The sequence below is a fragment of the Paraburkholderia sp. TE9906 genome, from assembly GCF_056279605.1.
Map to the genome: position 1 here is coordinate 1 of NZ_JBWCCT010000008.1, position 447,520 is coordinate 447,520.

Annotated in this window: 398 protein-coding genes, 4 tRNA genes, 1 pseudogene and 4 riboswitches; of the genes and pseudogenes, 172 read left to right on the plus strand and 231 right to left on the minus strand. The window is 63.5% G+C overall.

The features are described from left to right. Positions 1 to 199: hypothetical protein (locus ACZ9H4_RS21910; protein WP_476120827.1), on the plus strand; the 199-nt coding region annotated here is incomplete at its 5' end. Positions 200 to 317: 118 nt separating this feature from the next. Here ACZ9H4_RS21910 and ACZ9H4_RS21915 read toward each other — a convergent pair. Further along, positions 318 to 1,595, minus strand: coding sequence for an SGNH/GDSL hydrolase family protein (locus ACZ9H4_RS21915; RefSeq protein ID WP_476120829.1), 1,278 nt, complete (start codon positions 1,593 to 1,595; stop codon positions 318 to 320). Positions 1,596 to 1,683: 88 nt separating this feature from the next. Beyond that, positions 1,684 to 3,306 (minus strand): NAD(P)/FAD-dependent oxidoreductase, encoded by a 1,623-nt coding sequence (locus ACZ9H4_RS21920; RefSeq protein WP_476120831.1) that lies wholly within the window; start codon positions 3,304 to 3,306, stop codon positions 1,684 to 1,686. 213 nt (positions 3,307 to 3,519) lie between these two features. Between ACZ9H4_RS21920 and paaA the strand changes: the two genes are divergently transcribed. The 8 genes from paaA (at position 3,520) to ACZ9H4_RS21960 (ending at position 9,784) form a co-directional block, all read left to right on the plus strand. Further along, positions 3,520 to 4,518, plus strand: coding sequence for a 1,2-phenylacetyl-CoA epoxidase subunit PaaA (gene paaA, locus ACZ9H4_RS21925; RefSeq protein ID WP_476120833.1), 999 nt, complete (start codon positions 3,520 to 3,522; stop codon positions 4,516 to 4,518). A 38-nt stretch (positions 4,519 to 4,556) separates the two neighbouring features. Beyond that, positions 4,557 to 4,841, plus strand: coding sequence for a 1,2-phenylacetyl-CoA epoxidase subunit PaaB (paaB, locus tag ACZ9H4_RS21930; RefSeq protein ID WP_007179854.1), 285 nt, complete (start codon positions 4,557 to 4,559; stop codon positions 4,839 to 4,841). Positions 4,842 to 4,849: 8 nt separating this feature from the next. Next, the gene (gene paaC, locus ACZ9H4_RS21935) at positions 4,850 to 5,653 is read left to right on the plus strand and encodes a 1,2-phenylacetyl-CoA epoxidase subunit PaaC (protein ID WP_476120836.1); all 804 of its coding nucleotides are present in this window, start codon (positions 4,850 to 4,852) and stop codon (positions 5,651 to 5,653) included. Between the two features lie 7 nt (positions 5,654 to 5,660). Further along, entirely contained in the window at positions 5,661 to 6,206 is a 546-nt protein-coding gene (gene paaD, locus ACZ9H4_RS21940; RefSeq protein WP_476120838.1) for a 1,2-phenylacetyl-CoA epoxidase subunit PaaD, read from the plus strand. Position 6,207: 1 nt separating this feature from the next. Next, a complete protein-coding gene (gene paaE / locus ACZ9H4_RS21945; protein ID WP_408140378.1) occupies positions 6,208 to 7,296 on the plus strand; it encodes a 1,2-phenylacetyl-CoA epoxidase subunit PaaE in 1,089 nt (362 codons plus the stop codon). Between the two features lie 145 nt (positions 7,297 to 7,441). Then, the gene (locus tag ACZ9H4_RS21950) at positions 7,442 to 8,251 is read left to right on the plus strand and encodes a DUF1835 domain-containing protein (RefSeq protein WP_476120840.1); all 810 of its coding nucleotides are present in this window, start codon (positions 7,442 to 7,444) and stop codon (positions 8,249 to 8,251) included. Positions 8,252 to 8,265: 14 nt separating this feature from the next. Continuing rightward, complete coding sequence (locus tag ACZ9H4_RS21955) at positions 8,266 to 8,877, plus strand: TetR/AcrR family transcriptional regulator (RefSeq protein ID WP_408140375.1); 612 nt, start codon at positions 8,266 to 8,268, stop codon at positions 8,875 to 8,877. Between the two features lie 238 nt (positions 8,878 to 9,115). Continuing rightward, positions 9,116 to 9,784, plus strand: coding sequence for a GNAT family N-acetyltransferase (locus tag ACZ9H4_RS21960; RefSeq protein WP_408140374.1), 669 nt, complete (start codon positions 9,116 to 9,118; stop codon positions 9,782 to 9,784). A gap of 84 nt (positions 9,785 to 9,868) precedes the next feature. Here ACZ9H4_RS21960 and ACZ9H4_RS21965 read toward each other — a convergent pair whose 3' ends face one another. Next, positions 9,869 to 10,366, minus strand: coding sequence for an Lrp/AsnC family transcriptional regulator (locus ACZ9H4_RS21965; protein WP_175165046.1), 498 nt, complete (start codon positions 10,364 to 10,366; stop codon positions 9,869 to 9,871). 224 nt (positions 10,367 to 10,590) lie between these two features. Here ACZ9H4_RS21965 and hppD point away from each other — a divergent pair, with 224 nt between their 5' ends. Then, positions 10,591 to 11,688, plus strand: coding sequence for a 4-hydroxyphenylpyruvate dioxygenase (gene hppD, locus ACZ9H4_RS21970; RefSeq protein ID WP_476120843.1), 1,098 nt, complete (start codon positions 10,591 to 10,593; stop codon positions 11,686 to 11,688). Between the two features lie 133 nt (positions 11,689 to 11,821). Here hppD and ACZ9H4_RS21975 read toward each other — a convergent pair whose 3' ends face one another. Beyond that, positions 11,822 to 12,022: a hypothetical protein gene (locus ACZ9H4_RS21975; RefSeq protein ID WP_408323265.1), complete on the minus strand. Its 201-nt coding sequence runs from the start codon at positions 12,020 to 12,022 to the stop codon at positions 11,822 to 11,824. A gap of 368 nt (positions 12,023 to 12,390) precedes the next feature. Here ACZ9H4_RS21975 and ACZ9H4_RS21980 point away from each other — a divergent pair, with 368 nt between their 5' ends. Then, positions 12,391 to 15,990 carry an indolepyruvate ferredoxin oxidoreductase family protein gene (locus ACZ9H4_RS21980; protein ID WP_476120846.1) on the plus strand — a complete coding sequence of 1,200 codons (3,600 nt, stop codon included), beginning with the start codon at positions 12,391 to 12,393 and terminating at the stop codon, positions 15,988 to 15,990. A 215-nt stretch (positions 15,991 to 16,205) separates the two neighbouring features. Here ACZ9H4_RS21980 and ACZ9H4_RS21985 read toward each other — a convergent pair whose 3' ends face one another. After that, positions 16,206 to 18,488, minus strand: a complete 2,283-nt coding sequence (locus ACZ9H4_RS21985) for an NADP-dependent malic enzyme (RefSeq protein WP_408140350.1) — start codon at positions 18,486 to 18,488, stop codon at positions 16,206 to 16,208. Between the two features lie 326 nt (positions 18,489 to 18,814). Continuing rightward, positions 18,815 to 20,047, minus strand: coding sequence for an MFS transporter (locus ACZ9H4_RS21990; protein WP_476120849.1), 1,233 nt, complete (start codon positions 20,045 to 20,047; stop codon positions 18,815 to 18,817). A 393-nt stretch (positions 20,048 to 20,440) separates the two neighbouring features. On the opposite strand from ACZ9H4_RS21990, the gene ACZ9H4_RS21995 reads away from it, so the two are divergent. Next, complete coding sequence (locus ACZ9H4_RS21995; RefSeq protein WP_042326936.1) at positions 20,441 to 21,127, plus strand: orotate phosphoribosyltransferase; 687 nt, start codon at positions 20,441 to 20,443, stop codon at positions 21,125 to 21,127. A 91-nt stretch (positions 21,128 to 21,218) separates the two neighbouring features. On the opposite strand, the gene ACZ9H4_RS22000 is transcribed toward ACZ9H4_RS21995, so the two are convergent. Further along, positions 21,219 to 21,908: a response regulator gene (locus ACZ9H4_RS22000; protein WP_476120851.1), complete on the minus strand. Its 690-nt coding sequence runs from the start codon at positions 21,906 to 21,908 to the stop codon at positions 21,219 to 21,221. A gap of 264 nt (positions 21,909 to 22,172) precedes the next feature. On the opposite strand from ACZ9H4_RS22000, the gene ACZ9H4_RS22005 reads away from it, so the two are divergent. From ACZ9H4_RS22005 to argC, 3 genes are all read left to right on the plus strand, one after another. Continuing rightward, complete coding sequence (locus tag ACZ9H4_RS22005) at positions 22,173 to 22,772, plus strand: YbhB/YbcL family Raf kinase inhibitor-like protein (protein ID WP_408140347.1); 600 nt, start codon at positions 22,173 to 22,175, stop codon at positions 22,770 to 22,772. A gap of 202 nt (positions 22,773 to 22,974) precedes the next feature. After that, complete coding sequence (locus ACZ9H4_RS22010; protein WP_476120853.1) at positions 22,975 to 23,547, plus strand: flavodoxin family protein; 573 nt, start codon at positions 22,975 to 22,977, stop codon at positions 23,545 to 23,547. Between the two features lie 189 nt (positions 23,548 to 23,736). Further along, on the plus strand, positions 23,737 to 24,684 hold the full coding sequence (gene argC / locus ACZ9H4_RS22015) for an N-acetyl-gamma-glutamyl-phosphate reductase (protein ID WP_175165037.1): 948 nt from the start codon (positions 23,737 to 23,739) through the stop codon (positions 24,682 to 24,684). A gap of 171 nt (positions 24,685 to 24,855) precedes the next feature. Here the strand turns inward: argC and ACZ9H4_RS22020 are convergent, their stop codons facing one another. After that, positions 24,856 to 25,104 (minus strand): hypothetical protein, encoded by a 249-nt coding sequence (locus ACZ9H4_RS22020; RefSeq protein ID WP_476120856.1) that lies wholly within the window; start codon positions 25,102 to 25,104, stop codon positions 24,856 to 24,858. Between the two features lie 66 nt (positions 25,105 to 25,170). On the opposite strand from ACZ9H4_RS22020, the gene ACZ9H4_RS22025 reads away from it, so the two are divergent. The 3 genes from ACZ9H4_RS22025 (at position 25,171) to ACZ9H4_RS22035 (ending at position 28,930) form a co-directional block, all read left to right on the plus strand. Beyond that, a complete protein-coding gene (locus ACZ9H4_RS22025) occupies positions 25,171 to 26,586 on the plus strand; it encodes a DUF2957 domain-containing protein (RefSeq protein WP_476120858.1) in 1,416 nt (471 codons plus the stop codon). Positions 26,587 to 26,686: 100 nt separating this feature from the next. Then, the gene (locus tag ACZ9H4_RS22030) at positions 26,687 to 27,934 is read left to right on the plus strand and encodes a DUF2957 domain-containing protein (RefSeq protein WP_476120860.1); all 1,248 of its coding nucleotides are present in this window, start codon (positions 26,687 to 26,689) and stop codon (positions 27,932 to 27,934) included. Between the two features lie 171 nt (positions 27,935 to 28,105). Beyond that, positions 28,106 to 28,930: an OmpW/AlkL family protein gene (locus ACZ9H4_RS22035; protein ID WP_408152818.1), complete on the plus strand. Its 825-nt coding sequence runs from the start codon at positions 28,106 to 28,108 to the stop codon at positions 28,928 to 28,930. A 291-nt stretch (positions 28,931 to 29,221) separates the two neighbouring features. Here ACZ9H4_RS22035 and ACZ9H4_RS22040 read toward each other — a convergent pair whose 3' ends face one another. Beyond that, on the minus strand, positions 29,222 to 29,857 hold the full coding sequence (locus ACZ9H4_RS22040; RefSeq protein ID WP_408140339.1) for a LysE family translocator: 636 nt from the start codon (positions 29,855 to 29,857) through the stop codon (positions 29,222 to 29,224). Positions 29,858 to 30,014: 157 nt separating this feature from the next. After that, complete coding sequence (locus ACZ9H4_RS22045; RefSeq protein WP_476120863.1) at positions 30,015 to 30,884, minus strand: NAD(P)-dependent oxidoreductase; 870 nt, start codon at positions 30,882 to 30,884, stop codon at positions 30,015 to 30,017. A gap of 94 nt (positions 30,885 to 30,978) precedes the next feature. Between ACZ9H4_RS22045 and ACZ9H4_RS22050 the strand changes: the two genes are divergently transcribed. Then, entirely contained in the window at positions 30,979 to 31,734 is a 756-nt protein-coding gene (locus ACZ9H4_RS22050; RefSeq protein ID WP_408323260.1) for a Mut7-C RNAse domain-containing protein, read from the plus strand. A gap of 173 nt (positions 31,735 to 31,907) precedes the next feature. Further along, the gene (locus ACZ9H4_RS22055) at positions 31,908 to 32,186 is read left to right on the plus strand and encodes a hypothetical protein (protein ID WP_476120865.1); all 279 of its coding nucleotides are present in this window, start codon (positions 31,908 to 31,910) and stop codon (positions 32,184 to 32,186) included. Between the two features lie 145 nt (positions 32,187 to 32,331). Here ACZ9H4_RS22055 and ACZ9H4_RS22060 read toward each other — a convergent pair whose 3' ends face one another. Next, positions 32,332 to 32,544, minus strand: a complete 213-nt coding sequence (locus ACZ9H4_RS22060; protein ID WP_408323258.1) for a hypothetical protein — start codon at positions 32,542 to 32,544, stop codon at positions 32,332 to 32,334. Between the two features lie 223 nt (positions 32,545 to 32,767). Next, on the minus strand, positions 32,768 to 33,520 hold the full coding sequence (locus tag ACZ9H4_RS22065; RefSeq protein WP_476120867.1) for an IclR family transcriptional regulator domain-containing protein: 753 nt from the start codon (positions 33,518 to 33,520) through the stop codon (positions 32,768 to 32,770). Between the two features lie 307 nt (positions 33,521 to 33,827). Between ACZ9H4_RS22065 and ACZ9H4_RS22070 the strand changes: the two genes are divergently transcribed. Then, on the plus strand, positions 33,828 to 34,757 hold the full coding sequence (locus ACZ9H4_RS22070) for a DMT family transporter (protein ID WP_476120869.1): 930 nt from the start codon (positions 33,828 to 33,830) through the stop codon (positions 34,755 to 34,757). A gap of 85 nt (positions 34,758 to 34,842) precedes the next feature. On the opposite strand, the gene ACZ9H4_RS22075 is transcribed toward ACZ9H4_RS22070, so the two are convergent. The 3 genes from ACZ9H4_RS22075 to ACZ9H4_RS22085 form a co-directional block, all read right to left on the minus strand. After that, on the minus strand, positions 34,843 to 35,094 hold the full coding sequence (locus tag ACZ9H4_RS22075) for a hypothetical protein (RefSeq protein WP_408140328.1): 252 nt from the start codon (positions 35,092 to 35,094) through the stop codon (positions 34,843 to 34,845). A 770-nt stretch (positions 35,095 to 35,864) separates the two neighbouring features. Continuing rightward, positions 35,865 to 36,551 carry a DUF2242 domain-containing protein gene (locus ACZ9H4_RS22080; protein WP_408140324.1) on the minus strand — a complete coding sequence of 229 codons (687 nt, stop codon included), beginning with the start codon at positions 36,549 to 36,551 and terminating at the stop codon, positions 35,865 to 35,867. A 177-nt stretch (positions 36,552 to 36,728) separates the two neighbouring features. Then, the gene (locus tag ACZ9H4_RS22085; protein WP_408152813.1) at positions 36,729 to 37,367 is read right to left on the minus strand and encodes a lytic transglycosylase domain-containing protein; all 639 of its coding nucleotides are present in this window, start codon (positions 37,365 to 37,367) and stop codon (positions 36,729 to 36,731) included. A gap of 566 nt (positions 37,368 to 37,933) precedes the next feature. Here ACZ9H4_RS22085 and ACZ9H4_RS22090 point away from each other — a divergent pair. Together ACZ9H4_RS22090 and ACZ9H4_RS22095 are read left to right on the plus strand one after the other, a co-directional pair. Further along, positions 37,934 to 38,194, plus strand: coding sequence for a DUF6723 family protein (locus ACZ9H4_RS22090; protein WP_408140321.1), 261 nt, complete (start codon positions 37,934 to 37,936; stop codon positions 38,192 to 38,194). 112 nt (positions 38,195 to 38,306) lie between these two features. After that, complete coding sequence (locus ACZ9H4_RS22095; protein ID WP_476120872.1) at positions 38,307 to 38,861, plus strand: hypothetical protein; 555 nt, start codon at positions 38,307 to 38,309, stop codon at positions 38,859 to 38,861. A gap of 188 nt (positions 38,862 to 39,049) precedes the next feature. Here the strand turns inward: ACZ9H4_RS22095 and ACZ9H4_RS22100 are convergent, their stop codons facing one another. Then, positions 39,050 to 39,778 (minus strand): thioesterase family protein, encoded by a 729-nt coding sequence (locus ACZ9H4_RS22100; protein ID WP_476120874.1) that lies wholly within the window; start codon positions 39,776 to 39,778, stop codon positions 39,050 to 39,052. Between the two features lie 159 nt (positions 39,779 to 39,937). Between ACZ9H4_RS22100 and ACZ9H4_RS22105 the strand changes: the two genes are divergently transcribed. Beyond that, positions 39,938 to 40,273, plus strand: coding sequence for a hypothetical protein (locus ACZ9H4_RS22105; RefSeq protein ID WP_408140315.1), 336 nt, complete (start codon positions 39,938 to 39,940; stop codon positions 40,271 to 40,273). A gap of 1,179 nt (positions 40,274 to 41,452) precedes the next feature. On the opposite strand, the gene glmS is transcribed toward ACZ9H4_RS22105, so the two are convergent. From glmS to ACZ9H4_RS22130, 5 genes are all read right to left on the minus strand, one after another. After that, positions 41,453 to 43,270 (minus strand): glutamine--fructose-6-phosphate transaminase (isomerizing), encoded by a 1,818-nt coding sequence (gene glmS, locus ACZ9H4_RS22110; protein WP_476120876.1) that lies wholly within the window; start codon positions 43,268 to 43,270, stop codon positions 41,453 to 41,455. A 60-nt stretch (positions 43,271 to 43,330) separates the two neighbouring features. Continuing rightward, positions 43,331 to 44,692 (minus strand): bifunctional UDP-N-acetylglucosamine diphosphorylase/glucosamine-1-phosphate N-acetyltransferase GlmU, encoded by a 1,362-nt coding sequence (gene glmU / locus ACZ9H4_RS22115; RefSeq protein ID WP_476120878.1) that lies wholly within the window; start codon positions 44,690 to 44,692, stop codon positions 43,331 to 43,333. A gap of 127 nt (positions 44,693 to 44,819) precedes the next feature. Next, complete coding sequence (gene ttcA, locus ACZ9H4_RS22120; RefSeq protein WP_476120880.1) at positions 44,820 to 45,794, minus strand: tRNA 2-thiocytidine(32) synthetase TtcA; 975 nt, start codon at positions 45,792 to 45,794, stop codon at positions 44,820 to 44,822. A 3-nt stretch (positions 45,795 to 45,797) separates the two neighbouring features. Beyond that, a complete protein-coding gene (locus ACZ9H4_RS22125) occupies positions 45,798 to 46,193 on the minus strand; it encodes a dihydroneopterin aldolase (protein WP_149669888.1) in 396 nt (131 codons plus the stop codon). Positions 46,194 to 46,280: 87 nt separating this feature from the next. After that, entirely contained in the window at positions 46,281 to 47,099 is an 819-nt protein-coding gene (locus tag ACZ9H4_RS22130; protein ID WP_408140306.1) for an SDR family oxidoreductase, read from the minus strand. A gap of 13 nt (positions 47,100 to 47,112) precedes the next feature. On the opposite strand from ACZ9H4_RS22130, the gene ACZ9H4_RS22135 reads away from it, so the two are divergent. Together ACZ9H4_RS22135 and ACZ9H4_RS22140 are read left to right on the plus strand one after the other, a co-directional pair. Then, positions 47,113 to 48,303, plus strand: coding sequence for a class I SAM-dependent methyltransferase (locus tag ACZ9H4_RS22135; RefSeq protein WP_476120883.1), 1,191 nt, complete (start codon positions 47,113 to 47,115; stop codon positions 48,301 to 48,303). 32 nt (positions 48,304 to 48,335) lie between these two features. Next, positions 48,336 to 48,530: a DUF2905 domain-containing protein gene (locus tag ACZ9H4_RS22140; RefSeq protein ID WP_408323252.1), complete on the plus strand. Its 195-nt coding sequence runs from the start codon at positions 48,336 to 48,338 to the stop codon at positions 48,528 to 48,530. Positions 48,531 to 48,599: 69 nt separating this feature from the next. Here the strand turns inward: ACZ9H4_RS22140 and ACZ9H4_RS22145 are convergent, their stop codons facing one another. The 4 genes from ACZ9H4_RS22145 to ACZ9H4_RS22160 form a co-directional block, all read right to left on the minus strand. Continuing rightward, complete coding sequence (locus ACZ9H4_RS22145; protein ID WP_408140302.1) at positions 48,600 to 49,832, minus strand: multifunctional CCA addition/repair protein; 1,233 nt, start codon at positions 49,830 to 49,832, stop codon at positions 48,600 to 48,602. Then, positions 49,829 to 50,482: a glutathione S-transferase family protein gene (locus tag ACZ9H4_RS22150; protein ID WP_476120886.1), complete on the minus strand. Its 654-nt coding sequence runs from the start codon at positions 50,480 to 50,482 to the stop codon at positions 49,829 to 49,831. The genes ACZ9H4_RS22145 and ACZ9H4_RS22150 overlap by 4 nt, the downstream gene beginning before the upstream one ends. A gap of 38 nt (positions 50,483 to 50,520) precedes the next feature. After that, positions 50,521 to 51,474, minus strand: coding sequence for a complex I NDUFA9 subunit family protein (locus ACZ9H4_RS22155; protein WP_408140298.1), 954 nt, complete (start codon positions 51,472 to 51,474; stop codon positions 50,521 to 50,523). 81 nt (positions 51,475 to 51,555) lie between these two features. Beyond that, positions 51,556 to 53,523: a lytic transglycosylase domain-containing protein gene (locus ACZ9H4_RS22160; RefSeq protein WP_408152805.1), complete on the minus strand. Its 1,968-nt coding sequence runs from the start codon at positions 53,521 to 53,523 to the stop codon at positions 51,556 to 51,558. A 77-nt stretch (positions 53,524 to 53,600) separates the two neighbouring features. Here ACZ9H4_RS22160 and ACZ9H4_RS22165 point away from each other — a divergent pair, with 77 nt between their 5' ends. Beyond that, positions 53,601 to 54,143 (plus strand): 5-formyltetrahydrofolate cyclo-ligase, encoded by a 543-nt coding sequence (locus ACZ9H4_RS22165; protein ID WP_408323278.1) that lies wholly within the window; start codon positions 53,601 to 53,603, stop codon positions 54,141 to 54,143. A 56-nt stretch (positions 54,144 to 54,199) separates the two neighbouring features. Here ACZ9H4_RS22165 and ACZ9H4_RS22170 read toward each other — a convergent pair whose 3' ends face one another. Beyond that, on the minus strand, positions 54,200 to 54,712 hold the full coding sequence (locus ACZ9H4_RS22170; RefSeq protein WP_042327041.1) for a winged helix DNA-binding protein: 513 nt from the start codon (positions 54,710 to 54,712) through the stop codon (positions 54,200 to 54,202). 205 nt (positions 54,713 to 54,917) lie between these two features. Between ACZ9H4_RS22170 and pxpB the strand changes: the two genes are divergently transcribed. The 7 genes from pxpB (at position 54,918) to ACZ9H4_RS22205 (ending at position 59,974) form a co-directional block, all read left to right on the plus strand. After that, entirely contained in the window at positions 54,918 to 55,571 is a 654-nt protein-coding gene (gene pxpB, locus ACZ9H4_RS22175; RefSeq protein ID WP_408140293.1) for a 5-oxoprolinase subunit PxpB, read from the plus strand. Continuing rightward, positions 55,568 to 56,620: a 5-oxoprolinase subunit C family protein gene (locus ACZ9H4_RS22180; protein ID WP_408323248.1), complete on the plus strand. Its 1,053-nt coding sequence runs from the start codon at positions 55,568 to 55,570 to the stop codon at positions 56,618 to 56,620. The genes pxpB and ACZ9H4_RS22180 overlap by 4 nt, the downstream gene beginning before the upstream one ends. A 19-nt stretch (positions 56,621 to 56,639) precedes the next feature. Next, on the plus strand, positions 56,640 to 57,392 hold the full coding sequence (pxpA, locus tag ACZ9H4_RS22185; RefSeq protein ID WP_408152802.1) for a 5-oxoprolinase subunit PxpA: 753 nt from the start codon (positions 56,640 to 56,642) through the stop codon (positions 57,390 to 57,392). A 98-nt stretch (positions 57,393 to 57,490) separates the two neighbouring features. Continuing rightward, positions 57,491 to 57,709 (plus strand): hypothetical protein, encoded by a 219-nt coding sequence (locus ACZ9H4_RS22190; protein ID WP_476120890.1) that lies wholly within the window; start codon positions 57,491 to 57,493, stop codon positions 57,707 to 57,709. Positions 57,710 to 57,752: 43 nt separating this feature from the next. After that, on the plus strand, positions 57,753 to 58,502 hold the full coding sequence (locus ACZ9H4_RS22195; RefSeq protein ID WP_408140287.1) for a DUF969 domain-containing protein: 750 nt from the start codon (positions 57,753 to 57,755) through the stop codon (positions 58,500 to 58,502). Next, positions 58,499 to 59,455: a DUF979 domain-containing protein gene (locus tag ACZ9H4_RS22200; protein WP_408323247.1), complete on the plus strand. Its 957-nt coding sequence runs from the start codon at positions 58,499 to 58,501 to the stop codon at positions 59,453 to 59,455. Before ACZ9H4_RS22195 ends, ACZ9H4_RS22200 begins: the two co-directional genes overlap by 4 nt. 210 nt (positions 59,456 to 59,665) lie before the next feature. Next, positions 59,666 to 59,974 carry a hypothetical protein gene (locus ACZ9H4_RS22205; RefSeq protein WP_476120893.1) on the plus strand — a complete coding sequence of 103 codons (309 nt, stop codon included), beginning with the start codon at positions 59,666 to 59,668 and terminating at the stop codon, positions 59,972 to 59,974. Positions 59,975 to 59,996: 22 nt separating this feature from the next. Here ACZ9H4_RS22205 and ACZ9H4_RS22210 read toward each other — a convergent pair whose 3' ends face one another. The 7 genes from ACZ9H4_RS22210 to ACZ9H4_RS22240 all read right to left on the minus strand — a co-directional run bounded on the left by ACZ9H4_RS22210 (position 59,997) and on the right by ACZ9H4_RS22240 (position 68,890). Continuing rightward, positions 59,997 to 61,157, minus strand: a complete 1,161-nt coding sequence (locus ACZ9H4_RS22210; RefSeq protein ID WP_408140282.1) for a TraB/GumN family protein — start codon at positions 61,155 to 61,157, stop codon at positions 59,997 to 59,999. Further along, on the minus strand, positions 61,150 to 62,169 hold the full coding sequence (locus ACZ9H4_RS22215; protein ID WP_408140280.1) for a peptide ABC transporter ATP-binding protein: 1,020 nt from the start codon (positions 62,167 to 62,169) through the stop codon (positions 61,150 to 61,152). The genes ACZ9H4_RS22210 and ACZ9H4_RS22215 overlap by 8 nt, the downstream gene beginning before the upstream one ends. After that, positions 62,166 to 63,170 (minus strand): ABC transporter ATP-binding protein, encoded by a 1,005-nt coding sequence (locus ACZ9H4_RS22220; protein ID WP_408140278.1) that lies wholly within the window; start codon positions 63,168 to 63,170, stop codon positions 62,166 to 62,168. The genes ACZ9H4_RS22215 and ACZ9H4_RS22220 overlap by 4 nt, the downstream gene beginning before the upstream one ends. Position 63,171: 1 nt before the next feature. Then, the gene (locus tag ACZ9H4_RS22225; protein ID WP_408140276.1) at positions 63,172 to 64,089 is read right to left on the minus strand and encodes an ABC transporter permease subunit; all 918 of its coding nucleotides are present in this window, start codon (positions 64,087 to 64,089) and stop codon (positions 63,172 to 63,174) included. 172 nt (positions 64,090 to 64,261) lie between these two features. Then, positions 64,262 to 65,272 (minus strand): ABC transporter permease subunit, encoded by a 1,011-nt coding sequence (locus ACZ9H4_RS22230; RefSeq protein ID WP_476120896.1) that lies wholly within the window; start codon positions 65,270 to 65,272, stop codon positions 64,262 to 64,264. A 150-nt stretch (positions 65,273 to 65,422) separates the two neighbouring features. Continuing rightward, positions 65,423 to 67,051 carry an ABC transporter substrate-binding protein gene (locus tag ACZ9H4_RS22235; RefSeq protein WP_476120898.1) on the minus strand — a complete coding sequence of 543 codons (1,629 nt, stop codon included), beginning with the start codon at positions 67,049 to 67,051 and terminating at the stop codon, positions 65,423 to 65,425. A 195-nt stretch (positions 67,052 to 67,246) separates the two neighbouring features. Continuing rightward, positions 67,247 to 68,890 (minus strand): ABC transporter substrate-binding protein, encoded by a 1,644-nt coding sequence (locus ACZ9H4_RS22240; RefSeq protein ID WP_408140271.1) that lies wholly within the window; start codon positions 68,888 to 68,890, stop codon positions 67,247 to 67,249. 175 nt (positions 68,891 to 69,065) lie between these two features. On the opposite strand from ACZ9H4_RS22240, the gene ACZ9H4_RS22245 reads away from it, so the two are divergent. After that, positions 69,066 to 69,698: a class I SAM-dependent methyltransferase gene (locus ACZ9H4_RS22245; RefSeq protein WP_408140269.1), complete on the plus strand. Its 633-nt coding sequence runs from the start codon at positions 69,066 to 69,068 to the stop codon at positions 69,696 to 69,698. A 57-nt stretch (positions 69,699 to 69,755) separates the two neighbouring features. Here the strand turns inward: ACZ9H4_RS22245 and metF are convergent, their stop codons facing one another. The 6 genes from metF to ACZ9H4_RS22275 form a co-directional block, all read right to left on the minus strand. Further along, positions 69,756 to 70,586 (minus strand): methylenetetrahydrofolate reductase [NAD(P)H], encoded by an 831-nt coding sequence (gene metF, locus ACZ9H4_RS22250; RefSeq protein WP_408140267.1) that lies wholly within the window; start codon positions 70,584 to 70,586, stop codon positions 69,756 to 69,758. A gap of 11 nt (positions 70,587 to 70,597) precedes the next feature. After that, a complete protein-coding gene (locus ACZ9H4_RS22255; RefSeq protein WP_121315967.1) occupies positions 70,598 to 70,951 on the minus strand; it encodes a phage holin family protein in 354 nt (117 codons plus the stop codon). Between the two features lie 139 nt (positions 70,952 to 71,090). Continuing rightward, on the minus strand, positions 71,091 to 72,512 hold the full coding sequence (gene ahcY, locus ACZ9H4_RS22260; RefSeq protein WP_408140265.1) for an adenosylhomocysteinase: 1,422 nt from the start codon (positions 72,510 to 72,512) through the stop codon (positions 71,091 to 71,093). Positions 72,513 to 72,545: 33 nt separating this feature from the next. Then, positions 72,546 to 72,682, minus strand: a riboswitch (S-adenosyl-L-homocysteine riboswitch). A 111-nt stretch (positions 72,683 to 72,793) separates the two neighbouring features. Continuing rightward, on the minus strand, positions 72,794 to 73,558 hold the full coding sequence (locus tag ACZ9H4_RS22265) for a glycosyltransferase family 2 protein (RefSeq protein ID WP_408323245.1): 765 nt from the start codon (positions 73,556 to 73,558) through the stop codon (positions 72,794 to 72,796). 110 nt (positions 73,559 to 73,668) lie between these two features. Next, positions 73,669 to 74,391, minus strand: a complete 723-nt coding sequence (locus ACZ9H4_RS22270) for an LrgB family protein (RefSeq protein ID WP_408140262.1) — start codon at positions 74,389 to 74,391, stop codon at positions 73,669 to 73,671. Between the two features lie 37 nt (positions 74,392 to 74,428). Then, positions 74,429 to 74,893 carry a CidA/LrgA family protein gene (locus ACZ9H4_RS22275; RefSeq protein WP_408152796.1) on the minus strand — a complete coding sequence of 155 codons (465 nt, stop codon included), beginning with the start codon at positions 74,891 to 74,893 and terminating at the stop codon, positions 74,429 to 74,431. Between the two features lie 113 nt (positions 74,894 to 75,006). Here ACZ9H4_RS22275 and ACZ9H4_RS22280 point away from each other — a divergent pair, with 113 nt between their 5' ends. Next, positions 75,007 to 75,969, plus strand: a complete 963-nt coding sequence (locus ACZ9H4_RS22280) for a LysR family transcriptional regulator (protein WP_408152795.1) — start codon at positions 75,007 to 75,009, stop codon at positions 75,967 to 75,969. 27 nt (positions 75,970 to 75,996) lie between these two features. Here the strand turns inward: ACZ9H4_RS22280 and ACZ9H4_RS22285 are convergent, their stop codons facing one another. Continuing rightward, complete coding sequence (locus tag ACZ9H4_RS22285) at positions 75,997 to 77,736, minus strand: OmpA family protein (RefSeq protein WP_476120902.1); 1,740 nt, start codon at positions 77,734 to 77,736, stop codon at positions 75,997 to 75,999. 170 nt (positions 77,737 to 77,906) lie between these two features. Then, positions 77,907 to 79,565 carry a GMC family oxidoreductase gene (locus tag ACZ9H4_RS22290; RefSeq protein WP_408323243.1) on the minus strand — a complete coding sequence of 553 codons (1,659 nt, stop codon included), beginning with the start codon at positions 79,563 to 79,565 and terminating at the stop codon, positions 77,907 to 77,909. Between the two features lie 318 nt (positions 79,566 to 79,883). Between ACZ9H4_RS22290 and ACZ9H4_RS22295 the strand changes: the two genes are divergently transcribed. Together ACZ9H4_RS22295 and ACZ9H4_RS22300 are read left to right on the plus strand one after the other, a co-directional pair. Beyond that, positions 79,884 to 81,569: an isovaleryl-CoA dehydrogenase gene (locus ACZ9H4_RS22295; RefSeq protein ID WP_476120904.1), complete on the plus strand. Its 1,686-nt coding sequence runs from the start codon at positions 79,884 to 79,886 to the stop codon at positions 81,567 to 81,569. Positions 81,570 to 81,665: 96 nt separating this feature from the next. Continuing rightward, positions 81,666 to 83,084 carry a coniferyl aldehyde dehydrogenase gene (locus tag ACZ9H4_RS22300; protein ID WP_476120906.1) on the plus strand — a complete coding sequence of 473 codons (1,419 nt, stop codon included), beginning with the start codon at positions 81,666 to 81,668 and terminating at the stop codon, positions 83,082 to 83,084. 32 nt (positions 83,085 to 83,116) lie between these two features. On the opposite strand, the gene ACZ9H4_RS22305 is transcribed toward ACZ9H4_RS22300, so the two are convergent. From ACZ9H4_RS22305 to fliE, 5 genes are all read right to left on the minus strand, one after another. Continuing rightward, a complete protein-coding gene (locus ACZ9H4_RS22305) occupies positions 83,117 to 83,473 on the minus strand; it encodes an EscU/YscU/HrcU family type III secretion system export apparatus switch protein (RefSeq protein ID WP_408152789.1) in 357 nt (118 codons plus the stop codon). Continuing rightward, on the minus strand, positions 83,473 to 84,912 hold the full coding sequence (fliK, locus tag ACZ9H4_RS22310) for a flagellar hook-length control protein FliK (RefSeq protein ID WP_476120908.1): 1,440 nt from the start codon (positions 84,910 to 84,912) through the stop codon (positions 83,473 to 83,475). The genes ACZ9H4_RS22305 and fliK overlap by 1 nt, the downstream gene beginning before the upstream one ends. Before the next feature lie 95 nt (positions 84,913 to 85,007). Then, positions 85,008 to 85,334: a flagellar protein FliT gene (locus tag ACZ9H4_RS22315; protein ID WP_476120910.1), complete on the minus strand. Its 327-nt coding sequence runs from the start codon at positions 85,332 to 85,334 to the stop codon at positions 85,008 to 85,010. After that, positions 85,331 to 85,765 carry a flagellar export chaperone FliS gene (gene fliS, locus ACZ9H4_RS22320; protein WP_476120912.1) on the minus strand — a complete coding sequence of 145 codons (435 nt, stop codon included), beginning with the start codon at positions 85,763 to 85,765 and terminating at the stop codon, positions 85,331 to 85,333. The genes ACZ9H4_RS22315 and fliS overlap by 4 nt, the downstream gene beginning before the upstream one ends. Before the next feature lie 353 nt (positions 85,766 to 86,118). Next, on the minus strand, positions 86,119 to 86,454 hold the full coding sequence (gene fliE / locus ACZ9H4_RS22325) for a flagellar hook-basal body complex protein FliE (protein WP_408140239.1): 336 nt from the start codon (positions 86,452 to 86,454) through the stop codon (positions 86,119 to 86,121). Positions 86,455 to 86,705: 251 nt separating this feature from the next. On the opposite strand from fliE, the gene fliF reads away from it, so the two are divergent. The 13 genes from fliF (at position 86,706) to fliR (ending at position 98,972) form a co-directional block, all read left to right on the plus strand. Beyond that, positions 86,706 to 88,502: a flagellar basal-body MS-ring/collar protein FliF gene (fliF, locus tag ACZ9H4_RS22330; RefSeq protein WP_408323239.1), complete on the plus strand. Its 1,797-nt coding sequence runs from the start codon at positions 86,706 to 86,708 to the stop codon at positions 88,500 to 88,502. Further along, positions 88,492 to 89,487 (plus strand): flagellar motor switch protein FliG, encoded by a 996-nt coding sequence (fliG, locus tag ACZ9H4_RS22335; protein ID WP_408140234.1) that lies wholly within the window; start codon positions 88,492 to 88,494, stop codon positions 89,485 to 89,487. Before fliF ends, fliG begins: the two co-directional genes overlap by 11 nt. Beyond that, positions 89,474 to 90,163 (plus strand): flagellar assembly protein FliH, encoded by a 690-nt coding sequence (gene fliH, locus ACZ9H4_RS22340; protein WP_476120915.1) that lies wholly within the window; start codon positions 89,474 to 89,476, stop codon positions 90,161 to 90,163. The genes fliG and fliH overlap by 14 nt, the downstream gene beginning before the upstream one ends. Continuing rightward, complete coding sequence (gene fliI / locus ACZ9H4_RS22345; protein ID WP_476120917.1) at positions 90,157 to 91,863, plus strand: flagellar protein export ATPase FliI; 1,707 nt, start codon at positions 90,157 to 90,159, stop codon at positions 91,861 to 91,863. Before fliH ends, fliI begins: the two co-directional genes overlap by 7 nt. A 2-nt stretch (positions 91,864 to 91,865) precedes the next feature. Beyond that, the gene (gene fliJ / locus ACZ9H4_RS22350; protein WP_408323237.1) at positions 91,866 to 92,315 is read left to right on the plus strand and encodes a flagellar export protein FliJ; all 450 of its coding nucleotides are present in this window, start codon (positions 91,866 to 91,868) and stop codon (positions 92,313 to 92,315) included. Positions 92,316 to 92,375: 60 nt separating this feature from the next. Next, entirely contained in the window at positions 92,376 to 93,854 is a 1,479-nt protein-coding gene (locus ACZ9H4_RS22355; protein WP_476120920.1) for a flagellar hook-length control protein FliK, read from the plus strand. 570 nt (positions 93,855 to 94,424) lie between these two features. Then, the gene (gene fliL, locus ACZ9H4_RS22360) at positions 94,425 to 94,925 is read left to right on the plus strand and encodes a flagellar basal body-associated protein FliL (protein WP_408152782.1); all 501 of its coding nucleotides are present in this window, start codon (positions 94,425 to 94,427) and stop codon (positions 94,923 to 94,925) included. 63 nt (positions 94,926 to 94,988) lie between these two features. Continuing rightward, entirely contained in the window at positions 94,989 to 95,987 is a 999-nt protein-coding gene (gene fliM, locus ACZ9H4_RS22365) for a flagellar motor switch protein FliM (RefSeq protein WP_408140219.1), read from the plus strand. Continuing rightward, positions 95,980 to 96,444, plus strand: coding sequence for a flagellar motor switch protein FliN (fliN, locus tag ACZ9H4_RS22370; RefSeq protein ID WP_408140217.1), 465 nt, complete (start codon positions 95,980 to 95,982; stop codon positions 96,442 to 96,444). Before fliM ends, fliN begins: the two co-directional genes overlap by 8 nt. Further along, positions 96,441 to 97,019 (plus strand): flagellar biosynthetic protein FliO, encoded by a 579-nt coding sequence (fliO, locus tag ACZ9H4_RS22375; RefSeq protein WP_408323235.1) that lies wholly within the window; start codon positions 96,441 to 96,443, stop codon positions 97,017 to 97,019. Before fliN ends, fliO begins: the two co-directional genes overlap by 4 nt. A 14-nt stretch (positions 97,020 to 97,033) precedes the next feature. Then, entirely contained in the window at positions 97,034 to 97,870 is an 837-nt protein-coding gene (gene fliP, locus ACZ9H4_RS22380) for a flagellar type III secretion system pore protein FliP (protein WP_408152780.1), read from the plus strand. 24 nt (positions 97,871 to 97,894) lie between these two features. Further along, entirely contained in the window at positions 97,895 to 98,164 is a 270-nt protein-coding gene (gene fliQ, locus ACZ9H4_RS22385; protein ID WP_121315992.1) for a flagellar biosynthesis protein FliQ, read from the plus strand. A gap of 25 nt (positions 98,165 to 98,189) precedes the next feature. Next, positions 98,190 to 98,972, plus strand: a complete 783-nt coding sequence (gene fliR / locus ACZ9H4_RS22390; protein WP_408140206.1) for a flagellar biosynthetic protein FliR — start codon at positions 98,190 to 98,192, stop codon at positions 98,970 to 98,972. Between the two features lie 93 nt (positions 98,973 to 99,065). Here fliR and flgL read toward each other — a convergent pair whose 3' ends face one another. The 12 genes from flgL to flgB all read right to left on the minus strand — a co-directional run bounded on the left by flgL (position 99,066) and on the right by flgB (position 111,565). After that, positions 99,066 to 100,301, minus strand: coding sequence for a flagellar hook-associated protein FlgL (flgL, locus tag ACZ9H4_RS22395; RefSeq protein ID WP_476120924.1), 1,236 nt, complete (start codon positions 100,299 to 100,301; stop codon positions 99,066 to 99,068). Positions 100,302 to 100,312: 11 nt separating this feature from the next. After that, on the minus strand, positions 100,313 to 102,316 hold the full coding sequence (gene flgK, locus ACZ9H4_RS22400; RefSeq protein ID WP_476120926.1) for a flagellar hook-associated protein FlgK: 2,004 nt from the start codon (positions 102,314 to 102,316) through the stop codon (positions 100,313 to 100,315). A 273-nt stretch (positions 102,317 to 102,589) separates the two neighbouring features. Continuing rightward, positions 102,590 to 103,363 (minus strand): flagellar brake protein, encoded by a 774-nt coding sequence (locus ACZ9H4_RS22405; RefSeq protein WP_408140200.1) that lies wholly within the window; start codon positions 103,361 to 103,363, stop codon positions 102,590 to 102,592. Between the two features lie 269 nt (positions 103,364 to 103,632). Further along, positions 103,633 to 104,622, minus strand: coding sequence for a flagellar assembly peptidoglycan hydrolase FlgJ (gene flgJ / locus ACZ9H4_RS22410; RefSeq protein WP_476120929.1), 990 nt, complete (start codon positions 104,620 to 104,622; stop codon positions 103,633 to 103,635). A 12-nt stretch (positions 104,623 to 104,634) separates the two neighbouring features. After that, entirely contained in the window at positions 104,635 to 105,855 is a 1,221-nt protein-coding gene (locus tag ACZ9H4_RS22415; protein WP_408140196.1) for a flagellar basal body P-ring protein FlgI, read from the minus strand. Positions 105,856 to 105,857: 2 nt separating this feature from the next. Next, positions 105,858 to 106,556, minus strand: a complete 699-nt coding sequence (flgH, locus tag ACZ9H4_RS22420) for a flagellar basal body L-ring protein FlgH (protein ID WP_168662493.1) — start codon at positions 106,554 to 106,556, stop codon at positions 105,858 to 105,860. 29 nt (positions 106,557 to 106,585) lie between these two features. Further along, complete coding sequence (gene flgG, locus ACZ9H4_RS22425) at positions 106,586 to 107,374, minus strand: flagellar basal-body rod protein FlgG (RefSeq protein ID WP_121316000.1); 789 nt, start codon at positions 107,372 to 107,374, stop codon at positions 106,586 to 106,588. A gap of 85 nt (positions 107,375 to 107,459) precedes the next feature. Further along, positions 107,460 to 108,218 (minus strand): flagellar basal-body rod protein FlgF, encoded by a 759-nt coding sequence (gene flgF / locus ACZ9H4_RS22430; RefSeq protein ID WP_408140193.1) that lies wholly within the window; start codon positions 108,216 to 108,218, stop codon positions 107,460 to 107,462. A gap of 17 nt (positions 108,219 to 108,235) precedes the next feature. Then, positions 108,236 to 109,768, minus strand: coding sequence for a flagellar hook protein FlgE (locus ACZ9H4_RS22435; protein WP_408323231.1), 1,533 nt, complete (start codon positions 109,766 to 109,768; stop codon positions 108,236 to 108,238). A gap of 43 nt (positions 109,769 to 109,811) precedes the next feature. Continuing rightward, the gene (locus tag ACZ9H4_RS22440) at positions 109,812 to 110,525 is read right to left on the minus strand and encodes a flagellar hook assembly protein FlgD (RefSeq protein ID WP_408140190.1); all 714 of its coding nucleotides are present in this window, start codon (positions 110,523 to 110,525) and stop codon (positions 109,812 to 109,814) included. A gap of 10 nt (positions 110,526 to 110,535) precedes the next feature. Beyond that, positions 110,536 to 110,961: a flagellar basal body rod protein FlgC gene (gene flgC / locus ACZ9H4_RS22445; RefSeq protein WP_042327114.1), complete on the minus strand. Its 426-nt coding sequence runs from the start codon at positions 110,959 to 110,961 to the stop codon at positions 110,536 to 110,538. Between the two features lie 106 nt (positions 110,962 to 111,067). After that, entirely contained in the window at positions 111,068 to 111,565 is a 498-nt protein-coding gene (gene flgB / locus ACZ9H4_RS22450; RefSeq protein ID WP_121316004.1) for a flagellar basal body rod protein FlgB, read from the minus strand. Between the two features lie 217 nt (positions 111,566 to 111,782). Here flgB and flgA point away from each other — a divergent pair, with 217 nt between their 5' ends. The 5 genes from flgA to ACZ9H4_RS22475 all read left to right on the plus strand — a co-directional run bounded on the left by flgA (position 111,783) and on the right by ACZ9H4_RS22475 (position 115,253). Next, the gene (flgA, locus tag ACZ9H4_RS22455; RefSeq protein WP_476120933.1) at positions 111,783 to 113,300 is read left to right on the plus strand and encodes a flagellar basal body P-ring formation chaperone FlgA; all 1,518 of its coding nucleotides are present in this window, start codon (positions 111,783 to 111,785) and stop codon (positions 113,298 to 113,300) included. Positions 113,301 to 113,462: 162 nt separating this feature from the next. Continuing rightward, on the plus strand, positions 113,463 to 113,816 hold the full coding sequence (flgM, locus tag ACZ9H4_RS22460) for a flagellar biosynthesis anti-sigma factor FlgM (protein WP_476120935.1): 354 nt from the start codon (positions 113,463 to 113,465) through the stop codon (positions 113,814 to 113,816). A gap of 94 nt (positions 113,817 to 113,910) precedes the next feature. Next, positions 113,911 to 114,360, plus strand: a complete 450-nt coding sequence (locus ACZ9H4_RS22465; protein WP_408152776.1) for a flagella synthesis protein FlgN — start codon at positions 113,911 to 113,913, stop codon at positions 114,358 to 114,360. Positions 114,361 to 114,663: 303 nt separating this feature from the next. Then, the gene (locus ACZ9H4_RS22470) at positions 114,664 to 114,846 is read left to right on the plus strand and encodes a type II toxin-antitoxin system HicA family toxin (RefSeq protein WP_408140181.1); all 183 of its coding nucleotides are present in this window, start codon (positions 114,664 to 114,666) and stop codon (positions 114,844 to 114,846) included. Continuing rightward, positions 114,843 to 115,253, plus strand: coding sequence for a type II toxin-antitoxin system HicB family antitoxin (locus ACZ9H4_RS22475; RefSeq protein ID WP_408140178.1), 411 nt, complete (start codon positions 114,843 to 114,845; stop codon positions 115,251 to 115,253). The genes ACZ9H4_RS22470 and ACZ9H4_RS22475 overlap by 4 nt, the downstream gene beginning before the upstream one ends. 53 nt (positions 115,254 to 115,306) lie before the next feature. Here the strand turns inward: ACZ9H4_RS22475 and ACZ9H4_RS22480 are convergent, their stop codons facing one another. The 21 genes from ACZ9H4_RS22480 to flhD all read right to left on the minus strand — a co-directional run bounded on the left by ACZ9H4_RS22480 (position 115,307) and on the right by flhD (position 137,625). Continuing rightward, entirely contained in the window at positions 115,307 to 116,041 is a 735-nt protein-coding gene (locus ACZ9H4_RS22480) for an RNA polymerase sigma factor FliA (protein ID WP_121316010.1), read from the minus strand. Between the two features lie 28 nt (positions 116,042 to 116,069). Next, the gene (locus tag ACZ9H4_RS22485) at positions 116,070 to 116,939 is read right to left on the minus strand and encodes a nucleotide-binding protein (protein ID WP_408152775.1); all 870 of its coding nucleotides are present in this window, start codon (positions 116,937 to 116,939) and stop codon (positions 116,070 to 116,072) included. Continuing rightward, positions 116,932 to 118,896 (minus strand): flagellar biosynthesis protein FlhF, encoded by a 1,965-nt coding sequence (flhF, locus tag ACZ9H4_RS22490; RefSeq protein ID WP_476120938.1) that lies wholly within the window; start codon positions 118,894 to 118,896, stop codon positions 116,932 to 116,934. The genes ACZ9H4_RS22485 and flhF overlap by 8 nt, the downstream gene beginning before the upstream one ends. A 343-nt stretch (positions 118,897 to 119,239) precedes the next feature. Next, entirely contained in the window at positions 119,240 to 121,342 is a 2,103-nt protein-coding gene (gene flhA, locus ACZ9H4_RS22495; RefSeq protein ID WP_408140172.1) for a flagellar biosynthesis protein FlhA, read from the minus strand. Beyond that, positions 121,339 to 122,550 (minus strand): flagellar biosynthesis protein FlhB, encoded by a 1,212-nt coding sequence (gene flhB, locus ACZ9H4_RS22500; protein WP_408140170.1) that lies wholly within the window; start codon positions 122,548 to 122,550, stop codon positions 121,339 to 121,341. The genes flhA and flhB overlap by 4 nt, the downstream gene beginning before the upstream one ends. Before the next feature lie 177 nt (positions 122,551 to 122,727). Continuing rightward, on the minus strand, positions 122,728 to 124,038 hold the full coding sequence (locus tag ACZ9H4_RS22505) for a DUF3443 domain-containing protein (RefSeq protein WP_408323226.1): 1,311 nt from the start codon (positions 124,036 to 124,038) through the stop codon (positions 122,728 to 122,730). 14 nt (positions 124,039 to 124,052) lie between these two features. Then, entirely contained in the window at positions 124,053 to 124,601 is a 549-nt protein-coding gene (locus ACZ9H4_RS22510; RefSeq protein WP_408140166.1) for a DUF2844 domain-containing protein, read from the minus strand. A 316-nt stretch (positions 124,602 to 124,917) separates the two neighbouring features. After that, the gene (gene cheZ / locus ACZ9H4_RS22515) at positions 124,918 to 125,628 is read right to left on the minus strand and encodes a protein phosphatase CheZ (RefSeq protein ID WP_408140165.1); all 711 of its coding nucleotides are present in this window, start codon (positions 125,626 to 125,628) and stop codon (positions 124,918 to 124,920) included. Between the two features lies 1 nt (position 125,629). After that, positions 125,630 to 126,025 (minus strand): chemotaxis response regulator CheY, encoded by a 396-nt coding sequence (cheY, locus tag ACZ9H4_RS22520; RefSeq protein WP_168662462.1) that lies wholly within the window; start codon positions 126,023 to 126,025, stop codon positions 125,630 to 125,632. A 61-nt stretch (positions 126,026 to 126,086) separates the two neighbouring features. After that, positions 126,087 to 127,184, minus strand: a complete 1,098-nt coding sequence (locus tag ACZ9H4_RS22525) for a protein-glutamate methylesterase/protein-glutamine glutaminase (RefSeq protein WP_408140163.1) — start codon at positions 127,182 to 127,184, stop codon at positions 126,087 to 126,089. 5 nt (positions 127,185 to 127,189) lie between these two features. Continuing rightward, positions 127,190 to 127,903, minus strand: a complete 714-nt coding sequence (gene cheD, locus ACZ9H4_RS22530) for a chemoreceptor glutamine deamidase CheD (protein ID WP_476120941.1) — start codon at positions 127,901 to 127,903, stop codon at positions 127,190 to 127,192. After that, positions 127,900 to 128,889 carry a CheR family methyltransferase gene (locus ACZ9H4_RS22535; protein ID WP_408140160.1) on the minus strand — a complete coding sequence of 330 codons (990 nt, stop codon included), beginning with the start codon at positions 128,887 to 128,889 and terminating at the stop codon, positions 127,900 to 127,902. The genes cheD and ACZ9H4_RS22535 overlap by 4 nt, the downstream gene beginning before the upstream one ends. Beyond that, positions 128,886 to 129,077: a hypothetical protein gene (locus tag ACZ9H4_RS22540; RefSeq protein WP_476120943.1), complete on the minus strand. Its 192-nt coding sequence runs from the start codon at positions 129,075 to 129,077 to the stop codon at positions 128,886 to 128,888. Before ACZ9H4_RS22540 ends, ACZ9H4_RS22535 begins: the two co-directional genes overlap by 4 nt. A gap of 16 nt (positions 129,078 to 129,093) precedes the next feature. Continuing rightward, entirely contained in the window at positions 129,094 to 130,983 is a 1,890-nt protein-coding gene (locus ACZ9H4_RS22545; RefSeq protein WP_476120945.1) for a methyl-accepting chemotaxis protein, read from the minus strand. Positions 130,984 to 131,045: 62 nt separating this feature from the next. Then, complete coding sequence (locus tag ACZ9H4_RS22550) at positions 131,046 to 131,582, minus strand: chemotaxis protein CheW (RefSeq protein ID WP_168662452.1); 537 nt, start codon at positions 131,580 to 131,582, stop codon at positions 131,046 to 131,048. Positions 131,583 to 131,669: 87 nt separating this feature from the next. Further along, positions 131,670 to 134,000 carry a chemotaxis protein CheA gene (gene cheA / locus ACZ9H4_RS22555; protein ID WP_476120948.1) on the minus strand — a complete coding sequence of 777 codons (2,331 nt, stop codon included), beginning with the start codon at positions 133,998 to 134,000 and terminating at the stop codon, positions 131,670 to 131,672. An 87-nt stretch (positions 134,001 to 134,087) separates the two neighbouring features. After that, the gene (locus ACZ9H4_RS22560; protein WP_408140151.1) at positions 134,088 to 134,465 is read right to left on the minus strand and encodes a response regulator; all 378 of its coding nucleotides are present in this window, start codon (positions 134,463 to 134,465) and stop codon (positions 134,088 to 134,090) included. An 85-nt stretch (positions 134,466 to 134,550) separates the two neighbouring features. Further along, the gene (gene motB / locus ACZ9H4_RS22565; RefSeq protein WP_408140149.1) at positions 134,551 to 135,558 is read right to left on the minus strand and encodes a flagellar motor protein MotB; all 1,008 of its coding nucleotides are present in this window, start codon (positions 135,556 to 135,558) and stop codon (positions 134,551 to 134,553) included. Positions 135,559 to 135,579: 21 nt separating this feature from the next. Further along, the gene (gene motA / locus ACZ9H4_RS22570) at positions 135,580 to 136,440 is read right to left on the minus strand and encodes a flagellar motor stator protein MotA (protein ID WP_408140147.1); all 861 of its coding nucleotides are present in this window, start codon (positions 136,438 to 136,440) and stop codon (positions 135,580 to 135,582) included. 252 nt (positions 136,441 to 136,692) lie between these two features. Beyond that, on the minus strand, positions 136,693 to 137,253 hold the full coding sequence (flhC, locus tag ACZ9H4_RS22575; RefSeq protein WP_408140144.1) for a flagellar transcriptional regulator FlhC: 561 nt from the start codon (positions 137,251 to 137,253) through the stop codon (positions 136,693 to 136,695). A 51-nt stretch (positions 137,254 to 137,304) separates the two neighbouring features. After that, positions 137,305 to 137,625, minus strand: a complete 321-nt coding sequence (gene flhD / locus ACZ9H4_RS22580; RefSeq protein WP_013589958.1) for a flagellar transcriptional regulator FlhD — start codon at positions 137,623 to 137,625, stop codon at positions 137,305 to 137,307. 731 nt (positions 137,626 to 138,356) lie between these two features. Between flhD and ACZ9H4_RS22585 the strand changes: the two genes are divergently transcribed. Continuing rightward, the gene (locus tag ACZ9H4_RS22585) at positions 138,357 to 139,421 is read left to right on the plus strand and encodes a glycosyltransferase family 4 protein (protein ID WP_121316030.1); all 1,065 of its coding nucleotides are present in this window, start codon (positions 138,357 to 138,359) and stop codon (positions 139,419 to 139,421) included. Positions 139,422 to 139,746: 325 nt separating this feature from the next. On the opposite strand, the gene ACZ9H4_RS22590 is transcribed toward ACZ9H4_RS22585, so the two are convergent. After that, positions 139,747 to 140,049, minus strand: a complete 303-nt coding sequence (locus ACZ9H4_RS22590) for an H-NS histone family protein (RefSeq protein ID WP_042327140.1) — start codon at positions 140,047 to 140,049, stop codon at positions 139,747 to 139,749. Positions 140,050 to 140,338: 289 nt separating this feature from the next. On the opposite strand from ACZ9H4_RS22590, the gene aqpZ reads away from it, so the two are divergent. The 3 genes from aqpZ (at position 140,339) to ACZ9H4_RS22605 (ending at position 142,519) form a co-directional block, all read left to right on the plus strand. Continuing rightward, the gene (gene aqpZ / locus ACZ9H4_RS22595) at positions 140,339 to 141,079 is read left to right on the plus strand and encodes an aquaporin Z (protein ID WP_408140140.1); all 741 of its coding nucleotides are present in this window, start codon (positions 140,339 to 140,341) and stop codon (positions 141,077 to 141,079) included. Positions 141,080 to 141,232: 153 nt separating this feature from the next. Continuing rightward, the gene (locus tag ACZ9H4_RS22600) at positions 141,233 to 141,937 is read left to right on the plus strand and encodes a histidine phosphatase family protein (RefSeq protein ID WP_476121208.1); all 705 of its coding nucleotides are present in this window, start codon (positions 141,233 to 141,235) and stop codon (positions 141,935 to 141,937) included. Between the two features lie 285 nt (positions 141,938 to 142,222). Next, a complete protein-coding gene (locus ACZ9H4_RS22605) occupies positions 142,223 to 142,519 on the plus strand; it encodes a PXPV repeat protein (protein ID WP_408140137.1) in 297 nt (98 codons plus the stop codon). A 127-nt stretch (positions 142,520 to 142,646) separates the two neighbouring features. On the opposite strand, the gene ACZ9H4_RS22610 is transcribed toward ACZ9H4_RS22605, so the two are convergent. Next, positions 142,647 to 143,468: a Cof-type HAD-IIB family hydrolase gene (locus tag ACZ9H4_RS22610; RefSeq protein WP_408140134.1), complete on the minus strand. Its 822-nt coding sequence runs from the start codon at positions 143,466 to 143,468 to the stop codon at positions 142,647 to 142,649. A gap of 88 nt (positions 143,469 to 143,556) precedes the next feature. Further along, positions 143,557 to 144,438 carry a glucosamine kinase nucleotide-binding domain-containing protein gene (locus ACZ9H4_RS22615; protein ID WP_476120954.1) on the minus strand — a complete coding sequence of 294 codons (882 nt, stop codon included), beginning with the start codon at positions 144,436 to 144,438 and terminating at the stop codon, positions 143,557 to 143,559. 138 nt (positions 144,439 to 144,576) lie between these two features. On the opposite strand from ACZ9H4_RS22615, the gene ACZ9H4_RS22620 reads away from it, so the two are divergent. After that, complete coding sequence (locus ACZ9H4_RS22620) at positions 144,577 to 145,173, plus strand: DNA-3-methyladenine glycosylase I (protein WP_476120956.1); 597 nt, start codon at positions 144,577 to 144,579, stop codon at positions 145,171 to 145,173. A 428-nt stretch (positions 145,174 to 145,601) separates the two neighbouring features. Continuing rightward, positions 145,602 to 146,027: a hypothetical protein gene (locus tag ACZ9H4_RS22625; protein ID WP_408140129.1), complete on the plus strand. Its 426-nt coding sequence runs from the start codon at positions 145,602 to 145,604 to the stop codon at positions 146,025 to 146,027. 147 nt (positions 146,028 to 146,174) lie between these two features. On the opposite strand, the gene rpsU is transcribed toward ACZ9H4_RS22625, so the two are convergent. The 7 genes from rpsU to ACZ9H4_RS22660 form a co-directional block, all read right to left on the minus strand. After that, positions 146,175 to 146,387 (minus strand): 30S ribosomal protein S21, encoded by a 213-nt coding sequence (gene rpsU / locus ACZ9H4_RS22630; protein WP_006050883.1) that lies wholly within the window; start codon positions 146,385 to 146,387, stop codon positions 146,175 to 146,177. A gap of 361 nt (positions 146,388 to 146,748) precedes the next feature. Continuing rightward, complete coding sequence (locus ACZ9H4_RS22635) at positions 146,749 to 147,690, minus strand: aldo/keto reductase (RefSeq protein ID WP_476120960.1); 942 nt, start codon at positions 147,688 to 147,690, stop codon at positions 146,749 to 146,751. Positions 147,691 to 147,817: 127 nt separating this feature from the next. Next, entirely contained in the window at positions 147,818 to 148,117 is a 300-nt protein-coding gene (fliT, locus tag ACZ9H4_RS22640) for a flagellar protein FliT (protein ID WP_476120962.1), read from the minus strand. A 20-nt stretch (positions 148,118 to 148,137) separates the two neighbouring features. Then, the gene (gene fliD, locus ACZ9H4_RS22645; RefSeq protein WP_476120964.1) at positions 148,138 to 149,742 is read right to left on the minus strand and encodes a flagellar filament capping protein FliD; all 1,605 of its coding nucleotides are present in this window, start codon (positions 149,740 to 149,742) and stop codon (positions 148,138 to 148,140) included. A 142-nt stretch (positions 149,743 to 149,884) separates the two neighbouring features. Then, a complete protein-coding gene (locus tag ACZ9H4_RS22650) occupies positions 149,885 to 151,267 on the minus strand; it encodes a flagellin N-terminal helical domain-containing protein (RefSeq protein WP_476120966.1) in 1,383 nt (460 codons plus the stop codon). Between the two features lie 356 nt (positions 151,268 to 151,623). Continuing rightward, on the minus strand, positions 151,624 to 152,634 hold the full coding sequence (locus tag ACZ9H4_RS22655) for a sodium:calcium antiporter (protein WP_476120968.1): 1,011 nt from the start codon (positions 152,632 to 152,634) through the stop codon (positions 151,624 to 151,626). Positions 152,635 to 152,768: 134 nt separating this feature from the next. Beyond that, positions 152,769 to 152,936: riboswitch (yybP-ykoY riboswitch) on the minus strand. A gap of 234 nt (positions 152,937 to 153,170) precedes the next feature. Then, positions 153,171 to 153,246 (minus strand) — tRNA-Arg (locus ACZ9H4_RS22660). 274 nt (positions 153,247 to 153,520) lie between these two features. Here ACZ9H4_RS22660 and ACZ9H4_RS22665 point away from each other — a divergent pair. Continuing rightward, positions 153,521 to 154,426: a c-type cytochrome gene (locus ACZ9H4_RS22665; RefSeq protein ID WP_476120970.1), complete on the plus strand. Its 906-nt coding sequence runs from the start codon at positions 153,521 to 153,523 to the stop codon at positions 154,424 to 154,426. Positions 154,427 to 154,521: 95 nt separating this feature from the next. Here the strand turns inward: ACZ9H4_RS22665 and ACZ9H4_RS22670 are convergent, their stop codons facing one another. Both ACZ9H4_RS22670 and ACZ9H4_RS22675 read right to left on the minus strand, forming a co-directional pair. Further along, a complete protein-coding gene (locus ACZ9H4_RS22670) occupies positions 154,522 to 155,121 on the minus strand; it encodes a hypothetical protein (RefSeq protein ID WP_476120972.1) in 600 nt (199 codons plus the stop codon). A gap of 186 nt (positions 155,122 to 155,307) precedes the next feature. Beyond that, on the minus strand, positions 155,308 to 157,398 hold the full coding sequence (locus ACZ9H4_RS22675) for a UvrD-helicase domain-containing protein (protein WP_408139963.1): 2,091 nt from the start codon (positions 157,396 to 157,398) through the stop codon (positions 155,308 to 155,310). Positions 157,399 to 157,768: 370 nt separating this feature from the next. Between ACZ9H4_RS22675 and ACZ9H4_RS22680 the strand changes: the two genes are divergently transcribed. From ACZ9H4_RS22680 to ACZ9H4_RS22715, 8 genes are all read left to right on the plus strand, one after another. Further along, the gene (locus ACZ9H4_RS22680; protein WP_408139962.1) at positions 157,769 to 158,818 is read left to right on the plus strand and encodes an oxidoreductase; all 1,050 of its coding nucleotides are present in this window, start codon (positions 157,769 to 157,771) and stop codon (positions 158,816 to 158,818) included. Between the two features lie 193 nt (positions 158,819 to 159,011). Further along, on the plus strand, positions 159,012 to 159,362 hold the full coding sequence (locus tag ACZ9H4_RS22685; RefSeq protein ID WP_408139960.1) for a hypothetical protein: 351 nt from the start codon (positions 159,012 to 159,014) through the stop codon (positions 159,360 to 159,362). A 146-nt stretch (positions 159,363 to 159,508) separates the two neighbouring features. Continuing rightward, a riboswitch (glycine riboswitch) is annotated at positions 159,509 to 159,609 on the plus strand. Between the two features lie 35 nt (positions 159,610 to 159,644). Continuing rightward, positions 159,645 to 159,799: riboswitch (glycine riboswitch) on the plus strand. A gap of 80 nt (positions 159,800 to 159,879) precedes the next feature. Continuing rightward, positions 159,880 to 160,998 (plus strand): glycine cleavage system aminomethyltransferase GcvT, encoded by a 1,119-nt coding sequence (gene gcvT, locus ACZ9H4_RS22690; RefSeq protein ID WP_476120975.1) that lies wholly within the window; start codon positions 159,880 to 159,882, stop codon positions 160,996 to 160,998. A gap of 63 nt (positions 160,999 to 161,061) precedes the next feature. After that, positions 161,062 to 161,442 carry a glycine cleavage system protein GcvH gene (gene gcvH / locus ACZ9H4_RS22695; RefSeq protein WP_476120977.1) on the plus strand — a complete coding sequence of 127 codons (381 nt, stop codon included), beginning with the start codon at positions 161,062 to 161,064 and terminating at the stop codon, positions 161,440 to 161,442. Positions 161,443 to 161,525: 83 nt separating this feature from the next. After that, complete coding sequence (gene gcvP / locus ACZ9H4_RS22700; protein ID WP_408139957.1) at positions 161,526 to 164,462, plus strand: aminomethyl-transferring glycine dehydrogenase; 2,937 nt, start codon at positions 161,526 to 161,528, stop codon at positions 164,460 to 164,462. 127 nt (positions 164,463 to 164,589) lie between these two features. Then, on the plus strand, positions 164,590 to 165,720 hold the full coding sequence (locus ACZ9H4_RS22705; RefSeq protein WP_408139956.1) for an alginate lyase family protein: 1,131 nt from the start codon (positions 164,590 to 164,592) through the stop codon (positions 165,718 to 165,720). Between the two features lie 27 nt (positions 165,721 to 165,747). Then, positions 165,748 to 167,136 carry an L-serine ammonia-lyase gene (locus tag ACZ9H4_RS22710; protein WP_408139954.1) on the plus strand — a complete coding sequence of 463 codons (1,389 nt, stop codon included), beginning with the start codon at positions 165,748 to 165,750 and terminating at the stop codon, positions 167,134 to 167,136. Positions 167,137 to 167,372: 236 nt separating this feature from the next. Beyond that, the gene (locus ACZ9H4_RS22715) at positions 167,373 to 169,091 is read left to right on the plus strand and encodes a thiamine pyrophosphate-binding protein (RefSeq protein WP_476120980.1); all 1,719 of its coding nucleotides are present in this window, start codon (positions 167,373 to 167,375) and stop codon (positions 169,089 to 169,091) included. 105 nt (positions 169,092 to 169,196) lie between these two features. Here the strand turns inward: ACZ9H4_RS22715 and ACZ9H4_RS22720 are convergent, their stop codons facing one another. Both ACZ9H4_RS22720 and putA read right to left on the minus strand, forming a co-directional pair. Continuing rightward, positions 169,197 to 170,345 carry a branched-chain amino acid ABC transporter substrate-binding protein gene (locus ACZ9H4_RS22720; RefSeq protein WP_408139950.1) on the minus strand — a complete coding sequence of 383 codons (1,149 nt, stop codon included), beginning with the start codon at positions 170,343 to 170,345 and terminating at the stop codon, positions 169,197 to 169,199. 194 nt (positions 170,346 to 170,539) lie between these two features. Continuing rightward, positions 170,540 to 174,487: a trifunctional transcriptional regulator/proline dehydrogenase/L-glutamate gamma-semialdehyde dehydrogenase gene (putA, locus tag ACZ9H4_RS22725; RefSeq protein ID WP_408152750.1), complete on the minus strand. Its 3,948-nt coding sequence runs from the start codon at positions 174,485 to 174,487 to the stop codon at positions 170,540 to 170,542. A 305-nt stretch (positions 174,488 to 174,792) separates the two neighbouring features. Here putA and ACZ9H4_RS22730 point away from each other — a divergent pair, with 305 nt between their 5' ends. Further along, positions 174,793 to 174,963 carry a hypothetical protein gene (locus ACZ9H4_RS22730; protein WP_476120983.1) on the plus strand — a complete coding sequence of 57 codons (171 nt, stop codon included), beginning with the start codon at positions 174,793 to 174,795 and terminating at the stop codon, positions 174,961 to 174,963. 213 nt (positions 174,964 to 175,176) lie between these two features. Here the strand turns inward: ACZ9H4_RS22730 and ACZ9H4_RS22735 are convergent, their stop codons facing one another. The 4 genes from ACZ9H4_RS22735 to hemE form a co-directional block, all read right to left on the minus strand. Further along, positions 175,177 to 175,425 carry a hypothetical protein gene (locus tag ACZ9H4_RS22735; protein ID WP_476120985.1) on the minus strand — a complete coding sequence of 83 codons (249 nt, stop codon included), beginning with the start codon at positions 175,423 to 175,425 and terminating at the stop codon, positions 175,177 to 175,179. 5 nt (positions 175,426 to 175,430) lie between these two features. After that, entirely contained in the window at positions 175,431 to 176,843 is a 1,413-nt protein-coding gene (locus ACZ9H4_RS22740; protein ID WP_476120987.1) for a YeiH family protein, read from the minus strand. A gap of 169 nt (positions 176,844 to 177,012) precedes the next feature. Then, positions 177,013 to 179,259, minus strand: a complete 2,247-nt coding sequence (locus ACZ9H4_RS22745) for a primosomal protein N' (RefSeq protein ID WP_476120989.1) — start codon at positions 179,257 to 179,259, stop codon at positions 177,013 to 177,015. A 464-nt stretch (positions 179,260 to 179,723) separates the two neighbouring features. Continuing rightward, a complete protein-coding gene (hemE, locus tag ACZ9H4_RS22750) occupies positions 179,724 to 180,824 on the minus strand; it encodes a uroporphyrinogen decarboxylase (protein WP_408323199.1) in 1,101 nt (366 codons plus the stop codon). A gap of 219 nt (positions 180,825 to 181,043) precedes the next feature. Between hemE and ACZ9H4_RS22755 the strand changes: the two genes are divergently transcribed. Next, positions 181,044 to 181,835, plus strand: a complete 792-nt coding sequence (locus ACZ9H4_RS22755; protein WP_476120991.1) for a transporter substrate-binding domain-containing protein — start codon at positions 181,044 to 181,046, stop codon at positions 181,833 to 181,835. A gap of 858 nt (positions 181,836 to 182,693) precedes the next feature. On the opposite strand, the gene ACZ9H4_RS22760 is transcribed toward ACZ9H4_RS22755, so the two are convergent. The 26 genes from ACZ9H4_RS22760 to ACZ9H4_RS22885 all read right to left on the minus strand — a co-directional run bounded on the left by ACZ9H4_RS22760 (position 182,694) and on the right by ACZ9H4_RS22885 (position 213,525). Next, positions 182,694 to 184,424 carry an AMP-binding protein gene (locus ACZ9H4_RS22760; RefSeq protein ID WP_476120993.1) on the minus strand — a complete coding sequence of 577 codons (1,731 nt, stop codon included), beginning with the start codon at positions 184,422 to 184,424 and terminating at the stop codon, positions 182,694 to 182,696. Positions 184,425 to 184,661: 237 nt separating this feature from the next. Further along, on the minus strand, positions 184,662 to 185,087 hold the full coding sequence (locus ACZ9H4_RS22765) for a F0F1 ATP synthase subunit epsilon (protein WP_073427836.1): 426 nt from the start codon (positions 185,085 to 185,087) through the stop codon (positions 184,662 to 184,664). A 158-nt stretch (positions 185,088 to 185,245) separates the two neighbouring features. Beyond that, complete coding sequence (gene atpD, locus ACZ9H4_RS22770) at positions 185,246 to 186,640, minus strand: F0F1 ATP synthase subunit beta (protein WP_042327173.1); 1,395 nt, start codon at positions 186,638 to 186,640, stop codon at positions 185,246 to 185,248. Between the two features lie 116 nt (positions 186,641 to 186,756). Continuing rightward, a complete protein-coding gene (gene atpG, locus ACZ9H4_RS22775) occupies positions 186,757 to 187,641 on the minus strand; it encodes a F0F1 ATP synthase subunit gamma (protein WP_408139935.1) in 885 nt (294 codons plus the stop codon). A gap of 139 nt (positions 187,642 to 187,780) precedes the next feature. Further along, positions 187,781 to 189,322: a F0F1 ATP synthase subunit alpha gene (gene atpA / locus ACZ9H4_RS22780; RefSeq protein ID WP_408152743.1), complete on the minus strand. Its 1,542-nt coding sequence runs from the start codon at positions 189,320 to 189,322 to the stop codon at positions 187,781 to 187,783. A 58-nt stretch (positions 189,323 to 189,380) separates the two neighbouring features. Further along, positions 189,381 to 189,920 (minus strand): F0F1 ATP synthase subunit delta, encoded by a 540-nt coding sequence (locus ACZ9H4_RS22785; RefSeq protein WP_408152742.1) that lies wholly within the window; start codon positions 189,918 to 189,920, stop codon positions 189,381 to 189,383. A 2-nt stretch (positions 189,921 to 189,922) separates the two neighbouring features. Continuing rightward, on the minus strand, positions 189,923 to 190,393 hold the full coding sequence (locus tag ACZ9H4_RS22790) for a F0F1 ATP synthase subunit B (RefSeq protein WP_042327177.1): 471 nt from the start codon (positions 190,391 to 190,393) through the stop codon (positions 189,923 to 189,925). Between the two features lie 138 nt (positions 190,394 to 190,531). After that, the gene (gene atpE, locus ACZ9H4_RS22795; protein WP_007180033.1) at positions 190,532 to 190,801 is read right to left on the minus strand and encodes a F0F1 ATP synthase subunit C; all 270 of its coding nucleotides are present in this window, start codon (positions 190,799 to 190,801) and stop codon (positions 190,532 to 190,534) included. A gap of 82 nt (positions 190,802 to 190,883) precedes the next feature. Continuing rightward, positions 190,884 to 191,735, minus strand: coding sequence for a F0F1 ATP synthase subunit A (gene atpB, locus ACZ9H4_RS22800; protein WP_408140395.1), 852 nt, complete (start codon positions 191,733 to 191,735; stop codon positions 190,884 to 190,886). A 160-nt stretch (positions 191,736 to 191,895) separates the two neighbouring features. Then, on the minus strand, positions 191,896 to 192,441 hold the full coding sequence (locus tag ACZ9H4_RS22805) for an ATP synthase subunit I (protein ID WP_408139930.1): 546 nt from the start codon (positions 192,439 to 192,441) through the stop codon (positions 191,896 to 191,898). 850 nt (positions 192,442 to 193,291) lie between these two features. Further along, the gene (locus tag ACZ9H4_RS22810; protein WP_408139928.1) at positions 193,292 to 194,179 is read right to left on the minus strand and encodes a ParB/RepB/Spo0J family partition protein; all 888 of its coding nucleotides are present in this window, start codon (positions 194,177 to 194,179) and stop codon (positions 193,292 to 193,294) included. Between the two features lie 18 nt (positions 194,180 to 194,197). Then, the gene (locus ACZ9H4_RS22815) at positions 194,198 to 194,989 is read right to left on the minus strand and encodes a ParA family protein (protein WP_408139927.1); all 792 of its coding nucleotides are present in this window, start codon (positions 194,987 to 194,989) and stop codon (positions 194,198 to 194,200) included. 76 nt (positions 194,990 to 195,065) lie between these two features. Beyond that, the gene (gene rsmG / locus ACZ9H4_RS22820) at positions 195,066 to 195,749 is read right to left on the minus strand and encodes a 16S rRNA (guanine(527)-N(7))-methyltransferase RsmG (RefSeq protein WP_476121002.1); all 684 of its coding nucleotides are present in this window, start codon (positions 195,747 to 195,749) and stop codon (positions 195,066 to 195,068) included. Beyond that, positions 195,746 to 197,704: a tRNA uridine-5-carboxymethylaminomethyl(34) synthesis enzyme MnmG gene (gene mnmG, locus ACZ9H4_RS22825; protein ID WP_476121004.1), complete on the minus strand. Its 1,959-nt coding sequence runs from the start codon at positions 197,702 to 197,704 to the stop codon at positions 195,746 to 195,748. Before mnmG ends, rsmG begins: the two co-directional genes overlap by 4 nt. A gap of 172 nt (positions 197,705 to 197,876) precedes the next feature. Continuing rightward, positions 197,877 to 198,629: an ABC transporter ATP-binding protein gene (locus ACZ9H4_RS22830; RefSeq protein WP_476121210.1), complete on the minus strand. Its 753-nt coding sequence runs from the start codon at positions 198,627 to 198,629 to the stop codon at positions 197,877 to 197,879. A gap of 11 nt (positions 198,630 to 198,640) precedes the next feature. Then, complete coding sequence (locus ACZ9H4_RS22835) at positions 198,641 to 200,425, minus strand: branched-chain amino acid ABC transporter ATP-binding protein/permease (RefSeq protein ID WP_408139920.1); 1,785 nt, start codon at positions 200,423 to 200,425, stop codon at positions 198,641 to 198,643. A gap of 4 nt (positions 200,426 to 200,429) precedes the next feature. Then, the gene (locus ACZ9H4_RS22840; protein WP_408139919.1) at positions 200,430 to 201,485 is read right to left on the minus strand and encodes a branched-chain amino acid ABC transporter permease; all 1,056 of its coding nucleotides are present in this window, start codon (positions 201,483 to 201,485) and stop codon (positions 200,430 to 200,432) included. Between the two features lie 211 nt (positions 201,486 to 201,696). Then, positions 201,697 to 202,857 carry an ABC transporter substrate-binding protein gene (locus ACZ9H4_RS22845; RefSeq protein ID WP_408139917.1) on the minus strand — a complete coding sequence of 387 codons (1,161 nt, stop codon included), beginning with the start codon at positions 202,855 to 202,857 and terminating at the stop codon, positions 201,697 to 201,699. Positions 202,858 to 203,260: 403 nt separating this feature from the next. Next, positions 203,261 to 204,427, minus strand: coding sequence for an ABC transporter substrate-binding protein (locus ACZ9H4_RS22850; RefSeq protein WP_476121007.1), 1,167 nt, complete (start codon positions 204,425 to 204,427; stop codon positions 203,261 to 203,263). A gap of 534 nt (positions 204,428 to 204,961) precedes the next feature. Next, positions 204,962 to 205,933 (minus strand): branched-chain amino acid ABC transporter permease, encoded by a 972-nt coding sequence (locus ACZ9H4_RS22855; RefSeq protein WP_408139914.1) that lies wholly within the window; start codon positions 205,931 to 205,933, stop codon positions 204,962 to 204,964. Then, the gene (locus tag ACZ9H4_RS22860; RefSeq protein ID WP_408323193.1) at positions 205,933 to 206,817 is read right to left on the minus strand and encodes a branched-chain amino acid ABC transporter permease; all 885 of its coding nucleotides are present in this window, start codon (positions 206,815 to 206,817) and stop codon (positions 205,933 to 205,935) included. Before ACZ9H4_RS22860 ends, ACZ9H4_RS22855 begins: the two co-directional genes overlap by 1 nt. A gap of 201 nt (positions 206,818 to 207,018) precedes the next feature. Beyond that, entirely contained in the window at positions 207,019 to 208,233 is a 1,215-nt protein-coding gene (locus tag ACZ9H4_RS22865) for an ABC transporter substrate-binding protein (protein ID WP_408139910.1), read from the minus strand. A gap of 61 nt (positions 208,234 to 208,294) precedes the next feature. After that, positions 208,295 to 209,053 (minus strand): ABC transporter ATP-binding protein, encoded by a 759-nt coding sequence (locus tag ACZ9H4_RS22870; protein WP_121316095.1) that lies wholly within the window; start codon positions 209,051 to 209,053, stop codon positions 208,295 to 208,297. Next, positions 209,050 to 209,829 (minus strand): ABC transporter ATP-binding protein, encoded by a 780-nt coding sequence (locus ACZ9H4_RS22875; RefSeq protein WP_408139907.1) that lies wholly within the window; start codon positions 209,827 to 209,829, stop codon positions 209,050 to 209,052. Before ACZ9H4_RS22875 ends, ACZ9H4_RS22870 begins: the two co-directional genes overlap by 4 nt. 326 nt (positions 209,830 to 210,155) lie before the next feature. Continuing rightward, entirely contained in the window at positions 210,156 to 211,871 is a 1,716-nt protein-coding gene (locus ACZ9H4_RS22880; protein WP_408139905.1) for a GMC family oxidoreductase, read from the minus strand. A gap of 106 nt (positions 211,872 to 211,977) precedes the next feature. Then, entirely contained in the window at positions 211,978 to 213,525 is a 1,548-nt protein-coding gene (locus tag ACZ9H4_RS22885; RefSeq protein ID WP_408139903.1) for a CoA-acylating methylmalonate-semialdehyde dehydrogenase, read from the minus strand. 142 nt (positions 213,526 to 213,667) lie between these two features. Between ACZ9H4_RS22885 and ACZ9H4_RS22890 the strand changes: the two genes are divergently transcribed. After that, positions 213,668 to 214,567 (plus strand): LysR family transcriptional regulator, encoded by a 900-nt coding sequence (locus ACZ9H4_RS22890; protein WP_408139901.1) that lies wholly within the window; start codon positions 213,668 to 213,670, stop codon positions 214,565 to 214,567. A gap of 307 nt (positions 214,568 to 214,874) precedes the next feature. Beyond that, positions 214,875 to 215,411: a class IV adenylate cyclase gene (locus ACZ9H4_RS22895; RefSeq protein ID WP_408152737.1), complete on the plus strand. Its 537-nt coding sequence runs from the start codon at positions 214,875 to 214,877 to the stop codon at positions 215,409 to 215,411. 55 nt (positions 215,412 to 215,466) lie between these two features. On the opposite strand, the gene ACZ9H4_RS22900 is transcribed toward ACZ9H4_RS22895, so the two are convergent. After that, positions 215,467 to 215,958 carry an Lrp/AsnC family transcriptional regulator gene (locus ACZ9H4_RS22900; protein WP_149670028.1) on the minus strand — a complete coding sequence of 164 codons (492 nt, stop codon included), beginning with the start codon at positions 215,956 to 215,958 and terminating at the stop codon, positions 215,467 to 215,469. Between the two features lie 148 nt (positions 215,959 to 216,106). On the opposite strand from ACZ9H4_RS22900, the gene phhA reads away from it, so the two are divergent. Both phhA and ACZ9H4_RS22910 read left to right on the plus strand, forming a co-directional pair. Next, complete coding sequence (gene phhA / locus ACZ9H4_RS22905; protein WP_408152736.1) at positions 216,107 to 217,009, plus strand: phenylalanine 4-monooxygenase; 903 nt, start codon at positions 216,107 to 216,109, stop codon at positions 217,007 to 217,009. A gap of 103 nt (positions 217,010 to 217,112) precedes the next feature. Continuing rightward, positions 217,113 to 217,403, plus strand: a complete 291-nt coding sequence (locus ACZ9H4_RS22910) for a 4a-hydroxytetrahydrobiopterin dehydratase (protein ID WP_476121013.1) — start codon at positions 217,113 to 217,115, stop codon at positions 217,401 to 217,403. 105 nt (positions 217,404 to 217,508) lie between these two features. Here the strand turns inward: ACZ9H4_RS22910 and ACZ9H4_RS22915 are convergent, their stop codons facing one another. Beyond that, positions 217,509 to 217,733, minus strand: coding sequence for a DUF3717 domain-containing protein (locus tag ACZ9H4_RS22915; RefSeq protein WP_121319136.1), 225 nt, complete (start codon positions 217,731 to 217,733; stop codon positions 217,509 to 217,511). 163 nt (positions 217,734 to 217,896) lie between these two features. Between ACZ9H4_RS22915 and ACZ9H4_RS22920 the strand changes: the two genes are divergently transcribed. Both ACZ9H4_RS22920 and ACZ9H4_RS22925 read left to right on the plus strand, forming a co-directional pair. Next, a complete protein-coding gene (locus ACZ9H4_RS22920; RefSeq protein WP_408139893.1) occupies positions 217,897 to 218,583 on the plus strand; it encodes a response regulator transcription factor in 687 nt (228 codons plus the stop codon). Between the two features lie 134 nt (positions 218,584 to 218,717). Continuing rightward, a complete protein-coding gene (locus ACZ9H4_RS22925; RefSeq protein WP_408139891.1) occupies positions 218,718 to 220,223 on the plus strand; it encodes a sensor histidine kinase in 1,506 nt (501 codons plus the stop codon). Between the two features lie 83 nt (positions 220,224 to 220,306). On the opposite strand, the gene ACZ9H4_RS22930 is transcribed toward ACZ9H4_RS22925, so the two are convergent. From ACZ9H4_RS22930 to mnmC, 7 genes are all read right to left on the minus strand, one after another. After that, positions 220,307 to 220,837, minus strand: coding sequence for an SET domain-containing protein (locus ACZ9H4_RS22930; protein ID WP_408139889.1), 531 nt, complete (start codon positions 220,835 to 220,837; stop codon positions 220,307 to 220,309). A gap of 221 nt (positions 220,838 to 221,058) precedes the next feature. Next, entirely contained in the window at positions 221,059 to 222,171 is a 1,113-nt protein-coding gene (locus tag ACZ9H4_RS22935) for an NADH:flavin oxidoreductase/NADH oxidase (protein ID WP_476121016.1), read from the minus strand. A gap of 72 nt (positions 222,172 to 222,243) precedes the next feature. After that, positions 222,244 to 222,957 (minus strand): glutamine amidotransferase, encoded by a 714-nt coding sequence (locus ACZ9H4_RS22940; RefSeq protein ID WP_408139886.1) that lies wholly within the window; start codon positions 222,955 to 222,957, stop codon positions 222,244 to 222,246. A gap of 126 nt (positions 222,958 to 223,083) precedes the next feature. Next, on the minus strand, positions 223,084 to 223,722 hold the full coding sequence (locus ACZ9H4_RS22945; protein WP_408139884.1) for a MarR family winged helix-turn-helix transcriptional regulator: 639 nt from the start codon (positions 223,720 to 223,722) through the stop codon (positions 223,084 to 223,086). A 534-nt stretch (positions 223,723 to 224,256) separates the two neighbouring features. After that, positions 224,257 to 225,372, minus strand: coding sequence for a YbdK family carboxylate-amine ligase (locus ACZ9H4_RS22950; RefSeq protein ID WP_408139883.1), 1,116 nt, complete (start codon positions 225,370 to 225,372; stop codon positions 224,257 to 224,259). A 104-nt stretch (positions 225,373 to 225,476) separates the two neighbouring features. Continuing rightward, entirely contained in the window at positions 225,477 to 226,691 is a 1,215-nt protein-coding gene (locus ACZ9H4_RS22955; RefSeq protein WP_408139882.1) for a cation:proton antiporter, read from the minus strand. A gap of 893 nt (positions 226,692 to 227,584) precedes the next feature. Continuing rightward, positions 227,585 to 229,564, minus strand: coding sequence for a bifunctional tRNA (5-methylaminomethyl-2-thiouridine)(34)-methyltransferase MnmC2/FAD-dependent 5-carboxymethylaminomethyl-2-thiouridine(34) oxidoreductase MnmC1 (gene mnmC / locus ACZ9H4_RS22960; RefSeq protein WP_476121020.1), 1,980 nt, complete (start codon positions 229,562 to 229,564; stop codon positions 227,585 to 227,587). 412 nt (positions 229,565 to 229,976) lie between these two features. Between mnmC and ACZ9H4_RS22965 the strand changes: the two genes are divergently transcribed. Then, on the plus strand, positions 229,977 to 230,255 hold the full coding sequence (locus tag ACZ9H4_RS22965; RefSeq protein WP_006050811.1) for an HU family DNA-binding protein: 279 nt from the start codon (positions 229,977 to 229,979) through the stop codon (positions 230,253 to 230,255). A 126-nt stretch (positions 230,256 to 230,381) separates the two neighbouring features. Here ACZ9H4_RS22965 and ACZ9H4_RS22970 read toward each other — a convergent pair whose 3' ends face one another. Both ACZ9H4_RS22970 and ACZ9H4_RS22975 read right to left on the minus strand, forming a co-directional pair. Then, entirely contained in the window at positions 230,382 to 231,698 is a 1,317-nt protein-coding gene (locus ACZ9H4_RS22970) for a GTP-binding protein (RefSeq protein ID WP_476121023.1), read from the minus strand. A gap of 353 nt (positions 231,699 to 232,051) precedes the next feature. Beyond that, the gene (locus ACZ9H4_RS22975; RefSeq protein ID WP_408139878.1) at positions 232,052 to 232,498 is read right to left on the minus strand and encodes a lytic transglycosylase domain-containing protein; all 447 of its coding nucleotides are present in this window, start codon (positions 232,496 to 232,498) and stop codon (positions 232,052 to 232,054) included. A 514-nt stretch (positions 232,499 to 233,012) separates the two neighbouring features. Between ACZ9H4_RS22975 and gspD the strand changes: the two genes are divergently transcribed. Genes gspD through gspF form a run of 3 tightly spaced genes read left to right on the plus strand, consistent with a single transcriptional unit; the run spans position 233,013 to position 238,112 of the window. Then, positions 233,013 to 235,376 carry a type II secretion system secretin GspD gene (gene gspD, locus ACZ9H4_RS22980; RefSeq protein ID WP_476121025.1) on the plus strand — a complete coding sequence of 788 codons (2,364 nt, stop codon included), beginning with the start codon at positions 233,013 to 233,015 and terminating at the stop codon, positions 235,374 to 235,376. Continuing rightward, the gene (gene gspE / locus ACZ9H4_RS22985) at positions 235,373 to 236,890 is read left to right on the plus strand and encodes a type II secretion system ATPase GspE (RefSeq protein ID WP_408139874.1); all 1,518 of its coding nucleotides are present in this window, start codon (positions 235,373 to 235,375) and stop codon (positions 236,888 to 236,890) included. The genes gspD and gspE overlap by 4 nt, the downstream gene beginning before the upstream one ends. Positions 236,891 to 236,894: 4 nt before the next feature. Then, on the plus strand, positions 236,895 to 238,112 hold the full coding sequence (gspF, locus tag ACZ9H4_RS22990) for a type II secretion system inner membrane protein GspF (RefSeq protein WP_168664858.1): 1,218 nt from the start codon (positions 236,895 to 236,897) through the stop codon (positions 238,110 to 238,112). Between the two features lie 149 nt (positions 238,113 to 238,261). Here the strand turns inward: gspF and ACZ9H4_RS22995 are convergent, their stop codons facing one another. Next, positions 238,262 to 238,675, minus strand: coding sequence for a type II secretion system protein N (locus ACZ9H4_RS22995; protein ID WP_408139871.1), 414 nt, complete (start codon positions 238,673 to 238,675; stop codon positions 238,262 to 238,264). Between the two features lie 158 nt (positions 238,676 to 238,833). On the opposite strand from ACZ9H4_RS22995, the gene gspG reads away from it, so the two are divergent. From gspG to ACZ9H4_RS23035, 8 genes are all read left to right on the plus strand, one after another. Then, on the plus strand, positions 238,834 to 239,298 hold the full coding sequence (gspG, locus tag ACZ9H4_RS23000; protein WP_408139869.1) for a type II secretion system major pseudopilin GspG: 465 nt from the start codon (positions 238,834 to 238,836) through the stop codon (positions 239,296 to 239,298). Between the two features lie 121 nt (positions 239,299 to 239,419). Then, positions 239,420 to 239,977 carry a GspH/FimT family pseudopilin gene (locus ACZ9H4_RS23005; protein WP_476121029.1) on the plus strand — a complete coding sequence of 186 codons (558 nt, stop codon included), beginning with the start codon at positions 239,420 to 239,422 and terminating at the stop codon, positions 239,975 to 239,977. Position 239,978: 1 nt separating this feature from the next. Next, positions 239,979 to 240,395 (plus strand): type II secretion system minor pseudopilin GspI, encoded by a 417-nt coding sequence (gene gspI, locus ACZ9H4_RS23010; protein WP_408139866.1) that lies wholly within the window; start codon positions 239,979 to 239,981, stop codon positions 240,393 to 240,395. Continuing rightward, a complete protein-coding gene (locus ACZ9H4_RS23015; protein WP_408139865.1) occupies positions 240,373 to 241,050 on the plus strand; it encodes a PulJ/GspJ family protein in 678 nt (225 codons plus the stop codon). Before gspI ends, ACZ9H4_RS23015 begins: the two co-directional genes overlap by 23 nt. Before the next feature lies 1 nt (position 241,051). Further along, a complete protein-coding gene (gene gspK, locus ACZ9H4_RS23020) occupies positions 241,052 to 242,179 on the plus strand; it encodes a type II secretion system minor pseudopilin GspK (RefSeq protein WP_476121032.1) in 1,128 nt (375 codons plus the stop codon). Positions 242,180 to 242,207: 28 nt separating this feature from the next. After that, positions 242,208 to 243,617, plus strand: coding sequence for a type II secretion system protein GspL (gene gspL, locus ACZ9H4_RS23025; RefSeq protein WP_408139863.1), 1,410 nt, complete (start codon positions 242,208 to 242,210; stop codon positions 243,615 to 243,617). After that, complete coding sequence (locus ACZ9H4_RS23030; RefSeq protein ID WP_476121035.1) at positions 243,614 to 244,117, plus strand: type II secretion system protein M; 504 nt, start codon at positions 243,614 to 243,616, stop codon at positions 244,115 to 244,117. The genes gspL and ACZ9H4_RS23030 overlap by 4 nt, the downstream gene beginning before the upstream one ends. Before the next feature lie 22 nt (positions 244,118 to 244,139). Next, complete coding sequence (locus ACZ9H4_RS23035) at positions 244,140 to 244,919, plus strand: type II secretion system protein N (protein WP_408139860.1); 780 nt, start codon at positions 244,140 to 244,142, stop codon at positions 244,917 to 244,919. A gap of 136 nt (positions 244,920 to 245,055) precedes the next feature. Here ACZ9H4_RS23035 and ACZ9H4_RS23040 read toward each other — a convergent pair whose 3' ends face one another. After that, positions 245,056 to 246,627, minus strand: coding sequence for an efflux transporter outer membrane subunit (locus tag ACZ9H4_RS23040; protein ID WP_476121037.1), 1,572 nt, complete (start codon positions 246,625 to 246,627; stop codon positions 245,056 to 245,058). A gap of 209 nt (positions 246,628 to 246,836) precedes the next feature. Further along, on the minus strand, positions 246,837 to 247,208 hold the full coding sequence (locus ACZ9H4_RS23045) for a hypothetical protein (RefSeq protein WP_408139857.1): 372 nt from the start codon (positions 247,206 to 247,208) through the stop codon (positions 246,837 to 246,839). 242 nt (positions 247,209 to 247,450) lie between these two features. Here ACZ9H4_RS23045 and ACZ9H4_RS23050 point away from each other — a divergent pair, with 242 nt between their 5' ends. Next, positions 247,451 to 247,993 carry a MarR family winged helix-turn-helix transcriptional regulator gene (locus tag ACZ9H4_RS23050; RefSeq protein ID WP_476121040.1) on the plus strand — a complete coding sequence of 181 codons (543 nt, stop codon included), beginning with the start codon at positions 247,451 to 247,453 and terminating at the stop codon, positions 247,991 to 247,993. A gap of 137 nt (positions 247,994 to 248,130) precedes the next feature. Next, positions 248,131 to 249,693 (plus strand): DHA2 family efflux MFS transporter permease subunit, encoded by a 1,563-nt coding sequence (locus tag ACZ9H4_RS23055; protein ID WP_476121042.1) that lies wholly within the window; start codon positions 248,131 to 248,133, stop codon positions 249,691 to 249,693. A 91-nt stretch (positions 249,694 to 249,784) separates the two neighbouring features. On the opposite strand, the gene ACZ9H4_RS23060 is transcribed toward ACZ9H4_RS23055, so the two are convergent. From ACZ9H4_RS23060 to ada, 4 genes are all read right to left on the minus strand, one after another. Beyond that, positions 249,785 to 250,294, minus strand: a complete 510-nt coding sequence (locus ACZ9H4_RS23060; protein WP_408139853.1) for a hypothetical protein — start codon at positions 250,292 to 250,294, stop codon at positions 249,785 to 249,787. A gap of 234 nt (positions 250,295 to 250,528) precedes the next feature. Continuing rightward, positions 250,529 to 252,148: a glutamate--cysteine ligase gene (gene gshA, locus ACZ9H4_RS23065; protein WP_408152726.1), complete on the minus strand. Its 1,620-nt coding sequence runs from the start codon at positions 252,146 to 252,148 to the stop codon at positions 250,529 to 250,531. A 253-nt stretch (positions 252,149 to 252,401) separates the two neighbouring features. Next, positions 252,402 to 253,319 carry a DNA-3-methyladenine glycosylase family protein gene (locus tag ACZ9H4_RS23070; RefSeq protein WP_408139850.1) on the minus strand — a complete coding sequence of 306 codons (918 nt, stop codon included), beginning with the start codon at positions 253,317 to 253,319 and terminating at the stop codon, positions 252,402 to 252,404. Then, positions 253,316 to 254,506: a bifunctional DNA-binding transcriptional regulator/O6-methylguanine-DNA methyltransferase Ada gene (gene ada, locus ACZ9H4_RS23075; RefSeq protein WP_408323183.1), complete on the minus strand. Its 1,191-nt coding sequence runs from the start codon at positions 254,504 to 254,506 to the stop codon at positions 253,316 to 253,318. The genes ACZ9H4_RS23070 and ada overlap by 4 nt, the downstream gene beginning before the upstream one ends. 406 nt (positions 254,507 to 254,912) lie before the next feature. Between ada and ACZ9H4_RS23080 the strand changes: the two genes are divergently transcribed. Further along, positions 254,913 to 255,338, plus strand: coding sequence for a VOC family protein (locus ACZ9H4_RS23080; RefSeq protein ID WP_476121045.1), 426 nt, complete (start codon positions 254,913 to 254,915; stop codon positions 255,336 to 255,338). A gap of 94 nt (positions 255,339 to 255,432) precedes the next feature. Here the strand turns inward: ACZ9H4_RS23080 and ACZ9H4_RS23085 are convergent, their stop codons facing one another. Next, on the minus strand, positions 255,433 to 255,987 hold the full coding sequence (locus ACZ9H4_RS23085; RefSeq protein WP_408139846.1) for a YaeQ family protein: 555 nt from the start codon (positions 255,985 to 255,987) through the stop codon (positions 255,433 to 255,435). A gap of 140 nt (positions 255,988 to 256,127) precedes the next feature. Next, entirely contained in the window at positions 256,128 to 257,105 is a 978-nt protein-coding gene (locus ACZ9H4_RS23090) for a LysR family transcriptional regulator (RefSeq protein WP_408139845.1), read from the minus strand. Between the two features lie 191 nt (positions 257,106 to 257,296). Between ACZ9H4_RS23090 and ACZ9H4_RS23095 the strand changes: the two genes are divergently transcribed. The 4 genes from ACZ9H4_RS23095 to araH all read left to right on the plus strand — a co-directional run bounded on the left by ACZ9H4_RS23095 (position 257,297) and on the right by araH (position 262,689). Then, on the plus strand, positions 257,297 to 258,745 hold the full coding sequence (locus ACZ9H4_RS23095) for an aldehyde dehydrogenase family protein (protein ID WP_476121048.1): 1,449 nt from the start codon (positions 257,297 to 257,299) through the stop codon (positions 258,743 to 258,745). A gap of 168 nt (positions 258,746 to 258,913) precedes the next feature. After that, positions 258,914 to 259,918: an arabinose ABC transporter substrate-binding protein gene (locus ACZ9H4_RS23100; RefSeq protein ID WP_121316137.1), complete on the plus strand. Its 1,005-nt coding sequence runs from the start codon at positions 258,914 to 258,916 to the stop codon at positions 259,916 to 259,918. Between the two features lie 108 nt (positions 259,919 to 260,026). Next, a complete protein-coding gene (gene araG / locus ACZ9H4_RS23105) occupies positions 260,027 to 261,610 on the plus strand; it encodes an L-arabinose ABC transporter ATP-binding protein AraG (protein ID WP_476121050.1) in 1,584 nt (527 codons plus the stop codon). Between the two features lie 74 nt (positions 261,611 to 261,684). Further along, complete coding sequence (araH, locus tag ACZ9H4_RS23110; RefSeq protein WP_168663879.1) at positions 261,685 to 262,689, plus strand: L-arabinose ABC transporter permease AraH; 1,005 nt, start codon at positions 261,685 to 261,687, stop codon at positions 262,687 to 262,689. Between the two features lie 292 nt (positions 262,690 to 262,981). Here the strand turns inward: araH and sap1 are convergent, their stop codons facing one another. Then, positions 262,982 to 263,320, minus strand: a complete 339-nt coding sequence (sap1, locus tag ACZ9H4_RS23115) for a surface attachment protein Sap1 (protein WP_408139842.1) — start codon at positions 263,318 to 263,320, stop codon at positions 262,982 to 262,984. A 455-nt stretch (positions 263,321 to 263,775) separates the two neighbouring features. Further along, on the minus strand, positions 263,776 to 264,318 hold the full coding sequence (speG, locus tag ACZ9H4_RS23120) for a spermidine N1-acetyltransferase (protein WP_408152720.1): 543 nt from the start codon (positions 264,316 to 264,318) through the stop codon (positions 263,776 to 263,778). A 294-nt stretch (positions 264,319 to 264,612) separates the two neighbouring features. Here speG and ACZ9H4_RS23125 point away from each other — a divergent pair, with 294 nt between their 5' ends. Then, the gene (locus ACZ9H4_RS23125; RefSeq protein ID WP_168663876.1) at positions 264,613 to 264,792 is read left to right on the plus strand and encodes a hypothetical protein; all 180 of its coding nucleotides are present in this window, start codon (positions 264,613 to 264,615) and stop codon (positions 264,790 to 264,792) included. A 394-nt stretch (positions 264,793 to 265,186) separates the two neighbouring features. Here ACZ9H4_RS23125 and ACZ9H4_RS23130 read toward each other — a convergent pair whose 3' ends face one another. Both ACZ9H4_RS23130 and ACZ9H4_RS23135 read right to left on the minus strand, forming a co-directional pair. After that, positions 265,187 to 265,612: an HIT family protein gene (locus ACZ9H4_RS23130; protein ID WP_121316141.1), complete on the minus strand. Its 426-nt coding sequence runs from the start codon at positions 265,610 to 265,612 to the stop codon at positions 265,187 to 265,189. Positions 265,613 to 265,683: 71 nt separating this feature from the next. Then, positions 265,684 to 266,619 carry a GlxA family transcriptional regulator gene (locus ACZ9H4_RS23135; RefSeq protein WP_476121054.1) on the minus strand — a complete coding sequence of 312 codons (936 nt, stop codon included), beginning with the start codon at positions 266,617 to 266,619 and terminating at the stop codon, positions 265,684 to 265,686. Positions 266,620 to 266,796: 177 nt separating this feature from the next. Here ACZ9H4_RS23135 and ACZ9H4_RS23140 point away from each other — a divergent pair, with 177 nt between their 5' ends. Further along, positions 266,797 to 267,618, plus strand: coding sequence for an SDR family NAD(P)-dependent oxidoreductase (locus ACZ9H4_RS23140; RefSeq protein ID WP_408139837.1), 822 nt, complete (start codon positions 266,797 to 266,799; stop codon positions 267,616 to 267,618). Positions 267,619 to 267,711: 93 nt separating this feature from the next. On the opposite strand, the gene ACZ9H4_RS23145 is transcribed toward ACZ9H4_RS23140, so the two are convergent. Further along, positions 267,712 to 268,239 carry an Lrp/AsnC family transcriptional regulator gene (locus ACZ9H4_RS23145; protein ID WP_408139835.1) on the minus strand — a complete coding sequence of 176 codons (528 nt, stop codon included), beginning with the start codon at positions 268,237 to 268,239 and terminating at the stop codon, positions 267,712 to 267,714. A 152-nt stretch (positions 268,240 to 268,391) separates the two neighbouring features. On the opposite strand from ACZ9H4_RS23145, the gene mdeB reads away from it, so the two are divergent. After that, entirely contained in the window at positions 268,392 to 271,127 is a 2,736-nt protein-coding gene (gene mdeB, locus ACZ9H4_RS23150; RefSeq protein WP_476121057.1) for an alpha-ketoglutarate dehydrogenase, read from the plus strand. Positions 271,128 to 271,136: 9 nt separating this feature from the next. Here mdeB and ACZ9H4_RS23155 read toward each other — a convergent pair whose 3' ends face one another. The 7 genes from ACZ9H4_RS23155 to ACZ9H4_RS23185 are packed head-to-tail and all read right to left on the minus strand — an operon-like array spanning position 271,137 to position 280,030. Then, positions 271,137 to 272,246, minus strand: coding sequence for a diguanylate cyclase (locus ACZ9H4_RS23155; protein WP_476121059.1), 1,110 nt, complete (start codon positions 272,244 to 272,246; stop codon positions 271,137 to 271,139). Between the two features lie 56 nt (positions 272,247 to 272,302). Beyond that, positions 272,303 to 273,319: a chemotaxis response regulator protein-glutamate methylesterase gene (gene cheB, locus ACZ9H4_RS23160; protein WP_408139829.1), complete on the minus strand. Its 1,017-nt coding sequence runs from the start codon at positions 273,317 to 273,319 to the stop codon at positions 272,303 to 272,305. 4 nt (positions 273,320 to 273,323) lie between these two features. After that, positions 273,324 to 275,741, minus strand: a complete 2,418-nt coding sequence (locus ACZ9H4_RS23165) for a hybrid sensor histidine kinase/response regulator (protein WP_476121062.1) — start codon at positions 275,739 to 275,741, stop codon at positions 273,324 to 273,326. Beyond that, on the minus strand, positions 275,738 to 276,433 hold the full coding sequence (locus ACZ9H4_RS23170; protein WP_408139825.1) for a chemotaxis protein CheW: 696 nt from the start codon (positions 276,431 to 276,433) through the stop codon (positions 275,738 to 275,740). Before ACZ9H4_RS23170 ends, ACZ9H4_RS23165 begins: the two co-directional genes overlap by 4 nt. Continuing rightward, complete coding sequence (locus ACZ9H4_RS23175; RefSeq protein ID WP_476121064.1) at positions 276,426 to 277,889, minus strand: CheR family methyltransferase; 1,464 nt, start codon at positions 277,887 to 277,889, stop codon at positions 276,426 to 276,428. The genes ACZ9H4_RS23170 and ACZ9H4_RS23175 overlap by 8 nt, the downstream gene beginning before the upstream one ends. After that, positions 277,886 to 278,350, minus strand: coding sequence for a chemotaxis protein CheW (locus ACZ9H4_RS23180; protein WP_476121066.1), 465 nt, complete (start codon positions 278,348 to 278,350; stop codon positions 277,886 to 277,888). Before ACZ9H4_RS23180 ends, ACZ9H4_RS23175 begins: the two co-directional genes overlap by 4 nt. A gap of 54 nt (positions 278,351 to 278,404) precedes the next feature. Beyond that, positions 278,405 to 280,030, minus strand: a complete 1,626-nt coding sequence (locus tag ACZ9H4_RS23185) for a methyl-accepting chemotaxis protein (RefSeq protein ID WP_408323177.1) — start codon at positions 280,028 to 280,030, stop codon at positions 278,405 to 278,407. A gap of 299 nt (positions 280,031 to 280,329) precedes the next feature. Here ACZ9H4_RS23185 and ACZ9H4_RS23190 point away from each other — a divergent pair, with 299 nt between their 5' ends. Continuing rightward, complete coding sequence (locus ACZ9H4_RS23190) at positions 280,330 to 280,662, plus strand: ecotin precursor (RefSeq protein WP_408139817.1); 333 nt, start codon at positions 280,330 to 280,332, stop codon at positions 280,660 to 280,662. Between the two features lie 94 nt (positions 280,663 to 280,756). Here ACZ9H4_RS23190 and ACZ9H4_RS23195 read toward each other — a convergent pair whose 3' ends face one another. The 3 genes from ACZ9H4_RS23195 to mnmE form a co-directional block, all read right to left on the minus strand. Further along, positions 280,757 to 280,918, minus strand: a complete 162-nt coding sequence (locus ACZ9H4_RS23195) for a hypothetical protein (RefSeq protein WP_476121069.1) — start codon at positions 280,916 to 280,918, stop codon at positions 280,757 to 280,759. Between the two features lie 223 nt (positions 280,919 to 281,141). Then, positions 281,142 to 282,347 (minus strand): tyrosine-type recombinase/integrase, encoded by a 1,206-nt coding sequence (locus ACZ9H4_RS23200; RefSeq protein ID WP_476121070.1) that lies wholly within the window; start codon positions 282,345 to 282,347, stop codon positions 281,142 to 281,144. A gap of 173 nt (positions 282,348 to 282,520) precedes the next feature. After that, the gene (mnmE, locus tag ACZ9H4_RS23205) at positions 282,521 to 283,915 is read right to left on the minus strand and encodes a tRNA uridine-5-carboxymethylaminomethyl(34) synthesis GTPase MnmE (RefSeq protein ID WP_408152711.1); all 1,395 of its coding nucleotides are present in this window, start codon (positions 283,913 to 283,915) and stop codon (positions 282,521 to 282,523) included. A 363-nt stretch (positions 283,916 to 284,278) separates the two neighbouring features. Between mnmE and ACZ9H4_RS23210 the strand changes: the two genes are divergently transcribed. Then, positions 284,279 to 284,683: an XRE family transcriptional regulator gene (locus ACZ9H4_RS23210; RefSeq protein ID WP_408139810.1), complete on the plus strand. Its 405-nt coding sequence runs from the start codon at positions 284,279 to 284,281 to the stop codon at positions 284,681 to 284,683. Positions 284,684 to 284,845: 162 nt separating this feature from the next. Here ACZ9H4_RS23210 and yidC read toward each other — a convergent pair whose 3' ends face one another. The 4 genes from yidC to rpmH all read right to left on the minus strand — a co-directional run bounded on the left by yidC (position 284,846) and on the right by rpmH (position 287,514). Continuing rightward, on the minus strand, positions 284,846 to 286,504 hold the full coding sequence (gene yidC, locus ACZ9H4_RS23215; protein ID WP_408139808.1) for a membrane protein insertase YidC: 1,659 nt from the start codon (positions 286,502 to 286,504) through the stop codon (positions 284,846 to 284,848). Positions 286,505 to 286,534: 30 nt separating this feature from the next. Beyond that, positions 286,535 to 286,765, minus strand: a complete 231-nt coding sequence (gene yidD / locus ACZ9H4_RS23220) for a membrane protein insertion efficiency factor YidD (RefSeq protein ID WP_007180115.1) — start codon at positions 286,763 to 286,765, stop codon at positions 286,535 to 286,537. 115 nt (positions 286,766 to 286,880) lie between these two features. After that, positions 286,881 to 287,360 (minus strand): ribonuclease P protein component, encoded by a 480-nt coding sequence (locus ACZ9H4_RS23225; protein ID WP_408139807.1) that lies wholly within the window; start codon positions 287,358 to 287,360, stop codon positions 286,881 to 286,883. A gap of 19 nt (positions 287,361 to 287,379) precedes the next feature. After that, positions 287,380 to 287,514 carry a 50S ribosomal protein L34 gene (gene rpmH / locus ACZ9H4_RS23230; protein ID WP_004198824.1) on the minus strand — a complete coding sequence of 45 codons (135 nt, stop codon included), beginning with the start codon at positions 287,512 to 287,514 and terminating at the stop codon, positions 287,380 to 287,382. A 384-nt stretch (positions 287,515 to 287,898) separates the two neighbouring features. Here rpmH and dnaA point away from each other — a divergent pair, with 384 nt between their 5' ends. The 3 genes from dnaA to gyrB all read left to right on the plus strand — a co-directional run bounded on the left by dnaA (position 287,899) and on the right by gyrB (position 293,385). After that, on the plus strand, positions 287,899 to 289,476 hold the full coding sequence (dnaA, locus tag ACZ9H4_RS23235; protein ID WP_476121076.1) for a chromosomal replication initiator protein DnaA: 1,578 nt from the start codon (positions 287,899 to 287,901) through the stop codon (positions 289,474 to 289,476). Positions 289,477 to 289,696: 220 nt separating this feature from the next. Further along, a complete protein-coding gene (gene dnaN, locus ACZ9H4_RS23240) occupies positions 289,697 to 290,800 on the plus strand; it encodes a DNA polymerase III subunit beta (protein WP_408139804.1) in 1,104 nt (367 codons plus the stop codon). Between the two features lie 113 nt (positions 290,801 to 290,913). After that, the gene (gene gyrB, locus ACZ9H4_RS23245) at positions 290,914 to 293,385 is read left to right on the plus strand and encodes a DNA topoisomerase (ATP-hydrolyzing) subunit B (protein WP_476121079.1); all 2,472 of its coding nucleotides are present in this window, start codon (positions 290,914 to 290,916) and stop codon (positions 293,383 to 293,385) included. 537 nt (positions 293,386 to 293,922) lie between these two features. Here gyrB and ACZ9H4_RS23250 read toward each other — a convergent pair. Beyond that, positions 293,923 to 294,306, minus strand: a complete 384-nt coding sequence (locus tag ACZ9H4_RS23250) for a helix-turn-helix domain-containing protein (RefSeq protein ID WP_408323175.1) — start codon at positions 294,304 to 294,306, stop codon at positions 293,923 to 293,925. Positions 294,307 to 294,796: 490 nt separating this feature from the next. Next, entirely contained in the window at positions 294,797 to 295,663 is an 867-nt protein-coding gene (locus ACZ9H4_RS23255; RefSeq protein WP_408323276.1) for an AraC family transcriptional regulator, read from the minus strand. Positions 295,664 to 295,927: 264 nt separating this feature from the next. Here ACZ9H4_RS23255 and eat point away from each other — a divergent pair, with 264 nt between their 5' ends. From eat to eutC, 3 genes are read left to right on the plus strand one after another with little or no spacing between them, the layout of a single operon-like run. Then, entirely contained in the window at positions 295,928 to 297,331 is a 1,404-nt protein-coding gene (gene eat, locus ACZ9H4_RS23260) for an ethanolamine permease (protein ID WP_476121082.1), read from the plus strand. A 48-nt stretch (positions 297,332 to 297,379) separates the two neighbouring features. Then, entirely contained in the window at positions 297,380 to 298,774 is a 1,395-nt protein-coding gene (locus ACZ9H4_RS23265; RefSeq protein ID WP_408139796.1) for an ethanolamine ammonia-lyase subunit EutB, read from the plus strand. Beyond that, on the plus strand, positions 298,771 to 299,568 hold the full coding sequence (eutC, locus tag ACZ9H4_RS23270) for an ethanolamine ammonia-lyase subunit EutC (protein WP_476121085.1): 798 nt from the start codon (positions 298,771 to 298,773) through the stop codon (positions 299,566 to 299,568). The genes ACZ9H4_RS23265 and eutC overlap by 4 nt, the downstream gene beginning before the upstream one ends. Before the next feature lie 30 nt (positions 299,569 to 299,598). Here the strand turns inward: eutC and ACZ9H4_RS23275 are convergent, their stop codons facing one another. Continuing rightward, positions 299,599 to 299,994: a DUF779 domain-containing protein gene (locus tag ACZ9H4_RS23275; protein ID WP_408139792.1), complete on the minus strand. Its 396-nt coding sequence runs from the start codon at positions 299,992 to 299,994 to the stop codon at positions 299,599 to 299,601. A gap of 65 nt (positions 299,995 to 300,059) precedes the next feature. Continuing rightward, positions 300,060 to 301,580, minus strand: coding sequence for an aldehyde dehydrogenase (gene adh, locus ACZ9H4_RS23280; protein WP_408139790.1), 1,521 nt, complete (start codon positions 301,578 to 301,580; stop codon positions 300,060 to 300,062). 303 nt (positions 301,581 to 301,883) lie between these two features. Between adh and ACZ9H4_RS23285 the strand changes: the two genes are divergently transcribed. After that, positions 301,884 to 302,930, plus strand: a complete 1,047-nt coding sequence (locus ACZ9H4_RS23285; protein WP_476121088.1) for a helix-turn-helix domain-containing protein — start codon at positions 301,884 to 301,886, stop codon at positions 302,928 to 302,930. A gap of 74 nt (positions 302,931 to 303,004) precedes the next feature. Here the strand turns inward: ACZ9H4_RS23285 and ACZ9H4_RS23290 are convergent, their stop codons facing one another. Next, a complete protein-coding gene (locus ACZ9H4_RS23290; RefSeq protein ID WP_476121090.1) occupies positions 303,005 to 305,452 on the minus strand; it encodes a heavy metal translocating P-type ATPase in 2,448 nt (815 codons plus the stop codon). 80 nt (positions 305,453 to 305,532) lie between these two features. Here ACZ9H4_RS23290 and cadR point away from each other — a divergent pair, with 80 nt between their 5' ends. From cadR to ACZ9H4_RS23320, 6 genes are all read left to right on the plus strand, one after another. Continuing rightward, complete coding sequence (cadR, locus tag ACZ9H4_RS23295; protein WP_042327268.1) at positions 305,533 to 305,964, plus strand: Cd(II)/Pb(II)-responsive transcriptional regulator; 432 nt, start codon at positions 305,533 to 305,535, stop codon at positions 305,962 to 305,964. A gap of 103 nt (positions 305,965 to 306,067) precedes the next feature. After that, positions 306,068 to 306,268 carry a hypothetical protein gene (locus tag ACZ9H4_RS23300; protein WP_121316200.1) on the plus strand — a complete coding sequence of 67 codons (201 nt, stop codon included), beginning with the start codon at positions 306,068 to 306,070 and terminating at the stop codon, positions 306,266 to 306,268. A gap of 28 nt (positions 306,269 to 306,296) precedes the next feature. Then, entirely contained in the window at positions 306,297 to 307,700 is a 1,404-nt protein-coding gene (gene dbpA / locus ACZ9H4_RS23305) for an ATP-dependent RNA helicase DbpA (RefSeq protein WP_408139783.1), read from the plus strand. A gap of 310 nt (positions 307,701 to 308,010) precedes the next feature. Further along, positions 308,011 to 309,165, plus strand: a complete 1,155-nt coding sequence (locus ACZ9H4_RS23310) for a pyridoxal phosphate-dependent aminotransferase (protein ID WP_408139781.1) — start codon at positions 308,011 to 308,013, stop codon at positions 309,163 to 309,165. Between the two features lie 138 nt (positions 309,166 to 309,303). Beyond that, on the plus strand, positions 309,304 to 310,098 hold the full coding sequence (locus tag ACZ9H4_RS23315) for an ABC transporter substrate-binding protein (protein WP_476121094.1): 795 nt from the start codon (positions 309,304 to 309,306) through the stop codon (positions 310,096 to 310,098). Between the two features lie 137 nt (positions 310,099 to 310,235). Further along, positions 310,236 to 311,081 carry a helix-turn-helix transcriptional regulator gene (locus tag ACZ9H4_RS23320; protein WP_476121096.1) on the plus strand — a complete coding sequence of 282 codons (846 nt, stop codon included), beginning with the start codon at positions 310,236 to 310,238 and terminating at the stop codon, positions 311,079 to 311,081. Between the two features lie 59 nt (positions 311,082 to 311,140). Here ACZ9H4_RS23320 and ACZ9H4_RS23325 read toward each other — a convergent pair whose 3' ends face one another. Further along, a complete protein-coding gene (locus ACZ9H4_RS23325) occupies positions 311,141 to 311,728 on the minus strand; it encodes a LysE family translocator (protein ID WP_476121098.1) in 588 nt (195 codons plus the stop codon). Between the two features lie 167 nt (positions 311,729 to 311,895). Beyond that, positions 311,896 to 311,971, minus strand: a tRNA-Lys gene (locus ACZ9H4_RS23330). A gap of 205 nt (positions 311,972 to 312,176) precedes the next feature. On the opposite strand from ACZ9H4_RS23330, the gene ACZ9H4_RS23335 reads away from it, so the two are divergent. Then, the gene (locus ACZ9H4_RS23335) at positions 312,177 to 312,581 is read left to right on the plus strand and encodes a PaaI family thioesterase (RefSeq protein ID WP_408139774.1); all 405 of its coding nucleotides are present in this window, start codon (positions 312,177 to 312,179) and stop codon (positions 312,579 to 312,581) included. A gap of 42 nt (positions 312,582 to 312,623) precedes the next feature. Further along, complete coding sequence (locus ACZ9H4_RS23340; protein ID WP_476121100.1) at positions 312,624 to 313,499, plus strand: patatin-like phospholipase family protein; 876 nt, start codon at positions 312,624 to 312,626, stop codon at positions 313,497 to 313,499. Positions 313,500 to 313,595: 96 nt separating this feature from the next. On the opposite strand, the gene ACZ9H4_RS23345 is transcribed toward ACZ9H4_RS23340, so the two are convergent. Then, positions 313,596 to 314,609, minus strand: a complete 1,014-nt coding sequence (locus ACZ9H4_RS23345; protein ID WP_408139771.1) for a D-2-hydroxyacid dehydrogenase family protein — start codon at positions 314,607 to 314,609, stop codon at positions 313,596 to 313,598. A 378-nt stretch (positions 314,610 to 314,987) separates the two neighbouring features. Between ACZ9H4_RS23345 and ACZ9H4_RS23350 the strand changes: the two genes are divergently transcribed. Together ACZ9H4_RS23350 and ACZ9H4_RS23355 are read left to right on the plus strand one after the other, a co-directional pair. After that, on the plus strand, positions 314,988 to 316,844 hold the full coding sequence (locus ACZ9H4_RS23350) for a phosphoenolpyruvate carboxykinase (GTP) (RefSeq protein ID WP_476121103.1): 1,857 nt from the start codon (positions 314,988 to 314,990) through the stop codon (positions 316,842 to 316,844). A gap of 345 nt (positions 316,845 to 317,189) precedes the next feature. Further along, positions 317,190 to 318,290 (plus strand): LysR family transcriptional regulator, encoded by a 1,101-nt coding sequence (locus tag ACZ9H4_RS23355; RefSeq protein WP_408139768.1) that lies wholly within the window; start codon positions 317,190 to 317,192, stop codon positions 318,288 to 318,290. Positions 318,291 to 318,441: 151 nt separating this feature from the next. On the opposite strand, the gene ACZ9H4_RS23360 is transcribed toward ACZ9H4_RS23355, so the two are convergent. The 3 genes from ACZ9H4_RS23360 to dprA form a co-directional block, all read right to left on the minus strand. Beyond that, complete coding sequence (locus ACZ9H4_RS23360; protein WP_476121105.1) at positions 318,442 to 321,105, minus strand: DNA topoisomerase III; 2,664 nt, start codon at positions 321,103 to 321,105, stop codon at positions 318,442 to 318,444. Positions 321,106 to 321,358: 253 nt separating this feature from the next. Continuing rightward, the gene (locus tag ACZ9H4_RS23365; RefSeq protein ID WP_408323140.1) at positions 321,359 to 321,736 is read right to left on the minus strand and encodes a thioredoxin family protein; all 378 of its coding nucleotides are present in this window, start codon (positions 321,734 to 321,736) and stop codon (positions 321,359 to 321,361) included. Between the two features lie 70 nt (positions 321,737 to 321,806). Then, positions 321,807 to 323,237, minus strand: coding sequence for a DNA-processing protein DprA (dprA, locus tag ACZ9H4_RS23370; protein WP_408323274.1), 1,431 nt, complete (start codon positions 323,235 to 323,237; stop codon positions 321,807 to 321,809). A gap of 243 nt (positions 323,238 to 323,480) precedes the next feature. Here dprA and def point away from each other — a divergent pair, with 243 nt between their 5' ends. The 14 genes from def (at position 323,481) to ACZ9H4_RS23440 (ending at position 336,372) form a co-directional block, all read left to right on the plus strand. Beyond that, complete coding sequence (def, locus tag ACZ9H4_RS23375) at positions 323,481 to 323,984, plus strand: peptide deformylase (RefSeq protein WP_408139761.1); 504 nt, start codon at positions 323,481 to 323,483, stop codon at positions 323,982 to 323,984. A 31-nt stretch (positions 323,985 to 324,015) separates the two neighbouring features. Further along, positions 324,016 to 325,002, plus strand: a complete 987-nt coding sequence (gene fmt / locus ACZ9H4_RS23380; protein WP_476121109.1) for a methionyl-tRNA formyltransferase — start codon at positions 324,016 to 324,018, stop codon at positions 325,000 to 325,002. A 112-nt stretch (positions 325,003 to 325,114) separates the two neighbouring features. After that, on the plus strand, positions 325,115 to 325,756 hold the full coding sequence (locus tag ACZ9H4_RS23385; RefSeq protein ID WP_408139758.1) for a LysE family translocator: 642 nt from the start codon (positions 325,115 to 325,117) through the stop codon (positions 325,754 to 325,756). A 100-nt stretch (positions 325,757 to 325,856) separates the two neighbouring features. Then, entirely contained in the window at positions 325,857 to 326,714 is an 858-nt protein-coding gene (gene htpX, locus ACZ9H4_RS23390; RefSeq protein WP_476121112.1) for a zinc metalloprotease HtpX, read from the plus strand. A 332-nt stretch (positions 326,715 to 327,046) separates the two neighbouring features. Beyond that, the gene (gene rsmB / locus ACZ9H4_RS23395; protein WP_476121114.1) at positions 327,047 to 328,486 is read left to right on the plus strand and encodes a 16S rRNA (cytosine(967)-C(5))-methyltransferase RsmB; all 1,440 of its coding nucleotides are present in this window, start codon (positions 327,047 to 327,049) and stop codon (positions 328,484 to 328,486) included. Then, a complete protein-coding gene (locus ACZ9H4_RS23400; RefSeq protein ID WP_408139752.1) occupies positions 328,483 to 329,082 on the plus strand; it encodes a DUF4390 domain-containing protein in 600 nt (199 codons plus the stop codon). Before rsmB ends, ACZ9H4_RS23400 begins: the two co-directional genes overlap by 4 nt. Then, a complete protein-coding gene (locus ACZ9H4_RS23405; protein WP_408139750.1) occupies positions 329,072 to 331,489 on the plus strand; it encodes a sensor histidine kinase in 2,418 nt (805 codons plus the stop codon). The genes ACZ9H4_RS23400 and ACZ9H4_RS23405 overlap by 11 nt, the downstream gene beginning before the upstream one ends. After that, the gene (gene esaR / locus ACZ9H4_RS23410) at positions 331,490 to 332,179 is read left to right on the plus strand and encodes a response regulator transcription factor EsaR (RefSeq protein ID WP_408139748.1); all 690 of its coding nucleotides are present in this window, start codon (positions 331,490 to 331,492) and stop codon (positions 332,177 to 332,179) included. Positions 332,180 to 332,286: 107 nt separating this feature from the next. Then, positions 332,287 to 332,362: transfer RNA gene (locus ACZ9H4_RS23415), tRNA-Phe, on the plus strand. 385 nt (positions 332,363 to 332,747) lie between these two features. Continuing rightward, positions 332,748 to 333,482 (plus strand): 7-cyano-7-deazaguanine synthase QueC, encoded by a 735-nt coding sequence (gene queC, locus ACZ9H4_RS23420; RefSeq protein WP_408139746.1) that lies wholly within the window; start codon positions 332,748 to 332,750, stop codon positions 333,480 to 333,482. Between the two features lie 74 nt (positions 333,483 to 333,556). Beyond that, the gene (queE, locus tag ACZ9H4_RS23425) at positions 333,557 to 334,189 is read left to right on the plus strand and encodes a 7-carboxy-7-deazaguanine synthase (RefSeq protein WP_408323137.1); all 633 of its coding nucleotides are present in this window, start codon (positions 333,557 to 333,559) and stop codon (positions 334,187 to 334,189) included. A gap of 9 nt (positions 334,190 to 334,198) precedes the next feature. After that, positions 334,199 to 334,642, plus strand: coding sequence for a 6-carboxytetrahydropterin synthase QueD (queD, locus tag ACZ9H4_RS23430; RefSeq protein ID WP_330869617.1), 444 nt, complete (start codon positions 334,199 to 334,201; stop codon positions 334,640 to 334,642). A 237-nt stretch (positions 334,643 to 334,879) separates the two neighbouring features. After that, on the plus strand, positions 334,880 to 335,662 hold the full coding sequence (locus ACZ9H4_RS23435; protein WP_408139742.1) for an HpcH/HpaI aldolase family protein: 783 nt from the start codon (positions 334,880 to 334,882) through the stop codon (positions 335,660 to 335,662). Next, on the plus strand, positions 335,659 to 336,372 hold the full coding sequence (locus ACZ9H4_RS23440; protein ID WP_408323136.1) for a tetratricopeptide repeat protein: 714 nt from the start codon (positions 335,659 to 335,661) through the stop codon (positions 336,370 to 336,372). Before ACZ9H4_RS23435 ends, ACZ9H4_RS23440 begins: the two co-directional genes overlap by 4 nt. A 120-nt stretch (positions 336,373 to 336,492) precedes the next feature. Here ACZ9H4_RS23440 and rodA read toward each other — a convergent pair whose 3' ends face one another. From rodA to ACZ9H4_RS23465, 5 genes are all read right to left on the minus strand, one after another. Beyond that, positions 336,493 to 337,641: a rod shape-determining protein RodA gene (gene rodA / locus ACZ9H4_RS23445; RefSeq protein WP_408139740.1), complete on the minus strand. Its 1,149-nt coding sequence runs from the start codon at positions 337,639 to 337,641 to the stop codon at positions 336,493 to 336,495. 10 nt (positions 337,642 to 337,651) lie between these two features. After that, positions 337,652 to 339,988 carry a penicillin-binding protein 2 gene (gene mrdA / locus ACZ9H4_RS23450; protein ID WP_408139739.1) on the minus strand — a complete coding sequence of 779 codons (2,337 nt, stop codon included), beginning with the start codon at positions 339,986 to 339,988 and terminating at the stop codon, positions 337,652 to 337,654. Between the two features lie 146 nt (positions 339,989 to 340,134). After that, positions 340,135 to 340,647, minus strand: a complete 513-nt coding sequence (mreD, locus tag ACZ9H4_RS23455; protein ID WP_121316258.1) for a rod shape-determining protein MreD — start codon at positions 340,645 to 340,647, stop codon at positions 340,135 to 340,137. Continuing rightward, positions 340,644 to 341,750 carry a rod shape-determining protein MreC gene (mreC, locus tag ACZ9H4_RS23460; protein ID WP_408155953.1) on the minus strand — a complete coding sequence of 369 codons (1,107 nt, stop codon included), beginning with the start codon at positions 341,748 to 341,750 and terminating at the stop codon, positions 340,644 to 340,646. Before mreC ends, mreD begins: the two co-directional genes overlap by 4 nt. A 159-nt stretch (positions 341,751 to 341,909) precedes the next feature. Further along, positions 341,910 to 342,953, minus strand: a complete 1,044-nt coding sequence (locus tag ACZ9H4_RS23465) for a rod shape-determining protein (protein WP_004189550.1) — start codon at positions 342,951 to 342,953, stop codon at positions 341,910 to 341,912. A 380-nt stretch (positions 342,954 to 343,333) separates the two neighbouring features. Here ACZ9H4_RS23465 and gatC point away from each other — a divergent pair, with 380 nt between their 5' ends. The 5 genes from gatC (at position 343,334) to ACZ9H4_RS23490 (ending at position 348,577) form a co-directional block, all read left to right on the plus strand. Continuing rightward, positions 343,334 to 343,633 (plus strand): Asp-tRNA(Asn)/Glu-tRNA(Gln) amidotransferase subunit GatC, encoded by a 300-nt coding sequence (gene gatC / locus ACZ9H4_RS23470; RefSeq protein WP_167042139.1) that lies wholly within the window; start codon positions 343,334 to 343,336, stop codon positions 343,631 to 343,633. Positions 343,634 to 343,801: 168 nt separating this feature from the next. Further along, positions 343,802 to 345,289 (plus strand): Asp-tRNA(Asn)/Glu-tRNA(Gln) amidotransferase subunit GatA, encoded by a 1,488-nt coding sequence (gene gatA, locus ACZ9H4_RS23475; RefSeq protein ID WP_476121123.1) that lies wholly within the window; start codon positions 343,802 to 343,804, stop codon positions 345,287 to 345,289. Positions 345,290 to 345,294: 5 nt separating this feature from the next. Continuing rightward, positions 345,295 to 346,770: an Asp-tRNA(Asn)/Glu-tRNA(Gln) amidotransferase subunit GatB gene (gene gatB / locus ACZ9H4_RS23480; RefSeq protein ID WP_476121125.1), complete on the plus strand. Its 1,476-nt coding sequence runs from the start codon at positions 345,295 to 345,297 to the stop codon at positions 346,768 to 346,770. Positions 346,771 to 346,906: 136 nt separating this feature from the next. After that, positions 346,907 to 347,746 (plus strand): PPK2 family polyphosphate kinase, encoded by an 840-nt coding sequence (locus ACZ9H4_RS23485; RefSeq protein ID WP_408139732.1) that lies wholly within the window; start codon positions 346,907 to 346,909, stop codon positions 347,744 to 347,746. A 51-nt stretch (positions 347,747 to 347,797) separates the two neighbouring features. Then, complete coding sequence (locus tag ACZ9H4_RS23490) at positions 347,798 to 348,577, plus strand: exodeoxyribonuclease III (RefSeq protein WP_408139730.1); 780 nt, start codon at positions 347,798 to 347,800, stop codon at positions 348,575 to 348,577. A gap of 35 nt (positions 348,578 to 348,612) precedes the next feature. On the opposite strand, the gene ACZ9H4_RS23495 is transcribed toward ACZ9H4_RS23490, so the two are convergent. The 7 genes from ACZ9H4_RS23495 to argB all read right to left on the minus strand — a co-directional run bounded on the left by ACZ9H4_RS23495 (position 348,613) and on the right by argB (position 355,925). Then, complete coding sequence (locus tag ACZ9H4_RS23495) at positions 348,613 to 349,857, minus strand: M48 family metallopeptidase (protein ID WP_476121128.1); 1,245 nt, start codon at positions 349,855 to 349,857, stop codon at positions 348,613 to 348,615. Beyond that, positions 349,854 to 351,248: an AmpG family muropeptide MFS transporter gene (locus ACZ9H4_RS23500; RefSeq protein WP_408139726.1), complete on the minus strand. Its 1,395-nt coding sequence runs from the start codon at positions 351,246 to 351,248 to the stop codon at positions 349,854 to 349,856. Before ACZ9H4_RS23500 ends, ACZ9H4_RS23495 begins: the two co-directional genes overlap by 4 nt. 14 nt (positions 351,249 to 351,262) lie before the next feature. Continuing rightward, positions 351,263 to 351,871 carry a methionine biosynthesis protein MetW gene (gene metW / locus ACZ9H4_RS23505; RefSeq protein WP_408139724.1) on the minus strand — a complete coding sequence of 203 codons (609 nt, stop codon included), beginning with the start codon at positions 351,869 to 351,871 and terminating at the stop codon, positions 351,263 to 351,265. After that, the gene (gene metX, locus ACZ9H4_RS23510; RefSeq protein ID WP_476121131.1) at positions 351,868 to 353,013 is read right to left on the minus strand and encodes a homoserine O-succinyltransferase MetX; all 1,146 of its coding nucleotides are present in this window, start codon (positions 353,011 to 353,013) and stop codon (positions 351,868 to 351,870) included. The genes metW and metX overlap by 4 nt, the downstream gene beginning before the upstream one ends. A 292-nt stretch (positions 353,014 to 353,305) precedes the next feature. After that, positions 353,306 to 354,013 (minus strand): nucleoid occlusion factor SlmA, encoded by a 708-nt coding sequence (slmA, locus tag ACZ9H4_RS23515; protein WP_408155941.1) that lies wholly within the window; start codon positions 354,011 to 354,013, stop codon positions 353,306 to 353,308. After that, positions 353,980 to 354,783 carry a pyrimidine 5'-nucleotidase gene (locus ACZ9H4_RS23520; RefSeq protein ID WP_476121134.1) on the minus strand — a complete coding sequence of 268 codons (804 nt, stop codon included), beginning with the start codon at positions 354,781 to 354,783 and terminating at the stop codon, positions 353,980 to 353,982. Before ACZ9H4_RS23520 ends, slmA begins: the two co-directional genes overlap by 34 nt. A gap of 242 nt (positions 354,784 to 355,025) precedes the next feature. Next, positions 355,026 to 355,925: an acetylglutamate kinase gene (gene argB / locus ACZ9H4_RS23525; protein WP_007179687.1), complete on the minus strand. Its 900-nt coding sequence runs from the start codon at positions 355,923 to 355,925 to the stop codon at positions 355,026 to 355,028. A 264-nt stretch (positions 355,926 to 356,189) separates the two neighbouring features. Between argB and ACZ9H4_RS23530 the strand changes: the two genes are divergently transcribed. Then, complete coding sequence (locus ACZ9H4_RS23530; protein WP_408139716.1) at positions 356,190 to 356,414, plus strand: cysteine-rich CWC family protein; 225 nt, start codon at positions 356,190 to 356,192, stop codon at positions 356,412 to 356,414. A 53-nt stretch (positions 356,415 to 356,467) separates the two neighbouring features. On the opposite strand, the gene ACZ9H4_RS23535 is transcribed toward ACZ9H4_RS23530, so the two are convergent. After that, positions 356,468 to 358,105: a hypothetical protein gene (locus tag ACZ9H4_RS23535; RefSeq protein ID WP_476121137.1), complete on the minus strand. Its 1,638-nt coding sequence runs from the start codon at positions 358,103 to 358,105 to the stop codon at positions 356,468 to 356,470. A 129-nt stretch (positions 358,106 to 358,234) separates the two neighbouring features. Between ACZ9H4_RS23535 and ACZ9H4_RS23540 the strand changes: the two genes are divergently transcribed. Together ACZ9H4_RS23540 and ACZ9H4_RS23545 are read left to right on the plus strand one after the other, a co-directional pair. Then, positions 358,235 to 359,548: an ATP-binding protein gene (locus ACZ9H4_RS23540; protein ID WP_408323129.1), complete on the plus strand. Its 1,314-nt coding sequence runs from the start codon at positions 358,235 to 358,237 to the stop codon at positions 359,546 to 359,548. Further along, on the plus strand, positions 359,545 to 360,087 hold the full coding sequence (locus tag ACZ9H4_RS23545; RefSeq protein WP_408139710.1) for a response regulator transcription factor: 543 nt from the start codon (positions 359,545 to 359,547) through the stop codon (positions 360,085 to 360,087). Before ACZ9H4_RS23540 ends, ACZ9H4_RS23545 begins: the two co-directional genes overlap by 4 nt. 140 nt (positions 360,088 to 360,227) lie before the next feature. Here ACZ9H4_RS23545 and hslU read toward each other — a convergent pair whose 3' ends face one another. From hslU to ACZ9H4_RS23590, 9 genes are all read right to left on the minus strand, one after another. Then, positions 360,228 to 361,574 carry an ATP-dependent protease ATPase subunit HslU gene (gene hslU / locus ACZ9H4_RS23550; RefSeq protein WP_476121140.1) on the minus strand — a complete coding sequence of 449 codons (1,347 nt, stop codon included), beginning with the start codon at positions 361,572 to 361,574 and terminating at the stop codon, positions 360,228 to 360,230. Positions 361,575 to 361,583: 9 nt separating this feature from the next. Next, positions 361,584 to 362,120 carry an ATP-dependent protease subunit HslV gene (gene hslV / locus ACZ9H4_RS23555; protein WP_408139706.1) on the minus strand — a complete coding sequence of 179 codons (537 nt, stop codon included), beginning with the start codon at positions 362,118 to 362,120 and terminating at the stop codon, positions 361,584 to 361,586. A 451-nt stretch (positions 362,121 to 362,571) separates the two neighbouring features. After that, positions 362,572 to 362,991, minus strand: coding sequence for an RNA polymerase-binding protein DksA (dksA, locus tag ACZ9H4_RS23560; RefSeq protein ID WP_012431412.1), 420 nt, complete (start codon positions 362,989 to 362,991; stop codon positions 362,572 to 362,574). A gap of 647 nt (positions 362,992 to 363,638) precedes the next feature. Then, positions 363,639 to 364,733 (minus strand): CobW family GTP-binding protein, encoded by a 1,095-nt coding sequence (locus ACZ9H4_RS23565; RefSeq protein ID WP_476121143.1) that lies wholly within the window; start codon positions 364,731 to 364,733, stop codon positions 363,639 to 363,641. Between the two features lie 200 nt (positions 364,734 to 364,933). After that, positions 364,934 to 366,136, minus strand: a complete 1,203-nt coding sequence (locus tag ACZ9H4_RS23570) for a class I SAM-dependent rRNA methyltransferase (protein WP_408139702.1) — start codon at positions 366,134 to 366,136, stop codon at positions 364,934 to 364,936. A 91-nt stretch (positions 366,137 to 366,227) separates the two neighbouring features. After that, entirely contained in the window at positions 366,228 to 367,151 is a 924-nt protein-coding gene (gene xerC, locus ACZ9H4_RS23575; protein ID WP_408139700.1) for a tyrosine recombinase XerC, read from the minus strand. Between the two features lie 39 nt (positions 367,152 to 367,190). Next, the gene (locus ACZ9H4_RS23580) at positions 367,191 to 367,913 is read right to left on the minus strand and encodes a DUF484 family protein (RefSeq protein WP_476121146.1); all 723 of its coding nucleotides are present in this window, start codon (positions 367,911 to 367,913) and stop codon (positions 367,191 to 367,193) included. Between the two features lie 58 nt (positions 367,914 to 367,971). Then, positions 367,972 to 368,847 (minus strand): diaminopimelate epimerase, encoded by an 876-nt coding sequence (gene dapF, locus ACZ9H4_RS23585; protein WP_408155928.1) that lies wholly within the window; start codon positions 368,845 to 368,847, stop codon positions 367,972 to 367,974. A 108-nt stretch (positions 368,848 to 368,955) separates the two neighbouring features. Beyond that, positions 368,956 to 369,840: a lipid A biosynthesis lauroyl acyltransferase gene (locus ACZ9H4_RS23590; RefSeq protein ID WP_408139695.1), complete on the minus strand. Its 885-nt coding sequence runs from the start codon at positions 369,838 to 369,840 to the stop codon at positions 368,956 to 368,958. A 280-nt stretch (positions 369,841 to 370,120) separates the two neighbouring features. On the opposite strand from ACZ9H4_RS23590, the gene metK reads away from it, so the two are divergent. After that, positions 370,121 to 371,311, plus strand: coding sequence for a methionine adenosyltransferase (metK, locus tag ACZ9H4_RS23595; protein WP_408139693.1), 1,191 nt, complete (start codon positions 370,121 to 370,123; stop codon positions 371,309 to 371,311). A gap of 157 nt (positions 371,312 to 371,468) precedes the next feature. On the opposite strand, the gene ACZ9H4_RS23600 is transcribed toward metK, so the two are convergent. Beyond that, positions 371,469 to 371,837 (minus strand): hypothetical protein, encoded by a 369-nt coding sequence (locus ACZ9H4_RS23600; protein WP_408155924.1) that lies wholly within the window; start codon positions 371,835 to 371,837, stop codon positions 371,469 to 371,471. 460 nt (positions 371,838 to 372,297) lie between these two features. On the opposite strand from ACZ9H4_RS23600, the gene ACZ9H4_RS23605 reads away from it, so the two are divergent. Beyond that, a complete protein-coding gene (locus ACZ9H4_RS23605; RefSeq protein ID WP_476121150.1) occupies positions 372,298 to 373,059 on the plus strand; it encodes a phytanoyl-CoA dioxygenase family protein in 762 nt (253 codons plus the stop codon). Between the two features lie 79 nt (positions 373,060 to 373,138). On the opposite strand, the gene ACZ9H4_RS23610 is transcribed toward ACZ9H4_RS23605, so the two are convergent. Next, complete coding sequence (locus tag ACZ9H4_RS23610) at positions 373,139 to 373,345, minus strand: DUF3185 family protein (protein WP_408139688.1); 207 nt, start codon at positions 373,343 to 373,345, stop codon at positions 373,139 to 373,141. Between the two features lie 215 nt (positions 373,346 to 373,560). On the opposite strand from ACZ9H4_RS23610, the gene mgrA reads away from it, so the two are divergent. After that, positions 373,561 to 374,604, plus strand: coding sequence for an L-glyceraldehyde 3-phosphate reductase (gene mgrA / locus ACZ9H4_RS23615; RefSeq protein WP_408323124.1), 1,044 nt, complete (start codon positions 373,561 to 373,563; stop codon positions 374,602 to 374,604). 78 nt (positions 374,605 to 374,682) lie between these two features. Here the strand turns inward: mgrA and ACZ9H4_RS23620 are convergent, their stop codons facing one another. The 5 genes from ACZ9H4_RS23620 to ACZ9H4_RS23640 form a co-directional block, all read right to left on the minus strand. Beyond that, positions 374,683 to 374,868: a hypothetical protein gene (locus ACZ9H4_RS23620; protein WP_042327321.1), complete on the minus strand. Its 186-nt coding sequence runs from the start codon at positions 374,866 to 374,868 to the stop codon at positions 374,683 to 374,685. 305 nt (positions 374,869 to 375,173) lie between these two features. Then, positions 375,174 to 376,376, minus strand: coding sequence for an MFS transporter (locus ACZ9H4_RS23625; protein ID WP_408155920.1), 1,203 nt, complete (start codon positions 376,374 to 376,376; stop codon positions 375,174 to 375,176). 267 nt (positions 376,377 to 376,643) lie between these two features. Further along, entirely contained in the window at positions 376,644 to 378,116 is a 1,473-nt protein-coding gene (locus tag ACZ9H4_RS23630; protein ID WP_476121153.1) for an efflux transporter outer membrane subunit, read from the minus strand. A 62-nt stretch (positions 378,117 to 378,178) separates the two neighbouring features. Beyond that, positions 378,179 to 379,444, minus strand: coding sequence for an efflux RND transporter periplasmic adaptor subunit (locus tag ACZ9H4_RS23635; protein ID WP_408155914.1), 1,266 nt, complete (start codon positions 379,442 to 379,444; stop codon positions 378,179 to 378,181). Between the two features lie 100 nt (positions 379,445 to 379,544). After that, positions 379,545 to 382,727 carry an efflux RND transporter permease subunit gene (locus ACZ9H4_RS23640; RefSeq protein WP_476121156.1) on the minus strand — a complete coding sequence of 1,061 codons (3,183 nt, stop codon included), beginning with the start codon at positions 382,725 to 382,727 and terminating at the stop codon, positions 379,545 to 379,547. 441 nt (positions 382,728 to 383,168) lie between these two features. Here ACZ9H4_RS23640 and ACZ9H4_RS23645 point away from each other — a divergent pair, with 441 nt between their 5' ends. Further along, positions 383,169 to 383,381 carry a hypothetical protein gene (locus ACZ9H4_RS23645; RefSeq protein ID WP_042327325.1) on the plus strand — a complete coding sequence of 71 codons (213 nt, stop codon included), beginning with the start codon at positions 383,169 to 383,171 and terminating at the stop codon, positions 383,379 to 383,381. Positions 383,382 to 383,484: 103 nt separating this feature from the next. After that, positions 383,485 to 384,513 carry a serine/threonine protein kinase gene (locus tag ACZ9H4_RS23650; protein ID WP_476121159.1) on the plus strand — a complete coding sequence of 343 codons (1,029 nt, stop codon included), beginning with the start codon at positions 383,485 to 383,487 and terminating at the stop codon, positions 384,511 to 384,513. Between the two features lie 181 nt (positions 384,514 to 384,694). Here ACZ9H4_RS23650 and ACZ9H4_RS23655 read toward each other — a convergent pair whose 3' ends face one another. Further along, positions 384,695 to 386,596 carry a DUF3857 domain-containing transglutaminase family protein gene (locus tag ACZ9H4_RS23655; protein ID WP_476121161.1) on the minus strand — a complete coding sequence of 634 codons (1,902 nt, stop codon included), beginning with the start codon at positions 386,594 to 386,596 and terminating at the stop codon, positions 384,695 to 384,697. Positions 386,597 to 386,938: 342 nt separating this feature from the next. Here ACZ9H4_RS23655 and ACZ9H4_RS23660 point away from each other — a divergent pair, with 342 nt between their 5' ends. Beyond that, positions 386,939 to 387,679: a PepSY-associated TM helix domain-containing protein gene (locus tag ACZ9H4_RS23660; protein ID WP_408139672.1), complete on the plus strand. Its 741-nt coding sequence runs from the start codon at positions 386,939 to 386,941 to the stop codon at positions 387,677 to 387,679. A 132-nt stretch (positions 387,680 to 387,811) separates the two neighbouring features. Here ACZ9H4_RS23660 and ACZ9H4_RS23665 read toward each other — a convergent pair whose 3' ends face one another. The 17 genes from ACZ9H4_RS23665 to ACZ9H4_RS23745 form a co-directional block, all read right to left on the minus strand. After that, positions 387,812 to 388,834, minus strand: a complete 1,023-nt coding sequence (locus tag ACZ9H4_RS23665) for an XdhC family protein (RefSeq protein ID WP_408139670.1) — start codon at positions 388,832 to 388,834, stop codon at positions 387,812 to 387,814. Continuing rightward, complete coding sequence (locus ACZ9H4_RS23670) at positions 388,807 to 389,406, minus strand: CoxG family protein (RefSeq protein WP_408155904.1); 600 nt, start codon at positions 389,404 to 389,406, stop codon at positions 388,807 to 388,809. Before ACZ9H4_RS23670 ends, ACZ9H4_RS23665 begins: the two co-directional genes overlap by 28 nt. Further along, positions 389,397 to 390,731, minus strand: coding sequence for a vWA domain-containing protein (locus ACZ9H4_RS23675; RefSeq protein WP_476121164.1), 1,335 nt, complete (start codon positions 390,729 to 390,731; stop codon positions 389,397 to 389,399). The genes ACZ9H4_RS23670 and ACZ9H4_RS23675 overlap by 10 nt, the downstream gene beginning before the upstream one ends. 5 nt (positions 390,732 to 390,736) lie before the next feature. Further along, entirely contained in the window at positions 390,737 to 391,624 is an 888-nt protein-coding gene (locus tag ACZ9H4_RS23680; protein WP_408139666.1) for an AAA family ATPase, read from the minus strand. Positions 391,625 to 391,780: 156 nt separating this feature from the next. Further along, the gene (locus ACZ9H4_RS23685; protein WP_476121167.1) at positions 391,781 to 392,578 is read right to left on the minus strand and encodes an FAD binding domain-containing protein; all 798 of its coding nucleotides are present in this window, start codon (positions 392,576 to 392,578) and stop codon (positions 391,781 to 391,783) included. A gap of 22 nt (positions 392,579 to 392,600) precedes the next feature. Further along, the gene (locus ACZ9H4_RS23690) at positions 392,601 to 394,979 is read right to left on the minus strand and encodes a xanthine dehydrogenase family protein molybdopterin-binding subunit (RefSeq protein WP_476121169.1); all 2,379 of its coding nucleotides are present in this window, start codon (positions 394,977 to 394,979) and stop codon (positions 392,601 to 392,603) included. 10 nt (positions 394,980 to 394,989) lie between these two features. Continuing rightward, complete coding sequence (locus ACZ9H4_RS23695) at positions 394,990 to 395,520, minus strand: (2Fe-2S)-binding protein (protein WP_476121171.1); 531 nt, start codon at positions 395,518 to 395,520, stop codon at positions 394,990 to 394,992. Positions 395,521 to 396,529: 1,009 nt separating this feature from the next. Further along, complete coding sequence (locus tag ACZ9H4_RS23700) at positions 396,530 to 397,921, minus strand: amino acid permease (RefSeq protein WP_408156530.1); 1,392 nt, start codon at positions 397,919 to 397,921, stop codon at positions 396,530 to 396,532. 295 nt (positions 397,922 to 398,216) lie between these two features. Continuing rightward, entirely contained in the window at positions 398,217 to 398,873 is a 657-nt protein-coding gene (rqpR, locus tag ACZ9H4_RS23705; RefSeq protein WP_408139657.1) for a response regulator transcription factor RqpR, read from the minus strand. Between the two features lie 10 nt (positions 398,874 to 398,883). After that, positions 398,884 to 399,747 (minus strand): sensor histidine kinase, encoded by an 864-nt coding sequence (locus ACZ9H4_RS23710; RefSeq protein WP_408156532.1) that lies wholly within the window; start codon positions 399,745 to 399,747, stop codon positions 398,884 to 398,886. Between the two features lie 443 nt (positions 399,748 to 400,190). Beyond that, positions 400,191 to 400,961 carry a ferredoxin--NADP reductase gene (locus ACZ9H4_RS23715; RefSeq protein WP_408156534.1) on the minus strand — a complete coding sequence of 257 codons (771 nt, stop codon included), beginning with the start codon at positions 400,959 to 400,961 and terminating at the stop codon, positions 400,191 to 400,193. Positions 400,962 to 401,071: 110 nt separating this feature from the next. After that, on the minus strand, positions 401,072 to 401,341 hold the full coding sequence (locus ACZ9H4_RS23720) for a hypothetical protein (protein ID WP_408139651.1): 270 nt from the start codon (positions 401,339 to 401,341) through the stop codon (positions 401,072 to 401,074). Between the two features lie 283 nt (positions 401,342 to 401,624). Next, the gene (locus ACZ9H4_RS23725) at positions 401,625 to 402,584 is read right to left on the minus strand and encodes an ABC transporter permease (protein WP_408156536.1); all 960 of its coding nucleotides are present in this window, start codon (positions 402,582 to 402,584) and stop codon (positions 401,625 to 401,627) included. 38 nt (positions 402,585 to 402,622) lie between these two features. Beyond that, positions 402,623 to 403,594, minus strand: a complete 972-nt coding sequence (locus tag ACZ9H4_RS23730) for an ABC transporter permease (RefSeq protein ID WP_476121214.1) — start codon at positions 403,592 to 403,594, stop codon at positions 402,623 to 402,625. Between the two features lie 58 nt (positions 403,595 to 403,652). After that, positions 403,653 to 405,218, minus strand: a complete 1,566-nt coding sequence (locus tag ACZ9H4_RS23735; protein ID WP_408156630.1) for a sugar ABC transporter ATP-binding protein — start codon at positions 405,216 to 405,218, stop codon at positions 403,653 to 403,655. Between the two features lie 314 nt (positions 405,219 to 405,532). Then, positions 405,533 to 406,552, minus strand: a complete 1,020-nt coding sequence (locus ACZ9H4_RS23740) for an ABC transporter substrate-binding protein (RefSeq protein ID WP_408139647.1) — start codon at positions 406,550 to 406,552, stop codon at positions 405,533 to 405,535. 120 nt (positions 406,553 to 406,672) lie between these two features. Next, positions 406,673 to 407,725: a LacI family DNA-binding transcriptional regulator gene (locus tag ACZ9H4_RS23745; RefSeq protein ID WP_408139646.1), complete on the minus strand. Its 1,053-nt coding sequence runs from the start codon at positions 407,723 to 407,725 to the stop codon at positions 406,673 to 406,675. 340 nt (positions 407,726 to 408,065) lie between these two features. Here ACZ9H4_RS23745 and ACZ9H4_RS23750 point away from each other — a divergent pair, with 340 nt between their 5' ends. Further along, positions 408,066 to 409,049, plus strand: coding sequence for an aldose 1-epimerase (locus tag ACZ9H4_RS23750; protein ID WP_408140387.1), 984 nt, complete (start codon positions 408,066 to 408,068; stop codon positions 409,047 to 409,049). A 97-nt stretch (positions 409,050 to 409,146) separates the two neighbouring features. Here ACZ9H4_RS23750 and ACZ9H4_RS23755 read toward each other — a convergent pair whose 3' ends face one another. After that, complete coding sequence (locus ACZ9H4_RS23755) at positions 409,147 to 409,944, minus strand: endonuclease/exonuclease/phosphatase family protein (protein ID WP_408139644.1); 798 nt, start codon at positions 409,942 to 409,944, stop codon at positions 409,147 to 409,149. A gap of 65 nt (positions 409,945 to 410,009) precedes the next feature. Continuing rightward, positions 410,010 to 410,513, minus strand: a complete 504-nt coding sequence (locus ACZ9H4_RS23760; protein ID WP_476121176.1) for a hypothetical protein — start codon at positions 410,511 to 410,513, stop codon at positions 410,010 to 410,012. A 292-nt stretch (positions 410,514 to 410,805) separates the two neighbouring features. On the opposite strand from ACZ9H4_RS23760, the gene ACZ9H4_RS23765 reads away from it, so the two are divergent. The 5 genes and pseudogenes from ACZ9H4_RS23765 to ACZ9H4_RS23785 all read left to right on the plus strand — a co-directional run bounded on the left by ACZ9H4_RS23765 (position 410,806) and on the right by ACZ9H4_RS23785 (position 415,979). Then, positions 410,806 to 411,783 carry an AAA family ATPase gene (locus tag ACZ9H4_RS23765; protein ID WP_476121178.1) on the plus strand — a complete coding sequence of 326 codons (978 nt, stop codon included), beginning with the start codon at positions 410,806 to 410,808 and terminating at the stop codon, positions 411,781 to 411,783. A gap of 257 nt (positions 411,784 to 412,040) precedes the next feature. Next, positions 412,041 to 412,466: a DUF4148 domain-containing protein gene (locus tag ACZ9H4_RS23770; protein WP_408323119.1), complete on the plus strand. Its 426-nt coding sequence runs from the start codon at positions 412,041 to 412,043 to the stop codon at positions 412,464 to 412,466. Positions 412,467 to 412,786: 320 nt separating this feature from the next. Further along, a pseudogene (locus ACZ9H4_RS23775) lies at positions 412,787 to 413,899 on the plus strand (NAD(P)/FAD-dependent oxidoreductase); the annotation flags it as partial. A 209-nt stretch (positions 413,900 to 414,108) separates the two neighbouring features. Beyond that, positions 414,109 to 414,420, plus strand: coding sequence for a high-potential iron-sulfur protein (locus ACZ9H4_RS23780; protein WP_408139638.1), 312 nt, complete (start codon positions 414,109 to 414,111; stop codon positions 414,418 to 414,420). Positions 414,421 to 414,686: 266 nt separating this feature from the next. Next, positions 414,687 to 415,979 carry an MFS transporter gene (locus ACZ9H4_RS23785; RefSeq protein ID WP_476121180.1) on the plus strand — a complete coding sequence of 431 codons (1,293 nt, stop codon included), beginning with the start codon at positions 414,687 to 414,689 and terminating at the stop codon, positions 415,977 to 415,979. Positions 415,980 to 416,024: 45 nt separating this feature from the next. Here the strand turns inward: ACZ9H4_RS23785 and ACZ9H4_RS23790 are convergent, their stop codons facing one another. Both ACZ9H4_RS23790 and ACZ9H4_RS23795 read right to left on the minus strand, forming a co-directional pair. After that, a complete protein-coding gene (locus tag ACZ9H4_RS23790) occupies positions 416,025 to 417,542 on the minus strand; it encodes an amidase (protein WP_408156549.1) in 1,518 nt (505 codons plus the stop codon). Between the two features lie 248 nt (positions 417,543 to 417,790). Continuing rightward, positions 417,791 to 418,492, minus strand: a complete 702-nt coding sequence (locus ACZ9H4_RS23795) for a dienelactone hydrolase family protein (protein ID WP_408139634.1) — start codon at positions 418,490 to 418,492, stop codon at positions 417,791 to 417,793. 274 nt (positions 418,493 to 418,766) lie between these two features. Here ACZ9H4_RS23795 and ACZ9H4_RS23800 point away from each other — a divergent pair, with 274 nt between their 5' ends. The 3 genes from ACZ9H4_RS23800 (at position 418,767) to ACZ9H4_RS23810 (ending at position 422,609) form a co-directional block, all read left to right on the plus strand. Continuing rightward, positions 418,767 to 419,867, plus strand: a complete 1,101-nt coding sequence (locus tag ACZ9H4_RS23800; RefSeq protein WP_476121183.1) for an NAD(P)H-dependent flavin oxidoreductase — start codon at positions 418,767 to 418,769, stop codon at positions 419,865 to 419,867. 438 nt (positions 419,868 to 420,305) lie between these two features. After that, complete coding sequence (locus tag ACZ9H4_RS23805; protein WP_408139630.1) at positions 420,306 to 421,451, plus strand: branched-chain amino acid ABC transporter substrate-binding protein; 1,146 nt, start codon at positions 420,306 to 420,308, stop codon at positions 421,449 to 421,451. A 141-nt stretch (positions 421,452 to 421,592) separates the two neighbouring features. Next, positions 421,593 to 422,609, plus strand: a complete 1,017-nt coding sequence (locus tag ACZ9H4_RS23810; RefSeq protein WP_408139629.1) for a cupin-like domain-containing protein — start codon at positions 421,593 to 421,595, stop codon at positions 422,607 to 422,609. 372 nt (positions 422,610 to 422,981) lie between these two features. On the opposite strand, the gene ACZ9H4_RS23815 is transcribed toward ACZ9H4_RS23810, so the two are convergent. After that, positions 422,982 to 424,196, minus strand: coding sequence for an MFS transporter (locus tag ACZ9H4_RS23815; protein WP_408139627.1), 1,215 nt, complete (start codon positions 424,194 to 424,196; stop codon positions 422,982 to 422,984). A gap of 236 nt (positions 424,197 to 424,432) precedes the next feature. On the opposite strand from ACZ9H4_RS23815, the gene ACZ9H4_RS23820 reads away from it, so the two are divergent. From ACZ9H4_RS23820 to ACZ9H4_RS23830, 3 genes are all read left to right on the plus strand, one after another. Continuing rightward, positions 424,433 to 425,095, plus strand: coding sequence for a HugZ family pyridoxamine 5'-phosphate oxidase (locus tag ACZ9H4_RS23820; RefSeq protein WP_476121186.1), 663 nt, complete (start codon positions 424,433 to 424,435; stop codon positions 425,093 to 425,095). Between the two features lie 394 nt (positions 425,096 to 425,489). Next, positions 425,490 to 425,792: an H-NS histone family protein gene (locus tag ACZ9H4_RS23825; protein WP_007179626.1), complete on the plus strand. Its 303-nt coding sequence runs from the start codon at positions 425,490 to 425,492 to the stop codon at positions 425,790 to 425,792. Between the two features lie 294 nt (positions 425,793 to 426,086). Beyond that, the gene (locus ACZ9H4_RS23830) at positions 426,087 to 427,316 is read left to right on the plus strand and encodes a cation diffusion facilitator family transporter (protein WP_408139623.1); all 1,230 of its coding nucleotides are present in this window, start codon (positions 426,087 to 426,089) and stop codon (positions 427,314 to 427,316) included. Positions 427,317 to 427,389: 73 nt separating this feature from the next. Here the strand turns inward: ACZ9H4_RS23830 and ACZ9H4_RS23835 are convergent, their stop codons facing one another. From ACZ9H4_RS23835 to ACZ9H4_RS23845, 3 genes are all read right to left on the minus strand, one after another. Further along, the gene (locus ACZ9H4_RS23835) at positions 427,390 to 427,848 is read right to left on the minus strand and encodes an Lrp/AsnC family transcriptional regulator (RefSeq protein ID WP_012431468.1); all 459 of its coding nucleotides are present in this window, start codon (positions 427,846 to 427,848) and stop codon (positions 427,390 to 427,392) included. 90 nt (positions 427,849 to 427,938) lie between these two features. After that, positions 427,939 to 428,568 (minus strand): 3'-5' exonuclease family protein, encoded by a 630-nt coding sequence (locus ACZ9H4_RS23840; protein ID WP_408139621.1) that lies wholly within the window; start codon positions 428,566 to 428,568, stop codon positions 427,939 to 427,941. After that, on the minus strand, positions 428,565 to 429,209 hold the full coding sequence (locus ACZ9H4_RS23845; RefSeq protein WP_408323114.1) for an MBL fold metallo-hydrolase: 645 nt from the start codon (positions 429,207 to 429,209) through the stop codon (positions 428,565 to 428,567). Before ACZ9H4_RS23845 ends, ACZ9H4_RS23840 begins: the two co-directional genes overlap by 4 nt. 633 nt (positions 429,210 to 429,842) lie before the next feature. On the opposite strand from ACZ9H4_RS23845, the gene ACZ9H4_RS23850 reads away from it, so the two are divergent. Next, entirely contained in the window at positions 429,843 to 430,445 is a 603-nt protein-coding gene (locus ACZ9H4_RS23850; protein ID WP_476121191.1) for a septal ring lytic transglycosylase RlpA family protein, read from the plus strand. 129 nt (positions 430,446 to 430,574) lie between these two features. Here the strand turns inward: ACZ9H4_RS23850 and rsmI are convergent, their stop codons facing one another. After that, complete coding sequence (gene rsmI, locus ACZ9H4_RS23855; RefSeq protein ID WP_408156562.1) at positions 430,575 to 431,453, minus strand: 16S rRNA (cytidine(1402)-2'-O)-methyltransferase; 879 nt, start codon at positions 431,451 to 431,453, stop codon at positions 430,575 to 430,577. Between the two features lie 205 nt (positions 431,454 to 431,658). Between rsmI and ACZ9H4_RS23860 the strand changes: the two genes are divergently transcribed. The 6 genes from ACZ9H4_RS23860 (at position 431,659) to ACZ9H4_RS23885 (ending at position 435,570) form a co-directional block, all read left to right on the plus strand. Next, positions 431,659 to 432,048: a YraN family protein gene (locus ACZ9H4_RS23860; protein ID WP_476121193.1), complete on the plus strand. Its 390-nt coding sequence runs from the start codon at positions 431,659 to 431,661 to the stop codon at positions 432,046 to 432,048. Positions 432,049 to 432,264: 216 nt separating this feature from the next. Next, on the plus strand, positions 432,265 to 432,852 hold the full coding sequence (locus ACZ9H4_RS23865; RefSeq protein WP_408139613.1) for a phosphoheptose isomerase: 588 nt from the start codon (positions 432,265 to 432,267) through the stop codon (positions 432,850 to 432,852). A gap of 26 nt (positions 432,853 to 432,878) precedes the next feature. Further along, on the plus strand, positions 432,879 to 433,670 hold the full coding sequence (locus ACZ9H4_RS23870; protein ID WP_408139612.1) for a BON domain-containing protein: 792 nt from the start codon (positions 432,879 to 432,881) through the stop codon (positions 433,668 to 433,670). Next, on the plus strand, positions 433,667 to 434,017 hold the full coding sequence (locus tag ACZ9H4_RS23875; protein WP_476121196.1) for a c-type cytochrome: 351 nt from the start codon (positions 433,667 to 433,669) through the stop codon (positions 434,015 to 434,017). The genes ACZ9H4_RS23870 and ACZ9H4_RS23875 overlap by 4 nt, the downstream gene beginning before the upstream one ends. A 72-nt stretch (positions 434,018 to 434,089) precedes the next feature. Next, positions 434,090 to 434,165 (plus strand) — tRNA-Ala (locus ACZ9H4_RS23880). Between the two features lie 190 nt (positions 434,166 to 434,355). Further along, positions 434,356 to 435,570 carry a tyrosine-type recombinase/integrase gene (locus tag ACZ9H4_RS23885; RefSeq protein ID WP_476121198.1) on the plus strand — a complete coding sequence of 405 codons (1,215 nt, stop codon included), beginning with the start codon at positions 434,356 to 434,358 and terminating at the stop codon, positions 435,568 to 435,570. Between the two features lie 218 nt (positions 435,571 to 435,788). Here the strand turns inward: ACZ9H4_RS23885 and ACZ9H4_RS23890 are convergent, their stop codons facing one another. After that, positions 435,789 to 436,247 (minus strand): hypothetical protein, encoded by a 459-nt coding sequence (locus ACZ9H4_RS23890; protein ID WP_408156568.1) that lies wholly within the window; start codon positions 436,245 to 436,247, stop codon positions 435,789 to 435,791. Between the two features lie 727 nt (positions 436,248 to 436,974). Between ACZ9H4_RS23890 and ACZ9H4_RS23895 the strand changes: the two genes are divergently transcribed. The 5 genes from ACZ9H4_RS23895 (at position 436,975) to ACZ9H4_RS23915 (ending at position 445,112) form a co-directional block, all read left to right on the plus strand. Next, on the plus strand, positions 436,975 to 437,208 hold the full coding sequence (locus ACZ9H4_RS23895; protein WP_476121200.1) for a hypothetical protein: 234 nt from the start codon (positions 436,975 to 436,977) through the stop codon (positions 437,206 to 437,208). Between the two features lie 933 nt (positions 437,209 to 438,141). Next, a complete protein-coding gene (locus tag ACZ9H4_RS23900) occupies positions 438,142 to 441,135 on the plus strand; it encodes a type I restriction endonuclease subunit R (protein ID WP_476121217.1) in 2,994 nt (997 codons plus the stop codon). Next, positions 441,128 to 442,345, plus strand: a complete 1,218-nt coding sequence (locus ACZ9H4_RS23905; protein ID WP_476121202.1) for a restriction endonuclease subunit S — start codon at positions 441,128 to 441,130, stop codon at positions 442,343 to 442,345. Before ACZ9H4_RS23900 ends, ACZ9H4_RS23905 begins: the two co-directional genes overlap by 8 nt. Then, positions 442,342 to 443,499 carry an AAA family ATPase gene (locus ACZ9H4_RS23910; protein WP_408156574.1) on the plus strand — a complete coding sequence of 386 codons (1,158 nt, stop codon included), beginning with the start codon at positions 442,342 to 442,344 and terminating at the stop codon, positions 443,497 to 443,499. Before ACZ9H4_RS23905 ends, ACZ9H4_RS23910 begins: the two co-directional genes overlap by 4 nt. Next, positions 443,496 to 445,112 (plus strand): type I restriction-modification system subunit M, encoded by a 1,617-nt coding sequence (locus tag ACZ9H4_RS23915; RefSeq protein WP_408156576.1) that lies wholly within the window; start codon positions 443,496 to 443,498, stop codon positions 445,110 to 445,112. Before ACZ9H4_RS23910 ends, ACZ9H4_RS23915 begins: the two co-directional genes overlap by 4 nt. Before the next feature lie 651 nt (positions 445,113 to 445,763). On the opposite strand, the gene ACZ9H4_RS23920 is transcribed toward ACZ9H4_RS23915, so the two are convergent. After that, positions 445,764 to 447,452 (minus strand): methyl-accepting chemotaxis protein, encoded by a 1,689-nt coding sequence (locus ACZ9H4_RS23920; RefSeq protein ID WP_476121205.1) that lies wholly within the window; start codon positions 447,450 to 447,452, stop codon positions 445,764 to 445,766. Positions 447,453 to 447,520: the final 68 nt, after the last annotated feature.

Here is a 447,520-nt window from a genome sequence, read left to right on the forward strand (position 1 = left end):
AAAGAATCCACCGTCGCGTCTCGCATCAAGCGCCCACACTTATCGGCTGTTAATTTTTAAAGATCGATCCGCTCACGCACAGCGCCCACTTCAACTACCCGGCACCGCTTCGTTCTGCGTCGCTGCATCAGCAGCAGAGAAACGAGATTATGAAGGCTCTTTTTCGTTTCGTCAACAACATTTTTTCGCTTTCGCTTAAAACCTGCTGACGTCACGACCGCTGGTTTCTGCCGCGGCCCTCGTTCGCAAACGAGGGGGCGAATACTAGGTGAATATCCAACCTGTGACAAGCATGTGACGGGAATTTTTCCGTCGGCTTACCTACGGGTCGAGCTCAAAACTGCATCCACGGGAACCGCTGCAGCCATTGCGGCATAACCGGCATCGCTAGGATGGATGTGGTCGCCGCTGTCGAAAGCCCGCTGCAGCCGGTCCGGCTGCGCCCGGTCCCGCAGCGCAGCGTCGAAATCCACGACGCCGTCGAACGCATGGCTGGTCCGAATCCATTGGTTGACGGCCAACCGGATGCTTTCCCGCTCCGCCGGCAGCGATGCCGGGGTCAACGTCGCGCCGAACATCTTCACACCGGCGTGTCGCGCGGCAGCGATCACCCGCTGGTACCCGGCAATCAGGTCCGCGGCCGTCACCGCGGTATGCGGGAAGTCGCAGTCGAGCCCGCTGCGCGGCGGCATCGCCGAGAAGTTGATGTCATTGATACCGATCAGCAGGATCGCCGTCCTGACGCCTGGACGCCGGAGCACGTCGCGGTCGAAACGGCTTGCCAGCGCGTCGCCATAACAGGGCGAGTCGCTCAGCAGCCGATTCCCGCTGATCCCGAGATTGACGACTGCGATCGAACGATCGCCCCCACCGTCCAGCCGGCGGGCCAACGCGTCCGGCCAGCGACGATTCTGATTCAGGCTGGAACGCATGCCGTCGGTGATCGAATCGCCGATCGCGGCGATCGCAGCCGACGAAGACCCCGCCTCAACCGACAACCCGGTCACCCAAATGTAGTGCGTAAACCGGCCACGGAATGCGTCCGCAGAAGCGTCCGCCGCATGATTGCCCGGCACCGACACGTAATTCACCTGATTCGACACACGGTGCCATGCCGCGACCCGCTGTTCCGGCCCCATGACTGCACTGACTGCATACGGCACGCCTTCGGCGATATCGAGCGCGACCGGGTCACTGTCCAGTTCTCCGCCTGCCGCAATGCTGACTGCCGTCTTGCCGCCGAACGTCACGCGCACCGCGCCGTTTTCGACAACAGCCGCGCCGCCCGCCGAACGCGCAATGCGCAGTTCTTCGATGACAAGCGGCGTCTTGCCGTATTCGTTACTCAGATGGATTCGCGCCGACTTTCCCGACAGCGTCGGGTAAACAATCTGCCGGACAGTGCGCCCGGCGACTTCCGGTGCGCGATACAACGGCGGCAAGTCCGTTCGCTGCGGAATGGGTTGCAGCGCCGTCGCCCATGCGGCGACCCAATGTCCCGTCAGCGGGGCGTCGGCGGCGAAAACGTTCGAGGAAGCGGCAAACTGCGCAAGCAGCGCCGCGCCGCATGCGGCAGCCAGGGTACGAAGGGTCATTCGGGTGGTCGGTTCAAGGCCAAACGCGCATTGTGCCCGATCGCAACGGTGACTGCGGGCGGCCGCGAACGCACGAGGCCCATCCAACTCAAGCCGGCTGCCCGCCGGTCATTTTCAACGCAAGCGCCTCGGCAACTTCGATCCCGTCGATCGCCGCGGAGTAAATGCCCCCGGCATATCCCGCTCCCTCGCCTGCAGGATACAAACCCTCGACATTCATACTCTGACAATCATCCCGGCGGCGCACGCGAATCGGCGACGACGTTCTCGTCTCAACGCCCGTCAGCACCGCGTCGTGCATAGCGAAGCCCGCGATTTTCTTGTCCATCTGCGGCAGCGCTTCGCGAATTGCCTCGATCACATAGTCGGGCAGCGCAGTGCTCAGATCGGTCGGATGCACGCCAGGTTTGTAGGACGGCACCACCGAACCCAGCGACGTGGAAGGCCGCCCGGCAATGAAATCGCCGACCAGTTGGCCCGGCGCCATATAGTTGCCGCCGCCCAGTTCGAACGCGCGCTCTTCCCATTTGCGCTGAAAAGCGATGCCGGCGAGCGGTCCGCCCGGGTAATCGTCCGGCGTGATGCCGACCACGATTCCCGCATTGGCGTTGCGCTCCGCCCGCGAATATTGGCTCATCCCGTTGGTGACCACGCGCCCGGGCTCAGACGTCGCCGCCACCACGGTTCCGCCCGGGCACATGCAGAAGCTGTAGACCGCGCGACCGTTGCTGCAGTGGTGCACGACCTTATAGTCGGCGGCGCCCAGCTGTTTGTGGCCGGCAAATTTCCCGAAGCGGCTACGATCGATCAAACCCTGCGGATGCTCGATCCGGAAACCGAGCGAAAACGGCTTGGCCTCGATAAAGACGCCCCGCTCGTGCAGCATCTCGAAGGTATCGCGCGCGCTATGGCCGACCGCCAGTATGACGTGATCGCAGCGCAAGGTCTCGCCGGTCGACAGCGTCAAGCCGCGCACCTTGCCGCCGTCGATGTCGATATCGTCGACGCGGGTTTCGAAGCGCACCTCGCCGCCCAGCTCATGGATAGTCGCGCGCATCTTCTCGACCATGCTGACAAGGCGGAACGTGCCGATATGGGGCCGGCTCAGATACAAAATGTCTTCCGGCGCGCCGGCGCGGACGAATTCGTCGAGCACCTTGCGGCCATAGTGCTTTGGGTCCTTTATCTGGCTGTACAGCTTGCCGTCCGAGAACGTGCCCGCGCCGCCTTCGCCGAACTGCACGTTCGACTCGGGATTGAGCACCGACTTGCGCCACAGCCCGAAAGTGTCTTTGGTGCGCTCACGCACGGCCTTGCCGCGTTCAAGGATGATCGGCCGGAAACCCATCTGCGCGAGAATCAGTCCGGCAAAGAGCCCGCACGGCCCCATGCCGATGACGACCGGGCGCAGCGTGGTCAATTGCGCCGGCGCCCTCGCGACGAACCGGTAGGCCATGTCGGGCGTCACGCCGCAGTGCGGCACGTCGGCGAGCCGCTTGAGCGCGGCTGCTTCATCCAATACCTCGACATCGACGATGTAAGTGAGCTTGATGTCGGCGCGTTTGCGCGCGTCGTGTGCGCGGCGAAACACGGTGTATCGGATGAGCCCGCCTTCAGCCACGCCGAGTTCCGCGAGGCGCGCACGGACGGCCGCGTCGAGGGCGCTCTCGGGATGCTCGAGCGGGAGTTTGATTTCGCTTAGACGTAACATGGGTACCGGGGATGCAGGAGGGCCGCCAATTGCGGCCAATTCGCAATTTTATAGGTTAAGTGCCGGCACGGACCAGCGACGCAGAAGAAACGCCGTGACAAGCGGGCCGAAACAGCTATCAATGCGGACGACTTCCGTCAAAAAATTTATTAACCGACCGGTCGGTTGGCTTATACTGAGCGAACTCAGACAACTTCCGCAGAGAGCGTCCCCATGTACACGCAATCCCTGGATATTCCCGGCAATGTCGCGCCGCTTGATGCGGGCGCGAGCTCGCCCGAACAGACGCAGTTCGATGCGGTCATGGCCGCCGACGGCAAGATCGAGGCTCAGGACTGGATGCCCGATGCGTATCGCAAGACGCTGGTACGGCAAATCTCCCAGCACGCGCATTCGGAAATCGTCGGCATGCTGCCGGAGGGCAACTGGATCACGCGTGCTCCGAGCCTGAAGCGCAAAGCGATCCTGCTCGCCAAAGTACAGGATGAAGCCGGTCACGGCCTCTATCTCTATAGCGCGGCCGAAACGCTCGGCGTGTCGCGCGATCAGCTGATCGCCGCGTTGCATTCGGGCAAGGCCAAGTATTCGAGCATCTTCAATTACCCGACGCCCACATGGGCCGACGTCGGCGTGATCGGCTGGCTGGTCGACGGCGCGGCGATCATGAACCAGATCCCGTTGTGCCGCTGCACTTATGGCCCGTACGCCCGCGCGATGATCCGCATCTGCAAGGAAGAGTCGTTCCATCAGCGCCAGGGTTTCGACGCGTTGATGTCGATGATGTCCGGCACGGAAGCGCAACGCGAGCTGGTCCAGCAGGCGGTGAATCGCTGGTGGTGGCCGGTGCTGATGATGTTCGGCCCGAGCGACAAGGACTCGATCCACAGCAATCAGTCGTCGAAATGGGGCATCAAGCGCATTTCCAACGACGACCTGCGCCAGAAATTCGTCGACGCCACTGTCGATCAGGCCAAAGTGCTCGGCGTCACGCTGCCCGACCCCGACCTGAAATGGAACGAAGCGCGCGGCCATTACGACTACGGCGACATCGACTGGGAAGAGTTCTGGCGCGTCGTGAACGGCGACGGCCCGTGCAACCGCGAGCGCCTCGCCACTCGCGTCAAAGCCCATAACGAAGGTGACTGGGTCCGTGAAGCCGCCCTCGCCCACGCCGAAAAACAGCGCCAGCGCGCCCAACAGCACGCCGCTTGATAGACCGGGCGCGTCAGGAAGAAACAGGAGATAGAGCAATGAACAAGGAATGGCCGATCTGGGAAGTCTTCGTGCGCAGCAAGCAGGGACTCGACCATAAACACTGCGGCAGTCTGCACGCCGCCGACGCGCCGATGGCGCTGCGCATGGCGCGCGACGTCTACACGCGCCGCCAGGAAGGCGTGAGCATCTGGGTGGTGCCGTCGTCGGCGATCACGGCGTCCGCGCCGGAAGACAAGGCGGAGCTGTTCGAACCGGCTGGCGACAAGATCTACCGCCACCCGACGTTCTACACGCTCCCCGACGAAGTCAACCACATGTAAGCGCGGCCATGGACATCACCCCCCAACATCTCCAATACGTGCTGCGCCTCGCGGATACCGCGCTGATTCTCGGTCAGCGTAATACCGAATGGTGCGGTCACGGGCCGATCCTCGAAGAGGACATCGCGCTGTCGAACATGAGTCTCGATCTGATCGGCCAGGCGCGTCTGCTGTACACGCACGCCGCCTCGCTCGAGCAGCGGCTCACCGGCAAGAGCCGTACGGAAGACGACTATGCGTACTTCCGCGCCGAGCGTGAATTTGCCAACTACACGCTGGCCGAGTTGCCGCATTACGGCCCGCTGTGCGGCACCGCGCAAGCCGAGAAGGACTACGCGGTCACGATCGCGCGCAACTTCCTGTATTCGACGTTGATGGCGCATCTCTGGAGCGCGCTGACGACTTCCACGGACGAACAGCTGGCGGCGATCGCGTCGAAATCGATCAAGGAAACCAGCTACCACGTGCATCACGCAAGCGAGTGGCTGATCCGTTTCGGCGACGGCACCGAAGAATCGCACCGCCGCGCGCAAGCCGCGCTGGACTACCTGCTGCCGTACACGCGCGAGTTCTTCAGCGCGGACGCGGTGGAAGAGACGATTGCCGCGGCGGGCATCGGCCCGCTGACCGCGGACCTCGAAGCCGCATGGCTCGACGACGTGCGCGCCACGCTCGACACGGCCACGCTGACGCTGCCCGAAGCGGTCAAGCACATCACGACCGGCAAGCACGGCGAACATTCCGAGCACATGGGTTTCGTACTCGCCGAAATGCAGAGCCTCGCGCGCCAGCATCCTGGCGCCACGTGGTAATCCGACGATGACGACTTCGACTGCCTCGAACGCTACGGCCGACGCCGCGCTCCAACGCGCCTGGGACGTCCTTGAATCGGTGCCAGATCCGGAGATTCCGGTGGTGTCGATTCGCGAACTCGGCATTCTGCGCGACGTACGCCGCGATATCGACGGCACGCTCGAAGTCGTGATCACGCCGACCTATTCCGGTTGCCCTGCGATGTCGCAGATTGCCGAGGACGTCGCTCATGCGCTCGACGTCGCGGAACTCACGCCGTATCGCGTCGCCACCGTGCTCGCGCCGGCCTGGACCACCGACTGGATGACCGCCGACGCCCGCGAAAAGCTGCGCGCCTACGGCATCGCGCCGCCCACGGGCAACTGCGGTTCGGCCGCGGCGGCACAGGAAAAAGTGATGCGCTTCGTGCCGCGGGTGCTGCCGGCTCCGTGCTGCCCCCGTTGCGGCTCGGCGCATACCGAGCGTCTCGCGCAATTCGGCTCGACCGCGTGCAAGGCACTGTACCGCTGCCTCGACTGCCGCGAACCCTTCGACTACTTCAAACCATACTGATATGGCCACCCCGCAATTTCATCCGCTGCGTATCCGCGAAGTGCGGCCCGAAACCGCCGACGCGGTCTCGGTCGCCTTCGAAGTCCCGGTCGAGCTGCGCGACCAGTATCGCTTCACGCAAGGCCAGTTCGTCACGCTGAAAACGCATATCGACGGTGAGGAAACGCGCCGCTCGTATTCGATCTGCGTCGGCGTCACCGATTACGATCGCGACGGCGAGCTGCGCATCGGCATCAAGCGCGTGCGCGGCGGGCGCTTTTCGAACTTCGCGTTCGACACGCTGCAGCCCGGCCACACGATTGACGTGATGACGCCGGATGGGCGTTTCTTTACCCACCTCAACGCCGACCAAGGTCAGCAGTACCTCGCGTTTTCAGGCGGCTCGGGCATTACGCCGGTGCTGGCGATCATCAAGACAACGCTCGAAATCGAGCCACGCAGCACCTTCACGCTCGTGTACGGTAACCGCAGCGTCGATCAGATCATGTTCGCGGAAGAGCTCGAAGACCTGAAGAACCGCTTCATGAACCGCTTCGTGCTGTATCACGTGCTGTCCGACGATCTGCAGGACGTGGAGCTGTTCAACGGGGTGCTCGACCAGCAGAAGTGCGCGGCCTTCATCGAGAATCTGCTGCCGGCCGATGCGATCGACGAAGCCTTCATCTGCGGCCCCGGCCCGATGATGGACGCCGCCGAGGCCGCGTTGAAAGCCGCCGGCGTGCCGCAGGAAAAAGTGCACGTGGAACGCTTCGGCTCGCCGCTGCCGCAAGCGGGCGTACCGCCGGTCGAGATCACCGACGACACGCCGGCCGCCGACCTCGAAATCGTGCTCGACGGCAAGCGGCGCAAGTTGCGCCTGCCCTATCAGGGCGTGAGCGTGCTGGACGTCGGCCTGCGCGCCGGGCTCGCGCTGCCGTACGCGTGCAAGGGCGGGGTTTGCTGCACCTGCCGCGCGAAGGTGCTGGAAGGCGAAGTGAAAATGGAAAAGAACTACACGCTCGAAGAGCACGAAATCCGTGACGGTTTCGTGCTGACGTGCCAATGCCATCCAATCAGCGACCGCGTGGTGGTGAGCTACGACGAACGCTGAGGCGCACGCCGTACAGAGGCCCGCGCGACACCCGCGGCGCCTTTCGCGGCATCGCGATCCTTTACACTAGGGGCCGCTCGCGATCGGACACCTGTCCCGCTCGGCGAGCGGCCCTTTCTGTTATTGCCCCAGCAAGCCACTGCTCATGAGCACGATTCATCTCACCAATGGCGATGTCGCCGCCGACTCCCTACGCATCGCGCTCCGCGAAGCGGGCCGCGACGATCGCGTGCAGTCGCTACGGGACGATCTGGCAGTCGGCCCGCTGCGCGGCATCGACGACGCGCCGGATGTGCGCGCGAACTTCTGGGATCGCGTCAGCGTGGACACCCGGCGGGATTTCCTGCGGGAATTCCGCGAGCAGGCAGCGGCGCTGGACAACATCGCACGCGGCGAAGCGAATCTGGTGGTCTGGCACGGCGAAAGCGCGGCGGATCAACTGATGCTGCGCCGCGTGTGCTACCACCTGCGCAATAGTCCGCAGCGCCTGAACGAGGCGCGTCTGTCGATTCGCGACCTGACCGATCCGGGCGCGTGGGCGCACAGCCGCCGGGATCGTGCGACCTCGGTCGGCATGTTTGCGCCTGCCGTGCTGAAAGCGCGTCTGGCTGACGCCGCGCCGATTTCAGTGTTGCGCATCAGCCGGCTCGCGCTGGAATGGCAGGAGGTCAAGCACGCGAACGGCGAAACACGCCGCTGGCGCGACAACACCTTCACGAGCGGCAGCTTCGCCGATCTGGACGCGCTGATTCTCGAACGCATCACCGAAGACTGGCAACCCGCCGCGCGCGTCGCCGCCGAGCTGATGACCGCCGAGCTCTGGTTTCTGGTGAGCGACAGCGTCGTCCTGTGGCGCCTTCGCGAAATGGCATCGACGCGACGCATCAAGCTGCGCGGCGACACCGGCGCATGGCGCACACTGGAGTTGTGCGCGCGCGCCCCCTGTCCAAACTAATAAAACAGACGACTATGGCCCGCACCCGAGCCCCCGACCACGAAACCCAACGCGAACAGATTCTCGAGCTGGCGGCGGCGAAATTCGCCCAAACCAGCTATCCCAGCACGTCAATGGCCGATCTGGCCGCCGCGAGCGGCACCTCGAAAGCACGCCTGTACCACTACTATGCGAGCAAGGAAGCGATCCTGTTCGATCTGCTCGATCGCTACACGAAGCGACTGATGCTGATCATCGCCGAGGTGGAAGGCGCCAGCCAGCGGCGCGGACTCACCGAGCGGGAAACCTTCGCCGAGCTGATCCGCGCGTTTCTGTCCGAGTATGAAACCTCGCATAGCCGGCACGTCGCGCTATTGAACGACGTGAAGTATCTGGTCGACACGCAGCGCGAGGTGATCCTGAATCGCCAGCGCGACGTGGTCGCGGCCTTTGCGCGGCAGTTGGCGCGCGCTTATCCGGAGCGCGCCAGTCGCGAGAATCAGACCGCCCTCACCATGATGGTGTTCGGCATGATCAACTGGACATTCACGTGGCTGAAGCCGGACGGGCGCATGGGCTACCGTGAATTCGCCGAACAGGTGGTCGGCATGGTGGATCACGGTTTGAGCACGCCCCCGGCGAAATGACGCATAGCAGCAATACTCAGCGCAACCCGCTGCGGGAAACCTGAGCTGTGGCATGCGCACCACGAACGCTCGTTCAATTTAATTTTTCCTTTTAAATCAATTAACTAAAAATAGGGCGCAAGTTTTTTAGGCATTCTCTTCAGATTTTGATACGGGTTTTCCCTAGTGAGAGACTCCGGTTTCCGCTAAAATAGATTTTGCGGCGCACCAAGCCGCTTGATCAAAGGAGAACCCGACCATGAACATGATGCCCCCCCGCGCCGCCGAGCCGATCGTCCCGCACGATCGCGCATCGCTGCCAGCTGGACGCGCACCTGCTCTGGTCCGTGAACTCACGGCCGCCGATCGCGAACGGTTGTTGACCCACTTCCTCGCGCTCGACGAAGACGACCGTCTTCTGCGCTTCGGCCAGATCGTGCCGGACCACGTCATTGAAAACTACGTCCGCGCAATCGACTTCACGCGCGACACTGTTTTCGGCGTGTTCAACAGCAAGCTGGAACTCACCGGCGTCGGTCATCTCGCCTATCTGCCCGCCGAAGGCGACAAGCGCACCGCCGAATTTGGCGTGTCGGTGCTGGAAAGCGTGCGCGGCCAGGGTATCGGCTCGAAGCTTTTCGAGCGCGCCGCCATCCGCAGCCGCAACACGCACGTCACGGTGCTGTACATCCACTGCCTCGCGCGCAACACCACGATGATGCACATCGCGAAGAAGGCGGGCATGAAGATCGAGTACGCGTACGGCGAAGCAGACGCTTATCTGACGCTGTTGCCGGCGGATCAGTCGAGCATCATCGCTGAGATGCTGCAGGAGCAGGCCGCCGTGTTCGACTACGCGCTCAAGCGCCAGGCGCGTCATGCGTCCAGGTTGTTCGAGTCGTTCCTGCCGACGGCCGCCGCAGCCTGAAAAGCTTGGGCTTCGGCGAAATGACAAAGGGCAGCCGTACGGCTGCCCTTTTTGTTTGCCTGCTGCCTACCCATAGCTCCACGTTCACAAGATCGGCAGTGCAGTCGTCTCTTTGAACTTTTCAAGCGCGAAGCTCGTTTTCACGTCGATCACCGACGGATGGTGCAGCAACTGATCCTGCACAAAGCGCGAAAAGTGCGCCATGTCCTCCACCTGGACCCGCAACAGATAATCCATGTCGCCCGTCATGGCATGACACGCGACCACCTCCGGCCACGCCTGGACCGCCGCACGAAACAGATCGGCATGCGTGGCATCGCCACGCGGACTGGGCGCCGAACCGCCGCGCTTTTCCAGCCGCACATTCACATAAGCGAGCAAGCCAAGGCCGAGATGCTGCGCATCGAGCAAGGCGACATAGCCGCGAATGACGCCGCTCTCTTCCAGCCGACGAATACGCCGCAGACACGGGCTCGGCGAGAGATTGACGCGCTCGGCAATCTCCTGATTCGACAACCGGCCATTCTCCTGAAGGATCGCCAGAATGCGCCTGTCGATGGCATCGATCTCAACCTTGGCCATTTTCTGCCGCCTCTCTCACAAAACCGGATAGAAAATGGCTCAAGCGTATCGACGTGCGATTAAATTCGCAAGTTTTCGTCTCGCGGCGGACTTTACACTTGCTTCATTCGGTCGCACTCAATCACCCATCCGCGTTCGCGCAACGCGCCGGCGCACATCAATCATCTTGCATGGGACCCGAGTCAGGCGCTAAGGCGCCGGCTCCGGTCGACAGGAGACAGACAATGCAGGTTTCAACCTGGGACAATCCGGTCGGCACCGACGGCTTCGAATTCATCGAATACACCGCGCCGGACCCGAAAGCGCTCGGCAAACTCTTCGAACAGATGGGCTTCACCGCCGTCGCGCGGCATCGTCATAAAGACGTGACGTTGTATCGCCAGGGCGAGATCAATTTCATTGTCAACGGGGAGCCGGATTCGTTTGCGCAGCGCTTCGCACGGCTGCATGGCCCGTCGATCTGCGCGATCGCGTTTCGTGTTCAGGACGCGGCCAAAGCCTACAGGCAGGCGCTGGAAAAAGGCGCATGGGGCTTCGACAACAAGACCGGCCCGATGGAGCTGAACATCCCGGCGATCAAAGGCATCGGCGACTCGCTGATCTATTTCGTCGACCGCTGGCGCGGCAAGAACGGCGCGCAGCCGAACAGCATCGGCAACATCGACATTTACGACGTCGACTTCGAACCCATTGCCGGCGCGAACCCGAATCCGGTCGGGCACGGCCTGACCTACATCGACCATCTGACGCACAACGTGCATCGCGGCCGCATGCAGGAATGGGCGGAGTTTTACGAGCGCCTGTTCAACTTCCGCGAAGTGCGTTACTTCGACATCGAAGGCAAGGTGACGGGCGTGAAGTCGAAGGCGATGACTTCGCCGTGCGGCAAGATCCGGATTCCGATCAACGAAGAAGGCTCGGAAACGGCCGGCCAGATTCAGGAGTATCTGGATGCGTATCACGGCGAAGGCATTCAGCACATCGCGCTCGGCACCAACGACATTTACCGCACGGTGGACGGCCTGCGCGCAGCGAACATTTCGTTGCTCGACACGATCGACACTTACTACGAACTCGTCAATCGCCGCGTGCCGAATCATGGCGAGCCGCTCGACGAACTCAAGAAGCGCAAGATCCTGATCGACGGCGCGCCGGAAGATCTGCTGCTGCAGATCTTCACCGAAAACCAGATCGGCCCGATCTTCTTCGAGATCATTCAGCGCAAGGGCAACCAGGGCTTCGGCGAGGGCAACTTCAAGGCGCTGTTCGAATCGATCGAACTGGATCAGATTCGCCGCGGCGTGGTGCAGGACAAAGTCTGATCGCAACACACAAGCAGAAATGAAAAGGGCGAGGATCGCAAGATCCTCGCCCTTTTCATTTGCGCCGTTGCCTCGAGTGAAAGTCAATGAGACAACGATCGGTTATCAACCAACACACCGCTTCAGCGGCGCGTCACGAATTCTGGTTTCCCTCGTCCGCTTTCGAGGAACGCGAGAGGCGGTCCATGGCGATGCTCGCGGGCGCAACTTGCGCCGTCCGGCTCATCGCGTTCGAGAGCGCCCCTGCGCTGCCCGGGTTCGAGCGCACCGGCGCGCTCATGGCGAAGAAGGCTGCTGAGACCATCAGGAAGGTCTGGATGTTTCTAGTGTTCATGCGTACTCCTTTTCTAACTGCCCTGTTGTCCTGAAGCTCCACCGAATGCGGAGCGTTACGCAGACATTGCTCACAGGTGGGGGTTAGACAGGAATTTGAACTGCGGTTCCGTGAATTTGTAGCTTTTACAGCTTGTTACAGGCGGGTTCGCAACGTGAGGCCAGGCGAACCCAAGACGCATGGAGAGATCTCGCACGCATCCGCGAAGCCCCTTGTGGCACGCCTTTTTGGCATGCTGCGGCGGGTTTCCACCAGTGCTACCATCACCTGAAACACGTCAATATGACGGCCCCGGCCCTTCGCATTCACAAGATGCCACGGCCCAAAAAAGTTTTGGTGATCCCAAACTGAGTGGAGGAGTACACATAATGAATGCCCCGCTAGACGCAGGTCAGCGAGCCTCGCTCGAAGCCGCGTTGTCTTCCGTCACGCTCGACGATAAATACACCCTCGAACGCGGCCGCGCGTACATGAGCGGCATTCAGGCGCTGGTGCGTCTGCCGATGCTGCAACAGGAACGCGACAAGGCCGCCGGACTCAATACCGCCGGCTTCATCTCCGGCTACCGTGGGTCGCCACTCGGCGGACTCGACCAATCTTTGTGGAAGGCGAAGCAGCATCTCGCCGCGCATCGGGTCGTGTTCCAGCCCGGCGTCAACGAAGACCTCGCGGCCACCGCCGTCTGGGGTTCGCAGCAGGTCAACCTGTACCCGAGCGCCAAATACGACGGCGTGTTCTCCATGTGGTACGGCAAGGGACCGGGCGTCGATCGCACCGGCGACGTCTTCAAGCACGGCAATTCGGCCGGCTCCGCGCGCCACGGCGGCGTCCTCGTCCTCGCCGGCGACGACCACGCGGCCAAATCCTCGACGCTCGCGCATCAGTCCGAGCACATCTTCAAGGCATGCGGCCTGCCGGTGCTGTTTCCGTCGAACGTGCAGGAGTATCTCGACTTCGGTCTGCACGGCTGGGCGATGAGCCGCTACTCGGGCCTGTGGGTCGCGATGAAGTGCGTGACCGACGTAGTCGAATCGTCCGCTTCGGTGGATATCGACCCGCACCGCACAAAGATCATCCTGCCGGAGGACTTCGCGATGCCCGACGGCGGCCTGAATATCCGCTGGCCCGATCCGCCGCTGGTGCAGGAAGCGCGTCTGCTCGACTACAAGTGGTACGCCGCGCTTGCCTACGTGCGCGCGAACAAGCTGGACCGTGTCGAAATCGATTCGCCGCATGCGCGCTTCGGCATCATGACCGGCGGCAAGGCCTATCTCGACGTGCGTCAGGCGCTGACCGACCTCGGTCTCGATGACGAAACCTGTTCGCGCATCGGCATCCGGCTCTACAAGGTCGGCTGCGTCTGGCCGCTCGAAGCGCAAGGCGCACAGGCGTTCGCGCGCGGTCTCGACGAAATCCTGGTGGTCGAAGAGAAGCGCCAGATTCTCGAATACGCGATCAAGGAAGAGCTATACAACTGGCCCGACGCACAGCGTCCGCGCGTATTCGGCAAGTTCGACGAGAAGGATGGCGCAGGCGGCGAATGGTCGGTGCCGATGGGCAACTGGCTGCTGCCGGCGCATTACGAACTTTCCCCAGCGATCATCGCCAAAGCGATCGCCACGCGGCTCGACAAGTTCGATCTTCCATCGGACGTACGCGCGCGCATTGCCGCGCGCATCGCCTTGATCGAAGCGAAGGAAAAGGCACTCGCACGCCCGCGCGTGGAAGCCGAACGCAAACCGTGGTTCTGCTCGGGCTGCCCGCACAACACGTCGACCAATGTGCCGGAAGGCTCGCGTGCGATGGCCGGCATCGGTTGCCATTACATGACGGTGTGGATGGACCGCAGCACCAGCACGTTCAGCCAGATGGGCGGCGAAGGCGTCGCGTGGATCGGCCAGGCGCCGTTCAGCAACGACAAGCACGTGTTCGCCAATCTCGGCGACGGCACCTACTTCCACTCCGGCCTGCTGGCGATTCGCGCGGCGATCGCGTCGAAGGCGAACATCACCTACAAGCTGCTTTATAACGACGCGGTTGCCATGACCGGCGGCCAACCTGTGGACGGTGTGCTCACCGTGCCGCAGATCACGCATCAGCTCGCCGCCGAAGGCGCGACGAAAATCGTGATCGTCACCGATCAGCCGGAAAAGTATTCGGCGAATGTCGGCCTCGCACCGGGCATCGACATCCACCATCGCGACAAGCTCGACGAAGTGCAGCGTCAGCTGCGCGAAATTCCCGGCACCACGATCCTGATCTACGACCAGACCTGCGCCACCGAGAAGCGCCGCCGCCGCAAACGCGGCACGTATCCGGACCCGGCGCGGCGCGTCGTGATCAACGAGGCCGTGTGCGAAGGCTGCGGCGATTGCTCGGTGAAGTCGAATTGTTTGTCCGTCGAACCGCTCGATACCGAGTACGGCACCAAACGCCAGATCAACCAGTCGACCTGCAACAAGGACTTCTCGTGCGTGAACGGCTTCTGCCCGAGCTTCGTCTCCGTTGAAGGCGGTCAGTTGCGCAAGCCGAAGGCGGCTTCGGGCGTCGGCGGCGACGCGATGCCGCCGGTGCCGGAACCGGAACTGCCGTCCATCGACCGTCCTTATGGCGTGCTGGTCACGGGCGTCGGCGGCACGGGCGTCGTGACGATCGGCGCACTGCTCGGCATGGCCGCGCATCTGGAGAACAAGGGCGTCACCGTGCTCGACGTCACCGGCCTCGCGCAAAAAGGCGGCGCCGTGATGAGCCACGTGCAGATCGCGACGAACCCCGCCGACATCCACGCGACCCGCATCGCGATGGGCGAAGCGAGTCTCGTGATCGGCTGCGATGCGATCGTCACCGCCAGCGACGAATGCGTGTCGCGGATGCAGGCGGGCCGCACGCGCGTGGTGTTGAACAGCGCGCATACGCCGACTGCCGAGCTGATCAAGAATCCGAACTGGCGCTTCCCTGGCGCCAGCACGGAAGCCGACGTGCGCGCCGGCGCCGGCGACGACGGCGTCGCTACGGTCGACGCAAATCATTTCGCGCTCGCCCTGCTCGGCGATGCGATCTACACGAACCCGTTCGTGCTCGGCTATGCGTGGCAGCGGGGCTGGGTGCCGCTCACGTATCAGTCGCTGATGCGCGCGATCGAGTTGAACAACGTGCAGGTCGAGAAGAACCGTGCGGCCTTCGAATGGGGCCGGCGCGCCGCGCACGATCTGGCCGCGGTGCGCAAGCTCGTGCAATCGCAGGGACGCGGCGCGGCGGCGGAAACGGCGAGCAGCAAGATCATCGCGCTGCATACGCCGAAGGCGCTCGACACGCTGATCGACAAACGCGCCGACTACCTCGCTGCGTGGCAAAACCGCGCGTATGCCGAGCGTTATCGCGCGCTGGTGTCGGAGGTGCGGGAAGCGGAAGCGGCGCTCGACTCGGTCGACGGTCAGTTGCCGCTAACCGAGGCGGTCGCGAAGAATCTGCACAAGCTGATGGCGTACAAGGATGAGTACGAGGTCGCGCGTCTCTACAGCGACCCGGCGTTCATCGAAAAACTGAAGGCGAATTTCGAAGGCGACTGGAAGCTGCACATCCACCTCGCGCCGCCGACGTTTTCGAAGAAGGACGCGCAGGGCCATCTGGTGAAGAAGAAGTACGGCCCGTGGGTCTTCAGCGCGATGCACGTGCTCGCCAAACTCAAGTTCCTGCGCGGCACCGCGTTCGACGTGTTTGGCAAGACGGAGGAGCGTCGTACCGAACGCGCGCTGATCGTCGAGTACCAAGCGCTGGTGCGCGAACTGATCGGCGGGCTGAGCGCGCAGAACCGTGAGCTGGCGCTAGAACTGGCGAATCTGCCCGACGGCATCCGCGGTTATGGGCACGTGAAGGAAAACAACCTGAAGGGCGTGCGAATCAAATGGAACGAGTTGCTGACGCGCTGGCGCTCGCCGGAGGCGGGCAAGACGCAACATGCGGCGTGAGCGTGACAGCGCAAGTTTGATCGCTTGACCGGTTCATCGGTCTGGGTCGGAAATTGAAAAGGCGGAGGCCCTCACGGACCACCGCCTTTTTTTTGTCTGCGATTTTGCCCACGATAAAAAAACGCCACGGAATCACTTCCGTGGCGTTCTTCCCGTCAGTTGGCGGCAGCGCAGGCCTTGGCGCGCGCCCCGCTTCAACCTTCAGGCCATCCGCATTACTTCGCGTTCACCGGCTTGCGCGCGTTTGCCGAAGCCACCGCCGTCATGTTGATGATCCGGCGCACCGTCGCAGCGGGCGTCAGCACATGCACCGGCTTTTCCGCGCCGAGCAGGAACGGACCGACCGTCACGCCTTCGCCGCCGACCATCTTCAGCAGGTTGTAGGCGATGTTCGCCGCTTCGACGTTCGGCATGATCAGCAGGTTCGCTTCGCCGGTCAGCGTCGTGCCCGGGAACGCAGCCTTGCGGACCACTTCCGACAACGCGGCGTCGCCGTGCATCTCCCCGTCGATTTCCAGCGTCGGCGCGCGTTCGGCAATCAGCTTGCGCGCCGCGGCCATGCGTTGCGACGACGAAGACGGCGCGCTGCCGAAGTTCGAATTCGACAGCAACGCGACCTTCGGCGTGATACCGAACTTCTCGATTTCACGCGAAGCCAGCATCGTCATGTCGGCGAGTTGTTCGGCGGTCGGCGTTTCGTTCACGTAGGTGTCGCAGATGAACAGATTGCGGCCCGGCAGCATCAGCAGGTTCATCGCGGCGAAGTTCTGCACGTTGTCCGCCTTGCCCAGCACCTGCTCGATGAACTTCAGGTGCGTGTGGTACTGGCCGATCATCCCGCAGATCATGCCGTCGGCTTCGCCGAGGCGCACGAGGATCGCCCCGATCAGCGTGTTGAACTTGCGCATCGCGGCCTTCGCGACGTCCGGCGTGACGCCTTCGCGCGCGCCGAGTTCGTGGTACGCCTGCCAGCATTTCTGATAGCGCGGATCGTCTTCCGGATCGACGATCTCGACGTCTTCACCGCACTTGAGCTTCGAGCCCATCTTCTTCAGACGCATCTCGATCACCGACGGACGGCCCACCAGAATCGGCTTGGCGATCTTTTCGAGCAGCACGAATTGCGCGGCGCGCAGCACGCGCTCGTCTTCACCTTCGGCGAACACGATGCGCGCCGGCTCCGACTTCGCCGCCGCGAACACCGGGCGCATCACCATGCCGGTGCGATAGACAGTCGTGCCGAGTTCTTCGCGGTACGCGTCCATGTCCTTGATCGGACGGGTCGCGACGCCCGAATCCATCGCCGCCTGCGCAACAGCCGGCGCGATCTTGATGATCAGGCGCGGATCGAACGGCTTCGGAATCAGGTATTCCGGGCCGAATTCCAGCGAGTGGCCTTCGTACGCCTTCGCGACTTCATCGCCCTGATCGGTTTCCTCGGCCAGCTCGGCAATCGCGCGCACGCACGCGAGCTTCATTTCTTCGGTGATCGTGGTTGCGCCGACATCGAGCGCGCCACGGAAGATGAACGGGAAGCACAGCACGTTGTTGACCTGGTTCGGATAGTCCGAACGGCCCGTCGCGATGATGCAGTCCGGGCGGACCTTCTTCGCTTCTTCCGGGCGGATTTCCGGCTCGGGATTCGCCAGCGCCAGAATCAGCGGCTGGGTGCCCATTTCGGCGACCATTTCCGGCTTCAGTACGCCAGCGCTCGAGCAGCCGAGAAACACGTCGGCGCCGCGAATCGCGTCAGCGAGCGTGCGCGCTTCGGTGTTCGCCGCGTAACGCTCCTTCGACGGATCGAGATTGCCGCGGCCTTCGTAGATCACGCCCTTGGAATCGGTGACGAGAATGTTCTTCTTCGACAGACCGAGATTCACCAGCAGATCCAGACAGGCGATAGCCGCCGCGCCCGCGCCCGAACACACCAGCTTCACTTCGTCGAGCTTCTTGCCGACCACTTTCAGGCCGTTCAGGATCGCCGCCGACGCGATGATCGCCGTGCCGTGCTGATCGTCGTGGAAGACGGGGATCTTCATGCGCTCACGCAGCTTCTTCTCGATGTAGAAGCACTCCGGCGCCTTGATGTCTTCGAGGTTGATGCCGCCGAGCGTGGGCTCGAGCATCGCGATCGCTTCAACCAGCTTGTCCGGATCGGTCTCGGAAAGTTCGATGTCGAACACATCGATGCCGGCGAACTTCTTGAACAGGCAACCCTTGCCTTCCATCACCGGCTTCGCGGCGAGCGGGCCGATGTTGCCGAGGCCGAGCACGGCTGTGCCATTCGTGATCACGCCGACCAGGTTGCCGCGCGACGTGTACTTCTGCGCGTCGAGCGGTTCGTCGTAGATCGCCATGCAGGCTGCGGCGACACCCGGCGAATACGCGAGCGACAGATCGAGCTGATTCGATAGCGGCTTGGTGGGCGTAACCGAAATCTTGCCGGGTTTCGGATTCTGGTGGTATGCGAGAGCGCTTTGCTTAAGTTGTTCGTCCATTTTTTGGCCTGCGAGACGTAAGAAATTGGGCCCGGCACACCGCACAGCCGGCGTCGCCTGCATCTGTCGAATGAAGCACCGACCGAGGCGGTTTTGCGCATGCGCCGGGTAGGCGTGACGTTGAACCGCGACGACGAACAGGGCAATGCGAGGACGATACGGAGTGCTTCGCGGGCCGGTTAGTGTACACCCCGCATGCGTCGATGCACTGAGTGGTTAACACGACTCGCCATCGGCGAAACAAGGGCTGGCGATGCTGCGGCGCCGCACGCATTGCGCGGTTTGTCGTCCGCACGTGATACGCAGGCCATGGCGGCCCGTCACGCTCATTCGAGCTCGGTGCCGCGTCGTTCGGGAATCAGAAAAAGTGTCGCGAAGATGTCGAGCAGATAGATCGACGCGAGCAAGGCAAGCGCCGCGCCGAACGAATAACGTGCGGCCAATGCGCCCACCACCACCGGCCCAAACCCGCCGACCGCCCGGCCGACGTTGAACAGCACGTTCTGGGCGGTGGCGCGCGCATCGGTCGGATAGAGCTCGGAAATCAGCGCGCCGTAACCGCCGATCATTCCATTGACGAACACGCCCATCGCCGCGCCGCCGAACAACAGAGCCATGGGCGTGCTCAGGTGCGCGTAGACGAACACCATCACCACGGCACCCGCCTGGTAGAACAGAAAAGTCGGCTTGCGGCCGAAGCGATCGGCCGCGATGCCGAACAGCCAGATGCCGCTCGCCATGCCGAGTATCGTCGCCGCGGTCCAGATGCCGGACTTGGTCAGCGAATAGCCGAAGGTCTGCGACAGATAGCTCGGAAGCCAGATCATGAGACCGTAATAGCCGAAGTTCTGCACCGAACATAGGATCGCCACACCGATGCTGGCGCGCGTGGTGCGACCATCGGCGACCAGCAGTTTGAACGGCAGCTTGCGCATGCCGCGCGCCACGCGCTCGTTGAAGAGCGCCGGCTCCTCGACGCGGCGCCGCACGAAGAACGAGACGACGGCGGGCAGCAGTCCGAGGGCGAACATGCCGCGCCAGCCGATCACCGGCAATAGCAATGGGGTCAACAAAGCGGCCGCCAGCACGCCGGCCTGCCAGCCGAGCCCGACATACGACGATGCACGCGCCCGCTGCGACGCCGGCCACGCTTCGGCCACCAGCGCCATGCCGATGCCGAATTCGCCGCCGAGCCCAATGCCGGCGATGGTCCGGTACACCAGCAGGTCCGTATAGCCCTGCGCCAGCGCGCACAAGCCGGTGAAGACGGCGAACAGCAGGATCGTCCAGGTCAGCATCCGCACGCGACCGAAATAGTCGCTCAGCACACCGAAGATCAGACCGCCCGCGACCGCGCCGATCAGCGTCCATGTGACGAGCGAGCCGGCCTGGGTGGAGGTCAGATGCAGGTCGGCGGCGATCACCGGCAGCATGAAACCGAGGATCAGCAGATCGAAGCCGTCCATCGCATAACCCAGCGCCGACGCGAGCAGCGCGCGGCCCGCATAACCATTTTTCGCGGGGGCACGGGTGTCGGTAGCGGGGGCGGCGGCAGTCATTGAAAGCATTCCGTAGGTCAGAGGGGGCGCGCGAGGCGGCGCCCGAGAAATTCGCGTGAGTGTAAAGGCGCCCCTGGTTGCTCACAAGCCAGACCAAAATGCGGCGGCCGTGCTCCTGCGCAGAATCGACAGCCCGCCCCTGGCATGGCCCGCAACGCCTGCCTGGCGCGGCCGCTATGACCGCCATTCGCGCTAGCCGCGCACGACGGCCTCGTCCGAAGGGTCCATTTCAGGTAAAATGTCGGCCTACGCGCGCAGCAAAAACCGGCCTTTGTCCACGACAGGCGCCACTGACCGGCAGCGTATTCCGCCCAGCATGGCGCGGCATACCTCGCTTGCTGCGCCACCGGGCCGCGCGCCCGCTTCTCCCGCTCATACCCAAGGATCCCGCCCATGACAGGCTTCGATCGCCAGACGATCTCCGACACGACCGCAAAAATGCTGCTGGAAGTTCAGGCAGTGCACTTCAACGCGGAGAAACCGTACATTTTCACGTCCGGCTGGGCGAGCCCGGTTTATATCGACTGCCGCAAGCTGATTTCGTATCCGCGCGTGCGCCGTGGCCTGATGGAAATGGCCGAAGCCACTATCCTGCGCGACGTCGGCTATGAGCAGATCGACGCCGTCGCCGGTGGCGAAACCGCAGGCATCCCGTTCGCGGCATGGCTGTCCGACCGCCTCATGGTGCCGATGCAATACGTGCGCAAGAAGCCGAAGGGTTTCGGCCGCAACGCGCAGATCGAGGGCCTGCTGACCGAAGGTCAGCGCGTGCTGCTGGTTGAAGACCTGACCACCGACAGCCGCAGCAAGATCAACTTCATCAACGCGCTGCGCACCGCCGGCGCCACGGTGAATCACTGCTTCGTGCTGTTCCACTACAACATCTTCAAGGAAAGCGTGTCGGTGCTGAAAGACATCGACGTCGATCTGCACGCGCTGGCCACGTGGTGGGACGTCTTGCGCGTCGCCAAGGAAAACAAATACTTCGACACCAAGACGCTCGACGAAGTGGAAAAATTCCTGCACGCGCCCGCTGAATGGTCGGCAGCGCATGGCGGCGCGAACGCGACGCCGCAGTAAGCTGCAAACTCTGCGTTAGCGCCGACGTTCTAGCCGTCTGAATTAAAAAAGCCGCCTGTCTCACGACAGGCGGCTTTTTGTTTACTCGGCGCTAAGCTTTGTGGCCGGTATCGTCCGGTGCGGGGGACGACAGATTCAGCAAGCCGTTGCTCTGCGCATACTGGAACAATTCGGAATCGCGATCGATGCCGAGCTTGCGCATCGCCGCGTTTTTCTGAGTGCTGATCGTCTTGATGCTGCGGTTGAGCTGCTCGGAGATTTCCTTGATCGTCATGCCCGAGACGAATAGACGCACCACTTCCAGTTCGCGTTTGGACAGCATGACGTCATCGCTCTTGCCGCCGGAGTTCATGCGTAGCGCATCCAGCACCGCCTTCACCGACGGGCTCATATACTCGAGGTTGCGGCTGACATGTTGCACCGCGAGACCAATGTGGCTCAAATCGTCCGATTTATGGACGACAGACGTCACGCCAAGCTCCCTCAACCGTTTCAGCAGTGCTGCATTTTCCAGCATGGTGAGCACGACAATGGGAAGGTGCGGGAAATTGCGGCGCAGATAGCCGATCAACTGCAGCCCGTCGCCATACTGGCCGCCGGGCATCGCCAGATCCGTAACGAGCACGTCGCAGGGCGCGGTTTGCAACATCTTGACCAGCTCAGTTGACTGCCGCGCACGACCGACGACTTCCATCCCCGGAAACTTGAGCAGCGCGTGCTCCGCACCGAACAGAATGACCGGGTGATCGTCGGCGACTACGACCTTGAGTGGATCAAGCATCGCCCTCCTTTTGATTGGTAAACCACTCTCCACAACTTCTACCATGTCTTTCTGTCTTGGTACTCACAGGAATGAGAACGCGGCGCCGGTGTCGCGCGGGCGATTCCTCCGACTATAGCCGATTTCCCCTTCGCAAATGCCGCAGCGTGGCAACAATGATGTATCGCAGAGCTAATGTTAGACTTGATTCGACCTTGGGGCACGATTAAGGACAACAACCATCGCGAGGACAAGCGCCTCGCGCCCTGACAGGAGAACCGGCACATGCGCTCGCGTTGCCTGGTTGTTTCGCTTGCTTTACCGCTGTACCGTACGCCGTTCTTCACCTGCGCGACGCTGGGGCTGGCTCTATTCATGATGCATAGTCCGCGCGCGTTCGCCGAGGCCACATTCACGCTGACGAGCGCCAGTTTCCATAACGGCAAGGTGGAGGCCGCACAGGTTTTCAATCAGGCCGACTGCAAGGGCGGCAACCGTTCACCGCAATTGACGTGGCGCGACGCGCCGCCAGGCACGCGCAGCTTCGCGATCACCATGTTCGATCAGGATGCGCCGGGCCGCGGCTGGTGGCATTGGGCAGTCGCCGGCATTCCGGCGAAGGTCGACAACTTGCCCGAGAATGCGAGTTCCTCCGGGTTCCTTACTAAACTCGGCGCGGTCGAGGCGCGCAACGACTTCGATACCGACGGCTATGGCGGCCCCTGTCCACCGCCGGGCAAACCGCATCGCTACATCGTGACTGTTTATGCACTGAGCACCGCCGACCTGCGCCTCGCGCAAGGGCGTCCGGCGCTGATGTTCGATCACGAAATCGGCACGGCCTCGCTCGGTAGTGCGCGGATGGTGGTCACTTACGGGCGGTAGCGTCGTCCGACGGGTTCGTCGGATCGAAACGCAGCGACGCGGCGAGCTCATGCAGACTGGCGTACGGTTTGCATCGACATGCCGCGCGCGTGGAATTTCTGTCATCCGCGCACGTTAATGTGCGGCGAGGCGGTGCGCGCGGCTCCCGGCGCACCATGGCCGCGCCTGATCCCATCCTGTTTCACTACTGCCGGAGAACCTCATGTCGAAGATCGTCATCGTTTATCACAGCGGCTACGGCCACACGAAGAAGGTCGCGGAAGCCGTGCTCGCGGGCACCATCGAAGCGGGCGCGCAGGCCCGGCTTTTGCCGGTTGGCGAAATCGACGACGCGACCTGGGCCGAACTGGCCGAGGCCGACGCCATCATCTTCGGCGCGCCGACCTACATGGGCGGTCCGTCGGCGGACTTCAAGAAATTCGCCGATGCGAGTTCGAAGCCGTGGTTCGGCCAAACGTGGAAAGACAAGATCGCGGCCGGCTTCACCAACTCGGCGACCATGAACGGCGACAAGTTCTCGACGATCCAGTACTTCGTCACGCTCGCGATGCAACACGGCATGATCTGGGCGGGCACCGGTATGATGCCGTCGAACACCAAGGCGGCGACCCGCAACGATCTGAACTACGTGGGCGGCTCGACTGGCCTGCTCACGCAGTCGCCGGCCGACGCGTCGCCGGAAGAGGCGCCGCCCGCCGGCGATCTGGAAACGGCGCGGATGTTCGGCGCCCGCGTTGCCGGCGTCACGGCACGGTGGATCGCCGCGCGGGGCTAGCGTGCGTCCTCTGTCGCGAACCGGGTGGCATCGGCTGGCATCTACTGCACAACAGGTCACGCCGATGTCACGTTCGGCGCGCATCGTCGTTTTTTTCGCCCCGTGTCGCACGTCCGCCGCCATGAGGTCTTAAAATAGCGTTCCGGCGCGGCGTCGCGCCCCCGTTTCCAGCAAGCGAGTGAGATCGAGATGAGCACGAAAGTTTTTGTCGACGGACAGGAAGGCACGACCGGCCTGAAGATTTTTGAGTACCTGTCGCAACGCGCCGACGTGGAGATCCTGCGTATCGAAGAAGCGAAGCGCAAAGACCTCGAAGAGCGCCGCCGTCTCATCAATGCGTCGGACGTCACGTTCCTGTGCCTGCCCGATGTCGCGTCGCGCGAATCCGCTTCGCTGGTCGCCAACGATCGCACCGTGCTGATCGACGCGAGCACCGCGTTTCGCACCTCCGCCGACTGGGCGTACGGCCTGCCCGAACTGGCCCGTACGCAACGCGAGCGTCTGCGTACGGCCAAGCGCATCGCCGTGCCTGGCTGCCACGCGTCGGCCTTCGTGCTGGCAATGCGTCCGCTCGTCGAAGCCGGTGTGGTCGCGGCCGACTTCGCCGCACACGCTTATTCGATCACCGGCTACAGCGGCGGCGGCAAGAAGATGATTGCCGACTACGAAGCCGGCGGCAACGACAAGCTCAAGAGCCCGCGTCCCTATGCGCTCGGCCTCACGCACAAGCATCTGCCGGAAATGGCGGCGCACACGGGTCTGACTTCGGCGCCGATCTTCACGCCGATCGTCGGCGACTTCTACAAGGGTCTCGCCGTCACCACGTTCTTCTCGCCGAATCAGTTGGCGAAAAAAGCCACGCCGCAAGACGTGCAGGCGCTGTTCGCCGAGTACTACGCGGGCGAAGCCTTCGTGCGCGTCGCACCGTTCGATGCGGACGCGAACCTGGACAGCGGCTTTTTCGACGTGCAGGCGAACAACGACACCAACCGTGTCGACCTGTTCGTGTTCGGCAACGAAGAACGCTTCGTGACCGTCGCGCGACTGGACAATCTGGGCAAGGGCGCATCGGGCGCGGCGATCCAGTGTATGAATCTCGCCATCGGCGCGGCCGAAGAAAGCGGCTTGAAACGCTGAATAAACGCGGTATCGACGGCAATTCGCCGTCGTCCCCATCGAAAAGCCGGTCTGCAAAGACCGGCTTTTTTGCTTTAAAAACACTCCCGTTAATTCTCATCGCAAGCGCGATCGGTACGAGTCCGCATTTCTTAAAAAAGAAAAATCGCAGCGCTTTCGACTACCGGTAATTCATTCCTCCAATTCGTTCACCCCGCATAGTTTTCCGCCTAGGGAAATACCTGATTTTTTCTCGAACGGTCGTTCGAAGATGATAGAGCCTTTTTGCCGTAACGCCTGCCCATAAAGGGCGTGCGAGGAAGCAACGGCGTCGTCCCATTCGCGAAAATTGCTTTTTTGTTTAAAAGGGCCGCAAGTGTCCGCGCAGTGCGTACGCGCCGAAATTCGCGCTGTTTGAATCGGTCTTTTTAGACGGCTCATTCAATTGACATCGATTAACCGCGCAGCGAAATTACTTCGCACAATTACATGAATGGAGACAGCGGTATGTCGAACGCCATTAATCTCGGCCTCGCAATGGCCCTTGCCACAGCGCCATTACTCGTCGCTTGCGGCGGCGGCAAGGCCGACAGTCCAGGCACGATCGACACGCCGCAATGCTCCGGCGCGAGTTGCGGCGTGCAGGGGCCGCCCCCCACAGGCACCAGCGCGGCCGCGTTGTGCCCCGCTACCGCCGATATCGTCAAAACCACCTATCTCGGTGGAGCGGGAAGCGGTGAAGTCGTCCAGGTGAACATCGACGCGACGGCGATGACGTACACGCTGAAGTGGCTCGAATCGCCGATTCCGTTGCGCACGGGTCAGGTCACTCCGACCCGCGCCGGCACGCAAATCACCGGCGCGGTGATCCACCCCCCGGCCGGCGCGCTGCCGACCGCCGAACAAACGCGCTGTGCGTTCATTCTCGGCGCGGGCACCGGCACCGCACCCGGCGACGGCCAGCCCTACACCACGCCGGACTTCGTCAACAACCCCAATCCGCCGATGATCCTCGTCGGCCTCGGCGTCGCAGGCGGCGGCATCCCGGGCGCAACGGTCCAGTTCGACGGGCTGACTATTCCGCTCGTCGGCTCGGGCATCGGCAAGGTGCCGAGCCGCCACTTCGACTTCTATCCGTTCCTCGGCTTTGCCAGCACGACGACCGACCTCACCAAACTGGCCGGCACGTACAACGGCTTGCTGTATCACCTCGCGCCGTCGGGCAACTATGCGACGGTCGCGACCAACACGGTCGAAACCTTCGACGCGAGCGGCACCTGCACGAGCAGCAATACCGCCAACCCGAACTACTCGCCGAACGCCGGCGGTTGTCTGACGACCGGCAATCCGCTGACGCTGAACAGCAATGGCTATTTCGACAGCCAGCTCGCGCCGCAGATCGTGCCGCAATTCCAGTTGCCGCTCATCGGCGCGAGCGGCAAGTCGGCGACCGCGCACATGATTCTCGGCCAGATCAACGGCGCGACCGTGCCGCTGGTCGTGCGCACCGGCTCCATCAATCTCGGCACCGCTCCATTCCACCTCGACGCGAAGGTCGACGACGAATCCGGCATCGCCATGCTCGCTGCGGCCACGCCGCTTGCCTCCGGCGGTTTCGACGGCGGCTACGCGGGCGCCGACTCGAATTTCAGGAACACCGCTACCTTGATCCAGGGCGCCGTCGGCACGTTCATCAACCCGTCGACTTCCGCGCCCGAAGACCACTTCGGTTTGACCTACGGTCTGCAGAGCCCCGGCCTGGTCGGCGTGCAGGGCAGTGGCGCCGGCTTCGCGATTGCGTCGGGCGGCCTCTATGCCATCGCCATCCAGGGCACGGAGAACGGCGGCATCGCGCCGACCTCGGCCAACGCGGATACGCCGAGCACGCCCTACTTCGGCATCGGCGCGCAGATCAGCAAGTGACGCGCAATGAGCCGGCCGTGCGCGGCGCGGGCAAAACACAAAGCAAGACGTGGCTGGACTGGGAGCCGGCCACCTACAACGAGAAAATTCTGGAGGCGGTATGAATTGGAGAATCCTTTCGGTGCTCGCTTTTGCTGCACCGTTGCTGGGGGCGTGCGGTGGTGGTGGAGGCGGCGGTGATGGGCCGGTGACGGAAGTCCGTCTGTGTCCTGCGTCGCTCGATTACGGCACCGTGTTCACGGGCGGCGGCGGTGACGGCGAACTGGTCAAGTTGCAACTCGATACGACCAGGATGACGTGGCAGGTCAATTACATCGAGTCGCCGATCCCCGCCACCCCCGGCACCGTCGTCCCGACTCGCGCCGGCCAAACCGCGAGCGGCACGCTGACGCAGGAAACCCTGCTGCCGACCAACAAGCTCAACCAGTGCGCGTTCCGCCTGAACGGCGCGAGTCTCGACCCGAACCGGCCGGCGCGGATTTTCATCGGCGAAGGGGTGGCGGGCGGCACGATTCCCGGCGCGGAGATTTCGTTCGGCGGGATTCTCGGGGTGGGCGCGGTGCCCGATACCACCTTCCCGTATTACCCGTTCATCGGCTTCTCGTCGATTGAAACGAATCTCGCGAACGTCGCCGGCACCTACAACCAGCTTGGCTACCACCAGGTGCCGTCGCAAAACTTCGCGCCGGTCGCGGTCGATTCGAAGATCACGATCAACGCGGACGGCACCTGGAGCGAGTGCGACAACTCCGGCATCAACGCCGGCACCTGCCAGCAACCGGGCGGAAATTTCGCTCCGGCGGCCGACGGCAGCGGCGCGTTCCAGACCAACAACTTCCTCGGCCAGGCGAAACCGACGCTCGCGACCACGCCGAAAGCCCGCGGTTACATGATCGTCGGCAAACTGCGCAACCAGCTGGTGCCGATCCTCGTGCGCGCCGGCGCCGCGAACTCGTCGATCACCGTGCCGCAAAACGACGCGCTCGGCCCCTATGCGGACGACGAATCGGGCATCTCGATCCTGTCGCCGCAAAACACGATCGCGGTGAACTCGCAGAACGGTGAGTACATCGGCGTGGATAGCCAGTTCGATTACCGCACCACTGCGCTCGAAGGCACCGAGGCCACGCTGCTGGATCCGTTCAACGCCTCGCAGGCCTCGCTCGCGACCGCGCTGAATCTGGACTTCACGCAAACCGTGCCGGGCGTCGTGACGACCACGCATGTGGGCGCTTCGACCGGCACCGCGCCGACCGGAAAGATGATCTTCACGGGCGGTGTGTTCGGCTACCTCGATCTGACCAACGCGGCCTCGCCGTACTTCACGATCGGCGCCTTCGTCCAGTAGCGGGCTCAGCATGCGCCGCCCGTGCGCCGCGCGGCGTTCGCATTCCGGCTGCCGCGCGCACACGCGGCGCGGCAGCCATCGCCCCACGACCATCCAGCGCCCTGTCCGGGCCGACAGCCCGTGGCCGCTCGTCGCATGCGAGGCGCCGCACGAGCGTCTGAGGAGAAAAACATGAAGAAGATCTGTCTCGCGTTGCTGGCCACGCTGCTGTCGGCCAGTGCGTACGCCCAGCATGCGGGCGACAACGTCGCCGTGCTCGGCTGGTTCCACGTGATGCCGCAGGATTCGAGCACGCCGCTCACCACCCACGTCGCGCCGACGCCGATCAACACGCCGCTGCGCCTGCCGAGTTCGTTCACGTCGGCCGGCACGGGCTTGTCGACCAATAACGCCGATACCGTGGGTCTCGTTTTCAGCCACTACCTCACCGACCACATCGCGGTGACGACGGTGGCGGGCGTGCCGCCCGTCTTCAAGATCTACGGGCACGGCGTCATCAAACCGCCGGGACCGGCGGGCGCGCTCGGTCAGCAGGATCTGGGTGATCCGCAGGCCAATCCGATCGTGAAGAGCGTGCGCCAGTGGAGCCCGGCGCTGATGTTCCAGTACTACTTCAACTCGCCGACGGCGAAGTTCCGGCCGTTCGTCGGCATCGGCGTGTCGTACAACTGGTTCTCCGATGTCCAGCTCAGCGACAACTTCGTCAAGTCGACTCAGAACAACCTCGGCGCTGTGCTGGCCGCGGGCGCCGGCAAGCCGGGGCAGACGCAGGTGTCTGCAAAGGCGTCGTCGTCATGGGCGCCGGTGTTCAATGCGGGTCTCGCGTACAACATCACCGATCACTGGGGTCTCGTGGCCTCGGTCACCTACATTCCGCTGAAGACCACGTCGTCGGTCATCATCAAGGCGGCAGATGGTACGGAGTTGGGGGTGTCGAAGGCGGACCTGAAGGCCGATCCGATCATTTCCTTCCTGGCCATCTCGTACCGGTTCTGAGTTCTATGCCCCATATGACAAAGCCGGGGATCCTACGCAACGGATCAGCCGGCTTTGTTTTTCCGCGCGACGTTCGATACAGGCGACGCCGGCAAATTTTGGGCAAAAAAAAGCCCGCCTATGTGGGCGGGCTGAATCCATATCAGAGGAGACATGGAGGAGACAAGACAAACTATAGCAAATAGTTTGGTGCATCGCAACATGCAAATTAGGGTTGACCCTCTATGTTGCTAAAATACAACACTCTTGTGAGAGGCTTTTTTCCCCGAGTGCGTGGACCGGGCCGCCTGCCTAATGGCGCACCAGTGCCATCATTGCTCCAAAGCCGATGAACACCCCGCCCGTCAGTCGATTGAACATTCGCGCGACGCTGCGGCTCTTCAGTCTCGCGCCGATACGGCTGCCGAAACCCGCGTACACCAGATACCAGCTGACCTCGATCGCCGCGAAGGTCGCGACGAGCACGCCAAATTGCGGCAGCTTGGGTTGCGTGGCATCGATGAATTGCGGCAGCAGCGCGGCCGCGAACAGGATGGCCTTCGGGTTACTGCTCGCCACCAGAAAACCGTTGCGAAACAGCGCGAAACGCGAACGTGCGGGCCTGGCGGCGAGTTCGTCAACGGTATCGGCGGCGGCTTCGTCAGCCGGTGCGCGCCATGCCTTGATGCCCAGATAGACGAGGTAGGCCGCGCCGATCATGCGCAGCGCGTTGAACGTGGCCGGCCACGCCGCGAGAACGACGCCGAGCCCCGCCGCCGACACCGCGAGCATCAGCACCAGCGCCGACAGACAGCCCGCCATGGTCGCGCTGGAACGGCGCAAGCCGTGCTGGGCGCCGTGCGTCATCACGAGCAGCATGTTGGGACCGGGAATCGCGGAAACGACGAAGACGGTGGCGACAAACAGCCACCAGGTATGCAGAGTCATGAGAATCGATGCGGATTGGGATCGGGCGGGTATTATGCCCGCCCGGGTGCGGGTGCGGGTGCGGTTTGCATATGTGACCGTGGCCGTGCGGCATCTGCGTCCGCGTTTGCGTCCGCAGAGGCAGCGAGGGGCTTCCCGCTCGCCGCCGCCCCGCTCTTTAACGCCCGGCTCGCCGCGCCGCCACCTGGCCCAGTACGGCGAAGTCCTTCTCGCCGTCGCCGTGCGCGACGGCTTCGATCAGACTGTCGCGCACCACGCTGGCGATCGGCATCGGCGTCGTCACCGAATCGGCTGCGGCGAGCGCCAGGCGCAGATCCTTCAGTCCGAGACGCGCCTTGAACAGCGCCGGCTCGAAGCGCTGCTCCGCGATCATCTTGCCGTAGCCCGAATACACCGGACCCGTGAAGAGCCCGCTTGTAATGACATCGAGAAAATCCTGCATGGCGAGGCCATGCCCCGTCACCATCGCCGCCGCTTCACCGAGCGTCTCGATCGCCGCGCCGAGCATGAAATTCGCGGCGAGCTTCATCACGTTCGCCTGTTGCGGCAGCGATCCGATGCGCCAGGTTTTCTGGCCGATCACGTCGAACACCGGCTGAACCCGGTCGATCGCCTCGGCCGGACCGCCGGCCACGATCGTCAGTTTGCCCGCAGCCGCGACATCGGGCCGCCCCAACACCGGCGCCGCCACGTAATGGAGTCCACGCGACGCATGTGCGGTCGCCAGTTCCTCGGCCAGCGCCACCGAGATCGTCGCCATGTTCACGTGGATCAGGCCACGCGGAGCGTGCTCCAGCAGCGAGGCGGTAATGACCTCGCGCAACGCACTATCGTCGGCCAGCATCGAGAACACCGCGTCGCCTGCAAACGCTTCAGCCGGCGTCGCAACAACCCGCGCGCCGAGATCGGCAAGCGGCTGCGCCCGTTCCGGCGAGCGGTTCCACACGCGCACCTGATGCCCGGCTTTCAAAATGTTTGCAACCATCACGGCGCCCATCTCGCCGAGCCCGATAAAACCGATGTCCATCTGTCGCTCCGTCTTCTAAAGAACTCGAAGTAAAGCACACCCATGCGACATGTGCAGGGCAGCGCGCAACAAAACACAGTGCGATACTGCTGCGATGGTCACCGCGACATTCCGCTTCTATGAGGAGCTGAACGACTTTCTCGCCCGGCCGCTGCGCCGGCGCGCGTTCAGTTACGCCTGCGCGTCCAACGCGACCGCGAAGCACATGATCGAAGCGCTCGGCGTGCCCCACACCGAGGTCGAACTGATTCTGGTGAACGGCGAATCGGTCGGTTTCAATCATCCGTTGGTGGACGGCGACCGCGTCGCCGTTTATCCGAAGTTCGAGGCGCTCGACATCCAGCCGCTCCTGCGCGTGCGCGAACGGCCGCTGCGCGTGCTGCGTTTCATCGCCGATGCGCATCTCGGCGGCCTCGCGCCGCTGCTGCGGTTAGCCGGCTTCGACACGCTATACGACAACCACTATCCCGACGCCGATATCGAAGCGCTTTGCGTCGCGCAACAGCGCATCGTGCTGACACGCGACCGTGAGTTGCTCAAACGCCGCAGCATCACGCATGGCTGCTATGTCCGCACGCTCAAGCCGCGCGAGCAATTGCGCGAAGTCTTCGAACGGCTCGATCTGGCCGGCAGCGCGCAACCGTTCCGTCTATGCCTGATGTGCAATGCGCCGCTGCGGCGAATCGCCAAGGAGGAAGTCGGCGCCCGCGCACCCGACGGCGTGCTGGAGCGGCATGACCAGTTCGTCACATGCGACGTGTGCCAGCGCGTATTCTGGGAAGGTACGCACTGGCAGAGGATGCGCGCGCTGATAGACAGCGTGGCGGTTGCGCCGGAGCGGCCGGGTTGAGTATCGCTCGGGATTCGCGGTGAGGCTTCTGATGCTCGCCTGCTTTTCGCGGCTCACGCGCGTCGGCCGATCGGTTGCGGCGAGCCTGCTGCCCGCCCTGAGCGCCGCCTTTCCCGCGACGCGCGGCGCGGTGCGTACAATGCGGGATTACTTATCTGGCAGAGGCCTTCCGTATGGCGATGAAAAAAACCGACCTTGAAAAGAACAAGGCGCTCAAACTGAACAACGCAATGAAACAGTCGACCGCCGAGCGTTTCGGTAAAGCCGCAACGGCCGAGCCGAAGCTCGATCGCCGCGAGCAACGCAAGCTCGATCAGGCGCAAGGCCTCGTCGCGTTCGCATGCAAGCTGAACGGCGAACTGGTCACCGAGTTGAAAACGCGTGCAGCCACGCATCCCGAGGGTATGACCGGCTTGCTGAACGAAGTGATCAAGCGTGGCCTCGCGGACTAATCGCCGCATAACCCCGCCGTCCATGCAAAAAGGCCAGAGCTTGTGCTCTGGCCTTTTTGCATGGCAACGCCTTTTTCCGTGCCCGCGCAACGTTGGCCGTCTAGCGGCGCATCGCGGCGGCTCGCCCGACGAATCGGGCGTTAGCTTAGTTCGGCGTGCCCTTGTCGTTCGTGCCAGCGGCCGAAGCTGCTGCCGAGACCGGAGCGCGCTTGCCGTGCGTCTTCAGTTGCTTGGAGTGGTGCTTCTTCGGCGCGCTGGTTGCTGCGGCCGGCGCTGCTGCGTCCGATGCCTGTGCGAAAGCTTGAACGGAGACCAGCGCGATCGATGCGGCTGCGAGCGAGACGATAACTTTTTTCATGTGTTGTTCCCCAAACCTTTGCGACTGAGTCAATGTGAATGAAATAAGCTGCGCGGTAAAGCAGGCAAGGCTTGAGCGCCTCCCCGCTCCCCGCGGAGAGTATTACCTGGCGTAGGCAGTTTGTCATGCGCAAAACTTGATATGTATTTTCCGGGAGACAGGTTGCTTTCGACGTGCTTTCAATCGTTAAGCATTCCATACCAGGGACACTACCTAGCTGTCTTCAGACGAGATTACGCAGCAGGCTGGCGGTTTCCTGCAGGGTCGGCAACACCCGCTGCAGCGCGGCACTCGGCTGTTCCTGGCCGATCGGCATGCTGACGCTGATCGCCGCCACCACCGAGCCATGCCGGTCGCGCAACGGCACCGCGACGCCGCGCACGCCGAGTTCGAGTTGCTGGTCGGTAACCACGTAACCGTTGCGGCGGATTTCGCCGAGCACTTCGCGCAGCCGTTCGATCGTCGAGTAGGTGTAGGGCGTGAACACCTTGATCGGATAGGACGCGAGCCACTGATCGATGCTTTCGGGCGCCTGGAACGCCAGCAACACCAGTCCCGCCGACGACAACGGCGCCGGCGCGCGCGAACCGAGCACGAAGCCGACCGCCATCGCGCGGTTCACGCCGTTGCGCGCGACATACACCACGTCGTGTTCGTCGAGAATCGCGACCAGCGCGGTTTCCTGCACGGTCGCGGTGATGCGCTGAAGAAACGGCTGGACGGTGCGCGGCAGGCGCGCCGAATCCAGATACGACTGCCCGAGCCGCAGCACGCGAGGCGCGAGCCAGAACAGCTTGCCGTCGGTATCCACGTAACCGAGTTCGCGCAGCGTCAACAGATAACGGCGCGCCGCGGTGCGCGACAGGCTCGCGCGAGCGGCGACCATTGTCGGCGTCATGCGCGCATGCTCTTCGTCGAATGCTTCGATGATCGCCAACGCCTTCGCGGCGCCGGCGATCCAGTCTTTGTCGTCCATCGCGGTTGTTTGAAAGTCGGCGGGTTGGCGTGAGGCGTCATTGGGTCGGATGGCCGTTGCGCGATTATCGCGCGAGTTGGAGACTTAGCGCGGGAAGGCTGGACTCAACGGAAACCGACCGACGCCGCGGCCACCTACGCGTTTTCCGATACTTGCCGGCTGCCCGCGTATCATGTGGGCGATCCTGGACAGGCAGTGCGCGCGTGCGCTGAAGCCCGCCAGCATTGCATAGAGCGCACAGCGCCGCCCCCTCTGCCCGAGGCGCCGCGAACGCCCCGCAAGAACCATCCCACTCGAATAACCGCCTGTGAATCCCGACACCCGCCAACACCTGCGCGCCAATCTGCTGATGCTGATCGCCGCAATGATCTGGGGCTCCGCGTTCGTCGCGCAACGCCTGAGTCTCGATGCGATCGGACCATTTTTGTTCACCGGCTTGCGCTTCCTGCTCGGCGCGCTCGTCGTGCTGACGCTGATCGTGTGCGTGCGGCGCTCGGCGCTCGCTGAACTGTCGAAGCGCGAACCCGGCGGCGCACGCGAGCTGCTCGGCGCCGGCGCACTGCTCGGCGTGGTGCTGGCCGCGTCGATCTCCTTGCAGCAGATCGGCCTGCAATACACCAAGGTCGCCAACGCCGGCTTCATCAGCTCGCTGTACGTGGTCATCGTGCCGTTGCTCGGTGTGCTGTTTCGGCATCGAACCGGCATCGCCACCTGGCTCGGCGCGTCGCTGGCGGCCGTCGGCATGTATTTTCTGAGCGTCGACGAGCACTTTTCGATGCTTTACGGCGACTGGTATCAACTGGCGGGCGCCCTCGTGATTTCCGTCCAGATGATGCTCGTCGGGCGCTTCGCGCTGCGCCACGACACGCTCATGCTCGCGCTCGTGCAATTCGTGACGTGCGGCGTGACGTGCCTCGCGGTCGGCCTCGCTATCGAGCCAGTCAGTCTTGCCGTGATCGCGCGCGCCGCGCCGACGATCGCCTACGGTGGAGCACTGTCCGTGGGCGTCGCCTATACGATTCAGGTGGTCGCGCAAAAGTACGCGGCACCTTCGCACGCGGCGGTGATCTTCAGCATGGAAGGCGTGTTCGCCGCGCTCGCCGGTTGGCTCGTGCTCGGCGAAACGCTGTCGACGCGCGCGATGTTCGGCTGCGCGCTGATGCTGGCGGGTTTGATCGTCTGTCAGGTGATGCCGGGCTGGCGCCGCGGGCTCGACCGCGTGCGTCACGCGTCCTGACGACTAGCGTACTCGGTGCGCCTCGCCCGATACGCCGAAAACACCTAGCAGATGCGCACGGCGCCGTTCAGCGCGGGTGCATCAGCTACGCCGCGCGCGGATGAGCAAAAACGTTCGACGTATCGCCCGTCGGCGGAAACACGCACCAGCAACCGTCGTCGTGACGAAAGAAGAACAGACTTCGTAAGCCGCCTTTGGCAGACGTCTCCACGCGTACGTAACGCCGGCCGCCCACGCGGGTGCGACTGAACTCGGTGACGTGGACCGGCGCGGACTGCGCTGGCGCGAGCCACTTCTCCACCAGAAAACGCAGCGACTGTTCGCTCGCGGCTCTCATGATCCGCTCCTGACCGGTTTGTCCTGACGCGCATCGCGCGAGGACTCGGCGCTGTCGCCGCTGTCGGCGGCATCCGCGTCGGCTTCGGCGGATGCGAGGGCAATGGCCCGGTTGGTGGCTGCCGCCCGCAACGTGCTGCAATGGGTGGCATGTCGGATATCCGAGAGAAGACGGACGAGCTGTCGTGCTGATCTGCGTTTCATACACCCCCCGCACTGCACCAATAACTTCATAAAACACTTTAACTCTATGCCTGGATGGGCGTTGCCGAAATGTTTTTCGCTAATTAGCAACAGTTGCGCTTGCAAAAAGAGAGACGCAATCTTTGTACCGTCCGACTTCAATGTGCGCGTTCGAGGGATGAGCGTCTGTACGCTGGCGAGCGCTTCATGCGCCGGAAAAGCCCGACCGGCGGCCTGCGGAAGAAATGGCTGAGAGGTGAGTTATCCACAAAGACCTCTGAATAACTTCGGGATAGCGCGTAGAACAGCCTGTGCGCGGATTCTTGATAAAGCGGACCCGTCAGAAGCCTGTGTCAGAGTTATCCCGGCTTTGTAGTTTTTCTACAGGCTTGTTCCGCAGGGTTATGGATTTCGCATCACGTTGATGCGATGGGACATTTGGGCGTTATCCACAGAAGGGGTTAGCCCTTGTTAACTACTACTACATACGTATACGTCTGAAGTAAAAAACATAGGATAAGTACCGCTGCGCGATGAGATCGAAGGCTGATCGGCTCTACCCAACCCTTCGTTAAGCCGGACTGCACCTCACGGCAACGCAACCGCTCCGCTTGCCGGTTGAACGGCGGCTGCCTGGCCAACTGGCGCAGGCAATTCGGGAACGAGCGTGGGCGTCGTCACTTCGACCGGCATCGGCAAAAGACGCGTTTCGATGTGGCTATTGGCAACCGGCTGCGTACGCACGACGGTTTGCAGATAGTGATCGACGAGACCGAAGAAACGGTCGTAGAACTTGCCCGACGGAATGGTTTCGCTCGAGATCTTGACCATCGCGTCGCTGTTCGAACGGATCGGCAGCGAAAGCGAACCCAGCACGCTGAGCCCGACGCTTGCCGAGGTATCGCTTTTCTTCAGCGCAAAGCCGTTCTGCACGGCGTTGACGTAAACGATGCTGGTGTCGCTCGCCTCCTCTCCCGGCGTGCAGACCACATGAAACTCGACGACGACGTGCGTATCACCCGTCGGCTGAAAGTTCTTGGTTCCGTCGACGGTATCGTTGCGGATCATCGTCGTCAGGTAGCCCTGGCTCAACAGGGCGCGGCGCGCGGCTTCGCAGCTATCCGTGGTGCTCGAATTGAAATTGCGTGCATAAGGACTCGCGCCGGTCTCGAACAATTCCTGCTGGAATTTCGGTTGCGGTGCGCTGCTGCACGCGGCAAGGGTCAACAGGCCGAACAGGGCCGCGGTCGTGGTTTTGGAAAGCGAGGTCAACATGGTCGATTGCAAAGGACGCTGCGCGAGCGCGAATGGAAATGCATTGTAGAGCGGGTCGCCAGGTGTGCGTAAAAAGCATGCAGCGTTAGCCGCGCGCCGCCTTGCACGGCATGACGAACGCTTACCGCAACGAGTTGCAGCGCCGTAGGCGGAAAGAAAACGAAATAGAAAACCAGCTCAGTGCGATGGGGCAAACAAACCGCCCGCCGCCGCACCACTTGCCTGGGCCGTGGCAGTGATCGCAGGCACGGTAAACGCATTCGCCCAGTAACCGGGCGCCGCGCAACGATCATCCTTGCAAGTGTCTGCGGCCGCTTCGGGATGCTGGCTAAGGTCTTGCGGCGCGGCGATCTCGGCGAAATCTTCGGCGCGCAAGCTGACTTTTTGCGCGTAGGCCTTTGAACCGCCGTAGTTCTTGAGCGCGGCGTTCAGGTCGCCGTTGGCCGAGCGCATGTAGCCGTACAGGATGGCCGAGCCCACTTCGATATTCGCGGTCGGCTCCGTGAGATCCTTGACGTTCCTCAGCAGCCCACGATGAGCCTGTGGCACCACCTGCATCAGGCCGGTCGCACCGTTGGCGCCTTTGGCCTTTTCCTTGAAGCGGGATTCGATCGAGATGATGGCCAGCAGAAGCGCCGGGGGGAGAGAATATTTCGATGCGGCGGATTGCACTGCGTCGGAAATCTTTTGAGCTTTATCCTTTGCCAGACCGAACTTGTGCGTCAGATACGCGGACATGCGGTCGGTGTTCTCGTCGGCCGTTGCGGTTTGCATCAGGCCGAGCGAAAGCACGATCAGGCAAAGTAACCGGCTCATGACGGGACTGGAAGAATGAGGATTCGCGCATTATAGCGCCGCCCCAAAACGAGGCGTCCGGCGGGTGGAATTTCTCTTTTTAAATCAAGGGTGATCGGACTCGGCGCTGTGCACCGGACTCGGTTTGCGTTCAGGTCGTCATCCTCGATCAGCGCGCGTCGGAATGCCCGCGAGCCGGATTGCGGAACTGGTTTTTTGATTCTCAACGTTGCTCCGTTAGTTGCATTTATGCTTCAAGGCAGTCATCGAATTCGCTAATGTCAAAGTGAAAGCGCTGGTCCGCCAGTTCGAAGCGTTCGATCTCATGCATGGCCCTGAGTGAACGCCTTCGCCGAATCGGCGAAGATAGTCGGGCCGAAAATGCTCCAGTTTCGCGAGCAGCGAAGCTTTACGATGCAGCCGCTCCGCTCACAGCTTCACCAGGTCGTCGCCTCCCCCGACTGCCGGTTGAATTCCCCCGGATTTGAGACAATGAACGCCGCCCGCGAACATAGTTGCGGGACAACCGGGTGTAGGCTTGCCGTTTCGCACGGATGCCGGCCCATCGAACAAGAGATGTTTCAGGTATGAGCAAGACTGCGTTTATTCCCAGCGTCCCCGGGACGTCGGAGGACGATTTCGAAGTATCGGCAATGTCGAAGATGGCCGGCTACCGGCGTTTCTTTGGCGTGTTGAAAGTGGTACGGTCCACCGATGGCCGCGTGCTGTTTCCGTTCGACGGCGCCCCGGAACTTGGCCCGTATACGACCAAGCTGGAGGCGATTGCAGCCGCGCAGGTGTACGGCGAACACATCGTGACCAGCGACTTGGCGCGCCCGGAGTTGTGAGGAGGGCGTGCGGCGATCCGTCGGCTGGTCGCCTCGCGTGATCATTTCGGAGCAACGAATGGCTAGTCTGCGCAGAAGGGGCTCATCGGCCGCTGCCATGTGGAACGCGGCCATGCTGATGACCGTGCTGGCAGCCGCGGTCAATCAACCCGGCTTCGCGCAGAACGCCGACGTCGGTTACGACGCCGCGCAAGCTGCGCTCGGGAAAGCCGACATCGTTCATGCGCAGGTACGCGTTGCCGCTATCAATGCCGCCACCAATAGCGTGACACTGCGCGGCCCGCGCGGCAATCTTGCGGACGTGGACGTGAATCCCGCCGTGGTCGACGTTACCCGGCTGCGGGTCGGCGACAAGCTGAACGTGGCTTATCAACAGGCACTCCTGCTTCGCATCGACAAGCTCGCGACAAAAGGTGTGCGTGAGCGTGTCGAGACGACCGTGGCGATTCCGGCATCGGCGGGGGTGACGTCATCTGCGCACCGGGTGCAGGTTGTCGCGACGGTGACGAAGATCGATCGCAAGAACCGCCTCGTGACGCTGCGTGGACCACGGCACCAGCAGGTATTGCGGGCCGCGCAGGACATTCCGCTCGATCAGTTGAGAGTCGGCGATAGCGTGCGGGCGGAGTTTATTTCGGCAGTGGCCGTAGCGTTGGCGAGGAATTGATTGTTGCCTGCGCTGGCGCTGATGATCGTGCCAGCGCAGGAAGGTTCTGCTCTCCGAACGGCACGCAGTCCGGTCTGCTGCAAGGCTTCGTGTTTTCGCCGCTGCACGCGATGATGAAGCATTGCTCGCGTGTCTACATTGCCGACTGCTTCGCGCGGCTTGGCGCCGCGCGATTGCACCGCGTCCGGTTACGTCGAAGAGGATGGCTGAAACGCCATTCCGCCCTCGGCCTCGCTCCAGCTTGCGACCCATTCGGGTAATGCCGGCGGCGCTTGAGCAATGCCCGCCAGTGCCAGCAATTCGGCAGTCGTCACGGTACCGCCCTTTCGTTTCAGGAATCGCGCCCGAACAACGGCCAACGCGACTGGCACATCGTCACGCACGAAACCCTGTTCGATGAAGATGTGCTTTTCATCCCAACCGATAACGCGAGTGTGCACGTCATAGCGGTCACCCAGCTCCAGCGAGCGATGAAAGCGCAGCGTTTCCAACGTGACGACCGGATACCAGCCTTGTGCTCTCAGCTGCCGCCACAGGCCGCTGCGCATCATCAGATCGACGCGCGCAAGATCGAGGATCGTGAAATAGCGTCCATTATTCATGTGGAGCAGTACGTCGAGATCGTTTATCCAGACGCGAAACGGTGTGACGCACGTGTCGAGCACATGCAGGCGGCTGCGGCGAGCGCTGGTCAACAACAGAAGTATTAGACGGAGCAGGAGACTCATGCGAAAACCCGGGATCAGATAGCTGCCGTGGGTGGCCAGGAAATGGATGGTAGCCGCGATGATGAAACACGGCGCGTTGGAAGCGGGCTCAATCTGTAGAGCACCGTCTCGAATGTATGTTTCGTGCCAGCAAGCAAGGCGCTCGCCGTGACGTTCGACGGTTCGAAGGCGGGAAATGAAAACAGCCACCGGGGGTCCATCGACTGATGGCTATTCGTTCAGCGAAATGGACGGCTGATCGCTCCCCGTTGCCGAACGGTGAAAACTTTTTTCTGCACCGAAGACATTTTCTCAATGTGCAGAGGTACATTAATTCGGTTACTTGGCCGTAAGTCACCGGAGCTACAAATGACGGACAACAACGAGTTAGCAGCCAGGCCCAAATACGTTCCGGAATCGCTGCGAACACTCGCGGAGTATCTGGAGCGTGCACTTGATAGCGCGACGAGCATCGTGATGATGCGGCCCACCGACGGTGTCTGTATCGTGTACCTGGGCGACCCCGCAGGTCTGCGCGAAGACCTCAAGCAGATTGCTACGATTGCAACGTCGCTGGCAAACAGTATGCTCGAGTCGACTGTTTCGGGCGTGAACGAGCTGCAAATCAACGACCAGATCTATCGTTTCGCCCGCAGCTTCACCCAGATCGACGAGATGGCGGCCGTGGTCTTTTCAATGGCTTAGGCCTCGGCTGCGCCGACGATGCGACGCCGCGCCTAATCCTTAAAATGCCGGACGGCAACTTGGTCGGGGTGGCGCTGTCTCAAGAACCCTGACCCCTCGGCCGTTCGACTTGCATTGTCTTGCCAGACGCCGGCCCTGCGGCAACCGGTTCACAAGGAGGACTGATGCATCCGAGAAGATGTCTGGTATTTCTGTTTTCTATGGCAACACTCAGCTCGACCGGGGCATGGGCGAGCGATATTCAATGCGCTACCACGCGTCAACCCGCGGAGCGCGTCATATGCGACCACGCGATACTCAACAACGAGTACGACGATATCGCCGCTGAGCAGCAGGCCTTGCTGAATAGCGGGAAGCTATCGCCCGGGCAGCTCACCCGATGGAGGCAATCGCGAAACGCCTGCTCCGACGTCCACTGCATTGACACAGTATTTGCGCAATGGAAAACAATGGCCAGGTCGGTCGAAGCCAATGCCGCCGTTGTGCCGGCGCCTGCTATTGCCTCAGCGACGGCATTAGCCCCTGTCGGACCTACTTCCGATGCGGACGCTCTTTCTGCATCCCAAGGCTTACCCGCGTCCGCGGCGGCATTGCCGACATCCGAAGCATCTCTTGTGCGTCATGGCAGCGCGGCCGGAGTTGCGCTCCCGCAGCCGGTCGCGAGCCAAGTCTCGTCGCCAGTGGCAATATCTTCGGCTTCCGGTGCGAGTGAATCTCGCGGCAGGACTGGGTTGACCGCTGGACTGCTGCTTGTCTTCCTCATTGCGATTGCCATGGGCACGTTCGTCATTCGTCGAAGCATAGGCCGTCGGCGCGGTGAAAAACGCGGCGGCGTCCGCGGTAAGAACACGCGCTGAACCAGCCCGACTCGGGTGAAGTTGGACGGCGTTGCGAAGAAGACCCCTGTGTCAGCAAACTCAGCGTGGAGGCGTGCTGGCAGCGATTGCGGGGCTACCTCATCCGATTCGGAACCCGATTCCGGGCGACCCAATATGTCGTGCTGTGCCTGCGCGGAAATAGAGCGTCTGAGTGACAGTCGCAAAAAAGGGCGCTGGAAAAAGCTCCAGCGCCCCTTTGACAATCATTCCGGCTACGCCATGTCAGGCGGGGCTGAGCGGCCGGGAAGAACCCCGTAACCGAAATTAATGCAACTCAGCATGGTGTCGCGAGCCGCTCCCCTCACTCCACCGTCACCGACTTCGCCAGGTTCCGCGGCTTATCCACATCCGTGCCTCGTGCACACGCCGTGTGATACGCCAGCAACTGCAGCGGCACGACATGCAGAATCGGCGACAGCAGACCATAGTGCTCCGGCATCCGGATCACATGCAGCCCTTCATCGTTGACGATTTTCGTATCCGAATCAGCGAATACATAAAGCTCACCGCCGCGCGCACGCACTTCCTGAATATTCGACTTCAGCTTTTCCAGCAGCGCGTCATTCGGCGCCACCGTCACCACCGGCATCGCTTCCGTCACGAGCGCGAGCGGCCCGTGCTTCAACTCGCCGGCCGGATAAGCCTCGGCATGAATATACGAAATCTCCTTGAGCTTCAGCGCGCCTTCCAGCGCGATCGGATAATGCATGCCGCGCCCGAGGAACAGCGCATGTTCCTTGCGCGAAAACTCTTCCGACCACGCGATGATCTGCGGCTCCAGCGCCAGCACGCTATTCAATGCGGCCGGCAAGTGGCGCAACTGCTTCAGGTAGTCGGCTTCCTGTTCTTCATTCAGATGACCGCGCAGTTTGGCCAGCGTGGCCGCCAGCACGAACAGCGCGACCAGCTGCGTCGTGAACGCCTTGGTCGATGCCACGCCGATCTCGCGGCCCGCGTGCGTCAGGAACGACAATGCCGTCTGGCGCACCATTGCGCTCGTGCCGACGTTGCACACCGCCAGCGTGTGCTTGTGTCCGAGCGACTGCGCGTGCTTGAGCGCCGCGAGCGTATCCGCCGTCTCACCCGACTGCGAAATCACCACCACCAGCGACCTCGGATTCGGCACCGACTCGCGGTAACGATATTCGCTGGCAATCTCCACCTGGGTCGGAATCTTCGCGATCGATTCGAGCCAGTACTTCGCGGTCAGTCCCGAGTAATAGCTCGTGCCGCACGCGAGAATCAACAGACTGTCGATCTGCGCGAACACGTCGCCTGCAGCCTCGCCAAAGATCGATGCGTCGAACGAATCGGTTTGCGGAATCGTGTCGGTGATCGCGCGCGGCTGTTCGAAAATTTCCTTCTGCATGAAGTGGCGATACGGGCCGAGTTCGACCGCGCCGCCATACGCCGCCACCTGACGCACGTCGCGCTGCACATGGTTGCCGTCGCGATCGGCGATACGCACGCCGTCGAGCGACAGTTCGCACACGTCGCCTTCCTCGAGGAAGATGAAACGTTCGGTGCTGCCCGCGAGCGCGAGCGCATCCGAGGCGAGGAAGTTCTCACCGTCGCCGAGCCCGACCACCAGCGGCGAGCCCTGGCGTGCGCCGACCACCGTGTGCGGCTGATTCCTGTGCAGCACTGCAATCGCGTACGCACCGTGCAATTGCGCGATCGCTTCACGCACGGCGGCGAACAGGTCGCCACGATACACGCTGTGAATCAGGTGCGCGATAACCTCGGTATCGGTCTGCGAGACGAACTCGTAGCCCTTGCCCCGCAGCATTTCACGCAGTGACTCGTAATTCTCGATGATGCCGTTGTGTACCAACGCGAGCGCATCTCTCGAGAAGATCGGGTGCGCGTTGTCCGTCACCGGCGCGCCGTGCGTCGCCCAGCGCGTATGCGCGATTCCCGTGATGCCCTCGAGATGCCCCTCGTGCACCTGCTCGTCGAGATCGGCGACACGCGCGACGCTGCGCGCGCGGTTCGGTCCGTTCTCGCCCAACACCGCGACGCCACACGAATCGTAGCCACGGTACTCGAGGCGCCGCAGTCCTTCGATCAGGACGGAAACAATGTTACGTTGCGCAACCGCGCCGACAATGCCACACATGGCTCATTCCTTTTCAGTGCTGGGTTTCAGGGAGCGCGCTTCGCGCACGCATCACGCCCATCAGCTCTTCTTCTTGACCGGGCGAACATAGCCCGTTTTGCTTGTTTGTTTCTTATCGTTCAGAACCAGCGCTTCGGCTTCGACGTCCTTCCAGACCGTCGTGCCCGCCGCGATCGTCGCGCCGCGCTTTACGCGCACCGGGGCGACCAGTTGCGTGTCCGAACCGACGAACACGTCGTCTTCGATGATCGTGCGGAATTTGTTCGCGCCGTCGTAGTTGCAGGTGATCGTACCCGCGCCGATATTCACGCGCGCGCCGATATCCGCGTCGCCGATATACGTGAGGTGATTCGCTTTCGAGCCGCGACCGAGCACCGCGTTCTTCACTTCGACGAAGTTACCGACATGAGACTCGTCTTGCAGCGATGCGCCTGTGCGCAAACGCGCATAGGGGCCCAGTACGACATTGGCCCCGACTTCGGCGCCTTCGATATGCGTGAACGCGTCGACGCGCGTGCCGGCGCCGATGCTCGCGTTGCGGATCACGCAGTTCGGCCCGACGGTAACGTTGTCCGCCAGCGTCACGCGGCCTTCGAACACGCAGTTCACGTCGATCGACACATCGCGGCCGCATTCGAGCGTGCCGCGCACGTCGAGGCGCGCCGGGTCGGCGAGCGTCACGCCCGCCACCAGCAGCGTATCGGCAACGTTGCGCTGATGGATCCGTTCGAGTTCGGCAAGCTGCTGCTTGCTATTCACGCCGAGCGTTTCCCACTCGTCGTCCGGCTGGGTGGTGACGACTTCGAGCCCGGCTTCGATCGCCATTTCGACCGCGTCGGTCAGATAGAACTCGCCTTGCGCGTTGTCGTTCTTTAATGCCGCAAGCCAGCCGGCGAGACGCTCGGTGGGCGCGACGATGATGCCGGTGTTGATCTCCGAGATTTTCAGCTGCTCGGCGCTCGCGTCCTTCTGTTCGACGATGCGCGACACCTTGCCCTGCTGGTCGCGCAGGATGCGCCCGTAACCGCTGGGGTCGTCGAGCGTAACGGTCAGCACGCCATAGCCACCTTGCGCCGCGCGTTCGGTCAGCGCGCGCAGCGTGCTGGCGCGTGTGAGCGGTACGTCGCCGTACAGCACCAGGGTCGGCGCGGACGGGTCGAGCAACGGCAGCGCCTGCTGGACCGCGTGGCCGGTGCCGAGCTGCTGCTCCTGCACCGCGAACTGCACGTCCGGCGCCGCGACGGCTTCACGTACGGCTTCGGCGCCATGGCCGATCACGACCACGAGCCGCGCAGGCTCGAGCGCGCGAGCCGTGTCGATGACGTGAGCGAGAAGCGGCCTGCCGGCCAGAGGATGGAGCACCTTGGGAAGCGCGGACCGCATGCGCTTGCCGGTGCCTGCCGCCAAAATCACGATGTTCATGGCGTCGGCAATTAGTCAGTTTGTGGCCGACGATTCTATCATGCGCTACATGCCGTAAAAGGCGCGCTGGCGCGCATTGGACGGCGGGCGCGATAGCGCGAAACCGCCCATTTTCCGGGTGTTTCCGTCAAAGATCGTCGAACTGGACGATCGAAATCGGCTTCGATGCGCCGAGCATGGCGCCGTCATCGTTGCCGGTGGAACACGGCTCTTCGTCGAACGCGATATCGCCCTGCGCATCGGCCTCGCCGGTTGCGCGCAGGCCCGCGAACGGGAACAGCTTGTGGTCCATCAGATGCGACGGCACGATGTTCGACAGCGCGTTGAACATGTTCTCGATGCGCCCCGGGAAACGCTTCTCCAAATCGCGGATCAGCGCCTTCATTTCGGCGCGCTTCAGGTTGGGTTGGCTGCCGCACAGATTGCACGGAATAATCGGGAATTCGCGCAACTCCGCGTATTTCTCCAGATCGGTTTCCTTCACGTAGGCGAGCGGCCGGATCACGATATTCTTGCCGTCGTCCGATTGCAGCTTGGGCGGCATGCCCTTCAGCTTGCCGCCGTAGAACATGTTCAGCAGCAGCGTTTGCAGGATGTCGTCGCGATGATGGCCGAGCGCGATCTTGGTCGCGCCGAGCTCGCCTGCGACGCGGTACAGAATGCCGCGCCGCAGCCGCGAGCACAGCGAGCAGGTGGTCTTGCCTTCCGGCACCAGCCGCTTGACGATGCTGTACGTGTCCTGGTTCTCGATGTGAAACGGAATGTCGAGCTGCTTCAGGTATTCCGGCAGGATGTGCTCCGGGAAGCCCGGCTGCTTCTGGTCGAGATTCACCGCGACGATGTCGAAGTTGATCGGCGCGCGTTCGCGCAGCCGCATCAGGATGTCGAGCATCGCGTAGCTGTCCTTGCCGCCCGACAGGCAAACCATCACCTTGTCGCCTTCCTCGATCATGTTGAAGTCGCCGATCGCCTCGCCGACCTGGCGCGCGAGGCGCTTGAACAGCTTGTTGTTCTCGTACGCTTCCTTCTGCTCGCGGCGCGTGAGCGGCGACTTGGTCTTCGCGGCGGGCGCGCTGTCGTTCAGGATTTCCGGAGCATTCATGGCTCAATCCTCTTTGATTCGGAAAACTTCGACGCCCACGGCGTCGCAGTCGGGATACACGTCCGGCTTCTCGGTCGACACGCGCGCGGCCCGCACCTGCGGATGCTCGAGCATGGTCCTGACGAGGTCGTCGCAGAGCGTTTCCTGCAAGTGGATGTGCCCTTGCTCGACGCGGCGCGAGATGGTGGAGCGCATGAAATCGTAGTCGACGACTTCGTTCAGCTTGTCCTGAACCGGCGTGGACAGCGCGAGCGGCACGAACAGTTCGACGTTGATCACGACGCGCTGTTCGCCGCGCTTTTCGAAATCGTGCACGCCGATGTTGATGTGCACTTCGTAGTTGCGCAGAAAGAGCCGGCGGCAATCGGCGAGCCGGGGGTGCGAAAGAGCGGCAAACATGTTCGTTCCAGTCGAAAAAAGCGTGCGGGGCACGCAAAGGGGCGCTCACTGCGCGGCGGCCGCCTGTCCAGGCAGGCCGCGCGCGCCTCAGGCGCCCGTCAAAAACATAACGTCGCGCGGCAGCGGCACGAGATGCTGCCCGCCGTCGACCACCAGCGTCGTTCCGGTGACGCCGGCTGCATCCGCGAGATACAGCGCGGCGGCGACAATATCCTCGGGCCGCGACGCGCGGCCCAGGGGCGTGATTCGGTGTGCGGCCTCGAAACCGTCCTGCGTCTGGTCGGCGGATTGCATCGTGAGGCCCGGCGCGAGCCCGACCACGCGTACTTTCGGCGCCAGCGCCTGCGCCAGCGCCACCGTGGCGGTTTGCAGCGCCGCCTTCGACAGTGTGTACGACAGGTAATCCGGATTCATGTTGTACAGCTTCTGATCCAGCACGTTGATCACCACCGCGCGCTGGCTTTCGTCGCTGCGCGCGGCCTCCGGCGTCGCCTCGAACAGCATGCGCGCGAGCACCAGCGGCGCACCGAGGTTCATCGCGGTCAGCTTCAGCAGCAAGTCGTAGCCGACGTTGCGCGCCGTGTCCTCCTCGAAGCGCGACGCGTTGTTGACAATGCACACCGGCCGGCCCAAGGCCGCCGTACAGGCCGGCAGCAGCCGCTCGACCTGCGTCTGGTCGCCCAATTCCGCGTGCAGCGCGACCGCCCGGCGGCCCAGCGCGGCGATTTGCGCGACCACTTCGTCGGCCTCTTCGCGCGACGCGCCGTAGTGGACCGCCACGTCCCAGCCGCGCGCCGCAAAGCCGAGCGCGAGCGCGCGCCCGATGCGGCGGGCGGCGCCGGTAATCAGCACGACGCGGGGCGTGACGGGGGCGCGGTCAGCGGCGGTGTCCAGAGAGGCGGTCATTTACAATGCGGGGATGAATCCGAAAGCTCACCAACCCGATAGTTTACCTGCTCCCGGCCCAGGCGCGCTTGCGCAGTCCGAAGCACTGGTCGCGCGGCTGCGCGCGGAGCTCGACAGCGCCGGCGGCTGGCTGCCGTTCGACCGCTACATGGAGCGCGCGCTTTACGCGCCGGGCCTCGGCTATTACAGCGGTGGCGCGCGCAAATTCGGTCTGCGCGGCGACGACGGCAGCGACTTCGTCACCGCGCCGGAGTTGTCGCCGCTGTTCGCCGCGACGCTCGCGCGCCCGCTGGCCGAAGCCTTGGAAGCGAGCGGCACGCGCGGCGTGATGGAGTTCGGCGCCGGCACGGGCAAGCTGGCCGCCGGCTTGCTCAACGCGCTCGATGCGCTGGGCGCCGGGTTCGACAGCTACTCGATCGTGGATCTGTCGGGCGAATTGCGCGAACGCCAACGTGAGACGATCGCGGCGGCCGCGCCCGCGCTGCTGGCGAAAGTCCGTTGGCTGGACGCGTTGCCGGAGCGCTTCGACGGTGTGGTGATCGGCAACGAGGTGCTGGATGCGATGCCCGTGCGGCTGTTCGCGGCAACCGGCGGTGTCTGGCACGAACGCGGCGTGGTGTGGCGCAACGAGGCGTTCGCGTTCGACGACCGCCCGGTATCCGCGGAAGCGGACATCGCATTGCTTGCGGACATCGACACCGCCGGCGAAGACTACCTGACCGAAACGCACGAAGCCGCGAGCGCCTTCACGCGCACCGTCTGCACGATGCTCGCGCGCGGCGCGGTGTTCCTGATCGACTACGGTTTCCCGCGTCACGAGTACTACCACGCGCAGCGCGCGCAAGGCACGCTGATGTGCCACTACCGGCACCGCGCGCACGGCGATCCGTTCCTCTACCCGGGGTTGCAGGACATCACCGCGCACGTGGAATTCACCGGGATCGCCGAAGCCGGTGTCGAGACAGGCGCGGACTTGCTGGGCTTCACGTCGCAAGCGCGCTTCTTGCTGAATGCGGGCATCACCGACGCGTTGTCGGAAATCGATCCGGCCGACACGGCGCGCTTCCTGCCCGCGGCGAATGCGGTGCAGAAGCTGTTGTCCGAAGCGGAGATGGGCGAACTGTTCAAGGTGATCGCCTTTTCGCGCGGACTGGACGATACGCTGCAGGCGTTTTCCAGCGGCGACCGCTCGCACACGTTGTGATTTTTTGCCTGATTGGGCGTTAGGAATTCGTGATGATCCGCTGGCTCTTGACTACGTTCGTCGCGGTGGCGGTGTTGTCGGCGTGCTGGCCGTGGCTCAGGAAAATCGGCATTGGCCGGATGCCCGGCGACGTGACCTTGCGCGTGTTCGGCCGTGAGTATCCGTTTCCGTTCATGTCGACGCTGGTGCTGTCGATGATCCTGTCGCTGCTGGCGAGATTGCTTTAAGTCCGCGTTGCCTTTGACCACGGCGGCGTACACCGCGAAGGCCAAAGGCACCCGCACCGGCGAAACGCCCTACCCCAGCGCCGCTTCCACCGCGCGCACCCGCTCCTGATGCACGGCGTCCTTGATGCCGGCAGGTGCATCGGCCATTCGTTTGGCGACCGCACCGGCATCCACGCCGCGCGCCGCGACGAGCGCCACCCTGAGCCGCTCGGCCTGCGGATAGTCCCGCATCTCGAACCCCAGCCGGCCGCGCGCATCGGCCTCGCAGGCCTGCAACGCTTCGGCGAAGCGCGCCGGTTTGCGAAGCGCGTCGCTGCGTTCGAGCAATCTCACCAACGCCGCCGCCCCCATCTCCGTCACGCGATGAATGTTGCCGTGCTCGCGCGCCACCAGCAGCGCGAGATCGCGGCAGTCGTTCGGCACCCGTAGCCGGTCGCAGAGTGGCTTGAGCAGATCCACGCTGCGCCCCTCGTGGCCGATATGCCGCGGCAGCACGTCTTCAGGCGTGGTCGCCTTGCCGAGGTCATGCGTCAGCGCGGCAAACCGGACCGGCAGCGCATAGCCCTGCTGGGCGGCATGGTCGACCACCATCATCACGTGCACGCCGGTGTCCACCTCGGGGTGATAGTCGGCGCGTTGCGGCACGCCGAACAGTGCGTCGATCTCCGGCAGAATGCGCGCCAGCGCGCCGCACTCGCGCAGTACCTCGAACATGCGCGACGGCTTCTTCTCCATCAGGCCGCGCGACACTTCCTGCCACACACGTTCGGCCACCAGCGCATCCACTTCGCCGTCGGCGACCATCTTGCGCATCAGCGTCAGCGTTTCCGGCGCGACCGTGAAATCGACGAAGCGCGCCGCGAAGCGCGCAATCCGCAGAATCCGCACGGGGTCTTCGAGGAACGCGTCGCTCACATGCCGGAACAGCCGCGCCTGCAAATCGGCCTGACCGTTGAACGGGTCGATGACCGGACCGCTCAACTCGCCGTCCGGGCGCACTTCGCGCGCCATCGCGTTGATTGTCAGGTCGCGGCGCGCGAGGTCTTCCTCCAGCGTCACGTCCGGCGCGTAGAAGAACTGGAAGCCGTGATAACCCGCCGCCGTCTTGCGCTCGGTACGCGCGAGCGCGTACTCCTCGTGCGTCTGCGGATGCAGGAACACCGGAAAATCCTTGCCCACCGGACGATAACCCTGCGCCACCATCTGCTCGGGCGTCGCGCCGACCACCACGTAGTCGCGGTCCTGCACCGGTACGCCCAGCAACTCGTCGCGGATCGCGCCGCCTACCGCGTAGATGTTCATGGGCATACGTCTTGGTAGGCAATCGCGTGAGTCTCGCGGCGCGAAGCGTCGATCCATGCCGCCACCGCCGGCAACGCGGTGATCCGCTCGACGTAAGCCGACGCGGTTTCGGACAACGCCGGCTGCCACGTGTTGAAACGCATCGCGACCGGCGCATACATCGCGTCGGCAATGCTGAACTCGCCGAACAGGAAAGGTCCACCATGCGCGTCGAGGCACTCGCGCCAGATCGCCTCGATCCGCGCGATATCGGCGAGCACGCCCGGTGTCGCGTTCTTGCCCGGGAACGACGCGCGAATGTTCATCCACATGTTCGAGCGCAACTCGCCGAAGCCCGAATGCATCTCGGCGCTCACGCTGCGGGCGAGCGCGCGCGCCCCCGCGTCGCGCGGCCACAGCGCGTGCTGCGGGAAGCGCTCGGCCAGTGTCTCGGCGATCGCCAGCGAATCCCAAACGGCCTGCCCCGCGTCATCGATCAGGCAGGGCACCTTGCCCGGCCCCGCCGGCGCATGAGCGAGGATCGCGGCGGTCGTGCCGGATTCGTACAGGTGGATCAGCACTTCGTCGAACGGAATGCCGAAGTGCTTCAGCAGCAGCCACGGCCGCATCGACCATGACGAGTAGTTCTTGTCACCAATTAGCAGTTTCATGCGTCGTATCAATGGGGAGAGGATTTGAACGAGGTACGTCAGCGTCCGGCGCTGGCGCGAAACGTGTCGAAGCGCGAACGCGTCGACACGCCGGTCAGATACACGGGCGCAATCGTTTCGATGCTGGCGGGCTCGAGGCCGAGTTCAGGCGCAAGCGGGCTGCTCAACACGTTGTCGACTTTCATCGAATCCAGATTGTCGCGCGAGATCACCGGCTCGCCAGGCGCCATTTCGAAGGTCAGCGCCTGCAGGCGCGCCAACGCGTCCGGCAAACGGATGATGCGCGCATGCTTGCCGATCACGTCGCCGCAATAGGTGACGAGGTCTTCGAGCGTGTAGACGGTCGGGCCGCCCAGTTCGTAGGTCCGGCCGCTCGCGGCGTCGAGATCGAGCACGTTGACGATCGCCTTCACGACATCGTCGACATACACCGGCTGAAATTTCGCATCCGGCATCGCGAGCGGAAGCACTGGAAACATCCGCTGCAGGAACGCGAACTTGTTGAGGAACTGGTCCTCGGGACCGAAGACCACGGACGGCCGGAAAATCGTCCACGCGAGGTTCGCTGCATGCACCGCTTTCTCGCCGTCGCTCTTCGAGCGCGAGTACATGCTGGGTCCGTTCGGATTGGCGCCGAGCGCGCTGAGGTGAATCAGCCGGTGCACGCCCTTGCCTTCGCAGGCGGCCACGATCCGCGTCGGCAGATCGACGTGCATGCGCGCGAACTCCGGGCCGTATGGCGTGCCGCGCTTGCCATTCAACGTGCCGACGAGATTGATCACGCAATCGGCGCCTTCGACGAAGCGCGCGAGCTGGACCGGATCGAACACGTCGGTTTCGATCACGTCGATGGGAAGCAGCGTGAGATGGCGGGCGTTGTAGCGCCGCCGCGTGGCGATGCGCACGTCTTTACCCGCTTCGACGAGCGCGTTGACGAGATGGCTGCCGATAAACCCGGAACCGCCGATGATCGCAATGGCTTTGTGTCGCATTTTCGACTCCCTGATGGAAGCCGCGGCAACGGCTGGCGTGGCGCGCCGAGGCCTCGAACGAGGCCGCGGCGGCACGGCGCTTTACGGTGCGATATAACCCAGACGCGCCTTCAGCGATTGCGGACGGCCTTCGAACAACGCCGCGTAGTAGACCGTGTTGGATAGCACGTTCTTGACGTAGTCGCGGGTTTCCTGGAACGGGATCGCCTCGGCGAAGATCGCACCTTCGACCGGATGCTGCAACGACTGCCGCCAGTTGCGCGGACGGCCGGGGCCTGCGTTATAGCCGGCGGTAGCCAGCACCGCGGACCCGTCGAACTGATTGTAGATCATCGACAGGTAGTTGGTGCCGAGCAGGATGTTGGTGTTGATGTCGTTCATCTGCTCGCGCGAAATCGGGCCGAGGCCGATCTTTTTCGCGACCAGTTGCGCGGTGCCCGGCATCAACTGCATCAAGCCGCCCGCGCCGACCTCGGAGCGCGCGTTGATGATGAAGCGCGACTCCTGGCGAATCAGCCCGTATGCCCACTCCACGTCGAGCCCGCTCGACTGCGCATCGCGCTCGACGATATCGCGGAACGGCGACAGATAACGCAGCGAGAAATCGTGCTCGCTCTTCGTGCGGTCCGCCGTGTTGACGGTGCGGTCATAGAGCTGGATACGGCGCGCGTATTCGGCGGCCGCGAGCAGTTGGCGGTCGCTCATCGTGCGCAGCGGCCAGTTCCATTCGCGATTGCCTTCGAGCCGCAGATTCATCGCATAGAACCGTTGCGCGAGATCGAAGCCCGGCGTGTTGCCGGCTTGCTGGACTTCGGCGTCGCTCACCGAGGTTTTCGGCGGCACCGAGATCTTCTGGCCGAGTTCCTCGGCGGCCAGTTGACCGTAGAAGTTAAAGCCCTGCGCGATCGACTCGAATTCCTGGTTGGCCGTGGTCGTGTCGCCCGCCTGCTTCAGCGCACGCGCGTGCCAGTAGACCCACGACGGCTGCTTGCGCAGCGCCTCCGGCATCTGCTCGATCGACCAGCGCACCATGTTCCAGTCGCCGGCGAGGAGCGCGGTGCGCGTGCGCCATTCATACGCGGGATTCGACAGTTGCGCATTCGCCGACAGCCGGTACCAGTCCACTGCGCTCGGCATCTGCTTGGCGGCTGCCTGATAGGCAATCGTGCCCCAGCCGATCGCGCGCTCCGGCGAATTCAGCGACGGCGCGACCGATGCGAACGTGGCCGCGGCCATCGCAGGATCGTTGCGCGCCATGCGCGTGATCGCCAGCAGCGCCAGCTGATGCGACTGCGCATCCGGACCGACGCCGCGCGCCAGCAGCAACGGCGGGGTGCTCGTCGCCTGGCCGAACAGCACCGGGTCGGGCGCCTGGTTGCCGAGCGCGTCGAGCAGCTTGCTGCCGGTGCCCGTGTAGTTCTGCTCGTACGCGAGACGGATCTGCTGCCAGACGTCGTCGGCACTGAACTGGCGATTCACGGCGAGCACGGTGATCAGATCGACGCACCCGTCACCGTACCACTTCGGATCGACCAGCAGCGCGCGCGCCGCGTCGGCGACGTTTTCGCCGCGCGAGGCGCGCGATTCGAGCGCATAGCACTTCACCTGGGTGTCGTCGTTCAGCACGAAGCGCGCGTATTGCTGATCGAAGTTGCGCCAGTCGTGACGCGTGCCAAGCACCGTGAGGTAGTCGTTGCGCAGACGGTCGGCGATCGCCTGGCCGTCGTACTTCTGCAGAAACGCCAGCACTGGCGCATCCGGCGCGTCGACGCGCGCATGGCCGGTCGAATCGAACAGTTGCGGCTTGAGCTGGAAGTACTCCAGATACGAAGGCGCCGGATAGTTCGGGATCATGCTCGCCAGTTGCGCCGCGCGCGCCGCATCGTTATTGCGGGCTGCCTCGCGCAACTGGACGAAAATCTGGTCGTCGTTGGTGAGCGGAGAAAAGGAAACGGGCTTGACGGCGGAGGCCGTGCTGCACGCGACGAGTGCCGCTGCGGCGAGCGCCAGACCGGCCGCGCGATATACTCGATAAAGGCGTTTTGACATCGTTGTTTCTGGAGCGCGAATTGGACCAAAGCATAGCATGCAACCCCGTGCCGGCCGCGAAAAAGGCGCTGCGCCGGATGCTATTGGAAACGAGGCTGCAAGCGGCTTCCGAGCCGGCGCACAACGCCGCGCTCGGCCGCCACCTGCTTGATGCGTTGGAGCACTATGGTGTGGACAGCGTAGGATTCTACTGGCCGCTTTCCGGCGAATTCGACGCACGCGCTGCGATCTCTCTGTGGCTTGCGGCCAACGCTCAACGAGAAGCCAGCTTGCCGATTATCAAGACACGCGGCGCACCGCTCGAATTCCATGCTTGGCGCCCCGACATGGAAATGAGGATCGGTCATCACAAGATTGCCGAGCCGGTGTCGGGCCAGGTGGTGATTCCCGAGTTGCTGTTCGTGCCCTGCGTCGGCTTCGACGACGGCGGCTACCGGCTCGGTTACGGCGGCGGTTATTACGATCGCACCCTGGCCGCCTGGCCGGGTTCGAAACGGCCGCTGACGGTGGGCATCGCGTATGAAGCGTGCCGCACGCCGGCACTGCAACGTGAAGCGCACGACATTCCGCTCGACCTGATCGTTACCGAGGCGGGTTTCCATCCACGCCCGGCAAGTTGAGCCGGGCATGCGGCGCGCGTACTGGCTTCACGCCGCCGCACCAGCCCGGCAACCCGCTATAGGGACGCCGCCGCGCGCGCGGCCGTGTCGTACAGACCGGACGCGTTGCGCATCAATTGCGCCGCGTCGCCGATCTGTTCGTTGGTCAGGCCGCTTTCCTTCAGCGTCGAAATCAGACAGCTCTCACGCACCTCGCGATACTTCAGACACAACTCGCGGCCCGCTTCGGTCGCCGAAAAGAACACTTCCTTGCCGGTCTTTTCGCTTTTTACGTACCCTCTAGCTACGAGCTTCTTCAACGCATAGGTGGCGACGTGCGTGTCTTCGATGTTCAGCACGAAGCAGATGTCCGCGAGCTTCTTGCGACGCTCGCGGTGGCTGACGTGATGCAGCAGCGACACTTCGATCGCGGTCATGTCCTTGTCGCCGGCCGCCGACATGCAGCGCACCATCCACCGGTTGAAGGCGTTGCCCGCCATGATCAACGCGTATTCGAGTTCGGACAGCTCCGCGCTGGTCTCGGAGACGAGATGTTCCGACGAGACGATCTTGGTGGGATGACGCGACATGACGAAGAGTCCGAGGGACAGGATGAGAAGGTGTCGGGAGTGTACGACGAGCCGCCGATCCCGGCGAGCCTGGCACAAACGCTTATTGAGAAATTGTTGATATTTTATTGATAATGTACGCTTCAACTATCGCATACCGGCGCGGATCGCGCGTCAAGGGTTCCACCGTGCCCGCTTCCTGCCATCCGACCTGGGCCGTTAAGCCATGAGCCAACCAAGAATCTTTCCGCTCGGCGATGCCGCGCTTGTCTGCGAAGCGCCGCCGCCCGCCACGCTGGAGTGCCAGCGGCGCGTGTGGGCGGCCGCCGCGCTCGCGCGCGACTGGCCGCATGTGCTGGAGGTCGTGCCGGGCATGAACAACCTGACGCTCGTGTTCGATCCTCTCGAAGCCGACCGCGACGCGCTCGGCGAACAATTGCTGGCCGCGTGGGACGCCGCGGGCAAGACGCTCGAGCCCGGTCGCGAGGTCCAGATTCCGGTGCAGTACGGCGGTGAGTTCGGCCCCGATCTGCAGGCGGTCGCCGATCACACGGGCCTGACGGTGCGCGAGGTCGTGCAGCGTCACGCGGAAGGCGAGTACGTAGTCTTTTTCCTCGGCTTCCAGCCGGGCTTCGCGTACATGGGCGGCCTCGACGCCGCCTTGCATACGCCGCGCCGCGCGTCGCCGCGGCTGGAGGTGCCGGCCGGCTCGGTCGGCATCGGCGGTGAGCAGACCGGCATCTATCCGGCCGTCTCGCCCGGCGGCTGGCAGCTGATCGGCCGCACCGAGCTGCCGCTGTTCGATCCGGCGCGCCGCCCGCCCACCCTGTTGCAGCCGGGCGACCGTGTGCGCTTCACCATCGCGGAGATACACGCATGATCGATGTGATTCGCGCAGGTCTGCTGACCACGATCCAGGATCTCGGCCGTCACGGCCAACGGCATCTGGGCGTCGCGATGGGGGGCGCGCTCGACCGGCTGTCGCTCGAAGTCGGCAACCGGCTGGTCGGCAACCGGCCCGACGCGGCCGGCCTGGAAATCACCTTCGGCCCGACCGCGCTGCGCTTTCTGCGCGCGACACGGGTCGCCATCACCGGCACCGAATTCGGCGCGACGCTCGACGGCAAGCCGGTCTATTCGTGGTGGAGCCTGCCGGTGCAAGCGGGCCAGGAGCTGGTGCTGAACGCGGCGAAACGCGGCATGCGCGGCTACGTCAGTGTGGCGGGCGGCATCGACGTGCTGCCGATGCTCGGCTCACGCAGCACCGATCTCGCCGGTCATTTCGGCGGACTCGGCGGCCGCGCGCTGCGCGACGGCGACCGCCTGCCGGTCGGCGTGCCGCAGCAGCGCGGCCAGGTCGGCTTCACGCCCGAGGCGCCGGAGTTCGGCGTGAAGGCGCCCAGCTGGTGCAAGTTCGTGCTGGTTCACGAGCCGCTGCGGCGCGGCCGTCATCCGTCGGGCGTGCCGTGGGCGGTGCCGATCCGCGTGCTGCGCGGCCCGGAATACGACAGCTTCACCGAGGCCGCGCACGAATCGTTCTGGGCCGATGAATGGCTCGTCACGCCGAACAGCAACCGCATGGGCTATCGCCTCGCCGGCGCCGAACTGGAACGCACCCGCAAAACCGACCTGCTCTCGCATGCGGTGCTGCCCGGCACGATCCAGGTGCCGCCGAACGGCCAGCCGATCGTCTTGATGAGCGACGCGCAAACCACCGGCGGCTATCCGAAGATCGGCGCGGTGATCCAGGCCGATCTGTGGAAGCTCGCACAGGTCCGCCTGAACGCCGCGGTGCGATTCATCCCGACCACGCTGTTCGAAGCGCGCCAGGCTTTGCTGGAAGAACGTACGTACTTGCGGCAGATCGACGCCGCAATCGCGATGCATGAAGAACGCTGCGCACGCCTGTCGACGGTCGCGGCGCTGTAACACTCAGTAGGGGAACACCATGGAAATCGATTTGAACGCCGACCTCGGCGAAGGCTGCGGCTCCGACGAGGCGCTGCTCGACCTCGTCAGTTCGGCGAATATCGCTTGCGGCTGGCACGCGGGCGGCCCCAATGCCATGCGCGAATGCGTGCAGTGGGCGGTGCAGAAAGGCGTGTCGATCGGCGCGCATCCGAGCTTCAACGATCCTGAGAATTTCGGCCGCAAGGAGATGGATCTGCCGGCCGGCGAGATTTACGCGGGCGTGCTGTATCAGCTCGGCGCGCTGTCGGCGATCGCCCAGGCCGAGGGCGGGCGCATCGCGCACGTCAAGCCGCACGGCGCGTTGTACAACCAGGCCGCGCGCGACGCGAAGATCGCCGACGCGATCGTTTCGGCGGTGCACGATTTCGATCCGTCGGTGGCCGTGTTCGCGCTCGCCAACAGCGGTCTCGTGACGGCAGCGCGCAACGCGGGTCTCGTCGCGATCGAGGAAGTGTTCGCCGACCGCGGCTATCGCGCCGACGGCTCGCTCGTGCCGCGCAAGGAACCGGGCGCGCTGCTCGACGACGAAAACGAAGTCCTGGAGCGCACGCTCGCGATGATCCGCGAGCAGCGCGTGCAGGCCGTGGACGGCCAATGGGTACCGCTGAACGCGCAGACCATCTGTCTGCACGGCGACGGGCCCCATGCGCTGGCGTTCGCGCGGCGCATTCGCGGCGCGCTGGAGGCTGCCGGCATCGACGTTCACGCGGCCAACGCCGCACGCGTCTGAGAGGCGGCTTCGGCGGCCAGACAGACAGCGCGAATTACCTCCAGCGACACCTCCGACGCCCCGCTTTCGAGCGGGGCGTTTGCCAGGTGGAGGGCGCATTGCCATACCCGGCGGGCAAACCGCGAACGCAGGTGCAGGTGCAGGTGCAGGTGCAGGTGCAGGTGCAGGTGCAGGTGCAGGTGCAGGTGCAGGTGCAGGTGCAGGTGCAGGTGCAGGTGCAGTTTGAAGTGCAGAGGTACGCAGTTCGAAGCAACGCGGCCATCAAGAGCCGTGGCAACACCAGACGGCGCATGAACACCACGCGCCGGCCCACGTGAGCCGCTACCCGCGGCGAGGTTGAAACCCTGTTTGGAGATCCTGATGCAGTCAACTGTCAGTCTATGGCCGCTCATCGGCGTGGCCGTCATCATCGTCGGCTTTCTATTGCGGTTCAATCCGATGCTGATCGTCGCGGTCGCCGCGATCGTCACCGGTCTTGCCGCGCACTTCCCGCCTGAAAAAATCCTTGCGCAGATCGGCACCGGCTTCATCAAGACGCGCAACATCCCGCTGATCATTCTTTTACCGCTCGCGGTGATCGGCCTGCTCGAACGGCACGGGCTGCGCGAGCGCGCGCAAGCGTGGATCGGCGGCATCAAGGCGGCCACCGCCGGGCGTCTGCTGATCGTCTATCTGCTCGTGCGCGAGCTGACCGCCGCGGTCGGCCTGACCGGGCTCGGCGGGCATCCGCAAATGGTGCGCCCGCTGATCGCGCCGATGGCCGAAGGCGCGGCCGAAACCCGCTTCGGCAAGATCAGCGACGCGGTCCGTTTCAAGTTGCGCGCGTTCGCCGCCGCCACCGACAACGTGGGCCTCTTCTTCGGCGAGGACATCTTCGTCGCGTTCGGCGCAATCGTGCTGATGACGACCTTCCTGAAGGAAGCGGGCATCGTCGTCGAGCCGATTCACGTCGCGCTGTGGGGCATCCCGACCGCGATCTGCGCATTCATCGTGCACGGCTTCCGGCTGTATCTGCTCGACCGCCGGCTCGAACGCGAACTGCGCGGCAATGCCCGGGGCGGCAGCGCTGCCGTGTCGTCGGCGCAATCCGCCGCGGGAGACAAAGCATGACATTCACGATCACCTATCTGTTCTGGCTGCTGGGCGTGGTGCTGCTGATCGTCGGCGGCATGATCGTCACCGACAGGACGCATCCACGCCGCCTCACCGCGGGCGGCTTCTGGATTCTCTACGCGCTGATCTTCCTGATCGGCGACCGGCTGCCGCCGGCGGTGGTTGGCGTCGCCGTGATCGTCATGGCGCTGATCGCCGGTTTCGGCGGCGTCACCGCGGCCAAGCCGAAAATGCTGTCGCTCGACGCGCGCAGGGCAAGCGCCGCGCGTCTGGGCAACAAGCTGTTCGTGCCCGCGCTGACGATTCCGGTCATCACCGTGATCATCACGCTGTCGGCGAGCCACCTGGTATTCGGCGGTATGCCGCTGATCGAGAAGGCCAACGTCACGCTGATCGGCTTCGGCATCGGCTGCGTGATCGCGCTCGCGGTGGCTTGCGTGATGACGCGCGACACCGTCGGCCAGTCGATGAAAGAAGCGCGCCGGCTGGTCGATGCGCTGTCGTGGGCCGCGGTGCTGCCGCAGATGCTCGGCATGCTCGGCCTCGTGTTCTCCGACGCGGGTGTCGGCAAGGCCGTCGCGCACGTGACCACGTCCTACATCAGCCTCGACTATCGCTTCGTCGCGGTGGCCGTGTACTGCATCGGCATGGCGCTCTTCACGATGGTGATGGGCAACGGCTTCGCCGCGTTCCCGGTGATGACGGGCGGCGTCGGCGTGCCGATTCTGGTCGGCGTGTTTCACGGCAACCCGGCGGTGATGGTCGCGATCGGCATGTTCTCCGGCTACTGCGGCACGCTGATGACGCCGATGGCCGCGAACTTCAACATGGTGCCGGTCGCGCTGCTCGAACTGCCGGACAAGAACGCGGTGATCAAGGTGCAGATTCCCACCGCGCTCATCCTGCTGGTGATCAACATCTTCCTGTTGAATTTCCTGATGTTCCTGTAGGGCGCCTGCCTTCAAGGCGGCCTATGCCGACGCATCGCAGCCCGCCGCTGCGATGCGTCGCTGAAGCAGACTCATTGCGAATCGCGCGCGACCGAATTAGGAAGCGCCCGATCGTCGGAACAGGGGGTGGCACATAAGATCGCGGAAGGTCTCCCATCCCACGCGCCGGTGCGTGCCACGCGCGCCGCTTGCGATCCTCTGCAGGCGTCCATGGAACATCCATCCCACCGCGACGGCGACTCCGCTGCCCACGTCACCTCGTTGATCGACGACGCGCTGGCCGCACAACCAGGCCGGCCAGTTCGACGCCGCCGACGCGCTCTACCGGCAAACCCTCACGCTCGCGGCGGCGCTGGGCAAGCCGGTGTGGCTACTGCTGCCACCAACGCCGACTGGCGCTGGGTCAAAGCGCGCAACGACACGCCGTGGTATCCGGCAATGAGGCTGTTCAGGCAAAAGACATCGGGAGACTGGCAGACAGTGGTGGCGGAACTCGCGCAGGCTCTGCAACGGCAATAGGTTCGATCCGGCGCACCCGCGCTCAGCCCGGCTCGACCACGAATCCGCGCTGCCGCAAAAGCTGCAACACGCCTTTGGGGCCGCCCAGATGCAGCGCGCCTATCGCAACGAACACCGGCTTGTTCGGCGCGGCGATCTGCAGCATCCGCGACACGAAGCGCCGGTTGCGCTCATAGACGATCCTGTTGTCGATCGAGTCGGAGACATGCTTGTCGCGCGCCAGATTTTCGGATTTCGCGGCCTGCCATGCGGCGATTGCATCGGCATCGCCGACCCGCCACAGCCGATGCAGCGCGCGCACATCCGCGACGTTTTGCGCAGGCGTCTGCACCAGATCCTGCGCGAGCATTTCGCGCTGCTGCGCAAGCGAGAGTCCCGTGAACGCGCGCATCTGCTGCGGCAGCGTTTCGAGTCCGACGATCTTGCCGCGCGTCTTCAGGTACACGTTCTGCAATTGCGCTTCCGTGCCGTACTCGGTCTGCAGGCCGGCGCTCAGCGAATCGTAGGTTTCGACCACCAGCGACGCGAGCCAGGGCCGCATCTTCTTGATCGCATCGAGCGCGGCGGGATTGCCGCGCAGACGCATCGCCAGCTTGTGCCACAACGGTTCCGGCAACGAGCCCGGCAGACAGTCGCGCTTGCACACGCCGTACTTCGACACGTCGTCTTGCGAGATCAGCAGTTCGTCGGGGGAGAGTTCGAGCGCCAGCGTCGGCGAGGCGGCCAGCGCGGCGAGGATCGGCGGCCGGAACGGCTGGGCGGCGGGATAGTCGGCGGGGTCGCCGACATGCAGCGTGCCCAGCACGTAGATCGTGGTCGTGCCGCGCGTGGCGACATAGAACGGCATGCGCGCCGGCTGCGTGCGCACCGGGCCGCTCGCGGTGGTGCCGGGCGGCGCTGGCGACGGCGGCGGCGGATTGAAGCCCGGCACGCTTGCGCGCGGCGGCGCCTGCTCGCCGGGCACCGGCACCGCCGGGCGCCCCGCCTGGGCCGGCGCAGTGGCCGCCGCGCCCGCTGCATGCGCGAGCTCGGCGGGCGCGGAGCCGAGATAAAGAGCACAGCACACGCCGACGAGCACGGCACCGTTCAGCGCACGCGCTCGCCAGCGCCGCGCGAAAGCAGCACCGCAGCCGCCATCACGCAAGCGGCGCGCAAGACGACGCGCCGCTGCCGCATCAGGCATCCACGTCCCCCACCTCCTCGGCGCGGTGACACGATACCTGACGGCCATCCACTTCGCGCAGCTTCGGTTCCTCGCTGCGGCAGCGGTCGATCATATACGGGCAGCGCTGATGGAACGTGCACCCCGAAGGCGGATTCAATGGCGACGGCATTTCACCTTGCAGCTTGATCTTGATGCTGCGATCCGCCTCGAAGATCGAAGGCGTCGCCGACATCAGCGCGCGCGTGTACGGATGGCGCGGCTTCGAGAAGATCCGCTTTTTGTCGCCGAGTTCGGCCACGCCGCCGAAGTACATCACCATCACATCGTCGGCGATATGCTCGACCACGGACAAATTGTGCGAGATGAACACGTAGCTGGTCTTGAACTGCTCCTGCAAGTCCATGAACAGGTTCAGGATCTGCGCCTGGATCGACACGTCGAGCGCCGACACCGGTTCGTCGGCGACCACGATCTGCGGATCGAGAATCATCGCGCGCGCAATCGCCACGCGCTGGCGCTGGCCGCCGGAGAACATATGCGGATAGCGCTTCGCGTGTTCGGGACGCAGGCCGACGGTGCGCATCATCTGCGCGATCCGTTCGGCGCGCTCGGTGGCGCTCAGTTGCGTATTGATCGCGAGCGGCTCGCCGAGCGTCTGCTCGACGGTCTTGCGCGGATTGAGCGACGCGAACGGGTTCTGGAACACCATCTGCACGCGCCGCCGCAGCGCCGCGATCTTCGCGTGATCGGCGCCGGCCACGTCCTCACCGTCGATCAGCAGACGCCCCGCCGTGGGCGCTTCGATCATCGTCAGTTGACGCGCGAGCGTGGACTTGCCGCAGCCGGATTCGCCGACCACCGCGAGCGTCTTGCCGCGCTCCAGCGCGAACGACACGCCGTTGAGCGCCTTCACCGTGCCCGACGCGAACATGCCGCGCTTGACCGTGTAGTAACGCGCGAGCTGGTCGGCGACCAGCACGTGATCGCCCGTAGGTTTGGCCTGGCGACGCGTTTCGAGTACTGCGTTCATCGTGCGCCTCCACGGGTGTGAACGTTGGCGTCGCCGCTCAGGTTCAGGGGTTTGATGCAGCGCACGCGCGCCACTTCGGCGTGACCTTGCATCGGCGCGAGCGCGGGCCGCGCCTTCATGCAATCGTCGACCACGTACTTGCAGCGCGGCGCGAACAGGCACCCTTTGGGCCGGTCGTCGCGCCCCGGCACCATGCCCGGCAGCGCCGCGAGCCGCACCGCGCCCACGTTGTGCTCGGGAATCGCCGCCAGTAGCGCTTCCGTGTACGGATGATGGGGCGCCGCGAAGATGTCCGGCACCTTGTTCGTTTCGATCACTTCGCCAGCGTACATGACCGCGACGCGCTGCGCGACCTCGGACACCACCGCGAGGTCGTGCGAGATCAGCACGAGCGCCATGCCGCGCTCCTTCTGCAGCTTGATCAGCAGTTCCATGATCTGCGCCTGGATCGTCACGTCGAGCGCGGTGGTCGGCTCGTCGGCGATCAGCAACTTCGGGTTGCAGGCGATCGCCATCGCGATCATCACGCGCTGGTTCATGCCGCCCGACATCTGATGCGGAAACGAACCGATGCGGCCTTTCGGATCGGGAATGCCGACCTGATCGAGCAGTTCGAGCGCGCGTTTGTCGAGCGCGCTGCCGCGCAGGCCTTCGTGCAGCTTCAGCACTTCCTTGATCTGATAGCCGACCGTGTAGCTCGGATTCAGACTCGTGAGCGCGTCCTGGAACACCATCGCGATGTCCTTGCCGATGATCTTGCGGCGCTCCTTCGCCGATGCGTTCAGCAGGCTCTTGCCGTTGAAGGTGATCTCGTCCGCGGTGACTTTGCCGGGCGCGTCGATCAGGCCCATCAGCGCCATCATCGTGACGCTCTTGCCCGAGCCCGATTCGCCGACCACGCCGACCACTTCGCCGGGTGCGACGTCGAGGTTGATGCGATCGACCGCGGGCAGACCGTTGAAATTCACCGCCAGATTGCGGATGGTCAATAAATTAGCCATGTCATGCCATCCGTTTCAGTTTGGGATCGAGTGCGTCGCGCAGCCCGTCGCCGAGCAGATTGATCGCGAGCACCGAGATCAGGATGGACAGACCCGGCATGGTGACGATCCACCAGGCGCTGTCGATGTAATCGCGCGCCGAGGCCAGCATCGCGCCCCACTCCGCCGACGGCGGCTGCACGCCGAGCCCGAGAAAGCCGAGCGCGGCAGCATCGAGAATCGCCGAGGAAAAACCGAGCGTGGCTTGCACGATCAGCGGCGCGGTGCAGTTCGGCAGCACTTGCGAGAACATCAGCCGCAAGGTGCCGGCGCCCGCTACGCGCGAAGCCGTCACGTACTCCTTCTGCAACTCGCCCTGCGCCGATGCGCGCGTCAAGCGCACGTAGCCCGGCAGCGCGACGATCGCGATCGCGAGCATCGTGTTGACGAGACCGGGGCCGATGATCGCCACCACCGCGACCGCGAGCAGCAGCGACGGCAATGCGAGCAGCACGTCCATGATGCGCATGATCGGCGTGTCGGCCCACTTCTCGAAGAACGCGGCGATCAGGCCAAGCACGATGCCCGGAATCAGCGCGAGCACCACCGACACGAAGCCGATCCAGAACGACAGCCGTGCGCCGTACATCAGACGCGAGAGGATGTCGCGGCCCGCTTCGTCGGTGCCGAGAATGAACTTCCAGTTGCCGCCGTCGAGCCATGCGGGCGGAATCTTCACGAAGTCGCGGTATTGCTCGATCGGGCTGTGCGGCGCGATCAACGGCGCGAAGATCGCGACGAAGATCAACACCAGCACGATGACGCCGGCGCCGACCGCGCCGCGATTACGCGAGAAGTTGGCCCAGAATTCACGGGCCGCGATGGCGCGGCCGCTGGGCGGCGTCACTGCCTGGGGGACTGTATTTTGTATGTCTGCCATGGTCGTCATGCCTCCCGCAGAGCCGCCTCAAGGGAGGCATGCGCCCCCGCGGGGGGCAGCGAACGTGAGTGAGCGTGGGGGTTCATATTCATGCCTCCCGCAGAGCCGCCTCAAGGGAGGCATGCGCCCCCGCGGGGGGCAGCGAACGTGAGTGAGCGTGGGGGTTCATATTTCACCTCGTATGGCGGATGCGTGGGTTGAGCACGCCGTACAACAGATCGACGACGAGGTTCACGACGATCACCAGCGTGGCGATCATCAGGATACCGCCCTGCACGACCGGATAGTCGCGCCGGCCGATCGCGTCGATCAGCCATTTGCCGATACCGGGCCACGAGAACAACGTCTCGGTCAGCACCGCGCCCGCGAGCAGCGTGCCGACCTGCAAGCCGATCACCGTCACGACGGGAATCAGCGCATTGCGCAACGCATGCACGACGATCACGCGCCCAGGCGACAAGCCCTTCGCGCGCGCGGTGCGGATGTAATCCTCGCGCAGCACTTCGAGCATCGACGAACGCGTCATCCGCGCGACGACCGCCAAAGGAATCGTGCCGAGCACGATGGCAGGCAGAATCAGATGGCTCAGCGCGGATTTGAACGCGCCTTCGTCGGTGGACATCATCGCGTCGATCAGCATGAAGCCGGTCACGTGCGGAATGTCGTATTCGACCGCGATGCGGCCCGACACCGGCGTCCAGCCGAGCTTCACCGAGAACACCATGATGAGGATCAAGCCCCACCAGAAGATCGGCATCGAGTAGCCGGTGAGCGCGGTGCCCATCACGCCGTGATCGACCACCGTGCCGCGCCGGAGCGCGGCGAACACGCCCGCCGGGAGACCGACGATCAGCGCGAACACCATCGCGCAGATCGACAGTTCGACGGTAGCGGGAAAGCGTGCGAGGAATTCGCCCATCACGCTGGTGTTGGTGATGATCGAGGTGCCGAGATCACCGTGCAGGGCGCGGCCAATGTAATGGACGTACTGCATCGGCAGAGGTTCGTCGAGCCCGAGGCGGTGCATCGCTGCGGCGTGCATCGCGGGATCGACGCCGCGCTCGCCCATCATCACTTCGATGGGGTCGCCCGGTATCAGGTGAATCAGCGCGAACGCGAGGATCGTAATGCCGATGAACGTCGGTATCACCATGCCAATGCGGCGCAAAACAAAGCGGAACATGGTTCGTCCCTATGGTCTTGATGAAGAAAAAACGCAACCGGCGACGAGGGCTTGTGACCCCGGTCGCCGGACCATTTCGACCAGTTTTCTAACCGTGCGAAAAGCGTACTGCGCGAAATTTACGACTTGCTTGCAGGCTGACGCCCCAGCTTACTTGACGCTCACGCCGTCGAAGCGCGCGTAGCCGAGCGGTTCGATGCGCATGTCGACCACCTTCTTGCTGACCGGCTGGTAGACCGTGGAGTGAGCGATCGGCGAGAACGGCAGTTGTTGCGCGAAGATCCGCTGCGCCTCCACGTAAGCCTTGGTGCGCGCGGCCACATCGGACGTCACGCGGCCCTTCTGGATCAGATCGTCGAACGGCTTGTAGCACCACTTCGAGAAGTTGTTGCCGTTGACCGCCTCGCAGCCGAGCAGCGTGCCGAGCCAGTTGTCCGGATCGCCGTTGTCGCCGGTCCAGCCGATCAGCATCGTGTCGTCCTCGCCTGCGTGCGCGCGCTTGATGTACTCGCCCCATTCATACGTGACGATCTTCGCCTTCACGCCGATCTTGGCCCAGTCGGCCTGGATCATTTCCGCCATCAGACGGGCGTTCGGGTTGTACGCGCGCTGCACGGGCATCGCCCACAGCGTGAGGTCGAAACCGTTCGGATAGCCGGCCTTGGCGAGCAGGGCCTTGGCCTGGGTCGGATCGTAAGGCGCGGCCTTCAGATCCTTGTAGAACGACCACTGGGTCGGCGGCATCGGATTCGTGGCCAGCTGACCCGCGCCCTGGTACACCGATTCGATAATCGCCTTCTTGTTGATCGCCATGTCGAGCGCCTGGCGCACTTCGACCTTGTCGACCGGCTTGTGCGTCACGTTGTACGCGAGGTAGCCGAGGTTGAAGCCCGGCTGCGACGGCATGTCGATGTTCGGCTCGCCCTTGAGCGGCGCGATGTCGGCCGGACGCGGATAGCTCATCACCTGGCATTCGTCGCGCTTGATCTTCTGCACGCGCACGCCGGCGTCCGGCGTGATCGAGAAGATCAGCTTCGAGATCTTCACCGCGTTCGGCTTCCAGTATTCAGGATTGCCGTCGAAGCGGATCGTCGCGTCCTTCGTGTAGCTGCGGAAAATGAACGGGCCCGTGCCGACCGGGAACTGGTTGATGTCGGCCGCCTTGCCGGCCTTCAGCAGTTGATCCGCGTATTCCGCCGACAGAACCGACGCGTATTCCATCGCCAGATTCTGGATGAACGGCGCGTTGACTTCCTTCAGCGTGAACTTGACCGTGTACGGATCGACCTTTTCGACGCCGGTGATCAGCTTGTCGAGGCCCATGTCGGTGAAGTACGGGAACTGCACCGGATAAGCCTTGCGGAACGGCTGATTCGTGTCCAGCATGCGCTGGAACGTGAACACGACGTCGTCGGCGTTGAATTCGCGCGTCGGTTTGAAGAACGACGTGGTCTGGAATTTGACGCCGTGACGCAGATGGAACGTATAGGTCTTGCCGTCCGCCGACACATCCCACTTCTCCGCGAGACCCGGTTCGACCTTGGTGCCGCCGCGTTCGAATTCGACGAGACGGTTATAAACGGTGAACGTGTTGGCCGTGAAGTCGACACCCGTCGTGTATTGAGCGGGATCGAAACCCGCGGGGCTGCCTTCCGAGCAGTAGACGAGCGTTTTGTTCGGAATCTCGGCGCGCGCGTTGTTCGCACCCACCAGCGATGCCGCTGCAGCAGCGACGAGCGTCGTAACACGCGCGGCGCGCAACAGGTTGTTTTGCTTCATGTTTCCTCCAGGTTCAGGGCCGGCTCCCGCCAGCGTAGCGCGATATTACTTGAGCTTGGCTTGCGGCAACAAGCGGAGGAAATTCCCCCTGTCGGCGATCGGAAACACTTCGTGCAAAGAGACAGCCGCACGCCGGCGAGGGCCGGATCGTGCGGCATCAGCGGGCAAGCGCGGCAGAAAGACCGCCTGCCGTGCTTATTTGAGGCCGACGTTCATGAATTGCGTCGGGCCGAACGGGTCGATCTTGAAACCCACCACGTTCTTGCTGATCGGCTGATAGACCGTGGAATGGGCAATCGGCGTAAACGGCACCTGGTCTTTGAAGATTTCCTGGGCCTGCATATAGGCTTTAGTGCGCTCCGCCATATCGGTGGTGCCACGGCCTTTCTTGATCAGATCGTCGTAAGGCTTGTAGCACCATTTGGCAAAGTTACTGCCATTCACCGCGTCGCAGCCCAGCAATACGGCAAGCCAGTTATCCGGATCGCCATAATCGCCGGTCCAGCCGATCAGCATCGCCTCATGCTCGCCCTGATGACCGCGGCGAATGTACTCACCCCATTCATAGGTGCCGATTTTCACCTTGACGCCGATCTTCGCCCAATCGGCTTGCAGCATTTCCGCCATCAGCCGCGCGTTCGGGTTATACGGCCGTTGCACCGGCATCGCCCACAGCGTGAGGTCGAAGCCGTCGGGATAACCCGCCTGTTTCAGCAGCGCTTTCGCTTTTTCGACGTCGTATGGCGCGTCTTTCAGGTTCTTGTCGTAGCCCCACTGCGTCGGCGGCATCGGGTTGGTCGCCGGCTGCCCGGCGCCCTGGTAGACCGACTCGATAATCGCTTTCTTGTGAATTGCCATATCGAGCGCGCGGCGCACCAGCACGTTGTCGAGCGGTTTTTTCGTGGTGTTGTACGCGATATAGCCGAGGTTGAAGCCCACCTCGTTCGGCATCGCAAGCGATGGGTCGGCTTTAACCGCCGGAATATCGGCGGGCCGCGGATACGCCATCACCTGGCATTCGCCGCGTTTCAACTTTTGCAGACGCACCGCAGGATCGACGGTAATCGCGAATATGAGTTTGCTGACTTTGACCACGCCCGGCTTCCAGTAGTCGGGATTACCGTCGAAGCGAATCGTGTCGTCCTTCGTATAGCTGCGGAAAATGAATGGGCCGGTGCCGACCGGATATTGATTGATATCGGACGCTTTACCCGCCTTCAATAGTTGATCCGCATATTCCGCCGACAGGATCGACGCGAATGGCATCGCGATTTGCTGCAGGAACGGCGCATCGACTTCCTTCAACGTGAAGCGCACCGTGTAGGGATCGACCTTCTCGATCTTCGTGATGTTTTTCGCCAGGCCTAAATCGGTGAAATACGGAAACGGCACCGCGTACGCCTTGCGGAATGGCTGATCGGGATCAAGCATTCGCTCGTAGGTGAAGACGACATCGTCGGCGTTGAATTCGCGCGTCGGCTTGAAGAACGACGTCGTCTGGAATTTCACGCCGTGGCGCAGATGGAACGTATAGGTCAGGCCGTCCGGCGACACCTCCCATGTTTCGGCGAGGCCCGGTTCGATATCGGTGCTGCCGTGCGCGAACTCGATCAGCCGGTTGTAGACCGTGTACGAACCCGCGCTGAATTCGACGCTCGTCGTGTATTGCGCGGTGTCGAAGCCCGCCGGGCTGCCTTCGGAGCAGAACACGAGGGTCTTGTCGGGCAGCGTGGCCGCGTGCGACGCGACGGGCGCCATGCCGCTCGCGGCGACCGCGAAAGCGGCAAGAGCGGGCAGGCAGAACTGGTGAAGCGCAAACAGCCTCTGTGACACTGTCATATCGTCCTCCGCACAGCAGCCGGGTCAGCTGCGCTTCGATCATAGACAGCACAAAAATGAGCTTCAACAGGGACTTACCACGTCGCGCGCAGCGCAGCCGTATGTGCGCGGCGATCTTTTTTGAAATAACCGGCGCGGGATAATGGCCGATTTAGGCGACTCTTTAATTGGATTCATGACCTCGTACCAATTCACCAACAACTGGTTCGACGCCCTCGCCAAAGGCGTGTGGGATCAGTTGATGACGCACCATGCGCCCGCGAGGATTCTCGAAATCGGTTCGTACGAAGGCGCGAGCGCCTGCTATCTGATCGACACGCTGGCGCCTCGCCAGCCCATCGAACTGCATTGCATCGATAGCTGGGAAGGCGGCATCGAACACCAGGCGGGCGGCGTCGCGCCAGCCGACATGAGCGCGGTCGAGGCGCGCTTTCATCACAACGTGACGCTCGCGGCCGGCAAATATCCGGGTCGCGCGCAGCTCACGGTACACAAGGGGTATTCGGACGAATGCCTCGCGCGTTTGATCGCCGCGGGCAGGAAGGGTTACTTCGACTTCGTGTATGTCGACGGGTCGCACCAGGCGGCCGACGTGCTGGCCGATGCCGTGCTTGGCTTCAGGCTGTTGAAAGTGGGCGGCGTTATCGTGTTCGACGACTACCTGTGGTCGGAGCAGTTGCCGTCAGGGAAAGACCCGCTGCGTTGCCCGAAGCCCGCGATCGACGCGTTCGTCAATCTGAACTTTCGCAAGCTGGAGCTACTGTCCGCGCCGTTGTATCAGCTCTATGTGCGGAAGGTGTCGGACTAGTCCGCGCGGCCGTTGCAGCCGCGCGGATTGCTTATTGCCTGCTGCTTGAGCGCTTGATTACGCGCCGAGCCGTTCGCAGATCGCCTTGGTCGCCGCGGCGCCGTTCAGCGTATAGAAATGCAGCCCCGGCACCTTCGCGTCGATCAGCCGTTGGCACAGGTCCGTTACCACATCGAGCCCGAACGCGCGAATCGACTCGCGGTCGTCGCCGAAGCTCTCCAGCCGGCGCGCGACCCAGCGTGGCACTTCGGCGCCGCACATTTCGGAGAAGCGCATCAGCTGCGAGAAGTTCGTGATCGGCATGATGCCCGGCACGATCGGCACATCGACGCCGAGCTTGCGCGCGTCGTCGACGAAACGGAAATATGCGTCGGCGTTGAAGAAGTACTGCGTGATCGCCGAATTCGCGCCCGCCTTTACCTTGTTCGCGAAGTTTTCCAGATCGTGACGCGGCGAGCGCGACTGCGGATGGTATTCCGGATAACCGGCCACCTCGATCCAGAACCAGTCGCCGAACTCGGCGCGGATGAAGCTCACCAGTTCCGACGCGTAGCGCAGTTCGCCTACCTCGCCCATGCCGGACGGCAGATCGCCGCGCAGCGCGACGATGTGGCGAATGCCATGCGCGCGGTACTCGTTGAGGATCGCGCGAAGGCTCTCTTTCGACGAGCCGATGCACGACACGTGCGGCGCCGCCTCGAGCCCTTCCTTCGCCATGTCGACGACGGTATCGAGCGTGCCCTGTTGCGTCGAGCCGCCGGCGCCGAACGTGACGGACACGAACTTGGGCTTGAGCGACGCGAGTTGTGCGCGCGTGGCGCGCAGCTTGTCGACGCCTTCCTGCGTTTTCGGCGGGAAGAATTCGAATGAAAGTTCGATCGGGTTCATGATTCAGTAAGTCAACCTAAGCTGCGGTTGCCGAAAATGAGCGCGGACAGCAGCCACGAAACAATGCTGTACAGAATCGAGCCGAAGAACGCCGACCAGAATCCCGACACTTCGAAGCCCTTCAGCAGCGACGCGCACAGCCAGAAGCACAGCGCATTGACCACCAGGATGAAGAGTCCGAGCGTGAGAATCGTGACGGGCAGCGTCAGCAGGATCAGCACCGGGCGCAGGATCGTGTTGATCAACCCGAGCACCACCGCGACCAGCAAAGCGGTGCCGAAGCTGCGGATATGGATCGACGGAACGAGATAGGTGATGATCAGCAGCGCAAGCGCGTTGATCAGCCAGGTCAACAGCACGGTCATGTAGAGCTCCTTGTCGGCAGGATGTCCATTAACGGAAGAAGCACGGAAGAAGCACGGAAAAAGGCGGGGCATGGCGAACAAAGCGGCGCATTACGCGCCGCCCTGTCTTCAAACCGTCATGCGAAACCCGCCCGCGTGCTTAATAACGGTAGTGGTTCGGCTTGAACGGGCCGTTCTTGTCGACGCCGATATAGCCGGCCTGATCGTCGGACAGCACGGTCAGGGTCGCGCCGATGCGCGCCAGATGCAGACGGGCGACCTTCTCGTCCAGATGCTTCGGCAGCACGTACACCTTGTTCTCGTACTTCTTGCCCTGCGTGAACAGTTCGATCTGCGCGAGCGTCTGGTTCGTGAACGAGTTCGACATCACGAACGACGGGTGGCCCGTCGCGCAACCCAGGTTCACGAGGCGGCCTTCAGCCAGCAGAATCACGCGCTTGCCGTCCGGGAAAATGATGTGGTCGACTTGCGGCTTGATGTTGTCCCACTGGTACTGACGGGTCGACGCGACATCGATTTCCGAATCGAAGTGACCGATGTTGCAGACGATCGCGTTGTGACGCATCGCCTTCATGTGGTCGTGGCCGATCACGTGGTAGTTGCCGGTGGCCGTCACGAAGATGTCGGCCTTGTCGGCGGCGTATTCCATCGTCACGACGCGGTAGCCTTCCATCGCCGCCTGCAGCGCGCAGATCGGATCGATTTCGGTGACCCACACGGTCGCGCCCAGACCGCGCAGCGATTGCGCGCAGCCCTTGCCCACGTCGCCGTAACCGGCGACCACGGCGATCTTGCCCGCGATCATCACGTCGGTCGCGCGCTTGATGCCGTCGACCAGCGACTCACGGCAGCCATACAGGTTGTCGAACTTCGACTTGGTGACCGAGTCGTTGACGTTGATCGCCGGGAACGGCAGGCGGCCTTCCTTTTCCATCTGATACAGACGGTGCACGCCGGTCGTGGTTTCTTCCGTCACGCCCTGGATGTGCGACAGACGCGTCGAGTACCAGGTCGGGTCCGCGTCGAGGTGCTTCGCGATCGACTTGTACAGCGCAACTTCTTCTTCGTTGGTCGGCTTCGAGATGACCGAACGGTCTTTCTCGGCCTTCGAGCCGAGGATCAGCAGCAACGTGGCGTCGCCGCCGTCGTCGAGGATCATGTTGGCGAATTCGCCATTCGGCCATTCGAAGATGCGGTGCGAGAATTCCCAGTATTCGTCGAGCGATTCGCCCTTGAACGCGAACACCGGCGTGCCGGCTTGCGCGATGGCCGCAGCGGCGTGATCCTGGGTCGAGAAGATGTTGCACGATGCCCAGCGGACGTCGGCGCCGAGCGCGGTGAGCGTCTCGATCAGTACGCCGGTCTGGATCGTCATGTGCAGCGAACCTGCGACGCGCGCGCCCTTCAGCGGCTGCTGCGCCTTGTACTCTTCACGCGTTTGCATGAGACCGGGCATTTCCGTCTCGGCAATGGTGAGTTCCTTGCGACCCCAGTCGGCAAGCGACATGTCGGCAACGATGAAATCTTTGGAAGCTTGCGAATCGATAACTGCGGCGTTCATCACGCCCTCCTTTCTAAGAAATTGACTAGAAATTTGACGTGAGCGCGGTTCGATGCGGCGGATAGGACAGCGCGATGCGCATCCGAGCCCTCCGATTGAAGCCTTCGAGCCTGGCGGGCGGCCGGCGAATATGCTGATTCGCGGTACCCGTCGCAACGCTCCTCGAAGACGAACGGCGATTGTAGCAAATCGAGATGGCTTCGGGGCGTGCGGGCGCGGGGTGGATTGCGGCGGGGCGGGTTGGGGTGTGGAGCGTGGCGAAGAGGCCCGCGTGACAGGCGTCAGCGTTCGATTACGCGCGCCGCGCGCAAGCGCCCGACGCCCTCGCGAGCGGTGTCGAGGAACTGCCGGGAGAAGCGGAACGCATCGGCGATATCGGCCTCGGCTGGAATCTGCAGCCCCAGCGCGACGCGGAAGTAGCGTTCGGCATGGATGCCTGCGTGGTAATGCATGCGCACGCGCTTCACGTCGTCGAGACGCGGGTTGCCGAAAATCTCGCGCAGCGCCCACGAAAATGCGCCGTCTTCGCCGCCCAGGCGTCGAAACGCATCGTCCATCGGGAAGCCGCCGAGCGCCGCGTACACCGCACGGCGGATGATCAGGCTGCTCGGCACCGTATTGCTGAGCGTCTGCGCATGTGCCGCGAAGTCGGGATGCGCGGTGAGTTCGACGGGAAAATCCGTGTACTCGACGTCGAGCCGCACTGAGACTTCCGCCGGATTTTGCGCGAGGAACGCGCTTGCGGCGCTCAATGCGCCGGGCAGGTATTCGTCGTCGGCGTCGAGGAAGGCGAGCAGATCGTGCGCGGCGTGCAGCGCACCCCAGTTGCGCGCCCGCGCGGCGCCGCCGTTATACGGCATGCGCAACAGACCCACACGCGGATCGAGGCGGCCGTAATGAGCGACGATCTCCACGGACGCATCGGTCGAACCGTCGTCCACCACGACGATTTGCGCCGCTTCAGGTTGGATCAGGCAGCTTTGCAAAGCGCGAGCGAGCGTGGCCGCGCCGTTGTAGCAGGGAATGAGGATCGAGATGGGCGTCATGAGTTGAAGCGGGCGGGTCGACGGTGGAAAGCCGTCGATGTTATCCGGCTTCTCGCGGCGTCCATCTTGAAAACGCCGCGGCTTGACGACCTGAGCGACGGGCCGCAGCCTCAAATCGGCAGCAGCCCCAGCATCGGCGCGAGCAGCACCATCACGACACCGGCGATCATCATGGTCAGACTGGCGACCACGCCCTCTTCGCTACCGAGTTCGCGCGCCTTGGCGGTGCCCACGCCGTGGGCCGCCGCACCGAACAGCGCACCGCGCGCGAGCCGCGTGCGCAGCGGCACGAGGCCCAGCACGAGTTCGCCGAAGAGCATCCCGCAGACACCCGTGGCGATCACGAAGAGCGCGGTGAGATCCCGCGGCGCGTGAATCCGGTCGGAGACAGCGAGCGCGAACGGCGTCGACACCGAGCGGGTCATCAGGCTGCGTTGCAGCTCCGGCGACAGATGCAGCAGCTTCGCGAGCATCAACGAGCCGCCAACGGCCACGACGATCCCCACCGTCACGCCGACCGTCAGCGAAATCCAGTGCCGCTTCAGCAATTCACGGTATTCGTAGATGGGTACCGCAAACGCGACCGTCGCGGGCCCGAGCAGCCACATCAGCCAGCGCGTGTCCTGGAAGTAGACGGCATACGGAATGTGCGCGAGCACGACAATCGCCGCGAGCACGGCCGGCACCGCCAGCAGCGGCGTCAGCCACGGTGATCTGAAGCGCGCGTACAGCGCCTTGGACGCAAAATACAGCGCCACCGTCAGCACGAAACAGCCGGCTGCGATCAGACGCGAGGCATCGTCGGCGAACAGGGACGAATAGAGCGTGCTCATCGAGGCGCCTTGGGCAGAAATGGCAGATCAGGAAAACTCAGGCGCGCGCCGCGTGCCGCGCGACCATCACGCGGCGCAGCGCGAGGCGCCGCTCGAGACGGGCGGCCTGCTCGACCGCGAAGGCCACCGCGATCATCACCATCAGCGTGCCGCCGACCACCACCAGCGCGAGACGCCAGCCGTCCTCGCGGAACAGGCCGCCGTACTGCACGGCGGCAACCGCGGCCGGAATGAAGAACAACAGCATGTCGGACAGCAGCCAGTCCGCGCCGGCCTTGATCCAGCGCGGTGCGATACCGCCGCAGAACAGCAGCGCGAGCAACGCGACCAGGCCGACCACACCGCCCGGCACCGGCAGATGGAGCATGCGCACGGCGAAATCGGCGACGACCCACAGACCCGCCAGCGCGGCGCTTTGCACGACGATCCGCGCGACGCGCAGCGCACCGCTGGCGCGGCGAGCGTAGGCACGGGCGATATCAGCGGGAACGGGCGTCGTCATGGCAATCCCTGGGTGACTTCGAATGAAAGCCAGTATAGGTTGCACCGCAGCATAAATATAATGACTTACAATCATTCAAATCATTCCAATTTGGAATTCCGGAGGCCGGGATCGTGGAACTACGTGCGCTGCGGTATTTCGTCGAAGTGGTTCGTCAAAAGAGTTTCACCGTCGCGGCCGAGCAGATGTTCGTCACGCAGCCGACCATCAGCAAGATGGTCAAGTCGCTGGAGGACGAGATCGGCTCGCCGCTATTGCTACGCGACGGCCGTCAGATGGTGCTGACCGATGCCGGCCGCATCGTCTACCAGCGCGGTCAGGACGTGCTGGCGGCGCACGCGCAATTGCAGGCCGAACTGAACGATCTCGACACGCTCGGCCGCGGCGAACTCACCATCGGCATTCCGCCGATGGGCGGTTCGCTTTTCACGCCGGCCATTGCCGCGTTCCGCCAGCGTTATCCGAAGATCGAGCTGAAGCTTTTCGAGCAGGGTTCGCGCGCCATCGAAGCGGCGCTGATCAACGGCGAGCTGGAGCTGGGCGGTGTGCTGCAACCGGTCGACCCGGAGAACATCGAGGTGCTGCCGATGACGCGCCAACTGCTCTGGCTCGTCGCGCGTACCGGCTCGCCCTGGGATCACTTGCACGAGGTGCCGCTCGCGCAACTCGCCAACGAACCGTTCGTGTTCTACGGCGAGAGCCTCGCGCTCAACGACGTGGTGCTGAACGCGTGCCGCACGGCGGGGTTTGCGCCGACCATCGTCGGGCGAAGCGGGCATTGGGATTTCATGGCGGCGCTAGTGCTGGCCGGCGTCGGCATCGCGTTGCTGCCGGCGCCGTATTGCCGCCGGCTCGACCCGGCGCAGTTCACCTGTCTACCGGTGGTCGACCCGGAGATTCGGTGGGAAATGGCGATCGGCTGGCGACGCAACGGTTATCTGTCGCATGCCGCGCGCGCATGGCTCGACGTCGCGCGCGAGGCGTTGCCCGGCCAGGCCGGCGACGATTTCATGCTGGGTCCGGGCATCGGCATGACGGGCATCGCCGCGCCGACGCGGACTCCGCCCGCCGAATGACGGAATGCCCGCGCGTGCCCCGGGAAATTACTGCTGCGCGACGAACTCGATGCGGCGGTTGGTGAAGCGCCCGCCCGCCGTGTCGTTGCTCGTGACCGGATTCGCATCGCCGTAACCTTGCGCGATCAGCGAGTCGGCCGGCACGCCTGCGTTGACGAGATACGCGCGAACCGCCTCGGCGCGCTTCTTCGACAGTTGCAGATTGGCTTGCGCGTCGCCGACGTTGTCCGAATAGCCGGCCACTTCGAGCCGCACCGACTTGCCGTTGTGCGCACAGGCGTTCAGCCCCCGCGCCGACTGGTTCAGGTCTTCCACTGCCGAGGCCGGCACACGGGCGCTCGCGCTCGCGAAGTTGATCACCTGCAGATTCAGCACCTTGACGATGTCCGCCGCCACGCACGTGCTGTCGGGCGTGAACAGACCCTTGACCGCGCTGCGGAAGTTTTCGGTGGCGTCGGCGACGGCGTGCGCGACATCGAATGATCCGATCTGATACGACGCGCCGAACAGCGACTTCAACTTGTCGAGCCAGCCGAGCTTCGCGTCGGTCGCACTGCCGCTCAGTTCGACGCGTGTGCCGTCCACTTTCACTTCCGCGCCCGGCAGAGACATCAGCGGCAACAGGCCGTCGAGATGCGCGAGCCAGTCGGCGGGCTTCACTTGCGGATCGACCGTGATGTTCTGGGCGAAGTTGGCGACGCCGAGACGCTTCGTCAGTTGGTCGATCAACTGCGTCTTTTGCGCTTCGCTGCCGAGCGTGGCGGTGAGCGTCGGCTTGCCTGCGGCATTGACGGTAAAGGCGAACTGGCTGTCTTTGGCCGGCTCTGCCGCGGCGGCTGGCGCACTGGCGGCGCTGGCTTCAACCGTCGACGCGGCGACATCGCTGCTCGCTGCCGTGGCGGCGGCTGCCGTCGCCGACGCTACACCCGCTGCGGAAGCGGGCTGCACAGCGACAGCGGTTTGCGCACCGCTAGTTGCGAAGAGTGCCTCGCCGCCTGACTCGCCGTGGCAGCCGCGCAAAAACAGAAAAGCCAGCACGGCCGCGACGGCCGCCAGCAGCCACCAGAGCCACGCGTGCGACCGGCGCTCTTCGCGCATCACCGCGTCCGCAGGTACCTGGATCGGCGCCAGCATTTCCGGCACCGGCTTGCCGGCCGGTGTCGGCTGGTCGATATGCGCCGATACCGCCTTGAGTTGCGACAGGATGCTGCCGGCGAACGCGCTCAGGCCGCCCACGCCCAGCGCGCCTAGCAGGTGGTCGTTCAGATACGGCGTGATGACGGGAAGTTGCTGGCTCAGCAGAGCCGGCAACTCACCGACATTGCCCCGGCCGTCGAGAAGATGCCGCTTGAGCACGCCGAACAGCGTTGCGCCCACAATGCCCGTGATCGCATGCGCGGCGTGCGCGGGCGCGCCGGTTTGCCGGGCGACCTCGTCGCTGACCAGATCGGCTGGGCGATTGAGCCCGCGTTCGAGCAGTTGCCGCCCGACGGTTTCCAGCTGGGTCAAACCGCTCGTGCTGGCGAGCAGATGCGGCAACTGTTCGGCGATGTGCCCGTTCACTTCCGATGAAAGGATCGTCGTGAACAGCGAGCGCGCACCTTCGAGCGTCGCACCCTTGTTCATCAGGCCTGCGACGAGCGCCGGGCCGGTGGCAGTCAACGCCTTCCGGGCGGTTTCCGCCGGCAGCCCCAGGCGGGCACCGAGTTGCCGCACGACATCGTCTGTCAGCACGGACTGAACCAACTGAATCACATTGAGACTCATCGCTTCGCTTCCTTGAGATTCCGGGCGCGCCACATGACGCGCTCTTTTTCGCGGCGCGATTATAGGAGCTGGGGAATCTCAAAATCGAAGCTGGACAATTTATGACAATTGACCGACGTTGTCCGAATTTGTCCTAGGAAAGAAAACAGATTGAGGCATTTTGATGAGCCTCAGGCGACCCGCGCCGCCGCGCCGCCGATGCCCGTTAGCGACGTGCTCAGCCTCGTCGCACCATCGCGGCGGCTGGCCGTGATCAGCTCGGCCGCGCGCTCGCCGATCATCACCGTCGGCGCATTCGTGTTGCCGCCGATCAGCGTCGGCATCACCGAGGCATCGACGATCCGCAAGCCGCTCACGCCGCGCACCCGCAGTTGCGGATCGACCACCGAGCGGGCATCGCCGCCCATCCGGCAGGTCGCCACCGGGTGGTAGATCGTATCCGCGTGCCCGGCGATGGTTTGGCGCAATTGCGCGTCCGACTGCCGCGCATGCGTGTACAACTCGGCGCCGCCGTGCAGCGCGAGCGACGGCGCATCGAGAATGCGCCGCGCCATCTTCACGCCGTCCACCAGCAGATCGAGATCGCGCGCGTCGCTGAAAAAACGTGGATCGATGACCGGCGCGGTACGCGCATCGGCACCCGCGAGCGTCACCGCGCCCCGGCTGTGGGGGCGCAACACGCACACGTGCAGCGAGTAGCCGTGGCCCCAATGCATGTGGCGGTTGTGATCGTCGACGATCGCCGCGCAGAAATGCAGTTGCAGATCGGGCCGGGTGAGCGTCGGCCAGCTCTTCAGAAAACCGCCCGCCTCGGCGACGTTGCTCGACAGCATGCCGCGCCCGTGGCGCATGAAAGTGACGAACTGCGGCAGCATCCGCGCAATCCCGCGCACCGAAAAGCCGGTCGGCTCGATCGACGCAACCCGCTTGTTGATCGTGAAATCGACGTGATCGATCAGGTTCTGGCCGACCTCCGGCGCGTCGTGCAGCACGGCAATGCCGAGCGACTGCAGATGCGCCGCCGGCCCGATGCCCGAGCACATCAGCAGTTGCGGCGAATTGAACGCGCCCGCCGCCAGCACCACCTCGGCGCGCGCTTCCAGCGTGTCGGCGTGGCCGCCGCGCACGATCTCGACGCCGCTCGCGCGTTTGCCGTCGAAGGTCACGCGCAGCACGGTCGCGTCGGCGATCGTATGCAGATTGGGGCGCGCGCGGTCGTAGATATAAGCGCGCGCGACGCTGCAGCGGCGGCCGTCGCGCTGCGTCACCTGATAGAAGCCGATGCCTTCCTGGTCCGCGCCGTTGAAATCGAGATTCGGTTTGTAGCCGGCTTCGAGCGCGGCCTGCACGAAGCGCGTCGAGAACGGATTGCGGTAGCGCAAGTCGGAAACGGTGAGCGGGCCGGCGTCGCCGTGCCACGCGTCGGCGCCGCGCTCGTTGCCTTCGGCGCGGCGGAAATACGGCAGCACCTCGGCCCACGACCAGCCATCGCAACCGAGCTGCGCCCATTCGTCGTAATCGAGCGGATGGCCGCGCGTGTAGATCATCGCATTGATCGCGCTCGATCCGCCGACGCCGCGCCCGCGCGGCTGATAGCCTTGCCGGCCGCCGAGGCCCGGCTGCGGCGTCGTCAGATAGCCGTAGTTGGTTTTGAGTTTGTTGGGCACCACGGCCGCCACGCCGACCGGCATGTTCACGAACAGATTGCGGTCGGTGTGCGGACCGGCTTCGATCAGGGCGATCGTCGCATCGGGACAGCTATCCGCGAGACGGCTCGCCAGCGCGCATCCCCCCGAGCCCGCGCCGACAACGATGTAGTCGTATTGCATCCGCTCCTCCTGATGGGCCGCGTTGCTCATGCACCCTGTCTCGTGCACACTTGTCTACGTGTGTTTCACCGGCATTGTAGGGAGCGTGCCGGGGCCGCGGCGGCTTCACGCCAGAGCGATTCCTCTAAACGCAAGCGCGGCCGCGCCCCTATGATGAAAGACGCGCGCACGCCCGCCAACCGGCCGCGCACGTCATTCAAACAGTGCGCGGCAGGCGCCCTCGCCCAGCGTGCGGCACGACACGCGGCGATTAAACGGCACACCGTCGCAGCCCCCGTCGATCAGCACCGGCGAGCCTGCGGTGAACGGAGACAGCACATGGAACGGCATCACTTCGGCCAGACGCACGACGTGACGAATCAGGTCCCGCCGCTCGCGGACTACAACCTCTTTTCCAGCGACGTCGCGTTGTCCGCCGCCCTCGAACGCGATGGCGCCGGCTGGCATCGCGAAGCGCTGCTGCGGCATGGCGCGGCGCTCACCACCCCCGAGACGCTCGCGCTCGCCGAACTGGCCAACCGCCATACGCCCGAACTGTTCACGCACAGCCCGCGCGGCGAGCGTATCGACGCGCTGGAGTTTCATCCCTCGTGGCATACGCTGCTTTCGCTATTGCGACGCGAAGGACTGCATGCGCTGCCGTTCTCCGATCCGCAACGCGGCGCGATGGCCGCACGCTGCGCCGGCTACTTCCTGCATGCGCAGCTCGAATCCGGCTCGCTCTGTCCGTTGACGATGACCTTCGCCAGCATCCCGGTATTGCAGCGCGAGCCCGGCTTGTTCGATACGTTGCGCGACAAGCTCTACGCCCGCGAGCATGATCCGCGCGACGTGCCGCTCACGCAGAAGACGTCCGCGATGATCGGCATGGGCATGACCGAAAAGCAGGGCGGCTCGGACGTGCGCACCAATCAGACCCACGCGCATGCGCTCGCCGCCGGGGGCCGCGACGGCGCCTACCGGCTCGTCGGGCACAAGTGGTTTTTCTCCGCGCCGCAGTGCGACGCCCATCTCGTGCTCGCGCGCACCGACGATCACACGGGCCTGTCGTGCTTTTACGTGCCGCGTTTCGCGCCGGACGGCCGCAAGAACACCGTGCAGATCCAGCGTCTGAAAGACAAGCTCGGCAATCGCTCGAATGCGAGCAGCGAGGTCGAATTCCTCGACGCGTTCGGCATCATGATCGGCGAAGAAGGGCGCGGTGTGCCGACCATCATCGAAATGGCGAACTACACGCGGCTCGACTGCGTGATCGGCAGCGCGGCGTTGATGCGCGCGGCGCTGGTGCAGGCGATTCACCATGCGCGCCATCGCAGCGCGTTCGGCCGGCAGTTGGCCGACCAGCCGCTGATGCGCAACGTACTGGCCGATCTCGCCCTGGAGTCCGAAGCGGCGACGGTGCTCTTCATGCGCCTCGCGCGCGCGTTCGAAGCATCCGCCGACGCTTCGTCCGGCTCACCGGCCGAGCGCGCGTGGCGGCGCATCGTCACGCCGGCGGCAAAGTACTGGGTTTGCAAGCGCACGCTGGAATTCACCGGCGAAGCGATGGAAGTCTGGGGCGGCAACGGCTACGTCGAAACCGGTCCGATGGCGCGCTTCTATCGTGAAGCGCCGGTGAATTCGATCTGGGAAGGCTCCGGCAACGTGATGTGCCTCGACGTGCTGCGCGCGCTGGAGCGTGAGCCGGAGGCGGCGCATGCGCTGTTCGCCGCGTGGCAGGCGCAGGTGGGCGCGCATCCGGCGTTGCGCGCTGCGCTTGGCAAGCTGGCCGCCACGCTCAATGGCCCGGCCGATGAACGCGAAGCGTCGGCGCGCCGGATCGCCCAGCAGATCGTGCTGATCGCGCAGGCCACGCTGCTCGTCGAACATGCGCCCGCTGCGATCGCTGGCGCGTTCATCGCCACGCGTCTCGCCGAGGGCTGCGGCGAAAGCGGCCGCGTGTACGGCACGCTGCCGGCCACGGTCGATCATGCGGCGATCATCGAACGGGCGTTTCCCGTGTGAGATCCGGGCCTACGTCAATAAAACACTCGAAGCAGACACCGCCAGATCAATAAGCGCGATCCAACGCGCACCGTCATCCAATCAGGGGGTGGACCCATGAAGCACGATTTGCCCGAGATCGCCGCGCTCGAAGCGCTGCTGCGCGATCAACGCGATGCCTATCTGCGCGCGCCCTATCCGTCATGGGACACGCGCGCCACGCATCTGAAAGCGTTGCGCCAGGTCATGCTCGACAATCGCGACGCGCTCGCCGACGCGATGAACGCGGACTTCGGCAATCGTGCGAAAGAAGAGGTGCTGCTCGCCGAGTTCCTGCTGGTGAAGGAAGAGATCGACGCCGCGCTCAGGCACGGCAAGCGCTGGATGAAGCCACAGCGCCGCAGCACCAGCAAATGGCTGCTGCCGGCGCGCGCGAAGGTCGTGCCGCAGCCGCTCGGCGTGGTCGGCATTCTCGTGCCGTGGAACTATCCGGTGCTGCTCGCCGCCGGGCCGCTGATCAGCGCGCTGAGCGCGGGCAATCGCGCGATCATCAAGATGTCCGAACTGACCCCGCGCACGTCGGCGCTGTTCGAGCAGCTGATCGGTCAGACCTTCGCGCGCAATCACGTCGCGGTAGTCAATGGCGACGCGGCGCTCGGCGCTGCGTTCAGCGCGCAACCGTTCGACCATCTGCTGTTCACCGGCTCGACCAGGGTCGGCCACGAGGTGATGCGCGCGGCGGCCGAGCATCTGACGCCGGTCACGCTCGAACTCGGCGGCAAGTCGCCGGCGATCATCGGTGCGCAGGCGCGCTTTAACAACGCGGTCGACAACCTCGTCGCCGGCAAGACGCTCAACGCGGGTCAAACCTGCGTCGCGCCGGACTACGTGCTGGTGCCGCGCGGCACGGAGCAGGCGTTCGTCGACCGGGCGCGCGCGCGGATGACGAAGATGTACCCCGCCTTCGCGACCAATCCGGACTACACGTCGATCATTTCGCCGCGCCACTTCGCGCGGCTTGAGCGTCTCGCCGACGAAGCCCGCGCTGCCGGCGCGCAACTGCATGGGCTGACCGACGCCGCGCCCGATCCCGCAAGCCGCCGCTTTCCGCTGACCGTGGTCACGAACGCGCCCGACGACTGCGCGCTGATGCAGGAGGAAATTTTCGGGCCGCTGCTGCCGATCGTCCCCTACGACACGCTCGACGACGCGATCGCGTACGTCAACACGCGCCCTCGTCCGCTGGCGCTGTATCTGTACGCCGACGATGCGCCGACGATCGGGCGCGTGACGCACGAAACGATCGCGGGCGGCATGGCGGTCAACGAAACGCTGATGCACCTCGCGTGCGAAAGCCTGCCGTTCGGCGGGGTGGGCGCGAGCGGAATGGGTGCATATCACGGCTACGAAGGCTTCGTGACCTTCTCGAAGATGAAGCCGGTGCTGACGCAGTCGCGACTGAACGCGCGCGGCTGGATCGCGCCGCCGTATGGCAGGCGGGTCAACGCGTTGCTGAAGCTGATGATGCGCTTCTGACGCAACCGCCCAGACGGCGCAGCGGGCGAGCTCTAGCGCGGCGCGGCGCCGCCTTCGATCTCGGTGGCCACCACGTCGGTCACGTCCTGCGCGGTATCGGCGCCGTGTGCCGGCTCAACCTCGGCGCCGCTTTCCAGCCGATGCAGCCACGCGAGCAATTCCGCCACCGCCTGATAAAGCTGCGGCGGGATGCGCGCGTCGAGGTCCACCTGCATCAGCAGCGAGACCATCTCGGGCGCCTCATGGACATACAGGCCCGCTTCCTTGGCCCGCTGCACGATCATCTCGGCCAGCAGCCCATAGCCTTTGGCGACCACGCGCGGTGCGGGGTCCCCGCTTTGCGTGTCGTAGACGAGCGCGGCCGCGGTGCGGCGATGTGTGCGGCTCATCAGATATCCCAGTCGAAATCGTTGCTCGGCGCGGCTGACGCGCGAGCGCCGCGCGGGTTGCGGCGGGCCGTCGTCGCGGCGTGGGCCGCCGGGCTCGCGGAGGTTGCGGAAGCCGAAGCCGCCGCCCCCGCCGTCGATGCCGAGCGTGCATAGGCCGATGCCGCCGCCTGCGCCTCCGCCGCGCTCGCCGCCGTGGCCGCGGTGCCAGGCACGCCGCCGCCGATCTCGCGGATCGTCAGGCCGTTCAGTTCGATGCCCGCCGCCGCGAGCCGCTGGCGGAAGCTCTCCCCCTGCAGCGCGAGCCGCGTCGCGCCGCCCGGACTCGCCTGCACGCGTGCCACGAGCCGCATGCCGGTCAGCGTCAATTCGGCGTCGACGGTGCCGAGCGTGGGCAGCGACAGCGTCAGGCGCGTGCGCCAAGGCTGGTCGTCCTCGCTCGCCATGCCGCCGCCGCTGCGGTCCCATTCGTCGCCGTCCTGTTCGATGGTCCAGTCGAGCCGCGCGCCCGGCCACGCTTCGCCGCTCCAGCGAAACTGGCCGGTCGCGAGCAGATCCAGTTGCTGCCGCACCAGCGGCACGGTCGCCGGATGCACCGCCGCGGCCATCGATTGCGAATTCTGCGCCGCGCCGGTGTCGGCCGTTTGCGGCGCCGCGCTGTGCAGCCCGGCATGCGCGGGTTGCCCGGTCAGCTCGGACAGCGAATCGGCCAGCACTTCACCGGCCACGAAACGCGCGGCCTGCGCGGTCAGGATCGACGGCATCGCGCGGGCCGTGGCGGCGCTCTCGGGTGCGCCGCTTGGCATGCCGCCATTGGAAGCGGCGCCGGCGCCCTGTCGCGTCGAGCCGTTGGGCAGCGGCGCGTCGCCCTCTTCATTGCCCCAGTCGAGCGGTAATTGCGCGGCGGCGACCAGCCTGTTTTGCGCCTCGTCGGCAAGGTCCGCCGGCGAGCGCTGGCCGGCCAGCCATTGCGCGAGATGGGCTTCGTAGAACAGACCGCTATCGCTCACGGTCCGTTCGAGCGCGGCCGTGAGCGCCGCGACCGGCACCTGGGCGGCCGCGACATTGGCGGTGGCAGCAGCAGCAGTGGCCGGATTTCCCTTCAGCGTGGTGGAAGCGGCGGTCGTGTCGAACAGCGGCAAGCCGTCGACTTCGATGTCGAGCGCCGGCGCGGCCGGCCAGATCGGTGTCTGACCGAGCACCGCCAAGGTTGCATCGCCGCCCGCATGCGCGATCGCATTGAGCGTCAGCGCGACGGCGGAGAGCGCGGTTTGCGCGGAAGGCGGCGGTGCGGACGGCACGGCCGGGGGCGCGGTAATCGGCGCGGCATCGACACCCGCCGCACCGGTTTGCGAGGTGGCCGTACTGCCCGGCGCGATGTTGAGCAGACTGTCGACCCGGCTCGTAAGCACCGAAGCGATGGCCGTGTCGATTCCGTTCATGCCGATTCCTTGGTCACATTAGCGGCAGCGCGCTCAATCTCGAATCAGTCCGGTCGGGCTTCGCGATCCGCAACGCGCGGCGCACGCACGCCGGCTCAGCGCGCGCCGTACAGTTCCTTGAGCACGCGCGTCGGCCGTCCGGCGAACAGCGCCGACAGGTTGGCCATGCACGGATTCGCCAGATCCCGGATGGCGGCATCGTCTGCGAGAATCTGACGGATCAGCGCGTATTTACGCAGGCGCTCGGCTTCGTCCAGCTTCACATCGGAGTCGGCCTCCTTCAACGCTTCCACCAGATGCCGGTACTCCTCCTGCAAGTGGACCAGGTCGCTCCACAGTGCGCGCCGGGCAGCCGTCAGCATGCGGCAGGAAATCGCTGCGATCGCCTCGTAGCGGGCAAAATATTCTGCGTTCGATGTCATCTCATGCTTTCCGCGGCCGGCTGGGCTGCCATCCGCGCGATCTCCGGGGCAATGCCGATCCATGCTTCTTCGAGCGTCGCCAGCAAGCCGTCGACTTCGACCAGCATCGTCTCACTCTGTTTGATATTGGCTTCGAGCAGCCGGCGCGCCATGTAGCTGTACAGCGCGTTCAGCCGCTCCGCAATCTCGCCGCCCACCTCGATGTTCAGCGACTGCTGCAGCCCGCTTTCGATAATGCGAATCGCCTTGCTGATCGCCATGCCACGCTCGGCCACATTGCCTTGCTGCAAATGCATCCGCGCCTGCGCGATCGCCTGCCTTGCACCCTGATACAGCAACACGATCAGACGATGCGGACTTGCGCCCATCACACCTGTCTCGACGCCGACGCGTGCATACGCATTGGCTCCAGCGTGTCCTTGGGAAAACATCGGCGCTCCTCTTCTCATACAGACTGCGGTTTGGTCGTGGCATGGCCGTCCGGAGCGTCGCAGCGCCCGAGGTTGCCCTGTACCCGTGTTATCGGATACGCAACGACAAAGCTTTAGGCCGATGTAAGGAGGATTAAGGGGCGTATCGCGCACGAGCCGACGCCACGCCGGCAGGGCTCGTCAGTCTCCATGACGAACCACGCCGGGCGCATGCGGGCCGCAGCGACTGCGTCACGCCCGCGCAGGCGCGAACGGCTGAGGGTGCGCCGCCGTCGCGGGCGGCGCTGCCGGCAGTCGTGCAGGCTCGAGCAGGCTCAAGCAGCTTCAGGCGAGCGAGGCCGCGCGCGGCTCGCTCAGACCGCCATCTGCGCGATGTCGTTGTAGGCGGCAACCAGCTTGTTGCGCACCTGCAGGCCGAACTGGAAGCCCACGTTGGCCTTCTGCATGTCGACCATGACGTCGTTCAGCGACACGTTCGACGAGCCCAGTTCGAACGCCTGCGATTCGCCGATCGCGGTTTTCTGGTCGTTGCTGATCTTGTCGAGCGACGCCTTCAACGCCGACGCGAAACCGCCGGTGGTCGCCGCGCCGGACTGCTCGGCCGCCGGGCTCGTGCCGCCGGCCGCCTGCGCCGCCATCGCCTGCATCTGTTGCAGCGCCGACGAGAGCGCGTTCACGGGCATGGTCATGTTCTCTCCGTTGAATGAAGGACCGGCGGGTTATAGCCGTACTGCACAGCCGTACCGATCTGAACCGAAGCATAGCAAGCGCCCCCGTCGCAACAGGCCCGAAAGTAGGGGGGAAACCCCGCTCTATTCAAGCAATCGGGTTGAGCCGCGCTGCGGATAATTTCAAGGGTGAAAGTCTCTGTCCGTCCGCCCGCCGACCCCCGGCGCGCTCAGGCGGCAGAACGCAAAGGCATCCCGGAGATACCCGACGCATGGATTCGTCAGCCAACTCTTTGATCAACCCCGACGCCCGCATGGGGCTGGCCGGCGCGCAGCCTGGCACCGGCGCGGCCGGCGCCGGCCAGGCTGGTGCCGACCTCGGCGGGCTCGGCGGCAACCTGGGCGGCATGGGCGGCAACTTCACCCAGCGTCTGTCGGGCCTCGCGCAGATGCGCGGCAACCCGCGCGCCCCGCTGATCTTCGCGGTCGCGCTGCTGGTCGCGATCGTGGCGGGCCTGTTCCTGTGGTCGCGCGCGCCGGACTACAAGGTGCTCTACAGCAATCTGTCCGACCGCGACGGCGGCTCGATCATCGCCGCGCTTCAGCAGGCCAACATTCCCTACAAGTTCTCCGACAACGGTGGCGCGATCCTCGTGCCGGCCGAGCAGGTGCACGAGATGCGTCTGCGGCTCGCCTCGCAAGGCCTGCCCAAGAGCGGCTCGGTCGGCTTCGAGCTGATGGACAACCAGAAGTTCGGCATCAGCCAGTTCGACGAGCAGATCAACTATCAGCGCGCGCTGGAAGGCGAACTGGAACGCACGATCGAATCGATCTCGACGGTGAAGTCCGCGCGCGTGCATCTGGCGATTCCGAAGCCCTCGGTGTTCGTGCGCGACAAGGAAGCGCCGTCGGCGGCCGTACTGGTGAACCTCTATCCGGGCCGCGTGCTCGACGAAGGCCAGGTGGTCGCGATCACGCACATGGTGTCGTCGGCGGTGCCGGAAATGCCGGTGCACGGCGTGACGATCCTCGATCAGGACGGCAACCTGCTGACGCAGCCAACCACCGGCAGCGGACTCGACGCGACGCAACTGAAGTACCGCCAGCAGATCGAGCGCAACACGCAGCAGCGCATCAACGCGATCCTCGCGCCGCTGTTCGGCACGGGCAACGCGCACTCGCAGGTGAGCGCCGACATCGACTTCTCGCACAGCGAACAGACTTCGGAAAACTACAGCCCGAACGGCAACCCGCAACAGGCGGCGATCCGCAGCCAGCAGTCGAGCAGCGCCACCGAAATGTCGCAAGGCGGCGCCTCGGGCGTGCCCGGCGCGCTGTCGAACCAGCCGCCGCAACCGGCCTCCGCGCCGATCACGGCAGGCAATGGCGCGAGCGGCGTCGCGACCACGCCGGTCAGCGACCGCAAGGATTCGACCACCAACTATGAACTCGACAAGACCGTGAGCCACGTCGACCGGCCGATGGGCGGCATCCGGCGTCTGTCGGTGGCGGTGGTGGTGAACTACCTGCGGGTGGCGGACGCGAAGGGCAACGTGACCATGCAGCCGGTCACCGCCGACAAGCTCGCGCAGGTCACGCAACTGGTGAAGGACGCGATGGGCTTCGACGCGGCGCGCGGCGACTCGGTCAACGTGGTCAACAGCGCGTTCACCGCCGACATCGATCCGAACGCGAACCTGCCGTGGTGGCGCACGCCGGACATGCTGGCGCTCTACAAGCAGATCGCGACCTATCTCGGCATCGGCGCGGTGGCCCTGTTCCTGTACTTCGTGATGGTGAAGCCCGCGCTGCGCCGCGCTTTCCCGCCGCCGGAGCCGGCCGCCATGGCCGCGCTGGCGGCGCCGGACGAGCCGGTCCTGCTGGACGGCATTCCGGCTGCGGAGCGCGATGGCGCCGTGGTCGAGATCGAGACCGACAGCGAAACGCTCGCGCTCGAAAACGCGAAACACAAATATGAGCGGAACCTGGAATTCGCACGCAGCATCGCGCGCCAGGATCCGAAGATCGTTGCAACCGTCGTGAAAAATTGGGTGTCCGATGAGCGCTGAAGGCGTAGTGAAGAGCGCGCTGCTGCTGATGTCGATCGGCGAGGAAGAAGCCGCGCAGGTGTTCAAGTTCCTCGGGCCGCGCGAAGTCCAGAAGATCGGCGTCGCGATGGCCGCGCTGAAGAACGTGACCCGCGAGCAGGTCGACGAAGTTCTGCAGGAGTTCGTGAAGGAAGCGGAGCAGCACACCGGCATGTCGCTCGATTCGAACGAGTACATCCGTTCGGTGCTGACCAAGGCGCTCGGCGACGACAAGGCCGGCGTGATCATCGACCGCATCCTGCAGGGCAGCGACACCAGCGGTATCGAAGGCCTGAAGTGGATGGACTCGGCCGCGGTCGCCGAGCTGATCAAGAACGAGCATCCCCAGATCATCGCGACCATCCTCGTGCATCTCGACCGCGATCAGGCGTCGGAAATCGTCGCCTGCTTCACCGAGCGGCTGCGCAACGACGTGCTGCTGCGCATCGCCACGCTCGACGGCATCCAGCCGGCCGCGCTGCGCGAACTCGACGACGTGCTGACGGGCCTGCTGTCCGGCAGCGACAACCTCAAGCGCAGCCCGATGGGCGGCATTCGCACGGCGGCCGAGATTCTCAACTTCATGTCGAGCAATCATGAGGAAGGCGTCATCGAGAACGTTCGCCAGTACGACGCGGAACTCGCGCAGAAGATCATCGATCAGATGTTCGTGTTCGAGAACCTGCTCGATCTGGAAGACCGCGCGATCCAGCTGCTGCTGAAGGAAGTCGAGTCCGAGGCGTTGATCATCTCGCTGAAGGGCGCGCCGCCCGCGCTGCGCCAGAAGTTCCTGTCGAACATGTCGCAACGCGCGGCCGAACTGCTCGCCGAAGACCTCGATGCACGCGGTCCGGTGCGCGTCTCCGAAGTCGAAACGCAACAGCGCCGCATCCTGCAGATCGTGCGCAATCTGGCAGAGAGCGGTCAGATCGTGCTAGGCGGCAAGGCGGAAGATGCATATGTCTGATCAGAGCTCCTCGGCGAAGGGAAGCCTCTCGGCCTACCAGCGCTGGGAGATGGCCTCGTTCGATCCGGTGCCGCCGGCGCCGCCGCCCGAGCCCGAAGTCGACGACGGCGCCGCGTTCGAAGCTGAACTGGAACGCCTGCGCGACGCCGCGCACGCGCAGGGCATCGCGTCCGGCCACGTGGCCGGCCAGGCGCTCGGCTACCAGGCCGGTTACGACCAGGGTCATGCGCAGGGTTTCGAGCAAGGCCAGAGCGAAGCGCGCGAAGAAGCGGCGCGGCTCGCCGCACTGGCGGCGACCTTCAAGACAGCGCTCGACGGCGCCCAGGGCGCGATCTCCGAAACGCTGGTCGCGCTGGCGCTGGACATCGCGCAGCAGGTGGTGCGCCAGCACGTGCAGCACGACCCGACCGCGCTGATCGCCGCCGCGCGTGAGGTGCTGGCCACCGAACCCGCGCTGGTCGGCGCGCCGGCCCTGATCGTGAGTCCCGCCGATCTGCCGGTCGTCGAGGCCTATCTGATGGAAGAGTTGCAAACGCGCGGCTGGACGGTACGCACGGATGCGTCGGTGGAGCGCGGCGGTTGCCGGGCCCAGGCCGGCACCGGCGAAGTGGATGCCGGCATCGACACGCGCTGGGAACGTGTCGCGGCCGCACTCGGCAAGGTGAGCACATGGTGAAGCCGACCCTCGACGAGATTCGCGCCAGCGATCTGACGCCGCTCGAACGCGAACTGGCGCTGGCATCGTTCGGCGCCGAAGCGCTTGCGGACGTGGAGGCGGCGCATGAGGTCACGCCCGCGGCAAAACCGGTGGCGACATCTGCGGTGGCGACATCCGCGGTGACGCCCGCCGCGGCTGCGGTTGCCGCGATCGAAGCGGCCTTGCGCGATCCGGCTCACGCGCATCCGGCGACGGGCGCCGCCGCGAGCCGCGATTCCGCCGCGGCAGGCGCTGCCGCCCCCGCCGCCGCTCACGCCCCCTACGATCCCACGCTCGACAGCAACCCGCACATGCAAGCCTGGCGCGGCCGCCTCGACGCGTTGCGCGCGCGCAATGCGATCGCGAAGCCACTGCGCGCCTGCGGACGTTTGACGCGCGCCGCCGGCCTCGTGCTCGAAGCGGTCGGCCTGCGCCTGTCGGTCGGCGCCGAAGTGATGATCGAACTGCCGCCCGGCAGTTCGCTGCCGATTGCCGAAGCCGAAGTCGTCGGCTTCTCCGGCGACAAACTGTTTCTGATGCCGACCACCGAAGTGATCGGCCTGCTGCCCGGCGCGCGCGTCTATCCGCTCGAAAGCGCGCCGATCGCCGACCCGATGGCAGGTGCCAAGCGCCTGCCGGTCGGCTGGGAACTGCTCGGCCGCGTGCTCGATGCGTCCGGCCGTCCGCTCGACGGGCTCGGCCCGCTCGGCGCGCACGCCGACGCGCCGCTGTCCGCGCCGGTCATCAATCCGCTGAACCGCGAGCCGATTCACAAGGTGCTCGACGTCGGCGTGCGCGCGATCAACGCGCTGCTGACCGTCGGCCGCGGCCAGCGCATGGGGCTCTTTGCCGGGTCGGGCGTCGGTAAATCGGTGCTGCTCGGCACGATGGCGCGCTACACCAGCGCCGAAGTGATCGTGATCGGCCTGATCGGCGAGCGCGGCCGCGAAGTGAAGGAATTCATCGAACAGATTCTCGGCGAGGAAGGTCTCGCGCGCTCGGTGGTGATCGCGGCGCCCGCCGACGTCTCGCCGCTCTTGCGGATGCAGGCCGCGTCGTATTCGACTTCACTCGCCGAATATTTCCGCGATCAGGGCAAGCACGTGCTGCTGCTGATGGATTCGCTCACCCGCTACGCGATGGCGCAGCGCGAGATCGCGCTGGCCGTGGGCGAACCGCCCGCCACCAAGGGCTATCCGCCTTCGGTGTTCGCCAAGCTGCCGGCGCTCGTCGAGCGGACCGGCAACGGCCCGGCGGGCGGCGGCTCGATCACCGCGTTCTACACCGTGCTGACCGAAGGCGACGACCAGCAAGACCCGATCGCCGACTCCGCGCGGGCGATTCTCGACGGCCACATCGTGCTGTCGCGCTCGCTCGCCGAGGCCGGCCACTATCCGGCGATCGACATCGAAGCGTCGATTAGCCGGGCAATGACCGCGCTGATCGACGATAACCATCTGAACAAGACGCGTATGTTCAAGCAGATGCTGTCGCGCTATCAGCGCAACCGCGATCTGATCAACGTCGGCGCGTATTCGAGCGGGCGCGACGCGGTGCTCGATCGCGCGATCGCGCTGTATCCGCGGATGGAAGCATTTTTGCAGCAAGGTTTTCGCGAATGCGCAAACTTTGAACCCAGCGTCGAGATGCTGGACGCACTGTTTGCCCAAGGAGGCTGACGATGGCGAAACACTTTCCGATCAAGACACTCATCGGCCTCGCGCAGGACGATGTGGACGCCGCCGCGCAGCGTCTGGGCCGCGCGCAGCGCGAGCGCAACGACGTCGAGGGGCAGCTCGATGCGCTCGTGCAATACCGCGACGAATACCACTCGCGCTTCACGACGACCGCCCAGAGCGGCATGCCGGCCGGCAACATGCGTAACTTCCAGGCGTTCATCGACACGCTCGACGCCGCCATCGACCAGCAGCGCAATCTGCTCGCGACGGCCACCGCCCGTGTCGAGGCGGCGAAGCCCGACTGGCAGCGCCAGAAGCAGAAGCTCGGCTCATACGAAGTGCTGCAGGCGCGCGGCGAAGCAGCCGAAGCAAAAACCGTCGCGCGGCGCGATCAGCGCGACGCCGACGAATTCGCCGCGCGGATTCTGCGCATGCGCGCCGAAGGCATCTGACCCGGGCGAGCGTCGCCTCGTCTCATCGACCACCCGTATGACAGATTGACAGGATTCCTTATGTCGCTTCTTTCACAGATCGGCTCCCAGATCGGTTCGCTGCTCGGCTCCGCCGGCAACTCATCGACCAGTGCGGCGATGGCCGCCGCGGCGAGCGCCAGCCCGTTCTCGCAAACCTTGCAGCAAAGCATCGACCAGCAGAGCAACGCGGCCGCGCAGAACGCGAGCCAGCAGCAGGATTCGTCGTCATCGGCGGCATCGTCGAGCGTGCATGACGCACCGCCGGCCGATTCCGCCACGCAACAGGCAAACGACGCGAAGAGCAGCAGCGACGACCCGACGAACGCGGCGTCATCCGCGACATCCCCGGATCACGCGCAGCAGGCGTCGAACGGCAAAACCCCGACGACGCCGGCAAAGTCCGGCAACAACACGACGCCGGCCGATGCGGGCGCGGCTGCAGCGGCCGCCGCCGCGCAAGCCCAGGCTCAGGCTCAGGCGCAAGCCCAAGCCGACGCGAACAGCACCGCGACGACCACCGATCCCGCCACGGCCCTGGCCGACGCCTCGGCCGCGCTGACCGGCACGGCCACTACCACGACACCCGGCTTGGCGGCGGGCAAGAAAACCACCGCAACCGATCCGAAGTCGTTGCGGGACGCATTGCAGGCGGCGCTCGCCGCACTGGCGAGCGGCCAGGGCACGGTGCCGGCGCAGGCGCTGGCGAGCGGCGCGGCAGCGAACGCCGCGACGGCGGCGAGCGCGAACGGCGGGCTGAACGGCTCGGCGGACGGCAAGTCGCTCGCGAGCGGCCTATTCGGCGAGGGCAAGGGATCGAACGCATCGAAGGGCGCCACGACGGCGACGGCTGCGCCGACGACGCTGACCGACCCGGCCGCGGCGGCCAGATCGGCGGTCGAGACGCTGACGGCCACGGCTGCTGGCGCTCAGACCGACAACCTCTCGTCCTTCAAGAGCGCGGCCGACGCAGCGACTGCGGCGCTGGCCGCCACCCAAGCCGCAGCAAGCGCCGCAACGACGGCCGCCGCCCAAAGCACGGGCACCGCGAGCGCGGCGGAAGCGGCGAACGCGCTGGCGCCGCAGGTCGGCACGACCGACTGGGAGGATGCGCTGAGCCAGAAGGTGGTGTTCCTGTCGAACGCGCATTCGCAGAGTGCCGAACTGACGCTGAACCCGAAGGACCTGGGCCCGCTGCAAGTCGTGTTGCAGGTAGCCGACAACCACGCGCATGCGCTGTTCGTTTCGCAGCATCAATCGGTACGTGAGGCGGTCGAGGCGGCGTTACCGAAGCTGCGCGAGGCGATGGAATCGAACGGAATCGGGCTGGGCAGCGCGAGCGTCAGCGACGGCTTCGCGCGCCAGAGCAGCGGCCAGCAACAGAACGCCGATTCGGGCCGCTCGGGCGGCAAATCCAGCGGCAGCGGCGGATCATTTGGCGGCGGCACATCGGACGCGATAGACACGGTCGCCAACGTCGCGGTGAAGCGCAAGGTTGGGCTGGTCGATACTTTCGCCTGACACCTGACACCTGTCCGCAAGGCGGCCTTCCCATGCGACCTGCGGCGGTTCGCGGGGCAATTGCATGCGCGCGGAGGCTCCCGCTTTTCTTGACTTGAAAGCCTCCTAAGAGATCTCGATTCAAGCGACTCTGAGCACACAGACGGTTCGATGAACTACCGCGTCGGCGCGCGCAGCGTCGCCGGAAGAATGACTGCCTTGTCACTGACGCGGAGTGTGCGGGAACACAGATTCCAGATGCACCACTGCCCCCTCCAAGCCAGGGGACCCGCTTATGAGCTGGCGGTTTGGAGCCGCTTTCTTTGCCTACTTTCTTTGCGGCTGCGCCCCGAAGGAAGTCCCCTTGGGGGACAAAGAAAGTAGGTGCCGCCCCGCACAGGGGCAACGCCAATAGACCACCGCGAACTCAAGGAAAGGCCAACACCGAAGGCAAACAGCCCAAACCCCAGGCTAAAAACAACCCAAAAACCAGAGATAGCCCGCAATCCCCCTTCTTTTCGACCCATCGATCCAGGCGCAAATCAACAACAATCACCCTCACCAGCACTAAAGGCACGCAAAGCAAACCACATGGCATCCACGACCGCAAACCAGCAAGCCGCGCCCGCCTCCCCGGGCCCCTTGAAGCGCATCATCCTGATCGCCCTCATTGCGATCGTCGCCGCGGGCGCAGCCGGCGCGGGTGTGTGGTTCTTCATGTCCAAGCGCGCGCCAGCCGCGAGCTCAGCGGAAGCCGCGCCGACGCCGCCCGCGGCGCCGCTGTTCTTCCCGCTCGAATCGATGACGGTCAACCTGCAATCGGACGACGGCCAGCAGCACTTCCTGCGCATCGGCCTCACGCTCCGGCTCGCCGACGCCGCCTCCCAGCAGCAGCTCACCGAGCATATGCCGGAAGTGCGCAGCCACATCCTGCTCGCGCTCTCGAACAAGCACCCCGACGAGCTCGCGCCGCTGGAAGGCAAGCGCGCGCTCGCCGAAGAGCTCAAGACGCTGATCGCGCAGCCGACCGAAAAGGGCGCCGCGCCGATCCACGTGCAGGACGTGCTGTTCACCGAATTCGTCGTGCAGTGACGCTCAGTGACGTTATCTAGCACTGCCATCATCAACCGCCACGGGACGCACGAGGAATAAGCAATGGGCCACGAAGAGTTCATGTCCCAGGAGGAGGTCGATGCCCTCCTCAAGGGCGTTACCGGCGAGTCCGACTCGGAAGCCGAGCAAAGCGACCGCACGGGCGTACGCCCGTACAACATCGCGACGCAGGAACGCATCGTTCGCGGCCGGATGCCCGGCCTCGAAATCATCAACGACCGTTTCGCGCGTCTGTTGCGCGTCGGCATTTTCAACTTCATGCGGCGCTCGGCGGAAATCTCCGTCGGTCCGGTGAAGGTGCAGAAGTACAGCGAATTCACCCGCAACCTGCCGATCCCGACCAACCTGAACCTGGTCCACGTGAAGCCGTTGCGCGGCACGTCGCTGTTCGTGTTCGACCCGAACCTCGTGTTCTTCGTGGTCGACAACCTGTTCGGCGGCGATGGACGCTTCCATACGCGCGTCGAAGGGCGCGACTTCACGCAGACCGAGCAGCGCATCATCATGAAGCTGCTCAATCTGACGTTCGAGCACTACGCGGCGTCGTGGAAAAGCGTGCGGCCGTTGCAGTTCGAATACGTGCGCTCGGAAATGCACACGCAGTTCGCCAACGTCGCGACGCCGAATGAAATCGTGATCGTCACGCAGTTCTCGATCGAGTTCGGCACGACGGGCGGCACGCTGCACATCTGCATGCCGTACTCGATGATCGAGCCGATCCGCGACATCCTCTCTTCGCCGATCCAGGGCGAGGCGGTGGACATCGACCGCCGCTGGGTGCGGGTGCTATCGCAGCAGGTGCAGGCGGCGGAAGTGGAACTGACCGCCGACCTCGCGCAGGTGCCGGTCACGTTCGAACAGATCCTGAACATGCGCAAAGGCGATGTTCTGCCGATCAACATCCCCGAGCGCATCACGGCGAAAGTCGACGGCGTGCCGGTAATGGAATGCGGCTACGGAATTTTCAATGGTCAGTACGCGTTGCGGGTCCAGAAAATGATCAGCGCAGCCGACACGATGAAGGAAGGTGGATATGAGTGACCTGAACGCAAAGCCCGAGGCCGAACTGGCCGCCGGTGAGCCGCAACTGGCCGCCGGCGCGGCGAGCGCCGAGGACGAAGACGCGATGGCCGACTGGGCCAGCGCGCTGGCCGAGCAGAACGACAACGCCGAAGTCAGCGCGACGACGGCCGGCGTGTTCCAGCCGCTGTCGAAAGTCGAGCCGACCTCGACGCGCAACGACATCGACATGATCCTGGACATTCCGGTCCAGATGACCGTCGAGCTCGGCCGCACCAAGATCGCGATCCGCAACCTGCTGCAACTCGCGCAGGGCTCGGTGGTGGAACTGGACGGCCTCGCCGGCGAACCGATGGACGTGCTGGTCAACGGCTGCCTGATCGCCCAGGGCGAAGTGGTGGTCGTGAACGACAAGTTCGGCATCCGTTTGACCGACATCATCACGCCGTCCGAACGCATCCGGAAGTTGAATCGATGAAACGCTTGACCGCTCGCGCCGTGCTCAACGCTTCGCGCGAAGCCCTGCTTCGCGCCGGCGTGGTCGCCACGGCGGCGCTCGCCGTGCCCCTGTCGGCGCACGCCGCCGACATGAACGCGGTCAACAACGCCGCGAGCATCGCCTCGGGTGTCGGCGCCGGCTCGTCCGTTCCGGCGCTCGGCGTCGGCGCGGTATTGCAAACGGTCGTCGGCCTGCTGGTCGTGATCGGTCTGGTGTTCGGCTGCGCGTGGCTCGCGCGCCGCTTCGGCCTGCAGCCGGGTCAGCGCGGCGGGCTCGTGAAGACCGTCGGCGGTGCGTCGCTCGGCGGCAAGGAACGCGTCGCAGTCGTCGAGATCGGCGACACGTGGCTCGTGCTCGGCGCGGCGCCCGGCAACGTGCGTCTCCTGCATACGATGCCCGCGGGCTCCGCCACGCCCGATAGCGTCGCCGTCCCGGCCCCGCAAAGCGGCGCTGCTCGCGCACCGCTGCCGGGCACCTTCGCTCAACGCTTTCGCGACGCTTTGAAGGGTGAAGTAGGCAAACGTTTCAACGCGCACGGCGGCGGGGATCGGTAATGCAGTTCAGTTCCATGCAAGTCAGCGTTTCGTCGCTGCGTGACGCGCGCCCCGCCCCGGCTCACGGCGCCGCGCAAGCCGCGCTCAAAGTATTGCGCCGTGTCGCGCCGCTCGCGCTGCCCCTCGTCGTGCCCGCGCTGATGCTCGCGCTGCCGACGCTGTCGTTCGCGCAAACCGCCGGCCTGCCGGCGTTCAACACGAGCCCCGGCCCGAACGGCGGCACCACCTACTCGCTGAGCGTGCAGACGATGCTGCTGCTCACGATGCTGTCGTTCCTCCCGGCGATGGTGTTGATGATGACGAGCTTCACGCGCATCATCATCGTGTTGTCGCTGCTGCGCCAGGCGCTCGGCACGACCACCACGCCGCCGAATCAGGTGCTGGTCGGTCTCGCGCTGTTTCTCACGCTGTTCGTGATGTCGCCGGTGCTCGACAAGGCCTATAACGAAGGCTACAAGCCGTTTTCCGACGGCACGATCTCGATGGACCAGGCGGTGTCGCGCGGCGTCGCGCCGTTCAAGACGTTCATGCTGCGCCAGACCCGCGAGAGCGATCTCGCGCTGTTCGCGCGCATCTCGCACGCGGCGCCGATGCAGGGTCCGGAAGACGTGCCGCTGTCGCTCCTCGTGCCCTCGTTCGTGACCAGCGAACTGAAGACCGGCTTCACGATCGGCTTCACGATTTTCATCCCGTTCCTCATCATCGACATGGTGGTGGCGAGCGTGCTGATGTCGATGGGGATGATGATGGTGTCGCCCGCCACCATCTCGCTGCCGTTCAAGCTGATGCTGTTCGTACTGGTCGACGGCTGGCAGTTGCTGCTCGGCTCGCTCGCACAGAGTTTCGTTTAACCCGCATTTTTTGGCGCACTCACCATGACACCTGAAGCAGTCATGACGCTGGCCCACCAGGCAATGTATGTCGGCCTGCTGTTAGCCGCCCCGCTCCTGTTGGTCGCGCTGGTCGTCGGCCTCGTGGTGAGTCTGTTCCAGGCGGCCACGCAGATCAACGAGTCGACGCTCTCGTTCATTCCCAAACTGCTCGCGATCGCCGTCACGATGGTGATCGCGGGCCCGTGGATGCTGACGACGATGCTCGACTATCTGCGTCACACGCTCACCAGCATTCCGACGCTCGTCAACTGAGCGGCGCACCGCCACTCCCCTCGCCATGTTCACGGTCACTTACGCTCAACTGAACGGCTGGCTGACCGCGTTCCTGTGGCCGTTCGCGCGGATCGCCGCGCTGATCGCCACCGCGCCGGTGTTCAGCAATGCGTCGATGCCCGCCCGTGTGAAGATCGGCCTCGCCGCCTTCACCACGATCATCGTCGCGCCGACCATCGGTGCGATGCCGCAAGTCACGGTATTCTCCGCTGCCGGCGTGTGGGTGCTCGTCAATCAGTTCCTGATCGGCATCGCGCTCGGCGTGACGATGCAGATCGTCTTCCAGGCGATCGACGCAACCGGCTACTTCATCGGCCTCGGCATGGGCCTCGGCTTCGCGACCTTCTTCGACGCGCAGGCGACCGGTTCGGGCGTGGTGATCTCGCGCTACATGACGACGATCGCAATGCTGGTGTTTCTCTCCGTCGACGGTCATTTGCAGATGCTGGCCGCGCTGGTGACGACGTTTCAGTCGGTGCCGGTGTCGGCGAATCTGCTCGCGCCGCACGGCTGGCAGACGCTCGCCAACTGGGGCGGCTCGATTTTCGCGGCGGGCCTGCTGCTGTCGCTGCCGGTGGTGGTGGCGCTGCTGATCGCCAACCTCGCGCTCGGCATTCTCAATCGCGCCGCGCCTCAGATCGGCGTGTTCCAGATCGGCTTTCCGCTCACGATGCTGGTCGGTCTGCTGCTGGTGCAACTGATGCTGCCGAACATGATCCCATTCTTCGTGCGGCTGTTCGACGGCGGCATCGACGAGATGGGGCGCGTCGCGGCGGGCTTGCGATAACGCCGCGGCTCGGCAGACCCTTCGCGCCGGAACTCACGGCATAGAAGAAAGCCGGCTCGCGCCGGTTATTTTGCTTTCTGCCGCCTTCGTGCATCAGTTGTTGATGTACTGGAACAGCGACATGTTCTGGATCTGCACGAACGCTTGCTGCGAAGCCTGCAACGCCGCCTGCTGCATGGTGTACTTGCTGATCGTCGAGACCATGTCGGTCGAGGTCAGGTCGTTCAGGCTGCTCTGCGTTTGCAGCGAGTTGGTCTGCGTCACGGCTTGCAGCGCCTGCACTTCCTGCTCGCGGCCGCCGACCGATGCCTGCACCGTGGTCACGTTGTTCAGCGTGTTGCGCAACTGGCTCAGTCCGGTGTTCATCACGTTCTGCAGGTTGGCCGTCGCCGCCGCGTTACCCGTCACCGGCTGTTGCAGCGCGCTGATCATCGCGTTCAGGTTCGCGAACACATCGGTGCCCGCCTGATTGGCCGGCTTGACCGTGAAGGTGTCGTTCGCGGCCGGCGTGCCGGTGATCGCGACCGTCTGCCCGCCGATCGAGATGTCGGCGCCTTCGGTGTATGGTTGCGGCGTGCCCACCGCAACCGGCGGGGTCTTCGACGTGTCGTTGATCGCGTAGGTCAGCGACGAGCCGCTGCCGCTAAACACAATCTGGTACGAGTCCGCATTCGCGGTGTTGGTCGGATCGTTGACCGTCACCGAACCGATCACGCCCGTGCCGGTGTTGGCCGAACTGCCGGCCGCGATCGGCTGCGCATTGCTCGCGCCAACGCTCATGAAGACTGCAAGGCCGTTGTCGCCCGTTGCCACCTGGTTGCTGTCGGTGACCTGCACGGTGCGCGTGCCGGTGTCGCCCGCATAAACGACGGCGCCGCTTGCATCGGTCGTGAACGCCTTGGTGGAGTTCTGAAACCCGGAGAACAGCGAATTGCCCGCCCCGTCGGTCGCATTGGCGTAGGTCAGCAACTGGTCGCGCAGGGTCGTCAGCTGAGCCGCGATGGCGCTGCGATTGGCGTCGTTCAAACCGCCGTCGCCCGCCCTGAGAGCGAGGGTGTTCACGCTTTGCAGCGTGCTGAGCACGCCGCTGAGCGTCGAATCCTCGGCCTGCAGCGACGACAGCGCGGCGTTCTGATTGGTGGAGTATTGCGACAGCGCCGTCGCCGTCGAACTCAGCTGCACCGCCTGGGCCGCGCCGAGCGGATTGTCGGCGGCGGTGCTCAGACTGATGCCGCTCGAGATTTCCTGGTAGATCTGGGACAACTGAGCCTGCTGGTTGCTCATTGTCTCGACGTTCATGCTGAAGTATTGCGAGCTGGAGATACGCATGGTTCAACGCCTTACGAGAAGATGCCGAGCAACGTCTGGAACAGGGTCTGCGCGGTCTGGATGACCTTGCTGTTGGCCTGATAGAGCTGCTGATACTGAAGCAGGTTGGCTGCTTCCTCATTGATATTGACGCCGGACACGGACTGCTGCGCGGCGGTGATCTGCGTGACGAGCGAGGCCTGCGCGGTGCTCGAAGTCTGCACCTGGCTCGCCTGATTGCCGATCTGGTTCACGTAGCTCGCATACGCGCTCGTCAACGTGGACGTGCCGCCCGACATCACCTGCGCGGTGGTCAGGTTCGACAGCAGTTGCGCGTTGCGCCCGTCGTTGGTCGCGCCAGTATTGGGACCGATCGAAAACGAGTCGCCGTCCGAGGGTGTGCCGCTGAGCGTGACCGTCACCCCGTTCATGATGCCGGGGCTGGCCGCGTTGGTCAGGTTGGACGGGTTGGTGATCGTCAGCGTCGCACCCGAACTCGGCGAGTACGGCACGGCGGTCGTGGCCGAGCTGATCGTGATCGAAGACGACGGCGGCCCAGCCACCGTCACCACCGAACCCACCGGGAAACCGGTCAGGCCGGTACCGGCGGTATAGGTGATCGTCGACGCCGTGGTCGGTGCGCTATAGCCTGCCGTCACGGTGCCCTGCGTGATCGCCGCGCTGCCGGTATTCGATGCGGAAGCCGAAGCCAGCACCGGCGCCGCGGCCGCGATCGCCGACGCCGACGTGGTCGTCAGCGCGAAGCCGCTCAGCGCGCCGCGCGTCGGTTGAACCGAAAAGGAGTCGCCCGCGTTCATCGTGCCGGCGGCAGCCGAGAATTGCAGGCCGCCGATCGGATTGGTGAGGTTCGCCGCCGACCCCACGATGCTGCCGGTCGAATTGTCGGTCAGCGTGTAGGCGGTGCCGTTGTACGACAGCGTGTAGTCGCCGGTGGTCGGTTGCGTCGCGTCGGCAAACGAGACGCTCAGCGACGCATTGCCGGTGTTCTGCGCATTCGCAATCACGGTGGGCGAGCCAACCGTGAACAGCGCGCCGCCCGCGGTGCCGTTCAGCGTGATGCCCAGCTCGTTCTGCGCGTTCACCTGCGCGGCGAAACTGGTGGCGATGGCGCCGAGTTGTGCTTCGGCCGGGTCGAGCGTCTGCGAACGGAACTGCAGCAGGCCGCCGAGCGTGCCGCCGGACACATTGGTGTCGGACAACGTCTGCGGCGTCGGCGCCGGCTTCGCGCCGGCCTGGCCGAGATACTGGACCGACAGTTCGCTCGGGTCGCTGGCGGACGTCGCCGTGCCGAGGTTGAAGCTGTTGTCGGCGGACACGAGCGGCTGTCCGTTGGACATGAACACGCTATAGCCGCCGTTGTTCTGCACGACCGACACGCCGATCAGTTGCGACAGGTTCGATACGGCCAGATCGCGCTGGTCGAGCAACTGGTTCGGCGGCTGGCCCTGACTGCTCGCCGCGGTGATCTGCGTGTTCAACTGGGCGATCTGCTGCGTATAGCTGTTGATCTGCGTGACCGCGTTGCTCAGCTGCGTGTTGACGCTCGAGCGCAACTGGTCGTACTGCTCGCCGGCGGCGTTGATCTGGTTCGCGAGCGTCTGCGCATCGCTCATCGCGGTCTGGCGCGTCGAGATGCTGGACGCGCCGTTGGCGACGTTCTGCAAGCCCGTGAAGTAACCGGTGATGGCGCTCGCGATCCCCCCGGTCGGACTGCCGACCAGGTTGTTCAGCTGCGTGATCATCGTGTTATAGGCGGACAGCGCGCTGCTCGACGATTGCGCATTGTTCAGCTGGGTCGCGAGGTACTGGCTGTACTGGCGCTGCACGGTGGTCGTCGACACACCCGACGGCAGATAGCCCGAACCGGTATAGCTGCCGCCGGTCTCTGCATAGACCGGCGTCTCGATCGAATAGCCGGGCGTCGACGCGTTGCTGATGTTCTCGCCGGTCGTCGTCAAACCCCATTGGGCTGCATTGAGTCCGCTGAGGCCGATGGTTAAGAGATTGCTGGACATGCGTCATCCTGAAGGGCGACACCGCAGACATGCCGCCACGTTACTTGAACAGTCTGTTTAACGGCCCACCGTGAGAAAAATTGAGGGCCATTGCGATGTCTGCGCGACTTTGTTGCAACGTTTGCGAGGCGCGCCGGGCGCACCGGTGGTGCGACTTCTCGCGCGCCTCTTTGCGTGCTTTGCGCTGCGCTCTTTCAGACGAACTGCCCGGCCCTGCTTCTCACGCGGCGAGCGAGCGAGGCCCGGATCAACGCCTGCCCGCCCCGCATTCGCTCAACGCACCAGCGAACGGCGCTTCATTTCAAGCTGCGTGATCAGACGTTGCAGTGTGTTTTCGGCGCTGCCCGGCAGCGTCAGAAAACGGAAACCGAGTTGATACCGCTGCGTGCCGTTCGGCAGCGCCGTGGAGCGGTGCGACACCAGTTGCAGATCGAGCGACAGCCGGCCGAGCGCGCCGAGCGACAGTTCGCAATCTTCCAGGCGCGTGCCCATCGGCAATTCGGCGACGCGTTCGTCCGTGGTGCGCATGCCGACGCCGCCAAGCGACAGGTCGTGCACTTCGAAGCGGAACGTGTCGCCCGCGGGCAGACGGCCGCTGCACATGTACGGATCGAGGATCGGCGCATCGACGCGGAAATACTCGCGGCGTTGCACGTAATACAGCACTTCGGGGAAGTCGGCCTCGAACGCGGGCAGTCCTTCGAAGCGGGTCTCGCGCGGCGTCGCGGTCGCGAACTCGACGCGCACGCCGTCCGGCGCCGCGTGGAATTTGCAGCGCGGCGCGGCCAGCAGGCCCGCGTTCTGATTGGACAACGCGCCCCAATCGAAGGTGAAGGTGCGTTCGCGCACGTCGACGTCGAGCAGGCGCGTCACGAGCTGGCCGCCCGCATATTCGACGGTGAGGAAATCGCGGCGATTGACGAGATTGCGCAACTGAACGCCGATCTCCAGCGGATTGCGGCGGCCGAAATTCGGCGCGCTATCGTCTTGCGGGGCGTGCGGCTGGCCGTGCGTGTCGGTCTGGCCATTCGACTGGTTCATATCCATGGGCTTGCCGGTATGCATGTTCTTGCGGGCGCGTGCCAGGGCTCCTGCCGGAGCTTTCGCGCGGCCCCAATCGAAGCCGCGACGCACGCATTCAACCGGACGTTATGATGCTTTTCCGGTATCGGGTCTTAACTGATTAGCGGCAGCATCCAGCCAAAATTTAGGGGCTTTAATGAAATATTTGCCGCAAACGTTAAAACGCAAGGACCTCTCGCGGGTGGACCGGCCGGCATGGCGCTGCATGACTGCGTGACTGCATTGACGGCAGATCAGCCCATCTTCTGCATGATCGACATCAGTTTTTTGGCGTAATGCGGGTCGGTCGCGTAACCCGCGCGCTGCATGCCGTTGGCAAAGCCGTTCACGTCGCGCGACGAATTGATCACCTGCGCGTAACGCGGATTGCCCTTGAGCAGGTTCGCGTAATCGGTCATCGCTTCCTGATACGAGTCGTACGCGCGGAATTTCTCGACGGTGCGCTGCGGCTTGCCGTTCACATATTCGGTCGTGACAGTCGAGACGGTCTTGCCGGTCCAGTCCTTGCTCGCCTTGATGCCGAACACGTTGTGGCTGGTCGAACCGTCTGTCTTCCTGATCTCGCTCTTGCCCCAGCCCGATTCGAGCGCGGCCTGGCCGATGATGAAGCGCGCCGGAATGCCGGTCGCGGCGCTCGCGGCCTGGGCCGGCGCCGCGAGCTTGTCGACGAACGCGTCGACCTTCGGCGAACTGCCGTCGCCGCGCAACGGCGGCGTCAATGCGCTATTGGCCGAGTAGCCCTTGCCCATCGCCAGCTGACCGTTGGCCTGCGCGTTGCCGTAGGCCTTCGCGAGCGCGTTGAGCGCGGCGGTCTGACCTTCATCGCCGCCGCTGCTGCTGCCCAACGCGTTGGCCATGCCGGCGAAGCCGCCCGCGCCACCCGCGCCACCGCCCGTCTGCATGCCCTGGTTGCGCATCAGCTGCTTGAGCATCGCGTCGGCCACGCCAATGCCCTTTTTCGACAACTGCTGCGACATCTGCTGATCCATCATCGACGTGAAGGTCGCGCTGTCGTGCGAATCGAACGGGCCGTCTTGCGGCGTCGCATCGCGCATGCTCTTGAGCATCATCTGCGTGAACACAGCGTCGAACTGCTGCGCGGCCATCTTCATGCCGGCTTGCGGCGAGGCCTTGGCTTGCGCGCTCAGACTCGCGAAGCCCTGCACGTCGAGTGCGAACCGGCTGGTCAGGTCGTTTGCGGTATTGGTCGTATCCGAATTCATCTGGCGTCTTCCTTAGATGATTTCCAGGTCGGCGCGCAACGCGCCCGCCGCCTTCATGGCCTGCAGGATCGACATCAGATCCGCGGGCGTCGCACCGAGTGCGTTGAGCGCCTTCACCACATCGGCGAGATTCGCGCCGGCGCTCACCAGCTTCAGCGCACCGTTGTCCTGCTTCATCTGGATCTGCGACTGCTGCGCGACCACGGTGCGGCCGTTCGAGAACGCGCCCGGCTGGCTCACCACCGGCTGCGTGTTGATCACCACCGACAGGTTACCGTGCGCGACCGCGCAGTTCTGCAGCGTGACCATCTGGTTCATCACGATCGAGCCGGTGCGCGCGTTCAGGATCACCTTCGCGGCGGCTTGCGCGGGCCTCACGTCGAGGTTCTGCAATTGCGCCATGAAGGCGACCTGCTGCTCCGGATCGCTCGGCGCGCGCAACTGGATCGTGCGGCCGTCGAGCGCGGTGGCGGTGCCGCCGCCGAACGCGTTGTTGACCGCCGCGACGACGCGTTGCGTGGTGTCGTAGTCCATCTCGTTCAGGTCGAGCTGCATGGTGCCCGCTTGCGACACCGAAGTCGGCACCGCACGTTCGACGATCGCGCCGCCAGCGATGCGACCTGCTGCCAGCGTATTGACCTGCACCCTGCTGCCGTTGGCGCTGGCGCCGGCGCCGCCGACCGCGAGATTGCCCTGACCGAGCGCGTACACCTGGCCGTCGGCGCCCTTGAGCGGCGTGAGCAGCAGCGTGCCGCCACGCAGGCTTTTCGCATTGCCGAGCGACGACACGGTGACGTCGATCTGTTCGCCCGGCCGCGCGAACGGCGGCAGCACCGCCGTCACCATCACGGCGGCGACATTCTTCAACTGGATGTTCGACAGCGACGACTGCGAGTTGCTCGAGCCCGCCGCCTGGTTGTTGATCGAGATGCCGAGGTTCGCCAGCATGTTGGCGAGCGTCTGCGTGGTGAACGGCGTCTGCGTGGTCTGGTCGCCGGTACCGTCGAGGCCGACCACGAGGCCGTAGCCGATCAGCGGGTTGTCGCGCACGCCCTGGATCTGCACGAGGTCTTTCAGGCGTTCGGCATGCGCGGGCGTGGCGGCCGGCAGCGCCGCGCAGGCGAGCGCGACGAGCGCGAGCGCACGGCCGGCGCGCAGGGCGGTGACGCCCACGGCGGCCCGGGCGGCGGCAAGAACGGCGCGGGCTGCGCGGCGAAGGGAGACGGTACGCATGATCACCACGGCGACACGTTGAGGAAGAAGCGCTGCAGCCAGCCCATGTTCTGCGCTTCGTCGATATAGCCCTTCGCGGAGTACTCGATTTTCGCGTCGGCCACCTGGGTGGAGTACACGGCGTTCAGGCTGGAAATCGTGTTCGGATTCACCACGCCGGAAAAGCGCACGAATTCGTTGCCCTGGTTGATCAGCATCTGCTTTTCACCGCTGACGATCAGGTTGCCGTTCGCCTGCACGCCCGTCACCGTGACGGTGATCGTGCCGTTGAACGTATTCGACGCGTTCGCGCCGCCGGTGCCCGAAAACACGTTGCCGCCGTTCGCGCTCAGATTGGCCTTGGCGAACAGGCCGCTCAGAAAGCCCGCGGTCGGCACCGCGAGATTCGTGCTGCCGGCGCGGTTCGCATTGGCGCCCGACGACTTGGTCGCGTTGATGTTTTCGGCAATCACGATCGTGATGATGTCGCCGACATTGCGCGGACGCTGGTCTTCGAACAGCGGCCGGCCCGCGTAGCCCGGGTTGTAGATCGAGCCCGACACCGGTGGCGGCGGCGGAGCCGGTGGCAGGGCCGTCATCGGCTGTTGCGTGATCGGCTGCTTCGGCACGAGGCCGCAGCCACCCAGGGCCGCGAGCAGCGTGAGCTGCACGAGCGCCTGAGCGGTGCGCGAATGAACCGGAATGCGAGTGAAGTACGACATCTGGATTACCGCCTTTAATTCCCAGTCCCTCAAACCTGCATCTGGCTGAGGGTCTGCAGCATCTGGTCGGAGGTGGTCACGGCCTTGCTGTTGATTTCGTAAGCGCGCTGAGTCTGGATCATGTTCACCAGTTCCTGAACCACATTGACGTTCGATGCTTCCACGTAGCCCTGATTCAGCGTGCCGGCGCCGTTCAGGCCCGGTTGCGCGATGTTCGGCGCACCCGACGAAGCCGTCTCCGAGAACAGGTTCTCGCCTTTCGCGTCGAGGCCAGCCGGGTTGATGAAGGTGGCGACCTGCATTGAGCCGAGCTGCTGGCTGTTGGTCGAACCGGCGACGGTGATCGACACCACGCCGTCGCTGCCGATCGTGAGCGACGTCGCGTTGGTCGGGATCGTGATGGCCGGAATCACCTGATAACCGCTCGACGTCACGAGCTGTCCCTGCGCGTTGGTCTGGAACGAGCCGTCGCGGGTGTAGGCCGTGGTGCCGTCGGGCATCTGCACCTGGAAAAAGCCTGCGCCGTTGATCGCGATGTCTTTCGAGTTGCCGGTCTGCTGCAGGTTGCCCTGGGTGTACAGACGCTCGGTGGCGACCTGTTGCACGCCGGTGCCGAGCTGGATGCCGGACGGCAGTTCGGTTTGCTGCGTCGAGTTCGCACCCGGCTGGCGGATGGTCTGGTACAGCAGGTCCTCGAACACCGCGCGCGAGCCTTTGAAGCCGTTGGTGCTGACGTTCGCGAGGTTGTTCGAGATCACGTCCATCTGCGCCTGTTGCGCATTCATGCCGGTAGCGGCGATGTAGAGCGAGCGATTCACTTATGTTCTCCTGTGTCGACCAGAGTTAGCGCGTTAGCGCTGACTCCGGTCCCATGCAACATGGTTGCTATGCCTGGGCAATCCGTTAGCTGAAGCTGAGCAACTGGTTGGCGGACTGATCGTTCTTGTCGGCGTTCTCGAGCAGCTTGGTCTGCATCTGGAACTGCCGCGCGTTGGTGATCATCGCAACCATCGCGCTGACCGGATTCACGTTGCTGCCTTCGAGCGACGCCGGCGCCAGCGTGACGGCCGGATCGGCGTCGGCGGGGTTGCCGTCGGCGGTCCGAAACAGACCGTCGTCGCCGCGCGTCATGGTTTGCGGGTCCGGATTCACCAGCTTCAGCTGATCGACCGTGACCACCGCGGTCGGCGGATCGCCCGGCGTCAACGCGGACACCGTGCCGTCCTTGCCGATCGTGATCTCCGCGCCCGGCGGCACCGACACCGGCCCGCCGTTGCCGAGCACCACCTGGTTGGTGGCGTTCACCAGTTGCCCGTTCTCGTCGACGTGCAGATTGCCGGCGCGCGTATAAGCCTCGTTGCCGTCGGCGGTCTGCACCGACAGCCAGCCCGGTCCCTGGATCGCCACGTCGAGCGGATTGCCCGTCTGCTGGATCGGCCCTGGCGTGTAGTCGGCGCCCGGCGTCGACGACAGCACGAAGGTGCGGGTGGTGTTGTCGTTGATCGAGCTGCCGTCGCCGAACGACATCGGCACGGCACGGAAAGTCTCCAACTGCGCGCGAAAGCCGGTGGTCGATGCGTTCGCGAGGTTGTTCGCGACGATCGCCTGCTGTTCGAGCGCCTGGGCGCTGCCCGACATCGCGGTGTAGATCAGCCGATCCATGATGGGGTCCCGGTCGCTTACAGGTTGATCAGGGTCTGGTCGACGGTCTGCTGGGTCTTGATCGTCTGCGCGTTCGCCTGATAGTTGCGTTGCGCGGTGATCAGATTCACCAGTTCGCTCGTCAGATCGACGTTCGAGTTTTCCACCGCGCCGCCTTGCAGCACGCCATGGTTGGTCGAGCCCGGCGTGGAGATCTGGGCGACGCCCGATGCCGAGGTCGCGCCGTACTCGTTGTTGCCGAGATCGATCAGGCCGTTCTGGTTCGCGAAGTTCGCGAGCACGATCTGCCCGAGCGCGGAGGTCTGGCCGTTCGAATAGTTGCCGGTCAGCGTGCCGTCTGCGGCCACCGTGAAGCCGGTCAACTGGCCCGCCGCATAGCCGTCGGGCTGCAGGCTGTTCACGCCGTCCTTGCCGCCGTACTGCGTGGTGCCCGCGATGTTCAGCGTGATGTTCTGCGGCGTCGACGAACCGTCGGTGGTCGGGATCGAGAGGTTGAACGTGTACGGCGTCGAGGTCGCGGTGAACGTGGGAGGCGTCGTGAGCGGCAGGACAGCCTGACTCGTGCCAAGCAGCGTGCCCGATGAGTTGAAGTTCGCCTGGCCGACCAGCGTCGCCGTACCGGTCGAGGTGCCCGCGTAGACGTTCCACGTGCCGGCCGCCGACTTCGCGAAGTACATGTTGACCTGCTGCGAGCCGCCGAGCGTGTCGTAGACCGTCGTGCTGGTCGAGTAGTTGTACGTCGACGAACTGTTCTGGTTGAACGCGACCGGCGTCGGCGCGATCGTGTAGCTGTCGTTGGCCGCCGGCGTGCCGGAGCCGAACGTTATGGTCTGGCCGTTGCCGAGCGGGATCGCGGTGCCCGCGGTGTAGGTGCCGGTCGTCGTGGTGTTGAGCGTCGTGTCCTTGACCGTGTACCCACCCGCGCCGTCGAAGGTGATCGTGTAGCCGTCGGCGTTCGTGCCTGAGGCCGCGTTGGTGATCGCCACGGTGGGCGTGCTCTGCGTACCGCCGATCGTGCCGGGCGTCACCGCCGGCGTGCCCAGCATCAGGTCGTCCTGCGCGTTCAGGTTCAGACCGGCGGCAATCGTGGTGGTCGCCGTCGGCGCGATGTTCGCGGTCGGCACCTGCAGCGGCACGGTCTGCGCGGTGTTGATCACACCGCCGTTGCTCGCGGCGTAGCCCATCAATTGCAGGCCTTGCGCGTTGGTGATAAAGCCGTTCTTGTCGAGCTGGAACACGCCGTTACGCGAATAGGTCAGCGTGCCGTTGTTGTTCATCTGGTAGAAACCGTTGCCGTTGATCGCAACGTTCAGCGCCTGATTGGTCGAGGTGATCGTGCCTTGCGAGAACTGCTGCTGCACTTCCGCGAGCTTCGTGCCGATCCCGATCTGCTGGTTCACCGCGGTCGCAATCGAATTGGCGTACATGTCGGCGAATTCGGCGGTGCCGCTCTTGAAGCCGACCGTGTTGGCGTTGGCGATGTTGTTGCCGATCACGTCGAGATCGCTCGACGACGCCGACAAACCGCTCAAACCTTGCTGGTAACCCATGACGTTCTCCGTATCTGGAAAGTCGTAACCGAATTGTTCTGAATCAGAGGATCGCGGCGACGCTGGTCAAGCCGACCGTCGTCCCGTTCGACAGGACGAGGCCCGCCGTGCCGGAGCTCTGCGTGACGACGCTTTCCACCGTCGCGCCGGTCAGCGTGGTGGCGGTCGCCTGCTGTCCGTTGATCGTGCCCATCGCGGTGATCGTGTAGGTGCCGTCGGGCAGCGCGTTGCCCGCCGTGTCCGTCGGCGTCCAGCCGACCGGAATCGTGCCGGCGGACTGCTTGCCGAGATCGATCGTGTTGACGATCGTGCCGGCCGAGTTCTTCACGACGACCTGCAGATCGCTCACGTCGTTCGCGAGCGTGACGCCGAACGCGCCGGCTTTGCCGCTCGCGACGGAAATCGAGTTGCCCGGCGCGAGCACGGTCGAGCCGATCAGCAGCGCGGCCTGCGATTGCTGGCCCGCCGAGAGCTGCGTCGACAGCGAACTCAGCGACGTGTTCAGCTGACTGATGCCCTGCACCGTGCTGATCTGTGCGAGCTGCGAGGTCATCTGCGAGCTGTCCATCGGATTGGTCGGGTCCTGGTTCTTCAACTGCGCGACGAGCAGTTGCAGGAAGGTGTTCTGCAAATCGGTGGCCGACGTGCCGGACGTGCTGCTGGTCGAACTCGTGCTGCTGTTCGTGCCGTTCATGGTGTCGAGCAGCGTTTGCGAAACGGTCGTGCCGTTGCTGCCGATCGTGGTGCTAGTGGTCAAGGCGGTCTCCTCAGGTTCCGATCGTGAGCGTTTTCAGCATCAGGGTTTTGGCCGTGTTCAGCGTTTCGACGTTGGCCTGATAGGAGCGCGAAGCCGAGATCATGTTGACCATTTCCTGCACCGGGTCGACGTTGGGCAGCGTGACGTACCCGTCCGCATTGGCCGCCGGATTGCCGGGCTCGTACGCGGTCTTCATCGGCGACGGGTCGTCGACCACGCCGGTGACCTGCACGCCACCCACCTGCTGGCCGGAGCCCGAGCGCGCGCCGCCGAGCGGGTTCACCGCGAACACGACCTGCTTGGCCTTGTACGGCTGGCCGTCCGGGCCGGTGGTACTGTCCGCGTTGGCGAGATTCGACGCCGTCACGTTGAGCCGCTGCGACTGCGCGGACATCGCGGAGCCGGCAACACCAAAAATATTCATCAGGGATGGCATGGTTTCCTGACCTCTCCTGCCGGTTCGAGCCGGCCTCAAGTTAAGTCCCGTAGCGATTTGTTCGTGCTTGCTGCTGTGTCTGTTGCTGCGTGTGCTGCGTGTGCTGTTATGAACCCGACGTGATCGCCGCCAGCATTGTTTTGATCTGACTCGACAACACCGTCATGCCCGATTCGAAGTGCAGCGTGTTGTCGGCGAACTGGACCCGCTCGGTGTCGATATCCACCGTGTTGCCGTCGAGCGCGGGCTGCGTCGGAATCCGGTATTGCAGGTTGCCGTAGTCGTCGGGCGCGCCGCCGGTCGCGGTGAGCGTCGCCTTGCCGGCCATGTGGCCTGGCTCCGTCGACACCATCGACATACCGCTCGTCACACCGGCCGGCTGCGTCATCGCGAGCGTCGAGCTGTTCGACGCGCCCTGGCCGGCGGCCGTGCCGCCCGTCTTCTTCAGCGCGCCGGCCAGCGACGACGCGAAATCGACGTCGCGCGCCCGGTAGCCCGGCGTATCGGCATTGGCGATATTCGACGACAGCAGCTCCTGCCGGTAAGCGCGCACATCCAGCGCCTGGCGGCCGAAAGCGAATTCGGCATCGAGTTTGTCCAGCATAGAAATCTCCCGAGAGGGTTCCCGAGGCTTCCCGTCGCCGCGCCGCTCGCGGGCCGCATCGACCGGGAAGGCCTTTTTGCATGAGGTGCATCTTATGGGCCGAACGCAAGCGGCAATCGGACGAATAACCGGGAAAGGGGGCTTCTATTCAACGTTTGCGCGACGGGGGCGCTCACTAGAATGCAAGGCGTACCGATGCATTCGATGGAGAACCACGATGGACCAGCCCACTTCCGATCTGACGCAGCGTGCGAGCCGCGCGGCGGCGCATCACCCGGGTGCGTCCTCGCGTGCATCCGCAGAGGCGGCCGCAGGCGCTTCGCTGCGTGCCGGCCGGCCGGCGCGCGTCATACGGCTGGCTCCGCGCCTTGCCATGCGCGCCGCATCGCGTGTTTTGACGCGGGTGGTAGTGAGCGTGGCGCTGTGGGTCGCGGGCGGCATCGTGCTGCTGCCGGGCACGAGTCAGGCACAGGAAGCGGGCGGCCCGATCGTGATTCCGGGACCCGCCGAACAGAATCCCGGCGCGCTCGCCGATATCGCGCAGCAGATGCGCACGCCGTCGCAGCGTGCGGCTTCGGCCACCTCGCTCGCCGCCGCCACGGCGCAATCGATCGGACGCGGGCCCGCGCCGCGTGACGCCGATCCGTTCACGCGCGCCGCCGGCACGAGCGGCGCGATCGTCATTCCGGGCGCGAACGAACCCGCCGCGGCGCCGGCGATGATCCGCACCAACTTCAAACCGGACGCCAACGGCGTCGTGACGATTCCCGCGCCGGGCAATGCCGGCGCGTCGGCGAACGTGGCGCGCGTGAATGTCGCGCCGGCTTCGCGCGCGGTCATGCCGGTCATCGTGACGCCTGCGTCCGCGACGGCCTCGGCCGCCGTCCAGCCGGTCGACGCCGGCGCGCCGCAAGGCAGCGGTTTCGACAGCCTCGCATCGCGCGGCGAGCCGCCGCAATTCGGCGCGAACGGCAAGCCGCTCGCGCCGGCGGCCGCCGCGATGCCGAGCCGCCCCGTGATCGCCAGAACGCCGGCGGTGCGCCAACCCGCGCCGGCCGTCGCGCAGAAATATATGCAGGCCGCCGCGCTTGCGCAGCCGGCGACGCTGCCCGGCCAGCAGGACGCCGAAGCGATTCACGCCGCCGCGCTGGCCTTTTTGCAGCAGCAGTCGGCGGGCTTGCCCGGCAAGATCGACATCACCGTCGCGGCGGCCTTTCCGCGCGGCCTGAGCGCCTGCGCCGCGCTCGAGCCGTTCATGCCGACGGGCGCCCGCCTGTGGGGCCGCATGACCGTCGGCGTGCGCTGCGCGGGCGAGCGTCCGTGGACCATCTACCTGCAGGCGCGCGTCTCGCTGCATGCCACCTACTACCTCGCCGCCCGCGCCATGGCGCCGGGCGAAGTGCTCACCGCCGCCGACCTCGTCGCGCGCGACGGCGACCTGACTGGTCTGCCGCAAGCGATCGTCACCGATCCCTCGCAGGCGGTCGGCTCGGTCTCGCTCGTGCGGATCGCGGGCGGCATGCCGCTGCGCCGCGACATGCTCAAGAGCGCGTCCGCGGTCGCGATCGGCCAGACGGTGCGGGTCGTGGCTGCCGGCGACGGCTTCTCGATCTCGGCCGAAGGCAGCGCGATGAACAACGCGTCGCCGGGCCAGCAGGTGCGGGTGAAAACCGCGAACGGGCAGGTCATCTCGGGCATCGTCAAGGATGGCGCGACCGTGGAGATTCAACTGTGAACGGGCGGACCGCCCTGCGCCACACGCCGGGACCGGCCTCGGCGGCGGCGGTATCGAAAGGGACGGATCGCGTGGAAAAGCAACGTCCGACGTGGAGCGATTGCGCTAAAGTTTTGATCAGCGGTTGCCGTTATCAGGATCAAATCGTTCAGGAAGCCAATCGTGAAAGTCGATTCCACAACCAATTCGAATCTGCCGACGTTGAAAGACGCCCTGTCCCGCTCGCAACAGAGCGATGCAGCCTCTGCGGCCGGCACCGCGCAGACCGCGAGCACGACCACGGCCGCGACGGCCAGCGGTTCGGGCGACGCGAGCGTCAGCCTGTCGGGTCTGTCGCAGCATCTGCGCAGCCTCGCGGCGTCCGGCTCGGCCGACATCGACACGGCGCACGTCGAGTCGATCAAGCAGGCTATCAAGGACGGCACGCTGCAGATCGATTCCGGCAAGATCGCCGACGGCGTGCTGCAGACGGCGCGCGACCTGTTGCAGAACAAGACCTCGTCGACCGGCCATTGAGCGGCACAGCGAAGTGCGGTGAAATGCCGGGCGGCGTTCGACCAACCCGGCTCGTGAATCATGCGCGAGCCGCCGTGCCCAGCGAGTTGCTGAGATGAAAGACGCCCTGCTTGCCACCCTCATCGACGAATATTCGACCGTCGAGGCGTTCGCCTCGATCCTGACCATCGAGTCCAAGGTTCTGGCCTCTTCATCGGCGCTGGAAGAACTGCCCCCGATCGTTGAAAAGAAGACTGAACTGATTGGCGTGCTCGCACGCCTGGAAGCCGCGCGCGACGCGCAACTGGCCGAGCTGGGCTTGCCGGCCGGCTGGCCCGGTATGGAACTGGCGGCCGACTCGGATGCGCGGCTCGCCGCGCAGTGGTCGCTGCTGCAAAAAGCCGTCGAGCGCGCCCGGCGCGCCAATACCAACAATGGCGAGTTGATCCGCGTGCGGATGGATTACAACCAGCGCGCGCTGGCTGCGCTGCAGGTGAACGTACCGCGCAAGGCCAACAACTTCTACGGGCCCGATGGGCGGATTCCGGCGCACGCCGGAGTTTGACAAGCATCGGCGGCCAGGTGACCGCCGCACCGATCCTGGTCCTGCGCGCCGCACCTTTGCTGAATGAAAAGGCTCGTCATCGACGAGCCTTTTTCTATTGCGGCGCCCTCACCTCATTGCCCTGCGTCTCACTCCAACGTTAGCCATCTGGCTAGCTGGCGCGCAACGCCGCGTCGCGTTGAAATGTCATCCCCAATCGAGTTTCCGCCGCCGCCGCGGCTCTGGAGTTGCGCCGTATCCACAGCCAAAACTCCGCTCACTAGCGAGGTTGTGTAATCGTGTGTATAGTTTCGGGAGTACCCTATGAACAGCGCCGAGGTCGTCAAACTGATCCACGCCGATGGCTGGCAACTCGTCCGGATAACGGGCAGCCACCATCATTTTCGGCACGCGGTAAAGCCCGGTCTCGTGACCATCCCGCATCCGGAAAAGGATCTGCCGCCCGGCACCCTGAACAGCATTTTGAAACAGGCGGGTCTGAAATGAAAAACCTGATCTTTCCGATCGCCATCGAGCCCGGTGACGAGAAGCATGCGTTCGGCGTGGTGGTGCCCGACATCCCGGGCTGCCACTCGGCGGGCGATACGCTGGAAGAAGCCTACGCGAACGCGAAAGAGGCCATCGAAACGCATCTCGAGACCTTGATCGACGAAGGTATGCCGCTGCCCGAGCGCCGGACGCTCGACGAGCATCGGCTCAATCCTGGCTTCGCAGGATTCACGTGGGGCATCGTGACAACGCGCAATATTCCGGCGCTGAAGAAAGCGATCCGCATCAACATCTCACTGCCCGAGGCGCTGGTGCATGAGATCGACACTTACGCGCAGGCGCACGGCATGTCGCGCTCGGCCTTTCTCGCGCTCGCCGCCGAACATGAAATGGCTAACGCCTGAAGAACGAGGTGTGCGCATAGCGCGCCACCCGTCCCACCTCGAACAGTCTCGCTTCAGTTCGCCTCGGCGTTCGCCCAGGCCATTTCCCGCAGCCGCGTGCGCAGGCGCGCCACGGCCTGGCTGTGCAACTGACACACGCGCGACTCGCTGACTTCCATCACCGCTCCGATTTCGCGCAGGTTCATGCCGCGCTCGTAGTACAGCGACATGAGCAGCTTCTCGCGATCCGGCAGGCGGTCGATCGCCTCCACCAGCGCCGAGCGCAGGCTGTCGTCGAGCAGTGCCGACAACGGGTCGGAATGATCCACGCAGTAGCGGTCGAGAAACGGCTCGTCGTCGGCGGAGCGGTCGAAGTCTTCGTAGTAGATCAACTGGCTGCCGTGCAGGTCCTGCAGCATCGACTGATATTCGTCGAGCGGCATTTGCAGGTGCTCGGCCACCTCGGTTTCGCTCGCCGAGCGGCCCAGGTTCTGCTCAACCTTATGCACCGCCGTTTCGACTTCGCGCGAGGTGCGCCGCAAGCTACGCGGCAACCAGTCGTTGCTGCGCAACTCGTCGAGCATCGCACCGCGAATCCGCTGGCTGGCGTAGGTCTCGAACTGCGCGCCCTGATCTTCCTTGTAGCGGCCAGCGGCATCCAGCAATCCGATCATGCCGGCCTGGATAAGATCGTCGAGATCGACGCTCGCCGGCATCTTGGCGACGAGCTGCAAGCCGAGGCGACGCACGAGCGGTGCGTACTTCGTCAGAACTTCGGCTTGGGAAATCTTTCCCTGGGCGTTATACATCGTGCTCCCCTTGTCCTTGTGCCGCCTCTCAGGCGTGCTGCGCGGACGGTTGGTCGGCGTGTTGCGCCGCTGTAACTGTCGCAGGCGCCATCCAGGGCGTTTGCGACGACATCGCTGGCCGCATCGGCCAGTACTGCAATTCGGCGGCGAGGTGGCGGAAGTCGCGCGCAGCCGGTGTCGATGGAAACGCATCGACGACACAACGCGACAACTCCTCGGCTCGCGCCATCCGCGCATCGGCGGCAATACAGCCGGCGTCTTCCAGCGCCACCGCCAGGTAGCGCCCGGCCACGCCGGCCAGGTTGGCAAACGTCGTATGCGCGTCGTTCACGCTTTGGACGTGGTTCGTCAGCACGCGGAACTGCGCGATCGCGTGCGCGTAGTGCAGACGTTTCATGCAGGCGTACGTGTCGGTGATCGCCTGCGCCGACACGCGCGTGACGATCATCACGTCGTGCGCCTGCCGCGCGAATGGCGACAGGTAGCCTTGCTCGTCGAGTTGCGCGTCGATCAGCACGATGTCGGCGGAACCGCCGAGCAGCACGTTGAACTGCGCGGCCGAGTGGCCTTCGCGGTTGGTGCGCGAGGCGGCCAGCACCGAAAAACCTAGCGCGTGCCGTGCGGCGGCGTCGTCGAGCGTCATCTCGCCGCGCATCACCGCCGAAAAATTGCCGGCGCCGCGCAAGCCGCCGAGCATCGCGCTCACCGAGCGCTCACCCACGCATTCGTCGACCACCAGCACGTCCTTGCCCTGCTGCGCGAGCGCCGCGGCGAGGTTGACCACCACCGTGGTGCAGCCCATGCCGGCCGGGCCGCCCGTCATCGCAATCACGCGTGCGCCGCTGCGGGCAAGCAGCCGCCGCAGTCCTTCCGCCTGATCGGAAATGAGCTTATCCAAAGCGAACCTCGTGCAACTCGGCCGTCGAACGTGCTGACAGCGCGGACAGCAGCGCCGGAATATCGTCGTCATGCGGCACGAACGGCGAGTTGTCGCGCGGTATGCAGAAGGTGCTCTTGATCAGGAATTTCTTCGTGGCGACGTACAGGTTTTCCGGCACCTTCTGACCGGTCGACACGTAGTGCACCGGCAGCTTGTAGCGGATCACCGCATCGAGCACGCCGCCGAGATTGGTGGCTTCGTCGAGCTTGGTCAGGATGCAGCCTGCGAGCGGCTGCTGATCCGGCGCGCGCTGATACGCCTGGACGACTTCGTTGAGCGTGTCGCCATGACTCGTCGCGTTGAGCAGCAGCAGGCGCTGCACCGGCTGGCCGGCGCGGCACAGCATCGCGATCTGGTCGGACACAAGGCGGTCGCGCTGGCTCATGCCGATCGTGTCGATCAGCACGATGTGCTTGTTGCGCAATTCGGAGAGCGCGAGTTGCAGGTCGGCGCCGTCTTTCACCGCATGCACCGACACGCCGAGAATCTTGCCGAAGATGCGCAGCTGCTCGTGGCCGCCGATCCGGTAGCTGTCGGTAGTGAGCAATGCGACCTTGCTCGCGCCGAAGCGCATCACGCAGCGCGCGGCGAGCTTAGCGGTGGTCGTCGTCTTGCCGACGCCCGTCGGGCCCATCAGCGCGAACACGCCGCCACGCTCCATCAGCGCGTCTTCGTCTTCCATCACCGGCAGGTTCGATTCGAGCACCGAGCGCACCCAGTCCATGCCGCCGTCCATCGTCTCGATCTCGTCGGGCAGGTTGTCGACCATCATCTGCACGAGCTGCGCGGAAAAGCCCGCGGCGAACAGGTGCTTGGTGAGCGCGGCGCGCGCCGGGTTGCGGCGCTGACGATCGCCCCACAGCAGGCCGGCGAAGTGTTCTTCCATCATGCCGCGCATCGACGACAGTTCGTTCATCACGGTGTCGTTGACGACCTGCTCCATGCGCGCCTTGATCGCTTCGGCGACGGCCGCCGGCGTGCGCGCTTCGTCGTTGCCCGATTGCACCGGCGCGAGTTTTTGCGCGCTGCGGCGCGCGGCCACTTGCGCGGCTTCGCGGGCCCAGTCGGGCGTGTCGGTCGCGGGCGTGGCGGCAACCGGCTGGGCTGCGGGCATGTCGATTTCGACGGCCGCGCCGAGTCCCTTCGCGGTGGCTGCGGACGGCGTCATGGCCGAGGGGCGCGCGCTGTATTCGCCCTGTTGCTGCTGTTCGGCGGCAATGCGGCGCGCATGGTCGATCAGCCACGGATTCGATTCGGCCATCGTGCGCGGCGCGGCGGCCTCTACCTTCGGCACGGCGGGCATGACAGGTACACCGGCGGCCTTGAGCAGGTCGGCACGCATGTCTTCCGTGAGGCGCGAGGCGGCTGCGCGGGCGCTCGGTCCGGTGGGGATCGGCTGCGCAACAGGTTGGCCGATGGCTGACGCCGGCTTCGCTGCGGCGCCCGGCAACGCGGTCGTCGGAGCCGTTGCTGCGGCAGTCGCCTGAGGCTGAGGTATCGCTTTCGGCGTCGCCGCTTTCGGAACGGCCGGTGTCACTTCAATCGCGGACGTGCTGAGCGGCGCGCTGGCGGGCATCGTTTCAGCGCCCGCTTCGGGGCTCGCGCCGAACACCGACGAAAACACATCGGGCATGCCGCTCGCATACGGGTTCGCCTGCATCGCAGGCAACGCGCGCGGTGCGCCGGGCAGTGCCAGTCCAGCACCTGAACTTGTCGGCGCGGCCTGGGCCGCACTGGCGCCTTGGCGAGCCTTCGGCGTGATGGCTGCCAGGTCGCTGTCGGCCAGCGCGACGATCTCGACGCTGCCGTCGTCCATCGTGCGATTGGACAACACGACTGCATCCGGGCCCAAGGCTTCACGCACGAGACGCAGTGCATCGCGACTGTTGGCACCGACAAATTTACGAATGTTCAAGCTGGACCCCCGATGAGGTAAACGGACTGACGGACCGGCAAAACACCGCTTCCCATTGAGATCAATTATTGCGAAAGCTGTCGAGCGACGATCGATGGATAAAGACCGTTAAAGGTAGGCAATTCGCGCGATGGAAACGCGGCCGGCGCGGCGCGCACGCGGGTTTCAAGCGGACGTTCGAGCGGCGCGGCACGGTGCTTTCGCGATAAGCGCAGGTCTGCCTCGGAGCGAGCGCGGGGCGCATCGGGTAAGCGGCTGAAATGAAAACCGGCGCCCGAGGGCGCCGGCGAAATGCTGCGAACGTATGCTTGTGCGATTGCGAACACCGGGCGGCGCTTCGATCTCAACCGTGCGCGCCGATCAGATTCACCACCTTCACGTTGCGCGTATCCGGCACTTCCGCATACGAGAGCACCTTCAACTGCGGCAGACTGCGGCGCAGGAAACGCGCGAGCATCGGCCGCAATGCATGCTGCACCAGCAGCACCGGCGCGAAGCCGAGGTTCTGCTGACGCGTCATCGCCTTCTGCGTTTCCGTCAGCAGCGTGTTTGCGAGCCCCGGCTCGAGACCCGGATTCGCACCGGTCGAGAGCGCCTGCGACAACACGCGCTCCAGATTCGAATCGAGGCCCATCACCTGCATGTCGCCGGTGCCGGGGAACCACTGCTGGGTGATCGCGCGGCCCAGCGCGAGCCGTACGGCAGCGGTGAGATCGTGCGCGTCGCTGATCTTCGACGCATGTTCGGAGAGCGCTTCGAGAATCGTGCGCAAATCACGGATCGGCACGCCTTCCTCCAGCAGGTTTTGCAGCACCTTCTGCAGCGTCGTGAGCGGCAGCGTCTTCGGCACCAGATCGTCGACCAGCGACGGCGTGTCCTTCTGCATCCGTTCGAGCAGGGCCTGCACTTCGCGGCGGCCGAGCAGTTCCGACGCGTGCGTCACGACCAGGTGATTCAGGTGCGTGGCCACCACCGTGCTCGAATCGACCACCGTGTAGCCGTACACCTGCGCCTGTTCGCGAAGATTCGTATCGATCCAGATGGCGGGCAGGCCGAACGCCGGGTCTTGTGTCGGCGTACCGGGCAGCGCGGCGGAGACCTGGCCTGGATTGATCGCCAGCCACTGCCCCGGAAACGCTTCGCCGACGCCCACTTCGACGCCCTTGAGCGCGATGCGATACCCGTTCGGCCGCAATTCGAGGTTGTCGCGAATATGAATGACCGGCGGCAAAAAGCCGATTTCCTGCGCGAACTTCTTGCGGATGCTCTTGATCCGCTTGAGCAGTTCGCCGTCCGAGTTTTTGTCGACGAGCGGGATCAGCCGATAGCCGACTTCGAGGCCGAGCGTGTCGATCATCGTCACGTCGTCCCAGCTCGCTTCGGTGTTTTCGACCGGGGCCAGCGCGGCCGGCGCGACGTCGACGAGCGCCGTGCTGGTCTTGCGTTCCTCGGCGCGTTTTTTCATCGTGCGGCCGAGCTGGATCAGACCGCCGCCGAGCACCAGAAACGCGAAGTGCGGCATGCCCGGAATCAGGCCCATCAGGACGAGAATGCAGCCGGTGATCATCAGCACGCGCGGATTCGTGAACAGCTGACCGGTGAGCTGCGTGCCGATGTCCTCGTTGGTCGCGACGCGCGACACGATCACACCGGCCGCGGTCGAAATCACCAGCGACGGAATCTGCGCGACGAGCCCGTCGCCGATCGTCAGCAGCGTGTAGTTCTTGCCCGCCGCCGCGAAGTCCATGTTGTGCTGGACCATCCCGACGATCAGCCCGCCGACGATGTTGATCACCATGATCAGCAGACCGGCGATCGCATCGCCGCGCACGAACTTGCTCGCGCCGTCCATCGAGCCGTAGAACTCGGCTTCCTGCGAGACTTCCGAGCGGCGCTTTCTGGCCTGCTCTTCGTTGATGAGGCCGGCGTTCAGATCGGCGTCGATCGCCATCTGCTTGCCGGGCATCGCGTCGAGCGTGAAGCGCGCGGAGACTTCGGCGATCCGCCCCGCGCCTTTGGTGATCACCATGAAGTTGATCACCATCAGGATGATGAAGACGACGATACCGACCGCGAAGTTGCCGCCCACGAGGAAGTGGCCGAACGACTCGATCACCTGGCCGGCCGCGTCCGGGCCGGTGTGGCCTTCGAGCAGCACGACCCGTGTCGAGGCGACGTTCAGCGACAGCCGCAGCAAGGTCGAGAACAGCAGCACGCTCGGGAACGCGGCGAAGTCGAGCGGCTTCATCGTGTACATGCTGACGAGCAGCACCATCACGGAGAGCGCGATGTTGAAGGTGAACAGCAGATCCAGCAGGAACGGCGGCAACGGCAGAATCATCATGCCGAGGATCATGCAGATCAGCACCGGCCCGGCGAGGGCGCGCAGATTGGTGCTGCTCAAGGCTTCCGGCCGTCGGGCGAGGAAACCGGCGCGAGCGTTCATGCAGAGGCTCCTGATGCGTCGTCGTTAGCGGGGGTGAGTACGTCGGCGGCTTCCTGCTCGGCGTCATCATCCGATACGCCGCCCTTGTCGAGTTCCGGCGGCACGTCGAAGTCGGTCGGTGCGACCGGCGCGACGCCGCCTTCGGTTTTGAAGCGCCGCAACTGATACACCCACGCGAGCACCTCGGCCACCGCGCCATACAGCGGGCCGGGAATCTCGCGGTTCAGATCGACGTTGTGATACAACGCCCGCGCGAGCGGCGGCGCTTCGAGCAGCGGCACGTTGTTCTCGGCCGCAATTTCGCGGATCCGCACGGCCACCAGGTTCACGCCCTTGGCGACCACCTTCGGCGCGCGCATCTCGCCGTCGGCGTATTGGAGCGCGACCGCGAAGTGCGTCGGGTTGGTGACCACGACGTCGGCTTTCGGTACCTGCGTCATCATCCGGCGACGCGCAATGGCGCGCTGCTGCTGGCGAATCTTGCCCTTGATGTGCGGGTCGCCTTCGCTTTCGCGATGCTCGCGCTTCACCTCTTCCTTCGACATGCGCAGCTTCTTGTGGAACTGCCAGAGCTGATACGGCACGTCGAGCGCGGCGACCGCGAACATGCCGGCCACGGTCATGCCGCAGCACACGGCGATCAGATGCACGGAGTTGGCAAGCGCGATGTGCAACGGCTGGATGGCGAGCGCGAGAATCTCTTCGCGGCGATTCCAGATCGCCGTGCCGCCGATGATGCCCACCACCAGCGTCTTCACGAGCGACATGCCGAGCTGGATCGGCCCGTTGATCGAAAACATCCGGCCGAAGCCTTCAATCGGGTTGAGCCGGCTGAACTTCGGCTCGAGACCTTTCGCCGACAGTTGCCAGCCGCCCAGCGCCATCGGCGCGAGCAAGGCGGCGAGGCCGGTGAAAGCGAGAATCGGCAGCAGCGCGTAGAAGCCTTCGCGGCTCGCGGCGCCCGCGCCGATCAGCATGCGGCCGGTTTCGAAACTGCTGGCGTGGTCGAACGTGAGCGATGCGCGCAGCATGTTCTGCAAATGCTCTCCGATGCTGCCGGACATTCCCCACACGCCGTAGAACCCCGCCGCCAGCAGGGCGAACGTCGACAGTTCCCGCGAACGCGCGATCTGCCCTTCCTCGCGCGCCTTCTGCAGGCGCCGGGGAGTGGCTGATTCGGTTTTTTCGAGGTCGCTGTCCTCTGCCACAAAAGCTCTCCAGTCGGCCGAGGCACGACGCCTCTTTCCAGTGAGAGCGATTATTCCCGCTCGACGCAAGCGGCGATCGGCGGATAAGGGCGGAGAAAGGGGGGTATTTCGACGGATGAAGCGGACCTCCGCGCGTGGCTCGCGCGGAGGTCCGGTCTTACGCTGCGGCGCTACGCATCAGAAGGCCACATAGGGTGCCTGGCCGCCGCTCAGGGTGCGGTCGATGCCGTAGTACACATGACGGCCGTAGAAGAACGGCAGCCCGAGGTCGAAGCTGGTGCTGCCGCCGATCTGCCCGGCGAGATTGTTGAACGCGTAGTTGTTGTTGCCGTTGCCGAACAGCGTCGCCGCACTGACGATGCCGATACTGACACTCGCGGTCGTCTTGTTCAGTCCGACCAGCGTGATCGAGCGGGTCTGTGCGGAGTTCGGGCAGTAGAAGCCCGAGAAATTGCTGCCGCACAGCGCGAGCGAGCTATCGGTGAAGAAGTAGCCATTCGAGCCCGAATCGAGAAACGCCTGCACCGTCGTGCCGTTGAAGGTGCTGTCGTTCATATCGCCAAAGGCGTCGGTCGTGAAGACCTGCGTCGCGGCCAACGCATTGTTCGCCTGGGTGCCAACGCCGAACACCAGCGTGCCGTTGGCCGACGGCGCGCCCGCATCCGGCACGGGCGGCATCTGCACGATCACGCCGTTGTTGTTGACCGCGAAGTTGGCCACCGGATTGGCGACCTGCTGCGTGAGCGGCACCGCCGTGCGGGTGCATGACGTGCCGCCCGGGCAAGCGAAGTAGTTGCTGTAGGTCGCGGCGGTCGTTGGGTCCGCGCAGGTCGCGCCGCAATCGAAGGGCGCCGTGCCGATGCCCAGTATGCCGTTGGCGCCCAGATCGCCGACCGTGTTTTCCGCCGAACCGTTGCCGCAGCCGCGCGAGGGCACCGTGCTCGCATCCTTGTCGCCGATGATCTGCAGCGGGATCGCCGCCGTCGTGGTTTCGCCGCCGATCGCGATGGTCGCGGTGCGCACCGTGCCCCACGTGTAGCCGTCGGCGAAGGTCGCGCACTCGGCGAGCTGCGCGCCGTTCACGCTGCTGACCGGCAGCGCACCGAGCACCGACGCGTTCAGCTGCGAGCCGACCACGCGCAGCCCGAACGAACCGGTGTCGAGCTGGATGTTGTTGATGGTCTGGCAATTGGACGTCGAGCCGGGCGCGCAAATCTTCACGCTGACCGTCGGAATATTGATAACGCCGTTCGTGCCCTGGCCGACCGTGATCGGCGTGGTGTTCGCGGCGGTCGCGCCGATCGGCTGCTGGCTCGGGCTGGGCGGCAGCGAACCGCCGTTCAGTAGGCTCGATGAATTGCCGCTGCCGGAACTGCCGCTGTCTCCGTCGCCGCCGCCGCCGCATGCGGCGAGCGTCGCCAGAAGCGCCACGGCCAGGGCCGCCTGCAGCCAGCCTTTGAGGTTCATACCGGGATGCTGGGTTCGCATGGTCGTCCTCGCCGTCACTGGATGTCGGAACCGCTGACGCCGGCGGGCAGCGCGGGCGGCAGCCACGCCTGACCGCTGAACGCGCCCATGTGGCCGCCGGAGCGCACCACGAGCCCGCTCCCATCGACGCTGACAGGACCGCGGGCACCGCCGCGCGCCGCGCGCACGGCCTTCACGCCGGCCACGTATTGGGGGAAATAGCTGCCGAGCAGATCGGTCAGATCCGGCATTTGCGGGCCGCGCCAGGCGATGCCGAAGACCGCGCCGTCGGCGGCGAGATATTCGCGGACCACGGTGCCGTTGCCGAGCGTGGTCTCACGCACGGTGTAGGACGAGGAAGCTGAAGTGGAAGAAGCGGCGCTCGATGCCGAACGCATCACGCTCTGGGCCGCCGACGCGGCAATGCCGCCGCCGGGCTGGACGACGCGGGAAGAAACCGATGCGTCCGTGGGTGGCGTCATCGGAGCCCCGCCCAGTCCCGCGTGAGCGGACTGCAGGGCCAATAGCGAACAGGGCAAGGCAAACGCCGTAACGATCCCGGCGCGACGTATAAAACTCCACATGACGATGCTCCTCCCGAGCTGCGGCTCGGCTCGCATCGCGCGCGAACCGGCTGCATATAGGCAGATCATACGGCACCGCCGCGGTAGGAATCGTGAAGGGTCTCCCCTACCGAGCCACCGGCCGACGACTACATCCGCCGGAGCGCCGTGCCGCTGCTTGAGCCCGTAGTATGCCTGTGGTTCGCGTGCAGAGACAGCAAGCGCGCGGGGAGGCGCGGCTTGCTATGCGTGATGGCCGAGCGGGGCGAACGAATGGCCGGCCTGGGCTGCCCGGCGAAGCCGCGTGGCCGACAGGCGCCCGCCAGCGCTGCCAGCGTCAGAAGCCCAGGCTGGCGAGCAGGTCGTCGACTTGCGATTGATCCTGCATCACATCCGTCTTGCCTTCCGGATTGATCTGCGGGCCATTGAGCAGATGTTCGGGGCTGCCGGTCGGCGACACCTCGGCGGCGAGCGCCGCCGCGTTGGCCGCGAACTGCTCGCGCCGTTCGAGCGCGATGTTCTCGACCAGCACGCCGAGCAGCTGCTGCTCGATCAGGTACACGACATCCGTGATCTTCTTGATGACCTGGCCGGTCAGATCCTGGAAGTCCTGCGCGAGCATGATCTCCATCAGCTGCGCGTTGGTCGCGCTGGTCGCTTCGGGCACGCCGCGCAGGAAGGTGCGCGTGTCGTTCATCAGCGCGCGCACTTCCTCGCGCTCGATCGGCGCCGCGTACCACTGCTCCCAGCGCGCGTCGAGTTCGCCCGCGCCCTTCTGCAGTTGCTCCTGAACCGGCTTGGCGATATCGATCGCCGACAGCACACGCTCGGCAGCCTGCTCGGTCATGTCCGCGATGTACTTCAGACGATCGCGGGCATCGGGCACGGCTTCCGCCGCACGCTCGACGTGCTTGTCGAGCCCGAGCTCGCGCATCGAATCGCGCAGCGTGCGCGTCAGTTGTCCAATGCGGGCGAGAATGCGGTCGGACGCGTGGTCGCCACTCTCGCCGACCGCTTCGGCGTGAGGCGCATGGGTCGGCAAATTCACGTCAGCTCCCGGTTTTCGCCATCTTCTCGAGAATCTTGTTGAGCTTCTCGTCGAGCGTCGCGGCCGTGAACGGCTTGACGACATAACCGCTCGCGCCGGCTTGCGCCGCCGCGATGATGTTTTCCTTCTTCGACTCGGCCGTCACCATCAGCACCGGCAGATGCGCGAGGGCGGCGTCGGCGCGAATGGCCTTGAGCATCGCGAGGCCGTCGAGGTTCGGCATGTTCCAGTCGGAGATCACGAACTCGTAGGTGCCGCCGCGCAAACGGGCGAGACCCGCCTGACCGTCTTCCGCCTCGTCGACGTTCGAGTAGCCCAGTTCCTTGAGGAGGTTGCGGACGATCCGGCGCATCGTCGGAAAGTCGTCAACTACCAGAATCTTCATTCCCTTATCCATTTCATTCCCTTTGCTTGTTCCCTGTTGCGGCGCTTGACCGCCTCGATCCATCCGCTGCGCATCATACCCGCTGAATGCGGTCGCCCATCGACGACAAACGCGCCATCACGCGCCGGCTCATTTCCGGCAGCGCTGCGATCTCGTCGGCCGCGCCGAGCGCAATCGCTTCGCGCGGCATGCCGAACACGATGCAGCTCGCTTCGTCCTGCGCGAGGGTGTACGCCCCCGCCTTTTTCATCTCCAGCAGCCCGGCGGCGCCGTCGCGACCCATCCCGGTCAGAATCACGCCGACCGCGTTCTTGCCCGCATGCTGCGCGGCCGAACGGAACAGCACGTCGACCGACGGACGATGCCGGTTGACCGGCGGCTCGTCCGACAGATGCGCGATGTAGTTCGCGCCGCTGCGCGCCAGCAACAGATGCGCGTGGCCCGGAGCGATATACGCATGGCCCGGCAGCACGCGCTCGCCGTGCTCAGCTTCTTTAACGGTAATCCGGCACAAACCATTGAGGCGTTGCGCGAAAGATTTCGTAAACCCCGGCGGCATGTGCTGAGCGATCAGCACGGCGGGCGCGTCCGGCGGCAGCGGCACCAGCACCTCGCGGATCGCTTCGGTGCCGCCCGTCGATGCGCCGACGATGATCAGCTTCTCGGTACTGAGCAACGGATTGTTGAAGAGCGGCGCGGCGCCGTCCGGCGCATGCGCGGCGTGTGCGGCATGCGCGGCCGCATGCTGCGCCGGCGCGGCCTGGCGCACGCGCGCACGGGCTGCCGCGCGAATCTTGTCGGCGAGCTTTTCCGAGTAGTCGAGCATGCCGTCGCGAATCCCGACCTTCGGCTTGGTGACGAAATCGACCGCGCCCAGTTCCAGCGCGCGCAGCGTGATTTCGTTGCCGCGCTCGGTCAGCGACGATACCATCACGACCGGCATCGGCCGCAAACGCATCAGCTTCTCGAGGAAGTCGAGCCCGTCCATGCGTGGCATTTCGACGTCGAGCGTCAGCACGTCCGGGTTGTGCTGCTTGATGAGTTCGCGCGCGACCAACGGGTCGGGTGCGGTCGCGACGACGGTCATGTCCGGCTGGCTGTTGATGATTTCGGTCATCAGGCTGCGGATCAGCGCCGAATCGTCGACGCACAGTACTTTGATCTTTTGCACAGCGCTCACGCCTCCTCTGTGGTTCTGGCGTTGTTTGAATTAATCGGTCGCGGGCTCGCGCCGAACAGCTCGATGCGCGGGCGCGCGGCGGCCGGCGCCGCGAACAGCTCGACGCGCTTGCGCGCCGCCGCGAGCCGTTCGGCGCGGGCTTCGGGGGTCTGCCGCACGAGCGCGCGTTCGCGTTCGGCGACGCCTGCTTCCTGCTGCACGCGCAGTTTCTTCACCATCACCTGGCCGGTGCGCGGCATGAAGGCAACCTTGCGCGGATGCGAGCCTTGCAAATCCTCGGCGACGATGCGGATTTTTTCGGTCGCCAGATAGCGGCGCACGAATTCCGAATTACGGTCGCCGATGTTCATCGTCGTCATGCCCGCGAGCACCGCGCCGCCGCCGAACACCTTCGCTTCGAAGCGCTCGCGCCGCCCGCCCGCCTTGATCAGTTCGTTGATCAGCACTTCCATCGCGTACGCGCCGTAGCGCATCGAATCCGATGCGGCTTGCGCAACGTCCGCGCCGTCGTCGGGCAGCATGAAGTGATTCATCCCGCCGATGCCCGCCGTGCGATCCTGGATGCAGGCCGCGACGCACGAACCGAGCACGGTGACGAGCACCATGTCTTCTCCGGTGGTGTAGAACTCGTTCGGCAACAGCTTCACGCCGGGGCGCTGGAAGTGGTTGTCGTAATACAGATTCGATGCGATCGGCAGGGCGCTGCTCATGCTGCCACCCCGCTCGCCGAGTGGTGCGCGGTGTTACCCGTTGCGCTCGTCGTGCGTGACGCAGGGCGGGCGCCGCCCGCGTCGCGTGTCAATTCGTAGACGGTCTGGCCGCGCAGCTTGAATGCCTGCGTCACGTACGTGAAGTTTTCCGAGTGCCCGGCGAACAGCAGGCCGCCCGCTTTCATCAGCGGCTCGAAGCGCGCGAGGACTTGCGCCTGGGTCGGTTTGTCGAAATAGATCATCACGTTGCGGCAGAAGATCGCGTCGAACTGCGAGCGCAACTGGTAATCGCGGTCGGTCAGGTTCAGTTGTTCGAAACGCACCAGCGCGCGCACTTCCGGGCGCACCTTCACCATTCCCGCATGCGCGCCGGTGCCTTTGAGGAAGAAGCGCTTGAGCCGCTCGGGCGACAGATGCTTCACCTGGTCGAACTGGTACACGCCGGCTTCGGCTTTCGCGAGCACCTGGGTATCGATGTCGGTGGCGAGCACCGACGCCTGGCGCGCGCCGCTTTCGCCGAGCGCTTCGATCAGCGTCATCGCGATCGAATACGGCTCTTCACCGGTCGACGCCGCCGAGCACCACACGGAAACCGGCTGTGCGCGACCCGGCACGAAGTCGGCGAGAATCGGAAAGTGATGCGCTTCGCGGAAGAACGCCGTGAGATTGGTGGTCAGCGCATTGGTGAACGCTTCCCACTCGGCAGGATCGTTTTCCGCTTCGAGCAGATCGAGATATTGCTTGAAGGTGTCGAGGCCGCGCGCGCGCAAGCGGCGCGCGAGGCGGCTGTACGCCATGTCGCGTTTGTGATCCGACAGCGAAATGCCCGCGCTGCGGTGAATCAGTTCGCGGATGCGAGCGAAATCCGCCGACGTGAATTCGAAGTCTCGTGCCTGTTCGCTCGACCTGCCCGACTCCGCCCGATCGGGCGTGACCCGTTCGGGACTCGCCCGTCCTGGTCGTTGCTGTGCGCGCGTTGCCATCATGTCAATTCCTGCCTGCGATACGAGCCATTCCGCTTGCCGCCCGATGAAAACGTCAGGGCGGAAACGGTTGTGTTCGCGGGGTCGCGCCCGCCCGCGAGTTTTGCCAACACGCAGTCGGCCCGCGACACGCTGAACCAGCGTGCTTCGATGATTCGCCCATCAACGGACGAGATGCCGAATGACTGCATGTCTTTGTGCCACGTCCTAAAACGTTTCCCAATCCGCGTCCGCGCCTGCCGCGGCAGGCCTTGCCGGAGCCGGACGTGCAGCGGCGCGGGCCGTCGTCTTCGGCTTGAGCGCCGGTTCGGCGCGTGCGCCTGCGTCGTGGTTCGCTGAAGCCTGCGCGGGGTTCGCTGCCGATGCCGCAGTGCCTGCGCTTGCCGAGCTTGCCGCGTTTGCAACGCTTGATGCCGCCGGATGCGCCGCGCCATTCGCCGACGACGCTTGCGCCACGGCTTTACCCGACTGCGAGCCGACGCCGCCGTTCACACGCGCTGCCGCTTGCGGACGCACCGCCGCAGCGCCGCCGCGCGTCTGGCCGCCGGCCACCTTCCAGCCGTTCACCACCGCCTGCAGCTGACGCGTCTGGTCTTCGAGCGACGCGGCGGCCGCCGCCGCCTGCTCAACGAGCGCCGCGTTCTGCTGCGTGACTGCGTCCATCTGCACGACCGCGCGGTTGACCTGCTCGATGCCGCCCGACTGCTCTTCGGACGCCGCGCTGATTTCGCCCATGATGTCGGTCACGCGGCGCACCGCCTGCACGATCTCGTCCATCGTCGTGCCCGCGCGGCCGACCAGCGTCGAGCCGCTTTGCACCTTGTCGACCGAGTCGCCGATCAGTTCCTTGATTTCCTTCGCGGCGCTCGCGCTGCGCTGCGCGAGGCTGCGCACTTCGCCGGCCACCACCGCGAAGCCGCGGCCCTGTTCGCCGGCGCGCGCGGCTTCGACCGCCGCGTTCAGCGCGAGAATATTGGTCTGAAACGCAATGCCTTCGATCACGCCGATGATGTCGACGACCTTGTTCGAGCTGGTCGCGATACCCTGCATCGTCGTGACGACCTGACTCACCACGTCGCCGCCGCGCGTGGCGATGTCGGACGCGTTGACGGCGAGCTGGCTCGCCTGACGCGCGTTCTCGGCGTTCTGCCGGACGGTGCCGGTCAACTGCTCCATGCTCGATGCGGTTTCCTGCAGCGACGCGGCCTGCTGTTCGGTGCGCTGCGACAGATCGGTGTTGCCCATCGCGATTTCGCGCGCGCCGGTGTCGATCGATTCGGCGCTGCCGTGCACCGCCTTCACCATCGTCGACAGGCTCTGCTGCATCCGCTTGATGCCATCGAACAGACGGCCGATCTCATTGCGGCTGTACACCTCGATCGTCTCGGACAGATCGCCCGAGGCGATCCGCTCGAAGCAGTCCGTCGCGTCTTTCAGCGGCTGCACGATCAGCCCGCGCAGCGCGAAGCGGATGCCCACCACCAGCAGCAACGCGAACGCCGTCACCGCGACGATCAGCGTCATCATCAGCGACGCGTTGGTCTGCGCTCTCTCCTGCTGCTGCGTCACGCCTTGCTGCAATGCCTTGACGACCGCCGCCGACGCCGCGTCGTACGCGATGAACATCGGACTGATCTTCGTATCGGCGATCGCGTGATATGCGGCCATGTCGTTCGCGTTCAGCGCCGCGAACTCCGGCTCGACACCCTCGTGCATCACCTCCGTGCGCTTGGCGAGCACGTCGTCGAGCAAGGCCTGATCGATGCCGGGTTTCGGTGCGTCCAGATAGGTCTGCCAGCTCTGGTTGCCCTTCGCGAGCAGTTCCTGCGCGCGGTCGATCGCTTTCTTCGCTTCGTCCGCATTGCCCGCGGCCGACAGCGTGTTGAAGCGGTCCACCGCGAGACGCGAGCGCAACAGGTACGAGGCCGCGTCGTCGAGTGCGTGAATCGCCACCAGATCGCCGCGCGCGATGCGATCGAGCGCCTCGCTCGCGCGATTCAACGCGCTTAGCCCGAGGGCGCCGACCGTCACGGTCAGCGCAACCAGAACGACCGCCACCATCGTCAGCGACGTGCGGATCGACCACCTGTTCAGCATCTTCTCGCTCCCTTACCTATCTCTCTTTTCCGCCTGGCCGTCGTGTTCGCGCTGTGTGCCGCTTAGACGCCAAGCGTTTCGATCAGCGCCATTTCGCGGCTGGTCATCAGCTTTTCGATGTCCATCAGAATCAGCATGCGGCCGTCGACGGTGCCGAGCCCCGTGAGGTACTCGGTCGTGAGCGTCGCGCCGAATTCGGGCGCCGGCATGATCTGATCGGTGGCGAGCGTCAGCACGTCCGACACGCCGTCGACCACCATCCCGACCACGCGATGCGCGACGTTCAGGATGATCACGACCGTCTGATGGTCGTACTCGACGCGGCCCAGATGGAACTTGATGCGCATGTCGACGATCGGCACGATGATGCCGCGCAGATTGATCACGCCCTTGATGAACTCGGGCGCATTGGCGATCCGCGTGACGTTGTCGTAGCCGCGGATTTCCTGCACCTTGAGGATGTCGATGCCGTACTCTTCGGCGCCGAGCGTGAAGACGAGGAATTCCTGACCGCCGGCGTCCGCCTGCTGCGCGTGGCGGCGGCTGCTCGTACCGTTCGCGTTCGCGCCGCTCGAATTGATGGATTGGACTTCTGCCACGTTAGCCCCCAAACGGTTGGGATGAAATAAGTTGAATGAGTGTTGCGAATACTGTGTGCCGTGCGCGTTCCGCGCGCGTCACGGTCATCATGCGAGGCTCATCGCGCCGTGCGCGTTGCGTGTTTCGCGGTTCAGCGCCGCCACGTCCACGATCAGCGCGACACTGCCGTCGCCGAGAATGGTCGCGGCGGAAATGCCGTGCACCTTGCGGTAGTTCGTTTCGAGATTCTTCACGACCACCTGCTGCTGTCCCACCAGCTCGTCGATCAGCATCGCGAAGCGGCGCCCCTCGGTTTGCATGATGGTGACGATGCCTTGCGTGGGCTCCTGCTTCGCGCCTTCGACGTTGAACACTTCGTGCAAGGCGACGAGCGGCAGATATTCGCCGCGCACGCGCACCACGCGCTCGCCGTTGGCCACCGTATAGATGTCCTCGGCTTGGGGCTGGAGCGACTCCATCACGAAGTTCAGCGGCAGAATGAAAATCTCGCTGCCGACCTTCACCGACATGCCGTCGAGAATCGCCAGCGTGAGCGGCAGGACGATTCGCGTGGTGCTGCCCTTGCCGGCGTGCGAGGTGATTTCGACGTGACCCCCCATCGACTGGATGTTGCGCTTCACCACATCCATGCCGACGCCACGGCCCGACACGTCCGTGACCTGCTCCGCCGTCGAGAAGCCCGGCAGGAAGATCAGGTTCCAGACTTCTTCGTCGGTCATGGTTTCGCTGACCTGCATGCCCTGCTTGGCCGCCTTCGCGAGAATCTTGTCGCGGCGCAGACCCGCGCCGTCGTCGCTCACTTCGATGACGATGTTGCCGCCGTGATGCGCCGCCGACAGCACCAGTTGCCCGGTCGAATCCTTGCCCGCCGCGCGCCGCGCCTCCACGGTTTCGATGCCGTGGTCGAGACTGTTGCGCACGAGGTGCGTCAACGGATCGATGATCCGTTCGATGAGGCTCTTGTCGAGTTCGGTCGCCTGACCGAAGGTGACGAGTTCGACCTCCTTGCCGAGTTTCGCCGCCAGATCGCGCACGAGACGCGGGAAGCGGCTGAACACGTAATCCATCGGCATCATGCGGATCGACATCACCGCTTCCTGCAGATCGCGCGCGTTGCGCTCGAGCTGCGCCATGCCGTTGAAGAGGCGATCGTGCAGCGCCGGGTCGAACGTGCTGGTGGTTTCCGCGAGCATTGCCTGCGTGATCACCAGTTCGCCGACCAGGTTGATCAGCTGATCGACCTTTTCGACGCCGACGCGAATCGAGCTGCCTTCGGCGCCTGCTGCCGCAGCCGCCGGACGCGCCGCTTTGCGGTCGTGTTCGGCGGGCGCGGCCGTGCCCGACGGCGCGCTTGCCGCGAGCGCCTGGTTGGACGCCGCGGCTGCCGATGTTGCCGATGCCGCCGGCGCGTCGAACGGCCCTTGCGTCGCCGCCCCGGCGGACGCAGCGTTGCCGCCCGCCGGTGAGGCTGCCAGGTCCGCCTGAACCGCGTGTGCTGCCGGTGTTGCCTGTGCTGCTTGCACCGGGGTCGAGGCGACAGCGTCGGGCGTTCCAGGTTCGCCTTGCTGCATCTCGTCCGCCGGTGCGGTGCCGCGGCCGATCGAGATCTGACTTTCGTCGATCACGAAACAGCACACGGCGATGATGTCGTCGGAGGGTACGTCGGTCGCGAGCCACAGCATCAGATCGCCGCCGCTCTTGACCTGCCCGACGATGTTGCCCAGGTTGCCGAGCTCTTCGGCCAGCAGTTCCTGGTCCTTCTCACCAACGCCCCGTAGCGTAATTTTCAGATGGGGACCGGCATTGTCGGCGCTGCCGCCGACAATGCCTGCCTCCGCGGCTTGCCCGGTCTGTGCCGGTTCGCCGTCAGTCCATTCACCCGCCGCCTCCACCGCCTGTTCGACGACGTGCTCGGGCGGGGTGCCGCGTTGTACTTCTGCTGCTTGTGCTTCGACTTGTGCTGTCGCCACGGCCTGAGGCACCGCGTCGGATGAGGCATGCGCCTCGGCCGGCGCGCCGCCGAAGCGGCTCTCCGCATGCAACTGTTCGAGCTTCGCGCAAATCGCGCGGGCCACTGCCGCGTCCGGTTCGGCGCTCGCGCGATAGTCGGCGAGCTGGCCGGACAGCACGTCCTTGGTTTCGAGGAACGTGTCGATCATGTCCTTGCGCAGCACGAGTTCGTTATTGCGCGCGCGATCGAGCAGCGATTCGAGAATGTGAGTCGTCTCCGTCAGCGCGGTGAAGCCGAAGGTCGCCGCGCCGCCCTTGATCGAATGCGCCGCGCGGAAAATCGCCGCGAGGTCTTCGGGGTCCGGATGGGCGATATCGAGATTGAGCAGCAACTGCTCCATCTGCGCGAGCAGTTCGTCCGCTTCGTCGAAGAAGGTCTGATAGAACTGAGTGATGTCGAGTGTCATGCCTGGGTCACCGCGAGAGTTCCTGTCTGGGCTTGGGCTGCCATGCCGCCGCGCCGAGCGCTTTCTATAACATGTCTAAGGGGGCGCTTACGCCGGATCCGGCTCGTCCAACGCCGCCACCAGTTCGGTCAGCAGATCGGGGTCGAGCGGCTTTTCGATCCAGCCGGTCGCGCCCGCCGCCCGCGCCGCAGCCTTGAACGGCTCGCCCGATTCCGTCGTGAGGACGAGGATGGGCGTCGCCTGGTAAGCGGGGTTGCCGCGCAGCGCGGTAATCAGGTCGAGACCGGTTTTGCCCGGCATATACTGGTCGGTCAGCACGAGGTCGAACGACATCGCGAGGGCGTTTTCCAGCCCTTCGTCGCCGTCTGCCGCGAGCGTGACTTCGTAGCCCGCTGTCGTCAGCGTCGCGGCCAGGATTTGCCGCATCGATGCCGAATCGTCGATTGCCAGGATGTGCCTGATCATTGAAACCTCGCTGCACTTAACGCTTGGGATCGCCTCGCCGTGCGCGCCATCAGGGCGCGTGCTCCGGTGGGGCGACCGCTGTCTGTTACTGGGCCGCCGGCACCACCGCCGGCAACTTCGGTGCAACCGTCACCGGCTGCGCAAGTTTTTGCAGCAGCGGCTTGGAGCCGGCTGCGTCGTCCGACAGGGTGGTCGTGGTGGAGTCGTCATGATTGAGCGCATCCTCCGACTTCCTGTTCAACACGATGATGCTGATGCGGCGGTTTTCCGGGTCCATCGGGTCCGCCTTGTTCAGGTTCTGCGTCGACGCAAGGCCGAGCACGCGCATCACCTTCGCTTCGTCCATGCCGCCGCCGATCAGCTCGCGACGCGACGCATTCGCGCGGTCCGCGGACAGTTCCCAGTTGCTGTAGCCCTTCTCGCCGCCCGCGTACTGCGCGGCGTCGGTATGCCCCTGCACGATGATGCGGTTGGGCACGTCGTTCAGCGTGTGACCGATTTCGCGCAGAATGTCGCGCATGTACGGCTCCACCTGGTCTTTCGCAGTCGCGAACATCGGCCGCTTCTGCGAGTCGACGATCTCGATGCGCAGGCCGGTCAGCGTCGAGTCGATGCGGATTTGCTGCTTGAACTGGCGCAGCACCGGATTCGCTTCGATCGCGGCCATCAGCTTGACCTGCAGATCGTGCAGGCGGACCTGCTCGCGGCGCTCCAGTTCGCCCTGCAACTGCTTCATCGAGTCTTCGTTGTTATGCGAGACAGTCCGCTCGGCGCGGCTGCTCGAGCCGTCGGTGGAGCGCGTCACGCCTTGCGCGTCGGTCGAGATGTCGCGGCCGCCGCCCTTCAGGATGCTCGAATCTTCCGCGCTGCGGTCGCCGCCCCACAGCGTGATCTTCAACGGCTGGTTGAAGTAATCGGCGATGCCCCGCAACTGCACCGTGGACGCCGAACTCAGCAGCCACATCAGCAGGAAAAACGCCATCATCGCGGTCATGAAGTCCGCGTACGCGAGCTTCCACGCGCCGCCGTGGTGGCCGGCTTTCTTCGGCGCGGAGCGCTTGACGACAATGGCGCGGTCTTTGTCCTTGCTCATCGGTTCGGTTCCCGGCGCCCTTTACTTCGCCTTGACGCGGCGCACGTGCTCTTCCAGCTCGGCGAACGACGGGCGTTCGGTCGAGAAGAGCACCTTGCGGCCGAACTCGACGGCGATCGCCGGCGCGTAGCCGTTCAGACTCGCGAGAATCGTCACCTTGATGCACTGGAACATCTTGGTCGACTCGGTCACGCGCTGTTCGGCGACGCTCGCGAGCGGTCCGATCAAGCCGTACGAAAGCAGAATGCCGAGGAAGGTGCCGACCAGCGCCTGAGCGATCATCTCGCCGAGCACCGCGGGCGGCTTGTCGGCCGAGGCCATGGTGTGCACCACGCCCATCACCGCGGCGACGATCCCGAACGCCGGCATCGCGTCGCCGACCTTGTTCAGCGCATGCGCGGGCGCTTCACCTTCCTGGTGATGCGTTTCGATCTCCTCGTCCATCAGGCTTTCGATCTCGAACGCGTTCATGTTGCCGCCCACCATCAGGCGCAGGTAGTCGGTCAGGAACTCGATGATGTGCTTGTCGGCGAGGATCTTCGGGTACTGGGTGAAGATCGGACTCTTGCTCGGATCGTCGATGTCGGCTTCCAGCGTCAGCGTGCCTTCCTTGCGCGCCTTCGCCAGCAGGACGTAGAGGAGCGCCATCAGCTCCATGTAGACGTCCTTGTTGTACTTCGCACCCTTGAAGAGGGTCGGGATGACGCGCACCGTCGCCTTGATGGTCTTCATTCCGTTGCCGAGAATGAACGCGCCGAGACCGGCGCCGACGATCATCAGCACTTCAACGGGCTGCAGCAGCGCGCCGAGATGGCCGCCTTCCAGCGCGTAACCGCCGAAAACGGACAAAAGCGTCACGAGTGTTCCCACGAAAATCAGCACTGCCGAGCCCTCACAAAGAAGCGACGGTGACCGTCGTTAATCTGGTTTACGGCAACGGAGCAGAAAACTTTGACGGAAAAGCGGCTGGCCGCTGCGGTGTAAACCAGAGAGCTGCTCAACCGCCGCGGCAAGCGTGCGCGACGTACGGCGTGAACAGCGGAATGAGGCCGCCCGGCAAGCCCGCCGACGGGCCGTGAAGCCCGCCGCACGGGGCGCCGGGCATGCGAGGCTCGCGGGCCAGCCGTTTGCGGCTCAAGCCTCGACAGCGGCGAGACTTTCGCGGGCCCGGGCGTCGGCGAATTTCTTTGTCTTACCCGCGCGCGACGGCGGCTGACACAGCCCGCACACGAATGCGTGCTGCGGATCGTGCGCATGCGCGACAAAATGCCCCCGGCAGCGGCAGCAGGTGGTCATCTGCAGCATGCCGGAATCGAAGAAGCGCACCAGCGTCCACGCACGCGTGAGGCTGAGCACGGGCTCGTCGTCGTGCAACTGGACGTGTTCCAGATAGAGCCGGTAGCTCTTCACGATCGACTGGATCGTCTGGCACCCGCCGTGGCCGGCCATGAAACGGTAGATGTTGTAGAACAGCGACGAGTGAAAGTTGGGCTGCCAGGTCATGAACCAGTCGGTCGAAAACGGCAGCATGCCCTTGGGCGGCGACACCCCTTTCAGTTCCTTGTACAGCTTGATGAGCCGGTCGCGCGACAGACTGGTTTCCGCCTCCAGCAATTGCAAACGCGCGCCAAGTTCAATCAGTTCGATGGCCAGGGTGATTTCCCTGACTTCGAGTACGACGCTTTTAGTGGCCATCCGCGTGCCATTCCCCTCGCCCGATCGCTTTGTGTGAGAAACGGATCGCCATCAGCCGAGTTGCTCGACCGGCTGGCTTGCCATCAGGATCGCGGAATGCGCCTGGGCCACGGCGCTCGATTTGCCTTTGTCCGCGAGCGCGGACAGAACGGCATGGTCGTCGAAACGGAAACGGCACAGCACCTGATTGGACGCCGCGAGCTTGACGGTCTGCGCCAACGACAGATTGGCGAGCACATCGGCTAGCTGGTCCGAAATCCCCATGCGAAACATGCCCATGGGCTTGTCTTCGCGCAACAGTCGCTGCGCAAGCAGGAGATAAGACAGGTTGACTTCTCTGATCTCATTGAGCATATCGCTTGTCGCGCTCATGATTCCCCCGGGGTATATCTGGCTGGTCAGGCCGTTTACGGAAACGTTTGCTCTAACGCGCGCGCTTAAACCGCACGAATTGGCTCGTTTCTGGTCTTGCGACCATTGTGTCGAAAGGGGGGACGAACGAAAATCGGAGAGACACCCTGCCTGTTTGACGGATTAATCCGTCATTGTTGTAGGAATTTTTCCTACATGGGCGAGTGCGCGGGGAGATGGAATGGAATGAGGCGGCGCCCAGCTTGGGATGCGTGATGCGCCTTGAATTTTTTGCTGAAAGCGACGTGAACTAACCGGTGAGTTCGCGTCGGTTCATGTCCCGCACCTTTGCCACGGTGGAAACCAATTATATGACGTTTTCACGGCTATGCAATGTGACTCGTTTAGAGGCGTCGCCCAAGCGTTCCGGCGCATCAGGCGCGCGAATTGCTAAGGTGCTTTCACCGCTATTCTGCGTTTGCTTATGCGGACCGGATCATACGTCCTGATTATGGGGACGGCCTGCCAGATGAGCTGTAACGCGCGATGTTTCGCGCTGTAACAACATTAAGCGTTTGAAAAATGACTCGAATTAGCGCAGCCGATCCCGATAATGGACGCTAAGGGATTACCCGATGCAGATTCGGAGCACCCCCGGGCGGCGGCATACCGCGCCCACCGTCCGTCTGGCATTCGCTCCTCGCTCTACTCGAGCGCCGCTGTGCGAAGCCGTTGTGAATAGGAGAAACCGCATGCGAATCGCACAAATTGCGCCGCTGTATGAAGCTGTCCCGCCGAAACTCTATGGCGGCACCGAACGTGTCGTGTCGTATCTGACCGAAGCCCTGGTCGACCTCGGCCACGATGTCACGCTGTTTGCGAGCGGCGACTCGGTCACGTCCGCGAATCTCGACGCGTGCTGGCCGCGTGCGCTGCGCCTCGATCCGACGATCCGCGACGCGCTGGCGCCGCACGTCCTGATGATGGAAAAGGTGCGCAAGGTCGCGCATGAATTCGACGTGCTGCACTTTCACCTCGACTACATGCCGTTCCCGCTTTTCACGACGATGGACACGCCATTCGTGACCACGCTGCACGGCCGCCTCGATCTGCCGGAGTTGCAGCCGGTGTTCGATGCGTTTTCGAATGTGCCGGTCGTGTCGATTTCCGATTCGCAGCGTTTGCCGCTGCCGCAGGCCAACTGGCTCAACACGATCTATCACGGCTTGCCGGAACAACTGCTGACGCCGCAAGCGCACAAGAAGCCGGAATACCTCGCGTTCCTCGGCCGTATCTGCCCGGAAAAGCGCGTCGATACAGCTATCAAGATCGCTGCGCAAAGCGGTTTGCCGCTGAAGATCGCCGCCAAGGTGGACAAGGTCGACCAGGAATATTTCAAGCGTGAAATCGAGCCGTTGCTGTCGATGGCGCACGTGGAATTCGTCGGTGAGATCAACGAAGCGCAGAAGCCGGAGTTTCTGTCCGGCGCCAAGGCGCTGTTGTTCCCGATCGACTGGTCGGAGCCGTTCGGCCTCGTGATGATCGAATCGATGGCATGCGGCACGCCGGTGATCGCGTTCAACCGGGGTTCGGTGCCGGAAGTGATCGACCATGGTGTGACGGGCTACATCGTCGAGGACGTGCAAGGGGCAGTGGCCGCGCTGCAGCGTCTCGATGAATTGTCGCGTACCGAAATCCGCGCGCAGTTCGAACGCCGCTTCAGTTCGAAAACGATGGCGCAGAATTATGTCGATGGCTATTCGGCGCTGATCGATGCAACGCGCCGCCCGGTATTGCGTCAGGTTGCCGTAGGCTAACACCCGTGTTTGAAACGGCTGATGCACTTTTGCGTTCAGCCGCTTTGACACCTGATCTGGTCACTTACCTGTCGCGTACATCGCTTTTCCGCACTTTCCGATTTGCCGGTCTTTGCAGGTCAATAGCAAGCAAGTCCGGCACGTGAATCGTTTGCGCAGGCGGAGAAATCTGCGTTATCCCGCTTCCTCCACAGAAAAGCCGCCCCTCAAGGGCGGCTTTTTTAATGCCCGGGATGGGTGCGCTTCCATCCCAAATTAGCGTTCGACAAATAAAACGGGACGCCGATCGACCTTCAATTGGCTTTCGGTCTCGCGACAGCGCGACTCAAACCGCGCCAATCAAAAAGCGCTCGCGATTCTTGCCGACAATCCACTTGGGCGGCTTGCCTCGCCCACTCCACGTATTGCCCGATTTCGGGTCCTGGTATTTCGCCGGCAGCGGCGCCTTCTTGGGCGGGCGTCCGCGCTTGGCGGCAACGGCAAAGCCGAGGTCTTGAGCGGTTAGACCGTATTCAGCGATCTTTTGGCGGATGTCAGCGACCACATTGTCAATTTCAGTGCGCCGCGCTTCTTCTGCTTGTGCCTGCAATTTGGCGATCTGCGCCTTGAGGTCTGCATATTGAGACATTCGGTTCTCCCCTTTTTTAGAACTCATTCGACGGCAGACTAACTGTAATTATAAAAATTCGCAATGGCCAATAATACCGATTTAGGAAGTTTTCCTCTGATAATTATTAACCATTGGTGAATGATAAAACAGCATCTTTATCGACCAATAATCGGTAAAGCAAACGCTCGTCATTGACAATTCTTGACACCCGGTTTGGCGGTCTTTGCCTAGAATTGCGCGGTCAAGGCATGCACCACAGTCAGCCGTGCGTGCTCCGGAAGCATCAATCTTTTTAGGATTACCAATCATGCAGTTGTCAAAGCGCGTTGTTGCGGAGTTGTTCGGCACTTTCTGGCTCGTGCTCGGGGGCTGTGGCAGCGCGGTCCTCGCCGCGAACTTCGCCGGCCCGGTCCACGGTTTGGGCATTGGATTCGTGGGCGTGTCGCTCGCATTCGGCCTGACGGTGCTGACCATGGCTTTTGCGATCGGTCATATTTCCGGCTGCCACCTGAATCCGGCCGTGAGCGTCGGGCTGACCGTCGCCGGCCGTTTTCCGGCTCGCGACCTGGTGCCGTACATCGCCGCGCAAGTGATCGGTGCGATTCTGGGCGCGCTGGTACTGTCGCTGATCGCCTCGGGCAAACCGGGCTTCGACCTCGTTGCCAGCGGTTTCGCCAGTAACGGCTATGGCGAGCGCTCGCCCGGCCACTATTCGCTTGCTGCGGCGTTCATCTGCGAAGTGGTGATGACCGCCTTCTTCCTGTTCGTGATTCTCGGCGCAACCGACAAGCGCGCGCCGGCCGGCTTCGCGCCGATCGCCATCGGCCTGTGCCTGACGCTGATCCACCTGATTTCGATTCCGGTCACCAACACGTCGGTCAATCCGGCGCGCTCCACCGGCCCAGCGCTGTTCGTCGGCGGCGCAGCGGTGGACCAGTTGTGGATGTTCTGGGTCGCGCCGATCCTTGGCGCTGTGATCGCGGGCGTGATCTATCCGTTGATCGCCGAGAGCCGAAGCGGCAATGCGCAGCAAATGGCGCTCGACTGAACGACCAGCTCGTTTATCGACCGAGTCAAAGCGGGCGCTACGGCGCCCGCTTTGTATTGGTGCAAGCGTGACGCGCTGGTTGTCGTCCGGCAGTGGGGGGCCATGACCGCGCTGCTAGAATCGGCCAATTCCCGGCTCGTACAGGTGCTACCGATGATTCGTTCCCGCAGATTCCTGCATCGCGCCGCACTCGTCATCGGCGGTTTGTGCGCTGGCGTGCTCGCGCTACCCTCCGCGCAGGCGGCCGACGGCAACAGCAATATCGAAACGCTGGTGTTCGTGCGACACGGCGAGAAACCCGCCCAAGGCTTCGGTCAGCTCAACTGCCAGGGCCTCAACCGTGCACTGGCCTTGCCGGCGGTGATCGCCGCCAAGTTCGGCAAACCGGATGCGATCTATGCGCCCGACCCCGGCCAGCAAAAAGATGACAACGGCCATCCTTATTACTATATTCGTCCGCTGGCGACGATCGAGCCGACCGCCATTCAATTCCAGATGCCGGTACAAACGCCGTACGGCTTTGCGCAGATCGACCAGCTCGGCACTGCGCTCGTCAATCCGGCCAACCGGAACAAGCTGATCGTCGTGGCGTGGGAGCACAAACTCATCGTGAAGCTATTGCGCCAGATGGTGAGCGCACACGGCGGCAATGCCGCGGACGTTCCAAACTGGGAAAGCGGCGATTTCGACAGTATTTATGTCGTTCGCCTCGACTGGCAAAACGGCACAGCGCGCGCCAGTTTCAAGCGTGACCGCCAGGGGCTGGACGGACGCGCGACCGATTGTCCTTGCGCGGCATTGCCGGGGACGCCCTCGGCAGCGGCATCCGCTGCGGTTTCCACGAATGCGGCAGATTAAATGGGTAATACAGATGTAAGCCGCGATTACGCCTGGCTCGGCCCGAATTGAATCGAGCGCAGTACAGTTCGTAATCCGGCATGGTTCGATAAGCCGAAAACGCTTATTCGGCGGGCTGTCGGGCGAACTGCACCGCATGCGTCATCTAATCCAATGCCGCGTTTCACTCCCCTCAAACACTGCGACGATGCTTTCAGTCCGTAACATCTCGTCGCAGTCCCGTCCGGGCGGAATGCGTACATTGGTCCTGTGCGACAAACATACGTCGCTTCACAGGAGAACAACATGAAACGCATCGTCACTCATTTGCTGGTTGCTGCCGGACTCGCGGCGGGCGTATGCGGTGTCGCGCAAGCGCATACGAATCTGAATATCGGCCTGTCGCTCGGCGCACCGGTTTATGCACAGCCCGCCCGCGTCTATGCGGCGCCGCAGCCGGTGTACTACGGCGGCTGGAATCATCGGTATGACCGCGGCGACTATTACCGCGGCGACCATCGGTATGACCGCGGCTGGGGCCACGACAATCGCCACTGGGGCCACGATAACAGGGACGATCGCCGAGGCGGCTGGCGCGATTGATCTGCGCGCGAGGAACGGCTGAGCATCACTAGCCTTGATTTGGCCTGCCGCGCCGCTGGTAGACAGGCCTCACGCGCGACCCCGGCCCGCATTCACGAAGGTGAATGCGGGCCGAGGTCCATTGGAATCAGGACATCAGCTCGTCGTTGAGTGAGAAGAGCTTGCGCAAGTGGTGCGCGACGCCTGCTTCGAAGTTGTTGCCGATGCGCGGCACGTTCGGCAGACGCGCCATGAGATCGGGATTGGCGTTGTTCATCATGAACGGATGGCCGGCCGTTTCCAGCAAGTCGATGTCGTTCATGTTGTCGCCGAATGCCACGCACTGCGACGCGTCCACGCTAAGCCGCTCGAGCACGATCTGCAACGCGCGTCCCTTCGATACGTTCGATGTCATCACTTCCAGACAGTCCGGCAGCGAGTAAGTCACGTACAGGTCGTCGCCGAATTCGCGTGCGAGATTCTCCGCGACGTGCGCGAGATCGGCAGGCTCGCCGATATAGAGCGCCTTCGCGATATCGACGCCGTCGTGTTTCGGCAGATCGGTAACTTCGTAGGTGAAGCCCGAGTCCTGATGGAATTTCAGCAGATCCGGCGCGTCGCGGTCGATCAGCCACGCCTGGTCGGCGAACAGGTTGACGATCACGCGGCCATGCGCACCGGCGATTTCCGGCTGCACCAAACGTTGGACGATGGCCGGCGGCAGGTCGTCGGCGTGGATCACGGTGTTGTCCGGCGCATGAATGCGCGCGCCGTTCGACGTGATCAGATACGGACTGATGCCCAGCAAGTCGCGGATACCCGCGACGTCACAATAATGGCGCCCCGTTGCGATCACGAACCGCAGCCCATCGCTTTCCAGTTTGCGCACGGTGGCGACGGTGAACGGGTCCACCTGATGGTCGGCGTTGAGCAGCGTGCCGTCGAGATCAGTGGCGATGACTTTGTACATGGTATGAGCGGTCGAGGCAGCGTCGAAGTGCGTATTTTACCGTTACCTGTCGCGCACGCAGGATCGCGGCTGCCATCTCCCGCGACGCTCAGCCGGCAAGACGTACCGCTTCGCGTTGCGCCAGCTGCAATCCACCGTGCGCCGAGTCAGCCAGCGGCTCGCGCAAACGCGCCTGGTAGACCTGCGGCACATACTCGCGCAACGGCGCGCCGAGCCCGCCGCACAGTGCCACCGGCAGGGTTCCCGAGGCGTCCAGCGCGGCAATCATCTTGCCCACTTCGACGCCGGCCTCGCCGAGCCATCGCGCCGCGAACGGATGCGTGCGATGCTCGAACGCAACCGGCGCAAGCTTCGCATAAGCAGTCTGATTGGCTGCGCAGAGCCAGACGACGAGACCGTCGCGGTCCTGCGCTCCGGTGCAGGCAAGCAGCGCCCGCGCGAGGTCGTCGTTGGGCACGCGGCCGTCGAGCACTTGCTGCGCATGTACGATGAGCCGCAGTCCAAGCCACGCGCCGCTCGCTTCGTCGCCCGATGGGTAGCCGTAACCGCTGGCGACGAGAAATTTGCCGTCGGCGGCCAGCGAAGCCGCCACGCTGCCGGTGCCAAGCGCTACGATCACGCCGGGCGAGCCTCCGTGCGCGCCGAGCAGCGTCGTATAAGAATCCTGCTCCACCGCGAGTCCGGCGACCTCCGGCGCTTGCGCACGAAACTCGGCCAGCCAGTCACGATTGTTGACGCCCGCCAACCCGCAGCCGAGCACGCAGCGCGACCAGTCCAAAGTCTTGCCCGCGCGCTTGAATGCTTCGCCGCAGGCGGCCTCGATAGCCTGCCATGCCCGCTCGATGCCGAGCCCCAAACCCGACGGCCCACTTACCGCCTGCGCGAGTTCGCGCCCCTGCGCGTCGCCGAGCACCACGCGCGTACCGGTGCCGCCGCCGTCAATGCCGATCAGAAAGAAGTCCTGGTTCATCGAGTCGATTGAGTTCCGTGAGTGATTAGCGCATAGCGTGGCAGGTCATTTTCAATCCCGCAATCGGCCGAATGGCCAGCTTGCGATGCGCGCCGCTTCAGCTATGCTGGCGGGCGACATCACAACGGGAGCGCGACAGTGACACAGCGATGCAACTGGGTATCGAGCGAAGCGCTCGCACACTACCACGACACCGAATGGGGCGTGCCTTCGCGTGACGATCGGCATCTGTTCGAGATGCTCGTGCTGGAAGGCGCTCAGGCGGGCTTGTCATGGTCGACCATTCTCAACAAGCGGGCCGGTTATCGCCGCGCGTTCGCCGACTTCGATATCGACGAAGTGGCGCGCTTTACGCCGAAACACGTAGATAAGCTGGTGACGGACGAAAGCATCGTGCGTCACCGCGGCAAGATAGAAGCGGCCATCAGCAACGCACGCGCCGTGCAGCAGATTCAGGTCGAGCACGGCTCGCTCGCCAACTTCGTCTGGTCGTTCGTCGACCAGACGCCGATCCAGAACGATTGGACATCGTACAAGCATGCACCCGCGTCGACAGAAGTGTCGGACGCGCTGAGTAAGGGGCTCAAGCGCTACGGCTGCAAGTTCGTCGGCTCGACGATCTGTTACGCGTTCATGCAGGCGGTCGGCATGGTCAACGACCACGAGACGAATTGCATGTGCCGGGCGCGATGCGTCGCGCTCGGCAAGAAGGGGCGTAATCGTAAGGCGGTTTGAGCCGGCCACGGTGGACCGGTACCATCCCCGTTGAGGTCGCGAGGGTCGCTGGTGCCGCGGCTCTAACAAAGGAAAGCCGTTTAGGGAACCCCCGAGCACAGCCGCGTCTCGCGCGGCGTTTGCCCCGCCGGCGCGAGGCCGCAGGGACGGCGACTGCGTGCGGCACCCCGTCAGGACACCCTTCGACAACCTATCCGGCAAAGCCCGACTGCGCTTCCGACGCATCTCGACCGTTATACGGTTTATGAGCGGTGATGAGCGCTGCGGAGGTGACAGCCGCTATCCCGCGCAAGACGCGTCGTGTCGAAAGCGGGAATTGAGGGCATTTCGCCGTGCTCGTCCGGACTTCGCCAACTGGCGCGCGCCGGATACTACTGCTCATGCGCCAAACAACGAATAACCGCTGCGGCACGCGCTGGAGACCAACCATGAAAACGCTTAACTTCCTGACGCACCAGGACATTTTCGATCAGGCCGTGGCCCACCTGTTCGACCAGAAACGTGCCGCGTTGCTGCCGCGCGGCGGCGGGGCCTATCGCGGTTATTGCGGCGGCTGCCCGGTCGGCAGTTTTATCAGGCCGCGCGACTACATGACCGCGATGGAAGGCGTTCCAGTGCGCTTTATCGGCAAAACGCCCAGCGAGATGCCTGCTTACATGGACGTCGGCGTCTGCGCGCTGAAAAAGGCGCTCCAGCGTGCGCGCATCAACGTGTACGACCAGGCCACCGTCGATCTGCTCAGCTGCCTGCAGAACGTGCACGATGTATTCGGCACATGGGAATGGCGCGAACGACTGAGCTCGATTGCCCGTCAGTTCAGTCTGTCCGCCGAGCGGCTGAAGAACGCCGCATAACGGGTGCGAAGGCGTTGGCAAGGCGCAGGCGCGTTTGCCGCCGGACTCACGCGCCCTATCGAACGCCCAAACGGCCGCCCAAAAGCAAAACGGCGATGTGGCTTCTTTCGAAGCTCACACCGCCGTTCGGCGTACGGAAAAGCGTGCTTAGTGCAGCTTTTTCGGCAGCATCTGGCTGCGCAGGCGCTTGTGCAGGCGCTTCACAGCAGCAGCCTTCTTACGCTTACGTGCCGTGGTCGGCTTTTCGTACGATTGGCGCTCACGCAGTTCAGCGATCAGGCCATTCTTTTCGATTGCGCGACGAAAGCGGCGAATTGCCACTTCGAACGGCTCGTTTTCCTTCAGAAGAATCGTCGTCATGTAATTCCTAACTCAATCACTTGATACGGGTTAATTTGCGTGGCGGGAGACCGCTCACGCGCCGGCCCTCCGGTCGTTTCGATTCATGGCCAGTAACAGGCAAACGCGGGGAAACCCCGGCCAAACCACGAATAGAACGAGAGGCAAAGCGGCCACGGAGGCCGGAAAAGAGAGGTGTGTGGAGCTCACCGCGGAACGCGGACAGACGTATAACAGAAGCCACGCCCGTTGCCGTTTCGCCAACCTTTCATCAATGAAAAACACTGACGAAACAGGCAAAGATCTCAATTCACTCCCGATGATATCAGGAAACTCTCCATCCTACCAGGGGTTTAGCGACTGCGCCAGGTCTCCTGGACGATCAGGCGCTCGCCTCGTCCAGTTCGCGGATGTCGTCGCCGGCCAGCATCAGGTGGACGGCCGCCGCGAGGCTTTTGAGCTGGTCCACCGAGGTCGCGCTAGCAATTGGGGCCGTAACACTTGGCCGCGCAATCAGCCAGGCCAGCGCGATGGCGGCCGGCGTGCTGCCGTGCCGTTCGGCGACGCGGTCGAGTGCCCCTAGAATCCGCAAGCCGCGCTCGTTCAGATACTTTTCGACCCGGCTGCCACGCGCCTTGCCGGCCAGATCGGCCTGTGAGCGGTACTTGCCGGACAGAAAACCGCTCGCGAGGCTGTAGTACACGACCACGCCGAGCTGATTGGCAAGTGCCACCGGTTCGATATCACGTTCATATTCGGCGCGGTCGTACAGGTTGTACTCCGGCTGTAGTAGCTGATATTCGGGCAATCCGTGCTGGCGAGCCAAGGCGAGCGCCTCTTCGACGCGCGCGCCGCTGTAGTTCGACGCGCCGATCACCCTCACCTTGCCCGCTTCGATCAGCCTCTGATATGCGCCGAGCGTTTCCGCGAGCGGCGTGTCGGTGTCGTCGTCGTGGGAAAAATAGACGTCGATGTAATCGGTTTGCAGGCGACGCAGCGAATCTTCGACCGCCGCCTGAATATTCGCCGCCGACAAACCCTTGCGCTGCGGATGCTTGGACACCTTGGTGGCGAGCACGATCTTCTCGCGCTTGCCGCTCCGCCGGAACCACTTGCCGAGGATCGTCTCGGACTCGCCGCCCTGATTGCCGGGCACCCAGGCCGAATAGACATCGGCGGTATCGATGAAATCGAGTCCGGCATCGACGAACGCATCGAGAATCGAAAACGAAGCGGCTTCATCGGCGGTCCAGCCAAATACATTGCCGCCGAACATAAGCGGCGCGACCTGCAATTCGGAACGGCCAATCCTGCGCTTTTGCATGCTTTCTCCACGATCGATAACGGGCGAGCGAATGAGAATACGCCCACTTTGGATCAGCTGCAGCGCATCGAACGGATCAGCCAGCAACCGGCCCAGTATTTTTAAGCCCCCCGCTTCACCGCTGGCTTCAGAATTGCGCGACGCGTTGATACTGGTTCGCCTGACGCGTTGCCTGCATGGCCATCCGATATTCAGTCTGCAATTCGCCCTGAGCCAACTGCGCCTCTGCGGCGATCCGGGTATCGATCTCGTGAACCTGCCTGAGCACATCGAGCGCGGCGCCCGCTTGCGATGCGGAGAGCGACATGAGGAGCGGCGAGCGCTCGCTCGCGAACTCCGCCGCCTTTTCCCACTCGGCGACAGCCGCTGCCTGTTCGATGGACTTGGTGAGTTCCCAGATGCGATCGATGCGTGTCGCGAATTCCATGTGAAGTCTCTCTGCTGCGCTCAGTTCTTGTTGTCTGACAGCGCACCGGCGCTGTTCGTGCCGCCGAAGAGTTGCGTCAGATATTGCGAGTTACTGTTCATCGTCGCCATCAGCGTGTTGAGCGCGGTGAACTGCGCGTTGTACGTGCTGGTGAGCTGCGTCTGATAGTTCGTCAGTGACGTCTGTTGCGTCGTGAGGTTGGTCAGGTCCGCGTTGAGCGCATCGGTGCGCGTCTTGATGACGCCGCTATCCGACAGATAGCTCGTGATGTTGGTGTTCAACTGCTCCGCGACGCCGTTGGTGGAGTTGAACAGCGAGGCCACCGTCGACTGGTTGTTCTTCAGTGCGCTGTTCAGTGTGTCGTCGTCGACCGCGAGGGAGCCGTCCGCATTCAGCGTGATACCGATCGAAGCAAGGCTCGTCGTCGAGTTGCCGTTTTTGACACCGGTCGAGACGATGGAGGCCAGCTGGTTCTGCACCATGTTCAGAGTCGAGTCGCCGAGCAGCGCGCCCTGCGATGTCGCAGTCGAGCTGTACGCGGTCAGCGCGCCCATCGTCGTGACGAGCGTGTTGTACAGCGTCACGAACTGGTTGATCGTGTTCGCCTGCGAGGTGGTATCCTGGGCGACCGTCAGTGTCTGGGGCGCGGAACCAGTCGTGTCGACCGAAGCGGCCGAGAGGTTCAGCGTGATGCCGGACAGTGCGGAAGTCACGGTGTTTGTCGAACTGGTGACGCCTGTGCCGTCGATCGTGAAATAGGCGTCCTGCGCGGCCGTCGTCTGGGTCCAGTAGGACGTGCTTTTGACGCCCGTTCCCGAGCCGTCGTCGAGCGTCGACTGATTGGCCGCGAGCTGCGCGCTGGTGGCGCTCGACGTACCGGTCAACGACGTGCCGTTGTTGCTCGACACGGCGAGATTGTTCAGTGCGTCGCTCGCATTCGAGTCGCTGATCTGCACGCTGATCGCGCCCGCGGAACCGGTCGAGGTCGAGTGCAACACGAGGTGGGCGCCGTCCGCGCCGTTGACGACGGTCGCGGAAACACCCGGGTTGTTGCTCGCGCCGTTGATCGCCGCCGCGATGCCAGAGACCGTGCTATTGGAGTTGTCGAGCGAAATCGTCGTGCTCTTGCCACCCACGGAGAGCGTCATCGTGCTCGATCCGGAGGCGAGCGCGGTCTTCGCGTCATAGCCGCTCGACGTCAGCACCTGCGCCGTCGCCACCTGGGCGACGTCAATCGAATATGTACCCGCTACCGCGCCACTGGCCGCCGTGGCCGTGATGCCGGTGCCTGTGCCTGTGCCGCTCATCGTCGCCGTGAAGTCGTTCACGGCAGTGCCGTCCGAGAGAGAGGTCAGTCCGGCTTGCAGCGCGGACAGTGCCGCCGAGAGCGTGCCGTAGGCGGAAATCTGGGTGTTGTCGGTCGTCTGCTCTGCGGCGAGCGTTGCGGCCTGGCCGGCGATCTTGGAGTTGACGAGTGCCGTCACGAGCGAATTCACGTCCATCGACGAATTGGTCGAACCGCTGATGATCGATTGCGCTGCTGCTTGCAGCGCGGCGTTGCTCGCGGCGGTAGTGGCGGCGACGGTGCTGGCGATCGAACTTGCGGTCGAGGATACGGTGGACATGGACGGGCTCCGTGTTTCGGCGATTCCGTGTGAATCGATTCAGATCTGAAAGCGGTAATCGGGAGGCAGGCCTCCCGATGGTTTTGCGTCCCACGCGCCGGGTGGGGCGGGCGGCACGCGTTGCGCTGCTACATGAAGCCGATTACTGCAGGAGCTTCAGGATCTGCTGCGGTTGCGAGTTCGCTTGCGACAGCACCGAGATACCGGCTTGTTGCAGCACTTGCGCCTTGCTCAGGTTAGCCGTTTCTTGCGCGAAGTCGGCGTCCTGGATCGACGATTGTGCCGACGACAGGTCGGTCGACTGGGCCTGCTGCGTCGTGCTGATTGCGGTGAAGCGGTTCTGCGCCGCGCCGAGCGTCGCTTGCAGGTTGTTGACAGCGCTCAGCGCGTTGTCGATGGTCAGCATTGCTGCCGAAGCACCGTCCTTGGTCGAGATGTCGATCTGCGAAACCGAGCTCGACGTGGTCAGCTTGTCGATGGTCGTGCCCACTGCGGCTGTAACCTTGTCCGCAGCCACGACATTCGCGTCAGTCGTGACGCCAGCGTCCGTGACCGCTTCGATGTCGGCCACCATCTGCGCGCCGGTTTCGCCACTCATCGTGGTATTGCCGTTGGCGTCCGTAGCAGGAGCAGTAGTTGCGCTCGCGAAGATGTTGGTAGCAGCAGTGACATTCAAGGCCTGGCCATTCTGGTCCGTGAGGGTGAAGCCGCCATTACCGTCGGCAAGCACGTTGATCTGCGTGATAGTAGCGTTGGCGTTGGCAGCAACCGTGAGCGTATCCGAAGGATCGCCCGCTGCAGCCGGGATCGTGCCCCCCGTAGTTGCCGTGTAGTAGGAAATCGTGGACGCGTCGGTGATAGCGTTGCCGTTCTGGTCCGTGTACGAGACCGCGTTCTTGGAGGAATCCCACGAAGCCGTGATCGACGTGATGCCCGGAGCCGCCGCAGCAGCGCCCGTGTTATCCAGCGAGACCGAGAACGAGCCGAGCGTGTTGCCGGCTGCCGGAACCCCGCCGCCAATCGAAGCAGCGGACATCGACTGCGAGAGATTCAGCGAGATCGACTGACCGACGTTTGCGCCGACCTGGAACGACGTACTGCCCAACGAGCCGTCGAGGACGTTCATGCCGTTGTACGTCGTTTGCGACGCGATACGGTTCACTTCCGAGATTTGCTGCGCCACTTCCTGTTGCAGCGCCGCGCGATCGGTATCGGTCATGCTGCCGTTCGACGCTTGCGTCGCGAGCTGGCGGATACGTTGCAGGCTGCTCGTCAGCGACGAGAGGCCGCTCGATGCGGTTTGCACCATCGACACGCCGTCGTTCGAGTTCGACACACCTTGCGTCAGACCGTTGATCTGGGTCTGCATGATGTTCGAGATGGCTAGGCCTGCTGCGTCGTCCGCTGCGCTGTTGATGCGCTTGCCCGACGACAGACGCGTGATTGCTTGCGACAGTGCGCTGCCCGAGCCGGTCAGGTTCTGCTGTGCAACCAGCGAGTTGATGTTGCTGTTAATTCCGAGCATGAAAATTCTCCTGTTGGGGCCGTCAGCCCGTTACATGCCATATTGATCAAGGCATCAGCGAACGAGGCAGCTATGTTCGTTTGCCGCCCGCCTTGTTTGTGGTAACGGCCCGTCCAGGAAAAACTTTATGGGGACAACACGCATATTCGTCGATTCGGCAGACGAAAACATCGGCACGCCGGATTGCGCAAGCAGGTTGCAAATGCGGGCCTCAAGCCCGCCAGATTGCCGCCGTTAACGACCGGTCAAGGCCGCTAACAGTCGACCCACTCCCGATGGCATCGAGCCTTGGTCTGGCCGCAGCGACACTCATCGGATGGAGCACTGAAACCGGCCGACTCGCGTGCCCGCTCCGGTCAACGCGTCAGCGTCACCGCCAGATACGCGGCGTAGAGCACGCCACACACCAGCAACGCCCACACCTGCACACCGCGCTCACGCACATTGATACGCAGCCACGCGGCCGCGGCCAACGTAATGACGATGCCAGTCACCACTTCGATACGCGGCGTCCACGGCGTCAGCAGAATGCCGATCGCCGGCAGCAGCGTCCCCTGAAAGACCATCGCACCGGTGATGTTGCCAAACGCGAGCGTGTCCTTGCCGCGCCGGATCCACAGGATGCTGTTGACCTTCTCCGGCAACTCCGTGGCGATCGGAATGATCAGCAGCGACAACAGCAGCGGCGACACGCCCACCGCTTGCGACACCCCCCGCACGCCGTGGATGAACCCCTCCGCCCCCCACACCAACAACGCGACGGCCACGATCAGTTGCAGCACGATGGTCGCGAAATTGGTCGGCAAGCCGAGACGCGACAGCAGCATCTTGCCGGGCGCTTCGGTGCCGTGCCCGGCGTCGACGAGCTGATTCGACGCGCGAAACGTCATCACCACGTAAGTCACGTAGACACCCACCAGCGCGACGCTGAAGAGCGCGCGCACGATCATCTGCTCGTGCGGCACGTACATCGCGGCGGCCGCCAGCACGAACGCGCACAGGAAATAGTTGAGGTCCCGCGTGAAGCCGGTGCGCTCCGGCGCGACCCAGCCCTTGACCCCGCGCGCGCCAAGAATGGCGAGCGTCATCAGAAACGTGGACAGCGTGGAGAGCATCAGCGGCGCACCGAGAATCGCGCCGACGCCGATTTCATGGTTGACGGTCTTATCGCTCGAGCTGCCCGCGATAGCAAGCAGCGGCACGAGCGTTTCCGGCAGCGCGGTGCCGACAGCCGCGAACAGCGAGCCAGTCACACCTTCGGAGATTTTCAGACGTTCGCCGAGATGTTCGAGCGCATTGGTGAAGAGTTCGGCTGCCACCAGAATGACGAGCAGCATGATGGCGAGTTCGACAAGCAAACCGGTCATGCAAGGCTCCCGGCGCATGCGTCGAAAGCACGGCTGCTCGCTGGATGATGAGCCGATGCGAAAGCATGCGGGGAATATGTCGGGGCGCTTGACGCAAACCTACGGTGATTCACAGGGCAACTCCACGGTCGGACGTATGTGACGAACCAATGACGCACCGCCACCCGTCCGACCAGAACGAGGCAGTACGACAATGGTCTCGCCAAACCGAACCGGTCGAACGCGCCATGACCCGCAGGCCAAGTATGTTGACGCGCTCTCCTTCAAAGGATGAAGGAAGGCTACTCCCCAGTGACCGGGGGATTCTAATCGCAGGCGCCGCTTTCAACAAGCTTGTGCTGACATGACAGCGGCAACGACGCGCGTTGAATTTTCGCGTCGTGGATAGGACGGCGGGGACTGCGAATGTGGAAATGCGAGTCGATGGAACTGAGGTCACGCCAGATCGACGACTGCGATATGCGACGAACTCGAGGATGCAGTAGAGACGGGGGAGATGAAACGAGGAGAACCAGTGCCGAAATTTCGGCCAGATTTGGTGCGCCCGGCTGGGATCGAACCAGCAACCCCTGCCTTCGGAGGGCAGTACTCTATCCATTGAGCTACGGGCGCTTCAACACGAAAGCGCGGCAACCAGAACGGATGCGACGCCAAAGCGAGACCGCAAGGATACCCGGTTTCGGCCACACCGTCCACCGGACGGCCGATATGGCAGGCTCCGGGCCCTTCCGGCCGCTCCTTGCGCTCCGGGTAAACGCCTGCTGAACAGCCCGCCGCCGCCCTCGCCGCCGTCGAAATCTTGCGTCTATAATCGTCCGTGGCTGATATAGAACAAGAAGTTGCCGTCACGCTGTACCGCTCACATACCCACGGAGACGAGACAAGCATGAGCGAAGCACCACACGGAGCCCCGATCAAAACCCCAGCGCAACTTGTCGCCGCGATCATCGCCGGGTTTGCTGTGCCGATCGTCATCATCGTTCTGCTGGCGGTTTATGTCGATAATTCGACACGTACCGGCGCCGGCACCGACTCTCTCTCCGAAGCCGAAGTCACCGCCCGCATCAAGCCGCTAGCCCAGGTCGAAATTCGCGACGCCAGTGCGCCGCGCGTCTACAGGAGCGGCGAAGAAGTCTATAAAGCCGTTTGCTCCGCATGTCACGCGGCGGGCACGGCGGGCGCGCCGAAATTCACCAATACCGCCGACTGGGCGCCGCGCATCGCGCAGGGCTTCGACACGCTCTGGCACACGGCGCTCGCGGGCAAGGGCGCGATGCCCCCGCGCGGCGGCACCAGCCCGGATGACTACAGCGACTTCGAAATCGCCCGCGCGGTGGCCTACATGGCGAACAATTCCGGCGCGAGCTTCCCCGAACCGGCGCCGCCGGCCGCAGGCGCGGCGGCGGCCTCTGGTGCGGCCGCGGCAGCCGCGCCGGCGGGCGCTTCGGACGCGGGTGCGGCCCAGGCTCAAGCCGCCGCGGCCATGGCCGCGATGGCGAGCGTCCCGCAAGCCGCGGCACCGGCAGCCGGCGCCGCCCAAAGCGCGGATGCGTCGCAAGCCGGCAAGGCGTTGTATCAGCAGGTCTGCCAGGCGTGTCACGCGGCGGGCGTACTCAACGCGCCGAAATTCGGCGACAAGGAAGCCTGGGCGCCGCGCCTGAAGGAGCCGATGGACACGGTCTACAACTACGCGCTGCACGGCAAGGGCGCGATGCCGCCGAAAGGCGGTTCGAGCGCGTCGGATGCCGATGTGAAGGCCGCCGTCGACTACATGGTCAGCGCGGTGAAGTAAGGCTTTCGAGACGCCGCTCGCGGCGTTGGCCGCTAAACAAAAAATCCCTGCACGCGCGGTGATGCGATGCAGGGATTTTTTTATGCGCGATGCGCTTATGCCTGTGTCAGGCACCGATGGTGCGGGTCCGGCGCCCACGCGGGACGGCTGAACGCGTCGGCAAAGGCCAATGCCGGCGTGCTGCGAGCGAGGGCCGTGAAACCCGCGTGCAACGCAGCGGGCGCGAGCCAAGGATAGTCCAGGCTCGCCTGCAATGCGTCGAGCAATGCGCCGTCGGCATCGGGCACCACGTCCATGCGGGCGATATGGATGTCGAAAGAGGTGACGACCGGCGTCTCGTCGAAGGTCCATCGATACACGCCGTGGCCGACGCGCAATGCCCCGCTCGCCGTCTCACGCATCACCACCAGCCAGGGCAGCGCGTCGATCACGCCGGCTTGCACGTCAAGCGAATCGCACACGTAGTAAGTCCGGCATCGCGAGTATTGCGCGCCGAAATCGGTGACGAGCGTTTTCGCGATCGCGTCGCTGCCGACGGTGCGAGCCGGAAACGCGATCGCCGATGTCGCCAGTGAAATGGTAAGCACCGCGTCCGCCGCGAACGCTTCGGCGATGCGTTGGGCGCGGGTGTTGTCTTTCGCGTCGATATAAATGTCGAGTGCGCGGCGATACGGTGCGAGCGGCGGCAAGGTCATGCGGGCGATCTCCCATTCACGCCCGCCGACATTCGGCCGACGAGCCGCGCCACTCTAGCTCAAGCGCTCGGAAAACTGCCGAAGCACTTGCCATGCACAGGGTCTTACGAACCGACGAACGCGACGAATGCGATAAAGCAGCGCGAAGCAGCACAGCACGCACCGCGCCAGGCTACGCGTGCTTCCTCAAGGCTTCTGCAACAGCGCCTTCAAACTCGCGAGCCGGTCTTTCGGCGACATCGGCGCTTCTTCGGGCGTCGGCGGCGGCGCATCGTCGAGCAGCATTTCTGGGATAAAGCGAGACGGCTCGCACACCACCGTCTCTCGCGCGCGCTTGCGCTTCTTGCACCAGTTCAGATGCAAACTGCGCTGCGCCCGCGTGATCGCGACGTACATCAGCCGGCGCTCTTCTTCGATGCGCGCGTCGTCGATCGGTTCGTCGTCGGGGCCGCCGCGATGCGGCATGATGCCTTCCTCGACGCCCACCAGAAACACGTGCGGATACTCCAGCCCCTTCGACGCATGCACAGTCGAAAGCCGCACCGCATCCGGATCTTCCTCGCGGCCTTCGAGCATCGACATCAACGCGACGGTCTGGATCAGGCCGAGAAGATTCTTGCCGGTGTCGCCGAAACCGTCGGCGGTGTCGTAGCCGGTCGCGTCACTGTTGGCGGCGCCCTCCGGCTCGGCCTTGGTGCCCTTGCGCTTGAGCCACTCCATGAACTCCAGCACGTTCTGCCATTTGGCCTGCGCCTGACGTTCGTCGAACGCGTCGTACAGATACGCTTCGTAGTGGATCGCGTCCATCAGTTCGTCGAGCAGCGTGCCGGCCGCGTCCTTCTCGGCGCGATCGGTGAGGCGCTGCATGAAGTCGCAGAACACGCGCATCGGTTCGATCTGACGCGGCGACAAGCGCGCCTCGATGCCGCCCATGTACACCGCCTCGAACAGCGACACCTTCGCCTGGCCGGCAAACGAGCCGAGCGCTTCGAGCGTCGTATTGCCGACGCCGCGGCGCGGCGTGGTGATCGCGCGGATGAACGCGGGGTCGTCATTGGCGTTGGCGATCAGACGCAGATACGCGCAGATGTCCTTGATCTCGGCCTTGTCGAAGAACGACTGGCCGCCGGACAGCACATACGGAATCCGCTCGCGACGCAGCACCTGTTCGAAAATGCGCGCCTGGAAATTACCGCGATACAGGATGGCGTAATCGCGGAAATTCGCGCGCCGCTCGAACTTGTGCGCGGACAGGCGGAACACCACGGACTCCGCCTCGTGCTCTTCGTCGTTGCAGCCCGTGACGGTGATCGTGTCGCCCATGCCGTGTTCGGACCACAGCTTCTTTTCGAACAGCTTCGGATTGTTCGCGATCACGTTGTTCGCGGCGGTCAGAATACGCACCGTCGAGCGGTAATTCTGTTCCAGCTTGATCAGATGCAGCTTCGGAAAATCCTTGCTGAGCTGGCCGAGATTTTCGAGCGTCGCGCCGCGCCAGCCGTAGATCGCCTGGTCGTCGTCGCCGACTGCCGTGAACGCCGCGCGCTTGCCCGCGAGGAGCTTCACCAGTTCGTACTGGCACGCGTTGGTGTCCTGGTACTCGTCGATCAGCAGGTAACGCAGCTTGTTCTGCCAGCGCTCGCGCACCTGCTCGTTCTTCGCGAACAGTTCGGCGGGCAGGCGGATCAGGTCGTCGAAATCGACCGCCTGATACGCGTGCAGCGTCGCCACGTAGTTGCGGTAGACGATCGCGGCCTGATGCTCGTCCTCGTTCGCGGCGATCGCAATCGCCTCCTCGGGCATGATCAGGCCGTTCTTCCACAGCGAGATGATCGACTGGATCTTGCGGATGAAGCCCTTGTCCGTCGAACCGACCTGCTCCTGGATCATGCCGAAGCAGTCGTCCGAATCCATGATCGAGAACTGCGGCTTCAGGCCGACGTGTTCCGCTTCCTGCCGCAGGATCTGCACGCCGAGCGAGTGGAACGTGCACACCGTCAACTGATTGACGGGCACCTTGCGGCCTTCCTTGCCGGGCGTCGTGAGCGTCTTGCCTTCGAGCAGCTTGCCGACGCGCTCGCGCATTTCGGCCGCGGCCTTGTTCGTGAACGTGACGGCGGCGATGTGGCGCGGCTCGAAGCCTTTCGCTTCGATCAGGTGCGCGATTTTCTGCGTGATCACGCGCGTCTTGCCGCTGCCTGCGCCGGCGAGCACGAGACACGGACCGTCAAGATAGCGGACCGCTTCATTTTGAGCGGGGTTCAGGCCTGCGGACATCGTCTGTGGATGGGTGATGCGGTTAGAAGCGGTGGTCGAGGGCACGCCGGCGTGAAATCGCCGGCGGGAGGCCCGGGGGCATGCTGCGCGGCAGCGTCGGCTGGAACGGGCGCCCGCAGGGGTGCGAGGGTATTCCGGTCCGGCGCGGTTTCGCGCGAGAGGAGCGATGTTAACACGGATGTCTGCCATGGACGCCGCGACGGATGCCCCGGCGGTTAGCCGCGACCGGCACCCGGGCCGGCCCAAAGCGCCCCCCGACAATTCACCGCGACGACGCTGACGGTGCGCCTTCAGGACATGCCACAATTACGGTGTTGCGCGCCGTCGCCGCGGTGGCAAAGCGGCGCGCCGTTTTTGCAGGAAGACACGCATGCCCGGATCGCTAAATATTGGATTGATGGGTTACGGTTTTGCTGGCGCGACCTTTCATGCGCCGGTGATCGCACATTGCGGACGCGCAAGCGTCGCCGCCATCGCGACGAGCCAGCCCGAACGCGCGCAGGCCGACTATCCGCACGCGAAAGTCGTGGCCGACCTCGACGCGCTGCTGGCGCTCGACGACATCGATTGCGTCGTGATCGCCACGCCCAACGACACGCACTTCGACCTCGCACGCCGCACCCTGGAAGCCGGCAAGCACGTGGTGGTCGACAAGCCGGTCACGCTGAGCGCCGCCGACGCCCACACGCTTGCCAACATCGCGCTCGCGCGGGGCAAGCTGTTCATGCCGTTCCACAACCGCCGCTGGGACGGCGATTTTCTGACCGTGCGCGATCTGCTCGCCCGCGTGGAACTGGGGCGCGTCACGCAGTACGAATCGCATTTCGACCGCTTCCGGCCGGAAGTGCGGCAGCGCTGGCGCGAAGAGGCGTCGCGCGGCGGCGGCCTGCTGTTCGACCTCGGGCCGCATCTGATCGACCAGGCGTTGGCGCTCTTCGGCGCCCCGCAGACGGTCTCGGCGACGGTGCGCACGCATCGCGACCAGGCGAGCGCGCCGGACTACGTGCACATCCAGCTCGGCTACGGCGAGTTCGAGGTGGTGCTGCACGCGAGCGCGCTGACCGCGCTGGTCGCGCCGCGCTTTGCGATCCACGGCACGCGCGGCAGCTATGTGAAACACGGGCTCGACACGCAGGAAGACCAGCTGAAAGCAGGCCTGCGGCCCGGCGACGAAGGCTTCGGCGCCGGCAATACCGCAGGCTTGCTGCGCGTGCAGGAAGGCGGCCAGGAAGTCGAGCGCGAAGTGCCGACGCGCAATGGCGACTACGCCGGGTTCTATATCGCGGTGGCGGACGCCATCCAGCACGGCGTCGCATTCCCTGTCACGGCTCAGGATGCGGTCGACGTGATGACCATCATCGAGCTCGCGGCGCGCAGCTCGGAAGAAGGCTTGCGCTTGCCGTTCGAGCGCATTCGCTGAGCCATTCGAGCGCGCGGCGCGACGGCTTGTGTACCTAAAACCGCACGAGCCGCCGGGCTCGCGCGGGCAGAAACCCGACGTCTCCGAAAGGAACATAACGTTACAACTCTGCCCGCTCCCCGGTCAGCGCACGGCCGCGCTCATTCGTTGCTACCTGAGTAGCATCTTCACGACAACGACTTCCGGAGAGTCTATGCCTCGTATCACCCGCGCCATTGCAGCAGGCGCCCTGCTCAGTTCTCTCGCCGCCTGCGTGGTGACTCCGCCGCCCGCGCCGACGCCACACCCCACCCAGCAGCAGATCGCGGATCAGCGTCTGCGTCAGGTCGAAGGCCGGATCGACAATCTCGGCCGCCGCATCGACAAACGGGTGAATCAGGGCGACTACCCGCCGCCGCAAGGCGCATCCCTGCATCATCGGCTGGACGTGATCCGCCAGGAAGCGCACGACATGGCCGCGCAACACGGCGGCGGCCTCACCGCCGACGAACAGCGCGTGCTGAATCAGGAGCTGGACAACGCGGCTCACGCGATCGGCGAGTAAGCCGGTTCCGTCATCGAAGCAGCACCGGTGCGCAGCCCAGCGCGGGCAACCTGGCCCGCGTTTTTTTCGCCGACGCGTACCGCAGCCGCCCCCCCTACAGGCCGCCAGCCTCTATTTGACAAGCCCCCGGCCGTCGCGTACATTCGCCGCACGCGTCGGGAGAGCGCGCTGGCCGCCGAATATCGCAGGCCGCGCCGCCGAAGGGGCACACCCGCAAACTCTCAGGCAAAAGGACCGACCGCGTCGAAAAACCCTCGCCAGAAGCAACCTCAAGGCAGCGGTTTTTCGCACTCTGGAGAGCGGCAGTAGCCATCTGCGTTTTGGCAACATCACGCAGATTCGGGCAGGCTGCCCACCGAAGGGGCGCGCGTGTCATCGTGGCGGAGCAACGTTCACGGTCGCGCAATCTCTCAGGTATCGAGGACAGAGGGGTCATGCAGAACCACGCTCGCAGGCACCTTGCCGCGAGGCGTAGCGCCGCATGGCCTTTTTTGTTTCGCGAGACGCCCGAGGCCCCATGACCGAACTCAAACACACCCCGCTCAACGCCACCCATCGTGCGCTCAATGCCCGCATGGTCGATTTCGGCGGCTGGGACATGCCCGTCAACTACGGCTCGCAGATCGACGAACACCGCGCCGTGCGCACCGACGCCGGCATGTTCGATGTCTCGCACATGTGCGTGGTCGACTTCACCGGCGAGCGCGTGCGCGCTTTCTTCGAATACGCGCTGGCCAATAACGTCGGCAAGCTGCAAACGCCCGGCCGCGCGCTCTATTCCTGTCTGCTGAACCCGAACGGCGGCGTGATCGACGATCTGATCGTCTATTACTTCAGCGAAGACCACTTCCGCGTGGTCGTCAACGCCGGCACCGCCGAGAAAGACATCGCCTGGTTCGGCCAGCTCAACGCCGACGGCGGCTTCGGCCTGACCATCACGCCGCGCCGCGACTTCGCGATCGTCGCCGTGCAAGGCCCGAACGCGCGCGAGAAAGTCTGGCAAACGGTGCCCGCCGCACGCGCCGCCACCGAAGCTCTGAAGCCGTTCAACGCGGCGCGCGTCGAAGGCACGCCGTTCGGCGAACTGACCGTCGCGCGCACCGGCTACACCGGCGAAGACGGTTTCGAGATCATCGTGCCGGCGGACCACGTAGAGGCGCTATGGAACGCGCTGCACGCGCAAGGCGTGCGCCCGGCCGGCCTCGGCGCGCGCGACACGCTGCGCCTCGAAGCCGGCATGAACCTGTACGGCCAGGATATGGACGACAACGTCTCGCCGCTCGACGCCGGCCTCGCCTGGACCGTCGATCTGACCTCGCCGCGCGACTTCGTCGGCAAGGGCAAGCTCGAAGCCGACGGTTCGAAGGCAGCATTCGTCGGTCTGATCCTGCTGAAGGAAAACGGCAAGGCGGCAGGTGTGCTGCGCGCGCATCAGAAAGTCCTCACGCCGCAGGGCGAAGGCGAAATCACCAGCGGCACTTTTTCCCCGACGATGCAGGAATCGATCGCCTTCGCGCGCGTGCCCAAGGGCGTGCAGCCGGGCGACACCGTTCACGTCCAGATTCGAGACAAGGCCGTTCCCGCAAGCGTGGTAAAACTGCCATTCGTGCGCAACGGCAAGGTGCTGGCCGTTTAAGCAGCCGCGCGCACGCCCCCTCTTTTTAAGCCAATACCGAATCACACCGCACAGGAGCATCCGATGAGCATCCCGGCCGACCTCAAATACACCGAATCGCACGAATGGGTCCGCACCGAAGCGGACGGCACGCTGACGGTCGGCATCACCGACCACGCGCAGGAAGCGCTCGGCGACATCGTCTTCTTCGAAGTCCAGCAACTGGGTAAGACCGTGACGGCGGGCGACACCGTTGCCGTGATCGAATCGGTGAAGGCCGCTTCCGACATCTACGCGCCGGTCTCGGGCGAGATCATCGAAGCGAACTCGGCCGTGGCCGACTCGCCCGACTCGGTCAACAGCATGCCGTACGAAAGCTGGCTCTTCAAGATCAAGCCGGCCGCCGACGCGACGCAAGATCGCCTGATCGACGCCGACGCGTACACGAAGTCGATCGGCGCCTGATCTGATTCACCTTTACGTTTAACCCGCCAGGTGCGGCGCGTCCCTCTCGAAGCCCAGGGATAGCCGCACCGCCAGGAACACCCATGAAGCTCGAACACCCGGATCGTCTGATGAACCGCACTCCTCTCTCGCTCGCCGCGCTCGAAGTGCATGACGCCTTCGCCGAACGGCATATCGGCCCGGATTCCGCCGACCAGGAAGCGCTGCTCGAAGCCCTCGGCTTCGCCTCGCGCGCCGCGCTGATCGACGCCGTGATTCCGAAGACGATCCGCCGCACCGAAACGCTGCCGCTCGGTCCCTTCGCGCAACCGAAGAGCGAGGCCGAAGCCCTCGCCGCGCTGCGCGAACTCGCGGACAAGAACCAGGTGTTCCGCTCGTATATCGGGCAGGGCTATTACAACGCGCACACCCCGACGGTGATCCTGCGCAACGTGCTGGAAAATCCGGCGTGGTACACCGCGTACACGCCGTATCAGCCGGAAATTTCGCAAGGCCGTCTGGAAGCGCTGTTGAACTTCCAGCAGATGATCGTCGACCTGACGGGTCTCGCGATCTCGAACGCGTCGCTGCTCGACGAAGCCACCGCCGCCGCCGAAGCGATGACGCTGCTGCAACGTGTGGGCAAGCCGAAGTCGAACGTGTTCTTCGTCGCCGACGACGTGCTGCCGCAAACCATCGAAGTGGTGAAGACGCGCGCCACGCCGGTCGGCATCGAAGTGAAAGTCGGACCCGCCGCTGAAGCCGCGAACTCGAACGCATTCGGCGTGCTGCTGCAATACCCGGGCGTGAACGGCGACGTGCGCGACTACCGCGCGCTGACCGAAGCGATCCACGCAGCGGGCGGCCACGTGGTGGTCGCCGCCGACCTGCTCGCACTGACCGTGCTTACGCCGCCGGGCGAATGGGGCGCGGACGTGGCCGTCGGCAATACGCAGCGCTTCGGCGTACCGGTCGGTTTTGGCGGCCCGCATGCCGCCTATCTCGCGGTGCGCGACGAATTCAAGCGTCAGATGCCGGGGCGTCTCGTCGGCGTGACCGTCGATGCGCAAGGCAACCCCGCGCTGCGTCTCGCGCTGCAAACGCGCGAACAACATATCCGCCGCGAGAAGGCCACCTCGAACGTGTGTACCGCGCAAGCGCTGCTCGCGATCATGGCCAGCATGTACGCGGTCTATCACGGCCCGCACGGTCTGAAGACCATCGCGCTGCGCGTGAACCGCATCGCCGCGCTGCTCGCCGAAGGCGCGAAGCAGCTCGGCTACACGCTCGTCAACGAAACCTTCTTCGACACGCTCACGTTCGACACCGGCGCGCGCACGCAAGCGCTGCTCGACGCCGCCACCGCGAGGCGCATCAACCTGCGCCGCGTGAGCGCGACGCAAGTGGGCCTGTCGATCGACGAAACCACGACGCGCCACGATCTGGCCGATCTGCTCGCGGTCTTCGCGCAAGCCGCCTTCGCGAGCGAGGTGCCGCAAGTCGACGCGCTCGACGCCGCGATGGCTGCTTCGAACACCGCCTCGGTACCGGCTGCGCTCGAGCGCACCAGCGCGTACCTCACGCACCACGTGTTCAACCGTCATCATTCGGAGACGGAAATGCTGCGCTATCTGCGCAGTCTGTCGGACAAGGACCTCGCGCTCGACCGCTCGATGATCCCGCTCGGCTCGTGCACGATGAAGCTGAACGCGACCTCGGAAATGCTGCCGGTCACGTGGCCCGAATTCGGCCAGATCCATCCGTTCGCGCCGGCCGAGCAAACCGTCGGCTACCGCGAAATGATCGATCAGCTCGAAGAGATGCTGGTCGCCGCAACCGGTTATGCCGCCGTTTCGCTGCAACCGAATGCCGGCTCGCAAGGCGAGTACGCGGGTCTCCTGATCATCCACGCGTATCACGCGTCGCGCGGCGAAGCGCATCGCAACGTCTGCCTGATTCCCGCTTCGGCGCACGGCACGAACCCGGCATCGGCGCAGATGGCCGGTATGCAGGTCGTGGTGGTCGCCTGCGACGCGCAAGGCAATGTCGATATCGAAGACCTGAAGAAGAAGGCCGCTCAGCACGCCGACAAGCTCGCGGCGATCATGATCACGTATCCGTCCACGCACGGCGTGTTCGAAGCGAACGTGCGCGAAATCTGCGAGATCGTGCATGCGCACGGCGGCCAGGTGTACGTGGACGGCGCGAACATGAACGCGATGGTCGGTCTGTGCGCGCCGGGCCAGTTCGGCGGCGACGTCTCGCACCTGAACCTGCACAAGACCTTCTGCATTCCGCACGGCGGCGGCGGACCAGGCGTCGGTCCGGTCGCGGTCGGGGCGCACCTCGCGCAGTTCCTGCCGAACCAGATCTCGTCGGGCTATGAGCGCGCGCCGAACGGTATCGGCGCGGTGTCGGGCACACCGTACGGCTCCGCATCGATCCTGCCGATCTCGTGGATGTACATCGCGATGATGGGCGCGAAGAACCTGACCGCCGCCACCGAAACCGCGATCCTCAACGCGAACTACCTCGCGAACAAACTCGCGCCGCACTATCCGGTGCTGTATTCGGGCCCGGGCGGACTGGTCGCGCACGAGTGCATTCTCGATCTGCGTCCGTTGAAGGAAACCAGCGGCATCACCGTGGACGACGTCGCCAAGCGCCTCGCCGACTACGGTTTCCACGCGCCGACGATGAGCTTCCCGGTGCCGGGTACGTTGATGGTCGAGCCGACCGAATCGGAATCGAAGGAAGAACTCGACCGCTTCATCGAAGCGATGATCGCGATCCGCGACGAAATTCGCGCGGTCGAAGAAGGCCGCTCGGATCGTGAGGACAATCCGCTGAAGCACGCGCCGCACACCGCTGCCGTGGTGATCGCCGACGACTGGAAGCATGCGTATGCACGCGAAACCGCCGCGTATCCGCTGCCCACGTTGATCGCGAAGAAGTACTGGCCGCCGGTCGGCCGTGCGGACAACGTGTACGGCGACCGCAATCTGTTCTGCTCCTGCGTGCCGATCGCCGACTACGAGTAAGCGCACGGCGCATCGCCCTCTGTCCGAACGGGCGGCAGGGCGGTGCGCGGTTCCACCCGGGCTTCTGTCGCTCGTGGCCGCAAACGGCTAACATCACACACCGAATCAGCCTAACGAGGAGTTTCGCATGGCGCGAAAGGTGCGATCGATGCAAAGCGGGGCCGCAGCGACGCGAGCCCGCCCGTGGCGGCAAACGTGCGTCTTGATGCTGGCGGGCGCGGCGGCGCTGCTGCCGCTGCGGCAAGCGCAGGCCGCGATGAATTTCTGTGCGGCGCCCGCGTTGCAGACCAGCGAGCGCACCAACGCCGATCCCGGCGTGAAGGCGCTCGTGAGCAACGTGCAAACGCATCTGAACGCGCAGCCGCATGCGCTCGCGAAGCTGCATACCGAGGGCACGCTGCCGCACGAGGGCATCTACGATCAGAGCGTCGAAGCGGAGAAGGATCTCGATCTGCTGCGCGACGCCGCGCTCGCCTGGCGTGCGACCAGCGACGACCGGTTTCTGAAGCTCGTCGACCGCCTGCTGTACGCGTGGGTCACGACTTATCAGCCGAGTTTCAATCCGATCGACGAAACCCATTTCGAAGGGCTGATCCTCGCGTACGACATGACCGCGAGCGCGTTGCCCGTGAAGACGCGCAACGCGGCAATGGCGTTCCTGACGAAGCTCGCGAACGGTTACATCGCGCAGATCGACGCCCAGCCGCGGCCGCTGAAAGGCACGTTCCGCAACAATTGGCAAAGCCACCGGATCAAGCTGATCGCGATGGCGGCGTTCACGCTCGACAACCGCAAGATGATCACCGCGGCGCAGCGTCTGTTCGTCGAGCATATCGGCGACAACATCGCGCCGGACGGCGCGACCGTCGACTTCAGCGAACGCGACGCGCTGCACTACGTCACCTACGATTTGCAGCCGCTCGTGATGGCCGCGCTTGCCGCGCGCCGCCACAACCGCAACTGGCTGCAGGAGAAAGGCGCCAACGGCGCCACGCTGCTGGCCGCGCTCAACTGGCTGGCGCCGTTCGCGTCCGGCAGTCAGAAGCATGAAGAATTCGTGCATTCGAGCGTCCCGTTCGATGCAAAACGTCGCGAGGCCGGCTTGCCTGGCTACTCGGGTCCATGGGACCCGAAGAACGCAACGGAACTGTTTCACCTGGCCGCGCGTCTCGACGGACGCTTTACGCCAATCGCGCTACAGCTCGCACCGACGCCACCCGCGTGGCTCGCCGTGTGCTTGCCGCTGCCGGCGCGCTAACATCTACTTATCAGCAGGGAGCAGTCAATGGCAGTCAGCGTGTTCGATCTCTTCAAAATCGGCATTGGTCCGTCCAGTTCGCATACGGTCGGGCCGATGCGCGCGGCGCTGATGTTCGTTCAAGGGCTCGAACGCGACGGACTGCTGGACGCAACCGCGTCGGTGAAGGTAGATCTGTACGGATCGCTCGGCGCGACCGGCAAGGGCCACGGCACGGATCGCGGCGTGATGCTCGGCCTGATGGGTGACGCGCCCGACACCGTCGACCCGGACACTATCGCGCAACGTCTCGACGCGGTGCGGGTGTCGCGCAAGCTGCCGCTGCTCGGCACACACGAAGTGCCGTTCGTGCAGAAGGATCACATTTCGTTTTATCGCCAGGCGTTGGCCGAGCATCCGAACGGGCTGAAGTTGCACGCGTTCGATGCACAAGGCGAGACGCTACGCGCGTCGACCTATCTGTCGGTGGGCGGCGGCTTCGTGGTGACGGCCGGCGCGCCGAACACGAAAGTGCTGAGCGCCGTCGATCAATTGCCGCACTCGTTTCGCACCGGCAATGAATTGCTCGCGCTGTGCGCGTCGACCGGCAAGAGCATCGCTCAGTTGATGTGGGACAACGAGCGCGTGTGGCATACCGAAGAAGAAACGCGCGCCGGCTTGCTGAAAATCTGGGACGTGATGCAATCGTGCGTCGCGCGCGGCTGCGGCATCAACAACCCCGACGCCGATGGCAACTTGCCCGGGCCTTTTCAGGTGAAGCGTCGCGCGCCGCAGCTGTATCGCGCGCTGTCCGGCAATCCTGAACTCGCGCTGCGTGATCCGTTGTCGATGATCGACTGGATCAATCTCTACGCAATCGCGGTCAACGAAGAAAACGCCGCGGGCGGCCGCGTCGTCACCGCGCCGACCAACGGCGCCGCCGGCATCATTCCGGCCGTGCTGCATTACTACACGCGCTTCATGCCGGGCTCGAACCAGCAGGGCGTGATCGACTTCCTGATGACGGCAGCGGCCATCGGCATTCTGTACAAGCTGAACGCCTCGATTTCCGGCGCGGAAGTGGGCTGCCAGGGCGAGGTGGGCGTGGCCTGCTCGATGGCGGCAGGCGCGCTTGCCGCCGTGATGGGCGGCACGCCGAAGCAGGTCGAGAACGCCGCGGAAATCGGCATGGAACATAACCTTGGACTGACCTGCGATCCGGTCGGCGGGATGGTGCAGATTCCGTGCATCGAACGCAACGCGATGGCGTCGGTGAAAGCGGTCAACGCGGCGCGCATGGCATTGCGCGGCGACGGCAGCCACTATGTGTCACTCGATTCGGTCATCAAGACCATGCGCGAAACCGGCGCGGATATGAAGACCAAGTACAAGGAAACCTCGCGGGGCGGGCTGGCGGTGAATATCGTCGAGTGTTGATCACACGCATTCATTGCACATGACGACGCGGGCCACGGCCCGCGTTTTTCATTTTGCGTGCTCACGCTCTTTGCGCTTCAGGTTCGCGCCTCGTCGGACAGGACAGTTGCGCTGCGCCATGACAGCGCACGCGCGCTCGGCGTAAGCTGTCGAAGCGCCCACCGGCCCGCACCTCACGCGGCGTCGATGCGGCACTATCCGATCGCACTCACGTACTGCCTGGAGGCTTCTTCGCAATGTCGCAGCCGAATGCTCCCGTTTCAGATTCCAACCTTGCTCGCACGACCGGTGCGCGTCTCGTCGTCGATGCTTTGCTCACGCATGGCGTCGAACGCGTTTTCTGCGTTCCCGGGGAAAGTTTTCTCGCTGTGCTCGATTCGCTGTACGACGAGACCGGGCGCATCCAGACCATTGTGTGCCGCCACGAAGCCGCCGCGGCGAACATGGCGGAGGCGGTCGGCAAACTGACCGGCCGCCCGGGCGTCGCGCTCGTCACGCGCGGGCCGGGCGCGACGCACGCGTCGATCGGCGTGCATACCGCGTTTCAGGATTCCACACCGATGATCCTGCTGATCGGTCAATGCGCACGTGAGCATCTCGACCGCGAGGCTTTCCAGGAAATCGACTATCGGCGCATGTTCGGCCAGATGGCGAAGTGGGTCGCGCAAATCGACGACCCGAAACGCATTCCCGAATATCTGAGCCACGCGTTTCACACGGCGACCTCAGGTCGGCCGGGGCCCGTCGTGCTGTCGTTGCCGGAAGACGTGTTGAGCGATGCATGCGATGCCGTGGCCGGCGTGCCGGCTTATCAACGCGTGGCGGCGTCGCCGTCGGCCGCGCAGATCGACAAGCTGCGTGAGTTGCTCGAAGGCTCGCAGCGGCCCATGGTGATCGCGGGCGGCAGCGGCTGGACGCCGGCCGCATGTGCGGACTTGCGGCGCTTCGTCGAGAACTGGCAACTGCCGATCGGCCTCGCGTTCCGCTTTCAGGACACGCTCGACAACGAACATCCGAACTACGCGGGCGACGTCGGCCTCGGCATCAATCCGGCGCTGGCGCAGCGTATCCGCGATGCCGATCTGTTGCTCGTGCTTGGCCCGCGCATGGGCGAAGCGACGACGAACGGCTACACGCTGCTCGACATTCCGAAGACGAAGCAGACGCTCGTGCACGTGCATCAGGGCGCGGAAGAGTTGGGGCGTGTGTACGTCGCGGATCTGCCGATCGTCTCCGGCATGCCGGAACTGGCTGCGGCGCTGGCGGCGTTGCAGCCATCGTCCGGCCAGCCGGCGTGGGCCGGTGCGGCCGAGGATGCGCATCGCGCGTATCTCGAGTGGCGCAAGCCGCGCCCGATTCCCGGCGACGTGCAAATGGGCGAAGTGATTCAGCAGTTGCGCGCGCATCTGCCGGAGGACGCGATCCTCACGAACGGCGCGGGCAATTACGCGACGTGGCTGCATCGGCACTTTTCATATCGGCACTATCGCTCGCAACTCGCGCCGACGAGTGGTGCGATGGGCTACGGCGTGCCGGCGGCAATCGCGGCGAAGTCGCTGTATCCGCAGCGGGCGGTCGTCGCGCTCGCCGGCGACGGCTGCTTCATGATGGCCGCGCAGGAACTCGCGACGGCGATGCAGTATGACCTTCATGTGCTTTTCATTGTCGTGAACAACAGCCACTTCGGCACGATCCGGATGCACCAGGAGCGGCACTATCCGAACCGCGTGCACGGCACCGGGCTCACGAATCCGGACTTTGCAGCGTTCGCGCGGTCGTTCGGCGCACATGGCGAAACGGTGGAGCGGACGGAGGATTTTCTGCCGGCCTTGCAACGCGCGATGAACGCGCAGCGCGCGGCGGTGATCGAGATTCGCATGCCGCAGGAAGCGAGCACGCCGGGCGCGACGTTGGAACAGATTCGCGAGCAGGGGAGGAAAATGCGGGGGGAGTAGGGGGCTTGTGTGAAGAGCAGGTTCGGAACAACTGCCCCATAAAAAAACCCCGCCGAAGCGGGGTTTCTTCCGACGTCCGACGTCAAAGCAAGCAGCAACCTCCGCTTACTTCCCGCCCACGCTTTGCAGCGTGGTCCACTTGCCGTCGACCACCTTGTACAGCGTGATGCCGCCGTTCTTCAGATCGCCGCGGCTGTCATACGCGAGGTTCGACGACGTCACCGCCGGCATCGAGGTCTTCGCGAGCACCGGCAGGTACTTGGCCGGATCGGTCGAGTTTGCAGTCTTCATCGCGGCAAACATCGCCATTGCGCCGTCGTAAGCGTACGGCGAGTACGTTTGCACGTCTTCGTTGAAACGCTTCTTGTACTTCGCGACGTAGTCCTTGCCGCCCGGCATTTCTTCCAGCGGCAGGCCGGCAAGCGACGCCACCGTGCCGTTCGCCGCGTCGCCCGCGAGCTTGATGAAGGTCGGCGTGTGAACCATCTCCCCACCCATCAGCGGCGCCTTCACGCCAAGCTGCTTCATCTGCTTGGCCATCGGTGCCGCTTGCGAATCCGCGCCGCCGTAGTAGATCAGATCCGGGTTCGTGGACTTGAGCTTGGTCAGGATCGACTTGAAATCGACAGCCTTGTCGTTCGTGTATTCACGATCGACGATCGTCGCGCCCGCCGCCTTCGCCGCCTTTTCGAACTGATCTGCCAGACCCTGGCCGTAAGCCGTGCGGTCGTCGACGATCGCGATCTTCTTCATGCCCAGATTCTTGACCGCGAACGCGCCGGCGACCGAGCCTTGCTGCGTGTCGGACGTCATCATGCGGAACGTGGTCTTGAAGCCTTGCTGCGTGTATTCCGGCGCCGTCGCCATCGCGATCTGCGGGATGCCTGCGTTCGCGTAGATGCGCGAAGCCGGGATCGTGGTGCCCGAATTGAAGTGACCGAGCATGCCCTTGATGCCGTCGTCCACCAGCTTTTGCGCGACGGTCGTGCCGGTGCGCGGGTCAGCCTGGTCGTCGGCCGAATCCAACACGAAGCGAACCTGCTTGCCGCCGATCACCGGCTTGGTCGCGTTCATCTCTTCCACTGCCAGCGTGATGCCGTTCTGGAAGTCCTTGCCGTAGTGAGCCTGTGCGCCCGTCATCGGACCGGCGAAACCCACCTTCACGTCTTCCGTCGATTGCGCGTTGGCCGTCCCCGCCAGCGACATTGCCGCAACCAGCGCTGCGCCTGCCAGCTGTTTCATCTTGTGTTGCATAGCTTCTCCTTGGTACCAGGTGTAGATGGAGCGATATCGGGGTCGCCGTACCGCTTCCGTTTTTGCTGAGCGCCCCCAAACCTGACGCTTCGCGCCAGGCCCCCCGAGGGGGCAATCCCCAAGGGGACTTCCTTCGGGGCGGAAAACTTGGGAGCGGCCCGGCGTTTTCTTGTGAAGGGATCGATGAGGTTCGCTCAACCGATCGTCATCAAATTCGCATTGCCGCCTGCTGCTGCCGTATTCACGCTGACCGAGCGTTCCGTCAACAGACGCTCGAGCGCGTAATCCTCTTCACCGCTTTCGAGCGCCCGCGCCGCGACGCCCTGCACCGAGACGATCGGCCCCGGACGTTTCGCGACTTCCTTCACCAGCGCCAGCAGTTCGTCGCTGTCGCCTTCGAACAGCACGGCATCGAACGGCGTGTCGGCGCTCTTCTTGACGCTCGCGTACGACTTCAGCGACGCGGGCAGTTGCGACACCAATTGTTCACCCGCCGCGCCTTCGAACAGCGCACGATTTCCCGTAGCCAGCGCGGCGGCAAACTGCACGCGCGCACCGCTCGCCGTCGACGCGACACACAGCACCGTGCCGCGCGCGCCCAACGTGTAGGTATTGCGCTCGCCGGTGGGCCCCGACAACACTGCGGTCGCGCCCGCCGGCACATGCGACAGATAACCATCGCAGCGCGCGGCCAGTTGCGGCTGGCGTTCTGCGATCAGCCAGTCACGCAGCGCGGTCAATGCAGCGGACGGATTGTCGCCGTTTGCGGCGGCTTGCGGTACCTCCGCGACCAACGCCTTCGCGAGCGACTTCGGCAAACCCGCCGGACGCGTGGCGAGCAATCGCTGCAGATACAGCGCGCCCCCCGCTTTCGGACCCGTGCCCGACAGACCTTCACCGCCGAACGGCTGCACACCCACCACCGCACCGATCACGTTGCGGTTCACGTAGATGTTGCCGACGTGCGCGCGGCTGATCACATGAGCGATCGTTTCATCGATCCGCGTATGGATGCCGAGCGTCAGGCCATAGCCGGTCGTGCGGATCTGTTCGAGTAGCTTGTCGAGCTGGCTTCGGCGATAACGCACCACGTGCAGCACCGGGCCGAACACTTCGCGCTTCAGTTCGTCGATGCTATCGAGTTCGATCAGCGTCGGCGGCACGAAGGTGCCTTGTGCGCAACCTTCCGGCATCGGCAGTTGTTCGACCTTGCGGCCTTTCTCACGCATCGCCGCGACGTGCGCATCGATGCCGCGTTTCGCGTCGAGGTCGATCACAGGGCCAACGTCGATCGACAGGCGATCCGGATTGCCCACCGCCAGTTCACGCATCGCACCCGTCAGCATTTCGAGCGTGCGATCCGCGACGTCGTCTTGCAGACAAAGAACGCGCAGCGCGGAACACCGTTGACCGGCGGAGTCGAATGACGATTGCAGCACGTCCGCGACCACCTGTTCGGCGAGCGCCGACGAGTCGACGATCATCGCATTCTGGCCGCCGGTTTCGGCGATCAGCGGAATCGGTTTGCCGTCCGGATCGAGCCGGTTCGACAGCGTCTTGTTGATCAGGCGCGCGACTTCGGTCGAGCCGGTGAACATCACCGCACGAGTGCGCGGGTCGGCCACCAACGCCGCGCCGACCGTTTCGCCATCGCCCGGCAGCAGTTGCACCGCGCCCGCCGGCACGCCGGCTTCGCGCAGAATCCGCACGGCTTGCGCGGCGATCAGCGGCGTTTGTTCAGCAGGTTTCGCGAGCACGGTGTTGCCGGCTGCGAGCGCCGCCGCCACCTGGCCCATGAAAATCGCCAGCGGGAAATTCCACGGGCTGATACAGACCACAGGCCCCAGCGGACGGTGCGTGTCGTTCGAGAACTCGTCGCGGATCTGCGTGGAGTAGTAGCGCAGGAAGTCGATCGCCTCGCGGATTTCCGCGACCGCGTTCGCCAACGACTTGCCGGCTTCACGCACCACCAGGCCCATCAGCGTGTGCATCTGCGCTTCGAGCAGATCGGCGGCACGCGCAAGGCAATCGGCCCGTGCGTCGACGGGCGTGGCTTGCCAGATCGGCGCCGCGGCCACTGCATGCGCGAGCGCGGCGCTCACGTGCTCCCGCGTCGCTTCGACGACCGTGCCGACCAGGTCGCGCTGGTCCGCCGGGTTGCGCACGTCGCGTGCCACACCACCGGTAGCCACGGCGATCTCGTTGTCTTCGAGCATCGGCGCGGCGCGCCACGGATGATGCGCGCTCGCCAGCAACGCCGACGACAACGATGCGAGGCGATGCTCGTTCGACAGATCGAGGCCCATCGAATTGAGGCGCTCGGCGCCGTACAGATTGCGCGGCAGCGGAATCTTCGCGTGCGGCGCGCCGAGCGGCACGATCTTCGACGCTTCGTCGACCGGGTCGGCGATCAGATCCTTGATCGCGACGTTTTCATCGGCGATGCGGTTCACGAACGACGTGTTCGCGCCGTTTTCCAGCAGACGGCGCACGAGGTACGCGAGCAGCGTCTCATGCGTGCCGACCGGCGCGTAGACGCGGCACGGACGGTTCAACTTGCCAGCGGACAGCGGGCCGGTCACTTCCTCGTACAGCGGCTCGCCCATGCCGTGCAGGCACTGGAACTCGTACTGGCCGGGGTAATAGTTGTTGCCCGCGAGGTGATAGATCGCCGACAGCGTGTGCGCGTTGTGCGTGGCGAACTGCGGATAAACCGCGTCGGGTGCGCCGAGCAGCTTCTTCGCGCACGCGAGATACGACACGTCCGTGTAGATCTTGCGCGTGTAGACCGGATAGCCTTCGAGACCGTCCACTTGCGCGCGCTTGATTTCGGTGTCCCAGTACGCGCCCTTCACGAGGCGCACCATGATGCGGTGACGGCTGCGGCGCGCCAGATCGATGATGTATTCGATCACGAACGGGCAGCGCTTCTGATAAGCCTGCACCACGAAGCCGATACCGTTCCAGCCGGCCAGCTCCGGATCGAAGCACAGCGCTTCGAGTAGGTCGAGCGAGATTTCGAGGCGGTCGGCTTCTTCGGCGTCGATGTTCAGGCCGATGTCGTAGCGGCGCGCGAGGATCGCGAGCGAGCGCACGCGCGGCAGCAGTTCGCTCATCGTGCGTTCCTGCTGCGAGCGCGAGTAGCGTGCATGCAGCGCCGAGAGCTTGATCGAGATGCCCGGGCCTTCGTAGATGCCACGGCCGCCGGCGGCCTTGCCGATCGCGTGGATCGCCTGTTCGTACGACGCGTAGTAACGCTGCGCGTCGGCTTCGGTGGTGGCCGCTTCGCCAAGCATGTCGTACGAGTAGCGGAAGCCGCGCGCTTCGTATTTGCGGCTGTTGGCAAGCGCCTCGGAGATGTTCTCGCCGGTGACGAACTGCTCGCCCATCAGGCGCATCGCCATGTCGACGCCCTTGCGGATCAGCGGCTCGCCGCCCTTGCCGATCAAACGCGTCAGCGCCGACGACAGACTCGTTTCGCTATTGGTCGTCACCAGCTTGCCGGTGATCATCAAGCCCCAGGTGGCGGCATTGACGAACAGCGACGGCGCCTGGCCGACGTGCGATTTCCAGTCGCCCTTGCTGATCTTGTCGCGGATCAGCGCGTCGCGGGTTGCGCGATCGGGAATACGCAGCAGCGCTTCGGCGAGGCACATCAGTGCCACGCCTTCCTGGCTCGACAGCGAGAATTCGTGGATCAGTCCTTCGACGCCGCCGCCCTTGCTCTTGGTGCGCAGCGTTTCGACCAGTTTGCCGGCCATCGCCTGCACGTCGCCCGCGAGATTGGCCGGCAAGCGCGCCTGACCCAGCAGGAACGGCACGCACTCCGGCTCCGGACGACGGTATGCGGCCGTGATCGCCGCGCGCAGCACCGATTGCGGTTGCACGTTTTGCGCGAATTCGAGGAACGGATGCGACGCACCGTCTTCCTCCTGTTCGACCGCCGCGCCGTCGGCCAGATCGGCCGAACCGCTAGCGCCCGACAATTCAGGCGGCAGCTGGCCGTGCTCGATTTTCTCGAGATACGCGAAGATCGCCTGCTTGATCAGCCAGTGCGGAGTGCGTTCGAGGCGGGTGGCGGCATCTTTCAGCCGGGAACGCAGGAGGTCGTCGACCTTGACGCCAAGGGTGGTGCTAGCCATGTTTCCTTCTTCGGATACCAGATGAATGCCTGGTGAAAGACTAAAAGTTGGGCGAATCGTACGCCTCCAAATAAAAAGGTGCAACCAATTCCACAGAAAGGTTGCACCCTAATGAAAGCCTTATGTGACAGGGGTTTCCGGCCGACGGTGCCACTCGCGCCGACCCCGGTTGCGCTCAGTACTTTCCCTGGCGTGATTCTTTTTGCATTTGCCCTTATCAAATGATCCGGCGCGCCGTTATAGAGACATAGCGCGCGGCCTGAGGGCACGCAAAAAACGATACGGGGTTTTTGAGGACTGGCGAAATGGAAAAGTGGCTGGTGGTATTGGGCATCTGGGCGATGTGCGCGGCCTGCGCGGTGCTGTTCATTCGTGGCGCGACGGCGGGGTCGAGCAAGCGCGTCGCCTCGAAGGCAGGCGCGCGCGCGGCATCGCACGTACCTTCGGGAGATACGCGAGCCGCTTTGAACGACTGAGTCGCACGCGCGGCGTGCCGGGCTACTGAGTGGAAAAGCGGTGCTTGCCGCCGCTGAACGTGGATTGGCGAGCTTGCGTCGCAGAGGGTCGCGCTGAAGACAAGGTCGACTCGTGCGTCAGGCGTTTGAGGAAGTGCCGCGGTTCGCCGCGGAGCGTGGGTCGGCGAGCATGCGTCGCCGGGTTCAATCTCGACAACGAGGTCGACGCACGCGTCAACGCGACGGGCGCGGCTCGAACTGCGCGCAGACATCGCCCGGCGAAACCAGCTGGTCATGGCGGCGGCACAGGCGGCTATCCGCGACGCTCGCGCCGAACCCCGAACTGAACACCGCGAGTCCCGGAATGCTTTGCTCGAGCGAATGCCGATCCTCGGCGCGGTGCCGACAGTCGGCGCAGCGCGGCGCGCACGCCGGCTGGTGCGCGTCCGCGGTCCTGTCGATGCGCTCGCCCCGGTGTGTCACGAGCCTCACCCGAGACTGTTCCAGTACGCCGCGAACACATGCGCGGACAGCACGTAGCCGATGACGATATTGACCACCACTCCCGCAGTGAACGCGAGGAACGGCTTCAGGCCGGTCGCCGAGAGCGAACGCAGGCGCGTCGTCAGGCCGATGCTGAGGAAACAGAACGTGAACGCCCAGGTGCGCAATATGGTGATCGGCGCGACGAACTCGGGTGTGACGATCTTGCGGTAATCGGCCAGCGAATAGTGACTGGCGATCCACGTCACCAACGCGGACGCGATGACAAAGCCAATCACGAATTTCGGAAAACGCGCCCAGATCTCGCCCGCATTCGGCATCGCTTTGACACCGCTATCCTGCGACTCCCAGCGCGTCGTCGCGACGATCGCCAGCACGAACGCCCAGATGCCGATCCAGATATCGCGGCCCACCACCTTCATCAGCGTGAACGCCTGCAGCGACGCCTCCGGCGCGCCGGCAATCGCGCCGCCCGCGTGCTTCGCGAAGTCGCCGTAGGCCTGTGCGGCGGCGATGCCGGCGGCGTCGGCGAATTCGGAGGTGCCGATCCACGCACCCGCGACCGCGGTGGATAGCCCGAGCGAGCGCGACGCGAACGGCAACACGAAGATCATCACGATCGCCCACAGCACCACCAGCGTAATCGCCACCGACGCCTGTTCGCGCTTGGCCCGCACCGCGCCGGCAATCGCGATCGCCGCCGACACGCCGCACACCGCGCCGCCCACGCCGAGCACCGCGGCGAAGCGCCGGTCGAGTCCGAACGCTCTGGCGGCAAAGAAGATTACGAAGAACGTCACGAGCGACACGATGGTCGCCTGCGCGACCGCCACCGGTCCGGCCCACACCAGAAGCGTGAACGGCAGCGTCGCGCCGAGCAGCACGATGCCGACCTTGATGTAAAACTCGACCCGCAAGCCCGCCGAAAACCAGTCGGGCAAGGTGAACAGATTCGAGATCAGCAAGCCGAGCGCGAGCGCCACCAACGGCGGCTCCAGGTTGTACTTCGACGCGTTGACCCACGCGCCCAGCGTAAAGATCAGCGCCGAGGCGATGAAGAGAATCAGGAACGCCGCAAGGAATGCGCCGACACGCTGCTTCAGCAGCGCGAGACTTGCGCCGAACAGCAGCGCGAACACGATGAACAACGCGACGTAGTTCGGCAGATGCGTGCCGAGGTCCTGCGCAGCCTGGCCGATGCTCGACCATTTGGCCGGCGCGACCGCCAGCCACTTGATGCTGCTGCCCGACGCGAACAGCGCCCAGGCAATCACGATCACGAGCAGGCCGACCCACACGGCCAGCCAGTCTTCTGTCAGCAGGAGTCCGCCGCCGTGCGTGCCCTGGCGCCTGGCTGGCGTCGCGCCGCTCGGCACGGTCTGGTTGGTGTCGCTCATCACAATGCCCCGAGGAAGTTGAGGTGCATCGGCGCGGGAATATTGGAGTTTTGCCTGAATGTGCGCCGATTCGGCGAATATAGGCGAGCGGCGTCCCAAAACGAAACGACCATTCGCTCTATGAATATGACCTGAAGAAGTAATGCGGGCCGCCGGCTGGCGGCCGGCGTCAGATGTCGAGGGGATCGACTTCGAGATTCCAGCGCAGCACGCCTTTCAGGCCGCGCAGCAGCGGTTGCCACGCGCGCAGCGTGGCCTGCAGTGCGGCGCGCGACGCGCTTTCGATCAACAGTTGCGCGCGATGCACGTGCATCACCTTGACGATGGTCAGCGGCACGGCGTCGTACACGGTCACGCGCTCGGCGGCCGGGATGCCGGTCAGCTCCGCGGCGGCCTGCTGCAGAAAGGCGAGCGCGGCCTCCAGCGTACGACCCTCGGCGCGCAGCAACGCCTGATAGACGAACGGCGGCAGGTGCGCGTCGCGCCGCTCGGCCAGCGTCGAGTTGGCGAAACCGACGTAGTCGTGGCGGCCCAGCGCGTGGTACAGCGCGTGGCGCGGATAGCGCGTCTGCACGAGCACTTCGCCGGGCAGACCGGCTCGGCCCGCCCGGCCGCTCACCTGTATCAATTGCGCGAACAGGCGCTCACTCGCGCGGAAATCGTGGGAGAACAGCGCGGTGTCGGCATTGAGCACGCCGACCAGCGACACGCGCTGGAAGTCGTGCCCCTTCGCGATCATCTGCGTGCCGACGAGAATGTCGACCTCGCCCGCGTGGACATCGGAGAACAGCGCCTGCGCGCTGCCTTTGCGGCGCGTGCTGTCCGCATCGATGCGCAGCACGCGGGCGCCGGGCACCGCGCTCGCCAGCGTTTCCTCGACGCGCTGCGTGCCGCGCCCCATCGGCGCGATGTCGACGTTGCCGCACTCCGGACAGGAGCGCGGAATGCGCGACTCCCAACCGCAGTGGTGACAGCGCAGCGCGCGCTCCGGCTTGTGCAGGACGACGTAGGCGCTGCAGCGCGGACAGCCCGCCACCCAGCCGCACGCATCGCAGGCGAGTTGGGGCGCGTAGCCACGGCGGTTCAGGAACACGAGGCTCTGCTCGCCACGCTCGAGCCGCGCCCTGAGCGCGGCAATCAGCGGGCCCGACAAGCCTTCCACCGACGCTCGCCCGCGCCGGCGCTCCTCTTCGAGATCGATCAGCCTGACGGTGGGCAACACGGCGTCGGCTACGGCCCGGCGCGACAAGGTGAGCCGTTTGTAGCGCCCCTGATCGGCCTGCCACCAGCTTTCGAGCGACGGCGTCGCCGAACCGAGCACGACCGGCAGGCCCAGTTGCTTCGCCCGATAAATCGCCAGATCGCGCGCCGAATAGCGCAAACCTTCCTGCTGCTTGTAGGCCGGATCGTGCTCCTCATCGACGACGATGATCGCGAGCTTCGGCAGCGACGCCAGCACCGCGAGGCGCGTACCGAGCACGATGCGCGCGCGCCCGGTATGCGCGGCGAACCAGTGGCGGGCGCGTTCACCTTCCGCGAGGCCGCTGTGCAGCGTCACGATCGACGTGCCGTTTAGCGCGGCGAAGCGCGCGCGGAAAGCCGCCTCGAATTGCGGCGTCAGATTGATTTCCGGCACGAGGACAAGCGCCTGGGCGTCAGGCTTCGCGGCAAGAATCTCGGCGAGCGCGCGTAGATACACCTCGGTCTTGCCACTGCCCGTCACGCCGTGGAGGAGGAACGGAGCAAAGCCGTCCGCGTCACGAATCGCTTCGACGGCGGCCGTCTGCTCGTTCGTGAGCGTGGGGAGCACGGGCGCAGGCGCGGCGGGCGACGCAGGCGCGGCCTGCACTTCGGCGGCCTCGATGATGTCGAGCGCCACCCAACCCTGCGCTTGCCACGCTTCGAGGTTCGCAAGCGCTTTGGGGTGGAGCGCGCGAGCGTCGGCGCTCAGCAGGAAGTCGGCGTGGGCGAGCGACTGCGCGAGTTTTCGCAAGGCGCTCGCGCGAGCAGGCAGAGCGTCGGGCAGTGCGGCCCGGCCTTCAGGCGTGAGGCTGTAGCGCGCCTCCGGTGCGAACAGGCGCGACCAGCGCGACGCATCGCGTAACGCTTGCGGCAACGCGGGCAACGCTACCTCCCCGAGACCGCGCTGGTAGTAGTCCGCGGCGAAGGCGCTCAGCTTCAACCATTCCGCCGACACCGGCGGGCACGCGGTGCATATGCTGCTGACCGAGCGCAGGCGGTTCGCCGGCACGTCGCTGTGAGTGGTCACTTCGCAGACGAGCCCGACCACATGCCGCTTGCCGAATGGCACGCTGACGAGCATGCCCGGCGCGACGGCTTCAGATGCGTCGTAACGGTAGTCGAACAGGGTCGGCAGCGGATGGTCCAGCGCGACGCGGACGAAGACCTCGCTCACGCGGCAGCACGGCGTGGGAGTGCTGCCGCGACGTGATGCCACCTCGCCGCGCACATTGGACAAGCAGAGAGCCGATCGAAGTTAAAGTAAAACTTCAATAACAGTGCTAAGTTTTGGATTCCGCTGAACAATTGCAATCGATCCGCTGGCCTGTGGATAACTTTGTTGAGAACTTCGCCCGGATGGGCCGCGAGCCGCGCTGCTAGGGCCTTCTGTGGGGTACCGCACATTTCGTCGAAAACCCGTCAAAGCCTTGCCTGACAAGGGTTAGATCAAATGCGCAGGCACTGTGCAAGGGTCAGGACACGACGAAAGCTTCTACTGCGCCGCAGCGTGGCAAATGTGCATAAGTCAAGTCTTGACAATCACGAGACCGCCATGCGACGGCCCATGGACAGCAATTTCCCCCTTAGGCCCAGAGCCCACTTCGCTGCATCGCAACAAAAATGGTAACGATTACGGCCTCACGTTAGTGCATGTGCGCCGCCGCGAATCGCGCGGCTGTGACGATGCACTTCGTCGACCAGTTCGGCGACGTTTTCCGGCGGCGTGAACTGCGAGATACCGTGCCCCAGATTGAAGACGTGGCCCGGATGATTGCCAAAACTGTCGAGCACCGCACGCGCTTCCATGCGAATCGCAGCCGGCGGCGCAAACAGCACCGAAGGGTCGATATTGCCTTGGAGCGCGACCTTGCCGCCCACGCGCTCGCGGGCTTTGCTCAGGTTCACGGTCCAGTCGAGACCGACTGCATCCACACCGGTCTCGGCGATCTCATCGAGCCACAGACCGCCGCCCTTCGTGAAGGTGATGACCGGCACTTTCTCGCCGTCGTGGTCGCGCTTCAAGCGGCTCACCACCTGCTGGATGTATTGCAGCGAAAAGCGTTGATACACGCCGTCCGCCAGCGCCCCGCCCCACGTGTCGAAAATCATCACGGCTTGCGCGCCGGCTTCGATCTGCGCGTTCAGGTAGGCGGCGACCGAGCGTGCGTTGACGTCGAGAATCCGATGCATCAGATCCGGACGTGCGTAAAGCATCGACTTGACGGTGCGGAAGTCCGCCGACCCGCCGCCTTCGACCATGTAGCAGGCCAGAGTCCACGGGCTGCCCGAAAAACCGATCAGCGGCACGCGCTGGCGGCCTTGCGCGTCCGTGAGCGCGGTCCGAATTTCGCGAACGGCGTCGGTCACATAGCGCAGCGTGGCGTCGATGTCCGGTACCGCGAGGCGAGCGACGTCGTCTTCCGTGCGCACCGGGTGGGCGAATTTCGGCCCCTCGCCGGTGACGAACTCCAGTCCGAGACCCATGGCGTCGGGCACGGTCAGGATGTCGGAGAACAGGATCGCGGCGTCGAGCGGATAACGATCGAGCGGCTGAAGGGTGACTTCCGTCGCGAACGCCGGACTTTTTGCAAGCCCAAGGAAACTGCCCGCGCGACCCCGCGTGGCGTTGTATTCCGGCAGGTAGCGACCAGCCTGCCGCATCAGCCAGATCGGCGTGTAGTCGGTCGGCTGGCGCAGCAGCGCGCGCAGGAAGGTGTCGTTCAGGAGTTTATGGGCCACGTTTCGTACGACTGAGGGCAAAGGGGCATTTTACCGGAGCGCGCTCGCGCCATCGCGCCCGATGCGACCAATAACTGTCCGGCTGGACAGTGGCGACAGTTTTCCGTAGCCGCCTGCCGCATGTCACCCTGGCTGAATGGCCGATGTTCAAGCCAGCTTCGCCGGGCTACTATCGGACCGTCTTATCAGACAATTACATACATAAAACCAGGAGACTCGATGAACAAGCTAGTACTTGCCGTCCTCGGCGGCGTCGCCGGTATTTTGATGCACGCAGGTGTGGCCGGCGCGCAAACCAGTAGCGCTGCGCCGTCCCGGCTCGACGAGATTGTCAGCCGCGGCACGCTGCGCGCCTGCACGACCGGTGACTACAAACCCTATTCGTTCTACAAAGGGGACGGCCAGTTCGAAGGCATCGACATCGACATGACGGAGTCGCTCGCCAAATCGCTCGGCGTGAAGGCGGAGTTCGTCAAAACGACATGGTCGAACCTGATGAACGACTTTGTCGCGAAATGCGATATCGGTGTGGGTGGGGTGTCGCCGACGCTCGAGCGGCAAAAGCGCGCGTTCTTCACGCAGGCTTACATGATCGACGGCAAGACGCCCATCGTGCGCTGCGACGACGTCAGCAAGTATCAGACTGTCGCGCAAATCGACCAGCCGTCGACCCGCGTGATCGTCAATCCGGGCGGCACCAACGAGCGTTTCGCGAAGCAGTACTTTGCGCAGGCGAACCTGACCGTCTATCCGGACAACGTGACGATTTTCAAGCAGATCCTCGCGGGGAAGGCCGACGTGATGGTGACGGACGCGTCGGAAACCTTGTTGCAGCAGAAGCTGAATCCCGGTCTTTGCTCCGTGCATCCGGACAAACCGTTCCAGTATGGTGAGAAAGCCTGGCTGCTGCCGCGCGGCGATGTAGCTGTCCAGCAGTACGTCGACCAGTGGCTGCACCTTGCGCGGGCGACTGGCGAATATCAGGCCATTTCGGATAAATGGTTGAAATGAAGCAGCACTCGGCCCCGCTTTGATGCGTGAATCAGCAATATAGGCGACCAGCCAGTACCAATTGGTTCTGGTGGCGGCCACGATCGTGTAACGAAGTTGGCCCGATTTAAGCAAATTCTTAACAACGACGCGAAATTCTTAATTTCGTGTATTGGCCCCTTAGGACCGATTCAAAAAGACTGAAGTGTTGCAAAGCAACACTTCAGTCCCGGTTTTATGTACTAAATTTCCTGCGTCCTGAGACCACCTGTAACACGGGAGATTTTTCCCGTAAAAGGTGCGTATGCAACCATTTCATGCGGAATCGACTGAACATTTGCGCCGCAATATGCGACACGAATAGCATCAATCATGCGTATGAAATTGCGAGCCAGTCATAAGTAAAAATTACGTTTCGAACGCTCCGAACTGGCAATTAATCCCGTAGCGCCTTATCTGGCGGGCGTTACAACCTGAAACACTTTGTTACCGCGCCGCTAGAGTAATTCGCCCACAATGCCTCAACGGTTTCAACACGGATGTGGCTGGGTGCATGGTGTGAGCGGATACGATGCACTTGCCGGTCGGCCTATGCCGAAGCCCTGAGAAGGGGCATCCCTGCTGGGGTCGTAGCCGGCGCAGGGTCGCCGTCTCAGTTGCTCCAACTTTGGTCTCCTCGCGCTAACCCCGTAGCGTGTGGTTTTTAGCGGGCTCCAGGCCCGCTTTTTTTTCGTCTGGCCAAACGTTTGCGCGTAATCCATTGCTCCGGCTTTGCTTCTATTGGAGAGGGGTTCGCGAATCTCATCAAACGGTTCTGGCTTTTCTTCGCGCCGCACGGGGTTTGCTGTCAACAGTTGCCAGCGCGGCTCTGCCCAGGCGTTATGCTGTCTTGTCTTCCCGCAACTTCAATTCGCTGATCATCCGTTCGCGCATGATGAATTTCTGCACTTTGCCAGTCACCGTCATGGGCAGTTCGTCGACGAAACGGATGTACTTCGGCACTTTGTAGTGCGCAATTTGCCCCTGGCAAAATTGCTGAATCTCTTCCGCGCTCGCCTGTTCGCCCGAGCGCAGCACGACCCACGCGCAGACTTCCTCGCCGTACTTCGCGTCGGGTACGCCGAACACCTGCACGCTCTGAATTTTCGGGTGGCGGAACAGAAATTCTTCGATCTCACGCGGATAGATGTTTTCCCCTCCACGAATCAGCATGTCCTTCAATCGGCCCACGATGTTGCAGTAGCCCTCGGCATCGAGCGTTGCCAGATCGCCGGTATGCATCCAGCCGTCGATCACGCTTTCGCGCGTCTTCGCCTCGTCGCCCCAGTAGCCCTGCATCACCGAGTAGCCCCGCGTGCACAGCTCGCCGGTCTCGCCCACCGGCACGATCTCACCGAGCGGATCGACGATCTTCACTTCCAGATGCGGCTGAATGCGGCCCACCGTGGTGGTACGTTTGTCGAGCGGGTCGGTCGTCGAACTCTGGAACGACACCGGGCTGGTTTCCGTCATGCCGTACGCAATCGTGATCTCGCTCAGATGCATCTTCGAGACGACCTTCTTCATCGTTTCGATCGGGCACGGCGAGCCCGCCATAATGCCGGTGCGCAGTTGCGAGAAGTCGTAGCTGGCGAAGTCAGGGTGATCGAGTTCTGCGATGAACATGGTCGGCACGCCATGCAAGGCGGTGCACTTTTCTTCGGCCACGGCGACGAGGGTCGCGGCGGGGTCGAAGCCCTCGCCTGGAAACACCATATTCGCGCCAACCGACACGCACGCCAGCACCGACAGCACCATCCCAAAACAGTGGTACAGCGGGACGGGTATGCATAAGGCGTCCTGCTCCGTCAGCCGCATCGCCATCGCGATGTAGCGCGCGTTGTTGACCACGTTGCTATGGGTTAGCGTTGCGCCTTTCGGATTCCCCGTCGTGCCGCTCGTGAACTGAATATTGATCGGCTCATGGCATGTCAGCGTTGCGCCAAGGGCTTCGAGCTGCGCCGTGTCGAGCGTCGCGCGTCCCCGTTCAATCAGTTCGGAAAAGCACATCATGCCAGGCGTTTCGGTGTCGCACATGCGAATCACGTAGCGCAACTCCGGCAACCGTGCGGCATGAAGTTCGCCCGGCACCTGCGTCGCCAGCTCGGGGGCAAGCTCCTGCAACATCTCGAGGTACATCGACGTCTTGAAGCGCTCGGCGGCAATGACCGCCTTGCAACCGACCTTGTTCAACGCGTATTCGAGTTCCGCGAGTCGATAGGCCGGATTGATGTTGACCAGCACCGCGCCGATCCGCGCGGTCGCGAATTGGGTGAGCAGCCACTCCACGCGGTTCGGCGACCAGATGCCGACGCGGTCGCCCTTCGCGATGCCGAGTGTGAGAAGGCCGGCCGCCAGCACGTCCACTTCGTCTGCAAATTCCTTCCACGTCCAGCGAATACGCTGCTCGCGAAACACCACGGCCGGGCGGTCGGCGAAGCGCTGGGCCGTGTCGCGAAGAAACTGGCCGACGGTCGCTTCGCTCAACGGAATTTCGGTCGACCCGCGCACATACGAAAGTCCGTCTTTGGGTTCGATGAATGCCCCTTCGCCTGACACGTGCGTTGCCATGGTGTTGTCTCCGTGAGCGGAAGCTCGCCCGATTGAAATGAATTTGAAATCGATTGTGCCACCGGCATGCGCTCTTACGGCATCAAGTCTTACCCGCAGCGCATCGCGCAGACTTTTGCGCGACAAGGCCTGCAGTCGATTCGATCACGTGATTTTGTTGACCTTTCCGTAAACGTCAACCAGTACTCAAAAAAAAGCAGCCACGAAGGCTGCTTTCTCTCTGATACGTGTACTGCCTTAGTTCTGACCACGCAGCTTGCGCAGACGCTGAATCGCAGCGAGCTGAGCCGTCGCGTACGCCAGTTCCGCTTGCGCGGTGGCGTATTCGAGGTTCGAACCCGTGTTTTGCAGCGCTTCTTCCGCACGCTTGCGAGCATCTTCAGCCTTGGCTTCGTCGAGATCCTTGCCACGGATCGCGGTGTCGGCGAGAACCGTCACTGCGCCCGGCTGGACTTCGAGGATGCCGCCGGCGACGAACACAAACTCTTCTTCGCCGTTCTCAGCTTCGATGCGCACTGCACCCGGACGAATCCGCGTGATGAGCGGCGTGTGGCCCGGCAAAATGCCGAGTTCACCCGCTTCGCCCGGCAGCGCGACGAACTTCGCCTGGCCCGAGAAGATCTGCTCTTCCGCGCTGACGACGTCTACTTTAATGGTTGCCATAACTGTCGACTCCTGTCGACGAGGGTTAGCGCTTTAGCGCCGACTCTCGTCCCATGCAAGGCTGAGGTGAGCGTAGTGAGAGGCGCCCGCTTTGCGTTCCGATACAGCAACCATATCGACACGCACGAGGCCGGCGCCCGCTTCGTTACACCCGACCCTTACTGGATCTTCTTGGCCTTTTCGAAGGCTTCGTCGATCGTGCCGACCATGTAGAACGCTTGTTCCGGCAGGTGGTCGCATTCGCCTTCAACGATCATCTTGAAGCCACGGATCGTTTCCTTCAGCGGCACGTACTTACCCGGCGAACCCGTGAACACTTCAGCGACGTGGAACGGCTGCGACAGGAAACGCTGGATCTTACGAGCGCGCGCAACCGCGAGCTTGTCTTCCGGCGCAAGTTCGTCCATGCCCAGAATCGCGATAATGTCGCGCAATTCCTTGTAGCGCTGCAGCGTTTGCTGCACGCCACGCGTGATCGAGTAGTGCTCTTCGCCGATCACGTTCGGGTCGATCTGACGCGAGGTCGAATCAAGCGGGTCGACTGCCGGGTAGATACCCAGCGAAGCGATGTCACGCGACAACACGACGGTCGCGTCCAGGTGGCCGAAGGTCGTAGCCGGCGACGGGTCGGTCAAGTCATCCGCAGGGACGTACACGGCCTGCACCGACGTAATCGAGCCGGTCTTGGTCGACGTAATACGCTCTTGCAGCTTGCCCATTTCTTCAGCCAGCGTCGGCTGATAGCCCACTGCCGACGGCATACGGCCGAGCAGTGCCGACACTTCCGTGCCTGCCAGCGTGAAACGGTAGATGTTGTCGACGAAGAACAGCACGTCGAGGCCTTCGTCACGGAAGTGCTCAGCCATCGTCAGACCGGTCAGCGCGACGCGCAGACGGTTGCCCGGCGGCTCGTTCATCTGGCCGTACACCAGCGCGACCTTGTCGAGAACGTTCGAGTCCTTCATTTCGTGATAGAAGTCGTTCCCTTCACGGGTACGCTCGCCAACACCGGCGAACACGGAGTAACCACCGTGTTCCTTGGCGATGTTGTTGATCAGTTCCATCATGTTCACGGTCTTGCCCACGCCGGCGCCACCGAACAGACCCACCTTACCGCCCTTAGCGAACGGGCAGATCAGGTCGATAACCTTGATGCCGGTTTCGAGCAGCTCGGTCGACGGCGACAGTTCGTCGAACGCCGGAGCCTTCTGGTGAATACCGCGAACCACGTCCGAGTTGATCGGGCCGGCTTCGTCGATCGGGCGACCCAGCACGTCCATGATCCGGCCGAGAGTCGGCTTGCCGACCGGCACGCTGATCGGCTTGCCCGTGTTCTTCACGACCGTGCCGCGGCGCAGACCGTCCGATGCTCCCAGACAGATGGTACGGACGACGCCGTCGCCCAGCTGTTGCTGGACTTCGAGGGTCAGTTCCGAACCTTCGAGAATGAGCGCGTCGTAAATCTTCGGCATGTCCGAACGCGGGAATTCCACGTCGATCACCGCGCCGATGCACTGTACGATCTTGCCTTCTACCAAAGCAGTAGTACTCATCGCTTTTCCTTTAGATACTCAATTCTTCACTCGCGCAAAGGCGCAATTTCGATGGGGCCGCCAAGGTGGGGTGCGCCTCACGGGCGCACACGAAGCGGCGTGACTGACCGTCAAGGTCAGACTGCCGCCGCGCCACCGACGATTTCCGACAGTTCTTTCGTGATCGCGGCCTGACGGCTCTTGTTGTACACGAGCTGCAGTTCGTTGATGACCGTCTTCGCGTTGTCCGAAGCGGCCTTCATCGCGACCATCCGGGCCGACTGCTCCGACGCCATGTTTTCCGCGACGGCCTGATAGACCAGCGCTTCGACATAACGCACCAGCAGTTCGTCCACCACTGCCTGCGCATCCGGCTCGTAGATGTAGTCCCACTGCGTGCTCGGCGTCGTGCCGTCTTCTTCCTTGCGCTCGAACTGGTCTGCCGACAGCGGCAGCAGTTGCTCGATCACCGGCTCCTGCTTCATCGTGTTGACGAAGCGCGTGTACGCCAGGTACACGGCCGAAACCTTGCCTTCCGAGTACAGGTCGAGCTGCACCTTCACCGCGCCGATCAGCTTTTCCAGATGCGGCGTGTCGCCCAGATGCACGACGTTCGACACCACCTTGGCACGCAAACGGTTCAGGAAACCCAGACCCTTGGTGCCGATTGCAGTTGCTTCGAACGTCTTGCCCTGGCCTTCCAGTTCCTTGAACTTCTGCATCGACGCGCGCAGCACGTTGGTGTTCATCCCGCCGCACAGACCCTTGTCGGTCGTGACGAGGATGATGCCGGCCGCTTTCGCGCCTTCGTTCGACACCATGAACGGGTGACGATACTCGGGGTTCGCACGGCTCATGTGCGCAGCGATGTCGCGGACCTTGTCGGCATACGGGCGAGCAGCGCGCATGCGCTCCTGAGCGCGGCGCATCTTCGATGCGGCCACCATCTCCATCGCTTTCGTGATCTTGCGCGTGTTTTGCACGCTCTTGATCTTGCCGCGAATTTCCTTCATTCCAGCCATTGCTTGCTCCTTGTCGGCCCGAGTTAGCGCTTTAGCACTTACTCGGGTCCCATGCAAAGCGATCGAAGCGGCGCGGGGGCATTCACATACGGCCCGCTCCGCTTCAAGGTCCGTTTATGCCTTGCGGATCACTCGCGGATCAATAAGCGCCGGACTTCTTGAAGTCTTTGAGGACCGTGTGCAGCAGGCCTTCGTCGTCCTTCGAGAGTTCCTTGGTATCTTCGATGCGCTTGACCAGGTCAGCGTGGCTCGACTTCAGGTGTTCGCGCAGGCCCTTTTCGAACGGCAGGACTTGCGGGACTTCGAGGTCGTCGAGGTAGCCGTTGTTCGCTGCGAACAGCGAAACAGCCAGTTCCCACACTTGCAGCGGCTGATACTGCGGCTGCTTCAGCAGTTCCGTCACGCGGCGGCCGCGCTCCAGCTGCTTACGGGTCGCTTCGTCGAGGTCCGAGGCGAACTGCGCGAATGCTGCGAGTTCACGGTACTGCGCGAGGTCGGTACGGATACCGCCCGACAGCTTCTTCACGACCTTCGTCTGAGCCGCACCACCCACGCGCGACACCGACACGCCGGCGTTAATTGCCGGGCGGATACCTGCGTTGAAGAGGTCGGTTTCCAGGAAGATCTGGCCGTCGGTAATCGAGATCACGTTCGTCGGAACGAATGCGGTCACGTCGCCTGCTTGCGTTTCGATGACCGGCAGTGCCGTCAGCGAACCGCTCTTGCCCTTCACTTCGCCGTTCGTGAACTTCTCGACGTATTCTTCCGAGACGCGAGCAGCACGCTCCAGCAGACGCGAGTGCAGATAGAACACGTCACCCGGGTACGCTTCGCGGCCCGGCGGGCGGCGCAGCAGCAGCGAGATCTGACGGTATGCCCAAGCCTGCTTGGTCAAATCGTCATAAACGATCAGCGCGTCTTGACCGCGGTCGCGGAAGTATTCGCCCATCGAGCAGCCCGCGTACGGCGCGAGGTACTGCATCGCAGCCGATTCCGAAGCCGAAGCGGCCACGACGATCGTGTATTCCAGCGCGCCGGTTTCTTCCAGCTTACGCACCACGTTCATGATCGACGAAGCCTTCTGGCCGATCGCGACGTAGATACAGAAGAGGTTCTTGCCCTTCTGGTTGATGATCGCGTCGACTGCGACTGCGGTCTTGCCGCACTGGCGGTCGCCAATGATCAGCTCACGCTGGCCACGGCCAACCGGCACCATCGCGTCGATCGACTTCAGACCGGTCTGGACCGGTTCCGACACCGACTTACGCCAGATCACGCCCGGCGCAATCTTTTCGATTGCGTCGGTCTTCTTCGCGTTGATCGGGCCCTTGCCGTCGATCGGGTTGCCGAGTGCGTCGACCACGCGGCCGAGCAGTTCCGGACCCACCGGCACTTCGAGAATGCGGCCCGTCGTCTTGACGATATCGCCTTCCGAAATGTGTTCGTACTCACCCAGAATCACGGCGCCGACCGAGTCGCGCTCGAGGTTCAGTGCGAGACCGAAGGTGTTGCCCGGGAATTCGAGCATTTCGCCCTGCATCACTTCCGACAGGCCGTGAATACGCACGATACCGTCGGTCACGGAGATCACGGTGCCCTGGTTGCGAACGTCTGCGCTCGCTTCAAGGCCCTGGATCCGGCTCTTGATCAGCTCGCTGATCTCAGAGGGATTGAGTTGCATTATTCGCTCCTGATAGTCAATTCTGTTGCGTGCCAGCCGCTTCAGCGCCTTGAGCGCTTCAGGCCGTCAGAGCCGTCTGCATGCTGGCAAGCCGCGCGCGGACCGAGGTATCGAGCACTTCGTCGCCGACCGTCACGCGCACGCCGCCGATCAACGACGAGTCGACTTCGACCGTCGGCTTCAGCTTGCGTTTGAACTTGCGTTCGAGACTTGCGACGAGTTCGTTCAACTGCGCGCCTTCGAGCGGGAATGCGCTGACGATCAGCACATCGGCCGCCCCTTCGCGGGCGTTCTTCAACTCTTCGAACTGCACGGCGATTTCCGGCAGCAATTGCAGGCGATGGTTGTCCACCAGCATTTGCACCAGATTCTTCGCTTGCGCGTTGTCCCTGAGCGGCGACTTGACCGCGGCCAGCAGCAGTTCGCTGACCTGAGCGCGGCTTACTTTCGGGCTCGAGGAGATCGACAGCACTTCGGGCAGACGCGCAACCTGTGCCAGCTCCTGCACGAGGGTGGACCAGGCGGCGATGTCACCAGCTTCGGCCACGCCAAACAGCGCTTCTGCGTACGGACGGGCGATGGTTGCAAGTTCGGCCATGATCAGAGCTCGGCTTTCAGTTGATTCAGCAGGTCAGCGTGAGCTGCCTGGTCGACTTCGCGCTTCAGGATCTGCTCGGCACCCTTCACAGCGAGTGCAGCAACTTCGCCGCGCAGCGTTTCGCGCGCCTTGACGACTTGCTGGTCCGCGTCGGCCTTCGCTTGCGCGATGATGCGAGCGGCTTCAGCTTGTGCCTGAGCCTTGATTTCGTCAGCGACTGCCACCGCGCGCTTTTCCGCGTCGGCGATACGTTGCTGACCGTCGTTGCGTGCCTGGGCGAGTTCCTGGTCGACGCGCTTGTGGGCAGCTTCAAGTTCTTGCTTGCCCTTTTCAGCAGCCGACAAACCGTCAGCAATCTTCTTCGAGCGCTCGTCGAGGGCGTTGATCAACGGCGGCCACACGAACTTCATCGTGAACCACGCGAGGATCAGGAACACGACCATTTGCGCAAACAGGGTTGCGTTGAGATTCACGGTGTTTCCTTAAACGTTGCTAGTTCGGAAAGTGAAACGGCAAGGCGCTCATCGATTCTGTATTCGATCAGCGCCCCAGTGCCCGTTCCGCCCTGCGCCTTTACCAGTTATAGCTCAGGCGCAAACTTCCGAGGAACCTCAGCCTGCCAGCTTCGACAGCAGCGGGTTCGCGAACGCAAACAGCATTGCCACACCAACGCCAATCAGGAACGCCGCATCGATCAGACCAGCCAGCAGGAACATCTTGGTTTGCAGCGGGTTCATCAATTCCGGCTGACGAGCACATGCTTCGATGTACTTGCCGCCCATCAGGCCGATACCGATACAGGCGCCGATTGCACCCAGGCCGATGATGATGCCGATACCGATGGCGGTCAGACCCTGGATGTTGGCGATGAAAGCTTGCATGATCACTCCTTTGTGAAAAGTCTTTTAGAACTGGTTGGAACTGGGATTTAAAACCTAAAGCGATTCTTTTTGACGGCGCAGGTTAGTGCGTGTCGTGTGCCTGGCCGATGTACACCAGCGTCAGCATCATGAAAATGAACGCCTGCAGCAGAACGATCAGGATGTGGAAGATTGACCACACTGTGCCGGCGATCACGTGGCCGATGAAGCCAAGCACCGTCGTGTCCGCGCCGAAGCTCCAGATGCTGCCGAGCAGGGCAATCAGCAGGAACAACAGTTCGCCCGCGTACATGTTGCCGAACAGCCGCATGCCGAGCGAGACCGTCTTCGCGACGAACTCGATGATGTTCAGTGCAAGGTTCGGGATCCACAGCAGCGGATGCGCGCCGAACGGAGCGGACAGCAGTTCATGCACGAAGCCGCCTGCGCCCTTGATCTTGAAGTTGTAGTAAATCATCAGCGCGAACACACCGAGGGCGATGCCGAGCGTGCCGTTCAGGTCGGCGGTCGGCACGAGGCGGTGGTGCGGGATGGCTTCGGACAGACCCAGCCAGCCAATCACATGGCCCGGCAGGTCGACAGGGATAAAGTCGAGCGAGTTCATCAGCGCGACCCAGACGAACACGGTCAGGGCCAGCGGCGCGATGAAGGTGCGCGTGCCGTGGATCATCGACTTCGATTGATCCTCGACCATTTCGACCAGCATTTCGATCGCGCACTGGAAGCGGCCGGGCACACCGGACGTCGCCTTGCGGGCAGCGAGATGCAGAATGAAGATAGTGGCCAGACCGCAAACGATCGACCAGAAAAGGGTGTCCAGATTCCACACATGAATGTCGAAAATCGACGTCTGGTGCGCGGTGGAAAAGTTCTGCAAGTGGTGCGCGATGTACTCGGACGGATCCATTGCGCGCGTGCCTTCGCTAGCTGCCATATCGTTAAAGCCACCCAAATTGTCGAAAATCGTCTTAGCCGTACCCGCAGCAATGCTGTATTGCGGGAACACGCCGGGTGCGGACCGTGTCATATCCGCACACCTGGTGCCGGCGCTGCGCGCCAGCCTGAATTTTTTGCTGCTAACTGTTTCTGCTACCTTAGCGCCACGCCAAGGCGATCCAGTAAGTCTTGAGCGCGATGAGGTAGGTCACGAGCAGCGGCACCCAGCGTACGTCGTGATACCAGAAAGCGATGGCTACAAACATCGCAATCGTTGTCCCCATCTTGAGCGCTTCGCCGATCATCCAGCTCATCACTGTCTCGGCGCCGCTCAGCGTTCTAAGGCGTGCCGCGAACAGCGCGCCAGGGATCCAGCAAATCGCCCCCCCGAGGAACGCGGACAGCGCAGCAGCGCCCGGCGGCTTGTAGAACAGCCACCACACCAGCGTAGCACCCAGGGACAAAACCATTTGCGCCACCACAACCTTGAAAGGCGTGACGCGCGATGGACGACTCACGTTAGGACCAAACAGCTTTTCAGCCTCGGCCCGCGTGAGCGGAACGATATTGTTATCTTCTTGCTCGACGCCCCATGGCTCGTCATGCGTAACTTGCTGGCCGGTGGACGAATCGGAAACGGAGCGTTCAGCGCGGTGTCCGTCGGGCCCATTCTTCGGCGCTTGATTCGACGTTTTGACCGCCATCGCAGTGTTCCGAAAGTCTTGTTCAGCTCGCGAGCTTTCGCTGCGCTTACGGGGTTGCCGTGCAATTAAATCCGGGCGATTGTAAGCGATAGTTGCAGGCAATTCAAGACTTTAGGCCGTTCAATAACCGGCATCAAAAGCGCCCTCGTCGCCCGCGAACGGCATTCTGCCACGGGAAAACACGCCAAATGTAAGGCGGCTGGGGGATGGCAAAACGGCGAGTTGGAATCGCGCAGGTTTGCGCCAGATCATAGGTCGCGCAGACGTTATGGCGGACGTGTCGAAAACACAACAAACGTCAATCTTTGCGTGCGGGATTGCACACCGACGGGTAGAGACAAGCAGCGTGGCGGTGCGAGAGGTTCGCGATGCAAGTTAATGGTTAACTGCGGACAATTGGCCGCACGGTACCAGGCGAATTCGATGTCGTACCGGTGCAGTGCCCTGCCCTGCCCTCCACGCGACGCCGAGCCGTGTGAGGACATACTCCACCCGCTTGCGGTGGCGCAGGCCTAATGCGATGCCGGAATCCTACGCACCGCGTAGGATGTCGCCGAAAGCCGGCCCACGCCCCCACCCGCGTCGCAGCCTCACGGCCTCGCCGACGCGCACAGGATTCGTGCGACACATTGATATATCCGGATTCCTTATTATCTGACGGTCACTTTTGTTTAGGAATCCGACTAAATTTGACGTGGAGTGCGAATCAACCAAACAGGCCGATCAGGCGTACGCACCGCGTCGACACCGCGCTCGCCACGGCACGCAGCTGAAGTGCGCCAAATAGCTTACGTACGACCGTCGAATCCGCCGCAAGCCTATTCAGCACCCTTCGTACGCAATCCACCCTTCACGCAGTGGCATTACCACGCAATCGAACGAGAATACCTTCCAGCGCATCCAGATCGCCGAAGTCCACCAGCACCTGTCCCCGGCCGCGTCGACCGAGCTTGATCTTGACCGTGGCCGACAGCAGATCCGACAGCTCTTCCTCAAGCCGCCGCGTATCGCGTCCGCCATCCGGATTCGCGCGCGCCTTGACGGCTGGGGCGGCCTTGGTCGTCGTCGTCACCAGTTTTTCGGTTTCACGCACGGACATGCGCTTGTTGACCACCTGATTGGCCAATGTGATCTGCGTGGCGCCATCGACTGCCAGCAGCGCGCGGGCGTGCCCCATGTCCAGATCGCCGGCCAGCAGCATCGTCTGCACCGGCGACGCGAGGTTGAGCAAGCGCAATAAGTTCGATACGGCGCTGCGCGAACGGCCCACCGACTCTGCCGCCTGCTCGTGCGTGAAATTGAATTCGTCGAGCAAGCGCTGGATACCCTGCGCTTCTTCCAGCGGATTCAGATCCTCGCGCTGAATATTTTCGATCAGCGCCATTGCGGCGGCGGCCTGGTCTGGCACATCCCTCACCAATACCGGCACCTCTTCGAGACCCGCGAGACGCGCGGCACGAAAACGCCGCTCCCCCGCAATGATCTCGTATCTGTCCGCCGACACAGGACGCACGAGGATCGGTTGCATCAGCCCCTGCGCGCGGATGCTGGCCGCCAGTTCCTGCAACGCGCCTTCGTCCATTCGCGTGCGTGGCTGGTACTTGCCCGCCTGCATCTTGCTGAGCGGCAGCACATTGGGCGCACCGTCGATCGTCACCGCTTCCGTGATGTCGGCGGTGCCGCCGAGCAATGCCTCAAGACCGCGGCCCAATCCCTTCTTTCTTGCTACTGCGTTCATCGTGCTTCCTCGGTCCACTTAGGATGCCTGGGGGGCGTCATTCAACGCGCGCACCCGCTCAATCATTTCCGCGCCGAACTGCACGTACGCCTGCGCGCCGCGCGATGCCCGGTCGAATACCACGCCGGGCAAGCCATAGCTCGGCGCCTCGGCCAGACGTACGTTGCGTGGGATGACCGCGTCGAACACCTTGTCGCCGAAATGCTCTTTCAGTTGATCTGAAACTTGCTGTTGCAACGTGATGCGCGGATCGAACATCACGCGCAGCAGGCCGATCACCTTCAAGTCCCGGTTCAGGTTGGCATGCACCTGTTTGATCGTGTTGACCAGATCGGACAGGCCTTCGAGCGCGAAATACTCGCACTGCATGGGAATCACGACGCCATGTGCGGCGCACAGGCCGTTGAGTGTCAGCAACGACAAAGCCGGCGGGCAGTCGATCAGCACAAAATCGTATTCGCTCTCGACCGCCGCAAGTGCGGCCTTCAACTGACGTTCACGGTTTTGCACGCTGACGAGTTCCACCTCCGCGCCCGCGAGTTCGCGGTTCGCGGGCAGTACGTCGTAGCTGACTGCTTCCGGACGGATTCGCGCATCGGCCACCGATACGTTATCGACGAGCACTTCGTAGACGGTATTCGCGCATGCGGCCTTGTCGATGCCACTGCCCATCGTGGCGTTGCCTTGCGGGTCCAGGTCGATGAGAAGGACTCGCTGTCCCTGCGCTGCCAAGCTCGCCGCCAGATTGACTGCGGTGGTCGTCTTGCCGACGCCACCCTTCTGGTTCGCAACGCAGAAGATTTTTGCCATCGTTGGTGTGTCCCTTTTGCTGCTGGATGAAGAAAAAATCACTGGTGATACTGGAGCCGACCCGAGGCTGGCAGCCTCAATTGTCGGCATCCACCAGAACCTTGATCAGGTGCCGCTCGGCGTCGAGTGACGGTACTTTCAGCCGGATGATCTGTTCCGCGTGGGCACCCGCCGGCAAACGTTCGATTTCGCCCTCCGGCCTCACGCCTTTCATCGCCCAGATCGCCCCCTGGTCTGCAACGAGGTGACGGGCCAGTGTAACGAAATCCGCGAGCTCTGCGAATGCGCGCGAGACGATTACGTCGAACTTTGCCGGTACTTCGGCGCCCGGCCGCAAAGACTCGACGCGGCCAGTCACAACCGACAGGTTCGCAAGGCCGAGTTCGGCCTTCGCCTGCGCCTGGAAGGCCGTCTTCTTATGAACGATATCGTTCACAGTGACGGTCCAATCAGACAGAACGATCGCCAGCACGATACCGGGCAGGCCGCCGCCCGAACCCACGTCGAGCACCGACGACGGGCCGCGCGGCGCGAGATGCGGCACGATCGACAGCGAATCGAGGATGTGCTGGATCAGCATTTGCCCCGGATCGCGGATCGCCGTCAGGTTATAGACGGTATTCCATTTCGACAGCAGCGCGATGTAGTCAAGCAGCTTGCCGAGTTGCGCGTCGCTCAAATCGAGGCCGAGTTCGCGCACACCGTCCACCAGCAGTGGCGCCAACGCTTGCTGAGTACTGCCCTTCTGGCTCACCGTCATTGCGTCACCGGCGCGTTATCGGTGCCGGGTTCGGCGGGTTTCGTCGAACGACGGCCCAAGCCGCGCTTCAGATGAACCATCAGCAAGGAGATGGCGGCCGGCGTGATGCCGGATATGCGCGATGCTTGGCCGATAGTTTCAGGACGGAATTGCGTCAGCTTCTGACGCGCTTCGAACGAAAGGCCTCGGACTTCCGCGTAGTCCAGCCCTTCGGGCAGGCGCGTGCTTTCGTGGGCTTCGTTCCGCTCGATCTCACCAGCTTGACGGTCGATATAGCCCTGATATTTGATACCAATTTCGATCTGTTCCTTGATCTGCGCGAGTAGCACATCGTCTTCCGCGAGAATCTCGGGCGCGCCGCATGCGCCGGCGCGCAACCCGCAAACGCCATCGTAGGTCACACCCGGGCGACGCAGCAGATCCGCAAGGCTGTATTCATGGTCGATCGGCTTGCCGAGCAAGGTTGTCGCTTCGTCAGCAGGCAACGTCTTGGGATTGACCCACGTCGTGCGAAGTCGCTCTGTTTCACGTGAAACAGCGTCACGTTTGCGGCTAAAGGCGTCCCAACGAACGTCGTCGACTACCCCAAGCTCCCGCCCGATCTCGGTCAGACGCATATCGGCATTGTCTTCGCGCAGGCTCAGGCGATATTCGGCGCGGCTAGTGAACATCCGGTACGGCTCGGACACGCCGCGCGTCACCAGATCGTCGACCAGTACGCCGAGGTAAGCCTGGTCTCGACGCGGACACCACGCTTCCTTGCCCTGCACGTATAAACCGGCGTTGATGCCCGCCAGCAGGCCCTGCGCAGCCGCCTCTTCATAGCCGGTCGTGCCGTTGATCTGGCCGGCGAAGAAGAGTCCGTTAATCACCTTGGTTTCCAGCGAAGCCTTCAACCCGCGTGGATCGAAATAATCGTACTCAATCGCATAGCCCGGCCGCAGGATATGGGCGTGCTCCAGACCGCGCATCGAACGCACCAATTCCAGCTGCACGTCGAACGGCAGGCTCGTAGAAATCCCGTTCGGATAGAACTCGTTGGTGGTCAGCCCCTCCGGTTCCAGGAAAATCTGGTGCGATTCCTTTGATGCAAAGCGGTGGATCTTATCCTCGATAGACGGACAGTAGCGCGGCCCCACGCCCTCGATGACGCCCGTATACATCGGCGACCGGTCGAGCCCGCCACGGATGATGTCGTGCGTCCGCTCGTTCGTATGCGTCACCCAGCACGGCACTTGCCGCGGGTGCTGCTCGACGCGCCCGAGAAACGAGAACACCGGCACCGGGTCCAGACCGCCCGGCTGCTCTTCGAGTTGTGAAAAGTCGATCGTGCGACCGTCGATCCGCGGGGGCGTACCGGTCTTGAGCCGGCCTTGCGGCAGTTTCAGCTCCTTCAGCCGTGCGGAAAGCGAAACCGCAGCCGGATCGCCTGCGCGACCGCCGGTGTAGTTGTTCAAACCCACGTGAATCTTGCCGTCGAGGAACGTCCCCGCCGTCAACACCACCGCCCGCGCGCGGAAACGAATCCCCACCTGCGTCACGGCGCCGACGACACGATCACCCTCCACCATCAGATCGTCGACAGCCTGCTGGAACAGCCACAGGTTCGGCTGGTTCTCCAGCCGGTGCCGGATTGCCTGTTTGTACAGCAGACGGTCGGCCTGAGCGCGCGTCGCCCGAACTGCGGGGCCCTTCGACGAATTCAGGATGCGGAACTGAATCCCGCCCTCGTCCGTCGCGGCTGCCATGGCGCCGCCGAGCGCATCGACTTCCTTGACCAGGTGGCCCTTACCAATGCCGCCGATGGACGGATTGCAGCTCATCTGGCCGAGGGTTTCGATGTTATGGGTCAGCAGGAGCGTCGTATTGCCCATGCGCGCCGAGGCCAACGCGGCTTCTGTGCCGGCATGACCGCCGCCAACGACGATGACGTCAAATTCTGTGGGAAAGAGCATTGCGGATCTCACGCCAGATCATCGCGTGAGCCTTAAAGGAAAAGTATGGGCGAATTATAACGGGTTCGGTTTCGGCCCGAATTTCGTCCGAATGGCCATGCATAAAAAAAGCGGTGTGTTTCACGTGAAACACACCGCTTGGATCTGTTGCAACTAGCTAAAAAATACGCGCCTACGCTACTTTCTTAGCCAACCCCAGATAGGTTTCGATTACGCGTGGATTTTGCGCCAAATCCGCCGCAGGCCCTTCCAGCGCCAACTCTCCAGTCTCCAGAACATAGCCGTAGTCGGAAATCTGCAAAGCGGCTCGCGCATTCTGCTCGATCAGCAGCGTCGCCACGCCGGTCTGCCGTAACGCGCTAATGATGTGGAAAATTTCTTTTACGATTAGCGGCGCAAGACCCAGACTCGGTTCATCGAGCATCAACAGATCGGGCTTTCCCATCAGCGCACGCCCCACCGCCAGCATCTGCCGCTCACCGCCGGACAATGTACCGGCAGCCTGCTTGCGGCGCTCCTTCAGTCGGGGAAACAGCTTGAAAACCGGCTCGAGCTGGTCAAGAAAATTGCGCTCCCCCGCGCGCTTGCGCCGATAAGCCCCAAGGACAAGGTTGTCCTCCACCGTCATCGATGCAAAAAGCTCGCGCTTTTCGGGCACCAGACACATGCCGCGAGCGACCCGCTTCTCGACCGGCACCGCGCTCACGTCTTCGCCCTGATAGACGACAGCGCCCTTCGCATGGCCTGTCATCGGCAACGCGCCCATGATCGCATTCAGCAACGTGGATTTGCCCGCGCCGTTTGGGCCGATCACCGAGACAATCTGCCCGGCCCGCACCTTGATCGCCGCGCCGTGCAGCGCTTCGATCTTACCGTATCGGACCGACAGACCGTCCACGTCGAGAATCGGTGCAGCAGCATTCATCGTGTTCTCCATCACTCCACCCCGCCCAGGTACGCTTCGAGCACCGCCGGGTCTTGTTGCACATCCAACGGCAAACCTTCCGCGATCCGCGTCCCGAACTCCATGACGACTAGCCGATCAGTGAGATTCATCACGAAGTCCATGTCGTGTTCCACCAGCAGCACGCTCATGCCTTCCGCTTTGAGGCGACGCAACAAATCAGCGAGCTGCAGCTTCTCCTGATACCGCAAACCGGCTGCGGGCTCATCCAACAGCAACAACGTCGGGTCGCAGCACAAAGCGCGAGCAATTTCGAGAATCCGCTGCTGGCCCAACGCGAGACTGCCAGCCTCATCGTACATATGCTGTTCGAGCCCAACGCGACGAATCTGGCGAGCCGCCTCCGCCATCAAGCGCGCTTCTTCCGCACCGTTCAGGCGTGCGACACTGCGCCAGACACCGGCCTGACCGCGCAAATGCGCGCCGATCGCGACATTCTCGAGCACCGTCATCCCCGGCAGGAGCTTGACGTGCTGGAAGGTTCGGCCGATCCCACGTTTAACGATTTCACGTGAACTCAGCGAATCGATACGCTCACCGCGGAATGTGATCTCGCCACTGGTCGCCTGTAGTACACCCGTGACCAGATTAAAGGTCGTCGACTTACCGGCGCCGTTCGGCCCGATCAGCCCGATGATTTGCCCCGCTTTCACCTCGAAGCTGACATCGTTGACCGCGACAAGACCGCCGAACTGTTTGCGCGCCTTGTTCACGGTCAGCAGATCTTCGCCGGCTTGCGGCTTGCTGCGCTGCGGCAACGGTTCCGCATGATCCGCCAGATGCGCGCGCGGACCGCGCGGGAAAAAGCGCGCGACGAATGGCCAGACCCCTTGGCGGGCGTACTGCAGCAGCAACACCATCAGGATGCCGAACACGATCACTTCGAAGTTGCCGTTTTCTCCCAGCAACTTCGGCAGCAGCGTTTGCAGATAGTCCTGGAGCAACGTCAGGATCGCCGCGCCAAGGACCGCGCCCCACACGTGCGACACGCCCCCCACTACCGCCATGAATAGAAACTCGATGCCGTGGTTCAGGCCGAACGGCGTCGGATTCACCGCGCGTTGCAGATGGGCGTACAGGAAGCCCGAAACAGACGCCAGCACGGCCGCGTAGACGAAGATCACGACGCGCATCCATGCAGTATTCACGCCCATCGCCTCGGCCATCATGCCACCGCCACGCAATGCGCGAATCGCCCGCCCCGGCCGGCTATTAAGCAGATTCTGAACAGAGATCACCGCACCGAGCACGACGAGCCAGATCAGGTAATAGATATGCCGACCGGACTCCAGGTTGATGCCGAAAACATTCAGCACCGGAATCCCGTTGATCCCGTCGTACTTGCCGAGCATTTCCAGATTGCCGAACAGATAGAACAGCGCGAGCCCCCACGCGATCGTGCCGAGCGGCAGGAAGTGGCCCGACAGACGCATCGTTACGAGGCCCAGCATCAGCGCGATCAATGCAGTCACGACGACGCCCGCGATCAACGCGAGCCACGGCGACACACCGTACGTGGTCGTCAGATACGCGGTCGCGTAGGCACCGATGCCGACGAACGCCGCCTGCCCAAAGCTCGTCATCCCGCCGATGCCGGTCAGGAGCACGAGGCCGATCGCGACGATCGAATACAGGCCAATGTAGTTGAGCAGCGTCACCCAGTATTCGGGCACGTGAATCGGCTGCGGCAACACCGGCAGCGCGAACAGCACCACGAGGAACAACCAGAAGAACTTGTTTTTCATGATCCGTTTCATCGTGTCACTCCTCTTCCTCTTCGGCGTGCGGGCTGGCCAGACTTCGCCAGAGCAGCACGGGGATGATCAGCGTGAACACGATCACTTCTTTATAAGCGCTTGCCCAGAACGACGAATACGACTCCAGCAGGCCCACCAGGATAGAGCCCGCTGCCGCCAGCGGATAGCTGACCAGACCGCCGATAATCGCCCCCACAAAGCCCTTCAGACCGATCAGGAAGCCCGAGTCGTAGTAGATGGTGGTGAGGGGTGCCACGAGGATCCCGCACAGCGCGCCGAGCCCGGCTGCCAGCGTGAACGCGAGACGCCCCGCCTGCGTGGTGCCGATGCCGACGAGCCGCGCGCCGAGCCGGTTCACCGACGTTGCGCGCAACGCCTTGCCCGAGATCGAGCGATCGAAGTACAGATACAGCGCACCGATCAGTACGACCGCGGTGCCGACCACCCACAGACTTTGCCCGGAGATCGACAGGCTGCCGACGTTGAACGTCGCATCCGAGAACGCGGTCGTGCGCGAGCCTTCCGCGCCGAACATCACGAGCCCTAGCCCAACCATCGCGAAGTGCACCGCGACTGCCACGATCAGCAGCAACAGCGTGGTCGCTTCCGCGATCGGCTCATAGGCAAGCCGGTAGACGAACGGGCCCATCGGAATCACGATCAGAAGCGTCAGTGCGATCTGCACGATCATCGGCAAGGGCTGTAGGAAAACACCCCGCGTGAGCGCGTAGACTGCGATCGGAAACAGCAGGTATTTCCCCGCCAGCATGACCAGCGTGCGCGCCGCATGGCGGCGTCGCTCGGCATGCCGCACCAGCCCCGCCACCTCGACGACGAAGCAGGCCGCGCCCATCGCCATCAGTAGCCAGCACGTGGCCGGAAACTTTTGTGTCTGCAGTGCGGCGAGCGTCAATGCGCCGTACGAAACAAACTCCCCCTGCGGGATGAAGATCACCCGCGTCACGGAGAACACCAGCACCAGCGCGAGCGCGAGCAGCGCGTAGATCGCGCCGGTGGTGATGCCGTCCTGCGCGAGGATCGCCGCAATTGATAGATCCATACTTCCTCGTCCTGAAGCGTCGAAATCGAAATCGGGAAACGGTCACGGCGTGGCGGCAGAGCCCGTGGCCGGCCATCGACCTGCAATGCCTGAAAAGGCAACCGCCGCACCGTGTTCCGGCGCGGCGGTCGATGCCATTGTCATCGAACACAATGGCAATGCGGCGTCGGATGCCGCAGATTGCGCGAGAGGCGCGTACCGCTTTTTATTGTTAGTCGTTCTGCAGCTTCCACTTGCCGTCGACGATCTGCACGATCACGCGTGCACGCTTGTCGAGGCCGTTGTGGTCGGTCGTCGTGGTGTTCATGATGCCGTGCGACACCGGCAATTCCTTGATGTTTTCGAGCGCGCCGCGCAGCGCCACGCGGAATGCCTCCGTGCCCGGCTGAGCTGTCTTCAGCGCGACCGGAATCGCTGCCTGCAGCATCTGGCCGGCATCCCATGCGTGACCGCCGAAGGTCGCCACCGAGCCCACGCCATACGCTTTCTCGTACGCCGTCTTATACGCTTGCGACGACTTCTTCACCGGGTTCGAATCCGGCAACTGGTCCGTCACGAGGATCGGGCCAGCCGGCAGGAATTCGCCCTCGCAATCCTTGCCGCACACGCGCAGGAAGTCGTTGTTCGCGACGCCGTGCGTCTGGTAGACCTTGCCCTTGTAGCCGCGCTCCTTGAGCGTTTTGGCCGGCAGTGCCGACGGCGTACCCGCGCCGGCGATCAACACGGCGTCGGGATTCGCGCCCATCGTCTTGAGCACCTGACCGGTCACCGATGCGTCGGTGCGGTTAAAGCGCTCGTTGGAAACGATCTTCAGGTTGTGCGCGGCGGCCGCAGCGGTGAAGACGTTGTTCCACCCGTCGCCATACGCGTCCGCGAAACCGATGAAGCCCACCGTCTTCACGCCGTGATGCTCCATGTAGTCGGCGATCGCGTCGGCCATCAGGCTGTCGTTCTGCGGCGGTTTGAAGGCCCATGCGCGCTTCGCGTCCATCGGCGAGATGATCGCCGCCGATGCCGCCAGCGAGATCACCGGCGTCTTGCCTTCGGCGGCGGCGTCGAGCATCGCGAGTGAATTCGGCGTGACGGTCGAACCGATGATCGCGTCGACGTGGTCCTCGTCGATCAGCTTGCGCGTGTTCTGCACCGCCTTGCCGGTATCCGAGCCGTCGTCGAGCACGATGTACTGCACCGTCTTCCCGCCGATCTCTTTCGGCAACAACGCGATCGTGTTCTTCTCAGGAATCCCGAGCGATGCGGCCGGCCCCGTCGTCGACAACGTCACGCCGATCTTCACCTGGGCAAACGCCGCACCCGCACCGCACATCAACGCCATCGCGATGCCGGTGCGTACCCATTGCCTTGTCTTGTTCATTGCGAGTCTCCAAACGCTTTGAAGTGCGTATCTGTAATCCGGCTTGACGACCGGGTGTCTGAATCTAGTTATAGGGTTCAGGTGTGCCAAGCATGGTTTTCCCTGCTCGGCGCGAATACCTTCACCGTTTTGTTGGGTGCCGCTCCCCTCTCTCACCACTACGGCAAACCGCCGCGATTCCCTGCGACCGTCGCCTCACTTCTCTACTTCGAATTCAATTCAACAAAACACTAACATGTTAGTAGTATTGCGTTCTGCATCATTCACGGTCAATAGACCGCTAGGCAAATGCGGGTTTGTCCTGAAGCGACGGAACCACACTTTTCACGTGACACGGGCAATAAAAAAGACGCGTCAACTGCTCGCGTCTTTTCAGTGAGGTTCCTTATCGCTGCGCCTTCGCTCAGTCGCCGGCCAGCTTCCACTTGCCGCCGACGATCTCCACCATCACGCGCGCCCGCTGGTCGAGGCCAGCGTGGTCGTTCGCGCTCATGTTGAAGATGCCGTGCGACGCGGGCAGGTCTTTGGTGTTCTCCAGTGCTGCACGCAGCGCCTCGCGGAACGCTGGCGTGCCCGGTTGGCCCTTCTTCAGCGCGAGCGGAATCGCGTGTTGCAGCAGCAAGCCCGCATCCCATGCGTGACCGCCGAAGGTCGACACCGAGCCGGCGCCATACGCGGCTTCGTACGCATGCTTGTAGGCAAGCGCGGTCTTCTTCACCGGATTCGAATCGGGCAGTTGATCGGCGACCAGCAGCGGACCAGCCGGCAGCAAGGTGCCTTCGCAGTCCTTGCCGCACACGCGCAGGAAGTCGTTATTCGCGACGCCGTGCGTCTGGTAGACCTTGCCCTTGTAGCCACGCTCCTTGAGCGTTTTCTGCGGCAGCGCGGCCGGCGTGCCTGCCCCTGCGATCAGCACCGCGTCCGGGTTCTGCGACATCATCTTCAGCACTTGGCCTGTGACCGACGCATCATTACGCGCGAAGCGCTCGTTCGCGACGACCTTAATCTTCGCGAGATCAGCGGCCTTGCCGAACTCCTTGAACCAGCTCTCGCCGTACGCGTCCGAAAAGCCGATGAATGCGACCGTCTTCACGCCGTGATTCGCCATATGCTGGGCGATCGCGGTGGCCATCAGAATGTCGTTTTGCGGCGTCTTGAAGACCCATGCGCGCTTCGCGTCCATCGGCTCGACGATGCTCGCCGCAGCGGCCATCGAGATCATCGGCGTGCCGCTTTCGCTGGCGACGTCGATCATTGCGAGCGAGTTCGGCACGACGGTCGAGCCAATCAACGCGTCCACGTGATCTTCGCTGGTGAGCTTGCGTGCGTTTTTGACCGCCTGAGTGGAATCGGTCGCATCGTCGAGTACGATGTAGTCGATTTTCTGACCCGCCACCTCTTTGGGCAGCAACGCAACGGTGTTTTTTTCCGGAATGCCGAGCGATGCGGCCGGCCCCGTTGCCGACACGGTGACGCCGATTTTCACGTCCGCGAATGCATGACCGCTCCATGCTGCGGATACCCCGGTGGCGACCAATGCCGCGCTAATCCAACGCAATGCCGACTTCATCCCGCTCCTCTATCAACACCGTTATTCATTTGAATTTAAATCCACGGATTTAAATACCGACCCAGCGGTCGGTGAATAGCGAGTTTAGCGGACGAAAGCCCCACGCGGCAAGCGTTTTGCAGGGCTAGACAGTGCGACGTCGCGAGCGCTTCGGTGAATAAAAAAAAGCCACCGAATTAGCGAAAGAATGGAATGGCGCTTTAGCAAAAGCACAAATAAAAAGCGCTGTTGGATATCAATCCAACAGCGCTTTCGTCTGGGCACTGAGTGCCTCATTGTCTCCTCGTTCTCCACCTGCAAATTTCGTGGTGCATCAGAACTGCATGAAGATTAAACGACCACCCCCTCTGCTACAACTAGCAATTACCCTAGTGGTGCAGTGCCGCACCGAATTGGGGCGCGTTGGCACGGCCTTGCCGGCGCGCCAACAAGCGCAGTCCGGCTGCGCGCTTCACACGCTTCGTGCATCGAGGACCACCCAATTAGATCGGATACCGAATCAATTTCGCATCTCGCCACGCGGCTCACCGCGCATCAGGCCCGCAACGGACGCACCCGCGCAACGATCTCACCGACGATGCCGCGCCGGAACGCCAGCACACACGCGATGAAAATCACACCGGTCACGATCGTCACCGACTCGCCCAGCGAACGGAACCAGTCGATGCCGGTCGTCGTCGCGAGCGCCCCGCCGATGTCGCCGAGCCGGTCTTCCAGCGCGACAATCAACGCGGCGCCGAGCAAAGGCCCGAACAGCGTGCCCATACCGCCGACGAGCGTCATCAGGATCACCAGGCCGGACATGGTCCAGTAAGCGTCGCCGAGCGTCTCGAAGCCTTGCACCAGCACTTTGAGCGACCCCGCGAGACCGGCGAGCCCCGCCGACAGAATGAACGCGAGCAGCTTGAAGCGATCCGTATCGTAGCCGAGCGACACGGCCCGTGGCTCGTTTTCCTTGATCGCCACCAGCACCTGGCCGAACGGCGAATGCACGATCCGCACGATTAGCAGGAACGCGAGCACCATCACGATCAGAATGACAAAGTACAGCGCGACATCCGAGGACAGATCCAGCAGACCGAACAGCTTCCCGCGCGGCACGCCTTGCAAGCCGTCTTCTCCATGCGTGAACGGCGCTTGCAGGAACACGAAGTAGACCATCTGCGCGAGCGCCAGCGTCACCATCGCGAAGTAGATGCCTTGACGGCGAATCGCGAAGAATCCGACGATCAAGCCGAGCAAGGTCGCCACCGCGGTGCCGGCAATTACGCCCAATTCGGGTGAAAAGCCGAGCGTCTGCATCGCATAACCCGTGACGTAACCGGCCGACGCCAGAAACATCGCGTGTCCGAACGACAGCAAGCCCGTATAGCCGATCAGCAGATTGAACGCCGCCGCAAACAGCGCGAAGCACAGCACCTTCATCACGAAGAGCGGATAGATGCCGAGCACAGGCACCGCAATGAGCCCGATCAGCAGCAGACCGTAGAGCACTTTTCTCTGCATCATTTTTCCTTGCCGAAGAGGCCCGCCGGGCGCACCAGCAACACGAGCGCCATGATCACGAAGACGACGGTGGCCGACGCTTCCGGATAGAACACGCGCGTGAGCCCCTCGATCACGCCGAGCATGAGACCGGTGAGTATCGAGCCCATGATCGAACCCATCCCGCCGATCACGACCACGGCGAACACGGTGATGATCATCGGCTGGCCCATCAGCGGCGACACCTGAATGACCGGCGCGGCCAGCACGCCGGCGAACGCCGCCAGCGCGACGCCGAAGCCGTAGGTCAGCGTGATCATCAGCGGGACGTTGACGCCGAATGCCTCCACCAGTTTCGGATTCTCAGTGCCTGCGCGCAAATAGGCGCCAAGGCGCGTCTTCTCGATCACGAACCAAGTCGCGAAGCAGACCACCAGCGACGCGACGACCACCCACGCGCGATAGTTTGGCAGGAACATGAAGCCGAGATTGGTCGCGCCCGAGAGCGCCGACGGTACGTCGTACGGCTGGCCGGACGAACCATAGATCGAACGGAATACGCCTTCGACGACCAGCGTGAGCCCGAACGTCAGCAGCAAGCCATACAGATGATCGAGCTTGTACAGCCAGCGCAGCATCGAGCGCTCGATCGCCATGCCGAACAGCCCCACGAGCAGCGGCGCCAGCACCAGCATCACCCAGTACGGCAAACCGAAATACGACAGCCCCATCCACGCGAGCATCGCGCCGAGCATGAACAACGCGCCGTGCGCGAAGTTGATCACGTTGAGCAAGCCGAAGATGATCGCCAGCCCGAGACTCAGAATCGCGTAGAACGAGCCGTTCACGAGCCCCAGCAGAAGCTGGCTCAGCATCGCCGGTAGCGGAACGCCAAAGATGTCCATTGAAGCCCTTAACCCCTGAAGCCATCGCCAAGGTGAGATCGCTCACGCACGATCCGGCCTGCGCGCGACAGGCGGCAACAGCGCCCATCGTGCGCGGCATGTGAAACGGTTTGCCTTCTGCCTGCCGCCCGCGCCGCGCACCTGCCAACGCGCGCGGCCAACCTTCGACAGGCAGACGGCCTCAAGACCCTCGATTCACGCTTACTTCCACGCCGCGCAGCGCGTTTCCGCCTTGGTCGTGAACGCCTGCTCGCCGGGGATCGTCGCGACGATCTTGTAGTAGTCCCACGGCTCTTTGGATTCGGCCGGCGTCTTTACCTGCATCAGGTACATGTCGTGGATCATGCTGCCGTCCTGACGCACGTAGCCCTTCGCGTAGAAGTCGTCGATCCTGGTCTTCTTCAGCTGCGCCATCACCTTATCGGAGTCGGTCGAGCCGACTGCCTGCACGGCCTTCAGGTAGTTCATCGTCGCCGAGTAGTCGGCGGCCTGCAGGCTCGACGGCATCTTCTTCATCTTGTCGAAATAGCGCTGTGCCCACTTGCGCGTATTGGCGTCCTTATTCCAGTACCAGCTGTCCGTCAGCACCAGACCTTGCGTAGTCTCCAGCCCGAGGCTGTGGATATCGTTGATGAACACCAGCAGCGCGGCAATCTTCATCGTCTTGTTGATGCCGAATTCCTTGGCCGCCTTGATCGAATTGACCGTGTCGCCACCGGCATTGGCGAGGCCGAGGATCTGCGCCTTCGACGCCTGCGCTTGCAGCAGGAACGACGAGAAGTCCGACGCGGACAGCGGATGACGCACCGCGCCCAGCACCTGGCCGCCGTTCGCTTTCACCACGTCGGACGTGTTCTTTTCGAGCGCCTTGCCGAACGCGTAGTCAGCCGTCAGGAAGTACCACGTCTTGCCGCCCTGCTTCGTCACCGCCGAACCCGTGCCCTTGGCGAGCGCGGTCGTGTCGTACGCATAGTGGATCGTGTATGGCGTGCACTGCTCGTTGGTCAGCGTATCGGCGCCCGCGCCGATGCTGATGTAGACCTTGTGCTTCTCGCCCGCCACCGTGTTCATCGACAGACCCGTTGCCGAGTTCGTGCCGCCGATCAGCATGTCCACGCCATCCCGGTCGAACCACTCGCGGGCCCGCGACGCGGCGATGTCCGCCTTGTTCTGGTGATCCGCGTAGACCAGCGTGATCGGCTTGCCGTTGACCTTGCCGCCGAAGTCGGCGATCGCCATGCGGATCGCTTCGAGGCCGCCCTGTCCGTCGATGTCCGCATACAGCCCCGACAGATCGGTGATGAAGCCGATCTTCACCGCATCGTCAGCCGCTTGCGCGCTGCCCATCGTGAGAGCGGCGCCGGCCGCGACCGCGAAACAAACTGAGGCAAGCCGCGCGAGTGGGTTCTTTTTCATTCGTGTCTCCTGGGTTCTTCGCTTGTGGTTATCAGAGGCAATCGGGCGCGTGGCTATAGGTTCATACGCCCAGTAAATCGTGCAGGACCGGCATCTTGCCTTCGAGTTCGTTCGCCTCGAAGTGCTCGACGATCGAACCGTGCTCCATCACGTAGAAGCGATCGGCAAGCGGCGCGGCAAAGCGGAAATTCTGTTCGACCATCACGACCGTATACCCGCGCGCCTTGAGCGTGACGATCATCCGGGCGAGCGCCTGCACGATCACAGGCGCAAGTCCTTCCGAGATTTCGTCGAGCAGCAGCAGGCTCGCGCCGGTACGCAGAATCCGCGCGACCGCCAGCATCTGCTGTTCGCCGCCCGAGAGGCGCGTGCCCTGGCTCATGCGGCGTTCCTGCAGATTCGGAAACATCGAATAGATTTCTTCGAGCGACATCATGTGCGCCTTGTCGCCGACCGGCGGCGGCAGCAGCAGATTTTCCTCACACGAGAGGCTCGAAAAAATGCCGCGCTCTTCCGGGCAATAACCGATGCCGCAATGCGCGATGCGATGCGTGGGCAAGTTGATCGTTTCGCGTCCGCCGATGCGGATCGAACCGGTGCGCCGCCCGGTCAGTCCCATGATCGCGCGCAGCGTGGTGGTGCGGCCCGCGCCGTTGCGGCCGAGCAGCGTGACCACTTCGCCGCGGTGCACCGTCAGGTCGACGCCATGCAGGATGTGGGACTCCCCGTACCACGCCTGCAATCCCGCGATCTCCAGCGCGGGCGCGGCATCGCCCGTGCCGCTCACTTCGAGGCCTTCGCGCTCGACAATCGTATTCATGCGTGGGCTCCGGCGAGCGCCGCGTCGGCGCTGCCCATATAGGCTTGCATCACGAGCGGATTCTTCGACACTTCGGCGTAGCTGCCTTCAGCGAGCACCTCGCCCCGTTGCAGCACGGTGATCGTGTCGGAGATGCCGGCGATCACGTTCATGTTGTGCTCGACCATCAGGATCGTGCGGCCGCTCGATACTTTTTTGATCAACGCCGTGACGCGGTCCACGTCTTCATGCCCCATGCCTTGAGTCGGTTCGTCGAGCAGCATCAGTTCAGGTTCCATCGAGAGCGTGGTGGCGATTTCCAGCGCGCGCTTGCGGCCATATGACAGTTCAACGGTCGGCACATCGGCGAAATCGGTCAAGCCAACCTGGGTGAGCAGATCCATTGCGCGGTCGTCGAGCTGGCGCAGCGTGCGCTCGCTCTTCCAGAAGTGGAACGACGTGCCGAGCGAGCGCTGCAAACCGATGCGCACGTTCTGCAATGCTGTCAGATGCGGAAATACTGCGGAAATCTGGAACGAACGGATGATGCCGCGCCGCGCGATTTGCGCCGGACGTTCATTCGTGATGTCGACGCCGTTGAACACGATCTGACCCGCAGTCGGTTCGAGAAATTTGGTGAGCAGGTTGAAGCAGGTGGTCTTGCCTGCCCCATTAGGGCCGATCAGCGCATGGATCGAGCCACGGCGCACGCGCAGGTTCACCCCGTTCACGGCGATGAAGCCTTTGAACTCGCGAGTCAGGCCGCGCGTTTCGAGAATCGTATCGCCGAGAATCATGTTCCCTTCCATACGGAGTAAGGCGAAGCATTACGATCTTCCGCGCAAAGCTCTGCGCGACTTGTTATGACGGCGGCACCCCTTGCCGCTCGTTGGCGTGCTGCACCAATCCGGACGGTAATCCATGGCGCGGCACGCAGCATGGCTGCCATTGTCGCGCCAATGATGCAGCGCATTCATTGGGATTTGCACTTAGTGAAGCGTGTCCGTCGTGTGCGTGGCCAGCGGCGCGGCCTCGCGCGTGGGAACGGTCGTGAGTCGCCGGTTCGGCAAACATGACCGATGTCTCACGTCGTAGACGGCGCTGACGCCCCGTCGCCGTTTTGTCACACGGTGAACATCGAAGGCGCCGCGCTAGTTTGCTGCCCAACGCTGCCGTTCACGCGCGCGCGGCGATCTTCACGGATCATGTCGCTCGCACGTTCGGCGATCATCAGTGTGGGCGAGTTGGTGTTGCCCGACGTGATGTTCGGCATCACCGACGCGTCGACCACGCGCAGTCCGTCAACGCCGATCACGCGCAGCCGGTTGTCGACCACCGCGGCCGGATCATCGCTCGTGCCCATGCGGCAGGTCCCGACCGGATGGAAGATGGTCGTGCCGACCGCGCCGGCCGCCTGCTGCAGTTCCTCCTCGGTCTGGTACTGGATGCCCGGCAGGATCTCCTGCGGCCGATAACGCGCGAGCGCCGGCGCCGACGCGATACGGCGCGTGAGACGCAACGCGTTGGCCGCGACGTGGCGATCGTAATCGGTGGACAGATAGTTCGGTGCAATCAACGGCGGCGCCGATGCATCAGCCGATTCGATGTGGATGCTGCCGCGCGAAGTCGGCCGCAACTGACACACCGACGCCGTGAAAGCATTGAAGCGATGCAGCGGTTCGCCAAAGCGATCGAGCGAAAGCGGCTGCACGTGATACTCGAGATCGGGCCGCGTGAGGGAACGGTCGGCGGGATCGGATTTGGCGAACGCACCGAGCTGCGACGGCGACATCGACATCGGCCCGCTTTGCAGCAGCGCATATTGCACGCCGATCATCAGCTTGCCCCACCAATGCGCGGACGCCGTGTTGAGCGTGCGCACGCCGTCGACTTGATAGGCCATGCGCAGTTGCAAATGATCCTGCAGATTTTCGCCGACGCCACGCAGATCCTTGACCACCTCGATGCCCAGATTCTGCAAACGCGCCCCGTTGCCGATGCCGGAGAGTTCGAGCAGTTGCGGCGAGTTCACCGCGCCCGAGCTGAGGATGACTTCGCAGCGTGCCTTCGCGAGATAGTCGGTGTTGTCGCCGCGATATTCGACGCCGCAGCAACGGCGTCCTTCGAACACGACGCGCTGGGTATGCGCACCGGTGATAATCGTCAGATTCGGACGCTTGAGTGCGGGGCGAAGAAACGCTTTCGACGCGTTCCAGCGAATGCCGCGTTTCTGATTGACGTCGAAGTAGCCGACGCCAGTGTTGTCGCCGCGATTGAAGTCATCCGTGGCAGGAATGCCGCTCTGCTGCGCGGCCTTCGAGAACTCTTCGAGAATCTTCCATTTCAGGCGTTGTTTTTCGACGCGCCACGGTCCGCCCGCGCCGTGCGATTCGCTGGCGCCGCCATGATGGTCTTCGCTACGTTTGAAGACCGGCAGCACCGCGTTCCACGACCACGATGCATCATTGGTCACGCGGGCCCACTCGTCGTAGTCTTCGCGCTGGCCGCGCATGTAGATCATGCCGTTGATCGACGAACTGCCGCCTAGCACGCGTCCACGTGGATACGACAGCGCGCGTCCGTTCAGACCGGCTTCCGGCTGCGTTTTATAAAGCCAGTCGGTGCGCGGATTGCCGATGCAGTACAAGTAGCCGACCGGCACGTGAATCCAGTGGTAATCGTCTTTGCCGCCGGCTTCCAGCAACAGGACGTTCACGTCCGGATCTTCGGTCAGCCGATTGGCGAGCACGCAACCGGCCGTTCCCGCGCCGACAATGATGTAATCGAATTCGCCTTCCAGCCGCCGGGCGGCCGCATGCGTGCTGTCGGTGTGACTCATCGCTTCAGTCTCCTAAGCTTTTTTCCGCGCGCCGCATTGTACGCATGCGACCGCGGTGTCAGGCTCTTTTTGTGTTTTCTGTGCGTGCGAACGCAATCGGTCCAAGCTATTTGGCGACCGGCATCGTAAACTCGGCGCCCTTCGCGATACTGTCGGGCCAGCGCTGCATGATGCTCTTATAGCGCGTATAAAAACGCACGCCTTCTTCGCCGTACGCATGATGGTCGCCGAACAGCGACTTCTTCCATCCGCCGAACGAATGCCATGCCATCGGCACCGGAATCGGTACGTTGATCCCCACCATGCCGATCTCGATCTGGCGCGAGAATGCCCGCGCCACACCGCCATCGGAAGTAAACAACGACACGCCGTTGGCGAACTGGTTGGCGTTGATGAGTTCGACCGCGGAAGCGAAATCCGGCACGCGTACCACGCACAGCACGGGCCCGAAAATCTCTTCGCGATAAATCTTCATGTCGGTCGACACGTCGTCGAACAATGTGCCGCCGAGGAAGAAGCCCTTCTCGTGGCCCGCAACCTGATGACCGCGCCCGTCGACCACCAGCTTCGCACCCGCCTCGATACCCGCATCGATATAGCCGACCACCTTCTCGCGATGCGTCGCCGTCACCAACGGCCCCATCTCGGCTGCGGACTCCATGCCGTTGAGGATCTTCAGGCTCTTCACACGCGGCGTCAGCCGCTCGATCAGTTCATCGGCGATATGCCCCACCGCGACCGCGACCGAAATCGCCATGCAGCGCTCCCCTGCCGAACCATACGCCGCGCCGATCAGCGCATCGACCGCCTGATCGAGATCGGCGTCCGGCATCACGACGAGGTGATTCTTCGCTCCACCCAAGGCCTGCACACGCTTGCCGTGTTTCGTGCCTTCCGTGTAGATGTATTCGGCGATCGGTGTCGAGCCGACGAACGACAACGCGCTCACTTCCGGATGCACGAGCAGCGCGTCGACCGCGACCTTGTCGCCATGCACGACGTTGAACACACCATCGGGCAAGCCCGCTTCCTTCAGCAATTCGGCGAGCCGGTTCGACGCCGACGGGTCGCGCTCCGACGGCTTCAGCACGAACGTATTGCCGCAGGCGATCGCAACGGGGAACATCCAGCACGGCACCATCATCGGGAAGTTGAACGGCGTGATGCCCGCGACCACGCCGAGCGGCTGGCGCAGATTCCAGTTGTCGATGCCGCCGCCGATCTGATCGGTAAAGTCGGTCTTCAACAGATTCGGAATGCCGCACGCGAACTCGACAATCTCGATGCCACGCATGACTTCGCCCTTCGCATCCGAAAACACCTTGCCGTGCTCGCGCGTGATCAGTTCCGCCAGTTCGTCGTGATGGCGGTCGAGCAACTCCTTGAACTTGAACAGCACGCGCGCCCGTTTGATCGGCGCGGTTTCGCTCCACGCGGGAAAGGCGGCTCGGGCTGCAGCGACCGCGGCGTCCACTTCCGCGACGCTCGCAAGCGGCACGCGCGCGCTCACGCTGCCGAGCGCAGGATTGAAGACGTCGCCGAAACGGCCGCTCGTGCCGTCGATCGGCTTGCCGTTGATGAAATGGGTCAGCGCGCGGGCGCCGCCGGCGGTGCTTGCGCTGTGGGTAGTCTCGCCCTGAAGTGTCTCGCTCATGTCTTTCCTCTACCTGTGAAGTCTTCCGCCTGCCGCGCGAGGCGCGTCAAAGGCGTGCTGAACGCCAAGCGTACGGCGCTTCGAGGCGACAAATCCAATGAGTAATGCTCAACTGCGCTATAAGCCGCGCTAATATCAGCCTATGGATCTCACTCTGCTTCGGGCCTTCATCACCGTGGCGCGGGAGGGCAACCTCACGCGTGCCGCGGTGCAGCTTCACCTGACCCAACCCGCCGTCAGCCTGCAGATCAAGCATTTGCAGGAGACGCTCGGCGTGACGCTGTTCACGCGGACTTCGCACGGCCTCTCGCTCACGCGCGACGGTCAGGCGCTGCTGCCCCACGCCGAACGCGCGCTCGGCGCGGCGGCCGATGTGCAGCGGGCTGCGCAGTCGCTGCGTCACGAGGTCCGGGGCCGCTTGCGGATCGGCACGATACTCGACCCGGCGTTCCTGCGCCTCGGCGGCTTTCTGAAGCAGCTGGTGGAGACCTGGCCGCATATCGAAACGGCCTTGCGGCATGGGATGTCGGGCTGGGTGCTGGAGCAGATTCGCGCCGGCGAACTGGATGTCGGCTACTACATCGGCCTGCCGTCCGACGACGAACCGCGCGACGGCCCCGCGTTCCATGCGCTCACGCTCACCCACTTCCAGTATCGCGTGCTGGCACCGGCGGGCTGGAAAGACCGCGTCAAGGGCGCGCGCGACTGGCGCTCGCTCGCCGCGCTGCCGTGGATCTGGACGCCGCCCGCGTCCGCGCACAATCGCCTGCTGTCGCGCTGCTTCGGCGAGGCCGGCGTGAAGCCGGTCAAGGTGGCGGAGGTGGATCAGGAGCCGTCGATGCTCGATCTCGTGAAGTCAGGCGTCGGGCTCACGCTCGCACGCGACGCCACCGCGATCGCCGAAGCACATGCGCACGCACTGACCATCATCGACGGGATTACGGTGCCGACCCAGCTCAGCTTTGTCACGCTCGCGGAACGCAAGGACGAGCCGGCGATTGCCGCGGCGTTGAAGTTGATCGAGCAGCAATGGGCGACGTGAGTGCTGGCGTGCGCGTACCTCGCGTGCGGCAATGCGATATGAGTTGCGCTAATGCCAGACTGACGCGGGACGCTCCGTGTGTGCGTCCACGAGAGATCGTGGTCATGACCTCTGGCGCCCGGCACTCGCTCAACGACTTCTCCCCTCCCGAAACGACACCGTCACGCAGTTTTTGTTAGATTGGCGGTTCGCGCTCACAAGCCGGCTCCGCATCGTTTTCTGTTCCGCATGACTTTGTCCTTCCCGGCAGCTTCCCCCGGCAACACCGGAAGCCGCCGACCACTCCATCCTTCGACAGGAGCCTGACATGGCACGCAACATTGAAATCAAAGCCCGCGCCCAGCATTTCGAGCAACTGCGCGAGCGCGCGGCGCAGCTCGCGACGGATGCGCCGCTGATCTTCCGCCAGCAGGACTTTTTCTACGACGTGCCGCGCGGCCGTCTGAAACTGCGCCAGTTCGACGACGGCACGCCGGCCGAACTGATTTTCTATCAGCGCGACGATCGCGACGGCCCGAAAGCGTCGTATTACACGCGCAGCCCTGTGACCAATCCCGAAGCGATGCACGCGCTGCTCGCCACCGCGCTGACAACGCGCGGCATCGTCACCAAGGAGCGGCACGTGTATCTGACCGGGCGGACGCGGATTCATCTGGACCGCGTCGACGGTCTGGGCGACTTCGTCGAACTGGAGGTGCTGCTCGCCCAGGACGACGACGAAGAAGCCGGCCATGCCGAAGCCCACGCGATGTTCGAGCGCCTGGGCGTCGCGGATTCGGATCTGGTGGCGGTGGCGTACGTCGATTTGCTGAACCCGGAGGGCGAGTCGAAGCAGGCCGCGTAAATTTCAAGCAGCTGGGGCTGCGTCGAACCCCACCTGGCTCTGCGCGCCGCCCACCTCAGCCGGCGGCCGCGCCCGGCGATAGATGGCCGAGCGGCAGCGGCCCGTTGCGCTTGAACGTGGTCAGCACGATATTCGAGCGCACGCTGTCCACGCCCGGCACACGCATCAATTTCTTCATCACGAAGGTCGAGAGATAATTCAGATCGGGCGCGACGATGCGCAACAGGTAATCGGCGTCCCCCACCACCGCATGACATTCGAGCACTTCGGGCAACACGTCGATCTGTTGCTGGAATTGTTCGATGATCGAGTCGCCGTGGTGTTTCAACTTCAAACTCGTAAAAGCGGTGACGCCGAGCCCGAGTTTCTCCGGCCGCAACACGACGCGATAACCGTCCACCACGCCCACCTGTTCCAGCCGTTGCAAGCGCCGTCCGATCTGCGACGGTGACAGCGGCACCTGCTCGGCCAACTGCTGATGCGTGGCCCGGCCGAAGCGCTGCAACACGTCGAGAAGCGCGAGATCGAAGTGATCGAGTTCCAACATGTCAATTATCCGCATCTAATCGTCATTTAATGCACGATTATTGCATATCTATGGCTTATCACGCCAACATTGCGCCCTTCCCGCGCGCTTGCCGCTCTACACTCGCATCATCGATTTCACCGTCATCGCCGCCGGGCGTAGCATTTCCATGTCAACAGCAACAAGCACCGCCAACACCGCCAGGCTGAAAGAGCAATTCGACGCCGGACTTGAAACCCGCGCCGATTTCACCATCGATCAACCGACCGAACGATACGGCGCGGTAGACCACGCGGTATGGAAACAGCTCTACGCGCGCCAGATCGCGCTACTGGAAGGCCGGGTCTGCGACGCGTTCCTCGCGGGCGTCGAACGCATCGGCATGCCGGCCGACCGCGTGCCTTCCTTCGGCGAAATCAACGCAAAGCTGACACCGGCCACGGGCTGGCAAATCGTCGCCGTGCCCGGCCTCGTGCCGGATCAGGTGTTCTTCGAGCACCTGGCGAATCGCCGTTTTCCCGTGACGTGGTGGATGCGTCGTCCCGACCAGCTCGATTATCTGCAGGAACCGGACTGTTTCCACGATCTGTTCGGCCACGTGCCGCTGCTGATCAACCCCGTATTCGCCGACTATATGCACGCGTACGGCCGCGCCGCACTCGCGGCCAACGACGCGGGCGCGCTGCCCCTGCTTGCGCGACTTTATTGGTACACAGTGGAGTTCGGGCTGATCCGCGACGCGGCAAGTCCGAACGGTGTGAAGATCTACGGCGCGGGCATCGTGTCGAGCAAGGGCGAGACGCTTTACAGCCAGCAGAGCGCGGCGCCGAACCGGTTGCGCTTCGATCTGGAGCGCGTGATGCGCACGCGCTATCGCATCGACACGTTTCAGAAAACCTACTTCGTGATCGATGACTTCGAGCAACTGTTCAGCGTCGCGCAAACCGATTTCGCTGCGCTGCTCACGCGGCTTGCCACCGAACCGGCCTTGCTGGCCGGCGACGTCCTCGAGAACGACCGCATCATCACGCGCGGTTCGCAGGAAGGCTGGCATGCCGACGGCGATGTTTGACGCCGCCAGTGCGGTTGCATCGGCAGCGGACTTACCGCATCCATGAAAAAATAGTGAAGGCGCTCGCCCGCCGGTGCGCGCGTTCCAATCGACGAGGTAATGCATGATTCAGAAACTGACTCCCGAAGCGCGCGCTGCGCAGCTGGCCCGACTGCACGGCTGGCAAACCGTCGCGGAGCGCGACGCGATCCAGCGCAAGTTCGAGTTCGCCGATTTCAACGAAGCGTTCGGCTTCATGACGCGCGTGGCGATCAAGGCGCAGGAAATGGATCACCACCCGGAGTGGTTCAACGTGTACAACAAGGTGGATGTCACGCTGTCCACGCATGAAGCCGATGGCGTCACCGCGCGCGACATCGAATTGGCTTCGTTCATCGACAGTATTACCGCGTAATACAAAAAATCTACGGCGTTTCGCGCGTGTTTATCTGCCGTGCGTTGAACAATCCCGCGAAAATGAAAGGACAATGCAGGCAACCCCGCGTTCAATCCTTCAGTTCTACAGGCTATTATTAAGGCGCACGTAAGTTTCCCAGGCTTGCCTCGCAATCCCGTCCAAACGATCCGGTGATAGCGTCTGTTGACGCTGTACAATCAGCAGCGCATACGGCTTGGAGAGCGCGCTTGCCTCCTTGCACAGAACGAGTTCGTCGCCGCTCGAAGGTGAGCGGGCGCGCCAGAAGTTGATCGCGGCTTCCAGTTCGTGAATGGATATATCGGACATGACTTCGTGATCGCTCAGAGGCGCTTGAGGGCGGCTCGATGGCTGCTTCGTGGCCCGTTTTCCCGCCTATCCGGCATGGCCACGCCGCACGCTGCCTGTGCAGCAGGCGCCCCGGCGAACCGCTTGCCCAGACGCCTAAACCCATTGTACTTGAGCGAATTCCATGCGACTCCTTCTGATCGAAGATGACCGCCCCATCGCACGCGGCATCCAAAGCAGTCTCGAACAAGCCGGCTTCACCGTCGATATGGTGCACGACGGCATTTTCGCCGAACAGGCCCTCACGCAAAACCGCCACGAGCTGGTGATCCTCGATCTGGGTCTGCCCGGCATTGACGGCATGACGCTGCTCGCGCGCTTTCGCCAGAGCAATCGCCACACGCCGGTGATCATTCTCACCGCGCGCGACGAATTGCACGACCGCGTGCAAGGCCTGAATTCCGGCGCCGACGACTACATGCTGAAGCCGTTCGAACCCGCCGAACTCGAAGCGCGCATCCGCGCGGTGATGCGCCGCAGCGGCCCGCACGGCGACATGCCGCGCCCGGAAGTGTCGTTGGGCGGTGTGCGCCTGTCGGGCGTCGATCGCCGCATCTTCAACGACGACAAGCCGCTCGAACTGTCACCGCGTGAATTCGCGGTGCTCGAAATGCTGCTGCTGCGTCATGGCCGCGTGGTCAGCAAGGCGCAACTGCAAGACCATCTGACGCATTTCGGCGGTGATCTCGGCGACACCGCGATCGAAGTCTATGTGCACCGGGTGCGCAAGAAGCTTGAGAACTGCCGTGTCGAAATCGTCACCGTGCGCGGTTTTGGTTACCTGTTGCAGGAAATCCGCCAGGCCGCATAATCGTCATGAAGGCCGCAAGTTCGACTGCGGCCTGACGGCGCCGGGCCGGCGCCGCGCACTCCGTGCGCAGTTCGCCGGCATCCGGCGAATTTCACGGCGCACAGCGCCGTTGCCACTTTCCCACGCGTTCGATCATGCCCCAGCCGGCCGCCAATAGTCTGCGCCGCACGCTGCTGCGGCGCCTCGCTGCACCTCTTTCGCTGCTCGCGCTGATGAGCGGCCTGATCGCTTACTGGCTGGCTTGGCAGTACACGCAGCATGTCGTCGACCGCTCGCTCGCCGACCTCGCCACCGCGATCTCCAAACAGATCCAGATTGCCGGCCCGGATGCACCCATTACGGTGCCGCCGCTCGCTCAGGCGATGTTCTCCGACCCGGTCGAACAACTCGTCTACCGGATCAGTAACGGCGAGACTGAAATCGCCGGCGATCACAACCTGCCCCTGCAAGGCACCAGCGTGCGCCGCATGCATTACGCGTACGTATTCGAAACACAGCACGAAGGCGTGACGGTGCGCGTCGCGCAGGTGCGCGTCGATCAGCCGACCGGCAATCCAATCGTCGTCGAAGTGGGTCAGCCGGTGCATCACCGGTTTCGCATCGCCGCCGAGTTTCTCGTCGCGATCATGATGCCGCTGCTGTTGCTGCTGCTGGCGGGCTGGGTGATCGTGTGGCGCGTGGTCAACCAACAGCTCAATCCGCTGACCGATCTCGCGGACTCGCTGAACCGGCAGACTCACACGTCGCTCGAACCGGTCGACGAAACCTATGTGCCGGTCGAAATCCGGCCGCTGACCGGCGCGCTGAACGCGCTGCTCGGCCGTCTGAAAACCGCGCTCGACAGCCAGCGCAAGTTCATCGCCGATGCCGCGCATCAGTTGCGCACGCCGCTTACCGCCGTGAAACTGCATGCGGAACAGGCGGCGGTCGCGCGTGATCCGCAGCAGACACTCGCCGCCGTGCGCGAGCTGCGCGCCGCGGCCGACCGCGCGGTGCGGCTGTCGAACCAGTTGCTTTCGCTGGCGCGCGCGGAGCCGGGCGAACAGGCGGCCCGCTTCGTCAATGTGGATATGGCCGCGCTCGCGTTCGATACCGGCGCGGAGTGGGTGCCGCGCGCGCTGACGTTCCACGTCGACCTCGGCTTCCAGCGCCTCGATGACCCGGACAATGATCATCCGTTGATCGCGCGCGGCAATCCGGTGCTGCTGCACGAAGTGATCGCCAATCTGCTGGATAACGCACTCAAGTACGTGCCGCCGTCGCGCTTCGATGGCGGCCGCATCACGGTGACGGTGTCGCAAACGATGATCGACGATCTGCGCATGGCGGAGATCGTGGTCGAAGACAATGGGCCGGGCGTGCCGCGTACACAGCAGGCCGATCTGTTCAAACGGTTCTTCCGCGGCGACGGTCAGAGCGACGCCGGTGTCGATAGCGGGGCGGGGCTCGGTCTCGCGATCGTCCACGACATCATGGTGCTGCATCGCGGCAGCGTGCATTACGAGGACGCGCCGGAAGGCGGCGCACGTTTTATCGTGCGGATTCCGCTCGTGCCGATCGTCGTTCAGAGCGACCCCACCGACGCCGCGCCACGGCGCCAGGCAAAAAAATCGGCGCACTCGGCGCCGATCGACGTGTAACGATGTTGATGCTCAACGGGCTGCTCTAGCGGACTGCTTTGAATTCTCAGCGATCCGAGCGAGCAGCCCAGGCAGCCCCTGCGTCACTTCTTCTTCGCTTTTTTCTCCGACGCCCTCACCTCTGCCTTCTTCGCCGATTTCCCGGCTTTGCCCGCGCCCTTCTCTTTTTCCGGGGGCGCCAGCATCGTGCCGCGGCACTTGCGCGCGCCGCAACGGCATTCGTATTCCTTCTTGAGCTTCTTGGTCTGACGCGCGTCGATCACGAGGCCGTAGTCGTAAAAGACCTCCTCGCCTTCCGCGATATCGCGCAACGCGTGCACGTAAACGTGACCGTCGATTTCCTCGGCTTCGCAGTTCGGCGCGCAGGAGTGATTGATCCAGCGCGCGCTGTTGCCGTTCACCTTGCCGTCGATCACCTTGCCGCTGTCGAGCGCGAAATAGAACGTGTGATTCGGTTCGGCCGGATTATGTGGATGACGGCGCAATGCTTCTTTCCAGGAGATCCGCTCGCCCTTGTATTCGATCAACCGCTCGCCGGCCGCAATCGGTTCGACGGCAAACACGCCTTTGCCGTGCACACCCGAACGGCGCACGGCGATCCTGCGTGAACTCATTGAATGAATCCTTGTGAAGAACTGAGGGTGAAGTCCGGCAGCCGCTTGAATTGCCCGCGTCTGACGCGCTGCGTTTTTCTGACGCGGATAGCAAACGCGGCGCCTTGCGAGCGCCGCGTCGACTTGCGACGCGCAATGCGCCACATCCGGCATCCTACACGCTCAAGACGGCTTCGTTCAACCGTCAAAGAAACGCGTTCGTGCAAACTGCGCTGACAGCTTCACCGTTGTCCGAAGGAAATATCGCCGAACAGCGCTTTCTGCTCGCGCGGTTGTGAACGCCAGTATTGCGGCGGCGCTTCGACCGTCGCACCGAGTTGCGCCGCGGCGTGCCACGGCCAGCGCGGGTTGTACAACAATGCGCGAGCCAGCGCGATGAGATCGGCGTCGCCGGCTTCGATCAGTTGCTCGGCGTGCAGCGGATCGGTGATCAAACCGACGCCGATGGTGGTCAGCCCGGTGGCCTGCTTGACCGCCTTCGCGAACGGAATCTGATAGCCCGGTTCGAGCGGAATCTTCTGCAACGGCGACACGCCACCGGAGGACACGTCGATCCAGTCGCAACCACGCTTTTTCAACTCGTGCGCGAAAGCAACCGTGTCCGCGAGCGTCCAGCCGGCTTCGACCCAATCGGTCGCCGAAACACGCACGCCGACCGGTTTGTCCGCGGGAAATGCGGCGCGCACGATATCGAAGATTTCGAGCGGAAAGCGCATGCGGTTTTCGAGCGAACCGCCGTAATCGTCGTCGCGCTGATTGGCGATTGGCGAGAGGAATTGATGCAACAGATAACCGTGCGCCGCGTGCACTTCCAATGCGTCGATGCCAAGACGCGCGGCACGTCGCGCGGAGGCCGCGAACGCTTCGCGAATCCGGTTCAGCCCGGCTGTATCGAGCGCGAGCGGCGGTTCTTCGCTCGCCTTGTGCGGCAACGCGGAAGGCGCGTGCGACAGCCACCCGCCTTGCGCCACCGGAATCAGCTGGCCGCCTTCCCATGGCACATGGCTCGACGCCTTGCGCCCGGCGTGCGACAACTGCATCGTCACCTTGATATGCGAATGCTTGCGGATCGCGGCCAGCACGGGCGCGAGCGCGGCTTCGGTGGCGTCGTCCCACAAGCCGAGATCGCCCGGCGTGATGCGGCCGTCCGGTTCGACGGAGGTGGCCTCGATGAACAGCATGCCGGCGCCCGACAACGCAAGACTGCCGAGATGCAGCATATGCCATGCGCTCGCCTCGCCACGTTCGGCGGAATACTGGCACATCGGGGACACGACGATACGATTGGGAAGCGTCACGCTACGCAGCGTGAGCGGAGAAAAAAGCGCGCTCATGGATTACGCCCAGTGAAAGCCCGAGAGCGATCGAGCATAGCACTGTGAGCGGTTTACTGCATATTTCGTCGGTCAGGCTTTGGCTTCCACCTGATCGAGCCATTCGCTGAACATCCGGCACGTGGCGGCTTCGAGTGCGGGACCGAATTGCGCGGTGTCGGCGCGCAAGCGGCGCGCGTCGATGCCATGACCGGCAAGCTCGCCCGCGTTGCCGATCAGCCAGGGCTCGAAGCGGTCGGCGCGAATCTCCGGATGACACTGCAAAGCCAGCACGTGGTCGCCCCAGGCGAACGCCTGGTTTTCGCAGGCGGGCGTCGATGCGAGACGCGTTGCTTTGTCGGGCAGATCGAAGGTGTCGCCGTGCCAATGCAGCATTGACGTATGCGCGCCATCCAGATGACGCAGCGGCGATGCGCGGCCGGCTTCGGTCAGCGTGAGCGGCGTCCAGCCGAGTTCGGTATGCCCTGCGGGATAGACACGGGCTCCGAGCGCACGCGCGATCAGTTGAGCGCCCAGGCAGATGCCGAGTGTCGGCAATCCGGCCGTGATGCGTTTTTCGATCAGCGACAGCAAAGGGACAAGCGTTGGATAAAGCGCGTCGTCGGTGGCGCTGATCGGGCCGCCGAGCACCACCATCAGTGACGCGGCAACCGGGTTCGGCGCCTCGATACGGGCGAAGCCCACGTCGAGATAACGGACCGGGCGCCCGCGCTCGCCGAGCACTCGCTCAAGACTGCCCAGATCCTCGAAGTGCACATGACGAATGGCCAGTACTTCGCGATTCATCGGCCTGCCCCACCTTCAGGTTGACTAAAGACTTACCGCTACGCGGCGCCAGACGGCTGACCGGCGGTGAATACCGCCCGCCGAAGCCGGCTTGGCAGTGTAGCGGATTGTCCTGGACGAACGCGCTTACTGCGCGAAGATCTTCCAGGTCTTCTTCTGGGTGGCGACGTCGGCGGTCTCATGCACCGAGCAATCGAGACGCAGATCCGTATCGGACATCTTCATGTCGAGCAGCGCGCAGTGATGCGGCGTCTTCTTCGGATTCTTGCTCGGCTCGAAGTGCGTGCAGCTCAGGCACATGCGGTGCGGCGGAATCGTGCCGTGCGCTTCGAGCTGATAGATCGTCTTGAGCAGCGTGCGATAGAAAACGGCCTGCTCCTCGTCACGCAACGTGCCGACCGCCTTGCCCAGAAAGTCCGGCCATTGCGCGGCGCGCTTCGCAGCCGTGCGGCCACGCGCCGTCAGGCGAACTGCTAGTGCGCGGCCGTCGTCGAGCGCGCGGCGCTTTTCGACCAGGCCTTTGGTTTCAAGCGTACTGACCGCGTCGCTGGTGGTGGCGGCGGTCAGGGCCGTTTCACGGGCGATTTCGCCAAGGCGCATCGGGCCTTTGCGTTGCATCAACAAGACCAGAATTTCGCCCTGAGTCGGCGTAAGACCCGCGCCTTCGGCCCATTCCCAAGCCTGGCTTCGCATCGCCGTGCTCAATCGCAATAGGCTATGGGTCACTCGCCCGGTTGCCTGTTCTCCGTATACGCCTTCGCTCATAATCTTCGATTCGTTTATTTACAGCTTTAGTACGCGGCCGGTGAACTGCTTGCCGGCTTCGCCCGTAGCTTGTGTGGGGTAGCTTCGTCCAAGCCTGGACGAAACCGTTTCTCTACTATCTCAAAAATTTACCGCCTAGCAATCCCGAGGCAGTGAAACAACATTCTATGCGAGAGCAGCGAATCGTACAGCTAACTTATCCAATGCTGTCTGTGGATAACCCTGGGAAAACACGTGGACAGCGTGTGCATCAATTCCTGAAGCGCATTCGGGCGGGCTGGACGGTGCCAAAATCGCCCTAGTTCAACGAAGCCGATGCGCGCCCGGCCGGTCTGGTTATGCTTTTCGCAGCACGTTGACTTTGCAGGGAATTATTCAGTTGTCCACAGGCATCATACGATGCACGCGCACAGCTACTACGTTGGTATACGTAAACTTTGGAAAAACCTGAAGGCCGCGAGCTCAAATAAATTTTGAAAAAACCCGCGCGAAGCGGGTTTTTTCGATGGCAGACCTGCGCAGCGCAGTCCGGAGCTAGGCTCGCCATTGCAAACACTGCTGCCGAACCGCTTCGTGCAGGGACTTTTCCTGCGCAAACACACCGCGCAACCAGGTCGCATCGTTCACCTGCCCGCGCGCGATTGCGCCGATCTCGGCAAGTGCATTGCCCGAACCGAGCGCCTGCGCATGCGGTGCGATAAGGTCGAGCGTTTCGAGGATGTCCTCTGAAATCGTCTTGCGTTCGCCCGTTTGCGGATTGATGCAGGTGCCCGCCAGACCGAAACGGCATGCTTCGAAACGGTTGAATGTGTAGACGAGATAGTCGTCTTCCTTCGGCGCGATCGGCTTGTCGAGCAACAGATGGCGGGCAAGCGTCTGGATGTAGCACGCAATCGCCGCGGCACGGTCGACCGAAAACGGCGTATCCATCACGCGTACTTCGATCGTGCCGAAGCCCGGCTTCGGCCGGATGTCCCAGTAAAAATCCTTCATGCTGTTGACCACGCCGGTGTGGACCATCTTCGAGAAATATTCCTCGAAGCTGTCCCACGTCAGCACGAACGGCGCGCGGCCCGACAACGGGAACGCGAACACGGAATTCAGGCGTGCCGAATGAAATCCGGTATCGACGCCTTGCACGAACGGCGACGATGCGGACAACGCGATGAAATGCGGGATGAATCGCGACATCGAATGCAGCAGATACAGCGCGCTGTTCGGATCTGGGCAGCCGATGTGCACGTGCTGGCCGAACACCGTGAATTGCTTCGCGAGGTAGCCGTACAGTTCGGAGAGGTACTGGAAGCGCGGTGTATCGACGATCTGCCGTTCGCTCCATTGCTGGAATGCGTGCGTACCGCCGCCACACAAGCCGACGTTCAGATGATCCGCCGCGGACACCAGCGTGTCGCGAATCTTGCGCAAATCGGTGACGGCCTGCTCGTGCGTCGTGCAGATGCCGGTCGACAACTCGATCATGCTCTCGGTGATTTCCGGCGTGATGTTGCCGGGGATCTTTTCGTCCTTGATGAGACGCAGCAGATCCGTGCCGGCTTTGGTCAGATCATAGTCATGCGTATTGACGATCTGCATCTCGAGTTCGACACCGAACGTAAACGGTTTCGAATCGATGAAGGGTTCGAGTGACATGGCGTCCCCTGAGTCAGGTCGGCCGGGTAGCTGTCATTTGCCCGGCCGTTTTGAATCGAATGAGTTGAATGAAACGGCGCCAACCGCGAGCGAGCGGCGCGCGCTTACCGCGTTGACTCTTCGCGCCGTTCAGCCACCAGCGCGAGGCTGCGATAGACGAGCCACGGCCCGAGAATCTGCAGCACGAAAATCGAACACATCACGATTGCCCGCAATTGCGGATCGAAATTCGGATAAAGATTGTAGGTATCGTCGACCAGCAGATAAGCGAGCGCCGACATCGGCGATAACGACAGACCGAGCGCCGCCCCCTGCTTCCAGTTCAGGCCGCTGGGTTTGGCGAATGCCATGACGCCGATCAGTTTCGCGATCAGACGCGCAACGATCAGACCCAGCGCCGCGACACCGCCGAGCGCGATGTGCCGCCATTCGAACGAAGTCAGCGTGAGCACGAACAGAATCACGGTCAACAGCCAGCCGGCGGTGCCGAAATGCTGCGGCCACAATTGCGGGCGCGCCTCATGATTTTTCACGATGATGCCGGCGGCCAGCAGCGCAAGAATCGTCGACAGCTTGAACAGATGCGAGACGGCGATCGCCAGCAACACCAGGCCGAACAGCGCGACGAACGAATGCTCGTCCTGCATGTTGAGCCGGCGATAGAAAAACGTGCAGGTGCGCGCGAGCAGATACGCGAGCACGAGCGAGCCGATCAGCAGGTAAAGCGGCTGCAGGATGGTCGCGAAAACATTGCCGTAAACCTCCTGATGCAGCCAGCTCGACACGAGCTTTTCGATCACGACCGCATACATGCTGTTCAGCGCGGTCAAGGTCAGCAGACGCTGGGTCACCTGGCCTTCCGCGCGCAATTCCGTTTTGAGCTGGATCACCATCGCGGGCGACGTCGCCATGGCAATCGCGGCGAGCACCATCGCCACCATCAGCGGCACGTTCAGGAACAGCAACACCGGCAGCACGAAGGCGAAAGTGAGCGTGGCTTCGGCGAGGCTCGACAGGATCAGCCACGGATTGCGGCGGATCCAGCGCAGATCGAGCCGGCTTCCGAGTTCGAACAGCAACAACCCAAGCGCGACGTCGAGCAACGGACGCGCGGCCATTGCGGAATCCGCATCGATCACGCCGAAGCCGGCCGCACCGGCAATCAGGCCGATGACCGCATAGCCGGAAATGCGCGGTAAACGCCAGGCGCGATAGCAAAGCTCACCGCACAGACCCGCGGCAAGCAAGGCGAGACCAGCCCAAAAAATGGCGTCGGGTGAAAGCGGCCAGGCTGGAAAAAATGAAAACGCCGAATTCATCGTGATGGGTTCTCCTTTGCAGCAACGGCGGACGACACGAACCGGCGCAAACACCGGCGAACCGGTGAGCGCGTGAGGCGCTCACCGTCGCAATCGCTTCGCATGGCCAGCGTTGCGAGTTTTCATTGATCGGATGATCTGAATCTGAATGCGCTGCAGCCGCGAAAGAGGCAGGCACATTCAAGGATGAGGCTGTAGCAAACGGAACGGCGAAAGAGCGCCGTCGACTTTGAATCAGATTCTGATTGAGCGGCACCGTTCCGTTGCCGCGCGTGCCGCCAGAGACGAGGCACGACGCGAAAAGAACGGCGATTGTGCCATAGCTTTTTCAGCCTTGACCGAAAACACACGAACCTGCTGGCAAAACGGTAAAAACGTACGTTATCTCCGTGAGTCCGGGGAAAAGCGACTTTTTTACCGCAGCAGAATGCCGAGTTAACCGCCAGATTGGACTTCTCGTATGTGCTTTTGAGGACACTGCCGCAGAACTTTTCGCGTGGGTTCGAAGGGGATTGCTACACCGATGACCGCGTCTCCAGCTTCGGCTTTGCTGTTTACAGGTTTACTGTATGTATACGTAGTAACAGTTAACAAGGTGCCTCGGTTTCTGTGGATAACTTATGTTTACCGAAACGAATCATTGGTTTGCCGACGGCATAACCGGATGCACAGCATGTGCGGGAGCAGCGCGTATACGCGAGTAACTTTTTGCGTTTTTCGGCGCGGACAAAGTTACCCCGTTTACGTCCACAACGGTTCCACACGACTTGCGCCCGTTAACGGCATGGTTATCCACACGTTTCGGTGGATAACTCTGTCGGCGCGTATACGTGCCGCGTATGCGTGCGTATACCGCTGGTTAACGGGTGGACTGAGCGCGCCGCACTCAGCAATTAACCGGCCGTTCCCTGGCGCAATGCGCGCAGCAGGAAACGGGCGGGATCGATGTCTTCGGCCAGATCGCGTTCGAGCGGCCACGGCTCGCCCTCTATCTGCGATGCGATCAGTTCGGCGCCTAGCGCTGCCCAGACCAGTCCGCGCGAACCATATGCGAACGCCCCGTACAAGCCGTCCATGCGCGGCAGATCGAGCGGCCATGCACCCCGCAGACGCTGCGCGTCGCGGGCGGCCTCGCTCTCGTCGGCGAGTTGGCCGATCATCGGCATGCGGTCGCTCGTGACGCAGCGAAACGCGACGCGCCCGGCCAGCGCCGCCGACCGTGCGGGATCGACCGCGGAGGCGGCGAGGGAGGCATACGCCGGCAGCATCTGCGCGACGCGCTCGAGGTTTTCCAGATGACCGCCCGCGCGCAGCGACGTGTCGGGGTCGTCGAGTTCATAGGTGGCGCCCGTCAACGTGACGCCATCGGCAAGCGGCACCGCATAGCCTTCACCGATCACCGGCAACGCGAGCGATGGCGCAGTGCCCGAGGGCAGCAGCGTCAGCTGGCCACGAATGCTGCGAGTTGGCGCATGCTGCAACCCGGCGATGCGCGCGGCATCGTGCGCACTCGCGACGATCACGACCGGTGCGCGCGCGACGGCCTGGCCCGCCGTGTCGAAGACGGTCCACTGAGCGCCCGACCGTTCGAGCCGGGCGACCTCGACGCCGAAGCGGCGTTCGAGCAGGCCGCCCGCTGCGGCGAACTGCGCGGCGCACAGCGACGCCGGATCGATCCAGCCACCCTGCGGAAAAAACCAGCCGCCGCGCGCTAGCGGCGTGCCGGCGAGTTGTCGAGCATCTTGTGCGGAGACGGGCGTCACGTATCCGGACGGATAGCGGAATGCAGCAATCGCGTCGCCGATTGCGCGGGCTTCGTCGTCGTCTGCGGCGATCTGCAGCAAGCCTGGGACACCGCGCACGAGCCGATGACCGCGCCTTTCGAGCTCGGCCCAGCGCCGCAATGCATACAGAAAACCAGCGCGCGTGATGCGCGAGGCGACGCTATCGTCGCGTGAAATCATGGGGTGGAACACGCCGGCCGGATTGCCCGACGCGTCCTGCGCGACCGACGCGTGCCGTTCCAGCGACGTCACGCGCCAGCCGCGCGCCGCAAGCCGTTCGATCACCGCGCTGCCGGCCAGCCCTGCGCCGATCACTACTGCATGCCGTTCGTCGAGCGCGAGCGGCGCGGGCGGCTCATAGCGGCGCACGCGCCAGCGCGGCGCGAAATGGCCGACCAGCATCGCCCGTTTCCAGCCGAAGCCGTCGATCTTGCGATACTCGAAGCCGCATTGCGTCAAGGCGCGTTTGATCTCGCCGGCGCTGCTGTAGGTGGCGAATGTGGCACCCTCGCCCGCCAGCCGCGCGAGCGCCTTGAAAATCGCCAGGGACCAGAGTTCGGGGTTCCTGGCCGGCGCGAAGCCGTCGAGATAGAACGCATCGGCGCGCAGTCGCAAGGCCGGCAAGCTGTCGGCCGCGTCGGCCAGCACCAGCGTGAGCACGACGCACCCCTCTTCGAATTCGAGCCGGTGCGTGCCGGGCACGAGCATTGGCCATGCGTTCGCCAGCGTGTCGGCCAGCTCGGCCACCGCCGGATCGGACAGGGTCGCCGCATAGACGCTGCGCAAATCGGCGACGGTAAACGGATGCTTCTCGGTCGACACGAAATGCAGCCGCTCGCATCGCGCCGGATCGGCGCGCCAAGCGGCCCACGTCACGAGGAAGTTGATGCCCATGCCGAAGCCGGTTTCGAGCACGGTGAACGTGCGGCGGCCTTGCCAACGTTCGGGCAGCGCATTGCCGTTCAGGAAAACGTAGCGAGCCTGGTCAAGACCGCCCACTGCGCTGTGATAGATATCGTCGTAGAACGGTGAGAACGGGGTGCCGTTGTCGCGAAAAGCGAGGACGGCGGGGATCAGCGGATCGGTCATGCGTCGGGAAATGACGCTCGCAAGAGCGGTTCTAACGTTACCGCCAGCGCGCGCAGCTCGCCGGACGGCGAAAAAGACGCGCCAAACGTTGGCAAAAACCAACGCCAAGCCCCGTCCCTACTGGGTTTCAGCCCTCCGAAGGAGGTCGTGGAGTGCAAAATCGCGTTTTCCTTGCCATATCGACGCTGGAACCTCGCAATTCTTCGAAACCCTTATCCTGATTGGGTTTGCGCTGCGCTATCATAGCAAGCGCCGCGAATCGAGCGGGAGCACGGCCAATGGACAGCCATCTGTCCTGTGCTGCCGGTCCGGAGGGGATCCGGAGCCGCAGCTGCTCGACGGCGCGGCCCGCGCACGTATAATCGGCGCGTTCGCGCTGTTCGTATCAACCTAAACTCAGAAAGGAACCTTAATGAACAAACAGGAACTGATCGACGCCGTCGCAGGACAGACGGGCGCCAGCAAGGCTCAAACCGGTGAAACGCTGGACACGTTGCTTGAAGTGATCAAGAAGTCTGTGTCGAAGGGCGATGCGGTCCAGTTGATTGGCTTCGGTAGCTTTGGTTCGGGCAAGCGCGCAGCGCGTACGGGGCGTAACCCCAAGACCGGCGAAACCATCAAGATTCCGGCAGCCAAGACCGTCAAGTTCACGGCAGGCAAGGCGTTCAAGGACGCGGTCAACAAGCGCTAAGCAGCTTGCTGCCAGGCAGTTGACACCCGCCAACGGCGGGTTTTTTTTCGCCCGCGCGTTGTACGCGGGATAAGCCGCGACACACGTCGCGGCTTTTTTGATTGCATCGACGCGGGGTGACGCCGTTCAGTGGTGACGGTGGCCGTGATCATGCCTGTGACCATCGTGATCATGATGGTGATGATCGTGGTCCTGATGATCATGATCGTCTTCGTCGAAGTCCCATGCGGGGAACGGATCGGCGAACTGAAGCCAGCCTTGCGGCCCCAGTGCGTATTCGTCGTCGCTCAGCAGACACGCGTCGAACTTCGCCGTCCACTCCGTCGGGTCGATGCCAACCCCGATCAGCACCAGCTCCTGGCGGCGATCACCAATGCTCAGATCGTCCGGATCGCCGTACCAGTCGCTGGCGATTTCGGCCGCCAGCTCTTCGTCGCCGTCCGGCCACTCGCTACGGTCCTGCGCGGCCCACCACATGCCCGCTGGGCCATGCCGGCAAGCGCCGCCTGCCTGCGACAGCGAACCGGCGATGTCGTTGCGCGTCGCGAGCCAGAAGAAGCCCTTGCTGCGCAAGACGCCCTTCCACCCCTGATGCAGCAGCGCCCACAGCCGCTCCGGATGAAACGGCCGGCGTGCCCGATAGATGAAATTGCCGATGCCGAACTCGTCTGCTTCTCCGTGAGGCGCATGGCCGTGCCCGTGCTCATGATTGAGCGACGCGAGCCAGCCCGGCGCACTCGCCGCGGCGTCGAAATCAAACCGGCCGGTGTTCAGCACTTGCGCGAGCGGCACCGCGCCGAAGCGGCTAACCACCTGCTCCGCGCGCGGGTTGATGCGCGCGAGGATGCGTTGCAAACGCGTGAGTTCGTCTGTGCTGACGAGGTCGGCCTTGTTCACCACCAGCACGTCGCAGAATTCGATCTGCTCGATCAGCAATTCGACGATGGTGCGGTCGTCTTCGTCGGTCGCGGCGATGCCCCGTTCGGCGAGCGCGTCGGCCGAACCGTAGTCGCGCAGGAAGTTGAAGGCGTCGACCACGGTCACCATCGTGTCGAGCCGTGCGACGTCGGCGAGCGAAGCGCCTTCGTCATCGACGAAGGTGAAGGTTTCGGCGATCGGCATCGGCTCGGCGACGCCGGTCGATTCGATCAGAATCGCATCGAAACGATGTTCGGCGGCAAGACGTTTGATCTCGACGGCCAGATCGTCGCGCAGCGTGCAGCAGATGCAGCCGTTCGACAGTTCGACGAGCCGCTCTTCGACGTGCGACAGCGCTGCGGCGTCGCGCACGAGCGTCGCGTCGATGTTGACGGCGGCCAGGTCGTTGACGATCACGGCCACGCGCAATCCGGCGCGATTCGCGAGAATGTGGTTCAGGAGCGTGGTCTTGCCGGCGCCCAGAAAACCGGAGAGCACGGTGACGGGCAATAGCGGCTGGTTCATCGCAGTACGGAAAAGCAAGAGGATTGGAGGGCGTGCCGGGCCTGGGGCCGCATGACTGCGCGACCGGTCTGACGCTTGGGCTCGACGGCAGCACGAAGCCGCATTGTGCATCAAAACGGGCGGCGTCCGCGTGACTGGCTGGATCGGCGGGGCTTGACCAGCGGGTCTGGAATCAGGCAACAGCACGAACGCCAGGACGACGCGATGTGGAAATGCCGACGCACGCTCACAGGCAGACCGCGAAATGCGTCAACCGGTCAGCCGGGAAGCGGACTCAAAAAAGGGCAAATGAGGGAGGCAATCAACACGCCAACAGCAGGCAGCCCGGACTGGCCGGCCCGAAAAACACACGCTCAACGTGCAGCCGGCATCAAATTCCACTTGCGCAGAATCGCGACGATCTGCTGGGCATATTTGTCGCGCAAAGCCGGTGTTTCGGAGTGGTATGCGCCGACTGCTTGCCACGTGTTGCCGTACTTGTTCATTTGACGGCGCAGATGCCACGCCGCGATATAGACGTTCTTGCAGGGCTCCATCAGCGTGCCTTGGGAGATGCCGTACTGAGCGAGTGTCGGCAGATGGATCGAATTGATCTGCATCACGCCGTAGTCGGTCGAACCGTTGGCGTTCTTGTGTTGCGCGTCAGGCCGGTTGTGCGACTCCTGCCAGGCAATTGCGCGTAGAATCAGCGGGTTAACCTTTTGATACTTCGCCGCTTCGTCGAAGCAATCGGCGCGTGCGGACCCTGCTGCTGCTAGCATGGCGAGTCCCGCGGCGATGGTGACGAAGGCATGGTTCATCGGTCAAGACGACTAAGTAAGTCGCAAGCGTAAGGGTTGGTAAGGCGTTTCTTCGGTCATACTCCAGCCGCCGACAGCCGCCAGGGCACGCCGGTCGGGCCTTTGTCGAACACCCGGGAAAACCCGCGTCGGCAAACCTTCAACCGGAGACTCGAACGGCTCGTATCATACCGGCAGTCCAACCCGCGTCAAGTTAGCTAACAGACATAAGCAGACGGAAAACGAAGCTCCGCGCGGCTTCGCCAGACGTCGATTAGCTTTCAATCTGGTAACAGTTGGCGCGGACTTTCAAGGGAATCGCGTATCTCAGGCCTGTTTTGTGACAAATCCGACATGAAAAACTGTTACTGTTCATTTTTTTCGGACGTCGGATGGTCGGAACCCGCAGCGACCTTAGTCCGCGAGACTGACCCACAGACCGGCAGGGCGATGATTTGTCCCCGTGTCCGTACCGCATGACCGTCGGCAGCATCGGCTGCCGGCATCGATATCACAACCCATGAGAAGAAATTGTATGGCTTTGCGTCGCGTTGCAACGGCGCTGCTGGTGGCTGGATTGATCACCGCGCAGACAGCACACGCTCAGGTGACACTCAACTTCGTGAACGCCGATATCGACCAGGTTGCCAAGGCGATCGGCGCCGCAACCGGTAAAACGATTATCGTCGACCCGCGTGTGAAGGGACAGTTGAACCTCGTGTCGGAAAATTCAGTGCCGCAGGACCAGGCGCTCAAAACCCTGCAGTCGGCTTTGCGCATGCAGGGTTTCGCGCTGGTGCAGGACCACGGCGTGCTGAAGGTCGTGCCGGAAGCCGACGCCAAGCTGCAGGGCGTGCCGACCTACGTGGGTAACGCGCCTGTCGCGCGCGGCGACCAGGTGGTCACGCAGGTGTTCGTGCTGAAGAACGAATCGGCCAATAACCTGCTGCCGGTGCTGCGTCCGCTGATCTCGCCGAACAACACCGTGGCTGCTTACCCGGCCAACAATACGATCGTCGTCACCGATTACGCCGACAACGTGCGGCGCATCGCGCAGATCATCGCGGGCGTGGACACCGCGGCGGGCCAGGCGGTCGCCGTCGTGCCGCTGAGGAATGGCAACGCGATCGACATCGCCACGCAGTTGACCAAGATGCTCGACCCCGGCGCGGTCGGCAGCACCGACGCGACCCTGAAGGTCTCGGTCACCGCCGATCCGCGCACCAACTCGCTGATGATCCGCGCGTCGAACGGCGGGCGTCTTGCCGCCGCGAAGGAACTCGCGAAGCAGCTCGACATGCCGACCACGATGCCGGGCAACATGCACGTCGTGCCGCTGCGCAACGCGGACGCCACGCGGCTCGCGAAAACGCTGCGCGGCATGCTCGGCAAGGGCGGCGACAGCGGCTCGTCGAGCGGCTCGGGTGACGCGAATTCGTTCAACCAGGGCGGCGGCGGCGGCGGCTTCTCGGGCGGCAATTCGACGGGCACGTCGGGCACCCCGCCGTTGCCGTCGGGCGGACTGAACAGCAGCTCGATGTCCTCGCCGCTGACCGGCAGCGGCTCGGGCGGCAACAACGCCTCCGGTTCCAGCGGCCTGCTCGGCGGCGACAAGGACAAGGGCGACGACAACCAGGCCGGCGGCATGATCCAGGCGGACTCCGCCACCAACTCGCTGATCATCACGGCGGCCGAGCCGGTGTACCGCAATCTGCGCGCGGTCATCGACCAGCTTGACGCGCGGCGTCCGCAGGTCTACATCGAGGCGCTGATCGTCGAGTTGAACTCGAACACGAGCGGCAACCTCGGCATTCAGTGGCAGATCGCGAACAACTCGCTGTTCGCCGGCACCAATCTGTCGACCGGTTCGAGCAACAGCATCATCAACCTGACGGCGGCCGCGGCAGCGGCCGGCACCACCGGCGGCCTTGCCACGGCGCTCGGCGGCGGGGCTTTGCAGCAGGGCCTGAACGTCGGCTGGATTCACAACATTTTCGGCGTTCAGGGACTCGGCGCGCTGCTGCAGGCGCTGTCGCAAAACTCCGACGCGAACGTGCTGTCCACGCCTAACCTGATCACGCTCGACAACGAGGAAGCGAAGATCGTCGTCGGGACGAACGTGCCGATTCAGACCGGTTCGTATTCGAACCTCACGAGCGGCGCCACGAGCGCAGCGTTCAATACGTTCGACCGCGTCGACGTGGGTCTGACGCTGCACGTGAAGCCGCAGATCACCGACGGCGGCATTCTGAAGCTGCAGCTGTACACGGAAGACTCGGCGATCGTGAACGGCACGACCAACGCGACGACCAACCCGTCGGGCCCGGAGTTCACCAAGCGCTCGATCCAGTCGACGGTGCTCGCCGACAACGGCGAGATCATCGTGCTGGGCGGTTTGATGCAGGACAACTACCAGGTCAGCAATAGCAAGGTGCCGTTGCTCGGCGACATTCCGTGGCTCGGTCAGCTGTTCCGCTCTGAACAGAAGACGCGCGAGAAGACCAACCTGATGGTGTTCCTGCGCCCGGTGATCATCAACGATCGCGATACGGCGCAGGCCGTGACGTCGAACCGTTACGACTACATCCAGGGCGTGCAGGGTGCATACAGGTCGGACAATAACGTGATGAGGGACAAGGACGATCCGGTGATGCCGCCGATGCCGCTCGGCCCGAGCCAGGGCGTGCCGCCCGCGATGAACCTGTTCGATCTGAACCAGATGCGCCGTCAGCAGGCGGCGCCCCAACAGGTACCCCAACAGGTACCCCAACAGGTACCCCAACAGGTACCCCAACAGGTGCCGCAGGCCGTACCGCAGTCGAGCCAGCAGCCGGTCACCGCGCCTTATCCGACGACCGGCACGGAGCCGACCACCGCATCACCGGGAGCGCGTCCGTGATTCAGGCGTCCGCTCAAACAGCGCATCGCGCTCAGGGCGGCGACTCCGCCAGCGGCGAGCGCGCCGCGCCCTCGCCGCTCGCGGCGCGCCTCGTGCCGTACGGCTTCGCCCGCAGCGGCCAGATTCTGGTCGCGCATCAGCACGCGGACAGCCTCGAAGTGTGGATCAGCGAACGCACCAGCGAAGCCGCGCTCGCCGAAATCACGCGCAACTTCGGCGTGGTGTCGGTTGTACGTTTGCCTGCCGACGAACTCGCGCAGGCGATCAACCAGGCGTACGCGCGCCAGGACGGCAGCGCCGCGCAGGTGGTCGGTGAAGTGGAAGGCGAAGTCGATCTGTCGCGTTTGATGCAGGACATCCCCGAGGTCGAGGATCTGCTGGAATCCGAAGACGACGCGCCGATCATCCGCATGATCAACGCGCTGCTCACGCAAGCGGCGCGCGAGCAGGCGTCGGATATTCACATCGAGCCGTTCGAGAATGCGTCCGTGGTGCGCTTCCGGGTGGACGGCACGCTGCGCGACGTCGTGCGCCCGAAGAAAGCGCTGCACGGCGCGCTGATCTCGCGGATCAAGATCATGGCGCAGCTCGACATCGCGGAGAAACGTTTGCCGCAGGACGGCCGCATCACGTTGCGCGTCGGCGGGCGTCCGGTCGACGTGCGGGTGTCCACGCTGCCGACCGGTCACGGCGAGCGTGCGGTGTTGCGTCTGCTGGAAAAAGACGCGTCGCGCTTGAACCTCGAAGCGCTCGGCATGGCGTCCGACACGCTCGTCAAGTTCGACAAGCTGATCGGCAAGCCGCACGGCATCGTGCTGGTGACCGGTCCGACCGGTTCGGGCAAGACGACCACGCTGTATGCGGCGATGTCGCGGCTCGAAACGGCCACGACCAACATCATGACGGTTGAAGACCCGATCGAATACGACCTCTCCGGGATCGGCCAGACGCAGGTCAACGAGCGGATCGGCATGACCTTTGCGCGCGCGTTGCGCTCGATTCTGCGGCAGGATCCGGACGTCATCATGATCGGTGAAATCCGCGACCTCGAAACCGCGCAGATCGCGGTGCAGGCGTCGCTGACAGGCCACCTCGTGCTGGCGACGCTGCATACGAACGACGCGGCCTCCGCCGTCACGCGTCTCACCGACATGGGCGTCGAGCCGTATTTGCTCGCGTCGTCGCTGCTGGGCGTGCTGGCGCAGCGGCTCGTTCGGCGGCTGTGTGCGGTGTGCCGCGAAGAGCGCACCGAGGACGACGGGCGCGTGCGCTGGCATCCGGTGGGCTGCGACAAATGCGGCCAGTCCGGTTATGCGGGACGGCGCGGCGTCTACGAGCTGCTGCTGATTGACGAGTCGATCCGCTCGCTGGTCCATCGCAATGCAGCCGATGCGGAAATTCTCACCGCCGGCCGTGAGCAAGGCATGCGTACCTTGCGTGAGGATGCGGACCGCTGGCTCGAGTCCGGGCTGACCTCGCTGGAAGAAGTGATTCGCGTGACGGGCGGAGCATAAGCGCATGCCGGCATTTCGTTTCGAAGCAATCGACGCGGCGGGCAAGGCGCAAAAAGGCGTGCTCGACGCGGACAGCGCGCGCAGCGCGCGCACCAACCTGCGCTCGCAAGGACTCACGCCGCTTGTCGTCGAGCCCGCCGCATCGCGCATGCGCGGCGAGCGCAATCAACGGCTGTCGCTCGGGCGGCGTTTGTCGCAGCGTGAACAGGCAATCCTTACGCGCCAGCTGGCCAGTCTGCTGATCGCCGGTTTGCCGCTCGACGAAGCGCTCGCGGTGCTCACCGAGCAATCGGAGCGCGACTACATCCGCGAACTGATGGCGTCGATTCGCGCCGAAGTGCTCGGCGGCCATTCGCTCGCCAATGCGCTGACGCAGCATCCGAAAGACTTCCCTGAAATCTACCGGGCGCTCGTCGCTGCCGGCGAACACACCGGCAAGCTCGGCCTGGTGCTCTCACGCCTCGCCGACTACATCGAGCAACGCAACGCGCTCAAGCAGAAGATCGTGCTCGCGTTCACGTACCCGACCATCGTGACGATCATCGCGTTCGGCATCGTCACGTTTCTGTTGAGCTACGTGGTGCCGCAGGTGGTGAACGTGTTCGCCAGCACCAAACAGCAACTGCCCATCCTCACCGTGATGATGATGGCGCTGTCCGGCTTCGTGCGTAGCTGGTGGTGGGCGGTGCTGATCGGCGTGCTGGTGGTGGCGTATCTGGTGCGCTCGGTGCTCAGGCAACCGGGTCCGCGCCTCGCGTTCGACCGCTGGCTGCTGACCGCGCCGCTGCTCGGCAAGCTCGTGCGCGGTTATAACACCGTGCGCTTTGCCAGCACGCTCGGCATTTTGACCGCCGCGGGCGTGCCGATTCTGCGCGCACTGCAAGCCGCCGCCGAAACGCTCAGCAACAACGCGATGCGCGAGAACATCGACGACGCGATCGTACGCGTGCGCGAAGGCACGTCGTTATCGCGCGCGCTCGGCAATACGAAGACGTTTCCGCCGGTGCTGGTGCACCTGATCCGTTCGGGCGAAGCAACGGGCGACGTGACGACGATGCTCGACCGCGCAGCCGACGGCGAAGCGCGCGAACTGGAGCGCCGCACGATGTTCCTGACGAGCCTGCTGGAGCCGTTGCTGATTCTGGCGATGGGGGGCGTGGTGCTGGTGATCGTGCTGGCGGTGATGCTGCCGATCATCGAGTTGAACAACCTCGTGCAGTGACGCGGGAGGAGACCGGATTGCGCGGCGTGCGCCACGCAATCGGTTGAGGCGGGCTAAAGCGGTTGAAGCTGATTGAAGCGATTAATCCGGCAAAAGCGCACTTCCGAGGCAAAAGCCCGCGCCGCGCGCATTCGCTTCAGCGCCGGTGTTCAGCGCACGTAGATCGTAGGACCGCTGGCGTTGGCGGGCAGGAAGACTTCGGAGTGCGCGCCGTTGCGGTCGATGATGATCGAGCGGGGGCGGACTTCGGAAAGTTTGGCGCCTTGCATCAGCGTGCTGCCGAGCGACACCGCATGCGGCGGTTCACCGCCCACGCTGACGATGGCCGCGGCGCCTTCGCGCAAGGCGAGGATGCCGAACAGATGCACGTCCTGATTGACGCTGCGCGTGAGCTGGCCGCCGAACAAGGTGGCGGCCTGCTCGGTCGAGACCTGCGCGTGCGCGGCGGCGGCGGGCAACGGCGCGCCGGACATCGTGGTGAGCGTGATGACCCAGTAGGTCAGCGTCGCGCAGAAAACGGCGAACAGCGCGAGCGACAGAAGGCGGATTTGGATGGCGTTCATGCGCATCATTGTACGGACTATTGTGAAAATTGCGTTGCGTTGGAACCCTTCAACACCATGACATTAAAATGACCGGCCGGGCGTGTTCAATAGCGGCCTGATAGCTGACCAGCGAATCCCGCCCAGTCGAAATTTCACCTGAAAAGAGGTAGTAAGCTATGCAACTGTCGACCACTCGCCGCACTGATATTGCGGGTTCGCGCAGCCGTCGTCAGCGCGGTTTCACGCTGATCGAAATCATGGTCGTGATCGCGATTCTGGGCATTCTCGCCGCGCTGATCGTGCCGAAAATCATGAGCCGTCCAGACGAAGCGCGCCGGGTCGCCGCCAAGCAGGACATCGGCACGGTGATGCAGGCGTTGAAGCTCTATCGTCTCGACAACGGCCGCTATCCGACGCAGGAGCAAGGCCTGCGCTCGCTGACCGAAAAGCCGAGCACCGATCCGGTGCCGAACAACTGGAAGGACGGCGGCTACCTCGAGCGTCTGCCGAACGATCCGTGGGGCAACTCGTATCAGTATCTGAATCCGGGCGTCCACGGTGAGATCGACGTGTTCAGCTACGGCGCGGACGGCAAGGCCGGTGGCGAAGGCAACGATTCCGACGTCGGCTCGTGGCAATAAGCACGCTGCGCAACTTTTGACTCTCCTGCGCGCGATGCCCGCCCTGCTCTCCGGCGATGCTCGCGCGCTCTATCGATACATCGTCGTTTGATCTTGGGTTGATCGTTTCGTGGCCGGCACTATGCGTATGTCCGCTTGCAAGTCCCCTGTGGACACTCCGTGTACGGTCTCGCCGCCGCGCGCGGCGTGCGCCGGCGCGCGCCGTTCGCGCCGCGCCGGCAACCGGCGCCGCGACGCGGGCTTCACGCTGCTCGAAATGATGGTGGTGCTGGTGATCGCGGGCCTCTTGGTGTCGTTGACCGCGCTGACGATGACGCGCAATCCGCGCACCGATCTGAACGAGGAAGCGCAGCGTCTCGCGTTGCTGTTCGAATCGGCCGGCGACGAAGCGCAGGTGCGCGCGCGGCCCATCGCGTGGCAACCGGTCGAGGGCGGCTTCCGTTTCGACCAACGCACCGAAGACGGCTGGCGTCCGCTGCGCGACGATCTGCTCGGGCCCCGTCAGTGGGAAGGCGGCGTGACCGGCGTGACGATCAGCTATCCGGGTTCGGATTCGCAGCCGAGCCGTGTCGTCTTCGGCACTGAAGCGATCGACGTACCGGTGCAGATCACGCTGTTTTCGGCGGCGGGGCGCGCGACGATCGTCGGCACCGGCAATGGCCGCTATGAGGTGCACTGAGATGCGTCGTTGCAGCAGCAGGACCGCTCGCCAGCGTGGCGCGTGCACGCAGCGCGGTTTCACGATGATCGAAGTGCTGGTCGCGCTCGCGATCATCGCGGTGGCGCTATCGGCGTCGTTGCGCGCGGTCGGCAGTCTCGCGAGCGGCGAAGCCGATCTGCACCGCCGCTTGCTGGCCGGCTGGAGCGCGGACAATACGCTCGCGCAGTTGCGCCTGACGCATGGGTGGCCGAACGTCGGCGAAACGAGTTTCGATTGCTCGCAGGGCAATTTGCAATTGATCTGCACCGAGCATGTGACGGCGACGCCGAATCCGGTGTTTCGTCGTGTGGAAGTGATGGTGACGATGCCTGGGCGTTCCGGCAATCTCGCTCAGATGGTGACGGTGGTCGCGAATGAAAACAACCGTTCGCTCTGAGCGCCGCCGCCGATCAGGCGCGCGTGGCTTCACGCTGATCGAATTGCTGGTCGCGATCGCGATCATGGCGGTGATCGCCGTGCTGTCGTGGCGCGGGCTCGACCAGATCATTCGCGGCCGCACCACTATCACGAACGCGATGGAGGAAGAGCGTGTCTTTGCGCAGGTATTCGACCAGATGCGGATCGACGCACGCCAGGCCGCGTCCGACGACGAGTCCGGGCAGGCTGCCATTTCACTGTCCGGCAACACGCTGCAGATCGTGCGGCAGATGAACTTGCCGGGCACGGCGCCGCGTCTGCAGGTGGTGCGCTATCAGGTGTCCAATGGACGCGTGATTCGTTACGCGTCGCCGCCGCTTGCCAATGCCGGCGAATTGCGACGCGCGCTGCGCGGCAGCGAAGGCGAAGGCTGGAGCGCGGTGCCGTTGATGGGCGGCGTCGGTGCGATCTCCGCGCGGCTCTATGTGCCGAAGGTCGGCTGGACCACACAGATGAAAGACGTACAGAGCGCGATCACCGAGGCCGACAACAATCTCAAGGTGCCGCAGCTCGGCAACGCGCCGCTGCCGCGCTCGGTGACGGGGCTCGAAGTGAGCGTCGGCGCGCGCTCGCTGGCGCGGCCTGTGACGCGGGTTTTTCTCGTCGGAGAATGAAATGAAATTCTCTTGCTCATCTCCGCGACGCTTTCCGTCTTCTTCGCGCCCGGCATCTCGCGCACGACAGCAAGGCGCGGCGATCATCAGCGCGCTGCTGGTCGTCGCGTTATCGGCAATTCTGGTGTCGGGCATGCTGTGGCGCCAGCAGGTGCAGATTCGCCGGATCGAAAACCAGCGGCTGCTTTCGCAGGCGCAATGGGTCGCGCGCGGCGCGTTGGACTGGACGCGTCTGATCCTGCGCTCGGAGGGCGATACGTCGGCCGGCATCACCTATCTGGGTGGACTGTGGGGCGTGCCGATCGCGAAGACGCGCCTGTCCGATTTCCTCGGCCAGATCGGCGAGGTCCGTGCCGAGCAAGGCGCGGCAACCTATCTGTCCGGTTCTATCGAAGACGCGCAGGCGAAATTCAATCTGCGCAATCTGGTGGTGAGCCCCGCGCCCGGCGTGATGCAACTGAGCCTCGAACAGATCGGCGCGTACCAGCGCCTGCTGGTGTCGCTCGGCGTGAACAGCCAGCTCGCGAAAGCCACCGCCGTGCAGGTGCGCAACAGCCTCTCGCAGTCGGCGACGCGCTTCCAGACCGTCACGTCCACCAGCGGCACGACGACATCCGCGACGCCGACCATTCAGGGCGGCGGCACCGGCGGCAGCTTCACCGACAAACCCGGCATCGAAGACGGCGACGACAACGCGGCGGTCGCGCCGCTGCAAATGACCGGTGTCGATTCGCTGCTCGACATCCCGGGCTACACGCCGGAGATGGTCGCGCGCTTGCGCCCCTTCGTCACGGTGTTGCCGACCGTCACGGCGCTCAACATGAACACGGCGTCGGCCGAAGTGATCGCGGCGGTCGTGCCGGGCATGAGCCAGTCGGCCGCGCAAAGTTTCGTGGCGAGCCGCACGACGGTGTTCTTCCACAACGTCAGCGACGTGCAGCTTGCGTTGCGCGGCGCCGGCGTGCAATCGGTCGCGATCGATCCGGCCGAAATGGACGTCAACTCGAACTACTTTTTGATCCACGGCCGCGTGCAGCACGAACGCGCCGAAGTGGACCGCACGACCCTCGTCTATCGCGACGCGATGACTCACACTACGCGTATCGTGCGGGTACAAGACCAACTATGAATAACGCAATTCCCAGAGAGAGTGGCCTTTGAGCACGCTGATCGTCTTACTGCCGCCGCGTGATCCGGCGGTGCCATCGCAGGAATGGCAATTGCCGGAGCTGCCGTTCGTTCTGCTCGACAAGTCGGGCCGCACCCAGCGCGCCGGCCGCTCGGCGCTCGCGCTGCTGCCGCGCGCGACGTCGACGGTGCTGATGGTCGCCGCGCGCGACCTGCTGATGATGCCCACGACGCTGCCGCCGCTGCGCGGTCCGAAGCTGCGTCAGGCCTTGCCCAACATCGTCGAGGATCAGCTGATCCAGGACCCGCAAACCTGTCACATCGCCGTCGATCCGCAACCGGCCGCGGGCGGCAGGCAGCTGCTCGCGATCATCGACCGCGGCTGGTTCCGCTTTATCTGCGAGGCATTCACGACGGCCGGTCACCGCAGCTTGCGCGCCGTGCCGGTGACGCGCTGCCTGCCACAGGCCGCCGCGGCCGCTACCCTCGCCGAAATCGCGGAACTGGTCAACGCGGGCGAGCCGACGCTGGCGGGCTCGGCCGACGTCGCGACGGCGCTGCCGGGGGTCGCGCCCGTGGTGGCGCCCGATGTCGCCGCCGTGGTGCCGATGGTGGCCGCCGTGCTCGGCGCCGTGGTGCCGACCGCGCCCGCCTTGCTGCTGGAAGGCGTGGTCGAGAGCGGCGTGCCGCGCGTCGAACTGGCGATTGCGCGCGGCGTGCAAGGCGAAGGCATGGCGGTGCCGGCCAATGCGGTGAACACGACGCTCGGCGCGCTTGCCGGCGCGGCGTCCGTCTCGCTGTACATGCTGACCGAAGTGCCGGGGAACGAGCCGGGTCTCGCTGCGAACAGCCCGGCGCGGCTTGCCGCGCATATTCACGGCGCGAGTCCGTTGCCGTTCGAGCAGCTCGCGCGGCGCGCGCTGGAATGCCGCTTCGATCTGTGTCAGTTCGAGTTCGCGTCGCAGCCGTGGCGGCTCGACCGCGCGACGCTGCGGCGTCTGCGCCTGCCGGTGCTGCTGGCGATCGGCGCGCTGGTCATCGCGATTGTCGGCGCGAACGTGCAGTGGCTGATGCTCGCGCGCCAACGCGACGCGATCAGCACGCAGATGACCGAACTGCTGCTCAACACCTTCCCGAAGACGACGGTGGTGCTCGATGCGCCCGACCAGATGTCGCGCCAGTTGCAGCAACTGCGCGTGGCGGCGGGCGAACTGTCGCCGGATGACTTCCTGTCGCTCGCCGACGGCCTCGCGCGCTCGCTTGCGCCGGTGCCGGTCAACGGCATCGCGGCGCTCGACTATCACGACCGGCGGCTCGACGTGACCTTCAAGCCCGAGGTCAAGCTCGACGCCGACTTTGCGAAGCGTCTCGGACACAACGGGCTGAGCGGCGCGATCGACAGCAATACCGGCAAGTGGACCATCAGGAACGGACAATGAAAGCTGAACTCGCTCAAACATGGGCCGGCTTCTGGGACCAGCGCACGGAGCGCGAAAAAGCCATCATCACCTGGGGCGGCGGTGCGCTCGCCGTGGTGGTCGCGTGGTCGGTGCTGTGGGCGCCGGCGCAGGAAGGCCGCGCGCATCTGCGTGAATCGCTGCCGAGCCTGCAGCGCCAACTCGCGCAGATGACCGCCCAGGCGAACGAAGCGCGCGTGCTGTCGGCGGCCGCGCAAGGCGTCGCGCCGACCGGCGCCGCGCTCAAGGATGCGTTGTCCGCGTCGCTCAGCGATCACGGCCTGGCTGCCACGCAGGTGCAGGTGGTCGGCAACGCGGTGCAGATCCAGATGAAGAACGCGTCGTTCCCGGCGTGGACCAGCTGGGTCGACGATGCGCGCAAGCAGTTCAAGGTGCAGATCGCCGAGGCGCATGTCACCGCGTTGAAGGACGACGGCCAGGTGGATCTGACGGCGTCGTTGCAGCCGTCGACCGCGAAATGAGCGCGTCGCTACGGGGTTTCGCATGAGTTACTGGATGCGGCGCGCGCGCGCCGCGCTGCCGTGGGCGGTGGTGGGCGGCCTGGCCTCCGCAGCAGTGATGCTCTCGCTGTTGCCGGCTGCGTGGATCACGCCGCAGTTCGCGCGGCAAACGAGCGGCCACGTCAATCTGGTCGACCCGGCCGGCTCGCTCTGGCACGGCTCGGCCACGCTGATGCTGGCCGCCGGCTCCGACATGAGCGCGGCGACGCTGCTGCCTGGCCGGATCGAATGGAGCACGGCTTTCTGGCCGCTGTTCACCGGCCGGGTGCGCATGGTCATGCGGCATAGCGAGGCGATGCCCGACCCGATCACGGTCGACGCCACGCCGCGCAGTGCAACCGTCACGCCCGGCACGATCGCCGTGCCGGCTTCGCTACTGAGCGGGCTCGGCGCACCCTTCAATACGCTCGATCTGCAGGGCAACGTGCAGCTTTCGTGGTCCGACTGGCGCAGCTTCAACCGGGAAGCGTTCGGTCAGCTGACGGTGACGCTGAACGACGTCAGTTCGCGGGTTTCGCTGGTCAAGCCGCTTGGCTCGTACCGCGTGACTTTCCAGGCTCAGGGCGCATCGTCCACGCTCGATCTGACGACCCTCAAAGGCCCGCTGACGCTCAACGGCAACGGCACGATATCTGCCGCGTCGACTGCGTTTCACGGCACAGCGAGCGCCGCGCCCGAGGCGCGCGAGAACCTCGCGGGCTTGTTGAATTTGCTGGGCCGGCCGAGCGGACCGGATACGGTGGCACTGACGTTTGCACACTGAGGTTCGCGCGCTGACGTGTGCGGCTGGCGCGACGGCGCCGGTTACTTGCCCGGTTGGGTCGGCAGGATAAAAAAGAGGCATGGGCGCATTTCGCGGCCATGCCTCTTTTGCTTCGCACCGGCAAGCGGCGCGGCGCTTATCTGCTCTGAACCCGCTGTTGCGGTGTGGCCCCGCTCTGCGCGACGGGCACCGCCGATGCCGCCGGCAACGGCGCGGGCGCGGCCACGTCGCCGGTTTCGCGATTCATCTGCGATGCGTCCCAGCCGCCGCCGAGCGCCTTCACCAGACCCACCGACGACACCATCCGCTGCCCCGCGATGCTCTCGAGCTTCTGCTCGGCCGTGAACGCCGTGGTCTGCGCGGTCAGCACGTTGACGAAGCCGACCGTGCCCGCCTTGTACTCGTTCGTGACGATGGCGAGCGCCTGCCGGGCCGACTCGACCGCTTGCCGCTGCACGACGATTTCCTGTTCGAGAATGCGCAGCGACGCGAGGTTGTCCTCGACGTCCTGGAACGCGGCCAGCACCGTTTGACGGTAGGTGGCGACGTTCGCGTCGTAGGTGGCGCGCGCGGCTTCGGTCTGGGCCTTGCGCAGACCGGCGTCGAACAGCGTGGCCGCGAGTTGCGGACCGACCGTCCAGAAGCGCGACGGTACGGTCAGCAGCTGCGAGAACACCGAATTCTCGAAGCCGCCGGTGGCCGACACCGTCAGCGACGGGAAGAACGCCGCAATCGCCACGCCGATCTGCTCGTTCGCCGCAGCGGCCTTGCGTTCCGCCGACGCGACGTCCGGACGCCGCTCCAGCAGCGCCGACGGCATCTGCGCGGGCACGGCGGGCGGCGTCGCGGTGAGCGGCATCGGCGCGAGGGTGAAGACCGACGCCGGCACGCCGATCAGCACGGCGATCGCGTGCTCGTCCTGCGCGCGCTGGATGCCGTTGTCGATCGCGGCTGCCTGCGCGGACTGCAGTTGCGTTTGCGCCTGAATCACGTCCGAGCGCGCGGCGACACCTGCGGCGTACTGGTTCTGCGTGAGTTGCAGCGAGCGTTGATAAGCCGCGACGGTGTCGTCGAGCAGCTTCTGGGTGGAGTCGAGCGAGCGCAGCGAGAAATAGGTCTGCGCGAGCGTGGCCTGAGCGGACAGCCTGGCATTCGCGAGATCGGCGGCCGCGCCCTGCTGACCCGCTTTCTGCGCGTTGACCGAGCGAGTGACCGAACCCCACAGATCGGGCTCCCAGCTTGCGTCGAGTTGCACGTTGAAACTGTTGCCGATGCCCGAGCGGCTTGTCGCGGTGGTCGAGTTGCCGCCGGTTTGGCTGCCGTTGCCGGAGCGCGTCGCGCCCGCCGAGGCACCGATGGTCGGGAAATATGCGGCCCGTGCCTCGCCGACCAGCGCGCGCGCCTGCCGGTAGGTGGCGGCGAATTGGGCGACGGTCTGGTTTGCGGTGTTCAGCTTGTCTTCGAGCGCATTGAGTTGCGGGTCTTCGTAGATGGTCCACCAGTCGCCGCGATCGTGCTGGTCGGCGGGTTCGGCGACTTTCCAGCCCGGCGCGGCTTCCTTGAACGACGCGGGGACCTCGGCGGCCGGCCGCTTGTAGTCGGGGCCGACGACGCAAGCGCTCAGCAACGTGGCGAGTGCCGCTGTTACCGCGATGGTCAGGGCGCGAGGCGCAAGCGGCCGCGCGTGCGAGATTCGATCAGACTGCATGCAATGAATTCCTTCTGGACGCCGCAATGCGGCCGATGGCGGCACCGTCGGCCGGGCGAGATCTTGGTCTGCCGGAATGTTAGCGTATGAGCCCGCGTGGACGCGGGAAACTGAAAGGGTAATGCGGGGACGCGCGCAGGTGTGTTACTTAGGGTGTCGCTATGGTTACGTGCTGTTACCGGGCGCGGCCGGTGCTCAGCCCCAGGCCGTTAACCCCGTGATTCCTTCGACGTGGTCTGGCGAGCCAATCGGCCCGCCGCCGCCCGGCATGGCGCATCGCCGCGCGCCTGGCATGCGCCTGCGGGATTGGCCGCGTGGGTCGCGTTGCCTCCCGCTGTCGTGATGCCTTCGGTCAGGACCGGCGCAGCGGCCCTCTTCACCTCTGTCGCCTGGCTGCCCTTCCTGCCCCGCCGATGCTCGACCCAAGCCAGTACCGCGACTCCCACCGACCCGCCCGGCAACACGAACAGCCCGGCGAACAGCGCCAGTTTCCACCAGCGGTGCGGCCCCTTGAAGCTATGCAACGCGGAATCGGTCAGGGAGCGGCTCAAGCCGCCAAGGGTGTTTTTGAGGTACAGCATGGGGGAAATCCTTTTTGCACGGCGTGCTCGCTGCGTGCAGACAATCGGTCAGAACATGGGCTCGGAGGCGAGTAACTCGTTGCCTGTAATAATATTGACTATGCAATTAAATTTCAACATACTTTGCGCCGCGCGCGTGTTTCGTGTTGTTTTTCCGTTGTGAGTAGAACGCATCATGTGAATTGACTTACCTGCTTAGGCAGCTAAACTTTGTTTCTGCTTCCCGATGTTCTGGAAACACCATGATCGACGGTCCCTACAAAACGGACGAGATTCAACTCACGACGAGTCTCGGCTATTACCTGACGAAAGCGCGGAACGTGCTGGTCGAGCGGACGGACCGTGCGGTCAAACCGCTCGGGCTGACCGCGCAGCAGATCGGCGTGATCCTCATGCTGTCATCGCGGCGCGCGAGCACGCCGTTCGAGCTGTCGCGCGCCATGTCGTACGACAGCGGATCAATGACGCGTCTGCTCGATCGCCTTGAAAAGAAAGGCTTTGTGGTGCGCACGCGCAGCGACGCCGATCGCCGCATGGTGAAACTGGAACTGACACCGCAAGGTCACGACGCGGCACGTCAACTGCCCAGTCTCGGCGCGGCGGTGCTGAATGAGCAATTGCGCGGCTTCTCCGCCGATGAGCATGCGACGTTGATCGACCTGCTCGCCCGTTTCATTGCGAACGGTCCCGGCGACGGAAGCGGCGCTGGCTGCGGGTTGGAGCCGCAATCGGAGCCGCAGGGAGAATCATCCGAAGAGATGTCGCCGGACTGCGACGAGCAGTAACCCAACAGGCGCTTTTGAAAGCGCCATTGTTTTTAAATATCTGTCTGGGCAGAGGATGTTCCGGCATGTAAGTCCGCCGTTCGACAGGCGCGATAAAGCTGTCGTGACAAGCTTTCCCGGTTAAGGAGGAAAAACCTATGGACGCCACGGCTCCCGCCGCCGCCCGGCCCGCCGCCGAACCCGCCCCGCTCAAGGGCGGGGCGCTCGCCTTGCTGACCGTCGGCCTCGCGCTCGGCACCTTCATGGAGGTGCTCGACACCTCGATTGCCAACGTCGCGGTGCCGACCATATCCGGCAGCCTCGGCGTGGCGACCAGTCAGGGCACGTGGGTCATCTCGTCGTATTCGGTGGCGTCAGCGATCGCCGTGCCGTTGACAGGCTGGCTCGCGCGCCGCGTCGGCGAAGTGCGGCTCTTCACGCTTTCCGTGCTGCTTTTTACGATCGCATCGGCGCTGTGCGGCTTCGCGCACAACTTCGAATCGCTGATCGCGTTCCGGCTCGTGCAAGGGCTGGTCTCCGGGCCGATGGTTCCGCTTTCGCAAACCATCCTGATGCGTTCCTATCCCCCGGAAAAGCGCGGGCTTGCGCTCGGCCTCTGGGCGATGACCGTGATTTGCGCGCCGATTTTCGGACCCGTGATGGGCGGCTATATCACCGACAACTTCACGTGGCCGTGGATCTTCTACATCAACGTGCCGATCGGGCTATTCTCGGCGGTGAGCGCCTATCTGCTGCTGCGCGGACGCGAGACGAAGATCACCCGTCAACGCATCGATGCGGTCGGCCTGGCGTTGCTCGTGATCGGCGTGTCGTGTCTGCAGATGATGCTCGACCTCGGCAAGGATCGTGACTGGTTCAACTCGACGTTCATCGTCGCGCTCGCGGTGATCGCGGTGGTGTCAATCGCGTTCCTGCTGGTGTGGGAGATGACGGAGAAAGAACCCGTCGTCGATCTCTCGCTGTTCAAGGACCGTAACTTCGCGCTCGGCGTGCTGATCATTTCGTTCGGCTTCATGGCCTTCTTCGGCTCGGTGGTGATCTTCCCGCTGTGGCTGCAAACGGTCATGGGCTACACCGCTGGGCTGGCGGGTCTCGCAACCGCACCGGTCGGCCTGCTCGCGCTGTTCCTGTCGCCGCTGATCGGCAAGAACATGCACCGGTTGAACTTACGCATGGTCGCGAGCTTTGCGTTCGTCGTGTTCGCGTTCGTCTCATTCTGGAACTCGACGTTTACGCTCGACGTGCCGTTCAATCACGTGATCTGGCCGCGTCTTGTGCAAGGCATCGGCGTGGCCTGCTTCTTCGTGCCGATGACGACCATCACGCTGTCCAGCGTGCCGGACGAGAGGCTCGCCAGCGCGTCTGGTTTATCGAACTTTTTCCGGACCTTGTCGGGGGCGATCGGCACCGCAATCAGCACGACGTTCTGGGAGAACGACACGATCACCCATCACGCAATGCTGACGGATTCGGTGAATGTGTATTCGGCAAATACCAACGCCTATACCAATGCGCTGGCGGGGATCGGACTTTCGGGCGATGGCGTTACCGCGCAATTGAACCAGGTGGTAACCGCCCAGGCGTACATGATGGCCACCAACGATTTCTTCCGCATTTCCTGCGCGGCGTTTCTCGTCCTGGCGGTACTGGTGTGGATTACCAAGCCGCGCAAAGGCGCGGGTCCTTCGATGGGGCATTGAGCGTTATCGCAATACTTCGCACGCGGACGCGGGCAACGATGCGACACCTTCGCATCGTTGCCCGCGTTTGCTTGCGTTCGTCACGGCATCGCTACTGCGTCACGGCTTCGCCAGTGCTCGACGGAGGAACCGACTGCCCTTGCGTGGCCTCGGGATGCATGGCCGTGGGCGCCGCGGGCTGCGATGGTTTCACCTCGCCTTGCGGCGCATCGGCAGCACCGCCGCGCACGTATTGCTTGAAATCGGCGCCGGCTTCCCAAGGGTTCGGCTTGCAGCCCAACGAGCTGTCGCAATGCGCGGAAAAGCCGATGGTCACCGTGCCGTCGGGGTTCGCCGCGCGGGTAATCTGATACGCCAGCGCGCGCTTGCCACCGTCAGGGCCGGCAGTCTGGATCAGCGAGTCGGTCGCGGATTCGATCTTGTAGGTCGAGTGGCTCGACACCCATGACTGCGCCCGTTGCCACCACAGGTCGCATTCGGCTTTGTTCGAACACGTCAACGGCTTCGTCGCGATCTGCATGACGTCCGGATCGACCTGCCCTTGTGTCGAACAGCCCGCTGCTGTCGCCAAACACAGCGCGGCCAACAGACCTTTGTTCATCACGTCGATACCTCCTGCCTGGGAGCGTGTGTCATATCACTTATATCAGTTTGGACCACGGTGCCCCTGCGGTGTTTCATCTGCGTCAGGGAATCGTCAGAGGGTGCGGAGAATTTGCCGATCCCGTTCGACGGGCGGCCACGCGTCACGTAGACGTTACCTGCGCACAGTAAAGGGCGAGAAAAAAGCGGCCACGTGGGCCGCTTTTTCATCATGTCGCTATGAGAGCGTTGTTCAGACGCTGAAGCGGTTCAACGTGTACGCGCGATAAGCCGCGACGAATGCGTCGAACGAACCGACTTCTTCGCGCTCGAGTTTGCTCTGCTCGGCCAGCGACTGCGCGGCGAGTTCAGTGAATGCCTGCGCTTGCGCGGCATCGAGCGGACGCGAACGGAAATACTCGGCGTGCGCTTTGCTTTGTTCGAGGCCGAACGCGAGAAAGCTCTGCTGCTTGTCGCGCATGACTTGCAGCACGCGTGCCGACGGCGTCAGCGTCACGTCCGCGAGTTTCGCGCGTTGAACCGCCACGGCGCGCGCGTGCTCGTCGCCGCCCTGCAGCGCGTCGAGCGCGGCGGCCGCCGCGTCGATCTTGCTCATCAGTTCGTTGGCCCAATCCATCATCGCAACCGGGCTGCCGTCGCGCGTCAGTTCGAGGCCGGGCTTGCGCCCTTCCATCGTCACGCGGCCGAAGTTCTGATTGGCTTCGCAATAGGCGTCCGGCGGCAATGGCGCGCTGTCGTCGAGCGCGCAGACGAGCAGGTACGCGTCGAGAAAGCGTGACGTCTCCAGCGAAATTCCGCCTGGCTCGAACGGATCGATATCCATGCAGCGCACTTCGACGTATTGCACGCCGCGCGCGGCCAGCGCATGCAACGGACGTTCGCCCGGATGCGTGACACGCTTCGGACGAATCGTCGAGTAAAACTCGTTTTCGATCTGCAACACGTTGGTGTTGATCTGCACCCACTCGCCGTCGCGCTGCGTGCCGATTGCCTCATAGGCCGGATAGGGCTGGCTCACGGCTTTCGCGAGCGCGTCGAGATAGCCCGGCAGCGTGTCGTAGTCGGCATGCAGGGCAGCTTGCGCGGCGGTGTTCGAATAGCCGAGGTCGCTCATGCGCAGGCTCGTGGCGTACGGGCGGTACAGCGTGTCGGCGTCGAACGTTTCGAGCGAGTGTTTGCGATCGCGGAGAAAACGGCGATCCAGCGCCGGCGACGCGCCGAACAGATACATCAGCAGCCAGTTGGTGCGGCGGAAATTGCGGATCAGCGCGAGATAACGTTCGGACTGGAAATCGACGGCGTTCGCGGTGGATTGCTGGTCGGCATGCAGGAGCCGCCACACTTCTTCGTTCAGCGAATAGTTGTAGTGGATGCCCGCGATGCACTGCATCGTGCGCCCGTAGCGCAGCGCGAGGCCAATGCGGTACACGTACTTCAGCTTGCCGATGTTCGACGTGCCGTAATGGGCGATCGGAATGCCTTCGTCGGTGTCAGGCAGCAGGCTGGGCATCGAGTTGTTCCACAAGATCTCGTCGCCGAGTTCCGCATAGACAAAACGATGCAGCGTGTCGAGCTTCTCGAGCGTGACCGCGACGTCGTGCTCGGCCGGTGTGATCAGTTCGAGCAGCGCTTCGGAATAGTCGGTGGTCAGCGAGGGATGCGTGAGCGCCGAACCCAACGCGCGTGGATGCGGGCTCAAGGCGAGCTTGCCGTCCTGCGTGACGCGCAGGCTTTCCTTTTCGATGCCGCGCAGACCGCGCGTCAGCGCGTCGCGCTGCGGGCCCGAGGTCAGCACGGACAGGCGGTGCAGGAACGCGTCGGTCGCGCGGGGAGGTGTCGTCGTGTTTGGCATTGATGCGAGTCGGGCGTTGTCGGCCGCCATGTGCCGCTCGACTGCTCGCGGGCAGCACTGCGCGGTTGACAACGTTCGGCGGAATTTTCAGTAGCGGGCACTTTAACATCTCGCTACAACGCCTGCTTGAGGCCGCTGTGGCGGGCCTTCAAGGCCGCCCGTCCCGCCCGTTTTCAGCACGAATCCGCCTGCCGGGCGGCTCTCCGCGCTGCCCGTCACACACTTTTCTCCGGCCCATAAGCGGCGCGCGACTTCAGCCGCCACGCGCGGCGCCCGCGCGGTCCGCCACCTCGTTCCACAGATGCATGGCCGCATACGCGCGCCACGGACGCCACGCGTCGGTGCGGGTGCGTTGCTGCGTCGGCCGCACGAGCAGCGGGTCGCGTGCGCAAATCGACTGCATCAGCACGAGGTCCCATGCGGGCCACGCGTCGGCGTCGCGCCACGCCCGCATCGCGACGTATTCGACGGTCCATGGGCCGATGCCGGGCAGCGCGAGCAACGCGGCGCGCAGGCTGGTCGCGTCGACGACGTTGCTGTCGAGCGGCACGTCGCCTGTGGCGACCGCATGCGCGAAGCCCTGCAACGCCGCGACGCGCTTGCCCGGCATACCGATCTGCGCGAGATCGACGGCGGCCAGCGCGGCGGGCGTAGGAAAGCGCCATGCGGTGTTCTCATGCGGATGGCCGTCGATGCGCTCGCCGGCGCGCTGCACGAGCCGTCCGATGATCGTGGTCGCCGCTTTCACGCTGACCTGCTGGCCGACGATCGCGCGCACCACGAGCTCGAAGCCTGACCACGCACCCGGCACACGCAGGCCGGGCGCGGCTTCGACGAGCGGTGCGAGCCACGGGTCCGCGGCGAGTTCGGCGCCGATCTTTTTCGGATCGGCGTGCAGATCGAACATCTTCGCGACCGGCGCGGCGAGCGCGTCGGCGTGGCGGCTCACCGGACCTTCTATGCTTGCGACAACGCAGCGTTTGCGCGGATGCAGGCGCACGCTCAGCGTACCGCTGTCGCCGGCCCAATCGATTGCGCGACGATACGTGCCGTCTTCGACCGCCTCGACGCCGGGCGTCGCGCGTCCGCCGAAAAAGCGCAGCAGGCGCGGCCAGTCGAATGGTGGTTTGAACGGCAGTTCGAGGGTGGTGACTTCGTCGAGCGTACTCACGCGGCGTGATCCAGTTTGGTGGGGGTGGTGGTGATGGAATCGGCGCCGGTCACGGCCGGCTTTTTGCGTCCAGTTTGGTCGGGCGAAACGTGGCCGGCATGCTGCGCTTCGTTGTCGAGCAGCGCGGCCTTGCGCGGCAGGCCCCAGCGATACCCGGCCAGCGCCCCGCCCTTTTGCACCACGCGATGACAAGGAATGGCGAGCGCCACCGGGTTCGTCGCGCAGGCGGTCGCCACCGCGCGCACCGCGCGTGGCGAGCCGACCGCTTCGGCGATCTGCGAATAGCTGCGCGTTTCGCCGTAGGGGATACGCCGCAGCGCGTCCCACACACGTTGCCGAAATGCGGTCGCGGCGATGTCCAGCGGCAGATCGAAGTCCTGACGGGTGCCGCGTAGATAGGCGTCGATCTGCGCAATGAACGGGGCGAGCTGTTGGGCGTCTTCCAACAGGTCGGCGTTGGCGAATTCGCCACGCAGTTCGTCTATCAGCGAGGCGTCGTCGTCGCCGAAACCGATCTTGCAGATGCCTTTGTTCGTGGCCGCGACCAGCACGAAACCGAGCGAGGTCGGTGCGCACGCGTAGCGCACGGTCAGCCCCGCGCCCTTGCGGCGATACGCGGACGGCGCCATGCCCAACTCGGCCGGCGCGCTGTCGTACATCCGCGAGGGCGAGCCGAAGCCGGCGTCGAGCGTGGCGCGCGTGACGTCCGAGCCGCTTTGCAGCGCGTCGCGCAACGCGGCGCCGCGCTGCGCGGCCTGATACTGCCGGGGCGATACGCCCACGACGCGCTTGAACAGACGTTGGAGGTGAAACGGGCTGACGTGCACGGCGTCGCTCAGTTGCGCGAGCGTGAGCCGCTGCTGCGGGTCGGCGTCCAGCGCGGCGCACGCGCGATTGACGATCTCCAGTTCGCGCGGCAGGCCGCCGGGCTGGCATCGCTTGCAATCGCGAAAGCCCGCGGCGCGGGCGGCGGCGGCATCGGTGAAGAAAGCGACGTTTTCACGGCGCGGCTGGCGCGAGGCGCACGACGGACGGCAGAACACGCCGGTCGTCTTGACCGCGTAGAAGAATGCGCCGTCGGCACGAGGCTCGCGGCGCGTGACGGCGGCCCAGCGCTCGTCGTCGGATGCCCAGCTCGTGGTGGCCGGGGCGGTGTTGGGGTCGGCAGGATCGGTCGTGCGGTTCATGATGGTCCCGAGGGCTGACGTGGTCGATGCTCACCAATGTAGGCCGTATGCCCATACCCTACGCCCCGGTTCTTGCTCTGTCATTGCGCTTGCTCGTAGGCTGGAACGGCCGCCAGGCAGTCGTTTTGCCACAAAGTGCGACAATTTGGCCCGATATCGGGTTTTCCCTTAAAAAGTTATTGCGTCGCATCAACCCCGTGTGTATATTAGTACCTGTCTCCTCCATGTCTCCTCCTGATATGGATTCAGCCCGCTCCACATAGAGCGGGCTTTTTTTCGTCTATACGCTCCCCGCATGGCTTCTGATCCGGCCCTCACGGCTGGATTCATGGTTCCGCTCACGGCGCCGCCCTTTCTCCTACACTGGCTAATCATCCGTTCTGCCAACTAGCCAGAGGCGTCCGACATGAAAATCCACATTCGCGAGATCGATCACGTCGTCATCCGCGCGACGGACGTCGAAACCATGACGCGTTTTTATTGCGACGTGCTCGGCTGCAGCCTGGAAAAAGAACAGCGGGAACTGGGTCTGACGCAATTGCGCGCAGGTCGCTCGCTGATCGACCCGTTGCAGGTCGGCGGCAAGCTCGATCACGCCGAAAATGGCGCACCGGGCACGGGACGGAACATGGATCACGTGTGTTTGCGCGTCGAACCGTTCGACGCCGAGGCGCTCAAGACACATCTAACCGGGCATGGCACGCGGTTGGGCGAACAGGCGTTGCGCTATGGCGCGGACGGCTTTGGCCAGTCGCTGTATCTATTCGACCCGGAGGGCAACATGGTCGAACTCAAGGGGCCGCCGGAAGCGGCGCGGGTGACGTCGCTTTAAGCGTCGGGCTGATGCTGGGATTGAACACCGCTTCGGTGCCCAAGCGAGTCAAACTGCGAGTCAGGCGCCAGCGCGATTCGCGAGCCGTCAGCCCTTACGCGTTGGCCGGCGCCTTCAACACCGTCCACTCGATCTTCACCGCATCGGCTTCGGCACTGCCGAGCCACGCTTCGCCGTCCTGCACCGTGCATTGCAGGCGCATTGTGCGTTCCGCCAGCGTGCCGAGCGCCGCCGCGACGTCTTCGCCGAGGGTCCACACCGTCACGTTGCGCATGCGCTCCACCTTGCTGCGCACGCCCTGCCACCAGATGTCCGACGCGCGGCCGCCGTACGCGATCACGATCACTTCGTTCGAGCGGCCGCTCGCCTTGGCGATGCGCCGTTCGTCCGGCTGGCCGACTTCGATCCACGTTTCGATCGCGCCGGTCAGATCCTTCTGCCACAGATCCGGTTCGTCGACATCCGACAAACCTTTGCAGAATTCGAGGCGTTCCTGCGCGAAGAGCGCAAACGCCGCCACGCGGACCATCATCCGCTCGTCGGTTTCCGAGGGGTGGCGGGCGATCGTCAGCGAATGGTCGGCATAGTAGTGCCGGTCCATGTTGGCGATCTGCAGTTCCGCCTTGTAAATCGTCGATTTAAGAGCCATGCCGTTGCTAAACCAGGCGCTCGCTCCACCGGAGCGAACAGAAAAAGAATCGTCGACGGCGCGTTGCCGTTTTCCGTGTTTGTTGTACATCGCAGTTCTCCCGCGCCGATAGCCGGCCGCCATACCAACGGGAGAAGCATTTATCGCGCCACTGCCGGCTCGAAAGCCGTGCCGTAGACCCCGGCGGCGGCTTCCCGCAAGGCTTCCAGCACCACGGCCGCGGCCGGCGACAGCAAATGCGACTGGCGCGTGATGATACCGAATGTATCCATCCTGCACGGTAAATCGATCGGCACGCGCTTCAACACACCGTACTGTTGGTATTGACGCGCCACTTCGTCGGGCAAAACGGCCAACATGTCGCTCTGGAGCAGCAAGCTTGAAATTGCCAGAAAATTGTTGGTATTGACCACGTTTTGCGGCGGATTCAGCCCGATTTGCGAAAATATCAGATCGAAACGATGACGCAGCACGCTGCCCGGCGGGTGCAAAACCCAGCTCGCGTTGACGATTCCCCGCAGCGTCAAACCTGTCTCATTTTCGAGAGGATGGCCGGGCCGGGCCACCACGCAGAGCGGTTCGTCGGCGAGTGGCTCGTAGCGGACTTCGGCCTTGAACTGGTTCTGCCGCTCCAGCACCCGCCCGATCATGATGTCCAGTTCGCCTTCGGCGAGCCGCGGCAGCATCACGTCCGAGGTTTCCACCTCCGCCCAGATTTGCAACTGTGGATAGCGCTCCTTCACACTGGCAATCGCGCGCGGCACCATCGTCGCGGCGGCGGCCGCAATCACGCCGATGCGCACCTGACCCGCAAGACCGGAGCGCAGCGCCGAGATTTCGTCGTGGGCGTGGCTCAGATTTGACAGCACCATGCGCGCGTGGCGGATCATCACCTCGCCGTACAAGGTCGCGTGCATGCCGTGCGGCGTGCGATCGAACAGGCTGACTTCCAGCATGTCCTCCAGCTCCTTGAGCAGGCGCGAGGCGGCCGGCTGCGTCATGCCGAGCACGTCGGCGGCCCGGCGCACGTTGCCCTCCTCCTCCATCGCCGCGAGCAGCAGCAACTGGCGCGTCTTGAGCCGCGCCCGGACGAACCAGTTCGAATAACTTCGCGTCATCGTTTGTCTCCCAATCTTGTTTTTGGCTGAGCGGCATGAAGCCCTCGTCACGGACGTGTCATCCGGCACTGTCTCAATCATGCCATACCGAAACTGATATCGGGATGGCTTAAAAAGGGATTGGAAAGTTATTGGCCCCGCTCATACCATTCGTGGACTTTCCAAGCCTCCCACGTGACGCCATTCCGTCGATGAACCGCGATTCGCTCGTCCCGCTCGTTGCCAGTCCGTTTCGCCATTACATCAATGGCGGATGGGAGACGGGCGCGACCGCGGGCGTGTCGTTCAACCCGTCGGACCTCGACGAACCGGTCGGCGAATACGTGCGGGCGGACGTGCGGCAGACCGATGCGGCGATCGAAGCGGCGCACGCGGCGTTTCGCGACTGGTCGCTGGCGTCGGCGCAGCGTCGCGCGGACGCGCTCGACGCGATCGGCACCGAGATGCTCGCCCGCCGCGACGAACTTGCGCGGCTGCTCGCGCGCGAAATCGGCAAGACCTTGCCTGAGGCGCAAACCGAAGCGACGCGCGCGGGCCAGATTTTCAAGCTGTTCGCCGCCGAGGCGCTGCGTGCGTTTGCGGAGCCGCTGGCATCGGCGCGCGCGGGCGTCGAAATCGACGTGACGCGCGAACCGCTCGGCGTGGTCGGCATCATCACACCGTGGAGTGCGCCGTTGGCGATCGCCGCGGCGAAGATCGGCGCAGCGCTCGCGCACGGCAACTGCGTCGTCTTCAAGCCGGCCGAATCGGCGCCGGCTTGCGCGGCGGCGCTGGCTTCGATCATCAGCCGTGCGGGCCTGCCTGCGGGCGTGTTCAATCTGGTGATGGGCAGCGGCCGCCAGGTCGGCGCGCGGATCGTCGCGCATCCGCTGGTGGCGGCGATCAGCTTCAGCGGCTCGACGGACACCGGCACGCGCGTGCTGCAGGCCGCGGCCGCCCGTCAGGTGCGTGTGCAACTGGAGATGGGCGGCAAGAATCCGTTCGTGGTGCTGGCCGATGCGGATCTCGACGGCGCGGTCGATGCCGCCTTGAGCGGCGCCTATAGCTCGACCGGCCAGCGCAGCACGGCGGCGGCACGGCTGATCGTCGAGCGCGCGGTGTTCGAGCCGTTCGTCGACGCATTGCGCACGAAGCTCGCCAAGCTCTCGGTCGATCACGCGTTGAAGCACGGCACGGACATCGGCCCGGTCGCCAACGCCGCGCAACTGGAGCGCAACCTGGACTACCTGCGCATCGGCAAGCAGGAAGGCGCCCAACTGGTGCGCGGCGGCCAGCAGCTGGAGCGCGCGACGCGCGGCTACTTCTTCGAGCCGGCACTTTTCATCGGCGAGCCGGAACACCGCATCGCGCGCGAGGAAATTTTCGGGCCGCTCGCCGTCGTGCTGCGCGCGGACGACTACGACCACGCGCTGCATCTGGCGAACGACACCGCCTACGGTTTGTGCGCCGGCATCTGCACACGCTCGCTCGAACGCGCGCGGCATTTCCGCCGCCACGTCCAGAGCGGCCTCGTCACGATCAATCTGCCGACCACGACCGTCGAGCACCACGCGCCCGGCGGCGGCCGCAAGGCGTCCGCCTACGGCACCACCGACGCAGCGTTCTGGACAGCCGTGAAAACGGCTTACGTGGCGGGCTGATTACGATGAATGGCACGCATTGCCTCGACCACCGTGCCGTTTATCGCGTAGCCGCAGTTCGATGCGCCGCGCATCCCACGCTTCACTCGCGCCCCGGCTGACGCCCCGCGCATGACCCTGCTGCAAATCAACGAAATCAATGCAGCTTTTCAACCTCAGGAGACACGCATGACCAGCAAGCTTCGCCGTTTGACCCTCACCGCGATGGCCGCCGCCGCCCTCGCCGCTCCGTTCGCCATGCAACTTTCCGCGCACGCGGATCAGCCGCTCAAAGTCGGCTTTCTCGTGAAGATGCCGGAACAGGCGTGGTTCATCAACGAACAGAAAGCCGCGACCGCGCTCGGCCAGAAGGACGGCTTCTCGGTCGTCAACATCGGCACGCCGGACGGCGAAAAGGTGCTGGCCGCGATCGACAACCTCGGTGCACAAGGCGCGAAGGGCTTCGTGATCTGCGCACCCGACGTGCGTCTCGGACCGGCGATTCAGGCGCGCGCGAAGCGCTACAACATGAAGTTCGTCACGGTCGACGATCAACTGGTCGACTCCACCGGCAAGCCGCTCGCGAACGTGCCGCACCTCGGCATGTCGGCATTCAAGATCGGCAATCAGGTCGGCACGGCGATTTCCGAGGAAATGAAGCGCCGCGGCTGGAAGCCTGAAGAAGTCGGCGCGCTGCGCATCACGAACTATGAACTGCCGACCGCGAAGCTGCGCACCGACGGCGCGACGCAATCGCTGCTGGCCGGCGGCTTCAAGAAGGAAAACATCTTCGACGCCCCGCAGAAAACGACCGATGACGAAGGCGGCTTCAACGCGTCGTCGCCGGTGCTCGCGCAGCATCCGAACATCAAGAAGTGGGTGATCTTCGCGCTCAACGAGGAAAGCGTGCTGGGCGGCGTGCGCGCGACCGAGCAACTGCATATTCCGGCGGCGGATGTGATCGGCGTCGGCATCAACGGCGCGGGCGAAGCGTTTGCCGAATTCCAGAAGAAGGAACCAACGGGCTTCTACGGCACGATCGCCGTGAGCTCGACCAACCATGGCAAGGACAGCACGGAAAACCTCGTCGAGTGGATCAAGGACGGCAAGCAGCCGCCCGCCGACACGCAGACCACCGGCAAGCTGATGGTGCGCAGCAACTGGCAGGACGTGCGTAAGGAACTGGGCATCTAAGCCCGCTTCGAGTCCGCACGTTCGGCGGGCCGGATCGCGCTCACGCGAGACCGGCCCGCGCAGTCGTCAGCACGGTAGTTGAGTTGTTCATCCGCTTGAGGTTTTCCAATGACGTCCTTACCCACCGAGTCCCCCGCCGGGTCCGCCGACGAAGCAGCCGCGCTGTCGGCGCAAGCGCCCTCGCCCGCCTCTGTCTTCGTCGACGACGCGCAACCGTATCTGCAACTCGACGGCATCACCGTGCGCTTTCCCGGTGTGCTCGCGCTCGACCAGGTGTCGCTCGAAGTGCGGCGCGGTGAAGTGCATGGCCTGATGGGCGAAAACGGCGCCGGCAAATCGACGCTGCTCAAGGTGCTGTCCGGCGTGAATCAGCCGGCGGCGGGCACGCTGTCACTTGGCGGGGCCGTGCAGCAGTTCACCACGACGAAGGCGGCCATCGCGGCGGGCGTCGCGATCATCTATCAGGAACTGCACCTGGTGCCGGAGCTGACCGTCGCGGAAAACCTGATGCTCGGCGCGCTGCCCAATCGCTTCGGCGTACTGGACGAAAAGGCGCTGGTCGCGCGCGCGGTGCGTGAACTGGAACGGCTCGGCGAAAAAATCGATCCGTCGCAGCAGGTGAAGAATCTGTCGATCGGCCAGCGCCAGATGATCGAGATCGGCAAGGCGCTGATGCGCGACGCGCGCGTGATCGCTTTCGACGAACCGACCAGTTCGCTGTCGTCGCGCGAAACCACGCAGCTGTTCCGGATCATCCGTGCGCTCAGGGCCGAAGGCCGCGCGATCATCTACGTCACGCACCGGATGGAGGAAGTGTACGAGCTGTGCGACCGCGTCACGGTGTTTCGCGACGGCCGCCGCATCGACACGTTCGAAGCCGGCGCGGGACTTGATCGCGATCGCCTGATCAGCTGCATGGTGGGCCGCTCGATTGCCGACGTGTACGGCTATCGTTCGCGCGAACTCGGCGACGTGCAACTGCAGGTCCAGGATCTGATGGGACGCGGCTTGCGCGAACCGGCATCGTTCGCGGCGCGCAAAGGCGAGATCGTCGGCTTTTTCGGGCTCGTCGGCGCGGGCCGGTCCGAGTTGATGAAACTGATCTACGGCGCGGTCAAGCCGGCCGCCGGCGAGATCACGCTCAAGGGCAAGCGCGTGCGCTTCGCCACGCCGCGCGACGCGGTGCGCGCGGGCATCGCGCTGTGCCCGGAAGATCGCAAACAGGAAGGCATCGTGTCGATCGCGTCGGTGTCGGACAACCTCAACATCAGTTGCCGCCGCCATTTCAGCCGCTTTCACGTGCTCGACGGCCGCAAGGAAGCGCAGATCGCCAAAGAATTCATCGGCAAGCTCGCGATCAAGACGCGCAACGGCGAGACGCCGATCGGCACGCTGTCCGGCGGCAATCAGCAGAAAGTGATTTTGTCGCGCTGGCTCGCCGAAGAGATCGACGTGTTCCTGATGGACGAACCCACGCGCGGCATCGACGTCGGTGCGCGCAGCGAGATTTACGGACTGTTGTACGGGCTCGCCGAAGCGGGCCGCACGGTCATCGTCGTGTCGAGCGATCTCGCCGAAGTGATCGGCGTCGCGGATCGCGTGATCGTGATGAAGGAAGGCTGCATCGTCGGCGATCTGCCGAAGGCGCAGGCCACGCCGGATGCGCTGATCAAGCTCGCGCTGCCGCGCTGAACCGCCCGCTCTAGTTACTCGAACCGAACCCGAACACGCCACCGAATCGCGCTTATTGAAACGGAACAGACATCATGCAGACACCCTCCACCGACTCCCCGACCCCAGCCGTCGCCTCCGCGGGCCTGAGCGCGCGCGCCGCGCGCACCTGGGACCTGATCAACAAGTCCGGCATCGTGATGGTGTTCATCATCCTGTTCGCGGTGCTGTCGTTCACCGTGCCGGACTTTCTCAGCTCGCGCAATATCCAGGGCTTGCTGCTCTCCGTGACGCTGATCGGCTCGATCTCCGTCACGATGATGTTCGTCCTCGCGCTCGGCGAGGTGGATCTGTCGGTGGCGTCGATCGTCGCGTTTGCCGGTGTGGCGGCGTCCACGGTGATCACCGCGACGCATAGCGTGCTGCTCGGCGTCGCGGTCGGCGTGCTCGCGGGCGGCGCGGTCGGGCTGGTCAATGGCGTGCTGGTCGCGCGCTACAAGATCAACTCGCTGATCGTCACGCTCGCGATGATGGAGGTCGTGCGCGGCCTCGCGTTCATCACGTCCAACGGCGACGCCGTGATGATTTCCGAAGAGCGTTTCTTCGATCTCGGCGGCGGCTCGTTCCTCGGCATCTCGTTTCCGATCTGGAGCAACATCATCGGCTTCGTGCTGTTCGGCTTCCTGCTGAAGAAGACCGTGTTCGGCAAGAACGTGCTGGCCGTCGGCGGCAACAGCGAGGCCGCCGTGCTGGCGGGCTTGCCGGTGACGCGGATCAAGATCACGGTGTTCGTGCTGCAAGGCCTCGTGACGGGCTTCGCGGGCGTGATGCTGGCGTCGCGCATGAGTCTCGGCGACCCGAAAACGTCGGTCGGTCTCGAACTCGGCGTGATTTCGGCGTGCGTGCTGGGCGGCGTTTCGCTGACGGGCGGCGTCGCGACGATTTCCGGCGTGCTGGTCGGCGTGCTGATCATGGGTTCCGTGCAGGATGCGATGAGCCTGCTGAACGTGCCGACTTTTTACCAGTACCTGATCCGCGGCGGGATTCTGCTGCTGGCGGTGCTGTTCGATCAGTTCCGCCGCAGCAAGCGCGTGCACTGACGCACGCGGGCGGCTCCACGCCGTCGCGTCGATTTGATGAGAGTTGTTCCTGCGCTTTGCGAGAAGGCGTACTGCCGATGCGGATCGATAATCCGCATCGGCTTTTTTCTGGCTTGCTGAAACGCGTCGCACGTACGTGGACATAAAAAAAGCCGGGCATTTCCATGCCCAGCCATTTTTTACTCACAGGTCCGCGCCCTCCGGCTTTTAATAGCCTGAAGTTTTTTCAATGCGCGAGAAACCGCATTCCGCCATTTATTCCAGAATGACGGTTTGCGCTTCGACGTTCAGTTTATTGCTTGATAAACCGATCGTTTGCCCACAAACCTTGCGTATCGCTATTGCCGGAATTCACGAATTCGACATCGTGGCCGACCACGCGTACGACCCGGAAACTCGAGTCCTGCGGTGTCGACACGCACTGATATCCGGAGAAGAACTCCTGCATTTTTTGCTGTTCACCGGCTTGTGCATGCTGGTCGGCGGCGTCGAGTTTATCCTTCGACAGGCAACCATAAGCGTTGGCCTTGAACTGGATGGTTTGCTGCGGCTTGATCACGACGTCTTGCGCCTGAACAGTCGCGGCAGCCAAACCCGCAATGGCGAAAACAACGGCGATGCGCATTTTCATATGTTCCTCCGGTGCGGGTTGAATACTCAGGTTAGCTATGTATTTAACTTTAACGTTGAACCCGCAACTTGCACTTTAGAAGAACGTCAACGAACGACAAGCACATTCTGTGTGCGGTCGCAACAGTGGCGAATTGTCGCACCTGCTGTCGCGGCTGTTTAAACCCCCTACAGGGGTTTAAACAGCCGGCAATGAAACAGATAAATAAAAATCCGGCGGGTCGCAGCCCTTTAACAGTCAAGCTTTCACGGCACCCATTCGCGTAAACGCGCAGCGTCAATTAAGCGATTTAATACAATTGAATGCGGTAGTTTGTGCGTTGCACACAAAGTCGTTCGGTCGTCTCATTCAGAAATGCGAAATAACGGTGTGCATGCAGAAGATAAACAGTGCCAGGCAATCAGTCTGCGCGCCCAAGGCGCAAACCGACGCGGCCTGCGGCGCTAGTCACGCCGTCAGTCGGCGTGCTTGCCGGCGTTAAAGAACTCCGACTGGAACATGCACATCCGCAATGCATTGTGATACCGGCCATTGCCGAAAAATTCCTCGATCAGTTCCGCCTCGTGCCGGAAGCCGCATTTTTCGTAGATATGAATCGCGGCGGTGTTCGACTTGTCGACGATCAGATAGATCTTGCGCAGGTTCAGCACTGAAAACGCGTAGTCGATCGCGAGCTGCGTTGCGACCGTGGCGTAGCCGCGTCCTTGAGCGTGCGGCGCGATGATGATCTGGAATTCGCCACGCCGGTGGATGTAGTCCAGCTCGATCAATTCGACGACGCCGATCGTCTGGCCCACGTTGTCCACCGCAACGAAGCGTCGTTCGCGCAGATCGTGCACGTGCTGATCGTAAAGCTGGGTCAGTTCGGAGAAGGTCTCATACGGTTCCTCGAACCAGTAACGCATGATCTTCGCGTTGTTGTTCACTTCATGGACGAAGCGCAGATCGGTGCGTTCAAGCGGGCGCAACGTGAGTTCGCTGCTTCGTTCGGTCGTCATTGAATTCCCCTTGGACCCGTTAATTTTCGTGAGTCTGAATGCGCGCGCCCGGCACCGGCTCGGGAGCGCGCTCCGGTTTGTTTGGCTGCGGCGTGTGGCGTTCGTGCAATGTCTTCCCGACACAGCTTTGCGTCTGCAAAAAGCGTGCAAAACGCACACGGAACCGCAAAAGCCGCGCGGGCCGGGGAGGGCGGAAGCGTCGGATCGCCAAATGCTAGCTGCCGCCTGTTTCGGCGCGGCGCGGCACGCACGGTGCTCTACAATGAAATTATGCTCCTGCGATCGGAGGCCACCGTGATCGAGCAATTGATATTGGGCGTATTCCTCGTCGTGCCGCTGCTCATCGTCGCATTTCTTTTTTCGGACGAACTGTGGCAGGAACATCGTCACCTGCATGACATGCGGCCCGTGCATCTGAGACATCGGCGGATCGACTGGCGCCATCCGCTGCGCCGCACGCGGGACCGCCTCTGAAGCGCCGCCGCGCGCGCAACGCGCCCGCCATGCTGGAATGGCGGGCCGTTAAGTTTCGTGCGCCGACTGTCGCCAACGCGCATCCGCATGTCGTTTGCGGCGCGTATGGGCGTATGTCGGGGTGAAGCGACGCCAACACGTGCCGCCGCGCCATCGTGAATGTGTCAACAGCCCGCCACGTGCGGGTTTTTTGTGCCTGCCGGATTTTCATCCCAACCGGCGCAGCGGAACCGCCAAGAAAAAAAGCCTGCCGTTGCGGGCAGGCTTAAAAAGAGATCCACACTCAATGCCTTGAGGCTACAAGGCAGATAACAGTCTAGTCGCGCCACGCGCGCCGCTTGTTTCAGCCGCCTTTACACTTGTTACGGCGCGTGACGACACCCGTCGCAGGGCCTCAGTCTGCGCGCCAGTGCGCGCGAATGCGTTTGGCAAGCGCCTCGAGCGTGTCCGCATCGGCGACGTCGCGTGCATGCATGTTCAGCGGCTGGCCTTCCCAGCGCGGGATCACGTGAAAATGCACGTGCCGCACCGTCTGTCCCGCGGCGGCGCCGTTGAATTGGCCGATAAACACGCCGTCAGGGTGCAAGGCTGCGCGAACGGCGATCGCAAGCTTTTGCGTCATGCGCATGCTTGCCACCAGCGACGCATCCGACAACTCGAAAATCTCGGCCACCGGCTCTTTCGGCACGACCAGCAGATGGCCGTCGGCTTGCGGCATCAAGTCCATGAACGCCAGCGCGGCATTGTTTTCGGCCACTTTGATGCAGGGCAGTTCACCACGCAGAATTCTTGCGAACGGATTGCTGTCGTCATAGTTCATCGCGCTTCCTTTCCTGGTTGCAAGTTCGGATCGATGTGAGGCAGGACTGCCGACATTGTCCACTACATCGGTTACAGCGCACGCGCGGCACGCCTGATCGCCTGCGGCGGCTGGCCGTACGTGCGCAGAAACGCGCGGCGCATCCGCTCGGTGTCAATAAAGCCCGTGTCGGCCGCAACAGCCTCCATCGAATGGCGGCCTGCTTCGAGCATCGCGCGCGCGGCCTCGACGCGCAACGCCTCGATGGCCTTGGCCGGCGACTGCCGGGTTTCGTCGCGAAACGCCCGGCTGAACTGGCGCGGACTCAGATGCGCGATGTCGGCCAGCTGTTCGACCGTCAATGGCTCATGCAGATGGCTTTTCGCATACGAGAGCGCGTTCTGGATGCGGTCGGATTTCGGATCGAGCTCCAGCATGGCCGAAAATTGTGACTGCCCGCCGGTGCGCCGGTGATACACCACGAGTTTTTTCGCGATCGCGCGCGACACGTCCACGCCGAGATCGTTTTCGACCAGCGCGAGACACAGGTCGATGCATGCCGTCATGCCCGCCGAAGTCCACACCGATCCGTCGACGATAAAAATGCGGTCGTCGTCGACCCGCGTCGCGGGAAAGCGTTCTTGCAGGGTGCGCGCGTGAACCCAGTGGGTAGTGGCGTGGCGGCCATCGAGAATACCGGCCTCGGCCAGCGCGAAGGCGCCGGTGCAGATGCTGGCGGTGCGCCGCGACGCGACGAGCGCGCGGTTCAGAAACGCCAGCATGCCCGGCGACGACGGCGCGATCTGCATCGCACCGGTGACGATCACGGTGTCGTAGGCGGGGTCGCCGAAGGCTCGCGTGGCGACCTCGACGCCTGACGAGCTGCGCACCATCCCGCCGTGCTCGGAGACGGTCTCCACCTCGTATTCGGGCTGGCCGGCTTCCAGATTCGCCAGTTCAAATATGGCGACCGCAACCATATCGAGGATCTGGAAGCCGGGAAAAACCACCACGCCGATATGCTTCATAGCGATGTCCTGAAACGAGGGAAATACGACATTTGAGACAGAAGACTACGCGCCTAGACTTGTCTCGTCAACAGCGTCATGCCGGCCGAAAGCGGGCGGCGGCGCACGTTCACGGCTTGTCTCATTCAACGGATAGGGCAGCGGCGCGACGCGCCAGGCCCGCAAGGAGCGCTTCAAATGGCAACGCAAGCAAGCAAAGGCAGCAAAGGGACGGCACTGGTGACGGGCGCGTCGTCGGGCATCGGCGCGGTGTATGCGGATCGCCTTGCGCGGCGCGGCTACGACCTGATCCTCGTCGCACGCGACGGTCAACGGCTGCAGGGCCTGGCCGCACGTCTGACGCAGGAGACCGGACGCCATGTGGACGCCGTCAGCGCCGATCTGACCGTGAAGGCCGACATGCGCCGCATCGAGGAGCGGCTGCGCGCGGACCGCGCGATCACGATGCTGGTCAACAACGCGGGGGTCGGCGCGTCGGCCCCGTTGATCGACTCGGACATCGACGAACTCGAAAAGATGATCGACCTGAACGTGACCGCGCTCACGCGCCTGACCGCGGCGGTGGTGCCCGGCTTCGTCGAGCGGGGCAACGGCGTGGTGATCAATATCTCGTCGATCGTGGCCTTGGCGCCGGAGCTTCTGAACGGCACGTACAGCGGCACCAAGGCCTACGTGCTGAACCTGACGCAATCGCTGCATCACGAAGTGGGCGCCAAGGGCGTGCAGTTGCAGGCCGTGTTGCCGGGCGTCACCAGCACGGCATTCTGGGACCACGCAGGGCTGGCCATCGAAAATCTGCCCGCGCAGATCGTGATGACCGCCGAGGACATGGTCGACGCCGCGCTCGCCGGTCTCGACCAGGGCGAACTGGTGACGATCCCGGCGCTGCCGGACGCGGCCGATTGGGATCGGTTGAACAGCGCACGCCAGCAGCTGCAGCCGAATCTATCGCACAAGGTGCCGGCGGAACGTTATACGCGCGCCAAGGCTGCCGCCTGACGGCGACCAGCAAGTTGGCGAGGGGCGGGCGACACGGCCAGCCGGAGCCCGCAGCCCAACGACGGATACGGACTGACGAACGGCCAGCGCGCCTTACCGCCAGTCCGTCGCCACATCGTCGGGATCGGCCAGCGTCAAGCCCGACGACGGCAACGGCAGCGCCGTCTTGTACCGCACCTGTTTGAGCGCAAAGCTCGAGCGGATATTGGAGATGCCCGGAATCTTCGTCAGATGATCGACGATGAAGCGCTCGAGCGTTTGCATATCCGGCATCACCACGCGCAGCAGATAATCGGCGTCGCCGGTCATCAGATAGCACTCCATCACCTCGGGCCGCTCCGAGATCGCCTGCTCGAAGCGCAGCAGCGCGTCTTCCACCTGTTTTTCCAGACTCACCTGAATGAACACGTTGATGCGCAGCCCGAGCGGCTCCGGGTTCAGCAACGTGACCTGTTGCTTGAACAGACCCAGCTTTTCGAGCGCCCGCACGCGATTGAAGCAGGGCGTCGGCGACAGATTCACCGAGCGGGCCAGGTCCGCATTGGTGATGCGCGCATTCTGCTGCAACTGGCTCAGGATGCCGATGTCGATACGGTCGAGCCGTCTGGGTGGTGTGGTCATAGATGAAATATTCCGTGACAGGGGCGAAAACCGGAATAAATAGCCTATCCCAGCGCGGGATCACAAGCAAATGAGATGCTCATTTTGCGGGCACGTAGTTACCATGGACTCACTCGATCCTGAGCCTGACGCGGCGATGCGGGAGTGATGCCATGACGGATTTGTCCAGCGGTAGCGAGCAGTTGCAGTCGATGAACGTGGAGCGTGTCGACACCGACCCGCAGGAAACCGCCGAATGGCTCGACGCGCTCGACGCGGTCGTCGCGCATGTCGGCCGCGAGCGGGCGCAGTTTCTGTTCGACCGGCTCGCGAGCCACGCGCTGTCGCTGGGTGTCGAATCGGCGCGCACCAGCGTCACGCCGTACCGGAACACGATCCCGGTCGACCAGCAGCCGCGCTATCCCGGCAACCTCGAACTCGAAGAACGGCTCGCCGGCGCGCTGCGCTGGAACGCGCTCGCGATGGTGGTGCGCGCGAACCAGGCGTATGGCGAACTGGGCGGACATATCGCGAGTTATGCCTCGGCGGCGGATCTGTTCGAAGTCGGCTTCAACCATTTCTTCCGCGCCTGCGCGCCGGACGGCGAGCCGGGTACGGGCGACCTCGTCTACTTCCAGCCGCATTCGTCGCCGGGCGTGTATGCGCGGGCTTACCTCGAAGGTTTCCTGTCCGAGGAGCACCTGCGGCACTACCGCCGCGAGATCGCCGGGCCGGGCTTGTGCTCCTATCCGCATCCGTGGCTGATGCCGGACTTCTGGCAGTTCCCGACCGGCTCGATGGGCATCGGCCCGATCAACGCGATCTACCAGGCGCGCTTCATGCGCTACCTGGCCAATCGCGGCCTCGCGCAAACGGCAGGCCGCAAGGTGTGGGGCTTTTTCGGCGACGGCGAAATGGACGAGCCCGAATCGACCGGCGCGCTGCCGCTCGCCGCACGCGAGGGGCTCGACAACCTGGTGTTCGTGATCAACTGCAATCTGCAGCGGCTGGACGGCCCGGTGCGCAGCAACGGCCGCGTCATCGACGAACTGGAAGCGCATTTCGCCGGCGCGGGCTGGAATGTGATCAAGGTGGTGTGGGGCTCGGACTGGGACGCGCTGTTCTCACGCGATCGCAGCGGCGCGTTGCTGCGCGCATTCGCGCACACCGTGGACGGCCAGTTCCAGACCTTCTCGGCGAACGACGGCGCGTACAACCGCGAGCGCTTTTTCGGCCAGAATCCGGAGCTTGCCGCGCTCGCCGCGCAATTGAGCGACGACGACATCGACCGCCTGCGCCGCGGCGGCCACGACGTGCGCAAGCTGCACGCGGCCTACGCGAAAGCGCTGGCGCATCGCGGCCAGCCGACGGTGATTCTCGCGAAGACGATGAAGGGCTTCGGCATGGGCGCCTCGGGCCAGGGCCGCATGACCACGCATCAGCAGAAGAAGCTCGGCTCCGACGACCTCAAGGCGTTTCGCGACCGTTTTCGCCTGCCCCTCAGCGATGAGGACGTCGAGCAACTGAAGTTTTACAAACCAGCGGAAGACAGCCCGGAAATGCAGTACCTGCATGCTCGCCGGGCGGCTCTCGGAGGCTATCTGCCCAGAAGGCGGCGAGCTGCATCGGCGGGGCTGATCGTCCCGCCGGTGTCCTCCTGGGGGCAATTCGCGCTGGATTCGAACGGCCGCGAGATGTCCACGACGATGGCGCTCGTGCGCATGCTGACCGCGCTGCTGAAAGACGCGCAGGTGGGGCCGCGCGTGGTGCCGATCGTCGCCGACGAAGCGCGCACCTTCGGCATGGCGAACATGTTCCGCCAGGTCGGCATCTATTCGCCGCTCGGGCAGTTGTACGAGCCGGAAGACCTCGGCTCGATGCTGTATTACCGCGAGGACACGCAAGGGCAGATTCTCGAGGAAGGTATTTCGGAAGCGGGCGCGGTGTCGTCATGGATCGCGGCGGCGACGTCGTACAGCGTGCACGATCTGCCGATGCTGCCGTTCTACATCTACTACTCGATGTTCGGTTTCCAGCGCATCGGCGACCTGATCTGGGCGGCCGCGGATCAGCGCGCGCGAGGCTTTCTGATCGGCGCGACGTCGGGCAAGACGACGCTCGGCGGCGAGGGCTTGCAGCATCAGGACGGTTCGAGCCACCTCGCGGCATCGACGATTCCGAATTGCCGCGCGTACGATCCTGCGTTCGCTTACGAGCTTGCCGCGATCGTCGACGAAGGCATGCGCGAGATGGTCGAAGCGCAACGCGACGTGTTCTATTACGTCACCGTGATGAATGAAAACTACGCGCAGCCTTCGGTGCCGGGCGGCGATCCGGCCGCGACGCGCGAAGGGATTCTGAAGGGTATCTATCCGCTGGCCGCCGCTCAGGCTCAGCAGGCGCAGCAATCAGCACGGGCGCAGGTGCAGTTGCTCGGCGCGGGTGCGATTCTCGGCGAGGTGATCGCCGCGCAGCAGATGTTGAAGGACGACTGGGAGATCGACGCCGCCGTGTGGAGCGTGACGAGCTTCAGCGAATTGCAGCGCGATGGCATGGCGGCGGAACGGCTCGCGCGTCTGGGCGACACGCCGTACGCGCCCTATGTCACGCAGGCGCTCGCGGCATCGCAAGGCCCGGTTATCGCGGCGACGGACTATGTGCGCGCGGTGCCCGAACTGATTCGCGCGTACGTGCCGCGCCGCTATGTGACGCTCGGCACCGACGGCTTTGGCCGCAGCGACACGCGCCAGGCGTTGCGCGAATTCTTCGAAGTGGATCGCAAGGCTGTCGTGTTGGCCGCGCTGCAGGCACTCGCGGACGATGGCGCAATCGAGGCGCGCGTGCTGGAGGCTGCGCGCAGCAAATATCGTGGTGATGCGCCGGCCGGCGCGGCGCCGTGGCTGTGCTGAGAAGGCCAATCATCCATTCGCCGCCACCTGATTTTTCCCATCCCGCTTGGCACGATACAGGCCGACGTCGGCGGCTTCGATCAGCGTCGTCACCGGCTCGGTGACCGACGGCACGAGCGTCGCCGCGCCGATGCTGATCGTCACGACGCCCGTTGCCGAACCCGCATGCGTGATCGCCAGCGCCTCGATCGCGAGGCGAATTTTTTCGGCGAGCAGACGCAAGCCGCCGGCCGACGTGCCCGGCACCACCACCGCGAACTCTTCGCCGCCAAAGCGCGCCGCGAGATCGGGTGAGCGCCCGAGACACGACTCGACGGTTTGCGCGACGCGCTTGAGCACTTCGTCGCCAGCGACGTGTCCATAGGTGTCGTTGTAGGCCTTGAAGTTATCCACATCGATCATCAGGAAGCCGAGGCCGGTCTTGTCACGCGTACCACGGCGCCATTCCGCGGCCAGATACTGATCGAGGTAGCGGCGGTTCGACAAACCCGTCAGCCCGTCCGAATGCGTGAGCCGCTGCAATTCGAGGTTGGTCGCGAGCAGCTGCTGTTGCGATTGACGCAGCGCCCGGTAAGCCTCGTCGCGTTGCAGCAGATTCAGATACGAGCGCGAGTGATAGCGGATGCGCGCGATCAGCTCGATACGGTCCGGCAGCTTCACCAGATAGTCGTTCGCACCGGCGGCAAAGGCCGCGCTTTTCACGAGCGGCTCTTCCTTGGTCGAGAGCACGATGATCGGAATGTCGCGCGTCGCCGGATTCTGCCGGTATTGCCGTACCAGCGTGAGACCGTCGGTGCCCGGCATCACGAGATCCTGAAGGATCACGGTCGCGCGCGTTTCCTCGGCGCACTGCACCGCGTCTTCGGGCGACGCGCAGTAGTGGAAGTCGACGCTCGCTTCGTCGGCCAGCGCCTGGCGAATCGCCTCGGCGATGATCGCCTGGTCGTCGACCAGCAGCACCATGATCGGGCACTCCGCTGCGGGCGGATTGCTGAGGATGCGCGCCAACGCGTCGTCGATGGCGAGGTTGGGCGCGTCCTCCGCGAGCGCCTGCGTGTTCGCGTCGGGTTCTGCGAGGCCTCGCGCGGCGGCGTTCTGATGCGGTTCGGGAGTGTCCATGATGTTCAGCCAGAATGAATGTCAGTGAATCGGGCTCGTCGGTGGGCAGGGGCGTTCTATCGTGCGCTCGCCGCGGCGGCGAGCGCGGCGGCAATCCGGGGCAGCGGCAGGATCGCGACAGCGGCGCCGAGCGCGGCGGCCGCTTTCGGCATGCCGTACACGGCGCTGGTCGCTTCGTCCTGCGCGATCGTGTGATAGCCCTTCGTGCGCATCGCCTTGAGACCGATCGCGCCGTCGCGACCCATGCCGGTCAGCAGCACGCCGATCGCGCGCGCCGGCCAGCGCGCCACCACGCTGTGAAAAAACACGTCGACGGAAGGGCGATACGGCGTTTCCTCCGGCACGCGCGTGTAGCCGAGCACGTCGGGCAGTTTGAGATGCAGATGATCGTCGGTGCCGGCGAGCAGTGCGAGGCCCGCCTGCGGCCGGTCGCCTTCGCGGGCGATCCGCACCGGCAACGCCGAGTGCTGGTTCAGCCAGTCCGCCATGCCGGCGGCGAACGCCGCATCGACGTGCTGCACGATCACGACCGCCGCGTTGAAATCCTTCGGCAGCCCGGCGAGCAGCGTGGCGAGCGCGGCCGGTCCGCCCGCCGACGCGCCGATCGCCACCAGCGGCGTATCGCGGTTCGTCACGCGTGCGATGCCCGCCGCAGCCGCCGCGCCGGGCGCATGGCGCTCCTTCACGAGCGCGCCGATGCGATCGATCTTCGCGATCAGCGTGGCGATGCTCCGGTGCGCGTCGGGCCCGCTCAGCGACGGCGTATCGACGGCGTCGAGCGCGCCCGCGCCCATCGCTTCGTAGACGCGCCACGCGTTCGCACCCACATCGACGGTGACGATCAGGATCGCGCACGGCGCGCGCGCCATGATGCGGCGCGTGGCCTCGATCCCGTCGACGTTCGGCATCACCAGATCCATGAGCACAATGTCGGGCCGTTGCGCGGCGCAGAAATCGACCGCCTGCTGGCCGTCCTGCGCGACCCACAGCACGTCGTAGTCGTGACGGGCGGCGAGCGCGCGCCGCAGCGCCTCGACGGCGAGCGGCATGTCGTTGACGATTCCGATCTTCATCCGTTTACCCGTAGGCCTCGCCGATCAAATCACGCACCGCGTCGAGCAGTACTTCGTCATGAAAACTGCCTTTCGCCAGATAGTAATCCGCGCCCGCGTCGAGACCCGCGCGGCGATCCTCTTCGCGATCCTTGTACGACACGATCATCACCGGCAGCGCCTGGAGTTGCGGATCGCGTTTGATCAGCGTGACGAGTTCGATTCCGTCCATGCGCGGCATGTCGATGTCGGTGATGACGAGATCGAAGCGTTCGCCGCGCACCGCATTCCAGCCGTCCATCCCGTCGACCGCGATCGTCACGTCGTAACCGCGCGTGGCCAGCAGCTTGCGTTCGAGTTCGCGCACGGTGAGCGAATCGTCGACCACCAGCACACGCCGGACGACGCGCTGCGCCGTCGAAGCGCCGCCATGCTGCGCGTGTCGCAGATCGCCGTCCGCCACGAGCCGCTCGACCGAACGCAACCAGTCGTCGACGTCGGCGATCAGCACGGGGTCGCCATTTTCCATCAGCGCGCCGGCCGTGATGTTGCGAATCTTGCCCAGACGCGGATCGAGCGGCTGCACGACCAGCATCCGCTCGCCGAGAAAACGGTCGACCACCACGCCGTAGGTTTGCGGCCCGTCGCCGATCACCATCATGCAGACAGCGCCATCTTCATTGGCGGGCGGCGCGGTGTCGAGAATCTGGTGCGCGGTAACGACGCCGATGCGCCGCCCGGAGAATGCGATGTGCTGATGGCCTTCGAGCAGTTCGATGTCCGCGCGGCTTACGTGCAGCGTGCGGTTCACGTGCGCGAGCGGCACCGCGTACGGCTCGCCCGCGACTTCGATCAGCAGGCTGCGGATCACCGACAGCGTGAGCGGCAGTTGCAATTGCACGCGCGTGCCGAGGCCCGGCTCCTGGGTGATGCGCACCGTGCCGCGCACGCGCTTGACGACGTCGTGCACCGCGTCGAGTCCGACGCCGCGGCCAGATACTTCGGTTACCTGATCGCGCAGCGAGAAGCCGGGCAGGAACAGAAATTCCAGCAGCTCGGCTTCCGACAGACGCGCGGCCGTGTCCTCGCTCGCCAGCTTCTTGCGCACGATCGACGCACGCAGCGCGGCGAGGTCGATACCCGCGCCGTCGTCGGACACGGTGATCAGCAACGCGCCGGCCGTGTGACGCGCGTCGAGTGTAAGCGTGCCTTCTTCCGCTTTGCCGCGCGCGAGCCGCACGGCGGGTGCTTCGATGCCGTGGTCGAGCGCGTTGCGCAGCATGTGGCCGAGCGGCGCTTCGAGCAGATCGAGAATGTCGCGGTCCACCTGGGTCGATTCGCCGACCAGTTGCCAGCGCACTTTCTTGCCGAGCGAGCGCGCGACATCGCGCACCATGCGCGCGAGTCCGCCGGTGCCGTCGCCGAACGGGCGCATCCGGCATTGCAGCGCGGCGTCGTAAAGCTGTTGCGACAGGTGCGTCGAGCGGCGATCGAAGCTTTCCAGATCGGCGAGACGTTCGGCCAGCAGATGCTGCGATTCGGCGGTGAGGCGTCGCAGTTCTTCGAGCGCCGCGTGCGCGCGCGGATCGAGTTTCAGATCGGCGAGCGTTTCGTGCAGCTGATCGAGTGCGCGGGTGCTGTCGCGCTGCACGCGCTTGACTCGCAGCATCGATTGCGCGAAGGGTTTCAGCCAGCGCGATTCGACCAGCGATTCGCCCGACAGCGACAGTAGCCGGTCGAGGTTGTCGGCGCGCACGCGCAGCATGCGGCCGGGGTCGTTAGTGGTGCTGCTTGCGCTGCTTGCGCCGGCCGGTGCGGCAGGTGTATCGGTCGCAGTGCTCGCGGGTGTGGCGGGCACGACCGGGGCCGTGGCTTGCGCGCGCAGCGCGTCGGCCAGCAGGTTGAACGTGGCATCGTCATCGGCGTCGGCATTGGCGGACGTATCGGCCCGGGCCCCTGGCGGTTCAATGACCGCGCGAGGCGCGGGCGCGGAAACCGCTGACCCTGCGGCAACCGATGGCACCCCCTCGCGCCGCAGCGGAGCCCTATGCGGCGCCACCCTCGCCATCCGCGCCTGCAACGCAGCCACACATGCGCCGACCGCATCGCGCGCCGATTCGTCTTCATCATTGCCGATGCGCGCGACGATATCGACGCCACGCAGCAACTCGTCGATCCACGCGGCGTCGAGCAGCGCACGGCCTTCCTGCGCGGCGACGAAGCAATCCTCCATCGCATGCGCGAGTTCGACGCCGACTTGCACGCCGACGATGCGCGCCGCACCCTTCAACGAATGCGCGGCGCGCATGCAAGCTTCGAGTGCGGCGGCGTCGTTGGGTGCGCGGTCGAGCACGAGCAGGCCGTCGTTGAGCACGCGCGCCTGGGTCCGCGCTTCCTCGCGGAAGAGATCGATCAACGACGGGCGGCGCGGGTCGTCGGTCATCCGAGGCTCCGGTTCAGCGTGTCAAATAACGCGTCGGCGTCGAGCAGGCCCACGCTCATGCCGCGCCACGGCGCGACCGCGCGCGTATGCGCGGCGGCCGCTTGCGACAGCGTCGCGGGCGGCGGACAGAAAGTGGACGGCGCGAGCCAATGCACGCCGTCGACCTGATCGACGGGAAACACCGCGTGCTCTTCGGCGCGCGAGACCACCAGCAGGCGCGGCAGATCGTGGCGCGACGGCTGGCCGTCACGCGTAGCGATAGCGGTGGTGGTGTCGGCTTCGAAACCGAGCAGATGCGTCAGCGCCAGGCACACCAGCAATTCGCCCTGCACATTGACCACGCCGAGCACCGCGCGATGTTGCCGGTGCGGCAACGTGTGAATTGGCCGCGTCTGCACGATGCGCTTGAAGATCGGCGTGGGCAGCGCGAGCCATTCGCCGCCGATTCGGAACACGAGGAACGATTCGTTCGTCCCCCGCGCGTCGTGCCGCGGTTGTGCGGCCGTGCGGATGTCATGGCGTGACAGATCCACGCGTGGAATCGGCTGATCGAGCAGTTTGGCGGCGGCTGCTTCGAACACGGGGCAATTCAGGCAGCGCACGTAGTCGGCCAGCCGCTCGCACGACGAATCGCCGCGCACGCCGATACGGTTCCAGCAATCGTCGAAGCCCACCCTGCGATCGTCAGTCACGTGGTGCTCCCTGTGCGCGCGCCGCGCGTTCCATCAGGCGGCGCGCGCCGTCACGATCGCCTTCGAGTTCGAGCAGCGCCGCCAGATGCGCCAGCGCTTCCGCGTGCTGCGGCTCGAGATAGAGCGCCTTGCGATACTGGCCGCGCGCGAGGTGAGTGTCGCCGTTGGCGTCGGCCAGCACGCCGAGCAGATAGAACGCGTCGGCGTGCGGCGCGTGCTGCTCCAGGTACGCGTTGATCGCGGCGGCGGCTTCCGTCAGACGCCCGGCGTCGGCGAGTGCGTGCGCGGCCTGGAGTGTGTCGCGTGCGGCGATGGTCGGCGCATTCAGCGGCGATGCGTTGGTCTGCGGCGATGGCGAGTTATGCGCGGGCACGGCGGGAATCGGCGGCGTGCCACGATGCCGCGCGATGCCGTTGTTGAACAAACCGGACGGCGCCGCACCCTCGAGCGAGGCGCTTCGCGTCACCTCATCGAGCGCTGCGCGCGCGACCGGATCGGGCCACGCAAAAGGCTCGGCAGCGAATGCCAGCGCAGGCGCGAGCGCCGGCACCGGCGAATGCGTCATCGCGAGCGCGGCGGCGCCGGCGAGCGGCGCGGTATGCCAGCCGTTCCACGGCGCGTCGGCGGGCGCGGGGCGCCGGAACGCGAACGCCAACGGAATCCTCGCGGACTGCATGCCGTGACGCATCAGCAGCCCGGTTTCCGCCGGACCGACGAACAGCGTGCCGTTCTCGGCCAGCACGCTATTGAGCGCGTGCAACGCAGTCTGCTGCGTTTCACGGTCGAAGTAGATCAGCACGTTGCGGCAGAACACGAAGTCGTAGACGCCGAGCGCCGCCGCGTCGAGCTGCATCAGGTTGGCGCGCGAGAAGCGCACCGTGTCGACGATGCGCGGCGCGAGACGCCAGCCGTCTTCGGTGCGGGTGAAATGCGCGTCGCGAAACCCAAACGCGTTGCCGCGAAACGAGTTGCGGCCGTAGAGCGCGCGCTGCGCGAGCGCGAGCGAACGTTCGCTGATATCCATTGCGTCGACGCGAAAGCGCGCGGCGTCGATGCCCGCGTCGAGCAGGCTCATCGCGATCGTGTACGGCTCTTCTCCGCTCGAGCAGGGCAGGCTCAGGATGCGCAGCGGCAGTCCCGCCGCGCGCTCGTGAAGACGCTCGTGCGCAAGCCGCACGAGCGCGTTGAACGCGTCGGCGTCGCGATAGAACCAGGTCTCCGGCACCACCACGGTTTCGATCAGCGCCTGCACCATCGCCGGCGATGCCTGCGTCGCGTCCCAGTAGTCCGCGAGCGTGGCCCCGGCAGGACCCTCCGCGCGCCATGCGGCGGCGCGCTGGTCGACCGCGCGCTCGATGGCGTGATGACCGAGCGAGGCGGCATCGAGCCCCATGGTTCGATGCAGCAGTTCGGCGAAGCGTCGATAGAGCGGCGCGTTGTCGTAGTGCGCGTTCATGCGTGCGCCTCGGGAAACAGCAGCGCCTTAACGTGGTCGGGCAGCAGATGTTCGATGCGCACCCACTGCACGAAGCCGCCCGCGTCGCTCGCGACCGGGCCGAGATAGCGCGCGTGCGGCACGTCGATGCCGGTCTCGTGGAACGCTTCGGCATCCAGACGAAGCGTGCGGGTCGCGCCTTCGAGCAGCAGCGCGAGCAGCCGCACGGCGCCCGCCTGCGGATAGCGCACCAGCACGACGCGCGTCGACATCAGCTGCGCGGCCGGACGGCCGAGCGCCAGTGCGGGCAGATCGATCACCGGCAGCGGCGCGCCTTCGTGATCGAGCACGCCCGCCACCCACGACGGCGCGCCGGGAATCGCCTTCGGCGGCGACTGCGGCGCGAGCGGCATCAAACGCTCCACCTGCGTCGCGTCGATCACATAGCGTTCGCTATCGAGCGTGAAGAGGATGAAGAGCATCGGCGTGTGAGCGGTGATGAAGCGGGCGCTGGCGGGTTCGCCTTGCGGCGCGCGTCAGGCCACCACCTTGAAGCGCGACACGCCGGTGCGCAGACTGTTGGCGACGTGCGTCAGATCGTCGATCGCCTGAGTCGACTGGCGCAGCGATTCCGCCGTCTGCTGCGCGGCCTCCGACAACTGCGTCAGCGCCTGGGTGATCTGCTCGGCGCCGGTCGCCTGGGTCTGCATCCCGTCGTTGACCATCGAGAAGCGCGGCGCGAGCTGCTGCACCTGCTGGATGATCTGCGTGAGATGGCCGCCGACGTTCTGCACGTCGAGCATGCCGCGTCGCACTTCCTCGGAGAACTTGTCCATGCCCATCACACCCGCGGCCACCGCCGACTGGATCTCCTTGACCATCTGTTCGATGTCGTAGGTCGCGACGGCGGTCTGGTCGGCGAGGCGGCGGATCTCGGTCGCCACGACGGCGAAGCCGCGGCCATATTCGCCCGCTTTTTCCGCTTCGATCGCCGCGTTCAGCGAGAGCAGGTTGGTCTGGTCCGCGACCTTCGTGATGGTGGCGACCACCTGGTTGATGTTGCCGGCCTTCTCATTGAGGATCGCGAGCTTCGCGTTGACCGAGCCGGCCGCTTCCATCACGAGGCGCATGGTCTCTTCCATGCGCGCGAGGCCGGCGTGCCCGGTGCCCGCGAGCGCCGCCGACTGGCCCGCGACCTCCGACACTTCGTTCATGGTGTGCAGCAGGTCGCGCGAGGTCGCGAAGATTTCACGCGAAGTCGCGCCGATCTCGGTCGTGGTGGCGGCGGTTTCGTTCGCGGTGGCTTGCTGTTCGCGCGAGGTCGCGGCGATTTCCGTCACCGACGTGGTGACCTGCATCGCCGATTTCTGCGCCTGGCCGACCAGCGCGGTGAGTTCGTCGGTCATCCGGTTGAAGCCGGCTTCGAGCGCGCCGATCTCGTCCGCGCGATTCAGATGCAGACGTTGCGTCAGGTCGCCCGTGCGCATCACGTCGACCACCTGCAGCACCTTGGCCATCGGCGTGGTCACCGCGCGCAGCAGCCAGTAACCGGCCAGCACGGCGGCAATCGCGGCAAGCAGCAGCATCACGAGCAACACGATGCGGGTGGTCTCGACCGAGTTGCGGATGCTGTCCGTGGCCTGGTCGGAGTAGCTCTTGTTGTCTTCAACCAGCTTGCGCACCGACAACCGGCCGGTTTCCCAGATCGGCGTGAGCTGCGTGTTGAAGATGCGTGCGGCGTTGTCCTTCGAAGCAGGCAGGTTGTTGAGCAACGCTGTCTGGATCGGCAGGTACTGCGCGTGCTGCTGGCGGAAATGGTTGAACAGGTCCCGGTCGGTCTGGCGGGCGATGGTCGAGCTGTAGTCGTCGATCAGCTTCTGGAGCGTCTGCTGGGTTTCCTGCAAACGCGTGGCGTCGCGCTTGACGGCGTCGGGGTCCGCGTCGACGTAGATCAGACGCTGCGTCACCGAGTAGTTCTCGAACCAGGCCGCGCGCATCGCGGTCGCGTAGTAGAGGCCGGGCATCGAGTCCTGCTGCTGACCCTTCGCGTCGCGGTCGATCGCGCCAAGCTGCTGGAAAGTGACGATTGCCATTGCCAGCATCACGATCAGCACGATCCCGAAGCTGCACAGAATCCGTTGACGGATGGTCCATTGTTTCACGCGCACGCCCCTTACTTTTTGGCTTTGTCCCGATCCCGGCTGGCTGATGCCGGTCTGTCCCAGGATCGACGGATCAGAAAGCTTTGCGGGTCGTCGGATTGGTGGATTTGTCCGACGGCTTAAGCGGCGGATTCTACATTGATCGGGAGATTGTTTCGCAATTGACAATTGGCGGGGCAGACGGCGGACGACGCTCGCGCGAGGGCGGTTGTAACGTAATGTTTCGTTACCACTTGCAGCATCTATTTCTATGCACTCCCTTCACAATCCTTTCCATGCCTGAATGGCGGGAGCTGAAAATGAAAAAGATCGCAGTGGCGTTGGTGATGGTGGGAAGTCTGAGCGTGGCCGGGCAAGCTTCGGCTCACGGTCATGGCGGTGGCGACGTGGTCGGTGCGCTGATTGGCGGCGCCGTCCTCGGCGCGGTGGTGAGTTCCGTGCTGACGCCCGCGCCAGTGGTGGCTTACCAGCAGCCTGTCTATGCGCAGCCGGCTTATCAACCCGCTCCGGTCTATGCGGGGCCGCCGCCGGGGTACTGCTATGACCCGTACCAGCGCGGCTATGTCGCCTGCGCAGCGCCGCCGCCGGCGCAGTACGGATACGGGCAACCTCAACCGCAACCGGGCTGGTAATCGTCCGAGAGCCGCGCAGTCCATCCGCGCCGCAGAAAAAAGGCCGTCGCTCGATGCGACGGCCTTTGCATTTGATGCACCGCTCAGCGTTTGCTCAATGTTTCTGATGCAGCCATTCAGCGTAGTGCGTATCGAGCCAGCGCTCGAGCCTCGGCGGCTTCGTATTGCGGTGGTAGAGGGACGCCGCCCAGATGGCAAGGCCGATCACGATCATGACGGCAGGCCCCAGCAAATAAGCGATCAACGATTCAGGCATCGGAACCTCCGTATCGGCTTGCATCGATGCTTCAGTTTAGGCGATGGGAATCAGGGAAAGAAGGACAGTGTGAAGCGATTAGGCGCCGTGCTTTACGCCGGACAAAGGCTCACCTTTGAAACCTGGTGTCGAAATTTATTTTTCATTCAGATCATTGAGTTGCCTATGGCGATGATCGAGTTGTGTACCTAAAAACGACGGCCGCAAAGGGCGAAAACGTTCCTCAGACCGCACGGCTTGCAGCATGCCGCGCGGTTTCAAGCTGTTGATCGACGAAGTCCGCCCAGCCTTGAAGGATTCGACGCTGCTGCTCCGCTTTGCCGTCTTGCGATAGACCCTCTGAAGCAAGCGCGGATACGGCGTCGAGCGCGTCCTCTCTCTGCGCGAGTTCGCGCACATGCGTCGACGCTGTGCGCCGGAAGTCATGCAGCACGAAATGTTCAACCTCGAGGCCGAGCGCTTTGACCGCCTGATTCAATGTGCTCTTCGCGATGGGCCGATCGTCGCCCCGGACGCTCGGGAATACGAACTGTCGGCTGGCCTTGGCGCGGTGAAGCTCGCGCAGCATCGAGACAGCCTGATGCGGCAGATAGACGACGCGGTCCCGGCCCATGTTCAGACGCGCAGCGGGAATCGTCCACAGCGCGTTGTCCAGATCGAATTCGGCCCACGTCGAGTCCACCAGATCCGATTTGCGCACCATCGTCAGCACCAGCAGATGCAGCGCCAGCTTCAGGGGACGGCGAATGCTCGACGCGTCGATCGCGCGCAGCATGCCGCCGATTTCCGCGCCGGAGAGCACGCGCGTGCGGCTGTCGAAGGTGGCGATGGAGCGCGCCGGAACGACCTCGGCCGGGTTGCCGGTCGCGAGCTGGCGGGCCATCAGATAGGCATAGAGGCGCTTGACCACGTTACGCGTGTGGAGCGCCATTTTCGGCGAGCCCCGGCTTTTGATCCGTTCGCAGATTTCGACGATGTCGCCCGCGGTGACCGCGTTGATCGGCTTGCCGCCGATCGCGGGCAATACGTCCTTGTCGAGCGCGCGCCGGGTGGTGCGGCGATATTCGGCCGATTTGCCGGCCATGGCGGTGGCGAGGTAGAGGTCGGCGGCTTCGCGCAGCACGTCCGCCTTGCTTTCGGCGCCGCGATCGCGCCGGGCGGTGGCGACCGGCGAGATACCTTGGGCGACCATCTCCGCGTATTTCTGCGCCTTGGCCCGCGCGACGCGCAGCGAGATCATCCGGTAGTCGCCGATGGTCGCGAGCGGCTGGCGTTTGCCGTTCAGCGTGTAGCGAAAGCGCCAGACCTTGGTGCCGGTGGTCATGACTTCGATCACAAGACCATTGCCGTCGGCAACGCAATAACGGGTAGCGCGCGGTTCGAGCGCGCGAATCTGGGATTCGGTGAGGGGGACGGCGAGGCGGGGCATGCTCGGATCGTTGATGCAAGGACAGCGGCGATTTTAGCGCTTGTGCTGGCTGTGTACCAAAGATTCGTGGGTTTTTGTGTCAACAGGGTTGAGAGAGGCGAATTTCGCTGCGCGGTCTGAAAGGCGTGCAAACGCCTACCAGTCTAGGAATACCGCAAATCTCAGTTCCACTGCTACTTGCCGATACAAAATCTACTGAAAATCACGCCCAGGAGATCGTCCGAACTAAACTCACCGGTAATCGAGTTCAACTGATCCTGTGCGAGTCGCAATTCCTCGGCGAACAGATCCAACGCCTGTGAGTTCTGATCCGCGTGCGCGGCCGCCGTCGCCAGATGTTCCTCGGCGGCCCGCAACGCAATCAGATGCCGCTCGCGCGCGAGGTACACGCTTTCCGCGCCGGCCTGCCAGCCGGCAATCCGCAGCAACTCGCCCCGCAACAGCGCGACGCCGTCACCCTGTTTCGCCGACAAGCGCACCTCGCTGAGATCGAGATCCGCGTCGAGCGCCTGGGCCGCCGGCGCGAGACCTGTCAGGTCGGTCTTGTTCAGCACACGCACTACCGGCACACCGCCGGGAAAGCGCCCGGCGATTGCTTCGTCCTCGGCAGTCATGCCGGTGCGCGCGTCGAGCAGATGCAGCACCACGTCCGCGCGCTCGATTTCGCTCCAGGTGCGCGCAATGCCGATCTTCTCCACTTCGTCTTCGGTATCGCGCAGGCCGGCGGTGTCGATCACGTGCAGCGGAATGCCTTCGATCTGGATGGTTTGCGCGACCTTGTCGCGGGTCGTGCCCGCGATCGGCGTGACGATGGCCAGCTCGGCGCCAGCCAGCGCGTTCAGCAGCGACGATTTACCGACGTTCGGCTGGCCCGCGAGCACCACAGACAAACCTTCGCGCAGCAACGCGCCCTGGCGCGCTTCGCTCAGCACGTGCGCGAGGCGTTCGCGAATGCGCGCCAGCTTGCCGCGCGCATCGGCGGCTTCGAGGAAGTCGATTTCTTCTTCCGGAAAGTCGAGCGTCGCTTCGACCAGCATGCGCAGCGTGATCACCTCTTCGACCAGCGCGTGGATGTCGCGCGAAAACGCGCCGTCGAGCGAGCGGCCGGCCGAACGCGCGGCGGCTTCGGTGCTCGCCTCGATCAGATCGGCGACGGCTTCAGCTTGCGCCAGATCGAGCTTGTCGTTCAGGAACGCGCGGCGGGTGAATTCGCCCGGTTCGGCAAGGCGCAGGCCGAAGGCGCGGCCGGCGTCGATACAGCGCTGCAATACGAGTTGCAACACGACGGGGCCGCCATGGCCCTGCAGTTCGAGTACGTGTTCGCCGGTGTACGAATGCGGCGCGGGAAAATACAGCGCGATACCCCGATCGAGCGCTTTACCGCCGTCGTCCAGAAACGGCACGTAGCTGGCGTGGCGTGGCGCGAGCGCCTGGCCGGTGAGCGCCTGCATCAGCGGCTGGGCCACCGTCTCCCCCGCGCGGCCAAACGAAATCCGCACGACACCGATGCCTCCCCGGCCGGGCGCGGTAGCAATGGCGACGATGGGATCGGAATCGGTGGTGAGCATGGGTGCGTGGAAAAAAGCGGAGAGAAGGGCGGGACGGCGCCAGTCGAACAGCGCGAGGCATTGTAACGCGGGCGCGGGTGACGACTGCGCGGCGGGCCGCGAATACGCCTGTCCCCGATTCTGGAGGCAACTTGGATTTATCTCAAATAAGCTAGGATTATTCCTACACTATCTGAGAAAAAGTGAAGTTAAATAAGACAAGAAGCGGCGTGAAAGCCCGCTGAGTAAAGAAAAATTGAAAAAAATAAAATTGCCGAAACGCTTTGTCCGGCGCGCCTCGTAAGCTAAAACTATCTCAAATACGCTAATAACAAGCCTGTCTGGTTGTCAACTCGGAGGATCCTGAATTGCACAATCTGGCCCATGCCAACCGACAAAGAAAAAGCCGCCTTCGCCAAGAGGCTGAAGGATCTGCTAGAGCCGCTCAAGATTCGCGGCGGGACTAAACTCGCCGAGCAATTCAATCTTCGCTATCACGGCGAGCGTCCCGTTACGCCGCAAACCGCGCACAAGTGGTTGACGGGTACGACGATCCCCAAGGCGGACAAGCTGCGCACGTTAGCCGAATGGTTGAACGTCAAGGAGCATTGGCTTCACTACGGACCGCCGCCCGGGTCGAGCAGCCGACCCATGGCGCGTGGCGAGAAATATCCGCCGACGCCGGAAACGATCGAACTCGCTTCGAAGATCGCGTCACTGATGCCGAAAGACCGCAACCTGGTCGAGGAAATGATCGAGCGCTTTTACGGCGAAGACACCGAGGAGTAATGGAAGAGCCGAGGCGACGTCCGAGATTCGTGCGCCCATGAAAAAAGCCGCCCGGTTTGCACCGGACGGCTTTTTTTGTCGCTGCCTGGTCAGTCAGCGTCGGCCTGCCTCAGCCTGACGCGAGGCGGCGGGCTTTGCCGCCGCCGCCTTTCGGACAGTGCGTCAGGCAGGCTTCACCGACGACTTGCCCATCATGCGCGTGATGTAGTACTGCTGTGCGATCGACAGGACGTTATTGACGACGTAGTAGAGCACCAGACCGGCCGGGAAGAAGAAGAACATGACCGAGAACGCAATCGGCATGAACATCATCATCTTGGCCTGAACCGGGTCCGGCGGCGTCGGGTTCAGCTTGGTCTGCAGGAACATCGAGACGGCCATCAGCACCGGCAGGATGAAGAACGGGTCCTGCTGCGACAGATCGTGAATCCACAGAATCCACGGCGCGCCGCGCATTTCCACCGACGACAGCAGCACCCAGTACAGCGAGATGAACACCGGAATCTGAATCACGACCGGCAGACAGCCGCCGAACGGATTGACCTTCTCGGTCTTGTACAGCTCCATCAGCGCGGCGTTCATCTTTTGCGGATCGCCCTTGAAGCGTTCGCGCAAGGCCTGCATGCGCGGCGTGATCGCCTTCATGCGCGCCATCGACTTGTAGCTCGCGGCCGAAAGCGGGAAGAACACCGCCTTGATCAGCACCGTGAGCAGCACGATCGACCAGCCCCAGTTGCCGACATAGCTGTGGATCTTCTCGAGCAGCCAGAACAGCGGCTTCGCGATGATCGTGACCCAGCCGTAGTCCTTCACCAGTTCCAGACCCGGCGCGATGCCTTCGAGCATGCGCTCTTCTTCCGGACCCGCGAACAGGCGCGCCGACACGTTGACCGTCTGGCCCGGCGCGATGGTCGGCAGCGGCTGCTTGACGCCCACGCGATACAGCGACGGATCGATCTTCTCGACGTAGATGTCGCGCTTCGCGCCCTGCTGCGGAATCCACGCCGACGCGAAGTAATGCTGGACCATCGCGATCCAGCCGTTGTCGGCCGAGTTCGCGTAATCCTGCTTGTTCTTGTCGATGTCGCCGAACGTCATCTTCTGGAAGTGATGCTGGTCGGTGTAGACAGCCGGTCCGATGAACGTGTGCGAGAAGCGCGGCGTTTCCACCGGCTGATCGTCACGCACCAGTTCCATATAGACCGACGGCGTCACCGGCGTGCTGCCGACGTTCTGGATCTTCGTTTCGACACCGATCACGTAGCTGCCGCGCGTGAACGTGTAGGTCTTGATGACCTTCACGCCACCCTTCTCCGGCGACTCGAAGCTCAGGCTGAACGTTTTCTCGTCACCCTTCAGTTCGGTCTGCTGATTCGGCATCAGCGTGAAGACGTCGTTGTGATTCGGGAAATCGCCGCCGAGCAGACCCGTGCGGGCCAGATACGTGTGATTGTTCGTGCGGTCGAACAGCGTGATCACCAGATCCGGCGTCTTGCCGTCGCCCTGCTTGACGAGCGAGAGCCGCGACAACGTGCCGCCGCGCGTGTCGATCTCACCGCTATAGACGTCGGTGGAGAACTTCACGAGTTGCGATTGCGTCGCCGCCGGCGCGTTGCCGGGCGCGGCTGCGTTGGTGGCCGGCAGATCGGCCGGCTGGGTTCCCGGCGTCGTGGTTCCCGGTGCGGCGCTACCGACGGTCTTGGTCGGCGTGGCGCTCGGGAAGAACATCGACGGGCGTCCGTGGTCGCGTTGCCAGTTGTCGAACAGCATGACAGCTGACATGAAAAAGATGACCCATAGGACGGTGCGTTTGATATCCATGCGTTGTCTCAGTGTCGATGGAACGGCGCGTCAGCGCTTTTCAGAAGTGGGAGGCGGGACGAGATCGATGCCGCCCGCGGAAAACGGGTGGCAGCGGCAAATACGCCTGGCGGCGAGATAAGTCCCGCGCGCGGCGCCATGATACTGGATTGCTTCGCGCGCGTAATCAGAACAGGAAGGGTAAAAACGGCACCGGTTGCCGAGCATTGGGCTCACGGCAACCTTGTAAAAACGCAATAAAGCGATGAGTACCGTTTGCATGGCTGATGCGGCCGGACGGCGCCGCGCAACGTGGAGTACCGGGTGACGCCCGCCCGGCAGGGCGGCCAAAGCGGCTTGAACTGCCGAACCTTCAATACGGGCGGTCACTTGAGCGTCATTCCGTCTTGGGCGCTTCCGCGGGCGGCGCCTCGCGACGGACAATTTCGCGCGCTGCCTTGTCGAGCAGCGCCTCGATTTCGCTGCGGCACAGCGCCTTCAACGGCGGCGACGAGGCGCTCGGCAAAGCCTTCTTGTCGAAGCGCGTGTGCAAACGCAGCAGCACATCCCAACCGCCGAATTCCGCGCGACGCAGCCGGAAGGCTTCTCGCGCAATTCGACGTACCAGATTACGCGTGGCCGCGCGCGGCGCATACTTTTTGCCGATCACGAGGCCCAAGCGCGCGTCGTTGCCGGTAGGCCGACCGTACACCACGAAGTGCGCGGTGCGGCGCCACGGGCGCAAACGAAAAACGGATGAAAATTCATCCGTTTTCAGTAGCCTTGCGGCTTTGGGAAAGGCGGCGTGCGCTCGCAACGGAACCGAGCCCGGTTGCTGCGCCCCAGCCGCTCCCGCTTCGCCGCGGGCTTCGGTCACAGCGCGCAATCCGCTCGCCTTAGATGGCGAGGCGCTTGCGGCCCTTCGCGCGACGTGCGTTGATGACCTTGCGGCCGCCAGCGGTCTTCATGCGAACGCGAAAGCCGTGGGTGCGCTTGCGACGGGTAACGGAAGGTTGGTAAGTACGTTTCATGTTGCTCTCACTTGATCGAAAAAAAACCGCGCGAGCATCGCTGAAAGCGCAATGGCCGGAGGTTTACTGAAATTGGTTTTCGCGGAACCCGCTATTTAAACCGCTTTTCCGTTGGCCGTCAATAGTTTAGCCAGGTTCGGCCGCGGACCGGGCCTCCTTCGCCAGATGATCCGTCCCTGTGGATAACTCCCTTTTGGGTCCGTTTTGGCGTTAGAATCTCGCCTTACTTCCCAAAAATCCTGCACGCCGCTCCGGCTCGCTTGCCCCGCAAACCCTTGTGGCACAAGCGCCTGGAGCCGTTACGCCTGGCTGCTCAGGGCCTTGTTGCGCGCGCGCGACAAGGGCAGCGGCGACCGCCGTGCACACCATAACGACAGCAACTCGATGAACGATTTCTGGCAACACTGTTCCGCATTGCTGGAGCGTGAGCTTACGCCCCAGCAGTACGTGACGTGGATCAAACCGTTGGCCCCGGTCGCCTTCGACGCCGCTGCGAACACGCTTAGCATCGCCGCGCCGAACCGCTTCAAGCTCGACTGGGTCAAGAGCCAGTTCTCCGGCCGCATCGCGGATATGGCCCGCGATTTCTGGCAAGCCCCGGTCGACGTGCAATTCGTGCTGGATCCGAGAGCCGGCATGCGCGCCCTCGCGCCAGCGCCTGCGCCTACTCGACCGGCTTCGTCCGCGCCGATGGGCGGCGGCCATTCCGGCGGCGGCGCCGCAGTGGACGCGGCGGTCGGCGCCGTGCAGGCGGCGCAGATGGCCCGCGCCAACCATGCGATGGCCACGCAAAACGCCAACGCCCGCGCGGCTGCCGAAGACGCCGCCGACCTCGATCTGCCGAGTCTCGACGCAAACGAAGCCGCTGCCGCACGCCGCACCTGGCGTCCGGGCCAGAGCGCTGGTTCGAGCAGCAGCGGCGAAAACGACTCGATGTACGAGCGCTCGAAGCTGAACCCGGTTCTGACCTTCGACAACTTCGTGACCGGCAAGGCCAACCAACTGGCGCGCGCCGCGGCGATTCAGGTTGCGGACAACCCCGGCATCTCGTACAACCCGCTGTTCCTGTATGGCGGCGTGGGTCTGGGCAAGACCCACCTGATCCACGCAATCGGCAACCAGCTTCTGATGGACAAGGCCGGCGCGCGGATTCGCTACATCCACGCGGAACAGTACGTGTCCGACGTGGTGAAGGCGTACCAGCGCAAGGCGTTCGACGATTTCAAGCGCTACTACCACTCGCTCGACCTGCTGCTGATCGACGATATTCAGTTCTTTTCCGGCAAGTCGCGCACGCAGGAAGAATTCTTCTACGCGTTCGAGGCGCTGGTCGCGAACAAGGCGCAGGTGATCATCACCAGCGACACGTATCCGAAGGAAATTTCGGGGATCGACGACCGCCTGATCTCGCGCTTCGACTCGGGCCTCACGGTCGCGATCGAGCCGCCCGAGCTGGAAATGCGCGTCGCGATTCTGATGCGCAAGGCGCAGTCGGAGTTCGTCAGCCTGAACGAGGACGTCGCGTTCTTCGTCGCCAAGCACTTGCGCTCGAACGTCCGCGAGCTCGAAGGCGCGCTGCGCAAGATCCTCGCGTACTCGAAGTTCCACGGCCGCGAAATCACGATCGAACTGACCAAAGAAGCGCTGAAAGACCTGCTGACGGTGCAGAACCGGCAGATTTCGGTGGAGAACATCCAGAAGACCGTGGCTGATTTCTACAGCATCAAGGTCGCTGACATGTATTCGAAAAAACGACCGGCGAACATCGCGCGGCCGCGGCAGATCGCGATGTACCTGGCGAAGGAGCTGACCCAGAAGAGCCTGCCGGAAATCGGCGAGTTGTTCGGCGGACGCGACCACACGACCGTGCTGCACGCGGTGCGCAAAATTGCCGACGAACGCAGCAAGGACGCCCAGCTGAACCACGAACTGCACGTGCTGGAGCAAACGCTTAAGGGCTAAGCGGGCCGGACGGAAAAATCGACCTGTTTATTTCCAAACTCGCCCCCATTTTAGTGAGGCGGTTCCATTTTCAGGCACAATACAGGTTTAACCGCCCGGCGGCCGCGGGCGGATTTCACGCCGTGACGGGCGCTGCGTGGCGCCGGCGGGGAGCCACGGCTGCATGCTGCAAAGCTTACCTGGCAAGGCGCGCAGGCCGTTATATCAACGAAGGAACTCTATGCAACTGGTCAAGACCGAACGCGATAACCTCCTCAGGCCGCTGCAAACTGTGAGCGGCATCGTCGAACGCCGCCATACGTTGCCGATCCTCGCCAATTTGCTGATTACCAAGAACGGCCCTGATGTGTCGTTCCTGTCGACCGACCTCGAATTGCAGATCACCACGCGTGCCGATTTCGGCGTGGGCGGCGATTCGGTGGCGACCACGGTGGCAGCACGAAAGCTCCTCGACATTCTGCGCGCGATGCCCGACGGGCAAGTCACGCTCACTTTGAACGACAAGCGCCTGACCGTGCAATCCGGCAAGAGCCGCTTTGCGCTGCAAACGCTCGCCGCGGACGAATTCCCGACGGTCGCGCAAGCTAAAGACTACGGCGCGAACCTCGTGGTTCCCCAGAAGACGTTCCGCCAGTTGCTAGGCATGGTCCATTTTTCGATGGCCCAGCAGGACATCCGCTACTACCTGAACGGCATGCTGCTGGTGGTGGACGGCGACCAGCTGATGGCGGTCGCCACCGATGGCCACCGTCTGGCGTTCTCGTCGATGAAGATCGAAGGTTCGTTCACGCGCCAGGAAGTGATCATTCCGCGCAAGACGATTCTGGAACTGCAGCGTCTGCTGGAAGACATCGACGACACGCTGAAGATCGACATCGCGCAAACGCAGGTGAAGTTCACGTTTGGCCAGGTCGAACTGGTGTCGAAGCTGGTGGAAGGCAAGTTCCCCGACTTCCAGCGTGTGATCCCGAAGTCGCATAAGAACCAATTCCTGATTGGCCGCGAAGAGCTGCAACGTTCGCTGCAACGCGCGGCAATCTTGACGTCGGACAAATTCAAGGGCGTGCGCTGCATCATCGAGCCGGGCCAGTTGAAGATCATGTCCACCAACGCCGATCAGGAAGAGGCGCAGGAAGAACTGGAAATCGCGTACGACGGCGACAGCGTCGATATCGGGTTCAACGTCACGTATCTGCTCGACGTGCTCGCGAACCTGAAGGTCGACATGTTGCAAGTGAGCCTGGGCGACGCCAGCTCCAGCGCGTTGATCACGATTCCCGAGAACGACGAATTCAAATACGTGGTGATGCCGATGCGCATCTGACGCGTCCAACACCTAGAACACACCAAGGGGCGCAGCGCCCCTTTGGCGTTTTTATGGCGTTTTGAAAAGTCCCGAGCAGCAACCTTGCAGTAACGCAGAACCGGAAAAAATCCATGACTGAAACGAACAATACGCAACCCGACAACAGCTACGGCGCCTCGTCCATTCAGATCCTCGAAGGTCTGGAGGCTGTGCGCAAGCGGCCGGGGATGTACATCGGGGATACATCGGATGGCACCGGTTTGCACCACCTCGTGTTCGAGGTGCTCGACAACTCGATCGACGAGGCGTTGGCCGGGCACTGCAACGACATCCAGGTGATCATTCACGCGGACAACTCCATCTCGATCACCGACAACGGCCGCGGCGTGCCGACCGGTCTGAAGATGGACGACAAGCACGACCCGAAGCGTAGCGCCGCCGAAATCGTGATGACCGAACTGCACGCCGGCGGCAAGTTCGACCAGAACAGCTACAAGGTGTCTGGCGGTCTGCACGGCGTGGGCGTGTCGTGCGTGAACGCGCTCTCCGCGTGGCTGCGCCTGACCGTGCGCCGCGATGGCAAGAAGCACTTCATGGAATTCCACCGTGGCGTGCCGCAGAACCGCTTGATCGAAGAGATCGACGGCGTTGCCGTGTCGCCGATTCCGGTGGTAGGCGATACCGAGAACCGAGGTACTGAAGTGCACTTCATGGCCGACGAGACGATCTTCGGCAATGTCGAATATCACTACGACATTCTGGCCAAGCGGATTCGCGAACTGTCGTTCCTGAATAACGGCGTGCGCATTCGCCTGACGGATCAGCGCAGCGGCAAGGAAGAAGATTTCGCGTTCGTCGGCGGCGTGAAGGGTTTTGTCGAGTACATCAACAAGAACAAGGCCGTACTGCACCCGAACATTTTCCACATCAGTGGCGAGAAGGACGGCGTCGGCGTGGAAGTGGCGATGCAGTGGAACGACAGCTACAACGAAAACGTGCTGTGCTTCACGAACAACATTCCGCAGCGCGACGGCGGCACGCACCTGACCGGGTTGCGTGCGGCGATGACGCGCGTGTTGAACAAGTACATCAACGATCACGAAGTCGCGAAGAAGGCCAAGGTCGAAACCTCCGGCGACGACATGCGTGAAGGGCTCTCGTGCGTGCTTTCCGTGAAGGTGCCGGAGCCTAAGTTCAGCGCGCAGACGAAGGACAAGCTGGTGTCGTCGGAAGTGCGCGCGCCGGTGGAAGACGTGGTCGCGAAGGCGCTTGAGGAATTCCTGCTGGAAACGCCGAACGACGCGAAGATCATTTGCGGCAAGATCGTCGATGCGGCGCGCGCGCGCGATGCGGCTCGCAAAGCGCGCGAAATGACGCGTCGTAAGGGCGTGCTCGACGGCGTCGGTTTGCCAGGGAAGCTCGCGGATTGTCAGGAGAAGGATCCGGCGAAGTCCGAGATTTATATCGTCGAGGGCGACTCGGCAGGCGGCTCGGCGAAGCAGGGGCGTGACCGGAAGTTTCAGGCGATCTTGCCGCTGCGCGGCAAGGTGCTCAATGTGGAGAAGGCGCGCTATGACAAGCTGCTTTCTTCGGAGCAGATCGTGACGCTGATTACCGCGTTGGGTTGCGGGATTGGCAAGGACGATTACAACCTCGATAAGCTGCGTTATCACCGCATCATCATCATGACCGATGCTGACGTCGACGGTGCGCACATTCGGACACTGTTGCTGACGTTCTTCTATCGTCAGATGCCGGACATGATCGAGCGTGGGTATATCTACATCGCGCAACCGCCGCTTTTCAAGATCAAGGCGGGTAAGGACGAGCGGTATCTGAAGGATGAGGCCGAGGTCAATGCTCACATTCTGAAGCTCGCGCTGCAAGGGTCGGAGCTGGTGGCTTCGGAAGGCGCTACGCCTATTACCGGCGATGCATTGGGTGAATTGGCTCGGGCTTATCTGCTTGCTCAGGCCGTGGTGAATCGTTTGAGCCGGTTGTATGACGCCGGTGCGCTTGAGGCTGTGATGGATGGGGTGGTGGTCGACCTCACCAGTGAAGCGGCGGCCGAGGCTTCGGCCAAGGCACTCGAGGTCAAGCTGCGCGACGATGCACTGAAGCCCGAGGTGACGGTCACCACGATGTATGACCCGGTGCGTGAACTGCGCTCGCTGCGCGTCGCTCGTACTCACCACGGTAATCAGAAGATTTCCGTGTTCGATGAAGAGTTTCAGTTGACCGCGGATTATCAGCAGTTGATCAATACCGCCAATACGTTCAAGGGGTTGATTGGCGTTGGCGCGGTGATCAAGCGTGGTGAGCGGAGTATGGCGGTTAGCGACTTCAAGAGCGCGATGAAGTGGTTGCTGGCTGATGCTGAACGCAACGTTTCCAAGCAGCGCTATAAGGGTCTCGGTGAGATGAATCCTGAGCAGCTTTGGGAGACGACGATGGATCCGACCGTGCGTCGTTTGCTTCGTGTGCAGATTGAGGATGCTATTGCGGCTGATGGTATTTTCACGACGCTCATGGGAGATGATGTGGAGCCGCGGCGGGCTTTCATCGAGTCGAATGCGTTGAGGGCGGGGAATATTGATGTTTGAGGGGAATCTTCTCGCCTAGGGCGTCGGAGCAATTGCGACTGCCGCCATAGTTTGCGGCTAGTACGACCCAATTAATACGACGTAGTCCGAGAACCCCGCAGCCATCAGGCTCGCGGGGTTTTTTATTGTCCGAGTAGTCCGAATCGAACCAGCGACATCCAGCGTATTCACGGATATCCACGGCCGGGACACGTGAGATCTTCTGAGAGATCGAATTACGGACCCTGAGCGGGCCCGGTAGCCACGCTGCAGACATCTATAAGGGACCGCACGAGCGGTCCTCTAGTTTTCAAACAGACGCGAACTGTATCAACTGCTCTTAGGTGTCCGGCGCTGCCGTATCTCTTTCGGCGCCATTTGCCTGCCAGCAATGGTGTAGTTGCTATCCGTCCTAATCGCGATTTGGCCTAACCTGTAATCAACCCGAAAGAGCACGGGTTGACCGGGCTGGAAGCTGCTCCAGTACAAAGAAATACTCTCGCTTTTTTCCCCGCATGCGCGACGCGGTTTAAGATTGGCATTAGCCATAGTCAACTCCTAGCGGTCTTCCTCGCGCGAATTGCGCACTGCCGTTCCATTGACTCCAACACGTGTCATAACGCCCTCTACCTGATTCTTAAGAATCAACGCATCGAGCAACTCACGCACGATCAGACGCTGCTGCTCTGTCATACGCGAGACTGTCTCAAATTGATATCGCAACGTTTCATCAGGCCCACGATCGTCCTGATCGAAGGCCAGTGCATCAGCACTAACGCCAAGCGCAATCGCCAGCCTGCGAATCACATCGATCGAAGGTTGCGAGACCCCACCCTCATAACGTCGAACCTGTAGCACTGTCAGGCCAACGGCATCGGACAGGGCTATGTGAGTGAGGCCGCGCGCCTTGCGCAACGCGGCCAAGCGCTCGCGAAATTCCATGTTTAAAACTTAGGAAAGCAAAGCATTGCAGTATCACCATGGGTATCGCAAAGATATCGATTTTGGCGCTCTTTGATCACGCGCTGTCAAAGGGCGACTTGAACCCGTCGGGCAACAATCTGAACAGTCTGAGAACGAGGACCTCCCACCAACGCCCCCAAACTTATCCACATCCCCCTCTGGACAACTTTTGTAAAAACCCCCTGGCACCTTGTGGGCGAAACTTTGATAAGCCTGCAGATTAACCAGGCCGCACAAAAGTTTTCCCTGGCTCCGCCTTCCTGTCCGCCCTTACTCCGCAGGCTTATGGTTTACGCAGCCCTTTGATCCGTAAACGAAGTTTCAAGTTATCCACAGCCAGGAGCGATGCTTGTTAACTATTACTACGTATACATATACAAAGACTATAAAAACCAGAGAGGCAGGCAGGAAGCACGCTGCGTATACATGCATAAGCACGCACAAACGCTTTCCCCCACGCCGTAAACCCTCAAACCAACGGTAAACAGATTTCGGTAAGCAACTCCGCAGGCGCAGTCTCCTTCGGGCTATTCAAATACTCCTCGAACACCGGCGCATCCGCCGCTTCACGCCCCGACTGCACAAGCCACGTCCCATACAACCACTCATACGCCGCCCGCATATCGCTATACGGACCCTTATGCCGCAACACCGCGTATTCCCCGCCTTTAACATGCGCAACTGAAACCGGCGGACTCACCGTCACCGCCACTTGCAGCGGATGCGGCAACAACACCCCAGCCTTCGAGCGCAACGCGTTTTCATCGACCACCCCGGGATCATCGAAGTAAATCCCGATCATGCGCATCTCCGCCGCCAGCAAATTATGTTGAGCGAGCCACCCGAACAAAGCATCGAACGCTTTGCCGATCTGCATATACGGCCCCACATGATCCACCGACAAAACCTCAAGCGGCTCCACAGAACGAATCACCACTTCGCGCATCGTCATTTGACCGTCTCCTGAAAGCGCCGGACGAAACCGGCAATGCGTGCCTTGCTTGCGATACTGCGCCGGCGGCACGCCCAACACCGCACGAAACGTGCGCGAAAAAGACTGCAAACTGCTGTAGCCCGAGCGCTCGGCGATCTCCGCAATCGGCATCGAACCGTTCGCGAGATACCCCGCCGCGCGATGCAATCGCAAGCGGCGCACCGTTGTCGCGACCGTCTCGCCATACATCGCCTGATAAATCCGATGCCAGTGATACGGCGACAGACACGCAATGTCCGCCAATCGCCCGATATCGAGTGGCTCATCGAGATGGTCGTAAATATGGTCGAGCACGCGCGCGAGCCGCGTTTCGTATCGAACCCGATTGCCTGATTCGTTCATGAATGACCCGGCCGACAAAAAGCACTACAAATGGAAAAACAAAAGTATCACGCCCCCGTTTACCAAATCCTGCGAACTTCACACGGTAAACACAGTTAAGCGCCCGCTAACACGCAAACGCGCCCACAACTTTGCCGAATTTCGATAACACCCTCGAATAATGGCTCCCTACCATCGGCTGAAGCCTGTCGGCCCACGCACCGCAAAGCCTTGCGGCGTCGAGCAAACCGCGTCAACCCGCAAACGCGAACTCAGGAGCATCCGATGAAGCCAGCGTCCAATCATCAGTCGATCGGTCAGGCCATGCATCACGAGCTGAAGCAGACGCTCGGCACATGGCAGCTATGGGGCATTGCCGTCGGCCTCGTCATTTCCGGCGAATATTTCGGCTGGAGCTACGGCTGGGCGAGCGCCGGCACGCTCGGCTTCGTCATCACGGCGATTTTCGTCGCCGCGATGTATACGACCTTCATCTTCAGTTTCACCGAACTCACGACCTCGATTCCGCACGCGGGCGGCCCCTTCGCCTACGCGCGCCAGGCGTTCGGTCCGACCGGTGGTTATCTTGCGGGCGCCGCAACGCTCGTTGAATTCGTATTCGCGCCACCGGCCATCGCTCTTGCCATCGGCGCTTATCTGCATGTGCAGTTTCCGGGCCTCGAACCGAAACACGCTGCAATGGGCGCGTATCTCGTGTTCATGGCGTTGAACATCGTCGGCGTGCAAATCGCCGCGGCCTTCGAGTTGTGCGTGACGCTGCTTGCAATCTTCGAACTGCTGGTCTTCATGGGCGTCGTGTCGCCGGGTTTCCGCTGGTCGAACTTCACGACGGGCGGCTGGGCCGGCGCGAACACCTTCAGCATGGGCTCGTTTCACGGCATGTTCGCGGCGATCCCGTTCGCGATCTGGTTCTTTCTCGCGATCGAAGGCGTCGCGATGGCGGCCGAAGAAGCGAAAAACCCTAAGCGTTCGATTCCGATCGCCTATGTCGCCGGCATTCTGACGCTGGTCGTGCTCGCGATCGGCGTAATGGTGTTTGCCGGCGCGGCCGGTGACTGGACCAAACTGTCGAACATCAACGACCCGCTGCCGCAAGCGATGAAATTCATCGTCGGCGAACACAGCGGCTGGATGCATATGCTGGTATGGCTTGGCCTGTTCGGTCTGGTCGCGTCGTTTCACGGCATCATCCTCGGCTACTCGCGGCAGATCTTCGCGCTGGCTCGCGCGGGCTATCTGCCGGACTGGCTTTCGAAGGTGCATCCGCGCTTCAAGACACCCCATCGCGCGATTCTCGCGGGCGGCGTGGTCGGCATCGCCGCGATCTACAGCGACGAGCTGATCCAGTTCGGCGGCCAGACGCTGACGGCAAACATCGTGACGATGTCGGTGTTTGGGGCTATCGTGATGTATATCATCAGCATGCTGGCGTTGTTCAAGCTGCGCCGCAGCGCGCCGAACATGGAGCGTCCGTTTCGTGCGCCGCTGTTTCCGTTCTTTCCGGCATTTGCGTTGGTGGCGGCGGTGATCTGTCTGGCGACGATGGTCTACTTCAATTTTCTGGTGGCGATCGTGTTCGCGATCTTCCTCGCGCTGGGCTACGTTTACTTCCTGTTGACGCGCCATCAACGCGAGGCGGCGCCCGCGGACGCCTTGCTCGAAGAATGACGTGACGAATCGAGCCGCTGCGCGATCAGCGGCGATGGAGTCGTAAACATGAGCTACACCGAGTCGATCGGCAGCCGCACGTATCGCTTCGCCGATCTGAAAACGTTGATGGCGAAAGCCAGCCCGCAGCGTTCCGGCGATCAACTCGCAGGCGTTGCGGCGGCGAGCGAAGAAGAACGCGTCGCTGCCAAAATGGCGCTCGCGCAGGTGCCGTTGCGCACCTTCCTTAACGAAGCGCTGGTCCCGTACGAAAGCGACGAGGTCACGCGTCTCGTGATCGACGATCACTCGCCGCAAGCGTTCGCCGAGATCGCGCATCTGACGGTCGGCGATTTCCGCAACTGGCTGCTTAGCAGCACGACCGATGCGGACACGCTCACGCGTATCGCCGCCGGCCTCACGCCGGAGATGGTTGCCGCGGTCTCGAAACTGATGCGCAACCAGGATCTGATCCTGGCGGCGCGCAAACGTCCGGTGATTACGCGCTTTCGCAACACGGTTGGCTTACCGGGCCACATGTCGGTGCGTCTGCAGCCGAATCATCCGACCGACGACGTCAAAGGCATCGCCGCCTCGATGCTCGATGGCCTGATGTACGGTTGCGGCGACGCGATGATCGGCATCAACCCGGCGAGCGACAATCTCGCCGCGATCACGAAGCTGTTGCTGATGATCGACGAGTTCCGGCAGCGCTATCAGGTGCCCACGCAATCGTGCGTGCTGACGCACGTCACCAACACGATTGCCGCGATAGAAAAAGGCGCGCCGGTCGATCTGGTGTTTCAATCGATCGCGGGCACGGAGAAAGCGAACGCGGGCTTCGGCATTTCGCTCGCGCTGCTGCGGGAAGCGTATGAAGCGGGGCTGTCGCTGCAACGGGGCACGGTCGGCAACAATCTGATGTACTTCGAAACCGGGCAGGGCAGCGCGTTGTCGGCTGATGCGCATTTCGGCGTCGATCAACAGACCTGCGAAGTGCGCGCGTATGCGGTGGCGCGCAAGTTCAATCCGTTCCTCGTGAACACCGTGGTGGGCTTCATCGGACCGGAGTATCTGTACGACGGCAAGCAGATCACGCGCGCCGGTCTCGAAGACCACTTCTGCGGCAAGCTGCTCGGCGTGCCGATGGGTTGTGACATCTGCTACACGAACCACGCCGAAGCCGATCAGGACGACATGGACAACCTGCTGACGCTGCTCGGCGTTGCGGGCATCAATTTCATCATGGGCATTCCGGGCGCGGACGATGTGATGCTCAACTATCAGAGCACGTCGTTCCACGACGCGCTGTATGTGCGCGACGTGCTCGGTTTGCGCCGCGCGCCGGAATTCGAGGAGTGGCTGGAGTCGATGCAGATCACCGACGCACGCGGTGCGTTGTTGAGCGCCTCGCCGCAACAACCGCTGCTCGAAGGCGCGCGCGACTGGATGGGTATCGCATGAGCGACTTCCTCGAAAAGAACCCGTGGAACGCGCTGCGCGAGTTTACCAACGCGCGCATCGCATTGGGTCGCGCGGGCAGCAGTTTGCCGACTGCGCCGTTGCTCGCGTTCAACCTGTCGCATGCGCAGGCGCGCGACGCGGTGCATCATCCGCTCGATGCCGATGTGTTGCACGAGCAGTTGCGCACGCAAGGCTTCAAGACGCTGGATGCGCATAGCGCGGCGCCCGATCGTGAGCATTATTTGCGGCGTCCCGATCTGGGAAGGCGGTTATCGGAGGAGAGTCGCGCGATGCTCGCGCAGATGCAGGCCGCGCCGAGCGATGTGGTGTTCGTGATCGGCGACGGGCTTTCCGCGTTCGCCGCATCGAAGCAATCAGTCCCGCTGCTCCAAGCCGTTTGCCCGAGGCTCTCGGATTGGTCGATCGGCCCGGTGGTGGTGGCACGGCAGGCACGCGTCGCGCTCGGCGACGAGATCGGCGAGTTGCTCAACGCGAAGATCGTGGTGATGCTGATCGGCGAGCGGCCCGGTTTGAGTTCGCCCGACAGTCTCGGCATCTACCTGACGTATGCGCCGAAAGTAGGGTGCAGCGACGCGCAACGCAACTGCATTTCGAACGTGCGCCCGGAAGGACTCGATTACCCGCTGGCCGCGCACAAGTTGCATTACCTGCTGACGCACGCCCGTCGCCTGGGACTCACCGGCGTCGGCCTGAAAGACGATAGTGATGCGCTGCTGGCGAGCACTCCAGCAACACCCGCTATCGGCGATAATTCAAACAAGGCCGCGACGTAATCCACGGCGTAAGCGACCCAACATCCGCCATCACGCATCCGCCCGTTCCACCGGATGGATTTCCAGCCACGCGTTCTCGTCGTCTTCGAAAAGCCGTGAGCGCGTGAGAAACCGCATGCCGCTCGGGCGCTCCAAAGAAAACATCCCGCCATTGCCGGGCACAACGTCGATGATTAATTGCGTGTGCTGCCAGTATTCGAATTGCGATTCGCTCATGTAGAACGGCACGTCGGCGATCGTTCCGAGTTTCACATCGGACCCGCCGACCATGAACTCGTGGCGCGGAAACATCATCGGCGCGCTGCCGTCGCAGCATCCGCCGGATTGGTGGAACAGCACCTCCCCATGTTCGGCACGCAGCTTGTCGATCAACTCGACAGCGGCAGGCGTCGCGATCACGCGGGCGACTTCTTTTTCATCGGCCATCACATGCCCTCGCTGAAAAAGAGCGAGCCGCGCAACGCGGCCCGCCCTGGTCGGACCGCTAACGCTTAGAAGAACCCGAGCGGCTTCTCGCTATAGCTCACGAGCAGGTTCTTGGTCTGCTGGTAGTGGTCGAGCATCATCTTGTGATTCTCGCGGCCGATACCCGATTGCTTGTAGCCGCCGAACGCCGCATGCGCCGGATACGCGTGATAGCAATTGGTCCACACGCGGCCCGCCTGGATTTGCCGGCCGAAGCGATAGGCGCGGGTGCCGTCGCGTGTCCAGACGCCGGCGCCCAGACCGTAGAGCGTATCGTTGGCGATTTCCAGCGCTTCCTCTTCGGTCTTGAAGGTCGTGACCGACACCACCGGTCCGAAGATTTCCTCCTGGAAGATGCGCATCTTGTTGTGGCCGCGGAACACGGTCGGCTTCACGTAATAGCCCTTGCTCAGTTCACCGCCGAGCGTGTTGCGCTCGCCGCCGATCAGACATTCGGCGCCTTCCTGTTTGCCGAGATCGACATACGAGAGGATCTTTTCGAGCTGCTCCTGCGAGGCTTGCGCGCCGATCATCGTCTTGCTGTCGAGCGGATGCCCTTGTGCAATCGCGGCGACGCGCTTCAACGCCCGTTCCATGAAGCGGTCGTAAATCTTTTCATCGATTAGCACGCGCGACGGACACGTACACACTTCGCCCTGATTCAGCGCGAACATCGTGAAGCCTTCGAGCGCTTTGTCGAAGTAGCTGTCGTCCGCGTTCATCACGTCGGCGAAGAAGATGTTCGGGCTCTTGCCGCCCAGTTCGAGCGTCACCGGAATGATGTTCTGGCTCGCGTACTGCATGATCAGACGGCCAGTCGTGGTCTCGCCGGTAAACGCGATCTTCGCGATGCGCTTGTTCGACGCGAGCGGCTTGCCGGCTTCGAGACCAAAGCCGTTCACCACGTTCAGCACCCCTGCGGGCAGCAGGTCATGGATCAGTTCGACCAGCACGAGGATCGAAGCAGGCGTTTGCTCGGCGGGCTTCAGCACCACGCAGTTGCCGGCGGCCAGCGCGGGCGCGAGCTTCCACACCGCCATCAGGATCGGGAAATTCCACGGGATGATCTGACCGACCACGCCGAGCGGTTCATGAAAGTGATAAGCGACGGTGTCGTCGTCGATCTCGGAGATCGAGCCTTCCTGCGCGCGCACCGCGCCGGCGAAATAGCGGAAGTGATCGATCGCGAGCGGAATGTCGGCAGCCATGGTTTCGCGCAGCGGCTTGCCGTTGTCGATCGTCTCGGCGACCGCGAGGCGTTGCAGATTCGCTTCCATCCGGTCGGCGATGCGGTTCAGGATGTTCGCGCGATCCGCCGTGGAGGTTTTACCCCATGCGACTTTCGCACGATGTGCGGCGTCGAGCGCGAGTTCGATATCGGCTTCGCGTGAACGCGGGATTGACGTGAAGGGCTCGCCGGTGATCGGCGACACGTTGTCGAAGTACTCGCCGCCCACGGGCTTCACCCATTCCCCGCCGATAAAATTCGCATACTGCTTCTTGTACGGGAATTCGGTGGTCAGAAATTGCATCTCCGCATGATTCATCTGTGTACTCCTCACATGTTTGAATGGGCTATATTCGGCGCGATATCGCTCGGCCGTGACAGCCTAGAGCCAGAAGTGTGCCAATGCACCGCGCCGGTGATCCGTGCACGCGCAGCAAGCATCGGCGCACGGCATCGGGCGCGGCGCTGTTTAGGCCAGGGCGCTAGAGCGTTTCGTTTCTGACCAGTGTGTGCTGCGCTGTTCATGAATTGAACATGGGGCGCGGGCGAGAGCGCGATAAGTGTGTTCGGCATGGCACTTGCCTTGCTATTCTCTTCACCCTTCCGTTTGCGCAGGTCCGGTATGACGACCGATACCCGAGACGACAGCCTCACCAGTCCGACGCTCGCGCCGCAGCCGAGCTTCCGCGTGCAGACGCGCGTCGCTCACGATGCCGACGAACAGGCGGGCAATCTGCACGGCTGGAACCAGACCTACGACCAGTTGACCGCGGGCTGCTTCGTCGGCGAACTGACGGAGTTGTGCGTCGACCACATGCAGGTGTTCGTCGAGACGACGAGCCACACGTTGCGGCAAACCTGCGAGGTGCAGAAGGACGCGTACTGGTTCGGCATTCCGACTTGCCCGGCGGGTTCGGGCCGCATCGACGCGCAGGTGATCACGAGCGACGCGCTCGCGTTTCGCCCCGGCGGCGTGGAATTCGAACTGCTGACCTCGGCGGGCTACGAGATTTTTGGCGTGGTGGTGAAGGGCGACGTGCTGCGCCGCTATGCGGCGGACGTGGAGCGCATCGGTCTCGCCGATCATGTGCCGCACACCGAAGTCGTGCCGATCGGCGTGGCGCGCAAGGCGCGCTTGTGTGCATCGCTGCGTCAATTGCTCGACGACGGCGCGGCGAGCGGCGCACCGCTGTCTGCGTTCGCGCGCAACAATCTGCAGGCGTCGGTGCTGGCGTCGCTGTTCGACGTCGGCGCGTGGCCGGCTGCGGAACCGGTTGCGATGCCGGCGCGTCCGCGTCGGCAGTCGATCGTGTCGGAAGCGCGCGAGTACGTGCTGGCTCATCGCGAGCGCGCGGTGAGCGTGCCGGAGTTGTGCGAGCGGTTGCATGTGAGCCGGCGCACGCTGCAGTACTGCTTTCAGGACGTGCTCGGCATGGCGCCCGCCACCTATCTGCGCGCGATTCGCCTGAATGGCGCGCGGCGCGATCTGTCGAATGCATCGCGCGAATCGCGTTCGGTGCAGGATGTTGCGGCGGCGTGGGGCTTCTGGCATCTGAGCCAGTTCGCGACCGATTACCGGAAGCTATTCGGCATGCGCCCGTCGGAGACGTTGAAGGCGGCGGTGAGCGTTCGTCACGGCATGGCGGAAGCAGGGTCGCTCACTCACTAGGCGAGCGGGCGGCGGACATGTAATGATCCCGCGGCCCTGGCCCCGGCAACACGCGCCTCGCATCCGCACGTAACTCACTTGCGCAACAGACGCAGCCCGTTGCCCACCACCAGCAAACTTGCACCGACATCGGCGAACACCGCCATCCACATCGTGCCGAGGCCCATCAACGTCAGCACGAGAAACACGCTCTTGATGCCGAGTGCCAACGCGATGTTCTGCACCAGCACCGCATGCGTCGCCTTCGACAGGCGGATGAACTGCGGAATCTTGCGCAGGTCGTCGTCCATCAGCGCGACGTCGGCGGTTTCGATCGCGGTGTCGGTGCCCATCGCGCCCATTGCGAAGCCGATGTCGGCGCGTGCCAGCGCGGGCGCATCGTTGATGCCGTCACCGACCATGCCGACCGTTGCCCCGTCAGCCGACCATTGAGCGACCGCGTTCAACTTGTCTTGCGGCAACTGGTCGCCGCGCGCTTCGTCGATACCGACCTGCTGAGCGATCGCAGAGGCGGTGTGCCGGTTGTCGCCGGTGAGCATCGCCGTGGCGACGCCGAGCCGCCGCAATTCGGCGACGGCGGCGCGGCTCGTCTCCTTCACCGTATCCGCGACGGCGTAGAGCGCGAGCACGCGCTGCGCGTCCACCAGCATCACGACGGTTTTGCCTTCGCCTTCGAGCGTGTCGAGGCGCGCTTCGAGCGACGCCGAACAGCGGCCGAGTTCTTCGACGAGCCGATGATTGCCGAGCCAATACGGCGCGCCGTCGATAACGCCGCGCACGCCGCGACCCGCTAGCGCTTCGAATGCATCGACCGTGAGGTGTTCGATGCCGCCGGTTTGCGCCGCCGCCGCCGCGATCGCGATCGATACCGGATGATCGGAGCGCCCGGCGAGACTCGCCGCGAGCGCCCGGTAGCGTAGGGCGTCTGCAATGCTGTCAGCGCCGTGTAGCTGTTCGAACTCGGTCTGCGCCGGTTTGCCATGCGTGATCGTGCCGGTCTTGTCGAGCGCGAGCCGGGTGAGCTTGCGGCCCTGTTCGAGGTAGGCGCCGCCTTTGATCAGGATGCCCTTGCGCGCGGCGGCTGCGAGCCCGCTGACGATGGTCACCGGCGTCGAGATCACGAGCGCGCACGGACAGGCGATCACCAGCATCACCAACGCCTTGTAGACCCACTCGTGCCACGCTGCGCCGAACAGCAGCGGCGGCACGACCGCGACGGCGAGCGCGATCGCGAACACGATCGGCGTATACACCCGCGCGAACTGGTCGACGAAACGTTGGGTCGGCGCTTTGGTGCCTTGCGCTTCCTCCACCGCGTGGATGATCCGCGCGAGCGTCGTGTTGCTGGACGCGGCCGTGACGCGATAGTCGAGTGAGCCCGCCTGGTTGATCGTGCCGGCAAACACGGCGTCGCCGGTGGTTTTATCGACGGGCAGGCTCTCGCCCGTGATCGGCGCCTGATCCACGCTGGAACGGCCCGCGACGACCTCGCCGTCGAGCGCGATCCGCTCGCCCGGCTTCACGCGCACCACCGCGCCGAGCGGGATCGCTTCGAGCCTCGTGAGTTGCCAGCCGCCGTTGGGCTGCCGCACGCTCGCCTGCTCCGGCGTGAGTTGCATCAAGCCCTGGATCGCATGGCGGGCGCGATCGAGCGACTTCGCCTCGATCAATTCGGCGATCGTGAAGAGCACCATCACCATCGCGGCTTCCGGCCACTGGCCGAGGATCAGCGCGCCGCTGACCGCAATGCTCATCAACGCGTTGATGTTCAGGTTGCCGTTGCGGATCGCGAGCCAGCCCTTGCGGTACGTTGTGAGGCCGCAGGAGACGATCGCGAGGAGCGCCAGAGCCGCAGCCAGCCAGGCCGGTGCGCCGAGCCAGCCAGCGGCCTCTGAGCCCGCCGCAGCCGCCCCGGCGAGCGCGAGCGGCCACCACGGCCTGGGCGGCGTGGGGGAAACGCCGGAGGGCGCTGTGTCGGGGGCGGCGTCGGCGAGTTCGGGCGTGAAGTCGAGCGAGCGGAGCGCAGCGAGGATCGCATCGAGCGCATGCGGCGCGTGGACGACCGTCAGCACACGCTGCATCAGGTTGAAGTCCATGCTGCGCACGTCGGCCATGCGGCTGAATTTCTTGCGGATCAGCGCTTCCTCGGTCGGGCAATCCATTTGCATGATGCGGATCGCGGTGCGCATGTCGTCGCCGATGGCTTCGGATCGCGGCAGCGGGATGGCGGCGGAGACCGCGGTTGCGGGTGTGCAGCAGGCGGCGGCAGCGTGAGTGTGATGGGCGCGCCGATCCGCATGCACGTGGCCGTGATCGTGGCAATGGCCGTCGCCGTGCTCATGCCCATGCCTATGCTCATGCTCATGCTCATGCTCATGCTCATGCTCATGCTCATGCTCATGCCCGCAGCCCCCGTCCTGCCCGTGCGTGTCCCCATGCTCATGAGCATGCCCCACAAGCCCATGAGCACAGGCTTTCCCCTCTTCATGACGGTCTGCTTCGGATTCGCTGACGTGACGCATTGGTGGCTTCCTGGTTCGATTTGTGGTCTAGTAAACACCTTGAAGCCACTACAAGGTCAAGGCCGCTATCCGGAGGGTCCATGAAAATCGGCGAATTGGCGAAAATCGCCCATTGCACGACCGAAACCATCCGTTTCTATGAGAAAGAGGGCCTGTTGCCCGAAGCGGATCGCACCGAGGCCAATTACCGCAGTTACACGGCGAAGCACGTCGAGCGCTTGCGCTTTATCCGCAATTGCCGCGCGCTCGACATGACCCACGACGAAATCCGCGCGTTGCTGCTGTTGACCGACGCACCGGCAAACGGCTGCGGCGGCATCAATACGCTGATCGACGAGCACATCGCGCACGTCGACACGCGCATCGACGAGCTGAAGCAACTGAAACTGCAATTGACCACGTTGCGCGAGCAATGCCACGGCGAACAGGCCGTGGAAGACTGCGGCATCGTGCACGGCCTGAGCGAAATGGATGTGAGCGCGCCGCGTGCGCGCCATACGCATCTGGGCTGAAGCGTTCCGGCCGCGTCGCGTGATAGAGCGCGGCGACCCCTTCATGGCCGGGCCGTTCGTGCGGCCCGCCCAATAAACCACCGAATCCAGTTGGAGAATCAACGTGTTTACCTGTAGAAATCAGTCCTGCGACGCGCAGTGGGAACTGTCGGACGTCGTCATCAAGAACGAAGGGCAGGGGCTGCTGTTCCGTTGCCCGATGTGCGGCGCGCGCAATTACGTCGAGCGTTTCGACGGCGAAGACGGCTCGGTGCTGTACGAACAGATCGAAGGCCGTCCCGCTCCTGGCCCCATGGCCGACTAGTCTCCAGCCAATAGCGAACCCTCCCCCTATGAACAGTCCCACCACCGCCGGCGCGCCGTTCAGCGAACTGCCGCTGCCGGACGCGACCCTCGCGAACCTGACGCAGCTGGGCTACGTCGAGATGACGCCGATTCAGGCCGCGAGCCTGCCGATCGCGCTCGCCGGCCACGATCTGATCGCCCAGGCGAAAACGGGCAGCGGCAAGACCGCGGCGTTTTCGCTGGCGCTGCTCGCGCGCCTCGACGTGCGCAACTTCGCCGTGCAGGCGATGGTGCTGTGTCCGACGCGCGAACTCGCCGATCAGGTCACGCAGGAAATCCGCCGCCTCGCGCGCGCGGAAGAAAACATCAAGGTGCTGACGCTGTGCGGCGGCACGCCGATGCGTCCGCAAACGGCCAGCCTCGAACACGGCGCGCACATCGTGGTCGGCACGCCGGGCCGCATCATGGATCACCTCGAACGCGGCAGCCTGCCGTTGCAGGCGCTGAACACGCTGGTGCTCGACGAAGCCGACCGCATGCTCGACATGGGTTTCTTCGACGACATCGCGACCGTCGTGAAGCAATGCCCGAAAGAGCGGCAAACGCTGCTGTTCTCGGCGACATACCCCGAGGGCATCGTCAAGCTGAGCCAGCAATTTCTGCGCAATCCGAAGGAAGTGAAGCTCGCCGAGCGGCACGACAACACCAAGATTCGCCAGCGCTTCTATGAAGTGACCGAAGACGGGCGGCTGCATGCCGTCGGTCTCCTGCTGAATCACTATCGGCCGGTCAGCACGCTCGCGTTCTGTAATACCAAGCAGCAGTGCCGCGATCTGCTCGACGTGCTGCGCGCGCAAGGTTTTCATGCGCTTGCGCTGCACGGTGAACTCGATCAGCGCGAACGCGATCAGGTGTTGATCCAGTTCGCGAACCGCAGCTGCTCGGTGCTGGTCGCCACCGACGTCGCCGCGCGCGGCCTCGACATCGCGCAGCTCGAAGCGGTGATCAACGTCGACGTGACGCCGGACCCGGAAGTGCACGTGCACCGTATCGGCCGCACGGGCCGCGCCGATCAGGAAGGCTGGGCACTGAGTCTCGCGAGCATGAACGAGATGGGCCGTGTCGGCAGTCTCGAACAGGCGCAAAAGCGCGAAGTCGAATGGCACAAGCTGTCCGAACTCACGGCGGCGAGCAATGAGCGACTGTTGCCGCCGATGGAAACGCTGCAGATTCTCGGCGGCCGCAAGGAAAAGATCCGCCCCGGCGACGTGCTCGGCGCGCTGACCGGCGAGGCGGGTTTCGCCGGCTCGCAGATCGGCAAGATCAACGTGACCGAAATGTCGACCTACGTGGCGGTGGAGCGCAGCATCGCGCGCGACGCGCTGCGCAAGCTCAGCGCCGGCAAGGTGAAGGGCAAGAAGGTCAAGGTCCGCCTGATGGACGACGCCTGATAGCTCTCAGGGCAAGACAAGGGACGGCGGCATTCGCGGCCGCTCCCTTCGCGCATCACATTACGTCATACCTGCGCTTTATCCCGGTTGCTTTCCACGGCCCGGTTTCCTCCCCCAAGGCTTTGATCCGATTGGCTTCACCGGGCGCGGTGCGCTTTCGCGCGCGTCATGACGTAAACGCATGCCGCGCATGACAAAGTTTCGATTGTGACGGTTCTTTGGCTGATGCCTAATCACCAGACCGGAAAGACCGCCGCACTGTCGGTGCGTCCTTGAATCCGCGGCTGGATGAAGAAAGGGAGAAAGCCTTATGCAGAGCGCCATGCAAGCCCGCTCGAAACTGCCTGACGTAGGCACGACGATTTTTACTGTGATCGGCCAGCTGGCCGCTCAATACGATGCGCTGAACCTGTCGCAAGGCGCACCGAATTTCGCGCCGGACGCGAAACTGGTCGACGGTGTGGCGCAAGCAATGCGCGCCGGCCACAACCAGTACGCGCCGATGGCCGGCATTGCCGCGTTGCGCGAAGCGCTCGCCGACAAGGTCGAAACGCTGTATGGCGTGCGCTACGACCCAGTCAGCGAAGTGACCGTGATCGCGAGCGCGAGCGAAGGGCTGTATTCGACGATCAGCGCACTGGTGCATCCCGGCGACGAAGTGATCTACTTCGAGCCGTCGTTCGACAGCTACGGTCCGATCGTCCGGCTGCAAGGCGCGACGCCGGTGGCGATCAAACTCTCGTTGAGCGACTTCCGCGTGGACTGGGACGAGGTCGCCGCCGCGATCACGCCGAAGACCCGCATGATCATCATCAACACGCCGCACAACCCGACCGCGACCGTGTTCAGCGAGACCGACGTCGCGCGGTTGAAGGCGCTCACGCGCAACACCGACATCGTGATTCTCGCCGACGAGGTCTACGAACACGTGGTGTTCGACGGCGCGAAGCATCAGAGCATGGCGTGCGATGCCGAGCTCGCGGAGCGCAGCGTGATCGTCTCGTCGTTCGGCAAGTCGTATCACGTGACCGGCTGGCGCGTCGGCTATTGCCTCGCGCCCGCCGCGCTGATGGACGAGATTCGCAAGGTCCATCAATTTATGGTCTTTTCCGCCGATACCCCCATGCAGTACGCGTTCGCCGATGCGTTGGCCAATCGCGAAAGTTATCTCGGCCTGTCCGCGTTCTATCAGAAGAAGCGCGATCTGCTCGCGCACGCGCTGCACGAGTCGCGCTTCGAATTGTTGCCGAGCGAAGGCAGCTTCTTCATGCTCGCGCGTTTTCGCGGCTTCTCCGATGAAAGCGACAGCGATTTCGTGCTGCGCCTGATTCGCGATGCGCGAGTTGCCACGATTCCGTTGTCCGCGTTTTACACTGACGGCACGGATTCCGGTTTGATCCGGCTCAGCTTCTCGAAGGACGACGCGACGCTGCTCGAAGGCGCGCGGCGTTTGTGCGAGATCTGAGCACGCTGACGAATGTGGCCGCGTGCGCTGGCTGGTTTTTTGAACGCAGTATGATCATCGCGCCTCGTTGCGCCGCCGTGCATCGGCATGCCGCGGCGCGGGCGATACGATGAAATCGAAAGAAGAAAGGGATTCGCTATGAAGTTGCTCAAGCCTCTATTGGTGCTGGCCTGCGCGTTCGCGTCGCTGGCGGCATCGTCCGCCGCGAGTGCCGCCGACACTGCGACGCTGCGTTTCGGCGTCGAAGCACAGTATCCGCCGTTCGAATCGAAAGGCCCGAACGGTGAGTTGCAGGGGCTCGATATCGACGTGGGCAATGCTGTTTGTGCCGCCGCGCACATGACGTGCAAGTGGGTCGAGACCTCGTTCGACGGATTGATTCCCGCACTGCAAGGCCGCAAGTTCGACGCGATCAATTCGGCGATGAATGCGACCGAGCAGCGCCGTCAGGCGATCGATTTCACCACGGTCGTGTATCGCGTGCCGACGCAATTGATCGCGCGGCGCGACAGCGGCTTGCTGCCGACGCCCGAGTCGTTGAAGGGCAAGCGGGTCGGCGTGTTGCAGGCGTCGATTCAGGAGACCTTCGCGAAGACGCATTGGGAACCGGCGGGGGTGACCGTCGTGCCGTACCAGGATCAGAATCAGGTCTACACGGATATGGTGGCTGGTCGCCTCGACGCGACGCTCGTGCTCGCGCCCGCGGGTCAAACGGGTTTTCTGTCGAAGCCTAACGGCAAGGACTACGCGTTCGTCGGCCAGCCGGTGCGTGACGACAAGATTCTCGGCAGCGGCATCGCCTACGGGATTCGCAAGGGCGATACGGCGCTGCGTGATCAGTTGAACGCGGCAATCGCGAAGGTGCAGGCCGACGGGACGGTGAAGACGCTGGCGACGAAGTATCTCGGCAACATCGATGTGAGTGCGAAGTAAGTCATTGCTGCATCCGCAAACGCACGCGCGGTGATGTTGAAGCTTTCCCGGTGTTTGCTTGTTGACGGCGTGTTTGGCGGCTACGATACGTAGGCCTCGCTGCGGCGAGGTCTATGCACGCATCGGAGAGCACGCGGATGAGCGGGGTCACAGAGGCAGCAAGCCACGTTAAGAGCGCTTCTGCGCCGAAGTTCTGGCGCAGCGACGCGCTGCCGTTCATCGAAGCGCGTTCGATCGACGACGGCCGGGAGGTCTGCTACGCCAAACACTCGCACGAGACGTTTTCGATCGGCGCCGTGACCGGCGGCCGCAGCGTGTATCTGAACCGCCATGCGCGTGAGTGGATCGGCGCCGGCGCGGTCGTGATGATGAACCCGGACGACGTGCATGCGTGCAACCCGGTCGCCGACGAACGCTGGTCGTATCGCATGCTGCATGTCGATGTCGAATGGCTCACGGGGCTGCAACACGAACTGGGCTTTAGCGCGAACCGCGCGTTTTGCGCGTTCTCGCAGACCATGACGCTGGATGCGGCGTTGTTCGATGGCTTGAACCGGCTGTGCGCGATTCTGGTCGACGGCGACGCCGACACGCTGCGCAAGGAAAGCGCGGCGATCACCTTCTTCTCCGAAGTCCAACAAAAGCTGAATCCGGCGTCCTTGCCGGACCGCGACGCGAGCCAGCAACTGGCGCGGGCTGCGGAATTCATCGCTGAAAACTGCACGCATTCGCTGACACTCGAAGACATGTGCGAGGTGGCGGAGTTGTCCGCGTCGCATCTGATTCGCGCGTTCAAACAGCGCTATGGGATGACGCCGCACGCTTATTTGATCAACCGGCGCATTCAATACAGCCGCGCGCAACTCAGGCGCGGGCGCATGATCGCGGATGTCGCGCTGGATGCGGGTTTCGCCGACCAGGCGCATTTGCAACGGACGTTCAAGCGACTGGTCGCGGCGACGCCGGGGCAGTATCGCAGTTGAACTTGATTTTGACCTGGCGAGTGCGCTGAGCTGTGCAGCCGGCGCGTCGCGTCACGTGATCACTCCATCAGCAGATATAGCGCGCTGGCCGCAAGCAGCGCCGCCATCACGCGATTGAACAGCCTGACCCGCGCCGGTTCCTGCAAGTATTTGCGCAGGAACGTGCCTGCGTACGCCCAACTCGCAATCGACACGTAGCAGATTACGAAGTACAACGCGGTGAATTGCCAAACGAGGCCGCCGTCGCCGTTGGCCGCATAGGCGCCCATGCCGGCCAGCGACGCGAGCCAGGCTTTCGGATTGAGCCATTGCATCGCTGCCCCGTGGGCGAAGGACGGGCCGCGAGACGGTTTGTCCGCGCCGAGACGGCCGTCGTCGATGGTGAGCGCGTACGCCATGTAAAGCAGGAAGGCGATGCCGGCCCACTTGACGATGTCGATGAGGTTGGGGAAATGGGTGAGCAACTCATGCAGACCCAGGCCGATGAGCAGAAGCAGCGCGGTGAAGCCGACGGTCGCACCGCTCACGTGCCGCATGCTCGCGGCGAGTCCGTGCCGGGCGCCCGCGCTGAGCGCGACGACGTTCACCGGGCCGGGGGAAATGGAACTGGCGAGCGCGAAGGCGGCCATGGAGAGTAAGACGGTCATCAGGTGCCTCGGTACGTGAGTGCGTTGCGCAGGAACGGCGACGGTCAACGGTATCGGGCTAGCGGCGGGATGTATTGAAGGAAATTGCTTTGCAGGGGCGCGCTTGAAGGGCGCTAGAAAAACAAAAAGCCCGGTCGCAAGGACCGGGCTTTTTGTTTTGAAAACTTTGGTGGGGCGTGAGTGACTCGAACACTCGACCTACGGATTAAGAGTCCGCTGCTCTACCAACTGAGCTAACGCCCCCAACAGAAGCGAAATTATGCAGTAACTTTTCGAGCTTGCCAACCCCCCCTTTAGTAAATTTCTTAAAAATAATCTCGCCGGCAGAGTCGAGCCATTCCTCGACGGTGCCGCGAGCGTGAAAAAGGCGCGGCGTTGATCGTCCCGGTATCATGTCGCGGACATCTCGCCGCGCGAAGCGTCGCGCGGCTTCCGACCGGGGATCGCCATGGATGAGAAAGAAATTATCGAGTTGCTCGACCGCATCCTCGCGCCATGGGTCCGTGCGCTCACGCTGACCCCGGTCAAGGTCGATGAAGAAAGCGCCACGCTGCGCCTGCCGTTTTCCGGCGGCCTGCGCCATGCGGGCGGGGTGATCTGCGGCCAGGTGTTCATGGCGGCCGCCGACACGGCGATGGTCGTCGCCATTTCGGCCGCGCTCGGCGGCTTCAAGCCGATGAGCACGGTGTCGCTGAACATCAACTTCATGCGCGTGGTCCGCAAGGGCGACGTGCTGATCACCGCGCGCGTGCTGCGCATGGGCCGCAATCTGGTGTTCGGCGAAGTCGAACTGTTCGATGAAACCGGCAACATGGCCGTCCACGCCACCACCACCTATGCGCTGCTCGACTGAGACAGAAACAGCGCGGCAAGCCGCCCGAGAGGAAAAACCAGGATGTTCGATCAGGTCGTATTCGCTGGCGGCGGCAACCGCTGCTGGTGGCAGGCGGGTTTCTGGGACGTGGTGCAGCCGGAGCTACAGATCCGGCCGCGCGTCATTACCGGCATTTCGGCCGGCGCCGCGACCGCGTGCATGCTCTACACGCGCGACTCCGACTGGGTAATGCGCTATTACCAGGACGCGCTGCGCCATAACACGCGCAACGCTTACTGGGGCAACCTGCTGCGCGGCGAGTCGGTGTTTCCGCACTACCGGATCTACCAGAAGGCGCTGCTCGACATCTACGGCGAGAAGTTTTCGACGCTCGCCGACGCGCCGGAAATCCGCATCGGCGTGTCACATCTGCCGCGCTGGCTGGGCGCGCGTAGCGCGGTCGCCGCGGGCCTGATCGCGTACAACATCGAAAAATACGTGCGCAAGACGTTGCATCCGACCTTGGGTCAGACGCTCGGCTTTCACCCGGAATTCGTGCGTGCGCAGGACTGCGCGAGCGTCGAGGATCTGGCGGATCTGATCCTGCAATCGTCGAGTACGCCGCCTTTTACGCCAGTTCTGCGGCGCAACGGCCGGCCGGTGCTGGATGGCGGCATGGTCGACAACGTGCCGGTCGGCGCACTCGACGCCGACGTCCCCGGTAACGTGCTGGTGATGGTCACGCGTCTCTACCCGCGACCGCAGATGTTCGTCGTGCCGCACGGCGAGCAGCAACGGTTTTACGTGCAGCCGTCGCGCAAGGTGCCGATTTCGAGCTGGGATTACACCAGCCCTTCGCAGATGACGCATGCATACAACCTAGGCCGCGCCGATGGCGAGACCTTCCTCGAACGCGTGCCCGATCTGCTGGAGGCTGGCGCGCACGAAGCGCGCTGAGTCGAGCGGCGTCGCGAGGACAGGTTGCGTGAGACCGCGCACAGGCCGGCTACCCGCCACCGGCAATCGTCGCCGGCAGCCAGTCAACGCCCGACCTTACCGCCGCCGCCCGCCCTGCAATGCTTCCGGATTCGCGACGCTGGCGGTATCGCCGGCGTCGAACGCCAGAATGTTGTTGAACGCCGCGGTGAAATACTGCTCGTAGCTCTCGCGCTCTACATAGCCGATGTGCGGCGTGCAGATCACGTTTTCCATTCGCAGCAGGCTGTAGCCCTGCAGGATCGGCTCGCTTTCGTAGACATCGATGGCGACCATCCCCGGCCGGTTGTGCGACAGCGCACTCACCAGCGCGTTTTCGTCGAGCAGTTCGGCCCGGCTCGTGTTCACGAGCAACGCGGTCGGCTTCATGCGCATCAGGTCTTCCTGCTTGACGATGCCGCGCGTGTCGTCGTGCAGACGCAAGTGCAAGGACAGCACGTCGCTCTGCTCGAACAGCGCTTCGCGGCTCTCGGCGACGCCATAACCGTCGGCGCGAGCGGCTTCACGCGAATGCTCGCGGCCCCAGATCAGCACGTTCATGCCAAACGCCTTGCCGTAGCCGGCGACCAGACGGCCGATCTTGCCGTAACCCCAAATCCCCAGCGTTTGACCGCGCAGCACCTGACCCAGGCCGAAATTCGGCGGCAGCGCCGATGTCTTCAAGCCGGATTGCTGCCAGGCGCCTTGCTTAAGGTTAGCTACGTATTGCGGAATGCGGCGCTGCGCCGCCATGATGAGAGCCCACGTCAGCTCGGCCGGCGCGAACGGCGAGCCGGTGCCCTCCAGCACGGCGACACCGCGCTCCGTGCAGGCCGCGAGATCGATGTGGCCGGCCACTTTGCCGGTCTGACTGATCATGCGCAAACGCGGCAATTTGTCGAGCAGTTGCGAGTTGATGCGGGTACGTTCGCGAATCAGGACGAGCGCGTCGACTTCGGCGAGACGGCTTGCCAGTTGGCCGAGTCCGCGGACGGTATTGTTGAATACTTTGACTTCGTGATCGGCCAGCAATTGAAAGCAGTCGAGCTTGCGAACAGCGTCCTGGTAATCGTCGAGGATGGCAATCTTCATGGTATGTGTCTTGCGGCGCACCATGACGGTGCGGAACCGAGTGTTATGCTCACTGTCCCTCCATGTGACTTAGGTCACATGCCGGTGTGGCAGGATGCCTTACCGTAGATGCTGCTGCAAAGTACAACAGCACCACGTTAAGGGCAAATTGAAATCGTTTTTAACAGTTTGTTGCGTGTTGAGGCAAGCCGCTTTACAGACGGTTGCAGAAGCCCCGTCAATAGGGCGCCTCCGCCCGACAGGCTGTTGGCCCAGGATGACCTGCGCCATTGCGCGTCGGCGTAGTCGACACCGCGCGTGATGAATTGAATGCCTCTCGCATGCAGCGTCGCCGGGCCGGTGCCGTTTTTCTATTGCTTTCAAAACGGAGACAGGTCGATGAATCATCCCTCATTCGAAGGACAGCCCACTATCGAGGCGCCCGCGTGGGTCAAGAACCGCAAACTGATCGACTGGGTCCAGCGGGTTGCCGCGATGACCAAGCCGGCCAGGATCGTCTGGTGCGACGGCTCGCAGGAGGAGTACGACCGCCTTTGCGCGCAGATGGTCGAAGCGGGCACCCTCAAGAAACTCAATCCGGCGAAACGTCCCAATTCTTACCTGGCATGGTCCGATCCTTCCGACGTCGCGCGCGTCGAAGATCGTACCTTCATTTGCTCGCAGCGTGAGGAAGACGCCGGTCCCACCAATAACTGGATCGCCCCGGACGACATGCGCGCCACGCTCGACGGCCTGTTCGACGGCGCGATGCGCGGCCGCACGATGTACGTGGTGCCGTTTTCGATGGGTCCGCTCGGCTCGCCGATCGCACACATCGGCGTCGAGTTGAGCGACAGCCCGTACGTCGTGACCAACATGCGCATCATGACGCGCATGGGCCGCCAGGTGCACGACGTTCTGGGCGAAGACGGCAAGTTCGTGCCGTGCGTTCATTCGGTCGGCGCGCCGCTCGCGGCGGGCGAGAAAGACGTGTCCTGGCCGTGCAACGAGACCAAATACATCGTCCATTTTCCCGAATCGCGCGAAATCTGGAGCTACGGCTCGGGCTATGGCGGCAATGCGCTGCTCGGCAAGAAGTGTTTTGCGCTGCGCATCGCGTCGACGATGGGCCGCGCCGAAGGCTGGCTCGCCGAACACATGCTGATTCTTGGCGTGACGTCGCCCGAAGGGCGCAAGCATCACGTCGCGGCGGCGTTTCCGTCGGCGTGCGGCAAGACCAACTTTGCGATGCTGATCCCGCCGGAAGGCCTGAACGGCTGGAAAATCTCCACGATCGGCGACGATATCGCCTGGATCAAACCGGGTAAGGATGGCCGTCTGTACGCGATCAACCCCGAAGCGGGTTATTTCGGCGTCGCGCCGGGCACGAGCGAAAAGACCAACTTCAACGCGATGGCTACCCTGACGGAAAACGTCATCTTCACGAACGTCGCGCTGACCGACGACGGCGATGTCTGGTGGGAAGGCATGACCGACGAGGCGCCCGCACACCTGATCGACTGGCAGGGCAAAGACTGGACGCCGGCCAGCGCGAAGGAGCGCGGACGCAAGGCGGCGCATCCGAACGCGCGCTTCACGGCGCCGGCCTCGCAATGCCCGTCGATCGACGCGGACTGGGAAAATCCGGCGGGCGTCCCGATCGACGCGTTCATCTTCGGCGGCCGCCGTTCGACCACCGTGCCGCTCGTCACCGAAGCGCGCAACTGGGTCGAAGGTGTCTACATGGCGGCGACCATGGGGTCCGAGACGACCGCCGCCGCCGCCGGTCAGCAGGGCGTGGTGCGCCGCGATCCGTTCGCGATGCTGCCGTTCTGCGGCTACAACATGAGCGACTACTTCGGTCACTGGCTGAAAACCGGCGAGCGTCTTGGAAAACTAAACGCGAAGTTGCCGAAAATCTTCTGCGTCAACTGGTTCCGCAAAGGCGCGGACGGCAAGTTCGTCTGGCCGGGCTTTGGCGAGAACATGCGCGTGTTGAGCTGGATGGTCGGCCGGATCGAAGGCACGGCGCAGGGCGAGGACCACGCGTTCGGCGTGTCGCCGCACTACGAGGACATCGACTGGAGCGGGCTGGACTTCAGCCGCGAGCAATTCGAGCAGGTGATCTCGGTCGACGACGCGGCGTGGCGCGACGAACTCGCACTGCACGCTGAGCTTTTCGACACATTGCGGAATGGTTTGCCTCCCGCTTTGACGCAGGCCAAGCAGGCGCTCGAAGGAAAACTCGCCGCTTGATCATGTGAGCGTTCACTTCGTGAGGGAAAGCCGCCTCTGGGCGGCTTTTTCTTTTCTGATCCGTCCCCGGCTCAGGATTTTTTCTGATTCCGCAATGCCGGAGCGACCTTTACCTCTGTTCGAACAAAAAACACAGTCTTAGCTGCGCCGCAGCAGATTGTTTCGGTTCGAGGAACAATTGGCGGTCATGCCCCACATTAGGGAATACAGTCGCACGAAAATTGACAATATTTCGGGTTGCGCGGGCAACTTCTGCACGATTTTGCGAGTCGTAGGAGAATTCCAAGTTCGCTTCACTGGTTTTCACCAATTGTCAGGAAGCTGTAACACGGCAGGAGTTGTCCTATGGATCATTTGCAGTCGATGCGAGTTTTCGTCAAAGTGGCGGATCTCGGCAGTTTTGCCCGCGCTGCGAGCGCGATGGATATTTCCAACGCAGTCGCCACCCGTCACGTTGCCGACCTCGAAGGTCGTCTTGGTACGCGGCTGCTCAATCGCACAACCCGCAGCTTGTCGCTGACCGAATCGGGTCAGGTGTATCTCGAGCGTGCGCGTCAGATTCTCGACGAACTGGAAGACGTCGAACAGATGGTGGTCGCGCGTAATCACGAGCCGGTCGGCACGTTGCGAATCGTCGCACCAGTCGTCTTCGGTTTGCATAATCTCGCGCCCGTGCTTCAAACGTACGCGGAGCGCTATCCGAAAGTCATCCCCGATGTCACGCTGGTCGACCGCCAGGTTGATCTCGTCGAAGAAGGCTTCGACGTCGGCGTGGTGATTGCGCGGCAAATGCGCAGTGCGAGCATCGTCACGCGGCGCCTGACCACCGGCTGCATGACCGTGTGCGCAACGCCGGCCTATCTGGAGAAGCACGGCACGCCGACGCGTCCCGAGCATCTGTTGGAGCATCCGTGCCTGAGTCTGCCGTCCGAGTACTGGGGCGACGAGCGTGTGTTCACGGGCCCGGAAGGCGAAGTGCGTGTGCGTCCGTCGAACGTGATCGTCGCGAACAACACCGAAATGCTGCGTCAGTTTGCGCTGCTCGGCATGGGCATCGCGATTCTGCCGAGCTACCTGATCGGCCGCGACATGACGCGCGGCAGGCTCGTGCGCCTGCTCGGCGATTACCGCTTGCCGCAGGTGGAAATCAACATCGCGTATCCGAGCCGTCGTCACCTGCCGGCGAAGGTACGCACGTTCATTGATCATCTGGTCGAGCACTTCAGCCAGACGCCGAACAGCCTGCTCGGTGAGCAATGGATCAAGGACGGCCTCGAGCGGCCCGTCACGTCGGCGGCGTTCGATTCCGCGGACTCCATGCCGCCGGAAGCGTTCGACGGCGCTGAGCCGCTGTCGCGGCTGCTGGACAGCGAGTTGGCGCCGGTGCCGAAGACTTTGGCAAAGACGACGAATCGCACCCGGCCAACGGCTTTGTCGCCGCTGTAACGGTTGGGACGATAGAAGGTAGCAACGCAGGCGCATGCCTGCGGACAGTAAAAAGGCGCAGTCACCGAAAGTGACTGCGCCTTTTTTCATGACGAGCGCGGACGAAACCTGCCGGAAGTGACACGTCTTCCGGCGCGGCTATCAGCTTGAATCAGGAGCCGGTTTTACGCGCTACCGCTTTCTTCGCGGGCGCTTTCTTGGCTGCAGCGGTTTTGGCCGCGGGCGCTTTCTTCGCCGCAGCTTTTTTGGCCGCGGGCGCAGTCTTTACCGCCACTGCCGTTTCTCCATCGTCCGACTCCGGCGCCGCCTTCGCAGCCGATTTGGCCGCCGCGGTCTTCGCGGCAGTCTTGGCCGACGGCTCTTTCTTCTCGAATTCGAAGCCGATCTTGCCGTCATTCTGCTTGACGAGGAATGCCTTGAAGTTACGTCCAGTGCGCGACGACTTGAAGTTCGTGAGCAGGTCCGTGCGGCCTTCTTCGAGCAGCTTGGCCATCTGCTCGCGGGCAATTTCCTGCTGCAGGATGACCTTGCCCGAGCGGAAGTCGCAGGTCTTCGGGTTGGCGACCGAGTTCTCGCAGACGTAGCTCATGCCGTGTTCGAACACGCGACCCTTGCACTTCGGGCAAGCGCCCACCTGTTGCTGATCGGAAAAGTCAGGCGGTTCGCCGTCTTCGCCGCCCGCATCCTGGCCGAAATCGAACTCGAGCTTGTAGTTCTTGATCTCGTCGTCGAACGACAGCTTGAGGATGGCCGAAAACGGCCGGCCCATTTTGCTACGGAAGCCCGACAGCGGTCCGATCGTCTTGTTCTGCAGCAACTCTTCGACTTCGGGAATTTCGAACTGGCGTCCGCCCGGAATCTTCGAAATCGAAAACTCGCATTTCGAGCAGGCGAAACGCCGGTAGTTCTCCTTCACCTGACCGCCGCAATTCGGACACGGTGTCTGCAACGTCGCGTAATCGCCCGGGATCGTGTCGGAATCATATTCCTTCGCGCGCTTGACGATGGTCTGCGTCATGCGGGCGATTTCCTGCATGAACGCATCGCGCGGCAGGTTGCCGCGTTCCATCTGGGAGAGCTTGTATTCCCACTCGCCGGTCAATTCAGGCGCGGTCAGCTCTTTCACGCCGAGGCCGCGCAACAGCGTCATCAACTGGAAGGCTTTGGCGGTTGGAATCAGATCGCGGCCCTCGCGAATCAGATACTTTTCACCGAGCAGACCTTCGATGATGGCCGCACGCGTAGCCGGCGTGCCGAGCCCCTTGGCCGCCATCGCTTCGCGCAACTCGTCGTCTTCGACGAGCTTGCCCGCGCCTTCCATTGCGGACAGCAAGGTCGCTTCGTTATAGCGTGCAGGCGGCTTCGTCACCAGTTGCTGAGCGGCGATCTTGTCGGTCTTGACCTTCTCGTCCTTCTGCACCGGGACGAGGTTCGCGTCTTCACCGCTGATTTCGCGGCCGTAGACCTGCAGCCAGCCCGGTTCAACCAGCACCTTGCCTTCGGTTTTGAAGTGATGGCCGACCACTTGCGTGATCCGCGTCGTCACCCGGTATTCGGCGGCGGGGAAGAATACCGACAGGAAGCGCTTCACGACGAGGTCGTAGAGCTTCTGTTCCGGTTCGGACAGATTCTTCGGCGCTTGCAGCGTCGGGATGATTGCGAAGTGGTCGCTGATCTTCGAATTGTCGAAGATGCGCTTGTTCGGCTTCACCCAGCCCTTGTCGAGCACCTGCTTGGCGAATGGCAGATAGTTGTTGCTCTCCTTGAGCATGCCGAGCGTCTGCTTGACCGTATCCATATAGTCTTCCGGCAGCGCGCGAGCGTCGGTTCGAGGATAGGTCAGCACCTTGTGCTTTTCATACAGCGCCTGGGCGAGGCCCAGCGTGTTCTTCGCCGAGAAGCCGAAGCGGCCGTTGGCCTCGCGCTGCAAGCTGGTCAGGTCGAACAGGGCCGGCGACAGCTGCGTGGACGGCTTCGATTCTTCGCTCACCGTGCCGATCTGGCCGCGGCAGGCGGCGACGATCGTTTCGGCCGCGGGCAGCGCCCACAGGCGTGAATCGCGCTTCTCCGGGTCGAACTCGTCGCGCTTGAATTTCGGATCGAACCAGCGGCCTTCGTAGAAACCGCTCGCGCAGACGAACTCGGCCTTCACTTCCCAGTAGTCGCGCGGCACGAAGCGGCGAATCTTCTCTTCGCGCTCGACGACGATCGACAGCGTCGGCGTCTGCACTCGCCCGACCGTGGTCAGGAAGAAGCCGCCGCCCTTGCTGTTGAACGCGGTCATTGCCCGCGTGCCGTTGATGCCGACCAGCCAGTCCGCCTCCGAGCGGCAGCGCGCCGCATCGGCGAGCGGCTGCATCTCTTCGTCGCTGCGCAGACGGGCGAAGCCGTCGCGGATTGCGCCGGCCGTCATCGATTGCAGCCACAGACGCTGCACCGGCTGCTTGGCTTTGGCGTGCTGCGCGATAAGGCGGAAGATCAGTTCGCCCTCGCGCCCCGCGTCGCATGCGTTGATCAGACGGTCGACGTCCTTGCGCTTGAGCAGCTTGGTCAGCACCTTCAGGCGCGACTCGCTCTTGGCGATCGGGTTCAGATCGAAATGTGGCGGAATGACGGGCAGATTGGCGAAGCTCCACTTGCCGCGTTTGACTTCGTAGTCTTCGGGCGCGGCAATTTCCAGCAGGTGGCCGACTGCCGAGGAAAGGACGTAGTCGTCGCTTTCGTAGTACTCGTCATGCTTGGTAAAGCCGCCCAAAGCGCGCGCGATGTCGTTCGCGACGGAAGGCTTTTCGGCGATGATCAGTGCTTTGGACATGACTCGATGTGAGGTTGGTAGATCCGGGTTGATGGCCTTGAGTGCGCCATTTAAGCGCGCGACCCTCGTTTGCGACCTTTGCGACCCTTTAACGACCGCTTTATAGCACACGGCGCGAAGGCGGCGTGTCAAGTGCCTTGAAAGCGCGCCATCATAATTGCGCGCTCAGCCATTGGGCAAGCTGCGGCAAACCTGCTGTGCAGCGCTTCCAACACGCCCTTGCAGCAACAGTCGAGCGCGGGCGCCGCCGCGTTCAGGCGGCCGTCAGCGCGGGCCGCAGCTTGGGCGCGCCGGTGATGCCAGGCACGGCCGTCAGGTCCAGCAACATCCGCTCCACAATCGACGCCTGTGGCAAAACGGTACCGAAAAAGCGCGTCGTGACCGAGTCTTCAATCAGGATGGTCGGGAAGTTCTCGACATCCAGATCGTCGAAGCGGTCCGCATGAGTTTCGATGTCGATCCATGCGAAACAGATATCCGGATGCCGGTCGGCCAGTTTGTCGAACGCGTCCCGATAATCACGGCAGGTTCCGCACCATTCCGCGCACAGGCACGCCACGAACAACGTGTCGGGCTCGTTGACGCGCTCGGCGATCCGGTCCTGGTCGGTGTCGAGATTCAGCGCGGGCATGTAGTGGGTTCCTTGCGTACTTTGTCAGATGCTTTGGCGCGAATGTAGCATGGCCAATGCCGGAGGGTGCTCAACCTTGGTCCAGGCGGGGTCGGCCGTGGCTGGCCCGCATAAAGCGGCCGCCGGGCAGCAAGGTCACCTGTCCGGCGAGTTCCAGTTGCAGCAACGTGGTTTGCAGGGCCGAGTCCTCCATCTCGGTGCGGGTTGCCAGGATTTCAAGCGTGGTGGGCGAGTGGCCGAGTGCTGCGAGGAGTCGCTGCTCATCGGGAGTGACCGGGTTGAGGGGCGGCGCGGGCGGTTGTGGCGTTGCGAAGCCGGCGCGGGCCGTTGCCTGCTTCGCTGCAGCGGGTGTCGGTTCCAGCGGCGTTCCTGCTGCTATCGACAACGTGGTCGAGTCAGGCGCTGCGACAGAGCCTGCGCAAGCCGCTTCGCTCCCCATATGCGCAGTCGCTAACTCCGGGTAATTCGCATCGGCGGCCGGCGCCGTTGCCAGCGTGGGATGAGGCTTTGCCGAAGCGCCGACCGGCGGCAGCGTATTGCGCGAGTCGACGCCACCCCAAAGTACCGTCTGCTTTGAAGCCGAGGCAGTATGAACCGCCGGCCGCCTTGCAAAGCCCAACTCTTCCAGCACTTCCTCGGGCGACTCCACCAGCTTTGCGCCTTGCTTGATGATCCGATGGCATCCGCGCGACAGCGGCGCGTGAATCGAGCCGGGCAGCGCGAAGATATCGCGTCCCATTTCATTGGCGAGCCGCGCGGTGATCAGCGAGCCAGAGCGCATGGCGGCCTCGACGATCACCACGCCGCTGGCCAGCCCGGCGATCAGGCGGTTACGCTGCGGAAAATTGGCGGCGCGCGCGGGCGTGCCGAGCGGCCACTCCGAGAGAATTGCGCCCTGCACCGCAATCTGCCGCGCTAGCGCATGATGCGCCGCCGGGTACACGAGGTCCGCGCCGGTGCCGATCACCGCGACCGTGCTGCCGATGCCTTCCAGGCCGCCCCGATGCGCGGCGCCGTCGATGCCGAGCGCCAGTCCCGACACGATGGCCACGCCTGCAGCCGACAGCTCGCGTGCGAAACGCTCCGCGTCTTCGACGCCTTGCGGCGTCGCGCTGCGGCTACCGATAAGAGCGACCGCTCGCGTATGCAACAGATCGAGCCGGCCTTTTATATATAGAAGTGGCGGCGGGTCGGGCATGGTCAGCAACGCGGGCGGATACGCGGGATCATCGAGCGTCACGACCTGATTGCCTGGCAGTTCGCGCCATGCGATCACCGCGTCGAGCTGAGCGTCGAATTCGGGGCCCGGCGGCGCGAGCGCGGCGCGCGCCGCGGCTTCGCCGGCGACCCCGGCCAGGACTTGCGGCGATTGACCCAAAATCGCTCCCGGCAATCCAAAAGCGCTCAGCATCAAGCGCAGCGCCGCGGGTTTCAGCCCCGGTGCGAGCGACAGCCGCAGCCAGGCGGCGAGTTCGATGTCGGTTGCGGGCAAGGTGTGCATTGCGAGTCGCTCCTTCTGCAGGGCCAGCGGGCAGGCGGGCGCCATGCTAAAATTTTCATCATCCGAAATAACCGCAGCGCCGCGCCCACCCGCGCGGGCTCGTCGTTTAGCGCATGTAGCGCGTTGAATCGAACCGGTTCGACACCAGCTATCCTCGGCGCAATACGATGGGCCCACAACCTGGCCGAACGGCCAACGCGAATCCTTCCACGGTCAGCGGCGCCTCAAATCACACTCGAAATCATGGCTTTACTGAATATCCTCAACTATCCGGACAAGCGTCTGCACAAGATTGCGAAGCCGGTCGAAAAGGTCAACGACCGGATTCGCCGTCTCGTCGCCGACATGGCCGAGACCATGTATGCGGCGCCTGGCGTCGGCCTTGCCGCGACCCAGGTGGACGTGCACGAGCGCGTGATCGTGATCGACGTATCGGACGCGCACGACCAGTTGCTCGCGTTCATCAATCCGGAAATCATCTGGTCGAGCGATGAGCGCAAGCTTTCGGAAGAAGGCTGCCTCTCGGTGCCGGGCATTTACGACAACGTCGAGCGCGCCGAGAAAGTGCGCGTGCGCGCCTTGAACGAGAAGGGCGAAACCTTCGAACTGGATTGCGAAGGGCTGCTCGCCGTGTGCATCCAGCACGAAATGGATCACCTGATGGGCCGCGTGTTCGTCGAGTACCTGTCGTCGCTGAAGCAGACGCGCATCAAGAGCAAGATGAAGAAGCTCGCCCACGCGATGTAATGCGCGTTCACCTCGTCCATCGTCCCCGTTCATGAGTCATTCGTTGCGCCTCATCTTTGCCGGTACGCCGGAGTTCGCTGCGGCCGCGCTGGCCGCGATTCACCGCGCCGGTTTTCCGGTGCCGCTCGTGCTGACCCAGCCCGACCGGCCCGCCGGGCGCGGGATGAAATTGCAGGCGAGCCCCGTCAAGCGCTACGCGCAGGAGCATGGGCTCGACATCGCGCAGCCGCCTTCGCTGCGCCGCGCTGGCAAATACCCGGCGGAAGCCGCAGCCGCGATTGAGCAGTTGCGCGCCACGCCGCACGACGTCATGGTGGTTGCCGCCTACGGCCTGATCCTGCCGCAGGAAGTGCTCGATATTCCGCGGCTTGGCTGCATCAACATTCATGCGTCGTTGTTGCCGCGCTGGCGCGGTGCGGCGCCGATCCATCGCGCGATCGAAGCGGGCGACGCGGAAACCGGCATCACGCTGATGCAGATGGACGTCGGCCTCGACACCGGCGCGATGATCTCCGAAACGCGCACGCCGATTTCCGCCGACGACACCACCGCCACGTTGCACGACCGTCTGGCGCAGGATGGCGCGAAGCTCATCGTCGACGCGCTGATCGAACTCGAACGCAACGGCAAGCTGGCATCGACCCCGCAACCGGCGGACGGCGTGACCTACGCCGAAAAAATCGGCAAGCACGAAGCCGCGCTCGACTGGCGCCGCCCGGCCGAGGTCCTCGCGCGCCAGGTGCGTGCGTTCGATCCGTTCCCCGGTGGCGTGGGCACGCTGGATGACGGCAGCTCAGTCAAAATCTGGGCCGCGGTTCCCGCTCAGGCCCAAGGCCACAGCGCGCCCGGCACGATTACCGAAGTCTCTGCCGACGGCGTGATCGTGGCTTGCGGCAAAGCCGCGTTGCGTTTGACGCAATTGCAGAAACCCGGTGGCAAACGCCTGCCGGTGCGCGAATTCCTCGCCGGCTCGACCTTGGCTGCGGGACAGCGTTTTCAACTCCCCGAAGCAAAGTAACAGCCCGCGCATGTCTTGAACATCGACCGTTCGGCCGATGTTCAAGGCCACCGCCGCGACCCTGCCGCGCGTTAGAATCCTCCATGCAGTCGCCCAAATTTCGAGGTTTTCAATGTTCGGCATTACCCATTTCGAGTTTTTCGTCGTTGCGGTCTTTCTTCTGAACGTGACGCCCGGTCCGGACACGGCGTACATCGTTGGGCGCAGCGTCGCTCAAGGCCGTGGCGCGGGCCTGATGTCCGCACTCGGCATCTCGGCGGGTTGCTGCGTCCACTCGCTTGCGTGCGCGTTCGGTTTGACCGCGCTGCTGGCCGCGTCGACCACGGCGTTCACCGTCATCAAGTTCGCGGGCGCTATTTACCTGATCTACCTCGGCGCGCGCCTCATTTTCTCCAAACCCGCAGCGCAGACGGCGGTGGGCGACGCACGCGCGGCAGATGCACCCAAGTCGCTGAAGCAGCTTTTTCTGCAAGGCTTCTGGACCAATGTGCTGAATCCGAAGGTCGTGCTTTTCTTCGTATCGTTTTTCCCGCAGTTCGTGACAACCGGCAGCGAACACAAGACGTTCGCGTTCCTCACGCTCGGCGCGGTGTTTGTCGTGATGAGCATGCTCTGGAACAGTTTTGTCGCCTGGATCGCGGGCAGCGTGACGCAGCGCTTTTCGGGCAAGCCTTCGGTGAAGAAGTGGCTGGATCGGGGAGTCGGCAGCGCGTTCGTCGGCTTGGGCATCAAGCTCGCCACCGCATCAAGATGATTGAATTTTCTCTATCTGTCCTTATCTAACGTTTCGCTTACAATCGGGCGCCGCGTTCAAGCGGCGCAGAGATGAAGCCCACGTTTTAGGAGTTGCAGACATGTTCAATTGGGTCAAAACCGCGATATTGATGGCCGCGATCACGGCCCTTTTCATCGTGATCGGCGGGATGATCGGCGGGTCGCGCGGCATGATGATCGCGCTCGTGATCGCCCTCGGGATGAATTTCTTCTCGTACTGGTTTTCGGACAAGATGGTGCTGCGCATGTACAACGCGCAGGAAGTCGACGAAAGCAGCGCGCCGCAGTTCTATCGCATGGTGCGTGAGCTTTCCACGCGCGCCAACCTGCCGATGCCGCGCGTCTACCTGATCAACGAAGACGCGCCGAATGCGTTCGCCACCGGCCGCAATCCGGAGCATGCGGCGGTTGCCGCCACCACCGGCATCCTGCGCGTGCTGTCCGAGCGCGAAATGCGCGGGGTGATGGCGCACGAACTGGCGCACGTGAAGCACCGCGACATCCTGATTTCCACTGTGTCGGCGACCATGGCCGGCGCCATTTCCGCGCTGGCGAACTTCGCGATGTTCTTCGGCGGCCGCGACGAGAACGGCAATCGGTCGAATCCGATCGCGAGCATCGCCGTTGCGTTGCTGGCGCCGCTCGCCGGTGCGTTGATTCAGATGGCGATTTCGCGCGCGCGGGAATTCGAAGCCGACCGACGCGGCGCGCAGATTTCCGGCGACCCGCAAGCGCTCGCTTCGGCGCTCGACAAGATCCATCGTTACGCGAGCGGGATCCCGTTCCCCGTGGCCGAGCAGCATCCGGCCACCGCGCAGATGATGATCATGAATCCGCTGTCGGGCGGCGGCATCGCGAATCTGTTTTCGACGCACCCGGCCACTGAGGAACGCATCGCGCGTTTGATGGAAATGGCGCGCACGGGCCGTTTTGAATAAGCCGAGTGAAGTGACGGAAGAAGGCGGGCCTGCGGGCCCGCCTTCTTTATTTCAGGCACCGGAAGAGAGCACAAGCCGAGGTGTCGCCGGATGATTTCACGAACAATCCCAGATAGCGCCACCCGGCGAGTTCGCCTCACCTCTTTTCCGGCTGCCGCAGCGAACCCGCGCCCCATTACTACGCTCGCGCGGTTAGCCTCGGTATGATTCCGCCCCTGATTTGCCATGGCTCCGCCGTTGGCCATCAAGCCACGGCGGCCCGCACCCGGCGCCACGCTACAATGTGTGCTGATTGCGCCGCGCGCACCGCGCGGCCTGCCTTTGCCTCTTTCATGACATCAAAGCCTTCTTCGCGTTCTGCTTCTCCGTCGGCACGTCCGCGCGAATCCCGTTTGTCGATGTTGCATCTCGCGCCAGAATCGCTGGGTTTCGCGCTCGACTGTGCCGGTCAGGCCGTCGGCGCCGTGCGTCTCGGCGCGGCCTTGCCGGCCGCGCTGCAATCCGTCTTCGGGTCCGCGCCTGAGGGGAGCGCCGCCGCCGCGCGCGGCGCGGTGCAGGACATCGCGTACCGCACGATGCGGCGTCTCGCGACCGCCGAATGGCTGATCGCGAAGCTGGTGAAGAAGGCGCCGCCGCCGCACGTCGGCCATCTGCTCGCCTGCTCGCTCGCACTGCTGGTCGATGACGAAGCGAGCGCCGCCTACACGCCGTTCACCGTGGTCGATCAGGCGGTGAGCGCGATCGCTGCGCGTCGCGAATTCGCATTCGCGAAGGGGCTCGTCAACGCGGTGCTGCGCAACTTCCTGCGCGAGCGCGAGACACTGCTGAGCGCCGCGCAAGCCGACGAAGTCGCGCGCTGGAACTATCCGGCCTGGTGGATCGATGCGGTCAAACGCGCATGGCCCGACGCGTGGCAGGCGGTGCTCGCGTCCGGCAACACGCAAGGCCCGCTCACGCTGCGCGTGAACGTCCGCCGCTCGACGGTCGACGCCTACCTGCAAGTGCTGCAGAGCCATCACATCGCCGCGAGCCGGGCCGGCGATTACGCGGTCAGACTCGACACGCCAATGCCGGTGGACCGCATCCCCGGTTTCAGCGATGGTGTCGTCTCGGTGCAGGACGCCGGCGCGCAACTCGCCGCGCAACTGCTCGGCGTGCGTGACGGCATGCGCGTGCTCGACGCGTGCGCGGCGCCGGGCGGCAAGACCGGCCATCTGCTCGAACTCGCGAATCTGCAACTCGTGGCGCTCGAAAGCGATGCGTCGCGCGCGCGCCGCATCGGCGAAAACCTGCAGCGGCTCAAGCTCGAAGCGGAAGTGCGCATCGGCGACGCGGGCACGCCCGCGAAGTGGCACGACGATATCGACCAGCCGTTCGACCGCATCCTCGCCGACGTGCCGTGTTCGGCATCGGGCATCGTGCGGCGTCATCCGGACATTCGCTGGCTGCGCCGAGCGTCCGATATTCCCGCGCTGGTCGCCGAACAGCGCCGCATCCTCGATGCGCTCTGGCCGCTCGTGAAGCCAGGCGGCGAGTTGCTCTACGTTACATGTTCGATCTTTCCGGAAGAAGGCGAATTGCAGGCGCAGTGGTTTGGAAACAAGTATCAGGATGCGGTACGATTGGACGCGCCGGGGCAACTTTTACCTTCAGTCGCCCGCGCGCCCGCCGATACCTCGGCCGGTTCCCATGCCGGACAATCCGCTGAAGACAGCGCCGGCGCGAACTCAGACCACGACGGATTTTTCTACGCGCGCTTTCAGAAACGGTGACCATCAAACGCTTCTTCCCGCTTCGGCTCGCTGCCGTGCTCTGGATCGCGCTGGCCGTATGGCTTGCAGCGCCGGGCGCGGCGCACGCTGATTCGATCGCGGTGCAGCGGGCGTCGCTGCAATCTGACAGCAGCGGTTGGAGCCTCGACGCGCGTTTCGACTTCGAACTCAACAGCAATCTCGAAGATGCAGTCAACAAAGGCATTCCGCTCTATTTCACGACCGACTTCGAACTGAGCCGGCCACGCTGGTACTGGTTCGACGAGCAGCCGGTGAGCGTGTCGCAAAGCATTCGCCTGTCGTTCCAGCCGCTGACGCGCGAATACCGCGTGTCGAGTGTGTCGTCCGGTGGGTTGCAGCTTGCCTTCGGCACGCTCAAGGATGCGCTCGCGGTGATCAAGCACGTCACGTCATGGCATGTGATCGAGCGTAATCAGGTGCGGGCCGGCGAGACCTACAACGCGTCGGTGCGCATGCAGCTCGACATCGCGCTGATGCCCAAGCCGTTCCAGATCGACGCGGTGAACAACCGCGACTGGAACCTCGCCTCCGAATGGAAGCGCTTTACCTTCACGGCGACCGAACGTGCTAAATAAAGTGCGCTCAACCACCAGTGTCAGCAGCATCGTCGTGCGCGTGCTGGTGTCGACGGTCGCGGTGACGGCCGTGTTACTGCTCGTGCTGCTGGCCGCCGCGAGCGCGAATACCGAATTCTTCGACCGCTATTACCAGTGGCTGTACGGCGCCAATGTCGCGGTCGCGATGATCTTTCTGCTGGTGGTGGCGGCACTCGTCATCATCATCATCGTGCGGCTGCGTAAGGGTAAGTTCGGCACGCGGCTGCTCGCGAAACTCGCGTTCTTCATGGCGCTGGTCGGCGTGGTGCCGGGCGGGATCATTTACGTGGTCTCGTATCAGTTCGTGTCGCGCAGTATCGAATCGTGGTTCGACGTGAACGTCGAAACCGCGCTCACGGCCGGTCTGAATCTCGGGCGTGGCATGCTCGACGCGTCGCTGTCGGACCTGCAGACCAAGGGCCGCCTGATGTCCGAGCAGATCGCCAGCGCGGACGCCGCCGGCACCACGCTCACGCTGTTGCGCCTGCGCGATCAGTTCGGCGTGCAGGACGCGATCATCGTCGAGCCCACGCGCAGCATGTCGGGCGCGACACCCGACATGCATGTGGTTGCACAGGCCTCAGGCAATTACGCGATGCTCGTCTCGAACGACCTGCCCACGCCGCTGATGATCGAACAGGCGCGCGGCCGCGGCTACGCGGCGATCGAAGGCGAAGTGGACGGCGATCCGCAAGCGCACGGCAGCAAGGGCGTGCTGCGCCTGCGCGTCGTGCAGCGCATCCCCGACTCGAACGCTTCGCTCTTGCAGCCGGCCGAACGCTTCCTGCAACTCACGCAGCCGGTATCGCCGTCGCTCGCGCGTAATGCGGACGCGGTGCAGCGCGCTTATCGCGAGTACCAGGAGAAGGCGCTCGGCCGCACGGGCTTGCGCAAGATGTACATCGGCACGCTGACGCTCGCGCTGTTTCTCGCCACCTTCATCGCGATGATGCTGGCGCTCGCGCTCGGCAATCAACTGGCGCGGCCGTTGTTCCTGCTCGCGCAGGGCACCAAGGAAATTACCGAGGGCGATTACACGCCGAAGCGCGAAATCAAATCGCGCGACGAGCTCGGCTTTCTCACGCAGTCGTTCAACGCGATGACGCGGCAGTTGTCCGAAGCGCGCGCGGCGGTCGAGAACAACCGCATCGCGCTCGAACATTCGAAGGCGTATCTGGAAAGCATCCTCGCGAATCTGACCGCGGGGGTGTTCGTGTTCGACCGGCAGTTCAGGCTCACCACCGCGAATCGTGGCGCCGAGCGGATTTTCCGCCAGCCGTTCCAGACCGTGCTCGGTTCGTCGCTCGATCAGATCGGCGCGTTGAGCGAATTCGGCGGCATGGTCCGCAAGGCGTTTGCCGATCGCGAAGCGGCAAGCGGCGACGGTCACGACGATCGTGGCCACTGGCAGCAGCAGTTCTCGATTCAGGTGCCGGGCGAAACCGAACCGCTCACGCTGCTCGTGCGTGGCGCGCGCCTCGTCTCGGCGGCGGACCGTGATGCCGAAGACATGCAGACCTCCGGCTACGTGGTGGTGTTCGACGACATCTCCGACGTGATCTCCGCGCAGCGTTCGATTGCATGGGGTGAAGTCGCGCGCCGGCTCGCGCACGAGATCAAGAATCCGCTCACGCCGATCCAGCTCTCCGCCGAGCGTTTGCAGATGAAGCTCGCCGACAAGCTGTCGCCATCCGACGCCGACGTGTTAAAGCGCGGCGCGACCACGATCGTCAACCAGGTCGCCGCGATGAAGCAGATGGTCGACAATTTCCGCGACTACGCGCGCACGCCTCCTGCTGTGCTCGCGCATCTGCAGTTGAACGATCTGGTCAGCGAAGTGCTCACGCTGTACGGTATCGAAGAAGGCAAGGGCGCGATCCAGGTGGAGCTCGCCGCGTTGCCCGTGATTCGCGGCGACGCGACGCAATTGCGGCAGGTGATTCACAACCTGCTGCAGAACGCGCAGGATGCGGTAGCTGATGTCGAGCATCCGCGTGTGTTGCTCGAGACGAGGACAGTAGAATACGGAGACCCCGACACGGAAGGCAAAGTACGCGTCGCGGTGCGTCTGACAGTGTCGGATAACGGACCAGGGTTCCCCGCGCGCATCCTCACGCGCGCATTCGAACCTTATGTGACGACCAAGGCCAAAGGTACGGGCCTAGGTCTTGCAATGGTCAAGAAGATCGTCGACGAGCATGGCGCGCGCATCGACATTCGCAATCGCATGAAAGCGGGCGACGTGATCGAAGGCGCGCAGATTTCGATCCTCTTCCTTCAACTGGCGGACGATGCCGCGGCACCCGGTACAGGGCCGCGACCGGCGCACGGCAGCGGTGCGTCGCAGGGAAAGACAAAAGCAACAGTGCAGACAAGGGCAGCGTAAATGGCAACCATCCTGGTGGTAGATGATGAAATGGGCATCCGGGAATTGCTCTCGGAGATCCTGAGCGACGAGGGGCATGTCGTGGAGGCCGCTGAAAATGCGCAGGAAGCGCGCGAGTTCCGTTTGCGCCAGGCGCCGGACCTCGTGCTGCTCGACATCTGGATGCCCGATACCGACGGCGTGACCTTGCTCAAGGAATGGGCGGCGCAAGGGCAACTGACCATGCCGGTGATCATGATGTCCGGTCACGCGACCATCGATACGGCGGTCGAAGCGACCAAGATCGGCGCGCTCAATTTTCTCGAGAAACCGATTGCGCTGCAGAAGCTCCTGAAGGCCGTCGAGCAAGGTCTCGCGCGCGGCAATTCGGCCGGGGCGCCCGGCGGTGCAGCGGCCAAGCCGGTGTTGCCGGTGAGCGCGTCCGCGGTGGCGTCGTCGGCCGCGTTGCCGATGCTGTCCACCGACGGCATGGGCAGCGGCGCGCTGGCCGCGCAAACGGCCTCGATCTCGTTCGACATTCCGTTGCGCGATGCGCGCGATGCGTTCGAGCGCGCGTACTTCGAATATCACCTTGCGCGTGAGAACGGCAGCATGACGCGCGTGGCGGAGAAGACCGGTCTGGAGCGCACGCACTTGTATCGCAAGCTCAAGCAGCTCGGCGTCGATCTCGGCAAGAACAAAGGGGAGTGAGGACGCGTGTGAGCGCGCCGCTTCACCCGTTGCTTCCGCCTCGACAGATTTTTTCACGAAGGGGCTTGTCAGACTGAATACCCCTTGATATCATTTCGTTCTTCGTTGGCCCGGTAGCTCAGTTGGTAGAGCAGCGGATTGAAAATCCGCGTGTCGATGGTTCGATTCCGTCCCAGGCCACCAGGATTCAGCCCCAGGAAATCGCAAGATTCCTGGGGCTTTTCCTTTTCTGACGGGCATTCGTGGCTTCGGCTTGCGCGTACGGCTGCGCCAAGGCGCGCTCGGCGGCATTCGGCGTCGCGTGATAAAATCGCGCCAGTTCAAGGACTTGCGCGCAGGCAAATGTGTCACCTGCGTCGCGCCCGGATGCCGCGCGGCACAGGCCGCCATCCGCACCGAACCCTTCGCCCGACGATTAACGGTATAAGCGCCCAGCGACTCTGCCTGCAGAAGGCGCGGCCTATACTGCTTTGGGCCGGCAGCAGTGCCGGCACGCGTCGCGCCGCGTTGCTCGCATGGCGCACCTCGCGCAGCGCGACGCGGCACTCATCATTCACGGAGTTTCACGGTGATCCGCAAAGACGCTAAGCGTAGCGCTCTCGTGCTGTTTTCCGGCGGCCAGGATTCCGCCACGTGCCTTGCCTGGGCGCTCGATCGTTACGAGACGGTCGAAACGCTCGGCTTCGATTACGGTCAGCGTCATCGCGTCGAACTCGATTGTCGCGAAGGATTCCGTCAGGGTGTCGCGCGAGCGTTTCCGGCGTGGGCCGAGCGGCTCGGCGAAGACCATATGATCGATCTGTCGGTGCTCGGCTCGATCAGCGATACCGCGATGACACGCGAGATCGAAATCGAAGCCATGGCCAACGGTTTGCCGAACACGTTCGTGCCGGGCCGCAATCTGATGTTCATGACCATCGCGGCGGCGATTGCTTATCGGCGCGGTTTGCAGGTGCTGGTCGGCGGAATGTGCGAGACGGACTTCTCGGGCTATCCCGATTGCCGCGACGACACGATGAAGGCGCTGCAGGTTGCGCTGAATCTCGGCATGGACACGCGCATGCTGCTCGAAACGCCGCTGATGTGGCTCGACAAGGCCGACACGTGGCGTCTCGCCCGCGAGCTGGGCGGCGACGAACTGGTCGAACTGGTGCGCATCGAAACGCACACCTGTTACGTCGGCGAACGCGCCGAACTGCATGCGTGGGGCTTCGGCTGCGGCGAATGTCCGGCATGCCGCTTGCGCAAGCGCGGCTATGAAGCCTACCTGGCCGGCGAAAACGTCACCGAGCCGCCGCTCTGACAAGCGGCGCACGGCACACGACGAAGCAGCACAACGCAGGCCATCATTTTCAGGAACACAAGGCAGAAAGCAGCATGACTTACGCGGTCAAGGAAATCTTCTACACGTTGCAGGGCGAGGGCGCGAATGCCGGGCGTCCGGCCGTGTTCTGCCGGTTTGCCGGCTGCAATCTGTGGTCGGGTCGCGAGGAAGATCGTGCGCAAGCCGTGTGCCGTTTCTGCGATACCGACTTCGTCGGCACCGATGGCGAGAACGGCGGCAAGTACCGCATCGCCGAAGACCTGGTGCAGATGATCGCGTCGCAATGGCCGCAAGGCGAGGGCGAGCGTTTCGTGGTCTGCACGGGCGGCGAGCCGATGCTGCAGATCGATCAGCCGCTGGTCGACGCGCTGCATGCCGCGGGCTTTGAGATCGCGATCGAAACCAACGGTTCGTTGCCGGTGCTCGACACGATCGACTGGATCTGCGTGAGCCCGAAGGCCGACGCGCCGCTCGTCGTGACCAAAGGTAACGAACTGAAGGTCGTGATCCCGCAGGACAACCAGCGCCTGTCCGAGTATGCGAAGCTCGACTTCGAGTATTTCCTCGTCCAGCCGATGGACGGTCCGTCGCGCGACATCAACACCAAGCTCGCGATCGACTGGTGCAAACGCCATCCGCAATGGCGCCTGTCGATGCAGACCCACAAGTATCTGAACATTCCCTGATTTGCCGTGCTGACGATTACACGAAAACTCGAATTCGACGCGGGTCACCGCATCCCCGATCACCGCAGCCAGTGCCGTAATCTGCACGGCCATCGCTATGTGCTCGAAATCACGCTGCAAGGCGATCTGGTCGACACCGAAGGCGCGCCCGATCGCGGCATGGTGATGGACTTCGCCGACGTGAAATCGCTGGCCGTCGAGCATCTGGTCGACAAGTGGGATCACGCGTTCCTCGTCTACGAAGGCGACACCCAGGTGCGCGGCTTTCTGGAGAGCATGGCAGGCCACAAGACGGTGGTGCTCGACCGCATCCCAACCGTGGAAAACCTCGCCGCTGTCGCGTTCGATATTCTCGCGAACGTGTACGACGCGCACTACGGCGTGAATCTGCGCCTGCACAAGGTGCGTCTGTACGAGACGCCGAATTGCTGGGCCGACGTGGTCCGCGACTAGACCGCAAGGCGCGGCTGCGCGCCCCATAGAAAGTGGCCTGACCCCCGCGTTATTGACACGGTATGATCGCTCCGATAATCACACGGAGCGAGACATGCCGGTCACCGCATTGCGTCGCAGCAGGCATCCAGGCCGAACCGGCCTGCGCCATTGTCTTTGTTCTTGCCGGGCCCACGAGGCCGGCCTGCTTTCCCGCGTTTCAGGCGATCCATGCGATCGCCATCACGGAGCACGGCGATGAGCACCTTCACCAATCCCCTCAAGCAACGTCTGGCGGAAGCCGATCCGCTGTTCGGCCTGTGGCTGTCGCTCGGCAGCGACGCCGCCGCCGAAGCGCTCGCGCACGCCGGTTTCGACTGGCTGCTGATCGACATGGAGCACGCGCCGAACGATAGCGGCGACGTCGCTTCGCAACTGCGCGCGATCGCCGCCGCGCATCTGCCGAGCGAGCCGGTGGTGCGCGTGCCCGCCAGCGAGGGCTGGCTCGTCAAGCGCGTGCTGGATGCCGGTGCTCGCACGCTGATGTTCCCCAACATCGAATCCCCCGACGACGCGGCTCACGCCGTGCGTCTCACGCAATATCCGACCGCCGAGGCGCTCGACGGCCAGCGCGGCGTCGCCGGGGTGGTGCGCGCGTCGGGTTACGGCATGCGGCGCGACTACGTGCAGACGGCCAACGCGCAGATCGCGACCATCGTGCAGATCGAGTCGGCGCGCGGCTTGCAGGAGGTCGAGAAGATCGCGGCGACGCCGGGTGTCGACTGCCTGTTTGTCGGACCGGCCGATCTGGCCGCGAGCCTCGGCCATCTCGGCGATTCGAAGCATGCCGACGTGCAGGCGGCAATGGCGCGGATCGTCAGCGCCGCTGACAAAGCCGGCATCGCGGCCGGCATTTTCGCGATGGACGTCGCGAGCGCGAAGCAGCATCGCGATGCGGGTTTTCGTTTCGTCGCGCTGGCCGCCGACGTTATGTGGATGTTGCGCGCAACCCGTCAGGCGTTGCAGGAGGTGAGGTCATGAAGTGCAGGGTGCAGGGAGTCGTCGTGCGGACGGTGGTCGTGGCGGTGTTGCTGGTGAGCGGCGTGGCGAGCGGTACCGCCTATGCGCAGGACCGGGTCGCGAAGTCGAACGATCCGGAGACGCAAACCGCGGTGGCCGACTACAACGCCGGCAACCTGAGCGCGGCGCTGGCCGAGTTTCGCAAGGCTGCCGAGCGCGGCAGCCGGCTCGCCGAATTCAATTACGCGATGATGCTGCTCAACGGTGAAGGCACCCCGGTCAATGTCGACGAAGGCAAAAAGTGGCTGCGCAAGGCCGCCGACGCCAACATGTCGCATGCGCAATACGTGTACGGCAAGATGTACGACGATGGCGAGTTCGTCGGGCGCGATCCGGTCGAGGCGCACCGCTGGTTTCTGAAGGCCGCGCAACAGGGCCACGTGCAGGCGGAACTCGCGCTGGCCAATCAGTTTCTCGACGGGCGCGGCACCGAGCGCGACAACAAGCAGGCGTTCGTCTGGTACAAGAAGGCGGCGCAGGGCGGCGACATGACCGCGCAATACGTGACCGGCTCGTTCTACGAGCGCGGCGGCGACGGCGTGGACAAGAATCTGAACGTCGCGCGCGCCTACTATGCGGCAGCGGCAGCGCAGGGCGATCCGGCGGCGCGTCTGAAGTATCAGCAGCTCAGCGCGCAGTTGCGGGATCAGAAGGAAGTGAAACCGCAGTAAATGAAAAGGGGCGCTCCCGTGAACGGTGCGCCCCTTGAGCGTTTTGATTCTTCGTTCAGGCCTGCTCCGCTCCAGCCAGCGTCAATCTTCGACCATCGCCGCGCGGCCTCCCGCGCCGCGCTAACTCTGCATCAACCGCTTCTGGCGCGCGACGCTCATGATGAGGCCGATCGCGACCCCCAGCGTCGTCAGCGCGGTGCCGCCATAGCTCATGAACGGCAACGGCACGCCCACCACCGGCAAGATCCCGCTCACCATGCCGATATTGACGAACGCGTAAGTGAAGAAGGCCATCGTCAACGATCCGGCCAGTAGCCGCCCGAACAATGTCGCGCCGTTAGCCGCGATATACAGCCCGCGCGCGATCAACAGCATGTAAAGCGTGAGCAACACGACCCCGCCGGCCAGGCCGAACTCTTCGGAGAAAACCGCAAAGATGAAGTCGGTGTGCTTCTCGGGGATGAACTCCAGATGCGCTTGCGTGCCCTTCAACCAGCCTTTGCCGAGCGGTCCGCCCGAGCCGATCGCGATCACCGCCTGAATGGTGTGGAAGCCCTTGCCGAGCGGATCGGAGGTCGGATCGAGCAGGGTACAGATGCGGTGCTTCTGATAGTCGTGCATCAGCGGCCACTGCACCTCGGGCTGGCAGATCTTGTCCTGAAACGCCGCAATCGAAGCGACCGCGATCACGCCGGCAATCAGCACCGGCACGATCAGTTTGAAGCTCAGGCCCGCGAAGTAAATCACGAAGAAGCCTGCCGCGAACACCAGCACGGCCGTTCCCAGATCGGGCTGCTTGGCGATCAGACCAACCGGCACCGCGAGGATCAGAAGACCCACCAGATAGTCGTACCAGCGCATCACGCCCTCGCGGCGCTGGTAGTACCAGGCGAGCATCAGCGGTGTGGCGATCTTCAGGATTTCCGACGGCTGGATCACCACGCCGACATTGATCCAGCGCTTCGCGCCCTTGCGCGTGAGGCCGAACATCGCCACCGCGACCAGTAACGCGATTCCGAACGTATAGAGCGGGACCGCGAAGCGCATCAGCGTGGTGGGCGGCACATTGGCGAGCCCCCACATCAGCACGAACGTCAGCAGGATGTTGCGCAACTGGTCTTCCACGCGGCCGGGGACGTCCAGACTCGCGCTGTACAGCGTGACGATGCCGACGCACAACAGCAGAAACACGATCAGGGCGAGCGGGCGGTCGAAGCCCGCGAACATCTTCTTGATGCGCTCGAGCCAGGCGCGCTTGTCGAATTGCATGCCTTTCTCCTTACTCGTCGATGCCGCCGGTAACCGGCTGGCGTGGCGACGTGGCCTCGGCGGCGTCATCCCGCGACGGGGCGGGGCGCGTTACGGCGGTCGGCGTCGGGTCGCTGGCAGGACGGGGTTGATGCGGAGCGCCGGATTTACGCGGCGCTGGTTTCTTTGCGGCGGCGCCGGACGCGGAGGCGGGCACCGCCGCCGACGCACCTGCCACCGCTGCGGCGGAGGCCGCTGCCGGCGCGGACGCGGCATTCGCGGCAGCGGAAGACGCCGCAGCCGCAGAGGCCGCTGCTGCTGCCGAAGCCGCTCCGGGCATCGGCAACGCGGTGAAGCCCGCGGCGATTTTGACTGGCTGCGCGCCTTCCTGCGGTGTCGGCGCATCGCCGACCTGCGGCGCGGACGCGTCCTCGGTCGCCGACGCCGCCGCTGCGACGGCCGCCGCCTCGGCACCCGGCTTGTTCTTGCCGACCAGGTAGTAATCGAGCACCTTGCGCGCAATCGGACCCGCCGACTCCGCACCCCAACCGCCGTTTTCGACGATCAGTGCGAGCGCGATCTTCGGTTGCTCGGCTGGAGCGAACGCGATGAACAGCGCGTGGTCGCGCAGATGCTCGGCGATCGCGTGACCTTTGTAGTTCGCGCCCTGCAGCGAATAGACCTGCGCCGTGCCCGTCTTGCCGGCCGCCTGGTACTGCGCGCCGATGAACAGTTTGGACGCCGTACCGTTGGTCACGACGCCTTCCATTGCGCGCTTGATGATGTCGATGTCCGACTGCTTCACCGCGATCTTGTCGCTCGGATCGCGCACCACGGCGCGGGTGTCCTTCGTGATCGGGTTTTCGATGTCGCGCACGAGGTGCGGCTTCATCACGACGCCGTTGTTTGCGAGCGTCGCGGTGGCGTGAGCGAGCTGCAGAATGGTGAACGAGTTGTAGCCCTGACCGATGCCCAGACTGATCGTTTCGCCTTCATACCAGCGTTGCTGTTCGGGCTTGCGGTACGCCTTGCGCTTCCATTCCGTCGACGGCAGGATGCCGCGCGCTTCGCCCGAGATGTCGATGCCGGTGATCTGACCGAAACCCCACGGCTTCATGAAGTTGGCGATATTGTTGACGCCGAGATCGTGCGCGAGCATGTAGAAATACGTGTCGTTCGACACGACGATCGCGCGGTTCATGTCGACCCAGCCCTGGCCCGAGCGCACGTCGTTGCGGAACGTGTGACCGCCGAACGTGTACGAGCCCGGATCCTGGAAACCCCAGCCCGGCGTGCGCTTGTGCAGCGTCAGCGCGGCGAGCGCCATGAACGGCTTGTAGGTCGAACCCGGCGGGTAGGTGCCGTGCAGCGGCCGGTTCAGGAGCGGATGGTCCGGCGAGTTATTCAGCTCGTCCCAGGTTTGCTGGTCGATGCCGTCGACGAAGGAATTCGGGTCGAAGCTCGGCGCCGACACGAACGCGAGCACGTCGCCGGTTGCCGGTTCGATCGCGACCAGCGCGCCGCGGCGTCCGGCGAACGCCTGCTCGGCGACTTGCTGCAGGCCGATATCGAGCGACAGCACGAGGTTGTTGCCGGGCGTCGCCTGGGTGCGCGACAGCGTGCGCACCGGCCGGCCGCCGGCCGTCACTTCCACTTCCTCGAAACCGGTCTGGCCGTGCAGTTCCGTTTCGTAACTCTGCTCGACGCCGATCTTGCCGATGTAGTCGGTGCCCTTGTAGTTGTTCGCGTCCAGCCGCGGATCGTAGTGGTCCGGATCGCTGTTGTTCTGGTCGCTGGCGTCGTCGATACGGTCCTGGTCGCGCTGCGAAATCCGGCCGATGTAGCCGATCACGTGCGCCGCGGTCGCCCCGAGCGGGTATTGGCGGAACAGGCGCGCGCGCACTTCGACGCCGGGGAAACGGAAGCGCTGCGCGGTGAAGCGCGCGACTTCGTCGTCGGTCAGGCGGGTGCGGATCGGCAGGCTTTCGAAGTTCTTCGAATCTTCCTGCAGCTTCTTGAAGCGGCGCCGGTCACGGGCATCGATCGAGACCACCGTGGCCAGACTGTCGATCACGTTTTCGAGCGAGTCGTTCAGCTTCGACGGCGTGATTTCGAGCGTATAGGCCGAGTAGTTCTTGGCCAGCACCACGCCGTTGCGATCCGTGATGATGCCGCGGTTCGGCACGATCGGCGCGACGGAAATGCGGTTCTCATCGGCCTGCAGCGAATATTTGCTGTAGTGCCAGACCTGCAGGAACAGGAAGCGGAAGCCGATCAGCCCGAAACAGACGAACACGAACAGGCCCGCCGCCGCGACGCGCAGGCGGAACTTCGAGAGCTGTTGCTGAGTGTCCTTGAATTCGGTCATGCGATTCTGCAAAAGGCCGGACGACGGCCATCATGAGTGTGCGCCTGATCCGGCCGGAACCGGAGGGCATGAACAGCGATGCGCGTCGGGCGGGCCGGGCGGATGAGTTCCATCGGAACGGAACGGCCGGCGGGCCCGATGCGGGATCAAATGGGCCGCGTATCGTCCGGATCGGCCGGGCGGCGTTGCGGCATCAACAACAGCACGCTGGCGATCGGCCACAGCGCGGCTTCGACGAAACCGTCGATCAGGTAACCCCAGCCCGGAAACGCCGCGCCCGTCAGCAAACGGATCACGAACGGCACCAGCTGCGCGACGACCAGCAGCGGCATCACCGCGAAGGTCTGCACGCCGAGCGACATCCACAGCACGCGCCGGTGGATCGTGATTGCCCCGTACGACAACAGCGTGTACGCCAGCGCGTGCTCGCCGAGCAGGCTGGCGTTGTGCACGTCCATCAGCAAACCGAGGAAAAACGCGATGCCCATGCCGACTTTGCGCGGCTGGTGCACGTTCCAGAACAGCAGCACGAGCGCGACGAAGTCCGGCACGCCGACGAGGCGCCCCCACGGCATCAGGTTCAGCAGGAACGCCGCAGCGAGGCTGAACGCGATGAAGTACGGATTGACCGGCTGCAGGATGTATTGCGGACGGTTCATGGCTTGGCTCCCGACGCAGCTTGTGGCTTTGCGCTCTTCTCGGGGACCGGTTTTTTCTCGGCGGCGGACTTCTTCTCCGCGGCGGCCGGTTTGGCCGGCGCTTTGTCGGCGGGTTTCCCGGTTACGGCTTGCTCGGCCGCAGCCTTTTCTGCCGGCCTGGCGGCGGATTTATCCGCTGCGCCCTTGCCGTCCGCCGATTTGCCGGCCTTCTTCTTCGCTTCCTTCGCGGCGGCGGCCGCGTCGGGTTCTTCGGGCGGGCGCGGCGGCACGTCGTTGACGTAGTGCAGGACGAGCAGTTGACGCGCACCGCGCACCGGCGCGACCGGCACGCAGACCACGCGCGCGAACGCCGTGTCGGCCTGTTTGTCGACCCGCACGACCTTCGCGACCGGCAGTCCCGGCGGATATACACCGTCGAGCCCACTGGTGACGAGTTCGTCGCCGGTTTGAACGTCGGCGCTGATCGGCACGAAGCGCAGGTCGAGCGTGTCGCCCTTCGGCGTGCCGTAGATCACGCTGCGCAAGCCGGTGCGCACGATCTGCACGGGCACCGCCTGATCCTTGTCGGTGAGCAGCGTGACTTCGGCTTGCAGCGGGAACACGCGCGTCACCTGACCGATCACGCCGTCTTCGTTGACGACCGGCGAACCGTTCTGGATGCCCTGTTGCGCGCCGCGCCCGATGACCACCTTCTGCGTGAACGGATCGCGCGTGTCGTACTGGATTTCTGCAGGCAGCGATTGCGTGGTCGCGCGCTGCGACAGTTGCAGCAGCGCACGCAAATGGGCGTTTTCGGCGGCGAGTTCGGCGGCGGTATTGGCTTTCTGAGAAAGCTGCAGGTCTTTCGTGTGCAGCTTGTCGTTCTCGCTGCGCAGTGTGGCGCTGGTCACGGCCAGATCGGCGGCGCCCATGAAGATGTCGCGCGGCACCAGAGCCGCGCGCTGCAACGGATAGAGACCCGCGCCGAGCACGCCGCGAACGATTTCGAGCGTCTGGAAGCGTGCATCGGAGATCAGCAGGGCCAGCGCCAGCACGACGAAAAACAGCAGTCGTGCCAGTGCGGAAGGGCCTTGCTTGAACAGGGGCGGCGGACTGTATTCCATGGTCGGCGCCGGGGGCGTGAACAGTTGGGTGAGACGGCGGCGCGCGACGGACGCGCGCTCAGCGCGCGGCGGCTGGTCGGCCCAGCCGGTGATAAACACAAACCGGCCCGCAAGGGGCCGTGTGCCAGATCCGCGCTACTGACATGGAGAGGCGCTCGCTTACTCGTACGAGAAGATGCTGCCGAGCTTGTCCATGCGTTCGAGCGCCATGCCCGAGCCGCGTACGACGCAGGTCAGCGGGTCTTCGGCGACGAGCACCGGCAGGCCGGTTTCTTCGGCGAGCAGGCGGTCCAGATCGCGCAGCAATGCGCCACCGCCCGTGAGCATCATGCCGCGTTCGGCGATGTCGGCGCCGAGTTCCGGCGGCGTTTGTTCCAGCGCGATCTTCACCGACGACACGATCTGGTTCAGCGGATCGGTGAGGGCTTCGAGAATTTCGTTGCTGGAAATCGTGAAGCTGCGCGGAATGCCTTCCGACAGATTGCGGCCCTTTACTTCCATTTCCTTGACTTCGGAACCGGGGAACGCGGAGCCGATTTCCTTCTTGATCGCTTCGGCGGTTTGCTCGCCGATCAGCATGCCGTAGTTGCGGCGGATGTAGTTGACGATCGCTTCGTCGAACTTGTCGCCGCCCACGCGCACCGAGCCCTTGTACACGATGCCGCCGAGCGAGATCACGCCGACTTCCGTCGTGCCGCCGCCGATGTCGACGACCATCGAGCCGGTCGCTTCCGACACCGGCAGGCCGGCGCCGATTGCGGCCGCCATCGGTTCTTCGATGAGATAAACCTGCGACGCGCCCGCGCCGTGCGCCGCTTCCTTGATCGCGCGGCGCTCGACCTGGGTCGAACCGCACGGCACGCAGATGATGATGCGCGGCGACGGCGAGAACATGCGCGATTCGTGAGCGGTCTTGATGAACTGCTTGATCATCTGCTCGGTGACGGTGAAGTCGGCGATCACGCCGTCTTTCATCGGGCGGATCGCCTCGATGTTGCCCGGCACCTTGCCGAGCATCTGCTTGGCTTCCTTACCGACTGCCTGGATGGTCTTCTTGCCGTTGGGACCGCCTTCCTGGCGGATCGAGACCACCGACGGTTCGTCCAGCACGATGCCCTTGCCACGCATGTAGATGAGCGTATTGGCGGTGCCGAGGTCAATCGCCAGATCGTTGGAGAAGTAGCTGCGAAGAAAACCGAACATTCAAAATCCTGTCTCGCTGGGGGCCGGGCCTCGCAACGTTTGCGTAGGGCGGCAGCGGAAAAATAACAGCTTCAACCGGGCGGACACTGCGCCACTTGAACTTGAAACTGCGAGGGAGTCTACCGGAGGCCGTTGCAAAGCCAAATCAGAAAAATCCGAACGTTCTTTGGGAATTGTTCAGAAAGGACTTGGTAAGTCGGTCCGGGTTTGGGTCGAACGCGTAATGATACCTTATAATTTTGGATGTTTTGAAGGAAACGGAGGGCACTTTTTGCCTCCGCCGACCCCCTTTTTCGGGGTTGTCCTATTGCCTCATAACTTGCTGTTGCAGTGTCGTTTTTTTAGCGCTGCGATGGTCCACCACAATTTCCGGTGACTGCATGGCTCTGACCCTGACCGATGTTAAACGGATCGCGCATCTCGCGCGGCTCGAACTGGCCGACGCCGACGCTGAGCACACGCGGGCCCAGCTCAATGATTTTTTCGGCCTTGTCGAGCAGATGCAGGCGGTCGATACCACCGGCATCGCCCCGCTTGCCCACCCGATCGAGCAGATCGAAGACGTCGCGCTGCGCCTGCGCAACGACGTCGTGACCGAGACGGTCGAACGCGAAGCCTTCCAGCGCCCGGCGCCGGCCGTGCAGGACGGCTTGTACCTCGTGCCGAAGGTGATCGAGTAAGACCCGCGCAGCAAGCCCGGCGTGGCTTGCCAGCCTGCGGCATGCCGCCCCGCACGAGCGGCGCGCGTGTGCGCCACCGCCGGCCTCCTCGGCCCGGTTTGCCGGCGGGCAGCCGGACGCCTCCACGGCAGCGTGACCGCGCTGCCGCGCTTTCCAGGATAAAACGCAATGCATGAAAAAAGTCTGACCGAACTGCGCGCCGCACTGGCGGCCAAGGAATGCTCCGCAGTCGAACTGGCGCAGCTGTACCTGAAGCGGATCGACGCGGCCACTGGCCTGAACGCGTTCATCCAGGTCGATCACGAATTGACGCTCGCGCAGGCGAAAGCCGCCGACGCGCTGCTCCACACCGGCCATGCCGGCCCGCTGGTGGGCCTGCCGATCGCGCACAAGGACGTGTTCGTCACCAAGGGCTGGCGCTCCACCGCCGGCTCGAAGATGCTGGCGAACTACGAAAGCCCGTTCGATGCCACGGTGGTCGCGCGTCTGCAAAACGCCGGCATGGTGTGCGTGGGCAAGACCAACATGGACGAGTTCGCGATGGGCTCGTCCAACGAGAATTCGTACTTCGGCCCCGTGCAGAATCCGTGGGACCCTAAATCGGTGCCCGGCGGTTCGTCGGGCGGCTCGGCGGCGGCGGTGGCCGCGCGTCTCGCGCCCGCCGCGACCGGCACCGACACCGGCGGCTCGATCCGTCAGCCGGCGTCGTTCTCCGGCATCACCGGCATCAAGCCGACGTATGGCCGCGTGTCGCGCTACGGGATGATCGCGTTTGCGTCGTCGCTGGATCAGGGCGGCCCGATGGCGAAGAGCGCCGCGGACTGCGCGACGCTGCTCAACGCGATGGCCGGCTTCGACGAGCGCGATTCCACGAGCCTCGTGCGCGACGACGAAGACTACACGCGTTACCTCGGCAAGCCGTGGCAGGACAACGGCGCGGACAAGTCGCTCGCCGGCCTGCGCATCGGTCTGCCGAAGGAATATTTCGGTGCGGGTCTGGCCGACGACGTGCGCGCGTCGATCGACGCGGCATTGAAGCAATACGAAGCGCTTGGCGCCACGCTGGTCGACGTTTCGCTGCCGAAAACCGAACTGTCGATTCCGGTGTACTACGTGATCGCGCCGGCCGAGGCTTCGTCGAATCTGTCCCGTTTCGACGGCGTGCGCTTCGGCCATCGCGCCGCTGAATACCGCGATCTGCTAGACATGTACAAGAAGTCGCGCGCCGAAGGTTTCGGGCCGGAAGTGAAGCGCCGCATCATGGTCGGTGCGTACGTACTGTCGCATGGCTACTACGACGCATACTACCTGCAGGCGCAGAAAATCCGCCGCATCATCGCCCAGGACTTCCAGGAAGCGTTCAAGCAGTGCGACGTGATCATGGGGCCGGTCGCGCCGTCGGTGGCGTGGGATCTCGGCGCGAAGGGCGACGATCCGGTGCAGATGTATCTGGCCGACATCTACACGCTGTCGGTGAGCCTCGCCGGTTTGCCGGGCATGAGCGTGCCGTGCGGCTTCGGCGCGGGCGCGAATGCGCAGCGTCCGGTGGGCCTGCAGATCATCGGCAACTATTTCAACGAAGCCCGGATGCTGCAAGTGGCCGACGCGTTCCAGCGCGCGACCGACTGGCACCGCCAAGCACCGGCAGGAGTGTGAGCACCATGACCAAACAATGGGAAGTCGTGATCGGTCTGGAGACCCACGCGCAACTGTCGACTCAATCGAAAATTTTCTCTGGCGCCGCCACGCAATTCGGCGCGGCGCCGAACACGCAGGCTTGCCCCGTCGATCTCGCCTTGCCGGGCACGCTGCCGGTGATGAACCGCGGCGCGGTCGAGCGCGCAATCGAGTTCGGTCTCGCGATCGGCGCGACGGTGGCGCCGCGCAGCATCTTCGCGCGCAAGAATTACTTCTATCCTGATCTGCCGAAGGGCTATCAGATCAGCCAGTACGAAATCCCCGTGGTGCAGGGCGGCCAGGTGACGATTCAGGTGCCTGCCAATGAGAAGGCGGGCAAGGAAGGGTACGAGAAGGTCGTGAACCTCACTCGCGCTCACCTCGAAGAGGACGCGGGCAAGTCGCTGCACGAAGACTTCGCGGGCATGACCGGCATCGACCTGAATCGCGCGGGCACGCCGCTGCTGGAAATCGTCACCGAGCCGGAAATGCGCAGCGCGGCCGAAGCGGTGGCCTACGCGAAGACGCTGCACACGCTCGTCACGTGGCTCGGCATCTGCGACGGCAACATGCAGGAAGGCTCGTTCCGTTGCGACGCGAACGTGTCGGTACGGCCAGTCGGTCAGGCGGAATTCGGCACACGCGCCGAGATCAAGAACCTGAACTCGTTCCGCTTCCTCGAAGAAGCGATCCAGTACGAAGTGCGCCGTCAGATCGAGTTGATCGAAGACGGCGGCACCGTGGTGCAGGAAACGCGTCTGTACGATCCGGACAAGCGCGAAACGCGCTCGATGCGCAGCAAGGAAGACGCGCACGATTACCGCTATTTCCCCGACCCCGATCTGATGCCGCTCGTGATCGATGCGGCGTGGGTCGAGCGCGTGAAGGGCGAGATGCCGGAACTGCCGGAAGCGATCCAGCAGCGCTTCGTGTCGCAATACGGCCTCACGCCCTACGACGCCAACGTGCTGACGTCGAGCAAGGCGATGGCCGCGTACTACGAAGCGGTCGTCGTCAAGGTCGGCCCGGCCAACGCGAAGGTTGCGGCGAACTGGCTGATGGGCGAAGTGTCGTCGCAACTGAATCGCGAAGGGCTGGAGATCGACGCGTCGCCGGTGTCGTCCGCGCAACTCGCGATGCTGCTGCAACGCATTGCCGACGGCACGATCTCGAACAAGATCGCGAAGGAAATTTTCCTCGCGATCTGGGACGAGAAGGCCACCGACGAAGCCGCCGCCGACCGCATCATCGAAGCGAAGGGCCTCAAGCAGATTTCGGATACCGGCGCGCTGGAAGCGATCATCGACGAAGTGCTCGCCGCGAACCAGAAGTCGGTCGAGGAATTCCGCGCCGGCAAAGAAAAGGCGTTCAACGCGCTGATCGGTCAGGCGATGAAGGCGACCAAGGGCAAGGCCAATCCGGCGCAGGTGAACGAACTGCTGAAGAAAAAGCTGTCCTGAGTTGATGAAGCGCGGTCTGGGCGTTTTCGCCCGGACCATCACGGGCTGTTGCCGGAAACGAAAGTGGGGCAACGGCCCGTTTCATTTTGCTGGCTCGTTTTTCCGAACCGCTGAACACAGATCACGGAGTGTGTGGATGGCGAAGCAACCCGAACTCGACGATTTCCGCGTGCCGTATTTCGACGACGTCAAGAAAAAATCCAGATTCTCGCTCGGCGATTTCGATACGGCTGCGAAGCCATTTTCAACCGGCTCGAAAGATGCGGACCGTGAGCGGCTCGCCGAGATCGGTACGCAGCTCGAGATCCAGCAGGAGTGCCTGCACGCGCAGCAGAAGCGTCGCGTGTTGCTGGTGCTGCAAGGCATGGACACGAGCGGCAAGGACGGCACGATCCGCGCGGTGTTTCACGACGTCGATCCGCTCGGTTTGCGCATCGTGCCGTTCAAGGCGCCGACGCCGGTGGAACTGGCGCACGATTTTCTCTGGCGCGTGCACGCGCAGGCGCCCGCCGCCGGCGAGCTGACGATCTTCAACCGCAGTCACTACGAAGACCTGCTAGTGCCCACCGTACGCGGCGAACTGGATGAGCAGGCGTTCGAGCAACGCTGCTGCCACATTCGCCAGTTCGAGGAGATGCTTGCGTATAGCGGCACGACTATCGTCAAGTGCATGCTGCACATCTCGAAAGACGAGCAGCGCGAGCGTTTGCAGGCGCGTATCGACGACCCGAGCAAGCACTGGAAATTCGACGTGGCCGATCTCGACGCGCGCAAGCAGTGGGACGCGTATCAGTCGGCGTATCGCGACGCGCTGGCCGCGACGTCGACCGACTACGCGCCGTGGTACGTCATTCCCGCCGACTCGAAGACGCATCGCAACGTAATGGTCGCCGAGTTGCTGTTGCGCGCGCTCAATGCGCTGAAGCTCGAATACCCGCCTCCCAAAGAATCGCTGAAGGGCATCAAGGTCGAGTGAGACCGGCTGTGCCCCTTGGCTCCAGAAACGAATCGAACATAAAGGAACGACATGTTGCGTGTGATTACCGCCAACCTGAACGGCATCCGCTCCGCGGCAAAGAAAGGCTTTTTCGAATGGTTCGGCGAGCAGAACGCCGATGTCTTGTGCGTGCAGGAAATCAAATGCTCGCAGGACGACATGACGCCGGAATTCATGGCGCCGCACGATTTCACCGGCTATTTTCAGCACGCGGTGAAGAAGGGCTATAGCGGCGCGGGCGTGTACACGCGTCACGAACCGGACGAAGTGGTAATCGGCTTCGGCAGCGAGGAGTTCGATCCGGAAGGGCGCTACGTCGAACTGCGTTTCGGCAAGCTGTCGGTGATTTCGGTGTATGTGCCGTCGGGCTCGAGCGGCGACGAACGCCAGCAGGCCAAGTACCGCTTCATGGACGAGTTCATGCCGCATCTCGCCGAACTCGCGAAGGAACGCGAAGTGATCGTGTGCGGCGACGTGAACATCGTCCACAAGGAAATCGACATCAAGAACTGGAAGAGCAACCAGAAGAATTCGGGTTGTCTTCCGGAAGAACGCGCGTGGCTGACCAGACTGTTCGACGAAGTGGGTTACGTCGACGTGTTCCGCACGCTCGACCAGCGGCCGGAGCAGTACACGTGGTGGAGCAATCGCGGTCAGGCGTATGCGAAGAACGTCGGGTGGCGGATCGATTATCAGATCGCGACGCCGGGCATCGCCGGCAAGGCGAAGCGCACCGACGTGTTCCGCGATATCAAGTTCAGCGACCATGCGCCGCTGACGGTCGACTACGATCACAAGGTCAAGAAGTAAGCACCTCCTCGCCCGCGTCGCTCAATACCGGTCTGTCAATCGCGGATCGGCTTGCGGCGCGGACGGCCCATGCCCGCGTAATCCGGCAGCGCGTCCACGCTCTTGCCGATCGCTTTCGCATAGAGCGGCAGCATGTCCGGCAAGCGCTTGATGATGTCCTGACGACGCGCCGGCGTGTACGGGTGCACGTAGATGAAGCCCCGCTCGCGATCTCCGCGCGTGGCTTGCGCGAGGTTGTCCCACAGCGTCACCGCCGCGCGCGGATCGAAACCGGCGCGTGAGGCGATGTCGCTGCCGATCACGTCGGCTTCGGTTTCGTCGGTGCTCTCGTACTTCATTTCCAGCAGGCGCGAGCCGATGCCGAGCGGCGCGGCACCGAGGTCGGCCAGCCCGAATAGCTGCGGGATCGTGCCGGTCGAATCGAGCTGGCTCGCCTGGAGCTGGCCAAGCCGTTCGCGTGCATGCTCGCGCAGCGCGTGCGCGATCTCGTGGCCGATCAGCATGCCGAGTTCGTTGTCGCTCAGACGCACGCGGTCGAGCAGCCCACCGTAGACGACGATCTTGCCGCCCGGCAGACAGTACATGCGGATATCGGGCGAGCGCACCACCGCCACATCCCACTTCCAGTTTTTGGCCCGCTCGTTCCATTTCAGCGAGTAGGGAATCATCCTGTCGACGATCGACCGCACGCGCGTGACGTGCGCATCGGTGTCGCCGTACAGGCGGTTGGCGTGCTCGGCGCCGTACGCGATCTGGCCGAACTCTTCGGCGGCTTGTGCCTCGAGCATCGGCGACGGAATCAGGTTGCGGAACACCATGTAGCCGCCGAAGCGCAACTGGGTGTTCGGGGTGTACGAGAGCGGCGACGCGGGCGGCGCGGAAGTCGCCGCAGGCGTTTTCGCGGTGACGGGCGGTTGAGCCGGCGGCGCTGCGGAGGTCGGTGCGGTGGCGGCGGGCGTGCTGCCGGTGTTCGGGCCGCTCGCCGCGTTGTTCGCGGCCGGCGCCGCCGAGGTTGAGTTCTCGGCGCTTGCCGCAACCGCCGCAGACTTTGCCGTCGGCGCGGTTGCCGGGCCCGCCGCTGAGACCGGTGCGGCTGCTGTGGCCGCGCTGGCGCCGGCCGCCGGCGCGCTTGCCGCGTACGCGTTCGACGGCATGGTCAACGTGAGGCCGCTTGCCCAGCCGAGCGCGCAGGCCGCATACAGCACCGTGCGGCCCGCTTTGAGCGACGGAACCCAGATCGCGCGCAAACGCCGCGCACGCGTCGAGCGTTGCGTCTTCACGAGCGGGCCCTCCACGGCGCGATGCGCAACAGCAGCAGCATGCCGGGCAACGCCAGCACCGTGCACGCGATGAAGTAGTCGAACCAGCCGATCTGCGCGACCACATAGCCGCTCGCCGCCGACGCCAGCGTGCGCGGCACCGACGCGAGGCTCGTGAAGAGCGCGAACTGCGTGGCCGTGTAGCGCGGGTCGGTGGTGCTGGCGATATACGCGGTGAAGGCCGCCATCGTCAGACCGGTGGTGAACGTTTCGAAGCCGTAGACCAGCGCGAGCGCGACCGAGCGCGGCTCGAACTGCACAGTCCAGTCGATGCCCACCAGCGCGAGCAGCTTCGTCGTCCCCTCGCTGAGCCAGACCGCGATGTTGTAAATCTCCGTGAGACCCGGCGATGCCGGACCGAGATGCGCGAGCCACGCGAAGCCTAGCGTCGACACCATCTGCAGGATGCCGAAGATCCACAAGCCGCGGCCAATGCCGATCTTCATCAGCCAGATCCCGCCGACGATGCCGCCCGCGAGACTCGCACCGAACGCGGTGGTCTTCGCGATCACACCGATCTGGGTGCGCGAAAAGCCGATGTCGAGGAAGAACGACGTGGACAGCGTGGTCGCCATCGTGTCGCCGAGCTTGTACAGAAAGATGAAGCCGAGCACAAACAGCGCGCCGCGCCAGCCGTCGCGCTGAATGAATTCCCGGAACGGCTGCACGATCGCTTCGCGCAGGTTCTTCGGCGGCTTGCCGTGCACTTCGGGCTCGCTGACCACCAGCGTCATGACCATGCCCGGCAGCATGAACGCCGCCGTGACGATGAACACGGTGGTCCACGGCAAATGATCGGACAGAATCAGCGCGAGCGAGCCGGGCACCAGCGCCGCGATCTTGTAGGCGTTCACATGCACCGCATTGCCGAGGCCTTGCTGCGTGTCGCTCAGCAGCTCGCGCCGGTACGCGTCGATCACGATGTCCTGGCTCGCGCCGAAAAACGCGACCAGCGCCGTCAAAGCCGCCACTGTCCAGATCGAATCGCGCGGCGACACGAAGCCTAGCGCCGCGATGGCGCCGGCCACCAGGATCTGCGTGACGAGCATCCAGCCGCGCCGTCGGCCCGGACGCCAGCCCGGAAAGCGCGGCACGTAGCGGTCCATCAGCGGTGCCCAGATGAATTTCCAGGTGTACGGGAACTGGATCAGCGCAAAGAGGCCGATTTCCTTCAGATTGACGCCTTCGGAGCGTAGCCATGCCTGCACCAGATAGACGAGCGTGAACAGCGGCAAGCCCGACGTAAAGCCGAGAAAGACGCAGATCAGCATGCGCGTATTCAGGAACGCGCGCCAGCCGGGATGTTCTTCGTGAGCGTTAAGTGCAGGCGCCTCGTGCGGCGGGTTCGACATGTGGATAACTTGCGTTAGCTTTTCTTGACGCGATAGACCGCAAGACTACCACGCCAGTTCACGCCCCAGCGCACGGTCTGCCCGTCGTGCAGTACCACGCGGTCGAGAATTTCGATGCCGACTTCCGGCGCGAGCGCTTCGAAGTCCTTGATGGTCAGCACCCGCACGTTCGGCGTGTTGTGCCATTGATAAGGCAGCGACTTCGACACCGGCATGCGCCCCTGCAGCACCGACAGCCGATGCGCCCAGTAGCCGAAATTCGGAAACGACACGATGCATTCCTTGCCCACCCGCACCGTCTCGCGCAAGATCGCGGCGGTCTGATGAATGGTTTGCAGCGTCTGCGACAGAATCGCGAAGTCGAAGCTGCCGTCTTCGAACAGGCGCAGGCCGTCTTCCAGATTCTGCTGGATTACGTTGACACCGTTTTGCGTCGACGCCAGCACGCCCGCGTCGTTGATTTCGATGCCGTAGCCCTGCACGTCGAGTTCTTCGGTCAGCAGCGACAGCAGCGAGCCGTCGCCGCAGCCGAGATCCAGCACCGTGGCGCGCGGTTCGACCCAGCGGGCGATCGCGCGGAAGTCCGGGCGCAGCGCCAGGTAATCGAGTGCTCGCTGGTTCATGCGTTCACCTCGTTCGCAATACGTTCGTAGTAGGCGCGCATAACGTTGTGATAGCGCGCGTCGTCGAGCAGGAAGGCGTCGTGGCCGTGCGGCGCGTCGATCTCCGCGTAGGTGACCGTGCGCTTGTGGTCGAGCAGCGCCTTCACCAGCTCGCGCGAGCGGGCCGGCGCGAAACGCCAGTCGGTCGTGAAGCTCGCAATCAGATATTTCGCCGTGGTGTGCGCGACCGCTTTGGTCAGATCACCTTCGAAAGCTTTGGCGGGATCGAAGTAGTCGAGCGCGCGCGTGATCAGCAGATACGTGTTCGCGTCGAAGTAGTCGGCGAACTTGTCGCCCTGGTAGCGCAGGTACGACTCCACTTCGAACTCGACGTCGAAGTTGAAGTTGTACGCGTCCAGCGCGCCTTCCGCGCGGCGCAACGAGCGGCCGAATTTCTCGGCCATGTCGTCGTCCGACAGATACGTGATGTGGCCGATCATGCGCGCGACGCGCAGGCCGCGCTTCGGCTTCACGTTGTGCGCGTAGTAGTTGCCGCCGTGGAAGTCCGGGTCCGACAGGATCGCCGAGCGCGCGACCTCGTTGAACGCGATGTTCTGCGCCGACAGCTTCGGCGTGGACGCGACCACGATGCAATGCGCGACACGCTGCGGATACATCATGCTCCACGCGAGCGCCTGCATGCCGCCGAGGCTGCCGCCCATCACCGCGGCGAAACGCGTGATGCCGAACTGATCGGCGACGCGCGCCTGGGCGTTGACCCAGTCTTCGACGGTCACGACCGGAAAGGTCGCGCCGTACGGTGCGCCGGTGGCCGGGTCGATACTCATCGGCCCGGTCGAGCCGAAGCACGAGCCGAGGTTGTTCACGCCGATCACGAAGAACTTGTCGGTGTCGAGCGGCTTGCCCGGCCCGACCATGTTGTCCCACCAGCCGACGTCTTTCGGATTGTCCGCATACACGCCCGCCACGTGGTGCGACGCGTTGAGCGCGTGACACACCAGCACCGCATTGCTGCGCGCCGCGTTGAGCGTGCCGTAGGTCTCGACCATCAGGTCGTAACCGGCCAGCGAGCTGCCGTTCTGCAACTGCAGCGGCTCGCTGAAATGCATTGTTTGGGGAGCGACGATACCGATCGATTCCATTCATTCCGCCATTAAAAAAACAGGGCGGCTAGATGGCGTCGGCGAAGCACGGAGGAAAGACTGTGTGCGCGGCTGACGACCTCTTTAGCCGCATTTATAGTGAACCGCGGGAGTATTCCAGTGGTTCGCGCGCCCGCAATCGAGTCAGCAAATCGGCGCGTGATGAGTGTTCAGGGTGTTCCGGACCGCGGTTCAGGATGCATCGAAGGGCCGCGTTCAGGCGCAAAGTATAGCGGAAAATCTCGTGCGACAGCGTCGCCGGCGCACCCTCGCGCGGTGCGTGCCGCGCGGATTACTGGAGGATCAGGAGCAGTTGCGCGTCGGCGTGTTCGGCGGGCATCCGGGCGAAACCGCTGCGCACGTAACGATGCCAGCGGCCGATGATGTAGCTCAACAGCAGGCTCGCACGAATCGCGGGATCGTAGCCGGCGGGCAGCGGGACGGCGGTGTGTGCGGCGCCGTTCGCGTCTTCGCTCGCGCGCGCATTCGCTTCCGTCTGCGCCAGCCGCAAACACTGCTTCAGCGACGCCTCGACGCGCTCCAGCATCTGGTTGACGCGCTCGGTCAACCGTTCATGCTCGCCGACCAGCGCCTCGCACGTCAGCACGCGCGTCATGCCGGGGTTCTTCGCGGGGAAATTGAGCAGCATCAACGCGATGGCGCGTGCTTGCAGCACCCCATTGCTTTCCTTGTCGGCGATCTGGTTGATGAGGCCGAAGAGCGTTTGCTCGATGAACTCGATGAGCCCTTCGAACATTTGCGCCTTGCTGGCGAAATGGCGGTACAGCGCGGCTTCCGACACGCCGAGCCGGGCGGCGAGCGCCGCCGTGGTGATCTTTTCGCTTTTCGGCGCCTCCAGCATCGCGGCGAGCGTCTGCAGAATGTGCACGCGGCGCTCGCCGGGCTTCAGACGCTGCGCGCGCTGGGCCGCCGCTGCATGGGCCGGCGCAGCGGCTTCGTGTTCGGCTAAGGCTTCGTCAGGTTTGTCGATCGGCTGCATGGCTGTCGTCCCGGCTGCTGTCCCTTCCATCGAACCGAGCGGCTGCCCAGTCGTAGCGATTTTAACGAACGAATGCACCGGTCGACATAATGCGGCCGGCCGGTGCCCGGCAGACGCGTCGGCACGCCGTCCGCGTGCGGTTTGCGCGGCAGATGCCCGGTGATCCATACCGTGCGGATGCCGAGACGCCGATAGTTCTTCAGATGCGAGCGCGTGTCTTCGACGAGGATCGCATCCTTGAGCGAGACGTGGGCGTCGCGCATGGCCTTGCGCAACATCGCGTGGTCGGGCTTGGCGCGCCAGCGGCGGCGATCGCGCATGTGCTCGATCGCGATCATCTGCTCGAACAGACGCTCGATGCGCAGTTCGGCCAGCACCGCGCGCGCATACGCTTCAGGCGCGTTGGTCAGCACGATCTTGCGGCCCGGCAGCGCCGCGACGAGGCGCGCGATGCCGCGTTCGTGACGGATCATCGAGCCGAGATCGGGGAACGTGTGGACGACCTTCAGGAAGTCGGTCGGGTCGAGCGGATGGTGGCGCGTCAGGCCGAGCAGCGCCGCGCCGTAGCGCTGCGTGTAGCCGGTGCGCAGACGGTTGGCTTCGTCGATGTCCACTTGCAGCGCGTCGATGATGTACTGCGTCATGCCGTGGTTGATCGCCGGGAAGATGGCGTGCGAGGCGTGGTGCAGCGTGTTGTCGAGATCGAACAGCCAAACCGGCTTGCCGCCTGCGATATGCGGACGGCGGCGGCGGGAAGTGGGGGTGCGCATGGTGGAGAACGCCGGTCAGGCGCGGACGGTCGCTGCTCGCGGCGAACGTGGCGTGTTCGCGAAGCGGGCGGCGGGAGAGAAGGGGAGTACTGGCTGGGGCGCCACGAAGGCGTTTCGTGGGCGGTTGCGGGGGCCGGACGGGGCGCATTGGCCGGGCAGCGTGCCCGGCTTCGCCGCGTAACCGCACGGCACACATGACGCGCCGTTGCGACGCGCCGCGTGTGCCGGGTTTGATGCAGGAGTCAATGCGAGCGGATCATCGTGCCGAACGGCTGTTCGGTGAGAATCTCCAGCAGCACCGAGTGCTCGATGCGGCCGTCGATGATGTGCACCGAGCGCACGCCGCTCTTGGCCGCATCCAGCGCCGACGAGATTTTCGGCAGCATGCCGCCGGAGATCGTGCCGTCGGCGAACAGGCCGTCGATTTCGCGGGCCGACAGATCGGTCAGCAGATTGCCTTCCTTATCCATCACGCCGGGGATGTTGGTCATCATCACGAGCTTTTCGGCGTTCAGCACGACCGCCAGCTTGCCGGCGACCAAATCGGCGTTGATGTTGTACGACAGACCGTCTTCGCCGAAGCCGATCGGCGAAATCACCGGAATGAACGCGTCGTCCTGCAGCGCTTTCACGACCGCCGGGTTGATCGCCTCGACTTCGCCCACCTGGCCGATGTCAACGTACTGGCCCGGGTTATCGCGATCCGGCATCAGCATCTTGCGTGCGTGGATCAGGCCGCCGTCCTTGCCGGTCAGACCGACCGCGTGGCCGCCGAAGTGGTTGATCAGCGTGACGATGTCCTGCTGCACTTCACCGCCGAGCACCCATTCGACGACTTCCATCGTCTCTTCGTCGGTGACGCGCATGCCCTGGATGAACGTGCCCTGTTTGCCGATCTTCTTCAGCGCCTGGTCGATTTGCGGACCGCCGCCGTGCACGATCACAGGATTGATGCCGACCAGCTTCAGCAGAATCACGTCACGCGCGAAGCCCTGCTTCAGGCGTTCCTCGGTCATGGCGTTGCCGCCGTATTTGATGACCACGGTCTTGCCGTGATACTGGCGAATATAGGGCAGCGCCTCGGCCAGGATTTCAGCCTTCAGGGTGGGCGCGATCTGCGAAAGGTCGGGAAGCTCGGACATGGCGGCAGGCTCAGGCACGGAACAGTTAAAACAGGGCGAATTGTACAGGACTGGCGCGCTGCAACAGGGTTTTCGATAGCGGCGCGGGCAGCGGGCGGCGTGGGCTTTGCGCACTGCGCAACGGCAGGCCGCAGGCTTCGCTCGGCGATCAAGCTTAACGCGCGCGCGTGACGTCCGTGAATTGGCCGAATGGACGACTCACGCAGGCTCGCCAGCCGTGGCATCATCTCCTCATCAATGCCTCGGCGCACGTCCCAGCCCGTCATGAAACCGTCCGCTTCCCGTTCGACCAACAGCCCGCGCTGTCCGCGCTGCGGTACTGCGTTCGATTGCGGCAGGCATGCGCAGCCGTTCGAGTGCTGGTGCCGCGAGATGCCGTCGTTACAGGCGGACAGACTCGATCCGGCGCGCCCGTGTTTGTGTCCCGAATGTCTGGCCGGGGAGATTGCGCAAGCCGCTCGCGGGGGACCGGGCGCCGGCTCGGCCTGAGCTGGCTGCAGCTTGCGGCGAGGCCGACACTCCATCGGCGAAATGCCGCAGCGCTAGGCCGTGCGATGCTGGGCGGCCAGCGCGTGCAGGTCGCGGGCGACGGCTTCCAGCGCCGGCTCCCATTCGCCGAACTGCGGCTGCCGGTACAGCGCCGCGCTCGGATACCACGGGCTGTCGTTGCGTTCGAGCAGCCAGACCCAGTGCGGATTGACGTCGAGCAGCACCCACGTGCGCTGGCCGAGCGCACCGCTCAAATGCGCGACGGACGTGCACACCGTGATGACCAGATCGAGTTCGCTGACGAACGCGGCCGTGTCGTCGAAGGTCGTGAATTCGGCGGTGTGGTCGGTCATCGGCAGGCCGGCCGCTCGCGCGGCGGCCACGTCGGCGTCCGCGCCCGGTTGCAGCGAGTAGAACGCCACGTCCTGCATGCCGCCGAAATGGGCCGCATAGCGTTCCCAACCGACACGCCGGAACGGATTGCGCTGATGGCCAAGGCTGCCGGTCCACGTGAGCCCGACCTTGAGCCGTGATTCCCCGCCGAGCCGCTTGCGCCACGAGTCGCGCGCTGACGCTTGCGCAAAAAGATACGGCGACGCAGCCGGAATCGTCTCCTCGCGCGTCTCGAAGATCAATGGCAGGCTGAGCAGCGGAATCTCATAGTCGAACGGCGGCAGCGTTTCGATGCCGCCGCCGGCGGAGTACTCGTCCACGTGGCTGCCGAGGCTGCGCGCAAGCAGCGCGCCCATGTGCGGAAACGAATTCCACGACAATCGGCCGCCCTCGCGATGAACACGCTCGGCCAGCATCGGGATATAGCGGCAGAATTGCAGGAGGTCGCCCATGCCCTGTTCGCCCCACACCAGCAGAGTCTTGCCCGCGAGCGGTTCGCCACGCCAGGTGGGTGCCGCCATCTGTGGACGGCCACCGCGGAGTTCCTGCGAGCCGTCCCAACGCGCCTCGTGCGACAGCCAGCCGTTCGCGTAGTCGCCGCGCATGAGCTGCAGCATCCCGAGAGCGGCGCGCATGGTGGCGTCGTGCGGAGCCAGGCTGTAGGCGGTTGTCGCGGCTTGTTCGGCTTCGCTCCAGCGTTGCGCTTCGCGTAACGCCAGCGCATAGTTGTTATGCGACAGCGGGCTGTGCGGCGCGCATTGCATGGCGCGCGCGCCCGCCTCCAGCGCATGCGGCAGGTCCATGCTCAAGCGATAGGTGTTGGTGAGATTGATCCAGCCGTCGCCATTGCCGGGTTCGTCGCGGACCGCGCTTTCCAGCAACGCCCGTCGTTCATCCAGGTCCCCGCCGCTGAGTATCAGCGCGGCGGCGAGATTGTTGCGCAATTGTGGCAAGGTCGGCTCGATGACGAGCGCGCGGCGATACGGGGCGACGGCTTCGCGATGCAGATTGGCCATCTGCAGCGCGAAGCCGAGACGAAAGTGCGTCAGAGCGCGGTGTGGATCGAGTTGAGCAATAATGGCGGCGAGTTCGATCGCGTCCTGATGACGATGCTGTTCGGAGAAGCTTGTGATGAGCGCTGCGAGAGAAGTGTCGTCGAGGGGATGCAATTGCGCCGCTGCCTCGAAACAGGCGGCCTCCGTTGCCGCGTTTCCGCTTTCTCTCGCTGCGGCGGCATCGCGCAAATAATTCAGGAAAGCTGATGAGGCGTCGGCTTCGCGGTCGGAGGTGGGCGGCATGGGACGGTTGCGCGGCGCAGGCGCCGATGGCGAAAGACCGGCCCCTGCGATGCTGTGGCAAAAGCAACATTTTACTGGCGGCACCGCTGCAAAGTAAGTCGGAGTAGTCCGAACGGGTAGACTAAAGTGATGCACCGTATAACCAACACCGGCCGGGTCAATCTTGGCCATCTGTTCTGGCTGCGCAGCCTCGCCATCATCGGTCAGCTCATGACGATCGCATTCGTGCAGATCTTCATCGGCGTGAACCTGCCGCTGCCCGCGATGCTGCTCGTGATTGCGCTCGAAGTGCTGTTCAACGCGCTCACATGGTGGCGCGTTTCGCAGCAACGGCCCGAGTCGAACATGGAATTGTTCGGCCAGATCTGGGTCGATCTCGGCGCGTTGTCCGCGTTGTTGTTTCTCTCCGGCGGCACCACCAATCCATTCGTTTCGCTGTACCTGCCGTCGCTCGCGATCGCCGCCGCGGTGTTGCCGTGGCAACTGATGGCCTGGCTCGCGGCGTTTGCCGTGGCCTGCTACGCGGTGCTCGGTTTCGATTCCGTGCCGCTGAATCTCGACAACCCCGCGAATCTCTTCGAATACTACCGCGCCGGCATGTGGGTCAACTTCATGGTCAGCGTCGGGCTGATTGCATGGTTCGTCGCGCGCATGTCGCGGGCTCTGCGGCTACGTGACGCAGCGCTCGGAGAAGCGCAGCAGCGCTTGCTTCAGGACGAACGCGCGGTCGCGCTCGGCGTGCAGGCCGCCACCGTCGCTCACGAAATCGGTACGCCTCTGTCTACAATCGCGATGTTGTCCGAAGAACTACGCGACGCGGCACGCAGCGACAAAGGGCTCGCGCCTTACAGCGCCGACCTCGAATTGCTCGAACAGCAGATGACGCTATGCACGTCGGCGCTGGCCCGCTTGCGCAGCCGCGCGTCGACGACGACCAATCGGCAGCCGGTCGGCGAGTGGCTCGAATCGTTTGCCGAGCAGTGGCGCCTGCGTCATCCGCATGTGAAGTTCGAACGGATCGGCGCACCGCCCGCGGATGTCAGTCTCGACGACACGGTGGCCGTCAGCCAGATCCTCACGATTCTGCTCGACAACGCCGCGCGTGCGAGCCGCGATCACGTGACGCTGTCGTGCGCGCTCGATCCGCGCGGCGAGAAAATCGTGTTCGAAGTCTGCGACGCGGGCCCGGGCATTCCGGCCGCACTGCGCGGCTCGCTTGGCGCGATGCCGGTGGACAGCACACAGGGCGGTCACGGCGTGGGCCTTTATCTGGCCTTCTCGGCGGCGTCGCGTCTGAGAGGTTCGATCGAGCTGACCGACGTCAGCGCGATCAAGCCGCGCGGCACGCGTGCGGTGCTGAAACTTCCGCTCGCCGGCGGGCGCAAATTTTCTGGCACGGGCCGTCAAGGCGCCACGCCATCCAACACGGAGAAACAGGCATGAGCGAAAAGAATTTTCTGGTGATCGACGACGATGAGGTGTTCTCCGGCATCCTCGCTCGCGGTCTGACGCGGCGCGGTTACACGGTGAGCGAAGCGCACAACGCGGACGAGGCGATCAAGCTCGCGAACCAGCAGAAGTTCAGCCAGATCACAGTGGATCTGCATCTCGGCAACGACTCGGGCTTGACGCTCGTCGCGCCGTTGCGCGATCTGCAGCCCGACGCGCGCATGCTGGTGTTGACCGGCTATGCGAGCATCGCCACAGCGGTGCAAGCGGTGAAGGACGGCGCGGACAATTACCTCGCAAAGCCGGCCAACGTCGAGACGATTCTGTCGGCGCTGCAAACCGAAGCGAGCGTGCTGCAAGCGGAAGAAGCGATCGAGCATCCCACGCCTTTGTCGGTGGCGCGCCTGGAGTGGGAGCATATTCAGCGTGTGCTGGCCGAGCACGGCGGCAATATTTCGGCCACGGCGCGGGCGTTGAACATGCATCGTCGAACGTTGCAGCGCAAGCTGGCGAAGCGGCCGGTCAAACAGTAAGTCGTTCTGCTTCGACGTAGGCAGTGTGACAAAAGAAAACGGGCTGCCTTCGATCAGGCAGCCCGTTTTTTTGTGCGTCAGATTTGATCTGGGTCAGGCAATGTGGATAACCTGACCCAGCCTGTGCATCGGCACGGATATCACAGCACGTAACGCGACAAGTCTTCGTCTTCCGCTACTTCGTTCAGCGCGCGATCGACATACGCCGCATCGATCTGCACGGCTCTGCCCGAGTGATTGCCCGCCGAGAACGACACCTCTTCGAGCAGTTTTTCGATGACCGTGTAAAGACGCCGCGCGCCGATGTTCTCGGTCTTCTCGTTCACCGAGTAAGCGATTTCGGCCAGACGGCGAATTCCGTCCTCGGCGAATTCGAGATGCACGTCTTCGGTGGCGAGTAGTGCCTGATACTGCTTGACGAGGCTCGCATCGGTGGACACTAGGATCGATTCGAAGTCGTTCACCGACAGCGAGTCGAGTTCGACGCGAATCGGAAAACGGCCTTGCAGTTCGGGAATCAGGTCGCTCGGCTTGGCCAGATGGAACGCGCCGCTCGCGATGAACAGAATGTGATCGGTCTTCACCATGCCGTACTTGGTGTTGATCGTGGTGCCTTCGACGAGCGGCAGCAGATCGCGCTGCACACCCTGGCGGGACACTTCACCGCCGCCTGCTTCGTTGCGCGAGGCGATCTTGTCGATCTCGTCGAGAAACACGATGCCGTTCTGCTCGACGTTCTGCACCGCCTTGGTTTTCACCTCTTCGTCGTTGAGCATCTTGCCGGCTTCTTCGTCGGTGAGCACCTTCAGCGCTTCCTTCACCTTCATCTTGCGGCGCGTCTTCTTGCCGCCGCCGATGTTCGCGAACATCGAACGGATCTGCTCGGTCATGTCTTCCATGCCCGGGGGGCCCATGATGTCCATGCCTGCTTGCGGCTGTTCGACGTCGAGTTCGATTTCCTTGTCGTCGAGGAGGCCTTCGCGCAGACGCTTGCGGAACGTTTGACGCGTGCTGCTGCTTTCGTCGGCGGTGTCGGCGGCGCTCGAACTCGCACCGAAGCCGACCGGGCGCGCGCTCGGCAGCAGGATGTCGAGGATGCGGTCTTCAGCCTGGTCGCCGGCCTTGGTCCGCACTTTGCGCATTTCCGTTTCGCGAGTCTGCTTGACCGAAATCTCGATCAGATCGCGCACGATGCTGTCGACGTCGCGGCCCACGTAGCCCACTTCCGTGAACTTGGTCGCTTCGATCTTGATGAACGGCGCGTCCGCCAGCTTCGCGAGACGCCGCGCGATTTCGGTCTTGCCGACGCCGGTCGGTCCGATCATCAGAATGTTTTTCGGCGTGATTTCCTGGCGCAACGGGTCTTCGACCTGCTGACGGCGCCAGCGGTTGCGCAGCGCGACGGCCACGGCTTTTTTCGCGCGGCCTTGGCCGATGATGTGTTTGTCGAGTTCGGAGACGATCTCGGCAGGGGTCATTGTGCTCATCGTGGGTCCTTACTCGATCGTCTCGATAACGCGGTTGTGGTTCGTGTAGATGCACATGTCGCCGGCAATCTCCAACGACTTCTCCACGATTTCGCGGGGCGACAGCTCGGTGTTGTCGGCGAGCGCTTTCGCGGCGGCTTGCGCGTAGGCGCCGCCCGAGCCGATCGCGCAGATGCCGCCTTCCGGATCGAGCACGTCGCCGTTGCCGGTGATGACGAGGGTAGTGGTCGCGTCGGCGGTGATCAGCATCGCTTCCAGACGACGCAGCATGCGGTCGGTGCGCCAGTCTTTCGCGAGCTCAACTGCGGCGCGCGTGAGGTTGCCCTGATGTTTTTCCAGCTTCGCTTCGAAGCGGTCGAGCAGCGAGAAGGCGTCGGCCGTGCCGCCGGCGAAGCCGACCAGCACCTTGCCGCTATAGATGCGCCGGACCTTCTTCGCACCGCCTTTCATGACGATGTTGCCCAGCGTCACCTGGCCGTCACCGCCGAGCGCGACCTTGTCGCCGCGGCGCACGGAGACGATCGTCGTGCCGTGAAATTGCTCCATATGCGTTCCTCTTTGCAAAACGGGTAGGACACGGCAGCGCGACGCGCTACCGCATGAATCCTGAAAACGGACGGCGCGCGACGCTGAAATTCGACCGGTCGGCGCGCTCGTGCAGCGCATGTCCGATTTATTTTAGGGCGTGCACGGTCATATCAAGAGCTGCCGAATGGCATAAGACAAAAAACCGGGGATTTGGTGCGTGCGCTGCGATGGTGCAGCGGGGCGCGGCGCAAAGGAGCGAGCTTCGTCGCAAGGCGACTCGCGTCGCGAAAAACGATAGCCTCTGGACGCCGAATCACATCGGCGATACCGGTCGACGACGGGCTTGAAACCGTCTTCATAGCGCGGCACAAAACAGCGCCGTACAAAAGAAAAAAGGCGCACGTTTCACCGTGCGCCTCTCGACGAAGCAGCGTGTCAGGGCGCGGAGCCGAAGCCGCGCCACAGGCGTTCAGTCGCCGAACAGCTTCTGGCGCAGTTCGCGGCGTTCCTGTGCTTCGAGCGACAGGGTTGCCGTGGGCCGCGCGAGCAGACGCGGAATGCCAATCGGCTCACCGGTTTCCTCGCACCAGCCGTAGTCGCCGGAATCGATGCGCGCGATCGATTGCTGCACCTTCTTCAGCAGCTTGCGCTCGCGGTCGCGCGTGCGCAGTTCGAGCGCATGCTCTTCCTCGATCGTTGCACGGTCGGCCGGGTCCGGCACGATTACGGTTTCGCGCAGGTTCTCGGTCGTCTGGCCGGCATTGCGGAGAATGTCCGCCTGCAGCTGTTCGAGCTTGTTCTTGAAGAAGGCGAGCTGATCCTCATTCATGTAATCCTTGTCGCTCATCTTCAGGATTTCGGCTTCGGTCAAGAGTCGTTTCGTCGTCATCTGGCTTACTTCTTCAATGTGAGGCAAAACTCTTACATAGTGCCCGCACTTTCGTATTGCCCGCAAAGGCGCCTTGAGGACGCGGAAGCGCGAAGGCGGGCACGAACGGTGGACTGTCGTGACGCCGAAGCGCCTGGCGCCCACACGCCGGGCGTCGCAACGCCAATGCGGGGCCGAACTCCTCTGGAAACCGATTCTCAAATGCTCCTGAGGTATTGCTTGCCGGCAGCGCACCTTTTCAGGCAGTGCCAGCCGGCATGATCGGCGTATTTCCCCGGACAAGCTTTTCCGGCGCCGCTTCAGGCCCGGCGCGGCCTACGCGCTGACCGGGCAATTCGTTGTCATTCTCCAGTGGGCACGTATTGTAACTGAATCACAATCCGGCACCGCATCCAGCGAAAATCTGCTTGCAGCGCACTGATATCCCGAAAATATAACGCGCGCACGACCAAAAAGCGATGGTCGTGAACGTATTAATACAGCAGGGTTTTCACGCGCTTTTCATCCGCGTGACTTTTTCGCGGGCTTGCAACGGGCGTCGCGCGCATTCAGCAGATGATTCTCGCCGTGCCTGGGTGGCGCGTGCGTTGAGCGCGCAAGCACGCCTTGTGCCGTGCCGCTGACGCAGCACGGCAAGCGCCTGAAGCTTAGGCGAGACAGGCGTCCAGACCGTCGGTGATCAGGTCTTGCGGCAGTTCGATGCCGATGAACACCATCTTGTTGGTCTTCTTCTCGACCGGCTGCCATTTCGCGGCCAGATCGCTGCCCATCATCTGATGCACGCCCTGGAACACGACCTTGCGATCGACGCCCTTCATGTACAGCACGCCCTTGTAGCGCAGCAGGCGCTCGCCATAAATCTGCAGAATGCCGCCGAGGAAATCTTCGAGCTTGTTCGGATCGAACGGACGATCGTTGCGGTACACGAACGACTTGATCTTGTCGTCGTGATGCGCGTGGCGATGGTGCGCGTGATCGTGGCCTTCGTGGTCGCAATGGCCGTGGTCGTGATCGCAGTTTTCGTGATCGTGGTCCTCATGCGTATGGCCGTGCTCGTCGTGCGCGTGAGCGTGGCTGTGCGCGTGCTCGTCTTCGGCGAGGAAGTCCGGGTCGATTTCCAGCTTCGAATTCAGGTTGAAGCCGCGCAGATCGAAAATTTCCTTGATGTCCGCTTCGCCGAAATTGACGACCTTGATCGCCGCCTTCGGGTTCATGTGCAGCAGACGGTGGCGCAGATCACTCACGTGCTTTTCGTCGACCAGGTCGGCCTTGGTGATGAACAGGCGGTCGGCGAAACCGACCTGGCGCTGCACCACTTCGTGCTCGTCCAGCTGATGGTTCGCGTGCTTCGCGTCGACCAGCGTGATGATCGCGTCGAGCAGAAACTCGCTGGCGATCTGGTCGTCCATGAAGAACGTCTGCGCGACCGGGCCCGGATTCGCGAGACCGGTGGTTTCGATCACGACGCGGTCGAAGTCCACTTCGCCCGCCTGTTTCTTCGCCGCCAGATCGCCGAGCACGCGCGACAGGTCGCCGCGAATCGTGCAGCAGATGCAGCCGTTGCTCATCTGAATGATCTGCTCGCTGGTGTCCTGCACGAGGATTTCGTTGTCGATGTTCTCTTCGCCGAACTCGTTCTCGATGACGGCGATCTTCATGCCGTGCTTTTCGTTCAGGATGCGCTTGAGCAGGGTGGTTTTGCCGCTGCCGAGAAAGCCGGTCAGGATGGTGACTGGGAGCATGTTGGTCGCCTGTAGTTCGTGAAACGGTGCGTGATCGAAAGCGTAGCCGGGCGCGGCGGCCGGATGGCGCGCAGCCCTGTCTAGCCGGTTATTGAAACATATCTGTCAAGCCCGCGCTGACGGCCGGGGTTCGCGCCCGCTGGCGCCAGGGCCGCCCGCGCGCGAAATGAGCCTGAAAATTAAGCTCAAATTATGGGCGATCAGGCGATTTGCAACAGCAGACCCTTCAGGTATTCGCCTTCCGGGAACGCCGTGAGCAGCGGATGATCCACGCCCGCGCCGAGGCGCTTGAGAATGCGCGCATCGACGCGCGCGTCGGCGGCCGCGCTGGAGACGATCTTCTGGAACAGGTCGGAATCGATCGCGCCCGAGCACGAGTAGGTGAACAGCAAGCCGCCCGGGCGCAGCAGCTTCAGGCCGGTCAGATTGATGTCCTTGTAAGCGCGCGACGCGCGATCCACGTGTTCACGCGACGGCGCGAATTTCGGCGGATCGAGCACGATCAGGTCGAAGCGCTCGCCTTCGTCGTACAGGCGGCGCAGCGTCTTGAACGCGTCGGCGTCGAGCCAGGTGGCGCGTTCGGCGTCGAAGCCGTTGGCCGCCACGTTCTGCTGGGCGAGGGCCAGTGCTTCGCCCGACGAATCGATCGAAACCACCCGCTTCGCGCCACCCTTTAACGCGGCCAGCGAGAATCCGCCGGTGTAGCAGAAGCAGTTCAGCACGTCGCGATCCTGCGCGAGCTGCTGCACCAGCAGGCGGTTGTCGCGCTGATCGACGTAAAAGCCGGTTTTGTGGCCGTTGCGCACGTCGACGTGATAGCGCACGCCGTTTTCGCTCGAAATCAACGCGTCCGACGGCGCCTCGCCCGCCAGCACGCCGGTGATCTGTTCGAGTCCTTCCTTCTGGCGAATCGACACGTCCGAACGTTCGTAGACATTCGGGCAGCCCGTCGCGCCGACCAGTGCCGCGACGATCGCTTCCTTCCACGCCTCGACACCCGCCGCCATGAACTGGCAGACGATCTGACTGCGCTGGCCTGCGTCCTCGGCGACGTAATGATCGACGATCAGGCCGGGCAGTCCGTCCGCTTCGCCGAAAATCAGCCGTACCGCGCCGGTGTCGTGCACCATCGTCTGACGATGCGCGAGCGCGCGCTGCACGCGGCGCTTGAAAAACGCGTGATCGATCGGCTCGGTTTCGTCGAAGCTCCACACGCGCGCGCGGATCTGCGAATGCGGGCTGTAGGCGGCGCGCGCGAGAAAGCGGCCGTCGTGCGCGCGCACCAGCACGGTCGCGCCGGGCGCGGGATGGCCATCGACGCGGTCGATCGCGTTGGCATAAACCCACGGATGGCGGCGCAGCAGCGATTTTTCTTTCGACGGTTTGAGCGTAACGGTATTCATCAGGATGTCAGCAGAGCAATGGGCCGCGTGGCAACGCGCACGCAGCGAGTGAAGCGAAAGCGCAGGAGACTACACGCCGCAACACGCGGCGTCAGTCGCGTTTTTTGGCGCGCGGATGCGCCTGGTCGTAGACGTGGGCGAGGTGCTGGAAATCGAGCGCGGTGTAGACCTGCGTAGCGGTGATGCTGGCATGGCCGAGCAGTTCCTGCACCGCGCGTAGATCGCCGCTCGACTGCAGCACGTGCGTCGCGAACGAATGCCGCAGCACGTGCGGATGCACATTGGCTGGAATGCCCGCGACTAGCGCCGCGCGCTTCACGCGTTCACGCACGACATTCGGCGACAGCCGGTTGCCGCGCGCCGACAGAAACAGCGGATGCGGATCGTGCTTCACCATCTGGCTGCGCACCGCGAGCCACGCGTTCAGCGCGTCGAGCGCCTTGCTGCCGACCGGCACGACGCGGCGCCGGTTGCCCTTGCCGAGCACTTCGACTTCGGCGGACTCCAGCTTGAGCCAGCCGGCGGAGCGGTAGCCCCCGGCATCGGCGAAACGGGCGTCGAGGCCGACCAGCTCCGCCAGGCGCAGACCGGACGAGTAAAACAGTTCGAGCATCGCGTGATCGCGCAGACCTTCGGGCGATGCGGCGGGCGGCGTTTCCATCAGGCGCGTGGCGTCGTCGACGGAAAGGGCCTTGGGCAGCGTCCTCGCCTGCTTCGGCGCGCGCACGGTGGCGACAGGGTTGGCCGGCAGATCGACGCGTCCGGCGAGCCAGCGATAAAACGCACGCCACGCCGACAGCCGGTGACTGATCGAGCGCGCCGTCAGGCCGCCCGCATGGGCGCGCGCCACGGCGCCGCGGATGTCGACGGCGCTCAGGCTTTCGAGTGGCCGCCCTTTGGCCAGCAGCCTGAGCTCTGCGAGTTCATGGGTGTAGCCGCGCAACGTATGCGCCGACAACCGCCGCTCATGTTCGAGATTCGACAGATAGGCGGCGATCGGATCGGCGGCGGTCACGGTGGTGGGCCTGGGCGCGTGCGGGCGAGCGAGCGCGGCTCAGCGCGGCAGCAGACGGCTCAGCGCGGCGCTGGCCAGTGCGCCGATCTGCGTCAGGAAATCGGTGGCCATGCCGTCGTGGAAGCGGCGCGAATCGGCCGAGCCCATCACCAGCAGACCGAAGGTGGGCGCTTCTTCGTTGGCCTCCGGGTCGCGCAGCGCGAGCAACGCAATCGATTCGGTGGCGTGCGCCGACTCGGACGTGGCATTGCCGGGTGCGCTCTCGTCCGCCACCGCGTTGACCGCCGGAGTCAGCCACTGCGCGGCTTCGAAGCCGGTGTTCGCGCCGCAATACGGCGTCGTGAGACTGCTCGCGAAAATGCGCACTTCCTCGCCGACGTGGCGCGCGAAGTCGGCCTGAGCGTAAGGCTCGGCCACGTCCCACACGCGCAGCGCGGCCTGCGGCACGTCGAAAATCTCGCGCAAGCCGGTGGCGATCGTGCGCGGCAGCGCGTACGGATCGCGCTCGGCCATCACGCGGATGGTCCAGCGGTTGAATTTCGACGCGATGCTGTCGTTCTCGTGGCCGTAACGCAGCAGTTCGGCGAGACGCCGTTCGAGATGCTTGTTCTTGTCGCGCAGCATTTCCATCTGCCGTTCCTGTAGCGACACCGCGGCTTTGCCGTGCGGGTTCCCGAGCCGGATGGTCGCTAGGATTTCCGCGTGTTCGGCGAAGAATTCGGGGTTGGCGAGCAGGTATTCGGCGACTTCGCGATCGTTCATGGTTTCGGCTAAAGGACTACAGGACGACGCCCCAAGGGCGGCGCATCGGTCAATGAGTTTAAGCGGCCAACGAGTCGGCCAGTTCGATCTCGCCTTCGAAAACGGTGGCTGCGGGGCCCGCCATCAGCAGCGGTTCGCCCTCGCGGGTACTGTCCCACGTGATCGTCAGCTTGCCGCCGTGCGTGTGGACCAGCACCGGCGCGTCCAGCAGCCCGCGCCGGATGCCCGCCGCGACCGCCGCGCAGGCGCCCGTGCCGCAGGCGAGCGTTTCGCCCGCGCCGCGTTCATACACGCGCAGCTTGATCTCGCTGCGGCCGACGATCTGCATGAAGCCCGCGTTCACTCGCTGCGGGAAGCGCGCATGGCGTTCGATCACGGGGCCTTCGACCAGCACCGGGAAAGCTTCGACGTCGTCGACCACCTGCACCGCATGCGGATTGCCCATCGACACCACTGAAACCCAGCGCGTCGTGCCGCTTACGTCGAGCGGCCAGAGCGTGTCCGCGCCCTGGCGGCGGCCTTCGAGGCCTTTGGTGGCGAACGGCACGCGCTCCGGGTCGAACACCGGCGCGCCCATGTCGACCAGCACTTCACCGTTGTCCTGCTCGGTCAGCGTAATGGTGCCCTTTTGCACTTGCACGCGCACGCTGCGCCGATCGGTCAGGCCGCGGTCGCGCACGAACTTGACGAAGCAGCGCGCGCCATTGCCGCAGTGCTCGACCTCGCCGCCGTCGCAATTGAAGATGCGATATCTGAAATCGACGCCATCCACGGTGGGCTTTTCGACCAGCAGCAATTGATCGGCGCCGACGCCGAAATGCCGGTCCGCGAGCGCGCGCACCTGCGCCGGGCTCAGATTGACCGGTTGGGTGAAGCCGTCGAGCACGACGAAGTCGTTGCCCGCGCCGTGCATCTTGGTGAATTTCAGTTTCATCACGCTATTGTAAGTGACGCACCGGCAGGTGCGCCGAACGCCGCGTTATTTCCGCGTTCGGGCGGCTTTCCCGGCTGGCCGCGCCGGCGTCGTTCAGGTCGATCCGGGTCAGTACACGCTCGGGACGCCCGGCGGTCGTGTCTTGAAGCGCTTGTGCACCCAGTAGTACTGCTCGGGCAGCAGCGGAATCTGTTCTTCGAGGAAGGCGTTCATGCGTCGCGCGTCCGCGTCGTCGTCGCCGGTGGGGTAGTTGTCCCAGGGCTTGAACACCTTGAGGCGGTAACCCTTGTAGTTCGGCAGCACTTCGCCGATGAACGGCACGACCTGCGCGTGGCCGACCTTGGCGAGACGTCCCACCGCGGTCAGCGTGCAGGTCGGCACACCGAAGAACGGCACGAAGGTGGAATTGCGCGCGCCGTAGTCCATGTCGGCGCCGAGCATCACCGGCTTGCGATCGCGCAGCCAGCGCAGCACGATGCGCGCGCTGTCGGCGCGGCTCGCCATGTCCGCGCCGAAACGCGCGCGCGCCGCTTTGGCGACCTCTTCGAGTTCCGGGTTCGACATCGGCTGATACAGCGAGCCGCATTGACGCTTGAGCGAGTAGTTCAGGAAGATCGACCCGGCCTCGATGCCGACGAAGTGAAAGCCGAGAAACAGCGTGGGCGGCAGGTTCGGGTCCGTCAGATCGATCGCGCTGTCGAGCTGGATCAACTTTTCGAGCTTCTTCGCCGAGCCGAACCACTGCACGCTGCGTTCGATGTAGCTGCGGATCGCGTGGCGGAAGTGCTTCTGTGCGACGTCTTTGCGGCGCTCATCGCTCCACTCGGGAAAGCACAGCGTCAGATTGGTGTGCACGATGCGCTTGCGCCGGCTCGGAATCTGATAGAGCAGCCAGCCGAGCCCGTCGCCGAAACGGGCGACGAGGCCATAGGGCAGCAGTGCAAAAAGTCTCAACAGCCCGATCGCGAGCTTCGCGCCATAGCGGCTCAGCATGTTGCCTCCAGGAAAGAAGAGGCGCTGCGCACGACCGATTTCAGGAAAGCGGAAGAATTGACGTAATACCGCACTCGAGGACACTCTGTGACAATCAAAGGAAGTCGCTATAATAAGGGCTTCGCCGAGTTAATAGACAACTTGCGGGGCGAAGCTGGCGGGTGCGATCCATGTGATATGCGCCGGCCGGTCAAAGTAATCCGCTAAAGCGTCGCCGCTTCAGACTCCCGAAGCTGGCTACGTGAAACTCAACCGTAACCATCAAACAGGAGTCTGCAACGTGGCAAACGACTATCTCTTCACTTCAGAATCCGTTTCCGAAGGCCATCCCGACAAAGTCGCGGATCAAATCTCGGACGCCATTCTCGACGCGATTCTGGCTCAGGACAAATACTCGCGTGTCGCAGCAGAAACGCTGTGCAACACGGGTCTGGTCGTGCTGGCCGGTGAAATCACCACCACGGCGAACGTCGATTACATCCAGGTCGCGCGCAACACCATCAAGCGCATCGGCTACGACAACACAGACTACGGCATCGACTACCGCGGCTGCGCGGTGCTCGTCGCGTACGACAAGCAATCGCCGGACATCGCCCAGGGCGTGGATCGCGCGCACGACAACAACCTCGATCAAGGCGCCGGCGACCAGGGCCTGATGTTCGGTTACGCGTGTGAAGAAACGCCGGAACTGATGCCTCTGCCGATCCACCTTTCGCACCGTCTGGTCGAGCGTCAGGCGAATCTGCGCCGCGACGGCCGTCTGCCCTGGCTGCGTCCGGATGCGAAGTCGCAGGTCACCGTGCGTTATGTCGACGGCAAGCCGCATTCTATCGACACCGTCGTGCTGTCCACGCAGCACTCCCCGGACATCGATCTGGACACGCTGCGCGAAGCCGTGATCGAAGAAGTCATCAAGCCGACGCTGCCCGCCGAGCTCATCAAGGGCGACATCAAGTTCCTGGTGAACCCGACCGGCCGTTTCGTGATTGGCGGCCCGCAAGGCGATTGCGGCCTGACGGGCCGCAAGATCATCGTCGATACGTACGGCGGTGCCGCGCCCCACGGTGGTGGTGCGTTCTCGGGCAAGGACCCGTCGAAGGTCGATCGCTCGGCGGCTTATGCAGGCCGTTATGTCGCGAAGAACATCGTGGCCGCTGGCCTCGCGTCGCGTTGCCTGATTCAGGTGTCGTACGCGATCGGCGTTGCGCAACCGACTTCGGTGATGGTCAACACGTTCGGCACGGGCCGCGTGTCGGATGCGACGATCACGCGTCTGGTGCAGGAGCATTTCGACCTGCGGCCGAAGGGCATCATCCAGATGCTCGACCTGCTGCGCCCGATCTACGAGAAGAGCGCTGCTTATGGTCACTTCGGCCGCGAAGAGCCGGAATTCACGTGGGAAGCCACGGACAAGGCGCTCGCGCTGGCGGAAGCCGCAGGCACCGAACCGGTTGCCGCGCTCGCCGAATAAGCACGCGCTCCCCGTTCAAACAAAAACCCCGCCGGCGTGAGCCGGGCGGGGTTTTTTATCGCCTTGCGTACTGCGTGACTGCTTCGTCGTGCGGTTACTCCGCGTTGTGCGACATCCGCGCCAGCGATGCCGGCGGGGTGCGTGTCCGAGACCCGTCTTAACGGCTCGCAAACGCGAACACGAACCAGCCGCTGCTGCTGCTCGTCGACATACGGCGCGGGCGGCGGCTCGTATTCTGCCGCGCGACGACCGGTGCACGTTGCGCGGCGGTGAGCCGCAGTGGCGTCGGTTTGCGCAGCAGCGTGCGCAGCGAGAAGCGGCGCGAACCGCCTTGCAGACGCAGTGCGGAGAAGAACGTGTGGAACCAGGTGCGAATGCCGTCGACTGCTTTGGCATCGCGCCACTGTTCGCCCAACGCACGGGTGCGCGTGGCGTGGTGACGCAGCGCACGCACGACGTGGCGGCGCGCGGGACGCGCCGCTTTCAGCGCGGCGCGGGTAAGACGGGTGCTCAGAAGAGTATGCATGGCTTCACAGGTAGGCAACGTGTCGCGCGACGGAAGGTGCGCCAATAGCAGCACCAAACATGCCAAAGGCAGGGTCTCGAGGGACGGCGCGAAGGCCCGGAATTCGTCGGGAAAAAGGGCGGAGCTCGGCGGCGCGGGCTTGGGCAGCCTGCGCACGGCGCAAAAGTGCGGGAGCGGCGATCAACATGCGTGCAGGCTACACGCGATTCATGACGGCAGAAAGTCGGGTTTTTACCCTGCAAACGCGGGTTTTTACGAAGATGACCGCCGCGCAGGCCCCCACGGTTGCGCCGTCGCGATCGATTATCGTGCGCGTTTGCCCCGTCGCTGTGCCGTGGGAACGCTCCTGCGCGTGAAAGTAGTGCGTAAGGCTGCGGCGCGTTGGCGGGCGAAACTGCGCGCAGTGCGATCGCGCCCGTTTTACAATCGAGCATCAGCTAGTCGACAGTAACGGATCACCATGTCATTTCATTCGAAGAAAGAGCAGATTCAGACGTTGCGGGAGCAGGGCTTCGTCGTGGTGCCCGGCCTGGTGTCGCCCGAGCGTTGCGCCGAATTGAAGCAGATCGCGCAGCATCAGTTGCAGGAAGCGGCGGCGCCGATCGAATTCGAAGCGGATCTGCAGTACCCCGGCGCGCCGTCGTCGAAACACGCGCCGGGCGGCCATACGGTACGGCGGCTGCTGGATGCGTATGGGCGTCATCCGGCGTTCGCACAGTGGGCGACCGCGCCGGAAATTCGCGGCTGGATGGAGTTGTACTTCGGTGAAGAGCCGCGCCTGTCGCGCGCGCATCACAACTGCATGATGACCAAACACCCCGCATACGGCAGCCTGACCGGCTGGCATCGCGATGTGCGCTACTGGTCGTTCGAGCGTGACGATCTGGTGTCGGTGTGGCTCGCGGTTGGGTGGGAAACGGTCGATAACGGCGCGCTGTGGCTCGTGCCGAAGTCGCACAGCGAGTCGTTCACGTCCGACCGGTTCGATGAAGCCAAATTTTTCCGCTCCGACCTCGAAGAGAACCAGGCCTGGATTCGCGCGGCGGTGTCGCCCGAACTGAAGGCCGGGGACGTCGTGTTCTTCCACTGCAACACGCTGCATTCAGCGGGCAAAAACCTCAGCGATCAGGTGAAGTTTTCTCTCGTGTACACGTATCACGGCGCGAGCAATGTGCCGTTGCCGGGTACCCGTTCGGCTGCCAAGCCTGAAGTGGCGTTTTAGGTGTTTATCTTTGGCGGCGGCGCTTGTGCGCGTTCATTCATACGATCGAACGCCAAGCGCCGCACCCGCCCATCAACGCTTACCGTTTGCGCCCGGACAATGCGATTCCCGTGAGTCCGGCGAGCGTGGCTACCACGCCGGCCACGATCAGCATGATCGCCTTGTTGCTCGGCGAGCCGGTGAACACGCGCGCGACGTCGCTGCTCACCGAATTGAACGCCTGCCCACCGAAATACAGCAACACGATCCCGCCGACGAGCAGCGCGAATGAAATAGCCTTCGTCATGCATTCCTCCCATAAGCTTCGACGGGCCAAAGTGTAGGGGACCCGCAAGCCATCGTCCATCCCGCATACTGGGCGTCTGCACGCATCGCGTCGATTGGCTACCATAGCGCTCTAGCTGCACTTCGCATAAACCCAAAAAGCAGCCTGCCTCTCGCAACGTGTGATCGCCTCACGCCCGCACTGACCGGGCCACTTCACCAACAAGGACACTAGCAATGGCTTACGAAGCAGCTTCAGAACGCTATTCGGACATGCAATACCGCGTCTGCGGCAAGTCGGGCCTCAAACTGCCGGCGCTGTCGCTCGGCTTGTGGCACAACTTCGGCGACACCACGCCGATTTCCACGCAGCGCGACATCCTGCGCACGGCGTTCGATCTCGGCATCACCCACTTCGACCTCGCGAACAACTACGGGCCGCCGTACGGCAGCGCGGAGACGAACTTCGGGCGTCTGTTCAAGGACGACTTCAAACCGTATCGCGACGAGCTGCTGATTTCGTCGAAGGCCGGTTGGGACATGTGGCCGGGTCCGTACGGCCAGGGCGGCGGCTCGCGCAAGTACGTGCTCGCGAGTCTCGATCAGAGCCTGCAACGCATGGGCCTCGACTACGTCGATATCTTCTATTCGCATCGTTTCGATGCCGACACGCCGCTCGAAGAAACCGCCGGTGCATTGGCGAGCGCCGTGCAGCAAGGCAAGGCGCTGTACATCGGTATTTCGTCGTACTCGGCAACCAAGACGCTCGAAATGACGAAGCTGCTCGCCGAGTACAAAGTGCCGCTGCTGATCCATCAACCCGCGTACAACATGCTCAACCGCTGGATCGAGCATGAGCTGCTGGATACGCTGGAGAAGGTCGGCGCGGGCACGATCGCATTCACGCCGCTCGCGCAGGGTTTGCTCACCGGCAAATACCTGAACGGCGTGCCGGACGATGCGCGCGTCAACAAGCCGGGCGGCGGTTCGTTGAAGCAGGAGCATCTGAGCCCGCAAAACATCGAGCATGTGCGCAAGCTCAACGACATCGCGCAGCGTCGCGGACAGAGCCTCGCGCAAATGGCGCTCGCATGGGCATTGCGCGATTCGCGCGTGACGTCGGTGCTGATCGGCGCGAGCCGTGCGGAACAGGTGCGCGAGAACGTCGGTGCGTTGAAGAACCTCGTGTTCACGAAGGATGAACTCGCGGAGATCGATCGCTATGCGACCGAAGGCGGAGTCAATCTGTGGGAGAAGCCGTCGACGGATCAGGCCATCTGATCATCGCGACTCGCATCCGCAGAAAGCCGATAAGCAGAAGCGAAAAAGCCGCCGGTGAGGCGGCTTTTGTACTGTGCGCTACACGAGCGCCGGAAGACCTTCGACCAGCGCGACCGCGCACATCACGCCGATCAGTGCGCCCAGCACACGCAGCGCGTTGTGCCGCATTTCCGTTTTGCAAGGTAGCGCGCCGACGAATAGCGCGCCCGCGAGCGCCATCGGAATGACGAGGATGAAATCGCCGATCGTGAAGTAGGTCGTCATATTCGTCTCCCATGCAACATGGTTGCTATGTATTGGTCGCGAAGGGACGGCTCGATCTGCCGGAGTCATTCACCGCCCCCGCTCGATTTGAGTATAGAAGACCGTTGGACCGGCGTAGCAACGACGTGCGGCGCCGCGGCGACTTTTCGCAAGGCGCTGAATGCGCTGCGACAAGGCTCGCCACGATTGGCGCGGCGCAGCAAACAAATCGAAAAAAATGAAGTGCTTGCTTACGCCGGCCTTACTTTTTGGCGTTATTCAATGCGCAGTGGGTTGCAGATTGAACAGATTGAACAGCTTGGAGCTTAGGCGCCCGCCCGTTCGCGTCCGCGCAAACGCCTCGCCGCAATGAGCCCGATGACGAGCAACGCGCCCACGAGTCCCGCGACGCCATTCCATCCATGACCGGCCCACACGTGGCCGCCGTACGAACCGACCACGCTCGAACCGATGTAATACGCAAGCAGGTAGAGCGCGGCGGCCTGGCCTTTCGCGTCCTTGGCGAGGCGTCCCACCCAGCCGCTCGCCACCGAGTGCCCGGCGAAAAAACCGAACGTCACGCACGCGATGCCGGTGGCGATCATCGCCAGCGGATGCAGCATCGTGAGGGCGAGACCGACCAGCATCAGCAGCAAACTGCCGGTGAGCACACGGGCACGGCCGAACGTATCGGCCATGCGCCCCGACCATGGCGACGCGATCACACCGGTCAGATACACGACGAAGATCGCGCCGATCTCCGTTTGATTCAATCGATACGGCGGCGCGAGCAGCCGGTAGCCGATGTAGTTGTACAGCGTGACGAAGCTGCCCATCAGCACGAAGCCGAGCAGGAACAGCAAGGGCAGACCCGGCCGCGTGAACTGCTTGAGCAGCGCGGTGCGGTGATGCGCGAAGCCGAGTCCGCGTCGCGGCACGAAGTGACGCGACGGTGGCAGCAGCGCGCGAAACGCGAGCATCGACAGAAGGCCGAGCACCCCGATCGTGCCGATCGCCATGCGCCACGAGAACAGATCCGCGACGACACCCGTGATCACGCGTCCCGCCATGCCGCCGATCGCGGTGCCGCCGACATAGAGGCCCATCGCTAGACCGAGGCCGTCGGGATGCACTTCCTCGGCGAGGTAGGCCATCGCGACGGCGGGCACGCCGCCAAGCGCGAGACCGAGGAGCGTGCGCAGCACGAGCAACTGATGCCACTGCGGCGCGATCGACACGCCGATCGTCAGCAAGGCCGACACGGTCAGCGATAGCGTCATCAGTTTGTGACGGCTCCAGCCTTCGGAGACGAAGCCGGCGACGAACACGGCGAGCGCGAGCGCGGCGGTGGTGAGCGAGAGCGACAAGCTGCTTTGCGCGGGCGTCACGTCGAACGCCGCGGAAAACGATGGCAGCAATGGCTGCACGCAGTAGAGCAGCGAGAAGGTCGCGTAACCGGCGAACAGAAGCGCGATGCTGGCGCGCCAATAGGCGCGCGTGCCGCGTTCGAGATAGGGGATGTCGGGCACGGCGCAAGCGTTGGGAGAAGCAGATGAAGAAGGAACAGCCGAGGTAGCAGTCCGCTGGGATTCCGGCGGCGGGGTCACGAAAAAATCTCCTTGGGGAACGCAAAAAGCGCAAAAAGGAGTTAAGGATACGCTGAAATGTTGATGCAGGCCGCCGCGCGGCACGGCAAGGTCCCGCGAAGGGGCGGCCTCGCGTGAGTGCGCAGGGGGCGCTGCACGGCTTTTTGATGCAGTAAAAGCCGCTCACCGAAGCCGATAGCGGCCCGTGCGCTAGCCCTGCGCCGCTGCATCACTGGCCGGCGGCGACGGATGCACGATCTGCTCGTCGGTCGGCAGTGTCGACGCATCCCAGCCGCCGCCGAGCGCCTTGACCAGCGCGACGCTCGCGGCCATCCGGCGGCGCGCAATCGCCACCGCGGTGCGCTCGTTGGTGAGCGCCGTCGTTTGCGCGACGACCACGTCGAGATATGTGAACGCGCCGTTTTTGTAGCGGTCCGACACGACCGCCAGCGCGCGCTGCGCGGCACTCACCGCGTCGTCCTGCGCGGCGGCTTCCTGTTCGAGCACGCGCAGCGCGGCGAGATTGTCCTCGACCTGGCCGAATGCGGCGAGCACCGTTTGCCGGTATTGCGCGACGCTTTCGTCATAGTGCGCGCGGGCCTGTTCCTTCACGGATGCGCGTCCGCCGAAGTCGAGCAGCGTGCCCGCGAGCGCCGGCCCGAGCGACCACAAGCGGCTCGGCGCGAGCAGCCATTGACTGTAGTTCGTCGCTTCGAGGCCGCCCGTCACCGACAGAATCAGGTTCGGGAAGAACGCGGCCGTCGCGACGCCGATCTGCGCGTTCATCCCGGCGACCTGCCTTTCCGCGGCCGCGATGTCGGGACGCCGTTCGAGCAGCGCGGACGGCACGCCCGCTTGCGCCACCACGGGCATGGCCGCGAGCGGCGCGACCGGCAGCGAGAAAGTGGATGGCGGCTGGCCGATCAGGATCGCGATCGCGTGTTCGAGCTGCGCGCGCTGCACGCCGAGGTCGAGTGCTTGTGCTTCGGTGGTCTTCAGTTGCGTCTGCGCCTGCGCGACATCGGCGTCGGTGGCGATGCCGCCGGCGTAGCGGTGCTGCGTCAGATCCAGCGCTTCGCGGTAGGCCTTGATCGTGTCGTCGAGAAGTTGGCGCTCCTGGTCGAGTCCGCGCAGTTCGAAGTAGTCCGTCGCGAGTTCGGCCTGCATCGACAGGAGCACGGCTTGCGTGTCGGCGGCGCTCGCCTGCGCTTGCGCTTTCGCGCCTTCGACGCTGCGCGACACGCGGCCCCACAGGTCAGGTTCCCACGACGCGTCGGCTTGCACGAGATAGTCGTTCAGCGTGAGGCCGGCGGTCGATTTGTGCAGCACGTTTTCCGAGGATCGCGCGCGCGAGTAGGCCGCATTCGCGGTGACCAGCGGGAAGAAACTCGATCGATATTGCGCGACCGTGGCGCGCGCGGCGCGAAAGCGCGCTTCGGCGGCCTGCACGTTCTGGTTCGCGCCGGCGACCTGCTGTTCGAGCGCATCGAGCGATGGGTCCGCGTAGATGCTCCACCAGGTGCCGCGCGTGAGCGTGTCGGCGGGTTGCGCGGGCTTCCAGCCGGTGCCTTCGAGTTCCTTGAAGGTGGCTGCGGTGGGTGTGGGAGGTTTGACGTAGTCGGGGCCGACTGTGCAAGCGGTGAGGGTGATGGCTAGGGTCAGCGCGCATGCTGAGGCGCTCATGGAAACGGGCACGAGGGCGCGCCTTGGCGCGGCCGTGACGTTGCGGTGTAGTGCTCGCGCGGTCATGACGATGTCCTTGCAGCCGCCCCGGAAGCGCCAGCCGCTCCATCCCCACCGGCCCCCGCACCCGAAGCACCCTCCGCCCCTTCCGCTTTGCGCGGCACGATCCGCACAGGCGCGCCATCGACAATCGAGTCCTGCGGATTCAAGATCACCTGCTCATCGCCGTGCAACCCGGACGCAATCGCGACCCGCGTGCCGAAGTCCGTCCCGAGCGACACCGGCAGCAGCTTCACCTTGCGTTGCGCATCCACGGTCGCGACCTTCACGCCATCCGGGCGGAACAGCAAAGCGTTGCCCGGCACCGTGAACGGCGCCGCGCCCGCGCCCAACGCGAAATGCACCTGCGCGTAAGCACCCGGCAGCAAATCGCCATCGCGATTGTCGACGTCGACTTCGACCAGCATGGTCCGTTGCTGCTGATCGACAGCGCCCGCGGTGCGTGCCACCGTGCCCGGATAATGCCGCGACGGCGTCTCGGTCAGCGTAAGAAACGCCGTCTGCTGCGCGCGCACCTGTTGCGCATAAGCCTGCGGCACATTCACATACACGCGCAGCCGGTCCGCCTGCGCGACATGAAACAGTTCCTTCGCGGGCCCACCCGCGCTGCCCGCGTCGATCAACGCGCCGACGTCGACGTTGCGCGCCGTGACCATGCCGTCGAACGGCGCATACACCTTCTGGAACGACTGCGTCTTCTCCAGACGCGCGACGTTAAAACGTGCCGCGTCGAGCGTGGCTTTCTTCGCGAGCATGTCGCCGACCTTCTCGTCGGTCTCCTGCTTCGACACCGATTTGCTCTTCAGCATCTCGCTCCAGCGATCGGCGGTGCTTTTCGCGAGCGCATAGTTCGCGTTGGCGTTCGCGAGATCGGCGCGGGCGGCGCGCAGTTGATCGTCCACTTCCGGCGTGTCGATTTCCGCGAGCAATTGGCCGCTTTTCACGCGCGCGCCGATGTCGGCGTACCACTTCTTCAGATAGCCGTTGGTACGGGCGTAAATCGGCGTGTCGAGAAAGGCCTGCACGTTGCCGGGCAAAACGAGATCGAGTCCGGCCGACGACTTCTGCGGGCGCACGACTTCGACGCTCATCTGGCTCGCATGCTCGGCATCGCGTTCGAGCGCCGCGTGCGCATTGTGACGTGACCGGATGCCCTGGGCCGCGAGCGCGATCGCCACCACGGCCACTACGACGACGAACCAACGCGTGCGCTTCGCTTTCGCGGGATCGCGCGCGCTGCCGGAACCGTCTGGACGTTGTGCTTCCATCAAATTTCCCCCATGTATTTGCGTGGGCAGTCGACGCTGCCTCTTGTGTTGCATGCGGTGTCGCGCATCGTATCGCGTGCCATGCGTATTGCTTCCCGCCTCATGGCTGACCCACCACATGCCCGGCCGCACGCTGACGCCGCGCCGCGAGCCGCCGGTAGATCATCGAGAACACCACCGGCACGAAGATCAGCGTCGCCAGCGTACCGACCGTCAGCCCGCCGATCACCGCGCGCCCGAGCGGCGCATTCTGCTCGCCGCCTTCGCCGAGACCGATCGCCATCGGCACCATGCCGATCACCATCGCGAGCGCCGTCATCAGCACCGGGCGAAAACGTGTGAAGCCCGCTTCGATTGCCGCGCGCGTCGCGTCGCCGTGTTCGAGCAGCTGTTCGCGCGCGAAGCTGATCACGAGAATCGAGTTGGCGGTGGCGATGCCGATACACATGATCGCGCCGGTCAGCGCGGGAATCGACAGGGTGGTGCGCGTGAGAAACAGCATCCACACGATGCCCGCGAGCGCGCCCGGCAGCGCGGTGATGATGATGAACGGATCGAGCCACGACTGAAAGTTCACCACGATCAGCAGATACACCAGCACGATCGCGAACACCAGACCGGCGAACAGCCCCGAGAACGAATCGTTCATGGTCTGCACCTGGCCACGGATTTCGATGGTCGAGGACTTCGGCAATTCGGCGCGGGCGTCGTCGATGATCCTGCGGATGTCGTCGGAGACGCCGCCGAGATCGCGGCCGTCGGCGGTGCCGAAAATATCGATCGTGGTCTGCGCGTTGTAGTGCGTGAGCACCGCGTTGCCGGCGTCGCGCTTCATGGTGGCGAGCGAGCCGAGAATGTTGGTGCGGCCGTTCGCGTTCAACGGAATGTTCGCGAGCGATTGCAGCGAATCGATCGTGTATTGCGGCGCTTCGGTGATCACGTTGTAGCTCACGCCATTACGCGGATTGAGCCAGAACGTCGGCGTGGTTTGCTGGCTGCCGGACAGTGTGATCAGCAGATTGCTCGCGATCTCGCGTTGCGAGAAACCGGCTTGCTGCGCGCGCGTGCGATCCACGTCGATGAAGATGCGCGGCAAGTCGGCGGGCTGCTGGATGCGCACATCGGCCAGACCCGGCACCGTGCGCAAACGGTGCAGCAAGTTCGCGGCGAACACGCGATTGCCGGCGACGTCACGGCCGACAATCTGGATGTCGATCGGCGAGGGCATGCCGAAGTTGAGCGTCTGGCTGACGATGTCCGCGGGCAGGAACGCGAACTGCACGCCGGGGAATTCGTCGGTGAGCGTGCGCCGCAACGTGCGCACGTAGTCGGCGCTCGGATGATGATCGGGATTGAGCGTGATCAGCACGTCGGCATCCGAGGTGCCGATCGTGCCGGTATTGCTGTACGAGAGGTTGATGCCCGACACCGGCAAGCCGATGTTGTCGATGATCGAATGCAGCTCGGACGCCGGGATCAACTGACGAATCCGCGTGTCGACGCGATCGGTCAGCATGGCGGTTTCCTCGACCCGCATGCCGGTTTTCGCACGCAGATGCAGTGCGATCGTGCCGGCGTCGACGGCTGGGAAAAAGTCTCGGCCGAGGAACGGCATCAGCAGCATCGATGCACCGCAGCCAAGCAGAAACAGCGTCACGAACAGACCCGGCCGCGCGACGCGCGCTTCGAGAAACACGCGATAGCGCTGGCGCAGACGCGCAAAGCCGCGTTCGAAAGCGTAGTGCACGCGCATGAACGGATTGCGCGTCTGCGCGGGCGCGTGATGCAGGTCGGCCGGTTTGTGGTGATGACGCAGCAGATATTTCGCGAGCGTCGGCACGAGTGTGCGCGAGAAGAAATACGACGCCAGCATTGCGAACACCACGGCTTCGGCGAGCGGAATGAATAGATAGTGTGCGACGCCCGTCAGCAGAAACATCGGCACGAACACGATGCAGATCGACAGGGTCGACACCAGCGTCGGAATCGCGATCTGATGCGCGCCGTCGAGAATCGCCTGTTCGAGCGTCTTGCCCTGTTCCAGCTGATGGCTGATGTTTTCGATCGCCACGGTCGCATCGTCGACCAGTATCCCGACCGCGAGCGCGAGCCCGCCGAGCGTCATGATGTTGATGGTTTCGCCGAGGATCGACAGCGCGATGATCGACGTGATCATCGACAACGGAATCGACACGAAGATGATCAGCGTCGCGCGCCAGTTGCCGAGGAACAGCAGAATCATCAGACCGGTCAGGCACGCGGCGATCAATGCTTCACGCAGCACGCCCTGCACCGACGCGCGCACGAACAGTGACTGATCGGCAACGGGATCGATATTCAGCGACGCGGGCACGAGATTGCGCAGCGTCGGCATCATCGTCTTGATGCGGTCGACGATATCGAGCGTGGACGTGTTGCCGCTTTTGTTGATCGTCAGCAGCGAAGCGCGCTGGCCGTTCACGCGCACGATGTTGGTCTGCGGCTGGAAGCCGTCGCGCACATGCGCGACGTCGCGGATATAAACGGTGCCATTGGCCGTCGAGCGGATCGGGATGTTGTTCAGGCCGGCCAGCGAATCCGGGCTGCCGTTCATTTCCACCGAGTACTCGGTCGAGCCGATTTTCGCGGTGCCCGACGGCAGGATCAGATTCTGCGCGGTGACCGCGTTGACCACGTCCAGCGGCGAGAGATTGCGCTCCTGCAACTTGCGCGAATCGATGTCGACCATGATCTGCCGCTGCTTGCCGCCGTAGGGCAACGGCGCCGACGCGCCGGGTACGGTGGCGAGCTGCGTCTTCAGAAAGTTGTTGCCGAAGTCGTACAGCTCCTGCTCGGTCAGCGACGCGGACGACAGCGCGAGGCGCAGGATCGGCACCGTCGACGCGTTGTAGCGCAGGATGTTCGGCGGCGTAATGCCGGGCGGCAGCGAGCGCAATTGCGTTTGCGACAGCGCGGTGACCTGCGCGAGCGCTTCGTTGATATTGGCGTGCGGCTGGAAAAAGATCTTGATCACCGCGATGCCGTTCAGCGAGGTCGATTCCGTGTGCTCGATATCGTTCACTGCTACCGACAGTCCGCGCTCGTAGTTGAGCACGATGCGCTTTTCCATCTCGTCGGCGGGCAGGCCGTTATACGACCAGATCACCGAGAGCACGGGAATGTCGATGTTCGGGAAGATGTCGGTCGGTGTGCGCAGAATGGTCAGCGGCCCGACGATCAGCAGGAGCAGCGCCAGCACGACGAAGGTGTAGGGACGCCGCAGCGCGAGACGAACGATCCACATGGCTAGCGTGCCCGCTCGAACACGCGCAGGGCGCTGCCGTGTGCGTGCGCGACGCGGCGGCCGCGCTGAACATGGCGCGCACCGCGCCGCAGACTGTGGCGCAATGAGGGCGTGGCGCGCGGATTAAACGAATCGTCCTGACTGTGCACGTTTTTGATATCCCACCCCAGCAGGGTTTATGATGGACTCGTTACGAGGTTTTACGCCCAGATCATCGGTCGCGCGCAGTGTAATGGGAATAGGGCGAAACGACGGGTGAACAGCCTTTAATTCGCGCTTTCCAAAGCCCCGTAAAACGGGAACAATGACTCGAACCTCTCACGCGTATCACGCGCAGCAGATTGGGTGCGTACGCAACGTTAGCGGCGAAGCGGCGCTTTTATCATCACCTTGACCGGCATGAAATCACTAAGCCGGCTACGGGAGAAACGGGGAAACATCATGCAAATCGGTTCCATTGTCCGGTCGGTGCATATCGCCGTGCCGCAAGGCGCGCGCGGAATCGTCATGCGCATTCTTGGCGACATGGCCATGGTGGCGTGGTATGCGGGCGAGCCCGGTGCGTCGCCGCATCTGAATACTGAACCCTTTTTTCTCGAAGACCTGATCGACACCGGCGAGCAGGTCCGCCCGTCGAGCGCGCAGATGCATTGACGGCGTTTCGCTGTCGAAGTGTAGGCGCGTTGTAGCTGAGTTGTAATCCGTATCGTGAGCCGTCGCTCTCGTTTTTGACGGCGGCCCGGCGCACAATGCGGGCATGAACGACGACAACCTCGACTCCCAGGACGGCGCGCAGAGCGCCGCGCCTTTCGCCCGGCTCCAGCCGGAAATCGTGCTCGATGCGCTCGACAGCGTGCTCAGCACGATCGGCGTGCGCACCGACGGCCGCATGCTGCCGCTCAACAGCTACGAAAATCGCGTGTACCAGGTGGGCGTCGAAGACGGCCCGCCCGTGGTCGCGAAGTTTTATCGCCCCGAGCGCTGGAGCGATGCCGCCATCCTCGAAGAACATGCGTTCGTCGCCGATCTCGCCGCGCGCGAGATTCCGGCCGTGCCGGCGCGCACGTTGGACGACCGCACGCTCCATACCTTCGACGGTTTCCGCTTCTCGATCTTCGAGCGCCGCGGCGGCCGCGCGCCGGATCTCGACCGGCGCGACACGCTCGAATGGCTGGGTCGTTTCATCGGCCGCATTCATGCGGTCGGGCAGACGCAGAACTACGCCGAACGGCCCACGCTCGACATTCACACGTTCGGCTATGAGCCGCGCGACTTCCTGCTCGCGCAGCGCTTCGTGCCCGACGACGTGCGCACCGCATGGGAGACCGTGGTGAACCTCGCGCTCGAAGGTGTCGAGCGCGCGTTCGAGCGTGCCGGCGACATCCGCATGTTGCGCATGCACGGCGACTGTCATCCTAGCAATGTGCTGTGGACCGACGCAGGCCCGCATTTCGTCGACTTCGACGACAGCCGCATGGGTCCGGCGGTACAGGATCTGTGGCTGCTGCTGCCGGGTGAGCGCGCGGAGGCCTCGCGTGCGCTGGCGGATCTGCTCGCCGGCTACGAAGACTTCTGCGAGTTCGAGCCGCGCGAACTGTATCTGGTCGAAGCGTTGCGCACGCTGCGGCTGATTCACTACCAGGCGTGGCTCGCGCGTCGCTGGGACGACCCGGCATTTCCGGCGGCGTTTCCGTGGTTCAACACGCAGCGCTATTGGGAAGACCGCATCCTCGAAATGCGCGAGCAGATCGGTGCGATGCAGGAAGGGCCGCTCTGGCCGGTTTAAAGACTCGCGCGGATGCTGTTGCGCGGGTCATTCGCGGACGGTCCAAACATGAGGCGCGGATGCGGCTGCCGCTGGCCGCTGGCCGCACGTGGCGGGGCATGGTGCGCGAGTGGGTTTGATGTGCGCATCTCGGCAGCGATTCTGGCGGACGTAGGGGCCGCGCAGTGCGCGTGGGGCCGTTTCAAGGCGCTTGTGACACCACGCTCGACGGCTCCGTCAACGTCGACCTGACGATCACCTCCGCGCGCACGTCGCGCCCGATCGCTTCGAGCGCGGGACGCATCTGCGCGAAGTCCTCGGGCGTGCAGACCTCGCTCGCGAAATGAGTGGCACCGTCGCGCGTCATCGTGACGACGTTGCTGAGCGGTTCGAACGTGTACTGCGACTGGAAATCGACGAAGCGGTCCTGGGTGCGCTTCGCCTCCGGCATGTCGAGCACCCGGAAATTGGCGGGCAATTCGATGCGCGCGTGTTCATGCACCGCCACGTTGTGGCAGATGAACGGCTGGGTGCGCTGACGTTCGCCGAGCCAGTAGCGCGTATCCGCTTCGACGCCGCCGGCCAGACTCGTCAGCGCGCGAATCGATGCCGCCGCGCCCGGCACCACCAGGCTTTCCAGCGTACCGTTCATCGTGACCGTGAGCGGGCCGTCGGCCACGGTGAGGTCGCTGGTGGTGAGCGTGGCATTACCGCGCAGATTGACGCTGCGCAATTCGGCTTCGATCGATTCCTCACGCTGCGCGGGCGACTGCGTGCGCAACCTCGCGCGCGCCTGTTCGGCGAACGGGCCGGTGTCTTCCATCCGGTACGTGAAGCTCGCCGAGCCGTCCGGTTCGACCTTGATGGACAGATCGGTGCTGCGCGTCATCAATGCGGTGGCCGGCGTATGGGCGAGCACCCCCTGGCCGATCAGCACGGTCGGCCGGTTCATATCCGACGACGGCAGAAAGCCGAACTCCACATTCGACGCGGTCGAATCCGCGTACTGCTGCAGATCCGGCAGCCACGTGATCACGTGATTGATAACGCCGTAGCCGGGCACGCTCGGCAGCGTGTAGATCGTGCCGCTGCTGATCAGCGCCGGTTCGTTGCGCACGCCGACCGCGTCGAGCAGTGCGCCGTACAGCGCGACGTGGTCCTTGCAGTCGCCGTAGCGGTCCGCGAGGATCGCGCTCGCGCGATGCGGCACGACCGCGCCGCGCCCGACGTTGATCGCCACGTAACGGACATTGCGGCGCACCCAGTCGTATAGCGTCTTGGCTTTGTCGCGCGGCGTGTGGTCGTGCGCGGTGAGCTGCTGCGCGAGACGTGTGACGGTGGGCTCGCGCGCGCTCGGGTCCGCAGCGGATGTGCGGTAGGTGGCGGCGAACGCGGCGTAGTCGGGGAAGGTCGAGACCATCAGCCGGTCGCCATACGACACGTAGGCGATCGAGCCACGCTCCAGCCGGCCGAAATGCGCCTTGTCGTAGCGAAATTCGTAGCGGGTGCGGCCGTCGCGCGTCACCGGTTGCTGTGCGGTGAAGCCCCGTGCATCGGCGTATAGCGGTTTGTCGGCGGGTAGATCGTAGATCAGACGGAAGTTGTGGGTCGGAGCCAGGTCGGGCGGCGTGAAGTCGCTGAACTCCCTGGGCACGATCGGTTGCTGCTGCGTCTTGCGATACGTGAGATGCACGCGCGCGCCCGGCTCTACGGCGGGGAACACGATCACCTTTTCCTGGATGTCCTGGAACATCGGCGCGTCGAACGAACGCGCTTCCTGTACGTCGCGGATCTGCTCGGGCTGCACGTCGTGACGCACGCCATCGGCGGTGGTCGTGTAGGCCTCGAGAATCTGCACGTCGGCCATGTTGCGGTTGAACCAGACGTATTGCTGGGCGACCCGCGCGACGCCGGCTTCGTTGTTCACGCGCAGCGTCATCGAATTGAGCTTGGCGTAGGAGCCGTCGGCATTAACGGTGAAAGTCTGGGTTTCGCCCTCATTGGTATAGGGATCGTCCAGCCTTGCCGGCGTATTCGCGCTCGCGACAGGAAGGCCGGCAAGCCAGCCGAAGGCGGCAAGGCAGACCACGGAAGAGAGTCGCATGGCAGGCAGGTATCCGAACGGCAACGTTGACGGGATCTGCGCTTAGAGTCGGTTTGCGCGCCGTGGATGTCAAGCGGCTGTCACACATGGAAATAGAGCACGGATTGAGCAAACCGCCTGAATATGTAATGATAGCCATTCTCAATTGAAAGGCATCGCCAGCCATTTGTCACATTTCTCCTCCTCTGTGACTGCCAGCCAGCCTCTCAGCCGGACGACCTGAAACCGCAAGCCGGGCCGTCCGGCCCCTTCCCCGAATAATGTTGATAACCGCTGCCGGTGAGCGCGCGTGATCTGTCGCGCGCCGGCGACGCAGCAACCCGCTGCGCCTGGAGCCTGGATGTGAACGCGCCTGATTCGATCGAAATAAAACCCGCTGCCGCGAGCGGCACCCAGTACACCGTCCATACGCCGGAGCGCGGCCATCATCTGATGGACGATGCCGAGCAGGCGGCGCGGCGCCAACGTTCGCGGCGCGCGACTTTCATCAAGTGGCTGCGCAAGGTGCATGGTTGGGTCGGCCTATGGGGCGCAGTGCTGGGTTTGATGTTCGGCGTGACCGGTTTCCTGCTGAACCATCGCGGTGGGCCGCTGAAGGTGCCCACGGGCGAGCCGCAGGTCGAGGAAATGCAGATTCCCGTGCCGCAAAAGCCGCTGCATTCGCCGATGGAGATGGCGAAGTGGCTGAAGAAAGAGCTGAATATCGACGGCAAGCCGGGGCGCTCGCGGCGCGAGCCGGCGCATCCGGTGGCGTGGGGCGATCGCAGCACGATGCAGCCGGAGTTCTGGCAGATCGGCATCATGGGGCCGTCGCAAAGCATGCAGGCCGAGTACTGGGTCGGCAACAGCTTCGTCTCGGTGAAGCGCACGCAGAACTCGTTTCTCGCGACGATGAACAATCTGCACAAAGGCGTGGGCCTGAGCGTCGGCTGGGTCCTGTTGATCGACACGATTGCAGGCAGCCTCATTCTGCTTTCGCTGACCGGTGTGCTGCTTTGGACCGAGCTGAATAAGCGCCGCGTGGTGGGCGTCGTGCTGATCGGCGGATCGGTGATCGCGGCGGTGGTGTGCGGGTTGATGTAAGCACGCCGATGTGCGCAGCGCATGACGCGCTGCCCGCGGCGCCAACAGGTGCTGCGGCCGCAGCCTCAACCGCGCCGCGTTCCCAGCATCGTCATAACCGCCAACTCGCAGCGCGTCTCCCGGAGACTTCCACTAAACGCTACACGCCGCGCCACCGGAAGCAGCAATCTCCCGCGCCGCCTTCGCACCTTCCACCTGCAGCAGCGTAGGCAACGAAACGCCGTTCTTTGCCGCCGTCACCTCGGCGAGAATGGACACGGCGATCTCAGGCGGCGTCCGGCTGCCGATATAAATCCCGACCGGCCCATGCAAGCGCGCCAACTCGGTCTCGTTCAGATCGAACTCCTTTAGCCGCTCGCGGCGCGCCTGATTATTTCTGCGCGAACCCAAAGCACCGACATAGAACGCCGGCGTTTTCAGCGCCTCCATCAGCGCGAGATCGTCGAGCTTCGGGTCGTGTGTCAGCGCGATCACCGCGCAGCGTTCGTCGAGCTTCATGTCGATCACGGTGTCGTCCGGCATCGTCCGCACGATTTTCGTGCCGGGGATGTTCCACTCCTCGGTGTATTCCTCGCGCGGATCGCACACCGTCACCTGATAATCGAGCCCCACCGCGATGTGGCACAGATAGCGCGACAACTGCCCTGCGCCGATCACCAGCATCCGGTAGCGCGGGCCGTGGATCGTCAACAGCCGCTCGCCGTCGAAATGCACGCCGTCGGTCGCCTGCGCGTCGTCGAGCCGCACCGCGCCCGTCACCATGTCGACATCGCGCGCGACGAGCCGGCCGTTCTCCACCGCGTGGCACAGTTCGGCGATACCGCTTTGCTTCGTCAACGGTTCGAGCACGAGCTGGATCGTGCCGCCGCAAGGCAGGCCGAAGCGATGCGCTTCCTCGGCCGTGATGCCGTACTTCACCGCCTCCGGATGCGTCTGCTCGATACCCCTTTGCCGCACCCGGTCGATCAGATCGTCTTCGATGCAGCCGCCCGACACCGAGCCCACCACGAGCCCGTCGTCGCGCACCGCGAGCATCGCGCCCTCGGGACGCGGGGACGACCCCCACGTCTTCACCACCGTCACCAGTAGCGCGCGATGTCCTTCTTCCAGCCAGCGTGCGCTGGACTTCAGGACTTCGAGATCCACGCTGTCCATGATCGTTTCCTTTTCGTTGCGTCTGCGTCGGCACCGGACTCGGTGGCCGACGCGTCATTCGATTCCGTACCGGTCTGCGCGGCAGCGGCCTCGTCGCCGTCGGCAGGCGCGGCACTGTCGCCCTCGACTTCGCCCGAGATCTGTGCGCCGAAGCGTTTGAAGAACTCGCCAGCGATTTTACGCGCCGCGCCGTCGATGAGCCGCGAGCCGATCTGCGCGAGCTTGCCGCCGACCTGCGCGCTCGCCGTGTAGGTGAGCTTCGTCGCGGCGTCGCCGTCGGCTTCCAGTGTGACGCGCGTGCTGCCTTTCGCGAAGCCCGCTGCCCCGCCCTGGCCTTCGAATACGATGTTGTACGCGTTCGGCGCGTCGATGTCGGTCAACTGCATGCGCCCCTTGAAGCGCGCCTTCACCGGACCGACGGCAGCGCTCAGCGTCACCAGATACGCGTTCTCCCCATCCGGGTCGATGCTTTCGCAACCCGGGATGCAGGCGCGCAGAATCTCCGTATCGTTCAGCGCGTCCCAAGTGCGCTGCTGCGCAACCGGCAGTGTATGGGTTTCGGTCAATTCCATGGCGTTGCTCCTGCGGTTGTCGTGGCCGAGCGGGTTGGGCGAGGCGCGCGCGTGAGTTGCGCGAGATCGCGGCCGAACGCAGCCAGACTGTCCAGATTATGAACCGGGCGATGCGCGTCGACATACGGCAGGATCGCCTGCACGCCGCGCGCCTTCGGAGAAAAGCCGCTGAAACGCAGCAGCGGATTGAGCCAGACGATGCGGTGCGCGAAGCGGCGCAGACGCGCCATCTCGGTGTCGAGCAGGTCGATCGCTTCATGGTCGAGGCCGTCGGTGACGAGCAGCACGGTGGCTCTGCCGGTCAGCACGCGCCGCGCCCAGCGGCGGTTGAACTCGGCGAGCGCCGCGCCGATCCGCGTGCCGCCCGACCAGTCGAGCACCTGGTCGGCGAGCGTCGCGATCGCCACGTCGGGGTCGCGCTCGCGCAGCGCGCGCGTCGCGTTGGTCAGGCGCGTGCCGAACAGAAATACCTGCAGGCGTTCGCGCGATTGCAGCAGCGCGTGGCAGAAATACAGCACGGCGCGCGAGTAGCTGCTCATCGAACCGGAAATGTCGAGCAGCAGCACGAGCGGCGGCTTGCGCTCGACCACCGCGCGATATTTCCACACCGTCCAGTCGCCGCCCGCGCGCACCGCGTGTCGCGCGCTTGCACGCAAGTCCGCATGGGTGCCGTGCGAGGCGGCCTTCAGGCGGCGCGTCGGCTCGGTCGCGAGCGGCAGGCGCTGGCCGCGGATCAGATGCCGCAAGCTGCGCCACTCGTCGGCGGAAAGCGTGTCGAAATCGCGATGACGCAGCCGCTCTTCGGCGCTGAACGTGACATGCGCGTGCAACTCGTGCTGTTCGGTTTCCTGCGGTGTCCTGCTATGCGGTGACGGCGGCGCGCGTACGGCCAGTGCGTCGGCGAGACGGTTGTTGCGTTTGGGCGGCGGCAGACCGTCGCGGACTTTCGGCAACAGCAGCGCACGCAGCTTGCCTTCCCAGTCCGGATCGCGCCAGAACAGATCGAATGCCGCGTTGAACAGGTCACGTTCGTCGGGCGCGGAGACCAGCAGCGCGGCAAGGGCGGCGCGCACGTCGTCGCGGCGGCCAAGATCGATCCAGTGCAAGGCGGCGAGCGCGTCGACGGCTTGCGCAGGCGACATCGGCAAACCGGCGCCGCGCAGCACGCGCACGAAATGGACGACGTTGCGGGCGAGCGTGGGCGTATCGTCGCGCGGCGCGGCACTCACGCCCGAACTCGCGCCGACGATTCGCGCGGCTGGCAAACCCACTCGCGGGTTTGAGTCGGAAGCGTCGCTGTCGCCGCTGTCGTTTCGGTTCGTCATGCTGGCTATCCCGGCGCGGCGAGGCATTGCGCAATGTGCGCGGCGTCCACGCGCGCCAGATCGTCCTGATACTTGAGCAGCACGCCTAACGTGTTCTGCACCGATTGCGGATCCAGTTCCGTTACCGACAGTGCTTCCAATGCGCGGCACCAGTCGATCGTTTCGGCGATGCCCGGCGCCTTGAACAGATCCATGCCGCGCAGCCGATGCACGAAATCGACCGCGCGCCGCTGCAACTGCGCCGACGTCTGCGGCGCACGCGCGGCGACGATCTCCAGTTCGCGCTCGCGCTCGGGATAGCCGATCCACTGATACAGGCAGCGGCGTTTCAACGCGTCATGCACTTCGCGCGTGCGGTTCGACGTCATCACGACGAGCGGCGGTTGCGCCGCGCGCACGGTGCCGTATTCGGGAATCGATACCTGGAAGTCCGAAAGCAGTTCGAGCAGAAAGGCTTCGAACGGTTCGTCGGCGCGGTCGATCTCGTCGATCAGCAGCACGCGCCGCGCGCCGGGATGATGTTCGTCCGGCATCAGCGCTTGCAGCAGCGGCCGCTTCAGCAGGAATTCGCCGCGATACAGCGTGTCGTTGTCAGGGTGCTCGCCGGCGGCCTCGGCCAGCCGCAGCGCCATGATCTGCCGCGGATAGTCCCACTCGTAGAGCGCGCTGGCCGTGTCGAGGCCTTCGTAGCATTGCAGCCGCAACATTGTGGTGCCCAGCATGCCGGCCGCGGCTTTGGCAAGCTCGGTTTTGCCGACACCCGGCTCGCCTTCGACGAACAACGGCCGCTCCATGCGCAACGCGAGATACAACGCGGTCGCCAGTTCGCGGCTGGCGAAATAGCTTTGGGCCGCGAGTTGTGCGAGGGTGTCGTCGATTGAAGCTGGCTGCATGGCGGTCCTGAATCTGCGCGCTCCGGGCGGTCAAGCGCGACGCCGGTGAAACGCGAAGCGGGGCGGCGCGCCTCGCGTCATGTGGTTGACGAACGGGACGGGGCTGACGTGCTTAGGCAAACAGCATTACACGTCAGCCGCCGATAGCAAGGATCGCTACGCGTTCGCCTTCGTCACCGCGCGCGCGGCCAGCACCGGAATCAGATGCGCGCGGTACTCGGCGCTCGCGTGCATGTCGGTGTTCAAATCGTCGGGCGGCACGCTGACCCCGCGCGCGGCGTCCGGCGTGAAGTTCGCCGACAGCGCGCTCTCCAGTTCCGGCACACGAAATACCGAAGACGCCGCGCCCGTCACTGCGACCCGCACGCCGCTCGCGAACTTTGCGACGAACACGCCGACCAGCGCGAAGTGCGACGCGGGATTGCGGAATTTCTCGTAGGCCGCGCGCTCGGGCACCGGAAACTCGACGGCGACGATCAGCTCGTCGGGCGCGAGCGCGGTCTCGTACATGCCGACGAAGAAGTCGCTCGACGCGATGCGCCGCCGCTCGGTGACGATGGTCGCATCCAGCGCGAGCGCCGCCGCCGGATAGCAGGCGGCCGGGTCGTTGTTGGCGAGCGAGCCGCCAATCGTGCCGAGCGCGCGCACCTGCCGGTCGCCGATATGCGCGGCGAGATCCGCGAGGCCCGGCGACACGCGCCGCAATTCCGCGTGATCCGCGACGTCGGCATGACAAACCGCTGCGCCGATCGTCACCTTGCCCGCGTCGACGGTGATCGACTTGAGCGCGGGAATCCGCGTCACGTCGACCAGTTGCGACGGCTGCGCGAGACGCAGCCGCATGGTCGGCAAGAGGCTTTGGCCGCCGGCCAGAAACTTCGCGTCGCTGTCGGCGGTGAGGAGGGCGGCGGCCGCTTTGGGATCCGTCGCGCGTTGATACTCGAATGAATACATGTCGAATGCTCCGCTCAGGATCTCAATGGGTTTTGGCTGTGTGAATCGCGGACCACACGCGATGCGGCGTCGCCGGCATTTGCAGATCGGTCACGCCGAGCGGCGCGAGCGCGTCGATGATCGCGTTGATCACCGCCGGCGGCGAGCCGATCGCGCCCGCCTCGCCGCAGCCTTTGACGCCGAGCGGATTGTGCGTGCACGGCGTGCCCTTCGAGGTTTCGACGGTGAAGTCCGGCAGATCGGACGCATGCGGCATCGCGTAGTCCATGTACGAGCCGGACAGCAGCTGGCCGCTGTCGTTGTCGTACACGCAGCGCTCCAGCATCGCCTGGCCGATACCCTGTGCGAGCCCGCCATGCACCTGGCCTTCGACGATCATCGGATTGATCACGTTGCCGAAGTCGTCCACTGCGGTGAACTTCTGGATGCGGCACACGCCCGTCTCCGGATCGACTTCGATCTCGCAGATGTACGCGCCCGATGGATACGTGAAGTTGCTCGGGTCGTAGAACGCGCTTTCCTCGAGACCCGGTTCGAGCACGTCGAGCGGATAGTTGTGCGGCACGTACGCGGCGAGCGAGATGTCGGCGAACGCCTTGGTGCGGTCGGTGCCCGCGACGCGGAACACGCCGTCCTTGAACTCGATGTCTTCGGCTGCGGCTTCGAGCAGATGCGCGGCGATTTTTTTTGCCTTCGTTTCGATCTTGTCGAGCGCCTTCATGATCGCGGAGCCGCCGACCGCGATCGAGCGCGAGCCATACGTGCCCATGCCGAACGGAATCCGGCCCGTGTCGCCGTGGACGATCTCGACGCTTTCCAGCGCAATGCCGAGCCGGTCGGCGACCACTTGCGCGAAGGTCGTCTCGTGTCCCTGGCCGTGACTGTGCGAACCGGTGAACACGGTGACGGAACCGGTGGGATGCACGCGAATCTGCCCGACTTCGAAGAGACCGGCGCGTGCGCCCAATGCGCCCGCGATGTTCGACGGCGCGAGGCCGCACGCTTCGATGTAGCACGAGTAGCCGAGCCCGCGCCGCTTGCCGTTCTTTTCGGATTCCTGCCGGCGTGCTTCGAAACCTTTGACGTCCGCGAGTTCGAGCGAGCGCGCGAGGAGGGTTTCGTAGTCGCCGGTGTCGTAGGTGAGGCCGACCGGCGTCGCATACGGGAACTCGCGGATGAAATTGCGGCGGCGGATTTCCGCCGGATCGAGCTTCATCTCGCGCGCGGCGGTTTCGACGAGGCGCTCCACGACGTAGGTCGCTTCGGGGCGGCCCGCGCCACGATACGCGTCGACGGGAACGGTGTTGGTGAACACCGCTTTCACCTCCGCATAGATCGCGGGCGTCGCGTACTGGCCGGCGAGTAGCGTCGCGTACAGGATGGTCGGCACGCTCGAGGCGAAGGTGGACAGATACGCGCCCATGTTGGCGATCGTGTGGATGCGCATCGCAAGGAACTTGCCGTCCGCGTCCATCGCGAGTTCGGCTTTCGTCACATGATCGCGGCCGTGCGCATCGGAGACGAAGGCTTCCGAGCGCTCGGCGGTCCATTTGACCGGGCGGCGGATTTTCTTCGAGGCCCACGTCAGCGCGACATCTTCGGCGTACAGAAAGATCTTCGAGCCGAAGCCGCCGCCGACGTCCGGCGCGATCACGCGCAGTTTCGATTCCGGCAGCGACAGCACGAACGCGGCCATCAGGAGACGCTCGACGTGCGGATTCTGATTCGCGACGTACAGCGTGTAGCTGCCGTCCTGCACCGAGTAGCTCGCATTGACCGCACGCGGTTCGATCGCGTTCGGAATCAGCCGGTTGTTGACGATGTCGAGCGTGGTGACGTGCGCGGCTTTGGCGAACGCGGCGTCGGTCGCGGCTTTGTCGCCGTGGCCCCAGTTGTAGCAGACGTTGTCCGGCACTTCGTCGTGAACCGCGGGCTGGCCCGGATCGGCCGCATGCGCGGTGTCGACCACGGCGGGCAGCACGTCGTAGTCGACTTCGATCAGCTCGGCGGCGTCTTTCGCGGCCTTGATCGAATCGGCGATCACGAGCGCGACCTGATCGCCGACGTGGCGTACTTTCGTATGCGCGATGATCGGATGCGGCGGCTCGTTCATCGGCTTACCGTCGGTGCTGTGGATCAACCAGCCGCACGGCAGGCCGCCGACGTTCTCCGCGGCCATGTCCGCGCCGGTGAAGATGGCGATCACGCCCGGCGACTGTTTGGCCGCCGTGGTGTCGATGCTGTTGAGCTTCGCATGCGCATACGGCGAGCGCAGGAAGATCGCATAGGTTTGCTGGGGCAGGACGATGTCGTCGGTGTACTGGCCGTTGCCGGTCAGAAAACGGTAGTCTTCCTTACGTTCGACGGAAGCGCCGATGAGGTGCGTGTCGGGTGCGTTCATCGTCGGCTCCTCAGGCGGTGACCGGCGCGGCGGCCGTGGCGGAGGGAGCGGCATGGGCGCTGGCCGTACCGGAGGACTTCATGCCCTCGGCGCCTTCCAGCACTGCCTTGACGATGTTGTGATAACCCGTACAGCGGCACAGATTGCCGTCGAGCTGCGCGCGCACGTCGTCGCCGGTGAGTTCGGGCTGACGCTCGACGAGCGACACCGCGCTCATCACCATGCCGGGCGTGCAGAAGCCGCATTGCAGACCGTGGCAGTGTTTGAAGGCGGCTTGCATCGGATGCAGGGTGCCGTTCTGCGCGAGCCCTTCGATGGTGGTGACGTTCGCGCCTTCCGCTTGCACCGCGAGGATGTTGCAGGACTTGACCGCGCGGCCGTTCAGGTGGACCGTGCAGGCGCCGCACTGGGCGGTATCGCAGCCGATGTGGGTGCCGGTGAGGCGGAGTTGATCACGCAGGAACTGGACAAGCAGGGTGCCGGGGTCGATTGAGGCGCTAATGGGCGCGCCGTTCACCGTCAGACTGATGCTGATCGCCATGAAGTGTCTCCTGATGGGGATGAGACCGGACCTTTTGTTTTCTTGCCTTCAGCTGCCTGTTCGTGGGGTCCGATAAGGGTGCTGCGGTTTTTTATGAGTCTGCCGAAAAGTAAAGCACAAATCGGGCGGGTGCGCTATGAGGGGAAGTGTGCGAGCCGGGTTTGTTTTTTTTGTTTGTCTGGAGGGGGGCTTTTTCTTTCTTTGATTTCGCGGTGCGTCACGTCCTGGGGTGTTGGCCTTTCCTTGATGTCACGGTGGTCTATTAGCATTGCCCCTGTGCGGGGCGGCACTTACTTTCTTTGTCCCCCAAGGGGACTTCCTTCGGGGCGCAGCCGCAAAGAAAGTAGGCAAAGAAAGCGGCTTCACACCGCCAGCTCATAAGCGGCTCCCCTGGCTTGGAAGGGGCAGTGGACCATCTGGAATCGGTGCCCGCGCACACTCCGCGTGAGTGACAAAGCCGTCATCCGTTCCCACTCCGCACTGCGTGCGTCGCGGATGGGTCTGCGTGGGAAACCAGCGGCTTCGTGCGTGTGCGGTGGGGCTATCGGCTTCGCCTTTGCGGGGTGGCACAAACGAGGCGTGTTGGAAAGGGGGCGGCCGGACGAGAAAAGCGAATGGCAGCCAACTGCCAGAGAGGGGCCGCCTTCAAGGCTTCGGGAGGGGCGCACGCCGGGAAAATGAGCCGGTGGTTTTATGAATGACCGCATCGGCGCGCGCAGCGTCGCCGGAAGAATGACTGCTGTGTCACTCACGCGGAGTGGGCGGGGACACGGATTCCAGATGCACCACAGCCCCCTCCAATCCAGGGGGGCCGCTTAAGAATTAGCGGTGTGAAGCCGCTTTCTTTGCCTACTTTCTTTGCGGCTGCGCCCCGAAGGAAGTCCCCTTGGGGGACAAAGAAAGTAGGTGCCGCCCCGCACAGGGGCAACGCTAATAGACCACCGTGACATCAAGGAAAGGCCACCACCCAAAAAGCACACCCCAAGCGCCGCACAGGCAAAAAGAAAACTCACTTCGCGAGTTTCGAATTCCGCCGCGAATACCCAAAATAAACGACCATACCGATCAAAAGCCAGATACCAAAAGCAGCCCAGGTCACACCCTGAAGATTGAGCATGAGAAACAGACACGAGGCCACAGCCAGAATCGGCACAACTGGGACACCTGGGCAACGAAACGCCCGCGGCAACTCAGGATGCGTCTTCCGCAAAACCAGCACCGCAATCGACACCATGGAAAACGCGGCCAACGTGCCGATATTGATCAGCTCGGCGAGCACATTCAACGGCACCAGCGCGCCAATCAAGCCAAAGAAAATCCCCACGAGCCACGTCGTGAAAAACGGCGTCGCAAACCGCGGATGCAGCCGCGAGAGGCGCGCCGGCAACAAACCGTCACGCGACATCGCGAAGATGATCCGCGTCTGACCATAAGCCATCACCAGAATCACCGTCAGCATGCCGAGCACGGCACCGAGGTCGATAAATCCCGCCACCCACGTCTGCCCCGCTTCCTGCAACGCGTACGACACCGGGTGCGAAATATTCGCGAACTTCGCCGACGGCACGATGCCCGTGACCACCGCCGCCACCGCCACGTACAACACCGCGCACACGCCCAGCGACGCGATGATGCCTACCGGCAGATCGCGCTTGGGATTCTTCACCTCTTCCGCCGCGTTCGACACCGAATCGAAGCCGATGAACGCGAAGAACATGACCGCGGCCGCACCGAATACGCCGCTCCAGCCGTTCGGCATGAACGGATGCCAGTTGCCCGGCGTCACGTGGAAGACGCCCACGCCGATCACCAGCAGCACCACGGTCACCTTGATCGCGACCATGATGTTGTTGATCCGCGCGGATTCGCGAATGCCGATCGACAGCAGCGCGGTGATCACCATCATCACGAGGAACGCGGGCAGGTTGAAGAGGGTCTCGTGGCCGGGCAATGCGCCTGGCGCCGCCGTCAGTGCAACCGGCAACGACACACCGAAGCCCGACAGCAACGATTGCAGATAGCCCGACCAGCCCACCGATACGGCAGACGTGGCCAGCCCATATTCGAGCATCAGATCCCAGCCGATAATCCACGCGGCCAGCTCGCCGAGCGTCGCGTACGAATACGTATAGATGGAACCCGCGACCGGAATGGTCGACGCAAATTCGGCATAGGCGAGCGCGGCGAAGCCGCACGCGAGCGCCGCGATCAGGAACGAGATCATCAGCGCCGGGCCGGCCTGGACGGCGCCCGTGCCGGTCAGCACGAAAATGCCGGTGCCGATAATGGCGCCGACACCGAGGAAAGTCAGATCGAGCGCGCCGAGCTCTTTTTTCAGGCCGGCGTTCCGAGCGCTTGCCGCGATCATGTGCTCGACGCTTTTTTTACGAAACAGGGACATTGGCGTGGGTCTCCAGTAGTGCACGCGTGTTGCGCGCCGAATGTCGGGGAAACCCACGATTTTAGCGGATGCGCGTTGCTGCACTGTTTTGGGACATACAGCGGAGCGCCGGTGCGGCGGGCGGAAACTCCTGGCCCGAGGGGCTTCGCGCGTGGCGTTCATGCGCAGGAGGCATACCGGCAGCAAAGCTTTCGCTCGATGCGGGAAAAATAGGGAGGGAATCTCTCTCTTGCAAACGCGCCGGGGCGGTGGCCCGCTATTCAGCAGACATGGAGATGCGGCAGCGCAGGCGGCCTCAGCCGGCCATCGCCGGGTTGAGATCGACGAGCCGGTTGCTCATCACATAGAACGTGAGCTCGGCGTTATTGCGCAGCTTCATTTTCTCGAGCAGCCGCGTGCGGTACACGCTGACCGTCTTCACCGACAGCGACAGCGCCGCCGCGATATCCGTCAGCCGTTTGCCCGACGCGAGCATGCAGAGCGTCTGATATTCGCGATCGGAGAGCTTTTCGTGCGGCAGCTGTTCGCCGTCGAACGACACGTAGTCGGCCAGCGCTTCGGCCATCGCCGGGCTCACGTATTTGCGGCCGGCCGCGACCTGCTGGATCGCGGCGATCATCTGCGCGGCGTCGACCGTCTTCGACAGATAGCCGGCGGCCCCCGCCTTCAGCGCGCGCACCGCGTACTGGTCCTCGCGGTACATCGAGAACATCAGCACGGCCACGCGCGGCGCCTTGCGCTTGAGGCGCTTGAGCACTTCGACGCCGTTCATGTCGGGCAGGGAAATGTCGAGCAGCACGACGTCGTAGCTCTGCAGGCCGACGGCGGTGAGGGTTTCGGCGCCGCTTTGCGCCTCGATGACTTCGCGCGCCACGCCGCGGTCGAGCAGCAATTGGCGAACGCCCTGGCGAACCACGGCGTGGTCTTCGGCGATCAGAATGCGCAGGCTCATGACGGCGCGCTCACGATTGCAGCGCGCGCTGTTCGGCGCGGGGCGCGGGGGTGAGCATCGCGTCCCATGCAAAGCGCGCCTGCACGCGCGTGCCGCGCGGCGCGTTGGCGTCGGCGGCGCGGTGCGGGCCGCTGCGCCGGGCGCTGACGCGCAGCGTGCCGTCGAACGCGGCGCAGCGCGCCTGCATGCCGCTCAGGCCGAAATGACCGCTTTGACCGGCATGGCCACGGCGTTGGCGGGCATTGCGCGCGAGCCCGATCCCATCATCGCTGATGAGCAGCGTGAGGTGACGACGGCTGGTCTCGATGCGCACGTCGGCGGATTCGGCGCGGGCGTGCTTGACGATGTTGTTCAGCGCTTCCTGGGCGACGCGGAACACGGCCAGCGCTGCGTCGGCCGGCAGGCGCGTAAGACGCGCGTCGGCGGCGCAGACGAAGCTCGTGCGCAACTGCGTGCGGCTGGCGAAGTCGCTGGTCCAATGCGCGAGCGCGCCGACGATGCCGGCTTCCAGCGACGGCGCGTGCAACTCCGCGACGGCCTGGCGGCTCGCGGCGCACACCGCGTCGAGCGAACGGTTGGCGACGGCGAGCGCGGCGCCGCATTGCGGTGGCGCGTCGGCGGGCAGCCAGGTTTCGACGCCGGCCAGCGCAAAGCGCGCCGCGGTCAATTCGGCGCCCACGCCGTCGTGCAGTTCGCGCGCCACATGATGGCAGGCGGTTTCGTGCGCCTGAACCAGTTCCGCCGACAGTTCGCGCACCCGCGCACGCAGTTGCGCAAGTTCGCGCTCGACGGCCGTGGACGGCGCGTCGAATCCGTCACGGGCGGCTGACGGGGAAAGCTGGGCGTTGAACGGGACGACAGTCGACGTATCCATGAGTTTCCTGCTCAGGAAGCCGTGTGGACAGCGAAGTGGGTGCGCATCGGCGCCGCGAAGACGAAAGAACGCATGCGAGTCTCGAGCCTCCAGGTGTGGCCGTTACGCGTAGCACGCGACGGGCAAAACGCTATGGTGCAACGTAACGAAATTTACATTCAGTAACATCTAGATCGAACCACGAAAAGTCTGTCGAATCGACTGATCGTGCGGCGCGATGATATCTCAAAAAAAGAAAAAATGCAGTCGTGCCAAGGGTTAGCGCTTATATCTCATGCAATGCTTGATGTTGCGCAGGCGTTGATCAGGCGCGTATATGTAGGAAGAATACCGACGCTAAATGTCAAATGTACGGCGCGAATTTGTAACTGGCAACAAAAAAGGAGCCCGAAGGCTCCTTTCTGTTGGATCTGCGGCGCGAGCCGCGAAAAGCAGTGTGGGGCTTAGCCCACGAAGGCCTTTTCGACCACGTAGTGACCCGGCGCATTGTTGCTGCCTTCCTGGAAGCCCAGGTCGTCCAGCAGCTTGCGCGTGTCGCGCAGCATGTGCGGGCTGCCGCACAGCATGATGCGGTCGTTTTCGAGCGAGAAGCCCGGCACGCCGAGGTCGGCGAACAGCTTTTCGGTTTCGATCAGCTCGGTGATGCGGCCGCGATTCTGGAACGCTTCGCGCGTGACCGTCGGGTAGTACAGCAGCTTTTCCTGCACCAGCTCGCCCAGATGCTCGTGAGCCGGCAGGTGGTCGGTGATGTATTCCTTGTACGCCAGCTCGTCGACGAAACGGCAGGTGTGCGTGAGCACGACGCGCTCGTAACGGTCGTAGATGTCCGGATCCTTGATGATCGACATGAACGGGGCGAGGCCTGTGCCGGTGGACAGCAGCCACAGCGTCTTGCCCGGCAGCAGGTTGTCGGCCATCAGCGTGCCGACCGGCTTCTTGCCGATCAGCACTTCGTCGCCGACTTTCAGATGCTGCAAACGCGACGTGAGCGGGCCGTCCTGCACCTTGATGCTCAGGAATTCGAGATGTTCTTCGTAGTTCGCACTCGCGAGACTATAGGCGCGGATCAGCGGCTTGCCGTCGACTTCGAGGCCCACCATCGTGAATTGGCCGTTTTCGAAACGGAAACCCGGGTCGCGCGTGCAGGTGAAGCTGAAAAGCGTATCGGTCCAGTGATGGACGCTCAGGACGGTTTGTGAATTCAGGTTGCTCATGGCTTCTTGGATAGTGCGAAAACAAAGGCGGCCAGTCGTTTGAGCCGGCCGGCACGGCAAGGGCGATGCTGCGCTCACCCGTGGACGGGAGTCACGCGCAATCCGCTATTTTACCGCGCCCGCAGCCGAAGGGCGGCGGCGCGGCGGTTGAGCGTGGTGATGCGGGTTGCCGAACCTGGAAGCGGCGGCGCCGGCTGTCGAAACAATCGGGCGCTGCAAATGACGCTGGCGTGAATGCGGCCGCGCTTCTGCAAGGGTACGGCGATGGGCGAAAAGTCGCGCTGGGCGGCTGCCATCGGCTGTCCGGCATGCGCCGGATAGGCGCGCCGCGCGGGCAACATGGTCAGGATCATACCGAAACGCGGCGTGCGCTGCAGCATTGACCCTGCTGAGAAAACTGGCAAATGGCGCGCGGGGAGGGGAAATCAGGTGGCAGGTGGATGGCGGGGCGCGAGCGCGGAGACTTTCCATCTGGCATCATCCAGCGCGTGTCTTTTTGGTACACAGGTGTGGGTTCGGCGCGTCCATATCTGACTTAAACGCAGTTCAGGTGAGGATTAGCTCGCCTCCCAATGCGATGACGCCGATCAAGGTGAACGGTCGGGTCGAATGGCCCGAAACCGCCCACAGCCTCGCCTCAACGTTGCCAGCTCGCCCAAAGGCCTACGCCGGCGCCGCCACCCGCTTTTTCCCGCGCTGTTTGAGCACTCGCGCTTGCAAGACGATCACCAGCAACAGGAACACACCACGAATCACCGACTGCCAGTAAGCCGACAAGCTGATGAAACCCAGTCCGTTTTCAAAGTTCAGCAGGTTGAAGACGAGACCGAGCAGCAGCACGCCTGCAATCGTCATCGCCACCGAGCCTTCGCCGCCGGTGAGCAGCGTGCCGCCGAGCACCACCGCCGAAATCGCGAACAGCTCCCAGCCGACGCCTTCGTTCGGCTGTCCCGCGCCGAACTGCGCGGCGAGGATCACGCCCGCCATGCCGGCGAGCAGCCCGCTCACCGCATAGGCCATCACCAGGGTGCGGTCGACGTTCAGCCCCATCAGCCGCGCGGCTTCCTCGCTGCCGCCGATCGCGAGCGAATGCCGCCCGAAGCGCGTGCTGCGCAGCGCGAGCCAGCCAGCCACGGCCGCGACCGCCGCGACGATCCCCGGAATCGGCAAGCCGAACAGGTCGCCTTGCCCGAAGTTGCCGAAGCTCGATTCGGACGCAATCGACACCGCATCGTTCCTGCCGAGCAGCAGCGCGACGCCGTGCGCGCCGAGGCTTGTCGCGAGCGTCACGATGAAGGGCAGTATTTTCAGCCGCGTGATGATCAGTCCGTTCAGCACGCCGACCGCGAGCCCCGCCGCGCAGCCCGCCAGCACCGCGACCCAGCCGCCGTACACGCTGGTCAGCGCGGCGACGACGCTCGAGAGCGCCGCCACCGTGCCCACCGACAGGTCGATACCGCCGGTAATGATCACGAAGGCCATGCCGATCGAGATCAGCGCGAACATCGAGTTGTAGCGCCAGAACGACGTGATGTTGTAAGCCGAGCCGAAATGCTCGTAGCGCACGAGGCCGAAGACGACGAGGGCCGCCAGCGCGAGCAGGATAGGAAGATTCTTTTTCATCGCATGAGTCCGGGAGTGTCCGTAAGCCGCGTCAGGCGTTAGCGCGAGCGCCGTTGCACATAAACGGCCGCGACGATGATGCCGGCCTTGACCACCAGCGCCGCCGCGTCGGGAATGCCATGCGCGAGCAGCGTATAGCGCAGCAGCTGGATGATCAGCGCGCCGATCAGCGTGCCGCCGATGTACGCTTTGCCGCCCGTCAGCGCGGTGCCGCCAACCGCGACCGCGGCGATCGCGTCGAGCTCCACACCGAGCCCGACCACGTTCGCATCGGAAGATGAATTCACCGAGATCGAGATCAGCCCGGCGAGACCCGCGAGCGCCGCGCACAACGTGTAGGCGATCAGCTTGACGCTGGCGGTGGGCACGCCGCACAGGTACGCGGCCTTTTCGTTGCCGCCGGTGATCAGCAGGTACTGCCCGAACAGCGTCTTGCGCACGACCCACACGAACACCGCGACCAGCGCCAGCATCAGCAGCACCTGGAACGGCACGCCCACGACCTTGCCGAGCGCGATCCACTGGAAAGCCGGTGTGTTGAACGCCTGCAGACTGCCATCGGTGACGACCTGCGCGATGCCGCGTCCGGCGATGAACAACACCAGCGTCGCGACAATCGGCTGCACGGATAGCCTCGTCACCAGCAAGCCGTTGAACACGCCGCACAATGCAGCGGCGAGCACCGGCAGCACGAACGCGAGCGCAATGCCGCCGGGCCCGGCTATGTTGAGGAACAGCATCGGCGCGAGCGCGCCGGAGATCGCCATCGACGCGCCCACCGACAGATCGATGCCCCCCGTCGCCACCACCAGCGTCATGCCGATGCCGACGATCACGATCGTCACCACCTGGGTCATGTTCACGTTGAAGGTTTGCAGCGACCAGAAGTGCGGCGTGAAGATCAGATTGAACAGCACCATCGCGAGCAGCACGATGACTTCGCGCTGCATCGCCAGGTGTCGCCATTTCTGCACCGTGCTCGCCGGTTTGGCGCGGGGCGCGGCGCTCATGGCCGAGGTGGCTTCGCCCTGTCGCGGCGGTTCCGTTTGCAACGATTCGGTGTGCAGCTTAAGCGCCATGACGGTCGCCCTCCAACGCGTCTTCGATATGGGCGGCGTGGGCCGCTTCCACCAGTTGCGAATGTCCTTCGCTGCCGTAGGCGATGGCGTCCATGATCGCGGTCTCGCTCATCTCGGCGCCGTTCAGTTCGGCGACCGTGCGGCCGTCGCGGATCACCACCGCGCGATCGGCCACGGCAGTCAGCTCTTCCAGTTCCGATGCGGACAGCAGCACCGCCAGTCCCGCGTCGCGCAACTCGCGCACGATCTTCGCGACATCGGCTTTCGCGCCGACGTCGATGCCGCGCGTCGGTTCGTCGAGCAGCAGCAGCGACGGCTCGGCGGCGAGCCAGCGCGCGAGCAGCACCTTCTGCTGATTGCCGCCCGACAGTTCGCGGATCGGCTGGTCGGCGGAGCGCAGCTTGATGCCGAGCGATGCGATGAAGCGGTCCACGATCGCCTGCTGTTTCTTCACGTCGACCACGCCGTTCTTCGCGAGCGTGCGCAGGCAGACCAGTGTGAGGTTGTCGCGCACCGACAGTTCGGGGACGATGCCTTCGCCCTTGCGGTCTTCGGTGAGGTACGCGAGGCCGCGCGCGATCGCGTCCTGCGGCGATTTCAATGTGACCGCCGCGCCGCCGATCGACAGCGAGCCGCGCTCCAGCGGATCGGCGCCGAACATCAGCCGCATGGTCTCGGTGCGGCCCGACCCGAGCAGGCCCGCGAGCCCCACCGCTTCGCCCGCATGCACTTCGAGCGACACGTCGTTCACCTTCGGATGCGCGCTCAACTGCGACGCCGCGATCGCCTGCTTGCCGCGACGCGCGAGGTTCGCTTCGCGTGAGGCGGTGTCTTCCTGCACGACGGCGGCGAGTGTGCGGCCGAGCATCGTCGTGACGAGTTGCAGCTTGTCCATCTCGGCCATCGTGCTTTGCGCGACAGTCTGGCCGTCGCGCATCACGGTCACGCGGTCGCACAGCGCATAAAGCTCGTCGAGCCGGTGCGACACGAAGATCACCGCGCGGCCGTCGTCGCGCAGTTTGCGCACGACGGTGAAGAGCAGTTCCACTTCGCGTTCGTCGAGCGAGGAGGTGGATTCGTCCATGATCACCATCTTCGCGTCGGACGACACCGCGCGCGCGAGCGCCACCATCTGCTGGATCGCGGTCGAATAGCGGCCGACCGGCTTCTTCACGTCGATCTGCAAGCCGAACGATTCGAGCAGCGCGCTGGCACGCTGCTGCACCGCGCGCCAGTCGATCAGGCCGAAGCGGCGCGGCTCGCGGCCAAGAAAAATGTTTTCCGCGACCGAGCGGAACGGCACCAGGTTGATCTCCTGATAGATCGTGCTAATGCCGGCTTCGCGCGCCTGCTTGGGCGTGCGGAAATCGACTTCGCGGCCTTCGAAGCGCACGCTGCCCGAACCGCGCCGATAGGCGCCCGTCAGGATCTTGATCATCGTCGATTTGCCGGCGCCGTTCTGGCCGATCAGGGCATGCACTTCGCCCGCGGCGACGCTCAGATTCGCGCCGCGCAACGCGGGTACGCCGCCGAAGCTGATGCCGATGTCCTGCATCTCGAGCAACGGCGCGCGGGTGAGGGGGGAGTGGGGTGTCTCTTTGCCGGATTCCGTCACGGGGAGTCCTCCTGATGCGGGTGCTGCGTAGGCTGCACGGCGAAGCGCCGTGCGCGTGCGGACTTGATGCAGAGGCGCGGTCGAATCGATGAGTCGAATCATGTTACGCCGCATAAAAGCGAAGCGACGGTCCGTGCAATCACGGGCGCGTCGCTTCGAACCCTTCCCGTCACCCGCCCACCGCGCAAGCATCTCGCACCGAGAGGAGACTTCTCAAAGGCGGGTGACTTCCTGCTGCAACGCTAGCTGCTCTATCAATAGCCGTACTGCATGCTCTGCTGCACGTTGCTCTTGTCGTAGAAGCGGTCGGAGACCTTGACCCACGTCGGGATCTTTTCGCCCTTCGCGAAACGCTGCGCGACGTCGCAGGCGAGCGGGCCGAAGAACGGGCTCGACTGCACGCTCGCGCCGAGTTCGCCGGCGGCGATCGCGTCGAGACCGCCCTTGGTGCCGTCGATCGTGACGATCTGAATGTCCTTGCCCGGCTGCTTGCCGGCTGCCTTGATCGCGGCAATCGCGCCAAGCGCCATTTCATCGTTGTGCGCGTAGACCGCGGTGACGTCCGGATGCGCCTGCAACAGCGTCTCCATGACCTGGCGACCCTTGTCGCGGGCGAAGTCGCCGCTTTGCGACGCGATGATCGTCATGCCCGGATTCTTCGCGACGACTTCGTCGAAGCCCTTCTTGCGGTCGTTCGCGGCGGACGCGCCGGTCGTGCCTTCGAGTTCGATGATCTTCGCCTTGCCGCCCGTTGCCTTGACGAGCCAGTCGGCGGCGCGGTGACCCTGATCGATGAAGTCCGAGCCGATGAACGTGATGTAGTCGCGGCCCGCCTTGGCGACCGATTGATCGACGTCGCGGTCGACCAGGATCACCGGAATGCCGGCCTTCTTGGCCTGCAGCACGATCGGTGCAAGCGGCTTTTCTTCACGCGGCGGGAACACCAGCAGATCGACGTGCTGCGCGATCATGCTCTGGATGTCGGAGACCTGTTTGGAGTTGGAGCCGTTGGCGTCGGTCATGACGACCTGCCAGCCGCATTTCGCGGCGACGTCCTTGAAGCTCTTGGTTTCCGCGAGACGCCACGGGTTGTTGCTTTCGGTCTGCGCGAAACCGACCTTCAGCGGAGTCTTGGTGGACAACTTCGGCAATGCGTCGTCGGCGTGCGCGGTGGCGACGCCGAAACCGATTGCCAGTGCCAGCAGCGAACCTGCCAGCGGACGAATCTGCTGCTTGCGCGCAAGTTTGCGCGACTGCGTGTTGTGCGACGCCATGTCTTCCTCCAGTACCTGGTGAGGTAGGTTGTATTTGCTTTTTGTGTTGCTCTTAATCGGTCGGCGCTATTTTTGCCCCCGACCGGTTGTGCCGATTATTCCACCAGGAATTATTATCGGTCAATCACTAATAATATTAATTATTGGCTTTTTTGCCTCGGTAATTACCCTGACCGAGGCGCGTTCGACGAGCGGCCCATCGAGTTTGACCATCCGATGCCGCACCGGCGCGCCGGCGGCGCGGTTGTGCTCTTCCTGCAGCAGCGTTTCGACGGCCCAGCGTCCCAGTTCATAGTTCGGCAGCACCACCGTCGAGAGCGGCGGGTGCGTGTGGCGGGCGATTTCCTGGTCGTCGTAGCCGAGCACCGAGACGTCTTCCGGCACGCGCAGACCGAGTTGCTTCAGCGCTTCGATGGCGCCGATCGCGGTGAGATCGTTCGCGCAGAAAATCGCGGTCGGCGGATTGGCTTCGCGCATCAGCGAGAGCGTCAGTTCGAAGCCGAGGCCCGAGCTCCAGTCGCCGTCTCGCACGAGTTCAGGCGCGAACGGCAGATCGGCGGTGGCGAGTGCCGTGCGGTAGCCCTTCAGGCGGTCTTTCGACGCGTCCTGCCACGGCTCGCCGTTGATATAGCCGATCCGCCGGTGGCCCGCTTGTAGCAGGTAGTCGGTGGCCAGATGGCCGCCCGCGACTTCCGCCGGCACCACCGACGAAAACCCGCCCTCGCTCGTGTAGCAGTTCAGCAGCACGGTCGGCACCTGTGAGAGCGCCGCCGGCGGCGTCACCTTGCGCGTGTAGACGGTCGCGTAGATCACGCCGAACACATGCGGATTCGCGAGGATCGTGTCGAGCACCTGCTTTTCTATATCGGCGTTGCCGTGCGTCGAATAGACCGCCAGCATCTTGCCGCTCGCATAGGCCGCGTCGCGTGCGCCGTCTGCGTTGACCACCGGGTGCGGGCTGGTGGAGATTTCGTCGGCCAGATAGACGATCAGGTTGCGCTCGTCGGTCGAGGCCGCGACCGGCTCGCGCAGCGACAGCCGGTAGCCGAGATCGTGCGCGGCCTTGAGCACCTTGTTGCGGGTGGCTTCGGAGAATTTTGCGCCGGTCGCGTTGTTCAGCACGAGCGAAACAGTCGATTGCGACACGCCGGTGAGCTTGGCGATGTCGGTCATGGTCGGACGGCGTTGAGTCGATTTTTTCATTGGGCGGGCCGCGCGGTTGGCGGCGCAAAAGCTAAGGCATGCCGTGGGCATCGTGATGCTGACGGTACCACTAATAATATGCGCACGGCAACGCGCGCTAACCCGCCATTTGGGAGTGCCTCATGAGCGTCCGAACCGCTTTCTTACTATAAATTTATTACTAATAATATTGACCGATACGCTTTGTCGTGCGATTCTCGGTCGCGCGGACTTCGAGGGTCCGCCGGCCGCGCGCTGTGCGCGGCACGTCACAGGAGACACCGATGCGCGTTTTTGCCGCCATCCGCCCGAGGCCCTGCCTTTACTGACCATGCGCGACGACGTTTCCTTGAATCCGATCCGGCCGCTTTCCACTGAGCTTGCGTGGCTCGACGATCCCGCGCTTGCCGCCTCGCTCGTCACGTTGACGGCAGGCACGCTGCGGGCGGTGATCGCGCCGACCGTGGGTGGCGCGCTTGCGGCCTTCTACGAGGCCACGCCCGAGGGCCCGCTGCATTGGCTGCGGCCCGCCGCGCCCGCGGCGTTCGAACAACGCGATCCGCTGCGGATGGCGAGTTTCCCGCTGTTCCCGTACTGCAACCGGATTCGCGACGCGCGTTTCGAATTCGACGGCGGCACCATCGATTTGTCCGGCAACGACGAGCGCTTCGCGCATGCGTTGCATGGCAACGCGTGGCGGCGTCCGTGGCAGGTGGGAGCGCGCACCGAAAGTTCGGTGGAACTGCACTTCGAGCATGAGCCTGATGCGCAGGTGGCCGGCGACTGGCCGTTTCGCTATCGGGCGCAGCAGCGCATCGAATTGAGCGGCGGCGCGCTGCGGATCACGCTGTCCGCGCAAAATCTTGCCGAGCGGCCGATGCCGTTCGGCATGGGCCATCACCCGTACTATCCGCGTACCGCGCAGACCCGTGTGTACGCCGACGTGCAGGCCATGTGGCATGCCGACGCCGAGGTACTGCCGACACATCTCGGCCCGCACCCCGCGGTCGACGCGCTGCGCGAAGGCATGTCGCCCGATGCGTTCGACCTCGACAACAACTTCGCCAACTGGAGGCGCGAGGCGACCATCGCATGGCCCGACGAACACCGCCGCCTGACAATGACCGCCGACGCGCCGTTCGATCACATGGTGGTGTTCGCACCGGCCAACGATGCGCAACTGTGCGTGGAGCCGGTGACCAACACCACCGACTGCTTCAATGCGGTCGGTATGCGTGAACAGGTGGGCGGGTGTGTGTTGCAGCCGGGCGAGGAGATTGCCGCGACGCTGAAGTGGACGCCGCAACGCGGGTAGTGTCGTGTTGCGTGGTGCGCGCGCTCGCAGGAACGAGCGTTTAGCAGAACATAAGGGCGGCCCAGGCCGCCCTTTTTCACGTGAGCCCGTCCAGCGTTCATTCAACCCGCAAGCGAGCCATATACGGCAAGTGATCCGACAGCCACGCGGTTTCCTGCGTCGGCTGGATCCATTCGATTGGTTGCATGCCGCGCACGAACATCTTGTCGAGCGCGAGCGCCGGCGAGAAGGCCGGAAAGGTGCGGCCCGATTCGCCGAGCAGCGTCGCCACTTCGTGCAGTCCGTGTTCGCGAAACAGCGGCACGGAGTCATTGCGCCAGTCGTTGAAATCGCCGGCCAGCACCAGCGGACCATCGGGCGCTTCCTTCGCGATCCAGTGCGCGATCCAGTTCATCTGCCGCAAACGCGCCGGGCGTGTGAGCGCGAGGTGCGCGCAGAGCAGCGTGACCGAGTGTCCACCGAAGGTCGCGCGCGCCACCAGCAAGCCACGCTTTTCGAAGCGATGCGCGGAGATGTCCCAGCGTCCGCCGAGATCGAGCGGATGCGGCGACAGGATTGCATTGCCGTGCCGCCACGACGGCTTGAACACATTCGGGCCGAGCGCCACTTCGAGTTCCAGCGCACGCGCGATTTCAGTGGCCTGGCAATGCCAGACATCGTTCAGAGGATCGCCGATCGGCGCGCCGAAACTGCTCGCGAGCACCGGCGACGGCATGCGCCGCGCCATTGCTTCCTGCAAGAAATAGGCGTCCGCGTGAGTCGACTGGACCCAGCGCTGCATCGCCTGCCAGGCCTGAAAGCCGAGCGGCGTGCGGCCCTTGTGCAGGTTCCAGCTCACCGCGACGAAATCGTTCGGCGCGAGCTTCTCGCGGATCAATTCTTCTGGGTTTCGCATGCCGCGTTATCCACGTGTTCTGTTTGAAGGCCTGGTTGTTTGCCGATGGTTGCGCGTTGTTTGCATCACTTTCCATTGCTGGCGCTGTCCGCGAGACTTGCACGCACGCGGTACACGAGGTTCGGATTGGCGTTGACGATCGTCCAGCTCGCCCACTGACCCGGCGTTACGATCAGACCCGGATGGCTCGCGTTCACCTGGCGCGGCTGCGGCGGGAGCTTGCAGCCGATGTCGGTTTGCCGGGCGGTGGGATCTTCGAGCGTTTCCTGCGCGTCGATCGACAGCATGATCTCGTTCGCGTCCACCCGTAACGGTGAGATGGTCAGCGTGCGCGACAGATCGAGGCTGCCGGCGGGCTGGTCTTTACAGCCCACGTTGTGCTGCACCATCCTGTGATGCGTATCCGTGCGCGCCTGGCCGACCGTGGTGGTGCCGTCGAACGCGTCGATCTGCTGACCGTCGCTCATCACCTGCAATTGCCATTGCACGACCTGCTGCGCGGGCGGTTGTTGTGCATTCGCAAGCAACGAAGTCCCAAGCAGCACGGCGACGATACTCGTTTTCCACATAGAAGGAATCTCCGGCTCAACCTCGGCCTGTAGGGTCAGGGAGCCATCTTACCCCTGATAGCTGCAACGGTTTTCTGACACGTCAACGGGAGCCTGGTTCAGCAAAGATACATTGCGGATACGCTCCGCAATTGCAAGAGCGCTTCTGTCGGGCTGTCGCCGGAAGCAGCGCGTTGTTAGCAGCAGAGCAGCAGGACTGCTGGCTTGCACGCGAATATGTCGTCGTTACACTGGACTTGAAACGGTGCCCGCGAGGTGCCGCCGCAGCAGGACCAGCCAGACGGGGTGAGCGATGACAACAGCAATGGTCAAACAGGAAATCGCCGTAGCGTCTTTCAGCCGGGTGTACGACCTCGATCAGGTCGAGACCGCGTTGAACGATCTCGGCGACGGCGCGAACGAGGCGCTGCGCGCAACGTACGAAAAAATGCTGAAGACCGGCAATCTGCGCTTCTGCGTCAAGCCGAACCGGATGCCGTCGATCGACGATCTGATCGCCGCGCTGCCCAATTTTTCGGCGCCGCTCGACGACATCCGCAAGCAGGTCGCGCTGTGTCTCGAAACCGAAGACCGGCTCGAGCTGATGCCGGTCCTGTTGCTCGGCGACCCCGGCATCGGCAAGACGCACTTTGCGAAACAGTTGGCGCGTCTGCTCGGCACCGCTTACCAATACGTAGCGATGAGTTCGTTGACGGCGGGGTGGATTCTGTCGGGCGCGTCGTCGCAATGGAAGAACGCGAAGCCGGGCAAGGTGTTCGATGCACTCGTGAACGGCAGCTACGCGAACCCGGTGATCGCCGTCGACGAAATCGACAAGGCCACCGGCGATTCGCAATACGATCCGCTCGGCGCGCTCTACGCGCTGCTCGAACACGACACCGCGCAGAGTTTCATCGACGAGTTCGCCGAGATTCCGATCAACGCGGGCAACGTAATCTGGATTGCGACGGCCAACGACGAGCGCTCGATTCCCGAGCCGATCCTGAACCGGATGAACGTGTACGAGATTCCGCCGCCGGATCACGACGGCGCGCGGCGCATCGCACAAGCGATCTACGACGAAATCCGCTCGGCGCACAACTGGGGGCTGCGTTTTCCCGAAGTGCTCGGCGAGCCCGCGCTCGATGCGCTGAAGCTCGCGTCGCCGCGTGAAATGCGCCGCGCGATTCTGAACGGCTTCGGCGCGGCGCGAATCGACGGGCGCGATCGGATCGAACCGGGCGATATCCGTCTCGACTACGGCAACCGGCGAAAACCGATCGGTTTTTGAGCATTTTTGCCCTTTTTTCGCACGAAAGCCGCCTCCGGGCGGCTTTTTTCGATTCAAAGGGGGAATCTCTGCTGGAAACGGAGTGAATGCTGAAGCAATTGTTGCTATTTTTGAGATGCTAAGTTGATTTCAATCGGTCTAGTTTTTCAATAGTCAGGGAATACACTGAGGCCTAACGAGATGACGGCTGCGCACGAGGCCAGACGTCATCGCGCAACGCACAGAACCCACACCATCAACGACTATTGGAAACCATCATGAGAACCGCTTCCTTCGCCTTGCTTTTCTCTGCCGCTATCGCCGCACCGGCTTTCGCGAGCGGTTATGGTCCGGCGACGTCATATCGGCCGGAAGTCGCCACCTACACGCAACCGAGCGGCGTGACCCGTGCTCAAGTCAAGGCGGAAGTGGCGCGCGCTCGCGCAGCCGGCGAACTGAATCAGAATCCGTACGCGCCGATTTCGGCCGACAGCGTGAGCGCCACGCCCGGCAACAGTCCCAAAAGCCGTGCCGAGGTGAAGGCCGAGTTGGCCGAAGCCCGCGCGAGCGGTCAATTGAATGTGAATCCGAATGCGCCGGCCTATGCGCAGCAAGCCGCACTCGACAGCTACACCGCGCCGCGTGCGCAAGTGGCGAGCGGCCTGGTCGCTGCATCGCATCGCACGGTGAACACGCAGAACTGAGTGGCGTGACGGCCTGCCTCTGTCCGGCGCGTGTATAGAACGCATCGTGTTCGCTTGAGAGAAGAAGCGAGCGCCATACGCTTCGACGGCGTACACTGAATCAGTCCGGCCGGTACGTTTGAGACGCGCTCAATACCGAATGCCCGCAGTCGCTCCGACTCGCGGGCATTTCTGTCTGTACGGCGTCGTACAATTTTGCGTAGCGGTTGCGAAAGGGCAGGTGCGTTCGACAGCGAGCGGTGAGCGGCGCGCGAACTTCGCATCCTGTCTTCCTCTCTATCGGATGAACGAGGCAGTGCGCGGCGAAGCCGGCCGCGTCAAGGGACATGGACCAAATCGAATGTGTAGTGATCGGCGCGGGCGTGATCGGTCTTGCCGTGGCACGCGCGCTGGCAGCGCGCGGGTGCGAGGTGATCGTGCTGGAAGCGGCCGAGGCGATCGGCGTGGGCACCAGCTCGCGCAACAGCGAAGTGATTCACGCGGGCATCTACTATCCGCGCGGCTCGCTGAAAGCCGCGCTCTGCGTGCGCGGCCGCGAGATGCTCTATGACTATTGCGCCGAGCGCAACATCCCGCATTCGCGCTGCGGGAAGCTCCTGGTGGCCACTTCGCGCAACCAGATTCCTCAGCTCGAAAGCATCATGGCCAAGGGGCGCGACAACGGCGTGCTCGATCTGCTGCGGATCAGCGGCGATCAGGCGCAAGCGCTCGAGCCGGCGCTCGAATGTGTCGAGGCGGTGTTCTCGCCGCAGACGGGTATCGTCGATAGTCATCAGTTGATGCTGGCGCTGCAGGGCGATGCCGAACGCGACGGCGCGGTGTGCGCGTTTCATGCGCCGGTGACCGCGATCGAGGCGAACAATGGACGCTTCGTCATCACCGTCGGCGGCGACGCGCCGACCACCATCAGCGCCGGCTGCGTGATCAACAGCGCCGGCCTGTACGCGAATGCGCTGGCGCGCAAGATCCGCGGACTCGACGCGCGTCACGTCCCACCGCTCTATCTGGCACGCGGCAACTACTTCAGTATCTCGGGGCGCGCGCCGTTCAGCCGGCTCATTTATCCGATGCCCAACGAGGCCGGCCTCGGCGTGCATCTGACCATCGACCTCGGCGGCCAGGCACGCTTCGGTCCCGACGTCGAGTGGGTCGATGCGATCAATTACGACGTCGATCCACGCCGCGCGGACTCGTTCTACGCGGCGATTCGCGCATACTGGCCCGCGCTTCCCGACGACGCCTTGCAGCCCGCGTATGCGGGTATTCGTCCGAAGCTATCCGGCCCGGGCGAACCTGCCGCCGACTTCGTGATACAGGGGCCGGCCGCGCACGGCGTGCGTGGACTCGTCAATCTGTTCGGTATCGAGTCGCCGGGTTTGACGGCGTCGCTCGCGATTGCGCAGCGGGTATGCGAGTTGAGCGGGCGCGCCTGAACGGGTCGCGCTCACGCAATGTCGCGGCGCTGGCTTGCGCAAGCCGTCTTCATTTCATGCTGCAACGCCTCGCCGGGTCATCGAGCGAGGCGCAGTGGCAATTCGGTTATCTCTATCATTTGGGGCATCACGCGCGGCGGCTTCATTGCTATGCTTGAGGACCGCTGTCACTAGAACGGCGATCAGTTCATAAAACGGAGTAAGTCCCCATGAAATCTTCCCGTCGTACGTTTTTGATCACCAGCCTCGGTGTGGCTTCCACCTTCGCCTTGTCGCGCCAGGCTTTCGCGGATGCACCGAAGGTCGCCGAAAGCGACCCGACCGCGCAAGCACTCGGCTATAAAGAAGACGCGAGCAAGGTCGACAAGGCGAAGTTCGCGAAATATGCCGCGGGCCAGGACTGCGGCAACTGTAGTTTCTTTCAGGGCAAGGCCACCGATGCCTACGCCCCCTGCCCGATGTTCGCGGGCAAGCAGGTCGCGAGCAAGGGTTGGTGCAGCGCATATAACAAGAAAGCCTAGGCGCCTTTGAACGCGGCACCTGGTCGGTGCCACGCGAGATGCGCCGCAACATCGCGGCGCTCGATCGAAGCCCCCTTGCCGAGGCGTCTTCCGTCATTGCGGCAGACGCCTTTTTGCCGCTTGAAAACAGCTTGTGCGCTCTTTACACGCCAAGGCGATTACACCGACGCAAGCGCAGTTTTTGCTCTCGCGCCTTGACGCGTCCTCACGCGCGATGGCGTTCGCCACGACCTATGTCGAGCACTTTTCGCAGGCTGGAGATTCGCATGGCACCCGCGTCGAGAAGTCTCAATACACGTGCCGTCGTCGCTGCGGTCATCGGCAATGCGCTCGAATGGTACGACTTCACCGTGTTCGGATTCCTCACGGTGGTGATCGCGCAATTGTTCTTTCCGGCGAGCAACGACTATGCATCGCTGCTGCTGACCACCGCGACCTTCGGCGTCGCTTTCGTGATGCGGCCAATCGGCGGCATCGTGCTCGGACTCTATGCGGATCGCGCGGGACGCAAGGCGGCGTTGTCGCTCGTGATCGCGCTGATGACGCTCGGCATTCTGCTGCTCGCCATTGCGCCGCCGTATTCGGCGATCGGCATCGGCGCGCCGCTCATGATCGTGCTCGGCCGACTATTGCAGGGCTTTTCCGCCGGCGGTGAGTTCGGCAGTTCGACGGCGTTGCTGATCGAGGCGGCGCCGTTCTCGAAACGCGGCTTCTACGGCAGTTGGCAGATGGCGAGCCAGGCGGCGGCACTTCTGCTCGGTGCGGCGGTGGGCGCGCTGATCACGCGCGGCTTGTCGCCCGACGCGTTGAAATCCTGGGGCTGGCGCGCGCCCTTCATTTTGGGCTTGATCATCGGACCGGTCGGCTTTTACATCCGCCGGCATCTCGCCGATTCGGAAGCCTTTCTGCTCGCGCAGAAAACCGCGCCGCGCGCCACGCTCGGCGAAGTCTTCAGGAACCATAGTCGCGACGTATTGTGCGGACTCGGCTCGGTGATCGCGCTCACCGTGACGATCTATGTGCTGATCAGCTATCTGCCGACCTTTGCAGTCAATCAACTGAAGTTGCCCTACGCGCAGTCGTTTTATGCGGTGATCGTCGGTAATCTGCTGTTGACCGTGCTCTCGCCGCTGACCGGCGCGTGGTCGGACAAGGTGGGACGCAAGGGCTTATCGCTGTGGTCGCTGACGATCACGCTCGTGATCATCTATCCGCTGTTCGCATGGCTCGCGGCCAGCCCGAGCGTGTCGAAGCTGATTTTCGTCCAGGCGCTTCTGTCGATCACGCTATCAGGCTATTACGGGCCGTTCGGTGCGCTGATCGCCGAGCTGTTTCCGGCGAACGTTCGCTCGATCGGTTTATCGCTCGCCTATAACATCGCGGTGATGGTGTTCGGCGGGTTTGGGCCGTTCATCGTGACGTGGCTGATCGAAACGACCGGCTCACCGCTTGCGCCGACTTATTACGTGATGGGCGGATTGGCGCTGTCGATCGTCGCGGTGGCCTGCATTCCGGGCAGGCGGCACGTGGATCTGGATGCGCAGCGCAAGACGGCCTGAACCGCTGCTCATCGACATCCGCGCGGACCTGGCGCGCCGCTTACTCTAACTCCGCGCCTTCATCAACGGCGGCCGCTTGTCGAACCACGGCCGGGCCGCTTCGAGTTGTGCCGCGAGCCGCAAGAGCGTCGCTTCGCCGCCGGTGCGCGCCGCGAATTGCACGCCGATCGGCAAGCCGCGCGCATTCCAGTAAAGCGGCACCGACATCGCCGGCTGGCCGCTCAGGTTGAACAACTCCGTGCATCCCGCCCACGCGAAGGCCTTGTTCGATGCTTCTTGCAGCAGCCGTTTCATCAGCGCTTCGAGCGGCATCGCGGTGACTGCACGCATCTGCATCCGTTCAGCGGGAGTTGGTTGCATTTCACCGATCTTGATCGGCGGCGCGGCAAGCGTCGCGCACAGGATCGCATCGTAGCGATGCAGCAGATCGGTGAGGCGCTCGGTAATGCGGCGCTGTTCTTCGAGCGCGGCGGGCAGGCCGCTCTCACCGAGCTTGCGGCCGACATGCGCCATTGCCCACGTCGAGATTTCGAACTCCGCGCGCAGCGGCTTGTGGCCGCTGATGCGCTCGGCGTTCAGCACCAGGTCTTCCGCCGTCACGGACCACAGCGTGAGAAATGCATGGCGGACCGTCGCGAAATCGATGCCGAGCGAAACCGGCTCGATGTTATGGCCGAGCGAGTGGGCGAGTTTCGCGGCGTCTTCGAGTGCGGCGCGCGAATCGGCGGAAAGCGTCGGCGCCAGCATCGGGTCGGTGACGTAGGCGATGTTCAGCGGCTTGCACGGCTCGCGGCTCGCGCCCAGAAAGGTGCCGGGTGCGCCGAGCGGCCGGTCCGCATTGCCCGCGAGCAGATCGAGCAGCAACGCGCTGTCGCGCACGCTGCGCGAAATCCCGAGATCGATGCCGAGTTCGCCGGCGCCGGGTGGCGTTGCGCGTGGCACGCGTCCGCGTGAAGGCTTGAGGCCGAACAGTCCGCAGCACGAGGCCGGAATGCGGATCGAGCCGCCGCCGTCCGATGCATGCGCGAGCGGCACGATGCCGGCGGCAACGGCTGCGGCCGAGCCGCCGCTCGAACCGCCGGGCGTGTGATCGAGATTCCACGGATTGCGGCACGCACCGAATAGTTCGGGCTCCGTATAAGGCATCTGGCCGAGTTCGGAGGTGCTGGTTTTGGCGAAGATGTTGAGGCCGGCTGCTTTCGCGAGCGCGACCACCGGGGCATCCTGCTCCGGAATGAAGTGGCGGTAATGGCGGCTGCCCATTGCCATGCGCAGGCCGGCGACCGGCGCGCCGAGGTCCTTGATCAGAAAGGGCACGCCGGACAGGGCGATCTGCGCGCCCGTGCTCTCTGGAGCCTGCGCGCCGTTGGTTCTGTTCGCGTCGTCGCGTGACGCGCGTTGGCGGGCTGCGTCGTAGTCTTTCAGGACAATCGCGTTGATCGCGGGATTGACGGCTTCGGTGCGCGAAATCGCGATGTCGATCAATTCGCGCGCGCTGGCCTGGCGAGTGCGCACCAGTTCGGCGAGGCCGATGGCGTCATGGGCGAGATAGTCTGATTGCACGGCGGATGAGTCCTCGCTATCGAGTATGAATTCTGCCGGTTGCCTATGCACGGGATGAACCCGTTTTGCCGGGCTTGCCGTCGCCCGGGTTGATCGTCACACATGGAAAAAGACGGCGTGTCGCCGACACGCCGTCTTTGGGAGAGTAACCGAGTTCGAGTGACTCGCGAGCGTTTGTCACGCGGATTCGACAGGGTGCAGCACGTGCGCGAATCCATTGCGCGATTCAGAATCGCGCGGTGCCGACGTCAGTACAGACGCTCGCCGAGGAACGTCAGCGTGCGGCCATGCGCCAACGCCGACGCGCGCTGGTTATACGATGCGCGCTCCGAACAGTTGAAGCCGTGATCAGCGTTCGGATAAATGTAGAACTCGACGTCGCTGCGGCCGGCGAAGCGTTCCTGAATCTGGCCGACATCCGACAGCGGAATATGCGCGTCGAGTTCGCCGTAGTGGAACTGCATCGGCACCCGGATGTTCGGCACCTGATCGAGCTGGTTCTGGATGCCGCCGCCGTAGTAGGCGACTGCGCCGTCGACCGAGCCTTGCGCCGCGGCCAGATACGCGAGCCGGCCGCCGAAGCAGTAGCCGATGGCCGCGACGTTGCCGGTGACTTCGGGCATCGCGCGCAATGCCGCCGCGGCTGCGCCGATGTCGGTGACGGCCTGGTCGAGGTTGGTCTTCTGCATCAGTTCGATGCCCTTGTCGCGATCGGCGCCGTCGTACGTCAATTCGACGCGCGGCTGCACGCGCCAGAACACGTCCGGTGCGAGCGCGACATAGCCGTCCTGCGCGTACTGGTCCGCGATCGAGCGGATATGGCCGTTCACGCCGAAGATTTCCTGAATGATGATGACGGCCGGACCTTTGCCGCCTTTAGGCAGCGCAAGGTAGCCGCCGAAACTGTCGTCGCCGGCGGGGATGTCGATCCATCGGGAAGTCGTGCTCATGCTGTTCTCCATTGGCCTGCACGAGATTGCGCGAGGCCGGTCTTAACGAAAATGCCAGAGGCCCGAATGCCTGAAGCGGCAGTTAGTGTGCCATCAAAAGAACCGCCTTGCAGCGCGGCTGGGAGCGGGTTGACGAGCCGCGCCGCGCGGCGCTGTTCTCGTAAGGCGAATGAAACATTCTTGATAATTCATTTTTCCGTCGTGGTTCGCGTCGGTAGAGTCGGCGTATCGGCTCGCCCCTGTTGCGAGCGTATTGCCGGAAAAGGAATAGATCATGAGTGAAGACAGTTTTGTGACGCCGTTTGCGCAGCGTTTTGAAATGCGGGTGCCGGTGGTGCAGGCGCCGATGGCCGGCGGCGCGACCACGCCGGCGATGGTGGCGGCCGTGTCGAGTGCGGGCGGGCTCGGCTTTCTCGCGGGCGCGGCGTTGTCGCCCGAGAAGATCGCGAGCGAAGTCGCGGCGATTCGCGCGCTGACCGATCGTCCGTTCGGCGTGAATCTGTTCGTGCTCGACTCCGCCGCGCCCGACGATGCCACCGTGCGGCGCGCGCTCGAAGCGATCGATCCATTGCGCGCCGATCTTGGCTTGCCGCCGGGCCAGCCGCTCGAACGCTACGCGCCGGACTTCCGCGCGCAACTGGACATGCTGATCGAATTGCGCGTGCCGGTGGCGAGTTTCACATTCGGTCTGCTCTGCGCCGATGACGTGACACGGCTGCATGCGAATGGCCTCTATGTAATAGGCACTGCGACGCACGTTGCCGAAGGTGTGGCATGGCGCGACGCCGGCGCGGACGCGATCGCCGCGCAAGGCGCGGAAGCGGGCGCGCATCGCGGCACGTTCATCGGCGCATTCGAGGAAGCGCTGATCGGCACCATGGCGCTCGTGCCGCAACTCGTCGATGCGACCGGACTGCCGGTACTGGCCGCGGGCGGCATCATGGATGGACGCGGCATTGTCGCCGCCCTCGCGCTCGGTGCGCAAGCCGCGGTGATGGGCACCGCGTTCCTCACCTGTCACGAAAGCGCAATACCGCAGGCATGGAAAACCCGAGTACGCGCGATGTCCGACACGTCGACGTCGGTCACGCGCGCGATCACCGGACGCCATGCCCGTGGCATACGCAACCCGTTGATGCAACGCTTGAGCGAAACGATGGACAAGATCGCGCCGTATCCCGTGCAAAATGCTTTGACGCAGGAACTGCGTCAAAGCGCGGGCCGCGCGCAGAACGGCGACTATCTTTCGCTCTGGTCGGGCCAGGGTGCACCCTTGGTCCGTGCGCGCAGTGAAGACCTCGGCGCCGCCGAATTGATGGCGCAACTCGAGCAGGAATGGCGTGCCGCGACGGCACGGATCGCCGCATTCAAATAAGGATTTGGCGGCACTCCCGGCGCGCTTCGCAATCGATTGCGAAGCGCTTGATTTTTAAGCACGGAACCGGTTCGAATCACTAATGGTTTTAGCCGGGAAAGTCTCGAGCCGCAGCTTTTAGAATAAAGCCTCACCTGGCGGAAACCCGCATGGGTTGGCGATCTCCAGCCAGTCAAGCCAGCCCGAACGGGCCACTGTGGGATAAACGCTATTAGTGTTCATCCCACTTTCTCAAAAAAGTCCCACAAATTAATTTGATCACCTACACTTGCGCGCAAGTACGGTTTGCCGCCTGTCACAAACAGTCCGGCAAAGGTGCTGGCCAAGTGCATGAACGATGCAACCGGCGTGATCGTCCACGGGACTGAGCGACACGTGTTGGGGAAGCGGGGGCACAGGGCGATTACGTTGTTTTTGGGACCGAAACTGGAGACTTACATGAACATCAAGATTCAAAAGCTGTTGCCGATCAGCGCTGCGGCGATGCTGTTCGCGACGTTGGCAACATCGGCTGCAGCCGACACGGTCGTCAAGATCGGTCACGTTGCGCCGTTGACCGGCGGTATCGCTCACCTGGGTAAAGACAACGAAAACGGCGCGCGCCTGGCAGTTGAGGAAATCAACGCCAAGGGCCTGACGATCGGTGGCCAGAAAATCACGCTGCAACTCGATCCGCAAGACGATGCGGCCGACCCGCGCACGGCAACTCAAGTCGCACAGAAGCTGGTCGACGACAAGGTCGTCGCCGTCGTCGGTCACTTGAACTCGGGCACGTCGATTCCGGCATCGAAGATCTATAGCGATGCGGGCATCGTGCAGATTTCGCCGTCGGCCACCAACCCGGCCTATACGCAACAAGGTTTCAAGACGACGTACCGCGTCGTCGCGACCGATGCGCAACAAGGTCCGGCACTGGCTAACTACGCAGCGAAGGGTCTGAAAGTGAAGAGCGTCGCGATCGTCGACGACTCGACCGCTTACGGCCAGGGTCTCGCGAACGAATTCGAGAAGACCGCCAAGTCGCTCGGCCTGAACGTGATGTCGCATGACGCGACCAACGACAAGGCTGTCGACTTCCGCGCGATTCTGACGAAGATCAAGGGTGAAAACCCGGATGCGATCATGTACGGCGGCATGGACGCCACCGGCGGCCCGTTCGCGAAGCAAGCCAAGCAGCTCGGCCTGCGTGCGAAGGTGCTGGCAGGTGACGGCGTCTGTACCGACAAGCTGTCGGATCTGGCTGGCGATGCAACCGACAACATCGTCTGCTCGGAAGCCGGTATGGCGCTCGAAAAGATGGCTGGCGGCCCGGCGTTCCTCGCCAAGTATCAGAAGCGTTTCGGTCAGCCGATCCAGATCTACGCTCCGTTCACGTATGACGCGGTGTACATCATCGTCGACGCGATGAAGCGTGCTGGTTCGACCGATCCGGCGAAGATCCTCGCAGCGATGCCGACCACCGACTACAAGGGTGTGATCGGTGAAACCACGTTCGACTCGAAGGGCGACCTTCAACACGGCGTGATCTCGCTGTACAACTACAAGTCGGGCAAGAAGACGCTGCTCGATGTCGTGAAGATGTAAATCCGCGCGACTGGGGACGGCTTATTGGCTGTCTTCGGTCAACTGGTTAAAAGGCACGCAGGCCGTCAGGCTTTGCGTGCCTTTTCTTTTGGGCGCTGGCATAAGAGACTCACGGTTGCGTACACCATATGAGGAAATGCCGTGACCACTGTGACCCGCTCGATCGATGACGACTGGCGCCGCTGGATTGCCGAAAATCTGCTGCTCGACGCCGCGCCGCCCGCGTTGCATGACGCGCTGGTCGAACACGGTTTCGCGCCGGCACACGCCGCGCGCGAAATCGATGCGGTGCTCGCGAGTCCTTATTTTCATGGGGCCGCACGCTTGCGCAATCGTTTGCGTAAGCGCGAGTGGATTTTGTCGGTGTATGGCGCGCTCGACAGCATGCGCGCGGCGAGCGGCGTAATCGAGCGGCGCGAGCGTTTATCGCGCGATGAATTCTTCGAGCAGTACTACTTTCAGAACCGGCCGGTCATCATCACCGGCGCATTCGATTGTTGGCCCGCGCGCACCCGATGGACTTTCGACTATCTGCGCGGGCGTTGCGGCAACGCCGAAGTCGAGGTGCAGTTCGGCCGCGAGTCGGATGCCAATTACGAGATCAATCAGCCGAAGCTCAAGCGGATGATGCGTTTCGCCGATTATGTCGATCTCGTCGAACGCAGCGGTCCGACCAACGATTTCTACATGACCGCGAATAACACCTCCCGCAATCGCACGGCGCTCGCGGGGTTATGGGCGGATGTGCCGGTCATCGGCGAATATCTCGATGGCGAATCGCCGGATACGGGCTTCTTCTGGATGGGACCGCCCGGCACCCGAACGCCGTTTCATCACGATCTGACCAATAACTTCATGGCTCAGGTGATCGGCCGTAAGCGGATCAAACTGGTGCCGTTATCCGATACGCCGCAGATGGCGAACCATCTGCATTGCTATTCGCAGGTGGACGGCCACGCAATCGACTACGAACGTTTTCCGTCCATGCGCAACGCGCATCTGCTCGAATGCACGCTCGCGCCCGGCGAATTGCTGTTTCTGCCGATTGGCTGGTGGCATTACGTGGAAGGACTCGACGCATCGGTGACGATGACGTTCACCAATTTTCTGCGGGGTAACGATTTTTCGCGTCACTACGATACGTATCACGAACTTTGACGCGGGGGCACCGGAGGTTGTTTTGAATCGCGGCGTTCAGGTATTCGCTTCGAAACGCAGCGACCCGTCCTATTCGACTCATGACGCGACAGTTAAGCGTGCGGTGCGGGCATAAAAAAGGCGAGCCGGTTGCCCAGCTCGCTTCTTCTCTTGCGACGCTTGTTTTGCTGCGCCGTTATGTGCCGCCGTTATTCGAATTCGTCACTTCTTTGTCGCGAGGCTGCCGAGGCCGGGCAAGCCGCCGCCCGAACTCACCGCGCCGGTCAAAGTGCCCGTGACCGTGGTCAGTAGGCCGGTGATCGGCGCGAGCGGGTTGCCGGTTGAGTTGCCCGTTCCACTCCCGGTGCTCGAAGCCGCCGCCGCGCTTCGGCGTCAGATCTTCAGGCGCCGCAGCACCTTCGGACCGGCAACCGCGATCGACGCGGAACACACGGCGACGACCGACAAACCGATCGTCAGATTGGTCAGCTGCGTCACCGCACCGATGATCACCGGCCCAAGCAGCAACCCGAAGTACGCGAGCCCCGCGACGTGCGCGAGCCCTTCGGCCGCGTGGACGCCCTTCACGTTCGCCGCCGCCGCGAACAGCACCGGCATCATGTTCGCGAGGCCAAGGCCGATCAGCGCGAAGCCGATGAGCGCCGCGATCGAATTCGGCAGCAGCAGCGCGTCGACCATACCGGCGCAGGCGAGCGTCGCACTCAACATCACCAGTTGCGGCGCGCCGAAGCGGGCGCGCACCGCGTCGCCGGCAAATCGCGCCGCCGCCATGCCGCCTGAGAATGCCGCGTACGCCGCGCTCGCGAGCGCGGGCGTAGCCAGTACGACGTCGCGCATATAGACGGTGGCCCAGTCGTACATCGCGCCTTCCGCGATGAGCGCGACCAGCGCAATCGCGCCGAGCGCCCACAGCGCCGGCGAGCGCCAGCGGCTCGCGCGCGGCGTGGCGGAGTCCGGGTGCTCGGCGTGCGGCACGTGCGGCAACACCGACGGGCAGGCGCTCACGAGGACCAGCGCGCTGACCGCGGCGGCCAGTGCCAGATGCAGCGCCGGCGCCATGCCTCGTGACAGCAACGCACCGCCGACCGCCGCGCCGAACATCCCGCCGACACTGAACATGCCGTGCAGCGCCGACATGATCGGCTTGCCCAGTGCTTTCTCCACGGCGCTGGCTTCGGCGTTCATGGCGACGTCGAGCGTCGCCATGCCCGCGCCGAAGATGGCCAGCACGACCAGCAGCATCCAGTACGCCGGTACGACCAGAATCAGCGCCGCGCAAACCGCCATCACGAGCCCGCCGGCGAGGCAGGCGCGGCGCGTGCCGACCCGCGCGATCCATGAAGCATTCGCCGCCATCGCGCCGATCGAGCCCCCGGCCACGGCCAGCAGCGCGAACGAGAGCAGCGCCGCGTTCAGATGGAAGCGGTCGCGCACCGTCGGCACATGCACCCCCCACGACGCGTACATCATGCCGGCGATGAAGAAGACCGCCATCGTGGCGTAGCGCGCCCGCTGTCGAGCGGTGTCGGACAGGTCGCGGTGAGCGGCGGGGAGCGTGGCGAATTCGGCGGGTTGGTGGTCGGGCACTGAAATCTCGTGGAAGGGAGTCGCGTGGCGAAAAAGCACACGTGGGGTAAGCGCGTTGAAAGCGGATTTTCGATTCTATCGAAGTGGGCGGCCTTATGTTTGGAAGGGGGGCGGCGGATACTGGCGATTATTCGGCGTCAACGTGACAGGCGGTGCAGATGGTTCGCCGTCCTCGTTCCGTGGCTGTGCCCTCGGCGATTCGCCACCCATCCACCCCTCTACCGAGGTATGCGCTCTTGAACATTCCCGCTCATGCTCCGCTGCATCTGCTGCACACGGCCGCTGTCGGCACGCTCGCCACGCACGCGCGCCAGCCGGAAGGTTTTCCGTATCCGTCGATGCTGCCATTCGCTCCGGACACGCGGCATCGCCCGACGATTCTGGTGAGCCGGCTCGCCGAGCATACCCACAACCTGCGCGCCGATCCGCGCGCCGGTTTTCTGGTGGTCGACGCCCCCGACGGCGACGTGCTGAGCGGGCAGCGCGTCACGCTGCTGGGCACCTTCGAACCCGTCGACTCGACGCCGGAGGTCGTACAGCGCTACTTGCGCTATCACCCGGATGCGGAGCGCTACCTTGTTCTCGGGGACTTCACTTTCTGGGCGATGAAGCTCGAGCGGTTGCGCTACATCGGCGGCTTCGGTGCGATGGGATGGTTGAGTGGGGCCGAACTCGATTCGCTGCCGCCACTCGGCGTCGATGAGGAGAATGCGCTCATCGAAGAATTCAACCGCGCTTACGGCGGCGGTGGGGCGTTCCAACTGCTTGGCGTTGACCGATACGGCGCGGATCTGAAGCTGGCAGGTGTGCGCAAGCGGCTCGCCTTCGACGACGCCGGGCTGACCCCCGAAACCTTGCATACGGCGCTTGAAGGTTGCATCAAACGACAAACGAATTAGTTTGATTGTGTTTCCGGGAAAACACTCATGTACCAATAGAGGAGCCGGTGTCTCCCGAAAAATGCACGCGGGATGCTTATATGAAAGTTATCATTCCATGAAATGTTTATGCCGGATCGCTATCTGAATTTCCATTTTTTGATAAATAATCACGTAAATACGAGGGATCACGGCCGTTTTCAGTGACGTCCGAAATCAGGCGTTTGAAAGAAAGCGTAGGATGCAAAGTTACGCGGGAAACTTTTTGAAACGAATTTCGATTAATTTTTCATGCCTGCTTTTGTGGGCTTTCTATTTTGTGTTAATCTCGCCAAAAAATTCCGAGGCATGAACACCTTCAAAGGGCAAGCCGGCTTAAGACTGGCAGTCATTTATCCAAACTACAAGGGAACCTATGTCTTCCTACAAAGAACTACTCGCACAGCGCGAGAAGCTTGAAAAGCAGATTGAAGAAGCGAAGTCGCGTGAATACGCAGAAGTATTGAATGAGATCAAGCAGAAAATGGCCGACTACGGCATCTCGCTGACCGAACTAGGCGGTGGCCGCGCAGCGAAGGGCGCTAAAGCCGCTCGCCCGCGCGCAGGCGTCGCGCCGAAGTATCGTGACCCGGACAGCGGCAGCACGTGGTCGGGCCGTGGCAAGCCGCCGCGCTGGATCGCAGGTCTGGACCGTGAGAAATTCCTGATCCAGAAGTAATGCTCGTGGCCGGCAAAGTACTGCCTCGGCCCGCTGGTAATACGACTTGATCCAGTCAGTGCGCTTAGCGCGCACTGATCTGGCCAAAGAAAGCCGCGTACCGTTAGGGCGCGGTTTTTTTGTTTGTGCGGCGTATTCGTGTGGTATTTTGCCGCGCGCACTTCGGGAATTGAACGCGAATGCTTTTCGTTTAGATAACCACATGATTTAAAAGGAATTTTTTAGATTTTCGCCGTCTGCTTCGGAGTGCCGCGGGTAGAATACGGGGACGCACTTTTTTCACCCCATTTCACGATGCCTTCCGCCTCCACCGCCCAATCCGCCGAGAAACATAGCGTTGCGCGCAAAAGCACGTTTGTGAGTATTGCGCTCAATGCGGTGTTGATGACACTGCAAATCGTCGTCGGCCTGTTTGCGCATTCTCAGGCGCTGGTTGCCGACGGTGTCCATTCCCTCGCCGATCTGATTTCCGATTTTGTCGTGCTGTTTGCCAATCGGCATAGCGGCGCGAAGCCCGATGCCGATCACAATTACGGACATAGCCGTTATGAAACGGTGGCTTCATTATTTTTGGGCGCGTCATTGATTGCGGTGGGTGTCGGCATGTTGTGGCGTGCTGGCACACGCCTCGCCGACTTGCAAAGCATTCCCGCCGTGCATGCGAGTGCGCTCGCGGTCGCGGTGCTGGTGCTGATCTCCAAAGAGAGCCTGTTTCGCTACATGCTGCGTGAAGCGCAGCGCGTGCGCTCGGCCATGTTGATCGCGAACGCATGGCATGCGCGCTCGGACGCGGCGTCGTCGCTGGTGGTTGCGATCGGCATTGTCGGTAGCCTTGCCGGCGTGCGTCTGCTCGATCCGATTGCCGCGGCGATCGTCGGCTTTATGGTTGCGCGCATGGGCTGGATGTTCGGCTGGGACGCGCTGCAGGATCTTTCCGACCGCGCGCTCGACGAAGCCGCCTCCGCCGACGTCCGCGCGTTGCTGCTCGCGACCCCCGGCGTGCGCGAAGTGCATGAAATGCGCACACGCAAGATGGGCGACTTCGCGCTCGTCGACGCGCACATCCTGGTCGATCCGCTGATCTCCGTCTCCGAGGGGCACTACATTGCCGAATCGGCGCGCCTGCGCGTGCTGAGCGACAACCGGGTACTCGACGCGCTGATCCACGTCGACCCTGAGAACGATGCGGTGTCGCATCTGCCTGTCGATCTGCCGGCGCGGGAGCGGGTGATCACGGAGGTCAACGCGGCGTTGGCGGCGGGCGGTATGCAGGCCGCCGCAGTCAACATCCACTACCTGAGCACGGGGCTCGACGTGGAGGTGGTGCTACCGGCGGCTCCGCCCCGTGTTTCGGACCGCGAGCGTGGCGCGTCGACGCTCAGCCAGATCGATCTGGGAGAACTCAAGCGTCGTTTGGGCGCCCGCAAGCTGGAGGTGTTGCAGGAATTGGAGGTACTCCCGGCACGAACCGGTGGCGCAGCGGCCGATCGTGCCAAAGCCGCGGAATCGCACGGCACCGTCTGATTACTGACTCGACGAGCGTCGATAAAACAGGCGCCGCGCAGGCGAAGGGCGGCAGCGTCACCCCGTCAAGCGATCACAATGGCAATTGCGTATCGAACTTGATTTCGCGCAGCACGACGCTCGTGCGCACTTGCGCAACGGCGGGAATCTTGAAGATGCGTTCGTGCAGAAAGCTGTCGTACGCCTTGATGTCGGGCGCGACGATCTTGAGGATGTAATCGGATTCGCCGGTCGTGCTGTAGCACTCGGTGACTTCGGGACAGGTGGCGATTTCCCGCTCGAACTGTTCGACGCCGCCCTCGGTATGACGCGTCAGGTGAATATGCGCAAGCGCGCACACATGCAGTCCGAGCTTTTCCCGGTCGAGCAGCGCCGTGTAGCGCTGGATGACCCCCGATTGTTCCATGTCCTTGATGCGTCGCCAGCAAGGCGTGCTCGACAGGCCGACCTGGTCGGAGATCTCTTGCACGGAACGGCGGGCGTCCAGCTGCAGCAAGCGCAGGATTTTTTGTGAGAACGTATCGAGTGTCAACTGCGCCTCCGTTTGCGTCGCCGTATCAACGCATGGTAGAGGGCGCGAAAACGAAACGCAATGTAAAACGGCTTCGGCGAGGGAGATCGCCTAATTTGCCGGTTCCTCAGCGGCGTTTTGTCCTGAGCCGTCCCCATCTTTAGCCGCCCCGAGCAAGGCGGCCTGACTCGCGCGCAGGTCTTTCAGCATGTTGCAGAAAAGCGCGCCCTGTTCGATTGCGTCGTCCAGCGCGACGTGGGTATGCGGATGCTCGTCGAACCAGTGTTTCGGGAAGCGCGGCTTGATGTTCTTGCGGTACGGCAGGCCGGTCATCGCGAAGGCGAGCGTCTTGATGTCGAGTGCGGACCAGGAAAACGGGCAGCGGCCGACGAACCGCATCATGTACCAGAACATGTAGGTGAAATCGAAGCCGGCGGGCATCGCCACGAATACCGGCTTGCCCGGCAACGCCTCCACCCAGTCGACGTAGGCCGTCAGCGCGGCCTCGGGCGTTTGCAAATCCTTGCGGCAGGCCGCCCATGCGTCGGGCTGGGTCTTCCACCACGCTTCCTGAACAGGATGCGGCGCGGCGCCTTCGAGCAATTCGAGATTCGCCGAGAAGGTGGCGATCAGCTGCTTGTCTTCCGTGTACGCGGCTGACGCGAAACTGAGCATCGAATGCGGACCGGGGATCGGGCCGTCCGCTTCGACATCGGTGCTGACGTAGATTTCGCTGCTCATGCCTGCACCCCGTCGGCAACATACGGATTGGTGCGCCGTTCCGCGCCGAATGTGGAGGTGGGACCGTGGCCCGGCACGAAGGTGACGTCGTCGCCGAGCGGCCAGAGTTTTTCGCGGATCGAGCGCACCAGGTCCGCATGATTGCCGCGCGGAAAATCCGTGCGGCCGATCGAGCCGGCGAACAGCACGTCGCCCACCAGCGCGAGCCGGTGCGCGCGGCTGAAGAACACCACGTGGCCGGGCGTGTGCCCCGGGCAGTGATAGACCTCGAGGGTCTCGTCGCCGAACTGCACGGTGTCGCCGTCGTGCAGCCAGCGGTCCGGTTCGAATGCATCGGCGGCGGGGAAGCCGAAGCGCGTGCTTTGATCCGGCAGCTTGTCGAGCCAGAAGCGCTCGTCGGGATGCGGGCCTTCGATCGGCACCCCATAGTGCGTGGCGAGTGTCTTCGCGCCGGCGCAATGATCGATGTGGCCGTGGGTCAGGAAGACTTTCTCGACCGTCACGTTCTGCCGCGCGATCTCGCCCTGGATGACGTCGAGGTCGCCGCCCGGATCGACGACGGCCGCGCGTCCGGTCGCCTCGCAAACGAGCAGCGAGCTGTTCTGCTGGAACGGCGTGACGGGGATCAAGGTGACTTTCATGGGGGACGGCGCCGCTGGAAAAACGTTGATTGTACCGGCGTCTCGCTCGTGCTCGCCGAGCCGTTGAAGCCCGCCGGGGCGGGCTTTTGTCTGCTCATTTTTGCGGCAAATGTGAGAATTCATCAAGCTTTTCATGTGCTTGGCGTCTCAAAATTTTGTTTTGGGTATAATGGACCCCATGCACAGGTCACTGTGTTGTCACACGGCGATGCGTCCCCATCAAAAATGGACACGCGGATCGCCACTCAAGTATGGGCTGTCGCGTTTGTCGACGGCCATCAAGTATCGATGCGTTCGATGCACACGTCTTGCCCAGCCAGGCGCCACGCGCCTGCAACGGACTTAACTGCCGTGACGCTGGGTGGGGCCTACGCCGCCGTTCCTGTGCGCTGAGTTGCGCGCGCAAGAACGTGTTTGCCACGTTCGATGGCGGCATGTGGGGTCTGGTCAGGCTGCCGGGGACAGGTTGCGCCAGACGTGAAAATTAACCGTGCGGTAGCGGCTGAATGAGCCGCATCCGGGCTTTGACGTACTGCGCTCGTCTGCGCGGCGCGTTGTCGTCCTTTGCCGCCGGAGTCGCAGGCAACACGCATAACTTTTCGCGTGATGCGGCTCGACAATTTGATACGTCTTATGAAAACTCGGTTGACCCGCAGTCTGGGGACTCTTTTTGCCTTTTTTGTGCTGGCCGGCTGTGCCACGCCGCCAGGCGCCACCGACACGTCCGCAAACGACGTGCCGCGCAGCACGAAACATGCGCAATCGGGCACCTTCGGACCGCAATCCTACGGTAGCGCGCCGGCCTCTGGCCCGGCTGCCCAAGGCACGCCGTTGGCCGACGCAAAGCCACTGACGGACGACGGCGCGGACGTGTCTGACTTCCATCAGACGGGTCGCGCTTCATGGTACGGTCGTTTCTTCCATGGCCGCCGTACCGCTAACGGCGAACGTTACGACATGCACGCGCTGACGGCCGCGCATCGTACGCTGCCGCTCGGCTCGTATGTGCGCGTGACCAATCCGGCCACCTCGCGTTCGGTCATCGTGCGTATCAACGACCGGGGTCCGTACGCGCGTGGCCGCGTGATCGACCTGTCGGCCGCCGCCGCCGCTGCGCTCGACATGCGTCACGCCGGGACGGCGAGCGTGCGGATCGAAGGTTTGACGCAGCAGGAAGCGCGCGCCGAACTCAACGAAACGCTGGCGTCGACCTCGGGTTCGAACGCCGAGAAATGATGTAGGTGCGTCTGACGCGCCTACAGCGTCGCGCAGCACGGCGGCCACGCACGCAGTGGCTGTCTCCGCAAAAAAACGAAGGGCCGCGCGGTTCAGAACTGCGCGGCCCTTTAGTTTTGTCCGTTCGTTTTACTCTCCGTCCGCCTTCAGGGCCAACGCGCGCGTGTACAGCGCGTTGCGCGACGCGCCGGTGATGGCCGCCGCCACCTTCGCCGCGCTGCTCACCGTCAACTCTTCCAGGAGGATGCGCAGCAACGCGTCGTGATCGTGTTCGCCCGCGGCTTCTGGCGATGCGCCTTCCACCACCAGTACAAATTCACCGCGTTGCCGATTCGGGTCGGCGGCGAGCCACGTTGGCCCTTCGGCCAGGGTGCCGCGATGCAGCGCTTCATGTAACTTCGTCAGTTCCCGCGCGATCAGCAGCTTGCGCTCGCCGCCGAACGCGTCGGCCAGCGCCTGCACCGTTTCGATAATCCGGTGCGGCGCTTCGTAGAACACCATCGCGTGCGAATGTTGCGCGAGCGTCTGCAATGTCGCGGCGCGGGCTTTTGCTTTCGGCGGCAGGAAGCCGAGGAACGAGAACGTCGCGACCCAGTCGCCGGCTGCGCTCAGCGCGGTCGCGAGCGCGCTTGCGCCGGGCAGGGGGATGACCGGAAAGCCGGCGTCACGGACCGCATCGACGAGTTTTGCGCCGGGGTCCGAAATGCCGGGCGTGCCTGCGTCGGACACGTAGGCCACGCGTTCGCCCGCTTGAAGATGCTCGATCAGACGCAGCGCCGCGGCCCGCTCGTTGTGCTGATGCACGGCGACGAGCGGCTTCGAGATGCCGTAGCGCGCGAGCAACTGGCCTGTGTTGCGGGTGTCTTCGGCAGCGATGCGGTCCACCAGTCCGAGCACATGCAACGCGCGCAGGGTGACGTCGGCGATGTTGCCGATCGGCGTGGCCACCACATACAGCGCAGCGGCAGGGTACTGCTGCCCTTGCGCGAGTTCGGAGAGAGGAGTCATGAGGCAGAAGACGCAAACAGACGGAATGAGGCCGCCATTGTGCCACGTGGGGTTGCGCGGGTTAGGCGGGGAGGGCGATCGGCACGACGGTCGGACTTCGAGGGAGCGGACGAGTGCGCCGACAGGGGCGAAGGCGCGGAGGACCGAAGCGTCGGCGACCGCGGTGACTACTGTCACGCCGACAACGACATCCCACGCAGCGCCCATGCCCTACAACTTTTCCAAACCCAGCGGGTCCAAGCTCGTCGGTGCGGCTTTCGAGGTGCGTGCGCGAGAATTCCTGCAACGCCAGCGCTTGCGGCTCGTCGCACACAACGTGTCGTGCCGGAGCGGCGAGATCGATCTCGTGATGCGCGATCGCGACGGCGTGCTGGTGTTCGTCGAAGTCCGCGCGCGTTCGCAGCGTTGCTACGGCGGCGCGGCCGCTAGCATCGGCTGGCGCAAGAAGCAGCGCATCGTGCGCGCGGCGCAGCACTACCTGGCGACGCGCAGTGACGGTTCGCGAGGTCAGCCAGCCTGCCGTTTCGACGTGATTGCTTTCGACAGCGGCCGGCTTGTCTGGCTGCGCGACGCGTTTCGCGCCGACGAAGTCTGACGCCTTGCGCGGAGAACGCGTGTGAGTGCGATAAACTTGCGCTCGCGTGCGGCCGTGAGGCAACGCCGACAACACAGTAACAGCGCATTACGCAATGCTTTTTGCGCTCGGGCACTGCGTTGCCGGCGAGGTTCATCGGCATAACGCGACTTCTCAATACGACTTCACAACACGGCCGCGCAGTGCGGTCCATTCGCGGTAGAAGATAGAGACTCGATGTCAGTCGAACGCATTCAACAACACTTCCGCGACAGCGCGGCAGTCAAACTCGAAGCCCTCGAAACCCTGTCGATGCCGATCGCCGCTGCGATCGACACGATGTTCGCCGCGCTAGCCAACGGCAATCGCATTCTTGCATGCGGCAACGGCGGCTCGGCGGCCGACGCGCAGCATTTCGCAGCAGAGCTGATCGGCCGGTTCGAGCGCGAGCGGCCCGGCTTGCCGGCAATCGCGCTGAGCACCGACACGTCCGTGCTGACCGCCATCGCCAACGACTATTCGTTCGAACAGATTTACTCGAAGCAGGTCTGGGCGCTCGGCCAACCGGGCGACGTGCTGCTTGCGATCACCACCTCGGGCAACTCCGCGAACGTGCTTGCCGCGATCGAAGCCGCGCACGAGCGCGAAATGATCGTGGTCGCGCTGACCGGCAAGGGCGGCGGGCGCATGCAGGAAGTTTTGAGCGATACGGACATTCATGTATGCGTGCCGTCCGACCGGACCGCGCGCGTTCAGGAAGTGCACTTGCTGACCATCCATTGTCTATGCGACGGCATCGATGCCATGTTGCTGGGCGAAGACTGAGACTGATTCCGAAGGAGAGCTAGTTGATGAGCGTATTCCACATCAAGAAGACACTGGTGAGAACCGTGCTGGTGGTTGGGTTTTCGGCGGGGCTGTCGGCAACGTTGCAGGGCTGCTTTCTTGCCGTCGCCGGCGCGGCGGGCGGCGGCGCGCTGGTGGCGACCGACCGGCGCACGCTCGGTGCGCAGACCGAAGATCGCGAGTTGCAAGTGAAGGCGATGTCGCAGATCAGCCAGAATTTGCCTGATAGCGCGCATGTCAACGTGGCGGTGTTCAACCGCCGTGTGCTGCTGACGGGCGAGGTCGCGGGCGACGCGTCGAAGCAGCGCGCCGAGAGCATTGTGCGCGGCTTGAACAACGTCAATACGATCGTCAACGAACTGGCGATCATGCCGGCCAGCTCGTTCTCCTCGCGTACCAACGACACGTATCTTGAAACGCGTGTGAAGACCGCGCTGATCGCCGAGAAGAATATTTCGGCGAACAACTTCAAGGTGGTGGCCGAGCGGGGCTCCGTGTATTTGATGGGGCTCGTCACGATGGATGAAGGCAATCGCGGCGCCGACGTCGCGAGCCGCGTGCCGGGTGTCGTCCAGGTCGTGAAGGTGTTCCAGTACATTCAGCCGCAGGAAGCCGCGGCGGCGGCCACTGCGGCAGCCACGGCACCGGTTGCCGCTTCGCAGCCGGATGCGGGCGAGCCGACGGTCGGCGCGATTCCTGATTCGTCGGTGAGTGCGCGGCCGTTGGAGCAGCAGGCGCCTGCGCCGGTCAGCAATTCGAACTCGGTGCGTCCGGGTAATCCGAAGGCTGCGCCATGAGACGTGGTGTTGTTGTCGCCGCCGCGTTGATGGTCGGCGCGGTGGCGGGTCTCGTTGCGACGGCGGCATGTGCTGCTTCCGATGCGCAGCGCGGGAGGACGGTCGCCACTGCGAATGCCTGTATGGGATGTCACGCGGTGGACCGCAAATTGGTCGGTCCGTCGTTTCAGCAGATCGCCGCGAAATACAAGGGCGATGCGCAGGCGCAGGTGAAATTGGCTCGCAAGGTGAAGGAGGGCGGCTCCGGCGTGTGGGGCATGATTCCGATGCCGGCACATCAATCGATGAGCGATGCGGATATTCGTGCGGTGGTGGATTGGGTGTTGGCAGGGGCGCCAGAGAAGTGATTCGGAGGGTGTTTGCCAGGCGTTGAGGCTTGGCAAAAGAGAAAATGGCTGTGCTAGAATTGTTCGCACGTTGGGGGGGTAGCTCAGCTGGGAGAGCGTCGCGTTCGCAATGCGAAGGTCGGGAGTTCGATCCTCCTCCTCTCCACCATCACGTGTTCCATGCAGTTCCGTAGAATTCCGCAAACCCCGCGTCCCGTAAGGATCGCGGGGTTTTTGTTTCCATTCCGGAATTGGGGTTTCCGTTGACAGCCGGGGGCCTTTCGGCGCAGTTTTAGGGGCATCAGGCTCATTTTTGAGCCCGCCGGAAATTTAGGCCCCCACGCTGTTGGAGGTGTCCCATGCCTCTTACCGATCTGGAAGTTCGCCGCGCCGCGGCTCGCGAGAAGACCTACCGGGTCTCCGACGGCCGCGGAATGTATCTCGAGATTTCGCCGTCTGGCGGCAAATACTGGCGCCTCAAATACCGGTTCAACGACCGGGAGCGGAAGCTGGCGCTCGGCGTGTATCCGGATGTCACGCTTGCCCACGCCCGCAGGAAGCGCGACGAGGCGCGTGCGATGCTCGCCGATGGCATTGATCCCGGACAGGCGAAGAAGGACAAGAAACGCCTGGCCCGGTTGAACGCGGCCACGACCTTCGAGGCCGTCGCACTCGAGTGGTTCGAGCAGCAGGCGCCCGGGTGGGCGCCGAGCCACTCCGAGAAGATCATTGGCCGGCTGAAGAAGGACCTGTTCCCGTGGCTAGGCTCGCGTCCCATTGCCGACATCACTCCGCCTGAAGTCCTCGAAGTGCTGCGCCGTGCCGAGAAGCGCGGGGCTCACGACACCGCACACCGGCTTCAGCAGAACTGCGGTCAGATCTTTCGCTACGCTGTGGTGACCGGGCGTGCCGTGCGTGACGTCAGTGCCGACCTGCGCGGCGCGCTGCGGCCGAACCGGCATACCCACTTCGCCTCGATTACGGATCCCGAGAAGGTCGGAGAGATGCTGCGCGCCTTCGATGGCTTTTCCGGGACGCTGGTCGTGCGCGCGGCGCTCCAACTTGCGCCGTTGCTGTTCGTGCGACCCGGCGAGTTGAGGCAGGCCGAGTGGGCGCAGATTGATCTGGAACGGCGCGCATGGTCTTTTACTGTTTCGAAGACGAAGACCGAGCATCTGGTCCCGCTGGCCAACCAGGCTGTGGAGATCCTGAAGGAGTTGCAGGCGCAAACCGGTAAATGGCGTTGTGTCTTTCCGGGTCGTGATCGCAGAAAGCCCATGAGCGGCGCGGCGATCAATGCTGCGCTGCAGCGGCTGGGCTTCGACACGAAAACTGAGATCACCGGCCACGGATTCCGGGCGATGGCTCGGACCATCCTGCATGAGCGGCTACGATTTCCTGCCGAAGTCATTGAGCACCAACTGGCGCACCGGGTGCCTGACTCGCTCGGCAGCGCCTACAACCGTACGCGGTTCATCGACGACCGGGTCGTCATGATGCAGGCGTGGGCAGATTATCTGGATCGGCTGAAGGCGGGGGCGGAAGTGGGGCCGCTCTGGCCGAGGTGTGTTTGAGGTGGAAGTCTTGGCGCACCGCGGTTATTGCCGATGCATGGAGAGTCGCTCGTCTCTAGTGATGGAGAGGACTTGTTTTCGCGAGAATGTTGAAATTTTGCTGACAACCAGCCGTGATGTTACTGGACGTTTCCGACGCGATCTTGCACGGTTGAAATCACGTTTAGATTCGTTGCGGTTACGTCCTGCGTACATCTCCGTTCATATCGCCTTCATATTTAGAGATTTTCCGTATCCGGTCTGATCTGGAAACTGAACGCATCTTGAACGACCATGGAGCCGGGTTCATTATTTCCGCGCTCCGTCTTTCTTTGAGACGCTGGACCGGTTTGCTGCCGGACTGGACCCGTCGCCAAGCGGTTGAGAGAAGTCTTTGTGGTGCCGGTCGCATTGGAAGTGCCATCCGTTCGACGAGCGTTGGCGCGTCGTTTCTTCGTCTCCTGCAGCGCGTATCGAAGCGCACTGGCGGTCACGTTGATACCCGCCTGTTTTGCTTGATCGATTAGTTGTTCGACCGAATACCCTTTGGCGCGGGCCGCCTCGATGTGGGCGCGCACGTCCGGCATCGCGTCGCGTACCGTAATCCGTCGCTCGGAGGGCGGTTTTTCCGGAAGCGCGTCGAGCAGTCGTGCGAACTCGTCCCATTGGGCTTTCGTGTAAGTCTTCGGTGCGGGCATGATGACCTTCCGTTTGCGCTGGCGAGCAGTGTGTCGAACTGATCGTGCATGCGGCTTGTTGGCGCGTCAACGCCGCATTCGTGCGCGGTGTGAACGATGACGGATCCCCTTGGTCAGTAGTGGAACGCTGCGGAACAAGGGACTTTTTTCTGTTAGTGGCGGAGGCGCAACGACATCTGTCAAGGGGGGGCCATGTCGCAGAGATGTGCATGAAATTTGGCGGCATCGCTCGCCCGTCGAGCGTGCAAGTCACGTTCGCTACCGCTAAGGATGTTTGCCCATGACTACCGTTTAGGATTCGCGCGCGGTACGGGTTATTTTTGGGTGCGATCGGATTATGCGACGCAGCTTCTTGTTTTTATCCGCCTTGCGTTTGCAAATGGAGATAAAAACGCCGCGCATATTGGCGACGTTCTTGGTGACCCGGTTCTGCACCCTTCGGGTAGCGTTCAAGTCTAGTGTGAGTAACGGTATTGCAGGATAGGCTTGCGCCGGTTTTTGGGCGCCAACCGATGGCCGAATTGTGATTCCGCAGGTTGGTTGCGGATTGGTGTGCGTCTGTAACTACAACGAACTGGGTGAGATCGTAACGTCGCCACTTCGTGCAACATTGCTTTGGCACCGTGGAGTGGGGAGTGGGAGCCAGTAGAAACGAGCCAGAGGCTGTGCTTGAAGAGCATGTGTGCCTTTGGTGAATCAGGCGGCCGGACGGCCTGCATATCCGCGCATGGATGGAGACGTTTTTTGTGCAGACCAGCGGCAACGGGGCGTCGGGCATCCCGAAATCGCCGGCAAGATAGTGACGACACTATTTGAACAGCAGATTGGGGTTGATGTCGTGCTCGTGAGCGATGAGCGCGGCCGACCCGGCTCGTTTGGGAATCGCCTCGACGACCTGCCGCTTGAACCCGACCGAAGAGGTCTATTGATCTACCTGCCCGCTTGCACCCAGTCCATCTAATACCACGGCGCGATACGCGAGTGCATCCCAAACCCACAGCGTCGCGTCGATCACAAACTGGCTGTACTGAAACAACAACACGCTCTGCAAGACGGCTCCAGACCATTGCGAGCAGTTCAGCCTTTGGACTGCAACGAGCCGACCTGAAGATCGAGAGTAGTGATTTTCTTTACAAGATCGCGCCGGTTGTACCGGCGCCCCAAAGCGGAAAAAGCCCGATTCGCACCGCGGCTTTCGTCTTGCTGCCCTTGTCGAGCCGGGGAACTAGCGAAAAATTACTGCTATTTGTCCCGCATTGCCCCACGGAAATTTATGTTTTTGGGCTTGATCCCGTAGTGTCCGGCCGCGATGCTAGCATCAGCCAACTCAATGACAAATCACTCGCTCAGCTGCCGAAGCTCCCGTGAGCAGCAACTGAAGGGTTTTGGAGAAGCATTGCGGTAACGATGAGTCGCGAACAGTCGGTGGGTTTGTCGAGCAGAAGTCGCTGTAGCCGAAGCTGTCGCCGTCTCTGCGGTCGTGTGAACGACGAGTGGTGCACAGACCGAATTAAGAACGTACCGCTTACGTTGCCGCCTTTCGATGCGACAACTGCCCCGCTATCGCGACAGGGATCTGCCAGTGTGAGCCAAGGCTCGTCAGTCGCGTGGCCCTTCGATCCCTTGTCTTGTGCCCTGTCAATGGAGGGTAAGCAGACGAGTTGCAACGGCTGCCCTCCGTATTTCACAGTTTCTATCAGCGTACAAATGGGCGACAATCTCAATCCAAACGCTGGTGCTAGTTTGCGGTCAGTAGATGCCCCTGCATCACGGCGCGCTGCCTCGCAATGGGCTTCAATTGTTGTCCGTTGACTGGATGTTCATGAGCGACAAGCCCGTTACGACTGCCTGGTCGGTCGCAACTATCAAATATTTAGTGAATCGAGTTGGCAAGATGATGCAAAAAGAAAACCAGATCGAACAAAGACTGATCACCAAGCTAGTCGATCTCAAATATACCTACCGCGACAACATCAGCGACAAATTCGCGCTTGAGCTTAATTTTCGGAAAAAGTTTGAGGCGTTAAATCGCGTTCATTTGACTGACGCCGAATTTGCTCGGCTACGCGATGAAATCATCACTGCCGATCCTTTCGCCGCCGCACAGACTCTGCGTGAGAAGGGCAAGTTTACTCGTGAGGACGGTACCCCACTGGAATACACGCTGGTCAACATTCGGGACTGGTGCAAGAACGAGTTCGAGGTCATTAACCAACTGCGGATTAATACCGATAATAGTCACCACCGTTACGACGTGATTCTTCTGATCAACGGCCTACCAATGGTGCAGATCGAACTGAAATCACTGCAAATCAGCCCGCGCCGTGCCATGGAGCAGATTGTCGAGTACAAAAATGATCCCGGCAACGGTTATACAAACACGCTTCTCTGTTTCATGCAGTTGTTCGTCGTCAGCAACGAAAGCGATACCCGTTATTTTGCTAACAACCGCGACCAGCACTTCAGCTTTAACGCAGATGAGCGTTTTTTGCCTATCTATCAGCACGCGGATGAAAAAAACAACAAGATCGCTCACCTACACGATTTTGCCGTCGACTTCCTTGAAAAGTGCACGTTGGGTCGCCTGATCAGCCGCTATATGGTTCTAGTGCAGAGCGAGCAAAAAATTCTCATTATGCGCCCCTACCAAATCTATGCGGTCAAGGCGATTGTTGAATGCATCCATCAGAATCGCGGCAATGGTTATATCTGGCATACCACCGGCAGCGGCAAGACCCTCACCTCGTTCAAGGCTTCCACGCTGCTGAAAGATAACCCTGATATTGAAAAATGCATGTTCGTGGTGGATCGCAAAGACCTCGATCGGCAGACCCGCGACGAGTTCAACAAATTTCAGGAGGGCTGCGTCGAGCACAACACTAATACTGAGGCCTTAGTGAGCCGCATGCTGTCCGACGACTACGCCGACAAAGTGATCGTAACCACCATACAGAAGCTCGGCTTGGCACTGGACGAAAACAGCAAACGCAACAAGGCAAGGCAAAAAGAGGGCAAACCAACTTACAAAGAACGCCTTGAACCTTTGCGCGATAAGCGCGTGGTCTTTATCTTCGACGAATGCCACCGCTCGCAGTTTGGCGAAAATCACAAGGCCATCAAAGAATTCTTCCCCAAGGCGCAACTGTTCGGCTTTACCGGTACGCCCATCTTTGACGAAAACGCCACCTATCAGCAAATTGATGGGAATGTCGGTTCTTTCAAAACCACCAAAGACATTTTCGAAAAAGAACTGCACGCCTACACCATCACTCACGCCATTGATGACAAAAACGTGCTGAGTTTCCATATCGACTACTTTGGCAAGGGTGAGGACAAGAAAGCGAAGAAGGCGCAAACACCGCCGCCCGATGCTGTCATCAACGCAATATTGCAAAAACACGACAGCGCGACCGATCAACGCCGCTTCAACGCGATACTGGCCACAGCCTCGATCAGTAGCGCGATCGCATACTATGAGCTATTCAAAGCCCTGCAGGCAGATAAGCGAGGAGAAGATGGTGGTTTCGATCCGCTTAATATCGCTTGCGTCTTCTCGCCACCGGCAGAAGGGAACAAAGACGTGCAGCAATTGCAGGAAGACTTAGCACAAGAAAAGGAAGACAACAAACAAGAGCCGGAGAAAAAGAAGGCCGCGCTCAAGGCCATCATCGCCGACTACAACGAGCAATATGGCACCGATCACACCATCAACGAGTTCGACGTCTACTACCAAGACGTGCAACAACGCATCAAGAATCAGAAATATAGCAATGCCGAATACCCGCGCAAAAACAAGATCGACATCACTATCGTAGTGGACATGCTGCTTACGGGCTTCGACTCCAAGTACCTCAATACTTTGTATGTTGACAAAAACCTCAAACACCATGGCCTCATCCAAGCGTTGTCGCGCACCAATCGCGTGCTCAATGACACCAAACCTTGGGGCAACATTCTCGACTTCCGCTATCAGGAAACCGAAGTAGACGACGCCATCAAACTTTTTTCTGGCGCGGCCCTCGGCCGGGCGCGGGAAATCTGGTTGGTCGACCCAGCTTCCGAGGTAGTAGGGCAATATAAAGCGGCGGTAGACAGGCTGGAAAGTTTTATGGCGGCTAAAGGACTACCGTGCGAGCCGTCACAAATAGTCAACCTCAAAGGCGATATCGCCAAGGCGGACTTCGTCAACCATTTCAAAGAAGTACAAAAACTTAAGACCCAACTGGAACAATACACCGATCTCGACGAGCATAGCAGAGAAGCCATCGAGCAAAGACTACCCTCCGATATTCTGCGCGGTTTCAAGGCCACCTACCTTGACACGGCGCTGGACCTCAAGCGCAAGCAGGGTAAGGGTGGTGAGTCGGAGCCAGAAGTTCAACAATTGGAATTCGATCTTGTGCTATTCGCCTCCAGCCTTATCGACTATGACTACATCATGGGGCTGATTGCCAAGTCCACTCAGAAAACAGGCAAGCAGAAGATGACCCGCGGCCAGCTGATAGAGCTGATCAGCGCCAACGCCAACTTGATGGAACAACGCGAAGAGATCATCGCCTATATCAACAGCCTAAAAACTGGTGAAGTGCTGGATGAGCGAGAAATCCGTTCGGGTTATCAAGACTTTATGGCGCAAAAGGCCGCTGCAGATTTAGCCAATCTCGCCGAGAAACATGGCCTGCAAACTGCAGCGCTGCAAGCCTTTGTAGATACCATTATGGGCCGCATGATTTTCGATGGTGAGCAGTTGACCGACTTGCTCGCGCCGCTGGGGCTTGGTTGGAAAGCCCGGCGCGAAGCCGAATTGGCCTTGATGGCAGAACTGGCGCCTTATCTGCAAAAACTTGCGGACGGCCGTGAAATCTCTGGGTTGAATGCATATGAGTAAGCATAATAAGCAAGTCTTGGTGCCGGAGCGACGCTTCCGCGAATTTCGGGGCAACGGTACGTGGGAGTTGAAAGAACTAGGCGATTGCTTAGACTATCTACAGCCAACCAATTATTTGGTTCGCAGCACTGCCTATGATGACAAATTCAGCACTCCAGTTTTAACGGCTGGAAAGACGTTTATTTTGGGCTATACGGATGAAACCGACGGAATTTTTGAACAAGGGCTTCCTGTAATTATTTTTGATGATTTTACAACCGCTTCGAAATACGTTGACTTCCCGTTTAAAGCAAAATCATCCGCTATGAAAATTTTGTTGGCAAGAAAAAATGCCAACATTAAATTTGCCTATGAATCGATGCAGATGGTTAGGTATGAGGTGGGTGTTCACGAGCGACATTGGATTTCGATATTCTCGAAGTTGAGAATTCCAGTGCCTTGCCTCCAAGAACAAAAAAAGATCGCCGATTGTCTCACTTCAGTTGATAGCTTAATAAAGTCCCAAACCCAAAAACTCGCCGCCCTTAAAAAGCACAAAAAGGGTTTACTTCAACAATTATTCCCGGCCGAAGGCGAAATGCTGCCCAAATTGCGCTTTCCTGAGTTTCGTCAAAAAGGGGAGTGGAAGTCGGAAAAACTCGATGGGTTAGGAAAGAGAGGGTCCGGACATACACCCAATAAGCAAATTTCGAGCTATTACAACGGAGGAGTCAAATGGGTATCGCTCGCTGATTCGAACAAACTCGACAATCGCTATATTTCTACTACAAAAATTGAGATTTCTAAAGAAGGGGTTGAAAATTCGTCCGCCGTGCTTCATCCTGCGGGCACCGTAATACTCAGCCGCGATGCTGGTGTTGGGAAAAGCGCAATACTGCAATCGGAAATGGCCGTGAGCCAGCATTTCATTGCGTGGACTTGTAACGAAACCAGATTGTCAAACTGGTTTTTATATTACGTATTACAAATTTTGAAACCAACTTTTGAACGAGTTGCTGTTGGAAATACGATCAAGACAATCGGGATGCCATATTTTAAAGAGCTACGTATTCAGGTTCCTTCCATTGGCGAGCAACAGAGAATCGCAAACTGCTTAACCTCAATCGACGAGTTGATTTCGAGCCAAGCGGAAAAAGTCGATGCTCTTAGAGCCTATAAAAAGGGTCTCATGCAACAGCTTTTTCCCGCGATTGATGAGGTGTGCGCATGAACGAGGGGCTGGCAGCTTTCGACAATCTCAATGCAGTCGCTAGCCATCTGCGTGAAAAATTGGCGGAGAAGAAGTACGTTTTGCTGTTTGCCTACAATGGCACCGGCAAGACGCGTCTGTCGATGGAGTTCAAAGATCTAGGTAAAAATGGCGACAGCCGGGACACGCTTTACTTTAATGCCTTTACCGAGGACTTGTTTTATTGGGATAACGATCTAGAAGGCGATGCGAAGAGGGAATTTCGGTTAAACACGACTTCCCGATTCTTCAGCGGGCTCCTTGGTACAGCGATAGACGCAAAAATTCGCAGCCTCCTGCACCGCCATGTTGATTTTGATTTTAAGATCAAGACGAAAGAGATCGAAATCAAAGAAGAAGATCAACTGGTAAAGCAAACGATCACCTATGTTTCATTTGAAAGGGAGGTCCTCGTTGGCGGCACGTCGAACACGGTCGAAGACATCAAGATATCTCGAGGCGAAGAAAATATATTTACTTGGTGCTTTTTTCTTGCCGTTGCTCAAATGGCTCTAGATAAAGAAGATGGTTCGCCTTATGAATGGGTGAAATACATCTACATTGATGACCCGATCTCTTCGCTCGATGACAACTACGCCATAGCGGTTGCAAACCATTTGGGGCAAATATTGAAGGATTCAAATGGCCAAGTTAAAATCGTAATTTCTTCTCATCACGCGCTCTTCTTTAATGTCATTTGCAATGAATTAAAGAAGGCAGTTAAATACATGTTGTGTTGCGAGGAAGGTAGTGTGAGTTACTCTCTTAAAGATACTAGCGACACACCATATTTTCATCATGTAGCGGTTTTGAGATTGCTAAATGAAGCATCGAGGCGTAACGAGATCTATACGTACCACTTCGGCATGCTCAGAAATCTAATGGAAAAAGCGGCCAGCTTCCACGGCTTTAACAACCTTTCCGACTTCATTAAGCGGGATAGTGATGATGTTGAAGGAATCCTGCATCATCGCATCATTCAATTGCTGAATCATGGTGGATACTCCCACTTTGAGCCGCAAGAAATGATGGAGGAAAACAAGCAACATTTTAAAAATATTTTGGCCAAATTTATGGCTAGCTATGAATTTAACCCTGAATTGTTTGCAGAATTGAGCAAAGAGACAACAGTATGACCAAGGAAGAATTGAACAAGCTAGGCAAAACTCTTTGGGATATTGCCGACCAATTGCGCGGCGCAATGAATGCCGACGACTTTCGCGACTATATGTTGTCGTTCCTGTTCTTGCGCTACCTTTCCGACAACTACGAAACGGCGGCAAAGAAGGAATTGGGTAGCGACTATCCGCGACCTCAATCGGGGGACCACCGCGCGCCGCTAGCAATCTGGTATGAGAAGAATGCCGTGGACACAGAAGATTTCGAAAAACAGATGCGCCTCAAGGTGCACTATGTGATCGAACCGGCATACCTGTGGAGCAGTGTTGCAGAGATGGCGCGCACACACAATAGCGATCTTCTGGATACTCTGTGGAAGGGCTTCAAGTACATCGAGGAGAAATCATTCGAGAGTACGTTTCAGGGTCTCTTTTCGGAAATCAACCTCCACTCTGAAAAGCTCGGCAAGAAACCGTCAGACCGCAATATCAAGCTGTGCACAATCATCCAGAAGATCGCTGAAGGCATCTCGAAATTCAGTACTGACACCGACATTTTAGGAGATGCCTACGAATACTTGATCGGCGAGTTCGCCGCTGGCTCTGGCAAAAAGGCGGGTGAGTTTTACACGCCGCAACAGATCTCAACCATTCTTTCCGAAATCGTTACACTCGACAGTCAAGACCCCACTAGCGGAAAAAAGAAGAAGCTGAACAAGGTACTGGATTTTGCCTGCGGCTCAGGCTCTCTGCTGCTAAATGTACGCAAGCAGCTTCACAAAGAGGGGGGCTCAATCGGGAAGATATATGGGCAGGAAAAAAACATCACCACGTACAACCTTGCTCGGATGAACATGCTTCTTCATGGAGTGAAGGATACAGAGTTTGAGATACACCATGGTGATTCGTTGCTCAACGACTGGGATATCCTCAATGAGATGAACCCGGCCAGAAAATTGCAATTCGATGCAGTGGTCGCCAACCCACCCTTCAGCTACCGTTGGGACGCCAACGAGACACTAAACGAGGATTTTCGTTTTGCGAACTATGGTCTTGCGCCGAAATCCGCCGCCGACTTCGCCTTTCTTTTGCACGGTTTCCACTTCCTGAGCGACAACGGGGTGATGGCAATTATTCTGCCCCACGGCGTATTGTTCCGCGGTGGCGTAGAAGAGCGTATTCGTACCAAGTTGCTTAAGGATGGACATATCGATACGGTGATCGGCCTGCCGGTCAACCTGTTTTTTTCCACCGGCATCCCAGTATGCATCCTTGTTTTAAAAAGATGCAAAAAGCCGGATGACGTGCTGTTTGTTAACGCCAGCTCTGAAGACAATTTCGAAAAAGGAAAGCGCCAAAACCGTCTTTTGCCAGAACACATCGATAAGATCGTCAGCACCTATCAGAACCGTAATGAAGAGGCGCGCTACTCCCGGCGTGTGTCGATGGAGGAAATCGAGAAAAACAATTTTAATCTAAATGTTTCCCGGTATGTCAGCACCGCCACGACCGAGGAAAAGATTGATTTACAGAGCGTAAGCGTTGAATTAAAGGACATTGAAAAACGTGCCACAAAGGCCGCAGAGGCTCATAACGCCTTTCTGAAGGAGTTAGGCCTGTCCCCGATCTAGGGAAGTTAAACGGATGTGCAATGGCAAGGCGCTGTACTTCAGGGCAACAGAGCTGCTGCACGCCATTGCGGAAGATAGTATGTTCGTTGATACTTTGTGAAGCATGCCGCTAGTGTTCGAATCTCAGGAGCGGCCGCTAGTCTGACCGGGTCAAGAACGTCCTCGCTGACCTTGTTGAGCCACATGATCAGGTTCTTTGACTGCGCCGAGTGCCCGGCCTGGTCGTCTCGTATGACGAGCTGAGCATCCGGGAGCTCTAGGAAGTTGCTGATGTGTTGACATAGAAGGTATTACTGGTCGAACAACGTGAATCTTCGTTTGAGACGAGCTGATGCGAAGATTCTCCGGGGACCAAGCTGGAATGGTCAGGAGTTGGATGGCGTATTCAAATGATCTGGCGCAAAGCCCTGCGCAGGGGGCATCTTAGAAGATTGCCGGAGAGCGTCACGCCCGCCCTGCGGCTTTCTCCGGGATTGTTCGATCCTCCTCCTCCCAATAAGATTTGTTCAAACGCAAAAAACCGGCTCTTAGCCGGTTTTTGCGTTTCCACCCCACGCTCGCAAAGCTAGATCTAGCCCCCCAGCATCCAGCCTACGTCCCCTGCAATAACCCCCATCCCCACGAACCCCACGCGCCCCGACAAAAAACACTTCATTCAAAACTTATCCCACCCATCCGCGCTTGCCCCCGCAGCTGTCGCAGCCCCAACCGCCAGCGCCACCACCGGCGAAGCTGCAGCACGCGCCACCCGCCTAACCGGCGTAACCACGTCCGCACCCGCAACCTCCCGCCGCGGCATCTCCCGCCGCGAAGCAGAACTGGCTGACCCAGCAAACCCAGCAAACCCCAAAGCTTCCACCCCCCACCCGAAACCCGAAAAAACGCCACCGCCTCATTCAACTGCTGCCCCTGATCCTCCATCGACCTCGAAGCCGCCGCCGCCTCCTCAACCAGCGCAGCATTCTGCTGCGTAACATTGTCCATCTGCGTAATCGCCAGGTTCACCTGCTCGATCCCACGGCTTTGTTCGCTCGACGCTGCCGCGATCTCCGACATGATGTCCGTCACCCGTGCGACGGCGTGCGTGACCTCGCTCATCGTCTTGCCCGCTTCACCGGCCAGCGTCGACCCGTCGCGAATCTTGCCGACAGAGTTGGCGATCAGATCCTTGATCTCCTTTGCCGCGCTCGACGATCGCTGAGCCAGGCTTCTGACTTCGCTCGCGACCACCGCGAAGCCGCGTCCCTGTTCGCCCGCGCGCGCGGCTTCGACCGCCGCGTTCAACGCCAGAATGTTCGTCTGGGACGCAATGCCTTCGATGATCCCCGTGATGTCCGCGATCTTCGTCGAGCTATCGCTGATGTCCTGCATCGTGTTGACCACCTGGCCGACCACCGCGCTGCCTTTCTGCGCCACCGACGAAGCATTCGCAGCAAGCGCGCTGCCTTGCTGCGCATTGTCGGCGTTCTGCTTCACGGTGGACGTGAGCTGCTCCATGCTCGACGCCGTTTCCTGCAGCGACGCGGCTTGCTGCTCGGTACGCTGACTCAGGTCCATGTTGCCCGCCGCGATCTGGCGTGCCGCGCCCGCGATGCTGGCACTACTGTCGCGCACGCGTCCAACAATCGCCGTCAACCGTTCGTTCATCTCGCGCAAGGCGCCGAGCAGTTTGCTGATCTCGTCCCTGCCGTCGACGACGATGCGCGTGCGCAGATCGCCTTGTGCCACGGTGCGCGCGACATCGATCGCGACGCGCAGCGGCCCGGTCACCGCGCGCGTGATCAGCACGCATGCGCCGATCGCGAGTGCGACCGCAGCCAGGCTGATCGCAATCAGCAGATTGCGCTGGGTCTGGAAGTGCGTCGCGTAGTTGTTGATCAACTGTTCCTGTCGGCCGTGCGTGTAGTCGGCGTATGCGTCGGTCGCGCGGACCAGCGCGGCAAGCAGCGGCCGGCACTGCTCGTCCATCTTGACGATCGCGTCGTCGCGCTTGTTGTTGAGCGCGAGATTGACGATGTCGGTTGCCACCGGCCCGTACGCAGCCTCCACGCGATTGATCCCGGCGACGAGGCTGCGCGCTTTGTCCGACGTGTCGGTCGCGGTCGCAATCATCTCGTTGAGTTTTTTCAGATTGGCTTGCACGTCTTCGTGCGCACGCATCACGTCGGCTTTCTCGATGTCGATATCCTGAGGTTGGGTCACGAGCACCAGATTGCGCGCCGCGATTGCGCGGCGGTCGACGGCAGTTCGCACCTGCATCGCCATCTCCGCGCGTGCGTTGATGCCGCGCACGAAGCTCGAAAAGCCTTCGGTTGGAGTTGACCCTGTAATTCCGGACACAGCGTCACACTAAGGTTGCTGAATCCATCGCGCGGCGAAACGCTCGTGGCGAGCGGTATTTCAACGCG

Excerpts from the sequence above, each read along its gene's own strand:
- rpmH (WP_004198824.1), bottom strand. The coding sequence starts at position 287,514 with ATGAAACGTACTTACCAACCTTCCGTTACCCGTCGCAAGCGCACCCAC.
- ACZ9H4_RS23255 (WP_408323276.1), bottom strand. The coding sequence starts at position 295,663 with ATGAACGAATCAGGCAATCGGGTTCGATACGAAACGCGGCTCGCGCGC.
- ACZ9H4_RS22255 (WP_121315967.1), bottom strand. The coding sequence starts at position 70,951 with ATGACCGTGCTGTTGACCTGGCTGATCAACGCGCTTGCGCTGCTGATC.
- ACZ9H4_RS23750 (WP_408140387.1), top strand. The coding sequence starts at position 408,066 with ATGCGCGACGACGTTTCCTTGAATCCGATCCGGCCGCTTTCCACTGAG.
- ACZ9H4_RS22225 (WP_408140276.1), bottom strand. The coding sequence starts at position 64,089 with ATGGCAGACATACAAAATACAGTCCCCCAGGCAGTGACGCCGCCCAGC.
- ACZ9H4_RS22145 (WP_408140302.1), bottom strand. The coding sequence starts at position 49,832 with ATGAACATCTACGCGGTAGGCGGCGCGATCCGCGACGAGTTGCTGGGC.
- ACZ9H4_RS23580 (WP_476121146.1), bottom strand. The coding sequence starts at position 367,913 with ATGAACGATCGCGAAGTCGCCGAATACCTGCTCGCCAACCCCGAATTC.
- ACZ9H4_RS22880 (WP_408139905.1), bottom strand. The coding sequence starts at position 211,871 with ATGAGTCACACCGACAGCACGCATGCGGCCGCCCGGCGGCTGGAAGGC.
- dbpA (WP_408139783.1), top strand. The coding sequence starts at position 306,297 with ATGAACAGTCCCACCACCGCCGGCGCGCCGTTCAGCGAACTGCCGCTG.
- ACZ9H4_RS22685 (WP_408139960.1), top strand. The coding sequence starts at position 159,012 with ATGCCTCGTATCACCCGCGCCATTGCAGCAGGCGCCCTGCTCAGTTCT.
- ACZ9H4_RS23895 (WP_476121200.1), top strand. The coding sequence starts at position 436,975 with ATGGATGGAGACGTTTTTTGTGCAGACCAGCGGCAACGGGGCGTCGGG.
- ACZ9H4_RS23055 (WP_476121042.1), top strand. The coding sequence starts at position 248,131 with ATGGACGCCACGGCTCCCGCCGCCGCCCGGCCCGCCGCCGAACCCGCC.
- ACZ9H4_RS21980 (WP_476120846.1), top strand. The coding sequence starts at position 12,391 with ATGAATGCCCCGCTAGACGCAGGTCAGCGAGCCTCGCTCGAAGCCGCG.
- flgB (WP_121316004.1), bottom strand. The coding sequence starts at position 111,565 with ATGCTGGACAAACTCGATGCCGAATTCGCTTTCGGCCGCCAGGCGCTG.
- ACZ9H4_RS22675 (WP_408139963.1), bottom strand. The coding sequence starts at position 157,398 with ATGTCCGCAGGCCTGAACCCCGCTCAAAATGAAGCGGTCCGCTATCTT.
- fliL (WP_408152782.1), top strand. The coding sequence starts at position 94,425 with ATGGCATCCACGACCGCAAACCAGCAAGCCGCGCCCGCCTCCCCGGGC.
- paaD (WP_476120838.1), top strand. The coding sequence starts at position 5,661 with ATGACGACTTCGACTGCCTCGAACGCTACGGCCGACGCCGCGCTCCAA.
- glmS (WP_476120876.1), bottom strand. The coding sequence starts at position 43,270 with ATGTGTGGCATTGTCGGCGCGGTTGCGCAACGTAACATTGTTTCCGTC.
- eutC (WP_476121085.1), top strand. The coding sequence starts at position 298,771 with ATGAGCGACTTCCTCGAAAAGAACCCGTGGAACGCGCTGCGCGAGTTT.
- motB (WP_408140149.1), bottom strand. The coding sequence starts at position 135,558 with ATGAGCAAGGACAAAGACCGCGCCATTGTCGTCAAGCGCTCCGCGCCG.
- fliP (WP_408152780.1), top strand. The coding sequence starts at position 97,034 with ATGCAAGTCAGCGTTTCGTCGCTGCGTGACGCGCGCCCCGCCCCGGCT.
- ACZ9H4_RS23310 (WP_408139781.1), top strand. The coding sequence starts at position 308,011 with ATGCAGAGCGCCATGCAAGCCCGCTCGAAACTGCCTGACGTAGGCACG.
- htpX (WP_476121112.1), top strand. The coding sequence starts at position 325,857 with ATGTTCAATTGGGTCAAAACCGCGATATTGATGGCCGCGATCACGGCC.
- slmA (WP_408155941.1), bottom strand. The coding sequence starts at position 354,013 with ATGCAGCCGATCGACAAACCTGACGAAGCCTTAGCCGAACACGAAGCC.
- ACZ9H4_RS22975 (WP_408139878.1), bottom strand. The coding sequence starts at position 232,498 with ATGAACCATGCCTTCGTCACCATCGCCGCGGGACTCGCCATGCTAGCA.
- ACZ9H4_RS22050 (WP_408323260.1), top strand. The coding sequence starts at position 30,979 with ATGGTCACCGCGACATTCCGCTTCTATGAGGAGCTGAACGACTTTCTC.
- fliD (WP_476120964.1), bottom strand. The coding sequence starts at position 149,742 with ATGTCCACCGTATCCTCGACCGCAAGTTCGATCGCCAGCACCGTCGCC.
- ACZ9H4_RS22545 (WP_476120945.1), bottom strand. The coding sequence starts at position 130,983 with ATGCTGAACAGGTGGTCGATCCGCACGTCGCTGACGATGGTGGCGGTC.
- ACZ9H4_RS22875 (WP_408139907.1), bottom strand. The coding sequence starts at position 209,829 with ATGATTCTCGGCGATACGATTCTCGAAACGCGCGGCCTGACTCGCGAG.
- ACZ9H4_RS22085 (WP_408152813.1), bottom strand. The coding sequence starts at position 37,367 with ATGAGCCGGTTACTTTGCCTGATCGTGCTTTCGCTCGGCCTGATGCAA.
- ACZ9H4_RS22480 (WP_121316010.1), bottom strand. The coding sequence starts at position 116,041 with ATGTATAACGCCCAGGGAAAGATTTCCCAAGCCGAAGTTCTGACGAAG.
- gspD (WP_476121025.1), top strand. The coding sequence starts at position 233,013 with ATGGCTTTGCGTCGCGTTGCAACGGCGCTGCTGGTGGCTGGATTGATC.
- argB (WP_007179687.1), bottom strand. The coding sequence starts at position 355,925 with ATGTCCGAGCTTCCCGACCTTTCGCAGATCGCGCCCACCCTGAAGGCT.
- mnmG (WP_476121004.1), bottom strand. The coding sequence starts at position 197,704 with ATGCTCTTTCCCACAGAATTTGACGTCATCGTCGTTGGCGGCGGTCAT.
- ACZ9H4_RS23830 (WP_408139623.1), top strand. The coding sequence starts at position 426,087 with ATGCCTTCCGCCTCCACCGCCCAATCCGCCGAGAAACATAGCGTTGCG.
- ACZ9H4_RS23520 (WP_476121134.1), bottom strand. The coding sequence starts at position 354,783 with ATGCGCACCCCCACTTCCCGCCGCCGCCGTCCGCATATCGCAGGCGGC.
- rqpR (WP_408139657.1), bottom strand. The coding sequence starts at position 398,873 with ATGAGCCTGCGCATTCTGATCGCCGAAGACCACGCCGTGGTTCGCCAG.
- ACZ9H4_RS22140 (WP_408323252.1), top strand. The coding sequence starts at position 48,336 with ATGATCCGCTGGCTCTTGACTACGTTCGTCGCGGTGGCGGTGTTGTCG.
- ACZ9H4_RS22040 (WP_408140339.1), bottom strand. The coding sequence starts at position 29,857 with ATGACTCTGCATACCTGGTGGCTGTTTGTCGCCACCGTCTTCGTCGTT.
- ACZ9H4_RS23870 (WP_408139612.1), top strand. The coding sequence starts at position 432,879 with ATGAGCGTATTCCACATCAAGAAGACACTGGTGAGAACCGTGCTGGTG.
- ACZ9H4_RS22020 (WP_476120856.1), bottom strand. The coding sequence starts at position 25,104 with ATGAGCCGTCTAAAAAGACCGATTCAAACAGCGCGAATTTCGGCGCGT.
- dksA (WP_012431412.1), bottom strand. The coding sequence starts at position 362,991 with ATGACGACGAAACGACTCTTGACCGAAGCCGAAATCCTGAAGATGAGC.
- ACZ9H4_RS22245 (WP_408140269.1), top strand. The coding sequence starts at position 69,066 with ATGACCTCGTACCAATTCACCAACAACTGGTTCGACGCCCTCGCCAAA.
- ACZ9H4_RS23285 (WP_476121088.1), top strand. The coding sequence starts at position 301,884 with ATGACGACCGATACCCGAGACGACAGCCTCACCAGTCCGACGCTCGCG.
- ACZ9H4_RS23175 (WP_476121064.1), bottom strand. The coding sequence starts at position 277,889 with ATGAACGCGCACTACGACAACGCGCCGCTCTATCGACGCTTCGCCGAA.
- ACZ9H4_RS22755 (WP_476120991.1), top strand. The coding sequence starts at position 181,044 with ATGAACAAGCTAGTACTTGCCGTCCTCGGCGGCGTCGCCGGTATTTTG.
- ACZ9H4_RS23540 (WP_408323129.1), top strand. The coding sequence starts at position 358,235 with ATGCACCGTATAACCAACACCGGCCGGGTCAATCTTGGCCATCTGTTC.
- ACZ9H4_RS23840 (WP_408139621.1), bottom strand. The coding sequence starts at position 428,568 with ATGAGCAGCGAAATCTACGTCAGCACCGATGTCGAAGCGGACGGCCCG.
- ACZ9H4_RS23140 (WP_408139837.1), top strand. The coding sequence starts at position 266,797 with ATGGCAACGCAAGCAAGCAAAGGCAGCAAAGGGACGGCACTGGTGACG.
- hppD (WP_476120843.1), top strand. The coding sequence starts at position 10,591 with ATGCAGGTTTCAACCTGGGACAATCCGGTCGGCACCGACGGCTTCGAA.
- ACZ9H4_RS23805 (WP_408139630.1), top strand. The coding sequence starts at position 420,306 with ATGAACATCAAGATTCAAAAGCTGTTGCCGATCAGCGCTGCGGCGATG.
- ACZ9H4_RS22010 (WP_476120853.1), top strand. The coding sequence starts at position 22,975 with ATGTCGAAGATCGTCATCGTTTATCACAGCGGCTACGGCCACACGAAG.
- ACZ9H4_RS23100 (WP_121316137.1), top strand. The coding sequence starts at position 258,914 with ATGACCAGCAAGCTTCGCCGTTTGACCCTCACCGCGATGGCCGCCGCC.
- ACZ9H4_RS22890 (WP_408139901.1), top strand. The coding sequence starts at position 213,668 with ATGGATCTCACTCTGCTTCGGGCCTTCATCACCGTGGCGCGGGAGGGC.
- ACZ9H4_RS23035 (WP_408139860.1), top strand. The coding sequence starts at position 244,140 with ATGAGTTACTGGATGCGGCGCGCGCGCGCCGCGCTGCCGTGGGCGGTG.
- ACZ9H4_RS22805 (WP_408139930.1), bottom strand. The coding sequence starts at position 192,441 with ATGGCGGTCAAAACGTCGAATCAAGCGCCGAAGAATGGGCCCGACGGA.
- ACZ9H4_RS23005 (WP_476121029.1), top strand. The coding sequence starts at position 239,420 with ATGCGTATGTCCGCTTGCAAGTCCCCTGTGGACACTCCGTGTACGGTC.
- sap1 (WP_408139842.1), bottom strand. The coding sequence starts at position 263,320 with ATGAAAATGCGCATCGCCGTTGTTTTCGCCATTGCGGGTTTGGCTGCC.
- ACZ9H4_RS22270 (WP_408140262.1), bottom strand. The coding sequence starts at position 74,391 with ATGAGCACGCTCTATTCGTCCCTGTTCGCCGACGATGCCTCGCGTCTG.
- ACZ9H4_RS23645 (WP_042327325.1), top strand. The coding sequence starts at position 383,169 with ATGCAAATCGGTTCCATTGTCCGGTCGGTGCATATCGCCGTGCCGCAA.
- ACZ9H4_RS21955 (WP_408140375.1), top strand. The coding sequence starts at position 8,266 with ATGGCCCGCACCCGAGCCCCCGACCACGAAACCCAACGCGAACAGATT.
- ACZ9H4_RS23630 (WP_476121153.1), bottom strand. The coding sequence starts at position 378,116 with ATGAGCGCCTCAGCATGCGCGCTGACCCTAGCCATCACCCTCACCGCT.
- ACZ9H4_RS22535 (WP_408140160.1), bottom strand. The coding sequence starts at position 128,889 with ATGATGGCAACGCGCGCACAGCAACGACCAGGACGGGCGAGTCCCGAA.
- yidD (WP_007180115.1), bottom strand. The coding sequence starts at position 286,765 with ATGCAAACGGTACTCATCGCTTTATTGCGTTTTTACAAGGTTGCCGTG.
- ACZ9H4_RS22025 (WP_476120858.1), top strand. The coding sequence starts at position 25,171 with ATGTCGAACGCCATTAATCTCGGCCTCGCAATGGCCCTTGCCACAGCG.
- ACZ9H4_RS22130 (WP_408140306.1), bottom strand. The coding sequence starts at position 47,099 with ATGACCGCCTCTCTGGACACCGCCGCTGACCGCGCCCCCGTCACGCCC.
- fliO (WP_408323235.1), top strand. The coding sequence starts at position 96,441 with ATGAAACGCTTGACCGCTCGCGCCGTGCTCAACGCTTCGCGCGAAGCC.
- ACZ9H4_RS22055 (WP_476120865.1), top strand. The coding sequence starts at position 31,908 with ATGGCGATGAAAAAAACCGACCTTGAAAAGAACAAGGCGCTCAAACTG.
- ACZ9H4_RS23335 (WP_408139774.1), top strand. The coding sequence starts at position 312,177 with ATGGATGAGAAAGAAATTATCGAGTTGCTCGACCGCATCCTCGCGCCA.
- metX (WP_476121131.1), bottom strand. The coding sequence starts at position 353,013 with ATGGAATCGATCGGTATCGTCGCTCCCCAAACAATGCATTTCAGCGAG.
- ACZ9H4_RS23770 (WP_408323119.1), top strand. The coding sequence starts at position 412,041 with ATGAGAACCGCTTCCTTCGCCTTGCTTTTCTCTGCCGCTATCGCCGCA.
- ACZ9H4_RS22585 (WP_121316030.1), top strand. The coding sequence starts at position 138,357 with ATGCGAATCGCACAAATTGCGCCGCTGTATGAAGCTGTCCCGCCGAAA.
- ACZ9H4_RS23440 (WP_408323136.1), top strand. The coding sequence starts at position 335,659 with ATGAAGTGCAGGGTGCAGGGAGTCGTCGTGCGGACGGTGGTCGTGGCG.
- ACZ9H4_RS22355 (WP_476120920.1), top strand. The coding sequence starts at position 92,376 with ATGTCGCTTCTTTCACAGATCGGCTCCCAGATCGGTTCGCTGCTCGGC.
- ACZ9H4_RS22945 (WP_408139884.1), bottom strand. The coding sequence starts at position 223,722 with ATGAGCGAAGGCGTATACGGAGAACAGGCAACCGGGCGAGTGACCCAT.
- ACZ9H4_RS23200 (WP_476121070.1), bottom strand. The coding sequence starts at position 282,347 with ATGCCCCGCCTCGCCGTCCCCCTCACCGAATCCCAGATTCGCGCGCTC.
- ACZ9H4_RS22840 (WP_408139919.1), bottom strand. The coding sequence starts at position 201,485 with ATGGATCTATCAATTGCGGCGATCCTCGCGCAGGACGGCATCACCACC.
- ACZ9H4_RS22205 (WP_476120893.1), top strand. The coding sequence starts at position 59,666 with ATGGAACATCCATCCCACCGCGACGGCGACTCCGCTGCCCACGTCACC.
- ACZ9H4_RS23715 (WP_408156534.1), bottom strand. The coding sequence starts at position 400,961 with ATGAGCAACCTGAATTCACAAACCGTCCTGAGCGTCCATCACTGGACC.
- rsmI (WP_408156562.1), bottom strand. The coding sequence starts at position 431,453 with ATGACTCCTCTCTCCGAACTCGCGCAAGGGCAGCAGTACCCTGCCGCT.
- ACZ9H4_RS22405 (WP_408140200.1), bottom strand. The coding sequence starts at position 103,363 with ATGGATATGAACCAGTCGAATGGCCAGACCGACACGCACGGCCAGCCG.
- ACZ9H4_RS23385 (WP_408139758.1), top strand. The coding sequence starts at position 325,115 with ATGTTCGGCATTACCCATTTCGAGTTTTTCGTCGTTGCGGTCTTTCTT.
- ACZ9H4_RS23545 (WP_408139710.1), top strand. The coding sequence starts at position 359,545 with ATGAGCGAAAAGAATTTTCTGGTGATCGACGACGATGAGGTGTTCTCC.
- metF (WP_408140267.1), bottom strand. The coding sequence starts at position 70,586 with ATGAACCCGATCGAACTTTCATTCGAATTCTTCCCGCCGAAAACGCAG.
- mnmC (WP_476121020.1), bottom strand. The coding sequence starts at position 229,564 with ATGACCGATCCGCTGATCCCCGCCGTCCTCGCTTTTCGCGACAACGGC.
- flgK (WP_476120926.1), bottom strand. The coding sequence starts at position 102,316 with ATGTCCAGCAATCTCTTAACCATCGGCCTCAGCGGACTCAATGCAGCC.
- ACZ9H4_RS22610 (WP_408140134.1), bottom strand. The coding sequence starts at position 143,468 with ATGTACAAAGTCATCGCCACTGATCTCGACGGCACGCTGCTCAACGCC.
- fliK (WP_476120908.1), bottom strand. The coding sequence starts at position 84,912 with ATGAACGGAATCGACACGGCCATCGCTTCGGTGCTTACGAGCCGGGTC.
- ACZ9H4_RS22220 (WP_408140278.1), bottom strand. The coding sequence starts at position 63,170 with ATGGCTAATTTATTGACCATCCGCAATCTGGCGGTGAATTTCAACGGT.
- adh (WP_408139790.1), bottom strand. The coding sequence starts at position 301,580 with ATGAATCATGCGGAGATGCAATTTCTGACCACCGAATTCCCGTACAAG.
- dprA (WP_408323274.1), bottom strand. The coding sequence starts at position 323,237 with ATGCACACCTTGCCCGCAACCGACATCGAACTCGCCGCCTGGCTGCGG.
- ACZ9H4_RS22000 (WP_476120851.1), bottom strand. The coding sequence starts at position 21,908 with ATGCTTGATCCACTCAAGGTCGTAGTCGCCGACGATCACCCGGTCATT.
- ACZ9H4_RS23730 (WP_476121214.1), bottom strand. The coding sequence starts at position 403,594 with ATGAGCGCCGCGCCCCGCGCCAAACCGGCGAGCACGGTGCAGAAATGG.
- flhD (WP_013589958.1), bottom strand. The coding sequence starts at position 137,625 with ATGAGCGCGACAAGCGATATGCTCAATGAGATCAGAGAAGTCAACCTG.
- ACZ9H4_RS22035 (WP_408152818.1), top strand. The coding sequence starts at position 28,106 with ATGAAGAAGATCTGTCTCGCGTTGCTGGCCACGCTGCTGTCGGCCAGT.
- ACZ9H4_RS22560 (WP_408140151.1), bottom strand. The coding sequence starts at position 134,465 with ATGATCAGGCACATCCTGGCAATCGACGATTCGGCATCGATGCGGCAA.
- cheA (WP_476120948.1), bottom strand. The coding sequence starts at position 134,000 with ATGACACTCGACATCACTCAGTTCTATCAGACCTTCTTCGACGAAGCG.
- ACZ9H4_RS22505 (WP_408323226.1), bottom strand. The coding sequence starts at position 124,038 with ATGCGAACCCAGCATCCCGGTATGAACCTCAAAGGCTGGCTGCAGGCG.
- gcvH (WP_476120977.1), top strand. The coding sequence starts at position 161,062 with ATGAGCATCCCGGCCGACCTCAAATACACCGAATCGCACGAATGGGTC.
- gspK (WP_476121032.1), top strand. The coding sequence starts at position 241,052 with ATGAAATTCTCTTGCTCATCTCCGCGACGCTTTCCGTCTTCTTCGCGC.
- ACZ9H4_RS23610 (WP_408139688.1), bottom strand. The coding sequence starts at position 373,345 with ATGACGAAGGCTATTTCATTCGCGCTGCTCGTCGGCGGGATCGTGTTG.
- fliN (WP_408140217.1), top strand. The coding sequence starts at position 95,980 with ATGAGTGACCTGAACGCAAAGCCCGAGGCCGAACTGGCCGCCGGTGAG.
- gspG (WP_408139869.1), top strand. The coding sequence starts at position 238,834 with ATGCAACTGTCGACCACTCGCCGCACTGATATTGCGGGTTCGCGCAGC.
- ACZ9H4_RS23290 (WP_476121090.1), bottom strand. The coding sequence starts at position 305,452 with ATGCGTCACGTCAGCGAATCCGAAGCAGACCGTCATGAAGAGGGGAAA.
- atpB (WP_408140395.1), bottom strand. The coding sequence starts at position 191,735 with ATGGCAGCTAGCGAAGGCACGCGCGCAATGGATCCGTCCGAGTACATC.
- ACZ9H4_RS22650 (WP_476120966.1), bottom strand. The coding sequence starts at position 151,267 with ATGCTCGGAATTAACAGCAACATCAACTCGCTGGTTGCACAGCAGAAC.
- ACZ9H4_RS22215 (WP_408140280.1), bottom strand. The coding sequence starts at position 62,169 with ATGAACGCAGTACTCGAAACGCGTCGCCAGGCCAAACCTACGGGCGAT.
- ACZ9H4_RS22815 (WP_408139927.1), bottom strand. The coding sequence starts at position 194,989 with ATGGCAAAAATCTTCTGCGTTGCGAACCAGAAGGGTGGCGTCGGCAAG.
- ACZ9H4_RS23340 (WP_476121100.1), top strand. The coding sequence starts at position 312,624 with ATGTTCGATCAGGTCGTATTCGCTGGCGGCGGCAACCGCTGCTGGTGG.
- ACZ9H4_RS21920 (WP_476120831.1), bottom strand. The coding sequence starts at position 3,306 with ATGTTACGTCTAAGCGAAATCAAACTCCCGCTCGAGCATCCCGAGAGC.
- ACZ9H4_RS23325 (WP_476121098.1), bottom strand. The coding sequence starts at position 311,728 with ATGACCGTCTTACTCTCCATGGCCGCCTTCGCGCTCGCCAGTTCCATT.
- ACZ9H4_RS22305 (WP_408152789.1), bottom strand. The coding sequence starts at position 83,473 with ATGAGCCGCACACATCGCCGCACCGCGGCCGCGCTCGTCTACGACACG.
- gspI (WP_408139866.1), top strand. The coding sequence starts at position 239,979 with ATGCGTCGTTGCAGCAGCAGGACCGCTCGCCAGCGTGGCGCGTGCACG.
- ACZ9H4_RS22285 (WP_476120902.1), bottom strand. The coding sequence starts at position 77,736 with ATGAGTCTCAATGTGATTCAGTTGGTTCAGTCCGTGCTGACAGACGAT.
- gyrB (WP_476121079.1), top strand. The coding sequence starts at position 290,914 with ATGACTGAAACGAACAATACGCAACCCGACAACAGCTACGGCGCCTCG.
- ACZ9H4_RS22435 (WP_408323231.1), bottom strand. The coding sequence starts at position 109,768 with ATGGGTTACCAGCAAGGTTTGAGCGGTTTGTCGGCGTCGTCGAGCGAT.
- rodA (WP_408139740.1), bottom strand. The coding sequence starts at position 337,641 with ATGCAATTCGACAAGCGCGCCTGGCTCGAGCGCATCAAGAAGATGTTC.
- ACZ9H4_RS22075 (WP_408140328.1), bottom strand. The coding sequence starts at position 35,094 with ATGAGAGCCGCGAGCGAACAGTCGCTGCGTTTTCTGGTGGAGAAGTGG.
- ACZ9H4_RS22835 (WP_408139920.1), bottom strand. The coding sequence starts at position 200,425 with ATGAAACGGATCATGAAAAACAAGTTCTTCTGGTTGTTCCTCGTGGTG.
- ACZ9H4_RS23785 (WP_476121180.1), top strand. The coding sequence starts at position 414,687 with ATGGCACCCGCGTCGAGAAGTCTCAATACACGTGCCGTCGTCGCTGCG.
- ahcY (WP_408140265.1), bottom strand. The coding sequence starts at position 72,512 with ATGAACGCCGCAGTTATCGATTCGCAAGCTTCCAAAGATTTCATCGTT.
- ACZ9H4_RS22125 (WP_149669888.1), bottom strand. The coding sequence starts at position 46,193 with ATGTTTGCCGCTCTTTCGCACCCCCGGCTCGCCGATTGCCGCCGGCTC.
- ACZ9H4_RS23360 (WP_476121105.1), bottom strand. The coding sequence starts at position 321,105 with ATGTCCAAAGCACTGATCATCGCCGAAAAGCCTTCCGTCGCGAACGAC.
- phhA (WP_408152736.1), top strand. The coding sequence starts at position 216,107 with ATGTCAACAGCAACAAGCACCGCCAACACCGCCAGGCTGAAAGAGCAA.
- ACZ9H4_RS23180 (WP_476121066.1), bottom strand. The coding sequence starts at position 278,350 with ATGCTCTTCATCCTCTTCACGCTCGATAGCGAACGCTATGTGATCGAC.
- ACZ9H4_RS23665 (WP_408139670.1), bottom strand. The coding sequence starts at position 388,834 with ATGGACAGCGTGGATCTCGAAGTCCTGAAGTCCAGCGCACGCTGGCTG.
- ACZ9H4_RS22045 (WP_476120863.1), bottom strand. The coding sequence starts at position 30,884 with ATGGACATCGGTTTTATCGGGCTCGGCGAGATGGGCGCCGTGATGGTT.
- ACZ9H4_RS22655 (WP_476120968.1), bottom strand. The coding sequence starts at position 152,634 with ATGACCGGTTTGCTTGTCGAACTCGCCATCATGCTGCTCGTCATTCTG.
- ACZ9H4_RS23040 (WP_476121037.1), bottom strand. The coding sequence starts at position 246,627 with ATGCAGTCTGATCGAATCTCGCACGCGCGGCCGCTTGCGCCTCGCGCC.
- ACZ9H4_RS22965 (WP_006050811.1), top strand. The coding sequence starts at position 229,977 with ATGAACAAACAGGAACTGATCGACGCCGTCGCAGGACAGACGGGCGCC.
- ACZ9H4_RS23190 (WP_408139817.1), top strand. The coding sequence starts at position 280,330 with ATGAAAAAGATCGCAGTGGCGTTGGTGATGGTGGGAAGTCTGAGCGTG.
- ACZ9H4_RS23485 (WP_408139732.1), top strand. The coding sequence starts at position 346,907 with ATGGCGAAGCAACCCGAACTCGACGATTTCCGCGTGCCGTATTTCGAC.
- ACZ9H4_RS23600 (WP_408155924.1), bottom strand. The coding sequence starts at position 371,837 with ATGCATACTCTTCTGAGCACCCGTCTTACCCGCGCCGCGCTGAAAGCG.
- pxpA (WP_408152802.1), top strand. The coding sequence starts at position 56,640 with ATGGAAATCGATTTGAACGCCGACCTCGGCGAAGGCTGCGGCTCCGAC.
- ACZ9H4_RS22930 (WP_408139889.1), bottom strand. The coding sequence starts at position 220,837 with ATGAGTTCACGCAGGATCGCCGTGCGCCGTTCGGGTGTGCACGGCAAA.
- ACZ9H4_RS23015 (WP_408139865.1), top strand. The coding sequence starts at position 240,373 with ATGAAAACAACCGTTCGCTCTGAGCGCCGCCGCCGATCAGGCGCGCGT.
- ACZ9H4_RS21995 (WP_042326936.1), top strand. The coding sequence starts at position 20,441 with ATGACAGGCTTCGATCGCCAGACGATCTCCGACACGACCGCAAAAATG.
- ACZ9H4_RS23250 (WP_408323175.1), bottom strand. The coding sequence starts at position 294,306 with ATGGAATTTCGCGAGCGCTTGGCCGCGTTGCGCAAGGCGCGCGGCCTC.
- atpD (WP_042327173.1), bottom strand. The coding sequence starts at position 186,640 with ATGAGTACTACTGCTTTGGTAGAAGGCAAGATCGTACAGTGCATCGGC.
- ttcA (WP_476120880.1), bottom strand. The coding sequence starts at position 45,794 with ATGAATGCTCCGGAAATCCTGAACGACAGCGCGCCCGCCGCGAAGACC.
- ACZ9H4_RS22415 (WP_408140196.1), bottom strand. The coding sequence starts at position 105,855 with ATGCGTACCGTCTCCCTTCGCCGCGCAGCCCGCGCCGTTCTTGCCGCC.
- ACZ9H4_RS22855 (WP_408139914.1), bottom strand. The coding sequence starts at position 205,933 with ATGCAGAGAAAAGTGCTCTACGGTCTGCTGCTGATCGGGCTCATTGCG.
- ACZ9H4_RS23695 (WP_476121171.1), bottom strand. The coding sequence starts at position 395,520 with ATGGCGATCAGCATCAGTCTGACGGTGAACGGCGCGCCCATTAGCGCC.
- ACZ9H4_RS23670 (WP_408155904.1), bottom strand. The coding sequence starts at position 389,406 with ATGGAATTGACCGAAACCCATACACTGCCGGTTGCGCAGCAGCGCACT.
- cheD (WP_476120941.1), bottom strand. The coding sequence starts at position 127,903 with ATGAGCAGCGCCCTGCCGATCGCATCGAATCTGTATTACGACAACCAC.
- mreC (WP_408155953.1), bottom strand. The coding sequence starts at position 341,750 with ATGGAATACAGTCCGCCGCCCCTGTTCAAGCAAGGCCCTTCCGCACTG.
- ACZ9H4_RS22885 (WP_408139903.1), bottom strand. The coding sequence starts at position 213,525 with ATGAGCGAGACACTTCAGGGCGAGACTACCCACAGCGCAAGCACCGCC.
- ACZ9H4_RS22605 (WP_408140137.1), top strand. The coding sequence starts at position 142,223 with ATGAAACGCATCGTCACTCATTTGCTGGTTGCTGCCGGACTCGCGGCG.
- ACZ9H4_RS22080 (WP_408140324.1), bottom strand. The coding sequence starts at position 36,551 with ATGTTGACCTCGCTTTCCAAAACCACGACCGCGGCCCTGTTCGGCCTG.
- ACZ9H4_RS23030 (WP_476121035.1), top strand. The coding sequence starts at position 243,614 with ATGAAAGCTGAACTCGCTCAAACATGGGCCGGCTTCTGGGACCAGCGC.
- flhC (WP_408140144.1), bottom strand. The coding sequence starts at position 137,253 with ATGGCCACTAAAAGCGTCGTACTCGAAGTCAGGGAAATCACCCTGGCC.
- fliM (WP_408140219.1), top strand. The coding sequence starts at position 94,989 with ATGGGCCACGAAGAGTTCATGTCCCAGGAGGAGGTCGATGCCCTCCTC.
- ACZ9H4_RS23435 (WP_408139742.1), top strand. The coding sequence starts at position 334,880 with ATGAGCACCTTCACCAATCCCCTCAAGCAACGTCTGGCGGAAGCCGAT.
- def (WP_408139761.1), top strand. The coding sequence starts at position 323,481 with ATGGCTTTACTGAATATCCTCAACTATCCGGACAAGCGTCTGCACAAG.
- gatB (WP_476121125.1), top strand. The coding sequence starts at position 345,295 with ATGACCAAACAATGGGAAGTCGTGATCGGTCTGGAGACCCACGCGCAA.
- ACZ9H4_RS23365 (WP_408323140.1), bottom strand. The coding sequence starts at position 321,736 with ATGCCCGCGCTGAATCTCGACACCGACCAGGACCGGATCGCCGAGCGC.
- ACZ9H4_RS22275 (WP_408152796.1), bottom strand. The coding sequence starts at position 74,893 with ATGACGACGCCCGTTCCCGCTGATATCGCCCGTGCCTACGCTCGCCGC.
- ACZ9H4_RS22060 (WP_408323258.1), bottom strand. The coding sequence starts at position 32,544 with ATGAAAAAAGTTATCGTCTCGCTCGCAGCCGCATCGATCGCGCTGGTC.
- ACZ9H4_RS22195 (WP_408140287.1), top strand. The coding sequence starts at position 57,753 with ATGCAGTCAACTGTCAGTCTATGGCCGCTCATCGGCGTGGCCGTCATC.
- ACZ9H4_RS22090 (WP_408140321.1), top strand. The coding sequence starts at position 37,934 with ATGAGCAAGACTGCGTTTATTCCCAGCGTCCCCGGGACGTCGGAGGAC.
- putA (WP_408152750.1), bottom strand. The coding sequence starts at position 174,487 with ATGGCTAGCACCACCCTTGGCGTCAAGGTCGACGACCTCCTGCGTTCC.
- ACZ9H4_RS22665 (WP_476120970.1), top strand. The coding sequence starts at position 153,521 with ATGAGCGAAGCACCACACGGAGCCCCGATCAAAACCCCAGCGCAACTT.
- mnmE (WP_408152711.1), bottom strand. The coding sequence starts at position 283,915 with ATGCTCACCACCGATTCCGATCCCATCGTCGCCATTGCTACCGCGCCC.
- dnaA (WP_476121076.1), top strand. The coding sequence starts at position 287,899 with ATGAACGATTTCTGGCAACACTGTTCCGCATTGCTGGAGCGTGAGCTT.
- ACZ9H4_RS23275 (WP_408139792.1), bottom strand. The coding sequence starts at position 299,994 with ATGGCCGATGAAAAAGAAGTCGCCCGCGTGATCGCGACGCCTGCCGCT.
- fliH (WP_476120915.1), top strand. The coding sequence starts at position 89,474 with ATGCATATGTCTGATCAGAGCTCCTCGGCGAAGGGAAGCCTCTCGGCC.
- gcvT (WP_476120975.1), top strand. The coding sequence starts at position 159,880 with ATGACCGAACTCAAACACACCCCGCTCAACGCCACCCATCGTGCGCTC.
- ACZ9H4_RS23860 (WP_476121193.1), top strand. The coding sequence starts at position 431,659 with ATGCCCTACAACTTTTCCAAACCCAGCGGGTCCAAGCTCGTCGGTGCG.
- mrdA (WP_408139739.1), bottom strand. The coding sequence starts at position 339,988 with ATGACCGAATTCAAGGACACTCAGCAACAGCTCTCGAAGTTCCGCCTG.
- ACZ9H4_RS22955 (WP_408139882.1), bottom strand. The coding sequence starts at position 226,691 with ATGAATTCGGCGTTTTCATTTTTTCCAGCCTGGCCGCTTTCACCCGAC.
- ACZ9H4_RS22850 (WP_476121007.1), bottom strand. The coding sequence starts at position 204,427 with ATGAAGTCGGCATTGCGTTGGATTAGCGCGGCATTGGTCGCCACCGGG.
- aqpZ (WP_408140140.1), top strand. The coding sequence starts at position 140,339 with ATGCAGTTGTCAAAGCGCGTTGTTGCGGAGTTGTTCGGCACTTTCTGG.
- ACZ9H4_RS22600 (WP_476121208.1), top strand. The coding sequence starts at position 141,233 with ATGATTCGTTCCCGCAGATTCCTGCATCGCGCCGCACTCGTCATCGGC.
- ACZ9H4_RS23095 (WP_476121048.1), top strand. The coding sequence starts at position 257,297 with ATGAACCGCGATTCGCTCGTCCCGCTCGTTGCCAGTCCGTTTCGCCAT.
- ACZ9H4_RS22230 (WP_476120896.1), bottom strand. The coding sequence starts at position 65,272 with ATGTTCCGCTTTGTTTTGCGCCGCATTGGCATGGTGATACCGACGTTC.
- ACZ9H4_RS22235 (WP_476120898.1), bottom strand. The coding sequence starts at position 67,051 with ATGAAGCAAAACAACCTGTTGCGCGCCGCGCGTGTTACGACGCTCGTC.
- ACZ9H4_RS22290 (WP_408323243.1), bottom strand. The coding sequence starts at position 79,565 with ATGCAATACGACTACATCGTTGTCGGCGCGGGCTCGGGGGGATGCGCG.
- ACZ9H4_RS23825 (WP_007179626.1), top strand. The coding sequence starts at position 425,490 with ATGTCTTCCTACAAAGAACTACTCGCACAGCGCGAGAAGCTTGAAAAG.
- ACZ9H4_RS22265 (WP_408323245.1), bottom strand. The coding sequence starts at position 73,558 with ATGACGCCCATCTCGATCCTCATTCCCTGCTACAACGGCGCGGCCACG.
- ACZ9H4_RS22845 (WP_408139917.1), bottom strand. The coding sequence starts at position 202,857 with ATGAACAAGACAAGGCAATGGGTACGCACCGGCATCGCGATGGCGTTG.
- ACZ9H4_RS22105 (WP_408140315.1), top strand. The coding sequence starts at position 39,938 with ATGACGGACAACAACGAGTTAGCAGCCAGGCCCAAATACGTTCCGGAA.
- ACZ9H4_RS22760 (WP_476120993.1), bottom strand. The coding sequence starts at position 184,424 with ATGGCAACGCACGTGTCAGGCGAAGGGGCATTCATCGAACCCAAAGAC.
- ACZ9H4_RS22465 (WP_408152776.1), top strand. The coding sequence starts at position 113,911 with ATGAAAGACGCCCTGCTTGCCACCCTCATCGACGAATATTCGACCGTC.
- paaA (WP_476120833.1), top strand. The coding sequence starts at position 3,520 with ATGTACACGCAATCCCTGGATATTCCCGGCAATGTCGCGCCGCTTGAT.
- ACZ9H4_RS23350 (WP_476121103.1), top strand. The coding sequence starts at position 314,988 with ATGAATCATCCCTCATTCGAAGGACAGCCCACTATCGAGGCGCCCGCG.
- mdeB (WP_476121057.1), top strand. The coding sequence starts at position 268,392 with ATGACGGATTTGTCCAGCGGTAGCGAGCAGTTGCAGTCGATGAACGTG.
- ACZ9H4_RS22160 (WP_408152805.1), bottom strand. The coding sequence starts at position 53,523 with ATGTCAAAACGCCTTTATCGAGTATATCGCGCGGCCGGTCTGGCGCTC.
- pxpB (WP_408140293.1), top strand. The coding sequence starts at position 54,918 with ATGAGCCAACCAAGAATCTTTCCGCTCGGCGATGCCGCGCTTGTCTGC.
- ACZ9H4_RS22730 (WP_476120983.1), top strand. The coding sequence starts at position 174,793 with ATGGAAAAGTGGCTGGTGGTATTGGGCATCTGGGCGATGTGCGCGGCC.
- ACZ9H4_RS22925 (WP_408139891.1), top strand. The coding sequence starts at position 218,718 with ATGCCCCAGCCGGCCGCCAATAGTCTGCGCCGCACGCTGCTGCGGCGC.
- ACZ9H4_RS23640 (WP_476121156.1), bottom strand. The coding sequence starts at position 382,727 with ATGTGGATCGTTCGTCTCGCGCTGCGGCGTCCCTACACCTTCGTCGTG.
- cadR (WP_042327268.1), top strand. The coding sequence starts at position 305,533 with ATGAAAATCGGCGAATTGGCGAAAATCGCCCATTGCACGACCGAAACC.
- ACZ9H4_RS23355 (WP_408139768.1), top strand. The coding sequence starts at position 317,190 with ATGGATCATTTGCAGTCGATGCGAGTTTTCGTCAAAGTGGCGGATCTC.
- ACZ9H4_RS23720 (WP_408139651.1), bottom strand. The coding sequence starts at position 401,341 with ATGCTGCAGCGCACGCCGCGTTTCGGTATGATCCTGACCATGTTGCCC.
- ACZ9H4_RS23535 (WP_476121137.1), bottom strand. The coding sequence starts at position 358,105 with ATGCCGCCCACCTCCGACCGCGAAGCCGACGCCTCATCAGCTTTCCTG.
- ACZ9H4_RS22870 (WP_121316095.1), bottom strand. The coding sequence starts at position 209,053 with ATGAATACGATTGTCGAGCGCGAAGGCCTCGAAGTGAGCGGCACGGGC.
- ACZ9H4_RS23755 (WP_408139644.1), bottom strand. The coding sequence starts at position 409,944 with ATGCGAAACCCAGAAGAATTGATCCGCGAGAAGCTCGCGCCGAACGAT.
- ACZ9H4_RS22895 (WP_408152737.1), top strand. The coding sequence starts at position 214,875 with ATGGCACGCAACATTGAAATCAAAGCCCGCGCCCAGCATTTCGAGCAA.
- ACZ9H4_RS22005 (WP_408140347.1), top strand. The coding sequence starts at position 22,173 with ATGCGCTCGCGTTGCCTGGTTGTTTCGCTTGCTTTACCGCTGTACCGT.
- ACZ9H4_RS22710 (WP_408139954.1), top strand. The coding sequence starts at position 165,748 with ATGGCAGTCAGCGTGTTCGATCTCTTCAAAATCGGCATTGGTCCGTCC.
- ACZ9H4_RS22510 (WP_408140166.1), bottom strand. The coding sequence starts at position 124,601 with ATGTGGAGTTTTATACGTCGCGCCGGGATCGTTACGGCGTTTGCCTTG.
- ACZ9H4_RS22540 (WP_476120943.1), bottom strand. The coding sequence starts at position 129,077 with ATGCAGTCATTCGGCATCTCGTCCGTTGATGGGCGAATCATCGAAGCA.
- ACZ9H4_RS21985 (WP_408140350.1), bottom strand. The coding sequence starts at position 18,488 with ATGGACGAACAACTTAAGCAAAGCGCTCTCGCATACCACCAGAATCCG.
- ACZ9H4_RS23765 (WP_476121178.1), top strand. The coding sequence starts at position 410,806 with ATGACAACAGCAATGGTCAAACAGGAAATCGCCGTAGCGTCTTTCAGC.
- ACZ9H4_RS23315 (WP_476121094.1), top strand. The coding sequence starts at position 309,304 with ATGAAGTTGCTCAAGCCTCTATTGGTGCTGGCCTGCGCGTTCGCGTCG.
- ACZ9H4_RS23210 (WP_408139810.1), top strand. The coding sequence starts at position 284,279 with ATGCCAACCGACAAAGAAAAAGCCGCCTTCGCCAAGAGGCTGAAGGAT.
- gatC (WP_167042139.1), top strand. The coding sequence starts at position 343,334 with ATGGCTCTGACCCTGACCGATGTTAAACGGATCGCGCATCTCGCGCGG.
- ACZ9H4_RS22210 (WP_408140282.1), bottom strand. The coding sequence starts at position 61,157 with ATGCCTGATGCGGCAGCGGCGCGTCGTCTTGCGCGCCGCTTGCGTGAT.
- fliR (WP_408140206.1), top strand. The coding sequence starts at position 98,190 with ATGTTCACGGTCACTTACGCTCAACTGAACGGCTGGCTGACCGCGTTC.
- gcvP (WP_408139957.1), top strand. The coding sequence starts at position 161,526 with ATGAAGCTCGAACACCCGGATCGTCTGATGAACCGCACTCCTCTCTCG.
- ACZ9H4_RS23570 (WP_408139702.1), bottom strand. The coding sequence starts at position 366,136 with ATGAATACCGTTACGCTCAAACCGTCGAAAGAAAAATCGCTGCTGCGC.
- ACZ9H4_RS22970 (WP_476121023.1), bottom strand. The coding sequence starts at position 231,698 with ATGAACCAGCCGCTATTGCCCGTCACCGTGCTCTCCGGTTTTCTGGGC.
- fliQ (WP_121315992.1), top strand. The coding sequence starts at position 97,895 with ATGACACCTGAAGCAGTCATGACGCTGGCCCACCAGGCAATGTATGTC.
- atpG (WP_408139935.1), bottom strand. The coding sequence starts at position 187,641 with ATGGCTGGAATGAAGGAAATTCGCGGCAAGATCAAGAGCGTGCAAAAC.
- ACZ9H4_RS23060 (WP_408139853.1), bottom strand. The coding sequence starts at position 250,294 with ATGAACAAAGGTCTGTTGGCCGCGCTGTGTTTGGCGACAGCAGCGGGC.
- ACZ9H4_RS22810 (WP_408139928.1), bottom strand. The coding sequence starts at position 194,179 with ATGAACGCAGTAGCAAGAAAGAAGGGATTGGGCCGCGGTCTTGAGGCA.
- ACZ9H4_RS22915 (WP_121319136.1), bottom strand. The coding sequence starts at position 217,733 with ATGTCCGATATATCCATTCACGAACTGGAAGCCGCGATCAACTTCTGG.
- ACZ9H4_RS22715 (WP_476120980.1), top strand. The coding sequence starts at position 167,373 with ATGTCGCAGCCGAATGCTCCCGTTTCAGATTCCAACCTTGCTCGCACG.
- ACZ9H4_RS22475 (WP_408140178.1), top strand. The coding sequence starts at position 114,843 with ATGAAAAACCTGATCTTTCCGATCGCCATCGAGCCCGGTGACGAGAAG.
- ACZ9H4_RS23090 (WP_408139845.1), bottom strand. The coding sequence starts at position 257,105 with ATGACGCGAAGTTATTCGAACTGGTTCGTCCGGGCGCGGCTCAAGACG.
- ACZ9H4_RS23155 (WP_476121059.1), bottom strand. The coding sequence starts at position 272,246 with ATGGACACTCCCGAACCGCATCAGAACGCCGCCGCGCGAGGCCTCGCA.
- flgF (WP_408140193.1), bottom strand. The coding sequence starts at position 108,218 with ATGGATCGGCTGATCTACACCGCGATGTCGGGCAGCGCCCAGGCGCTC.
- gatA (WP_476121123.1), top strand. The coding sequence starts at position 343,802 with ATGCATGAAAAAAGTCTGACCGAACTGCGCGCCGCACTGGCGGCCAAG.
- yidC (WP_408139808.1), bottom strand. The coding sequence starts at position 286,504 with ATGGATATCAAACGCACCGTCCTATGGGTCATCTTTTTCATGTCAGCT.
- ACZ9H4_RS23865 (WP_408139613.1), top strand. The coding sequence starts at position 432,265 with ATGTCAGTCGAACGCATTCAACAACACTTCCGCGACAGCGCGGCAGTC.
- ACZ9H4_RS23725 (WP_408156536.1), bottom strand. The coding sequence starts at position 402,584 with ATGAAAAAGAATCTTCCTATCCTGCTCGCGCTGGCGGCCCTCGTCGTC.
- flgH (WP_168662493.1), bottom strand. The coding sequence starts at position 106,556 with ATGTCGTACTTCACTCGCATTCCGGTTCATTCGCGCACCGCTCAGGCG.
- ACZ9H4_RS22180 (WP_408323248.1), top strand. The coding sequence starts at position 55,568 with ATGATCGATGTGATTCGCGCAGGTCTGCTGACCACGATCCAGGATCTC.
- fliE (WP_408140239.1), bottom strand. The coding sequence starts at position 86,454 with ATGACCATGCCCGTGAACGCGCTCTCGTCGGCGCTGCAACAGATGCAG.
- ACZ9H4_RS22135 (WP_476120883.1), top strand. The coding sequence starts at position 47,113 with ATGAATCCGAAAGCTCACCAACCCGATAGTTTACCTGCTCCCGGCCCA.
- mreD (WP_121316258.1), bottom strand. The coding sequence starts at position 340,647 with ATGAACCGTCCGCAATACATCCTGCAGCCGGTCAATCCGTACTTCATC.
- ACZ9H4_RS23850 (WP_476121191.1), top strand. The coding sequence starts at position 429,843 with ATGAAAACTCGGTTGACCCGCAGTCTGGGGACTCTTTTTGCCTTTTTT.
- ACZ9H4_RS22240 (WP_408140271.1), bottom strand. The coding sequence starts at position 68,890 with ATGACAGTGTCACAGAGGCTGTTTGCGCTTCACCAGTTCTGCCTGCCC.
- ACZ9H4_RS23710 (WP_408156532.1), bottom strand. The coding sequence starts at position 399,747 with ATGGATACGTCGACTGTCGTCCCGTTCAACGCCCAGCTTTCCCCGTCA.
- ACZ9H4_RS22995 (WP_408139871.1), bottom strand. The coding sequence starts at position 238,675 with ATGAACGCCATCCAAATCCGCCTTCTGTCGCTCGCGCTGTTCGCCGTT.
- fliF (WP_408323239.1), top strand. The coding sequence starts at position 86,706 with ATGGATTCGTCAGCCAACTCTTTGATCAACCCCGACGCCCGCATGGGG.
- ACZ9H4_RS23635 (WP_408155914.1), bottom strand. The coding sequence starts at position 379,444 with ATGGAAGCACAACGTCCAGACGGTTCCGGCAGCGCGCGCGATCCCGCG.
- ACZ9H4_RS23085 (WP_408139846.1), bottom strand. The coding sequence starts at position 255,987 with ATGGCTCTTAAATCGACGATTTACAAGGCGGAACTGCAGATCGCCAAC.
- flhA (WP_408140172.1), bottom strand. The coding sequence starts at position 121,342 with ATGAACGCTCGCGCCGGTTTCCTCGCCCGACGGCCGGAAGCCTTGAGC.
- ACZ9H4_RS23500 (WP_408139726.1), bottom strand. The coding sequence starts at position 351,248 with ATGTCGAACCCGCCGCACGAGGCGCCTGCACTTAACGCTCACGAAGAA.
- ACZ9H4_RS21915 (WP_476120829.1), bottom strand. The coding sequence starts at position 1,595 with ATGACCCTTCGTACCCTGGCTGCCGCATGCGGCGCGGCGCTGCTTGCG.
- ACZ9H4_RS22830 (WP_476121210.1), bottom strand. The coding sequence starts at position 198,629 with ATGAATGCTGCTGCACCGATTCTCGACGTGGACGGTCTGTCGGTCCGA.
- ACZ9H4_RS23900 (WP_476121217.1), top strand. The coding sequence starts at position 438,142 with ATGATGCAAAAAGAAAACCAGATCGAACAAAGACTGATCACCAAGCTA.
- ACZ9H4_RS22095 (WP_476120872.1), top strand. The coding sequence starts at position 38,307 with ATGCTGATGACCGTGCTGGCAGCCGCGGTCAATCAACCCGGCTTCGCG.
- argC (WP_175165037.1), top strand. The coding sequence starts at position 23,737 with ATGAGCACGAAAGTTTTTGTCGACGGACAGGAAGGCACGACCGGCCTG.
- dnaN (WP_408139804.1), top strand. The coding sequence starts at position 289,697 with ATGCAACTGGTCAAGACCGAACGCGATAACCTCCTCAGGCCGCTGCAA.
- araG (WP_476121050.1), top strand. The coding sequence starts at position 260,027 with ATGACGTCCTTACCCACCGAGTCCCCCGCCGGGTCCGCCGACGAAGCA.
- ACZ9H4_RS22590 (WP_042327140.1), bottom strand. The coding sequence starts at position 140,049 with ATGTCTCAATATGCAGACCTCAAGGCGCAGATCGCCAAATTGCAGGCA.
- ACZ9H4_RS22785 (WP_408152742.1), bottom strand. The coding sequence starts at position 189,920 with ATGGCCGAACTTGCAACCATCGCCCGTCCGTACGCAGAAGCGCTGTTT.
- ACZ9H4_RS22155 (WP_408140298.1), bottom strand. The coding sequence starts at position 51,474 with ATGCGACACAAAGCCATTGCGATCATCGGCGGTTCCGGGTTTATCGGC.
- fliT (WP_476120962.1), bottom strand. The coding sequence starts at position 148,117 with ATGGAATTCGCGACACGCATCGATCGCATCTGGGAACTCACCAAGTCC.
- glmU (WP_476120878.1), bottom strand. The coding sequence starts at position 44,692 with ATGAACATCGTGATTTTGGCGGCAGGCACCGGCAAGCGCATGCGGTCC.
- cheB (WP_408139829.1), bottom strand. The coding sequence starts at position 273,319 with ATGAAGATCGGAATCGTCAACGACATGCCGCTCGCCGTCGAGGCGCTG.
- ACZ9H4_RS23080 (WP_476121045.1), top strand. The coding sequence starts at position 254,913 with ATGAAAATCCACATTCGCGAGATCGATCACGTCGTCATCCGCGCGACG.
- ACZ9H4_RS22635 (WP_476120960.1), bottom strand. The coding sequence starts at position 147,690 with ATGCAAAAGCGCAGGATTGGCCGTTCCGAATTGCAGGTCGCGCCGCTT.
- ACZ9H4_RS23760 (WP_476121176.1), bottom strand. The coding sequence starts at position 410,513 with ATGTGGAAAACGAGTATCGTCGCCGTGCTGCTTGGGACTTCGTTGCTT.
- dapF (WP_408155928.1), bottom strand. The coding sequence starts at position 368,847 with ATGAAACTGAAATTCACCAAGATGCACGGCGCGGGCAACGACTTCGTC.
- metW (WP_408139724.1), bottom strand. The coding sequence starts at position 351,871 with ATGAACCAGCGAGCACTCGATTACCTGGCGCTGCGCCCGGACTTCCGC.
- paaE (WP_408140378.1), top strand. The coding sequence starts at position 6,208 with ATGGCCACCCCGCAATTTCATCCGCTGCGTATCCGCGAAGTGCGGCCC.
- ACZ9H4_RS23680 (WP_408139666.1), bottom strand. The coding sequence starts at position 391,624 with ATGCAGCCAGCTTCAATCGACGACACCCTCGCACAACTCGCGGCCCAA.
- ACZ9H4_RS22170 (WP_042327041.1), bottom strand. The coding sequence starts at position 54,712 with ATGTCGCGTCATCCCACCAAGATCGTCTCGTCGGAACATCTCGTCTCC.
- ACZ9H4_RS22950 (WP_408139883.1), bottom strand. The coding sequence starts at position 225,372 with ATGTCACTCGAACCCTTCATCGATTCGAAACCGTTTACGTTCGGTGTC.
- ACZ9H4_RS22300 (WP_476120906.1), top strand. The coding sequence starts at position 81,666 with ATGAAGCACGATTTGCCCGAGATCGCCGCGCTCGAAGCGCTGCTGCGC.
- ACZ9H4_RS22065 (WP_476120867.1), bottom strand. The coding sequence starts at position 33,520 with ATGGACGACAAAGACTGGATCGCCGGCGCCGCGAAGGCGTTGGCGATC.
- ACZ9H4_RS22865 (WP_408139910.1), bottom strand. The coding sequence starts at position 208,233 with ATGAAAAAGAACCCACTCGCGCGGCTTGCCTCAGTTTGTTTCGCGGTC.
- ACZ9H4_RS23885 (WP_476121198.1), top strand. The coding sequence starts at position 434,356 with ATGCCTCTTACCGATCTGGAAGTTCGCCGCGCCGCGGCTCGCGAGAAG.
- ACZ9H4_RS23910 (WP_408156574.1), top strand. The coding sequence starts at position 442,342 with ATGAACGAGGGGCTGGCAGCTTTCGACAATCTCAATGCAGTCGCTAGC.
- ACZ9H4_RS22740 (WP_476120987.1), bottom strand. The coding sequence starts at position 176,843 with ATGAGCGACACCAACCAGACCGTGCCGAGCGGCGCGACGCCAGCCAGG.
- atpA (WP_408152743.1), bottom strand. The coding sequence starts at position 189,322 with ATGCAACTCAATCCCTCTGAGATCAGCGAGCTGATCAAGAGCCGGATC.
- ACZ9H4_RS23780 (WP_408139638.1), top strand. The coding sequence starts at position 414,109 with ATGAAATCTTCCCGTCGTACGTTTTTGATCACCAGCCTCGGTGTGGCT.
- ACZ9H4_RS23745 (WP_408139646.1), bottom strand. The coding sequence starts at position 407,725 with ATGACCGACATCGCCAAGCTCACCGGCGTGTCGCAATCGACTGTTTCG.
- eat (WP_476121082.1), top strand. The coding sequence starts at position 295,928 with ATGAAGCCAGCGTCCAATCATCAGTCGATCGGTCAGGCCATGCATCAC.
- queE (WP_408323137.1), top strand. The coding sequence starts at position 333,557 with ATGACTTACGCGGTCAAGGAAATCTTCTACACGTTGCAGGGCGAGGGC.
- ACZ9H4_RS23655 (WP_476121161.1), bottom strand. The coding sequence starts at position 386,596 with ATGCGACTCTCTTCCGTGGTCTGCCTTGCCGCCTTCGGCTGGCTTGCC.
- ACZ9H4_RS23700 (WP_408156530.1), bottom strand. The coding sequence starts at position 397,921 with ATGTCCCTGTTTCGTAAAAAAAGCGTCGAGCACATGATCGCGGCAAGC.
- ACZ9H4_RS23690 (WP_476121169.1), bottom strand. The coding sequence starts at position 394,979 with ATGAACGCACCCGACACGCACCTCATCGGCGCTTCCGTCGAACGTAAG.
- flgL (WP_476120924.1), bottom strand. The coding sequence starts at position 100,301 with ATGCGTATCTCCAGCTCGCAATACTTCAGCATGAACGTCGAGACAATG.
- ACZ9H4_RS22705 (WP_408139956.1), top strand. The coding sequence starts at position 164,590 with ATGGCGCGAAAGGTGCGATCGATGCAAAGCGGGGCCGCAGCGACGCGA.
- ACZ9H4_RS21960 (WP_408140374.1), top strand. The coding sequence starts at position 9,116 with ATGAACATGATGCCCCCCCGCGCCGCCGAGCCGATCGTCCCGCACGAT.
- ACZ9H4_RS22680 (WP_408139962.1), top strand. The coding sequence starts at position 157,769 with ATGCCCGGATCGCTAAATATTGGATTGATGGGTTACGGTTTTGCTGGC.
- ACZ9H4_RS22615 (WP_476120954.1), bottom strand. The coding sequence starts at position 144,438 with ATGAACCAGGACTTCTTTCTGATCGGCATTGACGGCGGCGGCACCGGT.
- ACZ9H4_RS23845 (WP_408323114.1), bottom strand. The coding sequence starts at position 429,209 with ATGAAAGTCACCTTGATCCCCGTCACGCCGTTCCAGCAGAACAGCTCG.
- ACZ9H4_RS22295 (WP_476120904.1), top strand. The coding sequence starts at position 79,884 with ATGGAACGGCATCACTTCGGCCAGACGCACGACGTGACGAATCAGGTC.
- ACZ9H4_RS23590 (WP_408139695.1), bottom strand. The coding sequence starts at position 369,840 with ATGCTGAGCCGCTATGGCGCGAAGCTCGCGATCGGGCTGTTGAGACTT.
- ACZ9H4_RS23875 (WP_476121196.1), top strand. The coding sequence starts at position 433,667 with ATGAGACGTGGTGTTGTTGTCGCCGCCGCGTTGATGGTCGGCGCGGTG.
- rsmB (WP_476121114.1), top strand. The coding sequence starts at position 327,047 with ATGACATCAAAGCCTTCTTCGCGTTCTGCTTCTCCGTCGGCACGTCCG.
- ACZ9H4_RS22030 (WP_476120860.1), top strand. The coding sequence starts at position 26,687 with ATGAATTGGAGAATCCTTTCGGTGCTCGCTTTTGCTGCACCGTTGCTG.
- ACZ9H4_RS21975 (WP_408323265.1), bottom strand. The coding sequence starts at position 12,022 with ATGAACACTAGAAACATCCAGACCTTCCTGATGGTCTCAGCAGCCTTC.
- gshA (WP_408152726.1), bottom strand. The coding sequence starts at position 252,148 with ATGCCAAACACGACGACACCTCCCCGCGCGACCGACGCGTTCCTGCAC.
- ACZ9H4_RS23165 (WP_476121062.1), bottom strand. The coding sequence starts at position 275,741 with ATGACCGACGACCCGCGCCGCCCGTCGTTGATCGATCTCTTCCGCGAG.
- rpsU (WP_006050883.1), bottom strand. The coding sequence starts at position 146,387 with ATGACGACGATTCTTCTGAAGGAAAACGAGCCGTTCGAAGTGGCAATT.
- flgJ (WP_476120929.1), bottom strand. The coding sequence starts at position 104,622 with ATGAATTCGGATACGACCAATACCGCAAACGACCTGACCAGCCGGTTC.
- ACZ9H4_RS23795 (WP_408139634.1), bottom strand. The coding sequence starts at position 418,492 with ATGAGCACGACTTCCCGATGGATCGACATCCCCGCCGGCGACGACAGT.
- ACZ9H4_RS23145 (WP_408139835.1), bottom strand. The coding sequence starts at position 268,239 with ATGACCACACCACCCAGACGGCTCGACCGTATCGACATCGGCATCCTG.
- ACZ9H4_RS23800 (WP_476121183.1), top strand. The coding sequence starts at position 418,767 with ATGAGTGAAGACAGTTTTGTGACGCCGTTTGCGCAGCGTTTTGAAATG.
- hslV (WP_408139706.1), bottom strand. The coding sequence starts at position 362,120 with ATGGAGCAATTTCACGGCACGACGATCGTCTCCGTGCGCCGCGGCGAC.
- ACZ9H4_RS21965 (WP_175165046.1), bottom strand. The coding sequence starts at position 10,366 with ATGGCCAAGGTTGAGATCGATGCCATCGACAGGCGCATTCTGGCGATC.
- ACZ9H4_RS22150 (WP_476120886.1), bottom strand. The coding sequence starts at position 50,482 with ATGAAACTGCTAATTGGTGACAAGAACTACTCGTCATGGTCGATGCGG.
- ACZ9H4_RS23465 (WP_004189550.1), bottom strand. The coding sequence starts at position 342,953 with ATGTTCGGTTTTCTTCGCAGCTACTTCTCCAACGATCTGGCGATTGAC.
- ACZ9H4_RS22200 (WP_408323247.1), top strand. The coding sequence starts at position 58,499 with ATGACATTCACGATCACCTATCTGTTCTGGCTGCTGGGCGTGGTGCTG.
- atpE (WP_007180033.1), bottom strand. The coding sequence starts at position 190,801 with ATGCAAGCTTTCATCGCCAACATCCAGGGTCTGACCGCCATCGGTATC.
- ada (WP_408323183.1), bottom strand. The coding sequence starts at position 254,506 with ATGAACCGCACGACCGATCCTGCCGACCCCAACACCGCCCCGGCCACC.
- ACZ9H4_RS23135 (WP_476121054.1), bottom strand. The coding sequence starts at position 266,619 with ATGAAGCATATCGGCGTGGTGGTTTTTCCCGGCTTCCAGATCCTCGAT.
- ACZ9H4_RS22910 (WP_476121013.1), top strand. The coding sequence starts at position 217,113 with ATGATTCAGAAACTGACTCCCGAAGCGCGCGCTGCGCAGCTGGCCCGA.
- ACZ9H4_RS23685 (WP_476121167.1), bottom strand. The coding sequence starts at position 392,578 with ATGTATTCATTCGAGTATCAACGCGCGACGGATCCCAAAGCGGCCGCC.
- ACZ9H4_RS22625 (WP_408140129.1), top strand. The coding sequence starts at position 145,602 with ATGAAAACGCTTAACTTCCTGACGCACCAGGACATTTTCGATCAGGCC.
- rsmG (WP_476121002.1), bottom strand. The coding sequence starts at position 195,749 with ATGACGGTGAGCCAGAAGGGCAGTACTCAGCAAGCGTTGGCGCCACTG.
- gspF (WP_168664858.1), top strand. The coding sequence starts at position 236,895 with ATGCCGGCATTTCGTTTCGAAGCAATCGACGCGGCGGGCAAGGCGCAA.
- ACZ9H4_RS22935 (WP_476121016.1), bottom strand. The coding sequence starts at position 222,171 with ATGAGCGCGCTTTTTTCTCCGCTCACGCTGCGTAGCGTGACGCTTCCC.
- esaR (WP_408139748.1), top strand. The coding sequence starts at position 331,490 with ATGGCAACCATCCTGGTGGTAGATGATGAAATGGGCATCCGGGAATTG.
- ACZ9H4_RS23740 (WP_408139647.1), bottom strand. The coding sequence starts at position 406,552 with ATGGCGTCGCACAACACGCAGTCGCGCAAACTTGCGCGCAAGCAGCAG.
- ACZ9H4_RS23050 (WP_476121040.1), top strand. The coding sequence starts at position 247,451 with ATGATCGACGGTCCCTACAAAACGGACGAGATTCAACTCACGACGAGT.
- hslU (WP_476121140.1), bottom strand. The coding sequence starts at position 361,574 with ATGAGCACAATGACCCCTGCCGAGATCGTCTCCGAACTCGACAAACAC.
- ACZ9H4_RS21990 (WP_476120849.1), bottom strand. The coding sequence starts at position 20,047 with ATGACTGCCGCCGCCCCCGCTACCGACACCCGTGCCCCCGCGAAAAAT.
- ACZ9H4_RS22920 (WP_408139893.1), top strand. The coding sequence starts at position 217,897 with ATGCGACTCCTTCTGATCGAAGATGACCGCCCCATCGCACGCGGCATC.
- fliG (WP_408140234.1), top strand. The coding sequence starts at position 88,492 with ATGAGCGCTGAAGGCGTAGTGAAGAGCGCGCTGCTGCTGATGTCGATC.
- ACZ9H4_RS22900 (WP_149670028.1), bottom strand. The coding sequence starts at position 215,958 with ATGTTGGAACTCGATCACTTCGATCTCGCGCTTCTCGACGTGTTGCAG.
- ACZ9H4_RS23890 (WP_408156568.1), bottom strand. The coding sequence starts at position 436,247 with ATGCCCGCACCGAAGACTTACACGAAAGCCCAATGGGACGAGTTCGCA.
- ACZ9H4_RS23045 (WP_408139857.1), bottom strand. The coding sequence starts at position 247,208 with ATGCTGTACCTCAAAAACACCCTTGGCGGCTTGAGCCGCTCCCTGACC.
- ACZ9H4_RS23490 (WP_408139730.1), top strand. The coding sequence starts at position 347,798 with ATGTTGCGTGTGATTACCGCCAACCTGAACGGCATCCGCTCCGCGGCA.
- fliJ (WP_408323237.1), top strand. The coding sequence starts at position 91,866 with ATGGCGAAACACTTTCCGATCAAGACACTCATCGGCCTCGCGCAGGAC.
- ACZ9H4_RS23195 (WP_476121069.1), bottom strand. The coding sequence starts at position 280,918 with ATGCCTGAATCGTTGATCGCTTATTTGCTGGGGCCTGCCGTCATGATC.
- flgA (WP_476120933.1), top strand. The coding sequence starts at position 111,783 with ATGGACCAGCCCACTTCCGATCTGACGCAGCGTGCGAGCCGCGCGGCG.
- ACZ9H4_RS23650 (WP_476121159.1), top strand. The coding sequence starts at position 383,485 with ATGAACGACGACAACCTCGACTCCCAGGACGGCGCGCAGAGCGCCGCG.
- fmt (WP_476121109.1), top strand. The coding sequence starts at position 324,016 with ATGAGTCATTCGTTGCGCCTCATCTTTGCCGGTACGCCGGAGTTCGCT.
- ACZ9H4_RS23530 (WP_408139716.1), top strand. The coding sequence starts at position 356,190 with ATGAAACCGTCCGCTTCCCGTTCGACCAACAGCCCGCGCTGTCCGCGC.
- ACZ9H4_RS22315 (WP_476120910.1), bottom strand. The coding sequence starts at position 85,334 with ATGACATCGAACGCAGAATATTTTGCCCGCTACGAGGCGATCGCAGCG.
- ACZ9H4_RS23605 (WP_476121150.1), top strand. The coding sequence starts at position 372,298 with ATGTCATTTCATTCGAAGAAAGAGCAGATTCAGACGTTGCGGGAGCAG.
- ACZ9H4_RS23620 (WP_042327321.1), bottom strand. The coding sequence starts at position 374,868 with ATGACGACCTACTTCACGATCGGCGATTTCATCCTCGTCATTCCGATG.
- ACZ9H4_RS22940 (WP_408139886.1), bottom strand. The coding sequence starts at position 222,957 with ATGAATCGCGAAGTACTGGCCATTCGTCATGTGCACTTCGAGGATCTG.
- ACZ9H4_RS22165 (WP_408323278.1), top strand. The coding sequence starts at position 53,601 with ATGCTATTGGAAACGAGGCTGCAAGCGGCTTCCGAGCCGGCGCACAAC.
- ACZ9H4_RS23345 (WP_408139771.1), bottom strand. The coding sequence starts at position 314,609 with ATGAAGATTGCCATCCTCGACGATTACCAGGACGCTGTTCGCAAGCTC.
- ACZ9H4_RS23675 (WP_476121164.1), bottom strand. The coding sequence starts at position 390,731 with ATGACGAACCGAAACGACAGCGGCGACAGCGACGCTTCCGACTCAAAC.
- ACZ9H4_RS21950 (WP_476120840.1), top strand. The coding sequence starts at position 7,442 with ATGAGCACGATTCATCTCACCAATGGCGATGTCGCCGCCGACTCCCTA.
- ACZ9H4_RS23265 (WP_408139796.1), top strand. The coding sequence starts at position 297,380 with ATGAGCTACACCGAGTCGATCGGCAGCCGCACGTATCGCTTCGCCGAT.
- ACZ9H4_RS23905 (WP_476121202.1), top strand. The coding sequence starts at position 441,128 with ATGAGTAAGCATAATAAGCAAGTCTTGGTGCCGGAGCGACGCTTCCGC.
- fliI (WP_476120917.1), top strand. The coding sequence starts at position 90,157 with ATGGTGAAGCCGACCCTCGACGAGATTCGCGCCAGCGATCTGACGCCG.
- paaC (WP_476120836.1), top strand. The coding sequence starts at position 4,850 with ATGGACATCACCCCCCAACATCTCCAATACGTGCTGCGCCTCGCGGAT.
- ACZ9H4_RS23735 (WP_408156630.1), bottom strand. The coding sequence starts at position 405,218 with ATGCAGGACATCGGCATCAGCTTCGGCGGCGTACCCGCGTTGCGCGGC.
- ACZ9H4_RS23565 (WP_476121143.1), bottom strand. The coding sequence starts at position 364,733 with ATGCTCCCAGTCACCATCCTGACCGGCTTTCTCGGCAGCGGCAAAACC.
- ACZ9H4_RS22720 (WP_408139950.1), bottom strand. The coding sequence starts at position 170,345 with ATGCAACACAAGATGAAACAGCTGGCAGGCGCAGCGCTGGTTGCGGCA.
- ACZ9H4_RS22470 (WP_408140181.1), top strand. The coding sequence starts at position 114,664 with ATGAACAGCGCCGAGGTCGTCAAACTGATCCACGCCGATGGCTGGCAA.
- fliS (WP_476120912.1), bottom strand. The coding sequence starts at position 85,765 with ATGTTTTCCCAAGGACACGCTGGAGCCAATGCGTATGCACGCGTCGGC.
- cheY (WP_168662462.1), bottom strand. The coding sequence starts at position 126,025 with ATGGATAAGGGAATGAAGATTCTGGTAGTTGACGACTTTCCGACGATG.
- mgrA (WP_408323124.1), top strand. The coding sequence starts at position 373,561 with ATGGCTTACGAAGCAGCTTCAGAACGCTATTCGGACATGCAATACCGC.
- paaB (WP_007179854.1), top strand. The coding sequence starts at position 4,557 with ATGAACAAGGAATGGCCGATCTGGGAAGTCTTCGTGCGCAGCAAGCAG.
- ACZ9H4_RS22765 (WP_073427836.1), bottom strand. The coding sequence starts at position 185,087 with ATGGCAACCATTAAAGTAGACGTCGTCAGCGCGGAAGAGCAGATCTTC.
- ACZ9H4_RS22670 (WP_476120972.1), bottom strand. The coding sequence starts at position 155,121 with ATGACCTTGCCGCCGCTCGCACCGTATCGCCGCGCACTCGACATTTAT.
- flgC (WP_042327114.1), bottom strand. The coding sequence starts at position 110,961 with ATGCCATCCCTGATGAATATTTTTGGTGTTGCCGGCTCCGCGATGTCC.
- ACZ9H4_RS23320 (WP_476121096.1), top strand. The coding sequence starts at position 310,236 with ATGAGCGGGGTCACAGAGGCAGCAAGCCACGTTAAGAGCGCTTCTGCG.
- ACZ9H4_RS22860 (WP_408323193.1), bottom strand. The coding sequence starts at position 206,817 with ATGGACATCTTTGGCGTTCCGCTACCGGCGATGCTGAGCCAGCTTCTG.
- ACZ9H4_RS23915 (WP_408156576.1), top strand. The coding sequence starts at position 443,496 with ATGACCAAGGAAGAATTGAACAAGCTAGGCAAAACTCTTTGGGATATT.
- ACZ9H4_RS23130 (WP_121316141.1), bottom strand. The coding sequence starts at position 265,612 with ATGAACTATGACGACAGCAATCCGTTCGCAAGAATTCTGCGTGGTGAA.
- araH (WP_168663879.1), top strand. The coding sequence starts at position 261,685 with ATGCAGACACCCTCCACCGACTCCCCGACCCCAGCCGTCGCCTCCGCG.
- speG (WP_408152720.1), bottom strand. The coding sequence starts at position 264,318 with ATGACGACCGAACGAAGCAGCGAACTCACGTTGCGCCCGCTTGAACGC.